Here is a 445,441-nt window from a genome sequence, read left to right as displayed (position 1 = left end):
TGAGGGCCAGTTCCGCAACGCGATGCATGACGGCAAGGGCACCTTGGAGAGCGCGAACGGCTATCGCTACGAGGGCGACTGGCTGGGCGGCGTCAAGCAGGGCAACGGCAAGATCACCTATCCCGACGGCTCCACCTATGAGGGCCAGATGGCGCATGGCCAGCGCGACGGCACCGGGACGCTCACCATGGCGGACGGGCTGACCTATGTCGGCGACTGGAAGGCCGGCCAGATGAACGGCCGCGGCAAACTGACCCAACCCAATGGCGACGTCTACGAAGGTCAGATGGTCAACGGCAAGCGCCACGGCGCGGGCAAGGTCACCTATGCCAATGGCGATACTTACGAAGGGGAATTCCTGCTCGACAAGCGCCACGGCACCGGCACGTTCCGCGGCAAAGACGGCTATGTCTATACCGGCCAATGGAAAGAGGGCCGGATCGAAGGTCAGGGCAAGGTGCAATATCCCGACGGCTCGGTCTATGAGGGCAGTTTCAAGAACGACCTGCCCGACGGTCAGGGCAAGATCACCTATCCCGACGGCTCCAGCTACGAGGGCGGCTGGGCGCATGGCGTCATTCAGGGCACCGGCACCGCGCGCTACGCGAACGGGCTCGTCTATGAGGGCGAGTTCAAGAACGCGCGCAATGACGGGAAGGGCAAGATGACCTACCCGGACGGCTACAGCTACGAGGGCGACTGGGTGAACGGGCAGCGCGAGGGCCAAGGCACCGCGCGCTATGCCGATGGCACGACCTATGAGGGCGCCTTCAAGAATGGCCAGCGCGACGGGACCGGCAAGCTGACCATGCCCGATGGTTTCACCTATGAGGGCGAGTGGCGCAACGGCGCAATCGACGGGCAAGGCCGCGCGACCTATGCCAATGGCGACACCTATGTGGGCAGCTTCTCGAATGGCAAACGCGAGGGGCAAGGCACGATGACCTATGCCTCCGGCACGGTGGCGAGCGGCGAATGGTCGAACGACAAGCTGCAGGACACCAGCGCCCCCGCGACGCAGCCCACGCCCGATGCCAGCGCCGAGACCCCGCCGGCCCCGGCGAACGAACCCGCCACGGCGGAGCCTTCCGCGAACTGATCCGCTTTGCTGGGCAGGCGCGCTACAGCGCCTCGCCCTTGTCGAGCTTTGCGAGCAGCGCCTCCGCGGTCTTCAGCTTGGCCTCGCGGGTCTCTTTCTTCTGCTTGTCCCAGTTACGATAGACCAGCCCCATGCGCGGATTGCCCTCAAAGCGGTCCCGATGCCGGTCGAGGAAATGCCAGTAGAGGCTGTTGAACGGACACGCCTTCTCCCCGTCCTTCGCCTTTACGTCATAGGCGCAACCGCCGCAGTAATCCGACATCTTGTCGATATAGGCACCCGAGGAAATGTAGGGCTTCGAGGCCACCACCCCGCCATCCGCGAACTGGCTCATCCCCGCCGTGTTCGGCGCCTCAACCCATTCATAGGCGTCGATATAGACCGCGAGATACCAGTCCTGCACTTGGCGCGGATCGATCCCGGCCAGCAGCGCGAAATTGCCCGTGACCATCAGACGCTGGATGTGATGGGCATAAGCCAGATCACGGGTCTGCCCGATCGCGGCCTTCATGCAGGCCATCTCGGTCTCGCCCGACCAGTAGAACCACGGCAGATCGCGCTTGTGGTGCAGCGCATTGCGCGAGGTATACTCTGGCCCCTCGCGGAAATAGATCCCGCGCATATATTCGCGCCAACCGAGGATCTGCCGGATGAACCCTTCCACCGAATTGATCGGCGCATCGCCAGCCTTGTAGGCCTCTTCCGCGGCCTTGCAGACTTCCAGCGGAGAGAGCAGCCCGAGATTGATGCTCGACGACAGGATCGAGTGGTGCAGCAGCCGGTCCTCGGCCAGCATCGCATCCTGATAGGTCCCGAAATCGCGCAGGTTATGGGCGATGAAATGCTCCAGCGCGCGTTCGGCCTGCGCGCGGCTGACCGGCCAGTTGAATTCGTCGAGCGATCCGAAATTGTTCGGGAATTCCGCCTCGACCATCTCGAGCACCTCCTGCACCAGCGCATCCTTGCGGAAGGTCGGCGCGGGCTCGCGGAACAGGTCAGGCTGGGCGGGCTTGCGGTTTTCCTTGTCGAAATTCCATTCGCCGCCCGCCGGATCGTCGCCCTCCATCAAGAGCCCCGTCTCGCGGCGCATCTCGCGGTAGAACCACTCCATCCGCAATTCCTTGCGCCCCTCGGCCCACTCCGCGAAGCGTTTCTCGGAGCAGATGAAGCGGTCGTCGGGAAGTTGCCGGATCTTGATCGGCGCGCTCTCGAAGGCCTGACGCAAACGCCATTCGCCGGGGGCGAGCGTCACCACCTCCTCGGCCCCCTCTTCCTCGGCGCGGCGCGCGAATTCGCCCACCAGCGAGCCTGCGTTGTCGTCGTCGGTCAGCTTCGTATAGCGAACATGCCAGCCGTCGCGCTCCAACTCGTCGGCGAAGCGACGCATGGCGGCGAAGGTCAGGGCCAGCTTCTGCTTGTGATGGCCGGTATAGGTCGCTTCCTCGCGCACCTCGGCCATGACCACCACATCCGTGCCCTTGTCGCCGCAGCGCAAAGCCGCGCCATCATGGCTCAGCTGGTCGCCCAGCACCGCGATCAGCTTAGTCATAGATCATCTTCCGAGTCATGCCGCCGTCGACGACCAGCACCTGCCCCGTCACGAAACCCGCATCCGCGAGGTAGAGCACGGCCTCGGCAATATCCTCCGGCTCGCCCACCCGGCCCACCGGATGCTGCGCGTGATCCTCCGCTCAGGGCTTCGCCGCTCGAATTGATCCAGCCGGGCGCGATCGCGTTGACGCGCAGCTCCGGCCCGAGACTCACCGCCATAGCATGGGTCAGCGAGGTGACGCCGCCCTTCGCTGCTGCATAGGCGAAAGTGTCGGGCTCGGATTGCAGCGCGCGGGTCGACGCCATGTTGACCACCGCGCCGCGACCCTTGCGCAAGGCGGGCAAAGCCTCGCGGGTCATCAGGAACGTGCCCGTCAGATGCGGGTCGATCCACCTATGCCATGCCTCCAGCGTCAGCTCCTCCAGCCGCCCGCATTCGGGATTGGCCGGCCCGCCATTGTTCACCAAGAGATCGAGCGTCTCGAACCCGGCCTCCGCGACGGCCGTACGAATATCGTCTTCGCTCCCCAGATCGCAACGGATCGCCTGCAATCCTTCGCGCGCCTCCAGCGGGTCGATATCCAGATCGAGCGCCGCGACCTGCCAGCCGCGATCCAGCAGCGCCTCGGTGATCGCGCGACCGATCCCGCGTGCGGCGCCGGTGACGATGGCGTTTCGGGTTACCATGGGATCTCCTTGCCTGCGTAATCGTAGAAACCGCCCGATTGCGCGGGGGTCAGCCCGTCCAGCACATCCAGCAACCGGCGCGCGGCGTCTTCAGGGGCGAGCTTGTCGCGCGGGTAATCGACGGTAAAGGGGGTGTCGACCGTGCCGGGATGCAGCGCCGCGACCACGAGCTGCTTGTGAGAGCGCCCCAGCTCGATCGCCGCGCCGTGCAGCAGCTGGTTCAGCGCCGCTTTCGAGGTCCGATAGCTATACCAGCCGCCCAAGCCGTTATCGCCAATCGAGCCGACCCGCGCCGAGAGCGCCGCAAACCGCGCGTGCCCGTCGCGGGGCAACAGGCGGGCGGCATGTTTCAGCACCAGCGCCGGGCCCATCGCATTCACGGCGAACTGGGTCTGCATTTCCTCGGGCGTCAGCTGCGACAGCGCCTTTTCCGGCGTGCCAAGCGCGCCGGAAGCCACAAAGATCAGGTCGACCGGCCCGGCGATCCCGCGCAGACCCGCCTCGACCGAACCCTCATCCGTCACATCGAATCCATCGCGCGACCGCGACAACCCCGTCACCGTGAAGCCGCGCGCTTCCAGCTCGGCCCAGATCGCCGAACCGATCCCGCCCGTATCTCCGATCACGATTGCCTGACCCGCCACCCTTGCCTCCGTCTATTGCGCCCAAAGGCTACGCGCCCCCGGCTCAAGCGGTTCCTTTTTTGCTTTTCATTTATCACTTGGCGCCTATAGTGCCCCTCATGACACGGGTTAAGCATATTCAACTCACCGCAGCCGGGGCTCTCGCCCAAGGCGCGATGCCCCGTGGTCTCCTTCTTCTTAGCAGCCTCTGAGCGTGCCTTCGGGCGCGAACGCTCAGGGGTAACCAGCGCCCGGACAACTTCCGAAAGCCACCGCGCAATGCTGGCCTTCGGAACCAAGTAACGCTAAGAGCCAAGACGAAAGAGACTAGCAGATGGCCCAGACCATGATCGACAAAAACCGCGTTCTGATTTTCGACACGACCCTGCGCGATGGCGAGCAATCGCCGGGTGCGACGATGACCCATGACGAGAAGCTCGAGATCGCCGATCTGCTCGACGAAATGGGCGTGGATATCATCGAGGCCGGCTTCCCCATCGCCTCGGAAGGCGATTTCGAAGCCGTCAGCGATATAGCGAAACGCGCCAAGTTCTCGACCATTTGCGGGCTGGCCCGCGCGAAGCTGCCCGATATCGACCGCTGCTGGGAGGCTGTGCAGCACGCGAAATCGCCGCGCATCCACACCTTCATCGGCACCTCGCCGCTGCACCGCGCGATCCCGAACCTGACGATGGACGAGATGGCCGACGTCATCCACGAGACCGTCAGCCACGCGCGCAACCTGTGCGACAACGTGCAATGGTCGCCGATGGACGCGACCCGGACCGAGCATGACTATCTCTGCCGCGTCGTCGAGATCGCGATCAAGGCGGGTGCCACCACGATCAACATCCCCGACACGGTGGGCTACACCGCGCCGACTGAATCCGCCGATCTGATCCGGATGCTGCTCGAGCGGGTGCCGGGCGCCGACGAGATCATCTTTGCGACCCACTGCCACAACGATCTGGGCATGGCGACGGCGAACGCGCTGGCCGCGGTCGATGCGGGCGCGCGCCAGATCGAATGCACGATAAACGGTCTGGGCGAGCGCGCGGGCAACACCGCGCTCGAAGAGGTCGTGATGGCGATGAAGGTCCGTCAGGACATCATGCCCTACCAGACCCATATAGACACGACGAAGATCATGAACATCTCGCGCCGCGTGGCGCAGGTTTCGGGTTTCCCGGTGCAGTTCAACAAGGCGATCGTCGGCAAGAACGCCTTCCTGCACGAAAGCGGCATCCACCAGGATGGCGTGCTGAAGAACGTCGAGACCTTCGAGATCATGAAGCCCGCCGATATCGGCCTCAACGAGGCGAATATCGCGATGGGCAAGCACTCAGGCCGCGCCGCGCTGCGTGCGAAGCTCAAGGATCTGGGCTACGAGCTGGGCGACAACCAGCTCAAGGACGTCTTCGTCCGCTTCAAGGCGCTGGCCGACCGCAAGAAGGAAATCTACGACGAGGACCTGATCGCGCTGATGACCGACAGCGCCGCGAACACCGCCGATGACTACCTGCAGGTGAAATGGCTGCGCGTGGTCTGCGGCTCGGACGGGCAGGAAGCCGAGCTGAAGATGCTCGTCGATGGCGAGGAGAAATCCAGCAAGTGCCAAGGCGACGGCCCGGTCGATGCGGTCTTCAACTGCGTCAAGGAAATCTACCCGACGCATGCGAAGCTGAAGCTCTATCAGGTGCATGCGGTGACCGAAGGCACCGACGCGCAGGCGACCGTTTCGGTGCGCCTCGAGGAAGACGGGCGGATCGGCACGGGCGCGGCGTCGGATACCGACACGATCCTCGCGAGCGTTAAGGCCTATGTCGGCGCGCTCAACCGCCTGCGCTTCCGCAGCCAGAAAACCGCGCCCGACGCGGATGTGAAAACGGTAAGCTACAAGCTCTGAGCCGACTACCAGTTGCACAGGTTTCGGGCAGCCCGCGAAGGGCTGCCCATTTTCATTTCGACACCGCGCGAAATCGCCGATTTCAGCACGATTTCGTGACGTATCGCATATCTGTAATTTCAAGCACTTTTTCCGGGCAAAATCCGCCCAAAATGTTGAAAAAGGTCAATCCCTTGGCCTAGCCTCAGCGGATAACCGCAGGGGGGCCTTGCCGACAGCGCAAATCCGCTTCCCCGTAAGGGCCGCTTTGACTATACGAGGCGCGGGCCGTGGCTTGGCGCGAGTCGCGGTGTTTCTAAGAAATTTGGGATGGGACAGGCGTAATATGGTTGGTGGGATCTTCTCCTCGGACATGGCGATCGACCTCGGGACGGCGAACACGCTGGTCTATGTCAAAGGCAAGGGGATCGTGCTGAACGAACCCTCGGTGGTCGCCTATCACGTCAAGGACGGCAAGAAGCAGGTGCTGGCGGTCGGTGAAGACGCCAAGCTGATGCTCGGCCGGACCCCCGGCTCGATCGAAGCGATCCGCCCGATGCGCGACGGCGTCATCGCGGATTTCGACAGCGCCGAGGAAATGATCAAGCATTTCATCCGCAAGGTGCACAAGCGCTCGACCTTCTCGAAGCCGAAGATCATCGTCTGCGTCCCGCATGGCGCGACTCCGGTGGAGAAGCGCGCGATCCGTCAGTCGGTTCTCTCGGCAGGTGCGCGCCGCGCCGGCCTGATCGCAGAACCGATCGCAGCGGCCATCGGTGCCGGCATGCCGATCACCGACCCCACGGGCTCGATGGTGGTCGATATCGGCGGCGGCACGACCGAAGTCGCGGTCCTCTCGCTCGGCGACATCGTCTATGCGCGCTCGGTGCGCGTGGGCGGCGACCGCATGGACGAGGCGATCATCTCCTACCTGCGCCGCAACCAGAACCTTCTCGTGGGCGAATCCACCGCAGAGCGGATCAAGACCACGATCGGCACCGCGCGGATGCCCGATGACGGGCGCGGCATGTCGCTCCACGTGCGTGGCCGCGACCTGCTCAACGGCGTACCGAAGGAAACCGAAATCACCCAGGCGCAAGTCGCCGAGGCGCTGTCCGAACCGGTCCAGTCGATCTGTGACGCGGTGATGCAGGCGCTGGAGACCACCCCGCCGGACCTCGCCGCCGACATCGTCGACCGTGGCGTGATGCTGACCGGTGGCGGTGCGCTGCTGGGCGAGCTGGATCTGGCCCTGCGCGAGCAGACGGGCCTCTCGATCTCGATCGCCGATCAGTCGCTCAACTGTGTTGCGCTCGGCACCGGCAAGGCGCTTGAATATGAGAAACAGCTTCGCCACGTCATTGATTACGACAGCTGAGCCGGGACCGGGATCGCACCACGCCCGGCCAGTGATCTGACCGGAGACGGAATTGGCCAGAAATCGCGACGACCAAGACTATATCGGACCGCTGCGCCGACTGGGCGTTGCGGTTCTTGTCGTCGTGTTGCTCGCCCTCTTCCTCGTCTGGCGCATCGACAGCCCGCGGATGGAGCGGTTCCGCTCTGCCCTCGTGGATCGCTTCGTGCCCAGCTTTGATTGGGCGATGGCGCCGGTCACGAAGCTGACCGACATGGTCGAGGGCTTCCAATCCTATTCCCGCATCTACGAGCAGAACCAAGAGTTGCGCCGCGAGCTGCAGCAGATGAAGGCGTGGAAAGAAGCCGCCGTTCAGCTGGAGCAGCAAAACGCGAAGCTTTTGGCGCAGAACAAGGTGCGGCTCGATCCGAAACTGACCTCCGTATCGGGGCGCGTGCTGGCCGATAGCGGCTCGCCCTTCCGCAAATCGGTGCTGCTGAATGTCGGCAAGCGCGACGGGATCGTCGATGGCTGGGCCACGATGGACGGGCTGGGCCTTGTGGGTCGGATCTCGGGCGTGGGCTCCTCGACCTCGCGGGTGCTGCTGCTGACCGACGCCTCGAGCCGCATCCCGGTCTCGATCCCGGCCTCGGGGCAGAACGCCATCCTCGCGGGCGACAACTCCCCCTACCCGTTCGTGGATTTCCTCGAACATCCCGACCGCGTGCGCCCGGGCGACCGCGTGATCTCCTCGGGCGATGGCGGCGTCTTCCCGGCGGGGCTGCTGGTCGGGCAGGTCTTCCAGGGCCGCGACAAGCGGCTGCGCGTCCGCCTCGCCGCCGATTACGAACGGCTCGATTTCCTGCGCGTGCTGCGCTCGCACCCGGCCGAGCGGATCGAGAATGCCGGCGGGCTGATCGCGCCCGATCCGAAAGTCATCGAACAGGAAGCCGCCGAGAAGGCGCGCTCGGAGGCCGCCGAGGGCGCGCTCGAACCCGATGACGGGTCGGAGGACGGCAACGGGGGCAGCCAATGATCGACCCCATCACCCGCCGCCGTCTCAGCTACCGCACGCTCTTCGTGGTGATCGGCCTCGTGCTGATCTTCGTGCGCCTGATGCCGGTCGACCATTCGCCGGGCGGCCTGCCCGGCCCCGACCTGACCTTGGCCCTGACGCTCGCTTGGGTACTGCGGCGGCCCGAATACGCCCCGGCCCTGCTGATCGTTCTGGTTTTCCTGCTTGAAGACATCATGTTCTGGCGGCCCATCGGACTTTGGGCGCTGATCGTCCTCGGCGCGACCGAATTCCTGCGCCGCCGCGAGCAAAGCCTGCGCGATCTGCCCTTCGCGCTGGAATGGGCATTGGTCGCGGGCCTGCTGATCGCTATGGTGGCGGTGAAGCGCATCGTCCTGCTGGTCACGATGGTCGATCAGCCGAGCCTCGGGCTGGAACTGTTCCAGATGCTGGTGACGCTGGCCGCCTACCCGGTGGTGGTGCTGGTGTCGCGGGTGGCCTTCGGCCTGCGCCGCGCCGCACCCGGCGAGGTCGACGCCTACGGACATCGAATGTGAGGGGGCCCAGAATGAGACGATCCCCGAAAGAGACCGAAGTCAGCACCCGCCGCATCACGCGACGCGGCTTGCTCTTGGGCGGCGCGCAGGCGGCGGTCGTGGCCGTGCTCGCGGCACGGATGCGCAAGATGCAGCTCGAAGACGCCAAGCAATACCGGCTGCTGGCCGAGGGCAACTCGGTGAAAATCCGGCTGATCCCGCCGGCGCGCGGTCTGATCTTCGATCGCAACGGGGTCATGCTGGCGGGCAACGAGCAGAATTACCGTGTCACGATCACCCGCGAGGATACCGACGACGTCGATGCGACGCTGGCCGCGTTGCGCCGTCTGATCCCGATCACCGATGGCGATACGAAAGACATCCTGCACGACATCCGCCGCCGCCCGCCGACGACGCCGGTCACGGTGGCCGACCGCCTGACATGGGACGAGTTCTCGCGCGTCGCGGTGAACGGCCCCTCGCTTCCCGGTGTCAGCCCCGATGTCGGCCTGTCGCGCCTTTATCCGCGCCGCGAGGATTTCGGCCATGTGATCGGCTATGTCGGCCCGGTCTCGGATTACGATCTGAGCAAGATGGAAGACCCCGACCCGCTGCTGCTGATCCCGAAATTCCAGCTTGGCAAAACCGGGATCGAGGCCAAAGAGGAAAGCGTGCTGCGCGGCGCGGCCGGTCAGCGGCGTGTCGAGGTGAACTCCGCCGGGCGTGAGATGCGCGAGCTGTCGCGCGAACCCGGCCAGCCCGGCGAGAACCTTCAGCTGACGCTCGATTATCGTCTGCAGAACTATGCGCTGCAGCGGCTGGAAGAAGAATCCGCCGCGACCGTGGTGATGGATGTGACCAATGGCGACGTGCTCGCCTGCGCCTCCGCACCGAGCTTCGATCCCAACCTTTTCGTGCGCGGGATCTCGGTCGCCGATTATCAGCGCCTCACGCAGGACGATCACCGCCCGCTGGCCGACAAGACCGTGCAGGGTCTCTACCCGCCGGGCTCGACCTACAAGATGGTCACCGCGCTCGCCGCGCTGGAGGCGGGGCTGGTGACGCCGGAGGAAACCATCTGGTGCCCCGGCTATGTCGAGATCGCGGGCCGCCGCTTCCACTGCTGGAAAGGCGCGGGCCATGGCCATGTGAACATGACCAAGAGCATGGAGCAGTCCTGCGACGTCTATTACTACGAACTGTCGCAGCGCGTCGGCATCGACAAGATGAGCGACATGGCCAAGCGTCTGGGCATCGGCGTCCGGCCCGACCTGCCGATGTCGGCGGTGAAGGAGGGCGTGGCCCCCACCAAGGACTGGAAGCGGGAGCGTTACGGCAAGGACTGGCTGATCGGCGACACCGCGAACGCGGCGATCGGTCAGGGCTATGTGCTGGCCTCGCCGATGCATCTCGCGATCATGGCGGCGCGCATCGCCAGCGGCAAGAAGGTCGAGCCGCGTCTGATCCGCGCCCGTGACGGGGTCGAGCAACCAATCCGCGTCACCGACGATCTGGGCGTCGAGAAGGTCTATCTCGACAGCGTGCGCAAGGGGATGACCGCAGTGGTGAACTCCTCGCGCGGCACCGCGCGCGGCTCGCGCATCGCGATGAAGGAATGGAAGATGGCGGGCAAGACCGGCACCTCCCAGGTCCGCAACATCACCAAGGCCGAACGCGCCCGCGGCGTGATCCGCAACGAGCAGCTTCCCTGGAACCGCCGCGACCACGCGCTCTTCGTGGCCTTCGCCCCCATCGACAATCCGCGCTACGCGGTCTCGGTCGTGGTCGAGCACGGCTCGGGCGGCTCGACGGCCGCCGCCCCGATCGCGCGCGACGTGTTGCTGTTCGCGCTGGCGGGCGGCCTGCCCCCGGACGATGCCTACCCGTCCTTCGCCCGCGCGAAGGCCAAGGAGCTGAACGAAACGCTCGATCTGGTCGACCCCGACACCGTGCAGAAGCCGCAATCGAGGTCGCGCGCATGAGCTATCTCGAGAGCAATCTCAAGACCGTCCCGACGGGATGGCGCAAGATCTTCTATCTGAACTGGCCGCTGGTGATCCTGCTGACGGCGGTGGCCTGCGCGGGCTTCCTGATGCTCTATTCGGTCGCGGGCGGGAATATCCACACCTGGGCCGAGCCGCAGATGAAGCGTTTCGCGCTCGGTATGATCGCGATGTTCACCGTCGCCTTCATCCCGGTCTGGTTCTGGCGCAATGTCTCGGCGCTGGCCTATTTCGTGGCGCTTTTGCTGCTGGTCGCGGTGGAGTTCTTCGGCGCGATCGGCATGGGCGCTCAGCGCTGGCTGGAGATCGGCCCGCTGCGCATCCAGCCCTCCGAGTTGATGAAGATCACCCTCGTGATGCTGCTGGCCGCCTATTACGACTGGCTGCCCGTCGAGAAGGTCTCGCGCCCGCTCTGGGTGTTCATTCCCGCGTTGATCATTCTTGCGCCCACCTTCCTCGTGCTGGCCCAGCCCGACCTCGGCACCGCCGTGATGCTGGTGCTGGGCGGGGCCTTCGTGATGTTCGCAGCCGGGGTGTCATTTTGGTACTTCGGCACCGTGATCGCGCTGGTCGTCGGGCTGGTCTTCGGCGTGATGGAAAGCCGCGGCACGGAGTACCAGCTGCTGCACGACTACCAGTACAAGCGGATCGACACCTTCCTCGATCCGGGCTCGGACCCGCTTGGCGCGGGCTACAACATCATGCAGGCGCAGATCGCGCTCGGCTCGGGCGGCTGGTCGGGGCGCGGCTTCATGCAGGGCACGCAAAGTCGGCTGAACTTCCTGCCCGAGAAGCACACGGACTTCATCTTCACCACGCTCGCCGAGGAGTTCGGCTTCGTCGGTGCCTTCTCCCTCCTGATGCTTTACACCGGCATCATCGGCTTTGCGCTTTACACCGCGATGGCAACGAAGGACCGCTTCGCATCACTCCTCAGTTTCGGGGTCGCGGGGACGTTCTTCTTCTTCTTCGCGATCAACATGGCGATGGTGATGGGGCTGATGCCCGTCGTGGGCGTTCCCTTGCCACTGGTGAGTTACGGGGGCACCGCCATGATGATCCTGCTCGCGGCCTTCGGGCTGGTGCAAAGCGCCCATGTCCATAGACCGAGGCAAAGATGATCCGCGTCCTTTTCGCCGACAAGCCCGAGAACTGGGCTCGTTACGAACGTCCACTCACCGAGGCCATCGCCGCGACCGACGTTGAGGCGCAGATCGTCCAGCCGGACGAGATCGACCCCGCGCAGGTCGACTACGTCGTCTATTCGCCGCAAGGCCCGGTGCAGGACTTCACCGCCTATACCGGCGCGAAGGCTGTGCTGAACCTCTGGGCCGGGGTCGAGCGCGTAGTCGGCAACGAGACCCTAACCCAGCCCCTGTGCCGGATGGTGGATGCGGGGCTGGAGCGCGGAATGGTCGACTATGTGACCGGCCATGTGCTGCGCTATCACCTCGGGATCGACGCGACCTTGGCGCAGCAAGACGGTGTCTGGCGCCATGACGGGGGCGTCCCGCCCCTTGCGCGGGACCGCTCGGTGGTGATGCTGGGCTTGGGCGCTTTGGGCAAGGCCTGCGCCGAAGCGCTGGCGGGTCTGGGCTTTGCGGTCACCGGCTGGAGCCGGTCGCCGAAAGACATCCCCGGGATCACCTGCCTGAGCGGCGATGACGGTCTTGCGGAGGCGCTGTCGCAGGCGGAGATCCTCGTCTCGATCCTGCCCGACACGCCCGAGACCACCGAGCTTCTGAACGCGGACACGCTGGCGCAGATGCCGAAAGGCGCGCGGATCATCAATCCGGGTCGCGGCACGCTGATCGACGATGACGCGCTGCTCGCGGCGCTGGATCGCGGCCAGATCGGGCACGCGACGCTCGACGTCTTCCGCGTCGAGCCCCTGCCCCCCGAACACCCCTATTGGGCGCATCCCCACGTGACGGTGACGCCCCACATCGCCGCCGAGAGCCGGGCAGAGACCGCGTCCGAAGTCATCGCGGAGAATATCCGGCGGGGCGAGGCCGGCGCGCCGTTCCTCTATCTCGTGGACCGATCGCGGGGCTATTGAGCGGCGCAGGCCGGGGGTTTCACACCCCCGGACCCCCGTGGGATATTTCGACCAAGAGGAAGATCAGAGCGTTGGCGCTGGCAGTCCGAGCTGCTGCGCGAGACCCGCAAGGCGGCTTTCCTGCCCCGACCAGTCGGCGGCGCGCGACGCAAACAGCGTCGCCTGAGACTGGTGGATCAGCCCGTCGGAGAGGATCTTCAGGTGGTTCGCGCGCAGCGTCTCGCCGCTCGAAGTGATGTCGGCCACGGCCTCGGCGGTGAGGTTCGCGATCGTGCCCTCGGTCGCGCCCTGACTGTCGACGAGCTGCCAGTCTGCCACGCCTTCGCGGGTCAGGAATTCGCGCACCAGCCGGTGGTATTTCGTGGCGATCCGCAGGCGGAAGCCGTGGGTGGCGCGGAAACGGTGGGCAGCGGCGTCGAGGTCTTCGAGGCTGTCCACATCCGACCAGCAGGCCGGCACCGCGATGATCAGATCGGCATGGCCGAAGCCCATCGGCGCGAGATCGGCGACCTGACTTTCCCAGTCGGCGAGCTTTTCGCGCACGAGATCGGAACCGGTGACGCCCAGATGGATACGTCCCGCCGCAAGTTCGCGCGGGATTTCTCCGGCCGACAGCAGTACGAGCTGCACGCCCTCGGCCCCTTCGACCGCGCCTGCATATTCGCGCTCCGACCCGGTGCGCTTGAGCGTGATGCCTGCTTGCGCAAACCAGTCGAAGGTCTTCTCCATCAGACGCCCCTTGGAGGGCACACCGAGTTTGATCATGGCCTCGCTCATGCTTGCGCCTCCAGATCGGACATCAGCCCCGCACGGATCACGCCGCCCACGGCGGGGATTTCGCGCCCCTGCCCCAGTTGCCGGGTCAGCGCGTCGTAGCGCCCACCGCTCGCGACCGGCGGCAGCGCCGGATCGGCTGCGGTGAAGGTGAAAACGAAGCCGTCGTAATATTCCATCGTCGAGCGGCCGTGGCTCGCGTCGAAGGTGATCGCGGCGAGGTCGATGCCGCGCGTGGCGAGCGCGTCGAGGCGCTTTTCGAGCCGCGCGATGGCGGGTTCGATTGCAACGATGTTCAGCGCGCGCAGGGCGGCAGGCGCCTGATCCGCAGCACAGCGCAATTCTGCAAGCTTACCCATCGCGGCGACCGCATCGGTCGGGATCGGCGCGGCGGCGGCATCGGCGGCCAGCGTGGCGATCCGCGCCTCCATCTCCTCGCGCGAGCGCAACCCGATCCACGGCGCGCCGGAGCGTTGGCCCGTCAGCAGATCGGCGCGGGCTTTCGGCACCTCGACCTGCCCCGAATAGCGCGCAAGCAGATGCTGGAAGCGCTTGGGACGCCAGATGTGACGCGCAAGCGCGGCCTTGCGCTCGGGCAGCGTATCCAGCCCGTCGACGGCGGCGCGCAGTAGGCCCATATCGCCGATCGTGGCGGACAGGTTCAGCTTGGCGAGAAGCCCCGCGAACAGCGCGAAGACCTCGGCATCTGCGGCTTCGGGATCGGCGCGGTCGAAGATTTCGAACCCGGCCTGAAAATACTCATTGGCGCGCGCGGGGCCGCGATGATCCTGACGGCGGAAGACCTCGCCCGCATATGCGTAGCGCGCGGGCTCGGCGCCGTTGGCCATGTGCTCCTGCACCACCGGCACGGTGAAATCCGGGCGCAGCATCATCTCGCCGCGCAGCGGGTCGGCGGTGACATAGGCGCGGGCGCGGATATCCTCGCCATAAAGGTCGAGAAGCGCCTCGGCGGGTTGCAGGATGTCAGGCGTGACCTCGACCGCACCCGCTTTGAGGAATTGCTCCAGCAGGCGGCTTGCCTGCGCCCGCGCTTGCGCCTTGTCCGCCATCACTCGGCCTCGTAGCGTGCAAGGATCTCTTGCACTTTTGCGACCATTTCCCCGGTCGGAACCTCGAATTGCGCCGGTTGGGATTTCCATTCTTCAACCGTCGCGTCCTGCGCGATCTTCGCGCCGAGGATCAGGTCCTTGATCTGGACAACGCCGCGTTCGGCCTCGTCCGAGCCTTGGATGATCGCCACGGGGCTTTCGCGTTTATCGGCATATTTCAACTGGTTACCGAAGTTCTTCGGGTTGCCCAGATAGACCTCGGCGCGCAGCCCTGCCCCGCGCAGCGTGGAGGCCAGCGCCATGTATTCGGCCATCCGGTCGCGATCCATCACGGTCACGACGACCGGGCCCTGCGCGGAGCCCCCGATGCGGCCCTTGGCGCGCAGCGCGGCCAGCAGGCGGTCGACGCCGATCGAGACGCCGGTGGCCGGAACGACCTGACCGGTGAAGCGCTTGACCAGATCGTCATAGCGCCCGCCGCCTGCGACCGAGCCGAATTGACGCGGGCGGCCCTTTTCGTCGGTGATCTCGAAGGTCAGCTCGGCCTCGAAAACCGGGCCGGTGTAATAGCCCAGACCGCGAACGACCGAGGGGTCGATCACGATGCGGTCGGGACCGTAGCCCTGCGCGTCGAGAAGCGAGGCGATCTGCTCCAGCTCATCCACGCCTTCCGCACCCAGCGCCGAGCCTTCGACCAGTTCGCGCAGCCGCGCGACGGTGGCGGCGTTGTCTTCGCGCTTGGCCTCCATGAAGCCCATGACCGTATCGGCCTGTGCCTCGGACAGCCCCGCGCCCTTGGTGAAGTCGCCGGAGTCGTCCAGACGCCCCTCGCCCATCAGAAGGCGCACGCCCTCCTCACCAAACTTGTCGAACTTGTCGATGGCGCGCAGGACGATGCCGCGCTCTTCCTCGAACTTGGCCGGATCGGCCGGATCCAGAACGCCCGCGACTTCCATCACGCCGTTCAGAACCTTGCGGTTGTTCACCCGCACCACGTAATCGCCGCGCGGGATGCCGACCGCCTCCAACGCGTCCGAAAGCATGCCGCAGATTTCGGCATCGGCCGCCACGGACGGCGCGCCCACGGTATCGGCATCGCATTGATAGAACTGGCGGAACCGGCCCGGACCGGGCTTTTCGTTGCGCCAGACGGGACCCATCGTGAAGCGACGATAGGGCGTCGGCAGATCGTTGCGATATTGCGCAGCGACGCGGGCCAGCGGCGCCGTCATGTCGTAGCGCAGCGCCAGCCACTTGCCGTCATCTTCCTCCTGCCACGCGAAGACGCCCGCGTTCGGGCGGTCCACATCGGGGAGGTATTTACCCAGTGCCTCGACCGTCTCGATGGCCGAAGTTTCCAGCGCCTCGAAGCCATGCGTGCGATAGACCTCTGCGATCTTCGCCAGCATATCGGCCCGCTCGGTCACCTCCGTCCCGAAATAATCGCGGAAGCCCTTCGGGGCCTCTGCCTTGGGACGGGGCTGCTTTTTCTGTTTCGCCATCGGCTTGCACCTGATCTTATCTCGCGCGAGGGTGTAGCCCAAGGGGCTGGCCCCGGCAAGCAATAGGAACGGCAGATGCAGGAACGGCTGGAACGGGCGGAAGAACAGATCGCCTATCTGACGCAAACGGTGGACGAGCTGTCCGATGTCGCGGCCGCGCAGGCGCGTCAGATCGAACGGCTGGAACGCCATCTGGGCCTGCTGATGGAACGCGAGGCCGAGCGCGAATATGACAGCGGCAGCGCGATCCCTCTGGCCGACCAGAAACCGCCGCACTGGTAATGGATGCGGCGCTCTGGGGGCTGAACGGTGTTTTCGTGAGTGCCCAAGCGCTCATCTACACCGCTTTGCTGATCTGGCCCCCGGGCATCGACCTTCGTTCGACACTCGACCGGTTCGAGCTGTGGCAGGGCAGCGGCATCCTCGCGATGCAGGTGTTCTTCGCCGTGCCGCTGATGTGCGGGCTGATCTGGCGGCTGCGCAGCCATCGGCAGGCCATGATTTTGGTCTCAATGAGTTTTCTGGCAACCGCCGTGCTGGGCGCGGCGGCGTGGCTGGAGATGGGCATGATCTCCGGTGCGGTGCGCGACGGGATCAACGAGCCCGATCTGCTGCGCGGCGTGGCGCTGCTGCGCTGGGGCGAGTTCGCCACCGCCCTTGCCGCCGCGATCGCGCTGCGACTGGCATGGGTGGCGCGCAGCCTGTGAGGCTCAGACCTCTTCGACCTCGCTCACCCCGCGCAAAGAGCGCAACGCGCCTTTCACCTGAGCATTGACCGGCGCCTCGGGCATCGCGGTGATCTGGTAGCGGCAGCCACGCTCATTGTCATAGACCATGAAGCTGATCGGACCGCGCGAATGCACCTTCCCTTCGCGGGCGACCCGCTCGACGAGGCTCGCGACAGAGGCGACCGCGTCATTGTTGTCGATATGCACCAGAAGCCCCGACGAGCCCGCATCCGCCGTCGCCTTCTCCACGGTCTGGGCGGAGGTGGCGACCATACGCACCGACTCGCCATCCACCTCGACCTTCACGGTCAGCACCAGAAGGTTGCCGGTTTCCAGCACATCGCGGCAGGCTTCCAGCGCCTCCGACCAGAAGGCGACCTCGTAGGGCCCGGACGCATCCGACAGCGCGACGAAGGCGAAGCGGTTGCCCTTGGCGGATTTCTTCTCGCGCACCGAGGCGACCTCCCCCGCGATCTTGGTCACGAAAGGACCGCCTACGGCCTTTTGCTGCACCTCTTCCCAGCTCAGCACCTTCTTACGCTTGAGCGCGGGCAGGTAATCCTCGATCGGGTGGCCCGAGAGGTAGAAGCCGATGGCCTTGTGTTCTTCGGCCAGACGCTCGCCCGGCAGCCAGTCGTCGGTATCGGCCAGACGCGGCGGCGGCAGATCGTCGCCCGCCTCGCCGAACAGCGACACCTGCGCCGACTCGCGCGCCTCTATCACCGCGCCCGACCACGCCATCAGCGATTCCAGCGACTCGAAGACGCGCTTGCGGTTCGGATCGAGGAGATCGAAGGCTCCGGCCCGCGCCAGCATCTCCAGCGGGCGCTTGCCCACCCGCTTCATGTCCACGCGCCGCGCGAAATCGAACAGGTCCGTGAAGGGCTCGTCGCCGCGCGCGGTCACGATCATCTGCATCGCGTCCGCGCCGACATTCTTCAGCGCGCCCAGCGCATAGACCAGTTTCTGATCGACCACGTCGAAGGTCGAAAGCGAGCGGTTCACGCAAGGCGGAATGATCTCGATCCCGAGCTTCTTCTGCACCTCGTCGGCATAAATCGCGAGCTTGTCGGTCAGATGAATATCGCAATTCATCACGCCGCCCATGAACTCGACCGCGTGGTTCGCCTTCAGCCAGCCGGTGTAATAGGACACCACCGCGTACGCCGCGGCGTGGGATTTGTTGAAGCCGTAGTTGGCGAATTTCTCCAGAAGGTCGAACACCTCGGAGGCCTTCTTCTTGTCGACTCCGTTCTTGGCCGCGCCCGCCTCGAATTTCGGGCGCTCGGCGTCCATCGCCTCCTTGATCTTCTTACCCATCGCGCGACGGAGAAGGTCTGCGCCGCCAAGCGAGTAGCCCCCCATGACCTGCGCGATCTGCATCACCTGCTCCTGATAGACGATGATGCCCTGCGTCTCTTCGAGGATATGGTCGATGGTCGGGTGGACCGAGGTGATCTTCTTGAGCCCGTTCTTCACCTCGCAATAGGTGGGGATGTTCTCCATCGGACCGGGACGATACAGCGCCACGAGCGCGACGATGTCCTCGATACAGGTGGGCTTCATCTGGCGCAGGGCCGATTTCATGCCCTCCGATTCCACCTGGAACACGGCGACCGTCTTGGCGTCGGCGTAGAGTTTGTAGGTCTTCTCGTCATCCAGCGGGATCGCGTTGATATGGTTCTCAGCGCCCTCGGCAGGCTCGTAGAGCTGGTTGCCGGCGGCATCCACATGCAGCGGACGGCCCGATTTGAAAATCAGCTCCATCGCAGAGCGGATCACCGTCAGCGTCTTCAGGCCGAGGAAGTCGAACTTCACCAGACCCGCCTGTTCGACCCATTTCATGTTGAACTGGGTCGCGGGCATGTCCGAGCGCGGATCCTGATAGAGCGGCACCAGCTCGTCGATCGGACGGTCGCCGATCACGACGCCCGCCGCGTGGGTAGAGGCGTTCCGCAGCAGCCCTTCGATCGCCTTCGCGTAATCGAGAAGCCGTGCCACGACCTCTTCGTTGCGGGCCGCTTCGCGCAGACGCGGCTCGTCGGCCAGCGCCTTCTCGATGCTGACGGGCTTCACGCCCTCGACTGGGATCAGCTTCGAGAGCTTGTCGACCTGCCCGTAGGACATCTGCAAGACCCGGCCCACGTCGCGCACAGCGGCCTTGGACAGAAGCGCACCGAAGGTGATGATCTGGCCCACCTTTTCGCGCCCGTATTTATTCTGAACATATTGGATCACCTCCTCGCGGCGATCCATGCAGAAGTCGATGTCGAAGTCCGGCATCGAGACACGTTCGGGGTTGAGGAAGCGTTCGAACAGAAGCGAATAGCGCAGCGGATCAAGGTCGGTAATGGTCAGCGCGTAAGCCACGAGCGAACCCGCACCCGAGCCCCGCCCCGGCCCGACCGGAATGTCGTGATCCTTGGCCCATTTGATGAAGTCGGCAACGATCAGGAAGTAGCCCGGGAAGCCCATCTGTTCGATGATATCGAGCTCGAATTGCAGACGTTTCTCGTAATCTTCGACCGGGGCTGCATGCGGGATCACGTCAAGACGGTTGCGCAACCCGTCCCATGCCTGACGCCGCAGTTCCTCCACCTCGTCATCTGCGAATTTCGGCAGGATCGGCGCGCGCTTGTAGGTCGAGAAAGCGCAGCGTTTCGCGATCTCGACGGTGTTCTCCACCGCTTCGGGCAGATCGGCGAAAAGCGCGACCATCTCGCCTTCGGATTTGAAATAGTGCTGCGGGGTCAGACGCCGACGCGGCTCGATCTGATCGACATAGGCACCTTCCGCGATACAGATCATCGCGTCATGGGCCTCGTAGATCGCGGGCTTCGGGAAATAGACGTCGTTCGTGGCGACCAGCGGCAGGCCCAGCTCATAGGCCCATTCGACGAAGGGCCGCTCGGTCGCAATCTCGGCCTCGGTCAGCGTGCCGCCCTCGCCCGGGTGGCGCTGCAATTCGACATAGAGGCGGCTCGGGAAGATTCCGGCAAGCTGTTGCAGCAGCGCCTTGGCGCGATCCTTCGCGCCGTTCCGGATCAGCCGCCCGACCGGGCCGTCTGGGCCGCCCGAAAGGCAGATCAGCCCCTCGGAATAACGCTCGAGCTCTTCCAACGTGACCTGAACCAGCGCCCCGTGCTTGTCGAGATAGAGGCACGAGTTCAGCTTCATCAGGTTCTCGTAGCCGCGCTCGGTCTGGGCCAGCAGAACGATCGGGGCGGGCAGGCGCGGACGCTCGCCCGGCTTGGCCGGATCGAACTCCAGCGAGACCTGACAGCCGACGATCGGCTGCAGCCCCGCCCCCGTCGCGGTCACGGAAAACTCGAGCGCCGCGAACATGTTGTTCGTGTCGGTCACGGCGACGGCGGGCATCTTCGCCGACTCGCACATCTTCACGAGTTTCTTGGTGGGCACAGCGCCTTCGAGCAGGGAATACTCGGTATGGACGCGCAGATGAATGAATCGGGGGCTGGTCATGCCACCAGATTTAGCGGGTAGCAGCGCCCCGCGCCAGCCTCTCGCCGCGTCCTCCTGACGCTTTGCGCTCGACCACTCGGCGCAGCTTGGCGCCCAATTCTTGATCACCGGATCAAGTTTCGGGCAACGCACCGCCGCGAATCCCTTGCCAAAACCTGTCCGCATCGGCTTTGCTGGGCCGGTCCCGTTCTACGCCGCATCGAGGGGGACCGCAGGGACGACTGGTAAGGCGGCGGATTTTTCGTATGGAGATCACGTTTCTTCTCAATGGAGAAACCCGGACGGTGACGCTTACCGATCCGACGCAATCTGTGCTCGACTGGCTGCGCGCCGAGGGGCTGACCGGCACCAAGGAGGGCTGCAACGAGGGCGATTGCGGGGCCTGCTCGGTCATCGTGACCGACGCGGAGGGCGCCAAACCGCTCAATGCCTGCCTGATGATGATGCCCCATCTGCACGGGCGCGCGCTGCGCACCGTCGAGGGCGTTGCCGGGCCGAAGGGCGAGCTGCACCCGGTCCAGCAGGCGATGGTCGATCATCACGGCTCGCAATGCGGCTTCTGCACGCCCGGTTTCATCGCCTCGATGGCCGCCGGGCATCTGAACGGGCGCCGCGATCACGACGATCTGCTCGCCGGGAACCTGTGCCGCTGCACCGGCTACGCGCCGATCATCCGCGCCGCCGAGGCTGCGCAGAACGAGGCCGTGCCCGCATGGATGCATGACACGGTTCCCGATCTCGCGGAGATCGCGCCAAAGGCCGATAACGTCTTCCTGCCCGACAGCGCGGATACGCTGGCGGAGTGGTATGTCGCCCATCCCGACGCCACGCTGATCGCGGGCGCGACCGATGTGGGGCTCTGGGTCACGAAACAGCTGCGCGAGCTGAAAGAGGTCGCCTTCCTCAACAACTGCACGGACTTGCAGAGCATCGAGGAAACCGACAACCGCTACATCGTCGGCGCGGGCGTCACCCTCGCCGCGTTGCGCGAGACGATCCGCGACACGCTCCCGAGCTTTGCCGAATTGCTCCGCCGTTTCGCCTCCGAACAGGTACGTCAGGCGGCGACCATCGGCGGCAATATCGCCAACGGCTCGCCCATCGGCGACAGCCCTCCCGTCCTGATCGCGATGGGTGCGGAGCTGACGCTGCGCAAGGGAGAGGCGCGCCGCACCATCCCGCTGGAGAGCTTCTTCCTCGACTACGGCAAACAGGACCGCGCGCCCGGCGAATTCGTCGAAAGCGTCAGCTTCCCGAAATCCGCGCCCGATCTGGCCTGTTACAAACTGTCGAAACGCTTCGATCAGGACATTTCCGCCGTCTGTGGCGCGCTGAATATCCCACGCGATGGCGACAAGATAGGCGCTCCGCGCATCGCCTTTGGTGGCATGGCGGGCATCCCGAAGCGCGCGGCGGCTTTGGAGGCCGCGCTGGAAGGTCAGCCCTTCACCGAAGAGGCGATCACGGCCGCCCTGCCCGCGCTGGAGCAGGACTTCACGCCGCTCACCGACATGCGCGCCTCGGATACCTACCGGATGGAGGCCGCCAAGGCGATGCTGATCCGCTACGTCCGCAATGCCCAAGGCGCCCCCTCCATTCTGGAGGTGCAACCATGAGCGTCGGCACCAAGAAACCCCACGATTCCGCGCAGTTGCACGTCACCGGCGCGGCGCGCTACGTCGATGACATCCCCTGCCCCGGCAACACGTTGCACCTCGCCTTCGGCCTCTCGACCGAGGCCCATGCCGAGATCAAAGCGCTCGATCTGAGCGCGGTGCGCGCAGCGCCCGGTGTCGTCGCGGTGCTCACCGCCGAGGACATGCCGTTTGCCAACAATGCCTCGCCCGCACCCGAGCCCGAACCGGTTCTGGCGGAGGGGGTCGTGCATTTCGTCGGCCAGCCGATCTTCGTGGTCGCAGCGACCAGCCATCATGCGGCCCGCAAGGCGGCGCGGTTGGCGAAGGTCGACTACACACCGCGTCCGGCGATTCTGACGGTCGAACAGGCGCTCGACGCGAACAGCCATTTCGAAGGCGGCCCGGTCACCTGGGCGCGCGGCGATACCGGCAAAGGCTTCGCGCAGGCCGAGCATATCGTCGAAGGCAGCTTCGACATGGGCGGGCAGGAGCACTTCTACCTCGAAGGTCAGGCCGCCCTCGCGCTGCCTGACGATCAGGGGATGGTGATCCGCTGCTCCTCACAGCACCCGTCGGAAATCCAGCACAAGGTGGCCGACGCGTTGGGCTGCGCGATGCATGACGTCCGGGTGGAGATGCGCCGGATGGGCGGCGGCTTCGGCGGCAAGGAGAGCCAGGGCAACGCGCTCGCCATCGCCTGCGCCGTGGTCGCGCGTGCCACCGGGCGGCCCTGCAAGATGCGCTACGACCGCGATGACGACATGGTCATCACCGGCAAGCGCCATGATTTCCGGATCAAGTATCGGCTCGGCGCAGATGCCGAGGGCAAGATCGTTGCGGCCGAGTTCACCCATCTCGCCCGCTGCGGCTGGTCGCCCGATCTCAGCCTGCCGGTCTGCGACCGCGCGATGCTGCATACCGACAGCTCTTATTACCTGCCGAATGTGAAAATCGAGAGCCACCGGCTGCGCACCAACACCCAAAGCGCGACGGCCTTCCGGGGCTTCGGCGGGCCGCAGGGCATGATCGGAACGGAAGCCGCGCTCGATCACCTCGCCCATGTGATGGGGATCGAGCCGCTCGATCTGCGCAAGCGCAACTATTACGACCCCGAGGGCGGGCAGAGCACCCATTACGGCCAGCCGGTCGAGGACTTCATCCTGCCCGAGATCACCGAGCGGTTGGAGAAATCCGCCGAGTTCGCGGCCCGCAAGGCCCGCGTGGCCGAATGGAACGCCGCCAATATGACCCTGAAGCGCGGCATTTCGCTGACGCCGGTGAAGTTCGGCATCTCCTTCACGCTGACCCAGCTCAACCAGGCGGGAGCGCTGGTGCATGTCTATGCCGACGGCTCGATCCAGCTGAACCACGGCGGGACGGAGATGGGTCAGGGCCTGCATCGCAAAGTCTGTCAGGTCGCGGCCTCGGTCTTCGGCGTGACGGATGAGGATGTGCGCATCACCGCCACGGCCACCGATAAGGTGCCCAACACATCCGCGACGGCGGCCTCCTCCGGGGCCGATCTGAACGGCATGGCGGTGAAGGCCGCCTGCGAGACGATCAAGGCGCGGCTGGCGGGTTTCATGGCCGAAAGCGCTGGCGTTGCGGTGGAAGACGTGACGTTTGCCGATGGCGAGGTGCGCGCGGGCGATCATGCCCTGCCCTTCGCAAAGCTGGTGAAGCTGGCATATGAGGCGCGGGTGTCGCTCTCCTCGACGGGCTTCTATGCCACGCCGAAGATCAGCTGGGACCGGATCAAGGGTCAGGGCCGCCCGTTCTTCTACTTCGCCTATGGCGCGGCGGTGACCGAGGTGGTGATCGACACGCTGACCGGCGAGAACCGCATCCTGCGCACCGACATCCTGCATGATGCAGGCACTTCGCTGAACCCGGCGATCGACATCGGACAGATCGAGGGCGGCTACGTGCAGGGCGCGGGGTGGCTGACTACCGAGGAACTGGTCTGGGACGACAAGGGGCGTCTGCGCACCCATGCGCCTTCGACCTACAAGATTCCCGCCTGCTCGGACCGCCCGCGCGTTTTCAACGTCGCGCTCTGGGACGAGCCGAACCGGGAGGACACGATCTACCGTTCCAAGGCGGTGGGCGAGCCGCCCTTCATGCTGGCGATCTCGGCTTTCCTCGCGCTGCAGGATGCGTGCAAATCCTGCGGGCCGCACTGGCCCGATCTGCAGGCGCCCGCCACGCCCGAGGCGGTTCTGGCTGCCGTGCACCGGGCAAGGGGGGACGCATGAGCCTCGATCCCGCAGCCCTCGCCCGCGCGGCAGACCGCGGAGCCTTCACCCGTGTCGTGGTCGCGCGCGCTCAAGGCTCCACCCCGCGCGAAGACGGGGCGGAGATGCTGGTCTGGGCGGATCATGTCGAAGGCACGATCGGCGGTGGCGCGCTGGAATTCTCCGCCATCGCGAAGGCGCGGGGCGGGCTGACGGGGATCGAGAAAATCCCGCTGGGCCCCGCGATGAACCAGTGCTGCGGCGGGGCCGTGGTGCTGGGCTACGAGCGGATGGACCGGACCACCGTCGCGCAGATCACGGGCGATTGGCACGCACGCCCTCTGACGCCGGGTACGCCCGAGCCGCTGGCCGTCACCCGCGCGCTGGCTCGCGCCCGCGATCGCGGCGAGACGCCGCCGCTGCTGGTCGAGAACTGGCTGATCGAACGCGTCGCGCCGCCGCCCAGCCCGATCTGGGTCTGGGGCGCAGGCCATGTCGGGCGCGCGCTGATCGGGGCGCTGAGCCCCCTTCCCGGCCTCGCGCTATTCTGGGCCGATAGCGGGGCGGAGCGGTTTCCCGACATGATACCCGAAGGCGTCACACCGCTGATCGCCGAGAACCCGGCCGATCTGGTCTCCCTCGCGCCTACTGAGGCCCGCCACTTCGTGCTGACCTATTCACATTCTCTCGATTTGGAGCTTTGCCACCGACTGCTCGCCCATGGCTTCGGCGGGCTCGGCCTGATCGGGTCGGACAGCAAATGGGTCCGCTTCCGCAAGCGCCTCGCCGCGCTCGGTCATTCGGATGCACAAATTTCGCGCATTGCCTGCCCGATAGGCGATCCGACCTTGGGGAAGCATCCTCAAGCCATTGCCCTTGGGGTAGCGACCGGGCTAGTGAAAGAGCTGAACGCCGCGCAAGCGGCGACGGGGAAAGGGAAACGCGCCGGGTGACGGAGCTGCTCAAGATCGACGGGCTGACGAAAGCCTATCCTGGGGTCGTGGCCAATGACGGCGTCGGCTTCTCGGTGCGTCCGGGCGAAGTCCACGCCTTGCTGGGCGAAAACGGCGCCGGCAAATCGACGCTTGTGAAGATGATCTACGGGCTGGTGAAGCCTGATTCCGGCACGATGCACTTCGCGGGCCAGTCCTTCGCGCCCGCCGATCCGCGCGCCGCGCGCGCTGCGGGTGTCGCGATGGTGTTCCAGCATTTCTCGCTTTTCGAGGCGCTTAACGTGGCCGAGAACGTGGCCCTTGGCATGGAAAACCCGCCGCCGATGCGCCAGCTTGCCAAGCGTATCCGCGAGATTTCCACCGCCTACGGCCTGCCGCTGGACCCCGCGCGACTGGTGGGCGACCTCTCTGCAGGCGAGCGTCAACGCGTCGAGATCGTGCGCTGTCTGCTGCAGGACCCGAAGCTTCTGATCATGGACGAGCCGACCTCGGTTCTGACGCCGCAGGAGGTGGAGATTCTGTTCCACACCCTGCGCAAGCTCTCCGCCGAGGGCACTGCGATCCTCTATATCAGCCACAAGCTCGAAGAGATCCGCACGCTTTGCGAAGGCGCGACGATCCTGCGCGCGGGCAAGGTAGTGGCGAGCTGCAACCCGCGCGAGAAGACCGCGCGAGAGCTGGCCGAGCTGATGGTCGGCGCGGAACTGAAGGTGACCGACCGGGCCGAGCGCAAGCTGGGCGATGTCGTGCTGAAAGTCTCGGGCCTGTCGCTCGCGCCGCTGTCGCAGTTCGGCCCCTCGCTGAAGGATCTGAGCCTGGAGCTGCGCGCGGGCGAGGTGCTGGGCATCGGCGGCGTCGCGGGCAACGGGCAGGAAGAACTGCTGGCGACCCTGTCGGGCGAGCGCCCCTCCGCCCTCGGCACGGTCAGCCTGATGGGCGAGGACATCTCCGGCCTCGGGCCCAATCCACGCCGCGCGAAGGGGTTGCTGGCCGCGCCCGAAGAACGGCTGGGCCATGCCGCCGTCCCCGCGATGAGCCTGACCGAGAACGCGATCCTCACCGGGACGATGCGCAAACCGCTGACCCGCAACGGCTTCGTCGATCAGGGCGCGGCAAAGACCTTCGCCGACGAGATCATTCAGGCCTTCGACGTGCGCACGCCGGGTTCGCATGTCGCGGCCCGCGCGCTTTCGGGCGGCAATCTGCAGAAATACGTGATCGGCCGCGAGGTACTGCAAAACCCCGCCGTTCTGGTGGTGAACCAACCGACATGGGGCGTCGATGCCGCAGCCGCCGCGTCGATCCGGCAGGCGCTGCTGGACCTCGCGGCGAAAGGCGCTGCGGTGATCGCGATCAGCCAGGACCTCGATGAGCTTATGGAAATCTCCGACCGCTTCTCGGCGCTGAACGAAGGCCGCCTGAGCGCCTCGCGCCCGACGCAAGGGCTGACGATCGAAGAGATCGGCATGATGCTGGGCGGTGCGCACGGGATGCAGGAGGCCGCGGTATGATCACCCTCGTTCGGCGCCCCACCCCGTCGCAATTCTGGTCCTACGCGACCCCGCTCCTCGCCGTGATCGCCACCATGATCGCGGGCGGAATCCTGTTCGCGATACTGGGCAAGCACCCGGTCGAGGCGATCCGCGTGATCTTCTGGGACCCGCTCTTTGGGGGCAATGCCAGCTATTTCCGTGGCCAGCTTCTGGTCAAGGCCGGGCCGCTGATCCTGATCGCCTGCGGGCTCGCCGTGGGCTTTCGCGCGGGCATCTGGAATATCGGCGCCGAAGGGCAATACATCATGGGGGCGCTGTTCTCGGCATGGCTGGCGCTGAAGATGTACCCGGCTGAGAGCCACTGGCTGTTCCCGGCGATGATCGTGCTGGGCGCGCTTGGCGGCTTTCTCTGGGCGATGATCCCGGCGGTGCTGAAGGTGCTGTTCGGCACCTCGGAAATTCTCGTCTCGCTGATGCTGGTCTACGTGGCCGAGAACCTGCTGGCCTATATGGCTTTCGGCCCGCTCAAGAACCCTGAGGGCTTCGGCTTCCCCGGCTCGCGCAACCTGCAAGACTACCCCTCGGCCTTCAACCACGAGCTGATTGAAGGCACGGGGATGCATTGGGGCGTCGTCGCGGCGCTGATCGCGGTGATCTTCACTTACGGCCTGATGCACCGCCATATCACCGGCTTCCGCATCCGTGTCGCGGGCGAGGCTCCGCGGGCTGCGCGCTTCGCAGGCGTGATCCCGGCGCGGCTGGTGATGCTCGGGCTTGGCATGGGCGGCGCGTTCGCAGGCCTGGCGGGCATGTTCGAAGTCTCCGGCCCCTCGGGTCAGATCACCGACAGTTTCAACGTGGGCTACGGCTTCACCGCAATCATCGTGGCCTTCCTTGGCCGCCTGCATCCGATCGGCATTCTGCTGGCGGGGCTTTTGATGGCGCTGACCTATATCGGGGGCGACATGGCGCAGTTGATGCTCGGCCTGCCCTCGGCGGCGATTCAGGTCTTCCAGGGGATGCTGCTGTTCTTCCTGCTGGCCTTCGACGTGCTGACCAATTTCCGCATCCGCTTCGGGAGGGTCGCGGCATGACGCAAAAACTCCCCTCGCTGCGCCTGATGATCATCTTCCTTGGCGGCACCGTCATGGGACTTGGCCTGTACTACCTGCTCGCGGTGGCGCAGGCGTTCTGGGCCTTCGTCGTGATCGGCGTGGTGATGATGGTGGTGTTCGAGCTGGCGCTGGGAGCCTCACGGGCGGTGATCTACCGTATCGGCGCGCGCCCTGACAGCGAAGAGCCCCGCCGCCCCACCCTGCATGGACGCGAGCGTTACGCCTCTGTGGCCGGGCTCGTCGTCGGCCTCGTCGGCGGCTATCTGGCCTGGGGGCCGGTTCTGTTCTGGGGACATGGAGGCGCACTATGATCGTGGGCGGCATCGATATCATCACCCTGACGGCGACGCTGATGGGCGCATCGACCCCGGTTCTGCTGGCCGCGACCGGCGAACTGGTCGCCGAGAAATCGGGCGTGCTCAACCTCGGCGTCGAGGGGATGATGATCATGGGCGCGGTTGCAGGCTTCGCCGCCGCCGTCGCCACCGGCAGCCCGGTTCTGGGCTTCCTGATGGGCGCGATCGCCGGTGCCTTGCTGGCGACGCTTTTTGCCTTCCTGACGCAGAAGCTGCTGTCGAACCAGGTCGCGACGGGCCTTGCGCTGACGCTGTTCGGGCTTGGCCTGAGCGCGCTGATCGGCAAGGGCTACGAGGGTGTGCGCCCGCCGCCGACGGCCAAGATCGATTTCGGGCCGCTCTCGGATATTCCGGTGCTGGGCCGAATCCTGTTCTCGCATGACTGGATCGTCTATCTCTCGCTGATCCTCGTCGCGGTGGTCTGGTACGTGCTGCGCTCCACCCGCGCCGGGCTGATCCTGCGTGCGGTCGGCGAGAGCCATGACGCCGCCCACGCGCTGGGATACCGCGTCGTCGCCGTGCGCTTCGCCGCGCTCGCCTTCGGCGGGGCGCTGGCCGGTCTGGGCGGCGCCTATCTCAGCCTCGTGCGCGTGCCGCAATGGACCGAAGGCATGACCGCAGGCGCGGGCTGGATCGCTCTGGCCATCGTCGTCTTCGCAAGCTGGCGCCCGTGGCGGGTGCTGCTGGGGGCTTACCTCTTCGGCGGCATCACCGCGCTGCAGCTGCAATTGCAGGCCGCAGGCTACGCGATCCCGGTGCATATCCTCTCGATGGCCCCTTACGTCATCACCATCGTGGTGCTGGTCATCCTGTCCGCCATTCACCGCCACGGCGTGCAGGCCGCCCCTGCCAGCCTCGGCAAGTCTTTCCACGCCTCGAGCTGAGGCATCTCTCGAAGGGCCCCATCAAGAGGCCCGCCACCCAACTTGGAGTAACGCGATGAACCGCAGATCCTTTTTGAAAACCACCGCCGCAACGGCCGTCGTCGCGGGCGTCGGCGTTCCGGCTTTCGCCGCTGACGAGCCGCTGAAAATCGGCTTCATCTATGTCGGCCCCGTCGGCGACATGGGCTGGTCCTACCAGCACGACCAAGGTCGTCAGGCGATCGAAGAGAAATACGGCGACAAGGTGAAGACCTCGTTCATCGAGAACGTGCCGGAAGGCCCCGATGCCGAGCGCGCGCTGACCCAGCTGGCGCTGGACGGCAACAAGCTGATCTTCGCGACCTCCTTCGGCTACATGGACGCGGTGATGAACGTCGCCAAAAAATTCCCCGACGTGAAATTCGAGCACGCCACCGGCTACAAGCTCGCTGACAACGTCGCGACCTATGACGCGAAATTCTTCCAGGGTCGCGCCATTCAGGGCACCATCGGCGGCCGCATGACCAAGACCAACAAGATCGGTTATATCGGCTCCTTCCCGATCCCCGAGGTCTATCAGGGCATCAACTCCGCCTATCTGGCCGCGAAGAAGGTGAACCCGGATATCGAGATGAAGGTGGTCTGGGCTTACACCTGGTTCGATCCGGCGAAAGAGGCCGACGCGGCCGCAGCCCTGATCGCCGATGGTGTGGACGTGCTGCTGCAGCACACCGACTCGACCGCGCCGCAGGCGAAAGCTCAGGAAGCCGGCAACGTCATCACCTTCGGTCAGGCCTCGGATATGTCGAGCTTCGCGCCGATGCCGCGCGTCGCGTCGACCATCGACAACTGGGCGCCCTATTACATCGAGCGCGTCGGTGCGGTCATGGACGGTTCGTGGAAGTCGGAAGCCACCTGGGGCGGCATCGACAGCGGCATGGTGGAGATCGGCGAGATCTCCTCGGCCGTGCCGGACGACGTCAAGAAAGAGGCGCTGCAGCTCAAGGACGATATCGGCTCGGGCAAGGTCCATCCCTTCACCGGTCCGCTGAACAAGCAGGACGGCACGGCCTTCCTCGCCGATGGCGAAATGGCGACCGACGATCAGCTTCACTCGATGACCTTCTACGTCGAGGGGATCACGGCAGAACCGCCGAAGTAAGTCAGTCCTACTGATACGAATGAGAAAGGGTCGGCCACGCGCCGGCCCTTTTTCGTTGTTTCGCAAGTGTCTTTTCACTTCACGTTAGCGTCAGACTTGTTCCACAGGCTGATTCGTCGCAGGATTTGAAAGGCGGGTCTTCTTGACACATTCAAACAATTGCATCTATCGAGTTAGACGTGACAAGTTGATGACCGGGTAACGGGAGGGAACAAAATGGCACATATCGTGGTGCTCGGCGCAGGTCTTGGCGGCGCCATCATGGCTTATGAATTGCGTGACCAAGTCCGCAAGGAAGACGAAATCACCGTCATCACCAAGGACCCGAAGTACCACTTCGTGCCCTCCAACCCTTGGGTCGCCGTCGGCTGGCGCGACCGCAAGGACATCACCGTCGATCTCGAACCGACGATGAAGAAGAAGAACATCAAGTTCATCCCGGTCGCGGCAAAGCGCCTGCACCCCGATGACAACAAGGTCGAGCTGGAGGATGGCCGCGAGGTTTCCTACGATTACATCGTGCTCGCCACCGGGCCGGAACTGGCCTTCGACGAGATCGAAGGGCTCGGACCCGACGGCTTCACCCACTCGGTCTGCCACGTCGATCACGCCGAGGATGCCGGCACCGCCTTCAAACGCTTCTGCGAAGACCCCGGCCCGATCATCGTGGGCGCGGTGCAAGGCGCGTCGTGCTTCGGCCCGGCCTATGAATTCGCCTTCATCCTCGACACCGCGCTGCGCCGCGCGAAGATCCGCGATCAGGTTCCGATCACCTTCGTCACCTCCGAGCCTTACGTCGGCCATCTCGGCCTGGACGGCGTCGGCGACACCAAGGGTCTTCTCGAAGGCGCGATGCGCGACAAGCACATGAAGTGGATGACCTCGAGCCGCGTGAAGAAGGTCGAAGACGGCGTGATGCATGTCGAAGAGATCGCCGATGACGGCTCCGTCAAGGCGACCCACGAGATGCCGTTCAAATACTCGATGATGCTGCCGCCCTTCCGCGGCATCCCCGCGGTCATGGGGCTTGAAGGGCTCGTGAACCCGCGCGGCTTCGTCATCGTCGACAAGCACCAGCGCAACCCGAAATACCCGAACGTGTTCGGCATCGGCGTCGGCATCGCGATCCCGCCCATGGGCCCGACCCCGGTGCCCTGCGGCGTGCCGAAGACCGGCTTCATGATCGAGTCGATGGTGACCGCCACCGCGCATAACCTCGGCAACATCGTACGTGGTCAGGAGCCCGACGAGACCGGCACCTGGAACGCGATCTGTCTGGCCGATTTCGGCGACAGCGGAATCGCCTTCGTGGCCCAGCCGCAGCTTCCACCGCGCAACGTCAACTGGTCGAGCCAAGGGAAATGGGTCCACCTCGCCAAGATCGGTTTCGAGAAGTATTTCATGCGCAAACTGCGCAAGGGCACTTCGGAGCCGTTCTACGAGAAGACCGCGATGAAGATGCTCGGTATCGACAAGCTGAAAGCGGTCAAGAAGACCCACTGAGCCGAACCGGCACAGATTTTTCTTCCCAAATCACGGGGCGGGCCAGCAGGTCCGCCCCGTGCTGATTCCTGCCGATGGTCATGACGGCGCCGGAACACACGGGTCTGTGAGACGTTTGAACCCCCGATACGCGGCCAGATGCCGCATGAAAGGGAGACGACATGAAGACGTTGAAGACGACCACTGCGCTCGTTGCCGGCCTTGCCGCGCTGAGCCCGGCGATCCTGCCGTTCAGTGCGCTTGCCCAGGATAGCAATACCGCCGCCGCTGAATGCATCGCGAAGGCGGTCGCCGATGGCGCCCCGATGGAGAAGGCGAAAGCCGATTGCGAGGCCGACGCGGCAAATGCCGATGGCTCCGCCGAAGCTGCGGCAGGCACCGATCCGGCGAATGCCGACGCGCCGATGAGCGACAGCGAAGCCGATCAGGCCGCAAAAGCCGCGATCGAAGGCGCAGCCCCGCCCGCCGATCAGGACCCGGCTGCGAGCGGTGACACCCCCGACGCCAGCGCGAAAGCCGCAGTCGAAGGCGGCGCGGATGTGACCACTCAATCCGAGACCACGAACACCGATACAAACGCCGACGCGGCCGCCGCTGCGACGACGGATGCCAATACCGATGCCTCTGCCGAGACCGACGCAGCCGCTGCCACCGACGCGCAGCCCGATGCTGCGGCACCGGCAGAGTCCGACGGTTCGGCCACCGCAACGGCTGATGGCTCGACCTCGGCGGATACGACAGCAGACGCAGAGACCACCGCTGAGACCGACAGCTCCGCTACGGCTGAAACCGATGGCTCGACCACCGCGACGGCTGATGGCTCGACCGATGCCACCACCGCGGCCGACGGCCAGACGGACGCCGAGGCGACGAACACGCTCAGCCCCGACACCACCTCGCAGGACGCCCCTGCCCCGGTGACCGACACCACCGAAAACGCGATGCAGAACTCGGAGGCCCAGGCGGACAGCACCGCGACGGCAGAGCCCGAGGCGAAACCTGCAGGCGAGACCTCGACGGACACCACTTCCAACACGCAGGTCGTGCAGGAAGGCAACGGCGGGTCCGGCGCTGAAGTCGAACCGAAGGTGATCCAGCCGGAAGAGGCCGCCAATGCCGACGCGACTGCAGACGGCTCGGCCAGCGCGGACACGACCGCGAATGCCGAAACCGATCAGCAGGCGGACACGCAAGACACCGCGGCCACCAAGGCGACGAAGCTCTTGGAGAACGCGCTGACCGATACGAAAGCCGCGATCGAAGGCGAAGCCGTGCAGAACGAGGCGCTCAACGCGCCGACCGACAGCACCGACACCGCCAATGCCACCGAAGAGACGGTGACCGAAGAGACCGCGCGCAGCGCATCCGAAGACTTCTCGACCTCGGTCGACGCCAAGCCCGACGCTCAGGCGCAGGCAACCGCGCAGACCGACTCGTCGAAGAAGAAAAAGAAAGACCGTCTGAGCACGCTGGAAACCGCCGCGCTCTCGGGTCTTGGTGCGCTTGCCGTGGGAGCGATCCTGAACAACGGTTCGAAAGTGGCCGTGAATTCGGGAGACCGCGTTGTGGTGCAGCAACCCGACGGCTCTTACCAGCTGGTGAAGGACGACAACGCGCTGCTGCGTCAGCCCGGCTCGAAGATCCGAACGCAGGACTACGCGGACGGCTCGTCGCGCACGATCGTGACCAAGCCCGATGGCAGCCAGATCGTCACCGTCTATGACGCCCAGCGCCAGATCCTGAAGCGCACGCTGGTCCAGCCCGACGGCACGCAGTACCTGCTGGTCGACGACGCGCGCGGCGCCGACCCGGTCGACGTCTCGGCGCTTCCCAAGCCCAAGCCGGTCGCGACGGTTTCGTCCAGCAACGAGCAAGCGCTCCGTGATGCGCTGACCCGTCAGAGCGGCATCGACCGTACCTTCACGCTCTCGCAGGTGCGCAACATCACCCCGGTGCGCGATCTCGCCCCCGCGATTTCGGTCGAGAACATCAACTTCGAGACCGGGTCGTCCGCGATCCAGCCCGATCAGGCGCAGGCCCTTTCGGCTTTGGGTCAGGCGATCCAGCAGCGCATCGACGAGAACCCGCGCGAGCTGTTCCTCGTGGAAGGCCATACCGACGCCGTCGGCAGCGCCGCCTACAACCTCGCGCTCTCGGACCGTCGCGCGGAATCGGTTGCGCTGGCTCTGAGCGAATATTTCGACGTGCCCGCCGAGAACCTCGTGGTGCAGGGCTATGGCGAACAGGACCTGAAGGTGCAGACCGAAGGTGCCTCGGAAGCCAACCGCCGCGCCGTGGTGCGCCGGATCACCGATCTTCTGCGCACCGCCTCGAACTGAGGTTGAGCCTGAGACAAAAGCAAAGGGCGCCCTGCGGGGCGCCCTTTTCGCATCTCTCCCGAAAGAGGGGGAGTAGTGGTGGCGAGGGGGGGACTTGAACCCCCGACCCCACGATTATGAGTCGTGTGCTCTAACCAGCTGAGCTACCTAGCCACTGGGGGGCTAACTAGGCAAAGCGGATCGTCCAGTCAAGGACGTTTTGCGGGAAAATTGCCCCCCATTTCGCTGCGGCATATTGGGAATTGGCGAAGCCGCGCGCAAAGGCTAGGCATGAGGGGAAAAGGAGAGACCATGCACGCCGCCCCTGCCCTGCCCCTGACACGCGATATCGTTCTGATCGGGGGCGGGCATACCCATGCGCTGGTACTGCGGATGTGGGGGATGAACCCGTTGCCGGGTGTGCGGCTGACCGTGATCAACCCAACCCCCTCCGCCGCCTATTCGGGCATGCTGCCGGGTCATGTGGCGGGGCATTATACCCGCGACGAGCTGCAGCTCGATCTGGTGAAGCTCGCACGGCATGCGGGCGCGCGGCTGGTTCTGGGGCGCGCCACGGGGCTCGACCGGGCGCGGCGGCTGATCGAGGTGCCGGGGCGTGCGGCGATCGCCTATGACGTGGCCTCGATCGATATCGGGATCACGGCAGAGATGCCGCAACTGCCGGGCTTTCTCGACCATGTCGTGCCCGCTAAGCCGCTCGACGCTTTCGCCGATGCCTGGGGCGCTTTCGCCGCCAATCCGCCCGAGTCGCCGAAGGTCGCCGTGGTCGGCGGCGGCGTGGCGGGGGTGGAGCTCGCGATGGCCTGCGCCCACCGTCTGCCGCAGGCGCAGGTCACGGTCTATGAGGCAGCACCCGAGGCGCTGCGCGCGCTTGGCACCGGCGCTCGGAACGCGATGCTGGCGCACTGCGCGCGGCTTGGCGTGACCATCGAGACCGACGCGGCGCTGACCGGAGCGGAAAAGGGGCGGCTCCTTCTGGAAGGCGGACGCACAGCCGAGGCCGATTTCATCATCGGCACGGGAGCCACGAAACCCGCTGACTGGCTGCCCGAGACCGGGCTCGATCTGACCGACGGCTTCGTCACGATCGGCCCGACGCTGCAAAGCTCCGACCCCGCGATCTTCGCCGCAGGCGACATCGCCCATCTCAGCCACGCGCCGCGCCCCAAGGCGGGCGTCTATGCGGTGCGCGAAGCGAAGCCGCTTTTCGCCAACCTACGCGCCGCTTCTTCGGGCGGGGAGATGAAGACCTATCAGCCGCAGCGCGATTATCTGAAACTGATCTCCACGGGCGGCAAGCAGGCGGTGGCCGATAAATGGGGCCTCCCGCTGAACGGGAAATGGCTGTGGCGGTGGAAGGACCATATCGACCGCAAGTTCATGGCGAAGGTCCACGATCTGCCCGCGATGCCGACGCCGCCCCTGCCCCGCGAGCACGCGCAGGGGATCGCGGAGGTGCTGGGCAGCAAGCCGATGTGCGGCGGCTGCGGCGCAAAGCTGGGCGGTCAGGCGCTGCGCGAGGCGCTGTCCGATCTGCCTGCTCCCGCGCGCGCCGATGTGCTGAGCGGTCCGGGCGACGATGCCGCCGTGCTGTCTTGCGGCACGCAAACGCAGGTCTTCACCACCGATCACGTCCGCGCCTTCACCGAGGACCCGTGGCTGTTGGGCCGGATCGTGGCACTGCATGCGATGAGCGACGCTTGGGCGATGGGCGCGGCCCCGCAGGCGGCCGTGGCGCAGGTCACCCTGCCCCGCCAATCCGAGGAACTCGGCGCGCGGGCCCTACGCGAGATGCTGGGGGCCGCGTCCGAGGCTTTCCGCGACGCGGGCTGCGATCTCGTCGGCGGTCACACCTCGATGGGCGCGGAGCTGACACTGGGCTTCACCGTAACCGGGCTGGCCGAGCGGCCTTTGGGTCAAGACGGCGCGAAACCCGGCGAGGTGCTGATCCTGACGAAGCCGCTTGGAACGGGCGTGATCCTCGCGGCCGAGATGGCGAAACACGCGCCGGGCGAGGTGGTCGCAGGCGCGCTGGAGAGCATGGGTCGCAGCTCTGCCGAGGCCTCCGTGATCCTCGCGCCGGTGGCCTCTGCGATGACGGATGTGACAGGCTTTGGCCTCGCGGGGCATCTGCTGGGTCTGTGCGATGCGTCGGGCGTCTCGGCAGAGCTGGACCTCGCCGCGATCCCGCTGCTCGACGGGGCCGAGGCTTTGGCCGAAGCAGGCGAGCACTCGACGCTCTTGCCGCAAAACATCGCCAATTGCGCAGGCCGGATGACCGCGCCGCCGGGACCACGCACGGAGCTGCTGCACGATCCGCAGACCTCGGGCGGGTTGCTGGCGGGCGTGCCCGCCGCGCAGGCCGCGGAGGTTCTGGCAAAGCTGGAAGCGGCAGGCTACCGCGCCGCGCAGATCGGGGTGATTGCGGAGGGTCCGGCGTTCCTGCGGGTGCGGTGAGCGCCTCGCATCCCTCTTCTGGCACGGGCGACCAGCCCGGGCCGCGCCCGACCCTCCCCCCGGGAGGGCGCATTGGCGATGGCGTCACGGGCCTAGCGGTCTTTCGGGCTTGCTAAATAAATTACCCAGCCACGCATCGAGTGAAGCGCCCACCCGAGGCTCGGGCGCGTCCCTCAGCGAGCGAGCACCGACGCCTCTTTAACCACCTGCGCTGCCAGGCCTTCGATCGCCTCCGGCGCGAGGCTGTTCGCCTCGATCACCCGCTCATGCTCCACATGGCGCGCGCGGTGCTTCTCGTAGCGCGGATCGTAATGGTCGCGCATCAGCTCGCCCGCCAGCGCCGCATATTCCCCCGCCGTGGCCTGTGCCTGCCACGCCGCGATCCGCTCGGCGGGCTGGAAGGGCCGCAGCTGATCGAGTACCGCCAGCAGCCGATCGGCATCCGCCGTGATATCCGCATAGGCCCGCGCCAGATACTGCGCCCGCTCCGACAGCGGCGCACGCACTCGCAGGCGCGGCGCGTCCTTGATCGCGGCCCAGATCCCGGCGGGCAGTTGCAGATCGCCGATCTTGGAGCTTTCCGCCTCCAGCAGCACCGGCCGCGCCGGATCGAGCGCCGCGATCTCCATGATCAGCCGCGACTCGAAATCCTTCTGACTCGACTGGCCACCTTCCATCGCCCCAAAGAGCGAGCCGCGATGATTGGCGAGCCCCTCCAGATCGATGACCTGCGCCCCCTGCGCCCGCGCGGCCTTCAGGATGTCGGTCTTCGCGGTGCCGGTATTGCCGTCGAGAACGACCACCGGACAGGGCATCTCGGCAAGCCCGGCCTCCACCACCAGCGACCGGAAGGCCTTGTAGCCGCCCTCGACAAGCTCCACGCGCCAGCCGACCTGCTTCAGGATCGTTGCGAACGACCCCGAGCGCTGCCCGCCGCGCCAGCAATAGACCAGCGGACGCCAGCCGCCTTCCTTGTCGGCTAACGGACCCTGCAGATGTTTGGCTGCATTCTGCGCCACCAGCGCCGCGCCGATCTTGCGGGCATCAAAAGGCGCGACCTGCTTGTAGATCGTGCCGACGCGGGCGCGCTCCTCATCGTCGAGCACGGGCAGGTTGATGGCGCCGGGGATATGATCCTCGGCGAATTCCGAAGGTGAGCGCACGTCGATGATCGTGTCGAAATCGAGCGCGGCGACCTCGGCAATCGAGGTAAGTTTCATCAGTAGACAGTGACCTGCGTGCCGACGGGAACGCTGTTGAACAGATCGATGACATGATCGTTCACCATCCGGATGCAGCCGTTCGAGACCGCGTGCCCGATCGAACCCGGTTCTGTCGTGCCGTGGATGCGGATCGCCGTGTCACGCCCGTTCTGGTAGAGATACATCGCCCGCGCGCCGAGCGGGTTCTGCGGCCCGCCCTTCATGCCGTCCTCGTATTTCTTGTAGGCCGGATTGCGTTCGATCATCTCGCGGGTGGGCGTCCAGCTCGGCCATTTGACCTTGCGCGCCACCGTCGCGGTGCCGCGGAACTTCAGCTCATCCTTGCCCACGGCCACCCCGTAACGCATTGCCACGCCCGGCGCGACGATGTGATAGAGGAAGAACTTATCCGAGACGATGATGATCGAGCCCACCGGCAGGTCCGGCTTCACCGCCACTTTCGTCGGGTAGTATTGCGACCCGATCGGCCAGCGCTTGGCCGGCCCGGTCTCGACGCTTTGCGCGGGTTCGGTTGCGGCAAAGGCGGGCAGGCTTGCGAAGGGCAAGGCGGCCAGCGAGAGAAGAAAAGCGCGGCGATCCATTATCAAACTCCTGCAAAATCCTGCGACGTCTCCCGGCAAAGCGTTCGACACAAACCAAGGGTGAGGCTAGCAAAGCCGCCCCACCCTCTCAAGAATTTGGTCTCGGGTCAGAAAAAGGCCAGCGCCAATCGTTGCCGCTTTGTCGATTACTTACCGAAAGCGCAGCCCGATTTGATGCCGAACTTGCCGAAGATCATCGCAGCCGGGCAGAAGCCGGTGAAAGCCGATTGCAGCAGGTTCGCGCCGATGAAGGCGGTGAACCACAGCCAGTACATCGAGACATAAACGGCCAGCAGCAGCGAGATCAGGATCATCACGCCAGCAAAGGCAAAAATCGCACGGTCGAGGTTCATTCGAGGGCACTCCACGAAAAAGGTTACGTTGTCAGGAGATATAACAGTTCCTCACGACAAATTCAATTACCTGCATATGTCGCGCGACGCTTGACCGCAGCCCCGTGCAGGATCAGATAACGCCCTATGAGCGAAGCCACTTTCATCATCGACGCCATGCATTGCGGGGCCTGCACCGGTCGGGTCGAACGCGCACTCATGGCACAACCCGGCGTACAGAACGCCTCGGCCAACCTGATGGCGCGCAGTGCGCATGTCGAGTTCGACGGGCCTGCCGATCTCGAGAGCCTCAAATCGGCCCTCGACCAGGCGGGCTATCCGGGCCGTCTGAAAGAGGAGATGGCCAGCGGCCCCAGCGCCGCCGAGCGCCAGATGCAGGAGGCGCGCCAGCTCAAGCGCCAGTTCCTGACCGCGCTCGCGCTGACCGCTCCGATCTTCGTGCTTGCGATGGGCGCGCATATGATCCCCGGCATGCATCACCTGATCGCCAGCACGATCGGGATGCAGGCAAGCTGGTGGGTGCAGATGATCCTCACCGCGCTGGTACTGGCCTTCCCCGGCCGCGTCTTTCTGCGTATCGGGGTGCCTGCCCTGCTGCGCGGTTCGCCCGAGATGAATTCGCTCGTCGCGATGGGCTCGCTCGCCGCGTTTATCTATTCCGCCCTTGTCACACTTGCGCCCGGCCTTCTGCCCGAGAGTGCGCGCGGCGTCTATTTCGAGGCCGCGGCGACCATCGTCACGCTGATCCTGCTGGGCCGCTGGCTGGAGGCGCGCGCCAAGGGCCGCGCAGGCGAGGCGATCTCGCGGCTGATCGGGTTGCAGCCCAAGACCGCGCGCGTGCAGACCGAAAATGGTGTCGAGGAACGCCCGATCGAGGAACTCGTGCCCGGCGACATCCTTCTGCTCGCCCCCGGCGAGCGCGTGGCACTCGATGGCGTGATCGCCGAGGGCGCGGGCCATATCGACGAGAGCATGCTGACCGGCGAGCCCGTCCCTGTCGCGAAATCCGAAGGCGATCCAATCACCGGCGGCACCGTGAATGGCGAATCCGCGCTCAGCTACCGCGTCACCGCGACCGGCGGCGACACCGTCCTGTCGCGGATCATCGCGATGGTCGAAGCCGCACAGGGCGCGAAACTGCCGGTGCAGGCGCTGGTCGACAAGGTCACCCGCGTCTTCGTGCCCGTGGTCATGGCGCTGTCGCTCCTGACCTTCGCGATCTGGATGATCGCGGGCATGGGCTTTTCGCATGCCTTCGTCGCGGCGATCTCGGTGATGATCATCGCCTGCCCCTGCGCGATGGGTCTGGCGACGCCGGTCTCGATCCTCGTGGGCACCGGGCGCGGCGCCGAACTGGGCCTGCTGTTCCGCCGTGGCGACGCGCTGCAACGCCTCTCGGAAGTCGCGGTCGTAGGCTTCGACAAGACCGGGACGCTGACCGAAGGTCGCCCCGCCCTGACCGATCTCGAGCCGCTCGCCGATCTGCCCGAGGCGGAAATCCTCGCGCTGGCCGCAGGCGCCGAAGCGCGCTCGGAACATCCGCTGGCCCGCGCGATCCTCGCCGAGGCCGAGACGCGCGGCATCGCCCATGCGCCGGTCAAACGCGTCAAGGCGCTGTCCGGCAAGGGGCTGCGCGCGCAGGCCGAAGGCGCGAAGCTCTGGATCGGCAATGCCGGTGCGATGGAAGAGGCAGGCGCGGATATCGCCCCCTTCGCCGAGCGCGCGAAGGCGCTGGCCGCAAAAGGCCGCACTCCGGTCTGGATGTCGCTCGACGATCGCCCCGTCGCCCTTATGGCGCTGTCGGACCCGATCAAACCCGAGGCGCGCGAAGCGGTCGACGCCCTGCACAAGGCGGGCAAGCAGGTGGCGATGGTCACCGGCGACACGCGCGCCACTGCGGAAGCGGTCGGCCACGATCTCGGCATCGACCGGATTGAGGCCGAAGTATTGCCAGACGGCAAGCGCGACGCGGTCGAGAGCCTCCGCCAGATCGGTCCGGTCGCTTTCGTGGGCGACGGCATCAACGACGCGCCAGCGCTTGCGGCTGCCGACGTGGGCCTCGCGATCGGCACCGGCACCGATGTCGCCATCGAGGCCGCCGAGGTCGTGCTGATGCGCGGCGATCCCAACGGCGTCGCGATGGCGCTGGAGTTGTCGCGCGCAGTGATGCGCAATATCCGACAGAACCTGTTCTGGGCCTTCGCCTATAACGTCGCGCTGATCCCGGTCGCGATGGGCATCCTTGTACCATTCGGCGGGCCCGGCCTGTCCCCGATGCTGGCGGCGGGCGCGATGGCGTTCTCCTCGGTCTTCGTGGTCACCAACGCGCTGCGCCTGCGTCGCGCCCTGCGCTGATCCGGGCGTGGATCGGCGAGAGCGCGCCGAGGCTGGAACTCCGCCCTTCCCAAGCGGCAACGACGGCGTTTAGCTGCTTGCGACCCACCACCCGGAGCGCCCGCATGCTGACTCGTCGCCTCTTTCTGCTCTCGCTCGGCGCCCTCGCGGCCTGTGGCGGCTCGCCGCGTCCGATGGCGAAACCGGCTTACGCACTGCCGCTCCATCGCAACGAGACGCCGGAAATCCGCGCCCTGATCAACCGCTATTCAGACCATTACGGGGTGCCGCGCAGCCTCACCCACCGCGTGGTCCAGCGCGAGAGCCGCTACCGCGCCGATGCCCGCAACGGCCCCTATTACGGGCTGATGCAGATCCTGCCGCAAACCGCCCGCGGCATGGGCTTTCGCGGCAAGCCACATGACCTGCTCGATCCCGACACGAACCTGAAATACGCGGTGAAATACCTGCGCGGCGCATGGCTGGTCTCGGATGGCTCGGAAGATCGCGCCGTGAAATGGTATTCGCGCGGCTATTACTACGAAGCAAAACGGCGCGGCTTGCTCCGCGAAACCGGCCTGCGCTGACCCGCGACCTGCGCATCCTCGAACGAAGGACGCTCCGCGGGGAATATTTACGCCAAGGCGAAGCAAAGCGCCCTCGCTTCGCCTTGGCCGAAATATCCCCGCCGGAGGCATCCGGTCTTTCCACGCAAAGCCGCCCTCACTCAGGCGCGCGCAACACCCCGGCAGGCCGGGCTGCGAGCGGGCGCAGCGCGAAAACCAGACCGGCCAGCAGCGTCGCGATCACGCCGCCCGCGACGATCAGAAGCGCGGGGATCGGGGCGAAATGGAACTCCGCCCCCATCACCAGATCGACCACGGCCCAGCCCGCAAGCCCGCCGAAGAGGATCGCGACCAGACCCGCAGCCGCGCCCATCAGCGCCGAACGCAGCGCGAAGCTCGCTAGGATCGCACCGCGCGTGGCGCCGAGTGTCTTGAGCATCGCCGCCTCCCAAGCACGTTCACGCTCGCCCGCAGCCGCCGCTCCGATCAGGACGACGAAGCCGGTGAGCAGCGTCACGCCCGCCGCCAGCGAGGTCGCCCGCGCGATGGCCGAGAGCGCATCGGTCACGCGCTGCAGGGCGTCGCGCACGCGGATCGCGGTGATATTCGGGAAACGTTCCGCCAGATCGCGCATCACCTGCGCCTCGGCGCTTGGCGGCGCGTAGATCGTGGCGAGCCATGTATGGGGCGCGCCGCGCAGCGCCGCCGGATCGAGGGTCAGGACGAAACCGATCCCGCCGGTCGAGAAATCCACATCGCGGAACGAGGTCACCTTCGCGGTGATGTCGCGCCCGAGGATGTTCACCGTGATTGTATCGCCGAGCTTCAGGCCGATCTCCTGCGCCTCCTTGGCCGAGAAGCTAGCCAGCGGCGGGCCGTTATAGTCCTTCGGCCACCATTCGCCTGCGGTGATCTTCTCGCGCGGGGTCTCGGCATAGGTCACGCCGCGATCGCCGCGCAGCACCCAATGCTCGCCATGCGTCTTGCGCGCGTCCTCGCCGTTGATCTTGGTGATCACGCCGCGCAGCATCGGCACGCTTTCGACCTTGGTGACTTCGGGCATATCCGCCAGCAGATCGGTGAAGGGCTGGATCTGGTCGGGCTGGATGTCGATCACGAAATAGGCGGGTGCGACCTTCGGCAAATCGCGGTCGATCGCCCCGCGCAGACCGCTATCGACCTGCCCCACGGCCGCCAGAACCGAGAGGCCGAGGCCCAGCGACAGGATGACCGAGCGCGCTTCGGAACGCGGCCCGCCAATCGCGGCAAGGGCTGCGCGCAGCACGGGGCGGCCCCGGGCGCTATGCTGGGCGCGGCGCGCCAGCCAGCGGATCAGGCTCGCCGCGAGCGTCAGGATCAGGAGCGCCACGGCGATGCCGCCGAGGCTTGCCAGCGTCAGCGTCCAGAGGCCCGAGAACCACGCCGAGACGGTGACGATGATCGTCAGAAGCGCCGCCGTCAGCAAAAGCGTGAGCCAGCCCGGCAGGCGGCGGCCTGCGCCGGTGTCGCGGTAAAGCGTCGCCGCGCGCATCTTCGACATGCGCGAGAGCGGCCAGAGGGCGAAGAGCATCGCGACGAGTGCGCCGTAAAGCGCGGCCTCGCCCAGCGGGCCGGGATCGAGGCCGATCTCGACCGGCAGCGGCAGCGAGCGTTCGATCAGCCCGGATGCGCCGAGGACGAGACCGGCGCCGAGGAGGAGTCCGGCGAGAATGCCTGCGAGGCCGAGAGCGGCAAGTTGGATCAGGAACGCTGCGCGGATCGTACTGCCGGTCGCACCAAGCGCGCGCAGGGTGGCAATGGTGGGGGCCTTGCGTTCGATCCATGCGGCGACGGTGGCGGAGATGCCGACGCCGCCCACGGCCAGCCCTGCCAGCCCGACCAGCACGAGGAAAGAGCCCAGCCGTTGCACGAAACGCTCCGCCCCCGGCGCGGCGCGGCGGCGGTCGGACCAGCGCATGCCTGCACCGTCGAACCGGGTCTCTGCCTGCTGTTTCAGGGTGGCGAGGTCGGTATCGGGCGGTAGCGTCGCGCGGTATTCGGTCTCGAAGAGCGAACCCGGCGAGAGAAGCGGCGTCTTCTCGATGGCCGACAGCGAGACGATGGAATGCGGACCAAGCCCCATCCCCGTGCCGGTCGAATCCGGCTCGCGCACGATCCGCGCCATCATCACGAAGTCCTGCCCGCCTAGCTGCACCTTGTCACCGGGGCTCAGGCCCAGACGGTCGGCGAGGATCGGATCGAGGAAGATCCCCGGCACACCGCCTTGCCCCTTCAGCGCATCGGAGGCGACGGGCGGATCAAGCTGCAGCTTGCCGGTCAGCGGATAGGCCCCGTCCACCGCCTTCACCTGCGTCAGCGCGCGGTCGGCGGGATCGGTGCCGGTCGACAGCATCGAGCGAAAATCGATCACCTCGGAGACCGCGGTGGCGCGGTCGGTGATCCATTGCAGTTCCTCGGGCTTTGCACGGCGATAGGTGAATTCGTATTGCGCGTCGCCGCCCAGCAGCACCGCGCCCTGATCCGACAGCGCGCGCTCGATGGCCGAGCGCACCAGACCGACCGAGGCGATCGCCGCCACGCCCAGCATCAGGCAGAGCAGCATCACCCAGAAGCCGCGAATACCGCCGCGCAACTCGCGCCGGGCGATGGAGAGCGCGAGGCTCATGCGGGCGCGTCCGTTGCAATGTGATCCCCCACGACTTCGCCGTCGCGCAGCTCCACGATCCGGTCGCAGCGCGCGGCCAGTTCGGGCGCGTGGGTCACCAGCACCAGCGTCGCGCCGTGCTTTTCCTGCAGGCCGAAGAGCAGCTCGATGATCGTCTCGCCCGTTGCGCTGTCGAGATTGCCGGTGGGTTCATCCGCCAAGAGGATCGCGGGACGCGGCGCGACCGCGCGGGCCAGTGCCACCCGCTGCTGCTCGCCACCCGACATCTGGCTGGGATAATGATCGAGCCGATGCGCCAGTCCGACGGCGTCCAGCTCTGCCGCGGCGCGCTCGAACGGGCGCTCCACGCCTGCGATTTCCAGCGGCATCGCGACGTTTTCCAGCGCCGTCATCGTCGGGATGAGGTGGAAGCTTTGGAAAACCACCCCCATATTACCCCGACGAAACCGCGCCAGTGCATCCTCGGACAGCTTCGAGAGATCATGGCCCAAAGCGGTGACAGACCCGGAGGTGGCGCGTTCGAGCCCGCCCATCAGCATGAGGAGCGACGATTTGCCCGATCCAGACGGCCCCGTAAGCCCGACGCTTTCCCCTTTCGCGATGCTCAGGTCGATCCCGTTGAGGATCTCGACCGGCCCGGTATTGCCATCGAGCGCAAGCCGCGCGTCTTTCAACTCAAGGATCGTGTCACTCATGCGCCGTCTTTCTTTTGCTTCAAAGGGATATGGGCCGCGGATGGGGATACGCAAGCGGATCGCGGCGGGTTTTATCGCCGCGGGGCTGGCGCTGGGGGCCGGGCCCGCGATGGCGGAGGTGTCGATCCTCGCATTGGGGGACTCGCTGACCCAAGGCTATGGGCTCGATAATCCGGCGGACGGGCTGGTGCCGCAGCTGCAGGGCTGGCTGCAGGATCATGGGCAGGATGTGAAGGTGATCAACGGGGGCGTCTCGGGCGACACCACGGCAGGCGGGCTGTCGCGGATCGACTGGCTGCTGACGCCGCAGCCCGACGCGGTGATCGTGGCCTTGGGCGGCAATGACCTGCTGCGCGGGCTGCCGCCCGAACAGGCGCGGGCGAACCTCGACGGGATTCTGGCGAAACTGCAGGCGAAAGGCATTCCGGCGCTGCTGGCGGGGCTGCCCGCGCCGGGGAATTTCGGGCCGAAATATCAGCAGGATTTCGACGCGATCTATCCCGATCTGGCGCAGAAATACGATGCGGTTCTGGTGCCCCACCTGCTTGCTCCGATCACAGAAACCCCGATTGAGGAGCGCGCCAAGACCGACCTGATGCAGCCCGACAATATCCACCCCTCGCCCGAAGGGGTGAAGAAAGTGGTCTCTGCTCTGGGGCCGAAGGTGCTGGAGCTTCTGGCGAAGGTGAAACCGGGGAGTTGAGTGCTCAGCTCTCCTCTTCGGGATAGGCTGCTTTGCAGGCCGCGATCTGCGCCTCGGCGGCCTTCGACAGCTCCGCCTGCCGCTTCAGAAGCGCCTCCAGTTTGCGTTTCTCGGCGGCCGGATCGATCGGGATCGGACGCTGGCGCGTCACCGTGTAATCCTCGAGGCACATGCGCGGCTTCTGGATCACCTTGTCGCCCTTGGTGATCGTGTCGTAGCCGCAGATTTCCCAGCGGCTCGACGTCGTCTCGTAGCTCTGCCACGCGTAGCCCCGCGCGATGTTGCCCTGCACCTCGCTCACCAGATCGGTGACGCGCCGCAATTCGGTCGTGGATTGGCGGATGCAGCGTTCCTGCGGGGTGCCGCAGGCGGCGAGCAGGACGAGCGGGATCAGCATGAGGGCGTGGCGCATGGGCTATCTCCTTGATGGGTCGAGCCTACGCCCGCTTCCGACCGCGATCAATCGCGCCCTTCCCGCATCCCTCGGCGCCTGATAAGGATCACGCTAAAGATTTGGGAGGCCCTACGCATGACTGACACGGTTGAGGATTTCGACGCCCGCAAGGCCCGCGCGAGCCAGTGGTTCTCCGACCTGCGCGACCGGATCGTGGCGGCGTTCGAGGGGTTGGAAGACAGCCATGCGCAAGGCCCGCTTTCCGATCAGACGCCGGGCCGGTTTGAGGTCACGCCCACCGAGCGCAAGGGGCCGAACGGCGAGGACCATGGCGGCGGCAAGATGAGCGTGATGCGCGGCGGGCGCGTCTTCGAGAAAGTCGGCGTGAATATCTCGACCGTCTGGGGCGAACTGGCGCCCCGCGCGCAAAAGGCGATGGCCGCGCGCGGCGTGCCGGGGATGGAGGACGACCCGCGGTTCTGGGCCTCGGGGATCAGCCTCGTCGCCCATATGCAGAACCCGCATTGCCCCGCCGTCCACATGAACACGCGCATGTTCTGGACGCCCGGCGCGTGGTGGTTCGGCGGTGGCGCGGACCTCAATCCGTGTCTTGAGTATGACGAGGACACCACGCATTTCCACGCCGAGATGCAGGCCGCCTGCGATGCCCATGACAAGACCTATTACGACCATTTCAAAGCCTGGGCGGACGAGTATTTCTTCATCCCCCATCGCGGCCGAGCGCGTGGCGTCGGCGGGATTTTCTACGACGATCTCAACACCGGCGAGTGGGAGGATGATTTCGCCTTCACCCAATCGGTGGGCGCGGGCTTCCTGCCCGCCTTCCAACCGCTGATCGAGAAGCGCCGCGTGCAGGATTGGTCCGAGGAGGACCGCGAGGCCCAGCTGCGCCATCGCGGGCTCTATGCGGAATACAATCTCGTTTATGACCGGGGCACGAAATTCGGGCTCGAGACCGGGCATAACGCGGATGCGGTTCTGATGAGCCTGCCGCCCGTCGCGAAGTGGTACTGAGCGGCTGAAGCGCGCATAGGCCCAAGGTTGGAGGGGCGCTGCCCCTCTTCGCTTGCGCGAATTCACCCCGGGATATTTTCGCCAAGAGGAAGAGAGGGATGCGCGCCCGAAGGCTCGGACGCGGGCTCTCTCGGTTGAAACCGCGCGTCAGCCGTTGCGGATCGTTTCGACCATCAGGGCCACATTCTCCGGATCGGCATCGGGAGTGATCCCGTGGCCGAGGTTGAAGATATGCGGGCCCTTGCTGAACGCTTTGACGACATGGCGCGTCTCGTCGATCAGGGCCTGACCGCCGGTGACCATATGCGAGGATGCGAGGTTGCCCTGCACGCAGCCAGACACCTGCACATGCTCGGCGCCCCATTCCGGCGTGATCGAATTGTCGAGCGCGACGCAATCCGCGCCGGTCTTCTGATGGAAGCCGATATAGCCCTCGCCCGCTTCACGCGGGAAGGCGATGACCGGCAGACCCGGGAAGCGCGCTTTCATCTCGGCGATGATCTTGCGGGCGGGTTCGACGGCGAAATCCTCGAAATCCTGCCCCTTGAGCGAGCCCGCCCAGCTATCGAAGATCTTCACGACCTCGGCCCCGGCCTCGACCTGTTTCGACAGGTATTCGATGGTCGAGACGGTCAGCAGGTCGATGATCTTCACGAAAGTCTCGCGATCTTCGGCCTTCAGCGCATGGGCCGGGCCCTGATCCTTGGTGCCGCGGCCCGCGATCATGTAGGTCGCGACGGTCCAGGGCGCGCCGGCGAAACCGATCAGCGTGGTTTCCTTGGGCAGTTCTTCCGAGAGTATAGAGACGGTCTCATAGACCGGGTTGAGCGTCTCGTGGATATCGTCCTTGGTCTTGAGCTTGGCGAAGCCCTCCGCCCCGGTGATGGTCGAGAGGCGCGGACCCTCGCCGGTGACGAACCACAGATCGGCGCCCAGAGCCTGCGGCAGCAGCAGAATGTCGGCAAACAGGATCGCCGCGTCGAAGCCGTAGCGGCGGATCGGTTGCAGCGTCACCTCGGCGGCCAGTTCGGGATTGTAGCACAGCGACAGGAAGTCGCCCGCCTTCGCCCGCGTCGCGCGATATTCCGGCAGGTAGCGCCCTGCCTGCCGCATCATCCAGACCGGAGGGGTCGGCAGCACTTCGCCTTTCAAAGCTCGCAGGATCGTCTTGTCGGTCATTCTCGCGCCTCCTCTTTGCACCCCTTCGACGCGACCTGTGGCGTCATGTCAAGCGCAGGGCTTCTTGCAAGGTCCATCTGTCGCGGATATTCCGGAGCCATGAAACAGATGCCCGATGCGAAATCCCCGCTCAAGATCGGCACCCGCGGCTCGCCGCTGGCGCTGGCGCAGGCCTATGAGACCCGAGACCGGCTGATGGCCGCGCATGGTCTGCCCGAAGACGCTTTCGAAGTCGTGGTGATCAAGACCACGGGCGACGACCGGGCGATGATCGCGGCGGACAAGCCGCTCAAAGAGATCGGCAACAAGGGCCTGTTCACGAAGGAAATCGAAGAGGCGATGGTCGATGGCCGCATCGATATCGCCGTGCATTCGATGAAGGACATGCCGACCGAGCAGCCCGAGGGGCTGGTGCTCGATTGCTACCTTCCGCGCGAAGACGTGCGCGATGCCTTCGTCAGTCTGGAATACGACTCGATCATGGCCCTGCCCGAAGGGGCGACGGCCGGAACGTCCAGCCTGCGCCGTCGGGCGCAGCTTGCCCATGTGCGGCCCGATCTGAAACTGGTCGAGTTCCGCGGCAATGTGCAGACCCGGCTGAAGAAGCTGGCGGACGGTGTCGCTGCGGCGAGCTTCCTCGCCTATGCGGGGCTGCGTCGTCTGGGCATGGAAGACTCGGCGCGCGGACCGATCGCCCCCGAGGAGATGCTGCCGGCAGTCGCGCAAGGCGCGATCGGGATCGAACGCCGGATGGCCGATGCCCGCGCCGAAGCGCTTCTTGCGCCGATCCATGATCTGGTGACCGAGCAGCGCCTGCTGGCGGAACGTGCCTTCCTCGCGACGCTGGACGGCTCTTGCGAGACACCGATTGCGGGGCTTGCGCTGATCGAGGGCGACCGGCTCTGGCTGCGCGGGCAGATCCTGCGCCCCGACGGCTCCGAGGCGCTCGCGGGCGAGCGTTGGGGCAATATCGACGAGGGCGCCGCGATGGGCGAGCACCTCGCGCGCGATCTGCTGTCTCAGGCGGGCGAAGGGTTCTTCGACTGGCGCTGAGCACTCAGCACAGAAGCTGACCGGCGGCGCGGCGCTCCAGCGCCCGCTCCATCTCGGGGATTTCGCCGTCGCCGAAGCCGCGCAGGGCAAGGCGTTCCAGCGGGCTGATATCGCACCAGAGGTTTTTGAGCACCTTGTCGCGGCGCTTGCGCGGCACATCGGCCAGACGCATCTCGTAGATCTCATCCGCCGCCGCGAGCAGGCGCGGATGCAGAGCCTCCAGAAGCGGCTCGAACGCGGCACGGGCGGATTTGGCGTTGCGCAACCGCAGGATCGCGCCCTCCCCTATCGTCATCGTCTGGATCAGTGTCCAACCGAGCACGTCGGCAGCGCGATGCGGCGGGATCGGGGCGTGACCGCTGAGGCCGTAGGTGAGGCTCAGAACCCCGCGCTCCTCTTGCGGCATCGCCAGCACCACGCGGGCGCACTCCTGCTCCAGAGCGGTTTCGGCATTTTCCAGACGGCCCAGCCGCGGTGTCTGCATCTGCGAAGGCGGAACCTCGGCGCGCAGCAGGATATTGCGGATCACATTGTCGAACTTCAGTGCGATATGACGCGAGAGCATGATGCTTCCTTTTACATGTACAACCTCTCCCGCCCTGCCTTTTGAACTAGGTTTCCAGCGCCGCCGTTCCCTGCCTGTGGCGGTTTTTCGCCGAGCATTTCGCTAAGCCTTTGTAGCTCCACGAGTAAGGCTTGGCGGCTGCCTCTTGAACTTGGCAGCCCGAAGGCGCAAAGCGACGACATGCTGCGCCCGATCCGCCTTGTCCTCTCCGATCCTGCCCTGCGCCTCGCCGCCATTTTGTTGGTGCTGTTCGGCGCCCATGCGGCGACGATGGGCCCCTATGTCTCGGCGCTGGCGATCAAGGTGTTCGGCCTGTCGGACCGCGCTTATTCGGGCGTGCTGATGGTTGCCTCGGTGCTGTCGGTCTCGGCCTCGGTCGGGCTTGGCATCCTCGCCGATCAGCGCGCGAACCGCCGGGCCATCGCGCTTGGCACCTCGGCGATGCTGATCGTGGGCTCGGGGCTGGTGCTGGCGGGCGACAACTGGGTGGTCTTCGTGATCGCCAATGCGCTGATACTGCCGCTCTCGGCATCGATCTTCGGCCAGCTCTTCGCACTCTCGCGGCTGGCGGCCTCGACCCACCCCGCAGAGGACCGGCCCGCGATCCTCTCGACGCTGCGCGCGCTCTTCGCGCTGCCTTGGGTCGTGGTGCTGCCGATCTGGTCGGTGGTCTTCGACCGAGGCGCGGCGATGACCTCGATCTACCCGGTGACGCTGACGCTCGGGGCCACGATCCTCGCGCTGACCTTCCTGTTCTGGCCACGCGACGGGGCGACGCGCTGGCCCGACCCGAAATCGGGGCTGACTTTCCGGCAATCCCTGCACGAGATGGCGAACCTGCCGATCCTCGCCCGCGTCGTGGCGCTTGGCACGATCAACGGGTCGATCATGCTCTATCTCGTCGTGATGGGGCTGGTTTTCGAGGCGACGCCGGGGCGCGGCGCTGCTGACACCGCACTATACGCGGGGCTCATGGCGGGGCTGGAAGTGCCCTTCATGCTGGCGTTGCCGCTGGTTCTGGGGCGGATCGAGCGCACGACGATGATCTGGATCGGCGCTGCGCTCTACGCGACCCATCTGGGGCTGCTGCCGCTGCTGGCCCCCACGCCTTACGTCTGGTTTCTCGCCCTGCCCGGCGCGATCGGCGGCGCGGTCGTTTTGACCCAGCCGATGGCCTATCTGCAGGATTTGCTGTCGAACCGGCCCGGCGCGGGGGCCTCGCTTATGGCGTTGCAAAAACTGGCAGGCGACGGGTTCTCCGCCGCGATCTTCGCCATTGGCACGGCTATTGCGGGCTATGAGCTGGCCGCAGCCGCAGGCGCCCTTCTGGGCGTGGCTGGCGCGGGCGTACTCTGGACGATGGACCGGCGCGCGGCGCGGTCCTGAGCCTTAGAAGGCCGGGACCTGCACGCGATCCAGAAGGCTGCGCCCGCCATCGACATTGATGATCTGCCCGGTGACGAAGCTCGCCCCCGAGGACGCAAGATATTGCACCGTCTCGGCCAGCTCCGACGGCGGCGCGATCCGGCCCAGCGGCGTGCCTTCGCAGATCGCCTCTCGCCAATCGTCATTCTCTTTCAGCGCATCCTGCAGCGAGCGGCTCATCACCGAGGCGAAGCTGACGCCGTTCACCCGGATCCGCTTCGGCGCAAGCGCCACGGCGAGCGAGCGGATCGCCTGATCCTGCGCGGCGCAGGCGATCGAATAGGCCATCAGCTCGGGCTGGGTACGGTTCGAGGCCAGCGTCGAGACATTGATGATCGAGCCGATCTCGCCCTCGGTCCGACCCTCATCCTCGGCCTGCTTGATCATCCGCTTCGCGGTCATCTGACTAACCCGCAACGCCGATTTCATGTTCTGCGACAGCATCGAGTCGAGCACCTCGACCGACGGATCGAGCGGATCGCAGGGCGCGAAGGTGCGCGCACAGTTCACCAGAATGTCGATCCGGTCGAACGCGTCCACCGTGGCCGAGAGCAGGTTCTTCACCGCGAGCTTCTCGCACAGATCGCCCGAGAAATAGCGCACCGGACCTTCGGTCTTGGCCGTGTCGCCCAGTTCGGCGGCAAGCTTCTCTTCATCGATATCGGCAAACATCACCTGCGCGCCGCGATCGACGAAATGGCGCGCGATGGCCTGACCGATACCGTGGGCTGCGCCCGTGACGATGACGGTCTTGCCGGAAACAGAAAGGGACATTGGGTGTCTCCTCGTGGATGTTGAGGCAGGTTAGGCGAGCTTAGCGCCGCTTGCGAGGGGCAAGGCGGCGTTTCGGCTCCGCTGTGGCGCGCGTGCCCGCCGATTTCCCCGGGGTCTTCCCGGCGGGGATCGGCTTGGCAGCGCGGATGATACGGAAACGGGTCGAGGGACCGCTGGGCGGCGTGATCTCTTCGATCTCGTGGAACGCCGCGGCGAGCGCATCGGCATAGGGCAGATGGCGGTTCGCCACCATCCAGAGCGTGCCCGAGAGCGACAGCATCCCGCGTGCGGCCTGAATGAAGGCCAGCCCCAGCGCCGGATCGGCCCCGCGTGCGGCCCCGTGGAAGGGCGGGTTCATCACGACGGCGGTATAGCGCTCTTCCGGCGCATGCCGCGTGGCATCGGCCCAAATGAACTGTGCGCGGGGATCGGTGATGTTGCGTTTCGCGCAGTCCAGCGCGACCGCATCCGACTCGACCAGATCGAGCCGTTCGACGCCCTTGCGCGCCAGGATTTGCGCCGAGAGCCAGCCCCAGCCCGCGCCGAGATCGGCGACTTTCGACGGCAGGCTATCGGGCAGGCATTCCGCCAGAAGCGCCGAGCCCTCATCCACCGCATCCGCGGAGAACACGCCCGGACGGGTCACGAAGCCTTCGACCGGGTGGATATCCTGAGCCGCCCAGTCGCTCAGCAGATCGGGGGCTGCGGCGAACCAAGCGATCTTGCCATGGGCCTTTGCGATCGGCGCGGACAGATCCACCCGTCCCCGCAACTCCTTGAGCAGCGAGTCGATCCCTTCGGTCTTCACCCCGTCGACATAGATCGGCCCGCCCGGCGCCACGCGCTGACAGGCTTCGGCAATCAGCGCGCGGGCTTCGGCCTTGGCGCGGGGCGCGAAAATGATCGCGGCGGCATAGCTGCCCTCGGCACTCGGCGAAACGCGAACGCCGCGCTGCGCGAGCACGTCATGATCGGGCTTTTCGGGCTGAATCGCGACGAGGCGATCGACCGGAAGACCGCCGAGGTCCAGCGTGCCCACAGGCGCGAACAGCGCGATGTCTCCCTCGGGCGGAAGCGCCTCGGGCATCTCGAGAGCGAGCGAAAGTCGCGGATGGCTCATACAGGGAACCCTCTGAAAGAAACGAGCCCGCCGAATAGGCGGGCGCGACTGAATTTGCAAGGAACCGCTTGGGCGGCCCTTAGTCCTTCTCCATCGTGCATTGCAGCGGGTGCTGGTGGCGGCGCGCGAAATCCATAACCTGCGCCACCTTCGTCTCGGCCACCTCGAAAGAGAAGACCCCGACCACCGCAAGGCCCTTCTTGTGCACGGTCAGCATGATCTCGAACGCCTGCGCGTGGTTCAGACCGAAGAACCGCTCGAGGATATGGACGACGAATTCCATCGGCGTGTAATCGTCGTTCAACAACATGACCTTGTACATCGGCGGGCGCTGCGTCTTCGGCCGTGTCTTGGTCGCGAGGGACGCATCGTTATCGCTGTCGTCCTGGTCGTCGTCGGACATCATGTAAAGAGGCTCGGTCAAGGGCGCTCCGGCATCAGGATTCGTTGAGGGGCTCTGGCGGAATATAGGGTCTTCGTGACATATGAAAAGTCCTTCGACACCTGTGACGAGAAAGGCGGGACAATGCGGCTCACGGCGATTGGCTTCGATGCGGATGATACGCTCTGGCATAACGAGCGTTTCTTTCAACTCACGCATGGCCGCTTCACCGACTTGCTGCGCGAGCACGCGGAGCCCGATCATCTGGCAGAGCGGCTGATCGCGGCGGAACGTCGCAACATCGCGCATTACGGCTTTGGCATCAAAGGCTTCACCCTGTCGATGATCGAAACCGCGATCGAAGTCAGCGAGGGCCGCGTGCCCGCAACGATCCTGTCGGAGATTCTCGCCGCCGGGCGCGAGATGCTGTCGCACCCGATCGAGCTGCTACCCCATGCACGCGAGGCGATCGAGGCGCTGTCGGACGACTACCGCATCCTTCTGGTGACGAAGGGCGACCTGATCGATCAAGAGCGCAAGCTGGCGCAGTCGGGCTTGGGCGATCTGTTCGACGCGGTGGAAATCGTTTCGGACAAGAAGGCCCCGGTCTACACCGAGATTTTCGCGCGCCATGCCGAAGGGGCGGAGCACGGTCTGATGGCGGGCAATTCGCTGAAATCCGACGTGATCCCGATGATCGAGGCGGGCGGCTGGGGCGTGCATGTGCCCCATGAATTGACATGGGCCTTCGAGCATGCCGAGCCCCCGATGGAGCATCCGCGCTTCGTCGAATTGCCCGACCTCGGCGCATTGCCCGATCTGATCGCAAAAATCACCGATTGAGCCCTGCATTGCGTGGCGTCATGCTCCGCTGACCTCACGCACCTGTGTCCGAAATACACCACCTATAGAGAGGCCGCCGCAAGCAGCCCACCACATCTTGCGGTATTGCATGAATGTCGCAGTGAAAGCGCTTGAAAATAGGGAGTTTTCAGCCTGAGAGACCCGTGCTACGCTTCTCGCTAATATAAACCCCGGAAACCGGCTCAAGATCGGTACCGCAAAGGGGTCAAATTGAGGCAGTGAAATAGGTGAAGCCGTGACCACGCTGATGCGCTGGGTCCGTGATGGGCTATTCGTAATCCTTCTGACACTCATTGCGCCGATCGCTGCGCAGGCCGCGCCCTACGCGGCGATGGTCATGGACATGCGATCGGGCGAAGTTCTCTACTCCAAGAATGCCGACACGCCGCTGCATCCGGCGTCGCTGACGAAGATGATGACGCTCTACATCACCTTCCAGGCGATCGAGCATGGCGAGTTCAGCCTCGATTCCATCGTCACCGTGACGAAGCACGCCGCCAGCCAGCCGCCCTCGCGGCTCGGTCTGCGCCCCGGTCAGAAGATCGCCGTGCGCTACCTGATCCGCGCCGCCGCGATCAAGTCCGCCAATGACGCCGCAGCGGCGCTTGGCGATTACATCGGCGGCTCGGAAGAAGGCTTCGCTGCGCGGATGAACCGCACCGCCCGGCAGTTGGGCATGAAGAACACCCATTTCGTCAATGCCAACGGTCTGACCCGCAAGGGCCACCTGTCCTCGGCGCATGACATGACGATCATGGGCCGCCACCTGTTCTTCGACTATCCGCAATATTACAACATCTTCTCGCGCCGCTCGGCGGATGCGAAAGTGCGCACCGTCTATTCGACGAACCGCAAATTCCTCGCAGCCTATAAGGGCGCGGACGGCATCAAGACTGGCTACACCTCGGCCTCGGGCTTCAACCTGACCGCCTCCGCTCAACGCGGCAACAAGCGCATCATCGCGACCGTCTTCGGCGGCACCTCCACCGCGCAGCGCAACGCGAAAATGGCCGATCTGCTGGATCTGGGCTTCAAGCGCGCACCGACTAACGCGCCGACGAACCGCCCCCGGATCCCACAATATATCGAGCCCGCGCAATCGCCGATGTTGATGGCCAACCTCGCGCCGAAGAAGAGCCCGCGCCCCGATATCCGCCCGACCGCGCCGACTGCGGATAGCGATGCGATCTCGATGGCGCTCGCCGCCGCGGTGCAGGCCGATCAGGTGGATGAGAGCACCGACATCCCCGAAGACGTGGCCGAAGGCGCGCAGGACGCCACTGCGGACACGCAAGATGTCGTCGTGGCTGACGCCGGCACGCTCGGGATCGGCGCGGAGATCACCGCAAGCCCCCGCCCGCAGCGCAACCCGCGCGAGATTCAGGTCGCGGACGCGACGAAGGCGCTGCCTGCCGAGGTGACCAAGGCCACCCCGCTGGCACAGGCGCAGGCGCATGACGCCGCCGTTGCCGCCGGCAAGGCCAGCGCGGATGGCAGCGAAGAGCCGAGCGACGTGCAGCTTGCCTCCTACGAGCCCGGCGCGTCGGACGGCCCGAAATTCGTCCAGTCCACCCAGCCGCAGCCCGAGACGATGGAGCTGGCCGAGGCACATACGCTCGATCTGGACAAAAACGGCAAGGCTCCGTCCAGCTTCGTGCAGTCGACGGACCCGCAGCCCGAGACCGCGCAGATGGCCGCAGCCCCCGAGAAGCGCAAAAGCGAGATCATCCTTGCAGCTCTCACCCCCCCTGCCCCGGCTCCCGAACAGAAACCGCGCGTGGTCGCCCGCGTCTCCAGTTCGGGTGGGCGCAACTGGGGTGTCAGCCTCGGCCTGTTCGGTTCGCGATTCGCTGCAGAGCGCCACATGCTGACCACGGCACTGATGGAAAGCGACACTTTGGGCGAAGCTTTGCGCAAAGTGGCCACCCGAAAGACCGGTTATGAGGCGAATTTCGTGGGAATGACCCAAGACATGGCACAACTGGCCTGTGCAAGGCTCGAGTCTCGCGCTATGGACTGCAAAGTGGTCGGCCCCTGAGAGTCTTCCCTTAGGGGCAAAATATGAAAAGCCGCGCTTGGTCAGCGCGGCTTTTCCTTTTTCCGGACCTTATGGCACCCGCCGCGCGGATCGCACCGACAGGAGCCTCCGGCGGGGATATTTGTGCCAAGGCGAAGCGGGCGCGGTTCTGAGGGGATCAGGCCGCCCGGCCCGGCCCTTACCGTCGCGCGCTCAGTCCTGCTTCGGATGGTCGTCGAACTCGTCCGAGAGGATACGCTCGGCGTCGCCTTTCGGGTCGTCATACTGATTGTTCTTCAGCGACCAGAAAAACGCCCCGAGGCCAATCCCGCCGAGCAGCAGGGAGATCGGAATCGAATAGAGAAGAACCTCCATGAGGGGCTCCTTTCAGCGCAGGCGCAGCGAGTTGAGCGAAACCGTGATCGAACTGGCCGACATCGCGAGCGCCGCCATCAGCGGCGTCGCGAGCCCCGTCAGCGCGAGCGGCACGGCGATGATATTGTAGACGATGGAGATGCCGAAGTTCTGCTTGATCCGGCGGCGGGCGCGCACCGAGATCGAGGCGGCATCGGAGACCGGCGCCAGATCCTTGCCCAGAAGCACGATATCCGACGCCGTGCGCGCGGCATCCAGTGCGGAGGCGGGCGAGACCGAGACATGGGCCGCGGCCAGCGCGGCTGTGTCGTTGAGACCGTCGCCCACCATGAGCACGCGGTGGCCCTGTTGGGTGAGATCGCTCACGAGCTGCGCTTTCTCCGCAGGCAAGGCGCCGGCGCGATAGGTGTCGATCCCGAGGCGCGCGGCGAGATCGCTCACCGCGCCTTCGACATCGCCAGAGACCAGCCAGACCTGCTTGCCCTGCGCCTTCAGACCGGCCACGGCCTCTTCGGCCCCGGTGCGCAGCGTGTCGGCGAACCGGATCGAGATCGGGGTCGCATCGCCGATCGCGAGATGGGTCGCGGTGGTCGCACCCTCGGCAGCGCCGATCCAGTTCGCACGACCGAGCCGCACGCGCTGCCCCTGCCAGACGCCCTCGACGCCGTAGCCCGGAACTTCGCGCAGATCGCTCAGCGTGGCGGGCGCAACGCCCTGCCCTGCCGCAGCCTCATGCAGGGCACGCGCGAGCGGGTGGCTCGAGCCCTCGGCCAACGCCATCGCGACGGAGAGCGCCTCGGGCGAGAGGTCGGAGAGGTTCTGCGGGCGCGGCGCGCCCATGGTCAGCGTGCCAGTCTTGTCGAAGACGACCGTGTCGATCTCGGCCATACGCTCCAGCGCAGTGCCGTCCTTGATCAACAGGCCCTTGCGGAACAGCTTGCCCGATGCGGCGGTCACCACCGCAGGCACGGCGAGCCCCAGCGCACAGGGGCAGGTGATGATCAGCACCGCCGCCGCGATATTCACCGCCAGACGGAAATCGCCGCCCGTGATCCAGGCCCAGGCGCAGAACGCACTGAAGGACAGGATATGCACGATCGGCGCATAGGCCCGCGCGGCCCGTTCGGCGAGCGAGGTGTATTTGGTTTTCGCGCTCTCGGCCATCGCGACGAGATCGGCCATCCGATGCAACGAGCTGTCGCGCCCGGCTGCCGTCACGCGCAGGGTCAGCGGCCCGGTCAGGTTCACCTCACCGGCGGAGAGCGTCATTCCGGGCAGCACCTGCACGGGGAGGCTTTCGCCGGTCAGCAGCGAGCGGTCGCTCTCGGATTGGCCCTCGGTCACTTCGCCATCGGCTGGGATACGGCCTCCCGGGCGCACCCGGATCAGATCGCCGGGCACCAGTTCGCCCACGGGCACGGTGACCTCGTCGCCGTCGCGCAACACGGTCGCGCGGGGCACTTCCAGCGCGGCCAGTTCCTCGGCGGCGGAACGCGCCACGGCGCGGGTCCGATAGTCGAGATAGCGACCCACCAGCAGGAAGAAGGTGAGCATGGTCGCCGCCTCGAAATAGGCATGCGCGCCGGAATGCATCGTCTCGAACAGCGAAATCCCGAGCGCGAGCAGGATCGCGAGCGAGATCGGCACATCCATCCCGAGACGCCCGCCGCGCAAGCTCGCCCAGGCATTGGCGAAGAAGGGCTGGCCCGCGAAGATCGTGGTGGGCAGCGCGATCGCCGCCGAAATCCAGTGGAAGAGGTCGCGCGTCGAATCCTCCGCCCCCGACCAGACCGCGATCGAGAGCATCATGATGTTCATCATCGCGAAGCCCGCGACGCCCATGCGCATCAAGAGGTCACGTCCGCGCTTGTCGGCCTCGGTCGCGGACAGCATGCCGGGATCGAGCTCATGCGCCTCGTAGCCGATCTTGTCGAGCGCCGCGATCAGCCCCGCCGGTTCGACATCGCCCGCCGCATCGACCGAGGCGCGTTTCAGCGTCAGGTTCACCCGCGCCGATTTCACGCCCGGCTGCTTCATCAGCTCGCGTTCGACATCGGTGATGCAGACCGCACAATGCGCCGTGGGCAGCGACAGCATGATCCGCGCGCCCTTGATATCACCCGACTTCGCTATCTGCTCGGCCGAGGGGGCCGCGATGCAGGCGGGACAGGCCGAGGCCGAAACATGCTCGTCCTCGAACGGTTCGCTATGCGATGGAGAAGCGGGCGACACCGACATCGGCTCAGCCTTTCACGAACAGGTCAATCCGCTGGCGGAACTCCGTGCCGTCGGCGGCTTTCGCGTCGAGATGCACCAGCCAGACGCCCGGCGCAAGGTCGAGCTTCGTGGTGAAGATCCCGCCGACATAGTCGAAATCGGGCGTCATGTCATCGCGGACATGGGTGGTGCGACCGACGAGCGCCTTGAACTCGGCCACCCTCGCGGGCAGCCCGTCCTCGTCACGGATCACGAAGCTCAGCTTGCCGTCGGAATACTCCGGCGACACGGTCCAGCCGAGCGCATCCTGCGCCAGTTTCTCTTCATTGAAGGTCTGCGAGGCGACATAGGAATTGTCGACCTCGAGGCCGGGGAAGGTGCTGACGGCCTGCCATGCCATGACGAGGTTGACCGCGATGATCACCCCGAAGGAGGCCACCGCGATCATCAGCACTTTTCTTCCGGTCAGCGGTTTCGCCATCTCGGTCATTGTACCCTTCCGTTGAATACGGTCGTCTCCGACACGCGGTCAGTATTGGTCATGTCCTCGATCCACATCGTCAGCTCGGTACGCTCGCTGGTGGCGATGGACGAACCGGGTTCGGCGACAATATAGACCCTTTGGGTCATGGTTTCATCTGCGGGCACCGTCACGGTGTTTCCGTCCTGACCTTCGAGCAACACGCTCAGCGTGCCCTGGTCGGCCGGGTCGGGCGCCTTGACGGAGACCTTGAACTCGGTCGCCTCGCCCGCCTTGTTGCGCAGCCGCAGCGTGTAGATGTTGCGGATCGCGCCCGAGGGCTCCACCACGAAGAGCGGATCGCGGTTCGGCGTCACGTTGAAGTCGATGGGCGAGCGCATGAAGAGCGCGACCACCAGACCGATACCGATCAGCGACCACATCGAGAAGTAGAGGATCGTGCGCGGGCGCATGATGTGCTTCCAGACATTGATGACCGGATTGCCCGAGCGCTCGTTCGCCTCGTCCTTCAGCGCCATGTAGCCGATGAGGCCACGCGGCTTGCCGATCTTGTCCATCATCTCGTTGCAGGCATCGATGCACAGGCCGCAGGTGATGCATTCAAGCTGCTGGCCGTCGCGGATATCGATGCCCATCGGGCAGACGTTGAAGCAGGCCATGCAATCGATGCAGTCGCCCTGCGTCGGATCGTGCTGGCCCTTCTTGAGTTTGCCGCGCGGCTCGCCGCGCCATTCGCGATAGGCGATGGTGATCGTGTCTTCGTCCATCATCGCCGCCTGAATGCGCGGCCACGGGCAGGCGTAGATGCATATCTGTTCGCGGGCGAAACCGCCAAAGGCGAAGGTCGTGAGCGTCGCCACCGCGATCGTCGTATAGGCGATCGGCGAGGCGGTGCCGTGGAACAGATCGGTCAGCAGCGTCGGCGCATCGGTGAAGTAGAACACCCAGGCCCCGCCGGTCGCGACGCCGATCAGCAGCCAGAGCACCCATTTCGTGATGCGCTTGCGGAACTTCTCGGCGTTCCACTTCTGACGCAGCAGACGGATACGCGCGTTGCGGTCGCCCTCGACCCAACGCTCGACAAGAATGAACAGGTCAGTCCAGACGGTCTGCGGGCAGGCGTAGCCGCACCAGACGCGCCCCAGTGCCGAGGTGAACAGGAACAGGCCAAGGCCCGCCATGATCAGAAGGCCCGCGACGAAGTAGAATTCATGCGGCCAGATTTCGATCATGAAGAAGAAGAAGCGGCGGTTCGCGAGGTCCAGAAGCACCGCCTGATCAGGCAGTTCCGGGCCACGATCCCAGCGAATCCACGGCGTGATGTAATAGATGCCAAGCATCACCGCCATCAGCACCCATTTCAGGTTGCGGAACTGGCCGTGCACGCGGCGCGGAAAGATCGGCTCGCGGGCGGCGTAAAGCGGCGGGGGATCGACTGGTTCGGTGGAGCTCACGACTCTCTCCGTTCATATATTTCTCTGCGTCACAGGCTCTTCTGGTATGACACAGTCGTGAAGGCTTTGACCTGCGTCAAAAAGACAGGTCTGCCATACAGGAAATCTTCACTGGTTGGTATTTTTACTGGTCACCGGCATGCGCCGCTTGCTTGAAGAGCCAAGACATGAACTGGCGTAGCGCCGGTCGCCTCACGCCCGGTCGCGTAACCGTGTAATAGCCTTTTTCCTCGCTGTCTTCAAACAGAAGCCGCAACCGTCCGGCCGCAATATCGCCTGCGACCCAGACCAGAGCGGTCACCGCCACCCCCTGCCCGCCGCGCGCCGCTTCGAGCAAAAGGTTCCCCGGCATCGCTGTCAGGCTTTTGGCCTGATCCTGCGTGACGCCATGGCGCGCGAACCAGTCGGTCGACTCGGAGGTGCCGAGCTCTTGCAACCACGGCAGGCCGCGCAAATCCGCCGGGCAGTCATACCGCCCCTCCCCCACCAGCGCGGGGGCCGCGACCACGACGATGGGTGAGCGCACCAGAAGCCGCGACTCGAGACCGGGCCAGTCCCCCGATCCGTAGCGCAGCGCCATCTCGACCCCGCCCGGCGCAAGCGTGGAGACGGTCGCCGAAGGGTCGATGGTCAGACCGATCTCGGGATGGGCTTCGCGAAAGTCCGGCAGCCGGGGCAGAAGCCAGGCCGAGGCGAAGCTTGGCGTGGTGGAGATTTGCAGCGGGCGGGAGTCGGCCGTGTCGCTCAGCGAAGCGACCGCCTCGGAAATCGTGCCGAACCCGTCGCGCAGCGCTTGCGCAAGGCGGCGACCGTCGGGCGTCAGCGCAGGCCGCGGGCCGGACCGGTCGACAAGCGTCACACCGAGCCGCTCTTCGAGCCCCCGCAATTGCTGACTGACGGCCGCATGCGACACGTTGAGCGCACGTCCCGCCTCGGCCACCGATCCGCACTCTGCGAAAGCCGAAAACGCCCGCAGCGCGGTCAGGGAGGGAAGGGTTCGCCAGTCCATATCTGTAACTTCAACTTACATGTTGGAAAGTTTCCTGAGTCGCATCTTCGCGCAAATAACGCATCCTGACCAGAGTTGACCCGCCCTCAGGAGATCAGACATGAAAGATAGAGTTACGCCCGACACGCTGATGCTGTTCGCCCGCATGAACCTCCATCCGCCGCAAAGCAACTGGCCGCACCTGCCGGACCCGATAGACTCGCGCAAGCGCCATCGCGCACCGCGTCCCTCGCTGCGCCAACGTTTGCGGGAGATGTGGAAATGATCGGGATCTGGGCGCAGAGCTTCACCATCGCCACGGGCCTCGATCAGCGCCCCGGCCTGCCGGCGGCCCGCTCGCATCGGCGTTCACATCGGCGTGCAAAGACAAGCGCGGAACTTGTTTTGCCCAAGGATGACCCCAAGATAGACGACAGGTAACCCTCGACAAACGAGAGGGCCCCGCAACGGGGGCCCTCTGAAATTGGGCACCAGCACCCCCAGGAAACGCGCGAACAGGACGGGGTGCCGGTGCGACCCGCCAGACCAAAGCCCCGCGGGATCTCTGTATTTTCGACCGTTACTGGCCGCCGCCCAAGCTGTGAACGTACGCTGCCACGGCGCGGATATCCGCTTCCGACAGACGCTCGTTCCAGTTCGGCATAACGCCAAAGCGGGCGTTGGTGACTGTGTAGGTCAGCGTGTCCACATCCCCACCGTAAAGCCAGACGGCGTCGGTCAGGTTGGGCGCACCCTGCATCTGGTCGCCGGTGCCATCTTCGGCATGGCAGGCCGAGCAGTTGTCCATGAAGACGGTCTCGCCTTCAGTGGCCATTGCTTCGTCATGGTCCTGACCCGAGATCTTGCGGACGTATTGCACGACCTGATCGATCTGCGCGGGCTCGAGAAGCTCGTCCGTGCCGAAAGCGGGCATCTGCGAGTAACGTGCCTCGCCATCCGGGTCCGTCTCGTTGCGGATGCCGTGCGTGACGGTGAAATGGATGTCCTCCATCGTGCCGCCCCACAGCCATGCGCTGTCGAGAAGGTTCGGATAGCCCAGCTTCGAGTTGCCGCCCGCACCCGCACCGTGGCACTGCGCGCACCAGGTCCGGAACACGGCCGCACCGGCGTTCTGGGTATAGTTGTTCAGCTCGGGATCGCTCGAAATCTGGTCGAGATCGACCGAGACGAGCTTCTCCTGGATCGGCTTGTTCGCCGCGGCGAACTTGTCGATATCGGCCTGCACATTCGCGCGGGTCGACGAGCCCATGATCCCCGGCGTCGCGCCGGATTTGAAGATCGGCCATGCCGGCATCGCGATCGAGTAACCGATCCCCCAGATGATGCAGGCGTAGAAGGTCCACAGCCACCATTTGGGCAGCGGATTGTTGTATTCCTCGATGCCGTCCCACTGGTGACCCGTGGTCTCGACCTCGTGCTTGTGCTTGCTTGGTCTCTTGCTCATTTTCTCCACGCCTCCTTACAACGTGGCGCCGTCAGTCCTTGGAGGACCGGCTTTCGCCGGCCTCCGAGGCATTGGCGGGTTTGTCTTCGTGCCGGAACGGGATCTCGGACGTATCTTCGTAGGTCTTGCGAGACCCGGGCCGGAAGACCCAGGCCACGACGGCCAGGAAGAAGACGAACATGAAGATCAGAAACCAGCTGTCCGCGAATTCCCTGAAGATATGATAGTCCATTGATCAGCTCCCCTTACCGGCTGGCCACGGGTTCGAAGGTCGAGAAATCGACCATGGTGCCGAGCACCTGCAGATAGGCGACGAGTGCGTCCATCTCGGAAATGCCCGGGCGACCGTCGAAGTTACGGACGTTCGTCGCGTTGGGATAACGCTCCATCAGCCCGTCATAGTCGCTCATCGGATCGGCCTGAGCGGCAAAGTCCGCCTTGGCGTTCTCGATCATGTCCGAGGTATAGGGCACGCCCACCATCGCATCGGTCGAGAGCCGCTCGTCGATATGCGCGGGATCGACCATACGATTGAGCAGGAAGCCGTATTTCGGCATCACCGATTCCGGCACGACCGACTGCGGATTGGTCAGGTGATCCACATGCCAGGCGTCCGAGTAGCGGCCGCCGACGCGGGCGAGGTCGGGCCCCGTCCGCTTCGAGCCCCACTGGAACGGGTGGTCGTATTGCGACTCCGCTGCCAGCGAGTAATGGCCGTAACGCTCCACTTCGTCGCGCATCGGGCGGATCATCTGCGAGTGGCAGACATAGCAGCCCTCGCGGATGTAGATATCGCGCCCGGTGAGCTCCAGCGGCGTGTAGGGCCGCACCCCTTCGACGTCCTCGATGGTGTTTTCGAGGTAGAAGAGCGGTGCGATCTCCACGATGCCGCCGATCGTGACGACCAGGAAGGCGAAGATCAGCAGGAGCGTGGCGTTCTTTTCAAGAACACTGTGCTTGTCGAGAAGTCCCATCTGTTCCTCTCCTTATTCAGCCGGCACGGCGGCAACCGAACGCGATTCCACGCGCGGCTGACGAGCGACGGTCATCCACAGATTGTAGGCCATGATGATGCCACCCGTGAGGTAGAGCACACCGCCCAGACCACGGACCACGAACATCGGATGCATAGCGGCCACGGTGTCGGCGAAGGCGTTCACGAGGAAGCCCTGGCTGTCCACTTCGCGCCACATCAGGCCCTGCATGATCCCGGCGACCCACATCGAAGCGGCGTAGAGCACGATCCCGATGGTGGAGAGCCAGAAGTGCCAGCTGACCAGTTTCAGCGAGTAGAGCCCTTCACGTGCCCACAGACGTGGCACGAGGAAGTAGAGCATGCCGAAGGTGATCATGCCGTTCCAGCCGAGCGCACCCGAGTGCACGTGACCGATCGTCCAGTCGGTGTAGTGCGACAGCGAGTTCACCGCCTTGATCGACATCATCGGGCCTTCGAAGGTCGACATGCCGTAGAAGCCGACCGACACCACCATCATGCGGATGATCGGATCGGTGCGCAGCTTGTCCCATGCGCCCGAGAGCGTCATCAGACCGTTGATCATGCCACCCCAGGAGGGCATCCACAGGATCACCGAGAAGGTCATGCCCAGCGTCGAGGCCCAGTCGGGCAGCGCCGTGTAGTGCAGGTGGTGCGGACCGGCCCAGATGTACAGGAAGATCAGCGCCCAGAAGTGCACGATCGACAGCTTGTAGGAGTAGACCGGACGTTCAGCCTGCTTCGGCACGAAGTAATACATCATGCCCAGGAAGCCTGCGGTCAGGAAGAAGCCCACCGCGTTGTGGCCGTACCACCATTGCGTCATTGCGTCCTGCACGCCCGAGAAGACCTGAACCGACTTCGAACCGAAGAACGAGACCGGGATCGACAGGTTGTTCACGATGTGCAGCATCGCGATGGTCACGATGAAGGAAAGGTAGAACCAGTTGGCGACGTAGATATGGGGTTCCTTGCGCTTGAAGATCGTGCCGAGGAAGGCCAGCAGATAAGCGACCCAGACGATCGTCAGCCAGATGTCGACATACCATTCCGGCTCGGCATATTCCTTCGACTGCGTTGCGCCGAGGATGTAGCCGGTCGCGGCGAGTACGATGAACAGGTTATAGCCCCAGAACACGAACCAGCCGAGGCTGTTGCCACCGAACAACCGCGCTGCCGAGGTGCGCTGCACCACGTAGAACGACGATGCGATCAGCGCGTTGCCACCGAAAGCGAAAATCACCGCCGACGTGTGCAGCGGGCGCAGTTTGCCAAAGTTCAGATAGCCCTGTGCCCATTCGAAATTGAGCGCCGGATAGGCCAGCTGGAAGGCGATAATGACGGCGACCAGGAAACCCACGACACCCCAGAAGGTCGTCGCGATCACCCCGGCGCGAACCACGCCGTCGAAATACTCGTTCTGAGCCACCGGCTGGCGGCTCCCCATGGTGCGAAGCACCCAGATGAATGCGATGACCGCGGCCAGCATGACCTCGACTGCATTCACCTGATAGGCAAGATCGCGCGCGTAGCCGGCCGCAATGGCGGCCAGAACCGCCACAAGGCCAAGCGCGATCAGCTTGATATAATCCCACATTTTGTGCGTCCCTTCGTCTGGTCTGCCCCTGCGGCACCCTCGTAAACCGAGAATCCTCCTGGGCTTGACTGGAGTCCTTGTGGTCCGAGGGTATGCACGATGCCTTGATCTGCATCAAATGCTCGCGATCACAGTGCGCCATTCGGTCGCAGTTATGTGATATGACGGGCACGTCCCTTGATCCGCGTCAAAGTGCGGCCGATCTCTTCGGGTTAGTCTCTGGTCTCACATGCTTATTCGCTTTTGGCGCAAGGACAGGACCCATGGCTTACAAGACACTTCTCACGATCGTCACGGATCCCAAGGCGGCCGCGACACAGATCGATACCGCCGTGGCCGTCGCCCGGCGGCGCGACGCCCATCTCGACGTGCTCTGCCTCGGCGTGGACCGCACGCAGACCGGTTATTACTACGCGGGCGCGACCGCCTTCGTGCAGCAGGAAACGATGGACCGCGCGCAGGACGATGCGCGCAATGCCGAGACCGCGGTGCGCGCGCGGCTCGAAGCCGAAGATATCCGCTGGGGCGTCGATGCGGTCGTCTCGCAAATCGGCGCGATGCCGACGGTTGTCGGGCAGCGGGCGCGCTTCGCCGATCTGGTCGTGATGGGGCGCCCCTATGGCGAGGGCCGCGGGCCGGAAATCGAGGCCGCGGTCGAAGCCGCGCTCTTCGAGGGTCAGGTTCCGGTCGCGATCGTGCCCGACGGGTATAACGGCGACATGCCCGCCAAGCGCGTCGTTATCGCGTGGAATCAATCTCATGAGGCGATGCGTGCCGTCCGCGCCGCCCTGCCCGTTCTGAAATCCGCCGATCTGGTCGATATCACCGTGATCGACCCGCCCGCACATGGGCCTGAGCGCTCCGACCCCGGCGGCCAACTCAGCCAGATGCTGGCGCGTCACGGCGTCCATGCCGAGGTGTCGGTGCTGGCCAAGACCATGCCGCGCGTGTCGGACGTGCTCAACCGTCATGTCAGCGACAGCGAGGCCGATGCGATCGTGATGGGGGCTTACGGCCATTCGCGCTTCCGCGAAGCGATCTTGGGCGGGGCGACGCGCCACATGCTCGAGATGGCAGAGGTTCCGGTGATCATGGCGCACTGAGCGCATCACTTTTCAGAACGGATGACGGCGCCTCTCGGGGCGCCGTTTTCATTGGTGCAAGTCGGTTTCGATGCCCTTCGCCTTGCCGAGTTTGCGGCAATAGCTGGCCCAGTCGCGGAAGTCCTGCGAGAAGGCCGCCATCTTGCCGCGCCCACGCCAGTCGTCGAAGCTTTCACGCTGATGACCCGCCACCCAGATGGCGGCATCTGCGCGCCCTTCAGCCTCGGCCTGCTTGATCGCCGCGCCTCGCCAGATCATCCCCGCCCGGTCGAGCTTTTCCGCCCGCGCGGGATCGGACATCATCGTGCCGACGCCGTGAAACAGGCCCGAGCATTGCGCCATACTCTGCGACAACGGCTGCGCCACACTCAGGCCTGGAACGGCAACGAGGAAGAAACAAGTAAACAGGATACGCATAAGACCTTCCTCGATGCTGCCTCCCCTTGTTTACCTAACGACAGTGCCGAAACCGGGGCAGAACCCGCGCGAATTCGCGACCTTGTCGCGACATCCCTGCCCTGCGCGGAACTCCGGTCGCGCTGACGGGTTGGCTGGTTAAATAAAGACCGGAGCCCCACAATGACCCGCCGCATCATCCTGCCCGCCCTTCTCGCCAGCCTCGCCCTGCTCGCCGCCTGTCAGGAGATGACGCCGAAAAAAGACGGGGCGATGCCCACGACGCTGCCGGAGGGCATGGTCGGGCGCTGGGGGCTGACGAAGGCCGATTGCGACGGCTCGCGCGATGACGCCAAGGGGCTGATGGTGGTGAAGCCGGACAGCCTGCAATTCTACGAGTCGCAGGCCAAACTCACTAAGATCGACAGCGCGACCGATCGCGTGGTGCGGGCGACGTGGAATTTTACTGGCGAAGGACAAAAATGGCAGCGCGACATCGTGCTGACCCTGTCGAGCACGGGCATCTACCTCTCGCGTCAGGATATCACGCGGGACTCGATGAAGCCCCTCACATATCGTCAGTGCGTGTCCCCCTGAGCGGACGGATGCTCAGATGAGGAAACCGCCGTCGCTGTCATCACCTGCTTCCAGCAGCAGCCGATCCATATCCGGCACGGTGACATGGCGCTTGCCCTGCAGCTCGATCACCCCGTCGCGTTTGAGCGCGGACATCTGGCGGCTCACCGTCTCGAGCGTCAGCCCGAGGTAATCGGCCATCGCCTCGCGCGTCAGCGGCAGATCGAACACCATCTGCCGGGCGCTGGGGCTCATGTTGATCGACGCATCGCGCCGCGCCACGATCGACAGCAGCGAGGCGATCTTCTCGCGCGCGGTCTTGCGGCCGAGAAGCAGCATCCATTCGCGCGCCGCGTCCAGTTCGTCGAGCGTCATCTGCAACAGTCGCTGCGCGATATGGGGCGTGCGCTCCATCATCTCCTCGAAAGGCTTGCGGCGGAAGCAGCACATCAGAATGTCGGTGGTCGCGGTCACGTTATAGGCGGCGCGGTTACGCCCGGGACGGCCCACGAAATCCGAGGGCAGCAACAGACCCACCATCTGGGTGCGCCCGTCCTCGAGCGTCTGCGTCAGAGTCGCGATGCCCGAGACGACCGAGGCCACGAAATCCATCTGGTCGCCAGCCCAGATAATCGTCTGGCCCGCCTCGAAACTTCGGTAATATTTGATCTTCTCAAGCTGTTCGAGCTCGTCTGCATCGCATCGTGCGCACACAGCGCGATGTTGGATCGGGCAGTCTCCGCAGGCGAGCGAAGCAGGCTGAACGTCATCATGTGCCATGTGGATATTGCTTGATCTGGGTCAAATTCTGTTGCGCGTCTTACATCTAAAGATACGCCTATGGAACAGGAATCGCAACTGACCCGGCTCGGGCTCTTCGACGCACGGGTGCCCCGCTACACAAGCTACCCCACCGCCCCCCATTTCGCGGGCGATGTCGGGCCGATGGAATTCGCGCACTGGATCGAAGCGATCCCCGAAGGTGCGTCGATCTCCCTTTATATGCATGTGCCGTTTTGCCGACGGCTGTGCTGGTTCTGCGCCTGCCGCACGCAAGGCACGCAAAGCGAAGAACCGGTGCGCGCCTATGCCGAGACTCTGCTGGCCGAACTGCGTCTTTTCAAGGAACGGTTGGCGCCCGGCGTCACGCTGTCGCGCCTGCATTGGGGAGGCGGCACGCCGACGCTGATGCCCGCCGAGATGATGCGCCGCCTCGCCGACGCGGTCTTCGACGCGGTGCCCATGGGCGAAGGTGCGGAATTCTCGGTCGAGATCGACCCGAATGAGATCGACGCCGAGCGCATCGACGCGCTGGTCGAATCGGGAATGAACCGGGCCTCGATCGGGGTGCAGGATTTCGACCCGCAAATCCAAGGCGTTATCGGGCGCGATCAGAGCTACGAGATCACCAAGGCCGCGGTCGACATGATTCGCGAACGCGATGTCGCGAGCCTCAACGCCGATATCCTCTACGGGCTTCCGCACCAGACGCCGACGAAGATCGCGGACTCGGTGCAGAAGCTGCTGTCGCTCGGCCCCGACCGGGTGGCGCTTTACGGCTACGCGCATGTGCCGTGGATGGCGCGGCGCCAGACCATGATCCCGTCGGATCACCTGCCCACTCCGCAGGAACGCCTGAAGCTCTTCGAGGTGGCGCGCGAGTTGTTCGTGGCCGACGGCTATGACGAGATCGGCATCGACCATTTCGCCCTGCCGACCGACGGCCTCTCGATCGCGCAAAGGGCAGGCAAGCTGCGGCGCAATTTCCAGGGCTATACCGACGATCAGGCCGAAGCGCTGGTCGGGCTCGGCGCTTCGTCGATCTCGCGCTTCCCGCAAGGCTATGCGCAGAACGCACCCGCCACCTCGGCCCATACCGCGGCGATCCGGGCGGATCGGTTCTCGACCTCGCGCGGGCACCGCTTCACCGCGGATGACAAGATGCGCGCGCGTCTGATCGAGGCGCTGATGTGCGATTTCGAAGTGAGCGCAGCGGAACTGGTGCAGGACTTCGGCGCCGATCCGGAGGAGTTGTCCGCGCTGTTCGCCACGTGTGCCGAGCATTTCGGCGACATGGTTCAGGTGAGCGCGGAGGGGCTGCGCATTCCGGTCAAGGCACGCCCATTGACCCGGATGATCGCACGCCATTTCGATGCCTATGATCTGTCGAAAGCCGGGCATAGCTCGGCGATCTAATCGCAGGGAAGAGGGACAAGAGAGGGGTCGCGGCGGCGGCCCCTTTTCTTTTGCGCGGGTCATCCGGGGCCGCGCCCGCCGCGTATCGCTCTGCATGAAGATGCGCCGTAAATCCGACCTGCCGACGAAGCTCTGTGCCAACTGTGGCCGCCCCTTCGCGTGGCGCAAGAAATGGGCCCGGGATTGGGAGAGCGTGCGCTACTGCTCAGAGCGCTGCCGCAGGTCGGTGACCCCCGGCGCGGCGCAGCGTGAAAATCGCGGCAATTGATTTATCATACCGCATGGTATATTAATTCCGCATGACCGCTACGCCAGCCCCATCGCGCCGTGGCCGCCCGCGCCGCAAACCGGAGGATCAGGACGCCCGAAAGGCGCTGATTCAAGCGGGGTTGGCGCAACTGACCGAGCGCGGCTACGCGAGCGTCGCCCTCGACGAGATCACCGCCGCCGCCGGTGTGACCAAGGGCAGTTTCTACCATTACTTCCCGACGAAAGCGGCCTTCGGCGCGGCCCTGATCGACGCCTATGGCAGCTATTTCGAAGACAAGCTCCGCCGCGCCTTCAGCCGCGCGGACCTCAGCCCCCTCGCCCGGCTCACTGCCTTCACCGAAGAGGCCGAGGCGGGCATGGCGCGGTTCGATTTTCGCCGTGGCTGCCTGATCGGCAATCTCGGTCAGGAGATGGGCAGCCTACCTGAGGAGTTCCGCACCCGCCTGATCGCGGTATTCGAGCGCTGGCAAAGACTCACCGCGACCTGCCTTCGCGCTGCGCAAACGGCGGGCGAAATCGGCCCCGATCACGACCCCGACGCCCTCGCAGAGCTGTTCTGGACCGGCTGGGAAGGCGCGGTCCTGCGCACCAAACTTCAACGCAACCCCGAGCCGCTGCGCCGTTTTACCGACGGCTTCCTGCGGCTCGCCCGAAGCTGAAAGGATACCCCATGGTCAAAGCCATTCTGATCGAGAAACCCGAAGAGACCCAGAGCGCCGCGCTCAAGGAAATCGACCTGCCCGATCTGGCCGAGGGCGAGGTGGCCGTCGACGTCGCCTACTCGACGATGAACTACAAGGACGCGCTGGCGATCACCGGCGCGGGCCCCGTGGTGCGCAGCTTCCCAATGGTGCCGGGCATCGACTGCTCGGGCATCGTCGCCAACAGCAAGCATCCCGATTTCGCCAAGGGCGACCGGGTCGTGCTCAACGGCTGGGGCGTGGGCGAGAAACACTGGGGCGGGCTGGCCGAGCGCGCCCATCTGAAAGGCGACTGGTTGGTGAAACTGCCCGACGGAATCTCCTTGCGTCAGGCGATGGCGATCGGCACGGCGGGTTACACCGCGATGCTCTGCGTAATGGCGCTTGAGGCGCATGGCGTGACGCCCGAGAGCGGCGAGGTCGTCGTGACCGGCGCGACCGGCGGCGTGGGCAGCGTGGCGACCGCGCTTCTGGGCAAGCTCGGTTATACCGTGGCCGCCGTCACCGGACGCCCCGAAGAGGAAGACTACCTCAAGGGCCTCGGCGCTTCCTCGATCGTTCCGCGCGAGGATGTCTCGGGTAAACCTCGCCCGCTGAACAAGGAACGCTGGGCCGGAGCTGTCGACGTGGTCGGCGGCGAAGTGCTCGCCAATGTCCTGTCGATGATGACCTATCGCGGCACCGTTGCGGCCTGCGGTCTGGCGGGCTCGATGAACCTGCCGACCTCCGTGGCCCCCTTCATCCTGCGCGGCGTGACGCTCGCAGGCGTCGACAGCGTGATGTGCCCGGTTTCGGACCGCGTCGAGGCATGGCGTCGCCTGGCCGCCGATCTCGACATGGACAAGCTCGCCGCGATGGAGACCGAGGTCGCCTTGGAAGACGTGATTGCAACCGCGCCGAAATTCCTCGAAGGAAAGATCCGCGGGCGGATCGTCGTTCCGGTCGCACCTGAGCTTGGCTGATTACGGTAAAAAATGCTGTCTTTTCTGATCCTCGCGCTCGGCGGTCTCGCGGCGGGCGCTTTGAATGCGGTCGCGGGCGGCGGGACCTTCCTGTCCTTCCCCGCGCTTGTCTGGACCGGCGTGCCGCCGATCACCGCGAATGCGACCGCGACGCTGGCGGCTCTGCCCGGCTATCTGTCGAGCGCATGGGCCTTCCGCCACGAGCTGCGCCACAAGGGCCCGATGGCGCTGCGCACGATCCTGATCGCCGCCGTGGCAGGCGGTTTTCTCGGTGCGCTGCTGCTGCTGATCACCCCTGAAAAACTGTTCGCAGGCGTGGTCCCGTGGCTGTTGCTGCTCGCGACGGCGGCTTTCGCTTTCGGGCCGTTGCTGCTGAAGGCGCTCCAGCGCTCGGGCCGCACTATGGGTGCGGTTTCGGCCTTTGCCCTCCTGATGGCCGTGACGATCTACGGCGGCTATTTCAACGGCGGGCTCGGGATCATGCTGCTCGCGGCGCTCGGCCTGATCGGCTTCACCGATCTGCACGCGATGAACGGGTTGAAGAACCTCGTCTCGGCAGTGCTGTCGCTGGTCTCGGTCGTGACCTATGCGGTGGCCGGGCTGATCGACTGGCAGGCGGTGCTGGTGCTGGGCATCGCAAGCGCAATCGGCGGCTATCTGGGCGCGCATCTGTCGAAACGCATCACCAATATGGCGCTGCTGCGCGGCTTCATCATCGCGGTCGGGCTGGTGATGGCGGCGGTCTTCTTTGCACGCGGCTAACCCAGCCAGAGCGCCGAGCCGAACATCTTGCGCAACAGCCCCGTCTGACCGCTGACCCCGGCGCGGGCGTATATCTGCTTCGAGGTCGAGCGCGCGGTTTCCAGCGTCCAGCCCAGCCGCTCGGCCGCGTCGCGCAGGCTCGCCCCATCGCACAGAAGCGCCGCGAGCCGCGCCTCGGAGCGGTTGAGATCGAGCGTCCCAGCGATCCGCGTGACCGGCAAAGCCTCGGCCCGCGGCATGTCGCGCAGATGACCGATCAGCGCCGGACCGCCCCGCCATTGCCCCGATGCAAGCCGCAGCACGCCCCGGCCCTCAGGTCCAAGCGGGATCGGTCGGACGACCTCCCGCCCCTCTCCAAGTGCAGCAAGGTTCTGACGAAAGCGCAGCGCGGCATCGGGATCGGCGAATTCCGGGCGTGCGCCCATGCGCAGCCGTAACCAGCCCTGCGCATCGAACGCCGCCGCCACGCGCGGGTCGAATGCGAGCACCGTCCCCGCAGGCGTCAGCACCACCCAGCCCGCGCCGAGCGCTTCGGCAGCCTCAGTATCACGCGCAGCACGGGCCCGCTCGCTACCGAGCGCCTCGCGGATCATCATCGCCTGCCCCAGATGCGGCGCGAGGGTCGAGAGCGCCAGCGCCTCTGCCGCGCGAAAATCCCGATGCGGGCGCGCGATCATCAAAACAGTCTGACCCGCCGCCCCCGCCGCAACTTTCAGCGCGCGGAGCGGTCCGGGCCATTCGACCTCGCCCGGCAGATCGATCTGCGAATAGACGCGGTCCAGACGCATCGGTTGCAGGCGCGCAGCATCGGGCAAAGCGATCCTGCCGACCTGCCAGCCCGCGCCCTCCCCCTCGTTCGCGAGGATCTGCACCGCCGCGCCCTCCGCATGGGCGACCGCACAAAGCCGCTCGAGAAAGCGCACCCAGCCAGCCTTTCCCGCCTCGCTCGCCGCCGCGAAAAGCGCGTTGATCAACAGTGTGTTTTCGGACTGACCCAACATAAGCCGTATTTACCCCCCATTTGGGGGGTTATCCAGCAAAACCCGACGCCTATATCTTGGAAAACCGCGTTCAGACAGAGACCTCCCTCATGAACAAGACCCTGACTCACCTGCAGCGGCTCGAAGCCGAGAGCATTCACATCCTGCGCGAAGTCGTGGCCGAAGCCGATAATCCGGTCATGCTCTATTCCGTCGGCAAGGACAGCGCGGTGATGCTGCATCTCGCGAAAAAAGCCTTCTACCCGTCTCCGCCGCCTTTCCCGCTGATGCATGTCGACACGACGTGGAAATTCCAGGCGATGTACAACCTGCGCGACAAGGCCGCGAAGGATGCGGGCATGGAGCTGATCGTGCACCAGAACCCCGAGGCGAAGGCCAAGGGGATCAACCCGTTCGATCACGGCTCGCTGCATACCGACATGTGGAAGACCGAAGGTCTGAAACAGGCGCTGGACAAACACGGCTTCGACGTGGCCTTCGGCGGCGCACGCCGCGACGAGGAGAAATCCCGCGCAAAGGAACGCGTCTTCTCCTTCCGCTCGGCCAATCACCGCTGGGACCCGAAGAACCAGCGCCCGGAACTCTGGCGCCTCTACAACGCCAAGAAAGCCAAGGGCGAGAGCGTCCGCGTCTTCCCGATCTCGAACTGGACCGAGCTGGACATCTGGCAATATATCCACCTCGAAGGGATCGAGATCGTCCCGCTCTATTTCTCGGCCCCGCGTCCGACGGTGGAACGCGACGGGCTGATCCTGATGGTCGATGACGACCGCTTCCCGCTGCGCGATGGCGAGGAGCCGAAGATGCGCTCGGTGCGCTTCCGCACGCTGGGTTGCTACCCGCTGACCGGCGCCGTCGAGAGCGAGGCACAGACCCTTCCGGAAGTCATTCAGGAAATGCTGCTGACCACCACCTCCGAGCGTCAGGGCCGCGCGATCGACCACGATCAGAGCGCCTCGATGGAGAAGAAAAAACAGGAAGGCTACTTCTGAGCCTTCCTCTCCCGAGCCGCACGCGCGCCTTCATTTCCACCCTATCAGGTGAGCCGACATGACGACCAACGATCCGATCTACAAGACCGACGCGCTGATTGCGCAGGATATCGACGCCTATCTCGAGGCGCATCAACACAAGACCATGCTGCGCTTCATCACCTGCGGCTCGGTCGATGACGGGAAATCGACGCTGATCGGGCGGCTGCTCTATGACAGCAAGATGATCTTCGAGGATCAGCTGGCAGCCCTTGAGGCCGATAGCAAGCGCGTCGGCACCCAGGGCCAGGAGATCGACTTCGCGCTGCTGGTCGACGGTCTCGCCGCCGAACGCGAACAGGGCATCACCATCGACGTGGCCTATCGCTTCTTCGCGACCGAGAAGCGCAAGTTCATCGTCGCCGACACCCCCGGCCACGAGCAGTATACCCGCAACATGGTGACCGGCGCCTCGACCGCCGATCTCGCTGTGATCCTGATCGACGCGCGCAAGGGCGTGCTGACCCAGACGCGGCGCCACTCCTATCTCGTCCACCAGCTGGGCATCCGCCATATCGTGCTGGCGGTGAACAAGATGGATCTGGTGGACTACGATCAGGCGACCTTCGACGAGATCGTGGCCGATTACAAAACCTTCGCCGAAAGCATCGGTATCGAAGGCTTCACCCCGATCCCGATCTCGGGCTTCAAGGGCGACAACATCACCGGCCCGAGCGAGAACACGCCTTGGTACAAAGGCCCCTCGCTGCTGCCCTACCTTGAGGCGGTCGAGGTGGACGTGACCTCCGATCAGGAGCGCCCCTTCCGCATGCCCGTGCAATGGGTGAACCGCCCGAACCTCGATTTCCGCGGCTTCTCGGGCCTGATCGCCTCGGGCACCGTGAAACCGGGCGATGAAGTCCGCGTGCTGCCCTCGGGCAAGACCTCGAAAGTCGCGCGGATCGTCAGCTTGGAGGGCGACCGCGACACGGCGGTGGCGGGCGAATCCACGACGATCACGCTCGCCGACGAGATCGACTGCTCGCGCGGTCAGGTCATCGTTGCCGCGAAAGAGCCGCTGGAAGTCGCCGATCAGTTCGAATCCACACTCGTCTGGATGGACGAGACCGAACTGGTGCCGGGCCGCGCCTATTGGCTGAAAATCGGCACGCAGACTGTCTCGGCGACCGTCCACGAGCCGAAATACGAGGTGAACGTCAACACGCAGGAGCATCTGGCGACGAAGACGCTGGACCTGAACGCGATCGGCGTGGCCAACATCACGACCGACCGCGAGATCCCCTTCGCGCCCTATGGCGAGAACCGCGATCTGGGCGGGTTCATCCTGATCGACAAGATGACCAACCAGACGGCGGCTGCGGGCATGATCAATTTCGCGCTGCGCCGGGCTCAGAACATCCACTGGCAGGCGACCGATATTGGGCGCGAGCATCATGCCAACATGAAGCATCAGAAACCCGCCGTGGTCTGGCTGACGGGCCTCTCGGGCTCGGGCAAATCGACCATCGCCAATATCGTCGAGAAGAAGCTGGCGCGGATGAACCGCCATACCTTCCTGCTCGATGGCGACAACGTGCGCCACGGCCTCAACAAGGATCTGGGCTTCACCGAGGCCGACCGCGTGGAGAATATCCGCCGCGTCGGCGAGGTCGCGAAGCTGATGACCGATGCGGGCCTCATCGTGGTCACGGCCTTCATCTCGCCCTTCCGCTCCGAGCGCGACATGGTCCGCGCGATGATGCAGCCGGGCGAATTCCTCGAAGTCTTCGTGGATACGCCGCTGGAAGTGGCCGAGGCCCGCGACGTGAAAGGGCTTTATGCCAAGGCACGCGCCGGTCAGCTGAAAAACTTCACCGGCATCGACTCGCCCTATGAGGCGCCCGAGAATGCCGAGATGCGGATCGACACCACCGCGATCAACCCCGAGGAAGCGGCCGATCTGATCATCGAGCGGCTCATTCCGTAAGCGGTTACATCCGCTGCCCCAAGTCACGCGAACGTGCGGCCCTCCCGGGGGCCGCACGTTTTCGTTTTGGCCTTGACCTCGCTCGGGGGCGCGCCCCAACCTGCGCGAAATAACGCCAGCAGAAAGAAGCCCGAATGCCGATCGAAAACGTGCACTTCAGCGAACTCGAATATTCCCGCCGGATCGCGCTCGTGCGTGCTGCGATGGCGCAACGCGAGATCGACATTCTCTTCATCACCAACCCCTCGAACCAGTTCTGGCTGACGGGCTATGACGGCTGGTCCTTCTACACCCATCAGGGGGTGATCCTGCCGATGGAAGGCGCGCCCTACTGGTGGGGTCGCTTCATGGATGCCAATGGCGCGCGCCGCACCGTCTGGATGGAGGAGGAAAACATCCTCCACTACAACGACGCGATGGTGCAATCCGACATCATGCACCCGATGGAAGACCTCGCCTCGCACCTGCGGATCATGGGCTACGGCAAGGCCCGGATCGGTGTCGAGATGGAGACCTATTTCTACACCGCGAAGGCCCATGCGGTCCTTTATGAAGGGCTGCCCGAGGCCACGCTTCTCGACGCCTCGGTGCTGGTGAACTGGCAGCGCCTGATCAAATCCGACGAGGAGCTGCGCTTCATGCGCCGCGCGGCGCGGATTTCCGAACTGGTGATTGAACGCGCGATGGAGCTGGCCGAGCCGGGGCTGCGCAAACACGATCTGGTGGGCGAGCTCTATCGCACCGCCGTGCAGGGCGAGGAAGACAGCTGGGGCGACTACCCGGCCATCGTGCCGATGCTGCCCTCGGGCCCCGACGCCTCCGCGCCGCATCTGACATGGAACGGCGAGGCGCTGAAGGCGGGCGAGGCGACCTTCGTCGAACAATCCGGCTGCTACCGCCGCTATCACGCGCCGCTCTGCCGAACGGTCTTCCTCGGCAAGCCGCCGCAACACATGATCGACGCCTCCGAGGCTCTGACCGAAGGGCTGAACGCAGGGATCGAGGTCGCCCGCGCCGGCAACCGCGCCTGCGACATCGCCCGCGCGCTGAATGTCGAGCTGGCCAAAGTTGGCATCGAACGCCCCAACCGTGCGGGCTACGCGGTGGGCTGCTCCTACCCGCCCGATTGGGGCGAGCACACCGTCTCGATCCGCGACACCGACGAGACGATCCTTGAACCCGGCATGACCTTCCACTTCATGCCCGGCCTCTGGATGGATCATTGGGGGATGGAGACGACGGAAACCATCGTGATCACCGAGAACGGTCCCGCCGCGCCGCTGTGCAACGTCGAGCGCAAACTGTTCATCAAGGACTGACCCCATGCGGATCGACACCACCCGCGCGATCCTCTCGGACCTGATCGCCTACCCGACGATTTCGACCGACAGCAATCTGCCGATCATCCACTACATCGCGGACCGGCTGGAAACCGTCGGCGCGGCGGTGGAGGTGATGGTCGACGAGAGCGGCCACAAGGCGAACCTCTTCGCCACACTGGGCGCGCCGCGTGACGGCGGGCTGGTGCTGTCGGGCCATTCGGACGTGGTCCCGGTCACCGATCAGGACTGGACCAGCGATCCCTTCACCATGACCGAGCGTGACGGCAAGCTCTACGGGCGCGGCGCCTGCGACATGAAAGGGTTCATCGCGGCTTGCCTCGGCTCGCTCGATCTCCTGGCCGAAGCCGCGAAAACCCGCCCGATCCATTTCGCCTTCACCCATGACGAGGAGGTCGGCTGTCTCGGCGCGCAGGAACTGGTAAAGCTGCTCGCGAAACGCCCGGTCAAACCCGGGCTTTGCATCATCGGAGAGCCGACCTCGATGCAGGTGTTCGACGGCAACAAGGGCTGCTGCGAATATACCGTACGCTTCGAGGGGCTGCCGGGCCACAGCTCCGCCCCCGAAAAGGGCGTGAACGCGGTCGAATACGCGGTGCGCTACATCAACCGCCTGTTCGAGCTGCGCGCCGAACTTGTAAAACGCTGCCCCGAAGGCTCGCGCTTCGACCCGCCTCAGACGACGCTCAACGTGGGCGCGCTGAAAGGCGGCATCTCGCATAACGTGATCGCGCCCCGCGCCGAACTGGCCTGGGAGATGCGCCCGATCAACGCCGCCGACATGGAGTTCGTCAAAGGCGAGATCGCGAGCTACGTCGAAGACACACTGCTGCCCGAGATGCGCGCGATCGCGCCGGAAGCCGGGATCTCCACCGAGACCATCGGCGAAGTCGTCGGCCTCGAGCCGATGGACGACAATGCCGCGCGCGATCTGGTCTTCGCGCTGACCGGTCAGAACCACGCAGGCTGCGTCGCCTTCAACACCGAGGCCGGGCTGTTCCAGTCGCTCGGGATGGATGCGGTGATCTGCGGGCCCGGCTCGATCGAGCAGGCCCACAAGGCCGACGAATTCGTCTCGCTCGAGCAGATGGATCAGGCGCTGACGATGCTGGGAAGGCTCGCCAGCGCCCGAACCTGACCGCTCTTACGCGGCGGCTTGTCGCACAGGGGTGGCGGCGGTCTCGCGGTAATGCGCCTGGGCTGCGGCAACCCCGCTGCCCAGCTCCACCGGCAGGCCGAGATCGACCATCGCCATCTCGGCCGTCGCCAGCCCCGAGAGCGCCATCACATCGGTCATCAGGCCCAGATGCCCGATGCGGAACACCTTTCCCGCGACGTCGCCCAGCCCGCCCCCGAAGGCCACGCCATAGGTATTCAGCGCCTGCGCCACGATCCGGCCCGCGTCGAAACCGTCGGGCGCACGCACCGCGCTGACGCTGTTGGAGTAGAGATCGGGCGAGACGGCGCAAAGCTCCATCCCCCAGGCCGCCACCGCGCGGCGCACCCCTTCGGCGATCCGGGCGTGACGGGCGAAGACATTACCCAGCCCTTCCTCCAGCAGCATGTCGCAGGACGCTTTCAGCCCGTTCAGCATCCCCACCGGCGGCGTGTAGGGATAACCGTTGGCCGCGTAGCCCGTGCGCATGTCGCGAATGTCGAAGAAGCAGCGCGGCAGCTTCGCGCCCTCGACCGCCTCCAGCGCCTTTTGCGAGAACCCGGTGATGGCGAGGCCCGGCGGCAGCATGAAGCCCTTCTGGCTGCCGGTGACCGCGACATCGACGCCCCAGTCATCCATCCGGAACTCCATCGACCCGATCGAGCTGACGCCATCCACGAAGAACAGTGCCGGATGCCCCGCCGCATCCATCGCACGCCGGATGCCCGCGACATCCGAGGTCACGCCGGTCGCGGTCTCGTTATGGGTGGCGAGCACCGCCTTGATCTGGTGGTCCGTATCGGCGCCGAGGATGTCCGCGAAGCGCTCGACCGGGATGCCCTCGCCCCACGCGACGCTGACCACCTCGACCTCGAGCCCGTAGCGTTGGCACATGTCGATCCATTTATGGCTGAACATTCCGTTGCGGCAGGCCAGAACCTTGTCGCCGGGCGAGAGCGTATTGGTGATCGCGGTCTCCCAGCCGCCGGTGCCGGTCGCGGGGAAGACGAAGGCCTCGCCCTTGGTCGTCTTGAGCACCTTCTTCACACCGTCCAGCGCCGGATGGATGATATCGGCGAAACCGGGGCTGCGATGATCCATCGTCGGGATATCGACGGCTTTGCGCAGCGCCTCGGGGATGTTGGTCGGGCCCGGAATGAAAACGGGATTGAGATGGATCATGACGCCTCCTCCATGTGTCGGAAGCGTTTCTAGCATGGCGGGGCTGACGCAGAAATTTTTACGGATCGTCGGCGTTTGCAGCGCGTCGGCCGAGAATCATAAAGGAATTCAATGCTTTGATTTTTTCATACAGTGAAATTAGATTTTGCTTTATACTGAGTAAGATATTTCTTTTTGCCACTCAGAGGTGCGCCCGATGACCATGCCCCGCCGGAAGGGCCGCCCGAAAGGCTTCAACACCGACCCCGCGCAGGGCACGATCCTCGCACTTGACCGGGCGCTCGACGTGCTGGACCTGCTGGCGCGGCATGGCGGGCTGCCGCTGAGCGCCATCGCACGCGAGCTGGATCAGTCTCCGGCGACGATGCACCGGGTTCTGGCCACGCTTCATGCCCGCGATTTCGTGGAACCCGAGGCGCAGGACTGGCATATCGGTCCGGCGGCCTTCCGCATCGGCTCAGCCTTCCTGCGACGCACCAATGTGTTCGAGCGTGCGCGGCCGCTCATGCAGGATCTGATGCGCGCGACCGGGGAGACGTCAAATCTGGGCGTGGAGCGGGCGGGTCAGGTGCTGTTTACCGGGCAGGTGGAGACGCATGATCCGATCCGGGCGTTCTTCCCGCCGGGCACGGTCGCACCGCTGCATGCGTCGGGCATCGGCAAGGCGCTTCTGAGCACCTACGCGCCGGACCGGCTCGACCAGCTCCTCGCGGAGTATGACTTCACGCGCTTCAATGACCGCACCATCGGCGATGCGCCGACGCTACGCGCCGAACTGGCGCGGGTCATGGCGCAGGGCTACGCGGTGGACGATGAAGAACGCACGCTCGGGATGCGCTGCATCGCCGCGCCGATCTTCGACGCACATGGTGACGCGGTGGCGGGGATTTCAGTCTCCGGGCCCGTGCAGCGGATTCCCGATAGCCGCCTGCCCGCGCTCGGGCAAGCGGTCGCTCAGGCCGCGAAAGCGATCAGCCACCGGATCGGGGCGGATTAATTCAGCCGCTGACCGGTTTTCGGATCGAAGAGATGCAGGTCCTCGGCGTTCACCGAGAGCCGCACCTGCCCCACCGCCTGCTTCTCCATATGCACGCCCGGCAGCGCCGCCGTCATTGCCTCGCCGCGCCCTTCCAGCGTGCCGTGCAGGAGCGTATTCGCCCCCAGCGGCTCGGACAGGGTGACATTCAGCGTCAGCGGCCCGTTGTCATCGGGATGCAGATGTTCGGGCCGAATGCCGAGGCTGACCGGGCGATCGGGCAGATCGGTCGGGCCGAGCGTGACATGGCCCAGCATCACCTGTCCGGCGCGCACCTCGGCATCGATGACATTCATCGACGGGCTGCCGATGAACTGCGCCGCGAAAATCGTCACGGGGCGCTCATAGACTTCGAGCGGCGTGCCGATCTGCTCGGCCACGCCCCCGTTCATCACGATCATCCGGTCGGCCATGGTCATCGCCTCGACCTGATCGTGGGTCACATAGAGCGCCGTCACGCCGAGCTTGCGCTGCAGCTCGCGGATTTCGACGCGCATCTGCACCCGCAGCTTGGCGTCGAGGTTGGACAGCGGCTCGTCGAACAGGAAGACCGACGGCTCACGCACGATGGCGCGCCCCATCGCCACCCGCTGACGCTGCCCGCCCGACAACTCGCGCGGCTTGCGCTCGAGATAGTCCGACAGCTGCAGCAGTTTCGCAGCCTCGTCGACGCGTCGCTTGATCTCGGGTTTCGCCATGCCCGCGATCTTCAGGCCGTAGCCCATGTTCTGGCGCACCGACATATGCGGGTAGAGCGCGTAGTTCTGGAACACCATCGCGATGTCGCGGTCCATCGGCTCGCGCTCGTTCACGCGGGCCTCGCCGATGCGGATCTCGCCCTCGGAGATGCTCTCCAGCCCCGCGACCATGCGCAGAAGCGTCGATTTCCCGCAGCCGGAAGGACCGACGATGACGATGAATTCTCCATCCTGGATGTCGATCGAGACCCCGTGCAGAACCTCGGTCTTGCCGAAACGTTTCTTGATATTTTCGAGTTCAACGGTCGCCATTGTCTGCCCTTATTTCTCGCTGTCCACGAGGCCGCGAATGAAGAGTTTCTGCATCGAGATCACCACAATCACCGGCGGGATCATCGCGAGGATCGAGGTCGCCATGATGACCGGCCAATCGGCGATATCGTCGCCCGACGGGAACATCTGCTTGAGCCCCATGACGATGGTGTTCATCTCGGGATTGGTGGTGATGAGAAGCGGCCAGAGATACTGATTCCAGCCATAGATGAAGAGGATCACGAAGAGCGCCGCGATATTCGTGCGGCTCATTGGCAGCAGGATATCGAAGAAGAAGCGCATCGGACGCGCACCATCGACGCGCGCAGCCTCGGCCAGCTCGTCCGGCACCGTCAGGAAGAACTGGCGGAACAGGAAGGTCGCCGTGGCCGACGCGATCAGAGGCAGGATCAGGCCGGAATAGCTGTTGAGCATCCCGAAGCCCGCGACGACTTCGTAGGTCGGCACGATCCGCACCTCGACCGGCAGCATCAGCGTGATGAAGATCATCCAGAAGAAGAAGCGCCGCCCCGGAAAGCGGAAATAGACGATCGCGAAGGCCGACAAGAGCGAGATCGCGATCTTGCCGAGCGCGATCCCCAGCGCCATCACCAGCGAGTTCACCAGCATCGTCGCGACCGGTACGTTCACCCCGGAGAACAGCGCATCCGAATAGTTCTCGATCAGGTGCGAGCCCGGCATCACCGGCATCGGCGCCTGCGCGATCTCTTGCTGCGTGTGCGTCGAGGCCACGAAGGCCAGCCAGATCGGGAAGAAGATCACCAGCACGCCCACGATCATCAGCACATGGGTCAGCCAAAGACCGGAGCCGCGCTTTTCCACCATGCCCGGGGGCGGTTCGTTGTGCATGTCAGCCATCAGTAATGCACCCGCTTCTCGACGAATTTGAATTGCAGCACCGTCAGGAAGCCCACGACCACGAGCAGCACCACGGATTGCGCGGCGGAGCTTCCAAGATCCTGACCGACGAACCCGTCGGCATAGACCTTGTAGACGAGGATCGTGGTGGCCTGTTGCGGACCGCCGGAGGTGATCGTGTGGATCACGCCGAAGGTCTCGAAGAAGGCATAGACGATGTTGACGACCAGCAGGAAGAAGGTTGTGGGCGACAGAAGCGGCAGCACGATCGTGAAGAAGCGCCGCCAGAACCGCGCCCCGTCGATCGCCGCCGCCTCGATCACCGATTTCGGCACCGCTTGCAGCGCCGCGAAATAGAACAGGAAGTTGTAGCTGATCCGGCCCCAGGCCGACGCCACGACGACGAGCCCCATCGCCTCATGCTCGTTGAGCACATGGTTCCAGTCATAGCCCATCTGGTTGAGATAGAAGGCGACCACACCGATCCGCGTGTTGAACATGAAGAGCCACAGCACACCGGCCACGGCGGGCGCGACCGCATAGGGCCAGATCAGGAGCGTGCGATAGGTGCCCGCCCCTTTCACCAGCCGATCCGCCAGCACCGCGAGGAACAGCGCCGGGATCATCGAGACCAGTGTCACGAGGGTCGAGAACACCGCCGTCGTCACGAAGGACGCGCGGTAATAAGGGTCGTTGAACAGGTATTCGAAATTGCCGAGGCCCACATATTGCATCGACAGCCCGAACGGATCGGGGATGAACAGCGATTGCCACACCGCCTCGCCCGCCGGGTAGAAGAAGAACACGCCCGAGACGATCAACTGCGGCGCAAGCAGCAGCATCGGCAAGAGCCAGCCCTTGAAGGTTACGCGTTTTTCCATATCGGGATCGGGGCCTTCGAATAGAAATAGCCGCGGGCAGGTTTCCCCCGCCCGCGGCCAGATTTGGGTTAGCGGTTGGCTTGCTCGAAGCGGCGCAGCAGCTGGTTGCCACGCTCCACCGCGTTGTCGAGCGCGTCCTGAGCGGTCTTGTCACCGGCCCAGACAGCTTCCAGTTCCTCGTCGATAATGCCGCGGATCTGGTCGAAGTTGCCCAGACGGATGCCCTTCGAGTTCTCGGTCGGCGCATTCGCGGTCATCTGCTTCACAGCCACATCGGTGCCGGGGTTCGCGTCATAGAAGCCCTGCTCGCGGGTCAGATCAGCCGCAGCCTTGGTGATCGGCAGATAGCCGGTGTCCTGGTGCCACTTCGCCTGCACTTCCGGCGAGGAGAGATAGCTCAGGAACTCTGCGACACCCTTGTAATGGCTGTCTTCCTTGCCCGACATCACCCAAAGCGAAGCGCCCCCGATGATGGTGTTCTGCGGCGCACCGTCCACGTCACCCCAATAGGGCAGCGGGTGAACCTCGAAGTTGAACTTGGCTTCGGACTTGATGCCCGCGTAACCGGCCGAGCTCTCGGTGAAGAGCGCGCAGGTGCCAGCGCGGAAATCGGCGCCACCTTCGTTGCGGCGGCCCTTGTAGATGAACTCGCCCTTCTTGGCCCAGTCACCCAGCGTCTGGATATGCTTCACCTGAACGGGGCCGTTGAATTCCAGCTTGGCGTCGAGACCAGCGAAGCCGTTCTCTTGGCTGGCGAACGGCACGTTGTGATAGGCCGAGAGGTTCTCGAGCTGGATCCAGCTCTGCCATGCGGTGGTCATCGGGCAATCGACGCCCGAAGCCTTCAGCTGGTCGAGCACCTTGCCGACATCTTCCCAGGTGGTCAGCGGCGCATCCTTGGCCACGCCTGCCTCGTCGAGCATGTCGCGGTTGACCCAGAGAACCGGCGTCGAGGAGTTGAAGGGCAGCGACAGCATCTTGCCGTCGGTGGTGGTGTAGTAGCCCTTCACCGCGCCGATATAATCGTCGGGATTGAACTCGACGCCCGCGTCTTCCATCACCTGATAGACCGGCTTGATCGCGCCCTTGGCGGCCATCATCGTCGCCGTGCCGACCTCGAACACCATCAGGATGTCGGGCTGCTCACCGGCGCGGAACGCGGCGATACCGGCGTTCAGCGTTTCCGAGTAATTGCCCTTGTTGGTCGCCACGACCTCATACTGGTCCTGGCTGGCATTGAAGTCCTTGACCTGCTGATCGACGAGCTCGCCGAGACGGCCGGTAAAGGCGTGCCAGAACTGGATTTCCGTCGCTGCATTGGCCGTAAACGGCGCAATGAGCGAGGCCGACGCAAGCGCCGCACCGAGTGCAAAATTCTTCATGTCTTCCTCCCATATGTAGCGGGATTCATTGTTGGATGGATCTGAGGCCCCAAGCGAAGCCTCCGCGCTACGCGGCGTAGTGTGCGGATGTAACAGGAACAAAACAAGAGAGTGATTTCGTTTTCGCTTTCACGCTCGGTCGCGTTACCCGATGCGGAGCCGCGCCCCCTCAATCCCTATTTTTCATAGGAATTTCGAAGTTTCTCGAAGATCGCCCGATCTATCGCTCACGATTTTGTGAAGCGCCTTTTTGCGCGCTTCGACCGAAACCGAACAAAAACCGACAGCTCCGCGCAACGCCCGAGCATGTTTCGCCTCGCCCCCGGCGGCGCTTTGCCGAATCCCTCCGATTTGCTAGCCTGTTGAAATGGTTCAATTCGGTTCGGATCATCGTCATGTTCATTGCGTCGTATCAGTTTTCTGCCTTTCCGATCCTTGCCGCCGCAGGGATCGCCCTCGCATCGACGGGCATCGCTTATGCTCAAAGCTCCGGCGAAGGTCCCGCCCTGCGATGGGATCAGGCCGAATGCCTGCGCGATCATGCAACCGACTACCTCGAGCAACGGGCATTCCCGTCAATCCTCTTCGTGGGCTTCTGTAAGGACGGGGTTTTCGACCCCACCGCAGCGGAGATCGCACAGGGAACGAGCCGCAATTCCGCCATCGACTCGGAAGGTCTGCCGCGGTTGCAATCCGGCGCGGTCATCCCCGCCAATCCCAAGGCGGCGGTGCTCGTGTTGACACGTACGCAGCTCGAATGCCTGCGCGACAGTTTCGACAGCGTCGCGCGCAAGCAGGTCGCAAAGCTCGACGAGAAGACCGAAATTCCGGTGGCCGAGCTTGATTTCTCGGGATGCCCGCAGTGAGCGCGGGGCAAACGCCGCCCGCTACCGCAGACGCCCCCAATGTGCCCAGAGACGCGCCTGAAACGGATACCGCCTCGCCCGAAGCCGCGTCTAACACGGCCATGAGCCTCCGGGATAAGATCGAGATGGGCTCCTGGATCGCCACGATAGCTGCCCTCCTCTTCACCGCCGGGCAAATCTACCAATGGCGCGAGGACCGGAAAGCCGATCTCTCGCTCGAAATGGTCGCGCGCTTTTCCGACCTCGAATATGCAGGAAGCGCCCGCCGCGAACTTGCGCAGTTCTGGTGGCAGAACTCGGACGCCCTAGCCAAAGTCACAGCGATCAAAGGCGGCATCCCTCCCGCGCAGCGACAAAAATTTCTTGACCTGCTCTTCCAGAAACGCCCCCCCGCAAAGCGCCAGGAGCAATTCGCGGCCGTATCGGAAATGGCGAATTTCTTCGATCAGGTCGAGCTGTGCATCGCGACCAAACGCTGCGACGCACAGATCGCCACTGACTATTTCTGTGGCTACGCCGCCAGTTTCGCCGACCTCTACCAAGGCCCGCTCACCCAAGTGCGCGAGACCTTCGGTACTTCCGGGCTCGGGACCGGCCTGCAGCACTTCGTGGAGGCCAGATGCGACGACTGATCCCTGCCGTTGCCCTGTTGAGCACTCTCACTTTCGCGCCGACTGCCCAGGCAGCCGACATCTACTGGGCACCGCCGATCACGGATGAGTTCGTGTTACCTTATATCGGCGTGGATATGGCCACCGGGACCAAGCCGGGCGACAGCTTCGATTTCAAGAACGCGTTGCACATTCATATTAGAGGCGAAATCGCGCCCGGCGACGCAGAGACATTCAGAAACCTGATCACCGACAAGGCCAGCGAGATTTTCGATCCGATTACGGGCGGGGTGAATATGCGCCCTGTCGTCGTCTCTCTCGACAGCGACGGCGGCGATTTCTACGAGGGCCTCAAACTCTCCGACTCGATCCGCGGCTTCGCTACATTCGTCGGCAAAGGCAACCGGTGCCTCTCGGCCTGTGCGATCGCGTTTCTGGGCGGCTCAGAGCGGATGCTGCGCGGCTACCCGATGTGGAACGCGCGATACGTCCACACCGAAGGCGTCGTCGGGTTTCACGCGCCATTCTCGAGCCTCTCGAATACGCTTATGATCCCCGATGGCACGCCGTTTTCGAGCACGCTCGGCAATCAGATCGCCACGCAATTCTACGCGCAGGCTCAGGACGCCATCAACGAACTCACGAAGCGGATGGGGACATGGAATATCGCTCCGAGCTTCGTCTTCGAAATGATCGGCAAGAAATATCAGAAGGACGACGACAGGCCGCTGGGCGAGCAGTACCTGCTGATCAATTCATATAACCGGCTCGATCAGACAAAGACGACTGTCCTTGCCGACCGCGCCCCGAACCCGGCCAATGTGGACATTCTGGGTGCCATAAACGCCTGCGAATTCGTGGTATTCGCAAATACCGGCCGCCGGGTGATGACTGGCCCGCCAGTATCTTCAGAGACCATCCCGGAGCGTGGCCTGATCCGTTTGTGGTCAAGATACTCAAGCTTCGGACAGGCGACAGAAGAAGGCCTGAAAACCTCCGGCGACTCCCGCCCTCGGCTGCTGAGATCCAAGATCGGCCCGCTCACGTCGAACGTCCTTTTGCCGGCCGCGGGCGACGACTCCTACTATCTGCAGGCGAAGCTCGCAGGTCCGGGCCGCGTCGACTGTAACGTGTTCAAGGACGCTGACGGGCAATGGTATGTCAAAACCTACAATATCGACATTCATGCCAACGATACGTTTCTCACGATGAACGGGACAACAGCCACGCAGCGCGAGGTACTTGACTACAGCGCTCCCTACCCGATCAACGATTTCACCATCCTCGGCCCCGATGGCGTCTGGAACAATTTCCCCGCCATCGAGCCCTCCGAAGAGCTTACGCCGATCCTCGCCAAATTCCCCGCTATCACCGGCCCCAGCTTCGACTGCACCGGCAAGCTCGATCCGGCGGCGGAGGTGATCTGCCTGATCCGCCCGCTCGGCCAGCTCGACGGGGTGCTGGGCAAACTCTACCCGCGCGCCGTCGCGAAGGACGCAGAGGGCACGAAGCAGAGCCAACGTCATTGGCTCAAGATCCGCGACCGCGCCTGTCGTCCGGGCGGCATCGACACGAACGACCCGCTGCAATTCCGCAGCCTGATCGACTGCCTCACCTACTTCTACGAGATGCGCCTGAGAGAGCTGGACCAGATCGCCTCGAATTAACCGCCATAGCGGAAATCGCGCACATGCGCGGGCATCTCGACGGCGTCGAGATTGCGCGGATCGGGGATCGGGTCGCCCACCTCCATACGGATCGGGATCACCCCGGCCCAGATCGGCAATGCGTAATCTTCTTCGTCATCGCTCGGCCCGCCGGTGCGGATCTTCGCCGCGCCCTCAGTGATCTCCATCCCCAGCACGGTCGTCGCTTTCAGATCCTGCGCGTGATCGGGGCGCAGCATCTCGTAGCGCCCCGGATAGAGATGGTTCACGAAGGTCCCGAGCTTTTGCAGCTTCTCCGCCGGATCCTCCACCTTGAACGCGGTCCCATAGAGCATCACCGACCGCGTATTGAGCGAATGGTGCATGCCCGAGCGTGCCAGCACCAACCCGTCGAGGATCGACACCGTCAGGCAGACCTCGGCCTGCGTCTCGCTGCGCAGCGCGCGGCTCGCGGAAGAGCCGTGCCAATAGACGTGATTGCCCTCGCGCCATTGCATCGTCGGCGTCACGTAGGGCTTGCCGTCGCGGACATAGCCCACATGGCACATCGGCTGCGCATCGAGGATCGCGTTGATCGTCTCGCGGTCGAAATGGCCGCGCTCATGCAGGCGGCGCAGGCGGGAACGGTCAGTCACGGGAAGGGTCTCGGTCATGGGGCTCTCACTCAAAGCGGGTCTATCTTGTCCCGGCAGCGATACCGCCCTATTGGATAGGAAAACATGTCCAGTTTCGCCAAAATGTACCAGTCCAATCTGAACGCCGCCCTCTTCGGCCTGTCGCTGGATCGCCGCTCCGGCTTGCCGCTGCACGCGCAGCTGACGCAAGCGCTGCGCGAGATGCTGCGTGCCGATCCCGCCGCAGCCGGAGAGCGCCTGCCGCCAAGCCGCGCTCTGGCCGAGGAGCTGTCGGTCTCGCGCATGACGGTGACCACCGCCTATGATCAACTGATCGCCGAGGGCTATCTGAGCACCCGCCCCGGCGGCGGCACCTATGTGGCCGAGGACCTGCCCCATCTCGCACCGCCCGCGCCGCGGCACGCGCCACATTCGGAGCCGCACGCGGCACAGACGTGGCTGCCCTTTCAGCCCGGCCTGCCCGATCAGGCGCTGTTCCCGCACAGGCTTTGGGCGCGCCATCTCGAACGGGCGTGGCGCAACCCCGATCCCCCGCTTCTCCACCGGCCCGACCCGTTCGGCTGGCCTCCGCTGCGGCAGGCGATCCGCGACCACCTCGCGGCATGGCGCGGCCTCGACTGCGCGACCGAACAGGTGGTGATCACCGGCGGTGCGTGGGACGGGTTCGACCTGATCGCGCGGGCGGCGCTACCCCCCGGCGCGCTGATGGCGACCGAAGACCCAGGCTGGGCGACGATGAGTCATGTGCTGGCCGCAAGCGGGATCACCGAGCGCCCGGTGCGCATCGACGCAGAGGGGCTCGACCCCGCCGATCTGCCGCCCGAGACTCGCGCGGTCACCATCACCCCATCGCGCCATTTCCCGACCGGGATCGCGATGCCGCTGACGCGCAGGCTGGCGCTCCTCGACTGGGCGCGCGAGCGCGATGCATTGATCGTCGAGGATGATTACGACAGCGAGTTCCGCTATCGCGGTCAGCCCCTGCCGGCGCTGGCGGGGCTCGATGGGTTGCAGCGCGTGATCTACATGGGCAGCTTCTCGAAACTGCTCAGCCCGGCGCTGCGGATCGGCTATCTGGTGTTGCCCGAGCGGCTGGTGACCCCGATGCGCGACGCGATTGCGACGACCGGATCGCGGGTCTCGATGGTTCCGCAACCGGCGCTGGCGAGCTTCATGGCGAGCGGCGAATTCGCGACCCATCTGCGGCGGATGCGGCGCCATTACGCCAAGCGACAGCGTCACCTGCTGAACGAACTGACGGGACTGGAGGACTATCTTCAGCTTCAGCCCGATCCGTCGGGAATGCATCTCTGCGCAGGCCTCGGCCCGGCCCTCGCCCCTCTGGGCGACCGTGCGATATCCGAGCGCGCCAAAGCGGTGGGCCTCACGCTGCGGGCGCTATCGTCCCACGCCCGCCTGCCTGACCCGCCGCAAGGCCTGCTCTTGGGCTATGCCGCCTTCGACGAACGGGCGTTGAGCACCGCCGCAGACACGCTGCGCGCCCTGCTAAAGGAACTCTAGCAGATACGCGGCAGTTGCTCGCCCACCAGCATATCGACGATGCGCTGACCGCCGAAGGCCGTCGTCATCCGCACCTGCTTATGCCCCTCGACCGCACGGCCCACGATCACCGCGCCGGTCCCTTCGGGGCGCGCGCGCATCGCGGCCAGCGCCGCCTCGGCCTCGACCTCGGGCACGAAGACCACGAGCCGCCCCTCATTGGCCAGATACAGTGGATCGAGCCCGAGGATCTCGCACATCCCGACGACCTCGGTGCGCAGCGGCAACGCGTCCTCGGCGATCTCGATGCCGCAGCCCGCGGCTTCCGCAATCTCGTTGAGCGCCGAGGCAAGCCCGCCCCGCGTCAGATCTCGCGCGGCCTTCGCACCCGGCGCCACCGCCAGCACATCCGCCATCAGATGCCCCAGAGCGGCGCAATCGCTCTCGATCGCGCTCGACAGCGCCAGATCGCCCCGCGCGGCAAGGATCGTCGCCCCGTGATCGCCCAGCACCCCGTTCACGATCGCCACATCTCCGGGCGCGACCCGCCCTGCGGCCATCTCGACCCTACCGGGGATCACGCCGACGCCCGCCGTGGTGACGAACACCCCGTCACAGGCCCCGCGCCCGACCACCTTGGTATCGCCGGTGACGATCTTCACACCGGCAGCCTCGGCCTCGCGCGCCATCGTCGCCACGATCCGGCGCAGAAGCGCGATCTCGGTGCCTTCCTCGATGATGAAAGCCGCCGAGAGCCAGAGCGGCTTCGCGCCCCCCACCGCCAGATCGTTCACCGTGCCGCAAACCGCGATCTTGCCGATATCGCCGCCCGGAAATTCAATTGGTGTCACCACGTAGCTATCGGTCGTAAAGGCCAGCCGCGCGCCGGGCTCGGCCAGCGCCTCGGCCTGCAAACGTGCCTGATCTTCCATGCCGGGCGGCGCGAAGACCGAGGTGAACACCTCCTCGATCAGATCCCGCATCGCCTTGCCGCCGCCGCCATGGGCCAGCGTCACCCGCTCGTCGCGCAAAGCCATTCTACCTACCTTCGCCTTGGTCCAAATATCCCGGGGGAGCGGCAAAGCCGCGGGGGCGGAGCCCCTTCTTCCCTAACCTTTTCTCGCCCTCCGGCGACGGGGGCAGCGCCCCCTTACTCCGCAGGCTCGACAGCACGCGCGCCGCCATATTGCCAATAGGCCGCACAGGCCCCTTCGGAACTCACCATCAGCGCGCCAAGCGGCATTTCCGGCGTGCAGCCGCGCCCGAATTGCGGACAGTCGACCGGCTTCATCCGCCCCGTCATCACCTGCCCGCAGGCGCAGCCCTCGGCCTCTTCGACCTCGCGCCGACCGGTGGCATAGCCGATGCCGAACTTCTCCTCGGCGTCATAGGCCTCGTATTGCGCACGGATGCGCAGCCCCGACTTGTCGATCTCGCCCAAGCCGCGCCACTCGAAGGACGGCCGCGTCTCGTAGACATCGTCGATCGCAGCAAGGCTGACCGGATTGCCATGCTCGGGCACGACGCGGGCATATTGGTTCTCGACCTCGGCGCGGCCTTCAGCGATCTGGCGCAGCACCATCAGCACCGATTGCAGCAGGTCGAGCGGCTCGAACCCGGCCACCGCAATCGGCTTGCCGTAATCCTGCGCGATGAAATCGTACGGATGGATCCCGATCACCATCGAGACATGACCGGGCCCGATGAACCCGTCGAGGCACATATGCGGATCGTCGAGCAGCGCCTTGATCGGTTCGGGCACGGTGATGTGGTTGCAGAAAACGCTAAAATTGCCCAAGCCTTCGCGCGCGGCCTGCTGGATCGCGAGCGCCGTGGAGGGGGTCGTGGTTTCGAACCCCAACCCGAAGAACACCACTTCGCGCTCCGGGTTACGGCGCGCCAGCTCCAGCGCGTCGAGCGGCGAATAGACCATGCGGATATCCGCGCCGTCGGCCTTCGCCTGCAGAAGCGATTTCTTCATGCCCGGCACGCGCATCGCATCGCCAAACGTGGTGAAGATCACGCCCTCCCGCTCGGCGATCTCGATACATTCATCGACGCGCGCACGCGGCAGCACGCAGACCGGGCAGCCGGGGCCGTGGATGAACTCGATGCCCTCATGGACCAGCTTGTCGAGCCCGTAGCGGAAGATCGAATGGGTATGCCCGCCGCAGACCTCCATGATGTGGACGGGCTTGTCCTTCGTCGCGCCGATCCGGTCGGCCACCTTGGCGATCTCGGCCAGCAGCACCTTGGCGGCTTTCGGATCGCGGAATTCGGATGCGAATTTCATCTGCCTCACTCCCCTGCCAGCGCGGCATCGCCCGCGGCCATCTGTTCCAGCGCCTCCTGCGCTTCGCCAAGATCGCGCAGCGCTTCCAGCGTCTTTTCGGCCTCGTCCTCGTCGATCAGGCTCATCGCGAAGCCGACATGGATCAGGGCCCATTGCCCCACGAGGCCTTCTAGAGCGCCCTCTGCCACGCAGGCCACATTCACTTCGCGGCGCACGCCCGACACCTCGGCCATCGCCATCTGGCGCGTCTCATCGGTGATCGCCACGATCTGGCCCGGAATACCCAAACACATCAGTCACTCTCCTCCTCAGCGGCCACCGACGGGTCGGCGATGCCGTAACGATCCAGTTTCGCCCGCAGGCCCACGCGCGATAGGCCCAGCTCGGCCGCAGCCCGGCTCTTGTTCCAGCGGTTGCGGGTGAGCGTCTCGCGCAGGATGCGCATTTCCATCAGCTCGATCCGGTCCTTCAGCGTGCCCTCGGCGGTCATCACGTCCTCGGCGGCGCGGTCGGCGCCCTCGTCGGACGGGGCGGCCTGCAGGATGTGGCGCGAGATCAGCTCTGCGCCCAGCACGTTGTCCTGCGCGAAGATCAACATCCGCGTGACCTCGTTGGTCAGTTCGCGCAGATTGCCCGGCCAGTCGTAATTCTCCAGAAATTCCAGCGCCGCCGCCTCGAAACCCATCACCGGCTTGCCGTGGCTCGTCGCGACCTCGGACAGGATCGCCTGCGCGAGCATCGCAACATCGCCGCGCCGCGCGCGCAAGGGCGGGATCGCGATCTCGCCAAGGCTCAACGCATAGTAAAGATCGGTGCGGAACCGCCCCTCGGCGACGCCTGCGCGCAGGTCGCCCGACGCGCCCGCGATCAGTCGCAGATTGGTCGAGACCGCCTCCTGCCCGCCCACCGGGGTCACGACCCCGTCGCGCAGCATCCGGTGTAGCGCAAGCTGCAATGCCGGGCTCGCGCCCTCGATCCCGGCCAGATAGAGCGTGCCGCGATCGGCTTTCTGCGCCAGCCCGATCTTGGCCACGCCACCGGGCAGCACGCCGCGCTTGGCGCCGAACAGCTCGACCATCGCGAGATCTTCCGGCATGCCGGAAATATTCAATTCGTAGAACGGCTTCTCCGAGCGCAGCGAGCCGTAATGCATCGCGCGGGCCATCTGCGTCTTGCCCGTGCCCGGCTCACTCGTCATCAGCACCGGCACGTCGAAGCTGGCATATTGCCGCGCGAGAGTGACCGCCGCATTCATCGCGGAATTGGGCGCGCGCAGGATCGTCTCGAACCCCATCCCCTCGCGCAAAGACCGCCGCCGCTTCTCGACCCGCGTCTCGGTGGTCGAGTTGAGGAACCGCATTTCCAGCGTCAGCCGCTCGTTCTCGCGCGACAGCTGGAACATCCGCGCCGCATTGCGCGCCACGGCCAGAAGCTGCTCGGGATGCCAGGGCTTGGCGATAAACTGGTGAATGCCCGCATCGTTGATCGCGGCCACCATCGAGGCGCTGTCGGTATAGCCGGTGATCACGATCCGCACCGTTTCCGGCCAGCGCTCGCGCACCTCGGTAAGGAAATCGACCCCCGAGCGGCCGGGCATCCGCTGATCGCAGAAGATCACCTGCACCCATTCCTCTTCGAGCACCGCCATCGCCTCTTCAGCCCCCGGCGCGGTGAGAATCTCGAACTCGTCCTCGAGCGCCATTTTCATCGCCTGAAGAGAATGGGGCTCGTCATCGACGAGGAGGATGGCCGGGGTCGAGCCGGTCATGACGCGGCCTTCCGGTCGAGCCCGCGCTTGAGCCAATCGAGCCACGCCTGCATCCCCTCGCCCGTGCGGGCCGAGACGCGCAGCACCTCGATCTCCGGGTTCACGCGCTTGATGTTGGCCTCGTAGAGATCGAGATCGACATCGCAATAGGGGGCCAGATCGGTCTTGTTGAGGATCGCGAGACCGGCGGCTGCGAACATGTCCGGATATTTCAGCGGTTTGTCCTCGCCCTCTGTGACCGACAGGATCGCGACCTTCGCATCCTCGCCCAGATCGAAGGCGGCGGGGCAGACGAGGTTGCCAACATTCTCGATGAACAGAAGCGACCCTTCGGGCAGCGCGAGCCGGTCGAGCGCGGTTTCCACCATGCGCCCGTCGAGGTGGCAGCCCTTGCCGGTGTTCACCTGAATGGCCTTCGCGCCTGTCGCGCGGATGCGGTCCGCGTCATTGGTGGTCTGCTGGTCGCCCTCGATCACTGCGAGCGGCGCATCGCCCAGCATCTCGATCGTGCGGCACAGGAGCGTGGTCTTGCCCGAGCCGGGAGAGGAGACGAGGTTGGTCGCGAAGATGCCCTTCTGCGCCAGTCGCGCCCGGTTCTTCCCGGCGAAATCGTTGTTTTTCGAAAGGATATCGGTCTCGATCTCGATCAGACGTTCTTGGCTCATACCCGGCACTTCGGTGCCTGCCGCCCCAAGGCCGATATGGATATCGCCGTGGTCGTGGTGGTGATGGTGGGGGGCGTGATCGTGAGACTGATGGCCCTGCGCGGGTGCCGGAGCTCCTTGCGCGAGCACCGCCAGAGGCGCCGCTTTCGGCACGGCCTGACTGCTCTTTTCCAGATGGGCGCGGAACTGATCCTCCACGCTATGTCCGCTGCATCCGCACACCGTGCACATCAGAGCACCTCCATATCCTTGATCCGCATCTCCTCGCCGCCCTGCGCCAGCAATTTGCCACCGCCGCAGTTCGGGCAAGGGTCCAGTCGATGTTCGATTTCCACGGTTTCCGCGCAATCATAGCAGAGCGCTTTGCCGGGAATGTCGATAATCTGCAATTCCGCGCCTTCCGCGGGCGAGCCGCGCATCACCACGTCGAAGGCGAATTCCAGCGCGTGTTTCTCGACGCCTGCGAAGCGCCCGATTTCGAGCCGCAGCGTAGTCACGCGCGAAAAGCTGTTGGCCTTGGCCGCATCCTCGATCACGCCGCGGATGCCTTCGGCGATCGACATCTCATGCATCGGCGACCTCCCGCATCAGAACTGGCACGCAGGGATCGAGTATGTCCACTACCAAGCTCGCCAAAGACGCTTTCTCTGCGGGCAGGCTCTCGAGGCTACTCTGCAACATCCCGCCGGGCACGGTCAGATGGTCGGTCGGCGTGATCCGGGTCAGTGCGCTCACACGACCGCCATTCAATCTGACCTGCAAGGTATAGGCACCACGCGCCGCCGCGACCGAGGCCACGCCCGGCGCGATCCGGCGCGCGGGCGGCGCATCGAAGCACAGCCGATCCAGATCGATAACGCGCCCCAGCGCCCGCCAGAGCGGCCCGCGCCCGTAAGTAGCTTCGGCCTGACGCATCAGATCCGCGTCGCGCACTCGTCCGGCGGCGGAATTCTCCTGCGGCACCAGCGAGAGAGGCTGCGACAGGTCGGGCAGATCGGCCACCGCTTCGCCCGGCGCGAAACGCTCCGCGATCGCCGCCAGAAGCGGGCCGATCCCCGCACCGGAACTCAGCCAATCCGCCAGTCGCGAGGGCCGTGCACCGCCCCAGATCCAGCGCTGCAGCGCCGCGCCGCCCTTCGACCAATCCGCGGGCAGCGGCATCGGGTCGTGTTCAATCAGCGCGGGCCAGCGCAGGCATAGCTTGGAGAGATGGTCGCGCAAGATCTCGCGCCGCGGGTCGCATCCGGCGGCCTCCAGCCCCGTCGCCAACCGCACCGCGAGGCCCTGCGCCATGCCGCACAGGTTGAACAGGCGCGGCATCAGTTCCGCTACCTCTTCCGGGGTCTTGCCCAGCATCATCGCCTCGACCGGACTCGGCGCGGGCAGCGCAAGCACCGCCTTCAGCCGAGCGCCGTCGCGCGCGATGGTTATGCCGAGCGTCTGGTTCATTCCGCGTCATCCGCCTCTTCGCGCGGCGCATCCTCGGCCAGACCGGCCGAGATCAGCTTGCGCCGGGTCGGTTGCGCCATCTCTTCGACGCGCGCATCTTCCGCCGCCTGCGCAGCCTCCGCCTCCTCGACCGCGGCAAGCTCGGCCTCGCGACCGGCGCGGATTTCGGATTTACGATCCGTCTCGGCGCGGTTCTCGTCCTTGAACAGCTCCATCATGATCGCGCGGGCGACATCGGTCGCCTGCATCTGCGTCTGGAAATCGCCCATCGGCGAGAAAAGCGAGCACGCCTTGTAGCCGCCGCCCATCTCGCGGACGTTATGGATGAACTCATAGGTGCCGGACGGGAAGTCGATGTTTTCCTTGGCGCCGGGGACCAGCGCCGACCAATCCTCGCCGTCGCGCGGCAACATGATCAGGTTCATGAACCACGGGCTGACAAGCACACCGAGCCCACGCCCCTGATGGGAGACGAAACCCACCGGCTCGACCGAGAGCGCCTTGTTCACCAAGGGCACGTCGCGCATTTTCGAATGCCAGACCTCGCGGAAATCCGCCGTGAGCCTGGCCACCTGTTCCTCGATCCGGCGCGCTTCCAGCATCGCGGGCGCGCCTGGATCGGTCTGCACCATGAACTGCTCTTTCGGTGCGTCGCAATTGGGGCAATGCCAGTCCTCGGGCAGCATCGAAAACGGCGTACCGGGCAGGACCTGGCGGAAATCGTCGCCCTCCGCCGGATCGTAAGGCGTCCAGCAGATCTTGCACTCCATGATCGCCTGATCGGAAATCCGGTCATTGGCGCCCATGTAGCTTCCCTCGAACCCCGCAACGCTCATCGGATCGCCTCCAGCACTTCGACGATCCGCTCCGCGGAATCGACGAGATCCTCTTTCGCGGCGATCGCCACCTCGGGCATCGTGGTCACTTCGAACGTGTCGAGGATCAGCGTGTCCATCGAGTTGAAGAACTGCACCCGCCAGACATGGGGCAGCCCAGTCGCAGTGACGCGGCAATTGCCGTAGCCACGCGACAGGATCGTCACCGCGCCTTCGCCCGTCGCCGCATCGAGCCAGACGAGGTCTTCCTCGGTATGGGGCAGCAGGGTCAGGTTCACCACATGCGGCTCGCCGCCCATGAAACTGCCCGATTTATCCTCCAGTTCGGCCATCAGCGCTGGCGCGTTCACGACACCCGGACCGCGCGGATGGGTCTTGCCTTCAGCCTTGCGGAACGGCTCGAAGGCGCGGCTCAGCGCCGCCGAAGGGACCGGACCGACCTCGATCTTGTCGACGCCCGAACCTGCGATCATCCAGACGCCCGCAAAGACCGACTCCTGCACCGCCAGCGCCGGGATGCCGCGGATCTTCATCGCGACCTCGCCCTGCCCCATCGTCTCTGCGATGAGCGCGCGGTTCTCCGCGTCGAGATGGCTCAGATCGAAACTCGCCATGCCGCCTTGCGCCGCCGCCTCGCAGGCCTTCGCCACATCGGCCAGCGTCTTGAGCGCGGGCGTGACGCTGGACGGGTCGTCGATGTCAGGCATATGCGCCGAATAGGTGCGCATGCCGGAGGGAAGCTGCATATATTCGAGCTGCGCATCCTCGTCTTCGGGTTGCGAGCCGGGACCGAAGCCCATGGGCGGAAGGTGGAAATTGGAAACCATCGTCTCAGCCTTTCGCGGTCAGGATGTGGGAGGTGCGGGCGACGTAATCGTCCCAGTCGCGGATCTTCTCGATCGCGCCGAGATATTCGCCCTCACGGTAGAACAGGAAACCGGGTGCTTTCAGCGCTCGGGTCTGCTGGCGCAGCTCGGTCTCGATCGCATCGCCCACCACCGCGCAGTCGAAAGCGTGCTGAAAGGCCATGCGGATTTCCGGCAGCACCACGGCGGCGTCGGGGGTCTCGAGGTTGCGCTTGGCGTCGCCCGGAATGAACAGGCAATGCGCCCCGGGACGCGCGGTGAACTCGGCCACATCGGACATGTTCGCCAGAAGCGGATAGCCCATCTCGTCGATCAGGCGGGTTACCAGCGGGTGCATCGCGCCCGAGGGCGCAGCCGTATCGGGCATTGCAAAATCGTGCATGTGTCTCTCCTCAGGCAGTCGTTTTGCCGGCATCGCGCGCGGCTTGCAGATGGGGCGGCAGTTGCGGCTCGCGGGCGTCGAGATCGGCGAAGGCATCGCCCAGATCGCCGCCCTGCATCAGGGCCCGCAGCCCGCCGAGCGCGGCCGCGATCTTGGTCGCCTCGTCCTCGGTGATCACCTCGCGAGAAGCCCCGAGAAAAGCCAGAAGCCAGTCGCCAGGCTTGGCGTCGGGCGTCAGCGACAAATCGATGATGCCGGGCTGCCCCTCTTCGAGAACCTCGCCGCGGATGCCATCGACCGCCACCAGTTGAACCGGGATTCCGACGCACATCAGGCACGGACCTTCTCGGCGCCGGGGAAGAAGCGGTGATCGCCCATCCGGCAGGCCTCGCCCTCGGTCGGGCGGCCCCCTTCGTAAGCGCCACGACGGATCGAGGCATCGGCGAGGTCATCGGCCTGCGTCACGCCCGCCGCGACCGAAATGCCCCAGCGCGCCAGTTCGGCTTCGCATTCGCGGATCGCGGGCTCGATCTGGGCGGCGACCGCGGGGCGCAGACCGCCACCGTAATCCTCCAACTCGACCGGCTGGCAGCCGATCAGCGTCAGCTTCGCCGGGCAGCGGTTCATCAGCTGCGCGGTGGCAATCACGTCCTGAAAGCCGGTCTGGTGCAGGCTCATTTTCTTGGCGCCCATGAAGGCGGGCACGTCGTCGTCGCGCAGCACCCGCATCTCGCCTGGCGCCAGCCCGAAATCGATCGCATCGAAGACGATCAGCGCATCGGCCTCTTCGAGAAACGGCAGCAGATACAGGCCCTGCGTGCCGCCGTCCAAGAGCTTGACGTTCTCCGGCACGGCGCGGGTCTCGGCCATCACCTCGACGCAGCGCACACCGAAGCCCTCATCCGCCCAAAGAACATTCCCGATACCCAGAACGAGCACCCGGTCCGGCGCAAAATCCGACATGATTTCCTCCCTCTCCCCGAGGCGGCAAGCGCGTTGCCATCCTCGCCTCGAACCGACAATAGGCTTTGCAGAGGGACGGGCTTCACGGAAATCGCACGGAACTGCGACAATCTGTCTAGTATTTGTTTTTACGAAATTTTCCTGGGAAGCGCGCCGCCATCAAAGCCTTCAAAGTGGAAACCATATTTCCACCCAAGCAGGCTTTTCGCAATGAAATCTTCCACCGGCAGCGCAACGCTGGAAACAGCTCGAATCCGCGCCCCAATGCAGAACGGGCGCGGATTGACCCGCGCCCGTTCGCCCTACCACCGCACGAACCGTTACTCGATACGATCGTCCTTAAACGTCCGGTGGCCGGAGATCATCGTGGAGACCATCGACTGACGGCTCATGATGTCCTCGCGGATCGCCGCATAGATGTGCACGATCATGAAGATTACGATGGCCCACATGCCGAGATGGTGCAGCGTGTGAAGCCTCTGGGAGTTCTGCACGAGACCCAGCACCCAGCCCATGGCCGTATCGGGCAAAGAGCCCTGCCCCGCACCTTCCGCATAGAGCGCCCAGCCGGTGATCAGCATGAAGGTGATCCCGAGCGTCATGAAGAAGAACATCGCAAGCTGTGCCAGCGGGTTGTGGCCGACGTATTTCTTCGGCGTCTTCTCGAGGAAAGCATACCAGCGCAGCTCGTGCCCCAGCTCTTTCCACCAGCGCTTGCGCCAGACCGGCACGTAGAACAGCTGGCGGGCGTGGTGATTGCCCACGAAGGCCCAGTAGATGCGCCCGAAGAAGATCACCGTCAGGACCTGCGCCGCCGCGAAATGGCCGAAGCGGATATAGCCCATGACGAATTGCTCGGTCGCTTCGCCGATCTGCAGCGACGGCAGGGGCGCGCCGATCAGGAAACCGGTCACGATCAGCACCGTGATCATCAGCGCGTTGAGCCAGTGCCAGAGGCGCACGGGCGCCTCGTAGACATAGACGGAGGTCCGGCGGCGGATCGAGTCGAGATCTTCCTCGGTCGCGTCGCCGGTCAGGCGGGAGGCCTCGAAGGCCCCTGTCGCCTTGGGGTTTGGCGTGTGGATCGTGTCCTCCATCGCCCTTACTCCTTGCGGACGCGCTTGACGGCGCGGGCGATTTCGACGGCCACATAGGCCAGGGCGATCGCGCCGGTCGCCATTGCGACATGGGCGATGGTGTGCCCTTCCGCGCCGGGGGCCACCGCGTGACCCGGATGGGCCAGCGCGGGACCTGCGATCATGCTGAAAGCGAATGCGAGTTTCTTCATGATTTCCTCCTCCCTCAGCGCACCTTGACGGTGGTGAGCTCTTCGCCGTCGGGCGACATCACATGGGTCGAACAGGCAAGGCACGGATCGAAGCTGTGCAGGGTGCGCAGGATTTCGACCGGCTCTTCGGGACGCTCCACCCTGGTGTTCATCAGCGACGCCTCGAAGGCACCGATATTGCCCTGCGTGTCACGGGGCGAGCCGTTCCAGGTGGTGGGCACGACGCATTGGTAGTTCTCGATGCGCCCGTCCTTGATCTTGACCCAATGCCCCAGCGCGCCGCGCGGAGCCTCGGTCATGCCGACGCCCTTGGCCTCTTTCGGCCAGCTCGACGGATCCCATTTCTCGACATTGGCGGTGCTTTCGTCGCCATTCTTGATGTTGGTCATCATCTTGTCGAAGAAGTGCCGCTGCAGACGCGAGCAATACTCGGATTCCAGCGCCCGCGCCGCGGTGCGGCCCAGCGTCGAGAAGACCGCATTGAACGGCAGGTCCATCTTGCGCAGCAGACCATCGACCTGGTTCTTGATGTCCTCGTGACCCTTGGCGTAGCCCACGACGTAACGCGCGAGCGGACCGACCTCCATCGCGTGCCCCTTCCAGCGCGGGGCCTTGATCCAGCTGTATTTCGCAGCCTCGTCAAGCTCGATGATATTGGTCCGCGTGCCTTTGGCGTTCGGCCCGAGCTCGTATTGCGGCTCGGTCACGCCATCCCACGGATGCAGGCCCTTGCCGGGCTCGCCATAGGTGTACCAGGAGTGGTCGACGAATTCCTGCACCTGTTCGGGGTCGCGCGGATCGACGTCATGCACCTCGTTGAGATTGCTGTTGATGATCGCGCCACGCGGCAGATGAAGCTGCTCGGGCGAGAAGTCGTTCGGGTTCTCCGGAATGTCGCCATAGGCAAGGCAGGCCTGCGACGACAGACCGCCACCATAGAGCCAGTTCTTGTAGAAGCCGCCGATCGCGATCACGTCGGGGATATAGACGTTCTCGTTGAACTCCTGGCACTTGTCGATGATCGAGGAGACGAGATTCAGCCGTTCCATGTTGATCGCACCGACCGAGCCGACCCCGTCGATATTGATCGGGCACGGCACGCCGCCCACAAGCCAGCTCGGGTGCGGGTTCTTGCCCCCGAAGATGGTGTGAACCTTGACGATCTCCTTCTGAAGATCGAGCGCCTCCAGATAGTGCGTCGTCGCCATCAGGTCCGCTTCTGGCGGAAGCAGATAAGCCGGGTTGTCCCAGTAGCCGTTTTTGAACAGCCCGAGCTGTCCGCTTTCGACGAATTTCTTGAGACGGTTCTGCACGTCCCGGAAATAGCCTGGGGAGGAGAGCGGATGGCTCGGGCTGACCTTCTGCTGCAGCTCCGAAGTCGCCTTCGGGTCCGCGCGCAGGGCGTTGACCGGATTGACCCAATCGAGCGCGTGCAGGTGATAGAAATGCACGATGTGGTCATGGATCTGCAGCGCGAGCTGCATCATGTTCCGGATCGAGTTCGCATTGTCGGGGATCTGGATCCCCAGCGCATCTTCCACCGCGCGGACCGAGGTCAGCGCATGGGTGCCGGTGCAGACGCCGCAGATCCGCTCGGTGAAGGCCCAGGCGTCGCGCGGATCGCGGCCTTTCAGGATCACCTCGAGCCCGCGCCACATCGTGCCGGTCGAGACCGCGTTGGTGATCATGTTGTTTTCGTCCACATTCACTTCGCAGCGCATGTGGCCTTCGATCCGGGTCACCGGGTCGACAACGACCCGTTTGCCCGAATTGTCCATCGTGTAGCCGTTCGGCGTGTTGAGAACCGACATGGATTACGCCTCCTCGTTCTTCTTCTGGGCGCGTTTGAGCGCGGAGACGGCAGCGTGAACTGCCACCGCACCGCCGACGACAGCCGCCGTGGTGCCGCCGACCACATCGGCATTCGCTTCGATCCCGAATTGCTTGATGTTGGTGAGCCGGTCGTAGAAGGAGCCCTGATCCCAGAACCCGTCCTCGGAACAGCCGATACAGCCGTGACCCGACTGGATCGGGAAGCTGACACCCTCGTTCCAGCGCACGGTCGAGCACGCATTGTAGGTGGTCGGCCCTTTGCAGCCCATCTTGTAGAGGCAATAGCCCTTGCGCGCGTTCTCGTCGTCCCACGTCTCGACGAACTGACCAGCGTCGAAATGCGGACGGCGGTAGCACTTGTCGTGGATACGCTGCGAATAGAACATCTGCGGCCGGCCCTGACGGTCCAGCTCGGGCATCCGGTCGAAGGTCAGCATGTAGGTAATCACGCCGGTCATCACCTCGGCGATGGGCGGGCAGCCCGGCACCTTGATGATCGGCTTGTCGGTGATGACCTTGTGCACCGGCGTGGCGCGCGTCGGGTTCGGGGCGGCAGCCTGCACGCAGCCATAGGAGGCGCAGGCGCCCCAGGAGATAATGGCTTTCGCGTGCTCGGCAGCGTGGCGGAGTTGGTCCACGAAGGGCTTGCCGCCCACGATGCAGTACATCCCGTCTTCGTTGAGCGGCGGATTGCCCTCCACGGCGAGGATGTAATTCCCTTTATACTTGTCGATCGTGTCCTGCAGCGCGGCTTCTGCCTGCGCGCCCGCCGCCGCCATCAACGTGTCGTCATAGTCGAGCGAGATCATCGAGAGCACGACATCCTTGGCCAGCGGGTGGGCCGAGCGGATGAAGCTTTCCGAACAACAGGTACATTCGAGCCCGTGCACCCAGATCACCGGGGTGCGCGGCTTGGTTTCCATCGCATGGGCGATCTTGGGCACATAGGCCGGGCCGAGACCCAGCGCCGCCGCCGTCAGCGAGCAATATTTCATGAAGCTGCGGCGGGTGATCCCCTGCCGACGCATCACATCGTAAAAGGTTTCGATCGCAGGCAAAGTGTCCCTCCCTCTGTGATCCCGATGACCGGATTCTCCCTCCTCCCGAGGGGAATACGCATGTGTGATCTCAGGATTGGCAGGTCGGGTCCGCGAACAGAACGAAATAATGACAGGATGTCGCAGGCGCGAATTCCTATTTGTTTCCGATATGTTGCCCGTCAAAACCCCGTTGCGGCGCGGGGCCGCACTGGCACGTCAGTGACCAGCTTTCCGGGATTCCGGTCAGTCTCTTTCCGACTGCGCCGCAGCAATCACCGCCTGCCCCAGCGCCAGCGAGCCGTCATTCGCCGGCAGCGTGCGATGGCTCAGCACCGGCAGATCGTCCAACGCCGCGCAGGTCAGCCGATGCAACAGCGCGTTCTGATACACGCCGCCCGTGAGCGCCACGGCTTTCGCCTCTCCGCTTTCGATCAGCGACCGCACCCGGCGGGCAAAGCCCTGCGCCAGCGCCGCATGGAACCGCAGCGCGATTGTCTCGGGCGCAACCCCGGCCTCCAGATCGGCGGCGAGCGCCTGAAAAAACGGTCCGGTCTCGAGCACGTCGCCCGCATCCGAGAACGCATAGGCCCCGGCCTCCGCCGACTCCCCGTGTGCCAACGCGTGCGCCGCCAGCGCTTCGAGCCGCATCGCGGCCTCGCCCTCATAGCTCTGCCGCATCGGGCAGATCCCGAGGCAGGCCGCCACCGCATCGAAGAGCCGCCCCGCCGAAGACGACAGCGGCGCGTTGATCCCCTTCGCCGCCGCCTGCCGCGCCAGATCGCGCGGGGCCTCCGGGAACAGGCTGTCGGCCAGCCCCGCCAGCCCCGCCGCATCGAGCCGCACCAGCGCATTGCGCCACGGCTCTGCCTGCGCCCGGTCGCCACCGATCAGCGGCGCGGGCTCCAGCCAGCCGCGCCGCGCGAACCCATGATAATCGCCCAACAACAGCTCGCCGCCCCAGACCGTGCCATCGGGCCCCAAGCCGAGCCCATCGAGCACGATCCCCGCGACCTTGCCGCCCTCCAGCGGCCAACCGTTCTCGGCCATGCAGGCGGCGAGATGCGCATGGTGATGCTGCACCTCGACCACCGGCAACCCGTCGCGCGCGGCCCGTTCCGCCCCGTGGCGCGAAGCCCGAAAATCGGGGTGCAGATCGACCGCCACGACCTCGGGGCGATGATCGAACAGCGCCGCATAATCCGCATCGGCCTGCTCGAACGCCTCCCATGTCAGCGCCTCGTCCAGCTCGCCCAAGTGATGGCCCAGCAGCGCCTGCCCGTTCTTGATCAGGCAGATCGCGGCCTTCATTTGCCCGCCATAGCTAACGACCTGAGGCGCGCCCTCGAACCCGTCGGGCAGCGGCAAGGTGCCCGGCACCTGCCCTCGCGCGCGGCGCAGTACCATCGGCGGATCGGCCCGCACGACGCTGTCATCGAGCCGCCGCGCAATGTCGCGGTCATGCATCAGGAAGGCATCGACGAAGCCAGCCAGCTTCTCGCACGCCTCATCGTTTCCGATCACCTGCGGCTCGCCCGAGAGATTGCCCGAGGTCATTACCAGCGGTCGCCCCTCGCCCCCCCGCGCCCATTCGCGCAGCAACAGATGATGCAGCGGCGTATAGGGCAGCATCCAGCCGAGGCTGTCCTGTCCGGGCGCCACCGCCTCCGGCAAAGCCTCCCCCGCCTTTTGCAGCAACACGATCGGCGCCGCAGGGTCGCGCAGCAGTTCCGCCTCGGCCTCTGAGACCTTGGCGTAGCGCCGGATGGTCTCGATTTCGCCCATCAGCGCGAAGGGCTTTGCAGGCCTGCGCTTGCGCGCCCGCAACAGCGCCACGGCCTCGGCATTGCTCGCATCGCAGGCGAGATGAAACCCGCCCAAGCCTTTCACCGCGACGATGCCCCCGCCCTGCAAAACCGCTCCGACCTCTTCGGCAGGACGCTCCTCCCCGTCCACCTCCAGCCACACCCGCGGCCCGCACTCGGGACAGGCGATCGGCTGCGCGTGAAAACGTCGATCCGCCGGGTTCTCATATTCCGCGCGACAGGCGGAGCACATCTCGAAGGGCGCCATCGTCGTCTGCCCCCGATCATAGGGCAGCGCTTGCAGGATCGTGAAACGCGGCCCGCAATGGGTGCAGTTGGTGAAGGCGTAGTGCCGCCTGCGCCCGTCGCCCCGGATTTCCGCAAGACAGTCCGGGCAGGTCGCCGCATCCGGCGTCACACGCGTCTCGGCCCCCGCCCCTTGCGAGGCCACGATCGCGAAACCCTCAGGCGCGGTGTCGAACACAAACTCCGACACCTCCACCGCATCGACCCGCGCAAGCGGCGGTGCCTCATCCGAGATCGCCTCGGCCAAACCGTCCAAAGCTCCCGCCACCCGGATCAGCACGCCCTCGGGATCGTTGAGCACATGGCCCGAAAGCCCGCGCTCCTGCGCAAGCCGCCAGATGAAGGGGCGGAAACCCACCCCCTGCACCTGCCCGCGCACCCTGATCTCGAAACCCTGCATCTTCCTCTTGGCTCAAATATCCCGGGGGTTTGGGGGCAGAGCCCCCATTTTCGTCAAAGTTTCTCGCCCTCCGGCGACGGCAGGGGCCGCGCCCTCAACTTACTCAATGCACCGTGCAGACCATGCAGGGATCGAAACTGCGCACGATATGCTGCACCGAGACCGGCGTGGTCTCGCCCACCCCGACCGGCGCGCCGACCAGTGCGGCCTCCAGCGGTCCCGGCACACCCTCCGCGTCGCGCGGGCTGAAATTCCACGTCGTGGGCGCGATGATCTGATACGACGCGATGCGCCCGTCCTCGATCCGCAGCCAATGGCCCAGCGCGCCACGCGCGGCCTCGACCAGCCCTGCACCCTGCCCAGCCTCGGGCAGATCGCCCTGCACCATGAACGCAGCCCCCGGATCGATCCCTTTCGCAAGCCCCTCCATGAAGGCTTGCGTCCGCGCCAGTTCCATCAGCCGCCCTGCAACCCGCGCCAGAACGCCACCGCCCGCCAGCGCACGCGCCAGCGGATGGCCGTCCACGACCTGCCGCGCGAGCGCGCCGGTCTCCACCGTCTGACCGTTCAGCCGCGGCGCCTTGCACCAGCTATAGGCGGCGTCGCGCATCGCCTCGTCGGGACGTGTCTCGCCCTGCCAGGGATGGGCCTGTGCCCCCAGCATCCACGCATGGCTGAGGTCTTCCGTGATCGCGCCGAAATCGACTGCGCCCAAGGACCCGTCCCACAGCCCACGCCCAAAGCCGAACCCTTCGGCCAGTGGATAGGCTCCGAAGCTCATATACCGGCCCGAGCCGCGCCCGAGCCGGTCCAGATCCAGATCGGCCGCGATGCGCAGGAACAGCCCCGCATCGCCCGTCTCCCACGCCATCAGCTGATCGACGGACTCGATCGCGCAGAACGCCTCCAGCGACCCGCCGATGACGGTCTCCTCCAGATAGCGGCGGAAAGCGCGCAACGTCGTCTCGATGCGCACCTTGTCGCGGGGCCCGGGCGCGCGGGTGACGCCGCCGGGCTGGATCGCGAGCGTATGGGGCCATTTGCCCGCCATCAGCCCGAGGATATGCATCAGCTCGGCGCGTGCCGAAACCGCCGCGCGCTGCGCGCCGCCCTCGGCGGGGGTGAAGCGCGCCACCGCCCGGTCGAACCACGGTTTACCTGCGTAAACGGGGCGGATGAAATCGGGCATGAAGAACAGGTTGAAGTGGAACAGGTGGTCCGAGACATTCTCGACCGCATGGATCAGCGCCGCCATGGCCGCGCCCTGCGGCGTGGGCTCCAGCCCCATCGCCGCGCCCAGCGCGCGCGCCGCCGCCGCGGACTGGCTGATCGAGCAGATGCCGCAGATCCGCGGCGTGATCGTCAGCGCATCGCGCGGGTCTTTGCCTTCCAGCATCCGCTCGAACCCGCGATAGAGCGGCGAATTCACCCGCGCCGCGCCCACCGCCCCATCGGCGAGGTCGAGATGTACTTCCAGATCGCCCTCGACCCGATTGAACGGGCCCACGACAAGGCGCGGCGTCTCTGTCATCTGCGTCCTTTCGGCTTGCGGATCGTCGGCGTCACCTCGACCCGGTCGGCAACCGCGTTCTTCGCGATCCGCTCGGGCGTCGCCGCCTTCGACAGCGAGGCGAGCGCCATGAACCATGCCTTTGGCATATCGGTCGGGAGGCCCACCGGGATGCCCGCGATCTTCGGCGTCTCGGTGAAGGAATGGCGCGGTTCCTCGAATTCGGGCGCGGTGCAGTTGATGCAGGGGTATCCGCCCGAGGTGCACGACCCGTCACCGTTCCACGGCCGGATATTGCAATCGCCCACGGCCTGCGTGCCGATGCAACCCAGGTTCTCCATCATGCAGCCGATATCGGACAGTTCCACTGCCGAGGCCTTGTATTCGTAGAACTCGTTTTTCGAGCAGCCATGATGGACGAGGTGCTTGGCGTAGAACAAAGGCCGCCCGAAAGCGTCGAGATCTTCCGCCCCCAGCGCGCCTTCATTGAGCAGCAAAAGCGTCTCGGTCACCCAGTCGGGATGGGTCGGGCAGCCCGCCACGTTGATCACCGGCAGGCCCGAGCCCGAGCGGAACTCCACCGGCAGCGCCCCGCCCGGCAGCGCCCCGTCATATTGCACGCCGACCGCATCGGAGGGGTTGCCGCCCGCCGAGGTCACGCCGCCATAAGTCGCGCAGGTGCCCACCGCGACGACATGGCGGGCTTTCGGCGCGAGGCTTACCACCCAGTCGAGCATCGAACGCCCGGTGCCGGACACCATCTGGAACTTGCCCGTCCCACGCGGCCCGCGGGCGATAGAGCCCTCGACGGCCAGCAGGTCCAGCGCGATCTCGCCGCTCTCGACCGCCTCGAAAATCGCGCGCACTTCCGCGCCGGTTTCGAGGCTGACGGTCGGGTGCCAGAGGAACTCGATCCCCGCCCCGCCCAGCGTGTCGAAGACATTCGGGGATTCCGCGCAAAGGAGCGACATGGTGCAGCCGCCGCAGCCTGCCGCTTGCAGCCAGAGAACCTTCATTCCGCCCCCTCGCCCAGTTCCAGATCGAAGGAGAAACAGGCCCCGCCCAGCGCCGACCCTTTCGGGCAGAGCCGCAGACGCCCGCCATGTTCTTCGATGATCTTATGGCTGATCGCGAGGCCCAGCCCCGTGCCCGCACCCACCGCCTTGGTGGTGAAGAACGGATCGAAGATCGCCTGCGTCAGCTCTTCGGTCACGCCGGGGCCATTGTCGCCAACCGACAGCGTGCCGCGCCCCTCAATCACGCGCGCGTCGACCTCGATCCGGCCGGAGCCCTCTTCCAACCCGGAGAGCGCGTCGATCGCATTTTGCACGAGGTTCATCACGACCTGCTGGATATGTCCCTGCCGACCGCGCACCTGCAGCGTCTCCGCGCCGGTGAAGGCGATCTCGACCCCGGCCTTGGAGCCGCGCTGCACCCAGTTCGCCGCCACCCGCGCGGTCTCGACCAGATCGAAGACGACCATCTCGCCCGAGCCTTCGGCACTCAGCCGCCGCAGATCCTCGACGATGTCGCGCACCCGTTCTGCCCCGTCGCGCGCGCCCTCGATGGCCGAACGCAGGTTGCGGATTTCACGGTCGAGCTTCAGCTCCTCGCGCAGGGCGATCAGTGCCTCGCGATCCGCTCCGGCCTGCACTTTCTCGAAATAGGCCTCGAACTTACCCGCATAGCGCTCCAGCGCATGGGTGTTCGCGTAGACGAAGGAAATCGGGTTGTTCAGCTCATGCGCGACGCCAGCAAGCAGACGGCCCAGCGAGGCCAGCTTCTCGTTGCGCACCAGCTGCGCCTGCGTCGATTTGAGTTCTTCGTGGCTCTGCTCCAGCTCGGAATAGGCCTGCCGCAACTCGCCCAAGGGCCGCCCGGTCAGCACGTAACCCGCGATGCGCGACCGCTCGTCCATGCGCGGACTGATCGACAGCTCGAGCGGCGCGGGCCCATCCGGCCCGCTCAGCGCCGCTTCGATCGTCACCGGCTTGCGGGTATTCGCAGCTTCCGCCAACCCGCGATCCAAGGCCTCCACCGAGCGCGCGTCGAACATGCCTGCGAGCTTGCGACCGTGCCATACGCCGGGCGGCTCGCCAGTCAGGCTCGCGACCGAGGCCGAGGTTTCCAGCACCTCGCCCGAGCGCGAAATCACGATCAGCGCATCCGAGACCGAGGCGAGGATCGACCCGAGGAAAGACCGCAGATCCTCCAGCTCGTGGTTCTGCTGCTCCAGACGCTCCTGATAGTCGACGAGATCGGCATAGGTCCGGTCGACCGCCGAGAGCACATCGAACCAGACGTCTTCGCCCTCCCCCTCATCCGCGCCCGGCGCGTGGCGCAGCAGCCCGGCCAAGGTCGGGTCCAAGGGGTGCTGGCTATCGGGTGCGGACTCGCGCGACATGACACTCTACAAAGCCGGGCGCAACGGGCGCCCATCCCTTATCGCTAGCCCATTCGCGGCGCTCAGTCCATGATCTCGGGCCCCGTACCGAGGGGCGGATTTCGTGTCAAAAGACGCACCATACCCCAAGATGACCTTCCGTCAGTCCGCGCCTCGCCCTCTTGGCAAGGCCGCGCGCTTTGCCAAAACTACAGCGCGAACGGAACCAGGCGGGTGACTTGGCGCGTCCGGCGCGGCGGGAACCCGAGGGAGGACGAGATGCGGGGATGGAAAGCGGTGCTTGCCGGGATCGGCGGGCTTGTCGTGGTGGCGGTTCTCTACGCGGTGATCGTGCCGCCGGAACTGCTGCGCGTGGGCGCTGGCTATAGCGCGAAGATCACCTGCTCGGCGGAAGCGCTGCAAGGCCGCGCCCCCGACGAAGTTCTCGAAACCGATGTGCAGGCGCCGGGCAACCCATTGCTGCGCGCCTTTTGGGTCAGCACCGACCGCCGGGCAGGCCGAGTCCGAGCCGCCTTCGCGGGGATCATCGCGCCCACGACCGCCGAGGAGCGCGTGGGCCTCGGCTGCGCGACCTACCCCGATGGCAATCTGGCCGACGCCGGCGATCAAAGCGCCCCGCCCGCGCCGGGGCCCAGCAAAAGCGCCGCCCTCTGGCCCACCGGGTCGAAAACCGACCTGACCGGGCAAGGTCGCTTCGAAGCGGTCTTGCGCGACGAAGCGCTGACCGGGCCGGGGATGCGCGCGGTGGTGGTGATCAAGGATGGCAAGCTGGTGGCCGAACGCTACGGCGATGGCTTCGATGCGACAACACCGCTTCTGGGCTGGTCGATGACGAAGACCGTCACCGCCGCCCTTGTCGGCACCGCGATCGAGGCGGGCAAGCTGCGGATGGACCAAAGCGATCTGCTGCCCGAATGGCAGGGCGACGACCGTGCGAAGATCACCGTCGCGCAGCTGATGTCGATGTCGAGCGGGCTGCGCTTCAACGAGGATTACGGCGACGTCTCGGATGTGACGCGAATGCTCTATCTCCAGCCGGACATGGCGAAATTCGCAGCCTCCCAGCCGCTCGATCATTCGCCGGGCACTCATTTCAGCTATTCCAGCGGCACCGCCGTGCTGCTGTCGCGCATCTGGCAAAATGCGGTGGGCGATACCTCCACCGCGCTCGCCTGGCCGCGCCGCAAGCTGTTCGACCCGCTCGGGATGAGTTCGGCCACGCTCGAGACCGATGCCTCCGGGACCTTCGTGGGCAGCTCCTACCTTTACGCAACGGCGCGGGACTGGGCACGCTTCGGCCAGTTTCTGCTACAGGATGGCAAATGGGAGGGGCGGCAATTGCTACCCGCCGCATTCGTGCAGCGGATGCATAAGCCCGCGCCGACCGACGGGGTCTATGGGCAGGGCATGACCTGGCTCGCGGGGCCGAGCAATCAGCAGAAAGCGGGCGATGATGCGCGGTTCGGGCTGCCCGCCGACACCTATTGGCTCGAGGGGCATGACGGGCAGACCGTCACCGTGATCCCCTCGGCCGATATGGTCGTGGTGCGGATGGGGCTGACGCCGTCGGACCTGAACTACCGCCCGCAGAAGCTGGTGGCGGCATTGCTGGACGCGGCGAAGGCCACGACTCACGCCTCGTCGAACATCCCTTCGAACAGCGCCGAAGACAGGTAACGCTCGCCCGAATCCGGCAGCACGACGACGATGGTCTTGCCCGCATTCTCCGGCTCGCGCGCAAGACGCAGCGCCGCAGCTGCAGCCGCGCCGCAGGAGATCCCGGCCAAGATGCCCTCTTCGCGCGCCAGCCGCCGGGCGGTCTCGATCGCCTCGTCATTGCTGACCTGCTCGATCCGGTCCACGAGATCCATGTCGAGGACCTGCGGCACGAAGCCCGCCCCGATGCCTTGTATCTTGTGCGGACCGGGGTGCAGCGCCTCGCCTGCGCGGGCCTGCGTGAGAACCGGGCTGGCCTCAGGCTCGACCGCGACCGAGATCACCGGCAGGCCCTTTTCCTTTTTCAGATAGCGCGAGACGCCGGTGATCGTGCCGCCCGTGCCGACGCCCGCGACGAAGATATCGACCACGCCATCGGTATCCTCGAAAATCTCCGGCCCCGTGGTCTTCTCGTGAATCTCGGGGTTCGCGGGGTTGTTGAACTGCTGCAGCAACACGTAGCGGTCGGGATCGGAGGCCGCGATCTCCTCGGCCTTGGCGATCGCCCCCTTCATGCCCTGCGCGCCTTCGGTCAGCACGAGCTTCGCCCCATAGGCCAGAAGCAGCTTGCGCCGCTCGATGCTCATCGTGTCGGGCATGGTCAGCGTGATCGGGATGCCGCGGGAGGCGGCGACGAAGGCCAGCGCGATCCCGGTATTGCCCGAGGTCGGCTCGACGATCTCCTTGCCGGGACCGAGCACGCCGCGTTCCTCCGCATCCCAGATCATGTTCGCACCGACGCGGCACTTCACCGACCACGCCGGGTTGCGCCCCTCGATCTTGGCCAGAACGGTCGCGCCCGCGCCCTCGGTCATGCGGTTGAGCCGCACCAGCGGCGTGTTTCCGATGCTGAGCGAATTGTCTTCGTAAATACGTGCCATGCGCGCGCTCCCTTCCTGTCGTTTGCCGCGCCATCAAAGAGCAACACGCGCGGAAGGGAAAGACGAAAGCCTCGCATCGCTGCGAGGCTTCCACTTCTTTACCGGGCAACTGGCAGCACCCGGAGCTTTCCGAACGCCGTTACGAGAAAGCCAAATCCGGCGGACAGTACGAGCCGTGTCCGTCATAATCGTCATCCTTGTGTCCGCGACCGCGGTCGCCATGCGTCAGATCTTCGAGAGACCCCAAATGTTTCAATTTGGGCCGCTCATACCGGATGGCGTCATTTTTGCTTCGAGAATTCTCAATCACCACATATACCCCCACGTTTGATTGAATATAGAAAGGGTTACACAGCTCTGATGAACCGCTAGCGGTTTTTGCGGCGATTCAATCCGCGGTTGCGTGCGCATTAAAAAGTCACCCGAAAATGCTTAAAAAACGCGCATTTACGGGCTGGATTCCTGAATTTAACGAAATTGCGAGCGGCGGCGGCTGGCCGAAAACCTCGGTGCAAGACACGAGGGAATCGCCTGACCGCCAGTTATTCGCGGCGAAACGTCCTATTTTCATACACTTAATGCGTGTAAATTTCAGCTCGGCACTCTCGGCAGAGTAGCATCTACGGAGGAATGAGCGCGGCCGACAAAGCGTACGGCATTCCGCTTCAAGACCGCAGTCGGCTGGAAATTGCCCGGCACGCCATGCACCGCAATCCCCGCCTTCTGGAGCGCCTCGATCCGAGCCGAACGCGGTATCCGCAGAACTTCGCCAGCCAGAAATGCGTCCTTCGCCTCTGGCGAGGTTCGGCCCCAGATCGCCCGTTGAAGCCGCGTGACCGACGCCTTGAGATCAAGCTCACGACGCAGCCACCCCTTGTCGAGGCCCAGATTTCTCGTAGTCGATGTCTCATTCTCGGCCCAGGCAGCCAGTCGCTCCCGGCTGACATAGACCGGCTCGGAGATTAGTGCCGTGCGCAGATATTCCTCCAGCGTCGGGATCGTATCGACCTTCACCGCCAGACTGCCCTTCATATTTCGCGACCAGAACAGAGCACCGTTCGACACGCCGATCGACCCGAAGATCGCCAGATGAACCTCTTCGGGCGTATAGGTCCGCTCGTCATAGACATCATCGAAAATGCCCTTGTCGCCAAGATAGGCATTGGGCGTCCGGCTTTCGTGCTCGATGACCTGGCTCAGCATGCAGAGGTTCACCCCCTGCTGGGTGCAAATCTCGTGGCCTCGCGCAAGGTAGTCCGGGAAGACTTGGTTGTCGTCTTCCAGCATGCAGAAGTAATCGGCCTTGTAGGGGTTCTCCTTTAGAAAGCAGTCATCGAGATTGCGCGTCATGAATTTCTGCGGGCGGTTCTGCACGTAGTGAACCCGCGGGTCGCCAATCTCTTCGACCATCGCACGACCGCTCGCATCGGGGCAGTCATCGCGCACCTCACAGACCCAGTCCTCGAAGGTCTGCGCCTGAAGCGTGCCTATCGCACGGCGCAACAGGTCGGGGCGCCGATAGGTCGGCATACGCACGAGCGCTAGCGGCATTAGAACACCTTCCTCGTCGAAAAGAGGTTTGACCGACCGCGGCACGCCGATCGTTTACAGTTCGGCATCACGCGATCCTCTCAAACAGGTCCAGAAAGCGCCGAGCGCCGCGCTCGAGGGAAAGCTCATCGAGGATGTATTCGCGCGGCTGATACTCCGGGAGCCGCGCCCAGAATTCCTCGAACCGGTCTTCCATATTCGCACGCGTCCAACGCAGCCCGCATCTATCGTCGAAATACGGAACTGCAGAGACTTCGAGGCCCTCGGGGACAAACTTGGCGCCGAGCGGGTCGACGAGTTCGCCTTCGTCCCACGCGAAAACCGGAACGCCGGAAGACATCGCCTCCTGATAAGCAAGGCCTTGGGTTTCGTGCTCGGTCACGAAGATCAGCGCCCGCCCCTTGGCCAAGGCGCTGCGATACTCTGCCAACTCGTGCTCGCCATATTTTAGCTCGACTGAACTCAGGCCGCGACGTTCGAGCATTGCCCGCAGCGGCTGCATCGTATCTGCCTCGCGCGCGGCGTGGTTCCAGCGGATCTTGTTGTAGATGACACAGTCGATCTGCTTTCGGTTCTCAGCGAGAAGCGGCCAGCGGTCCGTATCGATCCCGACGAACATCGGCGCCATTTTCGCGGCGACCTGAGGTGTATACAGCCGGATCGGCCATTCCGACGGCTGCGTGACGATCTGATAGTTCCGCTCGGCCAGCATCGCCTCGGCGCGGTCCGGATAGGGAACCCAGCCGGGCCCGAACAGGGTCGGATTGGGCAGATCGACATCGCTCCAGACCGACTGATGGCCGGCAATGGCGATCGGCCTGTCCGGCGACCGGCGGGCGAGCGCGAAATCATTGATCCGAACGTCATACCCGTTTCGCCGCAGACTTTCCGTCAGGTTCAGGAACGCCGTGAAGAACCCGGTATAGGGCTGCTTGCGCTTCAGCTTGCGGTAGCTGCGCCGCGCAACCCCGCGCAGCTGCGAAAGCTGCCGCCCCAGAGGCATTTCCCAGGCGCGCATCTCGTAACCGTCATAGAAGACGGGAATAACCTTGTCCGTCAAAGCTGCCCCAGCCAACGTCCACCTTCCCCTTCGCGCTGCGATCGCGCCGCAAACCGAAGTGGCTTTTCAGGGATCACATGCCCCGCACGCGACGCCCTATGCACTTCAGATGTCCTCCAAGGGTTTCCATGACGCGCCGCTCCGAGCCAGCCCGCAGGCAATTCCCGCCACTCGTGCAGCCATGGACGCACAATCACTCAGCAGTGAAAGGTGCAAAAGATGCCAAGCGCCTATTCAGCAGGCATTTTATCGACAACCCACTAACGAATTCCCGCAAACCCCCTTTCTGAATAGGCAACCAACCGGATTTTCTCAGAGCGCGCGTCGAAAGAACTCTCATTGCGTAAATAGAATCGCTACCAAAGCGCCAAGCAGCCTCGCTGCAGCGCAGAAAGCGCCGCCGATTATTCGTTCACATTACGCACAGTTTCTAAGCGCCTTGGATATTCGCGCGACGTTTCCGCATGCCGCGCGGCAATTCGGCAAACCTGCCCTCCTTAGCATTTGACCGGAAACTGCCCAGATCGAAGCCTGATTTTGCGGTGGTTGGTTTTCGTCCGCTCCGCGCCGCGTTTCAGGCGATCTGGAGGAAGTTGAATGACTCGAAGTGGGCCCGATGCGAATGTCCCGCCCCTGCAGACTGACGGTCACGCGGACCATGTGCAGATCGGTGACTGCCACGCCGTTGATCGCGCGGCAGCGTGAGCGCAGGGAAGACGGCTTTCAAGATGCGTTTGATCTACCTCGTTCATGACCTCGATGATGCCGCGATCTGGCGACGCGTTCAGATGTTGCGCGCTGGCGGCGCCGAGGTGACGCTTGCGGGGTTCCAACGCTCAGCGCGGCCACTACCGGAGCCTGCGCTCGTTCTCGGACACACCGCCAATGGGAAAATGACCCAGCGCGCGCTGTCGGTGCTCAGGTCCCTCCCCGGTCTCGACAAGCGGTTCCCGACGCTCCAGGAGACCGATGTCATCATCGCTCGCAATCTCGAAATGCTCGCGCTCGGCGCGGTTCTCAAGCGACGCGCACCGGCGGCACGCCTTGTCTACGAATTGCTCGACGTGCATCGCCTGTTGTCGGGGAACGGTCCGGCCTCCAAGGCAATCCGGGCCATTGAGGCAGCGGCGCTCAAATCCGCATCGGGGCTTCTGTATTCCTCGGAAGGGTTCAAGCGCGGCCACCCTCAGCCGTTCGAGAAGCTCGCGCCGCACCTGTGCCTGATTGAAAACAAGCCGCTCGCGCTCGAGCCGGCACAGCTTCGCGAACGCGTGCACCCTCTGGAGGGGCCGCTGCAGATTGGCTGGAGTGGAATTCTCCGGTGCCGCTGGTCACTGGACACGCTCGACGCACTCACTCGCAACGCACCGGGACATTTCCGGGTCAAAATGCGCGGACGTCCGGCGCTCGATCAACTCTCCGATTTCCATGAGCGCGTCGCCGCAAACCCCGATCTCGAATTCGGCGGTCCCTATACTGCGCCCGATGATCTCGATGAGATTTACGACGCGGTCGATCTTGCGTGGCTGATCGACCGTTACGAGGCCGGAGAGAATTCGGACTGGCTGCTGCCAAACCGCCTGTACGAAGGCTGCCTGCATGGTGCGGTTCCGGTGGTTCTTGCGGCAACCGAGATCGCACGACGTACCGAAACTCTCGGCATCGGGGTTCAGGTGGCAGAACCGTCGAGCACGTCGGTCGCGCAAGCCCTCAGCGGTCTGAGCACCGCCGATCTCCAGACGCTTCGGCAAGCGGTCGCTGCAAAGCCGCGCTCCACCTGGGAGGCGGGTCACGCAGAATGCCGTGCGCTCGTGTCCTGGTTGGCCGATCTCCCCACGCTTGGCGCGCCTCGCAGCGGCGCCACGCATCTGCGGGAGGCGCAATCTTGAGCCGCATCCTCATCGTCATCCCCACGCTGAATGAGGTCGACCATATCGCCTCGGTCATCTCGGCGCTTTTGCCCTTCGCGCGCGCCCAAGACGCGACCGTCATAGTGGCAGACGGCGGATCGAGGGACGGGACCTGCGCCATAGTCGAGAAAATGGCACAGGAAACGCCGCAAATCGTCCTGCTGCACAACCCCGACAGGCTGCAGGCCGCAGCCGTCAACCTCGCCGTGGAGCGTTTCGGGGAGGCGGCAGAATGGTTGATCCGCGTAGACGCACACAGCGCCTACCCGAGCGATTTCTGCGAAACGCTGATGAGCGAAGCCATCGACACCGGCGCCGACAGCGTCGTCGTCCGTATGCATGCCGAAGGTGTCACCCCGTTGCAGACCCAGATCGCGCGGGCTCAGAATTCGCGCTTTGGGAATGGTGGGTCGGCACATCGCGGCGCAGGGGAAGGCCGTTGGGTCATTCACGGTCATCATGCCCTGTTTCGTCTGAACGCCTTTCGCTCGGTCGGGGGTTACAACACCACATTCAGCCATAACGAGGATGCGGAACTCGATCACCGCCTGATCCGCGCGGGCTTCAAGATCTGGCTGACCGCGCGCACCTTCGTCCGCTACTTCCCGCGAAAATCCCTGCGCGATCTCGCGTCGCAATATTTCCGGTTCGGCAAGGGACGCGCCCGCACGCTTGCCTTGCATAGGGAACGCCCGGCGATGCGACAGGCGATCGTCGCAGCTCTGGCGCCGGCGCTCGCTCTTGTCGTGCTGACCCCGCTGCACCCGATCTTCGCCCTGCCCGCGATCGTCTGGCTTCTGGGCTGTGCGGTTGCTGGACTGGCGATCGCGATCCAGACGAAGCGCCTCGCCAATCTCACGGCTGGCCCGATTGCGGGTATCATGCATCTGGCCTGGTCCGCGGGGTTCTGGGCACAGATTTTGGGCAATAGCATTCCAACCATCGGTCGCGGGGTGCCCGAGTGACCAGTCCGAAGCGCAAAGACAAGATTGGCATCGGCCTGTGCACTTATCGTCGCGAAATCGTGCGCGACACCCTCGCCTCGCTTGCCGAAACTCTCCCGCCGGACCTCGATATCTGCGTCATCGTTGCGGATAACGATCTCGAGCCCTCTTCCGAAGACCGGGTTCGTTCGGTGCCGCTTCCCTTCGAACTGCACTATCTGCACGCGCCCGCCCATAACATCTCGATCGCGCGCAATGCGGTTCTCGACGCGGCCGAGGCACAAGACTTGGACTGCCTCGCCTTCCTCGATGATGACGAACGCGCCCTGCCCGGCTGGCTCCCTGCCCTGATGGAGGCGCGCCGATCCGAAGAGAGCGCGGCGGTGATCGGCCCCGTGCGCGCCTACCACAATGACGCGGCCCCCGAGTGGATGCGCGCTGGCCATATCCACGACACCCACGCCGAGCTTGATAGCGAAGGGCGCGTGCGTGCGGGCTACACCTGCAACGTCCTGCTCGACCTGAAACACCCCGCCGTCTCTGGCCTGCGGTTCGATCCCGATTTCGGTCGCAGCGGCGGCGAAGACACGATCTTCTTCGACCAGATCAAGCGCCGCGGCGGGACGCTTGCCTACGCCCCGGAGGCTTGGCTCGAAGAGGATGTCCCTGCGGAGCGTGCGACACTTTCGTGGCTTTTGCGGCGCCGCTTCCGCATGGGCCAGACCCATGCCGTTCTGGTCTCGCAGGGAAAGGCTTTCGCGGCACGAATGATCGAACTCGGACGCGCCGGTGCGAAAGCGCTCGCCTGCCTCGGACTTTCGCTGGGCCACGTCACCGACCCCTTGGCGCGCAACCGAAATCTGATGCGCGCAGCGTTGCATATCGGCGTCGTCTGGCGATTTGCCGGCGGAAGCCGAACGGAAATCTATGGCGGAGCATCTTCGGATGCCACGCACAACACAGCCTCAAGGCGCAACGCGCGAGGAACGACCTCTTGAGACAGACGCAATTCAAATTCGCAGATACGAGCAACGATCTCGAGCGGCCGATCTCGAAACCGCCCGAAACCGTAACGCTGGGCCAGCTCACGCGTATCCTGCGTCGTCGGCGGTGGTCGATCATCGTTCCCGTCGTGATCCTCGGTATCCTCGGGATCATCTATCTGGCGACCACGCCGCGCAGCTACCTTGCAAATTCGCTGTTGCTGCTGGATGCGAATATCAGCCGGTCGATCGAACAGCTCGGGGCTTCGGAAAGCAACAATCTCAGCGAGTCCGCCCTTGAGGATGCCCGGCTGATCATCCGCTCCGACCGGATCTCGCAATCGGTCGTCAAAGAGCTCGACCTCCTCGACAATCCCTCCTTCACGTCGCCGCCGAGCTCGCTGTTTTCTCGGCTGATCGGCGGTGTGATCAACACGATCCGCACACCGATCAACTGGCTGCGCTCGAAGCCCGAACTTAGCGGCACAACCACTCTGACACCCGAACAGATCACCGCCGCGCGGCAAGACCTCGCCGCGCGCGCCTTGCAGGCGCGCATCGATGTCGGGCGTGTCGGCAGAAGCTCCGTGATCTCTATCAGCTACGAGTCCTACGATCCGGCCATGAGCGCCGCGATCGTGAATTCGCTCGCCGAGGGCTACATCGCCGATGTCCTCAATGCGAATTTCGAAGCGACCGAACGGACGACGAACTGGATGCAGGACCGGCTGACGGAGCTGCAAAATCAGGCTCAACAAGCCGCGCTGGATGCGGAGACCTTCCGGGCCGAGCATGGGCTCGTCTCCTCGCGCGGCGTTTCGATGACAAAGGATTCCGTCGTCCAGCTCAATGCCGAGATGGCCAATGCGGTCAGCGATGTGGCCCGCGCACGGGCGCGCGTCGATACCTACAACCAGATAATTGCCGGTGGGGTCCAAGCCCTCGTCGATGGCGGCTCCACCGGGGTTGGCGGCGGAAGCGACCCTGCCCTGCAGCAGGCCCGCGATACGCTCACCGACTCGCTGGCGATGCTCAATCAGATCAAGACGAACTTCGGCGAAGATCACCCGCAGTATAAGGTGGTAGAGCGGCAGGTTCAGGCCGCTGCGGAACGCCTGTTCACCCTTCTCAAACAAGGGAGCGCGCAGGCGAAGAGCGATCTCTCAAGCGCCGAAGCGAAGGTCGATGCGCTCAAGAACAGCCTCGGCCTCGCGATCGACAGCGACACGAGCTCCGGCACCGTCGAGGTCCAGTACAGCGCGCTGCAGCAACGCGCCGACACGCTCTCGACGCTGTACCAGGCGTTCCTGACGAAGTTTCAGGAGATCGAACAACAGAAATCCTTCCCCGTCTCGAACGTGCGGATCCTGACCAAGGCTGACGTGCCGCGCAACCCGGTTGGCCCGAGCACGAAGCGCGCGCTTGCGATCTCGATCGTGCTCGGTTTGATCATCGGGATGATGATCACGGCCTGGCAGGAATGGCGGGAGCGTTTCCTTCGTACCTCGGATGACGTTCAGGACGAAACCGGTGGACCGTTCCTCGGCTATCTGCCGGAGTTCGAAACGTCGGCGCAGTCGGAACCAGTCCGATCGATCACGAGCACCGCCGTGTTCCAGAACCTGCGCGACGGGCTCGCCGAGAATATCTCGAAACCGAGAAACGGGTCGCATTCGACCAGTGAAAGCGCCATCTACGCCGTGCGCCACCCCAGATCTTTCTTCGCGGAAACCTTGCGCAGCGTGCGGCTCGCCGCAGAAATCCGCGCGCCGGTCGAGACCGGGGCAATCGTTCTGGGGGTCACCTCCGCACGTCCCGAGGAAGGCAAATCGACGGTTTCTCTCAATCTTGCCGCTGTGCTCAACATGTCCAATGCACGGGTGCTCTTGATCGATAGCGACATCCGGCGCCCGGGGCTCAGCCAGCGCCTCGACTTCCGCCATGGCGACGGACTTGTCGAAGTGCTCGCCGGCCGCGCACCTTGGCGCAACTTGGTACGTGAAGTGGAAGGCACCGGTGTGCATATCCTGCCATGCATTCCGCCGAACGGCTTCACCCACAGCGCCGAGCTGTTGTCCTCACGCGGCATGCGCGAGTTGATTGCCGAGGTGCGCAGCGAGTTCGATTTCGTGATCATCGACCTCGCCCCGCTCGGCGCAATCGTCGATGCGCGTGCCATGATCCCGAACCTCGACACCGTGCTCCTCGTGGCAAGCTGGGGCAAGACGCCGAAGTTGATGCTGAACCGCATCCTGTCGGCCAATGCAGCTTTGCGCGAGCGCCTCTTGGGAACGGTGCTGAACCGCGTGGATATGGAAGACCTGCGGGACTTCGTCGACGTCTCCAGCACCGAGGCCTATTTCGAAGATTACAACGGGTATTTCGGGGATCCGGGAAAAAGCTGGGACAAGCCCGAGATGCGCGGCACAAATACCAACACACGCAACAATTGAATTTCAAATGCTTGACCGGTTATTATCGAGAAGGTAACCGCTGGAGCCCAGCCCAAGTTTCGGAGTGCCAAGCCATGCGCTTGATGCCATTTCTCGTCGTCCTGACTCTTGTCACGATCATCGCTGGCGCGGTCGGGTTCTGGAATGGCATGTCTTTGGGAATGGTCGCGATTTTGTGCATCGCGATCTTCTTTCTCGGTCAGATCCTGTACGTCGGCCTCGTCGCCATCATGACCCGCGAGGAAACGGCCCGGAGAAAGAATCAGGGGGCCGCGCAAGCCGGTCGCGAGGCTTCGGACGACAAGACGACGTCGCATGTTTCGCGCGGCGCCTACCTCAATCAGGAAAATCGCTGAGCTTCAGCGCACCGTTTAAGGTCACACCGCGCGGCTCGTGCTGCGTTCGGCATCACGCATTTTCATGAACCGGGCGTCGGGCTTGGTGCGCAGGATGGCAGGCGCACCGCTTTCGACGATCCGACCCTCTTCCAAAGCGAAAACCATATCCGCGAATTCGACCATCGAATAGCGATGCGCGATCGTGAGAATTGCCATCGGGGTCTCGATCTTCGCAAGGTTCGCCACGATCCGGTTCTGACTTTGCCAGTCGAGCGCGCTCGTCGCCTCGTCGAGGATCAGCAGCTCGGGCTTTCTCAGCAAAGCGCGTGCCAGCGCAATCCGCTGACGTTCGCCCCCTGACAACAGCACACCACGCTCCCCCAGCAGAGTGTCGAGCTGCGCGGGAAGCGAGAAGACGAAGTCTGCAGACGCGACGCGGAGGGCCGCTTCCATGTCCTTCTGATCCGCCTCCGGCGCGCCAACCTGCAAAGCTTCGCGCACCGTCATCGGTGGCAGATAGGTGTCCTGCGTGACGTAGGAAATCCGGTGGCGCCAACTCCGGATATCCATCGGATCGAGGTCTTGACCGTCGATGAGGATCTTGCCGGTCTCGGGCCGGATGAGGCCGCAAATCAGATCCGCGATGGTCGATTTTCCAGAGCCCGACGGCCCGATCAGCGCCGTCACCTCGCCCGCGCGAACGGAAAGGCTGACATCCTCCAAGGCACGCGGCAGGCCTTCGCCGTGACGATAGGATACGTTCTCCAGCCGGATCTCATGCCATGGCGCGCGCGTCGCGATCGGCAATCCCGCTGCAACGTCGCGCTGGCGGATCATCTCACCTTGGATGTTTCGGATATGCTGCCACCCCGGCAAATTCACCAGAAACATCTGCGCCTGCTGCTGAAGCGTCATGAACCGCGGGGCCAGCCGCATCATCACGAGCAGCAAAACCACGATCTCGGAAATCGCGAGGCCGAGTTGCACGAGCGACAGGTAAATGAAGATCACCGCGCCGATCGCCTGGGCAATCTGGAAAATTCCGGAGCCCGTTGCGGTGCGCCGCGCGAATTCGCGCGTGTCCGTCCGTTCCATATCGAGGATCGCGTCAAACCCTGCGATTTCCGCCTCCTCGAGGTTCATCGCTTTGGCCGTCTTGAGCCCCGACAGAAAGCCCGAGACCGCACGAAACTGATCGCGCCGGAGCCCCTGCAGCTTCACACCGTATTCCGCCGACATTTTCCGGTAAGGCCTGAGCGCGAGAAAGGCGACGACGCCAAATACGGCGGATAACACCGTCATCGGCACCGAAATCATCAGCCCCAGCGCCACGTAGAGCACAAGCGATGCGGAGCCCTGGATAAGCGACATCAACAACATCGACGCCATCCGAACCCTCTCCACCTCGCCGACCAGCGCATGTTCCAGATCAGCATTACGTTGCCGGACCAGATGATCCCACCGGCTCTCGGCGATGGCGGAAAACAAACCATGCCGCAAGATCGCGGAGAACCTCAGCTGGATGTCGGTGACATAGACCGTGCGCATCCGATTGAACAAAGCCTGTAGAATGAGGAAGCAGACGAGCATCGAGAGCAGCACGGCGAGCGGGAGCGTGAAGGCGGGAAGCGTCACGCCCATGAATTCGCGCTCAGTGATCTCAATGATCGGCGCGCCTTCCTCCGACCGGGAGACGAGACTCAGGATCGGCAGAAGCAGAAGGACGGAAATGCCCTCGCTGAGGCTGCTCAGCATCAGCATGCCCAAGGCGATATAGAGCTTGTTGCCCGCCGCACGACGCATCGTCGTGAAGAGGTTGCGCGCCTCGCTCAGAGACGCTCTGGCGGAGAGAACGTCGCTCAATCCTCGTCTCCGGTCATTGCGCGATCCGAATTCAGATCGGCGCGAATGGCATCTGCGAGGGTGGTCATGGCGTCAAGCGTTGCGGGAAGCCGCAGGATGCGGACCTTCACCCGCCCGGCAAGCGAGACGGCGTCCCGAAAGTGGCGATTGGCTGGCTCTCCCGACAGCAGGTTCTCTCCGAAGCGTACGCCGTAGGAAAACCGCAGGATCGCGGGCAGCGACTGGCTGGCGGCCACGTCGGCTGTGGAAGCCATCTCGCCCTCTCCGCGTTCGAGGATATAGAGACGCACGGCGGGAGCCGCATATTCTGCCGTCGCATCGCGAGGAAGCTGCACCCGCTTCTTGTCGATTGCCGCATGCACATCGCCCCGGGCGACGGACTTCTGCGGCCGGTGCGCCTCAAGGGCCGCGTCGGACAGCTTCACCTGGCCGAAGCCCGACAGAACCTCCCCGTCCGGCGTAAAGGCGACGAGGTCATCCGCGAGGAGCTTGCCGCCGGCATTCAGCAATGCCGCCGCGGAGGTCGACTTTCCCGTGCCCTTGTCCGCCATCAGAACGACGGCCTGCCCTCCGAGGGAGACCGCACTCGCATGCAGAACGAAATGCCCCTGACGTCGAAGCGACTCGAACAGGATCGGACCGAGCAGCGGAAACGCGATGAGGTCGTCGCTGACACCCTCTGCGGGCTCGCAGAGAATTTCCGTGCCATCGAGATTGACGGAGAAGGCCCCGACGGTTTGCCAGTAGAACCGTGTTTCCGCGGCCCCGAACTCGTACCAGGTCGGCAAAGATCTGGCGTTTTCGGGCAGTTCCACCGGCGCGCGGCGAATGCGCAAGCTGCGCGGCTCTGCAACCGAGCCGGCAACGACAGAGGCCAGTTCCGGGAGTTCAATATCGGAAACGACCTGCATGCCGTATGTGCTGTAGGAATATGCGGGGGCGCCAAGCCCCTGCGCGGCTTCAATATGTTCGAGTTCGGTCACGCGTGGACCTCCCTTATCGGTTCTATTCCAGATGCAATCGGTTGGCGGGCGCGTTCTTCGCGCTCGAGCCACATGTCGAGCCAAGCAGCGCGCCAGAGCTGCATGACCTCCAATCCACCGGCATCGGCGGAGGTGTCGAAAAGCGCCCGCGCGGTCTCTTGAAGGCGCGCGATATTGACGTAAGCCTCGAGCCGCTCGGGTGGGTTGTCGATATACTGCCGCAACCGACCCTGCGGGTCCTCGCGCATCGCGCGGCGATTGTTGGCGGTGAAATCGACCTTCGTCGATCTCAATCGGACACGCTCCGGCAGGATGCCTTTCATCGCATCGCGCATCAGCGCGCGCGGCTGTCCGTTCTTGATCTTGTCCGCATCGGAGCGGTTTACGCAAAGCTCGACAACGCGCCGGTCGTAGAACGGGAACCGCAACTGAAGCCCCAAGGGACGCGTGGCTCGGTCGAGCAGCTCGAATGCACTCGGCGTCAGGTCTCCGGCCAGCGCACGCGCATGTGTCGCAAAGCCAAACGGCATATCCGAATAGAGCGCAGTGCTCGCGGCTTCGGAACGCGCGCGCAGATCCAAACGCGAAACCAGCTCCGGCGCGACAATGCTGAACCAATCCGGTTGGGCCGGATCGCTCGAGCTGAAAAGCCGACGCTGCAACCGACCCGCCAATTTCGCGGCGCTTCGGTTTCCGCCGTGGCGCGCATAGGCCATCACGAAGGACGCGACCGCACCACGGCCACCCGCGAACCCATGCAGCTTGCGCAGCAACGTCCAAAGCTTCGCCCACTCACCGGACCGGGCGAGTTCATTGAGATAGGAAAAGGACGCGCCTCCGATCACTTCGTCGCCGCCATGCCCGTCGATCAGAACGGCATGCCCATCCGCCCGCGCTGCGGAACAAATCGTATGCGTCGTCACCATGCCAAAGCCCGGAAACGGCTGTTGCTGGTTCATCAGGAAAAGGTCCGAAAGCGTTGGATCGAGTGCCGTTCCAACGCCGCCATTCAACATCGTCGGCCGGAAGTTTCCGGCCTCCAGAACGGCATCGATATATTCGCCCTCATCGAGTTCAGGCGCAGAGGGAAACCGCAGCGAGTAGGTCGGGAAAGGCTCCGACGACAATCGCGATGCAAGGATCGCCAGCGAACTTGAATCCAGCCCCCCACTTAGCATCGCGGCGGCGGAGCCTCCGCTCATTGCTTCGCCGGTGGCGTCCGAGAGCGCATCTCGCAAGGCCTCGTCAGTTTGCTCGGCCGCGCTCAGGTCGCGGGGCTCGAGGCTCCACCACGTGCGCTGGGGCGACAGGGAGCCATCGCGATAGTGCATCAGCTTTCCCGGAGGCAAACGGACGATATCTTTCCAAGCCGTGCGCGTCTGATTGGTCAGCTGCCCCGAGAGATGTTCGGTGATCCAAAGGACGTCGTGCTCCGGGCGTTCCCCGGTCATCGCGATGACAGCTTCGGGATCGCTCGCCAACGCAAGCCCGCGCGCATTGGCCCGATAGACCACCGGCTTGAGACCAAACCTATCCCGGACGACAACAAGGGTTGCGCGCTTCGGATCCCAGATTGCGATCGCGAAAGCGCCCTCGAGCACATGGCCGAGCTCGTCGTCGAAGCGATCATAGGCTGCGGCAACAAGTTCGATGGCCGAGCTGTTCGGCGGCATCGCCAGACGCCGCGCCGTGTCGCTCAGGTGGGTCAGGTCGAGGTCTGCCGCGACAATCGCGCCGGTTGCGCTGCGCGCCGTCTGCGGCCCCGACATGAGAACCGAAGACCGCGCGGATGCCTCAACCACGGCGTTCCGCAGCTCGGGAACGGCTGCCAGCTTGGCGGGATCCGCGAAACCGCCAATTGCGCAATGCAGTGCGGGCCGGTTCATGGGCGCGCCTCGCCTTGCGCAAACGCCGTCATATTCTTCAACAGCGTATGGCGCGCGAATTCCGCGCGCGTTCCACCAAGCACGATAATATTGTCGGACATCAGCCAGGCATGCGGGCGAAACTCTTCCCCGCCCATCGGCAGAGACAGGCGTACGGTGGAGTCGATCCCGCGACGTGCGAGCAAGAGCTGCCCCGACGTGGCCTGAGTCAAACAGGTCGCTTGCGGCACGAGACGTGCAGCAGCCGCCACGGCCCATGAAATTTCGGCGAGAGTGCCGCGGTCCGCGGCTTTCGGCTCCGGAAAACGCGCGGCATTGGACACCACGATCTTGCGCAATGCATCGTGGCGGTGGCGCCACAGATCGACACGCACACGCACGACTGTCACGAGCGCCTCGAACAACAGTCGAGCGTCGTGAAGGATCGGCCGTTTCCAACGCATTTCACGAAGCCTCGACGAGACCGTTTTCGTGAAGGTCGCTCAGGAGCACCGAGACATCCTCGGCAACGGTGTCGCGCGGAACAGAATAAGCGCCCGATATCGTATCGATAATTTCTTCGACGCTCTTTTGGTCGCCCAATAGATTCCAGACGATAGCGCCGATGGAATCCAGGCTGAAATAGGCATTGGAATTTAAATCCAAAATCGCGACGCCGTCACCATAAGGACAAGCAACACATTCGGAACGAACCCGATATTGGGACATTGCATTCATAGACTACCCACCCACACCTTGAGAGCCACGTTGCATGGAGTGGACAGAGGCGAGACCACGCCCCTGTCCTTCTCATTTTTTTCGAATTACGAGAAGGTAAGACCCGCAATATCCGTACCGGGCGGCAGCACCTGGTCGGCGATCGTGGTGCTACCTGCACCGTGGGTCAGGTCTTCGAGCTTGCCGTGCTTTTGAAGCTGCGGACGAGTATACGTTTTCATCAGTAGATACCCCCTTTTGACGTTACGTACTCATTTTGGCTTGCGCCTCCTAAAGTCTTTAATCAGGCTCCACTTGTGTCAAACCTTAGTCCATTCGGAGCGTCACAGCTTCAGTTCGCTGCGAAAATAACAGGCAAAATCAAGGCAATATTCCCGCGACCGATTTCAGGGGGTCCAATATGCGAGCATCCTGTCCGAAAACCCGCTCAAGAAATGAGCGCGTTAAAATTTCGCCAGAAAGCTGGACATTTAAAATTGCAACCTTGGGGGAATTAAAAAGTCGCGCAATTCAACCTGGGGTTGATTTCTCGATGGATTCGATTCGCGATTTCGTGAAGGTAGGCGCGTGAGCTTTCCGGAGAAAGAGCTCATTTACGTGAAGCGGCGCGACTGTTCGACACAGGTCGAAATTCTCAGGAAGATGGCTTCCGGTCAAGCGCCGCCGATCAGCACTGACCCTCGCCTTCTCTTTGAAATCGCGCGCGTGAACAAGCTGTTGATGCACCCCGGGTGGCCAGACCTTCAAGGCGATGCAGCCGAGCAGGTGAACGCTGAGCTCAACTTCGGACGCATGCGCGGAATGCTTTCGAATAATCGCGGATTGAAGCTCGCCGCCGAGATCACCGAAGCGCTCGATGCCGGCCAGATTCCGCACCTCCACCTGAAAGGCCCGCTGCAGCAAATCCGGCTCTACGGCACGCCCCTTTTCAAGCCGTCCGGGGATGTCGACATTCTGGTCGCGCCCAAGGACCGGATCGCGGCGGGAAAGATCCTCGAAGAGGCTGGGTTCAAGCCCACCGAAGCCGAACTCGGCAGCTGGTGGGTGCATTTCCTCGGCGAACGCCATTTCGAAGCGCCCGACCAACCCATCTTCGTGGACTTGCACCATAGCGTCCAACAGCCCGGCTTGCCGCGCCCTCGGAACTTGGTGGGCTTCCTGCATCGGGCGGTGAGGCAGTCGGTCGCGAACAGCACACTGCCGGTGCCGTCCCCGCCAGACATGTGTTTGATCGCCGCAATCACGCTCTGCAAAGCCTTTCTGTCGCATGAACCTGCGGGCTCTGTGGCCCTCGACATGATCAAGGCATTCGAGGGTCTCGAGCTGGGCGAACGGGATCAGCTCGAACAGCTCGCCCGACAGACGGGCCTCTCGGAAACACTGGATTTCGCCATGGCCCTCGCAACCACCAGCATCGGGCAAGACAGCCTGCCGCCGCGATCGCACGAATTGCTTGCCAGTCGTTCTGCGGAAACCGTTCGTGACATGGTCTTTCAGCCTTGGAAGAAAGGGCTGAATTTCCCCAGGCGGCGCGAAATTCTGGCAAGCCTCTGCGGGCGCGACCTGTGGCGTCTGGTGCGCGAAAGCAATCGGGCCTTCCTCTCGAACGCCTTCCTTAACGTGATCGCGCGCACACGAAAGCCCGTCGGCGAAGTGGGAGAAACCAAGCGATGACCCCCGAGATTTGCGTCGTAATCACTGCTTATAACGCCGAAGACACGATCGGCGATGCGGTCCGGTCCGCACTCGAACAGCCAGAGGTTGCGGAAGTTGTCGTGGTCGATGATGCCTCTACGGACCGAAGTGCAGAGACCGCGCAGGACGCCGCGGCGGGTGACGCGCGCCTGATCGTTCTTAGAAACGACAGCAATCAGGGACCGGCCGCGGGTCGCAACCGTGCAATCGCCGCCTCCCGGTCCCCGTTTCTGGCAGTGCTCGATGCAGATGACTTTCTGCTCCCCGGCCGCTTCTCGCGCCTCCTCGCCTATGAAGGCTGGGATCTGATCGCGGACAATATCGCCTTCGTGCCCGCCGATATGGCGCAGGCCTTCGACCCGACCCGGCTTCCCGACAATGAGACGCGGGTTTTCGAACTCGATCTGGTTGGGTTCGTCGAAGGAAACATGGGCAAACGCGGCGAGACGCGGGGCGAGCTTGGCTTTCTCAAACCACTCATGTCGCGCGCCTTTCTGGAGCGGCACGCTCTGCGCTATGACGAAAGCCTGCGGCTGGGCGAGGACTTCGATTTCTATGTGCGCATGCTCGCGCGCGGTGCGAAATTTCTTGTCACCAACGAATGCGGCTATGCTGCACGCGTGCGGGAAAATTCGCTCTCGGGTCGGCACGGGACGAAGGATCTCGGCGCGCTGATGACAGCGGCCTCTGCACATCTCGACGACCAATCGGTGCCCCGCGCCGCGAATTCCGCCATGCGTCGGCATCACGACCAGATCCGCGATCGCTACCTGCTGCGGCGCTTTCTCGACATCAAGGCGCAAGACGGTCTCGGGGCGGCCTTCGGCTTCTCTATCAAGCCGCCGCGGAACTTCATGCCGATCGCGTCGGGTATCCTGCGGGACAAATTGCGTGCCCAAAAGCAACCCGCCGCACCGGTGACGAATACGCTCCGCCTATTGCTTCGACCCGAGGACTAGCGCGCGGTCTGCGGGTTAAATCCGCCTATGCCTGCTCCTGCGCCCATTGCGGCAACAGCCACCGTGCCCAGGCCCCTGCCCCATCCAGAGCCTCCGGAATGACGTCATTCGCTTCGGAAAGAGCGCTCAACTTCGCGGCCATTTTCGCGGGCGGCGAAGCCCACATCGCACCGGGCGCGACCGGCTTCGGTACGCTGACATGCATTTTCTCCGCGACGGATGCGGTCGCGATTTCATCGGCCAGCACGTCAGCCCCTTCCTCAGCCCCGAGAGAGACCCGAACCGCACGGCGCTCCGGGCCAGTCGCGTCTTTGCCTTTGCGTCTCTCGGCGAGACTTCGGAGAACGTCCTGCGCCAGAGACGGACGCCGCGCGATTTTTATCGCGGCCGCCGCGAACTGCCGGGCTTTCAGGTTGGCCACGAGCGCTTCGAAGTCTGCCATCTTCCGCAACCCGCGATGGCGCGCGGCCAACTGTGCGGCAACGGCTGGGTCCAGCCCCTCCGACAACCGCTGCTGAGCGCGGACCATTGCGTCGATGGCGGCAGGCGAAAGCCGATGTGAAATCGAGGCGTTATGTCGACGGTACAGATACATCGGGTCGGGCAACGCACAGAACTTTGCCCCCGTCAGCAAGAGACGCAGGACGAAATCGAAATCCTCGCCGATCCGAAGATCGGGATCGTAGCGCAGATCATCGAGGATCGCGCGACGGATCATCGGCTTGAGATACCCAAGCTGCGGCAGCTCGGTCTCCGGCGCGGCGGCCTCGACCCACAGCTTCGCCGTAATCTCGAGCGGCGCCACCAAGGACATCGGTTCGAGCAACGTGCGACCGCCCGAGCCCGGCACGGTCCCGAAGAACACCATGTCATCCGCAATAACATCCGCGCCCAGCGCGTCCGCCCCTTCCAGCATCCGCTCCAGCCGCTCTGGATGCATGAGGTCGTCACTGTCGAGAATGGCGACCCACTCGCCTTTGGCCCGTTCGAGCGCGCGATTGCGCGCGGTGGCCGGTCCGGAAGACTTGTCTGCCGTCAGCACGTCGATGCGCGGATCCTGCTGCGCGAAATCCTGTGCAATAGCCACGCTGTCATCGTCCGATCCGTCATCGGAGACGATCAGCCGCCAGTCCGATACGGTTTGGCGGCGTAGCGATGCGATTGCAGCCGCGAGATAGGACGCGCCGCACCAGTTCGCCATGATAACCGTGATGCGCTCTGCCAAGACAGTCTCCACCAGTGATGAAGACACGCTAGCCCATGCAGGCGGCCGAGTCGGCTGCACGCGCGCCTCACAAGAAAGCTGCCGAAGTCAGGTCTGCATCACGCTGCATTTGCGAGCCACAGAAAGCGAAACGCCAAAAAATCCATCGCTTTAAGACAGCTACGCCCGAGGCCTCCTGCATGTGCCACCAAAGCCCGAGCGATTCGACTGCGGGGCGCGGTACAATGGCTGCATGCCGATCTTACGCATACTATCTTGTCTCGTCGCTCTCGCCATTTTGGCACCGAGCCTCGCCCGCGCGGAGAAACCTCTGGGCGGTGCCTTCTTCGACAGTTTCGACAGCTTCAACAAGAAGCGATGGTATATCTCCGATGGCTGGACCAACGGCGACCACCAGAGCTGCACCTGGGCACGGCGTGCCCTCAAGCTCGAGAAAAGCAAACTGGTCATGTTCTTCCTGCCCGAGGCGGGACCGGACAAGACCAACCTGTGCGCCGAGATTCAGACCCGCGCGAGATACAGCTACGGCACTTACGAGGTGCGGCTGAACACGCCGAAGAATTCGGGGCTCAACGCTTCGTTCTTCACCTATATCGGGCCGGTCCACGGCATGCCGCATGACGAGATCGACATCGAAATCCTCACCAAAGACCCCTCGAAAGTCTCGCTCAATCGATACCTCTCGGGCAAACCGATGGGCGGCGGGGAATTCTCCCTGCCGAAACCGACGACCGAAGGGTTCCAGACGCTTGCCTTCCGCTGGGAGCCGGGCGCGATCACCTGGTATGCCGACGGCAAGGAAATCCTGAAAGTCACTTCACGCGTGCCCAGCGCGGCTCAGAAGATCTATCTGTCCTTCTGGAGCACGCAGACGCTGAGCGAATGGATGGGGCGCTATGAGAAGCCCCCCGGCCCCTTGCGCTACACGATCGACTGGGTCGGCTACACGCCGCTTGGCGAGACATGCCAATTCCCTGAATCGATGCTGTGCAAGGAACCATGACGGCCCAAACTGCACATGGCGGCTATCCGTATCGAAATGAGATCGTGATCAGCCCGACGGCGCTCTTCGCGACATTGGCGCTGTTCATCCTGCACATCACGCCGAAGATCGGGACGCTGGGCGCGCTTGGCTTTCTGATCGTCGGGTGCTTCCTGATCCTTCGGCAACCATGGCGTTCGCGCGATGAGATCGTCGATATGTGGTGGCTTCTCGCGCTGCCCGGCTGGACCGTGCTTTCGGTGCTCTGGTCGGATGCGCCAGCTCTCAGCCTTCGATACGGCATCCTTCTGACATTCACCTTCATGGTCGCCATCCTGATTGCGCGGCGCCTGTCCCCGCTCAACTACTACAAGGCCGTTTTCTACTCGTTTGCCGCGGTCAACATCATCAGTGCGGTGCTGGGGCGCGAGCGCGCGGATGGGCTGGGGTTTCTCGGGATATTCCACAGCAAGAACGCAATGGCGAGCACCGCCTCGATGCTGCTCATCTCGGCGGCGCCACTGTTTTTTGACCGCAGCCTGCCGCGATGGCTGCGCTACTCGGGCGTGGCGATGACCCTGCTGGCCGCGCTGCTTCTCGTGAAAGCGCAATCCGTCGGCGCGATCCTTGCGAGCGTGGGGGCTTTGGCCGTCGCCGTGGGAATCGTACTTCTCTCGCGAACCTCGGCGTGGAAGCGGTTCTTCCTGCTCGTCATGATGTCGATGCTATTGCTTCTGGCAATTCTGCTCATCATGGCGAATTTCAGCCATGTCGAGTCATGGTTCTTTCATTCGACGGGCAAGGACGTCACGCTCACCGGGCGCACTGACCTCTGGGCGATCGCGTTAAGACAGATTGCCGAACGTCCGGTTCTTGGCACAGGTTTCCAGGCCTTCTGGATTCCCGGCCAGCCCGTCGCGGAGGAAGTCTGGGCGCAGTTCGGAATCGCGTCGAAATCCGGGTTCCACTTCCACAACACCCTGCTCACGAACGCCGTGGAGCTCGGCCTGCCCTTCGCACTTCTGCAGACGGGCCTCGTCTTCTGGGCGGGCTATGTCGTGATTGTGTGGGCGATCCGCGATGTACGCGCCGAAACGATCTTCTTCGCGGCCTTCATGATCCGTCAGTTCGTTCTGTCGCTGGTCGAAGTGACATATTTCTTCCAGTTCGATCCGATCACGGTGATCACGGTCGGCGCGATGGTTTACGCGATCCGATTGCGACGCGGCGAATAGGCGGGACGCGCCTCAACCGTTGCTACCGGCCGCCTGCTTTTGCGGAGCTTCGGTCGTGGCCGCTGTCTCGTTGGGGTCACGCGAAAGCGTCACCTCCACGAGGTCACCCGGTGACAGCCGCGTGTCGAAATCGGCAACGGTCTTCGCAGTGCCCCCTCCGGCAGGCGTGACGACGACCTGCAATTGCGGGCCGCCCTCTTCGCCTGCCAAGCCTGCGCCGATAGCGCTCGGCACGGCCAGCCGCATCAGCCCACGTTGAAGATCGAGGCGCTCACGAACATCGGAAAGTTCGGATTCCGCTTTCTGCTTATCGTTCAGCAGCTGTGTGATGCGCCCGGCGCCCAGATCGAGACGATCATTCTCGGCGCGGGCCAGTGCTTGACGAGACCGCAAAATCGCAGTGTCGACATCGAGGATCTGACTTTGGATTGCGGCAAGCTTCTGTTCGGCTTCGATTGCCCGGTTACTAGGGCTCAGGCCCCGATCAACGAGCTGCGCAACCTTGTCGCGTTGCTCTGCAATCAATTCCCGTTGGTGGTCCAAGCCTTTGGATTTTTGCTGCAACTTGTCGATCTCTTGAGTCAGGAGAGTCACCTGCCCGTCCACGAGTTCGCTTTTGCGCTTCGCCGAGTCGAGCCGCAATTTCAGAAGCGACTGCTCTTGTGCAACGCGCAGCTCTCCATCCTGCCCGAGTGAGGCAGCCGTCGGAAAATTCGCATCGGTGGTGCCAGCCTGTTCCGCGTCGAGACGCGCGATGCGCAGGCGCAAATCGCCCTCCTGCCGCGCCAGCTGGGCCTCCTGTGCCGCGATCGAAAGATATTGGGACATCGTCCCATCGCCGGAGACGCCCGTCAGCCCACCCGCGAGTGCGAGGGCGTGACGGACAGTCATCCCGGAGGTGAAGTCCACCGGCCCCGGCTTTCTCGCGAGCCCACCGACGATCACCGGCGCACGCTGCGTGATGCTCAGCTGAACATCGAGCTGTTCCGTCAGCGCCAAAGTATCCTTCAGCCGCGCCGAGATTTCCTCGGCGACAGCCTCAGCCTCGCGCCCCTTCGTCTCGACCTTCCCGATAAACCCGATATCCAAGGCACCGTCAGACGAGATTTCATATGGCCCCTTCAGCGCGGCCCATTGCGCCATTTCACCGGCAACGCTGCGCCACTCAACGATATTGAGCGAGACAACATCACCGGCTTCAAGCTTTTCGGCATAGGCCGGAAATGCAGTCAGCGCAGTTACGGCCAACGGAAAGAGGAAACGCCGTAACGGGACACGGGACATTGGCACAGCTACCTCGCCCCGCTCGCAAACAGAACTGCCGGGATCGTGAGAACCAGAACCTTGATATCCAGCAGCACGTTCCACGACATCACGTAGTGACGATCGAGAAGCACCCGCATCGCGTAGCCAGTGTCGCTACGTCCGCTGATCTGCCAGAGGCCCGTCACACCGGGACGCACACGCAGATAGTGACGGCCAGAGCGGCCATATTTGCGCATTTCCTCGTCAACGACGGGACGCGGCCCGACAAGGCTCATCTCGCCGACAAGCACATTGATCAGCTGCGGAAGTTCATCGAGGCTGAGCTTGCGCAGGACAGCCCCCAAAGGCGTGACCCTCGGATCGTCATGCAGCTTTCTCTCTTCTTCCCAGATAGTGCGCTCTTCGGGGAAACGCCGGAAATGCTCTTCCAGGATCCGGTCGCCATCGACGACCATCGTCCGGAATTTCCAGCACCGAAACTTCTTGCCGCCCCGACCGACGCGGACGTGTCCGAAAAGCACGGGCCCCGAACTCGTCATACAGACAAGCGCGGCAACCCCGAGCAAAAGCGGAACAAGCAGCGGCAGGAAAACGAGCACAAGCAGCAGATCGAGCCCACGCTTGGCAATATCTCCTGCAGGACGCTCAACGAGCGGTTCAGCAGAAGCAGCACTATGGACTGTAGTCGGAGCAAAGAAGTGCCCCTTACGCGTTTCAAAGGTCATGTTTTCACCCCCCAGTGAAAGAGCGACAGTTTGAAATCCCTCGATTAACGATTTGGTAACCTTGCGAAACGAACAAGACGAAATGATCCTTTCGCACCTGCAGCATAAATTTCGCATCACCGATCCGCGAAATTGCGCCATTCTGGAGGCGGTCCGCACGAAAAACGGGCGCTCGGAATCCAATTTGAGGATTATGGGCGGCAGAATCACCTTTAATCCCAGGTGCGAAGCTTGTTCGCTTTCCCAGAATTCCGCCAAATCGCGGAATTACCCCTAATTCGAAGAAATTCCTGCGACTTATTTTAGCGATGGCCAGAAAATTGGCCAATTGTGTGGCAGGCGTACGGTTTCATTAAGAGCGCTCGCCCCGTTCAGCGCTTTGCACCTCACAGCGCGGGCCGTTCCTCAGTAAGCCATTGGTATAAAGATGCCGCGACCTGCCCTTTCAAAGGAGGCCGCAGACGCAGCGGCGGCTGCCGACCGCAGTCTGACGCAACGGTGAGAAGACGGAGGATGATGTGACGACGCCCCGAATTCGCCTCCATCTCGGAGCCCACAAGACAGCGACAACCTATCTCCAGGCGCGCCTCGAACTGAACGCGAAGCTTCTTGCCTCGCAAGGTGTCGCTTTCTGGCCCATCAACAACATTCGTCCCCTCTTCCATCAGGTATGGGCGGAAAGCGAAAGCACGAGCAGGTCGGAAAAGCTCAAGGCACTCTCGGGCCGTCCAACGCGCCTCGACAAGCTTGGGTCGAAGATCACGAGCCTGTTCGACACCTCGGACGAACTGCTTGTTTCCGAAGAGAACCTGTTGGGCGAAACGGGTGAATTCCTCGACGGGGCGTTTTATCCGACGGCGATATCGCGGCTTCAGCTTCTCGCGACATTCCTGCCGGATCGCCCCTTGGATATCTGGCTCTGCATCCGGTCCTATCCTGACTTTCTGGCGTCGATCTATGGCGAAGCGATCCGCTTCTCTCCCGTGCCGCCCCCAGAGCAATTCGCATCCGCCTTTTCCTCACCGCAGGGGGCATGGCTGCAGATCATCGACGACATCCGCGATGCCATGCCGAAAGCAAATGTCTTCATCTGGCGCTACGAGGATTTCCGCGACCTCGAGCCCCGCATCCTCGAAGGGTTGAGTGACGTCGAAGCTGAGGCGTTTGAGCCGCTGCAGAACCCTACTGTGCGGGGAAGCGCTTCCGACAGTGCAATCCGCGCCATGGCCGAGACCGCTGAACCGCTCTCCGCGACGGAATGGCGGTTTCGAATGGCGGCTCTGGAGCATGAGTATCCGGTGCAAGGCGCACAGGACCGGTTCTCCCCATGGCCCGAGGACCAATTCCGAAAAATGCAGCAAGACTACGTTTCGGACATCTCCGCGATCGAAGCGCGCGCGGATATCACGTTCATCCATTGATCGTCGGGCGACCACCTCGATCATAGCTTGCTGCGAAAGGACCCCCAGAACAGATGACCGACACACGGACACGCCTGCTGAAGGGAGCCGTCTGGATCGCGCTCGGAAGCATGATCGCGAACGGAATCGGGTTCCTGAACACGATCATAATGGCCCGGCTTCTGGTGCCCGAGGATTTCGGGCTTGTGGCAATCTGTGCTGCGGTGATGGCCATTCTTCTGTCGCTCGCGGAAATGCCCCTGTCGGAGACGCTGGTGCGCCATGACGCCCCGACCGAAGAGCATTTCAACACCGTCTTCTCGATGTCCTTCGCGCGTGGCCTCATCGTCGGGGGCGCGGTGGCCGCGCTGTCCTACCCGGTCGCGTTGCTCTATGGCGATATGCGACTGCAGAACATCCTGCTCGTCATGGCGGGATCCTTCGTCTTCGCCGGTCTCGCAAATCCAAAACTCGCCTTATTCGAGCGAGAACTGGTTTTCCATCAAGTCGTGTTGATGAAGGTCGGGGAGAAACTCTTCGGCACGATCGTCGCAATTACGCTTGCACTCGTGTTTCGATCCTATTGGGCCTTGGTGCTTGGCGCCGTGGCCTCGGACGTCGCCCGGATCGTTCTCTCCTATGTCTTCTATCCCTTCCGGCCTCGCCTGACCTTCAGCAAGTATCGCGAGATCCTCTCTTTCTCGATCTGGATCACCCTGGGCACCTGGATCCAGGCGATGAACTGGCGCGCCAATCCGCTGCTGTTCGGGGCCGTGCTGCCAACCAACATTCTGGGGCAGTACAGTTTCGGCAACCGGATCACGAATGTGGTCATCGCGCAGTTGAACCAACCCCTGCAAAGGACGTTCTTCCCGGCCTTTTCCCGGGTGAAGAACGATCGGCAAAAACTGGTATCCGCCTATAAACGCGTGCAGGGCGTTGCTTGCCTCTGGATTTTCCCCTTCGGCTTCGGCCTCGCGGTGGTCGCCCATGACCTTGTCGCGCTGGTCTTGGGAGAGAAGTGGATGCCCGCCGTCCCCGTCATTCAGATACAGGCGATCATCCTAGCCTTGCAGGCGACGGTGGCGATCCAGCCGATCGCCATGGCAACGGGAGACACCCGGCATCTCTTTTTCCGCGACCTGCGCGCATTCTTCATTCGATGGCCACTGATCCTGCTCGGGATGTATCTCGGCAGCGCGAGCTACTACGGCATGCTCATCGGCGCCCTGATTGGCGGCGCGGTGGCGGTCATCATCAACATTATCTGGAACATGACCCTTGTGACGCAGATCGCAGGCATCAGGCTGCGCGAGCAGCTGCAACTCGCCCTGACCCCGGCGATCGCGGTGGCCTTCATGGCCCTGGTCGTCTGGCTCACCGGTAGCATGTGGGAGAAGCCGCCGAGCGTCCCTCTGGAGGCGGTGCGCCTGGTGGGCCTGATCACGATAGGCGGTATGGCCTATGTGGCTGCGGTCGCCGCGCTCTGGCAGTTCAACGGGCGCAAAGCGGGGCCGGAACTCGAAATGGCTCAGTTGTTGAAGGCGCTATTTACGAAAGCATCGAAGTTTCGCCGGACTTCTTGATGGCGCGCTCCGCGAAACGCTTCGAAAGCGCGCGTTTCAGGCGGAGGAATTTCCCGCGGTCATCGTGTGACTTCTGCAGGTGAACGAGCCAATTCTGCGACACCGAAGCCAACAGGGCCTCGTCGACCTCTTCTCCAAGCCACTCGAGCAGAGGGCGGAACCCGTCCGGTTTGCCCTTGTACTCGGCATAGTCGATCAAGAAGGCCCGATCTCCGAGCGCCTTGGCCGACGCCTCGAAACGGCGGTCCGCATCCTCGATCAGATCGCGGATCCGTTTCATGTTCGACTCGTAGCGCCACCAGCCGGACTCTGCGACCTCCCGCCAATCGCGCGTGTTGAAGATGATACGCGCGCCGGGAAAATATTGCGTCAGAAACGCGATGGAGCTCTCATACTCTGCCAGCGTAGTCTCATGGGCAGTGAACCGGATTTCCTTGAAGCCGGTGACGCGTGTGTCCGGATCCGGGCGTAAGATCTCCTCGACGAACGCGTCAGCCAGTTTCTGGCCCCAGCTGTCGACCTTCGGATCGTTGATCCCGAACCAGGGCGCGTCCGGATTGTGGGACTTTGCATGCGGGTGCTCCTGTGCCTCGGCAAGCACGGAGACGCTCATGCCAAGATGGTTGGCAATCCCGTTATTCTCGCCGCGAATGCAATACCCCTCCAACCTGTTGAGCAAGTTGAGCAGGACCGTTGAACCGGACCGACCGTAAGTGACGACAAAAAGATACTGCATTCTCTGGGCTACCTTTGAACTGTATCGAGCACTCCCCACTCGAACCTAAGCGAGCCCTGCGCCCTCTTCACCGCGTGACGGTTCTCACGCCTCCGATCCGACCCCGAGTTGCAATTTATTTGGGCAGATGCGGGCGCGACGGATAAGAAACCGGCGCATCTCATATGCGAGCCGGCCACCGAGAGCTCTTGCGCGCGGGCTGTCTTGCTCGGCTGGGGCAGCCCTCCTACCGTTTTTCGAAGCGATACTCAGGAACGGAAACCTGCCCGTGCCTACCTTCAGGAAAGCGTTTTCAGATTGCGGCAAGAAACGATGGCCTCACAGTCCCGACCTTTAGCCGAGCAGCTTCCATGCGACGACGCGTCCCCGCGATATGCGGCGCTAATCAGGGCCTATGAATGCCCGCCGCTGCTTGCAGAGGTGATCGCGAAACTGCGCGAGCAGAGCTTCCCGCCAGAGGACATCATCATCGTGGATTCCTCGCATGATGCAGCGGTGCGCGACCAGTTCGCGACCCTCGGCGCGACCGTCGTTCCCTACGACGACACCGAGTTCAACTATTCCAAAGCGATCAACATCGGCGTCGAGGCGAACACACTTCCCTATACGCTCATCTTCAGCAGTCATGTTGTCTTCGACGATCCGAAGTTCGTGGAAAACGGCTGGCGGGAGATGAAAGCGCGCGATCTCGAGATCGTCTACTGGGCGCCTGCGCATTCCGAATGCCCGGATCCGAGCAAGCTCGAACCCGTTTCGATCACCCCTCGGCTCTTTAACGGGCGCAATGGGATTTCGAATAGCGCAGCGTTGGCACCCACGGCTTTGATGCGCGAACGCCCTTTCCGCGAAGAGGTCTTCTCAGCCGAGGATCAGGAATGGACGCGTTACTATCTGAAGCGCTTCAAGCGGCCCGTGCTCCGGATCGAGAGCGAGAAGTTCCGCTACCTCAACCCCAATCACGGAGAGACCGTCTGGAGTCAGGCCAAACTTCTCAATGAAGAACTCGCGATTGGGCATTTCGTGAATCGAAGACTGGTGATGCCCGACCGGATCGCCGCACGTTTTCTGCGCGGTGTGCTCGCCACCATCCGCCGACGCCCCGATCGTGCCCGGATGCATTTCGCGATCGCCAAAGCTCTGCTGGCAGCGAATTTCAAGCCTCCCAAGAGACAGTCCCGATATTTCTAACAGGCGAACTGATCGCAAAGGACTCCGAATGATGTACGACGTCCGCGAGCCGCATGCCGCGTATGACCCGAACGTGATCGACATCGTTTGCGTGACCGATTCCAACTATGCGCCGCATTTCGTGTCGCTGCTGAAATCCATCGAGGCGGGCAAAGGCGCGGAGAAGATCCGCGTTCACGCGATACTCGATTCCGTCGATGAGGCGCGGTTCTCGAAGATCGCAGAGACTGCTACGGGTCTCGAAATCCATCCCTATCACGTTGCGGATCATAAGGCGCTGAAGCTTCCGCCGATCCTGCATATCAGTCGCGCGACCTACCTGCGCCTCATCATGGCAGAGCTTCTGCCGCAGGACATCTCACGCGTGATCTATCTGGATATCGACATGGTTGTGACCGGAAGTCTCGTCGACCTCTGGAGCACCGATCTGAAAGGTTTGGCCTGCGGCGCCGTGCAAGACGCGTTCGTGGACCCGACGAACTTCGCGCGGCAACATGAGCTGCCGAGCGAGGGCACTTATTTCAATGCCGGTGTCCTCCTGTTCGATCTCGACGCGGTCCGGGCCACGGACGCATTGTCCCAAGCGCTCGACATGCTCCTGGCCGCGCCCGAGAAATACGAGTTCGCGGATCAGGACGCATTGAACAAGGTATTCTGGGAGAACTGGTCACCGCTGGACGCGAAGTGGAATTTCCAACGCCTCTTTCTTTGGGAAGGGTGCGACTACACCTCTTCGGTCCCTCTGGCTCAGGCTTTGCCGCGGATCATTCATTTCACGGAGTCGCCGAAACCCTGGCAGGCAGCCGAATGGCACCCCTATGCGTGGCTCTACTGGAAATATCTCCGCCGCACGCCCTTTCTCGAAGAGATCATGCAGCGCGAGAAAGTCAGTTGGCTCAGGCTTCTGAAGTTCTGGCTGAAGTTTCACCTGAAGAAACCGCGTTCCTGAGCGAATGGAATGCCGGCGCCGGAAGGCAAGCAAAGGCGGTGACGAGCTACACTCTCAACTCATCCCGCAGCCCCGAGCCTAGGACGCTGGCGCATGCTTCTAAGGATAGCTCTCTGGAGTGTCGCGGTATGACGCTCAAAAAGCCAATGAACACACCACGCGAGAAAGAAGGAGGACAGAATATACACCCCGAACAGGACCATCCCGTTCCCCAAAGCGTCGAACCTCGCGACATGACGCATCGAACTGAGCAAGGCCATCAGAGGGAAATGAACAAGATACAGAGAGTAAGAGATCTTGGAGAGGAACTCTGCCAGTCGCGCGCCGTGGTCGAAAACCGGATTTGAGAGCGCGATCACAGCGAAAAACGCCGCGACAGCCGTGATGTAGAGTGAGCCGATTGAGTAATCATTGACGAACTTGAGAGCGGACATGACGACGAAAAGCGCGAAGACCACCGCGAGCGCGTAGATCGCTTTCGTTGCAACAAGGCGTCCGAGAAGCCCGTCGCGTGCTTTCCACGCAAAGTATCCAAACAACCAAGTCGGAATGAGCACTGCCAAGTCGAGCCCGATGAACCACATCGTCAGAACGAAGAGCGCGGCAAAAAAGAGCTGATAACGGCCTGGTTTCAATGCAAAAAAGCCGAGCGGAAAAGCGACGTAATACCAAAATTCGTAGGCGATGCTCCAAAGCGGTCCATTACTCCCGTAAACGGGAACGATAATATTGTGCAGGAAGAAAGCATTGCCCAGAAAAACGAGGACGCCGTTGGCCACCGGCTCGTTCGGGGCGCTCGCGAACTCGGCCCCAAACTCACCTCGATAGTAAGCCGGGTCAAATTGAGATGCTCCAAGCCAGTCGAACATCGCTGTCATGACGAGTACCGGGAGCAAGACGATACCCAAACGGACGACCCTGTGAACCGCGTACTCTTTCCACGACCATCGACCTTCGTGATAGGCCCGATCCACAGAGCCAGCGACCAGATAGCCTGAGAGCACGAAGAAAATGATTACGGAATAGGTGCCGAGACCGGTGAGCAAATAGAAGACTTTGGCGACGACCGTCGGGTTATTCGCAAGCTCGGAGAAGTCGACGAAAAGGAAAGCTCTCGCGTGGCCGATCATCACCAGTATCGCGGCGATTGCGCGAAGCCAGTCGAGACCTACAATCTTCTGTGCCATTGCGCGCCCTCGTAGCTCGAACGGGGCAGGGCGATTTCGATGCGAAGAAAACTTGGGTGCCGCGCTCCCTCAACTCAGGGAGCGCGCATACCATTCGCAAGGCAAGTATTGTTCATCGCGGCCATCCAAGACCAAGGAGCCACACACGCGCAATGAAGCATTGTTGGTCTGCATGCGAAGAAATTACGCAAGCGAAGAACACGCAGATTTGAAAGGGCAATCGATCCGCTCTGCACGGGGGGACGCGACCGCCCCTCACATGCTTCGCGACGTTAACGGTGCGCTCAGTTATTGCAGGGCGCGCAGAGAGGTCAGAACCTCGTAATTGGGGCAATCCGTGGGGATGGCCTGCGGGCCTTCGCCCTTCTCCGCCAAAACAGCGAGGCAGAACTCGGTGCGTCCACAGGTGCGGCAGGTGGTGATCATCTCGGCGAAATCGGCTTGCGTGAGGAAGCCGTTATGCATCGCTTCGGAGATATTCACTCCAAGACGCCGCGCCATACCGCGCGTCACCCAGAAGTTCAGATCGATTTCGCTTTGCATTCCCATCATTCCACTCCTTGGGGTTCGGCGCCGACGGTGGCGCGGAGCCGCGACATCATCAGGCGGTTTTCGCAATAGGCGGGAGGTGCCTTCGCGGGGTTGCTTTGCGGGTCATGCTCGGCCAGCCAGAGCAGGCAGGCCCCGGCCTCGCGGCACTTGGTGCAGCGGATCAGCGCGTCTCTCCAGCCCTCGCCACTGAGCCGTCCGCTGGCCATTTCCATGCTGAGATCGCCGCCCATCTGCTGGGCCATCCGGTTCATCATCGCCGCGTGGCGATTGAGATGTTTGGCAGCGGTCATGGCGGCCTCCCTTGAACAGTCATCCCGGTGATGGGGGGACTCTGCCGTAGGGTCCGCAATTTCGATATGATTCAGATCAAGCGTTGCGATCCGAGGTATCGCCGTCGATTTCATGTCCGACATTGCAGTCCAGATCGGGCGCGAAGCGCGCGGCCAAAGCCTGCGCTTCCTCTGCGACCACGGCGCGGTCGCGCCTCAAGGTCATCGCGGATTGCGAATGGGCTGCGGCGCGCAGGGCCTGATGCGCGGCGGGACGGCCGAAGTGATCGGGATGCATTTCGGCTACGGCTTCCAACACTTCCTGCTGGCGCAGCGCGACCTCCAGATGCCCCGCCCCGTCGCGCCCGATCGCGGCGAAAGCGTCCTCGGTATATTGCTCGGGCATCACCGCGCGCACATAGACGCGGTCGAACACGCATTCGGGGCTATTCGGCGGGTGCCATTCGGCCAGCACCCTCGCCAGACGCCCCAGAATGTCGATCCCGGTACCGGGGTCGTTGATCGCCGGGGAGAGCGCGCGAGAGGCGATCTCGGCCAGCGCGATCAACCCGAATTGGGGGTCCTGATCATAGTCGCGGGCATGGTCGATGGTGAAGGCGTCGCGCGCGGCCTCTTCGATCTCCTCGCGGGTCTCGGTATCGCCCGGCAGCGCATCGCATTGGACCAGATGAGACGCCCCATGGACGAATTCGCCGGGCCGCGCGCAAAGCCAGATCCGGCAGTCATGCGCCTCGGCGACCTTTTGCAGCGCGCCCATATCGACATGCTGCACATGGCCGGTCCGCGTCGAGGTGATCCCGAAGACACCCACGGGCGGGTCTTCCCATTCCTTGCCGTCGAGCCACGGCCGCTCGCAGCGTGCCTTCAGAGCCGTGCTCGCCGCACTCTCGACGCGGCTGATCACGTCGCCCAAGCGTCCGAATTCGCTCAGATGCTGCACCCAGCGCAACAGCGAGATCACCACCATCGCCACCACGCCAAGCGTCACCAGCAGCAGGATGAACCGCCCCGAGTCGTCATAAACATCCGTCTCGAGCGCGATGATCCCGACCAGTGAAAAGACGAAAGAACCGATGAAGCTCGCCAGCACGTTCTGCGTGACGCGGTCGGTCTGCATCAGCTTGATCGCACGTGGCGTCGCCCCGGTCTGAGCCGAGCTGAACGCGGTGATCATGATCTGCAGAGAAAACGTGGTAACGGTCAGCATCGCGGTCGCGATGATCTTCAGGATCGGCTCCACCGAGCCCGCGCCCATCTTGTAGCCGAGATCCGGCGGCACGAGATAGCCGAAGCCCGCCGATCCCAACGCGGTCAGGACCCCCAGCACGCCGAAGGCCGTCACCCGCACCCAGATCTCGCGCAGGATGACCTTCAGCCGCCAGCGCAGTCGCGAAAAGATTGCCATTGGTTCTGTGTCCCCGTCCCCAGTTCCCGCGTCCCGGACCCGCCTTTGCCGGGGGCCTCTATGTCAAATCCCAAGTGCGCAGGCCCTGAACGGGTTCCCTCAGCTGCCCGCCGGGATCTTGCCCGCACGCAGCTGGGCGACGGTGTCGCGCACCACGTCGAAGCGCAGCTGATTGGGCGGATGGGTGCCCAGCGTCTTCTCGCCCGGATCGGGCAGGCGCAGGAAGAATTGCGCGCCTTTGAGCGGATCGTAGCCCGCATCCCATGTGATGATCGTGCCGAGCCGGTCGGCCTCCAGCTCGTAATCCTTGGAATAGAGCCGCGAGCCGATCTCGGCCCCGATCCGCCGCGCGCGCTGCACGGTCAGAGGATCGGCGCCCTGTGCCTGCACCGCACGGCCCAGATAGGCCGCGCCCACCGCGGCATCGCGTTCGCGCGCCGCGATATGACCCGCGATGTGATGGGCGGCCTCGTGGCCGATCACGAAGGCCAGTTCGTCGGCATTGCGCACCTCGGCGATCATCGCAAGCGTCACCCCGATCACCGGGCGACCCGAGCGATCGGTGGTCTGAAACGCATTCGCATCCAGATCGAGCCGGTCATCGACCACGAAGAGGTAGTCGCAGTTGAGCTTGCGCGTGCGCTTGCGGCATTCCTGCTCGATCTGTGGCTCCATCCGGTCGCCCACAGCGACCAGCCTCGACACGGCCACTTCGGCGCGTTGCCTGTCTTCGGGCGAGATTTCGGTCTGCGGCATAGGCGCCATCGTCGGCACGCAGCCCGAAAGCAGCGTCACGGCGAGCGACAGAATCACGAGGAGAAAACGGAAGGAAGGCATCGACGGGAAAGCGCCCCTGAAAGAGGATTTCCCCCAGCTTAGCGACTTGGCTCGCAGCAGCATAGCCTCCTGCACGTGATCGCCTGCAAGCGCCGGCGTGATTTCGCTTTTTCGGATCGAAAAGCCGCGCTAGCATGAGGGCATGTTTACCATCGAACACGAATTCGACGCGACCGTGATCACCCTTGTCGACGAGGGGACGGATCCGCTTGATTATCTGCAGGAAGACATCACGATCAGCTCCTTCGAGGACTGCGTCGTGGTCGAACAGCTCGACGAGCAGACCGAGCAGGTGCAGACAATCACCTTCAGCCATGCCCAGCTGCGCGAACTCGCGGCGGCGCTCAACCTGCCCGAAGGCGTCTATCGCCTGAAGCAGACCGGCAGCGCCTCCAGCGAGGACGGCTGAGGCCTCTGCCCGCGCCGCAGCGCCCGCTCAATCGAGGCGGAACACCTTGTCGCGCGCGGTCTGGCCCCGGATCAGCGTCAGCCGCGATTTCGCGACGCCCAACGCCTTTGCCAGCAATTTGACGACCGCCGCATTGGCCTTGCCGTTCTCCGGCACGACCGTGACATAGGCCCGAAGCCCCTCTTCGCTTTCCCGAATTTCGTTGCGCGACGCTTTCGGCGTCACGCGTAGCGCGATTTCGCTGCCTGGAATGGCAAGGTGGCTGAGATCCGTCATCGCGCCGCAGCATAGACCCTGCTCAATGGCGCACAAGCCAGTTGCCCATGCTGCGGTTGCAATCGCGCGCCGAGCGCCCGATATCTGGCGCAACAGACGGAGAATTTCATGACTGAACTGCCCGAAGTGAACCCGGCCGAACGCAATGACGCGGCGATGGCTTTCCTTCTGACCCGCCGGTCGCGCCCGGCCAAGACGCTCAAGGCCCCTGCCCCCGACGCGGCCGCGCTGCGCGAGATTCTGACCGCCGCCGCGCGCACCCCCGATCACGGGAAGCTGGAGCCGTGGCGCTTCATCACCATCACCCGCGAGGCCGCGCAGCGTCTGGGCAGCGAGGCCGAGACCCGCGCCAAAGCGCAGGGCCTGCCCGAAGACAAGATCGCCAAGGCGGGCAAGCAATTCCATGACAGCCAGCTTTGCGTGGCCGTGGTCTTCTCCCCCAAAGAGAGCGAGAAAGTCCCGCAGGTCGAGCAGCTCTATTCGGCGGGCGCGGTTTGCCTGTCGCTTCTGAACGCCGCCCTCGCCGCAGGCTGGGGCGCGAACTGGCTCACCGGCTGGGCCGCGCATGACGAGGCCTTCGGGCGCAAGGTGCTGGGCCTCGAGGAGGGCGAAAGCGTCGCGGGCTTCATCCATCTGGGCACCGAAGGCGTGCAGCCTCCCGAACGCCCCCGCCCCGACCTCGACGCGATCACGACGCGGATTTCGGAATGATCATCTCGAGCTATGTGAAAGCCTGGGCCGACCTGCTGCGGCCCGGTGCGATGAAAGTCGTGGGCTTCGGCGTGGCCCTCTCGCTGGGCCTTCTGGTCGCGATCTATGTGGCGATGGTGATGCTGATCGGCTGGCTGGTGCCGGACAGCTTCTCGCTGCCCTTCATCGGCGAGATCGGCCATATCGATACCGCACTATCGATCGTCTCGGCGGGCGTGATCCTGTTCGCCTCGATCTTCCTGATGGTGCCCGTGGCCTCCGCCTTCACCGGCTTCTTCCTCGAAGACGTGGCCGAGATGGTGGAGGACGTACATTACCCGACCCTGCCGCCGGTGCGCAAACTCACCTTCGCCGAAGGGATGCGCGACACGGTGCGGTTCTTCGGCGTGATCCTCGTGGCGAACATCATCGCGCTGATGATCTACCCCTTCGTGATCCCGCTGGCGCCGTTTCTGTTCTTCGGGCTGAACGGCTACCTTCTGGGGCGTGAATATTTCCAGATGGCGGCCTTCCGGCGGATGGAGCGCGAGGCGGCCTTGGAGCTTTACGAGCGCAACAAGGTCACCATCTGGGCCGCGGGCGCGCTGATGGCGGTGCCGCTGTCGATCCCGCTTGTGAACCTCTTCGTGCCGGTACTGGGCGCTGCGGGCTTCACCCACCTGTTCCACGCGATCACCGGTCGCCGCGGGTGACGGGGCGGCGCCAACGCGCCGCTCACATCTCTTCCTTGATGCCCTTGCGGATCAAGAGCCAGTTCACCGGGTAGGCGGTCACGAAACCCGCCATCATCGCGATCTGCATGGCGAACCAGAATTCCGGGTCGGCGGCGTTGATCTCGGCGCCCCAGAGCCCTTTGAACACGGCGAAATGGAAGATCGCCATCATCCCGTACATGCCGATCTGCCACGAGGTGAGCGAGGCCACGTCAGCTTTCGCCGCCTCTTTCAGGCCTTTGGCGAGGCCGAGCCCACGCATCGGCGCAATCGAGAAATATTGGAACACGATCCCGATCGCGAGGGCGAAGACATAATCGAGTCCCCAGACCGCAAAGATCTTGTCTTCCCAAAAACCCGGCCAGCCGAATGCGATCAGCACCGCAGGAACCGCGAGCGCGAGGTTCTCGGCCAGAATATCGCCGAGAGTGCAGCCTGCGCCGCAATGGAGCGTCCCCTTCGCGACCGAGACCGGGAAGGGCGCATTGCCATGCCCCGGAAAGCGGCCATGCAACCAGATGACCAGCGGTCCGCCGAACAATCCGCAAATTGGCCAGACCCACGCCATGATGGCCATATGCGGCGGGTTCCGACGAACTTGAACGAGAAGATAGAGAAATGAGAGAACGCCTACAGCAAGCGATAACCAGCTCAGAACGGTAAACCAGTTTGGTGTCATGGGAGGCTCCTTTCAATAACCTCCCAACTCGCTCCGCTTTACTGGGTTCCGCCAGTGTCTAGCGACGCAGCTGTCCGAAGAAGTCGATATCTTCCAAGGTGATGATCCCCGACAGCAGCACCGCCGCGATGATCGCCCAGAGCACGATGGTGACAACGGTGGTGATCTTCACCTTCGCGCCCAGATGCGCCTCGTGCGGCGCCCCTGCGGGGGTGCCCGGCACGACCTCGTCTACATCGCCTTGCGTCTTCAACCGCACCGGCAAGACCATGAAAAAGATCATGAACCAGATCACCGCGAAGAGGATGATGCCGCCTGTGAGGCTCATCAGACCTGCTCCAGTTCGACGAGGCAGCCATTGAAGTCTTTCGGGTGCAGGAACAGCACGGGCTTGCCATGCGCGCCGATCTTCGGCTCGCCATTGCCCAGAACCCGCGCGCCATCGGCCTTCAGCTTGTCGCGTGCCTCGATGATGTCCTCCACCTCGAAGCACATGTGATGGATGCCGCCTGCGGGGTTCTTTTCCAGAAAACCGTTGATTGGGCTGTCCTCGCCCAGCGGGTACAGAAGTTCGATCTTGGTGTTGGGCAGTTCGATGAAGACGACCGTGACGCCGTGATCGGGCTCGTCCTGCGGCGCGCCGACATTGGCACCCAGCGTGTCGCGATACTTGGCCGAGGCCGCCTCGAGGTCGGGCACGGCGATGGCGACATGGTTCAGGCGTCCGATCATCTGGGTCTCCTCCGGTAACACGGGCGTTAAAAGGCGTAGCCGGGCGCGCGGCTTCGCGCAAGCCTTGCGGGGACAGTTGTGAACCCGGTTCGGATTAACCCAGTGTTAGGCAATCTGCGCCCTACTGATCGGACAAGCCGAATCCGATCGCAGCCGAAGGGGCCATGACATGAGCGACACGATCCCGACCCTGACCCGCATGCCAACACCCGAACGCCCTCTGACCGGGCTGACGGTGCTTCTGGTGGAAGACAGCCGCTTCGCCTCGGAAGCCGTGCGGCTGTTGTGCCTGCGCTCGGGCGCGCGAATCCGGCGCGCCGATTGCCTCGCCTCGGCGGATCGGCATCTCAAGACCTATCGGCCATCGATCGTGATCGTGGATATGGGCCTGCCCGATGGCTCGGGAAGCGACCTGATCGCCGAGATACGCGGGACGCGCGGGCCGCATCCGGTGATTCTTGGCACCTCGGGCGACCCCGACCTGAAAAGCGCGGCCCTCGCGGCAGGCGCGGACGGGTTTCTGGAAAAGCCAATCGAAAGCCTCGCCGTATTCCAAGAAGCGATCCTGTCGACCCTGCCCGAAGAGATGCGACCGCTCGGCCTGCGCGCGCTTGCCGATCTTGTGATCGCGCCGGACCCGCTCGCGCTGCGCGACGACCTGCAGCACCTCTCGGAACTGCTGCGCGACACCAAGGGGGCCGACACGCGCGCCCTGCCCTATGCCGCGCATTTCCTTCATAGCATCGCGTGCTCGGCCCATGATGCGGCGCTGGAAGATGCGGCGCAGCGCCTGAGACGATCCGGCGGTCCCTCGCGCGAGGATATGACCCGGGTCACTCAGATCATAGATGCGCGGATCGCGGCGGCCGGGGCGTTCTGACGCAGCCGGGAACTGCCTGATCGACTTCGCGTTGCTCAAACAAGTCAACGCAACCGGAGGACAGCCCGATGAGCTCGATCTACGACGCCATCAAGCAAGATCACGACAATCACCGCGCCCTGATGAAGAAGATCGCCGATACGTCCGGCGACAGCGCAGAGCGCACGCAGGCGTGGAATGAGTTCTATTACGACATCAAGTCCCACGCCGCCGCCGAGGAAGAGACCTTCTATTCCAAGTTGATGACCAAGACCTGGGGTCAGGATTCGGCGCGGCACTCGGTCGAGGAACATGCCGAACTCGACGACCTGCTCGAAGAGCTCAACGAGATGGACATGGCGAGCCCCGGTTGGCTGAATAAGTTCCACAAGCTCGAGCATGACTACAATCACCACATGGACGAGGAAGAAGACGAAATCTTCGGCCGCGCCAAGGACGTGATCGACGAAAGCGAGATCGAGAATTACGGCGAGAAATTCCTCGAGCGTAAGAAGAAGGAAATGAAGCTGGTCGACGAGAAGAAGAAAGACAGTCTCGAAGACTGATCGGGGTTTTAGGCTCAGGGTGGCTCGGCTTCGGCCAGAGCCCCTTCGCCTTATCCTTCTGCACCTTTTGCGCTGGCGCGCTCCTCCGCCGCGAAAAACAAAAGGCCCCGCTCCATCCGGAACGGGGCCTTTTAAATGGGTAACCGTGCGAGGATCAGTCCTCTTGCGGTAGGACCCGCAGGCGCAACTCGCGCAGCTGTTCGTTCATCGGCTCCGACGGCGCGCCCATCATCAGGTCTTCGGCGCGCTGGTTCATCGGGAACATGATGACTTCACGAATATTCGCGGTATCGGCGAGGATCATCACGATCCGGTCGATGCCGGCGGCGCAACCACCGTGCGGCGGGGCGCCGTATTTGAACGCCTTGACCATGCCGCCGAAACGTTTCTCGACTTCGGAGGCCGGATAGCCCGCGATCTCGAACGCCTTGTACATGGTCTCGAGCTTGTGGTTCCGGATCGCGCCCGAGAGGATCTCGTAGCCGTTGCAGGCGAGGTCGTACTGGTAGCCTTTGACCTGCAGCGGGTCACCCTCCAGCGCCTCCATCCCGCCTTGTGGCATCGAGAACGGGTTGTGCGAGAAGTCGATCTTGCCCTCGTCATCAGCCTCGTACATCGGGAAGTCGACGACCCAGGCGAACTTGAACTTGGTCTTGTCGGTCAGGCCCAGCTCTTCGCCGATCACGTTGCGCGCACGGCCTGCGACGGCCTCAAAACTCGACGGTGCGCCGCCGAGGAAGAAGGCCGCATCGCCCTCGCCCAGCCCCAGCTGCGCGCGAACCGCCTCGGTCCGCTCGGGGCCGATGTTCTTGGCCAGCGGCCCGGCGCCTTCGAGCGAGCCATCCTCGCTCTTGCGCCAGAAGATGTAGCCCATACCCGGCAGGCCCTGCTCCTGCGCGAACTTGTTCATCCGGTCGCAGAATTTGCGCGAGCCGCCCGTGGGGGCCGGGATCGCGCGGATTTCGGTGTCGTCCTGCTCGAGCAGTTTCGCGAAAATCGCGAAGCCCGAGTCGCGGAAGTGATCGGAGACCACCTGCATCTCGATCGGGTTGCGCAGGTCGGGCTTGTCGGAGCCGTATTTCAGCATCGACTCGGCATAGGGAATGCGCGGCCAGTTCGAGTCGACCGTACGGCCATCGGCGAATTCCTCGAACACGCCCTGGATGACCGGCTGCATCACGTTGAAGATGTCTTCCTGCTCGACGAAGCTCATCTCGACGTCCAGCTGGTAGAAGTCGGTGGGCGAGCGGTCGGCGCGCGGATCTTCGTCACGGAAGCACGGCGCGATCTGGAAATACTTGTCGAAGCCGCCGACCATAATCAGCTGCTTGAACTGCTGCGGCGCCTGCGGCAGTGCGTAGAACTTGCCCGGATGCAGACGCGACGGCACGAGGAAGTCGCGCGCGCCTTCGGGCGACGACGCGGTGATGATCGGCGTCTGGAACTCGTTGAAATCGGCGTCCCACATGCGTTTACGCATGGATTTCACGACGTTGGAGCGCAGGATCATCTTGTCATGTAGGCTCTCGCGACGCAGGTCGAGGAAGCGATAGGACAGACGCGTTTCTTCGGGATATTCCAGCTCGCCGAAAACCGGCAGCGGCAGTTCCTCGGACTCGCCCAGAATTTCGATGTCGCGGACATAGACCTCGATCTCGCCGGTCGGAATCTTCGGGTTGATCAGGCTCTCGTCGCGCAGCTTCACGGTGCCGTCGATGCGGATCACCCATTCCGAGCGCGTTTTTTCCATCGTCTTGAAGGCGGGGCTGTCGCCGTCACAGAGCACCTGCGTCATACCGTAATGATCGCGAAGATCGATGAAGAGCACCCCCCCGTGATCGCGCACGCGATGGACCCAGCCCGCGAGGCGGACGGTCTCACCGGCGTTGGCGGCGCTCAGATCTGCGCAGGTATGGCTGCGAAAGGCATGCATGGGAGGCTCCCCGGATCGAGAATTGCGTATAGTCGCGCCGATACACCCGTTGAGCGCGCAAAAGTCAAGCTGTGCGGAGGCACACAGGCCCGTCTCGAGCAGTTCACGCGCGCGTGGCTCGAAAAAAGGTAAATTTTCGGTTAACTTCAGAGACAACGGGAACTTTGGTAATTTCACAAAGGTTGCCGTCATGAAGGCTAACGCTGGAGCCTGCCAAGCCCCGGCATGATCCGGAGAGACCATATGAGAGCTTGGGACTCGCTTCTCGACCGAATGTTGCGCCACCTGATCCGCAGGGGCACGCTTGAACTCGTCTATTCGGACGAGACGCTCAGACGCTATGGCGACGGCACCGGAGACCCGGTCCGCGTGACCATCGAAAACCCCGACGTGACGCGCAGGATCGTGCTGCGCCCCGATCTCGGGGTTGGCGAAGGATATATGAACGGCGACTACACGATCGCGAATGACGATCTGCGTGGCTTCCTCGCGCTTGCGATCCGCAACCAGACCGGATCCGGCATGCCGTGGTTCGAGAAACCGCGCGAGGCGAGCCGCTTCTTCGGACGCCGCTTCGCGCAGTTCAACCCGGTCAACAAGGCGCGCACCAATGTGGCGCATCACTATGACCTGTCGGGCGAGCTTTATGACCTCTTCCTCGATGAGGACCGGCAATATAGCTGCGCCTATTTCGAGCGCCCCGACATGACGCTGGAAGAAGCGCAGGAGGCGAAGAAACACCATATCGCCAAGAAGCTGTTGATCGAGCCGGGCATGACCGTTCTCGATATCGGCTGCGGCTGGGGCGGCATGGCGCTGACGCTGGCACGCGATTTCGGCGCGAATGTCGTCGGCGTGACGCTGTCCACCGAACAGCACGCGCTGGCCCGCAAACGGGTCAAAGAGGCCGGCCTCGAAGACAAGATCGACATCCGCCTGACCGATTACCGCGATGTGACCGACAAGTTCGACCGGATCGTCTCGGTCGGCATGTTCGAACATGTCGGCGTGCCGCATTACCGCGAGTATTTCTCGAAGGTGCGCGAGCTACTCAAACCGGGCGGCGTCTCGCTGATCCATTTCATCGGACGCTCGGGCCCCGGTGGCGCGACCGCCGATTTCATCACGAAATACATCTTCCCCGGCGGCTATTGCCCGGCCATGTCGGAAGCGTCGAATGCGGTCGAGCATGAAGGCCTCATTACCACCGACCTCGAGGTCTGGCGGCTGCATTACGCGGAAACCCTGCGCCATTGGTGCGATCGGTTCGAAGCGAATATCGACAAGGCCGTCGCACTTTATGACGAGCGGTTCTGCCGGATGTGGCGCTTCTATCTCGTGGCATCCGAGATGGCCTTCCGCCATGGCGGGCAAGTCGTGTTCCAGTATCAGCTGGCCCATGAGGTGGGCGACGTGCCGCTGACACGCGACTACCTCTATCGCGACGAAGACGAACAGGAACATCGGCTGGCCGCCGAGTAAGTCGCCCCCTCCCTGACCGGGCTGAAATCAGGCTGCGCTCCTCCCGGCGCGCGGCCTGACAGACTTGGGCGCACGCCCTCGCGTCACCCTGCAACCCGGCTATCGCGTCCTGACCCTCTTGCGACGCCTGACCCTTTGCGTATAAAGCGCCTCAATTTGCGCAGTGACCAGAGGGGATTCCCATGCCGAAGAGAACAGACATCACGTCAATCCTCATCATCGGCGCCGGGCCCATTGTGATCGGGCAAGCCTGCGAGTTCGACTACTCGGGCGCCCAGGCCTGCAAAGCCCTTCGCGAAGAAGGCTACCGCGTCATCCTCGTCAACTCGAACCCTGCGACGATCATGACCGATCCGGGGCTCGCCGACGCCACCTATATCGAACCGATCACCCCGGAAGTCGTCGCCAAGATCATCGAGGCCGAGCGCCCCGACGCGGTGCTGCCGACGATGGGCGGCCAGACCGGCCTGAACACCGCGCTGGCGCTGGCCGATATGGGCGTGCTGGAGAAATTCGGCGTCGAGCTGATCGGTGCGAACCGCGACGCGATCGAGATGGCCGAAGACCGGAAGCTCTTCCGCGAGGCGATGGACCGGATCGGCCTCGAGAACCCGAAAGCGACCATCGTGTCCTCGCCCAAGCGCGAGAACGGCACCTATGACGTCAATGAAGGCGTGCGTCAGGCGCTGCTCGAACTCGAACATATCGGTCTGCCCGCGATCATCCGCCCCGCCTTCACGCTGGGCGGCACCGGCGGCGGCGTCGCCTATAACCGCGAAGATTACGAGCGCATCTGCCGCTCGGGCCTCGACGCCTCCCCGATGAGCCAGATCCTCGTCGACGAGTCGCTGCTGGGCTGGAAAGAATTCGAGATGGAGGTCGTGCGCGACAAGGCCGACAACGCCATCATCGTCTGCGCCATCGAGAACGTCGATCCGATGGGCGTCCATACCGGCGACTCGATCACCGTGGCGCCCGCGCTGACGCTGACCGACAAGGAATACCAGATCATGCGCAACGGCTCGATCGCCGTGCTGCGCGAGATCGGCGTCGAGACCGGCGGCTCGAACGTGCAATGGGCGATCAACCCCGAAGACGGCCGCATGGTCGTGATCGAGATGAACCCGCGCGTGTCGCGCTCCTCGGCGCTGGCTTCCAAGGCCACCGGCTTCCCGATCGCCAAGATCGCCGCGAAGCTGGCCGTTGGCTACACGCTGGACGAACTCGACAACGACATCACCAAGGTCACGCCCGCCTCGTTCGAGCCGACCATCGACTATGTCGTCACCAAGATCCCGCGCTTCGCCTTCGAGAAATTCGCAGGCTCCAAGCCCGAACTGACCACCGCGATGAAATCGGTGGGCGAGGCAATGGCGATCGGCCGGACCTTCCACGAATCCGTGCAGAAAGCGCTGGCCTCGATGGAGACCGGCCTGAGCGGCTTCGACGAGATCGAGATCGAAGGCGCGCCCGAGAAGGCCGCCGTCATCAAGGCGATCTCGCAGCAGACGCCCGACCGGATGCGCCTCATCGCACAGGCGATGCGCCACGGGCTGACCAATGACGAGATCCAGCACGCGACCTCGTTCGATCCGTGGTTCCTCGCCCGGATCCGCGAAATCGTCGAAGCCGAGAACGAGATCCGCAAGAAGGGCCTGCCGCTCGACGAGAAGGGCCTGCGCAATCTCAAGATGATGGGCTTCTCGGATGCACGTCTTGCCACGCTGACCGGCCGCGACGAAGCGCAAGTCCGCCGCGCCCGCCGCAACCTCGGCGTCACCGCGGTTTTCAAGCGCATAGACACCTGCGCTGCCGAATTCGAGGCGCAGACGCCCTACATGTACTCGACCTATGAAGCCCCCGCGATGGGCGAGGTCGAATGCGAGGCACGGCCATCCGACAACAAGAAAGTCGTCATCCTCGGCGGCGGTCCGAACCGGATCGGCCAGGGGATCGAGTTCGACTATTGCTGCTGCCACGCCTGTTTCGCGCTGACCGATGCGGGTTACGAGACCATCATGGTCAACTGTAACCCCGAGACCGTGTCGACTGACTACGACACCTCGGATCGCCTGTATTTCGAGCCGCTCACGCTGGAACATGTGCTCGAAATCCTGCGGGTCGAGCAGGATAACGGCACGCTGCACGGCGTGATCGTCCAGTTCGGCGGCCAGACGCCGTTGAAACTCGCGAACGCGCTGGAGGCCGAAGGCATCCCGATCCTCGGCACCACGCCCGACGCGATCGACCTCGCCGAAGATCGCGAGCGGTTCCAGGACTTGCTCAACCGTCTGGACCTGAAGCAGCCCGTCAACGGCATCGCAAGCTCGGACGAGCAGGCCTTCGAGATCGCGGGCCGCGTCGGCTATCCGCTGGTGATCCGCCCCTCCTACGTGCTGGGCGGCCGCGCGATGGAGATCGTGCGCGACCTCGACCACCTCAAGCGCTACATCAAGGAGGCCGTCGTGGTCTCGGGCGACAACCCGGTGCTGCTCGACAGCTATCTGGCCGGCGCGATCGAGGTCGACGTGGATGCGCTCTGCGACGGCGAAAGCGTCCATGTCGCGGGCATCATGCAGCATATCGAGGAAGCTGGCGTCCACTCGGGCGACTCGGCCTGCTCGCTGCCGCCCTACTCGCTTTCGCCTGAGATCGTGGCCGAGCTGAAGGTGCAGACCGAGAAGATGGCCAAGGGCCTCAACGTGGTCGGCCTGATGAACGTGCAATTCGCGATCAAGGACGGCGATATCTACGTACTCGAGGTCAACCCGCGCGCCTCGCGCACCGTGCCCTTCGTCGCGAAAGCCACCGACTCGGCCATCGCGTCAATCGCGGCGCGCCTGATGGCGGGCGAGAAGCTGTCGGCCTTCCCGGCACGCCCGCCCTACCCCGAAGGCGTCGGCCCCGACACGCCGCTGCCCTTCGCCGATCCGCTGACGCTGGCCGATCCGCAAACGCCGTGGTTCTCGGTCAAGGAAGCCGTGCTGCCCTTCGCCCGTTTCCCGGGCGTCGACACGCTGCTCGGCCCGGAAATGCGCTCGACCGGCGAGGTGATGGGCTGGGATCGCGACTTCCCTTCGGCCTTCTGGAAAGCCCAGCTCGGCGCGGGCACCGTGCTGCCCGAAAGCGGCCGCGTGTTCTTCTCGATCAAGGACTCCAATAAGACCGACGATCTGGCCGAAGCCGCCGCCTCGCTGGTCTCGATGGGCTTCACCATCGTCGCGACCGGCGGCACCGCCGCATGGCTCGCCGAGCATGGCGTGGAAAGCGAGAAGGTTCTGAAGGTCTATGAGGGCCGCCCGAATATCGTCGACCGGCTGAAGAACGACGAGATCGACCTCGTCTTCAACACCACCGATGGCAGTCAGGCGATCTCGGACAGCCGCGACATCCGCGCGGTCGCGCTCTATGACAAGATCCCCTACTTCACCACCGCCGCCGCCTCCATCGCCGCCGTCTCGGCGATCAAGAGCCGCAAAGAGGGCGAAGTGAGCGTGCGTTCGCTGCAATAAGCTACGGACACAATTAGAGAAATGATGTGACTCGCGGAACACGGTTTCCGCGAGTTTCTTTTTTCAACCCGGGGGTGATCTTGCCGCGCCTCGGTGGCTCACGCATGGCTAAAGCCTAAAAACAATTTCATGAGGCAAGTTATGAACAAATGCGTTTTCGCAGCCGCGGTCCTTTTCGCGGCGCTCCCGCAAATCTCCAGCGCGGCTGAAATCACCGGCGGCACCGTCGGCATCGGCTTTTCGCAATTCACCGATGACGGCGATCTCGACAAGACCTCGGCCACCGGCTCGCTCGAAGTCGGGTTCAACCGGCAATTCTCGCTGCAAGGCGATCTGGCTTTCGCGAGTTTCGGCGCAAGCGACACCGACGCCAACAACGTCGCACTTCACGCGATCTACCACGCCGGTCCGACCACCTCCTTCGGCGCCTTTGCGGGCCACGACCACGCCGAAGGCGCAGGGATGGATTACTATGGCCTCGAAGCGGGCCATTCCTACGGCCAGTTTGGCGGCGAAGCTTATGTCTCGCACGCCAAGGAAGACGGCGTCAGCGGCAACCTGTTCGGCCTGTCGGGGCGCTATGCAGTCAACGACGCGTTCGGCGTGACTGCGGGCTATGACCATATCGACGTCGAGAGCTTCGACGCGAACCGCACGCAGATCGGCGTCGACTACAAGCTCGGCAACGTGACGCTGAGCGGCGATTTCGGCCATGCCGATGGCGACGAACTGGGGTCGAGCAACTACGTCTCGGTCGGTGCGACCTTCGCCTTCGGTCCGCAGCGGCGCACCACGTTCAAGCAGCGTGATCTGATCCGCGTCATCCCCGGTCTCTGACCGCGACGCGCTTGCAGGGGAAAGGCGGCCTTCCGGGGCCGCCTTTTTTTATGCTCACGCCCGCTGCGCCCGCCGCGCGAGCCAGCTTTGCCACGCGGCCGGAGAGCCCGCGAAGGCGTTCATGTCCACGTTCCCCGGTACGCCCGGCACGACACCCGTGCCGCTATACTGCCAGAAGCTCCAATCGGCGCCGGGGTAGCGCTCCATCGGGTGCGCGGTGACCGAGCGCAGCCACATCTCATAGCCGGAGAAGCGCGACAGATCGTTATCCCGCCAGAAATCGATCGTCGTGTAGATCACCGGTCGCGTGCCGTAATGCCGCGTCAGGGCCGCGAGGAAGCGGTGCATCTCGGCGCGAGTGACATGGGCCGCGGGGCGACGCTGGCAGGTGCGCGAGGTGTGGTTCCACTCGATATCCAGCACCGGCGGCAGATCGCCCCGGCGGCGCGGCACGTTGCGGATATACCAATCGGCCTGCTCTTCGGGGGAGCGGCAGAAATAGTAGAAGTGATAGGCCCCGACCGGCACGCCCGCCGCCCGCGCGCGGGTCGCGTTGATGTGGAAACCCGGATCGGAGTGATCGCCGCCCTCGGTCGCCTTGAGCCACGCGAAGGACACCCCCGCCGCGCGCGCCCGGCGCCAGTCGATCTCACCCTGATAGCGCGCCGCGTCGATCCCGTGGACCGGCAGCCGCGCCGGCGCCAGACCTTCCCAATCATGCGGATCGGTATCGCCGAAGCGCGCGGGGATGCCGCTCGCCCGGTAGTTCGAGGCCGACAGCACCGCCGGACGCATCAATTTGGCCTGCTTGCCGCTGGGCGCGCCGCCGCAACCCGCCAAGGCCAAGGCTGCGCCCGAGACGAAGAACCTGCGCGAAATCCCCATGCTCACTCCCCCGTGATTTTTTCCCAGCCTCTCATGCAAACGCCCGCCTGTCATCGCTGACAGGCGGGCGTCTTTTGACATCGGCGAGGCTTCGCCTAAAGCGTTTGGGTCAGCTCCGGGGGCCGAAATCGGCCTTGGTCAGCACGCCATCACCGTCGCGATCGCGCATCGCGAACCACTGATCGGTGCCACTCACGAATTCCGCGCGCGAGATCACCCCGTCGCCATTCGCATCGAAGGCCCGCAGCCCCTCGGCGGTCGGGATATCGTGGCCCGCGCGCATCGCGTTGCGGCCCTGACCCTGTCGCTTGCCGGGCCCCTGCCCCATGCCCTCGGGCATCTGATGCCCCGGACCTTTGCCAGCCTCGCGCTCCATTTCCTTATGCTCGTCGATCATCGCGATTTCCGCGACGGAGTAAGTGTCATCCTCGTTCGCGTCGAACATCGTGAAAATGTCGCCGCGCCGCTCTCGGGCTTCCGCCAGCGTGACGCCGCCATCGCCATCGAGATCCCATTGCAGGAGAAATTCCTGCCCCGGCACCGGGGCGCTTTGCGCGAAACCCGGAGCCGCACCGAGCAGCAGTGCCGCGGCAAACGGGGCGGCGAGAGAAGAGATGCGTTTCATCTGTCTGTCCTTCATGAGATATGTCGTGAATGAAACGAAACGGCCCGCGCCTTTCCGGCGCGGGCCTGACAACATGTCGCAGAGCGGGACAGTTCAGCCTTTCGCGGCGGCCAGCTCGTCCCAGCAGGCCAGCGCGTGACCGGCATACATCACCCCCGGGCCACCGCCCATCTGGATCGCCATGGCGAGCACGTCGCCCAGCTCCTCACGCGTGCCGCCCGCCTTCATCAGCGCCTCGACATGGAACATGATGCAGGGCTCGCAACGCAGCACGACCGCCACGCCGAGCGCGATGAATTCCTTGGTCTTCACATCGAGCGGCCCGTTCTCCTTCACGGCCTTCGACAGCACGCCAAAGCCGCCGACAGCGTCGGGGATCGTCTTGTTCATCACGCGTAGCTCGTTGCGCATCTCGTCGATTTTCGCCTTGTAGCTCATCGCAGGTCTCCTTCGCATTTCGTCCCTCGCGGCGTGACACGGGGCACGGGCGAAATCCTTGACCTGCGTCAAGCCAAAGGGATGGCGCTGCGTGATGTGACCAAAGTTGAGGGGGCTCCGCCCCCGGCGCGAGACTCGCGCCTCCCCCGGGATATTTTCACCAAGCCGAAGACAGCAGTATTTTCCCCTTCGCCTTGGTGCAAATATCCCGGGGGGTGAATTCGCGCAGCGAAAAGGGGGGCAGCGCCCCCCTTCTCCGGTCTCAATCGCTAGACAGGCTCAGCCGTCGACGCGGATGCGCGCGTTGCTCGGGTCGTGCGGGCTGTCCTCGGTCACTTCCGCCGGATAATCGGCGCCGAGGATGCGCACGGAAAGCTTGGTGCCCGGTTCAGCCAGATCGGGGCGCACATAGCCCATCCCGATCTGCTTGCCGAAGGCCACCGACCAGCCGCCCGAGGTCAGACGCCCGACCTTCTCGCCATCCTGTTTGATGACTTCCTTGCCCCACGGGTCAGCGTCGTCCGGCCCGTCGATCAGAAGCGTCACGCATTTCGAGCGGATGCCGGTGTCGAGCATCGCCTGCTTGCCGGTGAACTCCTTCTCGAGGTCGATGAAGCGGTCGAGACCGGCTTCCTGCGGGGTCGCGTCGCGGCCCAGCTCGTTGCCGAACGCGCGATAGCTCTTCTCCTGACGCAGCCAGTTCTGCGCGCGCGCACCCACCAGCTTCATCCCGTGCTTCTCGCCCGCCTCGACCAGCAGATCCCAGAGGTAGCGGCCGAATTCGACCGGGTGATGCAGTTCCCAGCCCAGCTCGCCCGTATAGGCCACGCGCACGGCGCGGACCGGGCACATGCCCAACTCGATATTGCGCATCGAGAGCCACGGGAAGCGCTTGTTCGACAGAACCGTCTCCGGATAGGCGTCCTTGACCACCTCCTGCAGAATCTTGCGCGCATTGGGGCCCGCCAGCGCGAAGACGCCCCATTGGGTGGTCACGTCGTGGCAATCGACATAGTCGCCGCCCGCCGCGCGGAAATCCTCGATCGATTTACGCAGGAAGTCGCCGTCGTAATCGGTCCAGGCGCCCGCCGAGATCAGGTAGTACTCGTCCTCGGCCAGACGCACGATCGTGTATTCGGTGCGGGTCGTGCCGGCTTCGGTCAGCGCGTAGGTCAGGTTGATCCGTCCCACCTTCGGCAGCTTGTTGCAGGTGAAGGCATCGAGGAAAGCCGTCGCGCCGGGGCCGCGCACCATGTGTTTGGTGAAGGCGGAGGCGTCGATCAGACCGGCGGTGTCGCGCAGCGCCTCGGCCTCGTCCTTGGCATATTGCCACCATTCTCCGCGACGGAACGAGCGGCTGTCATGGTCGAAGCTCGAGGGCGCATCCTTGGGGCCGTAATAGTTCGGGCGTTCCCAGCCGTTGGTCTGGCCCATCTGCGCGCCCGCCGCGATCTGGCGGTCATAGGCGGGAGCGGTTCGCAGCGGACGGCAGGCTTCGCGCTCTTCATCGGGGTGGTGCAGGATGAAGACGTGCTCGTAGGCCTCTTCGTTCTTGCGCGCCGCGTATTCGGTGGTCATCCAGCTGCCGTAACGCTTGGGATCGAGGCTCGCCATGTCGATCTCGGCCTCGCCTTCGACCATCATCTGCGCGAGGTAATAGCCGGTGCCGCCCGCAGCGGTGATGCCGAAGGAGAAACCTTCCGCCAGCCACATGTTGCGCAGGCCCGGCGCGGGGCCGACCAGCGGGTTGCCGTCGGGGGTGTAGCAGATCGGGCCGTTGAAATCGTCCTTCAGGCCGACTTCCTCGGAGGTCGGCAGACGATGGATCATCGACATGTATTCTTCTTCGATGCGCTCCAGATCGAGTTGGAACAGATCGGCGCGGAAGGTCTCCGGCACATCATAGAGGAAGCGCGCGGGCGCGTTGCGCTCGTAGGGGCCGAGGATCCAGCCGCCGCGTTCCTCGCGGACATACCATTTCGCATCGGCATCGCGCAGCACCGGGTGCTCGGGGTTACCCTCGGCGCGCCATTTGACCAGCGCCGGGTCGGCGTCGGTGACGATGAACTGGTGTTCGACCGGGATCGCGGGAATCTTGATGCCCAGCAGGCGCGCGGTGCGCTGCGCGTGGTTGCCGGTGCAGGTCACGACGTGTTCGGCGCGGATTTCGATCTCTTCGCCGGAGCCGACGAGGTTGCCGCCCTTCTCGACCATCTTCTCAAGCGTCACGACCCATTCCGAGCCGGTCCAGCGATAGGCGTTGACCTGCAGCTTGCGCGCGATCTCGGCGCCGTGCTGACGCGCGCCCTTGGCCATCGCCTGCGTCACGTCGGCGGGGTTGATATAGCCGTCCTGCGGGTGGAACAGCGCGCCTTTGAGGTCTTCGGTGTTCAGGAGCGGCCAGCGCTCCTTCATCTGCGCGGGCGTCAGGAACTCGTGATAGACATCCGCGGTCTCGGCGACGGAGGAATAAAGCTTGTATTCGTCCATCCGCTCTTGCGTCTGCGCCATGCGCAGGTTGCCCACGATCGCGAAGCCCGCGTTCAGCCCGGTCTCGGCTTCCAGCGTCTTGTAGAAATCGACCGAGTATTTATGGATGTGGGTCGTCGCGTAGCTCATGTTGAAGAGCGGCAGCAGACCCGCCGCGTGCCAGGTCGAGCCCGAGGTCAGCTCGTCGCGCTCGATGAGCAGCGTGTCCCAGCCTGCCTTGGCAAGATGGTAGGCGACACCGCACCCGACTGCGCCGCCACCGACGACCAAAGCTTTCACATGGGATTTCATCGCGGGGCCTCCTTGCCGATACGGACGTAGGGGCAGATTGACCCTCATATTCGCAAACGCAATCCGATCCGGGCGACATTCGCGCGACAAAAACGACAAAAGCGCACGCGCGGCGCTTCGGGGGCGCGGCGCCTGCTCGGTGGGGCCCGTTTATGAAAGCTCAAGCCCCATTGGATGCGCGCAAACCCGGTGATGACGCTTCCGTGAGGCGAGTCGCGAATCCGTGTTTGGTTCCCACGATTTGTAAAAATTTTTCCCCTATTTGCACAGGAACTGTGCGCCGTTTCACCAGTTCTCAGACCATCAGAGGCCGGGGAAACCGGAAACCGGGACCGACGCGCCTCACTTAAAACGAAAGGGAGACGAGATATGAAAAAGCTCATCACCACTACCGCCATCGGCCTGATGCTTGCCCTGCCCGCACATGCCGAAGACAAAGCAAATGCAAACGCGACGGCTGAAGCCAACGCGAACGCTTCGGCCAACATGTCGGGCGACATGTTCATGAAGTCGATTCCGGATTCCTTCAACGCCTCGGGCCTCATGGGCAAGCGCGTCTACATCTCGAAGGACAAGGTCGACGCGAAGACCGCGATCAACGAAGCGCAGGACAGCTGGGATGACGTTGGCGAAGTCAGCGACGTCGTGATCGGCACCAATGGCGAAGTCGATGCCGTCCTCGTCGACGTGGGTGGTTTCCTCGGCATTGGCGAGAAAACCGTCGCGATCTCGATGGATTCGCTCAACCTGATCCCCGATGGCGACACCGACAATTCCTATTTCGTCGTCGCTCAGGGCAGCAAGGACCAGCTGGACCAAGCGCCGAAATATGACGCCGAAATGCAGACCGCGTTCAGCGCGGACGCCAATGGCGACATGAACGGCAACGGCGAAGATATGCAGAACGCCGACGCGTCGCAGAAGATGGATGAGGCTGGCGATAACGCCGAAGCCGCTGCCGCTGCTGCAGGCGCCGCTGCGAACGAAGCTGCCGACAAGACCGCTCAGGCTGCCGACAACGCAGGCGAAGCGATGGACAACGCCGCCGAGAACACTGCCGACGCCGCTCAGAACGCCGCGCAGGAAACCGAGCAGGCGATGAACAACGCTGGCGACAAGACCGAAGAGATGGCGAAAGACGCCGCTCAGAACACCAAGGAAGCTGCAAACGCGACTGGCCAGGCCGTTGAAAACGCGGCTGACAACGCTGGCGAAGCGACCAAGGAAGCCGCGAATGAAACCGGCAACGCGATCGACGACGCTGTCGACAGCACTGCCGCTGCCGTGGGCACCATGGGTCAAGCTGACCAGGAAGACGGCCAGAAGGTCGATATCGCTTCGGTCGCTCCCGACACGCTGCGTGGTGAAGGCGTCTATGGCCCGAACGACGACAAGGTCGGCGACGTGTCCGAGCTGGTTCAGGGCAACGACGGTAAAGTCTCGGGCGTCGTGATCGACGTGGGTGGCTTCCTCGGCATTGGCGCCAAGCCGGTCGAAATCAAGGCGAGCGAGCTGACGGTTCTGCAGAACGACACCTCGATCACCGTGCATACCGGTCTGACCGAAGAGCAACTGAAGAAGCTTCCGAAATACGAAGCGAAGTAATCTTCGGATGATGTGACGGAGAGCCGGGGGCAGCCCCTGCTCCCAGCGAAGGCCCCGGGAATTTCCCGGGGCCTTTCGTCATCTCTGGACCGACACAACCGAAGCCCAAATGAAAAGGCCCCGGATCTCACCGGGGCCTCAAAACAGTTTCGCGCGGATCAGGTCATCGACGGCACGACCAGATCCGGCGGGCGGTGCCCGTCGGCGAAGGTCTTGATGTTGACCAGAACCTTCTCGCCCATCTCCACGCGCCCCTCGACGGTGGCCGAGCCCATATGCGGCAGCAGCACCACGTTCGACAGCTCGCGCAGCCGCGGATTGACCTCGGCGCCGTGCTCGAACACGTCGAGCCCGGCCCCGGCCAGCTCGCCCGCGCGCAACGCCCGGGTCAGCGCGTTCTCGTCGATCACCTCGCCCCGCGAGGTATTCACGATCACCGCCTCGGGCTTGAGCATCTTCAACCGCCGCGCGTTGAGCAGGTGGAAGGTCGAGGGCGTATGCGGGCAGTTCACCGAGATCACGTCCATCCGGCTCACCATCTGATCGAGGCTGTCCCAGTAGGTCGCTTCCAGCTCCGCCTCGATATCGGGATGAACCTTGGTCCGGTTGTGATAGTGGATCTGCATCCCGAAGGCCTTGGCGCGCCGCGCCACCGCCTGACCGATCCGGCCCATGCCGAGAATGCCCAGCCGCTTGCCGCCGATGCGATGGCCCATGAAGGCGGTGGGCGCCCAGCCTTCCCAATTGCCCGCCTGCATATGCGCGAGCCCCTCGGGAATGCGCCGCGTCACCGCCAGCATCAGCGCGATGGTCATATCGGCCGTGTCATCGGTGACGACGCCCGGCGTATTCGACACCAGCACCCCACGCTGACGCGCCGAGGAGACGTCGATATGATCGACCCCGGCACCGTAATTCGCAATCAATTTCAGACGCTCGCCGGCCTGCGAGATCATCGACGCGTCGATCCGGTCGGTCACGCAAGGCACGAGAACGTCGGCGCGTTTCATCGCTTCGACCAGTTCCTCCCGGCTCATCTTGCGATCGTCGTGATTGAGCTCGACCTCGAACAATTCCTTCATCCGGGTCTCGACGACCTCGGGCAGGCGTCGCGTCACGACAACACTCAGGCGCGGTGCAGGCATCTCGGTCCTCTCCTCTCTTCCATCGCGGGGCGGTTGGATGCAAACTGCCCCTCAACGCGGGCAGGCACAAGGCCCGGCAAGAGCAGTAATGGCCGAAATCGACATGGGAGCGCAATTTTATTGCGCGTCGGATGTTGCAGACCCGCGGATCAGCCAGCGGGCGGGCCGGGATATGAGGCGGACGATGACGGGCAGCAAAATCCTCGCGGCGGTATCCTCAATTGCGATTCTGGTAGGCGCAATCTGGAGCGTGTCGGGCAATGCCTCGGGCGCGCAGTCGAAACCCGACGCTTCCCAGCCTGCGCCATCCGCGCAGACCAACAAGCCCCAAGCGAAACCTGTAGCGAAGCCCGCGACCGACGGTCCCGACGTGCAACTGTCGAAGCCCCAGCGCCGCGGCCCGGTCACTCATCTGCCGATCCCGCGCTATGTCTCGCTCAAAGGCTCCAAGGGCAATGTGCGCCGCGGCCCGTCGCTGTCGCACCGGATCGACTGGGTCTTCACCCACCCCGGCATGCCGTTGAAAGTCACCGCCGAATTTGGCCATTGGCGGCGCGTCGAGGATAACGAAGGTCAGGGCGGCTGGATTCACTACACGCTGATCTCGGGCGTGCGCAACGTGATCGTCATGCAGGACATGGTGTCGCTCCACGCCCGCCCCGACCCGAAATCCGCAGTCACCGCCAAGGCGCAGGCCGGCGCGATCGCGGGCCTCGGCGCCTGTACCCACGATTGGTGCGAAATCGAGGGCTCGGGCGCGGATGGCTGGCTGCCGAAAACCGAAATCTGGGGTGTCGACCCCGACGAGACCCGTGACTGAGACGCTCACCTGCGCTAGAGGATCGGCGCAAAGGTAGAGACGGCAGCGATGGCCTATAGCGAAAACGAACACCGGATGAACACCTCGGCGGGTCTGGCCTCGGTCGGCACCGCAGCACTGCTCGTGGCGATCAAGGCCTGGGCGCTATGGCAGACGGGCGCGCTCTCCGTGGGCGCCTCGCTCGCCGACAGCGCGGTGGACCTGTTGATCTCGGGCGCGGGGCTGCTGGCGATTCTCTATGCCGCGAAGCCCGCCGATGACGATCACGCCTTCGGGCATAGCTCGGCCGAAGACCTCGCAGCCCTCGGTCAGGCGCTGATCGTGCTGGGCGCGGGCATCACGATCGGCATCACCGGCGTTCAGCGCCTGCTGGCCCCGACCCCGCCCCCGCTTGCCGCCGAAGGTGTTGGGATCGCGGTCATGGTCGCCTCTGCGGCGATCACCTTCGGCCTGATCTGGTGGCAGGGCCGCGTGGCGCGCAAGACCGGCAACAAGGTCGTCGCCGCCGACCGGCTGCACTATGTGGGCGATCTGCTGCCGACACTGGGCGCGATCCTCGCGCTCTGGCTGTCACATGCGTTCGGTTGGGGCGACGTGGACAGCATCGTCGCCCTGATCGCCGCGGCGATCATGCTAGCCGGCGCGGCAAAGATCTTCATTGGCGCATGGCACGCGCTGATGGACCGCGCGGCCCCTGACGACGTGATCGAAGGCATCGCCAAGATCGCCCGCGACTGGCCCGGCGTGCGCGGCTTCCACGATCTCAAGACCAGGACGGCAGGCGCGCAGATCTTCGTGAATCTGCATATCGAACTCGATGGCGACCAAACGCTGGAAGAGGCCCATGACATCGGCGCCGCGCTCAAACGCGCCATCGTCGAAGCCTATCCGCAGGCCGACGTCATCATCCACAAGGACGTCTATCGGGGCTGAGCGCGGAGGGGGCGCTGCCCCCACGGCTTGCGCCGCCCCCCGGGATATTTTGGCCAAGAGGAAGGCAGATCGTCCTGCTTCCAACTGCATTAAATATCCCCGCCGGAGGCTACGGCATCACCACCCGCTCAGGCGGCCGGATCAAGCAGCCCGCGGCCCTTGAGAAGCGGCTCCACCCCGGGCATCTTGCCCCGGAACTCGGTGTAAAGCTCCTCCGGCGGCCGCGAATTGCCTGCCGACAGCACGAAGCGTTCGAGCTTCGCCGCCGTTTCCGGATCGAACACGTCGCCTGCCTCCTCGAAGGCTTCGAACGCATCGGCATCCATCACCTCGGACCACATGTAGCTGTAATAACCAGAGGAATAGCCGTCGCCCGAGAAGACATGGGCGAAATGCGGCGTCGCGTGGCGCATCCGGATCGCATGCGGCATGCCGATCTCGCGCAGCACCTCGGCCTGTTTCGCCATCGGATCTTCGGGGGCTGCGCTCTCGTGGAAGGCCAGATCGACCAGCGCCGAGCCCAGATATTCCACCGTCGAGAAACCCTGATCGAAGGTGGCGGCCCCTTTCAGCTTCTCGCGCAGCTCCATCGGCATCGGCTCGCCGGTCTTGTAATGGCGCGCGTGTTTTTCCAGCGTCTCGGGCACGTCGAGCCAATGCTCGTAAAGCTGGCTCGGGAGTTCCACGAAATCGCGCGCGACCGAGGTGCCCGAGAGGAACTGATAGGTCACATCCGACAGCATCTGGTGCAGCGCATGGCCGAATTCATGGAACAGCGTGCGCGCGTCGTCATGGCTGAGCAGCGCCGGATCGCCCTTGGCAAAGTTGCACACATTGACCACGATCGGCACCGGCGCACCGCCCAGCTTGCGCTGTGAGCGCATCGCCGAGCACCACGCCCCCGAGCGTTTCGAGCCACGCGCGAAATAATCGCCCAGGAACACGGCCAGCACTTCGCCCCCGCGCGAGACTTCCCAGCCGCGCACGTCCGCGTGGTAGAACGGCCCGTCGATTTCCTTGAACTCCAGCCCGAAGAGGCGGTTCGCCGTGTCGAAGGCCGCCCCGATCATCGCGTCGAGTGACAGGTAGGGCTTGATCTGCCCCTCGTCGAAATCATGCTCGGCCACGCGACGTTTCTCGGCATAGTAGCGCCAGTCCCACGGCTCCAGATCGCCATTGATCCCGTCGGCATGCATCATCTCGGCCAGCTTCGCGGCATCCGCCTCAGCGGCGGCCTTCGCAGGCTCCCAGACGCGCATGAGAAGGCCGCGCACGGCCTCGGGCGTCTTGGCCATCTCGGGCTCCAGCTTGTAGGCGGCGAAGCTCTCGTACCCCAGAAGCTTCGCACGCTCCTCGCGCAGCTTCAGCACCTCGGCGGCGATCTCGCGATTGTCGGTCTCGCCGCCATTCGCCCCGCGCGAGGTCCAGGCCTCGTAGGCAATCCGCCGCAATTCGCGATTGGGCGAGAATTGCAGGAAAGGCACGATCAGCGAGCGCGAGAGCGTCAGCACCGGGCCGTCCTGCCCGCGCTCCTTACCCGCCGCGCGGGCAGTGTCGATCACGAAGTCAGGCAAACCTTCCAGCTCGTCCTCGGCCAGCGGGCGGAACCAGCCGCTCTCGTCGGCCAGCAGGTTCTGACTGAACTGCGTGGTGATCGAGGCGAAGCGCTGCTTGATCTCACGCATCCGTTCGGCCGCGTCCCCTTCCAGCGCCGCGCCCGACCGGGTGAACATCTGGTAATATTGCTCCAGAAGCCGCGCTTGCTCCGGGCCAAGTCCAAGACTCTCGCGGCTCTGCCAAAGCGTATCGATCCGGGCGAACAGCGCGGTGTTCATCGTGATCTCGGAGGAAAACGCGGCGAGCTTCGGCGCCAGATCGCGCATCAGCTCCTGCCGCGCTGACGTCGCATCGGCACCGGCGAGGTTGTAGAACACGCCCGCGACCTTCTCGAGCGCCTCTTCCGCCAGCTCCATCGCCTCGATCGTATTGGCGAATGTCGGGGCGTCGGGCGAGTCCGCGATCGCCGCGATATTGGCACGCGCCTCGGCCAGCGCCGCGTCGAACGCAGGCGCAAAATCGGCGTCGGAAATTTGCGCGAAGGGCGGGAGTTCGTAGGGGCCGGTCCAGTCGGCGAGAAGCGGGTTGGTCATGGCGGGTCTCCTTTGCATCGCAAGCTAGGGCGCGTGCTCAGGATTGACCATCCCCCGCCCCGTGAACTTCTCCGCAAACCGCGCAATCGGCACGCCGTTTCACGCCGAACTGACGGCTCTCGCCCCAGAGCGCATCATAGATCATCAGCCGCCCACGCGCGGATTGGCCCGCGCCGGTGATCTCCTTGATCGCCTCGGTCGCCATCATCGAGCCCACCACGCCCGGCAGCGCGCCCACCACGCCCGCCTCGGCACAGCTCGGCGCAAGCCCGGCGGCAGGCGCTTCGGGGAAGACGCAGGCATAGCAGGGCGCATCCTTCGCCGGATCGTACAGCGACAGCTGCCCTTCCCATTGCGTGATCGCGCCGGAAATCAGCGGCGTTCCGGTCGCCACGCAGGCCGCATTCACCAGATAGCGCGTGTCGAAATTGTCGGTCCCGTCGAGGACGAGGTCATACTCCGCGATCAGCCCTTCGGCATCCTCGGCGCTCAGGCGACGGTTATAGGGCAGCACCTCGATATGCGGGTTGAGCGCCAGCATCGCCTTTTGCGCGGAGAAGACCTTGGGCATCCCGAGATCGGCATCGCGATGGATCACCTGCCGCTGCAGGTTGGAATTCGAGACGATATCGTCATCGACGACGCCGATCCGCCCGACCCCGGCCGCGGCGAGATAGAGAAGCGCTGGCGAACCCAGCCCCCCGGCCCCAACCACCAGAACCTTTGCCTGCTTGAGACGCTTCTGCCCCGGCCCGCCGATCTCGCGCAGCATGATGTGGCGCGCATAGCGATCCAGTTCGGCCTCGGAAAAGCTGCCCGGTTTGGGCGCGGGCGCCTCGGGCTCCTTCGCCTCGGCCTTCGCGCGGATCGCCCCGAGCATCCGGCGATAGATCATGACCAGCGCGACGACGACGCCGAGGCCGATCCAACCCGCAAGCGAACCGCCCAGAACGCGCCCCAACGGCCCGAACCCGGGGATCGGCAGATGCGCGATCACCAAGGCCGCCCAGATCAGCACGAGCATCCCGAAGATCGCACGCGCCGAAGCCTTGAGCACCAGCCCGAGCCCCACGATCGCCGCCATCAGAACCAGTCCGAGCATCGCTCAGACCTTCCCGGTCGAGCCGAACCCGCCTGCGCCCCGCGCGGTGTCGCCCAGAGCGTCCGTGACCTCGAAGCGCGCCTGCACCACCGGGGCGACGATCGCCTGCGCGATGCGGGCACCATGCTCGATCAGGTAGGGCTCGGTGCCGAGATTGATCAGCAGCACCCCAAGCGGCCCGCGATAATCGGCGTCGATCGTGCCGGGCGTGTTGGGCAGGCTGATCCCGTGTTTCAGCGCCAGCCCCGAGCGCGGCCGGATCTGCATCTCGAACCCTTCGGGAATCTCGACGCGCAGCCCCGTCGGGATAATCGCGCGCTGCATCGGGGCGAGCGTGATGCCGCCCTCGCGATCCTCGGCGGTGAGATTGGCGCGCAGATCAGCCCCGGCGGCGCCGTGGGTCTCGTAGCGCGGCAGCGCAATCTCGGGATCGGCCCAGTCTTCGCGCAGAACCTTGATGATCGGTATGCTCACGTGTCCCTCTCCTGCCCGATGTCGCGCGGGCGTCAAATGCTGATGCCTCCGGCGGGGATATTTGGACCAAGCCGAAAGAGGCGCGCTTCGTTTCGGCTTGGTCCAAATATCCCCCGCGGAGCGTCCCTCAGGCGCCAGCCGCGCCCAAGCTTCGTGCGATGCGCGCAGCCAACCGCCGCGCGACCTCTTGCTTGTCCATCCGGTCCCAGCTTTCCGCGCCGGTCTCGTCGATTATCGTCACCGCGTTCTCGGTCCCGCCCATGATCCCGGTCGCGGGGCTCACGTCATTGGCGACGATCCAGTCGCAGCCCTTGCGGGCGCGTTTGTCGGCCGCGAACCGCGCGACGTCATGGGTCTCGGCGGCGAAGCCCACCACTAGACCCGGCCGCCCTTCGCCCATCTTCGAGACGGTGGCGAGGATGTCGGGGTTCTCGGCGAATTCGAGCGCGGGCGGCGCGCCGGTGCCGTCCTTCTTCATCTTCCGCTCGGCCGCGTTCGCCACACGCCAATCGGCCACGGCGGCAGCGAAGATCGCGGCCTCAGCGGGCAGCGCGGTCTGCACCGCGTCCAGCATCTCGCGCGCGGTCTCGACCTTGATCACCCGCACGCCCGCAGGCGGCGCGATCGTCGCGGGACCGGTGACGAAGGTGACAGTCGCGCCGAGGTCCCGCAGCGCCGCGGCAATCGCCGTGCCCTGTGCGCCCGACGAGCGGTTCGCGATATAGCGCACCGGGTCGATCGGCTCATGGGTGGGCCCGGACGTCACGAGGACATGGCGGCCCTTTAGAGGACCGTCCGACAGCGCGGCGTCGATGGCGGCGAGGATTGCCTCGGGTTCGATCATCCGGCCCTCGCCGAACTCGCCACAGGCCATGTCGCCCTCGGTCGGGCCAGCAAAGATCACGCCATCGGATTTCAGCGTCGCGATATTGCGCTGCGTTGCCGGGTGCTCCCACATCCGCACATTCATCGCAGGCGCGATCAGCACGCGCTTGTCGGTCGCCAGCAGCAAGGTCGAGGCGAGGTCATTGGCCAGACCTTGCGCCATCTTCGCCATCAGATCGGCGGTGGCGGCCACGACGACTACCAGATCGGCGGCACGCGACAGCTGAATATGACCGATCTCGGACTCATGCGTCAGATCGAAGAGGTCGGAATGAACCGCCTCGCCCGCGAGCGAGGAGACGGTGAGCGGCGTCACGAACTCAGCCCCGGCCTTGGTCAGGACCGGGCTCACCGAGGCCCCCGCCCCGCGCAGCAAACGGATCAGCTCGGGTGCCTTGAAGGCTGCGATACCGCCGCCGATGATCAACAGGATGCGTTTGCCCGCAAGCATTTGCCTCTCCGTGAAACTCTCTCAGATGGTCTAAGCGCCGGGGCGCATTGGCGCAAGGATCACTTGAACGCGGCGCAGGGATCGGCGCGCTCGGTCGGGGGCGTGATGATCCAGTCATCAAAGGGCTGCTTGCCGGGATCGGTGCCCGGCTCCGCCTCGATCTGACCGATCGCCACGACCTTCGCGTCCGGGTCGGCTTTGCGCAGAAGCGCGGGCACGGCGAGGTCGGTCTTCGCATGGCCAGATCCGGTGATGACCGCGACCGGCCCGCCGGTCTCCTTCAGCGCCTCGAGCGCCACCCGCGCGAAGGCCGCATCGCGGAAGCGTTGCGCCGCGACCATGCCGGGCAGCAGATCGGGCGGCAGCGCGTTGCAGTGATCCTCTTGCGACTCCGCTTCCAGCTTGGCCTGCAGGTCTTCTGGATAGGCTTGATCGAGCCCGTAGCGTGCGGCGTCCTTTCCGAACACTTCCGGCAGCGGCTTGGTCATCGCGGCGCGTACGGTCTCGCGCGGCTGCGCGGCGCCATAGACCTTGGCATCGCCCAAAGCTGCGAAAATCAGATAGTAGATTGCGAAATCGGGCCAGCCCGAATTGTCCCAGTCCAGCGCCTTTTCCAACGCGCCCTCATCCTTCAAAAGCGCCGGCGTGATCTTCGCCGCCTGCTCGGGCGTCAATTGCTCGAACACCACGGCGGTTGGCTTCAGCGCCTTGATCGCACGCGCCTGATTGAGGTGATGGGTCGGGTTGTCGTGAATCTCTCCCAGAACGACAATATCGCCCGACAGCGTATCCAGCTGGGCGGGCGATATTTCCGCACCAAAGGCGGGACTTGTCAGAGACAGCAGGCAGAGCGCGGCAAGAAACTTCTTCATACGAAGAAGCTTTGCACCTCGCCCTGATGGGTTTCAAGCGATTTGCGCATCTTGCCGAAAGCCTGCGCTTCGAGCTGACGAATACGCTCTTTCGAAAGCCCCAACTCTTCACCGAGGCTTTCCAAAGTGCGCGGATCTTCGATCAGACGACGCTCGCGGACGATATAGGCTTCGCGGTCTGTCAGACGGCCCATCGCCTCGCCCAGCCAGACTTTCATCGTCTGACCGTCATGGCTGTCGGCCACGGTTTCCTCAGGGCTCGCGCCGTCATCTTCCAGCGTATCGACCCATTCGCGGCCTTCGTCTTCGCTGGACTGCGTGGCATTGAGCGAGAAGTCGGACCCGGACAGGCGGCCCTCCATCATCTCGACATCTGCGAGCGGCACGCCGATCACTTCGGCCACGCGCTGACGCAGCTGCATCGCATCGAGCTGTTCGCCCTCTTGCTGCGCTTCGCGGGTCAGCTGAGCCTGAACGCGGCGCATGTTGAAGAACAGCGCTTTTTGCGAAGAGGTGGACCCGGTGCGCACCATCGACCAGTTGCGCATCACGAATTCCTGGATCGAGGCTTTTATCCACCACACCGCGTAGGTCGAGAACCGCACGCCGCGTTCCGGGTCGAACTTGTCGGCGGCTTTCATCAGACCAAGTGAGGCTTCTTGGATCAGATCGTTCATGGGCGCGCCGTAGCGGCGGAACTTCGAGGCCATCGAGATCGCGAGGCGCATGTAGGCCGTCACAAGCCGGTGCAGCGCCTGTTCGTCCCTATTATCGCGCCACGCTCGCGCCAGTTCTGCTTCGGTTTCTGCATCCAGGAACTCTGCCCGCATTGCTTGGCGTGGCAGGGTTTCATCGGTCATACCATCGAGTGCCATTTACAATCTCCCTGGGGTGTCCAGCCCAAACCGGCGCAACCTTGAATTGGGTGGCTGCTTTGCCCACCCAATGCGAATGACATGTTTTGGTTCCTCACGGAAATGTTGAATTTTGCCTGAAACTTTGTGCGCGTGGCGCACTTGACGACGTTTTCAAGCGAAAAATGGAAGAAATTCATGCCGCTACGGGAAGGCCATCACTCCTTCTTGAGCACCGCATATCATAAGCGTGCTCACGGACACTTGAGCGGCTGTAACGCAACATGTTGATCTTGTGCGCGAAACTGAAGCGATGGCTGTGCAGATATGCAGGAATTGCACCTTTATCCCTCTATTTCCACTGATGTTTCGAGCGGCGCATTCGTCTCCGAGTCGAGGGGCGAAGGATGCGGCTCCTGTCCCTACACCCGTTAACCATTCCTAAACCACGGCTGCGCTACCCCTCGGGGAAGAGGCGCAGGAGAGCCGATGGTCAGCCAGAGCTATACGGTCGCGTTCGAGGGGGTGGAGGCCCGCCTCGTGGAGGTGCAATGCGCGCTCTCCGAAGGCATGCCCGGCTTCGCGGTCGTCGGCCTGCCCGACAAGGCCGTGTCCGAGGCGCGCGAACGGGTGCGCGCGGCGCTCGGCGCGCTGGGGATCGCGCTGCCGATGCAGAAGATCACCGTGAACCTCTCGCCTGCAGACCTGCCGAAAGAGGGCTCGCATTTCGACCTGCCCATCGCGCTGGCGCTGCTGGGCGCGATCGGGGTCGTGCCGCGCGACCGGATCGAGGCGCTGGTCGCCGTGGGGGAGCTGTCGCTCGACGGGCGGCTCCTGCCGGTCACGGGTGCCCTGCCCGCTGCGATGGCGGCCGCCGCGCAGGACAAGGGGCTGATCTGCCCGAAGGGCTCGGGCGCAGAGGCGGCCTGGGTCGGCGCGGCCGAGGTGACGGCGCCGGAGACGCTCGGCGCCGCAATCGACCACCTCAGCGGTCGCCTGCCGCTGGAGCCCGCCCGTCCGGGTCTCGTCCGCGACGCGCCGCATCCGCGCGACCTGCGTGATGTGAAGGGTCAGGAGCGAGCCAAACGCGCGCTGGAGATCGCCGCTGCCGGTCGCCACCACCTGATGATGATCGGCACGCCCGGCTCGGGCAAATCCATGCTGGCCGCGCGCCTGCCCTCGATCCTGCCCGAAATGCGCCCCGAGGAGATGCTGGAAACCTCGATGATCCAATCGCTGTCGGGGCTGCTGGCCGAGGGTGGCATCTCGCGCACCCGTCCCTTTCGCGAGCCGCATCACACCGCTTCGATGGCCGCGATGATCGGCGGCGGGCGTGGCGCCCGCCCCGGCGAAGTCAGCCTCGCCCATAACGGCGTGCTGTTCATGGACGAATTCCCCGAATTCCCCCGCGCCGTGCTGGAAACCCTGCGCCAGCCGATCGAGACCGGCGAGGTCGTCGTCTCACGCGCCAATGCTCATACGCGCTACCCCTGCCGCTTCCTGCTGATCGCGGCGGCGAACCCATGCAAATGCGGATATCTCGGCGATGCCGAGCGCGCCTGCGCCCGCGCGCCCGGTTGCGGCGACGACTATCTGGGGCGGATTTCAGGACCTCTGATGGATCGGTTCGACCTGCGCATCGAGGTGCCCCCGGTGCGCTACGCTGATCTCGATCTGCCAGCCTCCGGCGACAGCTCCGCCGAAGTCGCGGCCCGCGTCGCGGAAGCGCGCGAGCGGCAGGCCCAGCGCTTCGCGGATCACCCCGCAATTCGCGTCAATGCCGAAGCCGAAGGGCAGCTACTGGAAGACATCGCGACGCCGGATGCGCAGGGGCGAGATTTACTGGCCCGGATGGCGGAGCGGGTCGGACTGTCGGCGCGCGGCTACCACCGGGTTCTTCGGGTCGCGCGCACCATCGCCGATCTCGACCATGCCGAGCACGTGCGCCAGCCTCATATCGCCGAAGCGTTGAGCTATCGGCTCAGCGCCGTGGCAGGTTGAGCATCCGGCGCGCCGCCGCCGCCGCATCCTCCAGTGCCTCGCGCGCCTCGGGCACCCTACCGTCGAAGAATTGCCAGACATGCGGCGCGTCGGGCCAGCTTTGCACCGTGACATCCGCGTCGAAACTGCGCAGCCGCTCTGCCATGCGCAGCGCATCGTCGCTCAGAATCTCCCCCATCGAATGCTGGATCAGCACTGGGGGCGGATCGGGGAACTCCGCGAAAAGCGGTGAAAAGCGCGGATCGCGCGCGTCATGCCCGCGCAGCACCATCTCGCAGGTATCGCCAAGCCGTTCGACCGGCAGCATCGCGTCTTTCGCGGCATTGACGCGGAGGCTCTCGCCCGAACAGGTCAGGTCCGTCCACGGGCAGAAGGTAATCGCCCCGGCAGGCGGCGTGCCGCGCTGGCACAGGACGCTCAGAAGCGCCAGTGTCAGACCGCCGCCCGCGCTGTCGCCCGCGATCACGATCGCGCCCGGGTCGTACCCCATCTCCACCAGCGCATCGAAAGCTGCGGTCGCATCCTCGAGCGCCGCACCGACCGGCGCCTCGGGCGCGAGGCGGTAATCCGGCACGACCACCTCGAGACCGCTCAGCTTCGCCAAGCGCCCCGCCAGCCCGCGATACATCCACGGGGAGCCGGTGACGTAACCGCCGCCATGAAGATAGAGAATGATGCGCCCGACCGAGGACCGCCCCGCGCGCAGCGACAGCGCATTGCGCCCGGCCAGCTTGGTCGGCAGACGGCAGAGCCCGGTCGGCTCGCGCACGACCCAGCTGGCCAATCTCTCCGTCGCGCGCCGCGTTTGCGCAGCCCCGTGGAACCGTCGCACCATCGGTTTCGCGATGCTGTGCAGCCAAAGATTGAGAAAGACCAGCCGGATCGACATATCAGCTCCGTTTCGCTTCGATCGCCTCCCAGATGCGGGCGGTGATATTTACGCCGTCGAACCGCTCAAGCTCCTGAATGCCCGTCGGCGAAGTGACGTTGATTTCGGTCAGCCAGTCGCCGATCACGTCGATACCAACGAAAATCTGACCCTTCTCACGCAGATACGGGCCGATCCGCTCGCAGATTTCGCGATCACGCGCGGTCAGCTCGACTTTCTCGGGCCGTCCACCGACATGCATGTTCGACCGCGTCTCGCCCGCAGCCGGCACCCGGTTGATCGCGCCCACCGGCTCGCCATCGACGAGAATGATCCGCTTGTCGCCCTTCGAAACGGCAGGCAGGAATTTCTGCGCGATCAGAGGCTCGTTGTTGATGCCGATGAACAGCTCGTGCAGCGACGACAGGTTGCGATCGTTCGGATCGAGCCGGAACACTCCCGCCCCGCCATTGCCGTAGAGCGGCTTGAGAATGATATCGCCATGCTCCGCCTTGAAGGCACGAATGGCCTCCAGATCGCGCGCGATCAATGTCGGCGGCGTCAGGTCAGGGAAATCCAGAACGAGAAGCTTCTCGGGCGAATTACGGACCCAGAACGGATCGTTGACGACCAGCGTCTCGGGATGAATCCGCTCCAATAGATGGGTCGTCGTGATATAGCCCATATCGAAGGGCGGGTCCTGCCGCAGCCAAACCACATCCCAGTCGCCCAGATCGACCTCGGTCTCTTCGCCCAGCGTGAAGTGGTTGCCCTTCTCACGCCGCACCACCAGAGGCCAGCCACGTGCATAGACGTGCCCCTCGCGGTAGATCAGGCGGCCCGGCGTGTAGTAGAAAAGCTCGTGCCCACGCGCCTGCGCCTCTTCGGCGATCCTAAACGTGCTGTCAGCCTCGATATTGACCGCTTCGATCGGATCCATCTGGATCGCAACTTTCAATCCCATCCGCGCCCCCTCATTAGACTGCAATCTTGATGCAATGTGGCGCGTCTGGATGCAACCTCAACCCACGGGCCGGTCACATTCCGAAATAGGCGTTCTCCAGCACCTTGATCTCCCCGATCTCATTGACCAGAGCGAGATCGAACCGGACCTTGCGATTGCAGTTTGCCGGAGCGGGATGTCGCATCAGGTATTCTTCGACCGAAATGCATATCCGGCGCATCTGGCGCTGCGAGAGACGTTCCGCGGCGCGGGCATGGCTGCGCGATTTCTTCACCTCGACGAAGATCAGGGTATCGCCATCGCGGGCGATCAGATCGATTTCACCGCCATATTTGCCCCGCCAACGATGTTCCGAGACCGCGCGCCCTGCCCGCTCGTAATGCAGCATCACCTGCTCTTCGGCGGCGAGACCCGAATGATACGACAGCGATCCACTCATCTCTTTTTCTCCATGGCCAAAGCGGCCTGATAGACCTTGCGCCGCGGCAACCCGGTCGCCCCTGCGACAGCATCGACCGCGTCGCGAAGCGACTCCCGATCAAGCGCGGCGCTCAACCGCCGCTCCAGCTCCGCGTCGTCGATCTCGACCGCGTGCGGCCTGTCGACCACGACGACGATCTCGCCCTTGACCGGCGCCTCGGCCACGCTTTCCGCAAGCTCTTCCAGCGTTCCCCGGCGGACCTCTTCGAAGCGTTTCGTCAACTCCCGGCACAGCGCCGCTTGTCTCTCTTTTCCCAGACTATGGGCCGCGTCAGCTAACATTTCCCTAATGCGTTTGGGGCTTTCATAGAAAACCAGCGTCGCCGGAATTTCCTTGAATTCCGCGAGCCAGTTGCGTCGCGCGCCTTTGCTGTTCGGGGCAAACCCCGCGAAGAGGAAGCGATCCGTCGGCAGGCCCGACAGGGTCAGCGCCGTCAGCACCGCCGAGGGGCCCGGCGCGCTATAGAGCGGCAGCCCGGCTTCGATCACCGCGCGGCCAAGCTGATAGCCCGGATCGGCGACCAGCGGCGTGCCCGCCTCGGAGGCGTAGACCACCGATTTCCCCGCCTCCAGGGCTGCGAGGATTTTCGGGCGCATCGCGGCGCCGTTATGGTCATGATAGGCGAGCACCTGACGCCCGTTCAGCGGCACGCCGTGGATCTCCATCAGGTGCCGCAGGCTGCGCGTATCCTCGGCCGCCAGAACGTCGGCTGCGCGCAGCATGTCGAGGGCGCGCAGGGTTATGTCGCGGGCGGCTCCGATGGGTGTGGCAATGAAATGAAGCCCCGGGCTCAACGGCGCCGGAACACTCTTGGTTCCCTTATTTTCCGCGCTTGCATCAGATACAACACCCTCGCCCATCGCCCGCCTCATCACTTGTGTGGAACGTTTACTTCACGCCTGCTTGTGCGTAGTCTCAACCGCGTCATTTCCTCGCGGTTCGCAGGCGTTGCTTCAGTGCCCGGACCGGACGCCAACGCCCAAAAGGACGTATCATGTTTAATCTCATTCGTAACCCCCGCGCCCTCGCCGCGCGAATCGCAGCCCTCCTCGCGCTGGTCTGGCTTGCGGCCTGTCAGCCGGGGCCGATGGGCAATTCCGGTCAGAAGATCGACACCAGCGCACCGGTCAAGGTGGCGCTTCTGGTTCCGGCCGGGTCCGGCAACGCTGGCGATGAGACGCTCGCGCGGGCGCTGCAGAATGCGGCAAATCTCGCGATTCAGGATCTGCAAGGCGCACGGATCGACCTGCAGGTCTACAACACCGCCGGCAATCCGCAGCAAGCGGCCGCGATGGCCACCAGGGCCGCCGACGAGGGCGCCAAGATCATCCTCGGCCCGGTCTATGCGCAATCGGCGAATGCCGCAGGTCTCGCGGTCGCCTCGCGCAACATCAACGTGCTTGCGTTCTCGAACAACACCAACGTCGCGGGCGGCAACGTCTTCGTGCTCGGCCCGACCTTCCAGAACACCGCCAACCGCCTCGTGAGCTTCGCCGCACGTCAGGGCAAGAAGCGGATCATGGTCGTGCATGAGCAGACCACTGCGGGCGAGATCGGCGCACAGGCGATCCAGACCGCGGTCGCACGGTCGGGCGCTTCGCTTGCAGGCGTGGCCTCCTACCCGTTCTCGCAGCAGGGCGTGGTCGACGCGACGCCGCAGATCGCAAGCCGCGTGAAGTCCGGTGATGTCGATGCGCTGTTCCTGACGGCCGATACCGCAGGCGCGCTCCCGCTGCTCACGCAGCTGATGGGCGAGCAAGGCGTGACCCCGCAGATGACACAATATATCGGCCTGACCCGCTGGGATATTCCGCCGGCGACGCTGTCGCTGCCGGGCACTCAGGGCGGCTGGTTCGCCGAGCCCGATCCGGCGCTGCAACAGCAGTTCGTCTCGCGCTACAGCGCCGCTTACGGCCAAGCTCCCCACCCGATCGCAGGCCTCGCCTATGACGGGATCGCGGCCATCGGCGCGCTGGTGAAGTCCGGCAATCCGAGCGCGCTGACCAAGCAGGGCCTGACCCAGCGTTCGGGCTTCGTGGGCGTCAACGGCGTCTTCCGCTTCCTGCCCGACGGCACCAACGAACGGGCGCTCGCCGTGGCGCAGGTCCGCAACGGCCAGGCGGTCGTGATCGACCCGGCGCCGCGCAACTTCGGCGGCTTCGGGTTCTGACCCGGACCGCCTTCAAACGAAAGGGCCCGTCAAGGGACAAGACTGCGCAGTGACCAGCATGACAGACCCCGCCCCGGCATCGACCGGGGCGCCCCTCCTTCTAAATCAACAGCGTTTGTTCGAGGCGCTCGACGCAGCGACTTCTGACATGCGCGACCCGAAGGACATCCGGGCCGCGACGGTGACCTTCCTCTCCGAGGAGCGCCGCGCCGCCGCCGCCGCGATCGAGGCCGATTTCGAAACCCATCCGCGCGCCGCGCGCGACACGGTCGAAGCCTATGCCGAGATGACCGACGGCATCGTCCGGTCTGTGCTGCGCATCGCGACGCAGCGTTTGCACCCTAGTGGCATCCGTACCGAGGCGGAGCGTTTCGCGGTGCTCGCCGTGGGCGGTTACGGTCGCGCCGAGATGGCACCGCATTCCGATGTCGATCTGCTCTTTCTCACCCCCTACAAGGTGACCCCCTGGGCCGAGAGCGTCATCGAGTCGATGCTCTACATGCTTTGGGATCTGAAGCTGAAGGTGGGGCATTCGTCTCGCACGCTCGACGACTGCATCCGGCTCGGGCGCGAAGACATCACGATCCGCACTGCCCTTCTCGAACATCGCTGCGTGGGCGGCGACGAGAAGCTGGCCGAGGCGCTGTCGCTTCGCCTTCGTCACGATCTGTTCGAGGGCAGCGAGGCGGAGTTCATCGAGGCTAAGCTGGAGGAACGCTCGCAACGCCACCGCCGTCAGGGCGGGCAGCGCTACGTGCTCGAACCCAATGTCAAAGAGGGCAAGGGCGGGTTGCGCGACCTGCAGACCCTCTACTGGATCGGCAAATATATCCATCACGTGGGTCGCGCCCGCGAATTGATGAAGATCGGCGCCTTCTCCCCCGAGGAATACGAGACCTTCCACGAGGCCGAGAACTACCTCTGGGCGGTGCGCTGCCACCTGCATCTGATCTCGGGCCGCGCCTCGGATCAGCTGACCTTCGACATGCAGGTCGAGGTGGCCGAGCGCATGGGCTATCGCGATCTGGCGGGCCGCCGCGCGGTCGAGGTCTTCATGCAGGATTACTTCCGCCACGCGACCGCCGTGGGCGACGTGACCCGCATCTTCCTGACGAAGCTCGAAGCGCAGCACGTCAAAAGCGCGCCGATGCTGCAGCGGATTTTCCGCCGTCGGCGCAAGCTGAAAGCGCCCTACTCCGAAGAGAACGGCCGCATAAATGTCGCCGACGAGAAGGCGTTCCTCTCCGATCCGGTGAACCTGCTGCGGCTGTTCGAAGAAGGGCTGCGCTCGGGGATGCTGATCCACCCCGACGCGATGCGGCTTGTTTCGGCCAATCTCGACCTGATCGACGACAAGGTGCGCAACAACCGCGAGGCGCAGCGCATCTTCCTCGATCTGCTGCTCAAGCATGGCAACCCGGAGCGCGCGCTGCGGCGGATGAACGAGCTGGGCGTGCTGGCCGCCTTCATCCCTGAATTCGAGCCGATCGTCGCGATGATGCAGTTCAACATGTATCACAGCTACACGGTGGACGAGCACACAATTCAGGTCGTCTCGACGCTGGCGCAGATCGAGCGCGGCGAACTAGTCGAGGATCTGCCGCTGTCGTCGCACATCCTCGAAGAAGGCATCAACCGCAAAGTCCTCTATGTCGCGCTGCTGGTGCATGACATCGGCAAGGGACGGCCCGAGGACCACTCGATCCTCGGTGCGAAGATCGCCCGCAAGGTCGCGCCGCGGCTGGGGCTGAACCAGGAGGATTCCGAGACCGTCGAATGGCTGGTGCGCCACCACCTTCTGATGTCCGACGTGGCGCAGAAACGCGATCTCTCGGACCCGCGCACCATCCGCGATTTCGCCAAGCGCGTGAAGTCGCGCAAGCGGCTCGACCTGCTGACCGTGCTGACCGTCTGCGACATTCGCGGCGTCGGCCCGAATGTCTGGAACAACTGGAAAGCCACCCTGCTGCGCAAGCTGCATTCCGAGACCGCGATGGCGCTGGAGCACGGGCTGGAAGCGGTCAATCGCGAACAGCGCACCGACGAAGCCAAACGCGCGTTGCGCGAGGTTCTGGAGGCGGATGACAACTGGGACAAGACACAGATCCGCGCCGAGCTGGCCCGGCACTACGCGCCCTATTGGCAGGCGCTCGCCACCATCAATCACGAGATCTTCGCGCGGTTGCTGCGCGATCTGGGCGATGACGAGATCCGCATCGACCTGCACCCCGACGACGATCACGACGCGACCCGTGTGAGCTTCGCGCTGGCCGATCACCCCGGCATCTTCTCGCGGCTCTCCGGCGCGCTGGCGCTGGTCGGCGCGAATGTGGTCGACGCGCGCACCTATACCTCGAAGGACGGCTATGCGACCGCCGTCTTCTGGGTGCAGGATGCCGAGGGCCACCCCTACGAGGCCTCGAAGCTGACCCGCCTGCGCGGCATGATCGAGAAGACGCTGAAAGGCGAGGTCGTCGCCCGCGAGGCGCTCAAGGATCGCGACAAGCTCAAGAAGCGTGAGCGCGAGTTCAAGTTCCCGACCCATATCACCATCGACAACGAAGGATCGGATATCTACACGATCATCGAAGTCGATACCCGCGACCGGCCCGGCCTTCTCTACGACCTGACCCGGGCGCTGGCGTCGAACAATATTTCGATCTCCTCGGCGGTGATCGCCACCTATGGCGCGCAGGTCGTGGACAGCTTCTATGTGAAAGACATGTTCGGCCTGAAACTGCATTCCAAACCCCGCCAGGAAGCGCTCGAGAAGAAGCTGATGGACGCCATCGCGTCGGGCGCGAAACGGGCGGGCAACTAATATGAAACCAATCCGGCTGGTGCGCGGCTTCCTCACGGTGGGCGGCTGGACCATGGCGAGCCGCATCCTCGGGTTCGCACGCGACATGATGATCGCGGCCTACCTGGGTGCGGGTCCGGTGGCCGAGGCCTTCCTCGTGGCCTTCTCGCTGCCCAACCTGTTCCGCCGCTTCTTCGCGGAGGGCGCGTTCAACACTGCCTTCATTCCGATCTTCTCGAAGAAGCTGGAGGGCGGAGAGAACGCGCAGGGCTTCGCACGCGAGGCGATGGGGGGATTGGCTTCGGTGCTAATCTTGCTGACGCTGGTGGCCTCGGCGGCGATGCCCTGGCTGGTGCTTGCGATGGCCTCGGGTTTCGCGGGCGATGAGCGGTTCACGATCGCCACGAGTTATGGCCGGATTGCCTTTCCCTATATCCTCTTCATCTCGCTGAGCGCGCTTCTGTCGGGCGTGCTGAATGCCGCAGGGCATTTCGCTGCCGCTGCAGCAGCGCCCGTGCTGCTGAACGTGACCTTCGTGATTGCGATGCTCATGGCCGATCAGGCGGGCTGGCCGGTGGGCGATGCGCTGGCCTGGGCCGTGCCGGTCGCGGGCGTGGCACAACTTGCGCTCGTCTGGGTCGCCGCATGGCGCGCGGGTTTCAAGATCATCCCGAAGCGCCCGCGCCTGTCGCCCGATATGAAACGCCTTGTCCGCATCGCGATCCCGGCGATGCTGGCGGGTGGCGTGGTCCAAATCAACCTGCTGGTGGGCCGTCAGGTCGCCTCGCATTTCGACGGCGCGATTGCGTGGCTGAACTATGCCGATCGGCTCTATCAATTGCCGCTGGGCGTGGTGGGCATCGCGATCGGCGTGGTGCTGCTGCCCGATCTGTCGCGCCGTTTGCGCGGCGGTGACACGGCTGGCAGCCGCTATTCCTTCTCGCGCGCTGGCGAATTCGCGCTCCTCTTCACCGTCGGCCCCGCCGTAGCGCTTCTGGTGGCGGCCCAGCCCATCGTCTCGGTCCTGTTCGAGCGCGGCCAGTTCACCCACGAGGACACGATCGCCACCGCCTGGGCCACCGCGATCTACGGGCTCGGCCTGCCTGCTTTCGTGCTGCAGAAAGTCCTGCAGCCTTTGTATTTCGCGCGCGAGAACACCCGCACGCCGTTCAACTACGCGCTGGTCGCGATGGTGGTGAACGCGGTGCTGGCGATCGGGCTGTCTTTCGTGATCGGCTATCTGGCCGCCGCGGTGGGTACGACGCTCGCCGCCTGGGCGATGGTTGCGCAGCTTTGGCTGGGCGCGCGTCCGATGGGAGAGGCCGCGAGCTTCGATCACCGTTTCTACCGCCGCCTGCCCCGCATCGTGATCGCGGCGCTGGTGATGGGGGCTGCGATCTGGGCGGTGACCTGGGCAGTGCCGGGCGCGTTCGCCGTGCCGGGCCTGCGCGCGCTGGCGCTGCTGGGGCTCGTGCTGTTCGGGATGGCCGTCTATTTCGGCACGGCTATCGCCATTGGCGCGATGCACATGGCCGATCTGAAAGGTGCGATGCGCCGCGGTCCGGGCGGGGCGTAAGGGGCTACTTTGGCGCGGGGCGACCAGCCCGGGCCGCGCCCGACCCTCCCCACGGGAGGGCGCGCCCCTAAGCCTTCACCGCCGCCGCAGCCGCTGCAACGTCCGCTGCATCCCGCCGGGCGCCACGAAGAAGCTCAACACGAAGCCCGCGACGAACCCGACGATATCCGCGATCCAGTCGGGCCGCGCGCCGAAGATCATCGCGAAGATCAGCTGAATGCCCATCAGCGCCCCGATCAACGAGAACGCCCGCAGCTGGTTCGCATTCTCCTGCCCCAGCCGCGTCCACAAGATCCACGTGAAGGCCCCGATCAGCCCGTAATCGCCCGGATAGCCGCCATAGAGCCCGATCTGCGTAAACGGCAGCGCCGCATAGACCAGCGCGCCAAGGATTGTCGCGCCGAAGAACACGACCGCCACGGCGAGCCCCGAGAAGATCTCGCCCACCATCTTGCCCAGCGCCAAGAGGAACACGAGCACGAAGATCGCCTGCGTCACCGAGGCATTCACAAACGGGTAGGTCAGAATGCGCATCATCTGCTCAGGCGGATATTGACCGGTTTCGAACATTGCGCGCATCACCTGCGGCGAGAAAGCGAATTTCTGCAGCGCGTCGAGCCGCCAGCCCGCCGCTTGCGCCCCGCCGATCAGCCCCGACTGGCCCATCGCGAAGAACAGCTCCGTCGCGATGATCGGCAGCGCCAACAGCCAGACCACTGGCGGCAGCGGGTTCATCGGGTGTTCGTCATAGCCGTCGCGCATATTGGTCTCCTGCTCGCGGGCTCAGTTGCGCCCTTTGCGCTTTAGCGATAAGCGAGCGGAGAGCGGATTTCCACCCCGGGAGATCCTCAATGGCGGGCTTCCACCCCCCGCAGATCAGGAGCATCAGATGAGCGAGCAAGCGCAACCCCTCAACGCCAATTTCAAACCGCGGATCTTCTCCGGCATCCAGCCCTCTGGCGGGCTGACGCTGGGCAACTACCTGGGCGCGCTCAAGCGCTTTGCCCAGAAGCAGGACGAAGGGATTGAGACGATCTACTGCCTCGTCGACCTGCACGCGATCACGGTCTGGCAGGAGCCCGACGCGCTGCGCCGCAACACTCGCGAAGCCGCCGCCGCCTTCATCGCCTCGGGCGTCGATCCGAAACGATCGATCCTGTTCAACCAAAGCCAGGTCTCGGCCCATGCCGAACTGGCCTGGGCGTTCAATTGCGTCGCGCGTCTGGGCTGGATGAACCGGATGACCCAGTTCAAGGACAAGGCAGGCAAGAATGCCGAGAAGGCCAGCCTCGGCCTCTACGCCTACCCCGCGCTGATGGCCGCCGATATTCTGCTGTATCATGCGACGATGGTGCCGGTGGGCGAGGATCAGAAGCAGCATGTGGAGCTGACCCGCGACATCGCCGCCAAGTTCAACCATGACTACAAGACCGAGTTCTTCCCCGCCCCCGAGCCGCTGATCGAAGGCGCCGCCACCCGCGTCATGTCCCTGCGCGACGGCACCAAGAAGATGTCGAAATCCGACCCGTCGGATGCGAGCCGCATCAACCTGACCGACGATGCCGACACGATCGCCAAGAAGATCCGCAAGGCCGTGACCGACCCCGAGCCCCTGCCCTCGGATCTCGACGGGCTCAAGGACCGGGCCGAAGCGCGCAACCTCGTGAACATCTACGCCGCGCTGGCCGACATGACGCCGACGCAGGTGCTGGGCGAATATGGCGGCGAGGGCTTCGGCAAGTTCAAACCGGCCCTGGCGGAACTGGCGGTCGCAAAGCTTGCGCCGATCTCGGACGAGATGACCCGGCTGATGAACGATCCCTCCGAGATCGACAGTATCCTCGGCGACGGCGCGAACCGGGCCGACGAGATCGCGCAGCCGATCCTGGGCAAGACGCTCGAGATCATGGGGATGGTCCGCTCGCGTTGAGCGCGGCACGGGGGCTCTGCCCCCCGTCGCCTTAGGGCAACAAGACTTAAGGGCGAGGGGGCTCTGCCCCCTCGGGCTTTCGCCCTCCCCCCGGGATATTTCAACCAAGCCGAAACGCATCTTCCTCTTGGCAGAAATATCCCGGGGGAGGCGCGGCACGCGCCGGGGGCAGCGCCCCCCCTTGTCGCCGCCCACGGCCCGCACTACGCTTCGGCAACAAGAGCTTACGAGCGGACCTCCCATGCGTATCGGCATCCTCCAAACCGGCCAATCCCCCGACGTTCTGCGCGACAAGGCGGGCGACTATCCTGACATGTTCGAAGCGCTGCTCGCCGGGCGCGGCCTCGAATTCCAGCGCTACGACGTCGAGCATATGCACTTCCCTGAAAGCGTGCATGACTGCGACGGCTGGCTGATCACCGGCTCGCGACACGGCGCCTATGAAGATCATCCTTTCATCAAGCCGCTTGAGGCGTTCATTCGCGACGCCCATGCCGAGAATGTCCCGATGGTGGGCATCTGTTTCGGCCATCAGATCATCGCGCAGGCGCTTGGCGGCAAGGTCGAGAAATTCTCCGGCGGCTGGGCCGTGGGCCCGCAGGATTACGATTTCGGTGGCGAGGTGATCGCGCTCAACGCGTGGCATCAGGATCAGGTGACCGAGCTGCCTCCGGGCGCGACCCCGATCGCGGGCAATGATTTCTGCGCCTACCCCGCGCTTGCCTATGGCGACACGATCTTTACCGTCCAGCCCCACCCCGAATTTCCCGACGCGTTCGTCGAAGGGTTGATGGACACACGCGGGCGCGGTGTCGTGCCCGATGACCTGATGCAGGCCGCCCGCACGCGGCTCGGGCAGCCCAACGGCGCGTCCCGGATTGCCGAGCGCATCGCCGATTTCTTCCTCAAGACAAGGGTGCCCGCGCACCCGGAAAGCTGACCGATGAGCGACATGAAGGACTGGACCGACCGTATTCCGCAGGCCGCACGCGATTACATCGAGGGTCGGCGTCTCGACGAGGTGGAGTGCATTGTCGCCGATATTGCAGGGGTCGCGCGCGGCAAGGCGATGCCCGCGTCTAAATTCAAGTTTCAGGATCGCTTCTTCCTGCCGAACTCGATCTTCCTGCAGACGATCACCGGCGAGTGGACGGACAACCCCTCGGGCGCTTTCACCGAACCGGACATGATCCTGACGCCCGATTTCTCGACCGCGACGGCCGCGCCGTGGACGGCGGACTGGACCTTGCAGATCATCCACGACGTCGAGGACCAGCAGGGCAATCCGGTGCCGATCGCACCGCGCAACGTCCTCAAACGCGTGCTCTCGCTCTATGAGGCCGAGGGCTGGACGCCCGTCGTCGCCCCCGAGATGGAATTCTTCCTCGTCGCGCGCAACGTCGACCCGAACCAGCCGATCATCCCGCCGATGGGACGCTCGGGTCGTCGAGCGGCCGCCAAGCAGGCCTATTCGATGTCGGCGGTCGATGAATACGGCAAGGTCATCGACGACATCTACGATTTCGCCGAACTTCAGGGCTTCGAGATCGACGGCATCTTGCAAGAGGGCGGCGCCGGGCAGATCGAGATCAACCTCGCCCATGGCGACCCGGTCGAACTGGCCGATCAGATTTTCTACTTCAAGCGCCTGATCCGCGAGGCCGCCCTGCGTCAGGATTGCTTCGCCACTTTCATGGCGAAACCGATCGAGGGCGAGCCGGGCTCGGCGATGCATATCCACCAATCGGTGATCGACACCAAGACCGGCCAGAACATCTTCTCCGACGAGAATGGCGGTGAGACGGAAGCCTTTCTGCATTGCATCGCGGGGCTTCAGACGCACCTGCCCGCGGTGATCGCGCTGCTGGCGCCTTACGTGAACAGCTATCGCCGCTATGTGCCGGATTTCGCAGCGCCCATAAATCTCGAATGGGGGCGCGACAACCGCACGACGGGCCTGCGGGTGCCGATCTCCGGCCCCGCCGCGCGACGGATCGAGAACCGTCTGGCGGGGATGGATTGCAACCCCTATCTCGGGCTCGCCGCCTCGCTCGCCTGCGCCTATCTGGGCCTCAAGGAAAAGCAGATGCCGAAGCCCGAATGCTTGGGCGATGCCTACATGTCCGCGGAGGACGTGCCGGTGAACCTGGGCGATGCGCTCGATCTGTTCTCGGAGAGCGCGCCGATCCGCGACGTGCTGGGGCCGGAATTCTGCGCCGTCTACGAGGCGGTCAAGCGCAACGAATACAAGGAATTCCTGCAGGTGATCTCGCCCTGGGAGCGCGAGCATCTGCTGATGAACGTGTGATGCGATGAACCTGCTCTTCGCCAATGACCGCAAGGGTGAGCACGCGCCGAGCTATTACGCAGCGACCGCGCTGACCGACAGGCGCTGGCCCGAGTTGAAGGGCCGCCACCGGGCGGATGTCTGCGTCGTGGGCGGCGGCTTCACCGGCCTGTCCGCGGCGCTGCATCTGGCGGAGAAGGGTTACTCGGTGCGGCTGCTCGAGGCCCATCGCGTGGGCTTCGGGGCGTCGGGACGCAATGGCGGACAGGTCGGCTCGGGCCAGCGGCTGGAGCAGGACGATCTGGAGAAAACCCACGGCCCCGAGATGGCGCGCAGGCTCTGGGATATCGGCGAAGACGCGAAGGCGCTGATCCGCGACCTGATCGCGCGGCACGAGATGCCGGTCACCTTCTATCCCGGCATCGCCCATGCCTGCCGGACGCAATCCGAGGTCGCGCATTCGCATCACATGGCAGAGAAACTGGCCCGCGATTACGGCTACGATCAGGTGGAGCCGCTCTCGCGCGATGCGCTGCACGCGATCCTGCCCTCGGAGGCCTATCTGGGTGGCGATATCGACCGCGGCGCGGGGCACCTGCATCCGCTGAACTTCGCCCAAGCCTTGGCGCTCGCCTGCGAGAAGGCGGGCGTGACGATCCACGAGGGCTCGCTCGTCCATCACATCCGCCCCGGCGAGCCGGTGCGCGTGCAGACCGAGCACGGCCATATTGACGCCGATCACCTGATCTTCGCGGCCAACGGCTATCTGGGAAACCTCGCCCCGCGCGTGGCCTCGCATGTGATGCCGATCAACAATTTCATCGTCGCGACAGAGCCGCTGGGGCCGCGCGTCGCCGAAGTGCTGCGCGAGAATATCGCCGTCGCGGACACGAAATTCGTGGTGAACTACTGGCGGCTCTCTGACGATAACCGCCTGCTGTTCGGTGGCGGCGAGAGCTATGGCTACAAGTTCCCCGACATCGTGCAGACCGTGCGCAAGCCGATGCTGGAGGTCTACCCCTCCCTTGCGGATGTGAAGATCGACTACGCTTGGGGCGGAACGCTCGCGATCACCCGCACCCGGATGCCCTATTTCGCGCGGCCTTTGAAAAACGCGCTCTCGGCCAGCGGGTTTTCCGGCCATGGCGTCGCGATGGGCACGATGGCGGGCAAGATCATGGCCGAGGCGGTGGCTGGCCAAGCCGAGCGCTTCGACCTGATGGCCGGGCTGAAAGTGCCGGGCTTCCCGGGCGGCTCGCTCCTGCGCAGCCCGCTTCTGGTCGCCGCGATGACGTGGTTCTCGATGCGCGACAAGCTGGGGATCTAGGCAAGCCGCCGCCGCCTCAAATTTGGTCATGAATTCTTCATTGGCGCAAAAAGCGGCATTCGTGTAAAGAAAAACTGAAAGTCAGTTTCAGGATATCTTGCCATGCCGCGTGACGGACAGACCGCCCCGAATTGCTACGACGCCGAGGCCATCCCCGAGGCCGCCCGAGCCGAGATCGAACGTCTCCTGACCAGCGGAGACCTGTTCCGCTACACCTCCGCGGACGCGCCGGTCGCCAAGCTGGAAGCCGAATTCGCCGAGTTCATGGGGGTGAAATATGCGGTCGCCGTGTCGTCGTGCTCGCAGGCGCTGTTCCTGTCGATGAAGGCGCTCGACCTGCCGCGCGGGGCACGCGTGCTGGTCCCGGCCTTCACCTTCGCCGCCGTCCCCTCCGCCATCGTCCATGCCGATTGCGTCCCGGTTTTGGTCGAAGTCGGCTCCAATTTCCGCATCGACCTCGACGATTTCCGCGCGAAATTCGACGACAGCATCGACGCGGTGATGATCTCGCATATGCGCGGCCACACCTCCGACATGGACGCGATCATGGAGCTGGCCGCCGAGAAGGACGTGCCGGTAATCGAAGACGCCGCACATTCGCTCGGCACGCTCTGGAACGGCAAGAAGATCGGCACGATCGGCAAGATCGGCTGCCTCTCCTTCCAGTCCTACAAGCTGATCAACGCAGGCGAAGGCGGCATCCTGCTGACCGACGATCCGGAACTCGCCGCCCGCGCGGTGATCATGTCGGGCGCCTACGAGCATAACTGGAAGAAGCATCCCGGCCTGCAGAACAGCTTCCATCACTGGCAAAACAAGCTGCCGCTTTATAACTGCCGGATGCAGAACCTCTCCGCCGCCGTCATCCGCCCGCAGATCGCGGAAGTGGAGCGCCGTGTGAACGATGGCCGCGCGAACCACGACTATGTCGCCGAGCGACTTAACACGAGCGACTGGCTCGACGTGCCGCCGCCGCTCGGCCCCGAAACCCGCGCCCCGGATTCGCTGCAGTTCAACCTCGCAGGCGATTGGTCCGACGACGAGGCCCGCAAGCTGCAATCGGAGGCCAAGGCCCGCGGTGTCAGCGTGCAGGTCTTCGGTCTCAGCCAAGACAACGCGCGCGCCTTCTGGAACTGGCAGTTCCTCGGTGACGTACCGGAGCTGCCGAAGACCCGCGCCATGCTGATGCGCGCCTGCGATACCCGCCTGCCCGCGCGGCTCAAGCAGCCCGATCTGGATTACATCGCCGATGCGATTCTGGAGGCAGTCATAGCGGTGAAGGGTTAAGGGGCGCTGCCCCCCCTTCGCTCTTGGAAAAATATCCTGGGGGTGAGGCCGACAGGCCGAGGGGGCAGAGCCCCCTATTCAACCCACCATCACGCGCGGATAGTCGATCTTCGGGCAGCGGTTCATCACGACCTTCACGCCCTGCCCGCGGGCTTTCTCGGCCGCCGCGTCATGGGACACGCCAAGCTGCATCCAGATCGTCTTGAGATGCGGCAGATGCGCCAAGGCCTCGTCTACGACCTCCGGCACCGCCTCGGAACGGCGAAACACGTCGACCATGTCCACAGCAATTTCGTCGGGGATCGCGCCGAGATCGGCATAGACCGTCTCGCCCAGTAATTCCTGCCCTGCAAGACCGGGGTTGACCGGGATCACGCGGTAGCCCTTGGACTGCAGGAACTGCGCGACTCCATAGGAGGGGCGCTCCGGCTTGTGGGACATGCCGACCACGGCGATCACCTTCGCATTGCCCAGAATGTCGCCAATCTCGTCTTGCATCTGAAACCTCTTCTTTTTCGCAGCCCTCTAAGAAAAATGCGCCCGAGCCTTGAAGGCTGGGCGCAATAGTGGCGGAACGAGGGACAGTGAACTAGAGGCGCGGCGGTTCCGAAGCTGCGCCTCTGACAGTGAGATAGGAACGCATCTCACTGGTTTTAAGGTCCATACCCTCATAATCGCGATTTTGTGACCGTCAGCGGCTTGCGGATGCGTAAAGAGACACTGCGGCGGCATTCGAGACGTTGAGCGACCCGAATTCGCCCGCGAAGGGGATTCGCACCAGCCGGTCGCAGGTTTCACGGGTTTTCTCGCGCAGCCCCGGCCCTTCGGCGCCCAGAACCAGTGCAACCGGCTCCATCCCCGCCTCGGACAGCCCGTCTTCGAGCGACATCTTGGCTTCACCCGCAAGCCCGATCAGCCGGAAGCCCATACCGCGCAGCTCCTCCATCGCGTCGGAGAGGTTCTTCACCCGCAGATAGGGCTGACGCTCCAGCGCGCCGGAGGCGGTTTTCGCAAGCGCACCGGTCTCGGGCGCGGAATGGCGATGCGGCGCGATCACGGCAGCCGCGCCGAAGACCTCGGCCGAGCGCAGAATCGCACCCACGTTATGGGGATCGGTCACCCGGTCGAGCAGCACTACGCGGCGCGCATCGTAGCAGACATCCTTCAGCGCGCCCCAATCGAGCGGCTTCACCTCGAGCGCCGCGCCCTGGTGGACGGAATCGGTCGAGATCGGCACGAATTTGTCGAACTTGCGCACATCGACGATCTCGGGCTCCATGCCGGACACCGCGATCGCCTCGGCCAGCTTGTCGGCGGCGTTCTTGGAGCAGACCAGCCGCAGCCGCTCGCGCATCGGGTTTTGCAGCGCATCGCGCACCGCATGCAGGCCGAAGAGCCACACGGTCTCGGCGGCCGCAGCGCGCTTGGCACGTTCCTTTTCGATCACCCAGACTGGCTTTTTCATCGCGGGTCTCCTTTGGCCCCTACCTGCGCGGAATGGCCTCGTTTGGCAAGCTCTGATCCGGAGGGCAATTTTTCGGCAAACTCTCTCTTGACGCCTCCCGCCCCCTTTTGTATCTCCCGCCCAGCGTCGGGTGACGTGCTGCAAGGTGCGGCAGCGGACTGTAACTCCGCCGGGGCGACCCACGCCTGGTTCGATTCCAGGGTCACCCACCACTTCCCCTCTTAAGGAACTGGTGACACGCGGCTCCCACGGGGGCCGCTGAGTTGAATAACGCGTATTCTCTGCCCCGTTTACTGCAGCACCGCTTTGCGGTTGAACCGCGCCTCTTCCGAGCTGCCGTCGTCATAGATCAGCTTCACCCGCACCTCGGAGACCGAGCCCTGCGGCTGGCTGACATAGACATTATCGCCCGAGATCGCGTTGGGCTGGGCCGTGCCTTCGTGGCATTTCTCCATCTTGAAGCTCTTGGTCGGCGGCGCGCCATTGAAGCCATAGCGAATCTCGCTCAGCCCGCAGCGCCACGCCAGAAGATGGGTGAAATAGACCAGATCCTTCCCGCCATATTCCCGGATCGCGACCCAGGAATCGCGGGTCATACCGAGAATCGGGCGCACTTCGGCGGCGGTGGTGAAATTCTGCGCGCTCGCCGGGCCGCTCGACACGAGGCCACACAGCGCCAACGCAGTTAACTTGCTTATCCGTATCACCTTTTACCCCTGAACTTTCTCGCTATACTGCACCAAACCCTCCGACAGGCGGCAGTATGGCGGCGACCCCCCGGACTTCACAACCCTATAACATCTTCTGTGTTGCACAGGCGGGACGGCTGGAATTCGAGGCAATTCTTTTCGCGCTGAGCTTTCGCGCGGCCAATCCGGAGTTCAAAGGGCGCCTGCTGATAGCCGAGCCGCAGCCCGGACCGCGCTGGTCCGACGAGACGCGAATCTCTGGGCCGGTCCGGGCGCTGCTGGAAGATGCGGGCGCCGAGATCGTGCCCTTCGAGTCGAAGGTTTTCGGCCAATCCTATCCCTATGGCAACAAGATCGAGGCGCTGGCCGCCCTGCCCGAAGGCGAGCCCTTCGTCTTTTTCGACACCGATACGGTCTTCACCGGACCGCTGTCGCGGCTGGACTTCGATTTCGACCGCCCTTCGGCCTCGATGCGGCGCACCGGCACATGGCCCGAGCCGCCGCTTTACGGTCCCGGCTACGCGGGCATCTGGAAATCGCTCTACGACAAGTTCGGGCTCGACGGGTTCGAGGAGACGCTCGATCTGAGCCAGCCGGACGAATACTGGCGGCGCTACCTGTATTTCAACGCGGGCTGGTTCTTCGGCGCCGACCCGGTCGAATTCGGCGCGCGCTTCCTGCGATACGCCCGCGAGATCCGCGACGATGCCCCCGATGAACTGGCCTGCCAGTCGCTCGACCCGTGGCTCGATCAGGTGGCGCTGCCGTTGGTGATCCATTCCTTCGGCGGCGGGCGTCCGGGGCCGGAGCTCGACGGGCTCGACGGCGAGATCACCTGCCATTACCGCGCACTGCCGCTGATGTATGCGCGCGAAAGCGACACCGTGATCGACACGGTCGAAGAACTGACGGCCCCGAACAAGATCAAGAAGGTGCTGAAGGCCTACGAGCCTGCGAAGAAGCTGATCTATCAGGGCAAGGGCCGCAAACTGCGCGCGATCATCGCCGAAGAAGGGATGCCGCGCCACGAGAAGGCGCTGCGCAACAGGATCAAACGCGCGAAGCTCTGGATGCGCTGAGCCACGCTCTCATTACCGAAAACGAATGTGTTTGTCGGCTCTCTTTCGCGCAGCTAACGTCTCGGCAAGAGAAGAGGAGCCCCAGACCATGTCCGATTACGCTTTCGACACCCTGCAAATTCACGCCGCCGCCGAGCCCGATCCCGCGACCGGCGCGGTGCAGGTGCCGATCTACCAGACCACATCCTACGCCTTCAAAGACGCCGACCACGCGGCGCGGCTGTTCAACCTCGAAGAAGTGGGCTTCATCTATTCGCGCCTGACCAACCCGACGGTGATGAAACTGGCCGAACGCGTCGCGGCGCTGGAAGGCGCTGCGGGCGGGGTCACCTGTTCCTCGGGTCATGCGGCGCAGATCATGGCGCTCTTCCCGCTAATGGGGCCGGGGCTGAATATCGTGGCCTCGACGCGGCTCTATGGCGGCTCGATCACCCAGTTCAGCCACACGATCAAACGCTTCGGCTGGTCCTGCACCTTCGTCGATTTCGACGATCTCGACGCGCTGGAAGCGGCGGTCGACGAGAACACCCGCGCGATCTTCTGCGAGTCGATCTCGAACCCGGGCGGCTACATCACCGACCTTCCGGCGGTGGCGAAAGTCGCCGACAAGGTCGGCCTGCCGCTGATCGTCGACAACACGCTGGCCACCCCGTACCTGTGCCGTCCGATCGAACATGGCGCGACGCTCGTCGTCCACTCGCTCACGAAATATATGACCGGCAACGGCACCGTCACCGGCGGCTGCGTCGTCGATAGCGGCAAGTTCGACTGGTCGGCGAGCGGAAAGTTCCCCTCGCTGAGCGAACCCGAACCCGCCTATCACGGGCTGAAGTTCCACGAGGCGCTGGGGCCCATGGCCTTCACCTTCCACTCGATCGCCGTGGGGCTGCGCGATCTCGGCATGACGATGAACCCGCAAGGCGCGCATTACACGCTGATGGGGATCGAGACGCTGAGCCTGCGGATGGACAAGCACAACGCCAATGCCAAGGCCGTGGCCGAATGGCTCGAGAAGGATCCGCGCATCGACTACGTGACCTATGCCGGGCTGGAAAGCTCGCCCTGGCACGAGCGGATGAAGACCATCTCGCCGAAGGGCGCAGGCGGGCTGTTCACCGTCGCGGTGAAGGGCGGCTACGACGCCTGCGTGAAGCTGGTGAACAACCTCAAGCTGTTCAGCCATGTCGCGAATTTGGGGGATGCGCGCTCGCTGATCATCCACTCGGCCTCGACCACGCACCGCCAGCTGACCGAAGCGCAGCAAATCGCCGCAGGGGCCGCGCCGAACGTGGTGCGTCTGTCGATCGGGATCGAGAATGTCGGCGATCTGATCGCCGATCTCGATCAGGCGCTGAGCGCCGCAACCAGCTGATAACAAACATGGCGCGCCGCGAAACCGGCGCGCCATTCAAACCACTTCTCATTGCATTTCGAACATTTCTTCCGGCGCTCGCTGTGGCTGCGCCGTCGAAACAGTGGAAAACCGGCAATTGCCCGCTCCGCCCCGGTCGCGACGCTTTTCAGAAGATCGAATCTCCTTTACGAAGATGTGAAGAGTTGGATCGAACCGCCCCGAGGCGCGCGCAGTACCCATGAAACCCGATTTTGCATTGATCCTATCGCATGATGGCATCGCTCTGGTGCGCCGCGCGAAAGAGGGCTGGACGCTTCTGGGCGAGGCCGCGCTCGAAGGCGATGATCCGATGGCCGAGGTCGCGGCCCTCCGCGACAAGGCACGGGCGCAGGCCCCGCGCGGCTTCACCTCGAAGCTCGTGCTGCCGGACTCGCAGATCCTCTACACCGCGATCTATGCGCCCGGCCCCAGCCCCGCGCAGCGCAAGACCCAGATCGAGACGGCGCTGGAGGGCATGACGCCCTACCCGGTCAGCGAGCTGGTCTATGATTTCGCAGGCCCCGGCCAGACCGTGCAGGTCGCCGTGATCGCGCGCGAGACGCTGAAGGAAGCCGAGAGCTTCGCGCAGGAAAACGGCTTCAACCCGGTCAGCTTCGTGGCCGCCCCCGAGCCCGGCGATTTCCCCGGCGAGCCGCATTTCGGCCTGACCTCTTCGGTCGCGCAGCACATCCCCGAAGGCGCGCATGTCGAGCCCGACAAATCCGCATTGATCGTGGCCGTCGATCTCTCCGAGGAGGCGACCGAGGCGTCGGCGGAAGCCGCGACGCCGGAGGCGCCCCTCGCTAAGGCGGACGCAGCCGACGCTCAAAGCGACATCACGGAGCTTGCCGACGATAGCGCGGTCTCGGAAACCGAACTGGCCGAATTGAGCGCCTTGGACCAACCGACGGAGGTGGCTTCGGCGGAGGAACCCGAGCCCACCCTGCCGGAAGAGCCGGGCGAATTCTCCGATCTGCTCGCAGCCTCTGAGGCTGAAGCGGATGCGCAAGATACGGGTTCGCCCGAAGCCCCGAGCGACGACACGCCCGGCGCGGAAAGCCCGGCCGCCAAGGCTGCCGAAGCGGTCGCGGCTGGAGACGTCGCCTCCGAGGCAACCGAGGCGACGGAGACGGTCGAATTTGCCGCGACCGAGCCGAACGAAACGGCCATTGATGGCGCCGACGCTGCCGTTGAGCCCTCAGACGCGTCGCTGGCTGCGGCAGGCCTTGCCGCCACCCCTGCCGTGCCCGACGCCACAGAACCTGACGCAAAGCCCGAGGAGGCGAGCTCTAACTCTGAGGACGAAGGTCACGATACAGCCGAGGATGACGACGACGATCTGCCGAAATCCGATGCCAGCGTAATCGCCGCCGCTTTCGCCTCGCGCCGCGATCACACGACCACCGTGACCGTGAACGAGACGCCCCCCCGGCTCGGCGGAGCCACCCGGCTCCACCCGCAGCCCGATCGCAGCGAGATCGCCTCGGGCAGCGCCAAGATCACGGCACCGACCCTCGATTTCGACGAGCCCGATCCGCGTTTTGAGCCGAAAACGGCTCCGAAAGCCGGAGCGAAAGGGACCAAAGCCGTGGGCACCGCCGCACGCAAGGGCATCGGCGGCACGGGCGCGCTTGGCGCGAAACCCGCGACCTCGCTGCTGCGCAAGGAGGCGAAGGACGGGCCGGATCCGAGCACCGCGACCCCGGCCCCCATCGTCGAGACCTCGCAGGACAAGACCGTTTTTGGCGGCACCAAGCGCCCCGCAACCGGCGGCAAGCCGCGCCATCTCGGGCTGATGCTCACCGGCGCGCTGGTGCTGGTTCTGGCGATCATCGCGCTCTGGACCACCCTGCTCGACGACCCCGCTCCCGTCGATGCACCGACGAACGCCATCACCGAAGCGCCCGCCCCGGATGCGAATGACGCCCCCGAGCAGACCGCACTCGCACCGGCCACGCCCGACACGACCGCCGCTCCCGAAGTCGCGGAGCCGGACTCGCAGGCGCAAGCCGACGCGAGCAACGAACAGCCTGCCCCCGAGAGCGATCAAGTCGCAGCCCTCGCCCCTGCCGATGAGCAGCCAGCCCCAGCTGCACAAAGCGACGAAGGCGCCACGTCCGCGACCGACGACACCGCGGCGACGGACGAGGCGACGCCCGCCGAGACCGGCACCGAGACGGCTGCAACCGAGCAGCCTACCGATGCGCAGCCAGCCGACACGGGCATGGCAGACCAGCCCGCAGATACGCAGCCGGACACTCCCGACACCGCGGGAGACAGGGCCGCCGACACCGCACCGAATACGCAGGCAGCGGCGACGGACCGCACGCCTGACACCCAAGCGGACACGGCGACCGGCGACACCCCGCAGAGCGACGCGACCGAGCCCCCCACGACCGAGGCGCAAACAACGACGACCGAGACGCAGCCCTCCGACCTGCCGGCCTTCACCGCGACGCCGCTCGATCCGCCAAGCGCCGAGACGCTGCAAAGCGAGACGCTGACGCCGGACACCCCGCCCGTCACACCGACGGAGGACGGGGTCGAGATGCCGGGCGGCTTCACGCTTTTCGCGGGCGAACCCGACGTCACGCCGGGCGCTCGCCCCGAAGCGGTCGCGCAGGCCTTTGCCGCGACGCAACCGGTCACGCCGGAAGGCACGCTGGGCGCGATCCCGTCGCTCTCGGGCTTCCGCCCCGCCAGCCGCCCCGCCGACCTCACCGGTGCGGCCCCTGCGCCGGAGCAGACCGATCCCGCAGCGCAGGCCGATCCGAACGATCAGGGCGCGCTCGACCCGGCGCTGCAGCCCAACCCCGAACTCCAGACCACGCGCCCGACGGCCCGGCCCGACGCTGTGACCGAGCTCGCCTCGACCCAGGCGCCCGCTTCGGAATCCGCCGCGGTCGCGAACCCCGGACTCGCCGCGCTGCGCCCGGAGCGTCGCCCGACCTCGATCCAGGACGCGGTCGCCGCAGCGGTGCAGGCGCAAGACGACGCGGTCGCCGAGAACACCGATCCCTTCGCGGGCGCGACCGCATTGGCCGTGGCGCGCTCCGCTCCCCCGCCGACCAAACCGCGTAACTTCTCGCGCTCGGTCGAGAACGCGCTCGCCGCCGCGATTGCGGCCGAACCCGCCCCGTCGGCCGCCGCCGCCGCCGCGCGCGCCCCCGTCGCGACGCCCGTACCCGACCCGAGGCCCGCCGATCTCGATGAGCCCGAGCCCACCGCCGCGCCGCCGCGCCTGCCGACCTCGGCCTCCGTCGCCCGTCAGGCGACCGAGGAGAACGTGATCAACCTGCGCAAGATCAACCTGATCGGGCTTTACGGCTCGTCCTCGAACCGGCGCGCTCTGGTGCGTCTCTCGAATGGGCGTTTCGTGAAAGTGGGCGTGGGCGACCGGCTGGATGGCGGGCGCGTGACGCAGATCGGCTCCAACGCGCTGACCTACAAGAAAGGGTCGCGCAACCTGACGCTGAAGCTGCTGCAAGGCGGCTAACCGCGCCCGGCGCAACCATTCTTTCCCCTGCGCCCTTGCGCACCGCCCGCGCCGGACTACGCTGGGGAATAGCCGCGTCGCGCGCCTTCCCCGCGCATCGCTCAAGGATGTAAGCCGCCGATGGAAAGCTTTCTCTTCCAAGCCACGTTCTACCTGCTCGCGATGGTCATCGCGGTCCCGCTGGCCACGCGTGCGGGTCTCGGCTCGGTGCTGGGCTATCTGATCGCGGGCATCCTGATCGGCCCCGCCACGGGCCTCTCGGGTGCGGAAATGACCGACCTCCAGCACTTTGCGGAATTCGGCGTGGTGATGATGCTGTTCCTCATCGGGCTGGAGCTGGAGCCGCGCGCGCTTTGGGCAATGCGCGACAAGCTGATCGGCCTTGGCGGGTTGCAGGTGCTGGTCACCATGGTGCTGGTGACGGCGATCGTCATGGCGATGGGCGAGGATTTCCGCGTCTCGCTGGCGATCGGGATGACGCTGTCGCTATCCTCGACCGCGATCGTGCTGCAAACGCTGAATGAAAAGCGACTGATGCAGACGGCGGGTGGCCGCTCGTCCTTTGCGGTACTGCTGACGCAGGATATTGCAGTGATCCCGATGCTGGCGCTGATGCCGCTTCTGGCGCTGCCGGGCGCGCGCGCGGTGGCCAAGGCGGGGCACGGCGATCATGTCGTGGCGCGCCTCATCGACTCTCTGCCCGCCTGGGGCGTCACCGTGATCACGCTGGCAGCCGTCGCCCTCACCGTCTTGATGGGGCACTACCTCGTGCGCCCGCTCTTCCGCTTCGTTCAAGGGGCGCGGCTGCGCGAGGTGAATACCGCGATGGCCCTGCTGATCGTGGTGGGCATCGCGAGCCTGATGAACCTCGTGGGGCTCTCGCCCGCGCTCGGCACCTTCCTCGCCGGTGTCGTGCTGGCCGACAGCGAGTTCAAGCACGAGATGGAATCCGACATCGAGCCCTTCAAAGGACTGCTGATGGGGCTGTTCTTCATCACCGTGGGCGCGGGCATCAATTTCGACGTCATCACCGCGCAGCCCGCCAATATCTTCGCGCTGGTCTTCCTGCTGGTCGCGCTGAAATCGGCGGTGCTTTACGGCCTCTCGGTGCTGTTCAAGATCCGCGGGCCGGATCGCTCGCTGTTCACACTCAGCCTCGCACAGGCGGGGGAATTCGGCTTCGTGCTGGTCTCCTTCGCGGTGGGGCAACGCATCCTGCCCAACGCCTTGGCCGAGAAGCTTCTGGTGGTGATCGCGCTGTCGATGCTGATCACGCCCTTGCTGTTCATCCTGCACGAGCAGATCGGGTTGCGGCTGCGCAAGCCTCCCGGCCCGGACCCCGACGCGATTGACGAGCAGCAGCCGATAATCATCGCAGGGGTGGGCCGCTTCGGTCAGGTGGTGAACCGTCTGGTGACGATGTCGGGGATGCGCACGACGGTTCTGGACGCCGATCTCAAGACGATCCAGCTGATGCGGACCTTCGGCTTCAAGGGATATTTCGGGGACCCGACGCGGCCCGATCTGCTCGCCGCTGCCGGGATCAATCAGGCGCGTGTGCTGGTGGTGGCGCTAGACGGGCGCGAGAATACCACGAAACTGGTCGCCTATGCGCGCCGGATCCGGCCCGATCTGCATATCGTTGCCCGCGCTCGCGACCGGACGCATGTGTTCGACCTGTACCGCGCGGGCGCGAATGACATCGTGCGCGAGATGTTCGACAGCTCGCTGCGCGCCGGGCGCTATGTGCTGGAGAATGCGGGGCTCTCGGCCTTCGAGGCCTCCGAGCTTGAGAAGCTGTTCTTCAAGCTTGACCGGGCCGCGGTGCGCGATCTGGCGCAGGTCTGGAAGCCGGGCGTCCCGGTGGAACAGAACCCCGACTACATCGCACGCACGAAAGAGCTCAACGCCGAGCTTGAAGCCGCGATGATGGAGCAGTTCCGCCGCCGCGGCGAGCGCGACGAGAGCGACCGCGAGGCACCGGGCAGCGAGAAGACCGGCCCCGAAGCCTGATCCCCTTGCCCTGCGCGCATGAAAAAACGCGAGGCTCGCAAGCCTCGCGTTGGAAAAGTTCCGCTAATGTCGGGATCAGGCGGCGCGGCCGACCAGAACCTCGTCGACGGTTTTCGCGGCACGCTCTTCGTCGGTGCCCGAAACGGCGGCGACTTCGCGGGTCAGACGCTCGAGTGCAGCTTCATAGAGCTGACGCTCCGAGTAGGACTGCTCGCGCTGATCGTCGCTGCGGTGCAGGTCGCGCACCACTTCAGCGATCGCGAGCAGGTCGCCCGAGTTGATCTTCTGTTCGTATTCCTGCGCGCGGCGCGACCACATCGCCCGCTTGACCTTCGCCTTGCCCTTGAGGGTCTCAAGCGCTTTGGTCACCATGTCAGGCGAGGAGAGGCTGCGCATCCCGACTTCGGTCGCCTTGTGCGTCGGCACACGCAGGGTCATCTTGTCCTTCTCGAAGGAGATCACGAAAAGCTCGAGCTTGAGCCCGGCGATTTCCTGTTCTTCGATGGACATGATTTTCCCCACGCCATGCGCCGGGTAGACGACGAAATCATTGGGGCGGAATTCGGTCTTCTTGGTCTTGGTCATGCGGTTCGTTTCCTTGCAGCCGGTCACGAACCCCGGTATCCAGCGAGCATAGGACGCCCACGGGGCTGAATAGCTCCGCGTTCGCCAGTCAGCCACGAGATCTCTTTTGCGGGCGAGCAGGCGACGCAAAAGGTGGGGTCGAACTCATTTTGTAACAGTAATATAGCAAAAAACGCGTGCATTTCAAAGCGCGTTACTGTCGCGCATGTGTAATATCACACGATTTCAGTGGGTTATGCGGTGCATTTTGACACTTTGCCGCAGCGTAAACCTCCCCAATTCGCTCAGAATCGGGCAAATTGGTCAGAATCACCGACCCGTCAGTCGCCTTCGCCGGGCGCCTCGGAGAAATACTTCTCCAGCTTGCCACTCTCGCCGTCGTGCTTCTCGGCATCCGGCATCGGATCTTTCTTCTGGGTGATCACCGGCCAGAGTTCGGAATATTTCCGGTTGAGCTCGACCCAGGATTCCATTCCCGGCTCGGTATCCGGACGGATCGCATCGGCGGGGCATTCCGGCTCGCAGACGCCGCAGTCGATGCATTCGTCAGGATGGATCACCAACGTGTTCTCCCCCTCGTAGAAGCAATCCACCGGGCAGACCTCGACGCAGTCGGTATATTTGCAGTTGATGCAGTTATCGATGACGACGTAGGTCATTGGTGAAACCCCGATTGAACAGCTTCCTGACCCGTCCTAGCGGGGGATGCCCCCTCTTTCAAGAGAGAGCCCGAGCTTTTCGCTGCGGCATTGCGCACAGCCTACCCCTCCGGTTCGAGCAATGCGTAAAGGGTCTGCGCCTCGACCGCCGGACCGCGCCGCGTGCCGCAGTCCAGCACCCGCAAAACGCAGATCCGCGCGTCCTGCCCTTTGCCGAGTCTGAGCGTCAGCACATCGCCCGGTCCGATCGCTCGGCCGGGCTTGTCGATGCGCTGACCGTTGACGCGCGCCTTGCCACCCTGCACCAGCTCCTGCGCGAGGCCGCGGGTCTTACAGAACCGCGCCTGCCAGAGCCATTTGTCGATGCGGATGCGCTCGGGCGCGTCAGCCATGGCGAGTCGTTACTTCTTGTCCTTGAGGGCAGCCAGAACCGCGAAGGGGTTGTCCGGATCGACCGGCTTGTCCTTCTTCGGCGGACGGGCCTCGAAGTTGCGCGCGCCTTGCGGCTTGCCACCCTTCTTGCCCTTGTGACCGTCGCGCTTGCCATGCGGCTTGCCGCCGCCCTTGCGCTCGCCACGTTCACCACCGGGCTTGCCGCCCTGCCCCTGCTCGCGGCGCGGCGGACGGTTGCCGCGCGGACGCGGCGCCCAGGTGAAGGTGTAGAACACCTCGACCTCGTCGCTGGCCACGTCACCGGCTGCCACCATATCGCCGCCAGCCTCGGCCGCAGCCTCCGCCTCGGGATGGGTCTCGGCAGGCTGCTCGCCGCCGCCAGCCTCGGCTTTCGCCTCATCGGCCTGCTCGGTCTTGAGCGCCTCGGCACCGGCTTGCTCTTCGGCCTTCTCGAGATCGGCGGCCTTCACCTTGGCGCGCTCGCCCTTCTCGGCCTTGTAGCCCATGCCGCCCATCAGATCGGCGAACTGATCCAGCGTCATGCCGGTGATCGAGAGCATGTCAGGATTGGCTTCGAACCCGCCGCGGCTGTCCTGCGTGCGCAGCAGATCGGCGAGACGTTCGAGCATGTCGATGCGGATCGCCCGCGCGCCCGAGGGACGGTAGCCCGACAGACGGTAGGTCTCGGCATCGAACGCGTCGATATTCGGGATCGTCACGAGGCCCGGCGGCGGGCTTTCGGGGAATTCATCGGCGCCCGACCACAGCGAGGCCAGCACCAGCCGCAGCCGCGTCGGCGCGGGCTTGAGAAGCGCGGGCATGAAGATCGTGTACTGGCCGAAGCGCACGCCGTGCTTGCGCAGGCTGCCGCGCGCGTCCTGATCGAGATCCTTCACCTCGGCGGCGACCTGCTCGCGCGGGATGATGCCCAGCGATTCCACCATGCGGAACGCGAAGCCACGGGCGAGACCCGTCAGCTCTTCGTCACGGCTCATCGCCAGAAGCGGCTCGAACAGGGCTGCGACTTTGCGGTCGATGAAATGCTGCAGACGGCGCGTGACCTTCTCGGCCACATCCGCGCCCGCCTCGTCATCGACGAAAGCCTGCACGGTCGGCTTGAGGAGATCGGGCCCCTTCACCAGCTTGCCGACAGCGGTATCGCCCCACATCAGGCCACCCTGCTCGGTGAAATCCATCTCCGTATCGGGGGCGTTGTAGAAGCGGTCCGCGCGCAGGCTGAACTCGGGCGCGAGCGCCTCGTAGGCCGCGCGGGCAAGCATCTTCGCCTCGTCGGGCGAGCCGGTCTCGTCCTGCTTGAACCGGAATCCTTCCAAACGGCCCGCGAATTCGCCTTCAACCGTCACTTCGCCCTTGTCGTTCACCTCGGCCACGAGGGTCTCCTTCTGCTTGAGCCGGCGCATCAACACAGAGGTGCGCCGGTCCACAAATCTTTGCGTCAGCGCGCCATGCAGCGCGTCCGACAGGCGGTCTTCTACAGCGCGGGTCGCCTCGCGCCAATGGCTTTCATCATCGACCCACCCTTTGCGTTGCGCAACATAGGTCCATGTGCGGATGAAGGCGAGACGACGCGAGAGCGTGTCGATATCGCCGCCCGTCCTGTCGATACGCTCGATCTGACGTGCAAGCCAGTCCGAGGGCACGCCCTTGCCCGATTGCAGGAACTCGAAGATGCGCGCCAGAAGCGTTGCATGTTCGGCCTCGGAAATCGAACGAAAATCGGGGATTCGGCAGACATCCCAGAGGAGTTGCACATCCTTTGGGCTGGTAATGCGGTCGCGGATCGCCGGATCGTCAGCCAGCACCTTGAGCGCGCGCGCATCGTCGGCCTCGCGCCCCTTGGTGAGCCATTCGCCCTCAGGCCGCGCGTCGAGCGACTGGATCAGCCGGTCCACGGTGCCGAATTCGAGCCGACCGTTACGCCATTGCAGCCGTTGCAGCGGCGCGAAACGGTGGTTCTCGACAGCTTCGATCACCTCGGGCTGCAGCGGGCGCGCCTCGCCCGTCACGCCGAACGTGCCGTCAGTGGTGTGGCGCCCTGCCCGGCCCGCGATCTGTGCCAGCTCATGGGGGAAGAGCGGACGCATCCGCCGCCCATCGAATTTCGACGTGGCCGAAAACGCGACATGGTCGATATCGAGGTTGAGCCCCATCCCGATTGCATCGGTGGCGACAAGATAATCCACGTCGCCATTTTGATACATCTCGACCTGCGCGTTGCGGGTGCGAGGCGAGAGCGCCCCCATCACCACCGCGCAGCCGCCCTTCTGGCGGCGGATCAGTTCCGCGATCGCATAGGTATTCTCGACCGAAAACCCGACGATGGCCGAGCGCGGCTTCATCCGGGAGATTTTCTTCGAGCCGGAACAGGTCAGCTCGGAAAACCGCTCGCGCCGCGTGAACTGCACCTTCGGCACCAAGGCGGCGATCGCCCCCCGCATCGTCTCGGAGCCGAGGAACAGCGTCTCGTGCAGCCCGCGCGCATGCAGAAGCCGGTCGGTAAATACATGACCCCGCTCGGGATCGCCACAGAGCTGGATTTCGTCGATGGCCAGGAAATCCGCGCCGATCCCCGTCGGCATCGCCTCGACCGTGCAGACCCAGTATTGCGTGCGCTCAGGCACGATGCGCTCTTCGCCGGTGACGAGCGCCACGACCGAAGGTCCACGCTGCGCCACGATCCGGTCATAGACCTCGCGCGCGAGCAGCCGCAGCGGCAGCCCGATGACGCCGGTTCGATGCGCCAGCATCCTCTCGATTGCGTAATGGGTTTTGCCGGTATTGGTCGGCCCCAGAACGGCCGTGATCCGCCCGCCTTGCATCGCAGCTCCGTTCCAGCCCTTAGAGAGCCGTGCCCTGATGCGCCTTATCGAGGCGCGCAATGGCGTCTTTCACATCCTGTTGATGCGGATTCAAGGCAAAAGACTTCTGATAGGCCTCAAGCGCGCGCTTGTCGTCGCCCATCTCTTCGAGGATCGCCCCCAACCCGGCAAGCGCACCCCAATGACGCGGCTCCAGCTTCAGGGTGTGCGCGATATCCGCCGCCGAAGGCCCGTAGAGCCCGGCCATGAAATAGGCCGTCGCCCGCCCGTTCCAGCCAGCGGCAAAATCGGGAGCATGATCGGTCAGCGCCGTGAAATGCTCGATCGCGGCCTCGGTGTCGCCCGCGTCCAGCGCGTCCTCGCCGCGCTTGAACAGCAAATCCATCGCCGCGGACCCCGAGCGCGACCACGCCCTGCGGATGTCCGCCTCGGCCCGCGACCAGCCCGGATCGTTCGGATCGGCCAACTCTTTGAAATACGGCTCGAGCCCCTCGGTTTCGGCGCTGGCGGGGAATGCCGCCATTGTTCCCAGCATCGCCGAAAAGCAAAATGCCGTGACGACACATTTGTATCTGTCAAATCGCTGCCACATAAATCATGACTGTAATGCAATTGCCGGAGAATGCGAGAGCCCGGCCATCAAATTTGGAGGACGCGATGAGCGAGGTTATCGACAAGGCCGTTGAGGCGCTGCGGGCGAAACTGCCCGATGGGTTTTCTTCGACTGCAAAATTCGTGATCGAGGACGAAGGCTCGATCATTGCCGACGAGAACGGCGTGCGCGCAGGCGACGACGACGCGGAAGTCGTTCTGACAGCCGATCGCGAGACCTTCGAAGGCATGCTCAACGGCGACGTGAACCCCACCGCGGCCTTCATGTCCGGCAAGCTTTCGGTCGACGGCTCGATGGGCCTCGCCATGCAGCTGGGTGCGGCGCTCGCCTGATGGAACGTGCCCCGCTTTTCGAAGAGATCGCGCGCGGCCCCGAGGGGGGCGCGGCCTACTGGCTGACGGCGGAAGATGGTGTGCGGATACGTTTCGCGCACTGGCCTGCCCCGCCCCAACCACGCGGCACGGTCTTTCTGGGATGCGGACGCACCGAGTATGTCGAGAAATACGGCCCTGCGGCCGCGGAATTCGCGGCCCGGGGCTATGCCATGCTCGCCATCGACTGGCGCGGGCAAGGCCTGGCCGACCGGCTTTTGCCTGACGCGCCCGAAAAGGGCCATGTCGGCGGCTTGCAGGATTACCAGTGGGATCTGCACGCGGTGATCGCCGCCGCGGACGAGCTGGGCCTGCCGCAACCCTATTACATCGTGGGTCACTCGATGGGCGGCGCGATCGCGCTGCGCGCGGTGATGCACGAACACCATCGCTTTAACGCGGTCGCCTTCTCTGCGCCGATGTGGGGGATCGCCACCTCGGCCCTGCTGCACCCGTTCCGGATCGTGCTGGCGAACCTGCTTGGCGAAGGTTTCCTTGCGAACAACTATCCGCCCGGTATGAACGGCACCACCTATGTCTATCGCGACAGCTTCGAGTCGAACCGCCTGACCCGCGATCCCGAGATGTGGGCCTGGCTGGTCGAGCAGGCCGCGAAACATCCCGAACTGACGCTGGCCGGCCCGACGATCCACTGGGTCGCCGAGAGTCTGCTGGAATGCGAGGCGCTGGCGGCGCTGCCCTCCCCCGACCTGCCCTGCTATTGCGGTCTGGGCGGGGTGGAGAAAATCGTGCACACGCCCGCGGTCCATGAGCGGATGGGACGCTGGCCGAAGGGCAAGCTGGACGTGATCCCCGGCGCCGAGCACGAATTGATGATGGAAGTCCCCGCGACGCGGAAACGCTTCTACGACGGCTGCGCCGCGCTGTTCGACGCGGCGGGCGGGCTGGAAGCCCGCGAGCCGGTTAAAGCTGAATCTGCGTGAAGCTGTCGCGCAGCGCGTTCGACCAGGCTTCCGACATTTCCGCGAAATCGCTGTCGCCCGCCTCGATGCGGCGCTGGCTGGAAATCCGGCAATCGTCTTTCTTGATCACCGCCAGATCGAGCGGCATCCCCACCGAGAGATTCGAGCGCAGCGTCGAATCCATCGACAGAAGCACCGCCTTCTGAGCGTCGATCAGGTTGGTCTCGGGGCGCACCACGCGATCGAGGATCGGCTTGCCGTATTTATGCTCGCCGATCTGCAGGAAGGGCGTGTCCTCGGTCGCCTCGATGAAGTTGCCTTCCGGGTAGATCAGGAACATCCGCATCTCGCCGCCCGCACGCTGGCCCGCGACGATCATCGAGGCCGAGGTCGAGACCCGCTCGGCATCCATCCTGCTCGTGATGTCCTTGCGCACGCCCGCCATCGTGTTGCCGATAATCTCGGCCACTTTCAGCATGGTAGGCGCTTCCATGATCGAGCTGTCGCCCGTCGCGTCGCTCGCATCGGCCGCTTCGTGCAACCGCGCCAGCGTCGTTTGCGTCACCGAGAGCGAGCCCGCGGTCATGATCGCGATCACCCGTTCGCCGGGCTCCTCGAAGGTGAACATCTTGCGATAGGTCGCGATGTTATCGAGCCCGCCGTTGGTCCGCGTGTCCGACAGCAGCACCATCCCCTCGTTCAGCAAGAGGCCTACGCAATAGGTCATGTTCGTTCCCTGATCCCTGACAAGCGCGCAATCTATTGCTGGACTTGGTCCAAGGCAACTGTGACGTGCAGTCGCTCCTCACCCGAGCCTTGGGTGATGCCACGGATCGGCGCAGCTTCGCGCGCATCGAGACCGGAGCCGAGACGGATATAGCGCTCGTCCGGGCAGCATTTGTTCGCCGGGTCGAAGCCGATCCAGCCGATCCCTGCGACCCAGATCTCGCCCCAGGCATGGGCTGCCTCGTGCGGCGTGCCGTCATCGGTCGCGAAGAGGTAGCCCGAGACATAGCGCGCAGGCAGATCGACACAGCGGGCGACAGCGACCAGTGCGTGGGCGTGGTCCTGACAGACCCCCTCGCCCTGCGCCAGCGCCTCGGCGGCGGTTGTGTGGGAATGGGTCGCCCCCGGCTTGTAGGCGATCGCCTCCGAGATCGCAGCGCTCAGGCGATGCGCCCGGTTGAGATCTTCCGTGGCCCCTGCAACGGCCTCTTCCGCCAGCGCCGCCAGACTGTCGTCGATCCAGGTCGCGACGGTCTCGCGCAGATACGCCATCGGATGCACCAGCTCGCGGTGACCGCGCAGCACGCCCGAGGTATCGAACGTCTCGACCTGCCCTTTCACGGTGATCGCGACCTCGTCGACCGGCGGACGGATCGACCAGCCTTCGATGCGGTCGCCCGCGCCGTCGCGGAAAGACCCGCCCCGGAGACCGCCTTCGACCGAGACGTCCCATTCGATCACGCGCTGGCCTTCGAAGCGCGAGGGGAACATGCGTAGCGATTGCACCGCAGCGCCCATCGGCGCGTCATAATCATAGGTGGTGACATGGTTGACGGTGAGGATCATCGCGCATCTCCCGACAGGTAGGTTTGCTGAACGAGCGCGGTAAGCTGCCCGACCTCGCCGATGAAGCGGGTGAGGAACTCGTGCAGGCCTTCGTCGATAATTTCGGCGACCTGCGTCTGGTTCAGCTCGGTCATGATCGCCTTGGCGCGCATCTGCGGCAGGCCGGTGCCCGGCTCGACCTCGTAGAAGCTTTCGAGATTGTCGAGATGATGCATCGCCTTGCGCGTCGCCGAGATCAACGAGCGCGGGCTGGCCGGATTGAGGATCAGGAAATGCATGATCTTCGACGCCGTCAGCTCGCCGCCATAGGCCCAGTGGAAAGCCCGGTAGGATTGCAGCGCGCGCAACAGCACCTGCCATTGGTAATTGTCGAGCCCCGAGCCCACCATCTCCACCGAGGGCAGCAGCACGAAATACTTCACGTCGATCAGACGCGCAGTGTTGTCCGCCCGCTCCAGCGCATAGCCGAGGTTCATGAAGAAGAACCCGTCATTGCGCAGCATCGTGCCGTCCATCGCGCCCCGCAGCAGCGCCGATTGCCGGGCCACCCATTCGCAGAGCTCGGTAATTTCCCATTCCGAGCGCGGCTGACGCTCGATCTGGCGAATCTCCTGAAACGCGGTGTTGAGCGTATCCCAGACCTGACCGGTGATCGCCGTCCGCACGATGCGGGCGTTTTCCCGTGCCCGCTCGATGCAGGACACCACCGAGGACGGGTTGTCGCGGTCGAAGAACAGGTAGCTCTCTATATTGCGCTGCACCGGGTCGCCGTATTTCTCGGAGAAGCCGTCGGCGGTGCCCGAGGCTTGCAACAGGCTCTCCCATTCCGAGCGGTATCCATGCCCGGTCGAGGGCGTCAGCGCGATCCGCGCGCCGACCTCCAGAAGCCGTGCCATCGTCTCCGCGCGCTCCATGTAGCGCGCGACCCAGAACAGGTTTTCAGCGGTTCTACTCAGCATCCGATCACTCCGCCAAAACCCAGGTGTCTTTCACGCCCCCGCCCTGCGAGGAGTTCACGACGAGCGACCCTTCGGTCAGCGCGACGCGGGTGAGCCCGCCGGGGACCAGCTCGACCTTCTCGCCGACGAGGCAATAGGGCCGCAGATCGACGTGACGCGGGGCCACGCCCTCTTCCACGAAGGTCGGCGTGGTCGACAGCGCTAGCGTCGGCTGGGCGATGTAATTCTCGGGGTTATCCTCGATCTTGTGGCGGAAATTCTCGATCTGCTCCTTGGTCGATTTCGGCCCCACCAGCATCCCGTAACCGCCCGAGCCGTGGACTTCTTTCACCACCAGTTCGGAGAGGTTTTCGAGAACGTATTTGCAGTCGTCCTTCTTGGCGCATTGCCAGGTCGGCACATTTTCCAGAAGCGGCTCTTCGCCCAGATAGAAGCGCACCATTTCCGGCACGAAGGTGTAGATCGCTTTGTCGTCGGCGACACCGGCCCCCGGCGCCGAGCAGATCGAAACGCCGCCCGAGCGGTAGACATCCATCAGCCCCGGAATGCCCAGCATCGAATCCGGGCGGAAGCAGAGCGGATCGAGGAAAGCGTCGTCGATCCGGCGGTAGATCACGTCGAGCTTCTTCGGGCCTTCCGTCGTGCGCATCCAGCAGAACCCGCCCTCGCAGAACAGGTCCGGGCCTTCGACCAGTTCGACGCCCATCAGATCGGCAAGGAAGGAATGCTCGTAATAGGCCGAGTTGAAATGGCCCGGCGTGAGGATCGCGACCGTCGGCTCGCCGTCGCATTTCGCCGGCGCAACCGAGGCCAAGGTGCGGCGCAGCGCATCCGAATAGCCATCCACCGGCTCGATCCGGTTCTCGCGGAACAGCTGCGGGAACATCCGCATCATGATCTCGCGATTCTCCAGCATGTAGGAGACGCCCGACGGGGTGCGGCAGTTATCTTCGAGCACATAGAACTGATCCGGCCCGGTGCGCACCAGATCGACACCAACAATGTGGCTGTAGATGCCACGCGGAGGGATAAAGCCCGACACCGCACGTTCGTAGGCGTCGTTCTGATAGACCAGCCGCGCCGGGATTCGCCCCGCCCGCACGATCTCGCCGCGCCCGTAGACGTCGAGCAGAAAGGCGTTGAGCGCCCGAGCACGCTGCTTGATGCCACGCTCCAGCTTGCGCCATTCGGGCTGGGTGAAGACGCGTGGAAACATGTCGAAGGGAATCAGACGGTCCGGATCGCCGCCCTCGCCATAGACGGCGAAAGTGATGCCGATCCTGCGAAACAGCGCCTCCGCCTCGGCTTGCTTCATCGCGCGCAACTCGGACGGCATTTCGCGCATCCAGCCGTCGAGTCCACTGTAGGGCTGACGCACTTGGCCGCCGTCGAACATCTCGTTGAAATACTCTGTCATCGCGCCGGTTAAGTCCCCCTAGTCTTTTATTTATGTCTAGGCCCTGTACCCCGCGAGTAAAAGGCGATGGCCAATGTTATGCAACGCGCCATGCTCGGGGAAAGTTCATTTCATAGCATCTGCTGAAAAATTGTGCAGCACCGAGCAGCCCCGCGCCCTTGTCAGGGCGGCGCCCCTGCCCCTATCTGGAAAGCAACCGATCAGACACGAGGAACTCCATGACGCTCACACCCCGCCGCCCCGTTTTCGATGCGAATTCAAATGCAGGGGCGTTCGGCGATCTGCCCGAATGGGATCTGAGCGATCTCTACCCCGCACCCGACGCGCCGGAACTGACCAAGGACATGGCATGGCTGGAAAAAGCCTGCGCCGAGTTCGCCGCCGATTACGAAGGCAAGCTCGCCGATCTTGATGCCGCGGGCATGGCCGACTGCATCAAGCGCTACGAGGAGATCGACGAGAAAGCGGGCCGCGTGATGTCCTATACGGGGCTGCGCTATTACCAGAACACGACCGACCCGGCGCGGGTGAAGCTGCTGTCCGACGCGCAGGACAAGATCACCACCTACACCACGCCGCTCGTCTTCTTCAGCCTCGAATTCAACCGCATCCCGGACGAGACCTACGAGGCCGTCTTCGCCGATTCGAAGGTCGCCCGCTACAAGCCGGTCTTTGACCGGATGCGCGCGATGAAGCCCTATCAGCTCTCCGACGAGCTGGAGAAATTCCTGCACGACCAGTCGGTCGTCGGCGCCGCCGCGTGGAACCGTCTGTTCGACGAGACCACCGCCGCGCTGGAATTCGAGGTGCAGGGCGAGAAGCTCTCGCTTGAGGCCACCACCACCCTTCTCTCCGACCACAATCGCGAAAAGCGCGAAGCGGCGGCGAAAGAGTTGGCGAATGTGTTTGGCGAGAACATCCGCACCTTCTCGCGCATCCACAATACGCTGGCGAAGGAAAAGGAAATCGAGGATCGCTGGCGCAAGATGCCGACCCCGCAGACCGGTCGCCACCTGTCGAACGACGTGGAGCCCGAAGTGGTACAAGCGCTACGTGACGCCGTGGTCGCAGCCTACCCGCGCCTGTCGCATCGCTACTACATGCTGAAAGCGAAATGGCTCGGCCTCGACAAGCTGCAGATCTGGGACCGAAACGCGCCGCTGCCGACCGAAGCCCCGCGCGACATCATGTGGGACGAGGCGAAGGACACCGTGCTGGACGCCTATTCCGGCTTCGATCCCCGCATGGCCGATATCGCACAGCCCTTCTTTGACAAAGGCTGGATCGATGCGGGCGTGAAACCGGGCAAAGCGCCGGGCGCCTTCGCGCATCCGACCGTGACCACCGTCCACCCTTACGTGATGCTGAACTACCTCGGCAAACCGCGCGACGTGATGACGCTGGCGCATGAGCTGGGCCACGGCGTCCACCAGGTGCTGGCCGCGAAACAGGGCGAGATGCTGGCCAACACGCCGCTGACGCTAGCCGAGACGGCGTCGGTCTTCGGCGAGATGCTGACCTTCCGCAAGCTGCTGGCTGCCGCGAAAACCAAGGAAGAGCGCAAGACGCTTCTGGCCGGCAAGGTCGAGGACATGATCAATACGGTCGTCCGCCAGATCGCCTTCTACGATTTCGAGTGCAAGCTGCATGCAGCCCGCGCCGAAGGGGAACTGACGCCCGAGGATATCAACGCGCTGTGGATGTCGGTGCAGGGCGAAAGCCTCGGCCCGGCATTCGAATTCATGGAGGGGTATGAGACCTTCTGGTCCTACATCCCGCACTTCGTCCACTCGCCCTTCTACGTCTATGCCTACGCTTTCGGCGACGGTCTGGTGAACGCGCTCTACGCCGCCTATGAGGCCGCGCCCGAGGGCTTCCAGGACAAGTATTTCGCGATGCTGGAAGCGGGCGGCTCGATGCACCACAAGGAGCTGCTCGCGCCCTTCGGCCTCGATGCGTCCGACCCGGCCTTCTGGGACAAGGGCCTGTCGATGATCGAAGGCTTCATCGACGAGCTGGAGGCGATGGAGGAGTAATCCTCCCGCCCCGTTCTGAAAACGAAAAAACGCCGCGCGAGGTTCTCAACGCGCGGCGTTTCCGTGACCGGCTCCCCACAAGCACTGTCAACTCCAACCGGAACCTTTACCCCTGAAGGTCCCGATCAGATTAGCATTTCTTCGACCTCGAACCGGGTCAGTCGCGGCGCGGCGAGCGGGCCGAACTCGCGCAATTTGTCCATCTGCGGAAACAGCGCGAGGAACAGCTCGGCCATCCGCGGGTCGATCATCCGCTCGAACCCTTCGCCGGGATGGAAGCTCTCGACCTCCATGCCACCGACCTTGAGCGAGCCATGTTGCTCGAGCACCAGATGATAGGCGGAGACCGGCGAGATCGGCGTAACCTCGATGACGCTCACCCCATCGACGAAGGCCGCGATCGGCGCATAGGCCGCCTCGATCCCCAGACGCCCGCGCAGCCGGGCATCGCGCAGGCAAATCCGCGCATGCGGACCCAGCACCAGATCCTGCGACGGGCGGCCATGTCCGAAGGCTTCGGCGGTCACGCGGATCATCCGCGCGGCCACGTCCTTCGCGGCCGGGAACATCGTCATCGACCCTTTCCAGGTAATCGTCTCGACCCGCTCGTCGGCGGTCAGAACCCGCATCCCGGGCACCAAATCCTCAACCGAGACCGGGCCTTCCTCGGTCGCGATCACGGCACCGCGCGCCAAGGCGGAGAACGCCTCCTCGAACAGCGGAATCGCCGGGGCGACGCGGGAGGTTTCTTCGATGAAGCCGTTCGCCTCCAGCCACCACGCGGCATAGCGGCGGGTCATCGCGGAGGCGCGCAGGGCGCGTTTCGGCGCATTCGGACTCGCACGCAAAGGGCGCGGCAGAGGCGGTTCGGAGTCGGTGGGACGTAGCGCGGCAGCTGCCGTCCGGTGGGGTAGATTCATGCGATAGGCCTTTCGGTCTTCTCACGGCTGCATCGGCCCCCACCGGTTGCAGAGAGACGCTCACAACATGGCTAAAACGTGCGAGGCCGTCAAATTATTGACGCGATTGTCTCGCGATCGCCGAGCAGTCAGCCCCTGCCCTAGCGGCACGTTTCCCGACCGCGCACAAACGGCCACAGTCTCACCACATTCAAAGCGAATCACCCGCCCCCAGAGACACTGGAGACGGGTGATGAAAATGGCCGGGCGTGGCAGCGCCCGGCCAGGTCTCGCATTGCGATCAGCATGACCAATTACGATCGCCGCGCGAGAAGGGAGGTCACTGTGCGGCGCTGACCCGGCGCGGAGCGGACGCCACAGGACGGCCGGTCTGCGATGGGCGTGCCTTGCGGGCCCAGGGCATCCGCGTGTCGCAGTCGCGGGCGGAGGCCACGGCGGTTTTCATCCAGCGGCGGGTCGGTTGAGTCTTGTTCATGTCTTTGTTCCCTCGTCACGAGATCGTCTCCGATCCGGTTCGGGACTGTTCTGCCCGTGTAATGGGGCCAGCATGGGGCGGGAGTTGGATTTTTTCGCGCAAGGAAACGAAGGAATGCGGCAAGGCGGATTGTCTCAGCCGCCCCGCCAATATCGTAAAGCGCGCCCCCGCGCGTCCGGATCAGAGCCGGATCGCCGAGAGCAGACGCCCGTAATCGGCCTCGCCCGCATGGGTCGTGCGGCGATAGGAATAGAAGCGCTCAGGCTCCTGATAGGTGCAGCGGCGCATCCATTCCGCCTCGCCGACGCCCGCCTCGCGCAGCCGGTGCAGCGAGAAGCTCGGCAGATCGAAATGCGGCTTGCCCGAGGGGCCGGGCGAGAAGAAGCGGCTATAGTCCATGTCCTCCATCAGGAACTGCTCCATGAAGTCTTCGCCGACCTCATAGGAATGGACCGAGATGCACGGCCCGATCACCGCCGTGATATTCTCGCGATGCGCGCCCAAACGCTCCATCGCGTCGAGCGTGTTCTCCAGCACCCCCTCCATCGCGCCGCGCCAGCCCGCATGGGCCGCGCCGATGACGCCGGCTTTCGGGTCGGAGAACAGGACCGGCTGGCAATCGGCGGTCAGGATCGAGATCGCGATGCCCGGTACCTTGGTCACGGCCGCATCGGCGCGCGGCGGCGGATCGGTGATCTCCTCGATCACGGCGACATCGGGCGAATGCACCTGATTGACGCCTTGCAGCGCGTTCAGCTCCACGCCCATAGCATCGGCTGCACGGGCGCGATTTGTGCGCACCGCCTCGCTTTGATCCGACGAGCCGGGACCGCAATTGAGCCCCGCGAAAATGCCCGAGGACGCGCCGCCTTTGCGTGTGAAGAACCCGTGCTTCACGGTTCCCAAGGCGGGTGAGGTCAGAATTTCGAGCATCGTCGACATCGCGTTCCTCAATAGCTCAGATGGTCTTCGGATCGAACCCCGGCGGCAGCGGCGCAGCGGGTGCGACAATCGCCAGAGCTTGGAACAGGTGACCCATTTCCTCGGGATGGGTCAAGCGGCGATGCGCGGCGATATGAGTCTCGCGCGCGGCCCCCGATAACGCTTCCGCGAGGCGCTGCGCCCGTGCCGTGATGCCGAGCCGCTCCAGCAGAACGCCCTGCGCGGTCATGCCCGAGACGGCGGCCCCCGCGTCTTGCGCGGCCTGCGCCAGAGGTTCGAAATCGACATGGGCGGTCAGGTCCGCCTCGCCGGGCTCCGCGAAAGGATCGACGGGCTCATGGCCCTTGAGCGCCTGAAACGTGTCGCCCTTGGAATGCCAGTTGCCATAGTCGATCAGCAGTGCCGCGCCGCCTTGGCGCGCGATCCGCGCCGCCAGCGTCTCGGTGAAGTTCACCGCAGCCGCACAGGTCTCGACCACATCGCCCAGTGCGGTGTCGGACATGCGCGCCTCCAGCGCCTCGAGACGCGACGGCGGTGCGAGGCCGGGCGTCAGCGTGCCGGAATCGGACAGCCCCACCTGCCGCTCGGCCCAGCCGTCGCCGTCCCGCTGGAACTGCCGGATCGGCAGCGCGTCGAGAAACTCGTTCGCGACGAGGAAAACCGGCCTCTCGGGCAGGCCGTCGATCGTATCGTGCCAAGTGACCTGATGCGGCGCGAGCGTCTCGCGCTGGATCTCGCGCAAGGTGGATGAGGCCTCGATCAGATGGACCTGTGCGGCCTCCACCATCCCCGGAACCGCCCTCATCGCGCGCAGCATATCGGCCATCAGCGTGCCGCGCCCCGGCCCTGCCTCGGCCAGCACGAAGGGCGCGGGCCGCCCCTGATCGAGCCACGCTTGCGCCAGACAGAGCCCCAGCATTTCGCCGAACATCTGGGAAATCTCCGGCGCGGTGATGAAATCGCCTGCGCGCCCGAACGGATCGCGGGTCGCGTAATAGCCATGCTCGGGATGCAGCAGGCAGGCGCTCATATAGCGATCGAGCCGCATCGGCCCCTCCGCCGCGATCTGCGCGGCAAGGATGTCGCCCAGCGGGGTCACGAGGCTTTCGGCGCGCGCAACGCGCGGATCACGAAATACAGCCCCACCGCGATCATCGGCAGCGACAGCACCTGCCCCATCGTCAGGCCCCAGCCATCGGTGAAGCGGATCACGTGGCCATAGGGATTGCCGAGGGTCACAAATTGCGGATCGCCCTGCCGGAACAGCTCGACGAAGGCACGCGCGGCGCCGTAGCCCATCAGGAACACGCCGAGGCTCAGCCCCGGGCGCTTCAGCGAGCGGCCGAACCACACCATGCCCCACAGGATCAGGCCCAGCAGCAGCCCTTCCAGCCCCGCCTCGTAGAGCTGCGAGGGATGGCGCGCGCAGGTACCGTCCACCTGCCCCGCGATCCCGAGGCAGGTCTGCGCCAGCTCACCGGGGAAGATCACGCCCCACGGCACGTCCGTAGGCCGCCCCCAAAGCTCCGGCTTGATGAAGTTCGCGATCCGCCCGAGGAACAGCCCGATCGGCGCGACGAGAGCCATCGCATCGGCCAGTTGCAGCTTGGGCACATCATACCGTCGCGCGAACCACCAGCCCGCGAGCAGCGTGCCCAGAAAGCCCCCGTGGAAGGACATGCCGCCCTGCCAGACCTTCACGATATCGAGCGGATGGGCCAGATACCACGCCGGCTCATAGAACAGGATGAAGCCAAGCCGCCCGCCCAGCACGACGCCGATGATCACCGCCGTCAGCAGGTCCTCGACCTTGCCGTGCTCCATCGGCGAACGGTTCTGAGGCCAGAGTGTATCGCGCTTCATCAGCGCCACGATGATCTGCCAGCCCGCGATCAGCCCCGCGATATAGGCCAGCGCATACCAGCGGATCGGCAGGCCGAGACCGGGGATCGTGATGGCGACCGGATCGAAATCGGGGAAGGGAATGGCGAGAGGCAGCAAGGCGGTCTCCTGTCAGAAATCGCCGCGAGAAAGCCCTGCGCGGGCCGGGAAGTCAACCTTGCCAGCGGGACCGCCGGGGCCCATATAGACAGAGAAGCAGAAATTGACCGCAAGGGGATGCCGATGCAGCCGCCCAACAAGATGTTCGACGAAATGTCCAAGCTGATGACCAACGCGATGGGCGTGGCCCAAGGCGCGAAGGACGAGGCCGAGACGGCGATGAAAAGCTGGATGGACCGCTGGCTGGCCGACCGTGACCTCGTGACCCGCGAGGAATTCGACGCGGTTCGGGCGATGGCGCAGAAAGCGCGCGAGGAAAACGAGGCGCTTAAGGCCCGCATCGAGGCGCTCGAAGGCAAGTCTGAGAGCTGAACTCTTCGCGATGGAATTTGAAAACGCCCGGTCCGAATGGCCGGGCGTTTTTCATGGGGGACCCGCTCGGGGGCGACAAGCCCCGGGCCGCGCCCGTCCGGCGCTCGGCAAAACCTCGCGCGTTCGTCGGGTCGGCCTTCCACTGGAAGGCCGCCTTGTCCCGCCTCACCCCTCCCCCCGGGAGGGCGCAGTGGCGATGTCCTAGCGGGCTCGAATGTCGTTCGGGCTTGCGAGGATTAACCGCCCAGCCACGAAGGCCGTATAGTGCCCACCCAAGGCTCGGGCGCGTCCCTTCCGTGTCCCCACCGACAAACCAAAATGCCCGCGCCGAGGCGCGGGCAGATTGAAACTCCGTCGAAAGCCTCGCGGCCTTACTCGCCTTCCGCCTGGTCGTAGGCGTCGATGATCTTCGCGACCATCGGGTGACGCACCACGTCTTTCGCGGTGAAGTAGTTGAAGCTGATCCCCTCGACATGGCCGAGGATGCGCTCCGCATCCTGAAGGCCCGAGGGCATCCCGCGCGGCAGGTCCACCTGAGAGCGGTCGCCGGTGATGACCATCCGCGAGCCCTGCCCCAGACGGGTCAGGAACATCTTCATCTGCATGGTCGACGCGTTCTGCGCCTCGTCCAGAACCACGAAGGCGTTCGACAGCGTGCGGCCGCGCATGAAGGCGAGCGGCGCGATCTCGATCCGCTTCTCCTCCAGCAGCTTCGCGAGCTGCTTGGCCGGCAGGAAGTCGTTCAGCGCGTCGTAGAGCGGCTGCATGTAGGGATCGACCTTGTCCTTCATGTCGCCGGGCAGGAAGCCCAGACGTTCGCCCGCTTCGACCGCCGGACGCGACAGGATGATCTTGTCGACATGACCGCCGATCAGCATGGTCACACCCACGGCCACCGCGAGATAGGTCTTGCCGGTGCCCGCAGGCCCGATCCCGAAAGCCAGCTCGTGCTCGAAGAGATGCTTCACATAGGCCTTCTGCGCCTCGGTGCGCGGCTCGACCTGCTTCTTGCGGGTGCGGATCTCGAACTTGCCCGCCTCGAACATCTCGAGTTGCTCGTCGACCGTGGTCCCGGTGCCGCCCAGATCGGCCATGCGCAGCGCCGCATCGACCTCTTCGGCGTCGATCGGTTTGTTCTGCTCAAGGCGTTGATACAGCTGATGCAGCACGGCGGCGGCTTGCGATTGCGCTTCGGGCTCGCCCACCACGGCCAGTTGGTTGCCACGCCGCAGGATGTGAACCTGAAGCTTGTGCTCTATCTGGGCCAGATTGCGGTCGAATTCACCGCACAGGTCGATCAGCAGCCGATTGTTGGGGAACTCAAGAAGCGTCTCGTGAGCATCCTGAGAGCGAGGCGGGGGTGTGATCGCGCTGAAGCCCAAATACAGAGTCTCCTTAGCTGGTTTGGTAAAGATATGGTGCCTGCCTCGGGGGATTCACGCAAGCACTGGTTTCCCGCCCTCCTAGGCGCGGCAGCAAATTTCATCAAACTGAAACCAAAAAACGCAGGCGCGGTTCCGCTTGGCGGCATTGCCTATTTATTAGGCAAAACTGGTTTCGCAAGGGGATGCGTGACGATATGCTGACCGAGGACGCCACCTCTTCGCCGCGCCGCGTCATGACTCCCGAATCGCTGGCTGTGAAAAAGGACCTTCGGGGCTCAGAAACAAGCTGCAAAAGCCAAAGGCCCCACAACCCTAGCGCGAGCACTGTCGCAACAATCGGAACACCCGCTGTCTTTTTCGGCTATTGTTCTCACAAACCCGGCAAATATCGACAATCTCTCGCCAATTTAGGTTTATTCAGGGCAAACTGCACCCTGACGGCGCTCGGGTCGGAGGGATCTTGAGCGCCGCATGTTATTCCGCTGCCCGATCAGGAGAGTCTCGAGAGATGAAGACCATTGCAATCACCGCCGCCGCGTTGCTCACCGGTATGGCGTTCGCTGGCGCCGCACAGGCCGGTACGAGCTGCTACACCGGCCCGGTCGGGCGCGATCACGTCAACAACCAGACCGTCTGCGGACCGACCCGCAAGCAACAGATTCATATCGACTGCTTCCGCGGCCCGTGGCGCGAGACGATCTGGGATCACCCGCAGGGCAGCTTCGTCGATGATCTGGTGGCTTTCGGCTACGATTACGGCGATGCGAACGGCCTCGCGACCCAGATCTGCAAGAACGAGAGCCTCGTGGGCAACCCGGAAGGTCTGCGTAGAGAGCTTCTGAAAGCGATCGCAAACGACCCGCCTGGCCCGAACTGATCGTTCAGGGTATCTAATCAAAAAAGGGCCGCGGATCACGCGGCCCTTTTCATTTATGACGTCAATGCGATGAGAACTCAGATCAACTCGCCCGCCAGCGAATTCGGCGCCGTGCCGGTGATCCGCACCTTCGCCAGAACGCCGGGGCCAAGCCCCTCGCCCGAAACATGGACCGCCTGCAGGTAATCGGATTTGCCGACCCACTGGCCGTCCAGCCGCCCGGGCTTCTCGAAGAGCACGTTCACTTCGCGCCCGATCATGCTCTCCTGACAGGCCCGCTGCTGCGAGGTTAGAAGCGCCTGAAGCTCTTGCAGCCGCGCATCGGCGACCTCGGCCGGCACCGCGCCCTTCGCGCCTGCCGCGGGCGTACCCGGGCGCGGCGAGTATTTGAACGAATAGGCCATGCCGTAATTGACCTCGCGGATCAGCGCCATCGTGTCTTCGAAATCCTGATCGGTCTCGCCGGGGAAGCCCACGATGAAATCACCCGAGATCACGATGTCGGGGCGCGCGGCGCGGATGCGCTCGATCAGGCGGAGATAGCTCTCCGCCGTATGCTTGCGGTTCATCGCCTTGAGGATCTTGTCCGAGCCCGATTGCACCGGCAGATGCAGATACGGCATCAGCTTCGGCTCGTCGCCATGCGCCGCGATCAGATCGTCTTCCATGTCGTTCGGGTGCGAGGTGGTGTAGCGGATACGCTCCAGCCCATCGATCTTTGCGAGCGAGCGGGCAAGCCGCGCGAGCGACCAATCACCGCCCTCACCCTCGCCGTGATAGGCGTTGACGTTCTGACCCAGCAGCGTGATCTCGCGCACGCCTTTGTCCACCAGCGCCTGCGCTTCGCGCAGAATTTTGTCAGCCGGGCGCGAGATCTCCGCCCCGCGCGTGTAAGGCACCACGCAGAAGGCGCAGAACTTGTCGCAGCCCTCCTGCACCGTCAGGAACGCCGTCGGGCGCGTCTGCACGGGCCGCGCGGGCAGATGGTCGAACTTGTCTTCCAGCGGGAACTCGGTCTCGACGGGGCGCGCGCCATTATCGGTCCGCTCGACCAGTTCGGGCAGCTTGTGATAGCTTTGCGAGCCGACGACCAGATCCACCAGATCCGAGCGCCGAAGGATCTCGTCGCCCTCGGCCTGCGCGACACAGCCCGCGACGCCGATCTTCAGGTCGGGTTTGGCCTCCTTGAACGGACGCAGGCGGCCCAGATCGGAATAGACCTTCTCGGCCGCTTTCTCGCGGATATGGCAGGTGTTGAGCAGCACCATATCCGCTGCGCCCACATCGTCGGTCAGCTCATAGCCCTTGGCGCCCATGGCCTCGGCCATGCGCTCGCTGTCATAGACGTTCATCTGACAGCCATAGGTTTTGATATGCAGCTTTTTCGGAGCGTCGCTCATGCCAATCCTCGCGCGTCTTTCCAGCGGGCCTGATACAGCCAAATCACCCTTTCCCGCAAGGTCGCGCTTGGGGCGGGCCGTAAAGGCTTGATTTCATGCGGGCCTTCCCCGATCCTGCGCCCGAAGACCCCGCGAAAGGGCTGCATCGGGCATGAAATATTCCTCGCTGATCGATTTTCTCACCCGCCAGAGCGCGGCGCTGTCCAAAGGCCCGGTCGGCGTGATCCTAGCCGAGGACGGGGTCGAGCTGGAGAGCACGATCCGCCACCATGTCGACCTCGGGTTTCCGGTGCTGCTGGTTCTGGGCCATGCCGCGATGGACCTGCCCGATGATCTCGGCGCCGACAGCCCGACGAAAATCTACCGCATCGATTTCGAGCTGAACCGCCGCGACGCAGCCCCCCTCGCGATCAACCCGATCATCGCCGCAGTCCCCGCGGGCACCTGGCTCTATTACTGCTTCAACGCGGAATACCTGTTCTTCCCCTTCTGCGAGAGCCGCTCGATCGGCGAGGTTCTGAGCTTCCACACCGAAGAGCGCCGCGCCTCGATGCTGAGCTATGTGATCGACCTCTATACCGGCGATCTGGAGGCGCATCCGAACGGCGTCGATACCGAGAACGCGATGTTCGACAAGGCAGGCTATTACGCGCTGGCCCGGCTCGATCCCGAGAACCACGACCACCCGAAAGAGCGGCAGCTGGATTTCTACGGCGGGCTGCGCTGGCGCTTCGAAGAGCATGTCCCCGCCCAGCGCCGCAAGATCGACCGGATCGCCCTGTTTCGCGCCAAGTCCGGCCTGAAGCTGCGCCCCGATCACACGTTCAACGACGAGGAATACAACACCTATTCCTGCCCGTGGCACCATAACCTGACCTGTGCCACCGCCTCGTTCCGGGTCGCGAAAGCGCTGAAGTTCAACCCCGGCTCGACCTACGATGTGCATAGCTTCACTTGGGTCAATTCCGAATGCTTCAACTGGTCGAGCCAGCAACTCATGGATCTGGGTCTGATCGAACCCGGCCAGTGGTTCTGATCCGCCCCGCCGACTGATCCCGAATGGTTCCCGAATTATGTCTGCGTGGGCGCAGAGCGATCTGTGCAATTCCTTAGTAAAAGAATCGCCTTTACAATTCCGATCATTTCACTCAGGTTATTTTCATCAGCCAGTCGATCCCCGACGAGCCGCTTTCGCGAGATGGAGACCGGAGATGAAACGCCCCTCTTCCCCCGGCCCCCGATACCGGGCCGACACGCATGTTGATATTGATCCACCGCTGAGCCTGCGCGACATCGTCGAGGCGCTGTGCAGTGGCTTCCCCCCGGGCCAGAGCGCGCTCGAAGCGACGCTCGACCGCATCGAGGGAGGCCGCAGATGAGCATCAATGAAAGCTTCGCCAACGCCCTGCCCGTCCATGACGCAGAGGTTCTGACCGGCAAGGGCAACCTCGCCCATATCGTGCTGGACGGTCAGGTCTATACGCTGCGCATCACCAAGGCGGGCAAGCTGATCCTGACCAAATGAGCGCAACACTGCGCGCCCCACACACCCCGAACGTCTGAAGCCGCCCGATCGTCCCTCGGGCGGTTTTTTCGTCTCGAAGACGCGTATCGCTGTGATCTGGGGGAATGGAGCGGGTGATGGGAATCGAACCCACGTCTTCAGCTTGGAAGGCTGCGGCTCTACCATTGAGCTACACCCGCGCTCTGGCCTCTCCTTAGCGGGCCACGCCGCGCCGTTCAAGCGCGATCCGCAAGAGGTTCGCGCAAACCCGGCCCCGAGGCGCGGTTCGAATTGACCTCCTGGCCCACGCGCCACGCCTGCAGGATGCCCTCGAGCCTTGGCTGCATCAGGGTCGCCGCGCCATGCCCTTCTTCTCCCAGCCATTTCGCCCAATCCGCCTCCTCGAGAACCAGCGGCTCGCGGTGATGGATCGGGGCGAGGGTCGACCCCGCCGGCAAGGTCACGATGGCGCAGGTGGTCAGCAACTCGCCACCCTTCTCCCAGTCCTGCCAGAGCCCGCCGAACACCATCGGCGCGCCGTCCTTGCGCGAAACGTAGAAAGGCAGCTTCGCCTCGCCCTCGCGATGCCATTCGTAAAACCCGTCCGCCGGGATCAGGCAGCGCCGCGACCGGATCGCCGCCCGGAAAGCGGGCTTCTCCGCCACGGTCTCGGACCGCGCGTTGATCAGCAAAGGCCCATCCGTCGGCGTCTTGTACCAATGCGGGATGAAGCCCCAGCGCATCGCCCGCAACTGCCGCTGCCCCTCACCGGAGACACAGACCGGCAGGCTCTGGGTCGGGCAGATGTTGAACCGTTCGCCATCGGGCACGTCATTGCCCGGCACCGCCTTGAACAGACGCGCCATCGCATCGACGGGAAGAGTGTTGGCCATACGTCCGCACATGGCACAAAGCTATGCCCCCACGCGCGCAGCACAAGCCCCACGCTTGACCGGACGGCGCGTTTTCGGGCAAGGGAAAGCCATGTTGATTTACAAAATCCTCCGCCGCCCCGAATGGGATGCATTTCGCGAAGCCGGGCACACGCTCGGCGCGCCGGTCGACCTCGCGGACGGCTATATCCATTTCTCCACCGCCGATCAGGTCGTCGAAACGGCCGCGAAACATTTCGCGGGCGAATCCGATCTGGTGCTGGTCGCCTTCGATTCCACCGCGATGGGCGCAGATCTGAAATGGGAGCCCTCGCGCCGCGATCAGCTCTTCCCGCATCTCTACCGCCCGCTGCATCTCAGCGAAGTCGTCTGGGACCACGCCCTGCCCCTGGGCGCGGCGGGCCATATCTTCCCGAAGGAAATGTCGTGACCACCCTGATCGAGCGCGTGGGCCTTGCGGCCTTCCAGAAGATCGACCCGGAAAAGGCCCATGGCCTGTCGCTGCGCGCATTGCGGATGGGGCTCGCGCCCCTGCCAGGCCCGATCACCTCGCCGCGACTGAAGACCGATCTGGCGGGGATGTCGCTTCTGAACCCGGTGGGCCTCGCCGCAGGCTTCGACAAGAATGCCGAGGCCGTGCCGCAGCTGATGCGCGCAGGCTTCGGCTTCATCGAAGTCGGTGCCGCAACGCCCCGCGCACAGGAAGGCAACCTGCCGCCGCGCCTCTGGCGTCTGCCCGCCGATCGCGCCGCGATCAATCGCTTCGGCTTCAACAATCAGGGCATGGGACCGATCACCGAGCGGCTGGCAAAGCGCCCGCAAGGCATTCCGGTGGGGCTCAATCTCGGGGCGAACAAAGACGCCGCCGACCGCGCGAAAGATTTCGCGACCGTGCTGGCCCATGCCGGACCGCATCTCGATTTCGCGACGGTCAACGTCTCCTCGCCCAACACCGAGAAGCTGCGCGACCTGCAGGGCAAAGCCGCGCTTTCGGCGCTGCTGGCAGGCGTGATCGAGACCCGCGACATCCTCGCGCGGCGCATTCCGGTCTTCCTGAAAATCGCCCCCGATCTGAGCGCCGAGGAACTGGCCGAGATCGCCGAGGTCGCGCTGGAAAGCGGGATCGACGGGATCATCGCGACCAATACGACGCTCTCGCGCGAGGGGCTGACCTCGCCCAATCCGTCCGATCAGGGCGGCCTCTCCGGCGCGCCTCTGTTCGAGAAATCGACCCGCGTTCTGGCGCAGCTGTCGCAGCATACCGCGGGCGCGCTGCCGCTGATCGGCGTGGGCGGCGTGGGCTCTGCCGAGCAGGCCTACGAGAAAATCCGCGCGGGTGCCTCGGCGGTGCAGCTCTATACCGCGATGGTCTTCTCGGGCCTCTCGCTGGCCGCCGATATCGCGCGCGGCCTCGATCGGCTTCTGGAACGCGACGGCTTCGCCAGCGTTTCCGAGGCAATTGGCACCGGGAGGGACAAATGGCTGTAACGATCTGGCACAATCCGCGCTGCTCGAAATCGCGCGAGACGCTGAAGCTGCTCGAAACCCGCGGGATCGCTCCGCAGGTCCGCGACTACCAGAAAGAGCCGCCGACCATGGCCGAGCTGCAGGACGCGCTGATGAAACTCGGCCAGCCCGCCGCTGCGATGATCCGCTGGAAGGATACGGACCTGCCGAAAGACGCCGATGAGAACGAAATCCTCTCGGCGCTGAGCGCCAATCCGAAGCTGATCGAACGCCCGCTCGTGCTGACGGACACGGCGGCCCGCATCGGCCGCCCGCCAGAGACGGTTCTCGAAATCCTTTAAGGTTGAGGGGCGCTGCCCCTCTTCGGCTCCGCCGAATTCACCCTGGGATATTTCAATCAAGGAGAAGCAAAACAGCTTCTTCGCCTTGGCCAAAATATCCCGGGGGAATCTCCGGAGGAGATGGGGGCAGAGCCCCCTCTCCCTAAAGTCTTGTCGCCCTACGGCGACGGGGGGGCAGCGCGCCCTACCCGTTCAGATCCTTGATCAGCCGCCCGTGTTTGCGCAGTTCGGCCACCAATTCGCCGAAGGTCCGCAAGCCCCGCGCCTGCAGCGCTGGCAGCATCTTCAGGAAGGCATCCGCTGTCGCGACCGTGTCGCCGATCGCGGTGTGGCGCGCCTCCTCGGGGATGGTGATGCCGAGGCGATGGGTCAGCGCGTCGAGCGTGTGGCTCTCGGATTGCCCGAACACCACCGCCGACAGCAGCACCGTGTCGAGGATCGGGTGATCGAACCGTTCGCCGATCGCCACCTCCTTACGATGCAGGAATTCCATGTCGAAAGGCGCGTTATGCGCGATCAGCACCGCCCCCTCGGCGAAGCGGTGGAAATCGCGCCCGACCTTCGCAATGTCCGGCGCGCCTTCGACCATCGCGTTAGAGATGCCATGCACCTCGGTCGAGCCGGGCGGGATCGAGCGTTTGGGATCGACGAGCGTATCGAAGACCTCGGTATCGATCCGCCGCCCGTTAACGATGCGCACGGCGGCGATCTGCACGATCTCGTCGCCCTCGGTGGGCAGTAGGCCCGTCGTCTCGGTGTCGAAGACGACATAGGTCAGATCGGTCAGCGGCGTGTCGGCGATCTCGGCGACGCGCTCGCGCGAGAGCAGGTCGAAATCGTAGACCACCGCGCGCGGCACCGGTTTCGGGCGCTTGGTGACATGGCGCGCCTCGCGCAGCGGGATGCAAAGCCGCGCACGCGTGTCGCCCAGCTTCTCGGGCCAGATTTCGGCGGCATGGGTGGTCAGCACGCGATGCCCGGTGACGTCCTCCAGCCCGACATCGAGCGGCTGATCGAGCCAGCCCTCCAGCTCCGCGATCGGCACCGGCGCGCCCTCCCATTCCAGCGCGATCAGCGCGCCGGGGCCGTCCTCGGTGATCTCCAGCCGGAAGTCGCGCCGGTCGGTCAAGCGGCGCACCAGCCCCGCCAGCAGGGCCACCATCTCGAAGCCCTCGCAGCGGAGCATCAGACCCGCCGTGACCGGCAGGATGGCACCGCCCTCGGCGGTCACCCGCGCGGCCACCGCCTGGCCCAGATCGGAGGCGCGGATCATCGCGAGCGGCCACCAATCGGCGCGGTTCGCCTCGTGGCGCTCGAAGAATTCGTGGATCGCGGCGGAGAGGTGATGGGCCTCGGAATTGGCGGCCTCGCGCACCCGGTCCCGCTCGGGGCCCGGCGCGGGGCCGTCATCGGCGGTCAGCACACCGATCAGCGATTGCAGGGCTGCGGCAGGGCGGCGGATGCGGTCGAACAGCTCGTCCATCAACTGCTCGCGCTGCGCATGAGAGGCCATGTCGCCCGAGACGTCGCGGAGCGTCAGCACGTAGCCCGGGCGCGCGCTCAGATGGTGATCTTCTCCCTCCGACAGCAATCTCATCCGGGCGGCGAGCACCCGGCCCTCCGCCTTCGTCGAACAGAGCAGGTCCGAGGCCGCGTCGGGATCTTCCGTCGCCAGAAGCCGGTCATAGGCATGGGCGATGGGCGGCTGGTTGAGATAGTCGAAGACGCGCCGATCCAGCCCCGGCGCATGGGCCGAGCCCAGAAGCTCCACCGCCTGCCCGTTATAGAAGGCAAGCTGATGATCCGCGGTGCAGAGCAGCACGCCCACCGGCACATCCGACAAGAGCGCCTCGAGCCGTTCCTTTTCCTGCGCGAGCCGGGTGGTCTCGCGCTGCACGGCCTCGGTCAGGGCGTTTCGGGTCTCCGACAGGTGGCGCGTGACCGAGGCCGCAGCGGGGGCAAGATCGCCCAGATAGCGCGCGATATCGGCGTCCATATCGCCCTCGATCTCGGCCGTGGTGCGGGCGCGCAGCATCCCCGAGAGCCGCTCGATCGGCTTGGCCACGTTCTCGTCGAAGAGAAACCAGATCCAGGCGATCAGCCCGAGGATCACGAAGCCCGCGACCGCGCCGCCGATCACCATCGCATTCAGAAGCTCAGGGTCGCCCAGACGGGTGAAGCCGAACCACAGCCCCGCCACCAGCGCCACCAGATTGCCGAGCGCCAAGGCGGCGAAGAACAGAAACACCCGGGTGCGCAGGGAAAGCCGGGTGAGGTCCATCAGGCAGTCTCCCCGTCGAGAATGCGGTGGACCTCCTCGCGCAACTCGCGCAGCTCGAAAGGTTTGGCGATGAAACCGTCGGCACCGAGCGCGAGGCCCTTGCGGCGCTCCATCGCGGAGCCGCGCGCGGTCATCATCAGGATCTTCACATCGCCGAGCCCCTTGTCGGCGCGCACGCCTTCGCAGATCTCGTAGCCCGAGACCTCGGGCAGCATCACGTCAAGGAGCACCAGATCGGGGCGGGTCTCGCGGATTTTCTCCAGCGCGCCGCGCCCGGTATCGATCCGGTCATGGTCGAACCCCTCGCGGCTCATCAGATAGTCGAGCGCGATGGCGATATTGTCCTCATCCTCCACGATCAGAACGCGATGTTTCCTCCCCCCCGGCATGGTCTCATCCTCCTGCGCATACCGCTTTCAGCCCCGGGTCGTCGGGCGTGAGTTTCAGCCAGCCGCCGCCCGACAGCTCTCCGTCTTTCGTCAGCGTGGCCCCGTTCACCAAATCGGCGCGGCTGTCGGTCTTGCAGTCATAGACCGTCGGCACCGTCTGCAAATTCTGCCAGCGCCCGATCAGCAGCAGATCCGTCTCGGCCAGTTCCGGCTTGCCCGCGACAGGATGCTCCACCTTGCCCGCATCGACCGCCATGAAGCGGGTGACCATCGGCACCAGATAGGTCCAGGGCCGCCAGCCGACGCTTTCGTCGATCTTCTGCAGCACCACGACCGTGTCGGGCATGTCCGCGCGCATCTTGGGATACCACGAATATTCGCTCCAGACCGTGTAGCCGATCAGCGCCGCCCCGACCGCTGCGGGCATCACCCATTTCGGCAGCTTCTCGCCGCGGAACTTCTTGCTCAGATGAGAGAGCAGGAAGACCACGAGAGCGGCAAGCGCGCCGGCAGCAAGGGTCGAGATGTAATCGTTCGTCATAAGCTCTCCTCAGCTCATCGCGCCTTTGCCATGTCCGGCGGCCGATTGCATGGTCCGCACCACGACGAACGCATCCCGCAAGTGGGAGCGCTCGAAATCGGACAGGTCCGACGGTGCGAGATAATTGTCAGGTTTGCGCCCCGAACGGGCCAGATGCGCCTGGTTCTCCAGCCGCATCGACGCGATCAGATCATAGGCCTCGACCAGATCGCGCGCGCCGGAATGGCTCAGCACGCCGGCATGCTCGGCCTCGATCAGACGGGCGCGGGTGTTCACTTCGGGCAGGCGACCCTGAAGCGCATAGACGCGGGCGAGATCGGTCACCGGGACCACGCCGTTATGCTTCATGTCGATATGGTTGCGATGCTCGCCCGAGCGGATCGTGGCGAAGCCCCGGATCAGCCCCAGCGGCGGGTGATGCTTGAGGCTGTTGGCGATCATATGGGCGACGAAGATCGAGTTCTTCGACGCCTTCGCCAGAGTCTCCTCCTGCAACTGCTGGAACAGCCCCGCCCCGTTGCCGCCGATCGCGCGCAGATCGAACATCACAGAGGCCAACATCTGCGCCTCGGGGTTGGGCTTGGCGATCCAGCCGCGGAAATAGTCGCGCCAGACGTGAACCGGCTGACACCAGCGCGGGTTCGCCGCCATCATGTCGCCGGGGCAATAAACGTAGCCGCAGGCGTCCAGCCCGTCCGAGACGATCTTCGCGAGCTGGCGGAAATACTCCATATCCGCCTCGGTCACGGCATCGTCTAGGATCAGGCAATTGTCCTGATCGGAGACGCCGGTCTGCTCCTGGCGCCCCTGCGAGCCGCAGGCCAGCCACAGATAGGGCACGGGCGGCGGCCCCAGCGCCTCCTCGGCCATCTTCAGCAGGCGGCGCGTAACCGCATCTGCGATATCGGTGATCAGCCGGGTGATGACCTCATGCGCGTGATGCCCGCCCACGAGTTGCACCAGAAGCTGCGGGATGCGCGCGGTGACGGCAGCCATTTCCGGCACGGTCTCGGCGCCCGCCACATCGCGGATCAGCACGGCCGAGCTGACGGCCTGAAAGCGGGTCAGATCGGTCTGGGTGATCATGCCCACAAAGCGCCCGCGATCGGTGATCGGCAGGTGGCCGACGCGCTTTTCCAGCATGACATGCAGAAGGTCCGTGCCCAGCCCCTCGGGGGTCAGCGTCACCGGATCGGGCGTCATCACCTCGCCCACGGGCGTATCGGGCGCGCGGCCTTCGGCCAGAACCTTGTTCGACAGGTCGCGCACCGTGACGATGCCCACCAGCGCACCCTCGCCATCGGTCACGCCGAGCGAGGAAATATGCGCATCGCGCATCTGCCGCGCGGCTTCGGTGACGGTGGTCTCGGGCGCGCAGCCCATCGGCTCCTGCGCCAGAAGATCGGCGATCTTCATCGTCGCGATCGAATTGGTGCGAGTCTCGCCGCCGCGCACGCGGTTGAAGAAGCGCGCGAAGGCGGGGGCGTTTTGCGACAGCTCGCGGAACTCTTCGACCGGCAGTTCCAGCAGCACGGTCTCGGCGGTGGTGCGCGCGGTGGTCGCGGCCAGACCGTCGCGCATCAGCCCGCGCTCGCCAAAGGTGTTGCGTGCGCCGAGGATCGAGACCAGCGCCCCGTTCTGATCGGTCACTTCGACCGCTCCGCGCTTGATCAGGTAGATGCCCTTGAGCGGCTCGCGATAGGAATAAACGGTTTCGCCAGCGGGCAATTCTCTGCGGCGGAAGGAACTGGCGACATGCTCCAGCTCGTTGCGCGACAGATTGTCGTAAGGGTGGACGCCTTCGAGAAATGCGAGGATCGGGGTCAGATCGGCGGCCATGATCTTGTCCTTTGGGTGGTGGCGGCGCCCCGAGGGGCGCCTGCCGAAGATTCAGAGGTCGGGACGAGACGAACCCCGTCCCGCTTCTCTGTCTTAGTGGTCGACTGCCGCACCGGCGCCTTTCGGCACGCGGATCGACTCGACGAGCTCCTGGATATCTTCCGGGGTCTCCTTGGTCGCGTTCGACACGACATAGGCCACGATGAAGTTCAGGACCGCGCCGATAACCCCGAAGGAGGTCGACTTGATCGAGAGGATCATCGGGTTCGCATCCGTGAACGTGTTGGTGTCCGGGATGAAGAACCAGCCCTTGTGCAGGAAGATGTAGATCAGCGTGGTCGCGAGACCCGTGAGCATACCTGCAACAGCACCGGTGTTGTTGATGCGCTTCGTGAAGATGCCCATCATCAGTGCCGGGAAGATCGACGACGCTGCCAGACCGAAGGCCAGAGCCACCGTCTGTGCCGCGAAGCCGGGCGGGTTCAGACCCAGATAGGTCGCGACAACGATCGCCACGGCCATCGAGATACGGGCGGCCAGAAGCTCGCCTTTTTCCGAGATGCCCGGGTTGATCTGCGACTTGATCAGGTCGTGCGAGACCGCCGACGAGATCGCCATCAGAAGACCAGCCGCCGTCGACAGAGCTGCAGCCAGACCACCGGCTGCCACCAGCGCGATCACCCAACCCGGCAGGTTGGCGATCTCGGGGTTGGCGAGCGTGATGATGTCGCGGTTCACGGTCAGTTCGTTGGCGTCGCTCGCATTGTACTCGATGCGGCCGTCGCCGTTCTTGTCGTCGAAGGACAGAAGACCGGTCTGGGCCCAGTTACGCACCCAAGCGAGGTTCTGGTCGTTCTCGATCGCGGTCATTTCCACGGCCGGCTCGTTCACGCCATTCGGGTAGAAGGTCGAAACGAGGTTCAGACGCGCCATTGCACCCACAGCCGGAGCGGTCAGGTAGAGAAGCGCGATGAACACCAGCGCCCAACCCGCCGAGGAGCGCGCGTCGGCGACCTTCGGAACGGTGAAGAAGCGCACGATGACGTGGGGCAGACCGGCGGTACCGATCATCAGCGTCATGGTGAACAGGAACATGTTCAGCGTGGTGTCATGCTGGCCGGTGTAGGACGCGAAGCCCAGAGCCTCGACGGTGTCGTTCAGCGTCGACAGGATCGGCGCGCCGGTGTTGACGTCGTTCGAGAACAGGCCGAGACCCGGGATCGGGTTGCCGGTCAGCTGCAGCGAGATGAAGATCGCCGGGATGGTGTAGGCGATGATCAGCACGACGTACTGAGCCACCTGCGTGTAGGTGATGCCCTTCATGCCGCCCAGAACCGCGTAGAGGAACACGATCGCCGCGCCGATGAACAGGCCGGTGGTGTTGTCCACTTCGAGGAAGCGCGAGAACGCGACGCCCACACCGGTCATCTGACCGATAACGTAGGTGATCGACGCAACGATGAGGCAGATAACGGCCACGGTGCGCGCGGTTTGCGAATAGAAACGGTCGCCGATGAATTCCGGCACGGTGAACTTGCCGAACTTGCGCAGATAGGGCGCAAGCAGCATGGCCAGAAGCACGTAGCCACCGGTCCAACCCATCAGATAGGTCGAGGTGTCGTAGCCGCCGAAGGCGATGAGGCCAGCCATCGAGATGAACGACGCAGCCGACATCCAGTCAGCGCCCGTAGCCATACCGTTGACGACCGGGTGAACGCCGCGACCCGCGGCGTAGAATTCCGACGTGGAACCCGCACGGGCCCAGATCGCGATGCCGATGTAGAGCACGAAAGTCGCGCCGACCACCAGCAGGTTGAGGGTAAACTGATCCATGTCCCTCTCTCCTCCCTGAGATTATTCTTCGACGCCGTGCTCGCGGTCCAGTTTGTTCATCCGCCACGCATAGGTGAAGATGAGCACCAGGAACACGAGGATCGAACCTTGCTGGGCGAACCAGAAGCCAAGATCAGTGCCACCAATTTTGATGCCTGCCAGCATCGGGCGCAGCAGGATGCCGAAGCCGAAGGACACGATGAACCAGATCACCAGAGAAATCTGGATGGTCCGGATATTCGCCTTCCAATAGGCGTTGGACGAGGATTTGTCCGCCATGAGACTAACTCCCTTTAGTTTCTCTCCAGACGGGCCCCTCATGGGCCCGCCCCTCCCCAAAATTCAGGCCGAGACGCGCTTTACGATCGACCCAAGGCCCGAGGCGATCTCGTCGATGGAGCCCATCGCGTCGATCTCCTCGAGAACACCGAGCGCCTTGTAATGGGCGATCAGCGGTGCCGTTTGCGCGTGGTAGGCCTCCAGCCTCGCGCGCGCCGTCTCGGCATTGTCGTCGGCCCGGCGTTTGAATTCCGTGCCGCCGCATTTGTCGCAAACACCCGCAACTTCGGGCTGCTTGAACTCGTCATGATAGCCTTCGCCGCATTTGGCGCAGGTGTAGCGGCCGGCGACGCGGGCGATCATCGCCTCGTCATCGACCTCCAGACTGATCGCTGCGGTCACCGACTGGCCATTCTCCTCCAGAAGACCGTCGAGCGCCGCAGCCTGACCGGCGGTGCGCGGGAACCCGTCGAGGATCACCCCTTTCGCAACATCCGGTTCAGCCATGCGATCTTGCAGGATCGCCAGAACGATCTCGTCCGAGACGAGGCCGCCCTCCTCCATCACCGCTTTCGCGGCGAGACCGGCCTCGGTGCCCTGAGACACCGCGGCCCGCAGAAGATCGCCCGTCGAGAGTTGCACGAGGCCGAACGTCTCTTCGAGCATCCGCGCCTGCGTGCCCTTGCCCGCGCCCGGAGGGCCAAGAAGGATAAGAACGGCAGGCTTGGTCTGCGTCATGGTCGTGCTGTCCGGCATCATTTGTTCCCGCGATTTTCGATCAGATCATCGACGACCGAAGGATCGGCCAGCGTCGAGGTGTCCCCGAGCGACCCGAAATCGTTCTCGGCGATCTTGCGCAGGATGCGGCGCATGATCTTGCCCGAACGGGTCTTCGGCAGGCCCGGCGCCCATTGGATGATATCGGGCTTGGCGATCGGACCGATCTCGGTGCGGACCCACTTCTCGAGCTCCTTGCGCAGCTCGTCGGAGGGTTCGACATCGTTCATCAGCGTGACATAGGCATAGATGCCCTGCCCCTTCAGCTCGTGCGGGTAGCCGACCACGGCAGCCTCAGCCACGGCCTGATGCGCGACGAGCGCGGATTCGACTTCCGCCGTGCCCATGCGGTGACCCGAGACATTGATCACGTCATCGACGCGGCCGGTGATCCAGTAGTAGCCGTCGCTGTCGCGGCGGCAGCCGTCACCGGTGAAGTAATAGCCCTTGTACTGGCTGAAATAGGTCTCCTGGAAACGCTCATGGTCGCCCCAGATGGTGCGCATCTGGCCCGGCCAGCTGTCCGAGATGCAGAGCACGCCTTCGGTCTCGGTCTCGTCCTGCTTCACCGCGGTCTGCGGGTCGAGCACGACCGGCTTCACGCCGAAGAACGGACGGGTCGCCGAGCCGGGCTTGGTGGGCGTAGCCCCCGGAAGCGGGGTCAGCATGTGGCCGCCGGTCTCGGTCTGCCAGAACGTGTCGACGATCGGGCATTTGCCCTTTCCGACGTATTTGTCGTACCAGGCCCAGGCTTCGGGGTTGATTGGCTCGCCGACCGAGCCCAGCACCTTCATCGCCGAGAGATCGTATTTCTCGACCCATTCCGGCCCCTGCCCCATCAGCGAGCGGATCGCCGTGGGCGCGGTGTAGAACTGGTTGACCTTGTGCTTTTCGCACACGGCCCAGAAGCGGCCCGCATCCGGATAGGTCGGCACGCCTTCGAACATGATCGTGGTCGCGCCATTCGCGAGCGGCCCGTAGACGATGTAGCTGTGGCCGGTCACCCAGCCCACATCCGCGGTGCACCAGAACACGTCGCCATCGTGGTAGTCGAACGTGTATTGCATCGTCATCGCGGCGTAGACGAGATAACCGCCGATGGTATGCACCACGCCCTTCGGCTTGCCGGTCGAGCCCGAGGTGTAAAGGATGAACAGCGGATCTTCCGCGTTCATCGGACGCGGCGGACATTCGGGCGAGACGTTCTCCATCATCGCCTTCACGTCGACATCGCGACCGTCGATCCACGAGGTCTGGTCGCCGGTATGCTTCACGACGAGGCAGCGCACCTTGTCCGAGCAGTGCAGCAGCGCCGCGTCGGCATTCGCCTTGAGCGGTGTGCGGCGGCCACCGCGCGGGGCGGTGTCGGCGGTGATGACGACCTTGGCGCCCGAGTCGTTAACGCGGTTGGCCAGCGCATCGGGCGAGAAGCCCGCGAAGACGATCGAGTGGATCGCGCCGATACGCGCACAGGCGAGCATCGCGTAAGCCGCTTCCGGGATCATCGGCAGATAGATCACGACGCGGTCGCCGCGCATCACGCCCTGGCTCGACAGCACGTTGGCGAAGCGGTTCACCTTCTCGGACAGCTCTTTATAGGTGATGTGCTGCGCCGGGGTTTCCGGATCGTCGGGCTCGAAGATGATCGCGGTCTGGTCGCCGCGCGTCGCGAGGTGACGGTCGATACAGTTCACGCTGGCGTTCAGCACGCCGTCCTCGAACCATTTGATATCGACATGACCGAAGGTGAAATCAGTGTTCTTCACCTTGGTATACGGCGTGATCCACTCGAGGCGCTTACCCTCGCGGCCCCAGAACTTCTCCGGATCGGTGATCGATTCCTGATACATCTCGCGATATTTCGCGGCGTCGGCATGGGCGTTCTCGAAGCCCGGCGGGACCTCTTTGACCTCTGGAACCTGAGTCACCTTGTCTTGCGCAGTCATGAGCTTCCTCCCAGCAATTTCGCATTGCGGCACGGCGTGTCCGCATGTCGCCCGCGTGATAGTGCAGGCCCTCTACCCCGCGCCACTGTAACTCAAACGTTAAGATTCATGTAACCCCCTTTATACGCTACATATTTCTGTAAATTTTTTGACACCGATTGCGCTAACGCTGTAAATGCACGGAAATGAGGCAGAAAATAGGCGAGCCAATTCAAGTGCTTGCCTGTAGCGTTTCCGCTCGAACCCAACTGAATTTGAAAATCGACCGCACGGTTAAAATCATGCCGCAGCTGCGACGAGGCGAATCGGACGCTCAGAATGATTCGGCGCGCGAACTTCCGTTACGGCATCCTGTGGATAACTTCGCCGATTGTCGCCCGCAGGCCCGCGCCCTACCATCGCGCCGCCTTGAAGGAGCCTCCCATGTCGCAGCCGACCCCGCCGACCAACCCGATCCGCCCCACGGATGCCGAGGCCCGCGCCTTGGCGCAAAGCCTGATCCGTGAAGCCCGGTTCGGCGCGCTTGGCACGCTCGACCCGGCTACAGGCGCGCCGGTCGTAACGCGCGTCGCCCTTGGCCCCGGCCCGCAAGGGGAGCTGTTAACCTTCGTTTCCAGCCTCGCAGCACACACGACCGCCCTGCTGCAAGATCACCGGGCCGGGCTATTGCTCGGCGAGCCCGGCACAAAAGGCGATCCCCTCACCCATCCCCGGCTCTCGTTGCAGGTCGAGGCGCATGCCATTCACCGCGACGATCCCGCCTTCCCGGCGATGCGCGACCGCTGGCTCTCCGATCATCCGAAATCGAAGCTCTATATCGACCTGCCCGACTTCTTCTTTTTCGATCTCCGCGCGACCTCGGCGGCTCTCAACGGCGGCTTCGGCCGCGCCTTTCGTCTGACGCCCGCAGACCTGACATAAAAACAGCGCGCAGGACTTTCGCCCCACGCGCCGCCTTGCCGATCCGCCCGCCCCGGCCCGGATCGGCCCCGCCCTTGCATCCCGTTAGATCGGGTTATCCATCCGCAGCGTGACCTGCAGCCGGCCCTTCGCCGCCTCCGGCCAATTCACCGTGATCTGGTTCTTTGCCGCGCCCTGCTCCACCGCGACATAGGGCATCGCCTCGATCCGCGCCCCCGAGCTGTCACGCACCATGCCCTCGGCGATCAGACTCTGCACATTGCGCGCCCAGCCCCCGAAGGGCAGATACTGGCTCGCATCCACCGTCCAGACCGATTGCGCCGTGGACTGGTTCACCTCGACCATCACCGGGTTCTGCGAGATGTCGTTGATCGCGTTGAACATATTTGCCTCGAAGACCACATTGCGCACCCGCGAGCGGTCGATATCCGCGAAACTCGTGTCGATCTTCTCGATCCGGTCGACACTGCCGTTGAGCGACTTGAACACGTTGTTCGTCACGCTCAGCCCCTGGATGAAATGGCCCGGCCCATAGGGCTTGATCGACAGCCAAGTGAACCACGGCGCGACATTGATGCATACGCAGGTATTGCCCGTCACCGTCAGCCCGCCAAAGCTGTATTCACTCGCGAAATCCGGCTCGGTGTCATGTTCGTTGGTCCACTCGATCACCGAATTGTCGATGTAATTCCCGGTCACCGCCGACTGCACATTGGTCTGGGTAAAGACCAGCCCCGCCACGCGCACGCCATTGCTTTCCTCGTCGCCCTGAAACCAGTGATTGCCGACGATCAGGTGCCCCGAGCCATTCAGCACGAAACTCGTCCCGAAGCGCACGAAGCGCGAGTCGCGGATCTTGCTGTCATTGGCATTGACGTTGAGCACCATCGACTTGCGGTCCTGCGCGGGCACCAGCATCTCGTCGGACAGGAACTGACAGCCATCGATCAGCAGATCCTGACACCCCCGCCCGATCGAGGTGATCGCGCGATCCTTGGGCCGCACCACATAGCTGTCGCGAATCTGGAACATCTGCCCATCGGGCGCCAGCATCACGCAGCTCGCCGCGCCGTTGCAGAGGAATTCCACATTGGCGATATTGAACCGGTCGAGCTTCTCCATCCCCGAGAAATCCAGCACATATTGGTGGCGCGTGAACGTGTAGGTGCGCGTGCCCGACCCGCCATAAAGCGGCTGCGACAGGTAAAGCGTCTGCGCGCCGACATTCTTCGACTTCACATAGACCTCGCGCCCGACCCCGGTGCCGGTGATCCGCGCGCCAACGGGGATGTTGGCGATATTGGCGACCGAGGTCAGCTGCATCGACTGGCTCACCGAATAGGTCGCCTGCGACGTCACCACCTCATCATCCCAGGCAGAGCCAGCGATCACGTTGATCTGCCCGTTCTGCAGAACCCGGCGGTTGGAAAAGCTCGACAGGTCCGGCGCGATCTCCTCGATGCGGATCGGCTCGGTCACCTCGACACGGCGGCCTTTCAGGTCCAGCACGTTGTGATCGGTATAGCCGAACAGCGCCTGCAGCGCCTTCTTGAACCCCGCCAGCTCATCGCCGAAAGCCGCCGCATAGGTTGGAAAGTCGAAGGACGACATCAGCGCCAGTTTCGCCGCAGTTGGCATCACCAGCGTGCCCACGAACTCGACCGGCGACGAGATCGAGATCGTGCTGCCCAGGTAATACACCCCCTCCGAGACGAAAACCTTGCGCCCGTTCGCCGCCTGATCGGCCGCGTTGAAGGCCGCGACATTGTCAGTCGTCCCGTCGCCCACCGCGCCGTAGTCGCGCACATCGACCCAACCCATCAGGTCGCGCAGGAAAGCCTCGGTCACATCCTCGATCTCGATATCGTCGATGCGCACCACGCCGCCATTGGCGCCGGTCAGGTCCAGCCCGAAATACCCGTAGACCGCATCCAGCCCCCACGGCATATCGACACCGTCGCGCGAGCCGGTCCCGACGATCGCCGAGACCTCGACCACCGCGCCATAGCTTTGCAACGCGACCGTCGGGCCGACCTCGACCACGCCGCTCACATGGCTGCCTGATCCCGTCACCGCATAGCCCGCGACACGCACCTCCGGCAGGTTGCCGCTGACCGCCTTCACCCGCGCCCGGATGCGCAGGTAAGTCCCGGGCAGGATCGGCGTGTCGCCCATGTAGCGCAGCTTCTGCACCGTCTGCGTCTTGAGCATTTCCAGACAGCCGCCGAAATCCGCATCCGCCGGAACCAGCACGGCATTGCCCGCGCTCTCATAGGTCGTGGAGCCCGGCATGCCATCCTCGCTCGACCATTGATCCAGCCCTTCGGCGAATGCGGGCGGGGTCAGCACCAGCCCTTCGGTAATCGCGACGTTCATCTGCAATCCTCTTGTCCATGTTCCCACCCGCGCGCCCCTTGCGGTGCCAATTGCGCGCCGGGACCGACCGAAATCGTCCGCGCTTCGGCCCGAACAGAGCTAGAAGGAAAGGTTAAAGAAGACCTGAGAGGGCCGTTCGCAGCCTCCGGTCACGGCCTGCGCTCGCGGCGCGCCTCCCGCTTCGCAGGTGACAGCGTCATGCGCCTGACATATCCTCGCGCCACATCGGGTGTGCAGCCAAGAGGAGCCGCAGATGGTTTACGCCATATCCCCCGACGACAAGACCCCGACGAAAGCCCTGCGCCGCATCGCGCGTAGCGAGCTCGGAACGGCCGTCAAACTGGCCGGAAAATCCGACCCTTCGGTTCACGCCCTTCGCAAAGCGATCAAGAAGACCCGCGGCCTGACCCGCTTATTCGCGCCGCATTTCTCCGATTTTCACAAAGAGAACGATGCTTTGGCCGAAGCCGCCCGGGGCATTTCCGGCCTGCGCGACGACGAGGTGATGCGCGCCTCGCTTATCCGGCTCGGGCGCGAAGGGCCTGATCTCAACGGTGCGTCTGCCGCCCGTGCAATGCTTGACGCGCTGCCCGCGACCCAGCCCCCGAAGGAAGGCGACATCTCGACATTCGCGAAACGCGTCACGGAAATCCGCAAACGCGCGAAGGATTGGGAGGTCACCGAAAAGGGCTGGCCCGCCTATGAGGCCGGATTGCACGAGACGCTGAAAGATTGCCGCAAGCGTCTGAAAACCGCTCAGAAATCAAGGGCTGGCTTGGACCTGCACCATTGGCGGACGCGGGTGAAGCAGCACTGGTATCACACCCGCCTGCTCGCCCCGATTTGGCCCGAGATGCTGCACCCGCGCGAGGACGCGCTCGACACTTTGGGGGAGTTGATCGGCGACCATCACGATCTGCATGTGCTCGAGACGAAAGTGCCCGAGCATCTCGACCCCGAAAAGGCCAAGGCCTTGCTTGCATTGATCCGCACCGAATCCGCCCGACTGGAGGCAGAAGCCTTCAACCTCGGCGCCAGGATATTCGCCGAGCCCCCCGAGCCGCTCTGCGACCGCTGGGGGGCCTGGTTCGAACTCTGGAAAGCTTAGTCGACCAGTTCGCCCGCCAGCGCCCGCTCGATCAGGGCGACCGTTTCATCGACACCGTAAAGCGCGATGAACCCGCCGAAACGCGGCCCTTGGCTCTGGCCCAGCAGCACCTCGTAAAGCGCCTTGAACCAATCGCGCAGGTTCGCGAATTCGTGGTTCTTGCCCACCGCGAAAACGACCGATTGCAGGAACTCGTCGCTGTGGAAATCGGCCTCCGGCAGCGGCTCTTCGTTGCCTGCCGCCGCGTTCTTGCGCGCGATCTGATCGAGCGCCGCCTCTTCCGATTTCAGCGCCTTGGCAAGATCTTCCAGCGCGGCACGTTCGGAGGCGTCGGGCGCACGGAAGACCAGCATGGGCTTCACGAAATCCTCGAAATACTTAAGCGCGAAGCCTGCCGCCTGATCGAGATCGGGATTGCCTTCCGGGCTCGCCTCGGGCGCGTAGCGCTTGATGAAGCCCCACAGCCCTTCCTTCTCGGTCGCGCCCGCGACGCTCGCGAGATTGAGCAGCATCGCGAAAGGCACCACCATCCGGCTCTCAGGCGGATTGCCGCCGTGGATGTGCCAGACCGGGTTGTTCACCTGCTGCTCGATCGGCTGATCGGGATAGGCGCGCAGCTGCTGGTGATATTCGTCCACCGCCTTCGGGATCACGTCGAAATGCATCCGCTTCGCGGTCTTCGGCTTGAGATACATGAAGTAGCTCAAGGACTCCGTCGCCGCATAGGTCAGCCACTCGTCGATCGACAGGCCATTGCCCTTCGACTTCGAGATCTTCTCACCATTCGCATCGAGGAACAGCTCGTAGGTGAAGTGCTCCGGCGCACGCCCACCCAGCACGCGGCAGATGCCGTCATAGATCGGCGTGTTGGTCGAGTGGTCCTTGCCATACATCTCGAAATCGACGCCAAGCGCGGCCCAACGCATCCCGAAATCGGGTTTCCACTGCAGCTTCACATTGCCGCCGGTGACCGGCAGCGTCCATTCGCGCCCGTCCTCGTCGTCGAAGGTCACGGTGCCGTCGCGCGCATTGACCTCCTTCATCGGAACGTAGAGCACGCGGCCCGTCTCGGGATGGATCGGCAGGAAGCACGAATAGGTCTGCTGACGCTCCTCGCGCAGCGACTTCAGCATGATTTCCATGATCTGATCGTATTCGTAAGCCGATTTGATCAGCATCTCGTCGAACCGACCCGACTTGTAGTAATCGGTCGCGCTCGCGAATTCATACTCGAACCCGAACGTGTCGAGGAAGCGGCGCAGCATCGCGTTGTTGTGGTTGCCGAAGCTGTCGAACTCTCCGAAGGGATCAGGAACCGAGGTCAGCGGCTTTTGCTCATGCTGGCGCAGCATGTCCTGATTGGGCACGTTGCTCGGCACCTTCCGCATCCCGTCCATATCGTCCGAGAAGCACAGAAGCTTCGTCGGGATGTCCGAGATCAGCTCGAAAGCGCGACGGATCATCGTGGTGCGCGCAACTTCGCCAAACGTGCCGATATGCGGCAGACCCGACGGCCCATAGCCCGTCTCGAACAGAACGTAACCCTTTTCCGGGTCCCGTTTCTCGTAACGCTTGAGCACCCGGCGGGCTTCCTCGAAGGGCCAGGCCTTGGATTTCATCGCAGCGTCACGCAAGCTCGTCATTGCATACCTCATGAAGGCGCCCCGTGCGCCCAGTCGCGCCTGACCTATTGAAGCGGAGGGGGACAGTCAATAATTAGCACTTAAACACTATCAAGGAGCTCCCACGTGCCCGACGTTCTCGCCTCGCTTTCGCCCCAAGACGCGCTCGTCGCCGTGATGGTCGCGATTTCCGCCGCCGATGAGGACGTGCCGACCTCCGAACTCGTCGCAATCGAGCGGATAGTGAACCACATGCCGATCTTCGCGGGCTACGATTTCGACCGCGTCTCGCGGGTATCCCGCTCGGTCTTCACGCTGTTCGAAGAGGAAGACGGGCTCGAGGCGCTGTTCGGCCTGATCCGCGACGCGCTGCCCGAACATATTTTCGAAACCGCGTATGCGCTGGCCTGCGATGTGGCCGCCGCAGATGGCACGATCCGTCAAACCGAACTACGGCTTCTAGAAGAAATTCGCGGTGAGTTGGCGATCGACCGGCTGCACGCCGTCGCCATCGAATGGGGTGCAAAAGTGCGCCACGTCACGCTCTGATCGGACAATAGAGTCCCGGCGAGAAAACCTGACGACCGCCCCGCCGTCCAGGCGGAGCGCCCCTCAGCCGTAAATCCCGGCCCAACGCTCCAACAGCTGGCTCTGCAGGATTTTCGACGCCCGCACCCATTGGACCTGCCCCGGCGGGCGCGGCGCCGAGCCCGCACGACGTCGCCGGTTTAGATCGGCGGTGAAGATCGCGAAGACCAGTTCGGTGCCATCAGGCGCGGTCATATAGCCCGCCAAAGTCGACACGAAATTCAGCGTCCCGGTCTTGGCATCGACGCGGAATGGCTGGGCCGGCATGTTCTTGCCCGTCGCATCGCGCAGCTTGAATGGCTTCATCAAACTGCGCAGCCCCATCGGCGCACCAAGATTACGCAGCGCCGCCACCATGTCCTGCGGCGAAAGCTCGGCATCGGCCCGCAGCCCGGAATGGTCGGTGAACCGGGCCGAGCGCGCGCCCGTGCGCTGCTGCAGCCATTGGGTCATCGTCTGTCCCGACTGCTTCAGGGAGTTCCCCGCGCCCAGCCGCTTGCTGACCGTCATACCCACCGCCTCTGCGGTGATATTCGTCGAATATTTCATCATCGCGCGCAGTACCGGCACAAGCGGATCGCTGCCATGACTCACCAGTACCGTGCCGCCGGGCAGGTTGCGCACCTCTTCCGGCGCGGGCAGCGGTGTGCCCTGTGCGCGGGCCAGTGTCTGGAAAACATCGCCCGCATAGGCCGCCGGATGGCGCACCGGCAACCACCGGCTTCCGCCACGCCCCAAGGCCGCCGAGGCGACCGTCCAATGCTCGACCCCGCCGCGATCGGAATAGGTGAAAGTGGGCGAGGAGCGTTTCGCGATCGACGCCTTCGCGGTATAGGCCTGCGGCTGCACGTCGCGCCCGCGCGCATCCATGCTCAGCGCCCAGCCCCCACCGGAGCGGCGCCATTGGAAATGCACGCGATTGAAATTCAGCATCAGCCCCGAGATCGACGGGTTGTAGCCCGCGAAGATCGGCTGATCGTTCGCAATCTCGTGCTTGTAGGGCAGCGCCCCGGCCCAAGTCAGGAAACGCCCCGTGACGCCCTGCACTCCCTTCGCCGCCAGCTGCTTCGCCATCGCGTTCAGATCGTCGGTCGTTAGCGTCGGATCGCCCCCACCCGCGAGGATCAGATCGCCCTGAATGCGCCCGCCCGAGATCGGGCCGGTCGCGATCAACTGCGTGCCAAAACGGAAATCGCCGCCCAGTTGCTCCATCGCATAGAGCGAGGTGATCGACTTGAGCGCGGAGGCGGGCGGCATCGCTTGGCCTGCATTGCGCTGTTCGAGGATCTGGCCGCTCTTCAGGTCCGCGACGACATAGCCCACATCGCCGCTGAGCCCGGCCATCCGGACCAATTCGGCTGCCGCGACCGTCTGGCCGAAGCCCGTTTTCGGAGTGGCGAAAAGCGCGGCGCCACCCAGCAGTGCGAAGCGGCGCGATATCGATAGCGGCATGGCGATTCCTCCCTCGGCGTCAATCCGAGCGTAGCGCGCCCCGCACTGTCTTCAAGCGGGTGTCGATGCCCGCCAGCCGCCTTTCTCGCGAATTTCCGTGGAGGAAAGAGACGACATCGGAATGTTGACGAAGCACCAGCGCGGCGCCGGTCCGTCGAGGAGGCGCTGCGAGGCGACCGCGGGCAATTCGGCCCCCGCATAAATGCGCGCCGCGCGCGCCCAGCGCCCCGGCATCCGCCAGCCCGGACGCGCCAGCACACCGACCGGCACGCTCTCCATGATCGTGCGCCAATGATCCCAGCGGTCGAATTGCACGAGGTTATCGGCCCCCATCAGCCACGCGAAATCCACGCCGGGATAGAGCGCGCGCAGACGCGTTATCGTGTCGGCCGTGTAACGCGTGCCGAGCCGCGCTTCGAGGTCGGTCACCACGACGCGCGGATCGCCCCTAAGGCTCGCCCGCGCACTCGCGATCCGCTGATCGAGCGGTGCGGGACCATGCGCCTTGAGCGGGTTGCCGGGGCTCACGATCCACCAGACCCGATCAAGATTGAAGCGGCGCAGCGCCTCACGCGTGATCAGGACGTGACCTTCATGCGCCGGATCGAACGACCCGCCCAGAAGACCGATGCGCTGTCCGGCGCGGGCATAGGGGAAACCTTGTCTCATGCGCTGCCCTTACCCGAAGGCGACCGGTCAGGAAAAGAGCGTTTGTGCGCCTAAGGCGCGGAGCAGGGTGACGCGCCCGACCCATCCTCGACGTTTTCGACAGGCCCGGACCCGAAGCGAAGACATCCGCGCCCTGCGGCCTTGGCGGCATAGGTGGCCCGGTCGACGTCATTCTGCAGCGCCGCGACCTCGAGGCTCTCGTAGTCGCGCGACGACACAGCGCCGAGCGATCCGGACACCAGACATTCCTGCCCCCGATACCATTTCGGCGCTTCAAGCTGTTCGATGATGCGTGCCGCGAGCGCGCCGATCTCGGCACGGCTCGGGTCGCCACGTAAGAGAACGAGGAACTCGTCGCCGCCCATGCGCGCGACCAGATCACCTCCGCGCACGCTTTCACACAGGTTGCGGGCCACCAGTTGCAACACGAAATCCCCCGCCGCATGGCCTTGCGTGTCATTGATCGTCTTGAAGTGATCGAGGTCGATCTGCAGCAAAGCGAAATTCGCCAGCCCGTTCGTCGCGTGGTCGACGGCCCGCGCAAGCGCCTGTGCCATGGCCCGGCGGTTGGCGAGTTTCGTCAGCGGATCGCTCAGCGCCTGATCTTCCGCCGCTTTGCGCGCCTGATCAAGCCGCCCGGTCAGAGCCCGCAACTCCTCCAGCACGAGCGATTTCGCTTCCTGAAGATAGAGCATTTCCATCGCAAGATCGGCGGCGGAGAAATCATGTTCGGTCAGGTCGAATTCCGCCACGAGTTCGCGCAGGTGGATGCCGAAGCTGAAATTGAGGAGCATATCGCCCCCCGCCAGCGTCGGCGCACCCCCCTGAACTGGCTGATCCGCGTGGCCCACCAGCGCACCGCGCAGGCTTACCTGTGGGCGCATGCGAAGGGTGACGTGCAGCATCTCCTCCGCAGTCATGGCCCCGAGGGAGCGCCCGCAGCGCCCGACCTGGCGATCGCAATCAACAGCACCGCAACTTGAGCGCAGTTCTTTCGGGCACATCCGTACCGCCCCGCCGCGCCGCGCGACCGAGAAAAACCGCGAGAACGGCGCGCCGACGATCTGGGCATCAGGCACCCCCAGAACCTTGCGCAACGTGCGCCCGACCCCGAGGATGCAGGCCTGCTCGTCGAGCCAGAGAAACATCGGCAAAAGCCCGGTCAACAGCGTTAGCCAATAGGCTTGCGCGCCCCGATCAGGGGGAGGCTGTGCGGCCAGTCGCGTGACAGTGTTCTCGCCCGGCACGCTCATCACACCTCACCAATCATGCGCGCGAGGGCGAATTGGCGCGCCTCGGCATGGGTGGCGTCGAGCAGCTGGATCGTCACGGTCTCCGCAATCGGGCCGGGGTCGCGCAGATCGCCCCCGGCGACACGCGGCGACACCTCGATCAGCGCGAGGCTGCCATAGTCATCCGCCATGGCGCGCAGGATCCCCGCCAGCACCGCCCCCCAGCCCGGCAGATCCGCGGCAACGCGTAGACGGAACTGACCCGACTGGGTTGCAACCAGATGCAGGTCCGGCAGCTTGAGATCGGGAATCGCCATGCGCGCGCGGTCATTCAACTCGTTGAGCGAGTTCAGAAAACCGCGATAGTCGCAGCCGCCGTAACGCAACAGGCGGCGCACCGCTTCGCGGCTGCACAGATGCGCCCCAAGGTCTTCCAAAAACTCGGATCGCGCCCGCCCCAACTCGTCGCAGGCGGCATCGATCAGCCGCAAGGCCTGCGCATCGTCATATTGCAGCAGGGGCTCATAGCTCTCGCCCGGCAAATCCGCGCGCCGCCGCACGCGCGCACAGAGCGCCGCCCCGTGGGTGTCGGTCAGAAACGTCTCGATAGAGCGGTTGATCAAGCCGAGCATGTGCCCTCCTGACCGCCACGCTAGCGGTCAGAAGTTAACAAAGCTCCAAATTCGCCCGGCTCAGCGCGACAGCGGCAAAAGACGCAGCCCACCGGCCTCAAGCGCCATGATCCCGCTCGGGGCCAGCTGCATCTCACCACGTTTGATCGCGGCGATAACAGGGGCCAGATCGACGCGGAAACGCGGCTCGCCCTGCGCATCGACGACGCTGCCCCAACCGATCGAATCCCACGCGCCGTTCGACTGCCGCAGCACATATATCGCATCGCGGTCGGGCAGATGCAGCAGCACCATCGCCTCGTCCCCGGGCACATCCGACAGGAAATCGGCCTCGATCAAGGCGCAATTCGCCGCTGCCCCCTCGGCGGAGGCGCAAAGCCCCGCCGCAACCTCGGGCGCGCGCGCGCGGATCGCATCGAGCAGCGCATCCTCGGGCGCTTTCGCACCGGGCGGCAGCACGAGATCCCGGCGCAGTTGGGCACGCGCGGCGCTGGCACCTTCCGCCCCATCCGCAGACGGGCTCAGACGCGCCAAGGCCGTCGCGAGCGCGCGGTCATCACCGGCTTGCGCCTCCAACTCGGCAAAGGCCGCCTGCCCGGCAAGCCCCCAGTGGTTCTTCAAAGCGTAAAGCGGCAAAGCGCCCGCCGTGATGCGCCCCCCGCGATACAGCGCCAGTTGCGAGCGCGCAGCCACCCCGTTCGCATCCAGCACCGGCGTCAGCCATGCCAAAGCGGCAAGAAGCAGGACTCCCGCCATGGCGATATTGATCCGCCGCAGCCGCGCCATCCAGCCGCGCCCCAGCAGCACCGACCCGGCATATCCCAGCGCATAGCCCGCCAGAAGTACGATCAGCACCGCCTGCGCCACGCGTCCCGGGGTCCAGCCTTGCGCGGTGACGCTTTGCCATCCAGTCCAGGCCGCCGCCCCGACCAGAACGGGCAGCACCAGCGCCAAGCCTTGAGCCGACAGGCGCAGGACCCGCGCCCGGACGGCACTTTCATCGTCGCGCTCAATGCCGATCGAGATCAGCGTTACCGCCGCCGCGGCCATCGCAAGCAGCGTCTCGATCTGCGAGAACCCGATCAGCGAGACCTCCCCCCGGCGCGCAATGAACCCGGCCACGAAGATCACCGCGACAAGCAGAACGGGGGGCAGCAACAGCCTCAGAAGCCGCAGGATCAGGGTCGGAGAGATCATCTCCTCCAACTCGGTCACCACCGCCAGTCCCAGCCCGAGAATGCCGCCCGAGACCGCAAAGGCGAACAGCTTCTCCCGCAGAAGCTGGCGCAGGAAATCGAGGTCCACACTCTCGAGCAACCGCGCCGAGAGGTACAGCACGAGCCAGACCATTCCGAGGAAAATAAACGCAGCCGCATAGCGCACCACGATATTCCACGCATGCAGGAACAGGGCCGGATAGTCGTTCCAGGCGCGCGTTCCGCCCTGCGCCACGGCCATCGCGAAGGGCATCGGCAGCATCGCCAGAACCGAAAGCGCGAGCAGCTCGTAAGGCATGTATCCCGCCAGCGTCTCGCTCGGAGCATAGCCAAGCGATGCCCACCATCCGAGCAACGCGACTGGAACCGCAATCAGCGCCGCCGCTCCGAATGCCCTGCGCCAGCCGATCTCGCCCAGCATCGCAAGCGCGGTCGCGAAGAACACCGTGCCCAGAACCGACACGCCGAATTGTCCGTGCGCGTCAATCGGAAGCCGTTGCTGCAACTGGTTATCGAGCGCCCAGAAGAACATGCCCGCCAACAGCCCAAGCAGAATATGTTGCAAACGTAGTTGCATGCGTCCCTCTCCTGTCTTGCGCGAGGCTCCCGCGCGTCTGACGCGCCTTTGCTAGCCCGCGCGCCGCGCGAGCCAGTCGGGAAGCCCCCCGATATGATCGAGCACCGCATCAGCGAGCGGGGCCAGATCGGCCCGCTCCGCCGGTCCGCTCAGCACGCCGATCGCAATCATCCCCGCCGCGCGCGCCGCGTGCAGGTCATGCTGGCTGTCGCCGACCATCACGACCTCGGCCGGGTCTAGCCCCAGCGAATCCGCGAAGGCCAGAAGCGGGCGCGCCGTGGGTTTCGCCCCGTGCCCGCTGTCATAGCCGATAATCCGGTCGAAAAGATCGGTGATGCCCGCCTGCGCGGCATGCGCCCGCGCCGAAGACTCGGCATCGTTCGTGCAAATACCCAGCTGCAATCCGCGTCCGCGCAGATCGGACAGAAGCGCTGCAAGCGGCACCGGCTCCACCAGAGGCACGTCATGCGCCGCCCGCTCCAGTTCGACCACCAGATCGTCGAGCGACCGTCCCGGAAGATGCGGCAACAGCAGTTCCGCCGCCTCCCGAACCGTGCCCGCGATCACCGGCGAGTGCGGTTCGAATTCTATCCGCTCGAGGTCGAATCCGATCGCCGCGGCAAGCCTGGCGGCCTGCTCGGCATCCTTCGCCAACGCCTCGATCTGCAGCTTCGCCCAAGCGCCCCATGTCGCGTCGAAGTCGAAAAGCGTACCGTCCTTATCGAACAGCACCGCCCGTATCTTGCCGCCTGCCATCTGCGATCTGCCTCCCTTTGCGGGCAGATTGCCTAAAGCTGCGCGTCAGGTCCAGTGGCGCAGATCGCCGCGCCCGAGAACCGCGCGCGCCTGCATCAGCGCCTCGGGCTGCACACCAAGGTCCTGCGCGCAATCCAGCACCACCTGATCGTCCTGCAGGACATGGTCGAGAACACCTGCGAGGAAGTCCGGATCGCTCGCCTGCGTCCGCAAATCGTCCACGCTGGCCCCGGAATTGGCGAGGAACGCGCCGATCAGATCTTCGCGACCGGCAAGCCAGCCGAGGGTCTGCAACGCGAGCGTATGAGCGTTTTCTTGCCGCATGACGGGTCCTTCTCTGACGGGGGGAAACGCTTTGTTAACCTATAGACCGCTAAGGTCAAGAAAAGGCGCGATGAGAAGCTGGCGCAGTCGGGAACCGCCCGATGCAAGCCGCACCGCGCCGGAGGTTGAAGGAGTAGCGTTATATGCCGGGATCGATCCTCATCGTGGATGATGTGGCGACCAATCGCATTGTGCTCAAGGCCAAGCTGACCGGCGCGCGCTACAACACGCTGCAAGCCGCAAGCGCGGCGGAGGCGCTCGCCCTCGCCGCGGCCCAACGGCCCGGCCTGATCCTGCTCGACGTCACCTTGCCCGACATGACCGGAGAGGGCCTCATCGCCCGGTTGCGGGCGAACCCGCGTACCCGGCGCATCCCGATCATCGCGATGACGGGGCGTGATACGCCCGCGCAGCGCGTGACGCTGCTGCAGGCCGGGGCGAACGAGGTGCTGGCCAAACCCTTCGACGAACTGGTGCTGCTCGCCCGCCTGCGCAGCCTGATCCGCGCCCATGTCGGCGACGAGGATTCGGCGCTGCGCGAACAGACCTGCCGGGAACTCGGCTTCGCAGAGGCGGCGAGTGAATTCGTCCCTCTCGCGCGGATCGCTCTGATCGCGCCCAACCCGGCCGAGGGACTGCGCTGGAAATCCGCGCTCGCGCCCCTGCTGACGACCAATCGGATTCTGCTGACCAGTTACGACCAGCCCTGCGGCGACGACGCCACGCGTCGCGCCCCCGATCTATTCGTGATCGGCGCAGACCTCGCGCATCGCGGCGATGGGCTGCGGCTGATGTCGGAATTGCGCTCGCATCCCGAAACGCGCCATGCGGCGATCCTGATCGCCAGCCAGCCCGACGCGCGCGAGATGCAAGCCAGCGCGCTCGATCTAGGCGCGGATGACCTGCTGCCCGCCGAGATGTCGACGCCGCTCGCAGCAAAGGAAGCCGCACTTCGGATCGGCGCGCAGCTCCGCCGCAAGCGCCTCTCGGACCAGTTGCGTCTCTCGGTCGATGAAGGTCTGCGTCTTGCGCTGGTCGACCCCCTGACCGGGCTGCACAATCGTCGCTACGTGAACGCGCATCTGGCGCGCATGTCCGACCGCGCGCGCCGCACGGGCCACGGCTATGCGGTGATGCTGCTCGACCTCGATCGGTTCAAATCAGTGAACGACACCTATGGCCACGGCGCGGGTGACGAGGTGCTAGCGAGTATCGCCCGCCATCTGCGCCAAAGCCTGCGCGACGTCGATCTCATCGGTCGCATCGGCGGCGAGGAGTTTCTCGTGGCTCTGCCCGACAGCTCTCTGGTCGAGGGGTGCCGGATCTCCGAACGGCTCCGGCACGAAATCGCACAGAGCAAGATCACGCTGCCCGACGGACAAATGACGCAGGTCACCATTTCGATTGGCCTCGCCTTCGGCGGCACGCGCCACGACGATCCTCAGCATCTTATCGACGAGGCCGATGCTGCGCTTCTCTGCGCCAAGGGAAGCGGACGAAACCAAGTCTCCCTCGCCCAACACACAAACGCGGCCTGACCCGAAATAGCAGGGTCACGCCGCGCATGGGCAGGTGATGAGACTGAGGGTTGGCGAACTTACAAACGGCAAACGGTCGCGCCCTCTTGGGGGCCCGCCCACCTGACCTCACGGCTTCGGCTTTGGGGCGTCCTCGCGGTCCTTCTTGCGCTTGTCGAACCGCGCCGCACCCTCGCGCAGACGCTCGGCAAAGCTGTGCCGCGACTCGGCGCTCATCGCATCAAGCCGGTCGAGGATCAGTTGCTCGCCGATATCGACCCGCTGCACCGTCCGCGCCTTGTGCCGCTCGAGCAGCTCGGCCACCTGCGCACGATCCCAGGGCTCCGCGTCGATCGCAGCGATCAGCGCCGTCATGTCGCTGCGCGCCTGCCGCCGCATATCGCGGAACTCCGAGCCGCGCGCCTGCGCCGCCTTGCGCAGCGCATCACGATCTTCCGGGCTCAGCGCCCCGGTGAACGCGCCGAGGCTGACATCGCCCACGACCGGGCGTGGCGGATGCCGTTCATGCGCGATCCAGCCGCCGATGAAGAACCCCAGCAAAAGCAGGTTCAGCACCGCCGACCCTATCAGCGCCCAGCGCAATCCCCGGCCATTTCGCGTCTCGGCAGCCGCCATCAGAACCCTCCTTCATCGGCGAAGGCGAAGGTGTCGCCCTCGGGTAGCAGGTTGACCGTGCCGAGGCTTTCGGTCGTGCTGCTGGCGTAAAACGGGCTGAGCGCGCCGATCTCGTCGGCCCCCACAAAGCCGATCCAGACCCCGGCCAGAGCGGCCGTGACCAGACCGCCCATCGGAGCCCAGCCACCGAACGCGCCGCGAAGCGCGTCCCAGATACCGGCCAAGACGTCAGGCTTGTCGGGCGCTGCAGCGGGGCCAGAACGCGCGAAGCCCGCTTGCTCCGCCTCCGCATCGGCCAGAACCCGGGCGAGGAACCCCGCCCCGGGCTCGGGCCCACCCGCCGCGCGCGCCTCGCCGAAAAGCGTCTCCAGCGCCGCGTCGTCCAACGCGTCCGTCTCGCGATCCATGCGTTTGTCAGTCATCGCCAAACCCCAATTTCTCTCGCTGCCCCCGAAGCAGCTTACTCAAAGCGCGTTTTCCACGCGCTGTCAGACTTTCTACGGCCTCGACGCCAGTTTCCATCGCGGCAGCGATCTCGGGATTGGACAAACCGTCGATATGTCGCAGTGTCACCGCGATCCGCTGCCGTTCCGGCAATTGCTCCAGCGCCGCTTCCAGCGCGGCCACACGGTCGCGCGCGATCAACTCGTCCAGCGCGCTCGCGCGGTCATCGGCCACCTCGGGCGCCTCATCCAGCCCCACACCGCGGCGCTTGCGCAGCCGGTCCGTCGTGAGGTTGGCCACCACCCGGTAAAGCCAAGTCGAGACCTTCGCCTCGCCGGCGCGCCACTCCGGCGCGATCTTCCAGAGCCGCAAGAGCCCCTCTTGCGCGACGTCCTCGGCCTCGGCCGCATCGCGCAGATAGCGATAGGCGAGCCGGTAGGCCAAGGGCCCGAAGCGCAGCGTCAACGCCCGCGCCGCCGCCGGGTCGCCCTGCGCGTAAAGCTCCAGCAGAGCCTCGTCCGAAGCCTCGTTCATCGCATCCAGTGCCATCGTCATTCCGTCAAAGGCCTAGCCTGCTTTCCCTGCGCATGCAATTTGACATGCAGCCGGGGCGCTTTTCCGCGCCCCGGCTTTCTTCACTGCTCGAAACTCAGTTCGTGGATCGGCCCGAGCCATCCGCCGGACCGTTTCCCGGACCTTGACCTTGGCCAGCCCCGGTGCCCGGCTGCATCGGCGGCGTGCCCCGCGGGCCTTGGCCGTTCGGGCCTTGCCCCATCGGACCCTGACCCATCGGGCCATCGCCTTGCATCATCCGCCCGTAGCCGTCGCGGTCGCCGTTCCACCCCATACGGTCATGGCCATGGCGATCCCCTTTGCCCATGCGGTCATGGCCGTGGTAATCGCCCTTGCCCATCCGGCCATGGTCGCGGCGGTCGCTCATCCGCTGCATGAACCGTTTGGCCATCTGCATCTCGTCGGCACTGATCGCCCCGTCATTGTTGCGGTCCATCCGGTCGAACATGCGCGTCGGCATCGGATGCGCCATCAATTCGGCGGCCGACAGCTCCCCATCGCCATTGCTGTCCTGCGCGGCGAAGCGCGCTTTCACGCGGGCTTCGATGCGGGCTTTCACCTTGGCCATCTCGGAATTGACGAGCTCCTCCTGAGAAATCATCCCATCGCCATTGGCGTCGAGCGCCTCAGCGTCAGCAGCTCGCTTGGCCTGGATTTCCTCCATCGTCACCTGACCGTCGCCATTGGTGTCGAAGCGACTGATGTCGAAGCCGAAGCCGCGCCCGCCTTGATCGCGCATCGCGCCGGGCTGCATGTTCTGCCCCATGCCATTGGCGGGGCCATTACCAGCTCCGTTGCCCGGCCCATTCCCGGGCATGACCTGCTGTCCCTGCATCTGGCTGCCGTTCTGGTTCTGCGCCACCACCGGCATTGCGAGGGTGATCGCGCTGCCTGCGAGGATTGCCGCGACGAGGGTCTGCCTGTTCATGACTTTCATTCGAAACTCCTGTTCTCGCTGCCACGGCACGTCTCGCGCCGTCGATATTTGTCCAAACGGCGCATGCGCAGCATTCCGTCGCCAAACTCACGCATCCGTGATAGACCCGCCGGACTTTCCATCCGCCCCGGCTGCCGCCATACTGCCCTGCGAACGGGCGGAGAGAGACCGCCACAAGGGAGAGCGCAATGCAGTCGCATGACGAGTATCACGATGATCGCCCGCTGGGCCGCTCGATCGGGCGGGGCCTGCGCTGCCGCTGCCCGGCTTGCGGCAAGGGTCTGATTTTGCACAGTTATCTCAAGGTGCGTGACACCTGCCCGGCCTGCGGCGAGGACCTCTCGCATCAGCGCGCCGATGACGGCCCGGCCTATCTGACGATCCTGATCGTTGGCCATCTCGCGATTCCGATGATGGCGGCCTATTTCATCGCCTTCCGCCCCGGACCGTGGGAGATGATCTGGATTTTCGGCATCGGCTCGATGGTGCTCTCGGCGGTGCTTTTGCCGCTGATGAAGGGGATGCTGGTGGGCATCCAGTGGTCGCGCCGGATGCATGGTTTCGGCGAAGGCGAAATCGTTCATGACTGACACGCGCCCCCCGGTCGACAAAACCGCGCTACGCGACGCGGCCAGCGTGATCGTCCTGCGCCGTGATGCCGATGCGGTGCCGCGCGTGCTGATGGGCCAGCGCGGTGCGGGGGCGGCCTTCATGCCCTCGAAATACGTCTTTCCGGGCGGCGCGCTCGACGCCACGGATTGGGAGGTGCCCTTCGCCTATCCCCTGCCCGCGCCCGATCACGCGCGGCTCGAGGCCGATGCGCCCGAGGGGATCGGCGCGGCGCTGGCCGCCGCCGCTCTGCGCGAGTTGTGGGAAGAAACCGGGCTGGTGTTAGGCGAGAAAACCACGTGGCCCGGCGCGGTGCCCACCGATTGGCAGGGCTTCGCCGATCTGGGCTTTCTGCCCTCGGCGGCCAATCTGCATTTCGTGTTCCGCGCGATCACGCCGCCGGGCCGCCCGCGCCGCTTCGATGCGCGGTTCTTCCTGATCGATGCGGGAGCGATCCAGGGCGATCTCGACGATTTCTCGCGCGCCTGCGACGAGCTTTCGCATCTGCATTGGGTGCCCCTGCCCGAGGCGCGTGCGCTCAACTTGCCCTTCATCACCGAAGTGGTTTTGGCCGAAATCGCCGCCCTCATCACCACCAAACACGCGCTTGGCACGCCGCATTCGGTGCCGTTCTTCGACAATCGTGGGCCGCGTTCGGAGTTCCGGCGGATCGGGCTTTAACGTCCCGCCAGCACAATCACGATCAGCGACACCACGACGAGCGCGATGCCCGCCCCCTCGCGCTTGTGCAGCCGCTCTTGGAAGACCAGCGCCGAGGCGAGCAGCGTGAAGACGATCTCCACCTGGCCCAGCGCGCGCACGAAGGCCGCGTTTTGCAGCGAGAACGCGGTGAACCAGCCCGCCGAGCCCAGAACGCCGGTGATCCCCACCAGCACCGTGCGCCGCCACGCGCCGAACACGCGGGTCAACTCGCCCGGCTCGCGCAGCCGCAGATACAGCCCCATGCCGAGCGATTGCGCGAAGGTTGCGCAGGCCAGCGCGACGATGGCGCGGGCGAAGAAGTCGAGCGGCTCCAGCTCCAGCGTCGCGCCGCGATAGAAGATCGACGACAGGCCGAACAGCGCCCCCGCCCCGACGCCGTAAAGCGCCGCACGCGGGTTGAAGCCGCCTTCGGGCGGTTTGGTCAGGAAAAGCACCCCCGCCAGCCCGATCGCGATCCCGATCCAGCCGATGGGCCCGACGAATTCGCCGAGGATGATCGCGGAGAACAGCGCGACCTGCACCGTCTCGGTCTTGGTGAAGGCCACGCCCACCGCGAAATTGCGCAGGCCGAACAGCGCCACCGTCAGGAAGGTCGCCGCCACCTGCGCCGCGCCGCCCGCAATGACGAAACCCCAGAAGGGGCCGCTCAGATGCGGCCATGGCGTGCCGGTCGCAGCCAGAAAGCCCAGCGCCGTCGCAGCCGCGAGCGGGAAGCCAAACAGGAACCGTGAAAACGTCGCGCCACCCACCGAGAGCTGCGCCCCCGCCAGCAGCTTTTGCAGCATGAAGCGGATGGTCTGGACGGCCGCCGCGAACAGCGTCACCCAGACCCAGAGATGCACCGGCGCGTCGGTCACTTACCGACCCGCGTCATGTCATAGCCGTTGAAGTCCATGACATCGCGCGCCGCCTTGATCAGATCGGGCCGTGGCGGGGTCTGCCGCGACAGGATCATCCCCCAACGGCCCGAGGGCGTGCCGAGCACCGCCACCCGATAATCGAAATCGACCCAGAGCACCCAGATCGGCTCGCCGCCGAACGCGTCCTTCGCCATCAACCGCCCGCCCGGCCCGGTCAGCGTCACGGTCTCGTCGATGGCGGCAGGCTTGATCGCACAGTTGGTGCCGCGCAGCCGGTAGGCGGTCTTGCCATCCCACGCCCAGTTCTGCGTGCCCGAGCAGCCCGGAATGCCGCTTTCGACGACATGCCATTCGCCTCCGAACCGCTGCGGATCGAACAGCGACGCCGAAGAAATCAGCGCGCCCGGTTTGCGCAGCGACGCGGTCTCCGGCTGGGGCGCACAGCCCGCGAGGATCAGCGCGAGCATCCCGCCCAGCGCGGCGATCTTCGCCCGGCTCATTGCACGCATAGCTGCATCGGGTAGCCCGCCTCGCTCATCACCTCGTTGCAGCCCAGAAGAGGGGTCACCGGCGCGCAGGTCTTCGAGCGCGCGAGGCATTCACCCTCGCACTCGCTGCCCGCCTGACAGCTTTTGCCGCTATCGGAGGTCATCGTAACGCAGATGAACGCCCCGTCGCGCGCGAGCCATTTGCCGCCGCGCGCGACGCATTCGAATTTCCCGGCATCGATCTTCTCCTGCCCGACCAGCGGCAATTGCTCTGCCGTGTCGCCCTCGTCCGTGGGGCCGAAGGGACTACAGCCCGCCAAGGCGAGCGCCGCACACAGAAGGATCGACGCCCCGCGCATCAGTAGGGCATCGGGTAATGCTTGTGGAGCTCCGCGATCTTGTCGAGCAGCTCCTTCGGCAGTTCCACCCCTTCGGCGTCTAGGTTCGGCTTGAGCTGGTCGACCGAGGTCGCCCCGACAATCGGGATCACCGGGAAGGGACGGCTCATCACCCAGGCAATCGCCATCGTCACCGGGTGAAGATCGAACTCCTTGGCCAGCGCGACATACCGGTCAGCGATCTCGAAAGCGCGCGGATTGGCGCGCCCGCCGAGATTGTTGACCAGCGACCGCCGGGTGTTGTCGGGGATCACGTCGCCCGAATATTTGCCCGTCAGGATACCCGCGGCGAGCGGCGAATAGGCCAGCAGCGTCACCTTCTCCTGCTGACCCAACTCCCCCAGATCGAGGTCGTAGTAGCGGCACATCAGCGAGTATTCGTTCTGGATCGACTCGACGCGCGGCCCTTTGCCCGCCTCGGCCAGTGCCAGCCATTGCGCCGTGCCCCAGGCGCTCTCGTTCGACAGGCCGAATTCGCGGATTTTGCCCTCTTTACGCAGATCTTCGAGCGTCTCGAGGCAGGCGCTCATATCGTCGAGCACTTCCTGCTTCGAAGGCTGCTTCGACGGATCGAAGCGCCACGTCTTGCGGAAGTGATAGGAGCCGCGATTGGGCCAGTGGAACTGGTAGAGGTCGATGTAATCCGTCTGCAGCCGGGTCAGCGAATCCGTCACTGCCTGGCGGATGCGGGTCGGGCTGATCTCGGGGCCGCCTTCGATCGCGTTCGAGCCCTCGCCGGTGATCTTCGTGGCCACCACCAGATCGTCGCGCTTGCCGCGTTTGGCCAGATAAGTGCCCACGATCTGCTCGGTCCGGCCCATCGTCTCGGCCTTGACCGGGTTCACCGGATACATCTCGGCCGTGTCGAGGAAATTGATCCCCCGGTCGAGCGCGAAATCGATCTGGTCATGGCCCTCGGCCTCGGTGTTCTGGCTGCCCCAGGTCATCGTCCCGAGACAAATCTCGGACACCATGATCCCGCTTTGACCAAGTTCCAGCTTGCGCATGCCCGCGCCCCCTTTGTCATATGATGTTGCGCGGACCCTGCCACCGGGCCGCGGGAAGGTAAAGGCCTCTGACCCGGTCGGGTTTACTCGACCCGGTCCATATAGTCGCCGTAGCCCTCAGCCTCCATCTCCTCGTAAGGGACGAAGCGCAGCGAGGCGGAATTGATGCAATAGCGCAGACCGCCCTGATCGCGCGGCCCGTCGGGGAAGACATGGCCCAGATGGCTGTCGCCGTTTTTCGAGCGCACTTCGACGCGGGTCATGCCGTGGCTGGTGTCGGTCAGCTCCACGACATGATCGTCGATCAGCGGCTTGGTGAAGGACGGCCAGCCGCAGCCCGCATTGTATTTGGTCGAGGACGCGAAAAGCGGCTCGCCCGAGACCACGTCGACATAGATGCCCTTGGCGGCGTGGTTGTCATATTCCCCGGTGAAGGGCCGCTCGGTGCCGTTTTGCTGGGTGACGCGATATTGCTCGGGGGTGAGCTTCGCTATCGCCTCGTCGGATTTCTGCCAGTTGCTCATGATGGGTCTCCCTTTCGCGCCTGATCTAGGCGGCGCGCGGGCTTAGAAAACCCCTGCCGCCGCGTTTCGCTCGCATGTTCTACGGCGCAAGCCTACCATCCGGATCAGGAGGAGCCGACCATGACCACACCCGATCCCCGCGCCGATCTGCCAACCCACCGCGTCGAGAACCAGCCGCCCGCGCGCGGTGACGTCGATCTCTACGCCACGGATGCACCGCTGCGCGAGGCCGTGGCGCGGGCGGACGGTCAGATCGAGGCGCTGTCGGATTACGGCCAGACGCTCGGCACCGTGGAGATGCACGAGGCGGGCCGCGACGCGAACCGCCACCTGCCGGAGCTGCGCTTGTTCGACATGGGCGGGCGGCGGCTCGACGAGGTGCGCTTCCATCCCGCCTATCACCGTTTCATGGAGGCCGGGGTCGGTGCGGGCTATGCCGCGCTGCCGTGGGAAGGCGCGAAGGGCGGCCACGCCACCCATGCCGCGATGGTCTATCTCGCAAGCCAGATCGAACCCGGCAGTTGCTGCCCGATGACAATGACCTATGCCGCCGTGCCCGCGCTCGAAGCCACGCCCGAGATCGCCGCGCTCTGGCGCCCGAAACTGACCGCGCGCAGCTACGATCCGCGCGTTCTGCCGGTGGGCGAGAAGACGGGCGCGACGCTCGGCATGGCGATGACCGAGAAGCAGGGCGGCTCGGATGTGCGCGCGAACACCACACGGGCCGAGCCGGCGGACGGGCATTGGCGGCTGACCGGGCATAAATGGTTCTGCTCTGCGCCGATGTCGGACGGGTTCCTGACGCTGGCGCAGACCGACAAGGGGCTCAGTTGCTTCCTCGTACCGCGCTGGCTGGAAGGCGAGCGTAACGCGATCCGCATACAGCGGCTGAAGGACAAGCTGGGCAATCGCTCCAACGCGTCCTCCGAGATCGAATATGAGGGCGCGGTGGCGCATCTTCTGGGCGAGGAGGGCCGGGGCGTCGCCACGATCATCGAGATGGTGCACCACACCCGGCTCGACACGGCGCTGGCGCCTGCGGGCCTGATGCGCGCCGCAATTTCCGAGGCACATCACTGGGCCACGCATCGCGCCGCCTTCCAACGGCGCCTGATCGACCAGCCGCTGATGCGCGCGGTGCTGGCAGATCTGGCGCTTGACTGGGAAGGCGCGCTGACGCTGGGGATGCGGGTGGCGCAGGCCTTCGACAGCGCCCGCCCCGAAGATCGTGCCTTCGCCCGGATCGGCGTGGCGCTCGCGAAATACTACGGCAACAAGCGCTGCCCCGTCGTGACCTATGAGGCGATGGAGGTGCTGGGCGGCATCGGCTACGTCGAGGACACGCCGATGCCGATGCTCTATCGAGAAGCCCCGCTGAACGGCATCTGGGAGGGCTCGGGCAATGTGATCTGTCTCGACATCCTTCGCACGCTGGCGAAAGAGCCGCTAGCGGCGGAGATGCTGCACGCGGAACTGGACGCAGCGCGCGGCACCGATCCGCGCTACGACGCGGCGCTGGCCGATCACTTCGCTCGCTGGCCCTCACTGCCGCCCGAGGCCGAGGCGCGCTGGTTCGCTGAACGGCTCGCGCTGCTCCTGACCGCATCGCTGTTGATCCGACATGCACCTGCGGCGGTGAGCGACGCCTTCGTCGCGACGCGGCTTGCGGGCGAGGCGGGCCGGACCACCGGGGCGATGGCAGGCAGCGATGTCTCTGCTATCCTGGATCGGATCGCTGGCTGAGACTGCGGAAGCCTCCGGCGGGGATATTTGGATCAAGGAGAAGGAGGGGCGCGATGAGCGAAGACCGGTATCTGATCCGGGCCGATGAGATCGCGGCGATGGAAGGGCTGGCGAAGACGCATTTCCTCAACCCGAATGCGCGGCGGATCAACAAGAGCCTTGGCGATGCGACGGGGCTGACCGGGATCGGTGTTCATATCATCGAGGTGGAACCCGGCTGCGAGACCACCGAGTTTCACCGCCACCACCACGAGGACGAGGCGATCTTCGTGCTCAGCGGCAAGGCGACCGCGCGGATCGGCGAGGACCGTCACGCGATCGGGCCGGGCGATTTCATCGGCTACCGCGCGCGCGGCGCGGCCCATACGATCGAGAATACCGGATCGGAGATGTTGCGGCTGCTCGTGATGGGTCAGCGCCTGTCCCATGACGTCGGCGACTATCCCGACTTGGGCAAACGGCTCTACCGCAATGCGGGAATGCCGTGGCAGATGGTGGACGCCGACGCGATCACGGAGGTCAAGGCGGGGGCGAAGAAGTAACGCCCCCAGCCGAGGTTCACGCGTTGAAGAGGAAGTGCAGCACGTCGCCGTCCTTGACCTCGTAGGTCTTGCCCTCGACGCGGAACTTGCCCGCCTCTTTGGCGCCCGCTTCGCCCTTATTGGCAACGTAGTCATCGTAGGAGACCGTCTCGGCGCGGATGAAGCCGCGTTCGAAGTCGCCGTGGATGACGCCCGCCGCCGCCGGGGCCAGCGTGCCCTTGCGGATCGTCCAGGCGCGGGCCTCCTTCGGGCCGACGGTGAAATAGGTCTGCAGGCCCAGCAGGTCGTAACCCGCGCGGATCAGGCGGTCGAGACCGGCCTCTTCCAGCCCCATCTCATCGAGGAACATCTCCGCTTCCTCGGCGTCGAGCTGCGAGATTTCCTCTTCGATCTTGGCCGAGATCACCACGGTGCCCGCGCCCTGCTCGGCGGCCATCTTGGCGACCGCCTCGGATTTCGAGTTGCCGGTCGCGGCGGAGCCTTCCTCGACATTGCAGACATAGAGAACCGGCTTGGCGGTCAGCAGCTGCAGCATGTTCCACGCTTTGCGGTCGTCCTCGGACACCTCGACGGTGCGCGCGGGGCGACCGGCTTCCAGAGCCTCTTTCGCCTGCTCCAGAAGCCGCATTGCCTCTTTCGCTTCCTTGTCGCCGGATTTCACCTTGCGAGCGAGGTTCGCGATACGCTTCTCGAGGCTTTCGAGATCGGCGATCATCAGCTCGGTCTCGATGGTCTCGGCATCGGCCACCGGATCGACGCGCCCCTCCACATGGGTCACATCGCCATCTTCAAAGCAGCGCAGCACATGGGCGATCGCATCGACTTCGCGGATATTGGCGAGGAACTGGTTGCCAAGGCCCTCCCCTTTCGAGGCGCCTTTCACGAGGCCCGCGATATCGACGAAGGTCATGCGGGTCGGGATGACCTCTTTCGAGCCGGCGATCTGGGCCAGCGTGTCGATCCGCTCATCGGGAACGGCAACTTCGCCGACATTCGGCTCGATCGTGCAGAAGGGGAAATTCGCCGCCTGCGCGGCCGCCGTTTTGGTCAGCGCGTTGAAGAGGGTGGATTTGCCCACGTTCGGCAGACCCACGATACCCATCTTGAAACCCATTTCGCCCTCCTGTTTGTGGCTGCGCGCTTCTTATTCATTGGCCGCCCCCGGTGCAAGCGCGCGCGAGGGCAGGAATCGTGATAGGCTGGCCTTCTTGTTCAGGGAGGTGACCGCGATGAGTTTCGAACCCTACATTCACTTTCGAGGAAACTGCGATGAGGCGATGCGCTTCTATGCCGAGCTCTTCGGGACCGAGCCGCCCTTCCTCATGCGCTATGGCGATATGCCCGAGGCCAGTGAAGGCATGAGCGAGGCAGGCAAAGCGCGGATCATGCATGCGCTGATCAAACTCCGCGATGGCGCGCTGATGGCCTCGGACTGGCCCGAGGGACGGGACCGCCCGCAAAGCTCGGTCTCGATCTCGCATGCCTCGAAAAGCCGGGAGGCCGCGAAGGCGATCTTCGAGCGGCTGATGGATGGGGCCGAGGAGGTCATGATGCCCTTCGACGACACGTTCTGGGCCGACGGGTTCGGGATGCTGCGGGACCGCTTCGGCACGGCGTGGATGATCAACGGCCCGGCAAAGATGTAGGCGCAGGCCGTCTGGGACGTCACTACAACACTACACCGCGCGCGAGGCATTGATTTTCCCGCCCTCTTCGCGCAAACCGCTTCGGGACCAGCCGGAGGGACGCCATGACTCGTATCGACGCCAAATTCGCCAGCCTCAAGGAAGAGGGCAAGAAAGCCTTCGTCTCCTACATCATGGCGGGCGACCCGGATCTGGAAACCTCGCTCGAGGTGATGAAGGGCCTGCCGGCGGCAGGCGTCGACATCATCGAGCTGGGCGTGCCCTTCACCGATCCGATGGCCGACGGTCCGACGATCCAGCTGGCGGGCCAGCGCGCACTCGACGGTGGGCAGACGCTGCAGAAGACGCTCGATATGGCGGCAGAATTCCGCAAGACCGACGACACCACGCCGATCGTTCTGATGGGCTATTACAACCCGATCTATTCGCGCGGCGTCGATCGCTTCCTCGAAGATGCGAAGGCTGCCGGGATCGACGGGCTGATCGTGGTCGACCTGCCGCCCGAGGAAGATGTAGAACTCTGCATCCCCGCGCAGGCCGCCGGGATCAACTTCATCCGCCTCGCGACGCCGACGACCGATGACAAGCGTCTGCCGAAGGTTCTGCAGAACACCTCGGGCTTCGTCTATTACGTCTCGGTGACGGGGATTACCGGCTCGCAGGCGGCGCAGGCGACCGAGGTCGGCCCGGAAGTCGCCCGGATCAAGGCGAAGACCGATCTGCCGGTGATCGTGGGCTTCGGCATCACGACGCCTGAAGCCGCGAAGACCATCGCGGGCGTGGCCGATGGCTGCGTCGTGGGCTCGGCCATCGTGAAAGAGATCGCGGAGGGCAAGCCGGTGGCGGAGGTGCTGGACTTCGTGAAGGGCCTCGCAGGCGGCGCGCATTCGGCCTGAACGGCCACGCGCCGCTTAAGCGCGGCTCACGGCTTCATGCGATAGCCGATGCGCAGCCAGTACCAGCCAAGCCCCAGAACCAGGACCAGCGCCGCGCAGATCACGGCAAGACCGTGCCACGGCGAGGCGTCCGATACGCCCAGGAACCCGAAGCGGGCCATGTCGATCAGGTAGAAGACCGGGTTGTAATGGGTCAGGATCTGGAAGGCCGGCGGCAGCGCCTTGGCCGAGTAGAAGGTCCCCGACAGGAACGACAGCGGCGTGATGATGAAGTTGGTGATCGCCGCCATCTGGTCGAACTTGTCGGCGAAGACCGCAGCGAGAATGCCCAGACCGCCAAGGAAGGCCGCGCCGAGCACGACCGCCGCGATCGCCCAGAACGGATGCGCGATCCCCTGCCCCAGCACGGCGAACAGCCCGAGCCAGATCACGACCGCCACGATCAGCGCCCGCGCCACCGCGCCGGTGAGATAACCCACGAGGATTTCCCACGGCGCAAGCGGCGGCATCAGCGTGTCGACGATATTGCCCTGCACCTTCGCGATCACGATCGAGCTGGAGGTATTGGCAAAAGCGTTCTGGATCACCGTCATCATCAGGATGCCCGGCGCGATGAAATGCAGGAAATCGACGCCCAGAACATCGGCGCGGTTGCGCCCGAAAGCCAGCGCAAAGACGGTCAGGAACAGACCGGCGGTGATCAGCGGCGCCAGCACCGTCTGCTGCCAGACCGCGAGAAAGCGGCGAATCTCGCGCCACCCCAGCATCCGCAGGCCCATCCAGTTCACCGCGCCAAAACGGCGCACGCCGATCTCGTACATCCTGATACTCCCGTTGTTGCCCGCTCCCTACACGCTCGCGGCCCGCAGCTCAACGTAGCCCGCGCACAGCTGGTTTCCCGCTTGCGCACTGCTCTGGACGTCCTCGCGGGCCTTGAAAAGCGGGCCTCGCGATTGTATCTCTGCGCTCTCCCGCTAAAATAGGGATTGAAACTGGAATGGCCTGCAAGACGGACTTGCAGGAAACCAAGGAAGGATGCCCATGTCCTGGACCGATGAACGCGTCGAATTGCTCAAGAAGATGTGGACCGAGGGCCAATCGGCCAGCCAGATCGCGAAAGAGCTGGGCGGTGTGACGCGCAACGCGGTGATCGGCAAGGTGCATCGCCTCGGCCTGTCGAACCGCACCGGCGGCGCAGCAGAGCCCGCGAAACCTGAGCCGAAAGCCAAGCCCGAGAAGGTCGAGGCGAAGGCCGAGAAGCCCGCCGCGCAGCCCGCAGCCGAGGCGCCCGAGCCCAAGCCCGCCGCGAAACCGGCAAGCCCCGCGCCCGCACAGGCTGCAACGCCTGCGGTCTCGCCTGCGCGCAAGGCGATCATCCCCGCCGGTCAGCCGCTTCCGCCGCAGCCCTCCGCCAACGAGATCGACCCGGCTGCACTCGCCAAGGTCGGTGAGGTCGAGAAACACGCCAAGAAGCTTGGCCTGATGGAACTGACCGAGCGCACCTGCAAATGGCCGATCGGCGACCCCGCGACCGAGGAATTCTGGTTCTGCGGCCTGCCGAGCCAATCCGGAAAACCCTATTGCGAGGCCCATGTCGGCGTCGCTTTCCAGCCGATGAGCTCGCGCCGCGACCGTCGCCGCTGAGGCAATCGCGATACGAATGACGAAGGGCGCCCCGCGAGGCGCCCTTTTTCTTTGGTCGGTTGGTCGGAGGGTCAGAACCGCCGGGTCCAACCCACCGAGGCCGAGAACTGGTGCATGTCCAATTCGATATCGCCGCCGAACATGCCCGGCCCTTTGACCTTATGCGGAGCGACATAGTTGATCGCGAAATCGAACGTGTCGCGCTCGTTGAGCTTCTTCGCCCCGCCGAAGCTGAAATGATGCTCGACCACGCCGGGTGCGAGCACGCCCAGCATGACGTCCTCCTTGCCGATCGGGTTCGTCGCGTAGGCATAGCCCGCGCGCCACGTCATATCCGGCGTCTGCTGCCACTCCGCGCCGATCCGGACGACATCCACATCGTCCCAGCCAAAGCCCGCGCCGCCCTTGGCTCCGAAAAGTCCGTTGGTATTGGAATTCCCGACCGCAGCGATATTGCTGTAGAAGATCCGCTGGTAGTCCAGCATCAGCGCCAGATCGCTGCGCGGCTTGAAGGTGACGCCCGCGCTGATCGAGGCGGGAATGTCGAAACTGCCGCCATCCTCGAAAAGCCCGGCATATTTGTCGAATTTCGACATCTTGAACCGGGTCTGCCCCGCGACGCCTACCGTGACCTGCGGCGAGATCTCGTATTTCAGACCGGCGCGCAGGCCGAACCCGGTGGAGATGTCGTAACCTCTGCCACTGAAATTGCTGGCATCCGTCGTCATCGGCCCGAACAACGCAGGGTTCAGGCCGCGCGCCGCGAACCGTTGTGCGGCGAAGGTCGGCGCGATGCCCCAGCTGAAATTCCCGTCCTTGCGCCCGTAGCCGACCGAGACGAACATCTGCATCAGATCGACGCCCGCCTTCCCGTCGCAGAAAATCCCGGAATCGCCCGGCGCGGCCGCGCAGTTCGGGTTCGCGACATCGGGATAGCTCGTATTCATGCCGCCATTGCCATAAACCATGACGTTCAACGCGCCGCCGCCTTCCAGCGGGCGGTTATAGCCGAAATTCGGGATCGCGAACCATTCATGCCCCGAATCCGCCCCGCCATCGGGCAAGGGGAAGGCCCCGTTTGCGTCAAACCCCCGCCGCGGCGAGAACGCCTCGAGCCCGAAGGTCATCGCGTGGCCGATATCGGCGATATTCGCGGGGTTGATCGCCGCTGACATCGGGTCGACCGAATAGGCCACCCCTGCCCCGCCGACACCGCGCTGCGCGGGTCCGTAGGCAAGGGCGAAGTAGCCCTCGGTCGCGCTTGCGACGCCCGGAACGCCCAACGCCAGGCACAGCGAAACCGCCCCCGCAAAACGGGGTAATTCAAACTTCTTCATTAGTTTCCTCCCTCTGAGCCGGTTTGTCGCGCAGGCAGGCTCTCCCTTCCCCCCTGCGCCTCGGCTGTGCCGTTCGAAAAACAGCTTCAAATATTCAACTTTAAATATACCTGATCTGGCAAGCGTTTTCTCGTTTGCCGTGTGTCGGGCCGAAATCCGCCCCTCACGCAATGGGAATGCCGTCCGTCACGCGGGGGGCTTTTCGGAACGCTCTGCAAGGGCTATATCGCGCGCCATGAGCACAAACCCTCCGAACCTGCGTCCCGATCTCGCGCCCCGCGCGCGCATCACGGATGCCCCCCGCCCCGGTCAGCCGCTGATCGGGATGGTCTCGCTTGGCTGCCCCAAGGCGTTGGTCGACAGCGAACGCATCCTCACGCGGCTGCGCGCCGAGGGCTACGCGATCTCGCCCGATTACGCGGGCGCGGATGCGGTGATCGTGAATACCTGCGGGTTTCTCGACAGCGCCAAGGCGGAAAGCCTCGAGGCGATCGGCGAGGCGCTGAATGAAAACGGCCGGGTCATCGTGACGGGCTGTCTGGGTGCGGAGCCCGAATATATCACCGGCACGCACCCCTCCGTGCTCGCCGTGACCGGCCCGCATCAATACGAGCAGGTTCTGGACGCGGTCCACGCCGCCGTGCCGCCCGATCCCGATCCCTTCGTCGATCTTCTGCCCGCGGCGGGCGTGAAGCTGACGCCGCGCCATTACAGCTATCTGAAGATTTCCGAGGGCTGTAACCACAAGTGCAAGTTCTGCATCATCCCCGACATGCGCGGCCGCCTCGTCAGCCGCCCGGCCCATGCGATCGTGCGCGAGGCCGAGAAGCTCGTCAGCGCGGGCGTGCGTGAACTGCTGGTGATCAGCCAAGACACGTCCGCTTACGGCGTCGATATCAAACATGCCGAGGAGCGGGGCCACCGCGCGCACATCACCGATCTCGCCCGTGATCTGGGCTCGCTCGGCGCGTGGGTGCGGCTGCATTACGTCTACCCCTACCCGCATGTGCGCAACCTGATCCCGCTGATGGCGGAGGCACAGGAAAACGGCGGCGGCGTGCTGCCCTATCTCGACATTCCGTTCCAGCACGCGCACCCGGATGTACTCAAACGGATGGCGCGGCCCGCGGCCTCGGCCAAGACGCTCGACGAGATCGCGGCCTGGCGCGCGGCCTGCCCGGACATCACGCTGCGCTCGACCTTCATCGTGGGCTATCCCGGCGAAACAGAGGACGAGTTCCAATATCTGCTCGACTGGATGGACGAAGCGCAGCTCGATCGCGTCGGCTGCTTCCAATATGAAAACGTCGAGGGCGCGCGCTCCAACACCCTGCCCGATCACGTGCCCGACGAGGTGAAGCAGAACCGCTGGAACCGCTTCATGGAAAAAGCGCAGGCGATTTCCGAAGCGAAGCTGCAAGCCAAGGTCGGCAGCGTCCAGCAGGTGATCGTCGACGCGGTCGATGCGGAAGGTGCCACCTGCCGCACCAAGGCAGACGCGCCCGAGATCGACGGCAACCTGTTCATCGATGAGGATTTCGAGAATCTCAGCCCCGGTGATATCGTGACGGTCGAGGTCGACGAGGCCTCGGAATACGATCTCTGGGGAAGGCTCGTTTGATCCGCACTCTCGCGCTGCTCGCATTGCTTCTCGGCCTGCTGCCCGTCGCGGCGCAGGCTGGCGAATGCGCCATCGATGCCGCCCAAGGTCGCGAGATTGCGCAGGCGACTTCGCAACAGCGGCAAGCCCAGGGGCTGAATGCGCTCGCGATGGATCTGCAATTGACGCAGGCCGCAGCAACGCAAGGCTGCGACATGGCCCGGCGCGGCTTCTTCGATCACAAGGGCTCGGACGGATCGACCCCGCTCAGGCGGGCGGCGAAGGCTGGCTTCCGCGCCTGCCTGATCGCCGAGAATGTCGCGATGGGCCAGCGCGATCCGGGTGAGGTGTTCGACGCCTGGATGCATTCGCCCGGCCATCGCCGCAACATCCTGCTGCGCGGCGTGACCCGGATCGGCGTGGCGGTCGTACCCCGGCGCGACGGCAAGGGCCCGTGGTATGTGATGGTGCTCGCGAAGCCCTGCTGAAGCTCAGGTCAGCCCTTCGGTGTCGATGTGGATGACCTCGCCGCAATGTTTGCAGTGGATCGCATCGGCATCGTGCAGGCTCAGCCCGCAGGTCGGGCATTCATGGCGCACCTTCGTGGGCCGGAACAACACCTGCGCGAGCCGCAAGAACAGCGTGACGCCGAAGATCATGATGGCGACCGAGATCATCCGCCCCCATTCACCCTTGGGCGTAATGTCCCCGAACCCCGTCGTCGTCAGCGTGGTCACGGTGAAATAAAGCGCGTCGGCATAGTTCGAAATCTGCGGATTGATCCGCACCTGCGTGGCATAGATCAGCCCCGTCATCACGAACAGGAAGACGCCCAGATTGATCGCGGCGATGATGATTTCCTGATGATGGCGGAAGAACTTGAAGTCATGACGCAGCCGCGCCATGAGCTGATAGGTATGCAGCAATCGCAACGTCCGCAGAATCCGCAGGAAGCCCAGCCCCTCCCCTGCGATCGGCGCGAGGAACGACCCGATCGCAATGATGTCGGCCCATGTCGCCGCGCGGGTCCAGAAGCGGACCTTCTCGCCTGAGATCGCGTAGCGGGCGAGGAAATCCGCCACGATCACGACGCCGATCACCGCATCGATGACTTCGATCGTGACCGTGTGGGGGAAGAAGGAGGTGACGATGACGAAAAGGATCGTGGCAAGATCGAAGGCCAGAAGCGCGTAGCGAAACGCATGGGCGCGGCGGGAATCCTCCTCGTAGTAATGGTGCAGCGTCTTGAGCATCGTCTCTCCCATCGTCTTCGCTCAGGGATACAGGCTTTGAACGCCCTGTCAAAGCGCATGAAAAAGGCGGCCCCGGAGGACCGCCCTTTTCGTTGAGTCAGCGCATATCAGCTCATTGCGCACTGGGCGCGAACAGCATCATCGCGGGTTGCGACGAGGCGCCTTGGGTCACGATGTAATTGGCGTCGTCGTAACGTCCGCGCTGCACGTCATGCTGGATGCGCTGGAGCTGGGCCACGGTGTAATCATCGGGGTTGAGCCCGAGCTGCTCGGCCATCTGGGTCTTGCCCGGCGTGGTCTCACCAAGGCCGGGGCCGCCCAGCTGCCGGTCCGCATGGCTGCGGTAATAGGCGAGCTTGGCGACATCGCCGTTACGGGCCGCGTGCAACATCTTCTGCAACTCGCCCACCGAATATTGCGTGGGATCGACATTATTCAGACCGGCGAAGGTTTGCAGCTGCGCCGCGATCTGGGTCTTGCCCTGATTGGTGGCGTTGACGACCATCGACGACGCTTGGGGTTGCGGCGTCATCGAAGGCGCGATGACACCCAGATCCGTACCATTGTCGGCCCCGACTTGGGTCGTGGCGGCCGAGGCGATCCCGGCGGAGCCAGCGGTCAGTGCGAGGGCTGCGATAGCGGTGGTCAGAAGATTGCGGGTCATGATGAAATCCTTTCATCAGCAGGTTGATTTCCAGCGGCACCCTATGGCGCCGATGACCCCGACATATGAGCCCAATCATCGCACAAAAGGCCGTTTTGGCCCCGCCCCGTGTTCACTCAAACACATATACACAGGGAACTCTCATCCAGTCCGGATTCCGTGAAGTGACTGGAATACAAAAGGAAACCGTATTTCTCGAAAGAATCCGGCACGATAGGCCGGATATAGAAACGGCCCCTGCGAGGGGGCCGTTTTCGGTCAGAAGACTGTGTCGATCTTATGCGTCACGGCCCATCACGGGCTGCGGCGCCACGTCAACCGGTTGACGGTTGGTGTGGTTGATGACGTATTTCGCCTCTTCGCGGTTACCGTTGCGCAGCGCGTTCTGGATGCGGAACAGTTCAGCGGTGGTGTATTCAGCCGGGTTCAGGCCGAGCTGGGCTGCGATCTGCGCTTTGCCGGGGGTCACTTCACCAACAGCCGAGCCTTTGCTGGCCGAGGAGCTTTGCGACATCGACGGTGCGATGGAGCCGTAGCCGTCACCGCCGGCAGCGGCCAGCGAGGTGCTCAGGGCGAGGGCGAGGACCGAAGTCGTGATCAGCGTTTTCATTGTTACTCTCCTATACGAATACGCGTGTTGTGCTTCTCACCGAGAGCGAAGCGACAGGGGGAAGCGTCTGTGCCCTCGGCGATGACGCTGATCTAGGTCCGTTCGTATCCGCATGAAACTGGCGTTTTCAAACACAGTTCTGCGCATTTGCGCACATTGAAAAATGACAGTTAAACGACAGAAGCGGCAGGCTCGCCCGTAGGCCCCCGCCACGCCCCCTTTCCCTATGCCGGCTTTCCGCATAGAAGGCGCCCAAACCCCTTATTCCAAACGAGGTCGACCATGGCGTCCTATCAATATGTCTATCACATGGATGGTGTCTCGAAGACCTATCCGGGTGGCAAGAAATGCTTCGAAAACATCCGCCTGAATTTCCTTCCCGGCGTGAAGATCGGCGTCGTCGGCGTCAACGGCGCGGGTAAATCCACGCTGCTTCGCATCATGGCAGGCCTCGACAAGGACTTCTCGGGCGAGGCCTGGGCCGCGAAAGGCGCGAAGGTCGGCTACCTCCCGCAGGAGCCCGATCTGGACCCGGCGCTGAACGTGCGCGGCAACGTCATGGAAGGCGTGGCCGCCAAGAAAGCCAAGCTGGAGCGTTTCAACGAGCTGGCGATGAACTACTCGGACGAGACCGCCGAGGAAATGGCCCAGCTGCAGGACGAGATCGACTCGGAAAACCTCTGGGATCTCGACAGCCAGGTCGACGTCGCGATGGAAGCCCTGCGCTGCCCGCCCGACGAGGCCGATGTCGAAACCCTTTCGGGCGGGGAACGCCGCCGGGTCGCGCTGTGCAAGCTGCTGCTCGAAGCGCCCGACATGCTGCTGCTCGACGAACCGACCAACCACCTCGACGCGGAAACAATCGCCTGGCTGCAAAAGCACCTGATCGAATACAAGGGCACGATCCTCTGCGTCACGCACGACCGTTACTTCCTCGACGACATCACCTCGTGGATTCTCGAACTCGAGCGCGGCCGCGGCATCCCTTACGAGGGCAACTACTCCGCATGGCTCGAACAGAAAGCCAAGCGCCTCGAGCAGGAAGCCCGCGAGGACAAGGCCAAGCAGAAGGTCCTCGAGAAGGAACTTCAGTGGATCCGGGCCGGCGCCAAGGCGCGTCAGGCGAAGTCCAAAGCGCGTATCTCGGCCTATGAGAAGATGGCGGACCAGTCCGAGCGCGAGCGCGTCGGCAAGGCCCAGATCATCATCCCGAACGGCCCGCGTCTGGGCGGCAAGGTGATCGAAGTCGAGGGCATCTCGAAGCATTACGGCGACAAGCAGCTGATCGAGAACCTGTCCTTCTCGATCCCGCCGGGCGCCATCGTCGGCGTGATCGGCCCGAACGGCGCCGGTAAATCCACGCTGTTCCGCATGATCACCGGTCAGGACAAGCCCGACACCGGCGAGATCACCGTCGGCGACACGGTCAAGCTGGCCTATGTCGACCAGTCGCGCGATGCGCTGGATGCGAACAAGACCGTCTGGGAGGAAATCTCCGGCGGGGCCGAGCTGATCGAACTGGGCGACGCGCAGGTCAACAGCCGTGCCTATTGCGGCGCGTTCAACTTCAAGGGCGGCGACCAGCAGAAGAAGGTGGGTCTCCTCTCGGGTGGTGAGCGCAACCGCGTCCACATGGCCAAGCTGCTGAAAGAAGGCGGCAATGTGCTGCTCCTCGATGAACCGACCAACGATCTGGACGTCGAAACCCTGCAGGCGCTGGAAGCCGCGATCGAAGACTTCGCCGGCAACGCGATCATCATCTCGCACGACCGCTTCTTCCTCGACCGCCTCTGCACCCACATCCTCGCCTTCGAGGGCGACGCCCATGTGGAATTCTTCGAGGGCAACTTCGAGGATTACGAGGAAGACAAGATCCGTCGCCTCGGTCCGGATGCTGTCGAGCCGAAGCGGGTGAAGTACAAGAAGTTTAGCCGGTAAGTTCCGACACACACTTCGAACGAAAAGCGAAAGCGCAGAGCATAACCATGCTCTGCGCTTTTCTCTGTTGCTTAAACGCAGTGTTTCTACGCCACGGCACCTCGCCCCTTGCGCGCCACCTTCCCCAGTTCCCGATTGCCATCTATAGTGTCTGGCGAGGGACAAGACACAAGACAAAGCGGGGATGGGACTTGGCGCATATCATCGTGATGGGCAACGAAAAGGGTGGGTCGGGGAAGTCCACCACCTCGATGCATGTGGCGACCGCCTTGGCGCGGATGGGATGGAAAGTGGGGGCGCTCGATCTCGATCTGCGGCAGCGCAGTTTCGGGCGCTATGTCGAGAACCGGCTGGCCTATATGGATCGCGAGGGGCTCGACCTGCCCTGCCCCGATTATCGCGAACTGCCCGAGGTGGACGCCTCGACGCTGGGTCCGGGGGAGAACCCCTATGACCACCGGCTGTCGACCGCCGTAGCCGAGATGGAGCCGTCCTGCGACTTCATCCTGATCGACTGCCCCGGCTCGCATACGCGGCTGTCTCAGGTCGCGCATTCGCTGGCCGATACGCTGGTCACGCCGCTCAATGACAGTTTCATCGATTTCGACCTGCTGGCACGGATCGACCCGGTGACCTCGAAGGTGATCGGCCCCTCGATCTACTCCGAGATGGTCTGGTCGGCGCGGCAGCTGCGCGCGAAGGCGGGGTTGAAGCCGATCGACTGGATCGTACTGCGCAACCGCGTGGGCGCTCAGCAGATGCACAACAAGCGCAAGGTGGGCGCGGCTTTGGAGCAGCTCTCGAAGCGCATCGGTTTCCGCGTCTCGCCCGGCTTCTCCGAGCGGGTGATCTTCCGCGAGCTGTTCCCGCGCGGGCTGACGCTTCTGGACCTCAAGGACCTCGGCGTCGAGAGCCTCAACATCTCCAACGTGGCGGCCCGTCAGGAAGTGCGCGACCTGATGAAGGAGCTGGACCTGCCCGGCGTCGCGGTCGACTTCTGAGCCTCTCTCACGGCGCGACAGGCCCCTTGAGACAAACAAACGCCCGCTGGGAGTGACCCTCGGGCGTTTCGTACTGGTACGGGTAGCTGACTAAAGCGCGTGCTTTTACTGAGGCTTCGGCATCTCAGCGAAAGGCGATACGCGTCTGCGGCACGGTGCGGGCATCGAGCCGAGTTCTTTCATCCGCAGGTCAATCCGATCCTCGCGGCGCTTGAAGAGGCGAAAAAGGGCAGCCAGACAGCGCATTTCGTGTCTCCTTTGTATCGACGCCGTTTTGGCGTCACCCTTCGAGATTTCCGGCCAATTGAGGCGCTTGCGTGGCGGGCTGGGGATATGTCAGTGGCGTTGTCGGGACGCTTTCACGGCCTCTTACGCCGCGACAGGACCCTCGCAGTTTGCGATATCCACGCCATTGCGGACCTTGCGCGACCAGCCAAGCGCCGCGAAAAGCCCCAGCCCCGCCAGCATCATCCAGACCGAGGCGGGAAGCGGCACGGTGGCGGGCGTCTCCACCATCATCGCAATATCGTCGAGCGAGGCGTTCATATAGTAATAGCTCGTCTCGACATCGAACTGGATGCCCAGCGTCGACCCCACACCCGCCTGCAGATAACTGGTCAGATCGTAGCTCAGCGGCGTCGCGCCCTGGACCGCCGCGTCGCCCGGCTGGGTCGAGAAAATCTGCGAGATCACCGCGCCCGCATCGTCGATCAGGCTCACACGGAACTGCTGATCGGGGTCGTCGAAGCCCGACGCGTAGTGGTTCACGAGCTGATAGGTGAAGTTGAAACTTGCGCTGATCACCCGATCGGGAACCGTGAAGAACTGCGTCAAGGTCGAAATCCCGTAGCCGGTTTGCTCGTTCATCACGTCGTAACTGCCCGAGATCGGATCCACGCGGCGCGTCGGCCCGCGCGGATTGAACCGCCCGTTATTGATCTGGAAGTCCTCTGCATAGGAAGAGCTGGTCGAATTCCAGCCCGACAGATCGCCGGTCTCGAAATCACCGTTGGTGATCAGATCGACTGTCACCGCCTGCGCGGCAGAGGCATAGAGGACGCTCACCACCACAAGGGCGAGACAGCGTTTCGCAAAACTGGCAATCGGTAAAAACATGACACGCTCGATCTCGATGGCGTCGCCCCGTTCTTGATGCGGAGACGACTTCGTTACCTTTCATTAACCATCGGAATCGGGACGCACTGGGGCTCCACCGGGGCAATTTCACGATGGGCCGCCATGATGTTTCCACAATCGAAACGCCGCCCCGGAGGGCGGCGCGATTGTTGCTAGCGATGCGAGAGGGAGGTTACCGGGCCCAGTCCCACGGTACGGTAAACTCGCCCAGCTTATGGGCCAGCGCGTCCTGATCGCAGTCTCCCGTGGTCGCCAGATGCGCCACCAGACCGCGCTTCTTGTCCTCGGTGACCGAGATGACATGCGCCTTGATGCCCGCCGTCTCCAGCTCGGCATTGAGCACCCGGGTGATCGCCTTCTTGCGCAAGTCGGGCTTGAAGATCTTGCCCACCGCCGTCTTCGGCAACTCGTCCATCACCTCGAGATATTTCGGGACCGCGGCGCGCTCGTGAATATTCGCGCGCGCATGTTCCATCAGCTCCTCGTCGGTCACCTCGGCGTCGGCAACCAGCTCGACATAGGCGCAAGGCAGTTCGCCCGCGAAGCTGTCGGGCTGACCGATCGCGCCCGCGAAGGCCACCGCCGGGTGGCTCAGCAGCGCGTCCTCGATCTCCGCCGGGTCGAGATTGTGCCCGCCCCGGATGATCAGATCCTTCGCGCGGCCCGTGATCCAGAGATAGCCATCCTCGTCGATACGGCCCAGATCGCCGGTGCGCAGGAAGCGCTCCTCGGCGAACAGATCGTGGTTCTTGTCCGGCTCGGTATAGGTCGAGCCCTCGAAGACCCCCGGATTGGCAACGCAGATCTCGCCGACCTCATCCCGCGCGCATTCGTCGAACGTGCCGTTGCGCTTCTTGAGAATGCGCACATGGGTGTAGGGCATCGGGATCCCGACGGAGCCCACCTTCTTCATCCCGTCCACCGGGTTGACCGACACCAGACAGGTCGCCTCGGTCAGACCGTAGCCTTCCGCGATCTCGACCCCGGTTGCCGCCTTGAAGCGGTTGTAAAGCTCGATCGGCAGCGGGGCCGAGCCCGAGAGCGCGATCCGCAGCGAGGAGATATCGGCATCGACCTTGCGCTGCACCATCGCGGACACAGCGGTCGGCACGGTGATCAGGAAGGTCACCTGCCAGCGCTCGATCAGCTTCCAGAAATTGTCGAACACGCCCTCCCCGCGATAGCCCGCGGGGGTCGGGAAGATGACATGCGCGCCCGAGGCGATGGCCGACATCAGGATCGGATAGGCCGCGAAGACGTGGAACAGCGGCAGCGGGCACATCATCACGTCGTCTTGCTTGAACAAGAGCCGCCCGCCGAGCCAGCCATTATAGATCATGCCGGAATATTTGTGCTGCGCGACCTTGGGCATGCCCGTCGTGCCGCCGGTGTGGAAATAGGCCGCGACGCGATCCTCGTTGGGATCGTCGAACATCAGCCGGTCGCCGGGCATCTTGCTGGCTTCGCCGTTGAAGCTCATCACCTTCGCGTTGTGCTTCACCTCGGTCTTGGGGCGAATGAAGGGCACGATCCAGCTTTTCGGCGGCGAGAGGTAGCGATTGAGATCGACCTCCAGCACGGCCTCGACATTGGGCGCAAGCCGCACGGCTTCAGCCGCCTTCTGCGCCACGTCGGTCTTCGGGAACGCCTTCAGCGTCACCAGAACCTTCGCCTTGGTCTCGCGCAGAATGGCGCCGATCTGCTCGGCATCCAGAAGCGGGTTGATCGGGTTCACGATCCCGGCCGTCGCGCCCGCCAGAAGCACCGTCGCGGTCTCGAGCGAGTTCGGCAGCAGATAGGCCACCGTGTCGGTCGGCCCCACGCCCAGATGGCGCAGCAGGTTCGCAGCCTGCGTGACCTTGCCGTGCAATTGCGACCAGCTCAGCGTCTCCGCCTTGTCGGTCGGGCCGGACATGATCTGGAATGACAGGGCCGGACGATCGCCATGGGCCTTGGCGGTCTCGCTCAGAAAGCCGTAAAGCGTTTCGGGGCGGTTGCGCGCCTCCCAGGGTTTCTCGGCCTCGACCGCATCACGGTCGGCAACTGTCGCGAATTTCTGCATTAGTCTCCTCCAGCGGCCGCCGCGTTCCTCCACTGACGGGCCATGCGCAGGATGCGGCAAAAGCGCCCGCCACGGCAAGAGTTACGCCGCCGCCAAAACGTCACGTCACGCAAATTCTGACGTGGGGAAACAAGCGTCCGGGTTCAAGGCGAAAAGGCGCGAACGCCCCGTCACGCCCCTTCGGTGAATTGCAGTCTAGCGAGTTCGGCATAAAGCCCGCCTTCGGAGACGAGACTGTCATGCGTGCCCTGCGCAACGATCTTGCCGTCCTCGAAGACGACGATCCGGTCGGCCTTCTTCACGGTGGCCAGACGGTGCGCCACGATCACCGTGGTGCGGGTCTTGGCGAGCTGATCGACGGCCGCCTGCACTTCGCGTTCAGAGGCCGCATCGAGTGCCGAGGTCGCCTCGTCCAGAAGCAGGATCGGCGCGTCGCGCAGGATCGCCCGCGCAATCGCGATACGCTGTTTCTGACCGCCCGAGAGCATCACGCCGCGCTCGCCGACATAGGTATCGAACCCTTCTGGCAACGCTTCGAGAAAGTCATAGGCATGGGCCGCGCGGGCCGCTTCTTCGACTTCGCGATCGCTCGCATCGGGACGACCGAAGCGGATGTTTTCGCGCGCCGAAGCGGCGAAGACGACCGGGTCCTGCGGCACCAGCGCGATCGCCTGACGGAAATCGTGCCGCGCCATGTCGCGCAGGTCGTAGCCGTCGATCGTTACCTTGCCGGTCTCGGGATCCCAGAACCGCTGGATCAACTGCACGACGGTCGTCTTGCCCGCGCCCGAAGGCCCGACCAGCGCCACGGTCTCGCCCGGCGCGATGTCGAGATCGACATGATCGAGCGCGGAGGCCTGCGGCCGCGACGGGTAATGGAAGCTCACATCCTCGAACCGGATCGCGCCGGTTGCGGGCATCGGCAGCGGCACCGGATGCTCGGGGTCTTTCACCGAGTCCTCGCTTTGCAGCAGCTCCACGAGACGCTCGGTCGCGCCTGCGGCTCGCTGCAATTCGGACCAGATTTCCGACAGCGCGCCGACAGAGCCCGCCACCATCACCGCGTAGATCACGAATTGCACCAGCTCGCCCACGCTCATCTCGCCGCCGCGCACGTCGCGCGCGCCGATCCACAGCACGCCGACGACGCCTGCGAAGACGAGGAAGATCACGATCACGGTCATCACCGCGCGCGTGCCGATCCGCTTCTTGGCGGACTGGTAAGCTTTCTCGGTGACGTCGGAGAATTTCTCGCGGGTGATCGCCTCGTGGGTGAAGGCCTGCACGGTCTGAGCCGCCAGAAGCGACTCCGAGGCCGAGCCGGACGAATTCGCGATCCAGTCCTGGTTCTCGCGGCCCAGCACCCGCAGGCGGCGGCCCAGAACCACGATGGGAACCACGACCACCGGTACGACCAGCAGCACCAGCCCGGTCAGCTTGGCCGAGGTGAACATCAACATGATCAACCCGCCGATCAGGATCAGCACGTTGCGCAGCGCCACCGAGACGGAGGACCCGATCACCGAGAGGATCAGCGTCGTGTCGGTGGTGATGCGGCTGATGATCTCGCCGGTCAGAATTCGCTCGAAGAAGGCGGGGCTCATCGAGATCACCCGGTCGAACACCGCTTTGCGGATATCGGCCACGACCCGTTCGCCGAAGCGCGTCACGAGGTAATAGCGTAGCCCCGTCCCAATCGCGAGCAACCCAGCGATGACCAGAGCCGCGAAGAAGTATTGATCGAGAAGCGCCGCGCCCTTCTGGAACCCGTCCACCACGCGGCGCACCGCGAGCGGCAGGATCAGCGAGATCGAGGCGGTGGCGATCAGCGCCAGCAACGCTCCGAAGGCAAGTCCCTTGTAAGGTGCGATGAAGGGGCCGAGCCCCTTGAGCGCGCCGATCTTCTTCGTCTTCGGCCGGTCTTCGGCCGGTCCCGTCGGTCTGCGAGCCATGAATTCCCCCTTGCTTGGTTCAAGGGTTTAGGCGGCGGGGGCATTACGGGCAAGCCTCGATTGGTCAAGCCTGCGGCACGCCCATGCCCGGACGGCCTCACGATAGCTCACATTTTCGCAGAAAAGGCTACGGGCGGCCGGACTCGAACCGGCACGGGCAATGCCCAAGGGATTTTAAGTCCCGTGCGTCTACCATTTCGCCACGCCCGCAGCGCGTTCTGGCTAGCGCGGGCGCGGCGGCTTGGCAAGGCCGCGAGGCGCTCAGCGCCCCTCGAATTTCGGCGCGCGCTTCTCGAGGAACGCGGTCACGCCTTCGCGGAAATCGTGGCTCTGGCCGAGGCTGCCCTGCAGCTCCGCTTCCAGCTCCAGCTGGGTCGACAGATCATTGCTGTAGCCCTCGCGGAGCGAGCGCTTCACCGCGCGATAGGCTGCCGTCGGGCCATTGGCCAGATGCGCCGCAAGGGCGCGCCAGTGATGGTCGAAATCGACCTCGGCAATCGCTTCCCAGATCATGCCCCAGTCAGCGGCCTGCCGCGCCGAGATCTTGTCGGCAAACAGCGCCATGCCCATCGCGCGGGCAAAACCCACCTGACGCGGCAGCCAATAGGTGCCGCCCGCATCCGGCATCAGCCCGATCCGCGTGAAGGCCTGAATGAAGCTCGCCGCTTCCGAGGCGATCACCACATCCGCGGCCAGCGCGATATTCGCCCCCGCCCCTGCCGCGGGTCCGTTAACTGCAGAGACCACCGGCAGCGGGCTCTCGTAGATCGCCTTGAGCATCGGCTCGTATTCGTCGCGCAGGACCCGCTCCAGATCGAGCCCGGCCGCCGAGACGCCATCGCCCAGATCCTGCCCCGAACAGAAAGCGCGCCCCGCGCCGGTCAGCACGATCACCCGGGCCTCATCCTCGGCGCGTTTCACCGCCTCGAGGATTTCCGCGCGCATCTGCGCGTTGAGCGCGTTCATCACATCGGGTCGGTTGAGCGTGATCACCGCGACCTGCTCTTCGACCTCGTACCGGATAACCTTGAACACCATCTGGAAAACGCGCCTCCCTCTTTGTCGCGGCCCCACGATAACGCGGGTCACGCGAAGGGAAAGCGGAACGGGGCGTCACGAAAGACGCCCGCCTCGTATTCTTCAGAATATCTCGAACAGGCCCGCAGCCCCCTGCCCGCCGCCGATGCACATCGACACGACGCCGTAGCGCGCACCGCGGCGCTTGCCTTCCAGCAGGATATGGCCCGCCATGCGCGCACCCGACATGCCATAGGGGTGGCCGATCGAGATCGCGCCGCCATTGACGTTGAGCTTGTCGTCGGGAATGCCCAGCCTGTCGCGGCAATAGAGGAGCTGCGAGGCGAAGGCCTCGTTGATCTCCCACAGATCGATATCCTCGATGGAAAGCCCCGCGCGCTCCAGCAGGCGCGGGATCGCGAAGACTGGGCCGATGCCCATCTCGTCGGGCGCACAGCCCGCAACCGCCATGCCCCGGAACGCGCCCAACGGCTCCAGCCCGCGCCGCGCGGCTTCCTCGGCGGACATCACCACGCAGGCAGACGCGCCGTCGGACAGCTGGCTCGCATTGCCTGCGGTCACGCATTTGTCGGGGCCCAGCACCGGCTTGAGCCCTTGAAGCCCTTCCAGCGTGGTCTGCGGACGATTGCACTCGTCGCGCTCGAGCCGCACCGACTGCTCAGAGACTTCGCCCGTGGCCTTGTCCTTCACCAGCTTCACCGCCTCGACCGGGACGATCTCGGCATCGAAACGGCCAGCTTCCTGCGCGGCGGCGGTGCGGGCCTGACTTTGCAGCGCATAGGCGTCCTGCGCCTCGCGGGTCACGCCATAGCGCTCGGCTACGACCTCCGCCGTCTCGATCATCGACATGTAGTAGGCGTCGGGTACACCGGGGCTGCGATAGCGATAGCCGTTCCAATGTTCGTTCTGCACCAGCGAGATCGAGTCGAGCCCGCCCGCAAGCGCCACGTCCATCTCGCCCGTCATCACGCCATGGGCCGCCGCCGCGATCGCGTTGAGCCCCGAGGCGCACTGACGGTCCAGCGTGACGCCCGCCACGGAGTCGGGCAGGCCCGAAGCCTGCGCGATATGGCGCGCCACGTTGACGCCGGTGGAGCCCTGCGTGAGGGCGGAGCCGAAGATCGCATCGGCGATCTCGCCGCCTTCGAGCCCTGCGCGAGAAACGGCCGCGCGCACGGCATGGGCGGCCAGCGCCGGGCCTTCGAGATTGTTGAACGCCCCGCGATAGGCCTTGCCGATCGGCGTGCGGGCGGTGGAGACGATGACAGCGTCACGCATGGGAATCCTCAGATGGTTTCGAGCCCGCACCAGTCCGCGATGAACAGGGCGGTGCTCTGGGTGATGCGACGGATGCTTTCCAGCTCGACGCGCTCGTTGAAGCCGTGGATCGCCTCGGCGCGCGGCCCGTAGACCAGCGCGGGGGTGTCGGCATAGAGCCCGAAGAAGCGGGCATCGGTGGTCGCGGTGATCGCCACGCGATCGAGATCGCTCTCGTTGACGCTGCGATGCGCCCCTTCGAGGGCGCCGATCGCGGCCTTCGCCGTGGCGGAGTGGTCGTCGGAAAGCGCGTAGCCCTCGGCCATGAAGCCGTGCCAGACGATCTCGGGCAGCGAGTTCTTTAGGAAGGCGTTGGAGCGCGCGGCATCCATGATGGTCTCGGTGATCTCGGCGCGCGCGGCGGCAATATCCTGCCCCGGATAGATCGCGATGCGCATGTCGAAGATGCACCAGGCCGGAACGGAGGACGCCCAGTCGCCACCCTGAATCTTGCCGATATTGAGGTTAATCGGGTGATGGACATGGGCGAAATCACCGTGCCGGCAGCCCGGTTCGTTCCAGCGTTCTTCCAGCCCGTGCAGTGCCTCGATCAGCGGGATCGCGGCCTCGATCGCATTGGCGCCAGTGCCGGCATAGGCCACGTGAGTGGGCAGGCCCTTCAGGTGGACCTGCGCCCAGACCACGCCGAGCTGCGCGCCGACCAGCTTTTCCTCGAACGGTTCGGGGATCAGCGCGGCGTCGGCGCGGTAGCCGCGTTCAAGGCATGCCAGCGCGCCGTTGCCGGTGCATTCCTCTTCCACGACGGATTGGAAGAACACATCCGCGCCGGGGGCGAAGCCCGCCTTGCGCAGCGCATCGAGCGCGAAGAGGTTCGACACCAGCCCCGCTTTCATGTCGCCCGCCCCGCGCCCGTAAAGCCAGCCATCGGCGACATGCGGCTCGAACGGCGGCGCGTCCCACATGTCCAGCGGGCCCGCAGGCACCACGTCGATATGACCGTTGAGAATGAGCGAGCGGCCCTTTTGCGATTGGCTGCGATGGGTGCCCACCACGTTTACCGCGTCCTCGTAATCGCCCATCACCGGCGAGAAACCCGGCATGTCGCGGATCTTGTCGACATCGATCTGCCAGCGATCCACCTCGTAGCCGCGCTCATCGAGGGCGGCGGCCATGAAGTCCTGCGCGCTCTGCTCCTGCCCACGGGTGGACGGGTGCGAGGTCAGCTCGGAGAGAAACGCGGTCTCGTCGTCGAATGCAGCGTCGACCGCCGAGAGGATGCGGGTTTTCAGCTCGGTATCCATATGGTGCCTCAGAATCTGGGAATGTCGCCTTGCGGCAGCGCAAGGGGCGCGCCGGTCGCCTCGCGGATCTCCGTCTCGGAGATGCCCTCGGCCAGTTCGACCAGCGCGAAGCCCTGCGCGGTCACGTCCACGACCGCCATGTCGGTATAGATCCGCGCCACCCGCGCCTTCGCGGTCAGCGGCAGCGAGCAGGTCTCGAGCAGCTTCGGATTGCCCTTGCGGTCGCAATGGGTGGTCATCACGACGACGCGGCGCGCCTTCTGCGCCAGTTCGATCGCGCCGCCCGCGCCGGGGGAGAACTTGCCCGGGATCTTCCAGTTCGCCAGATCGCCGTTCTGCGCGACCTCGAAAGCGCCCAGCAGCGTCAGGTCGAGCCGCCCGGAGCGCACCAGGGCAAAGCTCACCGCGCTGTCGAAAAAGGCCGAGCCGGGAATCGTCGAGACATAGGCCCCGCCCGCGTCGATCAGGTTACGGTCGGCGCGCTCGGGCGGCAGCGTCGGCCCGATCCCGGTCAGCCCGTTTTCCGAATGCAGGCAGACGGGGAAGTCGGCGGGCAGATGGTTGACCACCTTGGTGGGCAGGCCGATGCCCAGGTTCACGACCATGCCGGGCGCGATTTCGCGCGCGGCACGGGCCACCATGCGGGATCTAGCGTCTGACAATGCCATACTCCTCGGAAATCTCGTCGAGTTTCACGACGTGGTCGATGAAGGCGCCGGGGCTCTCGGCCGCGTCCGGGTCGATCCCGCCCAGCGGCAGAAGCTCTTCGGTCTCGGCGATCACGCGGGTCGCGGCCATCGCCATGAGCGGGTTGAAATTGCGCGCGGTGGCGGCATAGGCGAGGTTGCCGAAGCAATCGGCGCGCGCGGCATGGACCAGCGCCACATCGCCACGCAGAGCCGGTTCGACCAGCATCGGGCGGCCATTCATCTCGACCACCTGCTTGCCCTGCGCCAATTCGGTGTCGATGCCGATATCGGTGAGGATCGCGCCCAGCCCCGCGCCCCCGGCACGGATACGCTCGGCGAGGATGCCCTGCGCGCAGAACTCGACCTCCATACGGCCCTCGTTCATCGCCGCGATGGCGTTGGCGTTGAGCCCGAGATGGGTGACGATCAGCTTGCGCACCTGACCGCCCGCGATCAGGTGGTCGATGCCCATGCCCGCCTCGTTGGCGTCGTTCTTGACCAGCACGAGGTCGCGCTGCCCCTGACGGGCCAGCTCGCGCAGCAGCGCGAAGGGGGTGCCGGGCACGCCGAAGCCGCCCACCAGCACCGTGGCGCCGTCGGGGATCTGCGCCACTACCTCTTCCATCGCGATGGATTTGTCGGGCAGCTTCATGCGCTGACCTCCTCGACCACCGGCAGGTCGTGATTGGCGGCGAAGGCGTCGAGCGCGTCGGTAAGGATCGCCATGATCTCATCGATCTGCGCCTCGGTCACGATCAGCGGCGGGCAGACGAGGAAATGGTCGCCCTCGTAGCCGCCCCGCGTGCGACGCGAATAGATGATGAGACCGCGCTCATAGGCCAGTTCGACCAGCTCGGTATGGGCGTTCCACTCTTTCGGCAGAACCTCCATCGTGTCGCGGTCCGAGACCAGTTCGAACGCCAGCAGCAAGCCCTTGCCGCGCACATCGCCGATGAAGGGGTAGCGGTCCATCAGCCCGGTCAGCCGAGCCTTGAGAACATCGCCCATCCGCGCGGCATTGCCGATCAGGTCCTGCTCTTCCATCTCGTCGAGCACTGCGAGACCGGCCGCGCAGGCCAGCGGGTTGCCCGCATAGGTGAAGCCGTGCAGGAAGCCGCCCGCGTCGAGCAGCGCCTCGACCATGTCATTGCGCGCGACCACGGCGCCCAGCGGCGCGTAGCCCGCCCCGAACCCTTTCGAGAGCGCGACGATGTCGGGGGTGATCCCCCAATGCTCGGCGGCGAGAAACTTGCCGGTGCGCCCGGCCCCGGTCATCACCTCGTCATAGATCAGCAGGATACCGTATTCGCGGCAGATCTCGGCCACGCGGGTGTAATAGCTGTCAGGCGCCACGAGCGCGCCGGTCGAGGCCCCGCCCACCGGCTCCATCAGGAAGGCGAGCACCGTCTCGGGGCCCTCCGCCTCGATCTTCTCGCGCAGCATCTCGGCATATTTGATGCCGCGCTCTTCCTCGGTGAGATTGTCGCGGTCGAGGTAGCAGGTCGGTGCCGGAACTTTCGGCATCTCCGTAAACATCGGCGCGAATTTCCCGGTGAAGAGCGGGCTGCCGGTGACGCCCAGCGCGCCCATCGTCGCACCGTGATAGGAGGGCAGCCGCGAGATCACCTTGTAACGGCTCTCCTCGCCCTGCGTGACCGCATATTGCCGTGCGAGCTTGATCGCGGTCTCGACCGCCTCGGAGCCGCCGGAGACGAAGAACACCTTGTCGAGCCCTTCGGGCATCCGCGCGGCGACCCGTGCGGCGAGATCCTCGGAGGGGTGCGTGCGGAAATGCAGCCGGTAGCCGAAGGTCGAACGGTCCATCTGCGCCTTCATCTTCTCCAGCACGCGCGGATTGGAATGGCCGATATTGGAGACCATCGCCCCCGAGGAACCGTCGATGTAGCGTTTCCCGTTCTCGTCGTAGTGGTAGATTCCCTCGGAACGTTCGAGGAAAGGTCGCGGCTGGCGCGACTGGTAGAACAGGTGAGACTTTTCAGTCGTCATTTTGCACCTTCGAGATGTTTGCGCAGGAAATTCCGGGTCCGTTCCTGGGTCGGGTTCTTGAAGACCTGCTCGGGCGGGCCCTCTTCGACCACGACGCCCTTGTCCATGAACAGCACGCGGTCGCAGACCGAGGCGGCGAAATCCATCTCGTGGGTGACGATGATCATGGTCATGTGCTCTTGCGCGAGCTTCTTCATGACCAGGTTCACCTCTTCCACCAGCTCGGGATCGAGCGCCGAGGTGGCTTCGTCGAACAGCATCAGCTTCGGCTTCATCGCGAGCGCACGGGCAATCGCGACACGCTGCTTCTGACCGCCCGAAAGCTGCGCCGGGTAATAGTCGATCCGCTCCAGCATGCCGACGTGATCGAGCTGCTCTTCGGCGAGCTTGTCGGCCTCCTTGTCGGAGATCTTCTTCAGCAGCTTCGGCGCCATCGTCACGTTGTCCCGAACGCTTAGATGCGGGAAGAGATTGAAGTGCTGGAACACCATGCCGATGTCCTGACGCATCTGGTTGATGTGCTTCTCATACTGATTGTGCGGCAGGTTCTTGTTGACCTGCACCCCGTCGAGCCAGACCTCGCCACCCGTCAGCGGATCGAGATCGTTGATCGCGCGCAGCAGCGTGGATTTCCCCGAGCCCGAGGGGCCGATGATAGCGACGATCTGGCCACGCTCCACGTTGAGCGAGATGTCCTTGAGCACTTCCAGCGTGCCGTAGGATTTCTGGGCGTGACGGATTTCGACGAAGGATTTTGTCTCTGTCATGTCGATATCTCCCGGATCAGCGATAGAGGCGGTTGCGGTTCTCGAACCAGCGGATCACCGCCTCCATGCCGAGATTGATGATGTAGTAGAGGACGGCAGCGGCCGCGTAGAACTCGAAGGCGCGGTAGGTCTGGCCGATGGCGCGTTGCGCCGAGAGCGTCAGTTCCGACACCCCGATCACCGAGACCAGCGCCGAGTCTTTCAGCAGCGCGATCATGTTGTTGCCGATGGGCGGCAGCACGTCGCGCACCGCCTGCGGCACGACGACCTTGACGAGCGCCTGTCTGCGCGACAGGCCCAGCGTGCGCGCGGCCTCCATCTGACCTTTGTCCACCGCGAGCATCGCAGTCTGGATCAGTTCGGAGTTATAGACCGCGAAGTGGAAGCCGAGGCCGATCACACCTGCCACGAAGGCCGGAAGGTCGATGCCGATCTGCACCAGCCCGAAATAGATCAGGAAGAGTTGCAGCAGCAGCGGCGTGCCCATGAAGAGCCAGGCGATGAAGCGTACCGGCAGGCGGATGATGGCTGGCGCATAAAGCGCGATCACCGCGAGCAGGATACCCCCGAAGAAGCTCAGCAGGGCCGACGCGGCGGTGATGGCGATGGTCCACAGGACACCCAGCAAGAGCGTGCCGTAGAAAGGCGGGATGACGGAGAAATCGAGACCCATGGCTCACTCCTTCTCTTGCGGGCGGGAAAGGGAAAGGGGGGCGGATGCGCGACTCATTGGATGCGCACCTTGCGGTCGAGGAACGACACGCCCTTACCCACCGCGGTGATGATGATGAGGTAGAGAACCCCCGCGAGGAAAAACATCTCGAACGGCTTGTAGGTCGAACCGATGTAGCGTTGCGCGGTATAGGTCAGCTCCACCACCGAGATCGCGGAGACGAGCGCCGTGCCCTTGATCTGTGCGTTGATGTTCACGCCGAGCGGCCGGATCATCAGGCGCAGCGCCTGCGGTAGTGTCACCTTGCGGAAGGCCTGCGCCTTTGACAGCCCCAGCGTGCGCGCGGCCTCGGTCTGCCCCCGGTCGACCGCGACGATCGCACCGCGCATCGTCTCGGTCATATAGGCCCCGATATTGACGCCCAGACCGATCACCCCGGCCTGAAAGGCATCGAGCTGGATGCCGATCTGCGGGCCGCCGAAATAGAGCAGAAACAACTGGATCAGCGCAGGCGTGCCACGAAAGAAGCTGACATAGGCCGCCCCGATGAAGCGCAGGATGGCAAAGCGCGAAAGCCGGGATGCTGCGCCAAGCGCCCCGCAGATGAGCCCCAGCACGATGGTCAGAACCGAAAGTTCGACCGTGATCACGGCAGCTTTCAGGAAGTACGGATAGACCTTGAGGATTAGTTCGATATCCACGGCATTCCCCTTAATGATGATCGCGGCGGGACAGGATGGGCAGCGCGCGTATCTCGCGCACGAGCGCTGTCGTCTCTTCGATTGCCGCTTCTAGGAACGCCCTGCCAGTCTCGGCATCGGCGACGGTTGGATCCCCCATCGTGCCGTCCGGCGAGACTGAGGACCACCAGCGCATCAGCATCGCCTTGCCACCACCGGCCGCCAAATCGAGATTGAAGAATTTGGTGTCGGGATCGTGCAGGTTCTGACACTCGGCCTTGTCGAGATCGACAAGCTCGGGGTGCAGATGCTTGTACATCGCAGCTTCGAATTCTCCGGCATGGGCAATGCCGCCCACCTCGGATTTGCGCAGGCCCTGAATTCGGTCGCTGCACAAGTTCCAATAGGACGCCGAGACACAGATGATGCCGGTGCGTATGACCGTCTTGCGCGCCGCGAGATCGAGGATCGGGTGGTTCGACCCGTGCGAGTTCAGCAGCAGGATCCGGCGGAAGCCGTGATGCGCGAGGGACTCGGTCACGTCGCAGACGAAATTGATCAGCGTCTCCGGCTGAATCCAGATGACCCCCGGAAAGTCCTTGTGATGCTCGTTGAAGCCATAGGGGATCGCGGGCATGACGAAAACTTCGTCAGGCGCGGCTTCGGCAACGCCGTTGGCCACCGCCATTCCCAGAACCGTATCGGTATCGAGCGGCATATGCGGCCCGTGATCTTCCGTTGCAGAAACATTCAGGATCACCACACGATCCTTATCCGCGTCACGGACCTGCTCCCAAGTCAGCTTTCCATAATCGGCGGTCATCCGTTCGGTGTCCTTTCGGGAATCCATCGAAGTTTGGGGTGTGGCGGGGCAGCCGTCAGACGACGGACTGCCCACCATTCCTTGGATCGCGCCGATCAGCGGATGTCAGCGCCGATCCACTTCATCGCGATTTTCTCGTAGGTGCCGTCTTCCATCATGGAATCGAGCGCCTTCTGCATCGCGTCTTTCAGCTCGGGATTGCCCTTGCGGATGGCGATGCCCGCACCGATCGCGTCGGTCTTCAGATCGTCGAGAATGCGGTATTTGTAATCGTTCTTCTTCATCGCGAGGATCGCCGCGATCGAGTCGTTGATGATCGCGTCGACACGACCGTTCTGAAGCTCGAGGATCAGCTCGGGCAGACCTTTGTAGGTCTTCACGTCATAGCCTTGCTCACGCGCCCACTCTTCGTGCGTCTCGCCCAGCGTCACGCCCACAGTCACGTCCTTCAGGTCGGCAACGGACTTGATCGGGCTGTCGGGCAGCACGAAAATCGCGCGTTTCGTCGTGTAATACGGACCGACGAAATCGACGACCTTCTCGCGCTCGGGGGTGATCGACATCGAGCCGACGATGGCGTCGTATTTGTTGGCCAGCAGACCGCCGATGATCCCGTCCCACGCGGTCGTCACGATCTCAGTCTTCAGCCCCATGCGCTTGGCGATCTCCTCGCCGATAGCCGGGTCGAAGCCCACGACCTCGTTCGAATCGTTGATGAAGTTAAAGGGCGGGTAGGCGCCCGACATGGCGATCCGGATCACGCCCTTGTCCTTGAGGCTCTCCAGCTCGTCAGCCGCGGCGAGGCTGGGCAGCGAAATGCCGGTCGCGGCGAGCGAGCCAGCCCCGAGGATGGTTTTGAGAACGGTTCTGCGGTTGGTCATGGATTTCTCCTGTTGGTCATGACTGCGGGCGGCCTTGTTTCCGGCGCGTCCCGCCACGGCGAGCGCCCCTTCCAGAGCCTCGTTGACGGAAACGCTTGCATGGCGACCGCCATTGCGCAAATAAATAATAGAAATCTTCAATATAGATCTAGGCTATGGTCAAGCCCTACGAACAACGTTTCCCCTGGCATCTCGACTGGAACCTTCTGCGCACTTTCATGGTGGTGGTGGAGCAGCGGGGCATCTCCCGGGCGGCCTATCTTCTGGGGCTCAAACAGCCCACGATTTCGGCCGCGCTCAAGCGGCTGGAGGAACGCACCGGCCACGAGCTGATCATCCGAAAGCCCAATGAATTCAAGGTCACTAGGGCGGGAAACCTGCTCTATCAGGAATGCGCCCAGATCTTCGGCGCGGTGTCGCAGATCCCTTCCCTGCTGGAGACTGGCGCGGAGGAGCTGCGCGGCCATATCGCGATCACGACGACCTCGCATGTGATCTCGGATCACTACGACGCGGTGCTGCATGATTTCGCCACCGAACATTCGAAGGTGACCTTCTCGATGACGGTGGCCGAGAGCGAGGAAGTGGTGAACCGGGTGCAACAGAATCGGGCGAGCCTGGGGATTTGCCTGCTTCACAAGACGCCCGAGAACCTCCGCGCGCAGGTGCTCTACCGCGAGTATTTCGGATTGTTCTGCGGCACGCGCCATCGGCTTTTCGACCGCGAGGACATCACCCTCGCCGAGATCGAAGGCGAGACCTCGGTGTCGTTCCAGACCGAGACCGAGGACGGCCCGCTTCACCCGGTTTCGCTGCTGCGCGCACGGGCCAAGCTCGCGCCGAGCTGGCGCGGGGTGTCGTCGAACCTGCACGAGCTGCGCCGGATGATCGTGGCCGGTGTCGGGATCGGCGCGCTGCCGCTGCATGTCGCGCATCGCGATGTGGAGTCGGGCCGGCTGCGCCAGTTGCCGCCCTATGACGGGCTGCCGATGGTGAATATCTACCTGCTCACCAATCGGCAGCGAAAGCAGTCGAGCGCGGAAGCCGCCTTCCTCGCGGCCTGCGAAAAAATGATGGCCGAGAGCGACCTGAAAGAGCGGACCTATTACTGAGCGCGCGTCTCAGAAGGTCGGCGGGGTCGCCGCCGAGACCACCACGCAACGCGCCTTGGCCACGTTCCGGAACCGGTGCGGCAGGCGGCTGTCGAACAGGTAGGCATCGCCCGCGCGCAGAAGCTCGGTGGTCTCGCCCACCGTCAGCAGCAACTCGCCCTCGATGACGAAACCGCCCTCCTCGCCCTCATGGGCATAGGCCTCCGCCCCGGTATCGGCGCCGGGCTCATAGGTCTCGTAGAGCAGCAGAATGTTGGTCTGCCCCGACTTGCCCGCCCGCTTGAGCGAAAGCGCATCGAGCGCCGCGCCGCCCGAGCGGTAGATCCGGCCCGGGTTGATCTCGGTAAGCTCGGAATGCCGGAAGACGAACTTGCCGGGCTCGGAGGGCGTATCGCTGTCGAAGAACTCCGCCAGCGTCGTCTCGAGGATTTCGAGGATCTTGCGCAGCGAGGTGATCGAGGGCGAGGTCTTGTTGCGCTCGATCAGCGAGACCAGCCCGTTGGTCACGCCCGACCGCTGCGCCAGCTCGCGCTGCGACAATCCCTTGTCCTCGCGGATCGCCCGAAGCCGTCCGCCCACGTCGAATTCGCTCACCGCAAGCCTCCTGTCCTGTGCCTGTTCTAGAGTGCGGCCGGGCGGATTTCCAGCACGCGCGCTTTCACCATGCGTTTAACAAACTAAACATTGCACAGTTATCCGTTAAACACTAGCGTCACATCATTCCGTGATTCTCCAGCCCCTGAGGAGTGCCAATGTCCAGCAATGCCGACCTCGAAACCCGCCGCGCCGCCGCCCTTGCCCGGGGCGTGGGTGTGCAGACCCAGAACTTCGCCGTCTCCGCCGAGAACGCCACCGTCACCGATGCCGATGGCCGCGAGCTGATCGATTTCGCCGCCGGGATCGCGGTGGTGAACACCGGCCACCGCCACCCGAAAGTTATCGAGGCGGTGAAAGCCCAGCTCGACGCCTTCACCCATACTTGCCATCAGGTGATGCCCTACGAGCCCTATGTGCGCCTCGCCGAGCGGCTCAACGAAAAGGTGCCGGGCGATTTCGACAAGAAGTCGATCTTCGTCACCACCGGCGCCGAGTCGGTCGAGAACGCGATCAAGATTGCTCGCGCCTACACCGGTCGCAACGCGGTCATCGCGTTCAGCGGCGGCTTCCACGGCCGGACCTTCATGACGATGACGCTCACCGGCAAGGTCGCGCCCTACAAGGCGGGCTTCGGTGCGATGATGCCCGACGTGTTCCACGTCCCCTTCCCGAACGCGCTGCATGGCGTGTCGACCGAGGACAGCTTCGCCGCGATGGAGAGCCTGTTCAAAACCGATCTCGACCCCACGCGCCTCGCCGCGGTGATCTTCGAGCCCGTGCAGGGCGAAGGCGGCTTCAACCCCGCCCCGCATGATTTCGTGAAACGCCTGCGCGCCTTCTGCGATGAGCATGGCATCGTGATGATCGCCGACGAGGTGCAGACCGGCTTCGCGCGCACCGGCACGCTGTTTGCCATGGACGCCTACGACGTGGCGGCCGACGTCACCACGATGGCGAAGGGTCTGGGCGGCGGTCTTCCGATCGCGGCGGTGACCGGGAAAGCCGAGATCATGGACGCGGCGAACCCGGGCGGTCTGGGCGGCACCTATGGCGGCAACCCGCTGGGTATCGCGGCCGGGAACGCGGTGCTCGACGTGATCGAGGAGGAAGACCTCTGCGCCCGCGCCAACGAGCTCGGCTCGCGTCTCAAGCAGCGTCTGGAGGCGATCCGCGCCAACATGCCGGAGATCGCCGAGATCCGCGGCCCCGGCTTCATGGTCGCGGTCGAGCTGATGTCGGACGGCAAGCCCGATGCAGCCCTCACCCAGCGCATCCGTGTCGAAGCGCTCAACCGCGGCCTGCTGCTGCTGACCTGCGGCGTCTATGGCAACGTGATCCGCTTCCTCGCGCCGATCACCATCCCCGACGACCAGATGGCCAAGGCGCTCGACATCCTCGAAGAGGCGATGACCGCCGCGAAGGAGGGCTGATATGCTCAAGCTGAACGACCCGAGCCTGCTGGAGACCCGCGCCTATGTGAACGGCGAGTGGATCGAGGGCGCGAAGCGCTTCGCCGTGCAGGACCCTGCGACCGGCGAGACCGTCGCCGAGGTGGCCGATCTCGACGTGGACGCCACGCGCGCCGCGATCGAGGCCGCCCATGCCGCGAAACCGGACTGGGCCGCGCTCACCGGCAAGGAGCGCGCGGGCTACCTGCGCCGCTTCCACGACCTGATGATGGAAAATCAGGACGACCTCGCCGCGATCCTGACCGCCGAGATGGGCAAGCCGCTGGCCGAGGCCAAGGGCGAGATCGCCTATGGCGCAAGCTTCCTCGAATGGTTCGCCGAAGAGGCCAAGCGCGTCTATGGCGACGTGATCCCCGGCCACCAGCGCGACAAGCGCATCCTCGTGATCCGCCAGCCCGTGGGCGTGGTGGGCTCGATCACGCCGTGGAACTTCCCCAACGCGATGATCGCGCGCAAGCTGGCCCCGGCGCTGGCCGCGGGCTGCACCTTCGTCGGGCGACCCTCCGAGCTGACGCCGCTCTCGGCCCTCGCGATGGCCGTTCTGGCCGAGCGCGCGGGCATCCCGGCGGGTGTCTTCAACATCATCCCCGGCGTCGATGCGGCGGGCATGGGCGAAGAGCTCTGCGCCAACCCCAAGGTCGCCAAGATCACCTTCACGGGCTCGACCCGCGTGGGCAAGATCCTGATGCGCCAAGGGGCGGAGACGGTGAAGAAGATCAGTCTTGAACTGGGCGGCAACGCGCCCTTCCTCGTCTTCGACGATGCCGATCTCGATGCGGCGGTCGAAGGCGCGATGATCGCGAAGTTCCGCAATAACGGGCAGACCTGCGTCTGCGCGAACCGGATCTACGTGCAGGCCGGTGTCTATGACGCCTTCGCCGAGAAGCTGACCGCGCGACTTGCGACCCTGCGCCCCGGCAACGGCTTCGAGCCGGGCGTGACCACCGGGCCGCTGATCAATGCGGACGCGCTGGCCAAGGTCGAGGCGCATATCTCGGACGCGACCGAAAAGGGCGCGCAGGTCGCTGCAGGCGGGCATCGCTCGAACCTCGGGCGCACCTTCTTCGAGCCGACGCTGCTGACCGGCGTGACGCAGCAGATGCGGGTCGCGCGCGAGGAGACCTTCGGGCCGCTCGCTCCGCTGATCCGCTTCGAGACCGAGGCCGAGGCGATCGAGATGGCCAACGCGACCGAGTTCGGGCTGGCGGGATATTTCTACGCCAACGACCTCGCCCGCGTCTGGCGTGTGGCCGAAGCGATGGAGACCGGGATCGTCGGCGTGAACACCGGTCTGATCTCGACCGAGGTGGCGCCCTTCGGCGGCATCAAGCAATCCGGTGTCGGCCGCGAAGGCTCGAAATACGGGATCGAGGATTTCACCGAGTTGAAATACATGTGCCTCGGCGGGATCGAGTAAGCGCTGAACCTGAGACATCAGGGCGAGAATAGAGAAGCGGCGGGTCTTCCCGCAGCTTCTTTCATTTTTAGAGGCCTGAAGAGCGCCTGCGCCATCGACACTACGGTCACAGTAGCAGGGCGCGCGGCGGACCGTGGGGTGGCGCCTCAAGACCTCGGGACGCAGGCGCTTTATGCCTGCCAGGCCCTGCCACCGCTCGAACGTCTCGGATAGCTGTCCAATGCGCCAGCCCGTCGGGACGGGCCGGCGCGCGCCCTGCGGCTTCGCCCGCGCTCCGGGCGCAGCCGCGCTGCACGATCGTCGGATGGCCTCGGGCCGAACCTAGAGAACGGCGCCCTGCCCCCTACTCGCCCATCAGCTCATTCAGCCGCTTGCGCTCGTCCTCGGAGAGATCGGGCTGAGCCGGACCCTCGGACGCGGAGCGGCGCGAGCGGACATAGAAGAACCCGCCGATCAGCGCGACGATCAAAGCCCCGGGGCCGAGATACCACAGCAGCAGGTTTGCCCCGCGCTTCTCCGGTTCGAACAGGACATATTCGCCGTAGCGCGCGGTGATGTAGTCGATCACCTGGCTATTGGTGTCGCCCGCCTGCAAGCGCTCGCGCACCAGCAGCCGCAGATCCCGAGACACCTCGGCATTGGAGTCGTCGATGTTCTCGCCCTGACAGACCGGGCAGCGCAGTACTCTGGAGATTTCGCGCGCCCGCGCCTCGAGCGCCGGGTCCTTCAGGATCTCGTCGGGCTGCACCGCAAGCGCAGGCCCGATCGAGAGGAGCGCCGAAAGCATCAACGCCAAGGCAAAGAAGGTTTTCCTGAGCATCGTTTACTCCGCCGGAGACGCTTGCGACGGGGCGGCACGCGATTTGCGCGCCCCCGCTGCCACACGGTAGCGGCGATCCGACAGGCTCAGCAGCCCGCCCAACGCCATGATGATCGCGCCCGCCCAGATCCAGTCCGCGAAGGGCTTGATATAGGTGCGCACCGCGTAGCCGCCCTGATCCTGCGGATCGCCGAGCACGAGGTAGATATCGCCCAGCGGCGTGGTATGGATCGCGGCTTCGGTCGTCGGCATCCGCTGCACCGGATAGACGCGCTTCTCGGGATGCATGGTGCCGATCAGCTTGCCGTCCTTCTCGACCGTCATCGTGCCGGTGGAGGAGGTGTAGTTCGGACCTTTGACCTGTTCGACCTTCTGAAGCGTGATCTGGTAGCCGTCCACGGTGAAGGGCTCGCCGATCTTGGCGACGCGGATATCCTCGATCTGGCCCGCGGTCAGAAGACCGATGCCGATGAAGGTGACACCCAGACCCGCATGCGCGGTGGCCTTGCCCCAATCGGCGCGCGGCAGGCGCTTGAGGCGTCCGAAATTGCGCGCCGAACGCTGCCACAGCTCGGTCATCGCCCCGAAGACAAGCCAGCTGCCCAGGAACACCGCGACGAGCGCGAGCAGCGAATTGCCGCTCTCGACGGCCCAGGCGAGGCCGCCCACCGCCAGCGCCAGCACGAAGGCCGGGATCAACGGCTTCACCACGCGACCGAGACGCGCGCGTTTCCACGGCATCATCGCGCCGATCGGCAGGATCAGGGCGAGGATCACCATGAACGGCGTGAAGGCCTGATCGAAGAACGGCGCGCCGACCGACAGCTTGCGGTCGAAGAACATCTCCGCGACCAGCGGCCAGACCGTGCCCACGAAGACCACCAGTGCCGCAACCGCCAGCAGGATATTGTTGATCACCAGCGCAGTTTCCCGCGACAGCATCGAGAACACGCCCTTGGCCTGCATCGAGGTCGCGCGGAACGCATAGAGCGTCAGCGCCCCGCCCACGAAGAGCGCGAGAATGCCGAGGATGAAGATGCCGCGCTGCGGGTCGGAGGCGAAGCTATGCACCGAGGTGATCACGCCCGAACGCACGATGAAGGTGCCGATCAGCGAGAAACCGAAGGCCATGATCGACAGAAGGATGGTCCACGACTTCAGCGCCTCGCGCTTCTCGACCACGATGGCCGAGTGCAGCAGCGCGGCGGCCAAGAGCCACGGCATGAAGGAGGCGTTCTCCACCGGGTCCCAGAACCAGAAACCACCCCAGCCAAGCTCGTAATAGGCCCACCACGAGCCCAGCGCGATGCCGATGGTCAGGAAGATCCAGGCCGCCAGCGTCCACGGCCGCACCCAGCGCGCCCAGGTCGCGTCGACCCGGCCCTCGATCAGCGCCGCCACCGCGAAGGAGAACGACATCGAGAGACCGACATAACCGAGATAGAGGAAGGGCGGGTGGAAAGCCAAGCCCGGGTCTTGCAGCAGCGGGTTCATCCCCTCGCCGTTGAACGGCGGCTCTGCGAGACGCAGGAACGGGTTGGAGGTGAAGATGATGAAGCCGAGGAAGGCCACGCCGATCCAGGCCTGAACGCTCAGCACGCGCGCGCGCAGTCGCGGCGGCAGAGCGCCACCGAACACGGCTGCCGCCGCCCCGAAGAGCGACAGGATCAAAACCCACAGAAGCATCGAGCCTTCGTGATTCCCCCAGACGCCGGTGATCTTGTAGAGCATCGGCTTGTCGGTATGGGAATTCGCCCAGACCAGCTTCAGCGAGAAGTCCGACACGACGAACGCGTGGGTCAGCGCCGCAAAGCTCACCGCGATGAGCAGAAACTGAGCTGTCGCTGCGGGTTCGCCCACTGCCATCCAGCCGCGCCAGCCTTTTTGCGCGCCGACGATTGGCACGATGGCCTGCACGATGGCCACCGCAAAGGCGAGAATCAGGGCAAAATGCCCGAGTTCGTTGATCATGGGACTCCTCCTGTCGCGGGGCGAGAGCATAGAGATATACGGCCTTCGGGCCAAGGAGGATGCGCGCCGATGTCGCAACTTTCCGACAGCCGCTCACGGGGGCGTGAATGGCGCGCCCCATTCTCAAGGTCTAAGCAAGGCGCGTGAGACCAGGAGGGATGCGAAAATGCGTGCGATCGTGATCGGGCCGCTGCTGGCCTTGGGGCTTGTGGCAGGATGCCAGTCTGAGCCGGGCGACCCTCTCGAGGCGATTGCACCGAACGCGATCTGGGAAGTGGTGTCGATCGACGGCAAGCCCCTGCCCGACGGCGTCGAGGTCACGCTGACCCATCCCGAAAAGGGCCTGATCGCGGGCAAGGCGGGCTGCAATCACTATAACGGCCGGATCTCGGAAAAGGACGGCCGGGTGCGCGTCGGCGAACTGGCCGGAACACGCATGATGTGCCCCGAGCCCGCAATGGGTGTCGAGAAGGCCTTCCACTCGGCCATGGCCCGCGTCGATACGGTGAAACTGTCGCAGGACCGGCTGGAGCTGATCGCGCAGGGCGACACGGTGATCGAAGCCACGCAATAAGCGCCTTGACCGGCGGTGCGGGGCGTGGCCCTCTCGGGCGATGTTCCCGATCCGCGATCACAACCCCTCTTACAGCACCCCATGGGTCACATGGACCCTGATCGCGATCAATATCGTGGTCTATGTCTTCACCGCGCCTTGGGGCGGCGATATGCGGGAACTCTGGCTCAACAACGCGCTCTGGCCTGCCGCGGTGACCCATGGCGTCGCATGGCACGGGCTTTTCACCCATATGTTCCTGCATGCTGGTATCCTGCATCTGGCGGGCAACATGCTGTTTCTGTGGGTTTTCGGTGACAACCTCGAAGACCGGATGGGGCGCGTCCTGTTCCTGATCTTCTATCTCGCCTGCGGGCTGGCCGCCGCCTTCGCACAGATCGCGGCGAACCCCGATGCGACTGTGCCGATGGTCGGCGCCTCGGGGGCGATTGCAGGCGTGATGGGGGGCTACCTGCTGCTCTATCCGAAAGCCCGGATCGACGTGCTTTTCTACTTCCTCGTCTTCTTCAAGATCTGGGCCACGCCTGCGTGGCTGGTTCTGGGTCTCTGGTTCGTGATTCAGCTCTTCAATGAAGTCACTAGCGGCACGGCAGGCGGGGTGGCACATATGGCCCATATCGGCGGCTTCGTGGCGGGCGCGCTTCTGACGCTGCCGCTCTGGTACCGCCTTGGCGGGCCGCTCTTCTGGCGGCTCACCCATGGCCACCCACCCTTCCCCGAGGCGCGCGAGCGCCAGACCAATATCCCCACAGTCACACGGAGACGCTGATGCTGCCCGAGATTCAATCGCCCCACCGCCTGACCTGCCATTGCGGCGCGGTGGAGATGGAGGTGACCCTCTCCGACGGGCTGAACACCAAACGGCGTTGCGATTGCTCTTTCTGCCGTCGGCGCGGGGCGGTGGCGGTCTCGGCCCCGCTCTCGGGCATCCGCATCGTGAAGGGCGAGGACAACCTGACGCTCTACCAATTCGGCACGATGACCGCGAAGCATTACTTCTGCAAAACCTGCGGCATCTACACCCATCACCAGCGCCGCTCGAACCCGAACCAATACGGCGTGAATGCCGCCTGTCTGGAAGGGGTGAACCCGCGCGATCTCGATCCGGTGCCGTGGAATGACGGCGTCAATCACCCGACCGATCGCGCCGACTGATCCTTTCGAATGAACGTGGCGGCGCGCTCGGCGATCATGATCGTCGGCGCGTTGGTATTGCCCGAAATCAGCCGCGGCATCACCGAGGCATCGACAACGCGCAGCCCGTCGATCCCGCGCACCCGCAGCTGAGGATCGACCACCGACATCTCGCCCTGCCCCATCGCGCAGGTGCCGACCGGATGGTAGATCGTATCCGCCCGTGCCCGGATGTCGGCCATCAGCCCTTCATCCGTCCCGTCATGCGGATAGAACCTGCGCCCCCGCCACGGGGTGAGGGGCTCCGCCTCGGCGATCCGGTCCAGAAGCCGCGCGCCTTTCAGCAGCAGCTCTGCATCGCGCGGATCGGAGAGGTATTCGGGGTCGATCAAGGGCGCCGCGCGCGGATCGTTTGAGGCCAGTCGCAGCGTCCCGCGTGACTGAGGCCGCAGCGGACAGATATGAGCGGACCAGCCATCGGCCAGATGCGGTTTGCGCATATGCTGATCGACGATACCCACGACGAAATGAATCTGCAGATCGGGTCGGGTGAGGCTCGGATCGCTCCTCAGGAAGGCTCCCCCCTCGGCCATGGGGGAGGCGAACAGCCCCTCGCCATGCTTGCGCCACGCGCCCGCCGCCCGCGCCAGCCGCATCAGCCCGCGCGGGTTCAGCCCCACCACGTCGCGCCGGGGCGAGGTGTAGCTGATGACGTAATCCAGATGATCCTGAAGGTTCGTCCCCACACCCGGCAGATCGAGACGCGACTCGATCCCGACCTCGCGCAGATGATCCGCAGGCCCGATCCCGGACAGCATCAGCAGCTGCGGAGAGCCGAACGCCCCCGCCGAGACGATCACCTCGCGCGCGGCCTCGATCTTCATCCGCTTGCGGCCTTGCCGGACGATTGCCCCCGTCGCGCGCCCGTCCGCGATCTCGATCTTCTCGGCCCGCGCGCGGGTCAGCACGGTCAGATTGGGCCGCGTCATCACGGGATGCAGATAGGCCGCCGCCGCCGAACAGCGCTCGCCCTTGCGCGGACCGTCCCAGAACTGCGTGACCTGATAGAGCCCCGCCCCTTCCTGCCGCGGCCCGTTGAAATCCTCGTTTGGCGGACACTGCACCGAGCCGCAAGCCTCGATGAAAGCGCGGCTGATCGCGCGCGGCCGCCGCTGATCGCCGACCTGCAACGGCCCCGCCGCGCCATGCCAGTCCGACGCCCCGCGCGCATTGCGCTCGGAGGCGAGGAACCACGGCTTCACGGTTTCCCAGTCCCAGCCCTCGGCGCCCGCCTCGGCCCAACCGTCGTAATCCTCGGGCTGGCCGCGCGCATAGAGCATCGCGTTGATCGCCGACGATCCGCCAAGCCCCCGGCCCCGCGGCTGAAACCCGCGCCGCCCGTTCAACCCCGGCTGCGGCACGGTGCGCAGCGCCCAGTTGTGGATCGGCGGCCGCCCCGCGACCATCGTCGCGACCAGCGCAGGCGCACGCACGAAGATGTCGCGCGCCTCGCGGCCTGCCTCGACAATACAGACAGTCACGAGCGGGTCCTCCGACAGCCGCGCCGCCAGCACCGACCCCGCCGAGCCGCCGCCCAGAATGAGATAATCGAAACGCAAGGGCTCCTCCTTCCCTCGTTCGCGAAAAGCCTAACGGGTTTCGGAAGATAGGGAAGAATTACGCTGGGTCGGACGGGTCAGGGACGCGCCCAAGCCTCGGGTGAGAACGGCTAGAGTTGAATGCCCGGATCAGCCGCGAAGCGGCCCGGGCAACGCCCGACCGCCCCCTCGGGCGGGCGCTTTTGTGGCGGCAGCGCGCGGGTCGAGGTCGCCCGGACGTGGCGGGGATAAAGCGCCAACCTCAGAGGGCGACGCCCACCCGGCGGTCTGGCCCCGCCCTCCCCTACACACAAAAGAAAACGCCCGGTCTCTCCGACCGGGCGTTCCAAACTCTCTCGAGGACAACCTTAGCTGCGCAACGTGCCGCCGGTGGCCTTGCTCACCTTCTCGACGATCTTCTTGCTCACCGCTTCGATCTCGGCATCGGTCAGCGTCTTGTCGGCGGGCTGCATCCGCACCGTCAGCGCGATCGACTTCTTGCCCGCGCCCATCTGCTCCTCGGCCTTGGCGCCGGTGAACTGGTCGAAGACATTCACGCTCTCGATCAGCTTCTTGTCTGCACCCATCGCCGCGTTCACCGCCGTCAGCGCCTCGACATTCGCATCCACGACGAAGGCGAAATCGCGCTCGACCGCCTGCAGGTCGGAAATCTGAAGCGCGGGCCGCGTTGCGCCCTTCTTCTTCGGGAAGGGGATGTTTGCCAGACGGATCGTGAAGGCGACCGCCGGGCCCTTCACGCCCAGTTCGCGCAGCACCTTGGGATGCACTTCCCCAAACGTCGCCAGCAGGTTCGGACCAAGCGCCACATTGCCTGCGCGGCCCGGATGCCACCACGCGTCCAGCTTGCGGTTGATCTGCGCCCGCGCCGGAGCCCCAACCGCGGCCAGCACGGCCTCGGCATCGGCCTTCGCATCATAAAGGTCCACCGGACGGCGCGAGCCGAAGGGATCGCGCGGCGCGGAGTGACCGACCAGAAGCCCGGTCGCCTGCAGAACCTGCTCGCCCGGCTCGCCGCCGTTGAACGCAGGGCCCACCTCGAACAGCGCCAGATCGTTCAGACCGCGCGCCTGATTGCGGGCGGCCGCCTGCAAGAGACCCGGCAGCAGATCGGGGCGCATATGCGTCATCTCCGAGCTGATCGGGTTCTCCAGCTTCGTCGCATCCGCGCCACCGCCGAACAGCTTGGCCGAGGCCTCGTCGATGAAGCTGTAGGTCACGCATTCATTGTAGCCCAAAGCCGCCGTCGTGCGCCGCGCCATCCGCTCGCGCTGCTGCATCGGCGTCAGGATCGCGTCCGGCACGCCGGTCGTCTCGCGGCCCATCGGCTTACCCTCGAGCTTCGTCAGCGAGGCGATGCGCGCCACTTCCTCGACCAGATCGGCCGAACCCAGCACATCGGGGCGCCAGGTCGGGGGCGTCGCCATGTCGCCGTCGAGCGTGAAGCCCAGAGCCTCCAGCGTCTCGCGCTGCGTGGCCTCAGGGATATCCATACCGACGAGCGAGATCACCCGCGCCGGGTCCAGCTTGTAAGCGCGGCGGACATCCGGCACCGCGCCGTCCATCACCACGTCCGACACTTCGCCACCGCAGAGATCGACGACCATCTTCGCCGCCAGATCGAGCCCCGGCAGCGTGAAGGCCGGATCGACACCGCGCTCGAACCGATACCGCGCATCCGAGTTGATCTTCAGCGCACGACCGGTCGCGGCGATGGTGATCGGGTCCCAATAGGCGCTTTCGAGGAACACATCGACCGTGTCCTCATCCGCACCGGATTCCTCGCCGCCCATGATCCCGGCAAGGCTCTCGACGCCCTTGTCGTCGCAGATCACCATGTCGCCCGCGCGCACGGTATAGGTCTTCTCGTCGAGCGCGAGGAATTCCTCGCCGCCCTCGGCCGGCTTGATCACCAGATTGCCCGCCACCTTCTTCATGTCGAAGACATGGAGCGGCCGGTTCAGGTCATAGGTGAAGTAGTTCGTGATATCGACCAGCGTCGAGATCGGGCGCAGACCGATCGCCTTGAGCCGCTTTTGCAGCCACTCAGGCGACGGCCCGTTCTTCACACCGCGGATCACGCGGCCTGCAAATAGTGGGCAGCCCTTGTCCTTCAGCGCCGGGTCGATCGTCACCGAAATCGGAGCTTTGAGCGCAGCCTCGACCTTCGGCACGTCGAGCGGTTTCAGCTTGCCCAGACCGCGCGCCGCGAGATCACGCGCAATCCCGCGCACGCCAAGCGCATCGGGACGGTTCGGCGTGATCGCGATCTCGATCACCGGATCGACCGCCTCGGGACGGTTCGCAGCCAGCCAGTCGGTGAACTTCTGCCCGACCTCGCCCGACGGCAGTTCGATGATCCCGTTATGCTCGTCCGACAGCTCCAGCTCGCGCTCGGAGGCCATCATCCCGTGGCTCTCCACCCCGCGGATATTGCCCACCGACAGCGTCACGTCGATGCCGGGCACATAGTCACCGGGCTTGGCCAGCACGACCGTGATCCCGGCCCGCGCATTCGGCGCCCCGCAGACGATCTGCGTCACACCCTCATCCGTCTCGACCATGCAGACCCGCAGACGATCGGCGTCGGGGTGCTGCTCGGCGGACTGCACCTTGGCGAGCGTAAACGTCTCCAGCTTCGCCGCCGGATCGACGACTTCCTCGACTTCCAGACCCAGATCGGTGAGCGCCTCGGCGATCTGATCGACGGTGGCCTCGGTCTCGAGATGATCCTTGAGCCAGGACAGGGTGAATTTCATCGGACTTCCCTCAGGATTGCTTGCGCTGCGCGAGGTCCTTGTAATCCCCCATCTCAAGGAGTTTCAACTCCCGCCAAAGCCGGATCGAGGGTTTTGCCGCGAAAAGGAGCGACCCGATCAGGAACAACCACGTGCCGGGGATCATCAGGCTCTCGTAGAAGAAGAAGATCGAGCCGATGACGAAACAGAAGGCCGCGCCGAAATCGACCACCGTATAGGCGATCTCGGTGAGGGCGACGAAGCGGCGCTGCTCGGGGCTTTGTTCATGCTTCGGGGTGTCGAAGAGGCGTTTCTTCTGGGCCATCGGGTTCTCCTTGATAATCCTTTACCAAGCGAAACCGTTCGCAAACGAGTTCCATCTCGGGGGTAAAACCTCCGTTACGCTCGAAATAGGCCTGATGACCCTGCCGCCAGCCTTCCAGCGCCTCGTCCTCTCCCTCGGCCAGCGCGAAATCCTCATCGACATCGCAAAACCGCCGGATCGTGACCTCGACGGTTTCGATCATCACCGCCGGTTTGCCGTCCCAGTCGAGCGCGATATCGCGGCGACCGACCACCGGCATATCCTCGCCCCCTTCGGTGAAATAGGTGAGCGCGCCGCAGGTGGCGGTCTTCTTGCCTTCGCGGATCAGGGCGAGGAGCTGGTCGCAGAGCGCGCGGCTGTCGCCGAAAGTGAAGGTGATGGGGTCGGGCATGGGGCTTCCTTTTTGGGTGGGGGAAGCAAAGCGAAAATCACTTTAGCACTAGCGAAACTGGATCAGGCCACTTCTCAATTATCGCTTTCAAATGGCGAATGCTCAACTTTCATTTCGCGCCCATGAACCTCACTCGTAAAGGACGTTTCTAGTTTCGTTTGCATGGCGTCGTAGGCCTGTCGCGTTTGTTGCCAGTACTTAGCTGATATTTCGCGCAATTCAGCACCGCCTACGATGCCAGTTCCAATTTCCTTTTCAGCGAATTTCATGAATCCGCTCAAGAAATCCAGCGTAAAGCGCTGCATTTCCATCGCAGCGTCGATCGTCTTCTGCTCTTCAGAAACGAGAAAAACCCTGCTCACTATTACATTTACTTTAAACAGGATATCGCCGGCCCAATTCTCAGCTGCATCCAACTGAGAAGCACCATCTGCTAGACGTGGCCCTCGAGCGAGCGACCCCCGCAGTTCCACGAGCTCTGAGACGGTTTGAAAGTAGAACTCTCTCAGCTCGCGGTGCCGTTCGTTTTTCCGATCCTGAGCCTTCTGCCAAGGATATGCCACAAAACCAATTATGAGAGCTGCGGTTGCACCGATGATACCCGTGGCTGCCGTAGGCAGGCAGATAACGCCTCCGATGCATATGAGCGTTAGGAGACCCGCAACGGGCCAATTAAGGCCTCGGTGCGCATCACGCCATTTCACCGGCTCAACCCACCAGCCACCGTCGGCAGATCCAGCGCGCTGAACCCGTAATGCTTCAGCCAGCGCAGGTCGCTCTCGAAGAACGCCCGCAGGTCGGGGATGCCGTATTTCAACATCGCGAGGCGGTCGATCCCGATGCCGAAGGCGAAGCCCTGCCATTCATTCGGGTCGATCCCGGCCGACTCGAGCACTTTCGGATGCACCATCCCCGAGCCGAGGATCTCCATCCAGTCGTCGCCCTCGCCGATCTTCAGGCTGCCGCCCTCCCACGAGCAGCGGATATCGACCTCGGCCGACGGCTCCGTGAAGGGGAAATGCGAGGCGCGGAAACGCAGCTCGACGCCGTCCACCTCGAAGAAGGCCTTGCAGAACTCCTCCAGCACCCATTTCAGGTTCGCCATCGAGATGTCTTTCCCGATCGCCAGACCTTCGACCTGGTGGAACATCGGCGTGTGGGTCTGGTCCATATCCATGCGGTAGACGCGGCCCGGCGCGATCACGCGGATCGGCGCGCCCTGCTCCAGCATCGCGCGGATCTGCACCGGCGAGGTATGGGTGCGCAGCACATGCGGCGGACGATTGTCGCCCTCGTCGCGATGCATGAAGAACGTGTCATGCTCCTGCCGCGCGGGGTGTTCGGGCGCAATGTTGAGCGCGTCGAAATTGTGCCAGTCGTCTTCGATCTGCGGGCCTTCGGCGACCGCGAAACCCATATCGGCGAAGATCGCGGTGACTTCGTCCATCACCTGAGAGACCGGGTGGATCGTGCCCTGCCGCCGCGGCCGACCCGGCAGCGTCACGTCGAGCCATTCTTCGCGCAGCCGCGCATCCAGCGCCGCATCCGCCAGCGCCGCCTTCTTCGCGCGCAGCGCCGCGTCGATCTCGTCCTTCAGGACATTGAGCGCCTTGCCCGTGGTCTGGCGCTCCTCCGGGGTCATCTTGCCCAGCTCACGCATCTTCAGGCTGATTTCGCCCTTCTTGCCCAAGGCGGCCAGACGGATCTCTTCCAGCGCGGCCTCGTCGGTCACATCGGCCACGGCGCTCAGGTATTTATCGCGAAGCTCTTGCATATCATTCCCCGGGAATTTGCTTGGCCCACGGGTTAGCCGCGCCGGCGCGCCTTTGCAACCTCGCGCTTGCAGGCAAAGGGCGGATGGGGGCGCTGCCCCCGGCCTTGCGACCTCCCCCGGGATATTTCCCTCGAGAAGAAGCGCAACAGATCCTTAACCAGAATCGGATTGTCTCAGAGACGCGGTACAGGCGGGGACGCCGATGACCGCTCGAGGAGAAGCGCCCGGTCAGCTGCCCGACGATGGGCCCGAGCCGGGCGTTTTTTCTTCCTCTTGGTGGAAATATCCCGGGGGGCTCCGAAGGAGCGGGGGCAGAGCCCCCTCCCCGGCCAGCCTCCCACGCGAAACGAAAAAGGCCGCCCCAGATGGAGCGGCCCTTCCCGAATTCTGTCGTAAGCCGATTACGCGGCGGCGGCGGCTTTCGCCTGCTCGACGATCGCGCCGAAGGCTTCGGGCTCGTGCACGGCGAGATCGGCGAGAACCTTGCGGTCCACTTCGATGCCAGCCTGGTTGAGGCCGAAGATGAACTTCGAGTAGCTCAGATCCGCATCGACGGCGCGCACGGCGGCGTTGATACGCTGGATCCAGAGCGCGCGGAAGTTGCGCTTACGGGCTTTACGGTCGCGGGTCGCGTATTGGTTCGCCTTGTCGACCGCCTGGGTCGCAGTGCGGAAGTTGCGCGAGCGCGAGGAATAATACCCTTTCGCCTTCTTGAGCACTTTCTTGTGCGCGGCGTGGGTGACCTTACCGGATTTGACGCGTGCCATTGTTCAAGTCTCCCGAGTTCAGCGGTTGTAGGGCATGTATTTCTTGACGATCTTCGTATCCGCCTCGCAGAGCACCATGGTGCCCGAGGTTTCGCGGATGAATTTCGTCGAGCGTTTGATCATGCCGTGACGCTTGCCGGCCGGACCGACCTTGACCTTGCCGGTCGCGGTGAACTTGAACCGCTTCTTGGCAGCGGATTTCGTCTTCATCTTGGGCATTTACAGCTCCTTTGCAGGGTGTGGAAGCGCGACTCGGCATGCCACTTGGGCCGGCCGCGCGGGTTCAGAGTGGGCCTGTTAGACGCCGCAGGTCCGTTTGGCAAGGGAAAAATCCGGAACCGCCTCCCCCCCCAAGGGCGACGCTAGTAATTGACCACGCGAGCCAAGACACGCGCCACCGCCTCGGGTACCGTCTTGAGCGTATAGCCTCCCGGTCGGGCGTAGAAGGCCAGCAGGATCAACGCCCCCGCCACCAAAATCCCGACCGTCGCCGCCCGCGGCGGGCGGCTGTCGGAGAAGGCAGAGATCGCAGCCGGGATCGCGATGATCGCGATCGCCAGCCCGATCGTCAGCAGGAGATCGGCATCTATCGAAGAAAGATCCATCGCCTGCGCCCTTGTCACCAACCCTCTTGGGAAAGGTTACTCAGGGTCAGTGCGGTAAATCAATCGCTCATCACAGGGTGCGACGCGCAGGATGTTCGTGGTGCCCTGCACGTTGAACGGCACGCCAGCGGTGACGACGATCTGCTGCGTCTCGTCGGCAAAGCCGAAATCGCGCGCCGCGCGGGCGGCGTTGACGACGGCCTGCTTGAACCGCTCCAGCTCGCCGCACGGCACCGCATGCACGCCCCAGGTCAGCGAGACCCGGCGCAGAGTCGCCTCGATCGGTGACAGCGCGATGATCGGCACGCGCGGACGCTCCCGCGCGATGAGCGCAATCGTCTTGCCCGATTGCGTATAGGCGCAGATCGCCGCGATGTCGGTGGTTTCGGCGATCTCGCGCGCGGCGGCCACGATCCCGTCGGCGACGGTCTGACGGGCCGCATGGCGCGAGGCTTCGATCACCTCGCGATAGGTCGGATCCTTCTCGACCGAGATCGCGACGTTGTTCATCGTCTCGACCGCTTCGACCGGGTAGTTGCCCGCTGCGGATTCCGCAGACAGCATGACCGCATCGGCGCCCTCGTAGATCGCGGTCGCGACATCGGAGACCTCTGCGCGGGTCGGCATCGGGCTCTCGATCATCGATTCCAGCATCTGCGTCGCCACGATCACGGGCTTTGCCCAGGTGCGGCATTTGCGGATCAGCTGTTTCTGGATCGGCGGCACGGCCTGAACAGGCAGCTCCACGCCCAGATCGCCGCGGGCGACCATGATCCCGTCCGAGGCCTGAAGGATCTCGTCGAAGCTGCGCACCGCCGAGGGTTTCTCGATCTTCGACAGGATCGCCGCGCGGCCCTTGGCCAGATCGCGCGCCTCTTCCACGTCTTCGGGGCGCTGCACGAAGCTCAGCGCGAGCCAGTCGACGCCCATCTCGCAGGCGAATTCCAGATCCTTGCGGTCCTTCTCCGACAGTGCGGCCAGCGGCAGTACCACGTCGGGGACGTTCACGCCCTTGCGGTCCGAGATCGTGCCACCCACGGTGACGGTGCAATTCGCGAAATCATCGCCGCAGTCATCGACCACCAGACGGATCTTGCCGTCATTGACCAGCAGTTCCGAGCCCGGCTCGAGCGCTTGGAAAATCTCGGGATGCGGCAGGCACACGCGATGCGTGGCGCCCGGCGTCTCGTCGAGATCGAAGCGGAACTTATCGCCGTCTTCCAGCTCCGCCCCATGCGCGGCGAAGGTGCCGACGCGCAGTTTCGGGCCCTGAAGATCCGCTAGGATCGCGATCGGGCGGCCGAATTCGGCTTCGAGTTGGCGAATGATGGCGTGCCGAGCGCGATGCTCTTCGTGGCTGCCATGGCTCATGTTCAGGCGGAACACGTCCGCGCCTGCGACGAACAGAGCTTTGATGCTGTCATAGTCCGAGGAAGAAGGGCCCAGCGTAGCCACGATCTTCACGTTGCGAAGGCGTCTCATGCGTCCTCGTTTTCCGTTCAAATTGATGTCATTTCGTGGGCCAAGTAAGCGTATGGCGCAATTTGTCGCGGGCCGCAACTGGCGTGGCGCAATCTTTCCCGTTATCTGAGCCATATCGAGCAAGCGTGAAGAGACTATGAACGAAAAACAGCCCCTTTCGATCACTGGAGAGGCACGGCCCGGACGCTGGCTGATCACGTGCGATCATGCGCGCAACACCGTGCCCGACTGGGTGGGGGGAGGCGATCTGGGCATCGACGCCGAAGATATGGCGCGCCACATCGCCTATGACGTCGGTGCGCTGGGGCTGTCCGAGGCACTGGCGGAGCGGCTCGACTCGCCGATGATCGCGAGCGACTTCTCTCGACTGGTGATCGACCCGAACCGGGGTGAAGACGACCCGACGCTGGTGATGAAGCTTTACGACGGCACGATCATCCCCGCGAACCGCCATGCCGACGCGGCAGAGGTCGAGCGGCGGCTGGACCGGCTCTATCGCCCCTATCATGCGGAATATGCCCGGCTCGCGGCGCGGCGCGACGATACGGTGATCTGCGCGGTTCACTCCTTTACACCGCGCCTACGCGGGCGCCCGCCCCGGCCGTGGGACGTCGGCATCCTGCACGCCCCGGCCGATCCGCGCCTCGCCTATGAGATGATCGCGGCGCTCGAAGCCGAGGGCGATCTCTGCGTGGGCGACAATCAACCCTATTTGGGCCATCTGGAAGGCGACTCGATCGACCGCCACGCGCTGGCGCATCGCCGCCCGAACGTGCTGATCGAGCTGCGCAACGACCTGATCGCGACGCCCGAGCAGCAAGCCGCATGGGCCGACCGTCTGACGCCGATTCTGACGCGGGTTCTGGCGCAGAGCGGCCTCTAACCGGCGACAGTGACCGCGTGGCGCGAGGGATTGTTTCCAAACGACGTTACTCCTGCCACATTTTGATCACATTCTATTGACGCTTTCGTGAGCGTCGCGGATATTTTCTCTGATTTCAGGGGGATATCACCGATGCTCGCGACACTTCTTCTCGCCTTCCTGCCGATGGCGCTCCTTGTCGGGGCCAGCCTCGACGGCGGCGGCGACCATAAAGATGACCATGACGACGAGGAAGCGGCTCGTCCTGATGAAGAGGTCACCGGTGCAGGCGAGGAGATCGACATCTCCGAGCCCGATCAGCTGACCGAAGGCACGTCGGGCGACGACACGATCCGTGGCACCGATGGGACCGACACGGTGATGGGGCTCGCAGGCGACGACGACATCTATCTTGGCGATGGCAATGACGGCGGCGACCTCTCGCCCGAGGGCCAGCAGGCGATGGATCAGGCGACGAGCCTTGGCGACTTCCTCGACGCCTTCGAAGCGTCCGGCGTCTTCGGCGCGGTCGGCGGCTCGGACGACGACTATATAGACGCGGGCGCGGGCAACGACTCGATCACCGGCAGCCAGGGCGATGACACGCTGCGCGGCAATCTCGGTGCCGATTACCTCATGGATGCGGAAGGGTCGAACGCCCTCTATGGCGGCTATGGCGATGACGAACTCTATGCCGTCGATCAGGACGGCGCGCCGGACCTGCTCGATGGCGGCGCGAATAACGACTACCTCCATGGCGACGACGGCGACACGATGACCGGCGGCACCGGCTCGGACTGGTTCGGAGTCGATTGGACCGAGGGCGACGCGCCGGTAACCGTGACCGATTTCGGACAGCTCGACCCGACCCCGGCCCCCGGCGCGTCCGGCGAATTTCTGGGCATCGAGGTGGACGACCTCGACAACGTGTCCGACTTCACCGTCTCGCAAAGCGGCAGCGACTCCATCGTGTCGATCAATGGCCAGCAGGTCGCGACGCTCAAGGATGTCGAATATGCCGCGCTCAAGGCGGCGGGCGGCGCGATCTATGCCACCGACGGACTCAACTACGGTCAGCCGGTCTACGTCTGACCCGTTCTCGAATCGTGCCGAGAGGCCGCCGAACGCGCGGCCTCCTTCCGTCTCGGTAAAGCCCCAAAAACGCGACCATATCCGATCGCGATACTAATCCTCGTCATTCTCTCTGATGGTTAACGACCCCTGAACAATGGGCCGGTTTCGGCCTCACAAAGCTTTTGCGCAGCCGACAAAATGTCGCGACGATCAAGGCAAGATCAGGAGAAAACATGCTCGCCTTGTTCATCGCCACCACCATCGCGTTATGCCTTCTCGGCTGGGCCGAGGGCTTGCCGCGCCAGCGCCAGGTTCGCGCCGCCGCCGACATCGGAGCGGAGGCCGCCACGATGACCGCTGCGCCCGCGCAGGTTCCTTCGCCGAAAGAGGCGCTCGGCGCTTCGGCGGAGGACGCGAACGACCTCGATGCCGCCGTGATGATGCGCATCGAAGCGCTGCTGGCGCATCCGAACCAACAGGCCGAGACCCGCGCACACGCTCCGGCACCTGCACCCGCCGCAGGCCCCGAGCCGCTGCCGCGCATAAACGGGTTCGAACCGGGCGACGCCATCGCCCTCGATTTCACCGGCTCTGCGCCCCGCCGCGACGACATCACCTTCCGCACCTGCGCCGAAGGCACGCTCGTCGTGATTGAAGGTCAGGCCGAACTGGTCATCACAGGCATCGCGCCCGAGCAAATCGCGCCAGATGCCTTCCAATTCCGCGCTCATGCGGCGGCCTGAGAGACACCGCCCGCATGACAGGAAAAGACCCCGGTTGGGCTGGCCGGGGTCTTTTCTTTTTTAAATTCCAGATGTTGCGCCTCGGCGCGGATCAGATCGCGGCCTTGCGGCTCTCGTCGAGGTAGATCTCGCGCAGACGCATAGCCACCGGGCCAACCGCGCCCTCGCCCACCGTCTCGCCGTCGATCTCCACCACCGGCATCACGAAAGCCGAGGCCGACGTGAAGAAGGCCTCATCCGCAGCTTGAGCCTCTTCGATGGTGAAGGGACGCTCCTCGATCTCCATCTGGCTCTCGGCGGCATATTTCAGCAGCGAGGCGCGGGTGATCCCGTGCAAGATGTCGTGGCTCAGATGCCGCGTGATGATCTTGTTGCCCTTTACGATATAGACGTTGTTCGACGAGCCTTCGGTCACGAAGCCATCTTCCACGAACCACGCATCGTTCTTGCCCGCCTTCTCGGCCGCCATCTTGGCCATCGACGGATAGAGCAGCTGCACGGTCTTGATGTCGCGGCGATGCCAACGCAGGTCGGGAAGCGAGATCACCTTGATGCCTTGCTTCGCCTTCGGATCGTCGGCGAGGTTCGGCTTCGACTGGGTATACAGCACCACGGTCGGGGGCGTGCCCTCCGGCGGGTAGTGGAAATCGCGATCGCCCGCATTCCCGCGCGAGACCTGAAGGTAGATCATCCCTTCGTCGAGATCGTTACGCTTGACCAGTTCGCGGTGAATCTCGATCCATTCGTCTCGGGTCAGATCGCAGGTCATCTCCAGCTCCGCCAGCGAGCGACCGAGCCGGTTCATGTGACCTTCGAATTCGAGAATCTTGCCGCCCAGAACGGAAGTCACCTCATAGACCGCATCGCCCATCACGAAACCACGGTCGAAGACGGAGACCTTGGCCTCTTCCTCGGGAATATACTCTCCGTTGAGATAGACGATCCGGCTCATATTCTTGCTCCTTGAAAACTCAGCCCCAAAGCTCCGGCTCCGGCGGCTCCACCACGCTGCCCTTGTAACGCAGCGGCACATCGCGGTCTTCGGCCAGAAGCAGCGGGCCGTCAAGATCGACGTAATCGGCACCCTGGGCGACCAGCATCGCCGGTGCCATCGCAAGGCTCGAGCCCACCATGCAACCGACCATCACACCGAACCCTTCGGCGCGCGCGAGATCGCGCAGCCGCAAGGCCTCGGTCAGCCCGCCGGTCTTGTCCAGCTTGATGTTGATGACGTCGTATTTGCCGCGCAGATCGGTAAGCCCGTCGCGCGTATGGCAGCTCTCATCCGCACAGATCGGCACCAGCCGCTGGATATCCGACAGCGCTTCGTCCCCTGCCGCAGGCAAAGGCTGCTCGACCAGCGCCACCCCCAGCTTCTTCAGCTCGGCCTGAATGTCGAGGAAAGTCTCGATCTCCCAGCCCTCATTCGCATCGACGATGATCTTCGACTCCGGCGCGCCCTCGCGTACCGCGCGTAGACGCGGCATGTCCTCGGGCGTGCCAAGCTTGATCTTCAGCAACGGGCGATGCGCATGCTCGGCGGCCGCCGCGCGCATCTTCTCCGGCTCGTCCAGCGACAGCGTGTAGGCCGTGGTCTGGCTCACGGGCTTGTCCAACCCGGCAAGCTCCCAGACCGGAACGCCCTTCTTCTTGGCTTCCCAATCCCACAAAGCGCAATCGACCGCGTTGCGCGCAGCCCCGGCGGGTAGTGCCTCTTGCAGCTCCGCACGGGAAATCCCTTGCGGAAGGCTCTCGATCTGCGCGGTAACGCTGTCGAGGCTTTCGCCGTACCGCGCATAGGGCACGCATTCGCCCCGCCCCGTCACGCCGTCGCGCTCCAGCGTCACGCTCAGCACATGCGCTTCGGTGCGCGAGCCGCGCGCGATGGTAAAGACCTGCGCCAGCTTGAACGTATCATGACTCACCCGGATCATCCGCGCCCCCTTCGACTTGGTGCAAATATCCCCGCCGGAGGCATCCGGCAGGGGTCACAAGCGAGACAATCAGATCGCGGCGAGCGCGTCCACCAGCTTGCCCGCGCCGAAGCGGAACGGATCGGTCGTGGGCAAGCCCATTTCTTCCTCGACCTTCGCCAGATAGGCCTTCGCCTCGTCCTCACCCATCTTCTGAGTGTTGACCGAGATGCCGACCACCTGACAGGCGGGATTGGCGACCTTCGCCAGCGCCAGCGCCATGTCGCTCAGCTCCTGCAGCGAGGGCAGCTTGTAGCTGGGCAGCCCGCGCATGTGGGTGCGCGTCGGCTCATGCGCGAGGATCAGCGCATCGGGCTGACCGCCATGGATCAGCGCCATCGTCACGCCCGAATAGGAGACGTGGAACAGGCTGCCCTGCCCCTCGATCAGGTCCCAATGGTCGGGATCGTTATCGGGCGTGAGGTATTCGATCGAGCCCGCCATGAAATCCGCGATCACCGCATCGAGCGGCACGCCGTCGCCAGTGATCAGGATGCCCGTCTGGCCCGTCGCCCGGAAGCTGGCCTTTATGCCGCGCTCGCGCATCTCGCGCTCCATGCAAAGCGCGGTATACATCTTGCCCGCCGAGCAATCGGTGCCCACGGCAAGGCAGCGCTTGCCGGTGCGCTTCTCGCCATTGGCGATCGGATATTTCACCGCCGGGATGCGCACGTCATGCAACTGACGCCCGCAGGCCTTTGCGACCGCGACCAGATCGGGCTCGTCGCGCAGCAGGTTGTGCAGGCCGGAGGCGAGGTCGAGACCTTCTTCCAGCGCTTCGATCAGCACCTTCTTCCAGCCCTGCGAGATCAGGCCGCCACGGTTTGCGACGCCGATCACCAGCGTCTTGCAGCCCTTCGCAACGGCCTCTTTGATATCGAGATCCGGGATGCCCATGTCGGCCTGGCATCCCTCCATCCGGTACTGGCCGACGGCATATTCGGGCCGCCAGTCTTTGATCCCCTGCGCGACCTTCGCGGACAAGGGATCGGGGGCATCGCCCAGAAACAATAGATAAGGGGTGTCGATCAGCGACATGCGGGTCTCCCTGTGGTCTGTGTTTTGTCTTGTTTGTTGATGATATTAGGGCGCGGCGCAAAAATTTCTTGGGGATTTCCGTGCAACATTTCCGGCAAAACGGAAGATCCTTCGGCAAAAGCGCCAACTCGCCGCAATTTCGTGCATCGCTCGGATTTTCGGATGCCTGCAATGCTGCAGCGCGGCCCTGATTCTGCGCCTGCAAAATCGCCTTGCAAGGGGCCGCGCAACAATATACCCAATCCGCAACCCAAAACGTAACTTCCTTGCGAAAGGCCGCTACATGAGCTTCCGCGTTCAACCCACGCCCCCTGCCCGTCCGAACCGCTGCCAGCTTTTCGGCCCCGGCTCGAACACCAAGCTCTTCCCGAAAATGGCCGCCTCCGCCGCCGATGTGATCAATCTCGACCTCGAAGATTCGGTCGCGCCCAACGATAAGGCGCAGGCGCGGCGCAACATCATTCAGGCCAGCCACGAGATCGACTGGGGCAATAAATACCTCTCGGTCCGCATCAACGGCCTCGACACGCCCTATTGGTATCGCGACGTGGTCGAACTGCTCGAAGAAGGCTCCGAGCGCATCGACCAGATCATGATCCCGAAAGTCGGCTGCGCGGCGGATGTCTATGCGGTCGACGCGCTGGTCACCGCAATCGAAACCGCGAAGGGTCGCAGCAAGAAAATCTCGCTCGAAGTCATCATCGAAAGCGCCGCCGGTCTCGCGCATGTCGAGGAAATCGCAGCATCTTCTCCGCGTCTGCAGGCGATGAGCCTCGGTGCCGCCGACTTCGCCGCCTCGATGGGCATGCAGACCACCGGCATCGGCGGGACGCAGGAAAACTACTACATGCTGCGCAACGGCGAGAAGCATTGGTCCGACCCGTGGCACTGGGCGCAGGCCGCGATCGTCGCCGCCTGCCGCACTCACGGCATTTTGCCGGTCGATGGCCCGTTCGGCGATTTCTCCGACGATGATGGCTTCCGCGCGCAGGCGCTGCGCTCGGCGACGCTTGGCATGGTGGGCAAGTGGGCCATCCACCCCAAGCAAATTTCTCTTGCAAATGAGGTCTTTACGCCCTCTGATGAGGCCGTGACCGAGGCCCGTGAAATTCTTGCGGCGATGGAAGAGGCCAAGGCACGCGGCGAAGGTGCGACCGTCTACAAAGGCCGTCTCGTCGACATTGCGTCAATCAAACAAGCCGAAGTGATTGTAAGACAAGCCGAAATGATTAAAGATTAAGCCGCGCGCGAACGAATCGCGATATAGTTATCGAATCCCGGAGCGGTTGGGAGGGGAGGCCCGGCCGCATGAGGGAAAAGGAGCGCCCTGGCTTACGGCCGGGGCGTTTCCGTTTTTCTAGCGCCGGGGAATCCCACGCAAACGCCATCTAGCCGCGCTGTGCGACGGCCCGATGACAGTTCCGCAAATTGCAGCGCCTCAGCCCTGCAGCGGCAAGCGAATCTCCGTCAGCAAATCTTCCGGCTTCGTGTTCATCGGATCGTTGAGATAGACCTCGTAGGCCACGAGATCGCGATGCTCCATGCCCGACGCCGGGAACCAGTCCTCGTCCAGCCAGCGATACGCTTCGGGCAGTTGCTCATAGGGCCCCTTCAACGTCACCACCGCATATTTCCCGGCCGGATAGCGAATCTCCGCAAGCGGCGGGAAGATCACGAACCCCTCGCCCACCGCGAAACAGGCATGCGAGCGCAACTCCTCCGCCGGCACTTTGCGCGGATTGTCATGGCCGATCATCGCCGCATGCTCGACTTCCGCCCAAGACGGCTCCGGGATCAGCGAAACAAGTTTCTGAAAGACCGGGCCGACCGACGGGTAAGGCCCTTTATGTGCCAGCCCGGCAAGCCGCACCGCTGGCATCTCTTTGATCTCGACTTCATACGCCAAATTAACCCTCTTCCGGTTAAAGCGCGCGCTTCCTCAGCCACTCTATCACCTCCCATCCGCCGCGCCTATGAGGCAAGGCGCCGCCGCTCCCGCAATCGCGGACGCGCCCGCCATGCGCCACCCAGTTGCAATTCCCGAGCGTTGAAGACATTAAGGGCGCGAGTTTCCGGATGCGGAGTGATCCATGACCTATCTCGAATTCGAAAAGCCGCTGGCAGAGATCGAAGGCAAAGCCGAAGAGCTGCGCGCGCTGGCCCGGCAAAACGAAGAGATGGATGTCGACAAGGAAGCGTCAGCCCTCGACAAGAAGGCCGAGGCGATGCTGCGCGACCTCTACAAAGACCTGTCGCCCTGGCGCAAATGTCAGGTCGCGCGCCATCCCGACCGTCCGCATTGCAAGGACTATATCGACCAGCTCTTCACCGAGTACACGCCGCTCGCAGGCGATCGCAACTTCGCCGACGATCACGCGGTGATGGGCGGCCTCGCCCGGCTCGGCGACAAGCCGGTGATGGTGATCGGCCACGAGAAGGGCAACGACACCGCAAGCCGCATCGAGCGCAACTTCGGCATGGCCCGCCCCGAGGGCTACCGCAAGGCGATCCGCCTGATGGACATGGCCGCCCGCTTCGGCCTGCCGGTCGTCGCCCTGATCGACACCCCCGGCGCCTATCCCGGCAAGGGCGCGGAAGAGCGCGGCCAGTCCGAGGCCATTGCCCGCTCGACCGAGAAATGCCTGCAGATCGGCGTGCCGCTGATCTCGGTCATCATCGGCGAAGGCGGCTCCGGCGGCGCCGTGGCCTTCGCCACCGGCGACCGCGTCGCGATGCTGGAACATTCCGTCTATTCGGTGATCTCGCCCGAAGGCTGCGCCTCGATCCTGTGGAAGGATTCCGAGAAGATGCGCGAAGCCGCCGAGGCGCTGCGCCTGACCGCGCAGGATCTCAAGAAGCTCGGCGTGATCGACCGCATCATCTCCGAACCGATGGGCGGCGCACAGCGCGACGCCACGGCGACCATCGCCTCGGTCGGCTCGGAAATCTCGCTGATGCTGGCAGAGCTGGAGGGCAAGAAGCCCGCCGATCTGATCAAGGCACGCCGCAAGAAGTTTCTCGACATGGGCACGAAGGGGCTTTCGGCCTAAACTCGAAGCCCCCGCGCATCGTGAACCGGCCTCACGCCGGTTCCGCCTGCCTGCGCATCAACCCCGCCCCAAGTGCAAGCGCGATGATGACCGCGCCGTAGATCTCGGTCGTCAGCCGCAGCCCCAGTTCCGGCACCGCCAGCCCTGCCAGCACCGCGGGCACCCCGAAGGCCGAGTAAGCCAGCGTGAACAGTGCCGCGAACAGCCCGCCACGCTCATCCGGTGCGGCCAGCGGTGCGAGCGAACGCAACACCCCCGCGAAACAGGTACCAAAGCCGATCCCCGCGATAAAAACGCTCGCGAGATAGAGCGCGAAACTCCCCGTCGTGAGCGCCGCCAGCGACAGCACCGTGCCCAGCACCAGCCCGTCCGTCCCCAGAAGCGCAATCCGGCGCGGCGCCAGATTGCGCGTCGCATAGCACGAGGCCGCTCCGGTCCCCGATAGCAGCGCCACGATCGCGCCCTGCGCCAGCGCGGTGTGAACCTCGAACACCTGCGCCACTATTGGCGCCCCCAGCGACAGGAATAGCGAGCCGGTTCCCCACCCCGCCAGCACCGCGGGCGCACCGCGCCGGAAGGCCGCACGAATATGGGGCGGCACCGAGACCTGCGGGCGCAGCGAGGCCAGCGTCCCGCCATGGCGCAGCGCGGTTTCCGGCGGCAGCCAGACCAGCAGGGCCAGCAGGCCATAGATCAGCGCGAGCCCGAGGAAGGTCACCAGACGCGGCGCAGGCGCATAGGCCAACAACGCGCCCCCCGCGAGCGCCCCGACCGCAAGCCCCGCCAAGGGCGCGACCGCGTTCCAGACTGCCGCGAGACCGGGCCGCGCAGACGGCTCATGATCGGTCGAACTCGCACTCAGCGTCGAAATCAGCAAGCCGCTCGCCAGCCCCTGCAGCACCCGCGCCAGCAGCAGCGCCATCGCCGTATCCGCCCAGAGGAACTCGAGCATTCCAAGCGCCAACAGCACGAAGCCCACCGACAGGACGGGCCGCCGTCCGAGATGATCGGAGAGCCGCCCGAAGACCAGCAAGGTTATCAGAAGCGCCCCGGCATAGATCGCGAAGATCCCCGTCATCATCGCCGAGGAAAAGCCGATCCGCGCCTGCAGGACCGGGTAGAAAGGCGACGGCGCACTGGCCCCGGCCAGCATCAGCACGAGCCCCATGATCGCAAGTACGAAGCCTGCGCGGCTCCGCGTCGGCAGACTTGGAGAGGCGCCGTTCGGGCCGGGATCTGTCTCGTCGGTCATCGCTGTCTCCTGATGCGATTGGTTCGAAAATTGTCGAACCTCCACATACTCGACAGGACGCATGGTTCAAGTATTATCGAACCATGAGCACGCCCCCCGAACTCCCTCATCCCCCCGCTGACTCGCTGTCACTGTCGCAAGTGCTCTTCGCGCTCAGCGACCCGGCGCGGCGCGAAATCGCCCGCAACCTGCGCGAGGGACCGCTCGAAGCGGCGGCCTGCAGCGCCGTGACGGCGGATGTCCCGAAGTCGACGAAATCCCATATTCTCAAGGTTTTGCGAGAATCCGGCGTAATCCGGAACGAGCCAAACCCGAACGGTCGTGGCCGCCTGCTCACCTTGCGCCGGGACGACATTGAGGCGCGCTTCCCCGGCCTGATCGACCCAATCCTCGACGCCGATCTGCGAGAGAGCTGATCACGCCAACGTGTTCCCGCGCCCGCATCCATCAGCGCAGCCGCACCCCTTCGCCTTGGCAAAAATATCCCCGCCGGAGGATCCCTCCGCCGCCACCCGCTCAGGGCTTCGGCAGCTCGAACCCGGCCTCCAGCATCAGCGCATCCGAGCGCGGCTCGACCACCGCCTCGACCGCCGCCAGCGTCTGCGGCGCAGAGCCCGCCGCCTCGATCGCCGGCAGGAACTCGGTCACCGCCACGCCCGACCGGATCGGCCAGCCGCGCTTGCTCCAGAACAGGCCCGCATTGGTCGCGGCGGGCACCACCGGCAGCTTCGTGGCCTCCGCCACCACGCCCACGCCCTGCTTGTAACGGCGCCTCTCGCCCGGCGGCACGCGCGTGCCCTCGGGATAGATGATCAGCTGCCCCAACCCATGCGTCGCGCGCGCCTCTTCGACCGCGCCCAGCATCACCTTCATCGCCTCCGACCCCTTGGAGCGGTCGATCGGAATGCAGCCCGCCTTATGCGCAAACCACCCCATCACCGGCACGTTCAGCAGCGCCTTCTTCATCACGAAAGCCCGGCGCGGCAGGTGATTGGCGAGGATCAGAATGTCGAAAAAGCTCTGATGCTTGGCCGCGACGATGCAGTCGCCCTCGGGCGGCGTGCCGCGCAGCTCATAGCGCAGCCCCAGATAGACCCGCGCCATATCCAGCAGATGCTGCGTCCAGATTCCGGCGGTGCGATGCACACCGGCCCGCCCCTTGGGCAGCACCTGAAACACAAGCCCCCACGCCCCGATCAGCACCGTCGCGAGCGCGATGTGAACGTAGTAAATCCCGGTCATCACATGGGTCAGCGGCGTGACCTTTCCGGGGCGGCGCGAAGGGTCGGACATCAGCGAAGTCTCCTGAGCATACGCAGCGCGGCGAAACGCGTGGCGGCAAAGGCCACGATCGCGGCGATCGGCGGAATGATCAATGGCCAGAGCCATGCGGCACCGGAAAAGCCCAAGCCGGTGAGGAAGCCGCCCGCCGCCTCGGTCGAGGGCAGCAGCGCCACCGCCAGCATCCCCAGCACCGTGCCCGCCACCGCACCGATCAGCCCGCGCGTGGTGAAGCGACGCACGAAGGCCCGCGCGATGAAGGCGTCTTTCGCGCCCACCAGCCGCAGCGTCGCGATCACCTGACCGTTCGCGGCCAACGCAGCCTGCGCGGCCAGCGTGATCATCCCCGCCATCGCGCCGAAGATCAGCAGCAGCGACAACAGGCCCAGCGTGCGAATCCGCTCCGCCGCCGCAACCAGCGGACGCCGCCAGCGGGTATGGTCGTCGAAGATCGCGCCGGGCGCTTCGGCCTGCAGCCGCAGCCGCAGCCCTTCGGCATCGACGCCCGCGCCGGTCTCGGTCACCGCGATCAGCTTCGGCAGCGGCAGCGCATCCACCGGCAGATCGGGACCGAACCACGGCTTCAGCAGCCCCTTCATCTCGTCATCGCCCATCACCCGCGACGAGGCGACCCCCGGCGTCGTCTTCAGCACTTCCTGCACGGCGGCGACCTGCGCATCCATCTGCTCGGGCGGGGCGGAGATGCGGATCGTGGCCGAGCGCGCGAGGCTGTCCGCCCAGCGATCGGCAAGCCGCCCGGTCGCCAGCGACAGCGCCAGCGCAAAGACCGCAAGGAAGGCCATTGCGGCGGCGGTGAACAGCGTCAGCCGCGCGGTGAACCCGGTCGGCGGTACGACCCGATCCGGCCCGGTCGTCTCGGAGGCGAATGTCAGCAAGGTCAGCTTCACAGATCGGCCCCCGCCGTATGCAGATGGCGCTTCGCGATGCGCAGAACCCGCGCCGAGACCTGCGGTTTCGCCTGCCGGATCAGGTTCAGATCATGGGTCGCGATCACCACCGTCTTGCCCATCTTGTTCAGCTCGACCAGCAGCGACAGAAGCCGCAGCGACATCTCCCAATCGAGGTTGCCGGTCGGCTCGTCGGCGAGGATCACATCGGGCGACATGATGACCGCGCGGGCCAGAGCGACGCGTTGCCGCTCCCCGCCCGATAGTTGCGGCGGCAGCGCATTCGCCTGCCGTTTCAGCCCGACCCAGGCCAGCAATTCGCGCAGCTGGGTCATGTCGGGCGTGCGGCGATTGACCGTCATCGGCAGCGCCACGTTCTCCTCCACCGAGAGGTGATCGAGGAATTGGCAGTCCTGATGCACGACGCCGATACGCTGGCGCAACCCGGCGATTTCGTCCCGGTCCATCCCGCGCACATCCTTGCCGAACAAGGACAAATGCCCTGCCGTCGGCAGCAATTCCGCGTAGCATAATTTGAGAAAAGTGGTCTTCCCGGCCCCCGACGGTCCGGTCAGAAAATGGAATGACCCAGGGGCAAGCGTCAGGGACATATCGCTAAGGAGCTCCGCCCCGCTATAGCTCATCGCCACATTTTGCAGCTCGATCACTGCCAGCCCCTTTATTTGGTGCGCGTTTCGCGAATTAAGTGGCCCAAATCATTTGGACATTCCGCCCGCGCTTGCTACAACATAAGAAAGTGGTTGGCCAGAACGGCAAAACGCCAACACGGGCAGGGATGGGACAATATGCGGTTGGTTTGCCCCAATTGCGGTGCGCAATACGAAGTGGATGACGCTGTCATCCCAGATGGCGGACGGGATGTGCAATGCTCCAATTGCGGGCACGGCTGGTTCCAGCCGAGCAAGGATATGCTCTCTGCCGAGCCCGACACCACCACCGCTGCGCCCCCGCCCGAAGGTTGGGATCTCGACGCCGAGACTGAGGCAGAGGCTGCATCCGAGGAAGCTGAGGCTGAGGTGATGGCGGAGACGCCCGCCGAATCTGAGCCCGTTTCCGAATCCGAGCAATCCTCCGAGCCCGAACTAGTTTCCGAGCCCGAGCCGCTTCCCGAACCCGAACAACAACCCGAGCCCGAGGCGGCAACGCCCCTGCCCGAGCCTGAGTCAGTCGTGACGACGCAAAGCACGGACGATACGGATGCCGCCATTGCGGCGATGGTCTCGACGCCGGAGCCGGAGGATCAAGACGACGACGAGGAAGAGCCGGGCCTCGGCCCTGCCCCGCGCGTCGGTGCGACCCCGCGCAAACCGCTCGATGACGGGCTGCTGTCGATCCTGCGCGAAGAAGCCGAGCGCGAAGCCGCGCAGCGCCGCGCCGAAGGCTCGAGCGAGCTTGAGACGCAAGACGAATTGAACCTCGAAGAGCGCGAGACCAGCGACGATGCGGAACGCGCCGCCGAGGCCGCCGCAGCCGATCTGGCACGCCGTCGTCACCGCGGGCAGGATTTCTCCGATCTCAACGAGCCCGAGGCTGAACGCGAAGAGGATCGCGTGGCCGACCTGCTCGGCGAGGATGACGAAGACTTGCGCGCGATCCGCGGACGCGAACGGCTGCCCGACATCGACGAAATCAATTCGACCCTCACCGCGACCTCGGATCGCGAGGGCGACAGCGTGGCCGAATTCTCGCCGGAAATGGCGCGCCGCCGCCGCTCTGGCTTCAGCCGCGGCTTCATCTTCGTCATGGCAGTCACCGCGATCCTGGCGCTGCTCTATGCCTTCGCGCCGGACATTGCCGCGAAGGTCCCGGCGCTCAAATCGCCGCTGACGCGATATGTCGTGGCGGTGGACGAGGGCCGCATCTGGCTCGACGACCAGTTGCAGATCCTGACGCATCGCCTCTCGCCCGAGGCGACCTCGGACGGCTTCACCGAATAAGTTTTCCTAATAATCTGCCGCCGCGCATAAGTTGAACTTATGGGCGCGCGGCGTCAGCCCGCGTTCGAGAACTGGTCGAGCAGCCGCTTGAGGTAGTCCAGCTCTTCCTCGGGGCGCAAACGATCGGCCGAGCGGCGGCGGATTTCATCGAGCAGATCCTGCGCCCGGCGATAGACATCCTCGCCATTGAGCATCTGACGATCCGTGCCAAGCTGGTTGCCCTCGCCCTGCGCCCGACCCAGCGGATCGCGCGGCATCTCGCGCCCACCCTGCTGTCCGGGTTGGCCCGCCTGCTGATTTCCCTGCTGGCCGGGCGGCTGACCGTCGCGGCGCGCCTGTTCGTTGCGCATCGCCTCGCCAAGCGCGCGCATTCCTTCGCGCAGCGCCTCGATCGCGTCGGCCTGACGGTCGATCGCCGCCGAATTGTCTCCCTCGCGCAGCGCCTCCTCGGCCTGATCCATCGCGCGCCCGGCATCGTCGAAACGCTTCTCGGCCTGCTGGCCCGCCTCGTTGCCGAAGCCCGGCAGCAGCCCGCGCTGGCGGTCGAGTTCGCGGCGCAATGCGCGCTGGCGATCCGCGAGGCTCTGACCATCGACACCGCCCTGCCCGCCGTTCATGCCGGGCTGATCGCCCTGCCCCTGACCGTCGCGCTGCGCTTGCCCGCCCTGGCCTTGGCCCTGACTGGGCTGGTCGCCGGGCTGCTGGCCCTGACCTTGTTGGCCTTGCTCGCCCTGCTGGCCTTGTTGACCCTGCTGACCCTGCTGCTGGCCCTGTTGCCCTTGCTGACCTTGCTGGCCCTGCTGACCGTTCTCGGCCTGCTGCTGGCGCTCCTCCGGGGTCATGAACTGGTCCTGCAGGTCGCGGAACGCATCGTCCGACAGCTCCTGCTGCTTGCGCAGCGTATCCTGCATGTCGCGCATCGCCTGACCGCCGGGCATGTCGCCCTGACCGTTCTGACCCTGCTGGACCTTGAGGTTCTCCATCATCCGCGCGAGCTGGTCGAGCAGCTCCTGCGCCTCGGCCATCCGGCCCTCCTCCATCAGCTTCTGGATCTGGTCCATCATCTGCTGGATCTGGTCGCCGGTGATCTGTTGACCCTGCTGCGGCTGCTGACCGAATTGCGGGCCCTGTTCCTGCTGCCGCGAGCGCTCGGCAAGCATGCGGATGTAATTGTCGGTCGCCTCTTTCAGCTCCTGCATAAGCTTGGCGATCTCATCCTTGGACGCCCCGTTGCGGATCGCCTCGGAGAGCTTTTCCTGCGCCTTCTGCATCGCGGCCAAAGCATCGGCGAGCCCGCCATCCTCGACCAGCTCCGCCATCTTCCACAGCGCCTCGGCGATCTCGTCGCGGGCCTCAGGCGACAGGTCGGGATCGTCGAGTCGCCCGACCACGAGGCGGATCATCAGATACACCTCCTCGCGCTTGATGAAGCCCTCGTGCCGGTTCGAGATCGCGCGCAGCAGCTGATCGGCATAGCCGCGGTTGTCGCGCGACCACAGCAGATCGCGGCGCACTTCGATCAAGGCGGAGGCGAGCGGATCGAAGAAACGCTTGCCGGGCAGGATGATCTCCTGCGTGCCGGAAGTGCCGGTCTGGCCGCGCCCGTCCTCGACATCGAGCGTCAGTTTCACCGGCAGGTTCGCCCAAGGATGCTTCGCGGCATCCTCGACGAGGCTCTCGGTAAAATCGGCGCGCGAGCCGGAAATCGGCAGCGGCAGATCATAGATCAGATCGTCGCGCGGCTCGGGCGGAATCTGCAGACCGTAGCGGCGATCGACCTTCGCCAGATCGAGCGAAATCACCGCGTGGCCCTTGGTCACCGCGTAATCGTCCTGCGCGGTGAAGGGCAAACTCAGCTTACCATCGGCGCGGCGATCCGGCGTTCCGGCCAGCGCGACAGAGGGCGCCTCGTCGGGGCGCACCACCACGTTGAAGCGGCGCGCGGCGGGGCCCTTGAACTCCAGAAGCCCGTCGCGGACGGCTTCGAATTCGTGGGTCTCGATGCCGCTCGCGGTCTGCGCCGCACCCTGTTCGGACAGCGCGGCAGGGTTCGAGACGCTCTCGGAGAAGCCAATCGCGCCGGACGCGCCATACAGCCGGATCGAGAAGCGGGTGCCTTCAGGCACGATCAACTCGTCGCCCTCGACCTTGTTCAGATAGAGCCCCGGCTTGCCGGTATAGCGCGGCGGCGCGGCCCAGCCTTCCCAGCTCGGGCCCATCGCCGCCTCGGCAGAGCCCGCAGGCGTCGGCAGCCCCTCGGTCGGGTGCAAAAGCCGCTGCGGCACGCCGAAGATCACCGCGACGACCAAGGCCGTCAGCGCGGTCAGACGTAGCGCGTAAGGATCGCGGCGGGCAAGATCGGGTTTGGGGCGCGGCGCACGGGCGGCCTGCGCAGCCTTGGCCATGCGCCGCAGATGCGCCATCCAGAGCGCGCGGGCGGCGGGATCGTCCTGCCCCAGCGCCATCTCGTCGGTCAGCGCGGACAGCGGGCGGCCCGGCAGCGTCGCATCGAGCCGCGCAATCGCATCCACTCGGCGCGGCCAGCGCATCCGCCACGCGCCCCATGCCAGCGCGGCGAGCGAGGCGATCAGCGCGACCAGCCAGAACCAGCGCCCGCCCGGCCCCAGATAAGCGGGCAGCGCGAAGGCGATGGCGGTCGCGATCAGCGCGAGAACGGAGAGAAGAGGCCAGAAGGCGCGCAGCCCCCGCTCGACGATCATGCCGGCATGGGTGAGCGCAATAGGCCGGGAGAGCGGGGCCAGAGCGGCCTGCCCGTCCTCCTTCGTCGCCGCGTCGCGCGAAGCTTTGCTGAACCAGTTCCTGACCGGCATACTCTCCCTATCCGTCGGCCCCGATTCCCTTCCTACGGATCAGAGCCACTCCGGGATCGTATCGCGGGAGAGCATTTCCTCAAAGCTCGGTCTTGCCCGAATGAGAGCGAATTCGCCGCCGCGCACCAGAACCTCGGGGATCAGCGGGCGCGAATTGTATTCCGAGGACATGACCGCGCCGTAAGCCCCCGCCGAACGGAAGGCAACCAGATCGCCCGGGCCGAGCGGCGTCAGATTGCGCGCCTTTGCGAAAGTGTCGCCGGTCTCGCATACCGGGCCGACGATATCGAAAGGCGCGGATTCGGTGCCCGGATCGGCTTCGATCACCGGGACGATGTCGTGATAGGCACCGTACATCGAGGGCCGCACGAGGTCGTTCATCGCCGCGTCGAGGATGAGGAAATCGCGCCCCTCGCCCTCTTTCAGCCAGATCACCGAGGTGACCAGCAGCCCGGCATTTCCCGAAATCAGGCGACCCGGTTCGATCTCGATCTCGCAGCGCAGATCGCCGACGGTGCGCTGGATCACTTGCCCGTATTCGATGGGCAGCGGCGGCGCGGAATTCGACCGCTCATAGGGAATGCCCAGACCGCCGCCAAGGTCGAGACGGCGGATATCGTGGCCATCTGCGCGCAGCGCCTCGGTAAGTTCGCGAACCTTGAGGAAGGCCGCCTCGAACGGCTCCAGATCGGTCAGCTGCGAGCCGATATGCACGTCGATGCCCACGACATCGATGCCGGGCAGCTGGGCGGCCTCGGCATAGACCGCGCGGGACTTGGCGATCGGGATGCCGAACTTGTTCTCGGATTTCCCGGTCGCGATTTTCTCATGGGTCTTCGCATCCACATCCGGGTTCACCCGCAGCGCAATCGGTGCGGTGACGCCCATCGACGCGGCAATCTCGGAAATCGCGAGCAGTTCCGGCTCGGACTCGACATTGAACTGGCGAATGCCGTTCTCGAGGACGTAAGCGATCTCCTCGCGGGTCTTGCCGACGCCCGAGAACACCACGCGATCCCCCGGCACGCCCGCCGCCCGCGCCCGGCGATATTCGCCGCCCGAGACTACGTCCATGCCAGCCCCCAGATCGCCCAGAACCTTCAGCACCGCGAGGTTCGAGTTCGACTTGATCGCGAAGCAGATCAGGTGATCCGTCCAGCCGAGCGCCTCTTCGAACAGCTTGAAATGGCGCTCCAGCGTGGCGGTCGAATAGACGTAGAAAGGCGTGCCAACAGCGGCCGCGATCTCGGGGATCGGCACATCCTCTGCATGAAGGACGCCGTCGCGATAGAGGAAATGATCCATGAGAGGTCTCGATTACTGGGACTGGTTACCATCCGCCTCAGACGGCGGGACGGGCGGGCCGTCGACACCGCAGGCGGCGAGCGAGAGAAGAAGCGTCAGGGCGAGGGTCAGGGTCTTGGTCATGGGGTCACCGAAAGGGTCATGATGCCAACGCGCGCCGTCGCGGCGGGATAAACTTTGATGCCGTCACGGTTGATGCCGACATGTGTGTGCAGCTCCGGATCGGCGGCACAGGCGCCAAGCAGACCGATCAGCACGAACGGAGCCGCGAATTTCATCCAAGCTGTTCCTTCCAGCGAGCGATCTGCGCGCGCACCTGATCGGGCGCGGTTCCGCCATAAGATTGGCGCGAGGCGACCGAGTTGTGAACCCCGAGCACGTCGAAGACGCTCTCCGTGATCGCCGGATTGATCGACTGCATCTGTTCGAGGCTCAGATCGGGCAGATCGCAGCCCTTCTCCTCGGCCATCGCAACCAGCGATCCGGTAACGTGGTGCGCGTCACGGAAGGGCAGCCCCGCCTCGCGCACCAGCCAGTCGGCCAGATCGGTCGCGGTGGAGAACCCGCCCGAGGCCGCGGCCTCCAGCTTGTCCGCGTTCACCGTCATGTCGCCGATCATCCCCGCCATCGCGGCGAGCGCGAGCATCAGGTTGTCGGCGGCGTCGAAGACCTGCTCCTTGTCTTCCTGCATGTCCTTGGAATAGGCGAGCGGCAGCCCCTTCATCACCGTGAACAGCGCGACCGAGGCCCCGAGGATGCGCCCGATCTTGGCGCGGATCAGCTCGGCCGCGTCCGGGTTGCGCTTCTGCGGCATGATCGAAGAGCCCGTCGACCACTTGTCCGACATCGCGACGAAGCGGAACTGCGCCGAGGACCAGATCACCAGCTCTTCGGCGAGGCGCGACATATGGACCGCGCAGATCGACGAGGCCGACAGGAATTCCAGCGCGAAATCGCGATCCGACACCGCGTCGAGCGAGTTCGCCATCGGTCGGTCGAAGCCCAGCGCCTCGGCCGTCGCATGGCGGTCGATCGGGAAGCCGGTGCCCGCAAGCGCCGCAGCCCCCAGCGGGCATTCGTTCATCCGTTTGCGCGCGTCCTCAAAGCGGGATTTGTCGCGCGCGAACATCTCGACATAGGCCATCATGTGATGACCGAAGGTCACCGGCTGCGCGGTCTGCAGATGGGTGAAGCCGGGCATCACCCAATCGGCGCCGTCCTCGGCCCGGGTCAGCGCGGCGCGGATCAGCGTGTCGAGCCCGGTGATCGCGGCGTCGCATTGCTCGCGGACCCAGAGACGGAAATCGGTTGCGACCTGGTCGTTGCGCGACCGTGCCGTGTGCAGCCGCCCCGCCGGTTCGCCGATCACCTCTTTCAGCCGCGCCTCGACATTCATGTGGATGTCCTCGAGCGCGGTCGAGAAGGGAAAACCGCCCGCTTCGATTTCTGACAAAACCGTGAGCAAACCTTCTCCGATCGCCTCGGCGTCCTTATCACTAATGATGCCTTGCGCGGCGAGCATCGCGGCGTGAGCCCGGCTGCCGCGGATATCCTGCGCGTAGAGCCGCTGGTCATACCCGATCGAGGCGTTGATCGCCTCCATTATCGCGTCAGGCCCCGCGGCGAAACGCCCGCCCCACATCGCGTTGGAGGACTTGTTCTCGTCGGTCTGATCGGTCATGGTCTGAGGCCCTTGCTAGGAGGCTATATGTTACGGTTTCTCGTCCTTTATACGGCGCTGGCGCTGGGTGCAAATGTTGCGCAGGCCGCGGATCTAGATGCGGTGAAATCGGGGCAGATGGAATCCCTCGTCACCTATGATGAACCGCTGCCGCTGCCGCCCTTCACGGTGACCGATGAAAGCGGCGACGAGCATTCGATGAAAGATTTCGAAGGCAAGGTGGTCCTGATCAATTTCTGGGCAACGTGGTGCCCGCCCTGCCGCGAGGAAATGCCCTCGCTGAATGCGCTGCAAAAAGCCTACGGCGAGAATGGGTTTCAGGTGATGACGATTGCCACGGGCGGCTCGAACTCGCCCGAGAAAGTCGCCGCTTTCTTCGACAAGGAAGGCATCGACGCCCTGCCCCGCTTCCACGACGATGCCAATTTCGCCGCCCGCGCGATGGGCGTTCTTGGGCTTCCGGTCTCGGTGCTGGTCGACAAGAAGGGCCATGAGGTCGGCCGGATGATCGGCGGCGCGGAGTGGGATTCGCCCGAGGCGAAGAAGGTCATCGAGGCGCTGATCGACGAGAAGTAAGGCAGGGTGGTGTGGCGGCGCGAAACTTTCTGCCGGGCCGTTTTTCTGTTGCCGCCCGATCTTCGATCGCATCCCGCGCAACCCGGTCCGCCTGTCGAAACATTCTGCAGAGCCCGGCGTCTGGGCTGCATCTGAACTGCCAGCCACGCCTCCGCCCCCGCATGCCATGTTCTTCGCAGTTCTACGCAGAATGTTTCCCTTGGCGCTTGGGCCTGCCGAGACTCATGCCGCGCTTCTCCCCGCGCGCAGATAGCGCCCTAGCCAATGTTCAATCTCTTCCGACAGGGCTAGGATGGCCTCCAGCCGCCCTTTGATATCGTCATGGAAACTGTCGAGCTGGTCGATCGTAGCCGCGAGCCCGCCATTCGCATCCCGCATGCGCCCGCACTCGACGCGCCCAAGGACGCGGATCGTGTCGAGCCCGAGCAACTGGCGACGAATGTCTCGGCTTTGGTTCATCATATCGTCGGCGAGTTCGGCCGCTTGACGCATCGCGGCATTCGCATCGGCGGTGCCTTTGGTGACGAGCGACTGCAGCAATGCGCGTTCTTCCTCTCGGGGCTGATCATTCTGCGCCTCTTCGCCCATAAAATTGGTGCTCATTTCGTTGAGGACGCGCGCGCAGCCCAGTTGGAACACGGCGCGCGCGACCTGAAAGGCCATCTGACCGCAGAGATTGCCGCGACCGGCAACGAATTTGCGCAGCCGCTCCGAGATGACGGCAGACGAAGCTTTGTAATTCTCCGAGATCGCGGACACCGGCCCCCCGGACGGCTCTAGCCGCGAGGCGACGATCCGCATGTTGTTAGGCACGGATTGCAACGCTTCGAAACTGCGTAGAAGTCCGAATTGCTCCTTCGTGAGCCGTCCCATCGCGGTGTTCAATTCGGCCAGCATGCGCGTATTCTCATCGGCATTTCGATTGAAGCGGCGATCCCGTTCGGTAAGCTCGAGCGCCAGCGCATAGGCCATGAAGGCGGTGTAGCTCGAATAGCCGCCACGTTCCGCGAAATCACGCAACAGCGTCGCGCTCTCCTCCGGGTCGAGCGACTCCGCCCGCTCGCGCGCAGAGAGATCACGGTAGAGTTGGTGGATTTCATCGGACAGCTCGCTCGTCGGTTTCAGCCGGACCGAGAGGTAGCCCCCTTCGATCGGCATGACGACCGCGAAGACCCAATACCACCCGCCGCCTTTCGCCTTGTTCTTCACATAGGCGCCCATGGGATAGCCTTTTTTCAGCGCATCCCAGAGCACCCTGAACACCGCTCGCGGCGTATCGGGGTGGCGAACGATCTTATGCGGCGCTCCGATCATCTCGGACCACTCGAACCCCGCGGTGCGCCGAAAAATCTCGTTGCCCGATTGGATCACCCCACGCGTATCGGTGCGCGAGTAGAACAATTCTTCCAGCGCGAAAGGCACCTCGTTGGTGCCGCGCAGTGCCGGCTGCCCCATTTTCGTCATCGCCCATTCTGTTCCATCAAGCTCCACCCTAGGCACCTGCCGGTTACCATCGACTTAACGCCGGATGCGAATTTTCCGTTAACCACGAGTCCGGCGTATTTCCCGGTCTTTACCGCTTCTTAGGCGCTTGCGCGGATGCTTGGCTCGAAGGCGAAGGAGGGGCAGATGACGAATCGAGACGCGAGGACCATGCCGGTGCATCGTGATGAAGATAGCCCGCTGAGCTTTGCGGCTGCCGAGCAAAGCCGACAGGCCTTGGCTATGGTGCGCGCGGCGATCGACCGGCAAGACGTCATGCTGGCCTATCAGCCCGTGATCCAGACCTGTCGCCCCGACCGACCCGCGTTTTACGAGGGCCTGATCCGGGTTCTCGATGATCGCGGGCGCATCATCCCCGCGAAGGAGTTCATCAACGCGATCGAACGGACGGAGGTCGGGCGGAAACTCGATTGCCTCTCGCTCGAACTGGGTCTGAAAGCGCTTCTTGGGCAGCCGGATCTGCGCCTGGCGATCAATATGTCGGCGCGCTCGATCGGCTATGCGCCCTGGACCAAGGTTCTCAATCGCGGCCTCGCGGTCGATGAAACCGTCGGCGAGCGTCTCATATTGGAGATTACCGAAAGCTCAGCGATGGAAATTCCCGAGCTCGTCAGCATCTTCATGGAGGATTTGCAGGCCCGCGGCGTCAGTTTCGCGCTCGACGATTTCGGGGCGGGCTACACGTCTTTCCGCTATCTGCGAGATTTCTACTTCGACATCATCAAGGTCGATGGGCAGTTCATCCGCGGCATCTCGCACGATCCGGACAATCAGGCGCTGACGAAGTCGCTGCTCGACGTGGCGCGCCATTTCGAGATGTTCACAATCGCCGAAGCGGTCGAGTCGCTGGAGGATGCCGAATATGTGGCAAGCCTCGGCGTCGATTGCATGCAGGGCTATTACTTCGGCGCGCCGACGATCCACCCCCCGTGGAGCCAGTCTCACGAACCGCAACGGAGACGTGCATGACCCCAGCCAGAGCGCAATAAACTTGCGCTAACAATTTCCCGAGCGACGGGATTAAGCTTGACCTCTCGTTCCCTTCCGCCATGCTGCGCAGCAGCAGAACGGACGCGCTTTCGCGCCCGCTTAAGTGATGAGGAGGATCCCATGACCAATGTCGTCATCGTCTCGGCCGCGCGCACGCCCGTCGGCTCGTTTTTGGGCGCGTTTGCCAATACGCCCGCACATGACCTCGGCGCCGCCGTGATCGAGGCCGTCGTCGCCCGCGCCGGGATCGAGAAGTCCGATGTATCCGAGACGATCCTCGGTCAGGTGCTGACCGCGGGCCAAGGCCAGAACCCCGCCCGCCAAGCCCATATCAACGCGGGCCTGCCGATCGAAAGCGCCGCCTGGTCGATCAACCAAGTCTGCGGTTCGGGCCTTCGCACGGTCGCGCTCGGCGCCCAGCACATCATGTGCGGCGATGCCGATATCGTCGTCGCAGGCGGTCAGGAAAGCATGTCGCTCAGCCCCCATGTCGCGCATCTGCGCGCGGGTCAGAAGATGGGCGACATGAAGATGATCGACTCGATGATCAAGGACGGTCTGTGGGACGCTTTTAACGGCTATCACATGGGCCAGACCGCCGAGAATGTCGCGACCCAGTGGCAGATTTCGCGCGAGATGCAGGACGAATTCGCGCTGGCGTCGCAAAACAAGGCCGAGGCCGCGCAGAAGGCTGGCAAATTCGCCGACGAGATCGCCGCCTTCACCGTGAAGACGCGCAAGGGCGATACGGTCGTAGATCAGGATGAATATATTCGCCACGGCGCGACGATCGAGAACATGCAGAAGCTGCGCCCGGCCTTCGCCAAGGACGGCTCGGTGACCGCGGGCAACGCGAGCGGCATCAATGACGGTGCGGCCGCGGTGCTGCTGATGTCGGAGGAAGAGGCCGAGAAGCGCGGGCTCACGCCGCTGGCCCGCATCGCCTCCTATGCGACCGCCGGGCTCGACCCGTCGATCATGGGCTGCGGCCCGATCCCGTCCTCGCGCAAGGCGCTGGAGAAGGCGGGCTGGAAAGCCTCCGATCTCGACCTGATCGAAGCTAACGAGGCCTTCGCAGCGCAGGCCTGCGCGGTGAACAAGGACATGGGTTGGGACGTCAGCAAGGTGAACGTCAATGGCGGCGCCATCGCCATCGGCCACCCGATCGGCGCCAGCGGCGCGCGAATCCTCAACACCCTTCTGTTCGAGATGAAGCGTCAGGGCTCGAAAAAAGGCCTCGCCACGCTCTGCATCGGTGGCGGCATGGGCGTCGCGATGTGTATTGAAGGCCTCTAACGGCAAAAAAATGCTGCATCTGCAAAAAGAGCGCGCAACTTTGTTGCGCGCTCTTGTCATTTTCGGTAACAGCATTTCAAGGGCATTCCATTTGGAGGAGGAATCATGGCGAGAGTTGCATTGGTCACCGGCGGATCGCGCGGCATTGGCGCGGCGATCTCGAAGGCGCTGCAGGCGGCGGGCTACACGGTCGTCGCGAACTATGCCGGCAATGACGAGGCTGCGGCCAAATTCACCGAGGAGACGGGGATCAAGACCTACAAATGGTCGGTCGCCGATTACGACGCCTGCGCGGCGGGGATCGAACAGATCGAATCCGAGGTCGGACCGATCGACGTTCTGGTGAACAACGCGGGCATTACCCGCGACGCGCCCTTCCACAAGATGACCCGCGAGCAGTGGAACCAGGTGATCGACACCAATCTCAGCGGCATCTTCAACATGACCCATCCGCTCTGGACGAAGATGCGCGAGCGCAAGTTCGGCCGGGTCGTGAACATCTCATCGATCAACGGCCAGAAGGGCCAGTTCGCGCAGGCGAATTACTCGGCGGCGAAGGCGGGCGATCTGGGCTTCACAAAGGCGCTGGCGCAGGAAGGCGCGCGCGCGGGCATCACGGTGAACGCGATCTGCCCCGGCTATATCGCGACCGAGATGGTCATGGCGGTGCCGGAGAAGGTGCGCGAGTCGATCATCGGCCAGATCCCGGTCGGTCGTCTGGGCGAGCCCGAAGAAATCGCGCGCTGCGTGGTGTTCCTCGCATCCGACGATGCGGGCTTCATCACCGGCTCGACGATCACCGCGAATGGCGGTCAGTACTTCATCTGATTTCGCCTCTTGGCATTCTCGACGGAGGCCCGCATTTTGCGGGCCTCTTTGTTTTGGCGGGGACAGCATGACACGCGGCAAGGCCACTTCGATCGGGTTCACGGCGGTATTGCTGTGGGCGCTGCTGGCGCTATTCACCGTGGGATCGGCCCCGGTGCCGCCCCTGATGCTGAACGCGCTCTGTTTCGCTTTGGGCGGCGCGGTGGGCGTGATCTGGCTGGTTGCAACCGGTGCGCTGGGGCAGCTGCGGCAGGTGTCGTGGAGGGTCTATCTCGCCGGGACCGCGGGGCTGTTCGGCTATCATTTCCTTTATTTCTCGGCGCTGCGCCTCGCGCCCCCGGCCGAGGCCGGGCTGATCGCCTATCTCTGGCCCCTGCTGATCGTGCTGTTTTCCGGGTTGCTGCCCGGCGAGCGGCTGACGCTTTGGCATGTCGCGGGGGCGGTGCTTGCGTTTGGCGGAGCCGCGCTGATCCTCGGGGGCGGGATTTCCGCCGATCCGGCGGCGCTGCCCGGCTATGGGCTGGCGTTGATTTGCGCGCTGACATGGTCGAGCTATTCGCTGCTGTCGCGTCGCTTCGGCGCGGTGCCGACGGCGGCGGTCGCGGTCTATTGCCTCGCGAGCGCGGCCCTGTCGGCCGTCGCCCATCTTGCGCTGGAGCCGACGATCTGGCCTGCGGACGCGATCGGCTGGGCCTCGGTGATCGGCTTGGGGCTGGGGCCGGTGGGGCTCGCCTTCTACACATGGGACCTCGGGGTGAAGCGCGGCGACATACAACTTCTGGGTACGGCCTCCTACGCGGCCCCTCTGGTCTCGACGCTGGTGCTGGTCGCCGTCGGGATCGCGAGCGCCCGCCCGACCCTGCTGATCGCGGCGGCGATGATCGCCGGGGGCGCCGGGCTGGCGGCGCTTGGCGGTCGGCGTCGGCGCGCCGCGCCCCCTCCGCCGGATATGACCGGGCAGGAGATACCGCGGAAGGGTTCGACCTGAGTCGCCGCGCGCTAACAGGCCCCTTTCAAACGACACGGGCCGCCCCGAAGGACGGCCCGATTAAACTCGTGGGAGGGCCCTCAGGCCGTTTCGAGGCGGTGGATTTCCTCTTTTAGCCTAAGTTTTTGCCTTTTCATCTGAGCGATTTCGAGATCGTCGATGCCGGGTCTGCGCGAAGCGCGCTCGACCTCCATCGACAGAGCCTCATGTTTTTTGCGAAGTTCGGTGATATGCGAACCAAGCGACATGGCAGTCTCCTCTCCAGTTGTCAGCCCGTCGATTGCAGCACAGGTTTTGAGTCGTGTCACGGAAATGTCGTATAGCGACGGGTTATCCCCAGCATTTTCGCGAAATCTTGCGAAAGCGTTAACGCGGAATCGGCAATTTTTGACCTTCGCGCAGGATTTCGCGCGCAATTTCCGTCAAATCCTCTGCATCGCGTGAGTGCATCGGCGCCGAGTGCAGGATCAGCGGCGCAAGAAGCTGCAGCGGGGTCCGCGCACCTTTGCGCGCTGTGACGATCACTCGGCGCGCCGTGCGACCGACTCGGGGCGCGATCGGCAGAACGGTGATCGCGCCGGTCCGACCGTGCAGCCCCACCAGCAGATCCGCCAGCCGGTCGGCCTGCTGGATCAGCGTGATCCGCCCCTCGGGCTTGAGCCGTCGCAGCCCCGCGTCGAGCCATGCGCTGATCGGCGTCGCCTCACGCTGCGCACGCTCGCGCCCGGGATCGGCGGCGGGCGTGCCATCCTCGGGCCCGAAATAGGGCGGGTTGGCGATGACGTGATCGAAGCTGCGCGCGCGCAGATCGGCGGGCATCTGCGCCAGATCACCCTCGATCACCTCGAGCGCGACCCCGTTCTCCGCCGCGTTGCGCCGGGCCAGATCGGCATAGGCGGGCTGCAGTTCCATCCCGCTTTGCGCAAGCCCCGGCACCCGCCAGCCAAGACACAGGCTCGCCACCCCGGCCCCGCAGCCGAGCTCCAGAACCGACTGGCCCGCCTGCGCCGGACAGGCCGCCGCGAGCAGGACCGGGTCCATCGCCGCGCGGTAGCCCGCGCGCGGCTGGGCGATGCGCAACCGCCCGCCGAGAAAGCCATCGACTGTCAGTTCATCGGGCCCGAACCGGTCCATAAGCCTCAATCCGATTTGATCTCATTGTCGCGCAGAACCGCCTGCGCCATGAACATGTCGCTGTCGCGCACCATCAGGCGGCGCGGAAGGATTCCGAGCGAGCCTTCCAGCACGCTCGTATGGACGTCGAGTTGAAACGTGCTTATACCCTCGCCCTCGAGAAGGGCGGTCGCCATGGCCAGTTTCACCGGGTCCGTGCTGCGCAGTAGCTCTTTCATATCCCTCACTTACGGCCCCTTGCGAGGGCTGTCGAGATGAGGCAGATCGAAGGGATGAACATGAGCCTCGACGACAAGCCCGACAACACGGCGAAACCGCATGACCGGCTCGCGGAAGCCTTGGCCAGCGACATGGCGGCGGTGGATGCGCTGATCGCCGAGCGCATGGCCTCGGAGAACGCGCCGCGCATCCCCGAAGTGACCGCCCATCTGGTCGGCGCGGGCGGCAAACGGCTGCGGCCGATGCTGACCGTCGCGGCGGCGCGGCTGTGCGGCTACGAGGGCAATCTGCATCACAACCTCGCGGCGGCGGTCGAGTTCATCCATACCGCGACGCTGCTGCATGACGATGTGGTCGACGAGAGCAAGCAGCGCCGGGGCCGCCCGACCGCGAACCTGCTCTGGGACAACAAGTCGAGCGTGCTCGTTGGCGATTATCTCTTCGCGCGGTCGTTCCAGCTGATGACCGACACCGACAACCTGCGGGTTCTGTCGATCCTGTCGAACGCCTCCGCCGTCATCACCGAGGGCGAGGTGCTGCAGCTCTCGGCCGCGGAAGACCTGAACACGACCGAGGACACCTATTACAAGGTGGTGCGCGGCAAGACAGCCGCGCTGTTCTCGGCGGCGACCGAGGCGGGCGCGGTTCTGGCCGGTGCGCCGGAGGATCAGATCGCGGCGCTGCACGATTACGGCGAAAGCCTCGGGATCGCGTTCCAGGTGGTCGACGATCTGCTGGATTATCTCAGCGATGCCGAGACGATGGGCAAGAACGCGGGCGACGATTTCCGCGAGCGCAAGCTGACCCTGCCGCTGATCAAGGCGCTGGCGAAAGCCGACGCGGACGCCCGCGCCTTCTGGACCCGCACCATCGACAAGGGCGACCAGCGCGACGGCGATCTGGAGCATGCGCTGGAGCTGCTGCACGCGACCGGCGCGCTAGAAGAGACCCGCGCGGCGGCCCTCGAATGGGCCGATCGCGGGCGCGAGCGGCTGAAGGTGCTGCCCGAGAGCGAGTTGCGGCAGATGCTGGACGATCTGGCGGATTACGTGGTGGCGCGGCTGCGCTGAGGGGGCTCTGCCCCCGCCCTGCGGGCTCCCCCGGGATATTTAGGTCAAGAGGAAGAGGCGCGGCTTTGGGGCTGCGCCTTTTGCGTCTGATCGCCGAGCATGCCAGACGCGTGCCACCAGTCGGGGCGACGTTGGGCCAGCATCGCCTCGGCGGCCTGCGCCCCGTCCAGCGTCTCGAACAGCGCGAAACAAGTAGCGCCCGAGCCCGACATCCGCGCGAGGCGGCAGCCGGGCAGCGTCATGAGCCCGTCCAGAACCTTCCCGATCACCGGGGCGGAGGCGATGGCGGGGGCCTGCAGGTCGTTGCGCTGGGTCGCGAGCCAGTCGATGCAATCCGGCGCGCCGGTGAAGGTCGGAAGCGTCTCAGGCATCGGGGGATTGTCCTTCGAATCGAGGCCTTTGAAGATCGCAGGCGTCGGCACCTCCACACGCGGGTTGACCAGAAGCACGGGCAGCGGCGGCAGCGGCACGGGGTCCAGCACCTCGCCGATACCACGCACCCGCTGGGGCTGCGGCGTCAGGCACATCGGCACGTCTGCCCCAAGCTGTGCGGTCTCCTCCGGAAGCGGCTGGCCCCAAAGCGCAGCCAGCCCGCGCAGCGCAGCCGCCGCGTCTGACGATCCACCGCCGATGCCCGAGGCGGGCGGCAGATGTTTGTCGAGATGGATTTCGGCCCCCTGCCCCGCCGGGCGCGACAGGAGGGCCGCGGCCTTCAGCACGAGATTCGACGGGTCGGCAGGCACGCCCGCCGCCTCGGGCCCTGCGACGCTGAGCGAGAGCGCGTCGCTCTCGCGCAGCACCAGCCGATCGCCCATCGGCCCGAAGGACACGAGACTGTCGAGCAAGTGATAGCCATCGGCCCGCTGGCCGATGACGTGGAGCGTCAGGTTGATCTTCGCCGGCGCGAAGGCGTCAATTATTCGCATCGCTCGCGGGAGTTTCCGGGGCAGCCTGAGCAGTGTCTTTGCTCGGGCCCTTATCCTCGAGCGGCGGTAGACCCTGCTCCTTGCGCAGTTGATCCAGACCCACCTCGATCTTGCGGCGGATCGCGTCGGGATCGAGTTCCTCGGTGGTCTCCGCATCGTCGGTCGCGAAGGACAACGCGCGGCGCCACTGGAATTTCGCCTCGCGCTGACGGCCCACGGCCCAGAGCACATCGCCCAAGTGGTCGTTGAGCAGCGGGTCGCGCGGCTCGAGCTCCACGGCGCGCTCCATCTTCTCCGCAGCCTCCTGATAATGGCCAAGCTTGAACAGTGCCCAGCCGAGGCTGTCGATGATGAAGCCCGCGTCGGGACGCTCGGCGGCGGCCTTGCGGATCATGTCGAGCGCCTCGTCGAGATTCTCGCCCTTGTCCACGTAGGAATAGCCCAGATAGTTCAGCACCGAGGGCTGATCGGGCGAGAGACGCAGCGCCTCGCGGAAGCCCTTCTCGGCCTCGTCCCAATTGCCCGAGCGTTCCTGCGCGATGGCGCGCGAATACCAGACGAACCAATCCTTCGGCTCGGGCTGGCCGAGCAGGTCGATCGCCTTGTCATAAGCTTTCGCGGCCTCGGCGAAGCGGCTCTCGCGGCGCAGCGTGTCGCCCAGAGTGGTCCAGACGCCCACGAGCTTGGGACGGCTGCGCGACAGGTTCTCGAGCACTTCGATCGCCGCATCGTTGCGCCCCGCGCGCACCATCGATTCCGCGCGCCCGATTTCGGCGGCGTGATAGATCGGGCTGTCGGGTTTGATGTCGGCATAGGCTTCGATAGCAAGATCGTATTGGCCCTGCTGGTCGAGCATCGACGCGGTCAGCAGCGTCGCATCATCCATATCGGGCCGGATCATGTTCGCCAGCCGCGAATGCACCAGCGTGAACGTGTCGGGCGCATCCCCGATCAGCGCCTGCGCGACCGAATAATAGACCTCCGCCACGCCGTCGGACGCGTTGCGCACGACGTCGAAGGGCAGCGTGTCGCCCGCCTCCAGCTTGGTGCGAATGTCCTTCAGCTGCGGGTCGAGATCCTTGCCGAAGCGATCCTCGATCAGTTTCAGCGCCTCTTTGTTCTTCTCGAGCTGCGAGAGCACTTCGACATGGGCCAGCACACCGCGGCGGGTCGAGGTGATCTTCTCGCCGTGCTCACCGCTCAGGATCGCATCGGCGCCTTCGTAATCGCCGACCAGCGCCAGCGCGAGCGCCTTGTGGAATCCCGCGAAAGCCGCGAGGCCCTGCTGCTTACCGACTTCGTCGAAGGCCGCGGAGGCGTCGGACATCTTGCCGTCGCCCGCCAACGCCCAAGCCTTGGTCAGACCGCCCACGAGCGGCCCGGGATCGGCACCGCTGTCGAGAAGCGCGAGCGCCCCGCTCCAGTTCTTGTCATGTGCAGCGGCCGCCAGCGCCGTGAGCGCCGCGATCTGGCTGCCGGTTCCAGCCTCCACCATCTGCTGCGCAAGCGGCGTGGCGCGGTCGAAATCGGCAATCGCGATCTCGGAGACGAGCGTCGCTTCCGCGGTCGCGCCGCTGGTATCGCCACTGGCCATCAGCTGACGGTAGTAATGCGCGGCCTCGGCGAAATCGAATTGCTGCGACGCGATGCGCGCGGCGAGATAAGCCCCCGCCTCTGCCGGGCTCGGGTCATTCGCGGTGTCGCCAGCATCGCCTTTGGCCTCGGCGTCATCGGCAGCCTGCGCTGCATCTTCGGCGCTGCCCGCCTTGGGCGTATCCTGTGCCAGCAGCGGCATCGGCGCGGTGGAGCCCATCAAGAGGGCGAAGAGCGCAAGGCGCAGCGGGGTCTTCAAACTCGACACGAAACGGTCCTCTCATTCGGGTTGAAATCGAGCGTAACGGCGCGCTGCGGGCATTACAATGAGCCGAACCACCGCACGCGGGAAGCCGCCTGCGCAGACACGGCGTTGTGATGAGGGAATTGACGGAAATCGGCCGCGCGCGGATAGTCAATGGCACCTTCGAGGGACATGAGGAAACCACGAAAGGTCCGGAGGCTATGCGCATCTACCATTTGCAGACCCGGCGACTTTAGGTTTAACGAATTTCATGAATAATTACCCCTACGTTGAAAAGCGATCGCCTCGTGACCGATAGCCCAGTCAAGTTCATCAATGCCAAGTCACCCGACATGACTCGTGTTTCGGCTTTGCTCGATCTCTGCAGTGGCGAAAACAGCTGGGCGAACCGCGGCCCCCTTTACCGACAGCTTGCAGTGTCATTCGCTGCGCATTTCAGCTTGGGGTCGGAGACAGCCGTCACGCCTTGCGCGAACGCCGGAATTGCGCTGGAAGCAATCGCCAAGCTTCTGGCGCTGCGCGAGGGGCGCGCGCTGCGATGGGTCGGCTCCGCGTTCAGCTTTCAGAACCTGGGACGCGGCCACTTCGCCGATATGCGCTTCGTTGATTGTGACGATCAGGGGCTTCTCGACCTGGATCAGTTGAAGGCGCTTCCCCAAGACAGTTTCGACGGGCTCGTCGTCGTGAATCCGTTCGGCCTTCATCGGGACTTCTCCGCCTATATCGAATACGCCAAGGCCACCGGGAAATTCCTGCTTCTGGATAACGCGGCGGGGATCAGCCGCGATATGCCCGATTGGCCGTGGCAGGCGCTCAGCCTGCACCACACCAAGCCTTATGGCATGGGCGAAGGCGGTCTTGCGATTACGCCCGCGGAGCTATCCGAAGAGTTCTACAGCCTGATCAATTACGGCGCGGTTCCGGCAGAGCCGTCTTGCTGGGTGAACAATGGCAAGATTTCCGACATTTCCTGCGCCTTCCTCATCGATCGCCTCGAGCGGGTCGACACTTGGGAGAAAGAGTATTTCGAGCAGGCCGAGCGCGTCCATGACATCGCGCGCGAGCTTGACCTGCGCCCTTTGACGCCATTCAACATCGGCGCGCCCGCCATGAGCTGGGGTTATCTTGCAGAGATGGAAATTCCTTTGGAAACGATCTTGGACAGCAAACAGCTGACCTTCGGAAAATATTACAAACCGCTGGCTGACCTGCCGAAGACGACGGAGCTGTATCGCAATCTCGTCAACATCCCGACGCATCCCGATGTCGCCCTGCTGAGCGACCGGGATTTGCGGGAGGCAATCGAGCGCCTGCTCTGAACTCAGGCGGGATCGCTCTTGGTCTGGATAACCTTCGCGGGGACTCCCACCGCGACACTGTTTTCGGGAATTTCCCGGACCACAGCAGCCCCCGCGCCGATCACCGAAGCCCGGCCGACAGGGATGCGTTGAATGATGCTCGCCCCGGTGCCGATCTCGACTTCCTCCGCCAAGCGGACATTGCCCGAGATATTCGCCCCCGGGCTGATCGTCGAGAAGGCCCCGATTTCCACATCATGCCCGACCGTCGCGCTGAGATTGACGTGAACGTGATCGGACAGCTCGATATCGGTCGTCAGGCAGGCGCCTGCGCAAATCACGACACCGTCGCTCAGCCGGACATTCTCACCGAGCCACGCCCTAGGATGTACCAGCGCCGGAAAAGCGTGTCCGCGCGCACCCAAACGGGTCGCAATGCCCTTGCGTGCAGCCGGAGACCCAATCGCAATGACAACATCCGGCAGCGGATCGTCCCCGAAGTGGGACAGATCAGAGGAGACCGGCAGCTCGTGGACCGTCTCCGGGTGCACAATGCCGGGATCAACCGCAAAGCCGAGCACGTTCCAGGTCGGCCCCTCCGCATTGATCGCATGAATCACCTGAAGGACTTCGCGCCCGAACCCGCCGCAGCCATAGATCACGATGTTTCGCATGGGCACAAATTCCTCCTCGAAGCCGGGTGCGATCAGCCGAAGCGCTCTTTCAGAATAGCGAGAAAGCGCAAGACATTCTCGGTTTCCTGCTCTTTGGCCGCTGCCATGTCGGCAATCAACTGATCGCGTGTCTCGCGCGCCCAGTCGATCTCCTCCTCACCATAAGCGACCCCGTGCTTCAACTCGAAGCCGTCCCGCCAGTCTTCCGCACTCAAGCCGGGACGCGGGACGACCACCGGCACACAGCCCGCCAGCGCCGCGTAATAGGCATACATCGTGTAGAGGTCGTGGCAGTAGAAAACTTCGGTCTTATTGAAGACCTCGGCGATTTCTTGGTGACTGAGACCGTCGAGCGGGATGGCGCGGTCGCCTTCCGGGATTTGCGAAATCGTATCCGTTCCCTTCCGGATCATCCGGCAACTGCCGGAGCGCGAACGGTTTTCATCCCGATAGACGTCCTCGCGCAGCCACCGCACCCGCAGCAGACGATCGGGTGAAACGGAGGCCACACCTTCGGCGAAGGCTTCCTGATAGAAGAAGACTTCCTCGCTCGGATCGAGGGTCTCATTGCCGCCCAACAGGCCGGGGCGGTTCAGCAGCCAGCGAACTACGCGCTCGGCTTCGAGCGGATTACCCCTGACCGTCTCCGGATAGACAATGATCGCATCGTCAAGGACCGCATCGGAGGCCACCGGCACATCCATGCTCTCATGCGCGGAAAATTCCGGCAGCTTCCGGCGATAGTTCCAGCGCTTCAACGCGCCAAGCCACGCGGGGCGCAGGGACCGGTAGGTCTTGCAGGGCTGACTCGCATAGGCGTCGACGCCAAGGCTCCGCAAGCGGTCGATCAGCGCGTGGAGCACGATCTGCCCCCCGCTGTTTTCGTCGAAGGGGCGACAGACCACGACGATCGGCCGGGTCGGAAACGAGCCAGTCGGAGCTTGTGTCGGCATATTCGGCCTTCCCAGAGTCCGGTGCAAAAAGGGGCCCGCAGGCCCCTTTCGCGATCACATGTTCGGGTAGTTCGGTCCGTCGCCGCCCTGCGGGGTGGTCCAGTTGATGTTCTGGCTCGGGTCCTTGATGTCGCAGGTCTTGCAGTGGACGCAGTTCTGGAAGTTGATCTGGAACTTCGCGTCGTCGCCCTCGCCGACCACCTCGTAGACGCCCGCCGGGCAATAGCGCTGCGCGGGTTCGTCATATTTCGGCAGGTTCACCGAGATCGGGATCGACGGATCCTTCAGCTTCAGGTGGCAGGGCTGGCTCTCTTCATGGTTGGTGTTCGAGAAGCTGACATTGGTCAGGCGGTCGAAGCTCAGCTTGCCATCGGGTTTGGGGTAGTCGATCGGCTTGAACTTGCTCGCCTCGCCGGTCGCTTTCGCATCCGATTTGCCATGCTTGAGCGTGCCGAACAGCGAGAAGCCGAAGACATCGTTGGTCCACATGTCGAGCCCGCCGAAGATCAGCGAGGGGACCATCCCCCATTTCGACCACATCGGCTTCACGTTGCGGACCTTCTTGAGGTCGTTCGCGATCGGACCCGAGCGCAGATCGGCCTCATATTCGGTCAGTTCATCGCCCGAACGGCCACCTTTGATCGCCTCTGCCGCAGCTTCCGCCGCCGCGATGCCCGACAGCATCGCGTTATGGTTGCCCTTGATGCGCGGCACGTTCACGAGCCCCGCCGAGCAGCCCAGCAGCACCGCGCCCGGCACGGTCAGTTTCGGGATCGACTGCCAACCGCCTTCCGAGATCGCCCGCGCGCCGTAAGCCACGCGCTTGCCGCCCTCCAGAAGCTCCGCGACCATCGGGTGATGCTTGAAGCGCTGGAATTCCATGTAGGGATACAGATGCGGGTTCTCGTAGTTCAGGTGCACCACGAAGCCGACATAGACCTGATTGTTCTCGAGGTGGTAGATGAACGATCCGCCGCCCGCATTGCCGTTCAGCGGCCAGCCCATAGTATGGGTCACGGTACCTTCGCGGTGCTTCTCCGGGTCGATCTCCCAAATTTCCTTCATACCGAGGCCGAATTTCTGCGGGCAGTGACCGTCGGAGAGGTTGTGCTTCTCCATCATCACCTTGGCGAGCGAGCCGCGCACGCCTTCGGCGATCATCACGTATTTGCCGCGCAGCTCCATACCCGGCTCGTAGCCCGGGCCTTCCGTGCCATCGGGGTTCTTGCCGAATTCGCCCGCGACGACACCGGCCGCCCGATCGCCGTCCCAAACGATTTCCGACGCGGCCATGCCGGGGAAAATCTCGACGCCAAGACCTTCGGCCTGCTCGGCCATCCAGCGGCAGACATTGCCCATCGAGACGATGTATTTGCCGTGGTTCGACATCAGCGGCGGCATCGGCCAGTTCGGGATGCGCATCGCCCCGGCCTCGCCCAGCATGTAGAAATTGTCCTTCTTGACCGGCACGGTGATCGGCGCGCCCTTGTCCTTCCAGTCGGGGATCAGCTGATCCAACCCGCTGGTGTCGAGCACCGCGCCCGACAGGATATGCGCGCCCACTTCCGAGCCCTTCTCGAGCACGACGACCTCGAGCTCCGGGTCGATCTGTTTGAGACGGATCGCCGCCGAAAGCCCCGCAGGCCCCGCGCCCACGATCACCACATCATATTCCATCGACTCGCGCGTCACATCGGTCATGTCTGTCGAACCCCTTGCTGGTCGTCCTAGCTGGCGTCCTGCCTAGCCTACCTCGCGTAACGAGGCAATTGTTACGCTGCGATGCCGCGCAACAATCTTGCGCCAAATTACAATCCCTTCCCAGACTGAGGAGATCGGCAATTCGCCGCGAAAATCGCGCTGTCCACTTGACTTCCGGGGGTCAGAGAAGATTTAGATGCCCTGAATTGGGGACAGTTCCGAATTCGGGAGCCTTCCATGGACAAACAACCGATGACGCGCGCGGGTTTCGACGCGCTCAATACAGAATTGAAAAAGCTCAAGTCCGAAGAGCGGCCCGCGATCATTGCAGCGATCGCGGAAGCGCGGGAATTGGGCGACCTCTCGGAGAATGCCGAATACCATTCGGCACGCGAGAAGCAGGGCTTTATCGAAGGCCGGATCAAGGAGCTCGAAGGGCTTCTGGGCCGGGCCGAGGTGATTGACCCGTCGAAGATGACGGGCGCTGTGAAATTCGGCGCGACCGTCACCATCGTCGACGAGGACACCGACGAAGAGAAGACCTACCAGATCGTTGGCGAGCCCGAGGCCGATCTGGAGAAGGGCAAGCTCAACATGAAATCGCCGCTGGCGCGTGCGCTGATCGGCAAGGACGAGGGCGACTCGGTCGAGGTTCGCACCCCGGGCGGCGACAAGGCCTACGAAATCCTCAAGATCGTTTTCGCCTGACGCGGTCGTCCCCTGCGCGGTGAGCATTAGACCGCGCGCCACTGACGGAGAGCCTGAATGGAAGGACCCGCAGAGCAGGACAAGGACCGGTTCGCCATGCCCGGCGGACCGCAATCGCCTGCCGGTCGTCCACGCCTCAAGACGCGATACCCCGGCGCGCCGGAATGGATCGCGCTGGGGCTGAGCCTCCTGTGGGTCTTCATGGTCGTGGCCTTCTGGTTCTTCGCCCCAGGGTTCGCGCGCGCCGCATCGCTGTTCGCCACTGTCAGCCTCGTCGTCGGGATGGCCGTGCCGATCGTGATGATCTGGGTCGCCGCCGTCACCGCCCGTGCCACCCGCGAGATGCGCGCCGAGACCGCCGCTCTCAAGCAATCGATCGAGGCGATGCGCACGGCCTGGCTGAACCAACAGGCACTGCGCACCGATCAGAATGTCGAGAAGAAGCTCGACGAGATCGCCGCCGTCGCCCGACAGGCCGAAACCACCATCGCGACCTTCGCCTCGCGCCGCGACGTGCAGGCGAGCCAGCCCTCGGCCGATCGCAAGGCGGCGCTGGTGGCCCCGCCCCCGCCACGGCCTGATGACAGCGAACCGATGCTGGCGCTCGGCACCCCGGCTGAAGAGCTGCGCGCGCCGCTTTCGGTCGCGGATTTCGTCCGCGCCATGAACTTCCCGGATTCGCCCGACGATACCGAAGGCTTCCGCGCGCTGCGCCGTGCGCTCGAAGACCGTTCGACGGCGAAGCTGCTGCGCTCGGCGCAGGATGTGCTGAACCTGCTCGCACAGGACGGCATCTACATGGACGACCTCAAGCCCGACCGCGCCCGGCCCGAGCTGTGGCGCCGCTTCGCACAAGGCGAGCGCGGTCGCGAGATCACCAGCCTGGGCGGCATCCGCGACCGCTCGTCGCTCGCGCTCAGCGCGGGCCGGATGCGCGGCGACACGATCTTCCGCGACGTGGCGCATCATTTCCTGCGCCAGTTCGACCGCACCTTCGCGGAGTTCGAAAAGAACGCGTCGGATCAGGACATCGCCGAGATGGCCGAAACCCGCACCGCGCGCGCCTTCATGCTGCTGGGGCGCGTCACCGGAAGTTTCGACTAAGGGGGCCAGCCCCCTCGGGCTTCGCCCTCACCCCCGGGATATTTTTGCCAATACGAATGGGCGTGGCGGAGGCAGAGCCTTCAGAGTGCGCGGCGCATCAGTTGCACCGAACGGAAATCGAAGACGAGCCGCGTCAGCCGTGACGTGCGCCGCCCGGTGACCTCGAAGCCCAGCCTCTGATACAGGGCGCGTGCGCGCAGGTTCTCGTCGATCACGTCGAGGCAGAGCGCTTGATAGCCGCGCCTGCGCGCCTCATGGGACAGCGCCTCGATCAGCGCGCGCCCGATGCCCGCCCCGCGCAGCTCGGGCCGCACCGCGATCCCGTCGACCATCATCCCGCCCGCGGGCAGGTCATGCGCCAGAAGATGCAGGCAGGCGCCGCGCCAAAGGCCGCCGCTGCGCCCGTAATGGCTGCGCAGATCGGACCAGCTTCCACCGACGAAAGAGCCGCGATGGGTGCGAAACCCGACCACCCCGACCAGCGCGCCGTTGCCATCGAGCGCCGAGAGCGCGTGACTGGGGTCGATCACGTCGGCGATGAAGCCCAGGGCGCGCGGCTCTGGCCCCATCACCCGCCCGAGCTTGCCGCCGAACGCCTGCCAGTAGAGCCCTGCCGCCGCCGTGCGATGCTCGCGCGCGAGCCCGTGCCGGATCGACACCTGGGTCACCGTGTCGCCTCCGCCAGATGCGCGGCCGCCGCGGCGAGATCCTCGGGCGTGTTGAGATTGGTGAACGGGTCGGGGCTGCCCTCGAATTCCACCCGCGCCGCATCCGGGAAGGCCGCGCGCAAGCGCCGCTCGCCCGAGGCGAACAGCTCTGCGATGCGCGCGCGGTCGTCGACCGGGCACAGCGCCACGCTTGGATGATCGCGGCCACCCGATGCGGCATAGGCAGCAGAGCCGGGGGCGCTTAGCCGCGCGACCAGATCGTGGGGCAGGAAGGGCGTATCGACAGGCACACTGAGCAGTCTCTGCGCGCCCTGCTCTACCGCCCAGTCGAGCGCGCTCAGGAGCCCCGCCAGAGGCCCTTCGCCGCGCCGCTGGGGCGGATCGGGTAGCACGGGGATCGGGGCGAATCGCAGCGCCGCGCCATTGGCGGAGATCGCGAGCCTGGCCACCTGCGGGCCGATCCGGGCTGCGACATGGGCAAACAGCGGACGCCCGGCGAGCATCACCCTCGCCTTGTCGACGCCGCCCATGCGCCGCCCCTGCCCGCCTGCAAGGATCACCGCGACCACACGCGGCCCGACATCTTCGCCAGCGGTCAAGATGATTGCCTCCAATACAATCGCGCGCTTTGCCTTTGCCCGCATCCTTCCCTATCTGTCCCGCAACTGAGAACGGGAGACAAGCATCATGTCGGACATGACCGCGAACGGGACGGCCCCGAAAGGCACGATCCGAGCCGCCTATTGGCGCGGATTTCGGCATGGTCTGCCGTTCCTTCTGGTAATCATGCCCTTCGGGCTGCTGTTCGGGGTGGCGGCAACCAGCGCGGGGCTCGATCTGGCGCAGGTCATGGGCTTCTCGGTGATGGTCATCGCGGGCGCTGCGCAATTCACCGCGCTGCAGTTGATGGGCGATCACGCGCCGGTCCTGCTGATCCTCGCGGCCTCGCTTGCGGTCAATCTGCGCATGGCCATGTATTCGGCGGCGCTGACGCCGCATTTTGGCAAGGCGAAGACATGGCAGAAGGCGCTGGTGGCCTATTTCATGGTCGATCAATCCTATGCGATGGCGGCGAACGAATACGAGGCCGAGCCGGAGATGAGCCGCGCCGAGAAGCTGGCCTATTACGCGGGCGTCTGCAGCCCGATCTGCCCGAACTGGTATGTCGCGACGCTGCTCGGCGCGCTGGTGGGGGCGAAAATCCCGCCGGAATTCGCGCTCGATTTCGCGGTACCGATCACCTTCCTCGCGATGATCGGGCCGGCGCTGCGCACGCTCGCCCATGTCGCGGCGGCGGCGGTCTCGGTCGTCGGCGCGCTGGCGCTGAGCTTCCTGCCCTCCGGCGTGGGGCTGATGATCGCCGCGGTCGCCGCGATGGTGACGGGTGCGCAGGTCGAGCTTTGGGTCGCGCGTAGAAAGGCGGTGCGGGAATGAACGGGTATTCAGACGCCCTGATCTGGGGAATCATCATCGCGCTGGGGATCGGCACGTTCTTCCTTCGCTTCTCTTTCATGGGCTTCCTCGGCGACAGGCAACTGCCGGAATGGGCGCTGCGCTACCTGCGCTACACGCCGGTCGCGGTTCTGCCCGGGCTGGTGGCGCCGCTGGTGCTGTGGCCTGCGGCCACGGGCGGTGAGACCGACCCTGCACGGATGATCGCGGCCTTCGCGACGCTGGGGGTGGGGATCGCGACGCGCAACACGCTGTGGGCGATTCTCAGCGGGCTCGCGGCGCTTTACCTGTCGCTGTGGCTGGTGGGGTGAGCCGCGTCTCGGAGGGCTTCCAGTGGAAGCCCTCAGCGGCGAACGCGCCGACCATGGAGGCGCCGGGGCGCGATTGCTGAAAGCGCAGATCGGGGGCTCCAGTGGAGCCACCGAAGCGGCGAACGCGGATTGCGCAAGCAATACCCCCGGAGAGGCCCACTAACTCCGTCTTAAGCCTCCAGAGGGCCGCGCCCGACCTTGGGTGGGCGCTTTGCAGCGCTCGGTGGCTGGGTGCTTTATCTCGCAAGCCCGAAAGACGCACGTGCCTGCACTGACATCGCCAATGCGCCCTCCCCGGGGGGAGATCGGGTGCGGCCCGGGCCGCTTCGCGGCTGATCCGGGCAGCGAGTTTCCAATCCAAAAGAAAAAGGCCGTGCCCGGAGGCACGGCCTTCTAACCGTCAAGGTCAGGCGATCTTACTTGATCTTGCCTTCCTTGTATTCGACGTGCTTGCGCACGACCGGATCGTATTTGTTCACGGTCATTTTTTCGGTCATGGTGCGGGCGTTCTTCTTGGTCACATAGAAGTGCCCGGTGCCCGCCGTCGAGTTCAGACGGATCTTGATCGTCGTCGGCTTCGCCATTGTTTATCTCCTAGCTCCGGGCATCGAAAAAACTACGCACCCGCGGAATCCTTGAAGCCCGCCTTTTAGCGATGCGCGATGCGGAGTCAACCGGCAAACCGGGCCGCAGGCTGAAAATTCTTCGCCCACGGCTCATAAAGCGGTGACGCCCTTTTCCGCTCAGATCAGCGGCTTGCCCATCGTCTCGTGAATCTGGGCGACTTTCTCCGTCTCGAGGCCCAGCGCCGCGGCCAGATTCGCCAGATATTGCTTCTCCGCCTCGGTATCGACGGTGATCGGCAGAAGCGCAGACGAATAGACCTGCGACTTCATGTGATCCGAGGTGGCATTGGCCAGAGCGGTGATGTCGATCGGGCCGTCGAGTTCGGATTTCACGAAGGCGATCTCTTCGTCGGAGGCGTCGGACAGGTGATCGAGGATGGTCTGGCGCTCGGTCTCGTCGATCTCGCCATCGGCTTTCGCGGCCTGAATCATCGCGCGGATCATCAGCTTGGCCTGATCTTCCATCATCGCGTTGACCGGCGTGCCGGAAGTCACGGCCCCGAGCATCTCCGAGATATTGCCTGCGCCCGTTTTCGCAGCGCCGGTCATGGCGCCAATCAGCGCGCCAAGCCCTGCCTCGGTCGCCGCCGTCGCGGAGGCCGCCTGAGAGCCGAACTGGCCGAAGAGGCCGCGCACGGTCTCCTTGCCGCCGGGCATGCCCATCTTCTCGGCCCACTCGCCCATCTGGTCACCCATACCGCCGGGCTCGCCGGCCTTGCCGAGCGCGTCCTTCATACCGTCGAGACCGCCCATCTTGTTGAAACGCTCCACGCCCTTGGCGGCGGCGAAGCCCACCGCGAGCGTAGCCAATGTCTTCACGAAGCTCATATCATTCCCCCGAAATGCGGTTTCCTGTTGAGACAGCTTCGCGCGCAGGGACGCGCTTGGCTAGAAAAAACTCACGCGATTTACAGCTTGGCAACCACGTCGGCGAGCATCTGGCGCACCTGGCTCGCGACTTCGGTGAGGTCGTCATTCTCGACCGCGAGCATCGAGGCCACGGGATCGACGGCGCAGACTTCGATCCCGTCCTCCACCTCGCGCAGCACCACGTTACAGGGCAGCATCGCCCCGATCCGGGGCGCAACGCCGATCGCCTCATAGGCAAGCTTGGGGTTGCAGGCGCCGAGGATCTTGTAGCGCGGCATATCCTTGTCGAGCTTGGCCTTCATCGTGGCGGACACGTTGATCTCGGTCAGCACACCGAAGCCCGCCTCGGCCAGCGCCTCACGCACTTTCGCCTCGACCTCGTCGAATGCCCCGGTCATCACCTTGTCGATCGTATAGCCCATGGCAATCTCTCTCCCCTAGTTGGTCTCGGCTGTTTGCGCCTTTGCGTCGAGCGTGGCCAATTCGATGCGAAACGCAAGTCACGATCATGGAGAGGCCTGTGCTTCAATGCGCGCTCACTGTGCCGCAGTGGCGGGAACCCGTGCGGGCGGGGGCTTGTTCCTTGCCCTCGATCTTGAAGCGAAAGAAGAATTTGCGCGGATGGCCTGTAAGCCGGATTTTGTCCCGGAGGCTTGCACCCCCATGGATGACCATTCCTCTCGCCCTGCGATTGCTCACAGGGTCTAGCTGCCAACCCGGATCGCTCGGGGCGAAGCTCCCCTGCCGTCACCGCAAGCGGCGCAGCGCGCGATCCCTATTCGGCGTTGCTCCCGGTGGGGCTTGCCGTGCCGGTCCTGTTACCAGTCCCGCGGTGGGCTCTTACCCCACCGTTTCACCCTGACCCCGGCCGAAACCGAGGCGGTTTGTTTTCTGTGGCGCTTTCCGTCGGGTTTCCCCGCCCGGGCGTTACCCGGCACCGTTGCTTCATGGAGTCCGGACTTTCCTCGGGCCCCCGGCTACCCGCATTCACGGGGCTACGGGAACTCGCGGCCATCCAGCCATCCGCGCAAGGCAGCAGATAGACACTCGCCCCCGCGCGGTCAATTGCCCCTGCGCACGCATCACGGGCGTCTTTTCTTCAGCCAAGAAACGCCCCCTCGCATCACGAGGCCGTGAAATTTCGGGAGCAGTCCGTGCAACCACTTGCTTTTCAGGTGCGGCACGTTGACGCTGGCCGTCCATGAAGTGAAAGGGAGATCACGATGGTAAAGGGAGGACTCCGCCTCGGGCTTGCGCTCGCGGCGATGGTTTGGGCATTGCCCGCTATGGCGAATGAGAAAATCGCCATTCAGGTCAACAGCGCCGATCCGCAAGTGATGAACATGGCGCTGAACAACGCGCTCAACATGATCAAATATTACAAAGACAAAGGCGAAGAGGTCCAGATCGAAATGGTCACCTACGGGCCGGGGCTCAACATGCTGCGCGCCGACACCTCGCCGGTGAAAGCCCGCGTCGAGGAAATGGCGATGCTGGGTCAGCCGATCCATTTCCGCGCCTGCGCCAACACGCTCGCGGCGATGACCAAGAAGCTCGGGAAGGAGCCTCCTATGGTCGAAGAGGCGGAAATCGTTCCCTCCGGCGCGGCCTATCTCGTCGATCTGCAACGCGACGGCTACGCCTATCTGCGGCCCTGACGGACGACCGCGCGGGCGGCCCTTCGCTTTCCGCGCGTTCCAATCTGAATTGCGACCCATCTCGCCCCGCTCGGCTTTCCGCGCGGGGCGGTTTACGTTACAGGCAGGGCTGTTTGATTGACCCCCCGGCAGGATCGGCTATCCTCTTGACAAACAAGAGCAGTAACGGGCCCGCATGACCGCCCTTTCCGAATATGAACGTCTCGAGGCAATCGGTATATGGCGTCCCGAAGCGGACGCGCAGCGCCGCGAGGTAATCCTCTCGCTGGGCGACGCCACGCTTGTGCTGTCGGAGGCACGCTCCGGCACGGCGCTCGCGCATTGGTCGCTGCCCGCGATGTACCGTCGCAATCCCGGCAAACGCCCCGCAATCTTCGCCCCTTCCGAGGAGCCGGGCGAAGAGCTCGAGATCGAAGACGAGACGATGATCGCGGCGATCGAGAAGGTCCATGCGATCATCGCGGCAAAGCGCCCGCATCCGGGGCGGCTGCGCGGCGTACTCATCGGAGCGGTACTGCTGGCAGTTGGCGCCGTGGCGCTGTTCTGGTTGCCCTCGGCGCTGGTCGATCACGCCGCGCGCGTCGCCCCGCAGGCGAAACGCGTCGAGATCGGCCGCAAGCTGCTCTCCGAGATGGTGAAAATGACCGGCTCGGCCTGTCACAGCCCCGGCGGCGATCGTGCCCTGTCCGCACTGGCGGAGCGGCTGCCCGGACAATCGGTCATCGCGGTCCTGCCGCAGGCGCTCGAAGGGGCGCGGCTGCTGCCGGGCGGGATGACCGTGGTCGGCCGCGACACGATCGACGGGCCTGACACGCCCGAGGTCGTCGCGGGCTACATCATCGCCGCGCAGAACAGCGCCGCCGGAGGGCGCCCGTTGCATCGGATGCTCGACCGTCTCGGCCCCGCGGCAGCACTGCGGCTGCTGACCACGGGCGACCTGCCCGAGAGCGGGCTTGCCGAATATGCGCAGGACCTGCTGCAGCATCCCCCGGCGCGGGCCGATGGCGACACTCTGCTGCGCGCCTTCCGCGATGCCGGGGTCAGCGCGACGCCCTATGCCTACGCGCTCGACCCGACCGGAGAGTCGGTGCTGGGCCTGATCGAGGCCGACCCGTTCAAGGGCCAGCCTGCGCCGAAGCCGGTTCTCGAAGATGCGCAATGGGTGGCGCTGCAGGACATCTGCTCGGCGCAATGAAAAACGGCCCCGAAGGGCCGTTTGATCTCTCCCGAAATTTCACGCCGCGTCAGCGCACGAGCGCATCCGGGAAGCCCGCCCGACGCGCCGAGGCCAGCGCCGACTTCAGCTTCGCGGAATCGTAAAACGGGCCAGCATAGACCACCGTCAGCTCCTGCGTCTTGGATGTCGCGACCGGAAGGCCCAGCGCCTGCAAACGCTTCGTCGCGGCTGCAACATTCGCGACATTGGCGAAGCTGCCGACCTGCACATATTGCTTGCCGTTCGAGCCGACCGGCGCGACCGATTTGCTCGACACGGTGACGGTCGGCACCACCACGATGCGAGGCTTCGGCACCGGCGGATAAGAGCCCTCGACATAGACCTGATCCGGCGTCGCGGTGGGGCGAAGCTGCATCGGCGTCTGTTCGGTCCAGCGCGCGCGCATCTGTGCGTTGCCGTGGACGGTGCGCGGGCCGCGATAGGGGTTGAGCCGCCCATCGTCGAAGGCATTCGTCCAGCCGTTCTGCGGCTTGGGCGCGTGGGTCATCACCGGGGCGAGCCCGCCGACGCTCACGCTGTGAGACACGCGCGACGGATCGCGCAGCACAGGCGGCGAGGTCGGGGTCGGCGAATAGGGCGCGCGCATCGCGGCAGTGGCGCGTGCCGCAGGGTCCGGCGCCACGGTTACCGACGCAACCGGCACGGTGGGCGCCAGGCTGGGCGTATGGCCGCAGACGATGCCGCGGTCGCTATTCATCTGCGGCACCCAGCGCACGGCCCCGCCATAATCCGCGCGCACGAATACGCAGCCCTGGCTGTCGACATATTGCGGATCGGTATAGCTCGCCGGGGGCATTTCGGCGGGCGCATATTGCTGCGCCTGCGACTCCGATGCGAAGCCTCCCAGCCCCAGCGTGAGAATCGCGCCCAGACCAGCCGCCGCCCCTGCTTTCAGTCGCATATCCACCCCCTGATGTTTCCAAGGGGAGGATAGACGGGTTTGCCTTTGAGTAAAGGGTGTTGGCCTTACTTCGTGCCGAACATCCGGTCGCCCGCATCGCCCAGACCCGGCACGATATAGGCGTGATCATCGAGCCTTTCATCAAGGGCTGCAGTCACGATCGGCACGTCCGGATGCGCCTCTTTCATGCGCGCAACGCCTTCGGGGGCGGCCAGCAGGCACATGAAGCGGATGTTCTTCGCGCCCTTTTCCTTGATCAGGTCGATCGCCGCGACCGAGGAGTTGCCGGTGGCCAGCATCGGATCGACCACGATGGTCAGACGATCCTCAAGTTCGCTCGGCAGCTTGCAGTAATACTCGACCGGCTTCAGCGTCTCGGGGTCGCGATAAAGGCCGACGAAGCCCACGCGCGCCGCCGGGATCAACTCCAGCACGCCATCCAGCAGACCGTTGCCCGCCCGCAGGATCGAGACCAGCGCGAGCTTCTTGCCCGCGAGGATCGGCGCGTCCATCTCCTGAAGCGGCGTCTCGATGTTCTTCGAGGTCAGTTCCAGCTCCGAGGTGATCTCATAGGCCAGCAGCAGGCTGATCTCGCGCAGCAGACGACGGAAGGACGCGGTCGACGTGTCCTTCTCGCGCATCAGGGTCAGTTTGTGCTGCACCAGCGGGTGTTTGACGACGGTCAGATGGTCACTCATTGTGTTGTCCCTCACAGAAAGCTTTTGCCCGGCCCTTGCGCCGGAATGTTCAGATGCGTGGCGAGCGAGGCCGCTAAGTCGACATACCCCACATTGCCCACGCTGCGCGACCCGATACCGGGGCCCGCGCCCAGAACCGGCACGCGTTCGCGGGTGTGATCGGTGCCGCGCCAGCTTGGATCGTTGCCGTGATCGGCGGTGAAGATCGCCAGATCGCCCGGTTGCAGGCGGTCGAGGAATTGCGCCGCCACCGTGTCGAACCATTCCAGCGCGCGGGCATAGCCCGAGATGTCGCGGCGATGGCCATAGAGGCTGTCGAATTCCACGAAATTGGCGAAGGTGAGCGAGCCCTCCTCAGCCTCATCTGCCAGCCGGATCAGGTGATCGGCCAGATCGGCGTCGCCCTTGCCCTTGTGCAGATGCGTGATGCCACGATGCGAGAAGATATCCCCGATCTTGCCGATCGCATGGGTCACGCGTCCCGCATCATAGGCCCAGTCCAGCAGCGTCGGCGACGGCGCCGGGATCGCGTAATCGCGGCGGTTCGGTGTGCGGGTGAACTGCCCGTTCTCGCCGACGAACGGCCGTGCGATCACACGCCCCACCTTCATCGCATGGAGCGTCGGCGCGAGCCCCTCGCAGAGCTTCAAAAGGCGGTCGAGGCCGAAATGCTCCTCATGGGCTGCGATCTGGAAGACGCTATCGGCGGAGGTGTAGCAGATCGGCCAGCCGGTGCGGATGTGCTCGTCGCCCAGTTCTTCGATGATATTGGTGCCCGAGGCGTGGCAATTGCCCAGAATGCCGTCCGTGCCCGCGATCTCGCAGGCTTTGGCAACCAGATCGGGGGGGAAGCTGTTCCTCTGATCGGGGAAGTAATGCCATTCCCACGGCACCGGCACGCCCGCCAGCTCCCAGTGCCCCGAGGGCGTGTCCTTGCCGGGAGAGATCTCGGTGGCCGCGCCCCAGAGCCCGACAGGGTCAGCCATCAGCCCCGGCGCATCCTCACCCGAGGCGAGCTTCACGCCCGCGCCCAGTCCAAGCCCCGCCAGCGTCGGCATATTCAGCGGCCCCGAACGGCCTTCCTCCGCGCGCCCTTCCGCGCAGGCCTGCGCGATATGGCCCACGGTATTCGCGCCCGTGTCCGGCGCACCGTCGTTGAAGAAGCGATCCGCATCGGGCGCGCCGCCGATCCCGACGCTGTCCATCACGATCAGAAAGGCGCGGCTCATTGCACATCCTCCGGGCCGATCCGTTCGTGGATCAGGGGCGGCTCTTCGGGGGCCTCTTCGCTCAGCTCGATCGCGGCCAGAAGGGCGGCTTCGGCGGCATCGGCGTCGCGGTCATTCGCGGCATGGATCGTTACCAGCGGCTCGCCCGCGGCCATGTCCTCGCCCAGAGCCACGATCTCCCACAGACCGACCGAGGGGTTGATCTTGTCGGTGCCAACCAGACGCCCGCCGCCCAGATGCACCACCGCCTCGCCCACTGCACGGGTGTCGATGCGGCTGACGAAGCCCGCGCGCGGGGCCTCAACGGCCCGGATCACGGGGGCGGAGGGAAGACGGTCGGGGAAGCGTTCGACGAAATCGCTCGGGCCACCCAAAGCCGCGACCATCTTGCCGAAGACCTCGACAGCGCGCCCGTTGCTGAGCACCTCGTCGATCCGCGCCGTGCCCTCGACCGCGTCCTTGGCCAGCCCCGCGAGCACCAACGCCTCGCCGCCCAGCGCCGCAGTCACATCCCACAGCGCCTCGTTCACGCCGGTGCCGGTCAGCGTCTCCATCACTTCGATCACTTCCAGCGCATTGCCCGCCGAATGGCCCAGCGGCTGGTCCATGTCGGTGATCAGCGCCGAGGTCTTGCAGCCCGCGCCATTCGCCGTGGCGACAAGGCTCTGCGCGAGCGCCTTCGCATCCTCGGGCCGCGCCATGAACGCGCCCGAGCCGACCTTCACGTCGAGGATCAGCCCTTCCAGCCCGGCGGCGAGTTTCTTCGACAGTATCGAGGCGGTGATCAGATCGATGCTCTCGACCGTGCCGGAGATGTCGCGGATTCCGTAGAGGCGCTTGTCGGCCGGGGCGATCTCGCCCGTGGCACCGACGATCGCGCAGCCGACTTCGCCCACGACCTTGCGCAAAGCGCCGATGCCAGGCGTCGCGTCATATCCGGGGATCGCTTCCATCTTGTCGAGCGTGCCGCCGGTATGGCCCAAGCCCCGCCCCGAGATCATCGGAACGTAGCAGCCACAAGCCGCCAGCGCGGGCGCAAGCAGCAGCGAGACGGAGTCCCCCACCCCGCCGGTCGAGTGTTTGTCGATGACCGGGCCGGGCATGTCCCAGCGCAAAACCTCGCCGGAATCGCGCATCGCCTGGGTCAGCGCAACGCGCCCCTCGGTGCCGATGCCCTTCAGCAGAACGGCCATCGCGAAGGCCCCTGCCTGCGCATCCGAGACCGAGCCATCGGCCAGACCGCGCGCGAACCATTGGGCTTGATCTGCGCTCAGGCTTTTGCCGTCGCGCACCGACTGGATAATGCTGCGGGCGTCCATCAGGTGTTTTCCATATGGCTCATGTCGAAGCGACCGGGCAGCAGATCGCCCACCGTCGTGTCGAGCCGCTCGCCCTCGGTCGTGGCCAGCGTCACCGGCGTGTCGTGGCGCGCGAATTCCGCCAGCTTCTGACGGCAGCCGCCACAGGGCGGCACGGGCGTCGGGCTGTCGGCGATCACGGCGACCTCGGTGATCTCGGTCTCGCCTGCCGCCACCATCGCGGCGATCGCGCCCGCCTCGGCACAGGTGCCTTCGGGATAGGCCACGTTCTCGACATTCACGCCGCTATAGATGGTGCCGGACGCCCCGCGCACCGCCGCACCGACCTTGAATTTCGAATAGGGCGCATAGGCGTTTTCACGCACCTGACGGGCAGAATCGAGCAGCGACATCGGCGGTCTCCGGGCCATGGCCGGAGCGTAAAATTTGTCCAGCCGGTTGAGTTCTCCCGATCCTGCGCCGCGCCTGCGTCGGATGCAAGCGCTCACCTCGCGCCACCCCGCCGCCTCGCGCGGAGTTCATGCCGCAACGTAATTTCATGGGGTTGCAATCACCCCCTTCGTGCTATCTAGAACGGCGGGAGAGTCGCGCGCGAAAAATTAGTTTAGCGCTAAACCAGTTTCGGGAGGATCTCATGGAAGAGCTGCGTCAGGACAACCTGCGTCAGTCGGCACTGGACTATCACGCCAAGCCGAAACCCGGAAAACTGGAAATCCGCGCGACGAAGCCGCTCGCCAACGGGCGCGATCTGGCCCGCGCCTATTCGCCGGGCGTGGCGGAAGCGAGCCTTGCCATCAAGGAAGACCCCGACACCGCACGCGACTACACCGCGCGGGGCAATCTGGTCGCCGTCGTCACCAACGGCTCGGCCGTGCTGGGCCTGGGCAATATCGGCCCGCTGGCCGCGAAACCGGTGATGGAAGGCAAGGCGGTTCTGTTCAAGAAATTCGCCGATATCGACTGTTTCGATATCGAAGTCGCCGAGAACGACCCCGAGAAACTGGCCGAGATCGTCTGCGCGCTCGAGCCCTCCTTCGGCGCGATCAACCTCGAAGACATCAAGGCCCCCGACTGCTTTATCGTGGAGAAGATCTGCCGCGAGAAGATGAACATCCCGGTCTTTCACGACGACCAGCACGGCACCGCGATCGTCGTGGGGGCCGCAGCGACCAACGCGCTGCGCATCGCGAAGAAGAACTTCGAGGACATCAAGATCGTCTCGACCGGCGGCGGCGCGGCGGGCATCGCCTGCCTCAACATGCTGCTGAAGCTGGGCGTGAAGCGCGAGAATGTCTGGCTCTGCGACATCGAAGGGCTGGTCTACAAGGGCCGCGAAGCTGACATGACGCCGCAAAAGGCGGACTATGCGCAGGACAGCGATCTTCGCACGCTCGACGAGGTGATCGAGGGCGCGGATATGTTCCTCGGCCTCTCCGGCCCCGGCGTGCTGAAGCCCGAGATGGTGCAGAAGATGGCCAAGCAGCCGATCATCTTCGCGCTGGCGAACCCGAATCCGGAAATCCTGCCCGACGTGGCCCGCGAGGTCGCGCCCGATGCGATCATCGCCACCGGGCGCAGCGATTTCCCGAACCAGGTCAACAACGTGCTGTGTTTCCCCTTCATCTTCCGGGGCGCACTGGACGTGGGCGCAACCACGATCAACGACGAGATGCAGATCGCCTGCGTCGAAGGGATCGCCAAGCTCGCGCGGCAGACGACCTCCGCCGAGGCTGCCGCCGCCTATCGCGGCGAAAAGCTCACCTTCGGCGCGGATTACCTGATCCCGAAACCTTTCGATCCACGCCTGATCGGCATCGTCGCCTCTGCCGTGGCGAAAGCCGCGATGGAGACCGGCGTGGCGGCCCGCCCGCTGGAAAATCTCGACAGCTACAAGGTTCAACTCGACGGCTCGGTCTTCAAATCCGCGCTGCTGATGCGTCCGGTCTTCGATGCCGCCGCGACCGCAAGACGTCGTATCGTCTTCGCCGAGGGCGAGGATGAGCGCGTGCTGCGCGCCGCCAATGCGATGATCGAGGAGACCACCGACACGCCAATCCTGATCGGTCGTCCCGACGTGATCGAGATGCGCTGCGAACGGGCGGGTCTGCCGCTCGATCTGGGCGCGGTCGAGATCGTGAACCCGGAGAACGACCCCCGCTATCGCGACTACTGGGGCACCTATCACGAGCTGATGGCCCGGCGCGGCGTCACACCCGATCTGGCGCGCGCGATCATGCGCACCAACTCCACCGCCATCGCCGGGGTCATGGTTCATCGCGAGGAAGCGGATTCGATGATCTGCGGCACGTTCGGGCAATATCTCTGGCACCTGAAATACGTGCGCGAAATCCTCGCTCGCGACGGGCTGCATGCCCAAGGCGCGCTGAGCCTGATGATCCTCGAAGACGGCCCGCTTTTCGTGGCCGACACCCATGTCCATCACGCGCCCACGCCCGAGCAGATCATGGAGACGGTCTGCGGCGCCGCGCGCCACGTCTCGCGCTTCGGTCTGAAGCCGAAGATCGCGCTGTGCTCGCATAGCCAGTTCGGCAATCTCGACAGCGACTCGGGCGAGCGGATGCGCGCCGCAATGAACCTGCTGATCCGGCGTGAGGTCAATTTCGACTTCGAGGGCGAGATGCATGTCGATGCGGCCCTCGACCCCGAGACCCGCGCCCGGCTGATGCCGAATTCGCGCTTCGAGGGGGCGGCAAACGTGCTTGTCTTCGCCAATACCGACGCGGCCTCGGGCGTGCGCAACATCCTCAAGATGAAAGCGGGCGGCCTCGAAGTCGGACCGATCCTGATGGGTATGGGCAACAAGGCGCATATCGTGACGCCCTCGATCACCTCGCGCGGGTTGCTGAATATGTCGGCCATCGCTGGCACGCCGGTCGCACACTACAGCTGAGTCGCGTGCACCTGCGAAATTTGCAAACCCCTCCCGGGCTGCAAAGAAGCTGAATACTCGCCCGCAGTTTGCAAAATTTTGCGGGCGATTTATCGCGCTTTCTGCAAATTTTTTGGCGTCGCACCCGATTGTGCGCGGTAACATTCTTGCGTCAACGCGTTGCGCTCCGTAACACATCTCCAAATTCCTGAGGAGGAGATGTTCGCATGGGCTACAAAGAGGTCTATTCCGCCTGGCAGGCCGATCCCGAGAAATTCTGGATGGACGCCGCCGAGAAGATCGACTGGGACGAAAAGCCCTCGAAGGCCCTGTTTGACGGAAACGCGCCGCTCTACGAATGGTTCTCGGACGGGATGGTCAACACCTGCTGGAACGCGGTCGACCGCCATGTCGAGCAAGGGCGCGGCGATCAGATCGCGATCATGCATGAAAGCCCGATCACCCACTCGACCAAGGGCATCACCTACAAGGAATTGCAGACCCGTGTGGCCTCGCTCGCAGGCGCGCTGAAGATGCGGGGCGTCGAAAAGGGCGACCGCGTCATCATCTACATGCCGATGATCCCCGAGGCGCTGGAAGCGATGCTCGCCTGCGCCCGGATCGGCGCGGTCCATTCGGTCGTGTTCGGCGGCTTCGCGGCGCACGAGCTCGCGGTGCGGATCGACGACTGCACCCCCAAGGCGATCATCGCGGCAAGCTGCGGCCTCGAGCCCGGGCGCACCGTGCATTACAAACCGCTTCTGGACGAGGCGATCGAACAGGCCGAGCACAAGCCGGAATTCTGCGTCATCTTCCAGCGCGAACAGGAAGTGGCGAAGCTGATCGAGGGGCGCGACTTCTCGTGGCACGGCTTCCAATATGGCGTGAAGCCCGCGGACTGCGTTCCGGTCGAGGGCAACCACCCGGTCTACATCCTCTACACCTCCGGCACGACCGGCCAGCCCAAGGGCGTCGTGCGCCATACCGGCGGCCATCTCGTCGCGCTGCAATGGTCGATGAAGAACATCTACAATATCGAGGCGGGCGACCGCTTCTGGGCGGCCTCGGATGTCGGCTGGGTCGTGGGCCACTCCTACATCTGCTACGGCCCGCTGATCGCGGGTGCGACCACAGTGGTGTTCGAGGGCAAGCCGATCGGCACCCCGCATCCGGGCGTGTTCTGGCGGATCATCCAGAACAACCGCATCAAGAGCTTCTTCACCGCCCCCACGGCGCTGCGCGCGATCAAACGCGAGGATCCGAACGGCGAGTGGATCAAACGCTACGCGCTGCACGATCTGCAGGCGCTGTTCCTCGCAGGCGAGCGGGCCGATCCCGCGACCGTCGAATGGGCGCAGAAACATCTCGGCGTGCCGGTGGTCGACCACTGGTGGCAGACCGAGACCGGCTGGGCGATCGCCGCGAACCCGATCGGGATCGAAGAGCTGCCGACCAAGGTAGGCAGCCCCTCGGTGCCGATGCCGGGCTACGACATTCAGGTGCTCGACGAGGGCGGCCACCCGGTCGAGACGGGCCAGCTTGGCGCCATCGCGATCAAGCTGCCGCTGCCTCCGGGCACGCTGCCGACGCTGTGGAACGCCGAGGCGCGCTTCAAGAAAAGCTACCTCGAGCAATTCCCCGGCTATTACGAGACGGGCGACGCGGGCTATGTCGACGAGGACGGCTATCTCTACATCATGGCGCGCACCGATGACGTCATCAACGTCGCGGGCCACCGTCTCTCGACCGGGGCGATGGAAGAGGTCCTTGCCGGACATCCCGATGTTGCCGAATGCGCCGTGATCGGCGTGGCCGACGACCTGAAGGGGCAGACGCCGATGGGCTTCCTGTGCCTCAGCTCGGGCTGCAACCGTCCGCATGAAGAGGTCGTCAAGGAATGCGTGAGCCGCGTGCGCGAGCAGATCGGCCCGGTCGCGGCCTTCAAACTCGCCACCGTGGTGGACCGTCTGCCGAAGACCCGCTCGGGCAAGATCCTGCGGGCCACGATGGTGAAGATCGCGGATGGGCAGGAGTGGAAAATGCCCGCGACGATCGACGACCCCGCGATCCTCGACGAAATCACCGAGGCGCTGAAGGGGCTTGGCCACCCGAAGAAATAAGCGCCGCTTATCATAGGTGACGCTCATTGTGAGCGACGCAGATAGGCACCACATCAAAAGTTTACGCCCGAGTTAAGAAGCCGCATCCACAATGGGTGCGGCTTTATGCTATTGTTTATGTTATCGAAGGCTAATTTGAGAACCGTACCCCGGAACCATCCATCGAGGGGTTATTTTGACGACCCGAAAGTTGCCCGATCCCGCTGCGCAGGAGCCATTCGCATCGTTGCGATGCGATCTCGGTCCTTTATGGCAGCACGATCTGCGCGCCGCGCTTGCAGATGTGATGTGCGGTCTGGATGCGGCGCTCGCCGATCCGGGCGGTCAAAGCACGCATGGACAATTGGAGCGCGCGCGCGAAGCGGCGAGCGATCTGGCACAGCTTCTCGATCTGGACGGGGCGAAGGAAACTGCGCCCGCCGCGCCGAGTGATGACGCGGCAAGCGAGCTTTCCGACGCCCCCGAGGCAAGCCCCGCTCCGCCGCATTTGGTCATTGCCGATGCGCTTGAACGGGTGCGCCGCCGCTGGACAAGCGCCGCCGATGTTCGGGGCATGTCACTCGCGATCCACATGGCCCCCGATCTGCCGCCCGTTCTGGCGATCGATCGCGTGCCGCTCACCCGCATCTTCTCCAATCTGATGCGCAACGCGCTGTGCTATGCCCAGCGCGGCACGATCCACCTGTCGCTCGACTTCGCCTCGGCCGAGGGGCTGCTGCTGACTGTGCGCGACGAGGGCGATGGCTTCCCAGAGGAACGTCTGCGCGCGCCCGCCTGCGCAGGGCAGCGCAGCGAGCCCGCCACGTTCCGCAACCCCGAGGGGCAAGGTCTCGGCCTCGCGATCTGTCACGCGCTGGTGGCAGAGGCCGGCGGCAAGATAGACCTCGCCAACGCGCCCGAAGGCGGGGCCGAAATCCGCGTTTCGCTCCCCGCCCGTCCCGTCGATATCAGCTCCACGATGCGCGATGCCCCCCTGCCCGATCTGAGCGGGTGGAACGTGCTCGTCGCCGATGACAGCGAGATGAGCCGCGCCGTGCTCGAGCAGTTCCTGAGCGCGATGGGCGCGCAGGTGACCGGGTTGCGTCGTGGCGACAGTGCGGCCGCGCAACTGAAGGCCGAACGCTTCGATCTCACGGTGCTGGATGTCGAGATGCCCGGCTGCCGCGGCCCGGAGGTGATCGCCAGCATTCGCCGCTCCGGTCTGCCTTGGGCGGACCTGCCGATCATCCAGTGCAGCGGCTATCGCGACGTCGAGAAAGGCGCGGCCGATGCCTGCCTGATCAAGCCGGTGCTGGGCCTGCAGCCGATCCTGCGCGCCTTGGAAGAGGCTGGTTGCATGACGACCGTGCCACGCGTAACTACGCCGCCGCGCGGTTTGCTCGCCCATCTGCGTCTGGCCGAGAAGGCATTGCCAGCGGGGCTCGGGCAGGAACTGATCGCCGATCTCGAGACGGTACGTCACGGGCTGTCGCTCGCACTGCCCCCTTTCGACCTCTGCGCCCTGCAATTGCTGAGCCATAAGCTCAGTGCGGTGGCCGGAGTGGCGGGTGATCACCCCCTCTCGCGGCATGCACGCGCGCTTGACAGTGCAACCCGACATGGGACTTATGAAGATATTCAAGATCTTGGCCGGGTCGCCCTCATTTTCATCGACCGGCTGATAGCCACCACCCGAAATAATTTGAACGCGAAGACTGATTTACAGCATGAGAACTAGTGACTCCGATACGACCACCCCGGACAGGGATACCAGCTCCAAGACGGATAGTCCGCAATACGGCCTCAGTCGAAACGGGCGGAACAGCGTCGACACCGAAACCGAGCATTTCCTCCTGATCGAAGATGTGGGATCGCTCCGGGCAATCTATGACGCCTATCTGCGCAACGCCGGCTTCATCACCCATCTCGCGGCAAGCGCCGAGGAAGGGATGCGCATCTTCCGCGACAACCCGATCCGCATGGTGCTGTTGGACCTGATGCTGCCCGATCGCGACGGCGACACGCTGATCGCCGAAATGCTGGCCCTGCGCCCCTATGCGGCGATCATCGCGGTCACTGCCGACCGCTCGATCGATCGCGCGGTGCGGGCGATGCAGGAGGGCGCGATCGACTTCCTCGTCAAACCGATCGACGAACCTCGCCTCAGAAGCGCCATTGAGAGCGCGCGCAGCCTGTCGCTGCGTTCGGACTTCGACGACGCGAGCGCCAGCGAGGAGACGGTCGGGGACTTCGTCGGCAACGCGCCGCAGATGCGGGCGCTCTACGCCCGGACCCGAGCTGCCGCCCGCTCGACCGCGCCTGTCTATATCTGGGGCGAGAGCGGCACCGGGAAGGAGCTTTGCGCCCAGGCGGTTCACGCCACGAGCCCCCGCGCCGATGGACCTTTCATTGCGCTCGATTGCGGCGCACTGGCCGCCGAACGCGTCGACAGCGAACTCTTCGGCCATAACCGCGGAGCCTTCCCGGGCGCTTTGGAGGACAAGGACGGCGCTCTCCTCGCCGCCGATGGTGGCACGCTTCTGCTCGACAATATCTGCGAACTCTCTCCCACCGCGCAGATCAAGCTGCTGCGGTTCCTGCAGAGCGGCCAAGTCAAACCGCTCGGCGCCAGCCAACCGGTCGATGTCAATGTGCGGATCGTCTGCGCGGCCAAGAGCTCGCCTAGCGTCATGCTGCAAAACGCTGTGCTCCGTGAGGACCTCTATTACCGGCTGATGGTGCTCACGATCGAGATGCCGCCGCTGCGGATGCACCGCGAGGATATCGGCCCTCTGGCGCGGATGGCGCTGGAGCGGTTCGCCTCCGAGGAGCAGCGCGACTTCAGCGAGATCGAACCTGAGGCCATCACCCGCCTGGAGGACCGGCCGTGGCCCGGCAACGTCCGCCAACTGATGAACGTCATCCGCGCGGCGATCGTGATGCATGACGGGCCGGTGCTGCGCGCTCATATGCTGCCGGAATTCGATCCGACGACGAGCCGCGCCGCGCCCACCACCGCCCCGGCGGTCGATCCTTTCGCGGACCGCACCCTGGCCGAGATCGAACGTGCGGCGATAGAGGCTGCGATCACCCGGCATGACGGATCGATCCCGCGCGCTGCGCTGGAACTGGGGGTCGCGCCCTCTACGATCTATCGCAAGCGCGACGCGTGGCTGTCGAAGGGCTGAGCTTCAGGCGAACTGTTCGCGCATCAACCGCTCTTCGAGCCCGTGACCGGGGTCGAAGAGGATGCAATGCTCGATCTCCGGCTCGGAGCGCACCTCGACCCATTTGACGGGCTTGACCGAGCGGCTGTCCGCATCGGCCATGACCGGGCGCTTGTCGGGCTCGAGAATATCGAAACGCACCAGTGCGGAGGATGGCAGGATCGCGCCCTGCCATCGCCGCGGCCGGAAGCTCGCGATCCCGGTGAGCGCCAGCACGTCCGAGCCGATCGGCAGGATCGGCCCGTGCGCGGAGAAGTTATAGGCGGTCGATCCGGCGGGGGTGGAGACGATCGCGCCGTCGCAGACCAGTTCCTCCATCCGCACTTTGTCGTTGATCGAGATCTTCAGCTTCGCCGCCTGCGGGCCTGCGCGCAGCAGCGAGACCTCGTTGATGGCAAGCGCCTCATGCAGCATCCCGTCCTGCGTCTCCGCCTTCATCGACAGCGGATTGATCACCGCCTGCTCCGCCGCCTCGAGCCGTGCAGGCAGATCGTCCGCGACATAGTCGTTCATCAGAAAACCGACCGAGCCGCGGTTCATCCCGTAGACCGGCAGCCCCGTGCCCTCGTGCAGGCATTGCAGCATGAACCCGTCACCGCCAAGCGCCACGATCACATCGGCCGCGTAGCGCGGCACCTGCCCGTAGCGCGCGACCAGATCGGCCTGCGCCGCCTGCGCCGTCTCGGCGTGGGAGGCCGCGAAATGGATATGGGTATACTGGTTCGCCACCGCGCGGTCCTCCTGCTTGTCCAAGGTGTTGCAAGGGCTTGGACGAAAGACAAGCGTCAATCCGGCGCGGAAATGACCGATTTGGTCGTTTGTCTGCTTTCAGCCCTGTGAAATCTGCGCTAAACGGTCGGCGACCGGATCTTTGCGAGGAATGGCCATGAAAGACCAACGCGATGCGGGCTTCTTCACCGAAAGCCTCTCCAGCCGTGACCCCGAACTCTTCAAGTCGATCACCGATGAACTCGGTCGCCAGCGCGACGAGATCGAACTGATCGCCTCGGAAAACATCGTCTCGAAGGCGGTGATGGAGGCGCAGGGTTCGGTGCTGACGAACAAATACGCCGAAGGGTACCCGGGCAAGCGCTACTATGGCGGCTGCCAATATGTCGACGTCGCGGAGAACCTCGCGATCGACCGCGCCAAGGAACTCTTTGGCTGCGAATTCGCCAACGTCCAGCCGAACTCGGGCTCGCAGGCGAACCAGGGCGTGTTCACCGCGCTCGTGAAGCCGGGCGACACCATCCTCGGCATGAGCCTCGATGCGGGCGGCCACCTGACCCACGGCGCCAAGCCGAACCAGTCGGGCAAGTGGTTCAACGCAGTGCAATACGGCGTGCGCAAGCAAGACAGCCTGCTGGACTACGATCAGGTCCGCGAACTGGCGCTCGCTCACAAGCCGAAGCTGATCATCGCGGGCGGCTCGGCCATTCCGCGTCAGATCGACTTCGCCAAGTTCCGCGAGATCGCGGATGAGATCGGCGCGTATCTGATGGTCGACATGGCCCACTTCGCGGGTCTCGTGGCCGGTGGTCAGCACCCCTCGCCCTTCCCCTATGCCGATGTCGCGACCACCACGACGCACAAGACCCTGCGCGGTCCGCGTGGCGGCATGATCCTCACCAACAACGAGGAGATTGCGAAGAAGGTGAACTCGGCGATCTTCCCGGGCATCCAGGGCGGTCCGCTGATGCATGTCATCGCCGGCAAGGCCGTGGCCTTCGGCGAGGCGCTGCGCCCCGGGTTCAAGGACTACGCCGCTCAGGTCGTGAAGAACGCTCAGGCGCTGGCCGACGAGCTGATGAAGGGTGGCCTCGATATCGTCACCGGCGGCACGGACACCCACGTGATGCTGGTCGATCTGCGTCCGAAAGGCGTGAAGGGCAACGCGACCGAGAAGGCTCTGGGCCGCGCGCATATCACCTGCAACAAGAACGGCATCCCGTTCGACCCGGAAAAGCCGATGGTCACCTCGGGCATCCGTCTGGGCACGCCCGCCGGCACCACCCGTGGCTTCGGCGAGGAAGAGTTCCGCGAGATCGCGCGCCTGATCGTCGAAGTGGTCGACGGGCTCGCCGCGAATGGCGAAGAGGGCAATGGCGAGGTCGAAGAGGCCGTGAAGGCCAAGGTCGCGACGCTGCTCAGCGGCTTCCCGATCTACCCAGAACTGTGATCCGGTTCCGAGATTGAATTGAAGGCCCCCGCGATCCGGGGGCCTTTTTCATGCCTGGGGGTTTGGCCCGATCAGATCGCCCCGGTCCAGACCATAGCGGCCAGCAAGGCGCCGCCCACGATCACCACAATCACGGCGATCGAACTGGCAAGGCCAAGTGCCGCGGCGCGCAGTCGCTCCGCCGCGCCCAGCGGCTCGAGATAGTCGCGACAGGTCGCGAAAGCGCCCTCCACCCGGCGGGCATCCAGTTGCCGGGCGATCTTGGGCGCATGCGCTTTGCGCTCGGCATCGACCAGCACGAGCGCCGCCTTGCGCACCTTGCGCGGCAACGCCCGGGCCCGCGAGGCGACCCGCGCCTCGAGCGTCGGCCCCTTCGCCCCCAGCCGCTGCGCCAGAAGCCTCGAGACCTGCCCCACCATCTGATTGATCTTCTCCGGCCCCATCCGGCCCTCTCCCTTACGCCGCGTTCAGCAATACCGCACCGGACGCTATCCGCCGCGCGCGATCAGCGCAACTGCGCGCATGGCCGCAGATTTTTTCGCATCCGCTCTGGAAGCGCCCCGGGAGGCGATCTAGCTTAGGCGCCATGTTGAACACGACCCCCTACACCTCCGACAGCAATCCCGGCGCGCGACCGCTGATCATCGCCCCCGGTCTTTTCGGATCGGCCCGGAACTGGAACGCGATCGCCAAGCGGCTGAGCGCGGACCGCCCCGTCATCGCGCTCGATATGCGCAATCATGGCGACAGCTTCTGGGACGACGATCACAGCTATCAGGCGATGGCCGACGACATCGCCGAGGTGATCGAGGCGAATGGCGGGGTCGCGGATGTGCTGGGCCATTCGATGGGCGGCAAGGCGGCGATGACCCTCGCCCTGACGCAGCCGCAACTCGTCGCGCATCTCATCGTCGCGGATATCGCGCCCGAAAACTACGATCATGGCGACAACCACAGCGCGCTGATCGAGGCGATGCAGGGGATGGATATCAGCGACCTCACCTCTCGCTCCGCCGCGGATGAGCGGCTGGGAGAGCAGGTCTTCGATCCGGGCACCCGTGCCTTCCTGCTGCAATCGCTGGTGCTGCGCGACGGCCCGCCCCGCTGGAAGTTCAACCTTGCCGCACTGAAGGCGAATATGGACGACATCCTCGGCTGGCCCGATGCGCTGGAGGGCAAGCAGTACGACGGCCCCACTCTCTTCCTGTCGGGCGCGGACTCGCATTACGTGCGGCCCGAAATGCACGACCGTATCCGCGGTTTCTTCCCGCAGGCACGTTTCGAGGAAATCGACAATGCGGGGCATTGGCTGCATGCCGAGAAGCCCCGCGAGTTCGAAGCGGACGTGGCGCGCTTCCTCAACTCCGCGAGCTGAGGAAACGCGCCGCTGCGCTCACGCGCCCGGCTTCATCATCCGGCGGATCAGGTGATCGCGCTTGACGTATTGGTGATAAAACGCGGCCGCCACATGCAGCCCGGCCAGCCACAGCAACAGCGTCGTCAGGATCGAGTGCGTCTCTGCCGCCCATCCAAGCTGCCCGTAATAGGCTACGAGCCCCGCAATCGGGATCAGGAATAGCAGCGCGTAGAGCAACCAGTGGATCGTGGCCGCCCCGAAGCGCAGAATGGCGGGATCGTTCTCCGGCGGCTCGGGCGTGCCGTGGCTCGCGCGCAGCGCCAAGCGCCAGATAGCGAGCGCGAGCACCGCGATACCGAGGACGATGTGACCATAGGTCAGCACCCCGGCGCTCGCCGATCCGCTCTCCATAAGGTCGTGGAAGGTGTGACCCATCGCGTCATTGAACAGATACTGGACGATGAGAAGCAGAACGACGGCCCAATGAAGCCATATCTGCGATTTCGAATAACCGGGAGCGTAGGACATGATACCTCTTTGAAATGGCGAAACGAGACGGCGCTTCGCCGAATTAGCGCGGCGAAGGCGCAGTGGTTCCGCGCCGTCACGAAGTTGGGATACCCCCGCGCCCGTGGCTCGCGCAATTGCGATCAGGCGTTTTCTCGGATCGCCTTGGCGATGAACCACGCGATCGGAAGCGCAACGACGAAGCCGATCACCGCGGAGACAATAATCGCGTTGGTCGTGACCATATTCATCGTCAACACAGCGATGATGAGGATACCCGCGAGGGTCGGTCCGGCGAGGGCGTAGATGATACCGAAGAGGCGCATGTCTGATCTCCATTGAGCGGCGCATTTCGCCCGCCAGATTGGCCCCGATCACGTCGATGTGACCTTGATCCGCATCAAGTCGCGTCGCCCATTGCTGCGGCAGGGCGTCGCATCAGCAATCGAGCTGGAAGCGGGCCTCCCCCGTATCGCCGGGCAGCGAGGGCGATCGGTAGAGCCCGCCCGCCGGTCCCGCGACCTTGCAGCCCGACACCTGCTCTGCCGCGCGGATCATCAGCGGCGGCACGCGCCCCCGCTCTGCCCGGCGCAGATAGCCCATACGCACCACCTCCGCCCGGTCTCCCTTGAGGAAGACGACGAACTCGATGCCGTCGAGCGTGACCGTATGCCGCGACGCCCCGAAGAACTGCGGCGCCGGAGACGCGCAGCCCGTGAGAAGGCCAAGAATAAGGAAAAACGGGGCTTTAGACATTGAAAGGCTCCGGGGAGGGACAACCCGGAGCCTTTCAGAGCTTAATTAACAAGAAGTTAACCAGCTCGGGCGGAGTGTGCGGCCCCCGCGAGGGACAAAGCAGGGGCCGCAAGACCGTTCTGACAGGGATCATGCCTGGCGGGGCGGCCAGAACGGGTCATTCCTTTTTATGCGCCGCTCGGTCCAGAGACCTGCGGGAATTCCTAAGACAATCCCGACGATCACGGCGAACGCGAATTCCTGCCATCCGACAAAGCCGAAAGTCAGAGCTGCGATCACCACGACCCCGGTCACGACGAGGGCCGAGAGGGCGGCGAGGAATAAGCGCAGAGGCTTCTTCATTCGGGCTCTCCCTTATGTGTTCGAGGGCAAAACGCCGCTCCTTGCCTCCAGTTCCACGGAACCGTAAATTTTTTCGTACGTTGGCCGGTGATGGCTTAATAGGAGAGCGAAAGAGATGACGAAATCGGTTCAAATGGCGGCAATGACCGTAATCCTTCTGGGCCTCGCGGCCTGCAACACCGTGCAAGGCGCAGGTCAGGACCTGTCCGTTGCAGGCAACACGATCGCGGGCGAGGCGCGTCAGGCGCGCTAAATTCCAAGCCTGATAGCTAAGCGAAAAAGTCAAAGGCCCCAGAGATCTCCGGGGCCTTTTTCTTGCCTCTGACGTCAGGGACGCGCCCGGCTCAGTAATTCACATGAGCGACACGGTCCTTCATCGACTCGCCCGGGTCCGACGAGAGCAGGATCTTCGCGCCTGCGACCAGCGCGTTGCCGCTGTCCCAGATCTCGGCCTGATCCGGATCGAAGCGCAGCAGCACCAGTTTGGGGTCGTCCTTGCCCTCGTACCAGGCGCCGATGAAGGGGTTCCACAGCCGCTCCACGGTCTCGGGGTCGGTATGTTCGGTCAGACGCCCCGTGACGGTCGCGAAAACCTTGTGGCCCTTGTCCGAGAAGGTGAACATCGCCCCCGCACCGGGGGCCAGCCCGTCCATCAATTCCGTGTCGCGCGCGGTGAAGAACCATACCGGGCCGGGCTTCTCCTCGACGATCGCCGTCATCGGGCGCGGCGCTGCCGTCTCGACGCCCGCTCGCGCGAGCATCACGGTGCGATCCGAGTCGAGCGCGTCCCAGAAATCTTTTTCAATCTTGGCTTGGTCGGTCATATCGTTTCCTCCTGAAATAGGTCTGGGAGGAGAACGTGGGCGTGGCGTCGCATGTTCCGGCTTGAAGAAAAGCGCGGCAACCGCCGCGCTTTTCTGAAGATCAGTTAGGTGCAGGTGTTCGGAACACCTTTTGAGACAAGCTCTTGCCAATCAGCGCCAAGCTGCTCGCGCGCCGAAAGAGCGTTGCGCGCCTCAGGCGAACCCTCAGGGATCATGCGCACGACCATGCCCTGAGCGTAATTCGTGTTGAAACCGCTGAAGATATCGCCCTGCATCCCCATGTCCGAGCGGTCACCCATAATGATGAACTTGTCGCCGCCGCGCCGGATCACCTCGATCGCTGCGGCCCGGAATGCAACGTTGCGTGCGCCTGTCGGACCACAAGCCGGGGCGGCATGCGTGTCGATCTTGAACGTATCGCGCGACATTGGCTGCACATCGGTTGTCGCACAGCCCGCAAGGGTCAGCGCGGCAAGGGTAACAATAAGGGAGTATCTATTCATTTCACTGCTTTCTTAATGGCTTAGTGTTTTGTGATACACGATATCTCTCGCCCAAATCGGGCGATGAAACGGCATCAAAGCAGTTGAAATCTGTTATGCGCTCACAACTATGTGAGGAGAGGTGAGGCGACCTAGCGTCACCTCACTCGTCCATCTTCAGCGCCGCGATAAACGCGCTCTGCGGGATTTCGACCTTCCCGAACTGGCGCATCTTCTTCTTACCGGCCTTCTGCTTTTCCAGCAGCTTCTTCTTCCGGCTCGCGTCGCCGCCATAGCATTTCGCGGTCACGTCCTTGCGCATCGCCGACAGCGTCTCGCGCGCGATCACGCGGCCACCGATGGCGGCCTGGATCGGGATCTTGAACATGTGACGCGGGATCAGGTCCTTGAGTTTTTCGCACATCGCGCGGCCGCGGGCTTCGGCGCGGTCGCGGTGGACCATGATCGAGAGCGCATCGACCGGCTCGTCATTGACGAGAATCGACATCTTCACGAGGTAATCCTCGCGATATTCGGTGATCTGGTAGTCGAAGCTGGCGTAGCCCTTGGTGACCGATTTCAGCCGGTCGTAGAAGTCGAACACGACCTCGGCGAGCGGCAGGTCATAGACCACCATCGCGCGGCCACCGACATAGGTCAGGTCCTGCTGGATGCCGCGACGGTCCTGACAGAGCTTGAGCACGTCGCCCAGATATTCGTCCGGCACGAGGATCGTCGCCTTGATGCGCGGCTCCTCGATATGATCGACATAGGTCAGGTCGGGCATGTCGGCGGGGTTGTGAAGCTCGATCACCTCCCCGTCCTTCATGTGGATCTTGAACACGACCGAGGGCGCGGTGGTGATCAGGTCGAGATCGTATTCTCGCTCCAGACGGTCGCGCACCACTTCGAGGTGCAAGAGCCCGAGGAAGCCGCAGCGGAAGCCGAAGCCGAGCGCTGCCGAAGTTTCCATCTCGGCCGAGAAGCTCGCATCGTTCAACTGTAGTTTCTCGATCGCGTCGCGCAGCGCCTCGAAATCGTTCGCATCGACCGGGAAGAGGCCGCAGAACACGACCGGGATCGAAGGCTTGAAGCCCGGAAGCGCCTTGGCGCAGGGCTTCTTCTCATGGGTAATCGTGTCGCCAACCTTCGTGTCGCGCACCTGCTTGATCGAAGCGGTGAAGACGCCGATTTCGCCGGGGCCCAGCTCGTCGATATTGACCATCGCGGGTTTCAGAACGGCGAGACGGTCGAGCTTGTAGGTCGCCCCCGTCTTCATCATCTTGATCTGGTCGCCCTTCTTGATAACGCCATCCATGACGCGGATCAGAACGACGACGCCCAAGTAGGGGTCATACCACGAATCCACCAGCATCGCTTTCAGCGGCGCGTCGCGGTCGCCCTGCGGGGCGGGTAGACGCTGCACGATGGCTTCCAGCACATCCGGGATGCCCAGACCGGTCTTCGCGGAAATCTCGACGGCATCCGAGGCGTCGATCCCGATCACGTCCTCGATCTGCTCCTTCACGCGCTCGGGCTCTGCCGCGGGCAGGTCGATCTTGTTCAGAACCGGGACGATCTCGTGATCCGCGTCGATCGCCTGATAGACGTTGGCGAGCGTCTGCGCCTCGACGCCTTGCGAGGCATCGACGACCAGCAGCGAGCCTTCGACCGCCTGCATCGAGCGCGAGACTTCATAGGCGAAGTCGACGTGGCCGGGGGTGTCGATCAGGTTCAGCACATAGGTTTTGCCGTCCTTGGCGGGATAATCGATCCGCACCGAGTTGGCCTTGATCGTGATGCCGCGCTCACGCTCGATATCCATCGCGTCGAGGAGCTGGTCCTTCATATCGCGTTCGGCCACGGTACCGGTCAGCTGGATCAGCCGGTCGGCGAGCGTGGATTTACCGTGGTCGATATGCGCCACGATGGAGAAATTGCGGATGCGATCAAGATCAGTCATGGGCGCGCGTATACAGGGGAAAAAGCGGGCCGGGAAGAGGGATTGAACGCCATCTGCCATTGACCTCGGCCCGGTCGCGTCCGACATATCCCTGAGACACGAAACACGGGAGACGCAAGATGATCTATTCCGTTCCGAACATGACCTGCGGGCACTGCAAAGCCTCGGTCGAGGCCGCGATCGAAGAGGTCGGCGGCAAGGCCGATGTCTATCTGGAAGATCGCGAGGTCGAGGTGGAAGGGCTGCCCGAATCCACCGTGATCAGCGCTCTGAAAGGCGCAGGCTACGAGGCCACCCCGGTCGAAGAGTGATCTGGAGGGCGGACGCCGTCCAGATGTAGTGGGCCCGTGCCCGCGCAACGCGACGACTAGAAAACGGGTTCCCTCCCCTGCCCCAAACCGGCGGAATCCTGCCTGTTTTGTTGCCCGCTTTTTGAATTTGAGTTAGAATCGCGGACAAATGAGCAGGCAGGATCGGCAAACACATGCCGGCCGCAACGACAAAGGGGCAGTAGATGATTTTCAAGACCACACTCGGACTCTGTGCATTCTCGGGCGCCATGGCGCTTGCTTCGATGGCTTCGGCTGGGCCGATCGACAACGCGTGTCAGAAAGCGGGCCGCGCCAGCAATCCCGGCACCTGCGGCTGCATCCAGCAAGTCGCGGATATGACGCTGAGCCATCGCGACCAGCGCCGCGCCGCCAGCTTCTTCCACGATCCCGACCGCGCGCAGGAAGTGCGCATGTCCGACCGCCAGTCGGATTCGGACTTCTGGGACCGCTACAAGAATTTCGCCGCGACGGCGGAAGGCTTCTGCAAGTAAGCGCTTGATCGGCGGCGCGCGGTCTACTGCCCGCGCCGCTTTTCTTCCTCATCGGCCAGCAGGTCGGCGATCAGTTGATCCGCGCCCGCCTCGATCAGATCGAGGGCTCCATCGAAATTGCGGGTGAAATAGGGATCGGGCACATCGCGCGGCCCCTCCGGCCCGTCGATGAACATCTGCACCTGAGCGCGCATCTCGCGCGGCGCCCCGTCGAGCGCATCGCGCAGGTTATTCTCATCCATCGCCAGGATCACATCGAACCCGTCGTAATCGGCGGGCTGGATCTGACGTGCGCGCAGGCTCCGCATGTCGTAGCCGCGTGCCTCCGCCGCCGCGATCATCGGATCGTAGGGCGGCTCTCCGAGATGCCAGGTGCCGGTGCCTGCACTGTCGAACTCGATATCGAGCCCGGCCGCGGCGGCCTTGTGACGGGTCACCGCTTCGGCGGCGGGCGAGCGGCAGATATTGCCAAGGCAGAGAAAGAGGATACGCATAGGGGAAGTGATAACGGAGGGCGCAGCGATGGCCAAGGTCGTGATTCTGACGGGCGCGGGAATTTCTGCCGAAAGCGGCATCCGCACGTTTCGGGCAAGCGACGGTCTGTGGGAAGAACACCGCATCATGGACGTGGCGACGCCGGAGGGCTTCGCGCGCGACCCCGCGCTGGTGCATCGCTTCTACAATGCGCGCCGGGCAGCAGCGCGCGCGGCTCAGCCGAACCCGGCCCATCTCGCGCTGGCCGAACTGGAGGCCGATCCGGGCCACGAGGTTCTGGTGGTGACGCAGAATGTCGATGATCTGCACGAGCGCGCCGGCTCTCAGAACGTGATCCACATGCATGGCTCGCTCTTCGGCGCGCTGTGTCACGCGTGCGGCCATCGCTGGCCCGCGCCCGAGGCGATGCAGCCGCGTGACACCTGCCCCGAGTGTGGGCGCAAGGCCACGCGGCCCGACATCGTCTGGTTCAACGAGATGCCCTATCAGATGGATCGGATCATCCGCGAACTGGAGACGGCGGATTTGTTCGTCTCGATCGGCACGAGCGGCAATGTCTACCCGGCGGCAGGCTTCGTGCAGGACGCCGCGATGTGCGGGGTGGAGACGCTGGAGCTGAACCTCGACCCCTCGGCGGGCAGCACGATGTTCGACACATCGCGCCAAGGCCCGGCGAGCGTGCTGGTCCCGGAATGGGTGCGCGAGCGGCTGGGGTCGCGGTGAGAGGAACGACAGGGCGTCTGACCGCCCTGCCCTCTCGTCAGTAGCTGTATTCGGCGTAGATCTTGCTCAGATCGCCATTCCACTCGCCGTGATACTTCTCGAGAAGCTCGTCGGCAGGCACGCGGCCCGTCTCGACGCTCTCTTCCAGCGCGTTGAGGAAATGGGTCTCGTCGGGGATCATCCCGCCGGCGCCGGGCCGCGCCCGCGACGCCAGACCGGATTTCGCGATCGCCACCGTCTCGCGTGCGAGGTCGTGCAGCTTCACGCCGTTGAACTCGCCCTGCAGCGCATCGACCGCCGCCGCGCGGCGCAGACCTTCGCGGGTCTCGTGGTCGAAGCCCTTCACCAGATCCCATGCGGCATCCAGCGCGGTCTGGTCGTAAAGCAGACCGACCCACAGCGCGGGCAGCGCGCACAGACGCCGCCACGGCCCGCCATCGGCACCGCGCATCTCGATGAATTTCTTCGCGCGCGCCTCGGGGAAGACGGTCGTCAGGTGATCGGCCCAATCGCTCAGCGTCGGCTTCTCGCCGGGCAGCGCGGGCAGCTCGCCCTTCAGGAAGTCGCGGAAGGACTGCCCCAGCGCGTCGATATATTTCCCGTCGCGATAGACGAAATACATCGGCACATCGAGAACGTAGTTCGCGTAAGCCTCGTAGCCTGCGCCTTCGTCGAACATGAAGGGCAGCATGCCGGTGCGCGCATCGTCGAGGTTCTGCCAGATATGGCTGCGCCACGATTTCATGCCGTTGGGCTTGCCGTCGAGGAAGGGCGAATTGGCGAACAGAGCGGTCGCCACCGGCTGCAGCGCCAGCGCCACGCGCATCTTCTGCACCATGTCGGCTTCCGAACCGAAGTCGAGATTCACCTGCACGGTGCAGGTGCGATACATCATCTGCGTGCCCAGCTCGCCCACGCGGCCCATGTAATCGGTCATCAGCCGATAGCGCCCCTTGGGCATCATGTGCATCTGGTCCTGCGTCCAGATCGGGGCCGCGCCCAGACCGATGAACTTCACACCGATATCGTCGGCGACCGACTGCACTTCGCGCAGATGCTCGTTCACCTCGTCGCAGGTCTGGTGGATCGTCTCGAGCGGCGCGCCCGACAGTTCCAGCTGACCGCCCGGCTCGAGGCTCACATTCGCGCCGTTCAGTTCCAGCCCGATGATCTTGCCCTGCTCTTCCACCGGCTTCCAGCCGAAGCGGTCGCGCAGACCTTCCAGCATCGCCTTGATCGACCGCGGGCCGTCATAGGGCAGCGGCAATTGCTTGTCCGCGCAATAGCCGAATTTTTCATGCTCGGTGCCGATGCGCCAGTCGTCGCGCGGCTTCTCACCTTCGGCCAGATATTCGGCCAGTTGCTCGAAGCGCTCGATCGGGCCACCGCCCTGCTGCGGAATGGACATGTCTTTTCTCGCGTCGCTTTATGGAGCGCCACAGGTGGCGCGGGGGTTGGCTCAAGTCAAGCGTGAAACCTGTTTGCGGGTCCAGAGGCTCTGTGCGGCAGTCTGCTGGTCAAGCGCGCTGGAAATCTTCCCCATATCGATCCCCGGCAGGCTCGCGAAAGCGTCGTAGAGCGCATCCGCCCCCGCCGCATCGAGCGGGATCAGCAGCGCCTCGCCCGAGAGGCTGCGCAGCCGCCAGTATTGTTGGCCCTGCAGCGTCAGCAGTCGGATTTCCGCCAGTTCGCGAAGGGGCAATTCGCCACCCATCCCGAGGGCCGAGACATTGCTGCCCGGCCCCGCGATGGCGCGCGCCCGGCTGGCCGCGAAATAGGAGATACGGCCCTCGTCGATCTCGACCAGACCCGGCGCATTTGTTTCACGCGCGAAGCGCAGCCGCCGCCAGCCGATCAGCGCCCAGCCAAGCCCGAGCGCCACGGCGACCAGTCCCAGCGGCATCAGGATCAATCCGCCGAGCCAGATCAGCCACGCACCGAACGCCACCACGACGCCAGCCGCGATCACCTCGCCCCAGCGCTTGAACCCTTCTGCGACCTCGGGACGGATCACCGCCAGTCTCCCAGCGCCGATTGCCACAATGTGATCGCCGCGCAGACCGCCGTATCGGCGCGCAGGATGCGCGGACCGAGACTGACGGGGGTCACGAATTCGAGACTGCGGAGCAACTCGCGCTCGGCCTCCGAGAACCCGCCTTCGGGCCCGATCAGGATCGCCCAAGGGCCGGGCTGCAGCCCCGCGAGCGTCTCTGCAGGCCCAACCAAAGCCTCATCCGCCCAAAGGATGCGGCGGCTCGGATCCCAGCCATCCAGCAGCTTCTTGAGCCCCAGCAAATCCTCGACCGGCGGCACATAGGTGCCCAGACATTGCTCCGCCGCCTCCTTGGCATGGGCCTGCAAGCGGTCCTGCCGGATGCGCGCGGAATTGGTAAACTCGGTCTGCACCGGCAACACCTTGGCGCAGCCCAGCTCGGTCGCTTTTTCGACGATGAAATCGGTGCGCTCTTTCTTGATCGGCGCGAAGATCAGCCAGAGATCGGGCGGCGCGAGCTGCGGCGCGGCCTGCTCGACACAGGCCAGAATGCCGCGCTTCTTGTGAGCCTCGACGACCTCCGCCGTCCACTCGCCATCGCGCCCGTTGAACAGCGCAACACGGGCGCCCACGGCCAGCCGCATTACCGCAAAGAGGTAATTCGCTTCGTCCTGAGTCAGAGGCACGGCTTGCCCCGCGCCCAGCGGGTGCTCTACACAGAGCCTGATCTTGGCACGTTCCATGAGGCGGACTGTATGAGCGGAAAAACCGAAACGCCAGAGGCGGCAAACGCGAGCACGGGCGAGCCCCCGAACGACGCAAACGGCACGGTCGCGGATGCCTATCGCGGCAACTGGGTCGACCGGCTGGCCCCGGCATGGACGCGGCCCTACCTGCGGCTGAGCCGTGCCGACCGACCGATCGGGACGTGGCTCCTGCTGCTGCCCTGCTACTGGTCGATCGCGCTGGCGGCATCCTCTACGGGCGGCTTCATCTGGTGGGATCTTTGGCTCGCGGTGGGCGCGTCGATAGGGGCCTTCCTGATGCGCGGCGCGGGCTGCACATGGAACGACATCACCGACCGCGACATCGACGCAGGCGTGGCCCGCACCCGCTCGCGGCCGATCCCCTCGGGGCAGGTCTCGACAAAACAGGCGCTGGCCTGGGCGGTGATCCAGTCGCTGATCTCTTTCGCGATCCTGCTGACCTTCAACACGCCCGCAATCATCCTCGGGATCGTGTCGCTCGGTCCGGTCGCGATCTATCCCTTCGCCAAGCGCTTCACCTGGTGGCCTCAGATTTTCCTCGGCATCGCCTTCAACTGGGGCGCGCTGCTTTTGTGGGTCGCGCATACCGGCAGCCTCAGCTGGCCGCCCGTCGTACTCTATTTCGCGGGCATGGCCTGGACGCTGTTCTACGACACGATCTATGCGCATCAGGACAAGGAAGACGATGCGCTCATCGGGGTGAAATCCACCGCGCGGCTCTTTGGGGACGATAGCGCGAAATGGCTCGGCGGCTTCCTGATGACTTCTGTTGCGCTGATGACCATCGCGGTGATGGGTGCGCTGCTGCCCGGCGCGCCGCCGCTGCGCCTCGCGATCTCGCTGCTCGCGCCCTGGGCGATGGGGTGGCACATGCTCTGGCAGATGCGCCAGCTCGATATCGACGAGCCGGACACCTGCCTGAAACTGTTCCGCGCGAACCGCGACACGGGCCTCATCGCTGCGCTGTTTCTCGCCGTTGGCGCAATCGTGTAACGGCGTTTCGATTGATCCCCGCGCCCCTGCGCCTTAAGGAAACGGGATAAAGATTCCCCGGGGGAGGGCCTGAGACCGATGCGCAGCCGCGCCACCTTGTTGACGATCGCCGCCTTTGTCCTCGCACTCGTCGTGTCCGCAGTCATTGCGGGCGGCGCTGCGACCGTTGTCGAGAAATCCACGAAACAAGAAGTACGCGTCGCGATGGAGGCGCAGGGCTACGGCTGGATGCGGATCCATACCGACGGGCTGCAAGTCCTCCTCTCCGGCACCGCCCCGACCGAGGCCGAGCGCTTCCGCGCCGTCTCGGAGGTCGACAAATACGTCGATAGCTCGCGGGTCGTCGACAATACCGACACGCAGATCACCAAGCCGATCACGCCCCCCGCCTTCTCGCTGGAAATGCTGCGCAACGAGAACGGCATCTCGCTGATCGGGCTGGTGCCCGCTTCGGTCGACCGCGATGCGATCGTCGAGAAGCTCTCGAAAGTCGCGGGCGAGGATGGTGTCACCGACATGCTGGAGAGCGCCGACTACCCGGTGCCCGGCGGCTGGGACGAGGCGATGCAATTCGCGATGACGACAATCGAGACGCTGCCGCGCTCTAAGATTTCGGTCACCGCCGGCAAGGTCTCGGTTCAGGCGATCACCGACAGCCCCTCCGAGAAAGGCCGGGTGGAGACCTCGCTCGCACGCCGCCGCCCCACCGATCTCAAGCTCAGCTTCGACATCTCCGCGCCGCGCCCCGTGATCACCCCCTTCACCCTGCGCTTCCTCATCGACGAGGAGGAAGGCCCGCATTTCGACGCCTGCTCCGCCGATAACGAGCGCGCGCGCGACCGCATCCTGACCGCCGCCCGCGCGACAGGCGCGAAAGGCACGCTGACCTGCACCATCGGCATGGGCACCCCGTCGCCCGATTGGTCCAAGGCCGCGCAGATGGCGATCAAGGCGGTCGGCGATCTCGGCGCAGGTTCGGTGACCTTCTCCGATGCCGATATCGTACTCGATGCCCCCTCGACCGTCGATCAGCAGAAGTTCGACGATGTCGTGGGCGAGCTGGAATCGAACCTGCCCGGAGTGTTCTCGCTCAAGGCCAAGCGCGAACCGGCCCCCGATGCGAAAGCCGCCGAGGCCAGCTTCACCGCGACCCGCGATGGCGACGGCCATGTCGAGCTCAAGGGCCGCGTGACCGATGCGCGCGAACGTCAGACCATCGAAAGCTACGCCCGCGCCAAGCTCGGCCATGACAATGTCCATGGCGCGACCCGCGTCGACAAGGAGCTTCCCGCCGGTTGGCCGGTGCGCACGCTGGCCGCGCTCGATGCGCTGTCGGTGCTCCATGACGGCAAGGTCACGGTCACCCGCGACGGTATCTCGGTCAACGGCATCTCAGGCGATCCGCAGGCTTCCGACACGATCTCGCGCATCCTGACGAGCCAGCTCGGCGAAGACGCGCAGATCGACCTGAGCGTGAAATACGACAAGCGCCTCGATGAGCAGCTGGCCCTGCCGACCGGCAAGGAATGCGTCGCGCGCCTCAACGAGACGCTGCAGAAGAAGAAGGTCGATTTCGATCCGGGTTCGGCGCAGGTCGCCTCGGAAAGCCTGGACGCGCTCGACGCTTTGGCGAAATCGATGAAGAACTGCACCGATTTCAAGATGGAAGTCGCCGGTTACACCGACAATCAGGGCCGCGAGGAAATGAACCTGCAGCTCTCGCAACAACGCGCGCAGGCAGTGATCCGCGGGCTTCTGGACCGTGGCGTGCTGATCGGCAATCTCGAAGCGAAAGGCTACGGCGAAGCGCAACCGATCGCCTCGAACGACACCGAGGCAGGCCGCGAGAAGAACCGTCGGATCGAATTCGTCCTGCTGGATGAGGCGCCGGTGGGCGACGATGCGCTGCCCGATGCCACCGCAGATGCGACAGGCGCCGCAGAAGACGGCGAGCCGCATTGGAACGGCGCAGTGACCGACGACGGCGCGCCCGCCACCGAGGACGGTGCGCAAAGCGAAAACGGCGATGGGGACACCGCCGCAGAACCGGGGGAAAAAACCCCGCAAGAAGAAGAAATTCCGGTCGAGACGCCCGGCGATCAAACGCCGCGCCCGCAATCCCGGCCGGAGGACCTGTCGAAGGGCTGAAGGGACGTCATATGAACAGAACCGAATTCATCATCGCCACAGCGATCATCCTTTTCGTGGCTTTCGCTCTCGGCTGGTTCGCGAGCTGGTTGATCCACCGCCTCACCCGCGTGAGCCAGGCCGATATGGGCGAGCTGGAGCAGATGGCGCAGGCGTTGCATGAAGCCGAAGAGACCCGCGATCAGGCGCTCGTCTATGTCGAGCAGCGCGAGGCGGAACTGGCCAATCAGCTCAGCCAGACCGAGGCGGAACTGCGCGCGGCGATGGATGGTCTGCGCGACGCCCGGCACGAGGCCGAGGAACTGCGCGCCTATATCGAGCGCTCGAAAGAGGCCTGAGCCGTCGCACAGCCGCGCTCACCGAGGGCGCGGCGTCGCGGCCACGCCCGGCGAAACTCGGACATCTCGCGCTTTGGCCCGCCTGTCGAAAGTGGTATCGCCCTCTCTGTCCGCCCCGCGCGGCAATCCTGCCAGCCAATAGGTGCGCCATGCTCCAGACCCTTCCCGTGATGCGCGTCCCCACAGGCACGCCCGCATGAGCGCCGACCCGATGCCCCGAGCCGCAGGCCGCGCCCTTCCCGATGCGATCTGGCCCCTGAGCATCGTCGCCTATTTCGTCCTCCAGACCCTCTACCGCACCGCCTTGGGCGGCGCGCTCGGGCTCGACGATGCGCAGATGATCTTCGATGCGCGCAGCTTCGCGTGGGGCTACGGCCCGCAACTGCCGCTCTTCGCATGGCTGCAACATCTGGTCTTCATGGTGACCGGGCAGACGATGTTCGGCCTCGCGCTTTTGAAAAACACCCTGCTCTGCGGCACCGTCCTGACCTGCTACGGGCTGATGCGCACGCGGCTCGATCCGCGGCGGGCATGGGTCGCGACGCTGGGCCTCATGCTGCTGCCGCAGATCGCATGGGAGAGCCAGCGCGCCCTGACCCATTCGGTGCTTGCGACCTTTTCGGCGGCGTTATGCTTCGCGACGATCTGGTGGATCGCGCGCCGCCCCAGCCTCGCGGGCTTCGTGACGCTCGGACTGGTGCTGGGCGTGGGGCTGCTGTCGAAATACAACTTCGTGCTGCTACCGATCTCGACGACCTTTGCGCTGATCGGTTTTCCCGAGTTCCGCGCGTCCTTCCGTGATCGCCGCCTGTTTCTGTCGCTGCTGATCGCCGCCGCAATCGCGCTGCCGCCCTATGTCTGGATCCTGAACCATCCCGAGATCGCCTTCGCCTCGGCAAAGAAATTCGACGCCGCCGAAGACGTCTCACTGGGCGCGCGACTTGTCGGTCCGGTTCTTGCAACCGGTCAGGGTGTTCTGAATTTCCTCGCTTTGCCGCTGCTGGTCGGCGGGCTGCTCTACTGGCGCTACCGGGAGAGAAAACCCGAAGCGCCGCAACCGCTGCTGCGGCTGATGCTGTGGGTGATGGTGATCGGCCTCGTGCTACTGCTGATCGGCGCGCTTGCGGTCGGGGCGGGGCAGATCAAGGATCGCTGGCTGCAACCGCTGCTGTTCCTCGCAGGCCCCGCGGTTGGCCTTTGGCTTCTGCCCCGGCTCAGCGCGACCGGGCTGCGGCGGCTGCAGCAGGTCTACGCGGTGCTGCTCGTGCTGGTGATGATCGCGCTGCCGATCCATTTCTTCCAGGGCAAGAGCCGCAATGCCGCCCCTTTCGAGACGTTGGTGCCGCAGCTGGTGGCCGCCGTTGGCGCGGATGCGACCCTGATCGCGCCGCAATGGGAAGGCGCGAATATCCTCTATCGCGCGCCCCGGATGACGGTTCTGAATGCCAGTTCGGACTTTACGAAACCTCTGCCCGACGGCCCGGCCTTCGTGATCTGGGACGGCACGAATGCGGCAACCGGCGCGGGCCTTCTGCGCGCGACTTATCCGGATCATCCCGACTGGACGACCGGAGAGGTGCAGCAGCTCGCGGCGCCCTACCCCTTCGCAGACGGGAAAAACTTCACCCTCTCCTTCGCGCCGGTCGTGAAGCCCGGCGATCAGCCTCGCTGAGGGGCGCGGATTTGCGGCAGGGCCGCTTTCACCAGCGGGTGCAGGTCCAGCTTGTCGGCCGCCGCGAGGAACGTGTCGCGCATCGTGGGCGCCCAGTTGGCATTGATGTGATCGGCCACGGCATGCGCCTGATCGCCGGGCTGGCTCTCGAAGAACTGTGCGATCTGATTGGCCATCCCGGCGAGTTTCTCAGGCTTCATGCGGTGGCCTCCTGCGGCGCGGTGTAAAGCGCGAGGCCCCGGCCTGCGCGCGCGATAACGGTAAGGCCCGCGTCCCGTGCCTCGCTCACCGCAAGCGCGGTCGGGGCGGACGGGCCGACGATCACCGAGATACGTAGCATCACGACCTTCTGGATCAGATCGACCGAGAGCCGCGAGGTCATTACGAGCGCGCCGCTCGCCGGGTCTATCCCGCCCCGGATCAGCGCCCCGATCAGCTTGTCGAGCGCGTTGTGCCGCCCGACATCCTCGCGCGTCAGCACGATCCCCTTGCCCGGCTGCCAGAAGCTCGACGCATGGGCGGCGCGGGTTTCGTCCTGCAGCGGCTGGTGGTCGCGCAGGGTTTCGAGCGCCTCAGTGGCCTGCTCGGGCGTCATCGTGAAACGCGGCGGACGCACCGGGGACAGCTTGCGCCGCGCCTCTTCCAACTGCTCGATGCCACACAGCCCGCAACCCACCGGGCCCATCGTGGCGCGGCGGCGTTCGGCAAAGCGTGCGCCCGCGGGTGCTGCCAGCCAGTTGCGCGCCTCGATCCCGGCCTCGGTCACTTCCAGCTCCTGCCGGGTAATCTCGGACGCGTCCGCGATCAGCCCTTCGGACAGCGCGAAGCCCAGTGCGAAATCCTCCAGATCGGCGGGACTGGCCATCATCACCGCCTGCGTCACTCCGTCGAAAGACAGCGCCACCGGCACTTCCTCGGCCAGCCGCTGCACCGCGCCGCTGGGCATTTCCCAATCGGTTGCCGTCATTCAGCAGCCTCGACGCGGCGAGTCAGCTTGGTCTGTGCCGTATAAAGCTCCTGCCAGTCCGAGGGCCCGTTCGACAGCCCCACCTGCACCGCCGTCACCTTGTATTCCGGGCAGTTCGTCGCCCAGTCGGAATTGTCGGTGGTCACGACGTTCGCCTGCGTATCGGGGTGGTGGAAGGTCGTGTAGACGACGCCGGGCGAGACCCGATCGGTGATCGTCGCGCGCAGGGACGTCTCGCCCGCGCGGCTCGCCAGACGCACCCAATCACCGTCGCGGATGCCGCGGGTCTCGGCGTCATGCGGGTGGATTTCCAGCCGGTCCTCGGCATGCCAGACGGAGTTCTCGGTCCGACGCGTCTGCGCGCCCACGTTATACTGGCTGAGGATCCGCCCCGTCGTCAGCAGCAGCGGGAAGCGCGGTCCGGTGCGCTCCTCGGTCGCGACATAGGCCGTGCGGATGAACCGCCCCGCGCCGCGCACGAAGCCGTCCTCATGCATCACCGGCGAGCCTTGCGGGTGCGCATCGTTGCAGGGCCACTGCACCGACCCCACGCGATCGATCAAATCATAGGTGACGCCTGCAAAGGCGGGTGTCGTACGCGCGATCTCGTCCATGATCTCGGAGGGGTGGGTATAGCTCCACCCTGCGCCCAGCGCATTGGACAGCGCCTGCGTCGCCTCCCAATCGGCCAGCCCCGCCTTCGGTGCCATGACCTTGCGCACCGGATTGATGCGGCGCTCGGCATTGGTGAAGGTCCCATCCTTCTCGAGGAAGGTCGAGCCCGGCAGGAAGACATGGGCGTAGCGCGCGGTCTCGTTCAGGAAGAGATCATGCACGATTACGCAGTCCATCGCCGCGAGGCCCGCGGCCACGTGATGGGTATCGGGATCGGATTGCAGGATGTCTTCGCCCTGAATGTAGATCGCCTTGAAATCCCCCGCGACGGCGGCGTCGAGCATGTTGGGGATGCGCAGCCCTGGCTCGGGATCGAGCGTGACACCCCATTCCACCTCGAACCCGTGGCGCGCGGTATCGTCCGAGACATGGCGATAACCCGGCAGTTCATGCGGGAATGACCCCATGTCACAGGAGCCCTGCACGTTGTTCTGCCCGCGCAGCGGGTTCACGCCCACACCGGGCCGCCCGATATTGCCGGTCATCATCGCGAGGTTGGCGATCGCGATCACGGTGGTCGAGCCTTGGCTATGCTCAGTCACGCCCAGCCCGTAATAAATCGCCCCGTTGGGCGCCGCCGCATAGGTGCGCGCGGCTTGGCGCAGCGCTTCGGCCGGAACGCCGGTCAGCTCTTCGACGGCTTCCGGCGAGTGGGCCGGATCGGCGGCGAATTCGGCATAGTCCGTCCATTCGTCCCAATCGCAGCGCTCGCGGATGAAGGCCTCGTCGAACAGCCCTTCCGTCACGATCACATGGGCCATCGCGGTCAGCACCGCGACATTGGTGCCCGGACGCAGCGGCAGGTGATGCCCCTCGCCCATATGCGGGGTTTCCAGCAGGTCGATCCGGCGCGGGTCGACCACGATCAGCTTCGCCCCCTGCCGCAGCCGCTTGCGAAGACGCGAGCCGAAGACCGGGTGGCCGTCGGTTGGGTTGGCCCCGATCACCACGGCGCAATCCACCTGCTCGACGCTGTCGAAATCCTGCGTGCCCGCAGAGGTCCCGAAGGTCTGCTTCAGCCCGTAGCCGGTGGGCGAATGGCAGACCCGCGCGCAGGTATCGGTGTTGTTCGTCCCCATCACGGCGCGGGCGAGTTTCTGCACGAGGAAGGTTTCCTCATTGGTGCAGCGCGAGGAGGTGATGACACCGACGGAATCCTTGCCGTGTTTGGCCTGTGCGCGCTTGATGCCGTTCGCGGCAAACTCCAGCGCCTCTTCCCAAGACACTTCGCGCCACGCATCGGTGATGCTGTCGCGGATCATCGGGTTCAGGATGCGGTCGCCGTGGTTGGCATAGCCCCAGGCGAAGCGGCCTTTCACACAGCTATGGCCGCGGTTCGCCTTGCCCTCTTTCCACGGGACCATGCGCACCAGTTGGTCGCCGCGCATCTGGGCTTCAAACGAACAACCCACGCCGCAATAGGCGCAGGTGGTGACCACCGAACGCTCCGGCACGCCGATCTCGTCGACGGTCTTTTCCTGCAGGGTCGCAGTCGGGCAGGCCTGGACGCAGGCGCCGCAGCTGACGCAATCGGAGTTCAGGAAATCCTCCGTCCCGGTCGAGATGCGGGCGTCGAAGCCGCGCCCGTCCACGGTCAGCGCGAAAGTGCCCTGCACCTCTTCGCAGGCGCGCACGCAGCGCATGCAGACGATGCATTTCGACGGGTCGTAGAAGAAATACGGATTGGAATCGTCGCGCGGGATATAGAGCGGATTGGCCCCCTCCGCCGCGCGCGTCTCGACATGGTTCTCGCCCGGCGCATAGCGCACGTCGCGCAAGCCAACGGCCCCCGCCATATCCTGCAATTCGCAATCGCCATTCGCCGCGCAGGTCAGACAGTCCAGCGGGTGATCGGAGATATAGAGTTCCATCACGCCGCGCCGCAGCCGCGCAAGCTGATCGGTCTGGGTCTTCACGACCATGCCCTCGCGCACGGGCGTCGTGCAGGACGCGGGCGTGCCGCGCATCCCTTCGATCTCGACCACACAGAGCCGGCACGAGCCGTAAGCTTCCAGCATATCGGTCGCACACAGTTTCGGCACGGTGATCCCGGCCTCGGCGGCGGCGCGCATCACGGAGGTGCCCTCAGGCACGCTCACATCCATGCCGTCGATCACCAGCGTCACAGGCGGGCCCGATTTCGCAGGCGTGCCCATATCGGAGAGTTTCGGCCCGTGCACTCCGTCGGGGATGATGAAATCCTTCATTCCGCAGCCTCCTGTGAGAGCGAGAATTCTTGCGGGAAAAGCCGGATCGCCGAGCGCACCGGGTAGGGCGTGAAGCCCCCCATCGCGCAGAGCGAGCCCTTCTCCATCACTTCGCATAGCTCATGCAGCAGCTCGATCGCCGCCGGGTCGCCCGCCGCCACGCGGTCGAGCGTCTCGATGCCGCGCACCGCGCCGATCCGGCAGGGCGTGCATTTCCCGCAGCTCTCGATGGCGCAGAACTCCATCGCGTAGCGGGCGAGCGCGAGCATGTCGGCGCTGTCGTCATGCACCACGAAGCCGGCATGACCCACCAGCCCGCCTTGATCGGCGAAGGCCTCGTAGCAGACCGGCAGATCGAAATCGTCGGGCCCGTGATAGGCGCCCAGCGGCCCGCCGACCTGTACCGCCTTGAACGGACGCCCCGACGCCGTGCCGCCGCCGATCTCATTGACCAGCGTGCCAAGCGACATCCCGAAGCCGGTCTCGAACAGCCCGCCATGTTTGACATTGCCCGCGATCTGGATCGGGATCGTCCCGCGCGAGCGGCCCAGCCCGAACTCGGCATAGGCTGCGCCACCGTGGATCAGAATCCACGGCACGGCGGCCAGCGAAAGCACGTTATTGACCACGGTCGGCCTGCCGAACGCGCCTTCCAGTGCGGGCAGCGGCGGCTTGGCGCGGACCATGCCGCGCTTGCCTTCGAGCGAATTGAGAAGCGACGTTTCCTCGCCGCAGATATAGGCGCCCGCGCCGACGCGAACCTCCAGATCGAAGGCCGGTCCCTGCCCCATCAGGCTGTCGCCGATGATCCCCGCAGCGCGCGCCGCCTTGATCGCCGCATTCAACGTACGGATCGCGTGCGGATATTCCGAGCGCACATAGATGAAGCCCTTGGTCGCACCGACTGCGAGCCCGGCGATCGCCATACCCTCGATCAGACAGTAGGGATCGCCCTCCATCAGCATCCGGTCCGCGAAAGAGCCGCTATCGCCCTCATCCGCATTGCAGACGATGTATTTTTGCGGCGCCTCGGCTCCGGCGACGGTCTTCCACTTGATACCCGTCGGGAAGCCCGCACCGCCACGACCACGCAGACCGGAGGTCGTGACCTCTTCGATGGTCTGCGCGCCGCCCAGTTCCAGCGCGCGTTTGAGACCCTGCCAGCCCTCATCCGCCTCGTAATCAGCCAGCGAAAGCGGATCGGTGCGCCCGCAACGCGCGAAGGTCAGGCGGGTCTGTTGCGCGAAGAAGGGGATTTCCTCGACCGGGCCCAGTGCCTTCGGGTGTTCGCCGTCCTCGAACAGCGCGGGCACGTCATCGGGCGTCATCGGGCCGAAGCCGTGGCGCACACCGTCGCGCTCGATCTCGACCAGAGGCTCCAGCCAGATCATCCCGCGCGTGCCGTTGCGGATGATCTCAATCGTCTCGCCGCGCAGGCCAGCCGCCGACGCAATTGCGGCAGCGACCTCATCGGCCCCACAGGCTACGGCAGCGGCATCGCAGGGAACCCAGATCTTCATGCCGAGACCTCCGCGACCAGAGCCTCGATCCGTTCGGCACTTGCACGACCGACCAGCTGATCGCCCACCATCGCGGCAGGCGCACAGGCGCAGAGCCCGAGGCAATAGACCGCCTCAAGGGTGACGTCGCCCTTCGTTTCCCCGACTTTCATGCCCAGCGCATGCTCCAGCCGCGCGATCATCTCCGTCCCGCCCATCGACTGGCAGGCCTCGGCGCGGCACAGCTTGATCACATGCTTGCCCGCGGGCGCATCGCGGAAGTCGTGATAAAAGGAGACGACGCCCGCCACCTCCGCCCGGCTCAGCCGCAGCGCATCGGCAATCGGCTGGTAGCAATCGGCGGGCACGCAGCCGTAAGCGGCCTGCACATCATGAAGAATGGGCAGCAGCGCACCTTCGCGCCCCGCATGATCCGCCAGAATCGCGGCGAGCCTGTCGTCTTCGGTCATATCCATCCTCCCGGCCCCGATGATGGGGCGAGCATGCCCCGGCCAGCAAGTCACGACTGGTTCAATCGCGAACAGGCGCGGACAGGAACCGTCATCGCCGTGCTTGCGCGGGCAGGGGTGAGCCTCTACATCCCTCACATGAGCCTGATCCAACGCCTCCCCTTCGTCAAGAAATCGCCCTTCGTCGCGGTTATCCGTTTGCACGGTGCCATCGGCATGTCGCGCCCCGGTGCGCCCGGTCTGTCGGACGCCGCCATGGCCCCGATCATCGAGCGTGCCTTCGCGCGCGGCAAACCCGCCGCGGTCGCACTGCTGATCAATTCGCCCGGCGGATCGCCCGTGCAATCGGCGCTGATCGCGGGACGCATCCGCAGGCTTGCGGATGAAAAAGGCATTCCCGTCCATGCCTTCGTCGAAGACGTCGCGGCGTCGGGCGGCTATTGGCTGGCCTGCGCCGCCGACCAGATCTGGGCCGACCCGACCTCGGTCGTGGGCTCGATCGGGGTGATCTCGGCAGGGTTCGGCCTCGACGAGTTCATCAACCGTCACGGCATCCAGCGCCGCGTCCACACGGCAGGCGGCTCTAAAAGTTTCATGGACCCGTTCCGCCCCGAAAAAGACGAAGACGTCGCGCGGCTCAACAAGCTCCTCGAAGACATGCATGTCTCGTTCAAGGAACATGTGCAGTCCCGGCGCGGCGCGAAGCTGCCCGAAGATCGCGACCTCTTCACCGGCGACATCTGGACCGGGCGGCAGGCGCTGGCCGAAAACACCGGCCTGATCGACGGGCTCGACCATGCGGTGCCGAAGCTGAAAGAGATCTACGGCGAGAAGACCCGCATCGTGCCTTACGCGCCCAAACGCTCGATCTTCCGGCGCTTCGGCGCGCAGTTCGGCGGCGAGATGGCTGCGGCGACGGCAGGCGCCCTGATCGACACGACCGAGGAACGCGCGCTCTGGGCGCGCTACGGGCTGTAAACCGATGCTCATCAAGGGCATGACCCTCTTCCTCGTCGTCATGGCGGTGCTCGCCATGTTCGGCAAGCTGCGGATGCCGAAACTCAAGGGCCCGCGCGGACCCGGCAAGCTGTCGGCGCGTTGCCCAGACTGCGGGCGTCCGAAAATCGGCCGGGGCCCCTGCCCCTGCAAGACGACCTCCAACAGTAAGAGTGCGAAGAAGACGGAGCGCCGTAAATGATCTGGGATTTCGGCGAGATCATTGCCGGGCTGGTGCTGCTGGTCGTGGCGGGCGATCTGCTGGTGAAAGGCGCAGTGGCGATGTCGCTGCGCCTTGGCATTCCTGCACTGATCGTCGGGCTCACCGTGGTGGCCTTCGGCACCTCCGCGCCCGAGCTGATGGTCTCGGTCGCCGCCGTACTCGACAAGGCGCCCAGCATGGCGCTCGGCAATGTCGTGGGCTCGAATATCGCCAATATCCTTCTGGTACTGGGCCTGCCCGCGATGATCTCCGCGATCCGCACCGATCTGCACGACACGCGCGAGAGCTTTGTGCTGATGATGGGCGCGACGATCCTCTTCATCCTCGTCTGCTTCATGGGCCCGATCGGCTGGGCGCAGGCGCTGCTTCTGCTCTTCGCGCTTGGCATCATCCTGTTCCGGCAGATCCGCGAAGCGCGCGCCCATCGCGCCAATCGCGGCGCGGGCTCCGACCCTGAGACCGAAGCCGATGAAGAGGTCGAAAGCGTCGATCCGAAAATGCCGCTCTGGCGCATCGGACTCTATGTTCTCGCAGGGCTCATCGGGCTGCCTCTCGGGGCGAGCTGGCTGGTCAGCGGGGCCTCCGAGATCGCAAGCGCGATGGGCGTCTCGGATGCGGTGATCGGCCTGACGTTGGTCGCGCTCGGTACCTCGCTGCCGGAACTGGCGACCTCGATCACCGCGGCGATGAAGGGCCGGTCGGACCTCGCGCTCGGCAATGTCGTCGGCTCGAACATCTTCAACCTGCTCTGCATCATCGGCGTCGCGGGCCTGTTCGGCGACATTCCGGTGCCGAGCCAGATGCTGCATGTCGACCTTTGGGTGATGGCGGCGGCCTCGATCGCGCTGGCCCCGTTCATCTTCGGCAACCGCGTGATCACCCGAGGCATCGGCATCGCTTTCACCGCCGCGTACCTGGCCTATATGGTGGCCCTCTTCATTGGAGGCAGCGCATGAAACGAGCATTGGTGACAGGCGGCGCGAAACGGCTGGGACGCGCGATGGCGCTTTATCTGGCCGAGCGCGGCGTGGACGTCGCAATCCATTATCACGGCTCCGCAGAGGATGCGGAAGCAACGGCTGCGGAGGCCCGTGCGAAAGGCGTGCGCGCCGAGATCGTGCAGGCCGATCTACTGGACGAGGCCGCGACGGCGGAACTGGTGCCCCGCGCGGCGCAACTGCTCGACGGGCCTCTCGATCTGCTGATCAACAACGCCTCGATTTTCGAATACGACACGATCCGCTCGGCCACGCGCGAAAGCTGGGACCGGCATATCGGGTCGAACCTGCGCGCGCCCTTCGTGCTGATCCAGCATTTTGCGGCGCAGGCCCCGGAAGCCGACCGCTCAAGTGCGGAGCCCAAGGCCCGCGCGCTGGTGATCAACATGGTCGATCAGCGGATGCGCAAGCTGACGCCGGAGTTCATGACCTACACGCTCGCGAAGATGGGTCTGTGGACTCTCACGCAGACGAGTGCGCAGGCGCTGGCTCCCGCTATACGTGTGAACGCGATCGGCCCCGGCCCGACCCTGCAAGGCGCCCGCCAGTCTGAAGAGCACTTCAACCGGCAGCGCGCGGCGACGATCCTCGAACGCGGCGCAGACCCTGCAGATATCGTCGCGGCGCTGGGATATTTCATGGACGCGCCGGCCGTCACAGGGCAGTTGCTCTGCGTCGATGGAGGCCAACATTTGGGCTGGCGGACCCCCGATGTATTAGGTCCGGAATGAGCCTGAAAACGAATCGCAGGCCAAAGTTGTGCACTGCGCGGCGGCTTGTAACAGTACCGTCACAAAAGTAGTAATCCTTTCAATAGCTTGGCGAGTGTGCGAAAAATTTCTCAATGAAATCAACGCACTCGTAACTTGCTCAAAAAATGAGCAAACACTCTATCAACCCTTATATTAAGGTCGGAACCCACGGTCCCACATGTTTGCCAACAGAGTTATCCCCAAATTTCGTGGACATGTTTTTCCTTGAAAACGTCTTCGCGAGGTTGCAGCCACAGGGGAGAATCGAAGCCAGCTCATGAATGACGACGTAAACAGCAACGACGCCCTCGATCCCCCGGCGGCCACGCGCCCGCAACACGGGATGACGGGCCATGCGCTGATCGCGGATTACCTCAAGCGCCTCGACGGCTCACCGGGCGTCTATCGGATGCTGAACGCGAAGGGCGAGGTGCTTTACGTCGGCAAGGCGCGCAACCTGAAGGCGCGCGTTTCGAACTATGCACGCCCCTCGGGACACTCGGCGCGGATCGCCCGGATGATCCATGAGACCGCCTCGATGATGTTCCTCACGACGCGGACCGAGACCGAGGCGCTGCTGCTTGAGCAGAACCTGATCAAGCAGCTCAAGCCGCGCTACAACGTGCTCGCACGGGACGACAAAAGCTTTCCCAATATCCTGATCGCGACGGACCACCCCTATCCGATGATCAAGAAGCACCGCGGCGCGCGCAAAGAGAAGGGCCATTACTTCGGCCCCTTCGCGAGCGCGAGCGCGGTGAACCGCACGCTGAACCAGCTGGAGCGGGTCTTCCTGCTGCGCAACTGCTCGGATTCGATGTTCGAGACCCGCACGCGCCCCTGTCTGCAATATCAGATCAAGCGTTGCTCGGGGCCCTGCGTCGGCAAGATCTCCGAGGAGGATTACGCAGCGCTCGTCGACGATGCGAAGCGGTTCCTGCAAGGCAAGTCCACCACGATCCAGCGCGAGCTGGCCGAACAGATGCAGCAAGCCTCCGACGATATGGAATTCGAGCGCGCCGCCGCGCTGCGCGACCGGATCAAGGCGCTGACCAATGTGCAGCAGAGTCAGGGGATCAACCCGCGCAGCACCGCCGAGGCCGATGTGATCGCGCTCCATCAGGAGGGCGGGCAGGCCTGTGTGCAGGTCTTCTTCATCCGCGCGAACCAGAGCTGGGGCAATCACGACTTCTATCCCAAGACCGGCTCCGGCGCCGAGGCGCCTGAAATCCTGCAGGCCTTCATCGCGCAGTTCTACACGAACCGCCCGCCGCCGAAGCTGATCCTGCTGTCTCATCCGGTCGAGGATGAGGAACTGGTAAGCGAATTCCTCTCCGAACGCGCGGAGCGCAAGGTCGAGATCACGGTCCCGCAGCGCGGCGAAAAGGCAGAGCTGGTCGAAAATGCCGCGCGCAATGCCCGTGAGAGCCTTGGTCGGAAGATGTCGGAATCTGCAGCGCAGGCGAAACTGCTGGCCGGCGTGGCCGAGGCCTTCGGGCTGGAGAAGCCGCCGCAGCGGATCGAGGTCTACGACAACTCGCATATTCAGGGCGCGCATGCCGTGGGCGGGATGATCGTCGCAGGGCCCGAGGGCTTCATCAAAAGCCAGTATCGCAAGTTCAACATCAAGAATGCCGACCTGACGCCGGGCGACGATTTCGGGATGATGAAAGAGGTGCTGACGCGCCGCTTCACCCGGTTGCTGAAGGAAGACCCGGAGCGCAAATCCGAGGCGTGGCCCGATCTTCTGCTGATCGACGGTGGCGCCGGGCAGGTTTCGGCGGTGCGTGAGATCATGGACGAGATGGGCGTGAGCGACGTCGCAATGGTCGGTGTCGCGAAAGGCGTGGACCGCGACCACGGCAAGGAAGAATTCCACCGCACGGGTCAGCGCCCCATCGCCCTGCCCCGGCAATCGCCGGTTCTTTATTACATCCAGCGCCTGCGCGACGAGGCGCACCGCTGGGCCATCGGCACCCACCGCGCGAAACGCGCCAAGGCGCAGATGGCGAACCCGCTGGATGAGGTCCCGGGCATCGGGGCGGCCCGCAAGCGCGCGCTGCTCGCGCATTTCGGCTCCGCCAAGGCGGTCAGCCGCGCGGCACCAATCGATCTTATGGAGGTCGACGGTATCTCCGAGGCGATGGCCGAGACGATCCACAATTTCTTCAACGAGAAGGGCTGAGATGACCGATCACAGCCGCCACCCCCGCGCGCTGACCCGCGTGGCCGATCTCGAACGCGACGGGCTGACCACCTCGGCTACGCGCGCCGATCTGGAGCGCGTGGCCCAAGAGTTCCGCATCCGCGTGACGCCCGAGATGCGCGAGGCGATTGCCGATCCGACCGATCCGGTCGCCGCGCAATTCGTGCCCACCGCTGGCGAACTGCTCACCCGCCCCGAAGAGCTGGAAGACCCGATCGGCGACGACGCGCATTCTCCCGCGCCGGGCCTGACGCATCGCTATCCCGACCGGGTGATCCTGCACATTACGAAGACCTGCGACGTCTATTGCCGCTTCTGCTTCCGCCGCGAGACGGTGGGCGAAACCGGGCCGCTGCCGGAAGACCAATTGACGCAGGCGCTCGATTACATCGCGGCGACCCCGGCCATTCGCGAGGTGATCCTGACCGGAGGCGATCCACTGACGCTCTCGACGCGCAGGCTGGGCGCGGTGCTCGACCGCCTCTCCGCAATCGCGCATCTCGACCAGATCCGGCTGCATACCCGCGTGCCGGTGGTCGCCCCCGAGCGGATCACCGAGATGCTTTGCACCATCCTGCGCGCCGCACCGACCGCGTGGATCGTGCTGCACACCAATCACGCGCAGGAACTCACACCCGCCGCCCGCGATGCCATCGCGCGACTGGTGGATCGCGGCATCCCGATGCTGTCGCAAACCGTGCTGTTGCGCGGCGTCAACGCGAGTGCCGACGCGCTGGAGGCGCTGTTCCGCGCCCTCACCAAACTGCGGGTCAAACCCTATTATCTACACCATTGCGACCTCGCCCGCGGCACCTCGCATTTCCGCACCACCATCGCGGAAGGGCGCGCGCTGATGGCCGAACTGCGCCGCCGCTGCTCGGGCACGATGCTGCCCAGCTACGTGCTCGACATCCCCGGCGGGCACGGCAAGGTGCCGATCACCTCGGACCACTTCACACCGGGCGACACCCCCGGAGACTGGCGCGTTACCGACCGTAATGGGGCGGTGCATGCATATCGCGATCCCGCGACCCGTTAACGCGCCCTCTTCCGCTTTGCGAACCACGCAGCTAGGTTGCCTCCCATGAAATGGACCCTTCCCAATATCCTGACCGTGCTCAGGCTCTTGGCTGCCCCCGGTGTGGCGGTCTTGTTCCTTTATTTTTCTCGCCCCTGGGCCGACTGGCTGGCGCTTGCGCTGTTCATCACCGCGGCCGTCACCGACTGGTTCGACGGCTACCTTGCCCGGGCGTGGAAACAGGAGAGCCGCTTCGGCGCGATGCTCGACCCCATCGCCGACAAGGCGATGGTGGTGATCGCGCTGGTGGTGCTGACCGGCTATTCGGGCATGAACCCGTGGCTGATCCTGCCTGCCACCGTGATCCTGTTCCGCGAGGTCTTCGTCTCGGGGCTGCGCGAATTCCTCGGCGCGGATGCCGGGCGGCTGCGGGTCACGAAGCTCGCCAAATGGAAGACCACCGCGCAGATGGTGGCGATTGCCGTGCTGTTCCTCGGCACCGGGCTCGCCTATCTCGAACAGGGTCAGGCCCCGCGCGCAGGCGAAGGCGATATCCGCTTGGGAGCCACGCCTGCCGATTTCGCGACCCATGTCGGTCTCGCGCTGATCTGGATCGCCGCCGTGCTGACCGCGATCACCGGCTGGGACTATTTCCGCAAGGCCCTGCCCTATCTGAAGGAGCCGAGCCATGATTGACGTGCTCTATTTCGCGTGGGTCCGCGAGCGGATCGGCCTGCCGCGCGAGAAGGTCGAGACGCAGGCCGTGACCGTGGCCGATCTGGTCGAAGAGCTGAAGGCCCGCGAGCCGCGCTACGAGGCGGCTTTTGCCGACATTTCCGCCCTGCGCGTCGCGCTCGATCAGGATCTGGCAGAGTTCGACGCGCCGCTCGAAGGCGTGCGCGAGGTGGCCTTCTTCCCGCCGATGACGGGGGGCTGAGATGAAAGTCTCCGTTCAGGCCGAGCCCTTCGATCTGGGCGCAGAGCTTGCCGATTTCGGCACGGGCCGCGCGGATGTCGGCGCCGTCGTCAGCTTCACCGGCATCGTGCGCGACGACACCGGCGCGATGGAAGCGCTGGAGCTGGAGCATTACCCCGGAATGACCGAGCGTGCTATCGCGAAGATCGTCGATCAAGCGGTTGAGCGTTGGAGCCTGTCGGATGTGACCGTCATCCACCGCCACGGACGGCTGGGCGTGGGCGAGCAGATCATGATGGTCGCCACCGCCGCACGCCACCGCGTCGCGGCGTTTGAAGCCGCCGAGTTCCTGATGGATTACCTGAAATCCCGCGCGCCCTTCTGGAAGAAGGAACACGGACCCGAGGGCACCTCCTGGGTCGCCGCGAAGGATGAAGACGAGGATGCGCTGAAACGCTGGTGATCAGTCGCCCAGCTTGGCGTGCACCTCGTCCAAATCGACCTCGCCCACCGGCATCTTGTTGTCCGGATCGTCGAAATCGTATTGGAACAGCTGGAAATCCTTCTTGTAGATTTCCCAGATCAGGTGGCGCGACAGGTCGTCGAAATAATCGCTAACCTTATGCGCGCGCTTCGGCCCATGCCCTTCGGATTCGTTGAACCGCGGCACCTTGGCCAGATCGACTTTCACCGGCGTTTCGACCGCGTCGAGCACCGACTGCATGCCTTCGTTGAATTTCTCGGTGAAGAAGATGTTGTCGTAGCGCCCGCCGTTGACGATGAAGGTCGAGATATGACCCGACATGGCCGACCAGTGAATGTCCGGCTCCATCGGGCGGCGCCAACGGATCGTGTCGCGCGCAAACAGCAGGAAGCGGCGGAACGAGGCGACCTGATCGAAATCGAAATCGTCCTCGGGAGAGCCGACCTCGATCCCGTATTTCTGGATCAGCTGCGGCACCAGCTTGCCGCGATAGCGTTTGCCGTTGCGCTGGATGCCCGCGATCTTGTCAAAGAAGGACGACAGGATGCGCTGATAAGGATTGCGCACGCAGGTGAAGGCGTAGCTTTTGTGCGCCACCACATTCTCGGTGATCGGCTGCTGGCTTTCGTCCTGCGACCACTTATGCAGCCCGGTCTTGGAATCGTGGATGTCGCCGTCGAAGAATTTCCCGTGATCGGAATAGAACATGATCTGTCCGATGGAGGAGCAGGCGCATTTCGGCACGACGCGATACACCATGCTTTCGCTCTCGGTCATCCAGGTTCCGGGAAATCCCATTCAAAGCCCTCCAGAAGGTCGCATACCCGTGACCGGGTAACGCAGACATAATAAATATCGAGTAAAGAGCAAAGAAGTCCTGTCTTTTCAACGCTCATTCCGGCTAACAAGTCGGATAATACCAGCAAGTGACATCGCATCGTTTCCCGTATGGCCCGAATCGCCTTTATTCTTCTGACCCATAAGGATCCTGACGGGATCATCGCGCAGGCGGAACGGCTGACGCAGACAGGCGATTATGTGGCGATCCATTTCGACGCGCGCGCCAAGCCCGAACATTACCGCAAGCTGCGCAGCGCGCTCGATGCCAATCCCAATGTCACCTTCGCGAAAAAGCGCGTCAAATGCGGCTGGGGCGAATGGAGCCTCGTCGCCGCGACTCTGGAAGCAGTAAAAGCCGCCGTCGCCGATTTCCCGCGCGCCACGCATTTCTACATGCTCTCGGGCGATTGCATGCAGATCAAATCGGCCGAGTACGCGCATAACTTCCTCGATGCGGAAGAGGTCGATTACATCGAAAGCTTCGACTTCTTTTCGTCGGGCTGGATCAAGACGGGGATGAAGGAAGACCGGCTGGTCTATCGCCACTGGTTCAACGAGCGCAATCAGCCCAAGCGGTTCTACCTCGCCTATAACCTGCAAAAGCAGCTGAAGCTGTCGCGTGAGGTGCCCGGCGATCTGCAGATGATGATCGGCTCGCAATGGTGGTGTCTGCGGCGGCGCACGATGGAACAGGTGCTCGATTTCATCAAGGCGCGGCCCGATGTGATGCGGTTCTTCCGCACGACATGGATCCCGGACGAGACCTTCTTCCAGACCATCGTCCATCACCTGATCCCCGAGACAGAGATCCGCACCCGGACGCTGACCTTCCTGATGTTCACCGATTACGGGATGCCCGCGAATTTCTACAACGACCATTACGATCTTCTGCTGGCGCAGGATTACCTCTTCGCGCGCAAGATCAGCCCCGAAGCGCGCGACCTGAAGCAGCGTCTGGGCGAGCTGTGGACGCGCGAGGGCGTGGACTTCGCCGTCTCGAACGAGGGCCGCGCGCTGCATCGCTTCCTCACCGGACGCGGCCGCATTGGCCGTCGCTTCGCACCGCGCTTCTGGGAGGCGGAGGCGACTTTGGGCCGCGAGCGCACGCTGACCCTGATCCTGTGCAAGAAATGGCATGTCGCGAAACGGCTGGTGGCCGAGTTCCGCAAACGCTCCTCGATCCCCGCGCTCGATTACGTCTTCAACGAGATGGGCCCTCTGCCCGATCTCGGCGGGATCGAGACCAGCCCGGAAAAGCGTAACCGTCACCGCCGCGCGCTGATGCGGATGGTCTTCGACCACGAGAACGCTGACCGCATGGTGATCTGCGTCGATCCCGCCGAGCTCGACGTGATCGAAGATTTCACCCGCGACAAATGCCAGACCCGCATCCTCGAGATCGAGTGCCAGTTCTCCGACGACTATCTCAAGGGGCACGCGCAGCGCGTCGGCCTCGCGGGGCAGCACACGCCGCCGCAGGTGGTGGAGCAGATGCTGCCGACAATCCGCGCCGATCTGCACCACGAATCCGAGCGGCTCCGCGACGCCGAGTTCGAGAATTACGCGCTCATGCGCGAGGGCGGCGAGATCGAGGACAACGCCCGCGCGCTGGCCCATGCGCTCGACATCCCCTCCGATATGGCGCAGGAATTGGCCGAACTCGACTACATCTTCCGCGACTGAGGAGAGAGGCCATGGCCTATACCTATGACGATCAGAACATCTTCGCCAAGATCCTGCGCGGCGAGATCCCGAACGACACCGTTCTGGAGACCGAGCATACGCTGGCCTTTCGCGACATCGCCCCGAAAGCGCCCGAGCATGTGCTGGTGATCCCGAAAGGGGCCTATGTCGCGCTCGATCATTTCTGCGCCGAGGCGAGCGATGCCGAGATCGTCGATTTCCACCGCACCGTGGCCGAGGTCTGCAAGATGACCGGCGCGAGTCCGGGCGAAGGCGGCGAAGGCTATCGCGGCATCACCAATGCGGGCGAGAACGGCGTGCAGGAAGTGCCGCATTACCACCTGCACATTCTTGCAGGTCGCCCGCTCGGGCCGATGCTGTTGATGCGTTAAGTCTTGCGGCGCGCCCTGAACGCGGGCGCGCCAGACAGGCTCAGATGAGCCCGCGCTCTGCAAACAGCGCCTTCACATCGATCTCGGGCCGTGCGCCGTAATGGCCGATCACCTCGGCCGCCGCAGCGCAGCCCATCTTGCCCGCGGTCTCGAGGCTCTGCCCCGTCGCGTAGCCGTAGAGGAAGCCTGCCGCGAACTGATCGCCCGCGCCCGTCGCATCGACCGGCACCACGCGCTTGACCGGAACCGTCGCGCGTTCCTCGCCACGGATCAGGATCACGTCGTCGCCCGAGCGCGTGCAGACCACCAGTTCGCATTCCTCAGCGGCCTGTTTCAGCGCTGCATCCAGATCGGTCTGGTAAAGCGATTCCCATTCGTGCTGGTTGCCGATCACGTAATCCATCTGGTCGCGCACCAGACGGCGGAAATCGTCGCGGTGACGGTCGACGCAGAACGGGTCCGAGAGCGCGATTCCCGCCTTGCCGCCGCCCCGGTGACAGCCCTGCGCCGCCTTCAGGAACGCGGCCTTCCCATGATCCTTGTCGAAGAGATAGCCTTCGAGGAACAGGATCTGCGTGTTCTCCACCACCTCGAGGCTCACATCCTCCGTCGAGACCTCCGCCGAAATCCCCAGATAGGTGTTCATCGAGCGCTCACCGTCGGGCGTCACGAAGATCATCGAACGCGAGGTCGGCAGTTCGCCATCCTTCACCGGCGGATTGGGGAAATCCGTGCCCTCGCCATGCAGAGCCGCCTCGTAGAAACGCCCCAGCGTGTCGTCGCGCACCCGGCCGATAAAGGCGGTAGTCAGACCCAGATTGCCCAGCCCCGCGATCGTGTTGCCGACCGAGCCGCCCGGCGCCTGCGTGCGCTCTTTCATGGCGCCGTACAGCGTCTCGCCGCGTTCACGTTCAATCAGCTGCATGATGCCTTTCTCGATGCCCATATGCTCGAGGAAGCTATCGTCGCATTGCGCGATCACGTCCACGACGGCATTGCCGATGCCGACGACCTGATACTGTTTCAAAGGTTTTTCTCCTCAAACTGGCACAGATCCTTGATCGGACAGGCCTGACATTTGGGTTTGCGCGCCACGCAGATATAGCGACCGTGCAGGATCAGCCAGTGATGGGCGTGGCGCTGGTATTCGACGGGCACATTGTCTTCGATGGCGCGCTCGACCGCGTCGACGTCCTTGCCCGGACAGATGCCGCTGCGATTGCCGACCCGGAAAATATGCGTATCGACTGCCTGCGCGGGATGGCCGAACCACATGTTCAGCACGACATTCGCGGTCTTGCGCCCCACGCCGGGCAGCGATTGCAGCGCGGCACGGGACGACGGCACCTCACCGTTATACTGATCGACGAGGATCTGGCTCAGCTTGATGACGTTCTTCGCCTTCTGCCGGAACAGACCGATCGTCTTGATATGCTCGGTCACGCCCTCGAGGCCCAGCTCCAGCATTTTCTCGGGTGTGTCGGCCACGGCGAAAAGCTTCCGCGTCGCCTTGTTCACGCCCGCATCGGTCGCCTGCGCGGATAGCGCCACGGCCACCACCAGCGTATAGGCGTTGACGTGCTCGAGCTCCCCCTTGGGATGGGGCTCGGAGGCTTCGAACCGCGCGAAGACCTCTTTCATCGTGGCATAATCGAATTGCTTGGCCATGCTTTCCTAATGCCCGCCACGCGCGCGAAGGGCAAGGCCGCGCGCAAACCGCAGCTTTCGGGTCGCGCGCCTGCCGCCCGCGCCCTAGGATCGGGAAAAGCCCAAGAGGTGCGTGATGAACGACCACAGCGACATTGCCGAGAGCTACCACTATCAGGTCATCGCCCGTGCGCTGGACCAGATCGACGCAGCGCAGGCGGCGGGCGAGTTGCTGACGCTCGAGGCGATCTCCGCACGGCTCTCGATGAGCCCCGCGCATTTCCAGCGGCTGTTCTCGGCCTGGGTCGGCGTCTCTCCGAAACGCTACCAGCAATATCTGACGCTCGATTTCGTCCGCGAATTGCTGAGCCAGCGCCTGCCGCTCGACGAGGTGGCCGACCGTGCGGGGCTATCCGGCACAGGCCGGTTGCACGATCTGGTGCTGCGCTGGGAGGCGATGACGCCCGGCGCGTTTGCCCGCGGCGGCGAAGGTGTCGCGATCCGCTGGGGACGGTTCGACAGCCCCTTCGGCCCGGTGATCGCTATGGGCACCGATCAGGGGCTCTGCGGTATGGGCTTCACCGCCGAGATGGGCGAGCAAGAAGCCTTCGCCGATCTCGCCCGCCGCTGGCCGGACGCCCGCTTCACCGAAGACCCCGAACCGCTGCGTCCTTGGGTCGAGGCCGCGTTCAGCCGCCACGGCGAGGCGAAGCTGACGCTGATCGGCGCGCCCTTCCAGATCAAGGTCTGGGAGGCGCTGCTCTCGATTCCTTCGGGGCAGGTCACCACCTATTCCGACATCGCCGAGGCGATCGGCAACCCCAAGGCCGTGCGCGCCGTGGGCACCGCCGTCGGTCGCAACCCGATCTCCTTCCTGATTCCCTGCCACCGCGCCCTGCGCAAATCGGGCGGATTGGGCGGCTATCACTGGGGTCTGGGCGTCAAACGCGCGATTCTCGGTTGGGAAGGCGCCCGCGCAGAGGCCGATTGAGCGTCCCTCCGCCGCTTCTACCGCCAGATGATGCGCGGATTTCCGCGCTTCACGAAAAGGGCATGGAACCTGCGCGAATTTTACGCGTATCTTCCGGCAAGCCTCGAGACATGGGGCGACCAGAGAAGGCAGAGACAGAACATGACCACCGTTCTCAAGACCAAAACCATTCTTCTGAGCGCCGCCGCTGCGATGGCGCTCACCGCTTGTGTGCCGGGCGGCTACACCGGGGCGAACAACCCCGACCAAAGCCCGAACGCAAACCGCAATGCCGGTGCGATCACCGGTGCGTTGATCGGCGGCGCCCTCGGCGCGAAAAGCAAAGGCGACGAAAAGCTGACCAAAGCCGCCGCCGGCGCGATCGTCGGCGGCGTGATCGGCGGCGCGATCGGTTCGCAGCTCGACCGTCAGGCGCAGGAACTGCGCCGCGACCTGACCACCAACGGCGTCAGCGTCGTGCGTCAGGGCAACCAGCTGATCGTGACGATGCCGCAAGACGTTCTCTTCGCGACCGACAGCGCGGCCGTGCGCCCCGATCTGCAGCGGGACCTGTACACGCTCGCAGGCAGCCTCAACCGCTATCCGGACACCACCGTCGAAGTCGTCGGCCATACCGACAACACCGGCGATGCGGCCTACAACATGCGCCTGTCGCGTCAGCGCGCACAGTCGGTGGCCAATGTCCTGATCAATGGCGGCGTCCCGAGCTACCGCGTGATCCCGACGGGCCGTGGCGAGGATCAACCTATCGCGAGCAACCTGACCCCCGAGGGTCGTCAGGCGAACCGCCGGGTCGAATTCATCATTCGTCCGAACAACTAAACCGCTCGTCAGAGTGGGAAAAGGGCCGGGGAAACCCGGCCTTTTTTCATTGCCGACGACCCGATCTGGTCATACATCTTTACCACATGGAGGGGTGCATGCCATTTCAGAAGATCGAATCCGAGAAGCTCGCGAATGCTGTCGTGCGCCAGATCGAACAGCTCATCCTGCAGGGCATTCTGCGCCCCGGTGAGCGCCTCCCCTCCGAGCGTGAGCTGTCCGAACGTCTTGGCGTCTCGCGTCCGAGCCTGCGCGAAGCGGTCGCGGAACTGCAGGAATCGGGTCTCCTGACCACACGCGCCGGGGCCGGGATCTATGTCGCCGAAGTGCTCGATTCCGCCTTCTCGCCTGCCCTGATCCGGCTGTTTGCGCGCAACGATCAGGCGCTGTTCGACTACATCTCGTTTCGTCGCGACATGGAGGGGCTAGCCGCCGAGCGCGCCGCGCAATGCGGCTCTGACACCGATCTCGCGGTGATCCAGACGCTGTTCTCGCAGATGGAAGCGGCCCATTCCAAGCGCAATCCCACGCAGGAGGCGCAGCTCGATGCGCAGTTCCACATGGCGATCATCGAGGCGAGCCATAACGTCATCATGATCCACATGATGCGCGCGATGTTCGACCTGCTGGCAGAGGGCGTATTCTACAACCGCTCGATGATGTTCCGGAACCGGGGTACGCGCAGCAAGCTGCTCGACCAGCACCGGGCGATCAACGAAGCGATCCAGCGCCGCGACGCCTCTGCCGCGCGCAAGGCCATCGCGGCCCATATGGAATTCGTCGAGGTCGAGATGGCGGCGATGCGCCGGGCCGAGCGCAACGAGGCCACCGCGCGCTTACGTCTCGAACATAACCGCTGAGCCGAAATAACCTCTGAGCCCAAGACAAAGAAAAACCCCGGCCCATCGGACCGGGGTTTTCAATGTCACCCGTCAGGGGGGAGATCAGTTCAGGCGCTGTTCGACTTCCGAAAGCGAGCTGTCGATCATCGCGGCACGGTCCGACGCGCTCAGCTGCTTGGCGAGCACGTCACCAGCGGCGGCCACGGCGACCGACACGGCACGGTCCTTGACCTCTTTCAGAGCCTGCGCCTCGGCCGAGGCGATCTGCTCGTCAGCGGCCTTCAGGCGACGCTCGATCGAGACTTTCAGGTCTTCCTTGGCCTTCTCGGCAGCGGCTTCGGCGTCGCGCTTGGCGGCGGCGACGATCTGGTCGGCCTGCCCCTGCACTTCGCGCGACTTGCGCTCGTAGCTGGCCAGAACCGCCTGCGCCTCGTCACGCAGCTTGCGCGCTTCGTCGAGATCCGAGCGGATGTTCGTCGCGCGCTTGTCGAGCATCTTGCCCAGCATGCCCGGCACCTTCGCGTAGAGCACGATGCCCACGAAGATGATGAAGGCGATGGTCACGATGAAGTTCGTGTTCCAAAGCGAGAAGAACGGGCCCGTCGCTGCGAAGGCGGGCTGTGCCGCCACGAACGGAAGGAGAAGCGAGAGTTTCTTCATCATCTTACCCTTTCAGCCGTTGTTCGACAGCCGCGTTGACAGCCGATGCGTCCGAATTGCCACCCAGAGCCGCGACGATCTCGCCGGCGGTGTCCTTGGCGACCTGATCGACCGCTGCAAGCGCGCCGTCACGGATTTCCGCGATGCGGGCTTCCGATTCCGCGGAGCGTGCGGCGATCTCGGCATCTGCCTTGGCGATGGCCGCGTCGAGGTCCTTTTGGATCTCGGCCTTGGTTTCGCCTGCGATCTTCTGCGCCTGAGCGCGTGCTTCGGCCAGAGCCTTCTCGTAAGCGGCTTCGGCCTCTTCGGCCTTGCGCTTGAAGTCTTCGGCCGCGGCGATGTCACCCGCGATCGTGCCCTGACGATCGGCGAGAACTGCCTCGATCCGGGGCAGTGCGATGCGCGTCAGCAGCCAGTAGATCGCGACCAGAGCGACCACGAGCCAGAAGATCTGGTTCGGGTAGCTCGAGAAGTCGAGCTGCGGCATACCGGCCTTTTGCGCGGTATGTGCCGCGCCTTGGGCCGCATCAGCGGCTGCGTGCGCTGTATTTTGCGTTTCGCTTGCCATGTCGTCCCTCGACCCTGATCACAAATCCCCTTGCGGGTCACGGGATGGGCTCCGAATGAGCCCACCCGCCCTCAAGGAAAAGCGTGCTGGATCAGACGGCGAACATCAGCAGCAGCGCGACGAGGAACGAGAAGATCCCGAGCGCTTCTGCGAAGGCGATGCCGATGAAGAGGGTCGCGGTCTGGCCAGCGGCCGCCGAGGGGTTGCGCAGTGCGCCCGACAGGAAGTTGCCGGCAACGTTGCCCACACCGATAGCCGAGCCGCCCATGCCCATGCAGGCCAGACCAGCGCCGATGTAAGCACCCATTTGAACGATATTGCCTTCCATTGTCGTAACTCCTTGAGGTTGGAAGTGGCAGAAATTTGGTGAACTGGTTCGATCCGTTATCCGGTCAGTGTGCCGGGTGAAGCGCGTCGCGCAGATAGACGCAGGTCAGGATCGTGAAGACATAGGCCTGGATGAAGGCCACGAGAACTTCGAGCCCGTACATCGCGGTGATCGCGAGGATCGACAGCGGGGTGACGGCGATGCCGACGCCCGAGAACAGGATCAGCGGCGCGAAGGCGGCGAACACTTTCATAACCGCGTGGCCAGCCATCATGTTGCCCGCAAGACGAATGGAGTGGCTGACGGGGCGCACGAAGTAGGAGATGATCTCGATGATCGCGAGGATCGGGCGCAGCGCAAGCGGCGCCGAGGCCACCCAGAACAGGCTCAGGAAGCCCGCGCCGTTCTTGACGAAACCGATCACGGTCACCGCAACGAACACGGCGATCGCCAGCAGACCGGTCACAGCGATATGCGAGGTCGTGGTGAAGCCGCGCGGCAGCAGGCCGAGGAAGTTCGAGAAGACGATGAACAGGAAGACCGTGAAGATATAGGGGAAGAACTTCAGCGCGTCCTTGCCCGCCACGTCTTCGACCATCTTGTGAATGAAGCCGTAGGACAGCTCCGCGATCGACTGGGCGCGCGAGGGCACCACGGCGCGGCCGCGGGTGCCGATGACGAGCATGAAGAAGATCGCCAGAACGGCGATCGCCATCCACAGCGTCGCATTGGTCGGCGTGTACCAGTGAACCGGGCCATCGCCGAAGAGGGGCTTAACGATAAACTGATCCATCGGGTGGAAGGTCAGTTCACTGCGCATTTCCTGTTCAAGAGTTGCCACGGTCGTCTTCCTCTTCATCGGCCATGTCGGCCGCACGCTCTTCGTTCATTTCCTTGGCCGAGCGAAGCATCACCTTCACACCGGCCGCGAGCCCGAGAAGCGTGAACAGCACCATCATCCAAGGCATCGTGCCCATAAGCACATCCAGCCCGTATCCGATGCCGAAGCCGATCCCCAGCCCCGAAACCATTTCGATCACCATACGCCAGGCCATATTCGCCTGGGACAGATGATGATCGGCACGTTGCGGAGGCGGTTCTTGCGTCTTTCTCACTGCCGCAAGCTTCTTCTCAAGCGCGGCGAGGCGCTCGGGATCGGGCTCGTCGGAGCGGTGATCAGGCATGGTTCGGCCCCCACTCAGGTCTCAGCCGTGATAGCCGTGGCCCCCGCCTGAGTCAATTCCGTATAGACCTCCGAAAGCGCCTCGCAACCTATTGATCTGTAACGATTTTGAAAATAGGCCTCAAATTCGCGCCGCGCCAAGCTCACGCGAATGCGAGCAATCGCATATTCAACCGATCGGTTGACGTTTATCGCGGACCGCCCCATCAAGGAGCGATGCTACCGCCGCCCACCCCTTCTCTCGATGCGATCTTCGCCGCGCTCGCCGATCCCACCCGGCGGACAATCCTGACGATGCTGCTCGAAGACGACATGGCGGTGACCGACGTGGCCGAGCCCTTCGAGATGTCGCTGGCGGCCGTCTCCAAGCACCTTGCGATCCTGACCAATGCCGGGCTGATCTCTCAGGAGAAACGCGGCCGGGTGAAATGGTGCAAGCTGGAGCCGCTCGCGATGTCCGCCGCCACGACATGGATCCAGGGATTCGGTCAGTTCGAACCGCTGGATTTCGATGCGTTCGAGAAATTCCTCGAAGCTGAACTGGCGCAGATCGAGATCAAACCGGAGGAAACCCGGCCGGTGGAGAATGGGCAAAGCGACGCGCCGCCCGGCAGCGCGTCGCAGCACGATTAAATCGAGCCCGCCTCGACCATGTAGTTGTTCGCCGTGCACATCGCCGCATCGTCCGAGGCGAGGAACAGCACCATCCGCGCGACATATTCCGGCTGGATCAGATCGGGCAGGCATTGGTTGCGACGATGCTCCTCCAGCGCCTCGGGCGTAGCCCAGAGCGTTTTCTGCCGATCCGTCATGATCCAGCCCGGCACGACCGTGTTGACCCGGATGCGATGCCCGCCCAATTCGCGTGCCATCGTGCGGGTCAGCCCGTGCACCGCCGCTTTCGCCGTCGCATAGGCCGGAAAGCCGCTGCCGGCCTCCCACCACGAATTCGACCCCATATTGATGATCGACCCCGCCCCTTTCGAGATCATGTCCGGCGCAACCGACTGGATCGCGAAGAACATGTGGCGCAGGTTCGTGTGCTGGCGCTCGTCCCAATATTCGGCATCGATCTCGCGCCAGTCGTGGCGGTCGTCGCGCGCGGCATTGTTCACCAGCACGTCCGCCGGGCCAATCTTCTCGCGCAGTCGGCCCAGCGCCTCTTTCATGGCGGCGATGTCGCGCAGGTCGCACAGCTCGTAATCGACGCCGAACCGTTTCGCGACCGCCGCGCTCCCCTCGGCATCGCGGTCGAGAAACCCGACCTTCGCCCCTTGCGCGGCGAAGCCTTCGACGATCAGCGCCCCGATCCCCGAGGCGCCCCCGGTCACGATTACGGATTTGCCCTTCAGGCTCGGATAAGTCGCGAATTCCGGCATCTGCTCCTCCTCTTTTCGCGGCGAGCATCGCGCCCAACGTCACGACTGTCCAGACGGCGGCGACAGGGCCTACGTCACAAATCCTTCGCCCCGGCGTCAGCGGGCTGTCACAGCCCGGGGTATTATGACGCCCGGAGCCCCGAGCCGACGACCCGCCGCGCGACGCGGCACCTCGCCCTCAGGGCCTTCGTCATATCAAGTCACCTTTGGGGGTACATATGCCACGCCTTTCCCGTTCGTTCACGCTGTCCGCAGCGCTCACCGCTGCCCTTCTCTCGACCGCGCTGGTGGCTCCTGCCCATGCGCAATCCGCCTCCGACGCGGGCGTTCTGAAGGTCGCGCTCTGGGGCGACGAGTTCTACAGCAAGGATCCCGAGGAGAAGGCGAACTGGATCGACCAGACCGTCGCCTCGATGAACGATCACAACCTCGACTTCACGATCTTCGCCGGCGACACCAAGAGCGGCAGCAGCGAATGCACCGATCAGGCGATCGGTGCGGACGTGCAGGCGATCTTCAACCGCCTCGACATGCCGACGCTCTACGCCCTCGGCGACAATGAATGGGTCGACTGCCACCGGACCAACAACGGCAGCTACGACCCGGTCGAGCGGCTCTCCTACCTGCGCAAGACCTTCTTCGATGCGGCGAAGTCGCAGGGCTCGAACCCGATCGACGTCGAACGTCAGGGCGCTCCGGGCGAAGCCTACAGCGAGAACAGCCGTTTCGAGCGAAACAAAGTGATGTTCGTCGCCCTCAACGTGCCGGGCAGCAACAACAACCTTGTTGCGACCGACAAGCAATGCACCAAGAAGTCCGACCGCACGCAGGCCGACTGCGATGCCGCGACCGCGGAATACGAGGCGCGCAACCCGAAGAACGTGCAATGGCTCAAGGAGTCCTTCGCGAAGGCGCGCGAGAATAGCGACGCGGGCATCCTGATCGACATTCAAGCCGACATTTTCTTCCCGTTCGAGCTGAGCGACGGCGGCTACGAAGACGATTTCCTGCCGACCCTCGACGACAAGAACGGCTTCACCGATTTCTACATGACCCTCGTCGACGAGACGCATAACTTCGACGGTCAGGTCCTGCTGGTCCACGGCGACTCGCATTACTTCAAAGTCGACAAGCCGATGCTCCAACCCGATGGTCGCAGCACCGCGAATTTCACCCGCGTCGAGGTCTTCGGCAGCAGCGACAACAGCTGGGTCGAGATGACGGTCGATCCGAAATCCGATGGCGTGTTCTCGTACCAGCCCGTGGTGCTGAAACAGTAAGCCGCGCCTATCGTGGGAGATTGTCGGGTCTCCGGCAGCTCACACCAACCTTCAAGATACGGGCGGCGTTTCTTCCGTCGCCCGTGCTCCTATTACTGCCACAACGACGCGACGCGTCGCACCGCAACGAAAAAGGCCACCCCCTATGGAGCGGCCCTGATCTTTCGCGATGGCGACAACTTACTTGCGTTTGTCGTCCTCATCCTCGTCGTCATCATCCTCGGGCAGGTTGAAGAAGCTGTCCGCGTCCGAGTAATCGGCGTTATCCGCGGCGTCGTCCTCTTCCTCGTTCTCCTGCTTGAGATCGGAGGAGGAGAAGTTCTCCAGACCGGCGATGCCGGAGGGCAGGCGCGGCTCGTCGGGCATGCCCAGCGACTGCTCGGTCGAGACCAGCTTGCGACGCTCGTCATCGCTCATCACGCCTTCGGCGGCGGCTTTCTTCGCGGCCTTCTGCACTTCGATATCCAGTTCCGACTGGCGGCACAGACCCAACGCGACCGGATCGATCGGGGTCATGTTCTGGATGTTCCAGTGCGTGCGCTCGCGGATCGACTGGATCGTGGGCTTGGTGGTGCCGACGAGACGCGCGATCTGCGCATCGGCCAGTTCCGGGTGGAACTTCACCAGCCACAGGATCGCGTTCGGACGGTCCTGACGCTTCGACAGCGGCGTGTAGCGCGGGCCGCGACGCTTGTCCTCGCCGACGGCAGCTTTGTTGAACTTCAGCTTGAGCTTGTGCATCGGGTCTTTCTCGGCCTTGTCGATCTCTTCCTGATCGAGCTGGCTCGAGGCGACCGGATCGAAGCCCTTCACGCCGGTTGCGACGTCACCATCGGCGATGCCCTGCACTTCCAACTCGTGCAGGCCACAGAAATCCGCGATCTGCTTGAAGCTGAGCGTCGTATTGTCCACCAGCCACACGGCGGTGGCCTTTGCCATCAGGGGCTTGTTCGTCATTGCAGCCATCCTTTACATATCTCTCCCGGGCCGAGAAATCGGCTGCGGCGCGGGAATTCCCTGCCGCGGTCCATTTCTGGAAGGGGAATTGCCGCCCCATATAGTCAATCGCGCGTCGGGAGAAAAGAGAAAATGACTCGTTTGGGCCTTCTGGCCGCAGCCCTGCTTGCGCTTTCGACCGCCGCCCTGCCCGCCCATGCCGAAGGTGAGCGCGCGGGCGATTTCGACTATTACGTCCTCTCGCTCAGCTGGTCGCCCACTTGGTGCGCCCTGACCGGCGACGCGCGCAACTCACCGCAATGCGATCCGAAGCACGATCATTCTTTCGTGCTGCACGGGCTTTGGCCGCAATACGAACGTGGATGGCCCAGCTTTTGCCGCACGCCGCATCGCGATCCCTCGCGCCAGCAGACCGCCGCGATGGAAGATCTGACCGGCGCGCCGGGGCTGGCCTGGTACGAGTGGAAAAAACACGGGCGCTGCTCGGGCCTGCCGGCCGCGGACTATTTCGCGCTGGAACGCGAAGCCTATGCGAGCATCGAAATCCCGGACGTGCTGGCCAATCTCGACCGCGACGTGCGACTGCCCGCGAAGGTGGTGGAGCAGGCGTTTCTGGAGGCCAATCCCGGCCTCGATGCCGACGAGATCACCATCACCTGCAAATCGGGCCGCATTCAGGAGGCCCGCATCTGCCTGACCAAGGCTCTCGAGCCGCGCAAATGCGGCTCCGATACGATCCGCGATTGCAGCCTGCGGGATGCCCTGATGGAAAAGGTGCGCTGAGGGATCAGTCCTCGAGCGGCGGCTGGCGATCTTCCAACGTGGGCAGCTTGTGGCGCGCGGCGACGTCGTGGCTGTGGTCTTCCTCGGCCTCGCCCGCGGCGCAAATCCACGCCTTGGCCTGATCCAATTCGCTCAAGCGGAACAGCTTGACCGTGCCGGGGATCATCGGCGCGAAGGCCTGCACGCCCCAGCGGATCCAGTCGACATCGCTGACCAGCGCCACCGCGGCGAAATCGCCCAGATGCGACAGGCCCAGCTTGGTGTCGTCCCATGCCGCTTTCGCGGTGTAGCCGTCGAATGCGTCGCCGATGATATAGAGCAGCTTCACCTTGCCCTCGGCGGCGATCTTGGCCTCCACCGCCGGGATCAGATGCTGCTCGTAAGCCTCCGCGCCGATCGTGCCCTTGGCCTCGAATGCCAGCACATCGGCCGGATACCCATCCAGAAATTCAAAGCGTCCTTCGCTCATGACCGCCTCCCCTCGTTGGTTCGCGCGCGCCGCAATGATACACCCGGCGCGCGCGTGACGAAAGTTCAGCCGCCCGCAACTTCCAACACGATCTTGCCAATATGCTGGCTCGTCTCCATCCGCTCATGGGCTTTTGCGGCCTCGGCCAGCGGGAAAGTGTTGTCATGGATCACGCGCAGCTTGCCCGAATTGATCATCGGCCAGACATTGGCGCGCAACTGCCGCGCAATCTCGGCCTTGGCCGCATCCGATTGCGGGCGCAGCGTGGCCCCGGTGATCGTAAGGCGCTTCACCATGACCTGCGCGAAGTTGATCTCGGCCTTGGGTCCACCGAGGAAGGCGATGAAGACGAGGCGCGCGTCATTGGCCATCGCCTTGATATTGCGCGCGATATAGTCGCCACCCACCATGTCGAGCACGAGGTTCGCGCCGCCTTCGGCCTTCAGCACATCGACGAAATCGCCCGTCTTGTAGTTGATCGCCGTCGCGCCAAGCTCTTCGCAGACCGCGCATTTCTCGGGGCTACCGGCAGTGGTGAACACCCGCGCGCCCAGCGCCGTCGCGATCTGGATCGCGGTCGTGCCGATCCCGGAAGAGCCGCCATGCACCAAGAAGCGCTCGCCCGCCTGCAAGCCGCCGCGCATCACCATGGTCGACCAGACGGTGAAGCAGGTCTCGGGCAGGCAGGCCGCCGATTTCAGATCGAGCCCCGCGGGCACGGGCAGCGCATGTTCCGCCGGACAGGTCACATACTCGGCATAGCCGCCACCGGGCAGCAGCGCGCAGACCTGATCGCCCACGTCCCAGTCCGTGACGCCCGGCCCGATCGCCGCGACCCGGCCCGAGCATTCCAGCCCCGGTAGATCCGACGCGCCCGGCGGCGGGTTGTAGGCGCCTGCACGTTGCAGCGCATCGGGGCGGTTCACCCCGGCATAGGCCACCTCGATCAGGATCTCCCCATGACCCGCAACCGGCACGGCGCGGGTGACTTCCGTCAGCACCTCCGGCGCGCCATGTTCGGAAATCTCGACGCAGCGCATCTCGGTCGGCATCTCGACAGGTTTCATCAATGCGCCTCCCGGCCCGGCATGTCGTCAGTGCCTTTTGGCGCACGGATGCCGCCAAGAAGCTTCGGCAGGAAAGGCAGCTTCATCGCCGCACCCTTCACCTTTTCGAACTGCATCACATCCTCGATCCGGCGATCGAGGAAGGCCCAGGTGTCGGCCTTGCCCTCGCTCTCATCGCCCATCCAGTAGAGCACGGTCGAGCTATAGACCCCCGAAAGCGTCATCCGTTTCGTGTACCAGTTGTAATCCTCGCTGACGTCGCCGAGCGCGCGCCAGATCTTGTCCGAGGTCTCCCAGATCAGCTTCGAGCCGGTCGTGGCATTCTGCGGCAGTGCGAAGATCGCGGCCCCGCGGCGCACCAGTTCCGGATCGGCCTCTTCCAGACGGAAGCGCACGGCGGTCGCGATCCGGTCGCGGAACTTCATCCCCGACAGATCGGCCTCTTCCAGACGCTTGAGCATTTCGGCATCGCCCTCGCGGTGATAGGCCACCGCGAGATCGACGGCGCCGCGCGGACACACGACCCGCGCCAGCCCCGGATCGAGCCCCAGATCGGAGACCGCGAGCTTGAAGGCAGGCTCGGACCAGCCGTCGAAAGGCACATGCGGCTTGATCGCCGCCAACAGCTCGGATCGCGTGCGGTCCATATCGAGATGGTCGTTTTTCATCGCGTTTCCTCTCTCAGCTTTGGCGGTAGACAAACCGCCTTTTGGTGACTATATGGAGCGCTCCTGCAAGCAACTGCAACTCTAACTTAGGAAGGTGGTGACACCACATGCAGGTCAGCGTTCGCGACAACAACGTCGAACAGGCGCTCCGTGCTCTGAAGAAAAAGCTTCAGCGCGAGGGTGTGTTCCGCGAAATGAAGCTAAAGCAGCATTTCGAGAAACCCTCGGTCAAAAAAGCGCGCGAGAAAGCCGAAGCCGTCCGCCGTGCCCGTAAACTGGCACGTAAGAAGGCTCAGCGCGAAGGCGCGCTCTAAGCGCACCGCTCCGCGTCTGAAAAGGCGCCTGAAAATGCTGGCGGGCTTGCCCGCACCGATGACCCCCGAGGCTTGGCCGCGGGGGTTTTTGGTTTCTGGAAGACACCTTCGCAAGAAAGCACGGCCGCCGCCGCTTTGATCTTGCCTAAAGCGCCGCGCCCCCTACCCTAGCGCCAGCACTTCGTTCTGGCGGGAACCGCTTTCACATGTCCGATATCCGGCCAGTCCTGCATCTCTTCGGCCTGATCCTTACAGTCCTCGGGATAACAATGCTGGTGCCCGCGGCAATGGACCTCAGCGACCACAATCCGAACTGGCAGGAATTCTTCGAGGCAGCGGTCGAGACCGCGCTGATCGGGATGGTTCTCTCGCTCGCGACCCGAACCAAAAGCGCGAACGGGCTCAACACGCGGCAAGCTTATCTGCTCACGGCGGCGATCTGGCTCGGCCTGCCGATCTTCGCGGCCCTGCCCTTCATCGAAGGTGCGCCGCACGCGACATGGACCAACGCCTATTTCGAGGCCGCCTCGGGCATCACCACCACCGGCTACACCGTCTTCGAACATCTCGACACGTTGCCGCGCGGCGTGGTGCTGTGGCGCGGGATGCTGAACTGGTTCGGCGGGCTCGGAATCGCCTTCGTCGCGATGATCTTCCTGCCGGTGCTGCGGATCGGCGGGATGCGCTATTTTCAGGCCGAAGGGTTCGACACGCTGGGCAAGGTCATGCCGCGCGCCCATAACATCGCGCGCTCCCTGCTCTGGGTCTATGTTTCGCTGACGCTGGCCTGCGCGATCAGCTATGCCGCCGCCGGCATGAGCTCCTTCGACGCGATCTGCTACGCGATGGCGACGATCGCGACGGGCGGCTTCGGAACGCATGACAGCTCCTTCGCGAGCTTCTCGCCGGGCGCGCAATATGCGGGCGTCATCTTCATGCTGGGCTCGGCCCTGCCCTTCATCCGCTATGTCCAACTTGGCCGAGGCGACCTGCGCCCGTTCTGGGACGACCCGCAAATCCACGCCTTCCTTCGCTGGTTCGCGCTAGCGCTCGCGGCGCTCCTGATCTGGCTCTACACTCACGCGCCCGACGGGATCGAACCCACCTTCCGCTCCGCCGCCTTCAACCTGTCCTCGATCATGACCGGCACCGGCTTCGGCACCGCCAATGTCGCGAATTGGGGAAGCTTCGCGATGGTTCTGGCCTATTGGGTCGGGCTGATCGGCGGCTGCACCGGGTCCAGCTCGGGCGCGCTGTCGGTCTTCCGTTGGCAAGCGCTCGGCGCGGTGATCCGCGCCGCCGTGCGCCGGTTGCAGATGCCGCATCGTGTCCTGCAACCGCGCCTCGGCGACAAGCTGCTGGAGGAGGACGTGCTCTCCTCCCTCATCCTCTATTTCACCGGCTACATGCTGACGCTCGGGCTGATCTCGGTCGGGATCTCGATGACCGGCGCGGATTTCGTGTCGGCGCTCTTCGCGACATGGGGCGCACTCGGCAATATCGGCTATGGGGTCGGCCCGCTGACCGATCGCACCGGCACGATGATCGACTTCAGCGACGCCGCGACCTGGCTACTGACCCTCGCGATGCTGCTGGGCCGGATCGGGATGCTCGCGATCCTCGTCGTGTTCCTGCCGCGCTTCTGGCGGGCCTGAGCCTCAGACCGGCATCGCCGTGGTCGAGACCACGCATTTGAGCGAAAAGCTCGACTGAATCTGCGCCACGCCCGGAATATTGGCGAGCTTCGCCCGGTGCAGCCGCGCGAAATCCTCGGCATCGGCGGCCACCACTTTCAGCAGGTAATCCGCAGCCCCCGCCATCAGATGACATTCGAGCACTTCCGGCACCTGCTTCACGCCCTTCTCGAACGCGTCGAGCACCTCGTCGGCCTGACTCGACAGTTTGATCTCGACATAGACCGTCGTGGTCCGCCCCAGCTTGCGCGGGTTCAGCAGGGCAACGTAATCGCGGATATAGCCCTCCTCCTCCAGCCGCTGCACCCGGCGATGGCAGGCCGAAGCCGACAGGTTCACCCGCTCGCTCAGCTCGGCATTGGAGATTCGCCCCTGCCGCTGCAAAACCTCCAGCAGCCGACGATCTGTCGCGTCCAGCTTGTCGCTCATGCAATATCCTGCCGATCTTTGCGCATTTCATCGAAGATACGAGCGACCCACCCCATCCACAACCGGCAAATTGGCAAAGCACTTGCTTGTGACGGAGCGCATACTGGGGGCAGGACGTTTCCATTTTTTGGAGGAGGACACGCGATGAAGATCGGAACGGTGCGCGAGATCAAGGCGCAGGAATTCCGCGTCGGGCTGACCCCGGCTGCGGCACAAGAAGCGGTCGCCCATGGCCACGAGGTGCTGGTCGAGACCGGCGCAGGTCAGGGCGCGGGCTTCACCGACAGCGATTACGAGGCGGCCGGTGCGAAAATCCTCGGCGATGCCGCGGATGTGTTCGCCCAGGCCGAGATGATCGTGAAAGTGAAAGAGCCGCAGGCCTCGGAGCGCGCGATGCTGCGCGAGGGCCAGCTTCTCTTCACCTATCTGCATCTGGCCGCCGACCCGGCGCAGACCCATGATCTGATGAAATCGGGCGCGACCTGCATCGCCTACGAGACGGTGACCGCGAAAGACGGCACCCTGCCGCTGCTCGCACCGATGTCTGAGGTGGCCGGTCGCCTCGCGCCGCAGATGGGCGCCTGGACCCTGCAGAAAGCCAATGGCGGACGCGGTGTGCTGATGGGCGGCGTGCCCGGCGTGTCGCCCGCGAAGGTCGTCGTGATCGGTGGCGGCGTCGTGGGCACCAACGCCGCGCGCGTAGCTGCCGGGATGGGCGCGGACGTGACGGTGCTCGACAAGTCGCTGCCGCGTCTGCGCTATCTCGATGACACGTTCGGCGGCACCTTCCGCACCGCCTATGCTTCGAAGGCCGAGACCGAAGCGCTGGTTGCAGCTTCCGATCTGGTGATTGGCGCGGTGCTGATCCCCGGGGCCGCCGCCCCGAAACTGGTGACCCGCGAGATGCTGAAGACGATGAAGCCCGGCGCGGCGATCGTCGATGTCGCAATCGATCAGGGCGGCTGCGTCGAGACCTCGCACCCCACGACCCATGACGACCCGATCTACGAGGTCGAGGGCGTGATGCATTACTGCGTGGCAAACATGCCCGGCGCGGTCGCGCGCACCGCAACCCTCGCCCTGTCGAACGCGACGCAGCCTTTCCTGCTGGCGCTGGCCGACAAGGGATGGGAACGCGCCTGCGCCGAGGATCCGCATCTGGCCGCGGGCCTCAATGTCCATGCGGGCAAGGTGACCTACAAGGCTGTGGCCGAAGCGCTCGACCTGCCGCTCGATGCGCCGGACGCGGTGAAGCACGCAGCCGAATAAGGGCCGCCCTGCCCCACGAACGAAACGGCCCGGAGCTTTGCCCCGGGCCGTTCTCATATCTGCCGGCGACGTCTGCCTGAGACGCCCCGCGCCGTCACTTCCGAAGCGCGTCGCGGATCTCGAGCAGCACGTCGAGTTGGCTCGGCCCGGTTTCCACCGCGGGCGCGACATCGTCGGGCTTCTCCGCCGCGGCCTTCACGCGGTTGACCATCTTCACCAGCATGAAGACGACGAAGGCGATGATGAGGAAGTTGATCACTGCCATCACGAAGGCGCCATAGGCGAAGATGGACGCCCCCGATTTGCGCGCCTCTTCGAGGCTTGCCCCCGCGGGAACTTCACCGGAGAGCACGGCATAATTATTGGTGAAATCGACCCCGCCCGTGAACAGGCCGATGATCGGGTTTATGATGTCGCCGACTAGCGACGTGACGATCGCGGTGAAGGCCGCGCCGATGATGATGCCAACCGCCATGTCCATGACATTGCCCTTGGCGATGAAATCCTTGAATTCCTGAATCATTTCAGACCCTCTTTCCGATGCGCCTTTTGCGCAGCAACAGGCTAGCACGATCTTCGGGTCTGCATAGTCTCCAACGCAGGGCACAGCGGGCCGTATCAAGACGGCATCGCGGCTCAGCAAAGTCTACGGCGCGCATCCTCGACAAGGCGGCGGGCGACCTGAGCCGCCGTGGTCCCCGTATCACCGCCGCGGCGAGGCGAGAGAGGCGATGCGACCGGCAAGGCCGCGAAGCCGTCGCTGAGACGTGCGCGCGCCTCCTGCCGGGCGATATCGGCGATAGCTTCCGCATCGAAACGCAGCGCCTGCTGGATCTGGTCCGCCGCGTCCTCGCACGGCCCGGCCCCGGCGCGGCTACACGCCCAGGCACAGCCGAAATGATCGGGCATCTGAGAAATATTGCGCAGGCGGCGTTGTGCGGCGCGGATGCGCTCGCAGGCCGCATCGCGCTGATCGGCGCGCAGGGAAAGCTCCAGCGGCAAGGTCTCTGCCAGAGTCGCGCGCTCTTCCTGCAGCCCTTCGGCCGCTGCGTGCAGGGCCGCTGCCGTGTCCGGCTCGGCCGCCTCCGCATCCTCAAAGCAACCCGAAATCATCTCGTCCAGAAACGCGACCCGGTGACGTGCGATCAGGTCGGCCGCCTCGGCGAAGGCGAGATCGGAGACCGCCTGCCGCAACTCTTCCAACGCGCGGTCGACGGCGCAATCGCCCGGCCCGTGCAGCGCAGTCAACGCACGCTGTTCAAGCGCTATCGACGTAGCTCCGTATTCCTGTCCAACCATGGCGGCATCCCTTTCTGGTAACCGCATCAGGCTGGCACAACGGAATGAACGAAAGGTGAACTCTCATTCGCCTTTCGCCGCCGCATCTAAATTTCAGAGATTTATCAGTCGTTTGACCGAAGCGCCTTCGTGAGGGCCGGGAACATTTCGGCATTCGACGCGATCACCGAGCCCGATTCGAGAACGCCACGACCTTCGCGCACGGCTTCCACGAAACCGCCCGCTTCCTTCACGAGGAGCATGCCCGCAGCCACGTCCCACGCGTTCAGCCCGCGCTCCCAATAGCCCTCGTAGCGACCCGCCGCGACATAGGCCAGATCGAGCGAGGCCGCGCCCCAGCGCCGGACGCCCGCGCATTGCGGCATCAGCTTGGCAAGGTCCTTCAGTGTCGCCGGAAGCGTCGATTTGCCGCCGAAGGGCACGCCGGTCGCGAAGACCGATTCGATCATCTTGTGACGGCCCGAAACCCGCAGACGGGTGTCGTTCATGAAAGCGCCGAGGCCCTTCTCGGCGAAATACATCTCGTCTTTCGCGGCGTCGAAGACCACGGCTGCGATGATTTCGCCCTTATGCTCCAGCGCGATCGAGATCGCCCAATGCGGCAGGCCGTGCAGGAAGTTGGTGGTGCCGTCGAGCGGGTCGACGATCCAGCGGCGCGTCGGGTCGTCGCCCGCCTCTTCGCCGGTTTCCTCGCCGATCCAGCCATAGGAGGGGCGCGCCCCGCGCAGCTCGTCCTTGATGATCTTCTCGGATTCGCGGTCGGCCTTCGAGACGAAATCGCCCGGGCCCTTCGAGGAGACCTGAAGGTTCTCGACCTCGCGGAAATCCTTGACCAGCGAGCGGCCTGCCTTGCGGGCGGCCTTGATCATCAGGTTGAGGTTTGCGCTGCCTTGCATCTCTGGGCTCCTTCGCGTTTCAAGCGGTCGCCTTACAGGGGTTGCGTGGAAAATCCAAGACCTTTGGCGCGTCAGGCAAACTGAGGAGGGGCTTTGCCCCGCTTGCAGCGCGAGTCCCCGGGATATTTCGGTCGAGAAGAAGGCTCAGGCGCGTTGCAGCTTCACCGGCTCGGTGCGCGCAAGCCGCAGGAAATGCGCCATGAAGGGCTGGGTGGCATCCTCGGAGCGCGTCGCGGCATAGAGCCGCTTGGTCAGCCCGTGTTCCGTCACCGGCTTGGTGATGTAATCGGGTTGGTATTTCACCTCGCGCAGCACCCAGTCGGGCAGCACCGCCACGCCGCGATTCGAGGCGACCAGCATCAGGATCACCGCCGTCAGCTCCACCTGCCGCACGGCTTTCGGTTCGACCCGGGCAGGCGTCAAAAGCTGCGTGAAGATATCCGAGCGGCCCCGGTCGATCGGATAGGTGATCAGCGTCTGATCCGCGAAATCCTGCGCCTCGATATAGGGTTTCGCGGCCAGCGGCGAATTCGCGGCGGCGATAAAGGTCGGCGCATAGTCGAAGAGCGGGTTGAAGGTGATGCCGTCGATCTTCTCGGGATCCGACGAGATCACCAGATCGACCTCTTCGCGGCTCAGCGCGGGCAAGGCGTTGAAGGCCAGACCGGGCCGGATATCCACGTCGATATCGGGCCAGGCGTGACGGAAGCGCTCCAGCACCGGGAACAGCCAGTCGAAACAGGCGTGACACTCGATCGCGATATGCAAGCGGCCCGCACGGCCTGACCGCAGCGCGTCGAACTCGGCCTCTGTCGCGGCGATCTCGGGCAGGATGCGTTCGGCCAGCCGCAGCAGTTTCTGCCCCGCCGCCGACAGCTTCAGCGGTTTCGAGCGGCGCACGAACAGCTCCACCCCGGTCTGATCTTCCAGCCCTTTGATTTGGTGCGATAGCGCGGATTGTGTTATGTGCAGCACGTCCGCTGCCTTCGCGAGCCCCCCGGCATCGTGAATCGCCTTGATTGTGCGCAGGTGACGGAACTCGAGATGCATCTTGTTGTTACACTCATAACGATTTTGAAGATTATGAGTTTGTCTCACAAAGCCCGATCTGGCACAAGAGAGCGAACGAAAGGACAGATTCCCATGACGACGCCCAAGGTCAGCTTCGAATTTTTCCCGCCGAAGACGCTCGATGCGTCGTTCCGGCTGTGGGAAACCGCGCAGGTTCTGGCACCGCTGAAACCCGAGTTCACCTCCGTGACCTACGGGGCGGGTGGCACAACGCGCAAGCTGACCCATGAGGCGGTCGGCACGATCCACAAGAATTACGGCCTCAATGTCGCCGCCCACCTGACCTGCGTGGAAGCGACCAAGGCCGAGACGATGGAGATCGTGGACGCCTATGCCGAAGTGGGCGTAACAGAGATCGTGGCGCTGCGGGGCGATCCGCCGCAGGGCGCCAAGCATTTCACGCCGCATCCCGAGGGCTTCGCCTCTTCGGTCGAGCTGATCGAGGCGCTGGCCGAGGATGGCCGCTTCACGATCCGCGCGGGCGCCTATCCCGAGCCGCATCCCGACGCCGCCGACAATATGGCCGACGTGCGCTGGCTCAAGCGCAAGGTCGAGGCGGGCGCGACCTCGGCGATCACGCAGTTCTTCTTCGAGCCCGAGACCTTCTTCCGCTTCCGCGACGCCTGCGAGCGCGAAGGGATCGACGCGAAGATCATCCCCGGCATCCTGCCGATCCAGTCGTGGAAAGGCGCCAAGAAATTCGCGCAAAGCTGCGGCACCTCGATCCCCGCATGGGTCGAGGAAGCCTTCGAGGCCGCGATCCGCGACGGGCGCGAGCATCTTCTGGCGACCGCGCTGTGCACCGAGCTGTGCGACAAGCTGATCGAGGGCGGCGTGGAAGACCTGCATTTCTACACGCTCAACCGCCCCGGCCTGACCCGCGACGTCTGCCACGCGCTGGGTGTGACGCCCGATACGGTGCTGGAGAAAGTGGCCTGAAAGGGTCGCGACACGGATTGAACGGAGGGGCCCGGCTGGGCCCCTTTTCTTTTACGGTGGCGAGGCACTGCCCGCCCTCCCCCACAAGACGCTCAGGAAATCCCAACCCTCGTGATACTCTTGACCTTACGGAAGCTAGCTCAAATCTGCCGACGAGATCGCGCCGATGGCTGACTTCCGTTTCAGGGAGGAAAAACAATGGGACGTTTCGTCATCACAGGGAGTTTCTCGCCGCAGGCCTTGAAGGGCTTTATGGACAGCCCGACCGACCGATGGGGCACCATCGACGCTTTGATCAAAGCGGCTGGCGGGAAAATGGAGACCTACTACATCACCACTGGCCCGAGTGATTTCCTGATCATCGCCACGGTCGACGACGTAAAGAAGGTGCTGCCGGCCATCATGGTCGCTGCGGGTTCGGGGGCGGTGTCGAAGGTGCAGACGCAGGAGGCCTTCACGACCGCCGACTTCAAGGAGATGCAGGAGGCTGCAGCCGGCATCCGTTCGAACTTCGTGCCTCCGGGCAGCTGAAACCACTTCGGCCGCGAGCCGACACCTACCTCCCCTTTCCTTTCCGCGTGGCGACGATAGCTTAGGGCCGACCCGGAAAAGGAACCAAAGATGCCCGACCAGTATTTTGCCGAAGGACCCGACGATTTCCTCCCGCTTGAGGAGGTCCTATCGATGTCGGGGCTAGACTACGTGCGCAAGATGGTCACGGGCGACGTCCCCTCCCCCACCGTGCAGAAGCTGATGGCCTACCGGATCACCGAGGCCGAGGAGGGCCGCGTCACCTGTCGCGGCACGCCTGGGCACCCGCAGACCAATGGCTATGGCGGCATTCACGGCGGCTGGTATGCGATGATGCTCGATACGGTGATGACCTGCTCGGTGATCACCGGGCTGAAGAAGGGCCAGACGCAGACGACGCTCGAATTCAAGGTGAACCTGATCCGCGCGATCAAGCCCGGCACCGAGGTGATCGGCGTGGGCCAGCTCGATCATATCGGGCGGTCAACCGGCGTCGCGCGGGGTGAGATCCGGGGCGCCGAGGATGGACGCCTCTACGCGACCGGCACCGCCACCTGTTTCGTCATGACGCCCGAGGCCTGAGGCCGGCGCGGAGTCGCGCGCGAGGCGGCGGATTTCGGGGCGCAGGATGCGCGGTCGGAAAATCGCGCGCGAGCCTTCGGGCAAGACGACGCTTTCATGCAGCCCTTCGGAAGGGTCGCGGCCCACGACACGCGGCGCGCGCAACCAGAACAGCTTGCCCCAGCCAGTCCACGTGCCGACCGAGGGCGCATTCGGATCGCGCGGAAACTCCGCCTGCCAGCCGGGCGGCAGGCTCAGGCCCAGCGACTCGGCGCGTTCCAGCATCCACACGAGCGGAATATTGGCGAGCGGGCGGGCATCGCCGAAATGGCCCAGCATCCCGCCGATATCGCCATGCGCGCCGCGAAACCAGCGCTGCTCGATACGGGTCGCGGGAGGCTCTGCCTCCGAAGCCCCCTCATCGCTTTCCCACACCAGCGGCTCCAGCACCGAGCGCCGCTCGTCGATCGCGAGCGCCTGAAACCCGTGGCGCACATGATCGCTCAGGTGGTGGTCGTGAAACCGCACGCGCTCTTCGCTGACGATCCAGAAGAACGGCACGCGAATGCCCAGCGCCTGCACCGTGTCTAAGGCGCCGACCATCTCGATCTCGACATTCTCGTGGCATAGGCTGTTGCGGAAGCTTTGCAAGATGTCCGTGGGGGTCTCTTCCTCGTAATGGCGCCAGGCGAGGCGGGTGTTCCGCTCGATCGCATGTTCCGGACGCAGCAGCCCTATCCGCCCGATCATCCCTGCCAGCGAGCGCGCCGCGAAAGCGCCCCGAGAATAGCCGATCAGGAAAATCCGGTCGCCCGGACGGTAGCGCATCGCGAGCCAGCCATAGGCGCGTGAAATCTGCTGGTTCACGCCCCAGCCGAACCACACGTCCGACATGTCGTGCCAGTCCCGCCAGCGCAGCCCGCGCCCGTAATAGACCGACACTTTCGGCGCGGCCCGGCGCAGGAAGCGATAGATCAGCCCGATCGAGGTGAGGCGATCAGCGCGCAGCGAGCCGAGCGTCCCGTCGAGCAGCACGACATGATCCACCGGCCCGCGGCCTGCACCTGCTGCCGCACGCGCCTCGGCCCGTTCCGGGCTGCGGCGACGCAGGGCAGAGATCACACGCTCGAAGAGACCGCGCATATCAGCGCTCCTCAGATAAGTTGGGCTTATACTATCCAATGTAGGATAAGTTTCTCTTATCTTCAGGGGCAATCGCGGCAGTTTGTTGACCCGATCGTGCCCGCCGCGCTTTTTGGACCGGCGCGCACGGGGTTTTCCTTGTCGCCTGCGCGGGCTAAACAGCCCTCAAGCCGAGCCAAGGATGCCTGACATGACGATGGACAAGACTTTCGATGCCGCGAGCGCCGAGCCGCGGATCTACGCGAAATGGGAAGAGGCCGGAGCCTTCAAGGCCGGGGCCAACGCGTCGCGCGACGAGACCTTCTGCGTGATGATCCCGCCGCCCAACGTGACGGGCGCGCTGCATGTGGGCCACGCCTTCAACAACACCGTGCAGGATATCCTCGTGCGCTGGCACCGGATGCGCGGGTTCGACACGCTCTGGCAGCCGGGTCAGGACCATGCGGGCATCGCGACCCAGCTGATGGTCGAAAAGGAACTGGCCAAGACCCAGCAGCCCAAGCGGGTGGAGCTGGGCCGCGAGAAATTCCTCGAGAAGGTCTGGGAATGGAAGGGCGAATACGGCTCGACCATCATCAACCAGCTCAAGCGTCTGGGGTCGAGCTGCGACTGGTCGCGCAACGCCTTTACGATGTCGGGTGCGCCCGGTGCGCCGGAAGGCAACGAGGGCAATTTCCATGACGCGGTGATCAAGGCCTTCGTCGACATGTACGAGAAGGGCCTGATCTATCGCGGCAAGCGGCTGGTGAACTGGGACCCCCATTTCGAGACCGCGATCTCGGATCTGGAAGTGGAGAATATCGAAGTCGCCGGTCACATGTGGCACTTCAAATACCCGCTCGCAGGCGGCGAGACCTATACCTATGTCGAGAAGGACGAGGACGGGAATGTCCTCTTCACCGAAGAGCGCGACTACATCTCGATCGCGACCACCCGTCCCGAGACGATGCTGGGCGATGGCGCGGTTGCGGTGCATCCCTCGGATGAGCGTTACGCGCCGATCGTCGGCAAGCTTTGCGAGATTCCGGTGGGCCCGAAAGAGCATCGCCGCCTGATCCCGATCATCACCGATCAATATCCGGACCCGGACTTCGGCTCGGGCGCGGTGAAGATCACCGGCGCGCATGACTTCAACGACTACATGGTCGCCAAGCGCGGTGGCATTCCGATGTATCGCCTGATGGACACCAAGGGCGCGATGCGCGCCGACGGGCTGTCCTATGAGGAATGCGCGGCCCGTGCGATGGACATCTCGAAAGGCGCGGAGTTCACCGAGGCCGAAATCGATGCGCTCAACCTCGTGCCCGAGGAACTGCGCGGGCTCGACCGGTTCGAGGCGCGTGAAGCCGTGATCCGTCAGATCACCGACGAGGGCCTCGCGGTGACGATCACGAAGACCGTCACCGACGAAGACGGCAACGAGACGGAGACCACCGTTCCTTACGTCGAAGACAAGCCGATCATGCAGCCCTTCGGCGACCGCTCGAAAGTGGTGATCGAGCCGATGCTGACCGATCAGTGGTTCGTCGATGCCGAGAAGATCGTCGGCAAGGCGCTGGATGCGGTGCGTAACGGCGACACCGTGATCATGCCGGAAGCTGGCGAGAAGACCTATTTCCACTGGCTGGAAAACATCGAGCCGTGGTGCATCTCGCGCCAGCTCTGGTGGGGCCACCAGATTCCGGTCTGGTACGGTCTGGACATGGAAGCGCCCGACTTCCGCGATGACGAGGGCGACGGCACGATCGACCTGGTGGAGATGGGCCGCCTGCTCGTCGAGACCAAGATGGTCCATCGCGACGACCGCTATCACTGCGCCTCCGATTTCGAGAGCGTCATCGGCTGGTTCAAGGCGCAGAATGCCGAGCTGCCGACACCGCTCAACGCCGCGCGCATCGTCGAGGTCGAAGACCGCCACAAGGCGATCGAAGTGCTGGCCGCGAGCCTCGCGCAATACGAGATGACCGAGGACCCGACGCAGCTCGTCTACCCGGTCTGGCGCGATGCGGATGTGCTCGACACCTGGTTCTCGTCGGGCCTCTGGCCGATCGGCACGCTCGGCTGGCCCGAGGATACCGAGGAGATGCGCAAGTATTTCCCGACCGATGTCCTCGTGACCGGCTTCGACATCCTGTTCTTCTGGGTGGCGCGGATGATGATGATGCAGCTGGCCGTCATGGATCAGGTGCCCTTCCACACCGTCTACCTGCACCAGCTCGTCCGCGACGAGAAGGGCAAGAAGATGTCGAAGACGACGGGCAACGTGATCGACCCGCTCGAGATCATCGACGCTTACGGCGCGGATGCGCTGCGCTTCACCAATACCGCGATGGCGGCGATGGGCGGCGTGCTGAAGCTGTCCGAGGAGCGCATCAAGGGTTACCGGAACTTCGGCACGAAGATCTGGAACGCGACGCGCTTCGCCGAGATGAACGGCGTGTTCGAAGGGCCGGTCGTGACCGAGATCCCGCAGCCCACACACACGGTGAACCGCTGGATCATCGGCGAGACCGCGAAGATCCGCGAGCAGGTGGACGAGGCCTTCGCCGCCTATCGCTTCAACGACGCGGCACTGGGGCTTTACGGCTTCGTCTGGGGCAAGGTCTGCGACTGGTATGTCGAATTCGCCAAGCCTCTGTTCGATGGCGAGCATGCGGAGGAAACCCGCGCCACGATGCGCTGGGTGCTCGACCAGTGCTACACGCTGCTGCACCCGATCATGCCCTTCATCACCGAAGAGCTCTGGGAGCTGACCGCACCGCAGGGCGATCGCGCGAAGATGCTCGTCCATGCCGACTGGCCGGATTACAAAGCCGCCGATCTGGTGGACGAGGCCGCCGACCGCGAGATGAACTGGGTGATCGAACTGATCGAGGCGATCCGCTCCTCGCGCACCCAGATGGGCGTACCGGTGGGTCTGAAACTGCCGATGGTTCTGGCCGAAGCCGATGACTCCGCGCGCGCAGCCCTCGCCAATAACGAGGCGCTGATCTTCAAGCTGGCGCGCATCGAGAGCATCACCGAGGCACCGATCCCGAAAGGCGCGATCTCGATCCCGGCGCAGGGCGCGCTGTTCGGGCTACCGCTGGAAGGCGTGATCGACATCGCCAAGGAGAAGGCGCGTCTGGAGAAGGCTCTGGGCAAGATGGAGAAGGAAATCGGCGGCATGAAGGGCCGTCTGAACAATCCGAAATTCATCGCCAATGCCGATCCCGAGGTGGTCGTGGAAACCCGCGAGAACCTCGCCCGCGCCGAGGAAGAGGCCGAGAAGGTCCGTCAGGCCGTGGCGCGTCTGGCCGAGATGGGCTGAAGAACCGGCACGGCCCAAACAGTGTTTAGGGCCGCGCCCGACCCTTGGGTGGGCGCTTCAGGACATATGTGGTCATCGCTTTATCTCGAAAGCCCGCAAGTCACCCGTGCCCGCGCTGGCATCGCCAATGCGCCCTCCCGGGGGGAGGGTCGGGCGCGGCCCGGGGCTGGTCGCCCCGCGCCATGAGCTGAGCGGAGACCTTACTCCGACACTTCCTTCATCGTGAAGGCCACGCCCGAGGCGACCACGCAGATCCCCGCATAGACGATCAGCACCATTTCCGGCCCCGCCATCGCCAGCGCCGAACTTGCCGCCCCGAAGGCCAGCAGCATCACCCCCACGGTCGTGTTCGACACCGCCGTATAGGCCGCGCGGTCATCCCTGGGCGACATGTCCACCAGATAGGTCGAGCGGCCCAGCCGCACCCCCTGATAGCCGATCATCAGCCCGAACAGCGCCACCGGAGAGGCCCAGATCGTGCCCATCAGCCCCGACCAGCCCAGTACCACCGCCAGCGCCAGAAACGCGGCTGCGACCAACCCGGTGAAGATCAGCACCTTGCGCGAGGAGCGATCCGCCAGCCGACCCCAGATATAGGAGCTCACCAGCGAGGCCAGCGCCGAGGCCAGCACCATCGCCCCCAGCGCCCCGAACCGGTTATCGCCCGCCTGCGCCGCGAGCAGCACGATATAGGGCGGCGCCAGCGCGGTCGGCAGCAGCAGCACCCGCGCGATCACGAACTTGCCCAGATCGGCGTCCTTCCACAGCAGGCTCAGCTCGGACAGGCCGATGCTAGCCTTGTCTTCGCCCGGCTGGTCTTCTTCCGTTAGCGTCGAGAACAGCGCCGCCGCCGCGACCCAGAGCACGGCCGCCAGCGAGATCGCTCCGATCACGAGGCTCATCCGCTCCACCATGCCGGTCATCAGGATGATTGCGAACAGGATCACCCCGGCGGCTGAGACGCTCGTGGCGATCCCGGTCGTCGTGCCGCGCCGCGTCCGGTCCACGGTCTTTCCCAGCACATCCTTGTAGCTCACCGAGGACAGCGAGCGCGCAATGGCCAGCACGCCCAGCGCAACCAGCATCGCAAGCCCCGCAGCCATCCCCTGCATCGTCAGTGCGATCACCACGATCGCCGCCGCGGCCAGCCCCTGGATCAAGCTCCCCGCCGCCCAGGCCCATTTGCGCTGCGGCATCTGGCGCACATGCGGCGCGGTAAAAAGCTGCGGCAGGAGCGAGCCCGCCTCGCGCACCGGCACCAGCCAGCTGACCAGCGCTGCGGGCGCGCCCACCGCCTGCATCAGCCAGCTCAGCACCAGTTTCGGATCGATCAGCCCGTCGGCGAGCTTCGTCATCGACAACGAGCCGACATGGCGCAGGAAACTGCCGGGTTCGTGCTCGGCGGCGCGCTCGCTCAACTCCTTCACATTTCCCGGGCGGTCCCCTGTCAGCGTCTCGAACAGTGAGGTGGAGAAAGAAGTGTCGCTGGCGCTCATCGGCTGGCTTCCCAAACATATGTGATTTTTAAAGATTACGCCGGGACAAGCCTTTAGCCTAGTCCCCGGTTCCGGCGTTCCGGCTCCCCTCGCTACCTATTGAAGCGCCCTCTTGCCGCATGACCGCTTTGCGCTTACGCCTGTAGCCATGACCGGACCCCGATATACCCGCCTGATCGACAGCCTTCCCGCCACCGTGCCCTTCGTCGGGCCCGAGGAACACGAGCGCCTTGCCGGCCGCCGCTTCACCGCGCGACTGGGTGCGAATGAAAACGGCTTCGGCCCCTCGCCGCGCGCGATCGCCGCGATGGCGGCGGCGGCAGGCGATGTCTGGAAATACGGCGACTCGACCAGCTTCGACCTACGCACGGCGATTGCCGAGCATCACGGTGTCGCGGTCGAGAATGTTCTGGTCGGCGAAGGGATCGACGGGCTTCTGGGTTATCTGTGCCGTCTGGTGATCGAGCCGGGCGACGCGGTGGTGACCTCAGACGGGGCCTATCCGACCTTCAACTACCACGTCGCAGGATTTGGCGGGGTGCTGCACAAGGTGCCCTATGCCGATGACCACGAAGACCCGCAGGCGCTGATCGCGAAGGCAGCGGAGGTGGACGCGAAGCTCGTCTATATCGCCAATCCCGACAATCCGATGGGTACCTATCATCCGCGCGAGACGATCGAGGCGATGATCGAAGCCGTGCCCGAAGGCACGCTACTGGTACTGGACGAAGCCTATGTGGAATTCGCCGACGACGGCACCGAAGCGCGCATCAAAGCCAACGATCCCCGCGTGATCCGAATGCGTACCTTCTCGAAGGCGCATGGGATGGCGGGGGCTCGCGTGGGCTATGCCTTGGCCGCGCCCGAGTTGATCGCCGCCTTCGACAAAATCCGCAATCATTTCGGCATGTGCCGCATCTCTCAGGCCGGTGCGCTGGCCGCGCTACAGGACAAAACGTGGCAGGCCTATATGCGGCTGCTCGTGGCCGGTGCGCGCGACCGGATCGACGTGATCGCACGGGAGAACGGGCTGAGCACCCTACCCTCCGCCACGAATTTCGTCGCCGTCGACTGCGGGCAGGACGGCGATTTCGCGCGGGCTGTACTGCAGGAACTGGATGCGCGCGCGGTGTTCGTGCGGATGCCTTTCGTCGCCCCGCAAAATCGCTGCATCCGGGTTTCAGTCGGACCGGAGGCCGAGCTCGACGCCTTCGCTGCGGCTCTGCCCGACGCGCTGAAAGCCGCCCGCGCGCGCTGAGCCGCGCGCCCTCTCGGACACAATTCCGCCGATCAAATCGGCAAAAAAGCACCGGCGTCGATACGTCTCGCCGCAAGGTGAGTTGCGCCGACTCGGGGGCGCGCCCATGTTTTGCTCAACAACAGGAGCAGACCCATGAGCCGCAAGACTCGCAACGCCCGTATCGCAATGCTTAGCCCGCTGGCCTTTGCCTTGGCCTTCGGCGCTTATGCAGGCATGACCCAATCCAGCCGCGAGATGAAGCTCTCGACGTCACGCACCGAAGCCCCGCAAGTGTCGCGCGAAGCCTCGGAAGAGGTCGAACAGCTTACCGACTGGCTGGAGCGTCACGGTCAGGCCTGACCGGCGCCTTTCGCGATCGCGCCAGCCGCCGCGGCGATGCCGCCGGGGTTGTGCGGGATTTTCAGCGCCTGCATTCCGGCCTCCATCGTCGCCAGCGCGCCCAGCGTCATATGGGCGTTCACGTGGCCCATATGGGCCACACGCAGGAAATCATTGGCTTCGGGCGTGCCGGGTTCGGCCATCCCGAGCCCGATCCCCAGCGTGACCCCCGCCTCGCGCTCCAACCAGCTTCGCAGCCGCTGGGCATTGCCCGCCCCGATCCGCGCCGCAGTCACCGAATGAGCGCGATGGGCCGGGTTCGCGATATTGAGCGCGATATCGCCCTCCTGTCCCCACGTCTCGAAAGCCGCCCAGACAGCGGAGGCGAGCGTCGCGTGACGCGCCCAGATATGGGTCAGCCCCTCTTCCTCGAGGATCATCTTGAGCGATTCATCGAGGCCGAAGAGGTGATGGGTCGGCGAAGTGCCCCCGAAATACTGATAGACCATCTCGGGGAAGGCGCGCGGCTGCCAGTCCCAATAGGGCGTGACCAGATCGGCCTCGCGGCTCACGGCCAGCGCCTTGTCGGAGAACCACACGAAGCCGAGACCCGGCGGCACCATCAGGCCCTTCTGGCTGGCTGCGACCATCACGTCGACGCCCCAGTCATCCATCCGGAACTCGTCGCATCCCAGAGAGGCGATGCAATCGACCATCAAGAGAGCCGGGTGCCCCGCCGCGTCGATCGCCGCACGGATCGCTGCCACGTCATTGACCACCGAGGTCGCGGTATCGACATGGGTGAGCAGCACGGCCTTGATCTCGTGGTCTTTGTCAGCCCGCAGCGCCTCTTCGACCTTTGCAGGATCGGCGGGGGCCTTGATGCCGAATTCCAGCCGCTGAACGTCCACGCCCATCGTGGCCGCGTTGCGCGCCCAGATATTGCCGAAGCGCCCGGTCACGAGGCTCAGCGCCTTATCGCCGCGCGAGAACACGTTGGAGATCGACGCCTCCCAAGCCCCGTGCCCGTTGGCGATATAGATCGCGACATGGGACGAAGACATGGCCACCCGGCGCAGGTTCGCCGCGACCCTAGCCGCGATCTCTTCGATCTCGCCTTCGTAGATATTGGGCGCGGGACGATGCATCGCGGCCAGAACACGGTCAGGCATCGTCGAGGGGCCGGGAATGGCGAGGTAGGGGCGACCTTGGGCAAGGCTCATCGGGTATCTCCGTCTGGCACAACGGACAATCGGTAATCCCGCCCGCGCGCGGCGTCAATCTCGCGCCCGGCTTGCACGCGCCCCCCGTCTCGCGGTAATTCACGGGCTTAACCGCGTGCCGAATGGCGCGCCTATCGCATGGTGCCTCGTGGCCAAGACTGCAAATCCTTACACGTCGAAACACCTCGCGGGCCGTATGTGGCGCGATTATCTGCTCAAGCACTGGCCGATGATCGGTGTGTCGATGGTCCTTCTGATGATCGAAGGCTCGACGCTGGGCGCGCTGAGCTGGATGCTCAAGCCGCTCTTCGACAAGGTCTTCGTGCAAGGCGAAAGCGATCTGATCTGGTGGGTCGGCGCCGCGATCTTCGGGCTGTTCCTGATCCGCGCCGTGACCTCGGTGGCCTCGCGCACGGTGATGACGAGCGTCTCGCTGCGCACCTCTAGCGATATGCAGATCGACCTGTTCCGGCACATGCTGCGGCTAGACCAGCATTTCTATCAGGCCAACCCGCCCGGCGCGCTGATCGAACGGGTGCAGGGCGACACGTCCGCCGTGCAAAACGTGTGGAAGATCTTCATCTCCAGCACCGGGCGCGATGCGGTCTCTTTGATTTCGCTGTTCGGCGTCGCAGTCGCCATCGATCCCGGCTGGACGCTGGGGGCCGTGATCGGCGCACCGCTCCTGATCCTGCCGGTCGCGATGGCGCAACGCTATATCCGCCGCAAGACACGCCAGATGCGCGAAAGCTCTTCCGAACGCGCGACCCGGCTCGACGAGGTTTTCCACGGCATCGCCGCCGTGAAGCTCAACGGGATCGAGGAGTATCAGGCGGGGCGTTTCTCCCGTCTGGTGAACGAGGTCCGCATCGCCCAGATCAAGACGACCTTCATCTCGGGCCTCGTGCCCGCGATGATCGACATCATCACCGGTCTGGGCTTCTTCGTGGTGCTGATCCTCGGCGGCCAGCAGATTCTGGAGGGCGAGCGCTCTGTCGGCGATTTCATGTCCTTCTTCACCGCGATGGCGCTGGCCTTCCAGCCGCTGCGCCGTCTCGCGAATTCCGCGGGCGCATGGCAAACGGCGGCGGCGAGCCTCGAGCGAATCTATCGCCTGTTCGACACGCAACCCGCGATCACCTCGCCCGCGCAGCCTTCCGCCCTGCCCGAGACCACGCGGATCGAGTTCGACGACGTGCATCTGCACTACGGCGACAAGCACGTTCTGCGCGGGCTCAGCTTCGTTGCCGAACCCGGCCAGACCACCGCGCTTGTCGGCCCCTCGGGCGCGGGCAAGACTACCGTGTTCAACCTGCTGACCCGACTCGTCGATCCCGATAGCGGGCGCATCACGTTGGGCGGCACGCCGCTGAACGCTCTCGGCCTTGCCGAACTGCGCCAGCATTTCTCGACGGTGTCGCAGGATTCCGCGCTGTTCGACGAGACGATCCGCGAGAATGTTCTGCTCGGGCGGCAGGAAGTCGACCCCGATCATATCCAGACCGCGCTCGAAGCGGCTCATGTGACCGAATTCACCGACCTTCTGCAAAACGGCATCAATACCGGCGCAGGCCCGCGCGGCTCGGCGCTGTCGGGCGGGCAACGCCAGCGGGTCGCCATCGCGCGCGCCGTGCTGCGCGACGCGCCGATCCTGCTGCTCGACGAGGCGACCTCCGCCCTCGACACCGTGTCCGAGGCCAAGGTCGCGCAGGCGCTGGCGGACCTGAGCCAGGGTCGCACGACGCTGGTCATCGCCCACCGCCTGTCGACCGTGCGCAATGCCGACAAGATCGTGGTGGTGGTCGAAGGTCAGGTCGTGGAACAGGGCACGCATGACGAGCTTCTCGCCAAGAACGGGCCCTATGCGGGGCTCTGCCGGATGCAGCTTCTCGATTGAGTTGGCATTCCCGCCCCGGCTGCCTACATGGGCGGGGAAAGGAGACCTCTATGGCCGAGCGCATTCTCTACGAGATCACCGGTGCGGATCGCGAGCACTTCCTGCAAGGGCTGGTGACGAACGACGTGAGCCACGTGAAAGACGGGCTGGTCTATACCGCCCTGCTGACGCCGCAGGGCAAATACCTTGCCGATTTCTTCCTGCTGGCGCGGGGCGTGGCGATTGTGCTCGATATCGACGAGAGCATCGCCGAGGCGACGATCAAGCGTCTGGGCATGTACAAGCTGCGTGCGGATGTCGCGATCGCCCCCTCCGATCTGAAGGTCTATCGCGGCACCGGGCCCGCGCCCGAGGGCGCGCTGACCGATCCGCGCCATCCCGACATGGGCTGGCGGCTCTACGGGGACAAAGCGGGCGATGACGGCACCGATTGGGACGCGATCCGCGTTGCGCATTGCATCCCTGAGACCGGTGTCGAACTGACCCCCGACACGTTTATCCTCGAGGCCGGGTTCGATCGGCTGGACGGCGTCGATTTCCGCAAAGGCTGCTATGTCGGCCAGGAAGTCACCGCGCGGATGAAGCACAAGACCGAGCTGCGCAAAGGTTTCGTCACAGTCGATGTCAAAGGCCCTGCCGAGCCGGGAACCGAGATCACCTCGGACGGGCGCAGCGTCGGGCGCCTTTTCACCCGTTCGGGCGATCGCGCGATCGCCTATCTGCGCCTCGGGCGCGCATCGGGCGAGATGTCGGCGGGTGACGCGGTGGTCACTTATTTATGACCAGCAAGGATCAAATGTTTCGGAAAGCGCAAGCCCCATCCATGCGTTTTACGGAACATCGTGACGCAGAGGAAACGACCGCAAGAAATCCTTCGTAATACGAACGAAATCGCGCGATCTGAAGGCCATCAATAGAGCGCAATTTCAATTACTTAGAAGACCATCTAGGCCTTTGTGCGTTCGCGCTTCGCAAATAGCCGGCCTTGAATTCCAGCGGCACACGCTTACTTCGCGTGCATTGCGATCCCTTGTGAGGGGCCTAGCTTTTGGTGAGCGGCAAAGGTGATATGCGCCAGACGCATACCTGCCATGTGACCCAAGGCATATCGAATCGGGGGCGGAACGGCCTAGATGGCCCTCACGCCAGGAAACGCAAGAGCAATAACAAAGGACGGAAGAATGCGCGATTTCGTTGACGGCTCGGCCTTCAATTACGAGCAGGGCCAACGAGCCCGCAAACTGTTCGCCGCTGTGGTTCTCGCGGCGCTGGATGATGCGATTGCAGACGACAAGAAATACGGCAACGGTCCCGAGCAGATCGCCCGCTGGGCACGCTCGCGCGATGGTCGTGAAGTTCTGTCCTGCGCCGGCATCGATCCGAACGAGCGCGTCGTCCGGGGTTTGATGGAATTCGTCGGCAAAGGTGTCCGCACGTCGGTCGCTCTGTCGCGCGAAGAAAGCGAACGCCGCCTCGCCGCGATTTCGGACGAGCACGAGGCCGAAGCCGCCTGATCCTGTCAGGCGCCACGGCGACAGTTGGATACACAAAACGGCGCGTCCCACAGGGCGCGCCGTTTTGAATTTCTTGGGTGTGTTTTCGCGATGATCTAAGGGGGACGTCTTGCGTGCCTTGTCGGTGGCATGAGTTTCCCGGTCGATGCACGCTTTGCTGGCCGCGTAGTGCAGGGCTAAGTCGCTCTCGGGCGTCCCTGCCCGAGCATCTCCACTCAGTCCAGATCGCGGCTCATCAGAGCGCGCTGCACTTCGCGACGCACCATCTTGCGCAGGTTGCGCGTGATCTTCGCACCGAGCGCGCCTTGAAGCTCTTCGCGCAGCAGCGATGACACGAGGTGCCGGAGCTGGGTCTCGGTCATCGATTGCGCCAGCGGATGCAAGGCGGCATCGGGCTGGTCCGAGGTGGACGCAAGTTCGGCCTCGAGCGCGGCGATCTCATCCGCCTCGAAATCTTCCTCGAGCGACGCACGCAGCTCCGCATAGCTGGACGTCCGCGGCTCCGGCTCCGGGGCACGCGCCCCGGCATCGCTGAGATGCAGGCGACGCGGCGGCGTATCAGCCGCATGCTCGCTAGCCTGCATGAACTCGGAAGCACTATCACCGCCGTCCATCTCCGGCGTAAGATCTTCCCAATCCTGCGCTGCGGTGGTGTCCTGCAGCGACTCTAGCTCTGGCTGAGCCTCGGCCCCCGGCGGCACGTCGAAGCCGATCACGGCCTCGGTCCCGAAGGCCTCTTCCTCCGCGCTGATGTCTTCCGGCTCGGTCTCTGCGGGAGAGGCGTCATCGAAATCGAGCCCCGCCAGAGGATCATCCCCGACGCTTTCAAGCGTCTCGCTGGCGATATCCGTGTCGTCTTCCGCCGCGTCGGCTTCCGGCGCATGCGGCGCCACGAAGCCGGCCACGTCCTCCCACTCGGCGCTGGTGAAGGTCTGCTCCGGATCGGAGCCCTGATCCCAAACCGGCGTAAAACTTTCGGGCAGTTCGGTCAGCGGCGCGGTGCCTGCCGGTTCGAACGCGTCGCCCGTTTCGGATTCGTAATCGGCACCATCGCGCGCCACTTCTGCCTCAAGCTGGGCGAGCGAGCCCTCCAGCCGCTTGAGCTCGTCATCAAAGCTGCCCTGCGGCAATTCCGCCTCCGACGGCCAGGGCTCGGCCTCTGCATCATCGAATTCGGGTTCAAAATTCTGCGGCTTGCGACGCGCCTCGGACAGCTGTGCAGGCTCGACCGATCCGGCGGGCGCCTCCGACATTTCGGCCGCGTCCTCCTGCGCCGCCTCGGCTTCCTCTTCCGGCGAAACACCCGGCGCGGACCATTCGAGATCGTGGATATCGCCTTTCGACCCCGCCTGAGTGTCCGACACGAGATGCGCGGGCGTCAAAACCAGCGGATCGGGCGTCGAGCCCTCCCCTTTCGAAGTCGGATAGCTCTCGGCCACACGCGGGCTGTCCTGCGACACCAGTCGCCGGATCGATGCCAGCACATCTTCGATTTCGGGTCTGGGTCGGGTATCAGCCATGATCACTCCATCCTGCCGCGCGCACGCGCGCCTGTCCAGCCGTGACGGATCCGAAACTGCAAGGGACACCCGGAGGCTGCGATGCCTGCGCCACAGCGGCGCGGCAGGCGGGCCCGAAAGCCCGCAGAAACACCGTTCGGTCGTTACTGGCCGATGGCCTTGAGCACACGATCCAGACGCTTGCCCTGCGGGCTGAGCGTGAGGGGCGCGGTGCGGACCGAGTTGTAATAGGCCGCGGGATCATAGGTCGGAATTCCAAGCTTCAGGTTTTCTACCGTCAACAGACCCATAGCGGACAAAAGTTGATAATAAGCTACCTGCAGAGTGGCCGCCGCGTCGATCCGGCCCGCCTGCGCATCCAGCAGGTCCTGTTCAGCCGAGAGCACGTCGAGCGTGGTGCGCGCGCCCAGAAGCGCCTCTTCCTTGACGCCCTGATAGGCGGTGCGGGCTGCGGTGATCTGCTGGTCGTAAGCCGAAATCTGCGCCTTCGCGATGTCGATCGCCGCCCAGGCGTTGGCCACGTTTTGCGAGACTGTCACACCGGCCTGGCTCAGCTGCGCGCGGGCCGATTGATCGTTCGCCACGGCCTGACGCTGCGCCGAAAGAAGCGCGCCACCCGAATAGAGCGTCTGGTTCAGCTCGATCCCGGCGGATTGCGTCTGCACGCCCTGCTCTTGCTGGCGCAGGCCAAGCGAACCGGTGATTTTCGGCAGGCGATTGGCGCGGGCGTAATCCACACCGAGGTCATAGACCGCGACGGTGTGCTGCAGCTGCTTGATGCTCGGATGGGTGCGCAGCGCGATGTCGCGCGCCGCATCCAGTGAACCCGGCAGCGACGGACGCTTCGGGAAGGCCGCGAGGTTGCTCGGATAGTGGCCGGTCGCAGCCTTATAGGCCTCGCGTGCCGAGCGCAGGTTTCCCTGTGCCGCAGCGAGCGAGGCACGGGCGGAGGCCAGCTGCGCCTGAGCGAGCGACACGTCGGTCTTGGTGACTTCGCCCACTTCGAAACGGTCGTTCGAGGCCTTGAGCTCTTCGTTGAGGACGCGCGCCGAGTTCTGGTTGATCGCGACCTGCTCGGAGGCCGATTTCACGTCCGAATAGGCCTGGATCGCCGAGAGCAGCACGTTTTGCTCGACCGAGCGCAGACCCTCGCGGGTGGCCAGCACGGTCTCTTTCTTCATAGAGACATTGATCTTGTTGCGACCGAAATCGAACAGCGTCATCGACGCACCGAGCGAAGTCGAGGCGCTCTGCGAGATCGCCCCCGTGGCGTCGGAATTCAGGTAATCGTAGCTCGCGGTCCATTGCAGGACCGGGCGCAGATTCGCGACCGCCTGCGCGACGTCTTCATCGGCGGCCCGCAGTGCGGCCCGGTTCTGCTCCAGCAGGTTCGAATTGCGATATGCAGAGACCAGCGCATCGGCGAGCGTCTCCGCCCCTGCCGCGACCGGCCCAAATGCGGTAGCCGCGACCAAAGCGGTCATAGTCAGAGTCTTGCGCAGCATCGAATGTCCCTCGTTTCCTGTATCGCCGCAGATGCAGGTGTTGTCCCTCTGCCGCCGGGCGCGATTACTTCAAATTCTATCGGCTCAGCGCCCGATTGCATATCCTGCAAAACAGCTAGCCTATTCGATGTGCTCCTCAGAGCACGAATTCACGCGGCTTCACGAACCCCTGGAGGACAGGTGCGGTGCCATTGAAAAGATCGCGCCAGCTCATCGCACCGTCGATCTTGTAACCGATCCGGGCGACCCCGAGGGCGCCTTCCATGAAAATTGCGGTGATCCGGCCGCCTTCTTTGAGTTGCTCGATCAACGCCGCGGGAACGGTTTCGACCGCCCCTTCGATGAGGATCGCGTCATAGGGACCGTGCTGCGCCGCGCCCTCGGTCAGCGCGCCGGTGACGACGGCGACGTTGTCGGCCCCCGCCTCTGCCAGCGCGGCCTCTGCCTGCGATGCCATGTCCTCGTCTTCGAGCGCGACGACCGCCTCGGCCATCCGCGCGATCACGGCGGAGGAATAGCCAAGCCCGGCGCCCACATCGAGGACCAGATCATCGGGCTGGATGTCGAGCGCATCGAGCATCTTCGCGAAATTGCGCGGTTCCAGCAGCACGCGGCCCGGCGCCAGTTCGAGATTTTCCCCGATATAGGCGGCTTCGCGCTTGGCCGCGGGCACGAATTGCTCGCGCGGCACATGCAGCATCGCCGCGATGATCGGGAATTTGGTCACATCGCTGGGACGGACCTGCGTGTCGACCATCATGGTGCGGCGCGTAGCGAAATCTTGCATGTCGAGAACTCTTCGGTAGCAAACCCTTGTGGCCGGTTTTGCCACAGAAGCAGGGTCTGAGCAAGTTATGCGAGAGGGCCTTCGGACCTGCCCTTGCGCTCAGAGCCGACGTCGCCTGCGCACAATGCGCCAAAGGCACAACTCGCCTCTTGCGCGGGCGCTTGCGATACCGTATCTGACGCCAACACCACGGCGGCGAGTTGGCGGAGTGGTGACGCAGCGGATTGCAAATCCGTGTACACCGGTTCGATTCCGGTACTCGCCTCCACCACTTAGCCGAAAGTCGGGGCACTGGTTTACAGGTTGGTTTACAGGACCAACCCGACAGTCGGCTTTTCTGCTGACATTTCAGATGCCCGATCGTAGCCTGGCGCCATGGCAGGCGAGGATTGGAGTGAGGCGGAAAACGCCGCGATCGTAGCGGAATACTTCGCCATGCTCGCAGACGATCTCTCAGGAACGCGCTACAACAAGGCAGCACACAATCGCAGCCTCCAGTCACAGATCGACAGATCGCGCGGGTCGATCGAGTTCAAACACCAGAACATCTCGGCAGTGCTGAAGAGCTTGGGTGAAACCTGGATTTCCGGCTACAAACCTGCGTTCAACTTCCAGGCTTCGCTCGAAGACATCGTGAGCCGCCAGCTTCAGAAGCAAGGTGGTTGGATCGTGCCGCCAACTCATCCGGGGTCAAGCGACTTCCAGGATGCGACACCGCTTTGGCCCGAGCCGCCGCCGACACAACGAAACACTCCGCCGCCAGAAGAACTCGAACAGATGCTCTCTGTGGCAAGAAAGTTCGACGTGGCGGGACGGGACGAACGAAACCGCGCGCTCGGCAAGATGGGTGAAGAACGCGTGCTCGATCATGAGAAAAGCACGCTTCGCGCCGCCGGTCGCGACGACCTCGCGCGCGAGATCGTATGGGTGAGCCAGCAAGAGGGCGACGGAGCCGGATACGACATCCGAAGCTTCACGCCAGAAGGGCGACCCCGCCTGATCGAGGTGAAGACCACCAACGGCTGGGAGCGCACGCCCTTCCATATCTCGCGCAACGAACTGGCCGTGGCGGATGATCGCCGCGAGGACTGGGTGTTGTTTCGCCTATATCAGTTCTCGCGCGGCCCCCGCGCCTTCGAACTCCGTCCGCCGCTCGACGCGCATGTGTCGCTGACGGCGACCTCATTCAGGGCAAGCTTCGACTGAGCGCTTACCTGCCCTCGTCGGATCGCGACCGAGCCTCCAGAAGCTTCGCGAGCACCTCATCGGCGACCTCAGGCACAATCGCCGCATATTTCTCGATGATGTTTGCTGCGTGGCGCAACCCCCAGCCCATCGTGACCGCGATTTCGTTGAGCGAACACCCGGCCCGTAGCAACTCGGTCGCAGCCGTTCCGCGCATGTCGTAGAGACGAAGCTCATTGCGAACATGGATCAACTTTGGATCTTTTGCCGCTGCGGCGTTCGCGCGCTCTTTAACCTTGCGAACGATATCGGAAGCGCGCACCGCCTCGAGCTGCTTTCCCTGGAGAGAAACGAATAGATACTTCTGCCCCCTCGGCGTTTCGTCGATCAACTTCGCCAATGCCGGGGTAACCGGTATGCTCGTCGCCTTTGACGTCTTCGTACGCTTGAAGAGAAGGCGGCGCCCTTTCGGCGTCTTCTGCACATTGTCACGCGTCAGAATCCCGATGTCTTGCGGCGTCAGGCCGCCCTCAGAGGCAGCTATGATGATGCGAGCTTCGCGTTCAGTAGCGACCCTCACAAGCGCAGCAAGCTCCTCTGGCAACCAGATGATCTCTGAACGATCAGACTTATAGATTCGCGGCACGTTCAAGTGATGATGAATCGCGATAGCCACATCCTCATCCCGCGCCCAGTTGAGCAATCGCGTCACAACGCTTGTCGCATAGTCATAGCTTTTCGGGGAATGTACCCATTGCTCTTTCCAAGTTCGGATTTCGCTGAGCGATGCCTTTTCTTCGAAGAGTTTGATCGGATCGACACCGAATTCCGCGTCGAAAGCATTGAGGTATTTCACATAATCGGCTTGGGTTCGTGCCGCGAGCTTCTGAAAGTGGATCGACTTTCGGTAGCGCTCAATGACTGCTCGCGTCGATGAGGCCATGACTGGATCGGATTGCGCGCGAAGACGCCTCGGCTTCGAAGCCTCGCCAAAGGCTTGAATGTAGTCCGAGCTACCAACCACCATTGCATCGCCGGTTCGCCAAAAACACGGACCGCCACGGTATGCATAATGGTATTCTCGGACGGCGCCGGTCGCCAATCGCTTCCGCGCTCGATGAATTCCCTTAAGCCGACAGATTGTCACGACGCATCCTTCTCTGTTCCACGAGCGACAACGTGGGAGCAGCTTCGACATTCGCAGGTGGGGCTTGCATGCCCTGAACTGCATCGAGTCGAGCTCGGACAAGCTTGGGATCGTAAAGGTTTCGACGGCCAGGAACCGGTTCGATGCCGATATCCTTGCACCACTTGCGAAAGGCACCCTTCACGCCATCAAAGCGCATCGCTTCAGCGAGTTCTTCGCCAGTTACGAGCCAAATACCCTGCAGCGCAGTCGGGGTTTCGAGACGTGGTTTCATCGAAATTCGCAAAGTTAGATCCCTTTGAAGAGCATCTGGTAACTTCTCGTGGGGCTCCAAAATCCGCGCACAAAATTTCTCCAAACAACTGTTCGTCTCGCGTTGGGGGTCGAGGTCAACGACTGTTCGATAGGAGCCATTGACCTCGCCTCGCAGTCGGGAGATCACCCTGCTAAGCTTTTGCGCAGATGATTCTTCGGGCTCGATCCTTGCGAGGTACCGCAGAAGATCGGCGCCCGCCTCGCGGAAGTCCTCGCCGACCACGTCGCCCTTGATCACAAGTTGCTCGCAAATATCGCGATCGAACTCTGTGCCCCGGAGAACGTCAGCCGGAAGCGCATCGAGAGCGTCGATTGCCTCGTGCGCCATGGTGTTCAAAGTGTCGATCCGGTTCGGTTGTAGAAACATCTGACATCCTTTCAAAGCTGAACTGCGGGCGCTGCGGCCCTCATCGAGGGGCCGCAGCGGTGGCGGGTCAGCCGATCCCATCAGGATCATTCTGCGCGATCGCGAAATCAGGCATCGCAGCGCATCTCACCAAGCGCATCGAGTGCTTTTTGCGCCCAGAAGGCCTGTCCTTCGAGCTGCGTGCGGATCCCTCGCAGATCGGTCGCGACGGCTCGCATCGCGAGATGCGGCGGGGCCTCTTCGACAGAGAAACGCGGTCCGAGGCGCATGTATCCATCTTCGAGGTAGGCCCATTCGAGCTCGTCATTGAGCGCGATGAGAGCTCGCGTGATCAGCGTTCGAGTGCGGCCGTTGGCTTCCGTCAATCGTCCGATCAGCGAGATGTCTTCGAAACCGGTGAAGAGCAACCAGTCGTCGAGAAACGGCGCATTCTCGAGATCTTTCGGGGACGGCGTCGCGGTCGCTCCGTGAACGACGTTTGCGAGCACATTGCGCTCTTTGCGAAGCTCTTCGGCGGTGAGTTCGGACGGATGTTTATCGTGAGTCATATGTGATCTTTCGAAAAATTTGGGGGTTCAGGAGACGAAGCAGGGCTGCAAGATCCGTTCGCCTCGGTGAGAAGGCGGACGGACGCTGCAGCCCCGATCGGCGGCGCGGTTTAGGGTTGGATCAGCGGTTTCGGGCGGTAGATTGCGACACGCGGCCTTAGCCGTGATCGAACCTCGCGCCGCGCGGTTGCGAGTAGCTTCTCGACTGCCTCGAATTGTTCGCGCTGCGCCGGGCCGAGGCGCCCGATACGAGCATTGCGCTCGAACAGGTCGGACCCAGTCGCGATGAAGAGCCGATGCGATGCGCGGAACATCGTCGGACGATTGAGGCCGCAAGCAGCTGCCTGATCGTCATCGGAAATGACGATGTCATCTTCCCGCAGCAGCCGTCCTTCCGGGCTGACACCGGGCGCGACGATGTTCATCGGTGTATCGCCGATCAGCCCGCGCGAGAGGAGCAAGCACGGACGCGTGCCTGGCGGGATGTCGAACTCGCCATCACGTTTGCGGTCGGAGCCATAAGGGAAGCGCATGAGGAAGATATCGCCGGGTTTGAGCTGCCCCCCCGGGAGCAGTCGAAGGTATCGGTCGTGGAGCATGAGTGCCTCGTGTCGTTGAAAAGGAAAACGACGCGCTGAACCTCACCAACAAACCCCGATACGCGGCCTCGGGGCTTGGCTTGATTGCGTGCGTCAAAGACGCTGCACGCAAGCAAGACATGCGCCGAGGCCGCTTCCCTCCTATGTGCAATCGATCGCTCGCCTGCGGGCAGATCGCGCGGGTGCTGGGGAGAGCGTCGAGAGGGGTGACACCCCTCTCGACCCGCAGGAGGCGCCGGGAGAGTTCGGAGAGGGTGGCGAGCGCCTCTTCGATCCGTCGGAAGGACGCCGAGAGGGTCCGGGGAGATTGGCGAAAGTCTCCCCCGGTCCGCCGGATGGGCGCCTTAGGGTGCAGGGAAAGTGGTGAGCTACTCCCCAGCTCTTGGACAGGATCTGGCGTGAATTAAGCTACTCGTTGCACCTGCTGACCGGGTAACCTTCAGCGTAAGCGCTTTGCCGATCCCCTACGCGGCGATGGTTGACGGGATCTGGTAGTTCCAGGGCATGAGTGCGTCGATGCGGCTTTTGGGATGCCCATCGAGCAACGCGAGCAAGGTATCGGAGAGGTAGCTGACCGGATCGACGTCGCACATCTTGCAGTTTGCGATCAGGCTCGCGAGCAATGCCCAGTTCTCTGCCCCGACCTCGTGCCCCGCGAAGAGCGCGTTTTTCCGTGTCAGAGCGATCTTCCTGATCTGGTTCTCGACCGGGTTGGTATCCAGCTCCAGACGGCCGTCTTCAAGGAATCGCGTGAGGCTGGGCCAGCGCGCCAGAGTGTAACGGATGTCCTCGGCTAACTTGGATGAACGCGGGATGCGCGAGAGCTGGGCCTCGAGCCAGGGACGGAAGGCGGCGATGACCGGTGCCGAGAGGTTGCGCCGGGCAGCAAGTCGGGCGTCTGGAGCAAGGCCGCGCACGGATTTTTCGACGGCATAGATCTCGGCGATCTGGCGCAGAGCTTCCTCGGCAATTGGCGACCCATCTTTTTCCAGGCGCTTCACGAACCGCCGACGCGCATGCGTCCAGCAATGGACGAGCGTCCATGGGCCCTCAGGCCGGTCGACCTTGGTGAGCTTGTCATAGGCTTCATAGCCGTCGCATTGCACGAACCGCCCGCGATAGTCCTCAAGGAATCGCAGTGCATGCACGGCACCGCGGCCGGGCGCGTAGTGGAACATCACCACGGGAGGGTCCACGCCACCGTGCCCCCGATCATCGGCAACGATGGCCCAGAAGTAACCGGTCTTCGTCTTCCGTCGCCCGGGGTCGAGCACCGGTGCTCTTGTTTCGTCCATGAAGATCCGGTCCGCACCTTTCAGCCGCTCCTTCAGGTGATCGGCGATCGGACGCAGGTGGAAACAGGCGCGTCCCACCCAGTTGCCGAGCGTGGCCCGGTCCAGGGTGATCCCCTGCCGGGTATAAATTTCGGCTTGCCTGTAGAACGGAAGATGATCGCCGAACTTGGCCACCATGACCTGCGCGATCAGGGCCTCCGTGGGCAACCCGCCGGGCACGACAGGTTCCGGGGCATGGGCCTGCGCTACCGTGCCGGAGCAGCGCCGGCAGGCATATTTGGGGCGGCGGGTGACAAGCACCCGGAGCTGGGCCGGAACCACGTCAAGCCGCTCGGAAACATCCTCGCCGATCCTGGACATCTCGCCGCAACCTCAGGGGCAGGGGGTACTTTCGGGTTCGATGACCCGTTCGATCCGGGGCAGATGTTTTGGAAGGTGACCCCGGTTGCGGTTCGGCCTGCCGCTCTGGAACGCTACGCGCGCTATACGCAGAGCTCTTAGCCTTTCCGACGGATAGTTGGAAACCTCGTCCACACGCGGAGATCTGGGAGCTCATTGAGGCCGAACTCAAGGCGCAGGGTTATCGCACCAAGCAACCTGTTTCCGTTAGTCGAGCAATGAACACACATCCTTTTTGGAAAAGGAGTTTTTTCACGCTATGACATTGGAAAGGCTCTGTTGCACAAATCGGTTGATGGCCGAGGTTCCCCTTTCCCCGGACGGACTTATCCCACAGCTTCCGTGACGGGTATGCCGAGCGCGGTGTAGCCGTTCATGATGGCGATGCGGACCTGAAGTTCCGCGATCTGGCGATCGAAGT

General features: G+C 64.4%; 433 protein-coding genes, 5 tRNA genes, 1 other RNA gene and 1 pseudogene (1 of these 440 cut by a window edge). 183 read left to right on the top strand and 257 right to left on the bottom strand.

Going from position 1 to position 445,441, the window contains the following annotated elements:
- A protein-coding gene (locus F8R15_RS04910) for an MORN repeat-containing protein (protein WP_152843776.1) crosses the window boundary here: on the top strand, window positions 1–1,099 show its 3' portion. It extends 389 nt beyond the left edge of the window; 1,099 of the gene's 1,488 nt are visible here — the last part of the coding sequence; the start codon falls outside the window, past its left edge; it ends in the stop codon at window positions 1,097–1,099.
- Window positions 1,100–1,121: 22 nt separating this feature from the next.
- On the opposite strand, the gene F8R15_RS04905 is transcribed toward F8R15_RS04910, so the two are convergent.
- The 4 genes and pseudogenes from F8R15_RS04905 to F8R15_RS04895 form a co-directional block, all read right to left on the bottom strand.
- Window positions 1,122–2,648, bottom strand: coding sequence for a cryptochrome/photolyase family protein (locus F8R15_RS04905; RefSeq protein WP_152843775.1), 1,527 nt, complete (start codon window positions 2,646–2,648; stop codon window positions 1,122–1,124).
- Window positions 2,641–2,727, bottom strand: a complete 87-nt coding sequence (locus F8R15_RS21745; RefSeq protein WP_368731005.1) for a hypothetical protein — start codon at window positions 2,725–2,727, stop codon at window positions 2,641–2,643. The genes F8R15_RS04905 and F8R15_RS21745 overlap by 8 nt, the downstream gene beginning before the upstream one ends.
- Before the next feature lie 136 nt (window positions 2,728–2,863).
- A pseudogene (locus F8R15_RS04900) lies at window positions 2,864–3,337 on the bottom strand (SDR family NAD(P)-dependent oxidoreductase); the annotation flags it as partial.
- Window positions 3,331–3,981: an SDR family NAD(P)-dependent oxidoreductase gene (locus tag F8R15_RS04895; protein ID WP_368731001.1), complete on the bottom strand. Its 651-nt coding sequence runs from the start codon at window positions 3,979–3,981 to the stop codon at window positions 3,331–3,333. The gene F8R15_RS04895 and the pseudogene F8R15_RS04900, both read right to left, overlap by 7 nt.
- Window positions 3,982–4,306: 325 nt before the next feature.
- Here F8R15_RS04895 and F8R15_RS04890 point away from each other — a divergent pair, with 325 nt between their 5' ends.
- From F8R15_RS04890 to F8R15_RS04860, 7 genes are all read left to right on the top strand, one after another.
- Window positions 4,307–5,866 (top strand): 2-isopropylmalate synthase, encoded by a 1,560-nt coding sequence (locus F8R15_RS04890; protein ID WP_078542099.1) that lies wholly within the window; start codon window positions 4,307–4,309, stop codon window positions 5,864–5,866.
- Between the two features lie 325 nt (window positions 5,867–6,191).
- Window positions 6,192–7,223, top strand: a complete 1,032-nt coding sequence (locus F8R15_RS04885; RefSeq protein WP_038064670.1) for a rod shape-determining protein — start codon at window positions 6,192–6,194, stop codon at window positions 7,221–7,223.
- A gap of 52 nt (window positions 7,224–7,275) precedes the next feature.
- Window positions 7,276–8,238 (top strand): rod shape-determining protein MreC, encoded by a 963-nt coding sequence (mreC, locus tag F8R15_RS04880; protein ID WP_078548201.1) that lies wholly within the window; start codon window positions 7,276–7,278, stop codon window positions 8,236–8,238.
- Entirely contained in the window at window positions 8,235–8,774 is a 540-nt protein-coding gene (locus tag F8R15_RS04875; protein WP_078520364.1) for a rod shape-determining protein MreD, read from the top strand. The genes mreC and F8R15_RS04875 overlap by 4 nt, the downstream gene beginning before the upstream one ends.
- A gap of 11 nt (window positions 8,775–8,785) precedes the next feature.
- A complete protein-coding gene (gene mrdA / locus F8R15_RS04870) occupies window positions 8,786–10,735 on the top strand; it encodes a penicillin-binding protein 2 (RefSeq protein WP_152843774.1) in 1,950 nt (649 codons plus the stop codon).
- Window positions 10,732–11,877, top strand: coding sequence for a rod shape-determining protein RodA (gene rodA, locus F8R15_RS04865; protein WP_152843773.1), 1,146 nt, complete (start codon window positions 10,732–10,734; stop codon window positions 11,875–11,877). Before mrdA ends, rodA begins: the two co-directional genes overlap by 4 nt.
- Window positions 11,874–12,815 carry a glyoxylate/hydroxypyruvate reductase A gene (locus F8R15_RS04860; RefSeq protein WP_152843772.1) on the top strand — a complete coding sequence of 314 codons (942 nt, stop codon included), beginning with the start codon at window positions 11,874–11,876 and terminating at the stop codon, window positions 12,813–12,815. The genes rodA and F8R15_RS04860 overlap by 4 nt, the downstream gene beginning before the upstream one ends.
- 63 nt (window positions 12,816–12,878) lie before the next feature.
- On the opposite strand, the gene hisG is transcribed toward F8R15_RS04860, so the two are convergent.
- Genes hisG through hisS form a run of 3 tightly spaced genes read right to left on the bottom strand, consistent with a single transcriptional unit; the run spans window position 12,879 to window position 16,161 of the window.
- Window positions 12,879–13,592 (bottom strand): ATP phosphoribosyltransferase, encoded by a 714-nt coding sequence (gene hisG / locus F8R15_RS04855; protein WP_244176591.1) that lies wholly within the window; start codon window positions 13,590–13,592, stop codon window positions 12,879–12,881.
- Window positions 13,589–14,659 carry an ATP phosphoribosyltransferase regulatory subunit gene (locus F8R15_RS04850; protein WP_152843771.1) on the bottom strand — a complete coding sequence of 357 codons (1,071 nt, stop codon included), beginning with the start codon at window positions 14,657–14,659 and terminating at the stop codon, window positions 13,589–13,591. The genes hisG and F8R15_RS04850 overlap by 4 nt, the downstream gene beginning before the upstream one ends.
- Window positions 14,659–16,161 (bottom strand): histidine--tRNA ligase, encoded by a 1,503-nt coding sequence (gene hisS / locus F8R15_RS04845; protein WP_078520369.1) that lies wholly within the window; start codon window positions 16,159–16,161, stop codon window positions 14,659–14,661. Before hisS ends, F8R15_RS04850 begins: the two co-directional genes overlap by 1 nt.
- A 75-nt stretch (window positions 16,162–16,236) precedes the next feature.
- Between hisS and F8R15_RS04840 the strand changes: the two genes are divergently transcribed.
- Together F8R15_RS04840 and F8R15_RS04835 are read left to right on the top strand one after the other, a co-directional pair.
- Window positions 16,237–16,443 carry a SlyX family protein gene (locus F8R15_RS04840; RefSeq protein ID WP_078548211.1) on the top strand — a complete coding sequence of 69 codons (207 nt, stop codon included), beginning with the start codon at window positions 16,237–16,239 and terminating at the stop codon, window positions 16,441–16,443.
- 35 nt (window positions 16,444–16,478) lie between these two features.
- Window positions 16,479–16,868 (top strand): hypothetical protein, encoded by a 390-nt coding sequence (locus F8R15_RS04835; RefSeq protein WP_152843770.1) that lies wholly within the window; start codon window positions 16,479–16,481, stop codon window positions 16,866–16,868.
- A gap of 3 nt (window positions 16,869–16,871) precedes the next feature.
- On the opposite strand, the gene dnaE is transcribed toward F8R15_RS04835, so the two are convergent.
- Entirely contained in the window at window positions 16,872–20,372 is a 3,501-nt protein-coding gene (dnaE, locus tag F8R15_RS04830) for a DNA polymerase III subunit alpha (protein WP_152843769.1), read from the bottom strand.
- A gap of 245 nt (window positions 20,373–20,617) precedes the next feature.
- On the opposite strand from dnaE, the gene xdhA reads away from it, so the two are divergent.
- From xdhA to F8R15_RS04780, 10 genes are all read left to right on the top strand, one after another.
- Window positions 20,618–21,988, top strand: coding sequence for a xanthine dehydrogenase small subunit (xdhA, locus tag F8R15_RS04825; RefSeq protein ID WP_152843768.1), 1,371 nt, complete (start codon window positions 20,618–20,620; stop codon window positions 21,986–21,988).
- Complete coding sequence (gene xdhB, locus F8R15_RS04820; protein ID WP_152843767.1) at window positions 21,985–24,264, top strand: xanthine dehydrogenase molybdopterin binding subunit; 2,280 nt, start codon at window positions 21,985–21,987, stop codon at window positions 24,262–24,264. Before xdhA ends, xdhB begins: the two co-directional genes overlap by 4 nt.
- The gene (gene xdhC, locus F8R15_RS04815; RefSeq protein WP_152843766.1) at window positions 24,261–25,196 is read left to right on the top strand and encodes a xanthine dehydrogenase accessory protein XdhC; all 936 of its coding nucleotides are present in this window, start codon (window positions 24,261–24,263) and stop codon (window positions 25,194–25,196) included. Before xdhB ends, xdhC begins: the two co-directional genes overlap by 4 nt.
- Window positions 25,193–26,707, top strand: coding sequence for an ABC transporter ATP-binding protein (locus tag F8R15_RS04810; protein ID WP_368731000.1), 1,515 nt, complete (start codon window positions 25,193–25,195; stop codon window positions 26,705–26,707). Before xdhC ends, F8R15_RS04810 begins: the two co-directional genes overlap by 4 nt.
- Window positions 26,704–27,783: an ABC transporter permease gene (locus F8R15_RS04805; protein ID WP_078520376.1), complete on the top strand. Its 1,080-nt coding sequence runs from the start codon at window positions 26,704–26,706 to the stop codon at window positions 27,781–27,783. The genes F8R15_RS04810 and F8R15_RS04805 overlap by 4 nt, the downstream gene beginning before the upstream one ends.
- Window positions 27,780–28,115, top strand: a complete 336-nt coding sequence (locus tag F8R15_RS04800; protein WP_078570024.1) for a hypothetical protein — start codon at window positions 27,780–27,782, stop codon at window positions 28,113–28,115. Before F8R15_RS04805 ends, F8R15_RS04800 begins: the two co-directional genes overlap by 4 nt.
- Window positions 28,112–29,044, top strand: a complete 933-nt coding sequence (locus tag F8R15_RS04795) for an ABC transporter permease (RefSeq protein WP_078520378.1) — start codon at window positions 28,112–28,114, stop codon at window positions 29,042–29,044. Before F8R15_RS04800 ends, F8R15_RS04795 begins: the two co-directional genes overlap by 4 nt.
- 55 nt (window positions 29,045–29,099) lie before the next feature.
- Complete coding sequence (locus F8R15_RS04790; protein ID WP_152843765.1) at window positions 29,100–30,185, top strand: BMP family ABC transporter substrate-binding protein; 1,086 nt, start codon at window positions 29,100–29,102, stop codon at window positions 30,183–30,185.
- Between the two features lie 216 nt (window positions 30,186–30,401).
- A complete protein-coding gene (locus F8R15_RS04785; protein ID WP_152843764.1) occupies window positions 30,402–31,688 on the top strand; it encodes an NAD(P)/FAD-dependent oxidoreductase in 1,287 nt (428 codons plus the stop codon).
- A 161-nt stretch (window positions 31,689–31,849) separates the two neighbouring features.
- Window positions 31,850–34,027 carry an OmpA family protein gene (locus F8R15_RS04780; protein WP_152843763.1) on the top strand — a complete coding sequence of 726 codons (2,178 nt, stop codon included), beginning with the start codon at window positions 31,850–31,852 and terminating at the stop codon, window positions 34,025–34,027.
- A gap of 76 nt (window positions 34,028–34,103) precedes the next feature.
- On the opposite strand, the gene F8R15_RS04775 is transcribed toward F8R15_RS04780, so the two are convergent.
- Window positions 34,104–34,180 (bottom strand) — tRNA-Met (locus F8R15_RS04775).
- Between the two features lie 138 nt (window positions 34,181–34,318).
- On the opposite strand from F8R15_RS04775, the gene selD reads away from it, so the two are divergent.
- Window positions 34,319–36,484, top strand: a complete 2,166-nt coding sequence (gene selD / locus F8R15_RS04770; protein WP_152843762.1) for a selenide, water dikinase SelD — start codon at window positions 34,319–34,321, stop codon at window positions 36,482–36,484.
- A 173-nt stretch (window positions 36,485–36,657) separates the two neighbouring features.
- Here the strand turns inward: selD and mnmH are convergent, their stop codons facing one another.
- The 3 genes from mnmH to F8R15_RS04755 all read right to left on the bottom strand — a co-directional run bounded on the left by mnmH (window position 36,658) and on the right by F8R15_RS04755 (window position 38,641).
- On the bottom strand, window positions 36,658–37,704 hold the full coding sequence (mnmH, locus tag F8R15_RS04765) for a tRNA 2-selenouridine(34) synthase MnmH (RefSeq protein ID WP_152843761.1): 1,047 nt from the start codon (window positions 37,702–37,704) through the stop codon (window positions 36,658–36,660).
- Window positions 37,704–38,288 (bottom strand): L,D-transpeptidase, encoded by a 585-nt coding sequence (locus F8R15_RS04760; RefSeq protein WP_083076048.1) that lies wholly within the window; start codon window positions 38,286–38,288, stop codon window positions 37,704–37,706. The genes mnmH and F8R15_RS04760 overlap by 1 nt, the downstream gene beginning before the upstream one ends.
- 146 nt (window positions 38,289–38,434) lie before the next feature.
- Window positions 38,435–38,641 carry a DUF2892 domain-containing protein gene (locus tag F8R15_RS04755; protein WP_078520385.1) on the bottom strand — a complete coding sequence of 69 codons (207 nt, stop codon included), beginning with the start codon at window positions 38,639–38,641 and terminating at the stop codon, window positions 38,435–38,437.
- A 126-nt stretch (window positions 38,642–38,767) separates the two neighbouring features.
- Between F8R15_RS04755 and F8R15_RS04750 the strand changes: the two genes are divergently transcribed.
- Together F8R15_RS04750 and F8R15_RS04745 are read left to right on the top strand one after the other, a co-directional pair.
- A complete protein-coding gene (locus F8R15_RS04750) occupies window positions 38,768–40,996 on the top strand; it encodes a heavy metal translocating P-type ATPase (RefSeq protein WP_152843760.1) in 2,229 nt (742 codons plus the stop codon).
- Window positions 40,997–41,100: 104 nt separating this feature from the next.
- On the top strand, window positions 41,101–41,562 hold the full coding sequence (locus F8R15_RS04745; protein ID WP_078541963.1) for a lytic transglycosylase domain-containing protein: 462 nt from the start codon (window positions 41,101–41,103) through the stop codon (window positions 41,560–41,562).
- 136 nt (window positions 41,563–41,698) lie between these two features.
- On the opposite strand, the gene F8R15_RS04740 is transcribed toward F8R15_RS04745, so the two are convergent.
- Window positions 41,699–44,206 carry an ABC transporter permease gene (locus F8R15_RS04740; RefSeq protein WP_152843759.1) on the bottom strand — a complete coding sequence of 836 codons (2,508 nt, stop codon included), beginning with the start codon at window positions 44,204–44,206 and terminating at the stop codon, window positions 41,699–41,701.
- Window positions 44,203–44,901 carry an ABC transporter ATP-binding protein gene (locus F8R15_RS04735; protein WP_152843758.1) on the bottom strand — a complete coding sequence of 233 codons (699 nt, stop codon included), beginning with the start codon at window positions 44,899–44,901 and terminating at the stop codon, window positions 44,203–44,205. The genes F8R15_RS04740 and F8R15_RS04735 overlap by 4 nt, the downstream gene beginning before the upstream one ends.
- A gap of 40 nt (window positions 44,902–44,941) precedes the next feature.
- Between F8R15_RS04735 and F8R15_RS04730 the strand changes: the two genes are divergently transcribed.
- Complete coding sequence (locus tag F8R15_RS04730; protein ID WP_253732392.1) at window positions 44,942–45,604, top strand: arylesterase; 663 nt, start codon at window positions 44,942–44,944, stop codon at window positions 45,602–45,604.
- Window positions 45,605–45,608: 4 nt separating this feature from the next.
- Here the strand turns inward: F8R15_RS04730 and F8R15_RS04725 are convergent, their stop codons facing one another.
- Window positions 45,609–46,016, bottom strand: a complete 408-nt coding sequence (locus tag F8R15_RS04725; RefSeq protein ID WP_078541967.1) for a hypothetical protein — start codon at window positions 46,014–46,016, stop codon at window positions 45,609–45,611.
- 117 nt (window positions 46,017–46,133) lie between these two features.
- Here F8R15_RS04725 and hemF point away from each other — a divergent pair, with 117 nt between their 5' ends.
- Entirely contained in the window at window positions 46,134–47,033 is a 900-nt protein-coding gene (gene hemF / locus F8R15_RS04720; protein WP_152843756.1) for an oxygen-dependent coproporphyrinogen oxidase, read from the top strand.
- A 147-nt stretch (window positions 47,034–47,180) separates the two neighbouring features.
- Here hemF and hemE read toward each other — a convergent pair whose 3' ends face one another.
- Window positions 47,181–48,212, bottom strand: coding sequence for a uroporphyrinogen decarboxylase (hemE, locus tag F8R15_RS04715; protein ID WP_083076026.1), 1,032 nt, complete (start codon window positions 48,210–48,212; stop codon window positions 47,181–47,183).
- Window positions 48,213–48,311: 99 nt separating this feature from the next.
- On the opposite strand from hemE, the gene hemC reads away from it, so the two are divergent.
- The gene (gene hemC / locus F8R15_RS04710) at window positions 48,312–49,265 is read left to right on the top strand and encodes a hydroxymethylbilane synthase (protein ID WP_152843755.1); all 954 of its coding nucleotides are present in this window, start codon (window positions 48,312–48,314) and stop codon (window positions 49,263–49,265) included.
- A gap of 4 nt (window positions 49,266–49,269) precedes the next feature.
- Here hemC and F8R15_RS04705 read toward each other — a convergent pair whose 3' ends face one another.
- Window positions 49,270–49,830, bottom strand: coding sequence for a hypothetical protein (locus F8R15_RS04705; RefSeq protein WP_152843754.1), 561 nt, complete (start codon window positions 49,828–49,830; stop codon window positions 49,270–49,272).
- Between the two features lie 180 nt (window positions 49,831–50,010).
- Here F8R15_RS04705 and F8R15_RS04700 point away from each other — a divergent pair, with 180 nt between their 5' ends.
- Window positions 50,011–51,216 carry a hypothetical protein gene (locus F8R15_RS04700; RefSeq protein WP_152843753.1) on the top strand — a complete coding sequence of 402 codons (1,206 nt, stop codon included), beginning with the start codon at window positions 50,011–50,013 and terminating at the stop codon, window positions 51,214–51,216.
- A 3-nt stretch (window positions 51,217–51,219) separates the two neighbouring features.
- Here F8R15_RS04700 and F8R15_RS04695 read toward each other — a convergent pair whose 3' ends face one another.
- The 3 genes from F8R15_RS04695 to clpS form a co-directional block, all read right to left on the bottom strand.
- Complete coding sequence (locus F8R15_RS04695; protein ID WP_078520396.1) at window positions 51,220–52,029, bottom strand: SDR family NAD(P)-dependent oxidoreductase; 810 nt, start codon at window positions 52,027–52,029, stop codon at window positions 51,220–51,222.
- 40 nt (window positions 52,030–52,069) lie between these two features.
- A complete protein-coding gene (locus F8R15_RS04690; RefSeq protein WP_152843752.1) occupies window positions 52,070–53,149 on the bottom strand; it encodes a class I SAM-dependent methyltransferase in 1,080 nt (359 codons plus the stop codon).
- Window positions 53,150–53,228: 79 nt separating this feature from the next.
- Window positions 53,229–53,555: an ATP-dependent Clp protease adapter ClpS gene (gene clpS / locus F8R15_RS04685; RefSeq protein WP_078520398.1), complete on the bottom strand. Its 327-nt coding sequence runs from the start codon at window positions 53,553–53,555 to the stop codon at window positions 53,229–53,231.
- A 120-nt stretch (window positions 53,556–53,675) separates the two neighbouring features.
- Here clpS and F8R15_RS04680 point away from each other — a divergent pair, with 120 nt between their 5' ends.
- Window positions 53,676–54,374 (top strand): HAD family hydrolase, encoded by a 699-nt coding sequence (locus tag F8R15_RS04680; protein WP_152843751.1) that lies wholly within the window; start codon window positions 53,676–53,678, stop codon window positions 54,372–54,374.
- A gap of 256 nt (window positions 54,375–54,630) precedes the next feature.
- The gene (locus F8R15_RS04675) at window positions 54,631–56,433 is read left to right on the top strand and encodes a D-alanyl-D-alanine carboxypeptidase family protein (RefSeq protein WP_348638849.1); all 1,803 of its coding nucleotides are present in this window, start codon (window positions 54,631–54,633) and stop codon (window positions 56,431–56,433) included.
- Between the two features lie 192 nt (window positions 56,434–56,625).
- On the opposite strand, the gene ccoS is transcribed toward F8R15_RS04675, so the two are convergent.
- The 5 genes from ccoS to F8R15_RS04650 form a co-directional block, all read right to left on the bottom strand.
- Window positions 56,626–56,787, bottom strand: a complete 162-nt coding sequence (gene ccoS, locus F8R15_RS04670; protein WP_078520399.1) for a cbb3-type cytochrome oxidase assembly protein CcoS — start codon at window positions 56,785–56,787, stop codon at window positions 56,626–56,628.
- A 12-nt stretch (window positions 56,788–56,799) separates the two neighbouring features.
- Window positions 56,800–59,025 carry a cation-translocating P-type ATPase gene (locus F8R15_RS04665; protein WP_152843750.1) on the bottom strand — a complete coding sequence of 742 codons (2,226 nt, stop codon included), beginning with the start codon at window positions 59,023–59,025 and terminating at the stop codon, window positions 56,800–56,802.
- Between the two features lie 4 nt (window positions 59,026–59,029).
- On the bottom strand, window positions 59,030–59,494 hold the full coding sequence (locus F8R15_RS04660; protein WP_306461387.1) for a FixH family protein: 465 nt from the start codon (window positions 59,492–59,494) through the stop codon (window positions 59,030–59,032).
- Entirely contained in the window at window positions 59,491–60,939 is a 1,449-nt protein-coding gene (ccoG, locus tag F8R15_RS04655) for a cytochrome c oxidase accessory protein CcoG (protein WP_368730999.1), read from the bottom strand. The genes F8R15_RS04660 and ccoG overlap by 4 nt, the downstream gene beginning before the upstream one ends.
- A 124-nt stretch (window positions 60,940–61,063) precedes the next feature.
- On the bottom strand, window positions 61,064–61,948 hold the full coding sequence (locus F8R15_RS04650; RefSeq protein ID WP_152843749.1) for a LysR family transcriptional regulator: 885 nt from the start codon (window positions 61,946–61,948) through the stop codon (window positions 61,064–61,066).
- Window positions 61,949–62,048: 100 nt separating this feature from the next.
- Between F8R15_RS04650 and F8R15_RS21420 the strand changes: the two genes are divergently transcribed.
- Both F8R15_RS21420 and F8R15_RS21415 read left to right on the top strand, forming a co-directional pair.
- Window positions 62,049–62,213 (top strand): hypothetical protein, encoded by a 165-nt coding sequence (locus tag F8R15_RS21420; RefSeq protein ID WP_165756934.1) that lies wholly within the window; start codon window positions 62,049–62,051, stop codon window positions 62,211–62,213.
- Window positions 62,210–62,368, top strand: a complete 159-nt coding sequence (locus tag F8R15_RS21415) for a hypothetical protein (protein ID WP_168174742.1) — start codon at window positions 62,210–62,212, stop codon at window positions 62,366–62,368. Before F8R15_RS21420 ends, F8R15_RS21415 begins: the two co-directional genes overlap by 4 nt.
- A gap of 139 nt (window positions 62,369–62,507) precedes the next feature.
- Here the strand turns inward: F8R15_RS21415 and ccoP are convergent, their stop codons facing one another.
- Genes ccoP through ccoN form a run of 4 tightly spaced genes read right to left on the bottom strand, consistent with a single transcriptional unit; the run spans window position 62,508 to window position 65,983 of the window.
- Window positions 62,508–63,392, bottom strand: a complete 885-nt coding sequence (gene ccoP, locus F8R15_RS04645) for a cytochrome-c oxidase, cbb3-type subunit III (protein ID WP_078570006.1) — start codon at window positions 63,390–63,392, stop codon at window positions 62,508–62,510.
- A 31-nt stretch (window positions 63,393–63,423) separates the two neighbouring features.
- Window positions 63,424–63,624, bottom strand: a complete 201-nt coding sequence (locus tag F8R15_RS04640; protein ID WP_078520404.1) for a cbb3-type cytochrome c oxidase subunit 3 — start codon at window positions 63,622–63,624, stop codon at window positions 63,424–63,426.
- 13 nt (window positions 63,625–63,637) lie between these two features.
- Window positions 63,638–64,366, bottom strand: a complete 729-nt coding sequence (ccoO, locus tag F8R15_RS04635; RefSeq protein ID WP_078520405.1) for a cytochrome-c oxidase, cbb3-type subunit II — start codon at window positions 64,364–64,366, stop codon at window positions 63,638–63,640.
- 12 nt (window positions 64,367–64,378) lie between these two features.
- A complete protein-coding gene (gene ccoN / locus F8R15_RS04630; RefSeq protein WP_152843748.1) occupies window positions 64,379–65,983 on the bottom strand; it encodes a cytochrome-c oxidase, cbb3-type subunit I in 1,605 nt (534 codons plus the stop codon).
- Window positions 65,984–66,246: 263 nt separating this feature from the next.
- Here ccoN and F8R15_RS04625 point away from each other — a divergent pair, with 263 nt between their 5' ends.
- Complete coding sequence (locus F8R15_RS04625) at window positions 66,247–67,086, top strand: universal stress protein (RefSeq protein ID WP_078520407.1); 840 nt, start codon at window positions 66,247–66,249, stop codon at window positions 67,084–67,086.
- A gap of 48 nt (window positions 67,087–67,134) precedes the next feature.
- Here the strand turns inward: F8R15_RS04625 and F8R15_RS04620 are convergent, their stop codons facing one another.
- Window positions 67,135–67,440: a hypothetical protein gene (locus tag F8R15_RS04620; protein ID WP_152843747.1), complete on the bottom strand. Its 306-nt coding sequence runs from the start codon at window positions 67,438–67,440 to the stop codon at window positions 67,135–67,137.
- 225 nt (window positions 67,441–67,665) lie between these two features.
- Here F8R15_RS04620 and F8R15_RS04615 point away from each other — a divergent pair, with 225 nt between their 5' ends.
- On the top strand, window positions 67,666–68,079 hold the full coding sequence (locus tag F8R15_RS04615; protein ID WP_152843746.1) for a hypothetical protein: 414 nt from the start codon (window positions 67,666–67,668) through the stop codon (window positions 68,077–68,079).
- A 12-nt stretch (window positions 68,080–68,091) separates the two neighbouring features.
- Here the strand turns inward: F8R15_RS04615 and fnrL are convergent, their stop codons facing one another.
- On the bottom strand, window positions 68,092–68,838 hold the full coding sequence (gene fnrL / locus F8R15_RS04610; RefSeq protein WP_078541984.1) for a transcriptional regulator FnrL: 747 nt from the start codon (window positions 68,836–68,838) through the stop codon (window positions 68,092–68,094).
- A 60-nt stretch (window positions 68,839–68,898) separates the two neighbouring features.
- On the opposite strand from fnrL, the gene hemN reads away from it, so the two are divergent.
- The 5 genes from hemN to F8R15_RS04585 all read left to right on the top strand — a co-directional run bounded on the left by hemN (window position 68,899) and on the right by F8R15_RS04585 (window position 72,949).
- A complete protein-coding gene (gene hemN / locus F8R15_RS04605; RefSeq protein ID WP_078548278.1) occupies window positions 68,899–70,254 on the top strand; it encodes an oxygen-independent coproporphyrinogen III oxidase in 1,356 nt (451 codons plus the stop codon).
- 94 nt (window positions 70,255–70,348) lie between these two features.
- On the top strand, window positions 70,349–70,522 hold the full coding sequence (locus F8R15_RS04600; protein ID WP_253732390.1) for a DUF2256 domain-containing protein: 174 nt from the start codon (window positions 70,349–70,351) through the stop codon (window positions 70,520–70,522).
- Between the two features lie 31 nt (window positions 70,523–70,553).
- The gene (locus F8R15_RS04595; protein ID WP_152843745.1) at window positions 70,554–71,183 is read left to right on the top strand and encodes a TetR/AcrR family transcriptional regulator; all 630 of its coding nucleotides are present in this window, start codon (window positions 70,554–70,556) and stop codon (window positions 71,181–71,183) included.
- An 11-nt stretch (window positions 71,184–71,194) separates the two neighbouring features.
- Window positions 71,195–72,187 (top strand): MDR family oxidoreductase, encoded by a 993-nt coding sequence (locus tag F8R15_RS04590; RefSeq protein WP_152843744.1) that lies wholly within the window; start codon window positions 71,195–71,197, stop codon window positions 72,185–72,187.
- A gap of 12 nt (window positions 72,188–72,199) precedes the next feature.
- Window positions 72,200–72,949 (top strand): sulfite exporter TauE/SafE family protein, encoded by a 750-nt coding sequence (locus tag F8R15_RS04585; protein WP_152843743.1) that lies wholly within the window; start codon window positions 72,200–72,202, stop codon window positions 72,947–72,949.
- On the opposite strand, the gene F8R15_RS04580 is transcribed toward F8R15_RS04585, so the two are convergent.
- Window positions 72,946–73,923, bottom strand: a complete 978-nt coding sequence (locus F8R15_RS04580; protein ID WP_152843742.1) for a hypothetical protein — start codon at window positions 73,921–73,923, stop codon at window positions 72,946–72,948. The genes F8R15_RS04585 and F8R15_RS04580 overlap by 4 nt on opposite strands.
- 83 nt (window positions 73,924–74,006) lie before the next feature.
- Here F8R15_RS04580 and cysD point away from each other — a divergent pair, with 83 nt between their 5' ends.
- The 4 genes from cysD (at window position 74,007) to argE (ending at window position 79,386) form a co-directional block, all read left to right on the top strand.
- Window positions 74,007–74,942, top strand: coding sequence for a sulfate adenylyltransferase subunit CysD (cysD, locus tag F8R15_RS04575; RefSeq protein ID WP_256365665.1), 936 nt, complete (start codon window positions 74,007–74,009; stop codon window positions 74,940–74,942).
- Between the two features lie 58 nt (window positions 74,943–75,000).
- Window positions 75,001–76,908, top strand: coding sequence for a sulfate adenylyltransferase subunit CysN (gene cysN / locus F8R15_RS04570; RefSeq protein WP_152843741.1), 1,908 nt, complete (start codon window positions 75,001–75,003; stop codon window positions 76,906–76,908).
- A 134-nt stretch (window positions 76,909–77,042) separates the two neighbouring features.
- Window positions 77,043–78,227, top strand: a complete 1,185-nt coding sequence (locus F8R15_RS04565) for a M24 family metallopeptidase (RefSeq protein WP_152843740.1) — start codon at window positions 77,043–77,045, stop codon at window positions 78,225–78,227.
- Window positions 78,228–78,231: 4 nt separating this feature from the next.
- Entirely contained in the window at window positions 78,232–79,386 is a 1,155-nt protein-coding gene (gene argE / locus F8R15_RS04560; RefSeq protein ID WP_152843739.1) for an acetylornithine deacetylase, read from the top strand.
- Between the two features lie 6 nt (window positions 79,387–79,392).
- Here the strand turns inward: argE and bhcA are convergent, their stop codons facing one another.
- Entirely contained in the window at window positions 79,393–80,586 is a 1,194-nt protein-coding gene (bhcA, locus tag F8R15_RS04555; protein WP_152843738.1) for an L-aspartate--glyoxylate aminotransferase BhcA, read from the bottom strand.
- A gap of 196 nt (window positions 80,587–80,782) precedes the next feature.
- Here bhcA and bhcR point away from each other — a divergent pair, with 196 nt between their 5' ends.
- Window positions 80,783–81,583, top strand: coding sequence for an HTH-type transcriptional regulator BhcR (gene bhcR / locus F8R15_RS04550; protein WP_152843737.1), 801 nt, complete (start codon window positions 80,783–80,785; stop codon window positions 81,581–81,583).
- On the opposite strand, the gene F8R15_RS04545 is transcribed toward bhcR, so the two are convergent.
- The 4 genes from F8R15_RS04545 to ugpB form a co-directional block, all read right to left on the bottom strand.
- Window positions 81,580–82,632 (bottom strand): ABC transporter ATP-binding protein, encoded by a 1,053-nt coding sequence (locus F8R15_RS04545; protein WP_152843736.1) that lies wholly within the window; start codon window positions 82,630–82,632, stop codon window positions 81,580–81,582. The genes bhcR and F8R15_RS04545 overlap by 4 nt on opposite strands.
- A gap of 9 nt (window positions 82,633–82,641) precedes the next feature.
- Window positions 82,642–83,478 carry a sn-glycerol-3-phosphate ABC transporter permease UgpE gene (gene ugpE / locus F8R15_RS04540; protein ID WP_078549764.1) on the bottom strand — a complete coding sequence of 279 codons (837 nt, stop codon included), beginning with the start codon at window positions 83,476–83,478 and terminating at the stop codon, window positions 82,642–82,644.
- Window positions 83,479–83,510: 32 nt separating this feature from the next.
- The gene (gene ugpA / locus F8R15_RS04535) at window positions 83,511–84,392 is read right to left on the bottom strand and encodes a sn-glycerol-3-phosphate ABC transporter permease UgpA (RefSeq protein ID WP_078520423.1); all 882 of its coding nucleotides are present in this window, start codon (window positions 84,390–84,392) and stop codon (window positions 83,511–83,513) included.
- Between the two features lie 68 nt (window positions 84,393–84,460).
- Window positions 84,461–85,774 (bottom strand): sn-glycerol-3-phosphate ABC transporter substrate-binding protein UgpB, encoded by a 1,314-nt coding sequence (gene ugpB / locus F8R15_RS04530; RefSeq protein ID WP_152843735.1) that lies wholly within the window; start codon window positions 85,772–85,774, stop codon window positions 84,461–84,463.
- Between the two features lie 395 nt (window positions 85,775–86,169).
- On the opposite strand from ugpB, the gene F8R15_RS04525 reads away from it, so the two are divergent.
- The 3 genes from F8R15_RS04525 to F8R15_RS04515 all read left to right on the top strand — a co-directional run bounded on the left by F8R15_RS04525 (window position 86,170) and on the right by F8R15_RS04515 (window position 88,918).
- Window positions 86,170–86,640, top strand: coding sequence for a hypothetical protein (locus F8R15_RS04525; protein ID WP_152843734.1), 471 nt, complete (start codon window positions 86,170–86,172; stop codon window positions 86,638–86,640).
- Window positions 86,641–86,765: 125 nt separating this feature from the next.
- Entirely contained in the window at window positions 86,766–87,272 is a 507-nt protein-coding gene (locus F8R15_RS04520) for a hypothetical protein (protein WP_152843733.1), read from the top strand.
- A complete protein-coding gene (locus F8R15_RS04515; protein WP_152843732.1) occupies window positions 87,260–88,918 on the top strand; it encodes a hypothetical protein in 1,659 nt (552 codons plus the stop codon). The genes F8R15_RS04520 and F8R15_RS04515 overlap by 13 nt, the downstream gene beginning before the upstream one ends.
- On the opposite strand, the gene F8R15_RS04510 is transcribed toward F8R15_RS04515, so the two are convergent.
- Complete coding sequence (locus F8R15_RS04510; RefSeq protein ID WP_152843731.1) at window positions 88,915–89,571, bottom strand: pyridoxamine 5'-phosphate oxidase family protein; 657 nt, start codon at window positions 89,569–89,571, stop codon at window positions 88,915–88,917. The two genes, F8R15_RS04515 and F8R15_RS04510, sit on opposite strands and share 4 nt — an antisense overlap.
- A 66-nt stretch (window positions 89,572–89,637) precedes the next feature.
- Between F8R15_RS04510 and F8R15_RS04505 the strand changes: the two genes are divergently transcribed.
- Window positions 89,638–91,074 (top strand): PLP-dependent aminotransferase family protein, encoded by a 1,437-nt coding sequence (locus tag F8R15_RS04505; RefSeq protein WP_152843730.1) that lies wholly within the window; start codon window positions 89,638–89,640, stop codon window positions 91,072–91,074.
- On the opposite strand, the gene hypE is transcribed toward F8R15_RS04505, so the two are convergent.
- The 20 genes from hypE to F8R15_RS04405 all read right to left on the bottom strand — a co-directional run bounded on the left by hypE (window position 91,071) and on the right by F8R15_RS04405 (window position 110,858).
- Window positions 91,071–92,090 (bottom strand): hydrogenase expression/formation protein HypE, encoded by a 1,020-nt coding sequence (gene hypE / locus F8R15_RS04500; RefSeq protein ID WP_152843729.1) that lies wholly within the window; start codon window positions 92,088–92,090, stop codon window positions 91,071–91,073. The genes F8R15_RS04505 and hypE overlap by 4 nt on opposite strands.
- Window positions 92,091–92,203: 113 nt before the next feature.
- Window positions 92,204–93,346, bottom strand: a complete 1,143-nt coding sequence (gene hypD / locus F8R15_RS04495; RefSeq protein ID WP_152843728.1) for a hydrogenase formation protein HypD — start codon at window positions 93,344–93,346, stop codon at window positions 92,204–92,206.
- Between the two features lie 5 nt (window positions 93,347–93,351).
- Window positions 93,352–93,639 (bottom strand): HypC/HybG/HupF family hydrogenase formation chaperone, encoded by a 288-nt coding sequence (gene hypC, locus F8R15_RS04490; protein WP_038145377.1) that lies wholly within the window; start codon window positions 93,637–93,639, stop codon window positions 93,352–93,354.
- On the bottom strand, window positions 93,639–95,114 hold the full coding sequence (locus tag F8R15_RS04485; RefSeq protein WP_152843727.1) for a sigma-54 dependent transcriptional regulator: 1,476 nt from the start codon (window positions 95,112–95,114) through the stop codon (window positions 93,639–93,641). The genes hypC and F8R15_RS04485 overlap by 1 nt, the downstream gene beginning before the upstream one ends.
- Window positions 95,111–96,010: a hydrogenase nickel incorporation protein HypB gene (gene hypB / locus F8R15_RS04480; protein WP_078520434.1), complete on the bottom strand. Its 900-nt coding sequence runs from the start codon at window positions 96,008–96,010 to the stop codon at window positions 95,111–95,113. The genes F8R15_RS04485 and hypB overlap by 4 nt, the downstream gene beginning before the upstream one ends.
- On the bottom strand, window positions 96,010–96,351 hold the full coding sequence (gene hypA, locus F8R15_RS04475) for a hydrogenase maturation nickel metallochaperone HypA (protein ID WP_078520435.1): 342 nt from the start codon (window positions 96,349–96,351) through the stop codon (window positions 96,010–96,012). The genes hypB and hypA overlap by 1 nt, the downstream gene beginning before the upstream one ends.
- Window positions 96,344–97,228: a hypothetical protein gene (locus F8R15_RS04470; RefSeq protein ID WP_152843726.1), complete on the bottom strand. Its 885-nt coding sequence runs from the start codon at window positions 97,226–97,228 to the stop codon at window positions 96,344–96,346. Before F8R15_RS04470 ends, hypA begins: the two co-directional genes overlap by 8 nt.
- On the bottom strand, window positions 97,225–98,064 hold the full coding sequence (hybE, locus tag F8R15_RS04465) for a [NiFe]-hydrogenase assembly chaperone HybE (RefSeq protein ID WP_152843725.1): 840 nt from the start codon (window positions 98,062–98,064) through the stop codon (window positions 97,225–97,227). Before hybE ends, F8R15_RS04470 begins: the two co-directional genes overlap by 4 nt.
- Window positions 98,061–98,891 (bottom strand): hydrogenase expression/formation protein, encoded by an 831-nt coding sequence (locus F8R15_RS04460; protein WP_152843724.1) that lies wholly within the window; start codon window positions 98,889–98,891, stop codon window positions 98,061–98,063. Before F8R15_RS04460 ends, hybE begins: the two co-directional genes overlap by 4 nt.
- A 4-nt stretch (window positions 98,892–98,895) precedes the next feature.
- On the bottom strand, window positions 98,896–99,312 hold the full coding sequence (locus F8R15_RS04455; protein ID WP_152843723.1) for a hydrogenase accessory protein: 417 nt from the start codon (window positions 99,310–99,312) through the stop codon (window positions 98,896–98,898).
- A gap of 10 nt (window positions 99,313–99,322) precedes the next feature.
- Window positions 99,323–99,643, bottom strand: coding sequence for a HypC/HybG/HupF family hydrogenase formation chaperone (locus F8R15_RS04450; protein WP_038145386.1), 321 nt, complete (start codon window positions 99,641–99,643; stop codon window positions 99,323–99,325).
- Window positions 99,643–100,275 (bottom strand): HyaD/HybD family hydrogenase maturation endopeptidase, encoded by a 633-nt coding sequence (locus F8R15_RS04445; protein WP_152843722.1) that lies wholly within the window; start codon window positions 100,273–100,275, stop codon window positions 99,643–99,645. Before F8R15_RS04445 ends, F8R15_RS04450 begins: the two co-directional genes overlap by 1 nt.
- Before the next feature lie 320 nt (window positions 100,276–100,595).
- The gene (gene cybH, locus F8R15_RS04440; protein WP_134330556.1) at window positions 100,596–101,372 is read right to left on the bottom strand and encodes a Ni/Fe-hydrogenase, b-type cytochrome subunit; all 777 of its coding nucleotides are present in this window, start codon (window positions 101,370–101,372) and stop codon (window positions 100,596–100,598) included.
- Between the two features lie 5 nt (window positions 101,373–101,377).
- Window positions 101,378–101,563: a hypothetical protein gene (locus tag F8R15_RS04435; protein WP_152843721.1), complete on the bottom strand. Its 186-nt coding sequence runs from the start codon at window positions 101,561–101,563 to the stop codon at window positions 101,378–101,380.
- A gap of 14 nt (window positions 101,564–101,577) precedes the next feature.
- Window positions 101,578–103,374 carry a nickel-dependent hydrogenase large subunit gene (locus F8R15_RS04430; protein WP_152843720.1) on the bottom strand — a complete coding sequence of 599 codons (1,797 nt, stop codon included), beginning with the start codon at window positions 103,372–103,374 and terminating at the stop codon, window positions 101,578–101,580.
- A 3-nt stretch (window positions 103,375–103,377) separates the two neighbouring features.
- Window positions 103,378–104,454, bottom strand: coding sequence for a hydrogenase small subunit (locus F8R15_RS04425; protein ID WP_078542014.1), 1,077 nt, complete (start codon window positions 104,452–104,454; stop codon window positions 103,378–103,380).
- Window positions 104,455–104,679: 225 nt separating this feature from the next.
- The gene (hypF, locus tag F8R15_RS04420; RefSeq protein ID WP_152843719.1) at window positions 104,680–106,944 is read right to left on the bottom strand and encodes a carbamoyltransferase HypF; all 2,265 of its coding nucleotides are present in this window, start codon (window positions 106,942–106,944) and stop codon (window positions 104,680–104,682) included.
- A gap of 103 nt (window positions 106,945–107,047) precedes the next feature.
- Window positions 107,048–108,475: a nickel-dependent hydrogenase large subunit gene (locus F8R15_RS04415; RefSeq protein WP_152843718.1), complete on the bottom strand. Its 1,428-nt coding sequence runs from the start codon at window positions 108,473–108,475 to the stop codon at window positions 107,048–107,050.
- Complete coding sequence (locus F8R15_RS04410) at window positions 108,472–109,470, bottom strand: HupU protein (protein ID WP_152843717.1); 999 nt, start codon at window positions 109,468–109,470, stop codon at window positions 108,472–108,474. Before F8R15_RS04410 ends, F8R15_RS04415 begins: the two co-directional genes overlap by 4 nt.
- Window positions 109,467–110,858 (bottom strand): sensor histidine kinase, encoded by a 1,392-nt coding sequence (locus F8R15_RS04405; RefSeq protein WP_152843716.1) that lies wholly within the window; start codon window positions 110,856–110,858, stop codon window positions 109,467–109,469. Before F8R15_RS04405 ends, F8R15_RS04410 begins: the two co-directional genes overlap by 4 nt.
- A 258-nt stretch (window positions 110,859–111,116) precedes the next feature.
- On the opposite strand from F8R15_RS04405, the gene F8R15_RS04400 reads away from it, so the two are divergent.
- A complete protein-coding gene (locus tag F8R15_RS04400) occupies window positions 111,117–112,535 on the top strand; it encodes a serine hydrolase (protein WP_152843715.1) in 1,419 nt (472 codons plus the stop codon).
- Here F8R15_RS04400 and cysK read toward each other — a convergent pair.
- The 3 genes from cysK to F8R15_RS04385 all read right to left on the bottom strand — a co-directional run bounded on the left by cysK (window position 112,490) and on the right by F8R15_RS04385 (window position 116,066).
- Window positions 112,490–113,455, bottom strand: coding sequence for a cysteine synthase A (gene cysK / locus F8R15_RS04395; protein WP_152843714.1), 966 nt, complete (start codon window positions 113,453–113,455; stop codon window positions 112,490–112,492). The two genes, F8R15_RS04400 and cysK, sit on opposite strands and share 46 nt — an antisense overlap.
- Before the next feature lie 591 nt (window positions 113,456–114,046).
- Window positions 114,047–115,006, bottom strand: a complete 960-nt coding sequence (locus F8R15_RS04390) for a glycosyltransferase (protein WP_152843713.1) — start codon at window positions 115,004–115,006, stop codon at window positions 114,047–114,049.
- A gap of 67 nt (window positions 115,007–115,073) precedes the next feature.
- The gene (locus tag F8R15_RS04385; RefSeq protein WP_152843712.1) at window positions 115,074–116,066 is read right to left on the bottom strand and encodes a glycosyltransferase; all 993 of its coding nucleotides are present in this window, start codon (window positions 116,064–116,066) and stop codon (window positions 115,074–115,076) included.
- Between the two features lie 728 nt (window positions 116,067–116,794).
- Here F8R15_RS04385 and F8R15_RS04380 point away from each other — a divergent pair.
- The 5 genes from F8R15_RS04380 to F8R15_RS04360 all read left to right on the top strand — a co-directional run bounded on the left by F8R15_RS04380 (window position 116,795) and on the right by F8R15_RS04360 (window position 122,712).
- A complete protein-coding gene (locus tag F8R15_RS04380; RefSeq protein WP_152843711.1) occupies window positions 116,795–117,955 on the top strand; it encodes a glycosyl transferase in 1,161 nt (386 codons plus the stop codon).
- Window positions 117,952–118,941: a glycosyltransferase family 2 protein gene (locus F8R15_RS04375; protein WP_253732388.1), complete on the top strand. Its 990-nt coding sequence runs from the start codon at window positions 117,952–117,954 to the stop codon at window positions 118,939–118,941. Before F8R15_RS04380 ends, F8R15_RS04375 begins: the two co-directional genes overlap by 4 nt.
- On the top strand, window positions 118,938–119,918 hold the full coding sequence (locus tag F8R15_RS04370) for a glycosyltransferase (RefSeq protein WP_152843709.1): 981 nt from the start codon (window positions 118,938–118,940) through the stop codon (window positions 119,916–119,918). The genes F8R15_RS04375 and F8R15_RS04370 overlap by 4 nt, the downstream gene beginning before the upstream one ends.
- The gene (locus F8R15_RS04365) at window positions 119,915–122,356 is read left to right on the top strand and encodes a GNVR domain-containing protein (RefSeq protein WP_172976162.1); all 2,442 of its coding nucleotides are present in this window, start codon (window positions 119,915–119,917) and stop codon (window positions 122,354–122,356) included. Before F8R15_RS04370 ends, F8R15_RS04365 begins: the two co-directional genes overlap by 4 nt.
- An 83-nt stretch (window positions 122,357–122,439) precedes the next feature.
- The gene (locus F8R15_RS04360) at window positions 122,440–122,712 is read left to right on the top strand and encodes a hypothetical protein (protein WP_152843707.1); all 273 of its coding nucleotides are present in this window, start codon (window positions 122,440–122,442) and stop codon (window positions 122,710–122,712) included.
- Between the two features lie 21 nt (window positions 122,713–122,733).
- On the opposite strand, the gene F8R15_RS04355 is transcribed toward F8R15_RS04360, so the two are convergent.
- The 6 genes from F8R15_RS04355 to F8R15_RS21910 all read right to left on the bottom strand — a co-directional run bounded on the left by F8R15_RS04355 (window position 122,734) and on the right by F8R15_RS21910 (window position 128,364).
- Window positions 122,734–124,557: an ABC transporter ATP-binding protein gene (locus F8R15_RS04355; RefSeq protein ID WP_152843706.1), complete on the bottom strand. Its 1,824-nt coding sequence runs from the start codon at window positions 124,555–124,557 to the stop codon at window positions 122,734–122,736.
- Window positions 124,554–125,540 (bottom strand): hypothetical protein, encoded by a 987-nt coding sequence (locus F8R15_RS04350; RefSeq protein WP_152843705.1) that lies wholly within the window; start codon window positions 125,538–125,540, stop codon window positions 124,554–124,556. Before F8R15_RS04350 ends, F8R15_RS04355 begins: the two co-directional genes overlap by 4 nt.
- Window positions 125,537–127,426, bottom strand: a complete 1,890-nt coding sequence (locus F8R15_RS04345; protein WP_152843704.1) for an asparagine synthetase B — start codon at window positions 127,424–127,426, stop codon at window positions 125,537–125,539. Before F8R15_RS04345 ends, F8R15_RS04350 begins: the two co-directional genes overlap by 4 nt.
- On the bottom strand, window positions 127,423–127,830 hold the full coding sequence (locus F8R15_RS04340) for a lasso peptide biosynthesis B2 protein (protein WP_198453201.1): 408 nt from the start codon (window positions 127,828–127,830) through the stop codon (window positions 127,423–127,425). The genes F8R15_RS04345 and F8R15_RS04340 overlap by 4 nt, the downstream gene beginning before the upstream one ends.
- A gap of 40 nt (window positions 127,831–127,870) precedes the next feature.
- Entirely contained in the window at window positions 127,871–128,143 is a 273-nt protein-coding gene (locus F8R15_RS04335) for a PqqD family protein (RefSeq protein ID WP_078604695.1), read from the bottom strand.
- An 86-nt stretch (window positions 128,144–128,229) separates the two neighbouring features.
- On the bottom strand, window positions 128,230–128,364 hold the full coding sequence (locus tag F8R15_RS21910; protein ID WP_256365664.1) for a hypothetical protein: 135 nt from the start codon (window positions 128,362–128,364) through the stop codon (window positions 128,230–128,232).
- A 346-nt stretch (window positions 128,365–128,710) separates the two neighbouring features.
- Between F8R15_RS21910 and F8R15_RS04330 the strand changes: the two genes are divergently transcribed.
- The gene (locus F8R15_RS04330; RefSeq protein ID WP_152843703.1) at window positions 128,711–129,817 is read left to right on the top strand and encodes a nucleotidyltransferase family protein; all 1,107 of its coding nucleotides are present in this window, start codon (window positions 128,711–128,713) and stop codon (window positions 129,815–129,817) included.
- Window positions 129,814–130,797, top strand: coding sequence for a glycosyltransferase family 2 protein (locus F8R15_RS04325; RefSeq protein ID WP_152843702.1), 984 nt, complete (start codon window positions 129,814–129,816; stop codon window positions 130,795–130,797). The genes F8R15_RS04330 and F8R15_RS04325 overlap by 4 nt, the downstream gene beginning before the upstream one ends.
- A gap of 25 nt (window positions 130,798–130,822) precedes the next feature.
- On the opposite strand, the gene F8R15_RS04320 is transcribed toward F8R15_RS04325, so the two are convergent.
- Window positions 130,823–132,022 carry a glycosyltransferase gene (locus F8R15_RS04320; protein ID WP_152843701.1) on the bottom strand — a complete coding sequence of 400 codons (1,200 nt, stop codon included), beginning with the start codon at window positions 132,020–132,022 and terminating at the stop codon, window positions 130,823–130,825.
- A gap of 232 nt (window positions 132,023–132,254) precedes the next feature.
- On the opposite strand from F8R15_RS04320, the gene F8R15_RS04315 reads away from it, so the two are divergent.
- Both F8R15_RS04315 and F8R15_RS04310 read left to right on the top strand, forming a co-directional pair.
- Complete coding sequence (locus F8R15_RS04315; RefSeq protein ID WP_152843700.1) at window positions 132,255–133,025, top strand: family 16 glycosylhydrolase; 771 nt, start codon at window positions 132,255–132,257, stop codon at window positions 133,023–133,025.
- Window positions 133,022–134,239, top strand: a complete 1,218-nt coding sequence (locus F8R15_RS04310; RefSeq protein WP_152843699.1) for an O-antigen ligase — start codon at window positions 133,022–133,024, stop codon at window positions 134,237–134,239. Before F8R15_RS04315 ends, F8R15_RS04310 begins: the two co-directional genes overlap by 4 nt.
- 12 nt (window positions 134,240–134,251) lie before the next feature.
- Here the strand turns inward: F8R15_RS04310 and F8R15_RS04305 are convergent, their stop codons facing one another.
- Complete coding sequence (locus F8R15_RS04305; protein ID WP_152843698.1) at window positions 134,252–135,607, bottom strand: polysaccharide biosynthesis/export family protein; 1,356 nt, start codon at window positions 135,605–135,607, stop codon at window positions 134,252–134,254.
- Window positions 135,532–136,230, bottom strand: coding sequence for a sugar transferase (locus tag F8R15_RS04300; protein ID WP_152843697.1), 699 nt, complete (start codon window positions 136,228–136,230; stop codon window positions 135,532–135,534). Before F8R15_RS04300 ends, F8R15_RS04305 begins: the two co-directional genes overlap by 76 nt.
- A gap of 518 nt (window positions 136,231–136,748) precedes the next feature.
- On the opposite strand from F8R15_RS04300, the gene F8R15_RS04295 reads away from it, so the two are divergent.
- Both F8R15_RS04295 and F8R15_RS04290 read left to right on the top strand, forming a co-directional pair.
- On the top strand, window positions 136,749–137,651 hold the full coding sequence (locus F8R15_RS04295) for a hypothetical protein (RefSeq protein WP_152843696.1): 903 nt from the start codon (window positions 136,749–136,751) through the stop codon (window positions 137,649–137,651).
- A gap of 53 nt (window positions 137,652–137,704) precedes the next feature.
- Entirely contained in the window at window positions 137,705–139,216 is a 1,512-nt protein-coding gene (locus F8R15_RS04290) for a lipopolysaccharide biosynthesis protein (RefSeq protein WP_152843695.1), read from the top strand.
- On the opposite strand, the gene F8R15_RS04285 is transcribed toward F8R15_RS04290, so the two are convergent.
- Window positions 139,182–139,952 (bottom strand): sulfotransferase, encoded by a 771-nt coding sequence (locus F8R15_RS04285; protein WP_152843694.1) that lies wholly within the window; start codon window positions 139,950–139,952, stop codon window positions 139,182–139,184. The two genes, F8R15_RS04290 and F8R15_RS04285, sit on opposite strands and share 35 nt — an antisense overlap.
- Before the next feature lie 108 nt (window positions 139,953–140,060).
- On the opposite strand from F8R15_RS04285, the gene F8R15_RS04280 reads away from it, so the two are divergent.
- Window positions 140,061–141,140 carry a glycosyltransferase family A protein gene (locus tag F8R15_RS04280; protein WP_152843693.1) on the top strand — a complete coding sequence of 360 codons (1,080 nt, stop codon included), beginning with the start codon at window positions 140,061–140,063 and terminating at the stop codon, window positions 141,138–141,140.
- A 28-nt stretch (window positions 141,141–141,168) separates the two neighbouring features.
- Window positions 141,169–142,089: a glycosyltransferase family 8 protein gene (locus F8R15_RS04275; protein WP_152843692.1), complete on the top strand. Its 921-nt coding sequence runs from the start codon at window positions 141,169–141,171 to the stop codon at window positions 142,087–142,089.
- Window positions 142,090–142,148: 59 nt separating this feature from the next.
- Here the strand turns inward: F8R15_RS04275 and F8R15_RS04270 are convergent, their stop codons facing one another.
- The 5 genes from F8R15_RS04270 to F8R15_RS04250 form a co-directional block, all read right to left on the bottom strand.
- Entirely contained in the window at window positions 142,149–143,276 is a 1,128-nt protein-coding gene (locus tag F8R15_RS04270; protein ID WP_152843691.1) for an acyltransferase, read from the bottom strand.
- A gap of 288 nt (window positions 143,277–143,564) precedes the next feature.
- Window positions 143,565–143,825, bottom strand: coding sequence for a DUF6455 family protein (locus F8R15_RS04265; protein WP_078542044.1), 261 nt, complete (start codon window positions 143,823–143,825; stop codon window positions 143,565–143,567).
- On the bottom strand, window positions 143,825–144,118 hold the full coding sequence (locus F8R15_RS04260) for a DUF6455 family protein (RefSeq protein WP_083075796.1): 294 nt from the start codon (window positions 144,116–144,118) through the stop codon (window positions 143,825–143,827). The genes F8R15_RS04265 and F8R15_RS04260 overlap by 1 nt, the downstream gene beginning before the upstream one ends.
- A gap of 76 nt (window positions 144,119–144,194) precedes the next feature.
- Window positions 144,195–145,523: a DUF2254 domain-containing protein gene (locus F8R15_RS04255; protein WP_152843690.1), complete on the bottom strand. Its 1,329-nt coding sequence runs from the start codon at window positions 145,521–145,523 to the stop codon at window positions 144,195–144,197.
- Between the two features lie 99 nt (window positions 145,524–145,622).
- Window positions 145,623–146,360: a M48 family metallopeptidase gene (locus F8R15_RS04250; RefSeq protein WP_152843689.1), complete on the bottom strand. Its 738-nt coding sequence runs from the start codon at window positions 146,358–146,360 to the stop codon at window positions 145,623–145,625.
- 142 nt (window positions 146,361–146,502) lie between these two features.
- On the opposite strand from F8R15_RS04250, the gene F8R15_RS04245 reads away from it, so the two are divergent.
- Complete coding sequence (locus tag F8R15_RS04245; protein WP_078548415.1) at window positions 146,503–146,769, top strand: hypothetical protein; 267 nt, start codon at window positions 146,503–146,505, stop codon at window positions 146,767–146,769.
- A gap of 27 nt (window positions 146,770–146,796) precedes the next feature.
- Here F8R15_RS04245 and F8R15_RS04240 read toward each other — a convergent pair whose 3' ends face one another.
- Complete coding sequence (locus F8R15_RS04240; RefSeq protein WP_098411849.1) at window positions 146,797–147,045, bottom strand: DUF167 domain-containing protein; 249 nt, start codon at window positions 147,043–147,045, stop codon at window positions 146,797–146,799.
- 108 nt (window positions 147,046–147,153) lie between these two features.
- On the opposite strand from F8R15_RS04240, the gene F8R15_RS04235 reads away from it, so the two are divergent.
- Window positions 147,154–147,756, top strand: coding sequence for a nitroreductase (locus F8R15_RS04235; protein ID WP_152843688.1), 603 nt, complete (start codon window positions 147,154–147,156; stop codon window positions 147,754–147,756).
- Window positions 147,753–148,448: an EI24 domain-containing protein gene (locus tag F8R15_RS04230; protein ID WP_078548420.1), complete on the top strand. Its 696-nt coding sequence runs from the start codon at window positions 147,753–147,755 to the stop codon at window positions 148,446–148,448. Before F8R15_RS04235 ends, F8R15_RS04230 begins: the two co-directional genes overlap by 4 nt.
- 22 nt (window positions 148,449–148,470) lie before the next feature.
- Here the strand turns inward: F8R15_RS04230 and F8R15_RS04225 are convergent, their stop codons facing one another.
- The 3 genes from F8R15_RS04225 to mce all read right to left on the bottom strand — a co-directional run bounded on the left by F8R15_RS04225 (window position 148,471) and on the right by mce (window position 149,880).
- Window positions 148,471–149,046, bottom strand: a complete 576-nt coding sequence (locus F8R15_RS04225) for a DUF4396 domain-containing protein (protein WP_246831966.1) — start codon at window positions 149,044–149,046, stop codon at window positions 148,471–148,473.
- Window positions 149,047–149,206: 160 nt separating this feature from the next.
- Entirely contained in the window at window positions 149,207–149,476 is a 270-nt protein-coding gene (locus F8R15_RS04220; protein ID WP_078548424.1) for a DUF1467 family protein, read from the bottom strand.
- Complete coding sequence (mce, locus tag F8R15_RS04215) at window positions 149,476–149,880, bottom strand: methylmalonyl-CoA epimerase (protein ID WP_078542051.1); 405 nt, start codon at window positions 149,878–149,880, stop codon at window positions 149,476–149,478. Before mce ends, F8R15_RS04220 begins: the two co-directional genes overlap by 1 nt.
- Before the next feature lie 169 nt (window positions 149,881–150,049).
- On the opposite strand from mce, the gene F8R15_RS04210 reads away from it, so the two are divergent.
- Both F8R15_RS04210 and F8R15_RS04205 read left to right on the top strand, forming a co-directional pair.
- Window positions 150,050–150,760, top strand: a complete 711-nt coding sequence (locus F8R15_RS04210; protein WP_152843686.1) for a response regulator — start codon at window positions 150,050–150,052, stop codon at window positions 150,758–150,760.
- A 68-nt stretch (window positions 150,761–150,828) separates the two neighbouring features.
- On the top strand, window positions 150,829–151,305 hold the full coding sequence (locus tag F8R15_RS04205; protein WP_078520485.1) for a hemerythrin domain-containing protein: 477 nt from the start codon (window positions 150,829–150,831) through the stop codon (window positions 151,303–151,305).
- A 154-nt stretch (window positions 151,306–151,459) separates the two neighbouring features.
- Here F8R15_RS04205 and aspS read toward each other — a convergent pair whose 3' ends face one another.
- Window positions 151,460–153,238 (bottom strand): aspartate--tRNA ligase, encoded by a 1,779-nt coding sequence (gene aspS, locus F8R15_RS04200; protein WP_152843685.1) that lies wholly within the window; start codon window positions 153,236–153,238, stop codon window positions 151,460–151,462.
- 243 nt (window positions 153,239–153,481) lie between these two features.
- Between aspS and F8R15_RS04195 the strand changes: the two genes are divergently transcribed.
- The 3 genes from F8R15_RS04195 to F8R15_RS04185 all read left to right on the top strand — a co-directional run bounded on the left by F8R15_RS04195 (window position 153,482) and on the right by F8R15_RS04185 (window position 159,069).
- On the top strand, window positions 153,482–154,720 hold the full coding sequence (locus tag F8R15_RS04195) for a cyclopropane-fatty-acyl-phospholipid synthase family protein (protein ID WP_078520487.1): 1,239 nt from the start codon (window positions 153,482–153,484) through the stop codon (window positions 154,718–154,720).
- Between the two features lie 182 nt (window positions 154,721–154,902).
- Window positions 154,903–158,232, top strand: coding sequence for a carbamoyl-phosphate synthase large subunit (carB, locus tag F8R15_RS04190; RefSeq protein ID WP_152843684.1), 3,330 nt, complete (start codon window positions 154,903–154,905; stop codon window positions 158,230–158,232).
- A gap of 141 nt (window positions 158,233–158,373) precedes the next feature.
- Window positions 158,374–159,069: a porin gene (locus F8R15_RS04185; RefSeq protein WP_172976160.1), complete on the top strand. Its 696-nt coding sequence runs from the start codon at window positions 158,374–158,376 to the stop codon at window positions 159,067–159,069.
- Window positions 159,070–159,123: 54 nt separating this feature from the next.
- Here the strand turns inward: F8R15_RS04185 and F8R15_RS04180 are convergent, their stop codons facing one another.
- The 4 genes from F8R15_RS04180 to F8R15_RS04165 all read right to left on the bottom strand — a co-directional run bounded on the left by F8R15_RS04180 (window position 159,124) and on the right by F8R15_RS04165 (window position 163,798).
- Window positions 159,124–159,954 (bottom strand): GH25 family lysozyme, encoded by an 831-nt coding sequence (locus F8R15_RS04180; RefSeq protein ID WP_078520490.1) that lies wholly within the window; start codon window positions 159,952–159,954, stop codon window positions 159,124–159,126.
- A gap of 109 nt (window positions 159,955–160,063) precedes the next feature.
- Entirely contained in the window at window positions 160,064–160,579 is a 516-nt protein-coding gene (locus tag F8R15_RS04175; protein WP_172976159.1) for an EF-hand domain-containing protein, read from the bottom strand.
- Window positions 160,580–160,672: 93 nt separating this feature from the next.
- Window positions 160,673–161,017: a carboxymuconolactone decarboxylase family protein gene (locus tag F8R15_RS04170; RefSeq protein ID WP_152843681.1), complete on the bottom strand. Its 345-nt coding sequence runs from the start codon at window positions 161,015–161,017 to the stop codon at window positions 160,673–160,675.
- Window positions 161,018–161,296: 279 nt separating this feature from the next.
- Complete coding sequence (locus F8R15_RS04165) at window positions 161,297–163,798, bottom strand: FAD-dependent oxidoreductase (RefSeq protein ID WP_078600238.1); 2,502 nt, start codon at window positions 163,796–163,798, stop codon at window positions 161,297–161,299.
- 369 nt (window positions 163,799–164,167) lie between these two features.
- Here F8R15_RS04165 and F8R15_RS04160 point away from each other — a divergent pair, with 369 nt between their 5' ends.
- A complete protein-coding gene (locus F8R15_RS04160) occupies window positions 164,168–165,403 on the top strand; it encodes a PRC-barrel domain-containing protein (RefSeq protein WP_253732385.1) in 1,236 nt (411 codons plus the stop codon).
- A 158-nt stretch (window positions 165,404–165,561) separates the two neighbouring features.
- Here the strand turns inward: F8R15_RS04160 and F8R15_RS04155 are convergent, their stop codons facing one another.
- Complete coding sequence (locus F8R15_RS04155) at window positions 165,562–166,548, bottom strand: D-glycerate dehydrogenase (protein WP_078548458.1); 987 nt, start codon at window positions 166,546–166,548, stop codon at window positions 165,562–165,564.
- A gap of 184 nt (window positions 166,549–166,732) precedes the next feature.
- On the opposite strand from F8R15_RS04155, the gene F8R15_RS04150 reads away from it, so the two are divergent.
- Together F8R15_RS04150 and F8R15_RS04145 are read left to right on the top strand one after the other, a co-directional pair.
- Entirely contained in the window at window positions 166,733–167,368 is a 636-nt protein-coding gene (locus F8R15_RS04150; RefSeq protein ID WP_253732383.1) for an SH3 domain-containing protein, read from the top strand.
- 48 nt (window positions 167,369–167,416) lie between these two features.
- The gene (locus tag F8R15_RS04145; RefSeq protein ID WP_078569933.1) at window positions 167,417–168,301 is read left to right on the top strand and encodes a cation diffusion facilitator family transporter; all 885 of its coding nucleotides are present in this window, start codon (window positions 167,417–167,419) and stop codon (window positions 168,299–168,301) included.
- A gap of 128 nt (window positions 168,302–168,429) precedes the next feature.
- On the opposite strand, the gene F8R15_RS04140 is transcribed toward F8R15_RS04145, so the two are convergent.
- The 6 genes from F8R15_RS04140 to F8R15_RS04115 all read right to left on the bottom strand — a co-directional run bounded on the left by F8R15_RS04140 (window position 168,430) and on the right by F8R15_RS04115 (window position 175,110).
- Window positions 168,430–170,451 carry a M3 family metallopeptidase gene (locus tag F8R15_RS04140; protein WP_152843680.1) on the bottom strand — a complete coding sequence of 674 codons (2,022 nt, stop codon included), beginning with the start codon at window positions 170,449–170,451 and terminating at the stop codon, window positions 168,430–168,432.
- A 37-nt stretch (window positions 170,452–170,488) separates the two neighbouring features.
- Complete coding sequence (locus tag F8R15_RS04135) at window positions 170,489–171,553, bottom strand: HesA/MoeB/ThiF family protein (RefSeq protein ID WP_152843679.1); 1,065 nt, start codon at window positions 171,551–171,553, stop codon at window positions 170,489–170,491.
- 3 nt (window positions 171,554–171,556) lie between these two features.
- Entirely contained in the window at window positions 171,557–172,021 is a 465-nt protein-coding gene (gene dut, locus F8R15_RS04130; protein WP_368731004.1) for a dUTP diphosphatase, read from the bottom strand.
- 133 nt (window positions 172,022–172,154) lie between these two features.
- A complete protein-coding gene (gene coaBC / locus F8R15_RS04125) occupies window positions 172,155–173,363 on the bottom strand; it encodes a bifunctional phosphopantothenoylcysteine decarboxylase/phosphopantothenate--cysteine ligase CoaBC (protein ID WP_152843678.1) in 1,209 nt (402 codons plus the stop codon).
- Window positions 173,364–173,422: 59 nt separating this feature from the next.
- Window positions 173,423–174,235, bottom strand: coding sequence for a ChaN family lipoprotein (locus F8R15_RS04120; protein WP_152843677.1), 813 nt, complete (start codon window positions 174,233–174,235; stop codon window positions 173,423–173,425).
- Window positions 174,232–175,110: an RNA polymerase factor sigma-32 gene (locus F8R15_RS04115; protein ID WP_152843676.1), complete on the bottom strand. Its 879-nt coding sequence runs from the start codon at window positions 175,108–175,110 to the stop codon at window positions 174,232–174,234. Before F8R15_RS04115 ends, F8R15_RS04120 begins: the two co-directional genes overlap by 4 nt.
- 468 nt (window positions 175,111–175,578) lie before the next feature.
- On the opposite strand from F8R15_RS04115, the gene F8R15_RS04110 reads away from it, so the two are divergent.
- Window positions 175,579–177,090, top strand: a complete 1,512-nt coding sequence (locus tag F8R15_RS04110) for a YifB family Mg chelatase-like AAA ATPase (RefSeq protein ID WP_152843675.1) — start codon at window positions 175,579–175,581, stop codon at window positions 177,088–177,090.
- On the opposite strand, the gene F8R15_RS04105 is transcribed toward F8R15_RS04110, so the two are convergent.
- From F8R15_RS04105 to rsmI, 4 genes are all read right to left on the bottom strand, one after another.
- A complete protein-coding gene (locus F8R15_RS04105; RefSeq protein WP_152843674.1) occupies window positions 177,071–177,979 on the bottom strand; it encodes an alpha/beta hydrolase in 909 nt (302 codons plus the stop codon). The two genes, F8R15_RS04110 and F8R15_RS04105, sit on opposite strands and share 20 nt — an antisense overlap.
- A gap of 1 nt (window position 177,980) precedes the next feature.
- Complete coding sequence (gene gshB, locus F8R15_RS04100; protein ID WP_078600258.1) at window positions 177,981–178,922, bottom strand: glutathione synthase; 942 nt, start codon at window positions 178,920–178,922, stop codon at window positions 177,981–177,983.
- Between the two features lie 73 nt (window positions 178,923–178,995).
- Window positions 178,996–179,361: a YraN family protein gene (locus F8R15_RS04095; protein ID WP_078604728.1), complete on the bottom strand. Its 366-nt coding sequence runs from the start codon at window positions 179,359–179,361 to the stop codon at window positions 178,996–178,998.
- Entirely contained in the window at window positions 179,358–180,197 is an 840-nt protein-coding gene (gene rsmI, locus F8R15_RS04090; RefSeq protein ID WP_253732381.1) for a 16S rRNA (cytidine(1402)-2'-O)-methyltransferase, read from the bottom strand. The genes F8R15_RS04095 and rsmI overlap by 4 nt, the downstream gene beginning before the upstream one ends.
- A 200-nt stretch (window positions 180,198–180,397) precedes the next feature.
- Between rsmI and F8R15_RS04085 the strand changes: the two genes are divergently transcribed.
- Genes F8R15_RS04085 through murJ form a run of 3 tightly spaced genes read left to right on the top strand, consistent with a single transcriptional unit; the run spans window position 180,398 to window position 185,949 of the window.
- Window positions 180,398–181,573, top strand: coding sequence for a penicillin-binding protein activator (locus F8R15_RS04085; RefSeq protein WP_152843672.1), 1,176 nt, complete (start codon window positions 180,398–180,400; stop codon window positions 181,571–181,573).
- A gap of 58 nt (window positions 181,574–181,631) precedes the next feature.
- The gene (locus F8R15_RS04080) at window positions 181,632–184,394 is read left to right on the top strand and encodes a [protein-PII] uridylyltransferase (protein ID WP_152843671.1); all 2,763 of its coding nucleotides are present in this window, start codon (window positions 181,632–181,634) and stop codon (window positions 184,392–184,394) included.
- A gap of 1 nt (window position 184,395) precedes the next feature.
- Complete coding sequence (gene murJ / locus F8R15_RS04075; RefSeq protein ID WP_152843670.1) at window positions 184,396–185,949, top strand: murein biosynthesis integral membrane protein MurJ; 1,554 nt, start codon at window positions 184,396–184,398, stop codon at window positions 185,947–185,949.
- 75 nt (window positions 185,950–186,024) lie between these two features.
- Here the strand turns inward: murJ and F8R15_RS04070 are convergent, their stop codons facing one another.
- Window positions 186,025–186,711 (bottom strand): rhomboid family intramembrane serine protease, encoded by a 687-nt coding sequence (locus F8R15_RS04070; protein WP_078569921.1) that lies wholly within the window; start codon window positions 186,709–186,711, stop codon window positions 186,025–186,027.
- Between the two features lie 127 nt (window positions 186,712–186,838).
- Between F8R15_RS04070 and trpS the strand changes: the two genes are divergently transcribed.
- The 5 genes from trpS to F8R15_RS04045 all read left to right on the top strand — a co-directional run bounded on the left by trpS (window position 186,839) and on the right by F8R15_RS04045 (window position 192,780).
- Window positions 186,839–187,879, top strand: a complete 1,041-nt coding sequence (gene trpS / locus F8R15_RS04065; protein ID WP_152843669.1) for a tryptophan--tRNA ligase — start codon at window positions 186,839–186,841, stop codon at window positions 187,877–187,879.
- 241 nt (window positions 187,880–188,120) lie between these two features.
- On the top strand, window positions 188,121–188,819 hold the full coding sequence (locus tag F8R15_RS04060; protein ID WP_152843668.1) for a type 1 glutamine amidotransferase: 699 nt from the start codon (window positions 188,121–188,123) through the stop codon (window positions 188,817–188,819).
- Between the two features lie 12 nt (window positions 188,820–188,831).
- Entirely contained in the window at window positions 188,832–190,187 is a 1,356-nt protein-coding gene (locus tag F8R15_RS04055; protein WP_152843859.1) for a glutamine synthetase family protein, read from the top strand.
- A 4-nt stretch (window positions 190,188–190,191) separates the two neighbouring features.
- On the top strand, window positions 190,192–191,493 hold the full coding sequence (locus F8R15_RS04050; RefSeq protein WP_152843667.1) for an FAD-binding oxidoreductase: 1,302 nt from the start codon (window positions 190,192–190,194) through the stop codon (window positions 191,491–191,493).
- A 102-nt stretch (window positions 191,494–191,595) separates the two neighbouring features.
- On the top strand, window positions 191,596–192,780 hold the full coding sequence (locus tag F8R15_RS04045) for a DegT/DnrJ/EryC1/StrS aminotransferase family protein (protein ID WP_152843666.1): 1,185 nt from the start codon (window positions 191,596–191,598) through the stop codon (window positions 192,778–192,780).
- Window positions 192,781–192,858: 78 nt separating this feature from the next.
- On the opposite strand, the gene F8R15_RS04040 is transcribed toward F8R15_RS04045, so the two are convergent.
- Entirely contained in the window at window positions 192,859–193,278 is a 420-nt protein-coding gene (locus F8R15_RS04040) for a CoA-binding protein (protein ID WP_152843665.1), read from the bottom strand.
- 193 nt (window positions 193,279–193,471) lie between these two features.
- Window positions 193,472–194,245, bottom strand: coding sequence for a 23S rRNA (guanosine(2251)-2'-O)-methyltransferase RlmB (gene rlmB / locus F8R15_RS04035; protein ID WP_078542080.1), 774 nt, complete (start codon window positions 194,243–194,245; stop codon window positions 193,472–193,474).
- A gap of 128 nt (window positions 194,246–194,373) precedes the next feature.
- Here rlmB and F8R15_RS04030 point away from each other — a divergent pair.
- Window positions 194,374–194,457 (top strand) — tRNA-Tyr (locus tag F8R15_RS04030).
- Between the two features lie 78 nt (window positions 194,458–194,535).
- On the opposite strand, the gene F8R15_RS04025 is transcribed toward F8R15_RS04030, so the two are convergent.
- Window positions 194,536–194,952 carry a hypothetical protein gene (locus tag F8R15_RS04025; RefSeq protein ID WP_368730998.1) on the bottom strand — a complete coding sequence of 139 codons (417 nt, stop codon included), beginning with the start codon at window positions 194,950–194,952 and terminating at the stop codon, window positions 194,536–194,538.
- Between the two features lie 56 nt (window positions 194,953–195,008).
- Here F8R15_RS04025 and F8R15_RS04020 point away from each other — a divergent pair, with 56 nt between their 5' ends.
- The 4 genes from F8R15_RS04020 (at window position 195,009) to F8R15_RS04005 (ending at window position 202,915) form a co-directional block, all read left to right on the top strand.
- On the top strand, window positions 195,009–196,013 hold the full coding sequence (locus tag F8R15_RS04020) for a hypothetical protein (protein WP_152843664.1): 1,005 nt from the start codon (window positions 195,009–195,011) through the stop codon (window positions 196,011–196,013).
- Between the two features lie 88 nt (window positions 196,014–196,101).
- Window positions 196,102–197,385, top strand: a complete 1,284-nt coding sequence (locus F8R15_RS04015) for an O-acetylhomoserine aminocarboxypropyltransferase/cysteine synthase family protein (protein ID WP_152843663.1) — start codon at window positions 196,102–196,104, stop codon at window positions 197,383–197,385.
- Window positions 197,386–197,605: 220 nt separating this feature from the next.
- Window positions 197,606–200,902, top strand: a complete 3,297-nt coding sequence (locus F8R15_RS21410; protein ID WP_172976158.1) for a hypothetical protein — start codon at window positions 197,606–197,608, stop codon at window positions 200,900–200,902.
- A gap of 120 nt (window positions 200,903–201,022) precedes the next feature.
- Window positions 201,023–202,915, top strand: a complete 1,893-nt coding sequence (locus F8R15_RS04005) for a monovalent cation:proton antiporter-2 (CPA2) family protein (RefSeq protein WP_078520520.1) — start codon at window positions 201,023–201,025, stop codon at window positions 202,913–202,915.
- Window positions 202,916–202,990: 75 nt separating this feature from the next.
- Here F8R15_RS04005 and F8R15_RS04000 read toward each other — a convergent pair whose 3' ends face one another.
- From F8R15_RS04000 to F8R15_RS03980, 5 genes are all read right to left on the bottom strand, one after another.
- Window positions 202,991–203,500 (bottom strand): CarD family transcriptional regulator, encoded by a 510-nt coding sequence (locus tag F8R15_RS04000; protein WP_075774088.1) that lies wholly within the window; start codon window positions 203,498–203,500, stop codon window positions 202,991–202,993.
- 320 nt (window positions 203,501–203,820) lie between these two features.
- On the bottom strand, window positions 203,821–204,159 hold the full coding sequence (gene fdxA / locus F8R15_RS03995; RefSeq protein WP_078520521.1) for a ferredoxin FdxA: 339 nt from the start codon (window positions 204,157–204,159) through the stop codon (window positions 203,821–203,823).
- A 101-nt stretch (window positions 204,160–204,260) separates the two neighbouring features.
- Window positions 204,261–204,551: an RNA-binding S4 domain-containing protein gene (locus F8R15_RS03990; RefSeq protein ID WP_078600379.1), complete on the bottom strand. Its 291-nt coding sequence runs from the start codon at window positions 204,549–204,551 to the stop codon at window positions 204,261–204,263.
- Between the two features lie 9 nt (window positions 204,552–204,560).
- Entirely contained in the window at window positions 204,561–207,392 is a 2,832-nt protein-coding gene (locus tag F8R15_RS03985; protein WP_152843662.1) for a helicase-related protein, read from the bottom strand.
- 19 nt (window positions 207,393–207,411) lie between these two features.
- Window positions 207,412–207,915: a tetratricopeptide repeat protein gene (locus F8R15_RS03980; RefSeq protein ID WP_246831727.1), complete on the bottom strand. Its 504-nt coding sequence runs from the start codon at window positions 207,913–207,915 to the stop codon at window positions 207,412–207,414.
- Window positions 207,916–208,049: 134 nt separating this feature from the next.
- Between F8R15_RS03980 and F8R15_RS03975 the strand changes: the two genes are divergently transcribed.
- The gene (locus F8R15_RS03975; protein ID WP_098411887.1) at window positions 208,050–208,337 is read left to right on the top strand and encodes an SCP2 sterol-binding domain-containing protein; all 288 of its coding nucleotides are present in this window, start codon (window positions 208,050–208,052) and stop codon (window positions 208,335–208,337) included.
- Window positions 208,337–209,320, top strand: a complete 984-nt coding sequence (locus F8R15_RS03970; RefSeq protein ID WP_083075678.1) for an alpha/beta hydrolase — start codon at window positions 208,337–208,339, stop codon at window positions 209,318–209,320. The genes F8R15_RS03975 and F8R15_RS03970 overlap by 1 nt, the downstream gene beginning before the upstream one ends.
- On the opposite strand, the gene F8R15_RS03965 is transcribed toward F8R15_RS03970, so the two are convergent.
- Genes F8R15_RS03965 through F8R15_RS03950 form a run of 4 tightly spaced genes read right to left on the bottom strand, consistent with a single transcriptional unit; the run spans window position 209,301 to window position 213,247 of the window.
- Window positions 209,301–210,026 (bottom strand): peptidase, encoded by a 726-nt coding sequence (locus F8R15_RS03965; protein WP_152843661.1) that lies wholly within the window; start codon window positions 210,024–210,026, stop codon window positions 209,301–209,303. The two genes, F8R15_RS03970 and F8R15_RS03965, sit on opposite strands and share 20 nt — an antisense overlap.
- 32 nt (window positions 210,027–210,058) lie before the next feature.
- A complete protein-coding gene (locus F8R15_RS03960) occupies window positions 210,059–210,871 on the bottom strand; it encodes a transglutaminase family protein (protein ID WP_078548683.1) in 813 nt (270 codons plus the stop codon).
- The gene (locus F8R15_RS03955) at window positions 210,868–211,830 is read right to left on the bottom strand and encodes an alpha-E domain-containing protein (protein ID WP_078520529.1); all 963 of its coding nucleotides are present in this window, start codon (window positions 211,828–211,830) and stop codon (window positions 210,868–210,870) included. Before F8R15_RS03955 ends, F8R15_RS03960 begins: the two co-directional genes overlap by 4 nt.
- Window positions 211,831–211,834: 4 nt before the next feature.
- Complete coding sequence (locus tag F8R15_RS03950) at window positions 211,835–213,247, bottom strand: circularly permuted type 2 ATP-grasp protein (RefSeq protein ID WP_152843660.1); 1,413 nt, start codon at window positions 213,245–213,247, stop codon at window positions 211,835–211,837.
- Window positions 213,248–213,465: 218 nt separating this feature from the next.
- Between F8R15_RS03950 and F8R15_RS03945 the strand changes: the two genes are divergently transcribed.
- Complete coding sequence (locus F8R15_RS03945; protein ID WP_152843659.1) at window positions 213,466–215,283, top strand: M3 family oligoendopeptidase; 1,818 nt, start codon at window positions 213,466–213,468, stop codon at window positions 215,281–215,283.
- A gap of 125 nt (window positions 215,284–215,408) precedes the next feature.
- On the opposite strand, the gene F8R15_RS03940 is transcribed toward F8R15_RS03945, so the two are convergent.
- From F8R15_RS03940 to lgt, 5 genes are all read right to left on the bottom strand, one after another.
- Window positions 215,409–216,083, bottom strand: coding sequence for a Hint domain-containing protein (locus tag F8R15_RS03940; RefSeq protein WP_168174748.1), 675 nt, complete (start codon window positions 216,081–216,083; stop codon window positions 215,409–215,411).
- Between the two features lie 439 nt (window positions 216,084–216,522).
- Complete coding sequence (locus F8R15_RS21405; RefSeq protein ID WP_172976157.1) at window positions 216,523–216,678, bottom strand: hypothetical protein; 156 nt, start codon at window positions 216,676–216,678, stop codon at window positions 216,523–216,525.
- Between the two features lie 180 nt (window positions 216,679–216,858).
- Window positions 216,859–217,611, bottom strand: coding sequence for a peptidoglycan editing factor PgeF (pgeF, locus tag F8R15_RS03935; protein ID WP_078520602.1), 753 nt, complete (start codon window positions 217,609–217,611; stop codon window positions 216,859–216,861).
- Between the two features lie 25 nt (window positions 217,612–217,636).
- On the bottom strand, window positions 217,637–218,719 hold the full coding sequence (locus F8R15_RS03930) for a class I SAM-dependent methyltransferase (protein WP_368730997.1): 1,083 nt from the start codon (window positions 218,717–218,719) through the stop codon (window positions 217,637–217,639).
- Complete coding sequence (gene lgt / locus F8R15_RS03925; protein WP_152843657.1) at window positions 218,716–219,621, bottom strand: prolipoprotein diacylglyceryl transferase; 906 nt, start codon at window positions 219,619–219,621, stop codon at window positions 218,716–218,718. The genes F8R15_RS03930 and lgt overlap by 4 nt, the downstream gene beginning before the upstream one ends.
- Window positions 219,622–219,744: 123 nt before the next feature.
- On the opposite strand from lgt, the gene F8R15_RS03920 reads away from it, so the two are divergent.
- Complete coding sequence (locus tag F8R15_RS03920; protein ID WP_078520603.1) at window positions 219,745–219,993, top strand: accessory factor UbiK family protein; 249 nt, start codon at window positions 219,745–219,747, stop codon at window positions 219,991–219,993.
- 371 nt (window positions 219,994–220,364) lie between these two features.
- On the opposite strand, the gene F8R15_RS03915 is transcribed toward F8R15_RS03920, so the two are convergent.
- The gene (locus tag F8R15_RS03915; RefSeq protein WP_152843656.1) at window positions 220,365–221,375 is read right to left on the bottom strand and encodes a PhoH family protein; all 1,011 of its coding nucleotides are present in this window, start codon (window positions 221,373–221,375) and stop codon (window positions 220,365–220,367) included.
- A gap of 511 nt (window positions 221,376–221,886) precedes the next feature.
- Between F8R15_RS03915 and F8R15_RS03910 the strand changes: the two genes are divergently transcribed.
- Complete coding sequence (locus tag F8R15_RS03910; RefSeq protein ID WP_078542121.1) at window positions 221,887–222,255, top strand: hypothetical protein; 369 nt, start codon at window positions 221,887–221,889, stop codon at window positions 222,253–222,255.
- A 77-nt stretch (window positions 222,256–222,332) separates the two neighbouring features.
- Here the strand turns inward: F8R15_RS03910 and miaB are convergent, their stop codons facing one another.
- Window positions 222,333–223,655, bottom strand: a complete 1,323-nt coding sequence (gene miaB, locus F8R15_RS03905) for a tRNA (N6-isopentenyl adenosine(37)-C2)-methylthiotransferase MiaB (RefSeq protein ID WP_152843655.1) — start codon at window positions 223,653–223,655, stop codon at window positions 222,333–222,335.
- Between the two features lie 151 nt (window positions 223,656–223,806).
- Between miaB and F8R15_RS03900 the strand changes: the two genes are divergently transcribed.
- The 3 genes from F8R15_RS03900 to hemP all read left to right on the top strand — a co-directional run bounded on the left by F8R15_RS03900 (window position 223,807) and on the right by hemP (window position 225,180).
- Window positions 223,807–224,691 carry a hypothetical protein gene (locus F8R15_RS03900; protein WP_152843654.1) on the top strand — a complete coding sequence of 295 codons (885 nt, stop codon included), beginning with the start codon at window positions 223,807–223,809 and terminating at the stop codon, window positions 224,689–224,691.
- Window positions 224,692–224,866: 175 nt separating this feature from the next.
- The gene (locus tag F8R15_RS21400; protein WP_158522126.1) at window positions 224,867–225,034 is read left to right on the top strand and encodes a hypothetical protein; all 168 of its coding nucleotides are present in this window, start codon (window positions 224,867–224,869) and stop codon (window positions 225,032–225,034) included.
- A complete protein-coding gene (gene hemP, locus F8R15_RS03895) occupies window positions 225,031–225,180 on the top strand; it encodes a hemin uptake protein HemP (protein WP_075774069.1) in 150 nt (49 codons plus the stop codon). Before F8R15_RS21400 ends, hemP begins: the two co-directional genes overlap by 4 nt.
- Window positions 225,181–225,285: 105 nt before the next feature.
- Here the strand turns inward: hemP and F8R15_RS03890 are convergent.
- Window positions 225,286–225,359: transfer RNA gene (locus tag F8R15_RS03890), tRNA-Gly, on the bottom strand.
- Window positions 225,360–225,395: 36 nt separating this feature from the next.
- Window positions 225,396–226,064, bottom strand: a complete 669-nt coding sequence (locus F8R15_RS03885) for an SOS response-associated peptidase (RefSeq protein ID WP_152843653.1) — start codon at window positions 226,062–226,064, stop codon at window positions 225,396–225,398.
- A gap of 79 nt (window positions 226,065–226,143) precedes the next feature.
- On the opposite strand from F8R15_RS03885, the gene F8R15_RS03880 reads away from it, so the two are divergent.
- From F8R15_RS03880 to arsC, 3 genes are read left to right on the top strand one after another with little or no spacing between them, the layout of a single operon-like run.
- Complete coding sequence (locus tag F8R15_RS03880; protein WP_078600405.1) at window positions 226,144–226,482, top strand: DUF952 domain-containing protein; 339 nt, start codon at window positions 226,144–226,146, stop codon at window positions 226,480–226,482.
- Between the two features lie 5 nt (window positions 226,483–226,487).
- Entirely contained in the window at window positions 226,488–227,540 is a 1,053-nt protein-coding gene (locus F8R15_RS03875; RefSeq protein ID WP_152843856.1) for a quinone-dependent dihydroorotate dehydrogenase, read from the top strand.
- Window positions 227,531–227,860, top strand: coding sequence for an arsenate reductase (glutaredoxin) (gene arsC, locus F8R15_RS03870; protein ID WP_152843652.1), 330 nt, complete (start codon window positions 227,531–227,533; stop codon window positions 227,858–227,860). Before F8R15_RS03875 ends, arsC begins: the two co-directional genes overlap by 10 nt.
- A gap of 184 nt (window positions 227,861–228,044) precedes the next feature.
- On the opposite strand, the gene F8R15_RS03865 is transcribed toward arsC, so the two are convergent.
- The 8 genes from F8R15_RS03865 to acs form a co-directional block, all read right to left on the bottom strand.
- Window positions 228,045–230,141: an exonuclease domain-containing protein gene (locus F8R15_RS03865; RefSeq protein ID WP_152843651.1), complete on the bottom strand. Its 2,097-nt coding sequence runs from the start codon at window positions 230,139–230,141 to the stop codon at window positions 228,045–228,047.
- Complete coding sequence (locus tag F8R15_RS03860; protein WP_078548717.1) at window positions 230,141–230,530, bottom strand: response regulator transcription factor; 390 nt, start codon at window positions 230,528–230,530, stop codon at window positions 230,141–230,143. The genes F8R15_RS03865 and F8R15_RS03860 overlap by 1 nt, the downstream gene beginning before the upstream one ends.
- A 4-nt stretch (window positions 230,531–230,534) precedes the next feature.
- Window positions 230,535–231,071: a hypothetical protein gene (locus tag F8R15_RS03855; RefSeq protein ID WP_078548720.1), complete on the bottom strand. Its 537-nt coding sequence runs from the start codon at window positions 231,069–231,071 to the stop codon at window positions 230,535–230,537.
- Between the two features lie 9 nt (window positions 231,072–231,080).
- Window positions 231,081–232,910 carry a DUF294 nucleotidyltransferase-like domain-containing protein gene (locus F8R15_RS03850; protein WP_152843650.1) on the bottom strand — a complete coding sequence of 610 codons (1,830 nt, stop codon included), beginning with the start codon at window positions 232,908–232,910 and terminating at the stop codon, window positions 231,081–231,083.
- Between the two features lie 93 nt (window positions 232,911–233,003).
- Window positions 233,004–234,743, bottom strand: coding sequence for a sodium:solute symporter family protein (locus F8R15_RS03845; RefSeq protein WP_078522621.1), 1,740 nt, complete (start codon window positions 234,741–234,743; stop codon window positions 233,004–233,006).
- Between the two features lie 21 nt (window positions 234,744–234,764).
- Window positions 234,765–235,022, bottom strand: a complete 258-nt coding sequence (locus F8R15_RS03840) for a DUF4212 domain-containing protein (RefSeq protein ID WP_075774060.1) — start codon at window positions 235,020–235,022, stop codon at window positions 234,765–234,767.
- Between the two features lie 63 nt (window positions 235,023–235,085).
- Window positions 235,086–235,778, bottom strand: a complete 693-nt coding sequence (locus F8R15_RS03835; protein WP_253732379.1) for an adenylate kinase — start codon at window positions 235,776–235,778, stop codon at window positions 235,086–235,088.
- Entirely contained in the window at window positions 235,778–237,745 is a 1,968-nt protein-coding gene (gene acs, locus F8R15_RS03830; RefSeq protein ID WP_152843649.1) for an acetate--CoA ligase, read from the bottom strand. Before acs ends, F8R15_RS03835 begins: the two co-directional genes overlap by 1 nt.
- A gap of 423 nt (window positions 237,746–238,168) precedes the next feature.
- On the opposite strand from acs, the gene F8R15_RS03825 reads away from it, so the two are divergent.
- A complete protein-coding gene (locus tag F8R15_RS03825; protein ID WP_152843648.1) occupies window positions 238,169–238,666 on the top strand; it encodes a HugZ family protein in 498 nt (165 codons plus the stop codon).
- Window positions 238,667–238,750: 84 nt separating this feature from the next.
- Here the strand turns inward: F8R15_RS03825 and F8R15_RS03820 are convergent, their stop codons facing one another.
- The gene (locus tag F8R15_RS03820; protein ID WP_152843647.1) at window positions 238,751–241,042 is read right to left on the bottom strand and encodes a glycosyl hydrolase family 28-related protein; all 2,292 of its coding nucleotides are present in this window, start codon (window positions 241,040–241,042) and stop codon (window positions 238,751–238,753) included.
- A gap of 253 nt (window positions 241,043–241,295) precedes the next feature.
- Between F8R15_RS03820 and F8R15_RS03815 the strand changes: the two genes are divergently transcribed.
- Entirely contained in the window at window positions 241,296–242,150 is an 855-nt protein-coding gene (locus F8R15_RS03815; RefSeq protein ID WP_152843646.1) for a CHAD domain-containing protein, read from the top strand.
- Here F8R15_RS03815 and F8R15_RS03810 read toward each other — a convergent pair.
- Window positions 242,147–243,793 (bottom strand): lysine--tRNA ligase, encoded by a 1,647-nt coding sequence (locus F8R15_RS03810; RefSeq protein ID WP_152843645.1) that lies wholly within the window; start codon window positions 243,791–243,793, stop codon window positions 242,147–242,149. The two genes, F8R15_RS03815 and F8R15_RS03810, sit on opposite strands and share 4 nt — an antisense overlap.
- Window positions 243,794–243,898: 105 nt before the next feature.
- Here F8R15_RS03810 and F8R15_RS03805 point away from each other — a divergent pair, with 105 nt between their 5' ends.
- On the top strand, window positions 243,899–244,321 hold the full coding sequence (locus F8R15_RS03805) for a tellurite resistance TerB family protein (RefSeq protein ID WP_078522614.1): 423 nt from the start codon (window positions 243,899–243,901) through the stop codon (window positions 244,319–244,321).
- A gap of 63 nt (window positions 244,322–244,384) precedes the next feature.
- Here the strand turns inward: F8R15_RS03805 and dacB are convergent, their stop codons facing one another.
- From dacB to F8R15_RS03770, 7 genes are read right to left on the bottom strand one after another with little or no spacing between them, the layout of a single operon-like run.
- On the bottom strand, window positions 244,385–245,812 hold the full coding sequence (gene dacB, locus F8R15_RS03800; RefSeq protein WP_152843644.1) for a D-alanyl-D-alanine carboxypeptidase/D-alanyl-D-alanine-endopeptidase: 1,428 nt from the start codon (window positions 245,810–245,812) through the stop codon (window positions 244,385–244,387).
- Window positions 245,813–245,863: 51 nt separating this feature from the next.
- A complete protein-coding gene (locus F8R15_RS03795) occupies window positions 245,864–246,481 on the bottom strand; it encodes a nicotinate-nucleotide adenylyltransferase (protein WP_152843643.1) in 618 nt (205 codons plus the stop codon).
- 50 nt (window positions 246,482–246,531) lie between these two features.
- The gene (locus F8R15_RS03790; protein ID WP_152843642.1) at window positions 246,532–247,734 is read right to left on the bottom strand and encodes a diguanylate cyclase; all 1,203 of its coding nucleotides are present in this window, start codon (window positions 247,732–247,734) and stop codon (window positions 246,532–246,534) included.
- Window positions 247,734–248,345, bottom strand: a complete 612-nt coding sequence (locus F8R15_RS03785; RefSeq protein WP_152843641.1) for a heme NO-binding domain-containing protein — start codon at window positions 248,343–248,345, stop codon at window positions 247,734–247,736. The genes F8R15_RS03790 and F8R15_RS03785 overlap by 1 nt, the downstream gene beginning before the upstream one ends.
- A gap of 60 nt (window positions 248,346–248,405) precedes the next feature.
- Entirely contained in the window at window positions 248,406–250,139 is a 1,734-nt protein-coding gene (locus F8R15_RS03780) for a DUF4153 domain-containing protein (protein ID WP_152843640.1), read from the bottom strand.
- Window positions 250,140–250,190: 51 nt separating this feature from the next.
- A complete protein-coding gene (locus F8R15_RS03775) occupies window positions 250,191–250,895 on the bottom strand; it encodes an HAD family hydrolase (RefSeq protein ID WP_152843639.1) in 705 nt (234 codons plus the stop codon).
- A 45-nt stretch (window positions 250,896–250,940) separates the two neighbouring features.
- Window positions 250,941–251,219, bottom strand: a complete 279-nt coding sequence (locus F8R15_RS03770; RefSeq protein WP_078522607.1) for a DUF3572 domain-containing protein — start codon at window positions 251,217–251,219, stop codon at window positions 250,941–250,943.
- Between the two features lie 143 nt (window positions 251,220–251,362).
- Between F8R15_RS03770 and F8R15_RS03765 the strand changes: the two genes are divergently transcribed.
- Window positions 251,363–252,757 (top strand): diguanylate cyclase, encoded by a 1,395-nt coding sequence (locus tag F8R15_RS03765; RefSeq protein WP_152843638.1) that lies wholly within the window; start codon window positions 251,363–251,365, stop codon window positions 252,755–252,757.
- 108 nt (window positions 252,758–252,865) lie between these two features.
- Here F8R15_RS03765 and F8R15_RS03760 read toward each other — a convergent pair whose 3' ends face one another.
- From F8R15_RS03760 to F8R15_RS03745, 4 genes are all read right to left on the bottom strand, one after another.
- Window positions 252,866–253,372 carry a periplasmic heavy metal sensor gene (locus tag F8R15_RS03760; RefSeq protein WP_152843637.1) on the bottom strand — a complete coding sequence of 169 codons (507 nt, stop codon included), beginning with the start codon at window positions 253,370–253,372 and terminating at the stop codon, window positions 252,866–252,868.
- On the bottom strand, window positions 253,372–253,794 hold the full coding sequence (locus F8R15_RS03755) for a dihydroorotate dehydrogenase (protein ID WP_152843636.1): 423 nt from the start codon (window positions 253,792–253,794) through the stop codon (window positions 253,372–253,374). The genes F8R15_RS03760 and F8R15_RS03755 overlap by 1 nt, the downstream gene beginning before the upstream one ends.
- A complete protein-coding gene (locus F8R15_RS03750; protein ID WP_152843635.1) occupies window positions 253,787–254,371 on the bottom strand; it encodes an RNA polymerase sigma factor in 585 nt (194 codons plus the stop codon). The genes F8R15_RS03755 and F8R15_RS03750 overlap by 8 nt, the downstream gene beginning before the upstream one ends.
- A 94-nt stretch (window positions 254,372–254,465) precedes the next feature.
- The gene (locus tag F8R15_RS03745) at window positions 254,466–255,326 is read right to left on the bottom strand and encodes an EF-hand domain-containing protein (protein ID WP_152843634.1); all 861 of its coding nucleotides are present in this window, start codon (window positions 255,324–255,326) and stop codon (window positions 254,466–254,468) included.
- A 188-nt stretch (window positions 255,327–255,514) separates the two neighbouring features.
- Here F8R15_RS03745 and F8R15_RS03740 point away from each other — a divergent pair, with 188 nt between their 5' ends.
- Window positions 255,515–255,916: a DUF983 domain-containing protein gene (locus F8R15_RS03740; RefSeq protein WP_152843633.1), complete on the top strand. Its 402-nt coding sequence runs from the start codon at window positions 255,515–255,517 to the stop codon at window positions 255,914–255,916.
- Window positions 255,909–256,616 carry an NUDIX hydrolase gene (locus F8R15_RS03735; protein WP_152843632.1) on the top strand — a complete coding sequence of 236 codons (708 nt, stop codon included), beginning with the start codon at window positions 255,909–255,911 and terminating at the stop codon, window positions 256,614–256,616. Before F8R15_RS03740 ends, F8R15_RS03735 begins: the two co-directional genes overlap by 8 nt.
- On the opposite strand, the gene F8R15_RS03730 is transcribed toward F8R15_RS03735, so the two are convergent.
- The 5 genes from F8R15_RS03730 to msrB form a co-directional block, all read right to left on the bottom strand.
- Window positions 256,613–257,515, bottom strand: a complete 903-nt coding sequence (locus F8R15_RS03730) for an EamA family transporter (protein WP_368730996.1) — start codon at window positions 257,513–257,515, stop codon at window positions 256,613–256,615. The genes F8R15_RS03735 and F8R15_RS03730 overlap by 4 nt on opposite strands.
- Window positions 257,512–258,027 (bottom strand): lipocalin family protein, encoded by a 516-nt coding sequence (locus F8R15_RS03725; protein WP_172976156.1) that lies wholly within the window; start codon window positions 258,025–258,027, stop codon window positions 257,512–257,514. The genes F8R15_RS03730 and F8R15_RS03725 overlap by 4 nt, the downstream gene beginning before the upstream one ends.
- On the bottom strand, window positions 258,015–258,365 hold the full coding sequence (locus tag F8R15_RS03720) for a hypothetical protein (protein WP_152843630.1): 351 nt from the start codon (window positions 258,363–258,365) through the stop codon (window positions 258,015–258,017). Before F8R15_RS03720 ends, F8R15_RS03725 begins: the two co-directional genes overlap by 13 nt.
- A complete protein-coding gene (locus F8R15_RS03715) occupies window positions 258,365–259,411 on the bottom strand; it encodes an aldo/keto reductase (protein WP_083078476.1) in 1,047 nt (348 codons plus the stop codon). The genes F8R15_RS03720 and F8R15_RS03715 overlap by 1 nt, the downstream gene beginning before the upstream one ends.
- An 83-nt stretch (window positions 259,412–259,494) precedes the next feature.
- Entirely contained in the window at window positions 259,495–259,935 is a 441-nt protein-coding gene (msrB, locus tag F8R15_RS03710; RefSeq protein ID WP_078542149.1) for a peptide-methionine (R)-S-oxide reductase MsrB, read from the bottom strand.
- Window positions 259,936–260,055: 120 nt separating this feature from the next.
- On the opposite strand from msrB, the gene F8R15_RS03705 reads away from it, so the two are divergent.
- Window positions 260,056–261,678 (top strand): acyl-CoA dehydrogenase family protein, encoded by a 1,623-nt coding sequence (locus F8R15_RS03705; RefSeq protein WP_152843629.1) that lies wholly within the window; start codon window positions 260,056–260,058, stop codon window positions 261,676–261,678.
- A 53-nt stretch (window positions 261,679–261,731) separates the two neighbouring features.
- Complete coding sequence (locus tag F8R15_RS03700; RefSeq protein ID WP_152843627.1) at window positions 261,732–262,220, top strand: cupin domain-containing protein; 489 nt, start codon at window positions 261,732–261,734, stop codon at window positions 262,218–262,220.
- A gap of 16 nt (window positions 262,221–262,236) precedes the next feature.
- On the opposite strand, the gene ychF is transcribed toward F8R15_RS03700, so the two are convergent.
- On the bottom strand, window positions 262,237–263,334 hold the full coding sequence (gene ychF, locus F8R15_RS03695) for a redox-regulated ATPase YchF (RefSeq protein WP_152843625.1): 1,098 nt from the start codon (window positions 263,332–263,334) through the stop codon (window positions 262,237–262,239).
- A 115-nt stretch (window positions 263,335–263,449) separates the two neighbouring features.
- Here ychF and F8R15_RS03690 point away from each other — a divergent pair, with 115 nt between their 5' ends.
- Both F8R15_RS03690 and trpA read left to right on the top strand, forming a co-directional pair.
- Window positions 263,450–263,866 (top strand): VOC family protein, encoded by a 417-nt coding sequence (locus tag F8R15_RS03690; protein WP_152843623.1) that lies wholly within the window; start codon window positions 263,450–263,452, stop codon window positions 263,864–263,866.
- Between the two features lie 104 nt (window positions 263,867–263,970).
- On the top strand, window positions 263,971–264,762 hold the full coding sequence (gene trpA / locus F8R15_RS03685) for a tryptophan synthase subunit alpha (protein ID WP_078522591.1): 792 nt from the start codon (window positions 263,971–263,973) through the stop codon (window positions 264,760–264,762).
- 26 nt (window positions 264,763–264,788) lie between these two features.
- On the opposite strand, the gene F8R15_RS03680 is transcribed toward trpA, so the two are convergent.
- Complete coding sequence (locus tag F8R15_RS03680; RefSeq protein WP_078522590.1) at window positions 264,789–265,583, bottom strand: ABC transporter permease; 795 nt, start codon at window positions 265,581–265,583, stop codon at window positions 264,789–264,791.
- 220 nt (window positions 265,584–265,803) lie between these two features.
- On the opposite strand from F8R15_RS03680, the gene F8R15_RS03675 reads away from it, so the two are divergent.
- Entirely contained in the window at window positions 265,804–266,406 is a 603-nt protein-coding gene (locus F8R15_RS03675) for a GcrA family cell cycle regulator (protein WP_078522589.1), read from the top strand.
- Between the two features lie 71 nt (window positions 266,407–266,477).
- On the opposite strand, the gene F8R15_RS03670 is transcribed toward F8R15_RS03675, so the two are convergent.
- The gene (locus F8R15_RS03670; protein WP_152843621.1) at window positions 266,478–267,743 is read right to left on the bottom strand and encodes an OmpP1/FadL family transporter; all 1,266 of its coding nucleotides are present in this window, start codon (window positions 267,741–267,743) and stop codon (window positions 266,478–266,480) included.
- A 235-nt stretch (window positions 267,744–267,978) separates the two neighbouring features.
- Here F8R15_RS03670 and rimO point away from each other — a divergent pair, with 235 nt between their 5' ends.
- A complete protein-coding gene (gene rimO, locus F8R15_RS03665) occupies window positions 267,979–269,364 on the top strand; it encodes a 30S ribosomal protein S12 methylthiotransferase RimO (RefSeq protein ID WP_152843619.1) in 1,386 nt (461 codons plus the stop codon).
- Window positions 269,361–269,831 (top strand): CAP domain-containing protein, encoded by a 471-nt coding sequence (locus tag F8R15_RS03660; RefSeq protein WP_152843617.1) that lies wholly within the window; start codon window positions 269,361–269,363, stop codon window positions 269,829–269,831. The genes rimO and F8R15_RS03660 overlap by 4 nt, the downstream gene beginning before the upstream one ends.
- A 3-nt stretch (window positions 269,832–269,834) precedes the next feature.
- Here the strand turns inward: F8R15_RS03660 and F8R15_RS03655 are convergent, their stop codons facing one another.
- From F8R15_RS03655 to F8R15_RS03645, 3 genes are all read right to left on the bottom strand, one after another.
- On the bottom strand, window positions 269,835–270,596 hold the full coding sequence (locus tag F8R15_RS03655) for an ion channel (RefSeq protein WP_078542387.1): 762 nt from the start codon (window positions 270,594–270,596) through the stop codon (window positions 269,835–269,837).
- 112 nt (window positions 270,597–270,708) lie between these two features.
- Complete coding sequence (locus F8R15_RS03650; protein WP_152843615.1) at window positions 270,709–271,260, bottom strand: hypothetical protein; 552 nt, start codon at window positions 271,258–271,260, stop codon at window positions 270,709–270,711.
- A 277-nt stretch (window positions 271,261–271,537) separates the two neighbouring features.
- Complete coding sequence (locus tag F8R15_RS03645) at window positions 271,538–271,870, bottom strand: hypothetical protein (protein WP_078522583.1); 333 nt, start codon at window positions 271,868–271,870, stop codon at window positions 271,538–271,540.
- Between the two features lie 282 nt (window positions 271,871–272,152).
- Here F8R15_RS03645 and ettA point away from each other — a divergent pair, with 282 nt between their 5' ends.
- Window positions 272,153–273,808, top strand: coding sequence for an energy-dependent translational throttle protein EttA (ettA, locus tag F8R15_RS03640; RefSeq protein WP_083078446.1), 1,656 nt, complete (start codon window positions 272,153–272,155; stop codon window positions 273,806–273,808).
- A gap of 191 nt (window positions 273,809–273,999) precedes the next feature.
- Window positions 274,000–274,809: a division plane positioning ATPase MipZ gene (locus F8R15_RS03635; protein ID WP_078522580.1), complete on the top strand. Its 810-nt coding sequence runs from the start codon at window positions 274,000–274,002 to the stop codon at window positions 274,807–274,809.
- Window positions 274,810–275,178: 369 nt separating this feature from the next.
- On the opposite strand, the gene F8R15_RS03630 is transcribed toward F8R15_RS03635, so the two are convergent.
- The 15 genes from F8R15_RS03630 to F8R15_RS03560 form a co-directional block, all read right to left on the bottom strand.
- The gene (locus F8R15_RS03630) at window positions 275,179–275,925 is read right to left on the bottom strand and encodes a VPLPA-CTERM sorting domain-containing protein (protein ID WP_152843613.1); all 747 of its coding nucleotides are present in this window, start codon (window positions 275,923–275,925) and stop codon (window positions 275,179–275,181) included.
- 193 nt (window positions 275,926–276,118) lie between these two features.
- Window positions 276,119–278,008 carry an acyl-CoA synthetase gene (locus tag F8R15_RS03625; protein WP_152843611.1) on the bottom strand — a complete coding sequence of 630 codons (1,890 nt, stop codon included), beginning with the start codon at window positions 278,006–278,008 and terminating at the stop codon, window positions 276,119–276,121.
- A gap of 170 nt (window positions 278,009–278,178) precedes the next feature.
- Window positions 278,179–279,960: an ABC transporter transmembrane domain-containing protein gene (locus F8R15_RS03620; protein ID WP_152843609.1), complete on the bottom strand. Its 1,782-nt coding sequence runs from the start codon at window positions 279,958–279,960 to the stop codon at window positions 278,179–278,181.
- 128 nt (window positions 279,961–280,088) lie between these two features.
- A tRNA-Leu gene (locus tag F8R15_RS03615) sits at window positions 280,089–280,170 on the bottom strand.
- A 51-nt stretch (window positions 280,171–280,221) separates the two neighbouring features.
- Entirely contained in the window at window positions 280,222–280,998 is a 777-nt protein-coding gene (locus F8R15_RS03610; RefSeq protein ID WP_152843607.1) for an enoyl-CoA hydratase-related protein, read from the bottom strand.
- A gap of 102 nt (window positions 280,999–281,100) precedes the next feature.
- The gene (locus F8R15_RS03605) at window positions 281,101–282,276 is read right to left on the bottom strand and encodes an acetyl-CoA C-acyltransferase (RefSeq protein WP_152843605.1); all 1,176 of its coding nucleotides are present in this window, start codon (window positions 282,274–282,276) and stop codon (window positions 281,101–281,103) included.
- A gap of 8 nt (window positions 282,277–282,284) precedes the next feature.
- On the bottom strand, window positions 282,285–283,577 hold the full coding sequence (locus F8R15_RS03600) for an ArgE/DapE family deacylase (RefSeq protein ID WP_152843603.1): 1,293 nt from the start codon (window positions 283,575–283,577) through the stop codon (window positions 282,285–282,287).
- Between the two features lie 8 nt (window positions 283,578–283,585).
- Window positions 283,586–284,239, bottom strand: a complete 654-nt coding sequence (locus F8R15_RS03595) for a 3-oxoacid CoA-transferase subunit B (protein WP_253732377.1) — start codon at window positions 284,237–284,239, stop codon at window positions 283,586–283,588.
- Window positions 284,226–284,918, bottom strand: coding sequence for a CoA transferase subunit A (locus tag F8R15_RS03590; protein WP_078542167.1), 693 nt, complete (start codon window positions 284,916–284,918; stop codon window positions 284,226–284,228). The genes F8R15_RS03595 and F8R15_RS03590 overlap by 14 nt, the downstream gene beginning before the upstream one ends.
- The gene (locus F8R15_RS03585) at window positions 284,915–286,273 is read right to left on the bottom strand and encodes an aspartate aminotransferase family protein (protein ID WP_152843601.1); all 1,359 of its coding nucleotides are present in this window, start codon (window positions 286,271–286,273) and stop codon (window positions 284,915–284,917) included. The genes F8R15_RS03590 and F8R15_RS03585 overlap by 4 nt, the downstream gene beginning before the upstream one ends.
- Complete coding sequence (locus tag F8R15_RS03580; RefSeq protein ID WP_152843599.1) at window positions 286,270–287,040, bottom strand: amino acid ABC transporter ATP-binding protein; 771 nt, start codon at window positions 287,038–287,040, stop codon at window positions 286,270–286,272. The genes F8R15_RS03585 and F8R15_RS03580 overlap by 4 nt, the downstream gene beginning before the upstream one ends.
- A gap of 16 nt (window positions 287,041–287,056) precedes the next feature.
- On the bottom strand, window positions 287,057–287,713 hold the full coding sequence (locus F8R15_RS03575; protein WP_078522569.1) for an amino acid ABC transporter permease: 657 nt from the start codon (window positions 287,711–287,713) through the stop codon (window positions 287,057–287,059).
- Between the two features lie 53 nt (window positions 287,714–287,766).
- Window positions 287,767–288,414 (bottom strand): amino acid ABC transporter permease, encoded by a 648-nt coding sequence (locus F8R15_RS03570; protein ID WP_078522568.1) that lies wholly within the window; start codon window positions 288,412–288,414, stop codon window positions 287,767–287,769.
- Window positions 288,415–288,424: 10 nt separating this feature from the next.
- A complete protein-coding gene (locus F8R15_RS03565) occupies window positions 288,425–289,216 on the bottom strand; it encodes a creatininase family protein (protein ID WP_168175225.1) in 792 nt (263 codons plus the stop codon).
- Between the two features lie 95 nt (window positions 289,217–289,311).
- The gene (locus tag F8R15_RS03560; protein WP_078522566.1) at window positions 289,312–290,097 is read right to left on the bottom strand and encodes an ABC transporter substrate-binding protein; all 786 of its coding nucleotides are present in this window, start codon (window positions 290,095–290,097) and stop codon (window positions 289,312–289,314) included.
- Window positions 290,098–290,252: 155 nt separating this feature from the next.
- Here F8R15_RS03560 and F8R15_RS03555 point away from each other — a divergent pair, with 155 nt between their 5' ends.
- Entirely contained in the window at window positions 290,253–291,209 is a 957-nt protein-coding gene (locus F8R15_RS03555) for a LysR family transcriptional regulator (protein ID WP_152843597.1), read from the top strand.
- 9 nt (window positions 291,210–291,218) lie between these two features.
- On the opposite strand, the gene F8R15_RS22085 is transcribed toward F8R15_RS03555, so the two are convergent.
- Complete coding sequence (locus tag F8R15_RS22085) at window positions 291,219–291,803, bottom strand: cupin domain-containing protein (protein WP_078522564.1); 585 nt, start codon at window positions 291,801–291,803, stop codon at window positions 291,219–291,221.
- A 158-nt stretch (window positions 291,804–291,961) separates the two neighbouring features.
- Between F8R15_RS22085 and F8R15_RS03545 the strand changes: the two genes are divergently transcribed.
- Window positions 291,962–293,236 carry a 4-aminobutyrate--2-oxoglutarate transaminase gene (locus F8R15_RS03545; protein ID WP_152843595.1) on the top strand — a complete coding sequence of 425 codons (1,275 nt, stop codon included), beginning with the start codon at window positions 291,962–291,964 and terminating at the stop codon, window positions 293,234–293,236.
- Between the two features lies 1 nt (window position 293,237).
- Window positions 293,238–294,692 carry an NAD-dependent succinate-semialdehyde dehydrogenase gene (locus F8R15_RS03540; RefSeq protein WP_152843593.1) on the top strand — a complete coding sequence of 485 codons (1,455 nt, stop codon included), beginning with the start codon at window positions 293,238–293,240 and terminating at the stop codon, window positions 294,690–294,692.
- Window positions 294,693–295,035: 343 nt separating this feature from the next.
- Here F8R15_RS03540 and F8R15_RS03535 read toward each other — a convergent pair whose 3' ends face one another.
- Together F8R15_RS03535 and F8R15_RS03530 are read right to left on the bottom strand one after the other, a co-directional pair.
- Window positions 295,036–295,512 (bottom strand): cytochrome c-type biogenesis protein, encoded by a 477-nt coding sequence (locus F8R15_RS03535; protein WP_152843591.1) that lies wholly within the window; start codon window positions 295,510–295,512, stop codon window positions 295,036–295,038.
- A 3-nt stretch (window positions 295,513–295,515) separates the two neighbouring features.
- Entirely contained in the window at window positions 295,516–297,483 is a 1,968-nt protein-coding gene (locus tag F8R15_RS03530) for a heme lyase CcmF/NrfE family subunit (RefSeq protein WP_152843588.1), read from the bottom strand.
- Window positions 297,484–297,649: 166 nt separating this feature from the next.
- Between F8R15_RS03530 and F8R15_RS21395 the strand changes: the two genes are divergently transcribed.
- The 3 genes from F8R15_RS21395 to F8R15_RS03515 are packed head-to-tail and all read left to right on the top strand — an operon-like array spanning window position 297,650 to window position 299,212.
- On the top strand, window positions 297,650–298,057 hold the full coding sequence (locus F8R15_RS21395) for an META domain-containing protein (RefSeq protein ID WP_168173979.1): 408 nt from the start codon (window positions 297,650–297,652) through the stop codon (window positions 298,055–298,057).
- 40 nt (window positions 298,058–298,097) lie between these two features.
- A complete protein-coding gene (locus F8R15_RS03520; RefSeq protein ID WP_078542179.1) occupies window positions 298,098–298,826 on the top strand; it encodes a rhomboid family intramembrane serine protease in 729 nt (242 codons plus the stop codon).
- Window positions 298,826–299,212, top strand: a complete 387-nt coding sequence (locus F8R15_RS03515; protein WP_078548890.1) for a GFA family protein — start codon at window positions 298,826–298,828, stop codon at window positions 299,210–299,212. Before F8R15_RS03520 ends, F8R15_RS03515 begins: the two co-directional genes overlap by 1 nt.
- On the opposite strand, the gene F8R15_RS03510 is transcribed toward F8R15_RS03515, so the two are convergent.
- From F8R15_RS03510 to pyk, 10 genes are all read right to left on the bottom strand, one after another.
- The gene (locus tag F8R15_RS03510; RefSeq protein ID WP_152843584.1) at window positions 299,188–300,810 is read right to left on the bottom strand and encodes a GMC family oxidoreductase; all 1,623 of its coding nucleotides are present in this window, start codon (window positions 300,808–300,810) and stop codon (window positions 299,188–299,190) included. The genes F8R15_RS03515 and F8R15_RS03510 overlap by 25 nt on opposite strands.
- Window positions 300,811–301,157: 347 nt before the next feature.
- Complete coding sequence (pheT, locus tag F8R15_RS03505) at window positions 301,158–303,566, bottom strand: phenylalanine--tRNA ligase subunit beta (protein WP_152843582.1); 2,409 nt, start codon at window positions 303,564–303,566, stop codon at window positions 301,158–301,160.
- A gap of 10 nt (window positions 303,567–303,576) precedes the next feature.
- On the bottom strand, window positions 303,577–303,870 hold the full coding sequence (locus F8R15_RS03500) for a YrhK family protein (protein ID WP_078522554.1): 294 nt from the start codon (window positions 303,868–303,870) through the stop codon (window positions 303,577–303,579).
- Window positions 303,830–304,261, bottom strand: coding sequence for an ASCH domain-containing protein (locus F8R15_RS03495; protein ID WP_152843580.1), 432 nt, complete (start codon window positions 304,259–304,261; stop codon window positions 303,830–303,832). The genes F8R15_RS03500 and F8R15_RS03495 overlap by 41 nt, the downstream gene beginning before the upstream one ends.
- Window positions 304,262–304,335: 74 nt before the next feature.
- The gene (locus F8R15_RS03490) at window positions 304,336–304,965 is read right to left on the bottom strand and encodes a hypothetical protein (protein ID WP_152843578.1); all 630 of its coding nucleotides are present in this window, start codon (window positions 304,963–304,965) and stop codon (window positions 304,336–304,338) included.
- Window positions 304,962–306,035, bottom strand: coding sequence for a phenylalanine--tRNA ligase subunit alpha (gene pheS, locus F8R15_RS03485; RefSeq protein ID WP_078522552.1), 1,074 nt, complete (start codon window positions 306,033–306,035; stop codon window positions 304,962–304,964). Before pheS ends, F8R15_RS03490 begins: the two co-directional genes overlap by 4 nt.
- 401 nt (window positions 306,036–306,436) lie before the next feature.
- Window positions 306,437–306,802 carry a 50S ribosomal protein L20 gene (gene rplT, locus F8R15_RS03480; RefSeq protein WP_078522551.1) on the bottom strand — a complete coding sequence of 122 codons (366 nt, stop codon included), beginning with the start codon at window positions 306,800–306,802 and terminating at the stop codon, window positions 306,437–306,439.
- Between the two features lie 18 nt (window positions 306,803–306,820).
- Complete coding sequence (gene rpmI, locus F8R15_RS03475) at window positions 306,821–307,021, bottom strand: 50S ribosomal protein L35 (RefSeq protein ID WP_078542184.1); 201 nt, start codon at window positions 307,019–307,021, stop codon at window positions 306,821–306,823.
- A gap of 143 nt (window positions 307,022–307,164) precedes the next feature.
- Window positions 307,165–307,407 carry a hypothetical protein gene (locus F8R15_RS03470; RefSeq protein WP_152843576.1) on the bottom strand — a complete coding sequence of 81 codons (243 nt, stop codon included), beginning with the start codon at window positions 307,405–307,407 and terminating at the stop codon, window positions 307,165–307,167.
- A gap of 36 nt (window positions 307,408–307,443) precedes the next feature.
- Window positions 307,444–308,889: a pyruvate kinase gene (pyk, locus tag F8R15_RS03465; protein WP_078542186.1), complete on the bottom strand. Its 1,446-nt coding sequence runs from the start codon at window positions 308,887–308,889 to the stop codon at window positions 307,444–307,446.
- 136 nt (window positions 308,890–309,025) lie between these two features.
- Here pyk and F8R15_RS03460 point away from each other — a divergent pair, with 136 nt between their 5' ends.
- The 3 genes from F8R15_RS03460 (at window position 309,026) to F8R15_RS03450 (ending at window position 311,568) form a co-directional block, all read left to right on the top strand.
- The gene (locus F8R15_RS03460) at window positions 309,026–309,772 is read left to right on the top strand and encodes an N-formylglutamate amidohydrolase (protein ID WP_152843574.1); all 747 of its coding nucleotides are present in this window, start codon (window positions 309,026–309,028) and stop codon (window positions 309,770–309,772) included.
- A gap of 132 nt (window positions 309,773–309,904) precedes the next feature.
- Window positions 309,905–310,843: a calcium-binding protein gene (locus tag F8R15_RS03455; protein ID WP_152843572.1), complete on the top strand. Its 939-nt coding sequence runs from the start codon at window positions 309,905–309,907 to the stop codon at window positions 310,841–310,843.
- Window positions 310,844–311,058: 215 nt separating this feature from the next.
- Window positions 311,059–311,568, top strand: a complete 510-nt coding sequence (locus F8R15_RS03450; RefSeq protein ID WP_152843570.1) for a hypothetical protein — start codon at window positions 311,059–311,061, stop codon at window positions 311,566–311,568.
- Between the two features lie 91 nt (window positions 311,569–311,659).
- Here the strand turns inward: F8R15_RS03450 and F8R15_RS03445 are convergent, their stop codons facing one another.
- The 3 genes from F8R15_RS03445 to dgcN form a co-directional block, all read right to left on the bottom strand.
- Window positions 311,660–312,520: a D-amino-acid transaminase gene (locus F8R15_RS03445; protein WP_152843567.1), complete on the bottom strand. Its 861-nt coding sequence runs from the start codon at window positions 312,518–312,520 to the stop codon at window positions 311,660–311,662.
- 19 nt (window positions 312,521–312,539) lie between these two features.
- The gene (gene dgcA / locus F8R15_RS03440; RefSeq protein WP_078522544.1) at window positions 312,540–313,502 is read right to left on the bottom strand and encodes an N-acetyl-D-Glu racemase DgcA; all 963 of its coding nucleotides are present in this window, start codon (window positions 313,500–313,502) and stop codon (window positions 312,540–312,542) included.
- A gap of 69 nt (window positions 313,503–313,571) precedes the next feature.
- Window positions 313,572–314,573, bottom strand: coding sequence for an N-acetyltransferase DgcN (gene dgcN, locus F8R15_RS03435; RefSeq protein ID WP_152843850.1), 1,002 nt, complete (start codon window positions 314,571–314,573; stop codon window positions 313,572–313,574).
- 289 nt (window positions 314,574–314,862) lie between these two features.
- On the opposite strand from dgcN, the gene F8R15_RS03430 reads away from it, so the two are divergent.
- A complete protein-coding gene (locus tag F8R15_RS03430; protein ID WP_078522543.1) occupies window positions 314,863–315,819 on the top strand; it encodes an L-malyl-CoA/beta-methylmalyl-CoA lyase in 957 nt (318 codons plus the stop codon).
- 198 nt (window positions 315,820–316,017) lie between these two features.
- On the opposite strand, the gene F8R15_RS03425 is transcribed toward F8R15_RS03430, so the two are convergent.
- Complete coding sequence (locus F8R15_RS03425; protein WP_152843565.1) at window positions 316,018–316,485, bottom strand: GyrI-like domain-containing protein; 468 nt, start codon at window positions 316,483–316,485, stop codon at window positions 316,018–316,020.
- Window positions 316,486–316,669: 184 nt separating this feature from the next.
- Between F8R15_RS03425 and F8R15_RS03420 the strand changes: the two genes are divergently transcribed.
- Window positions 316,670–317,629, top strand: coding sequence for an acetyl-CoA carboxylase carboxyltransferase subunit alpha (locus F8R15_RS03420; RefSeq protein WP_078569841.1), 960 nt, complete (start codon window positions 316,670–316,672; stop codon window positions 317,627–317,629).
- A 31-nt stretch (window positions 317,630–317,660) separates the two neighbouring features.
- Here F8R15_RS03420 and F8R15_RS03415 read toward each other — a convergent pair whose 3' ends face one another.
- Window positions 317,661–318,881: an MFS transporter gene (locus tag F8R15_RS03415; protein ID WP_152843563.1), complete on the bottom strand. Its 1,221-nt coding sequence runs from the start codon at window positions 318,879–318,881 to the stop codon at window positions 317,661–317,663.
- A 140-nt stretch (window positions 318,882–319,021) separates the two neighbouring features.
- Here F8R15_RS03415 and F8R15_RS03410 point away from each other — a divergent pair, with 140 nt between their 5' ends.
- The gene (locus tag F8R15_RS03410; protein ID WP_368730995.1) at window positions 319,022–319,297 is read left to right on the top strand and encodes a transcriptional regulator; all 276 of its coding nucleotides are present in this window, start codon (window positions 319,022–319,024) and stop codon (window positions 319,295–319,297) included.
- Window positions 319,298–319,397: 100 nt separating this feature from the next.
- Here F8R15_RS03410 and F8R15_RS03405 read toward each other — a convergent pair whose 3' ends face one another.
- Genes F8R15_RS03405 through F8R15_RS03395 form a run of 3 tightly spaced genes read right to left on the bottom strand, consistent with a single transcriptional unit; the run spans window position 319,398 to window position 321,738 of the window.
- Window positions 319,398–320,174 (bottom strand): 1-acyl-sn-glycerol-3-phosphate acyltransferase, encoded by a 777-nt coding sequence (locus F8R15_RS03405; RefSeq protein WP_078522538.1) that lies wholly within the window; start codon window positions 320,172–320,174, stop codon window positions 319,398–319,400.
- Window positions 320,174–321,070 carry an ABC transporter permease gene (locus tag F8R15_RS03400; protein WP_078542196.1) on the bottom strand — a complete coding sequence of 299 codons (897 nt, stop codon included), beginning with the start codon at window positions 321,068–321,070 and terminating at the stop codon, window positions 320,174–320,176. Before F8R15_RS03400 ends, F8R15_RS03405 begins: the two co-directional genes overlap by 1 nt.
- Window positions 321,067–321,738, bottom strand: a complete 672-nt coding sequence (locus tag F8R15_RS03395; protein WP_078569836.1) for a cell division ATP-binding protein FtsE — start codon at window positions 321,736–321,738, stop codon at window positions 321,067–321,069. The genes F8R15_RS03400 and F8R15_RS03395 overlap by 4 nt, the downstream gene beginning before the upstream one ends.
- Before the next feature lie 138 nt (window positions 321,739–321,876).
- On the opposite strand from F8R15_RS03395, the gene F8R15_RS03390 reads away from it, so the two are divergent.
- A complete protein-coding gene (locus F8R15_RS03390) occupies window positions 321,877–323,028 on the top strand; it encodes a zinc-ribbon domain-containing protein (RefSeq protein WP_152843559.1) in 1,152 nt (383 codons plus the stop codon).
- A gap of 53 nt (window positions 323,029–323,081) precedes the next feature.
- Here the strand turns inward: F8R15_RS03390 and F8R15_RS03385 are convergent, their stop codons facing one another.
- The 4 genes from F8R15_RS03385 to argH form a co-directional block, all read right to left on the bottom strand.
- Complete coding sequence (locus F8R15_RS03385) at window positions 323,082–325,859, bottom strand: DUF4175 domain-containing protein (protein WP_253732374.1); 2,778 nt, start codon at window positions 325,857–325,859, stop codon at window positions 323,082–323,084.
- Between the two features lie 39 nt (window positions 325,860–325,898).
- Complete coding sequence (gene lysA, locus F8R15_RS03380; RefSeq protein WP_152843557.1) at window positions 325,899–327,164, bottom strand: diaminopimelate decarboxylase; 1,266 nt, start codon at window positions 327,162–327,164, stop codon at window positions 325,899–325,901.
- 119 nt (window positions 327,165–327,283) lie between these two features.
- Window positions 327,284–327,442: a hypothetical protein gene (locus tag F8R15_RS21390; RefSeq protein ID WP_158522131.1), complete on the bottom strand. Its 159-nt coding sequence runs from the start codon at window positions 327,440–327,442 to the stop codon at window positions 327,284–327,286.
- Window positions 327,439–328,845 carry an argininosuccinate lyase gene (gene argH, locus F8R15_RS03375; protein WP_152843554.1) on the bottom strand — a complete coding sequence of 469 codons (1,407 nt, stop codon included), beginning with the start codon at window positions 328,843–328,845 and terminating at the stop codon, window positions 327,439–327,441. The genes F8R15_RS21390 and argH overlap by 4 nt, the downstream gene beginning before the upstream one ends.
- Before the next feature lie 27 nt (window positions 328,846–328,872).
- Here argH and F8R15_RS03370 point away from each other — a divergent pair, with 27 nt between their 5' ends.
- Window positions 328,873–329,421 carry a TlpA disulfide reductase family protein gene (locus F8R15_RS03370; RefSeq protein ID WP_152843552.1) on the top strand — a complete coding sequence of 183 codons (549 nt, stop codon included), beginning with the start codon at window positions 328,873–328,875 and terminating at the stop codon, window positions 329,419–329,421.
- Window positions 329,422–329,643: 222 nt separating this feature from the next.
- Here the strand turns inward: F8R15_RS03370 and F8R15_RS03365 are convergent, their stop codons facing one another.
- Window positions 329,644–330,876 (bottom strand): PAS domain-containing protein, encoded by a 1,233-nt coding sequence (locus F8R15_RS03365; RefSeq protein ID WP_253732372.1) that lies wholly within the window; start codon window positions 330,874–330,876, stop codon window positions 329,644–329,646.
- A 174-nt stretch (window positions 330,877–331,050) separates the two neighbouring features.
- Between F8R15_RS03365 and F8R15_RS03360 the strand changes: the two genes are divergently transcribed.
- The 4 genes from F8R15_RS03360 to F8R15_RS03345 all read left to right on the top strand — a co-directional run bounded on the left by F8R15_RS03360 (window position 331,051) and on the right by F8R15_RS03345 (window position 335,026).
- A complete protein-coding gene (locus tag F8R15_RS03360; protein WP_152843548.1) occupies window positions 331,051–331,893 on the top strand; it encodes an EAL domain-containing protein in 843 nt (280 codons plus the stop codon).
- A gap of 141 nt (window positions 331,894–332,034) precedes the next feature.
- Window positions 332,035–333,210 carry an acetyl-CoA C-acetyltransferase gene (locus tag F8R15_RS03355; protein ID WP_078548959.1) on the top strand — a complete coding sequence of 392 codons (1,176 nt, stop codon included), beginning with the start codon at window positions 332,035–332,037 and terminating at the stop codon, window positions 333,208–333,210.
- A gap of 105 nt (window positions 333,211–333,315) precedes the next feature.
- Window positions 333,316–334,038, top strand: coding sequence for a beta-ketoacyl-ACP reductase (locus F8R15_RS03350; RefSeq protein ID WP_078569828.1), 723 nt, complete (start codon window positions 333,316–333,318; stop codon window positions 334,036–334,038).
- 67 nt (window positions 334,039–334,105) lie between these two features.
- The gene (locus F8R15_RS03345; protein WP_152843546.1) at window positions 334,106–335,026 is read left to right on the top strand and encodes a DMT family transporter; all 921 of its coding nucleotides are present in this window, start codon (window positions 334,106–334,108) and stop codon (window positions 335,024–335,026) included.
- Between the two features lie 80 nt (window positions 335,027–335,106).
- Here the strand turns inward: F8R15_RS03345 and F8R15_RS03340 are convergent, their stop codons facing one another.
- From F8R15_RS03340 to F8R15_RS03330, 3 genes are all read right to left on the bottom strand, one after another.
- Window positions 335,107–335,274 carry a YdcH family protein gene (locus F8R15_RS03340; protein ID WP_078522525.1) on the bottom strand — a complete coding sequence of 56 codons (168 nt, stop codon included), beginning with the start codon at window positions 335,272–335,274 and terminating at the stop codon, window positions 335,107–335,109.
- Window positions 335,275–335,392: 118 nt separating this feature from the next.
- A complete protein-coding gene (locus tag F8R15_RS03335) occupies window positions 335,393–336,160 on the bottom strand; it encodes a tRNA1(Val) (adenine(37)-N6)-methyltransferase (protein WP_152843543.1) in 768 nt (255 codons plus the stop codon).
- A gap of 5 nt (window positions 336,161–336,165) precedes the next feature.
- Entirely contained in the window at window positions 336,166–336,378 is a 213-nt protein-coding gene (locus tag F8R15_RS03330) for a DUF2007 domain-containing protein (protein WP_075773958.1), read from the bottom strand.
- Between the two features lie 36 nt (window positions 336,379–336,414).
- On the opposite strand from F8R15_RS03330, the gene F8R15_RS03325 reads away from it, so the two are divergent.
- The gene (locus tag F8R15_RS03325; RefSeq protein WP_253732370.1) at window positions 336,415–337,449 is read left to right on the top strand and encodes a polyprenyl synthetase family protein; all 1,035 of its coding nucleotides are present in this window, start codon (window positions 336,415–336,417) and stop codon (window positions 337,447–337,449) included.
- 44 nt (window positions 337,450–337,493) lie between these two features.
- On the opposite strand, the gene F8R15_RS03320 is transcribed toward F8R15_RS03325, so the two are convergent.
- On the bottom strand, window positions 337,494–338,375 hold the full coding sequence (locus F8R15_RS03320; RefSeq protein ID WP_152843541.1) for a 4-(cytidine 5'-diphospho)-2-C-methyl-D-erythritol kinase: 882 nt from the start codon (window positions 338,373–338,375) through the stop codon (window positions 337,494–337,496).
- Entirely contained in the window at window positions 338,362–340,236 is a 1,875-nt protein-coding gene (locus tag F8R15_RS03315) for a tetratricopeptide repeat protein (RefSeq protein WP_152843539.1), read from the bottom strand. Before F8R15_RS03315 ends, F8R15_RS03320 begins: the two co-directional genes overlap by 14 nt.
- Before the next feature lie 329 nt (window positions 340,237–340,565).
- Here F8R15_RS03315 and F8R15_RS03310 point away from each other — a divergent pair, with 329 nt between their 5' ends.
- Entirely contained in the window at window positions 340,566–341,552 is a 987-nt protein-coding gene (locus F8R15_RS03310) for a DegT/DnrJ/EryC1/StrS family aminotransferase (RefSeq protein ID WP_253732400.1), read from the top strand.
- A 2-nt stretch (window positions 341,553–341,554) separates the two neighbouring features.
- Here the strand turns inward: F8R15_RS03310 and F8R15_RS03305 are convergent, their stop codons facing one another.
- The 3 genes from F8R15_RS03305 to F8R15_RS03295 form a co-directional block, all read right to left on the bottom strand.
- A complete protein-coding gene (locus F8R15_RS03305; protein ID WP_152843535.1) occupies window positions 341,555–342,205 on the bottom strand; it encodes an acetyltransferase in 651 nt (216 codons plus the stop codon).
- A gap of 32 nt (window positions 342,206–342,237) precedes the next feature.
- On the bottom strand, window positions 342,238–343,068 hold the full coding sequence (locus F8R15_RS03300) for a hypothetical protein (RefSeq protein ID WP_152843533.1): 831 nt from the start codon (window positions 343,066–343,068) through the stop codon (window positions 342,238–342,240).
- A gap of 144 nt (window positions 343,069–343,212) precedes the next feature.
- Complete coding sequence (locus F8R15_RS03295) at window positions 343,213–344,859, bottom strand: electron transfer flavoprotein-ubiquinone oxidoreductase (RefSeq protein ID WP_152843532.1); 1,647 nt, start codon at window positions 344,857–344,859, stop codon at window positions 343,213–343,215.
- A gap of 237 nt (window positions 344,860–345,096) precedes the next feature.
- Here F8R15_RS03295 and greA point away from each other — a divergent pair, with 237 nt between their 5' ends.
- Together greA and F8R15_RS03285 are read left to right on the top strand one after the other, a co-directional pair.
- Entirely contained in the window at window positions 345,097–345,567 is a 471-nt protein-coding gene (greA, locus tag F8R15_RS03290) for a transcription elongation factor GreA (protein WP_078548983.1), read from the top strand.
- A 57-nt stretch (window positions 345,568–345,624) separates the two neighbouring features.
- Window positions 345,625–346,671 (top strand): hypothetical protein, encoded by a 1,047-nt coding sequence (locus F8R15_RS03285; RefSeq protein ID WP_253732368.1) that lies wholly within the window; start codon window positions 345,625–345,627, stop codon window positions 346,669–346,671.
- An 80-nt stretch (window positions 346,672–346,751) separates the two neighbouring features.
- Here the strand turns inward: F8R15_RS03285 and F8R15_RS03280 are convergent, their stop codons facing one another.
- Together F8R15_RS03280 and mobA are read right to left on the bottom strand one after the other, a co-directional pair.
- Window positions 346,752–347,339: a GNAT family N-acetyltransferase gene (locus F8R15_RS03280; protein WP_368730994.1), complete on the bottom strand. Its 588-nt coding sequence runs from the start codon at window positions 347,337–347,339 to the stop codon at window positions 346,752–346,754.
- Window positions 347,336–347,938 carry a molybdenum cofactor guanylyltransferase MobA gene (mobA, locus tag F8R15_RS03275; protein WP_256365663.1) on the bottom strand — a complete coding sequence of 201 codons (603 nt, stop codon included), beginning with the start codon at window positions 347,936–347,938 and terminating at the stop codon, window positions 347,336–347,338. Before mobA ends, F8R15_RS03280 begins: the two co-directional genes overlap by 4 nt.
- A gap of 88 nt (window positions 347,939–348,026) precedes the next feature.
- Between mobA and F8R15_RS03270 the strand changes: the two genes are divergently transcribed.
- Together F8R15_RS03270 and F8R15_RS03265 are read left to right on the top strand one after the other, a co-directional pair.
- Window positions 348,027–348,773: an AzlC family ABC transporter permease gene (locus tag F8R15_RS03270; protein WP_246832714.1), complete on the top strand. Its 747-nt coding sequence runs from the start codon at window positions 348,027–348,029 to the stop codon at window positions 348,771–348,773.
- Window positions 348,770–349,102, top strand: coding sequence for an AzlD domain-containing protein (locus F8R15_RS03265; protein WP_078548989.1), 333 nt, complete (start codon window positions 348,770–348,772; stop codon window positions 349,100–349,102). Before F8R15_RS03270 ends, F8R15_RS03265 begins: the two co-directional genes overlap by 4 nt.
- Before the next feature lie 416 nt (window positions 349,103–349,518).
- Here F8R15_RS03265 and rpmG read toward each other — a convergent pair whose 3' ends face one another.
- From rpmG to rnpB, 4 genes are all read right to left on the bottom strand, one after another.
- On the bottom strand, window positions 349,519–349,686 hold the full coding sequence (gene rpmG, locus F8R15_RS03260) for a 50S ribosomal protein L33 (protein ID WP_011750518.1): 168 nt from the start codon (window positions 349,684–349,686) through the stop codon (window positions 349,519–349,521).
- A 159-nt stretch (window positions 349,687–349,845) separates the two neighbouring features.
- Entirely contained in the window at window positions 349,846–350,556 is a 711-nt protein-coding gene (locus tag F8R15_RS03255) for a tellurite resistance TerB family protein (RefSeq protein ID WP_152843528.1), read from the bottom strand.
- An 80-nt stretch (window positions 350,557–350,636) separates the two neighbouring features.
- Window positions 350,637–351,020, bottom strand: coding sequence for a DUF302 domain-containing protein (locus F8R15_RS03250; protein ID WP_078548995.1), 384 nt, complete (start codon window positions 351,018–351,020; stop codon window positions 350,637–350,639).
- A gap of 191 nt (window positions 351,021–351,211) precedes the next feature.
- An RNA gene (gene rnpB / locus F8R15_RS03245) (RNase P RNA component class A) lies at window positions 351,212–351,625 on the bottom strand.
- A 196-nt stretch (window positions 351,626–351,821) separates the two neighbouring features.
- Between rnpB and F8R15_RS03240 the strand changes: the two genes are divergently transcribed.
- Together F8R15_RS03240 and F8R15_RS03235 are read left to right on the top strand one after the other, a co-directional pair.
- Entirely contained in the window at window positions 351,822–352,256 is a 435-nt protein-coding gene (locus F8R15_RS03240) for a DsrE family protein (protein WP_078542219.1), read from the top strand.
- Window positions 352,257–352,431: 175 nt separating this feature from the next.
- Window positions 352,432–353,451: a hypothetical protein gene (locus tag F8R15_RS03235; protein WP_152843526.1), complete on the top strand. Its 1,020-nt coding sequence runs from the start codon at window positions 352,432–352,434 to the stop codon at window positions 353,449–353,451.
- 49 nt (window positions 353,452–353,500) lie between these two features.
- Here the strand turns inward: F8R15_RS03235 and F8R15_RS03230 are convergent, their stop codons facing one another.
- From F8R15_RS03230 to F8R15_RS03210, 5 genes are all read right to left on the bottom strand, one after another.
- Window positions 353,501–354,394, bottom strand: coding sequence for an SPOR domain-containing protein (locus F8R15_RS03230; RefSeq protein ID WP_152843525.1), 894 nt, complete (start codon window positions 354,392–354,394; stop codon window positions 353,501–353,503).
- Window positions 354,395–354,459: 65 nt separating this feature from the next.
- Window positions 354,460–355,092: a uracil phosphoribosyltransferase gene (upp, locus tag F8R15_RS03225; RefSeq protein WP_078522510.1), complete on the bottom strand. Its 633-nt coding sequence runs from the start codon at window positions 355,090–355,092 to the stop codon at window positions 354,460–354,462.
- 11 nt (window positions 355,093–355,103) lie between these two features.
- Entirely contained in the window at window positions 355,104–356,321 is a 1,218-nt protein-coding gene (locus tag F8R15_RS03220) for a phosphopentomutase (RefSeq protein ID WP_152843523.1), read from the bottom strand.
- Complete coding sequence (locus F8R15_RS03215) at window positions 356,318–357,640, bottom strand: thymidine phosphorylase (protein WP_152843520.1); 1,323 nt, start codon at window positions 357,638–357,640, stop codon at window positions 356,318–356,320. Before F8R15_RS03215 ends, F8R15_RS03220 begins: the two co-directional genes overlap by 4 nt.
- The gene (locus tag F8R15_RS03210; protein ID WP_075773944.1) at window positions 357,640–358,032 is read right to left on the bottom strand and encodes a cytidine deaminase; all 393 of its coding nucleotides are present in this window, start codon (window positions 358,030–358,032) and stop codon (window positions 357,640–357,642) included. The genes F8R15_RS03215 and F8R15_RS03210 overlap by 1 nt, the downstream gene beginning before the upstream one ends.
- Window positions 358,033–358,274: 242 nt before the next feature.
- On the opposite strand from F8R15_RS03210, the gene F8R15_RS03205 reads away from it, so the two are divergent.
- The 4 genes from F8R15_RS03205 to F8R15_RS03190 all read left to right on the top strand — a co-directional run bounded on the left by F8R15_RS03205 (window position 358,275) and on the right by F8R15_RS03190 (window position 365,817).
- Window positions 358,275–360,551, top strand: coding sequence for an NADP-dependent malic enzyme (locus tag F8R15_RS03205; protein WP_152843519.1), 2,277 nt, complete (start codon window positions 358,275–358,277; stop codon window positions 360,549–360,551).
- A gap of 206 nt (window positions 360,552–360,757) precedes the next feature.
- Complete coding sequence (locus F8R15_RS03200) at window positions 360,758–362,650, top strand: propionyl-CoA synthetase (protein WP_152843516.1); 1,893 nt, start codon at window positions 360,758–360,760, stop codon at window positions 362,648–362,650.
- Between the two features lie 226 nt (window positions 362,651–362,876).
- Window positions 362,877–364,367 (top strand): ATP-binding protein, encoded by a 1,491-nt coding sequence (locus tag F8R15_RS03195; protein WP_152843514.1) that lies wholly within the window; start codon window positions 362,877–362,879, stop codon window positions 364,365–364,367.
- Entirely contained in the window at window positions 364,357–365,817 is a 1,461-nt protein-coding gene (locus F8R15_RS03190) for a sigma-54 dependent transcriptional regulator (protein ID WP_152843511.1), read from the top strand. Before F8R15_RS03195 ends, F8R15_RS03190 begins: the two co-directional genes overlap by 11 nt.
- A 3-nt stretch (window positions 365,818–365,820) precedes the next feature.
- Here the strand turns inward: F8R15_RS03190 and F8R15_RS03185 are convergent, their stop codons facing one another.
- Window positions 365,821–366,585 (bottom strand): NAD kinase, encoded by a 765-nt coding sequence (locus F8R15_RS03185; protein ID WP_244176601.1) that lies wholly within the window; start codon window positions 366,583–366,585, stop codon window positions 365,821–365,823.
- Window positions 366,586–366,742: 157 nt separating this feature from the next.
- On the opposite strand from F8R15_RS03185, the gene glyA reads away from it, so the two are divergent.
- Entirely contained in the window at window positions 366,743–368,035 is a 1,293-nt protein-coding gene (glyA, locus tag F8R15_RS03180; protein WP_152843509.1) for a serine hydroxymethyltransferase, read from the top strand.
- Between the two features lie 71 nt (window positions 368,036–368,106).
- On the opposite strand, the gene F8R15_RS03175 is transcribed toward glyA, so the two are convergent.
- Window positions 368,107–368,478 (bottom strand): hypothetical protein, encoded by a 372-nt coding sequence (locus tag F8R15_RS03175; protein ID WP_078522501.1) that lies wholly within the window; start codon window positions 368,476–368,478, stop codon window positions 368,107–368,109.
- Between the two features lie 143 nt (window positions 368,479–368,621).
- Here F8R15_RS03175 and F8R15_RS03170 point away from each other — a divergent pair, with 143 nt between their 5' ends.
- Entirely contained in the window at window positions 368,622–369,410 is a 789-nt protein-coding gene (locus F8R15_RS03170) for an alpha/beta fold hydrolase (RefSeq protein WP_152843507.1), read from the top strand.
- An 18-nt stretch (window positions 369,411–369,428) separates the two neighbouring features.
- Here F8R15_RS03170 and F8R15_RS03165 read toward each other — a convergent pair whose 3' ends face one another.
- The 4 genes from F8R15_RS03165 to F8R15_RS03150 all read right to left on the bottom strand — a co-directional run bounded on the left by F8R15_RS03165 (window position 369,429) and on the right by F8R15_RS03150 (window position 370,997).
- Window positions 369,429–369,920, bottom strand: coding sequence for a cytochrome b (locus F8R15_RS03165; protein ID WP_152843505.1), 492 nt, complete (start codon window positions 369,918–369,920; stop codon window positions 369,429–369,431).
- A gap of 122 nt (window positions 369,921–370,042) precedes the next feature.
- On the bottom strand, window positions 370,043–370,225 hold the full coding sequence (locus tag F8R15_RS03160) for a hypothetical protein (protein ID WP_152843503.1): 183 nt from the start codon (window positions 370,223–370,225) through the stop codon (window positions 370,043–370,045).
- Window positions 370,226–370,337: 112 nt separating this feature from the next.
- Window positions 370,338–370,655, bottom strand: coding sequence for a hypothetical protein (locus F8R15_RS03155; RefSeq protein WP_152843500.1), 318 nt, complete (start codon window positions 370,653–370,655; stop codon window positions 370,338–370,340).
- Window positions 370,656–370,784: 129 nt separating this feature from the next.
- Window positions 370,785–370,997: a hypothetical protein gene (locus F8R15_RS03150; RefSeq protein WP_078549035.1), complete on the bottom strand. Its 213-nt coding sequence runs from the start codon at window positions 370,995–370,997 to the stop codon at window positions 370,785–370,787.
- A gap of 115 nt (window positions 370,998–371,112) precedes the next feature.
- On the opposite strand from F8R15_RS03150, the gene F8R15_RS03145 reads away from it, so the two are divergent.
- Window positions 371,113–371,250 (top strand): entericidin A/B family lipoprotein, encoded by a 138-nt coding sequence (locus F8R15_RS03145; RefSeq protein ID WP_108722389.1) that lies wholly within the window; start codon window positions 371,113–371,115, stop codon window positions 371,248–371,250.
- 91 nt (window positions 371,251–371,341) lie between these two features.
- On the opposite strand, the gene F8R15_RS03140 is transcribed toward F8R15_RS03145, so the two are convergent.
- The 3 genes from F8R15_RS03140 to lepA all read right to left on the bottom strand — a co-directional run bounded on the left by F8R15_RS03140 (window position 371,342) and on the right by lepA (window position 374,266).
- Window positions 371,342–371,821: a pyridoxamine 5'-phosphate oxidase family protein gene (locus tag F8R15_RS03140; RefSeq protein ID WP_078604839.1), complete on the bottom strand. Its 480-nt coding sequence runs from the start codon at window positions 371,819–371,821 to the stop codon at window positions 371,342–371,344.
- Window positions 371,822–371,925: 104 nt separating this feature from the next.
- Complete coding sequence (locus F8R15_RS03135) at window positions 371,926–372,324, bottom strand: hypothetical protein (protein ID WP_078522494.1); 399 nt, start codon at window positions 372,322–372,324, stop codon at window positions 371,926–371,928.
- A gap of 142 nt (window positions 372,325–372,466) precedes the next feature.
- Window positions 372,467–374,266 (bottom strand): translation elongation factor 4, encoded by a 1,800-nt coding sequence (lepA, locus tag F8R15_RS03130; protein ID WP_078522493.1) that lies wholly within the window; start codon window positions 374,264–374,266, stop codon window positions 372,467–372,469.
- Window positions 374,267–374,385: 119 nt separating this feature from the next.
- Here lepA and F8R15_RS03125 point away from each other — a divergent pair, with 119 nt between their 5' ends.
- Entirely contained in the window at window positions 374,386–374,577 is a 192-nt protein-coding gene (locus F8R15_RS03125) for a heavy-metal-associated domain-containing protein (protein WP_075773932.1), read from the top strand.
- A gap of 203 nt (window positions 374,578–374,780) precedes the next feature.
- Window positions 374,781–375,089 carry a hypothetical protein gene (locus F8R15_RS03120; protein WP_078522492.1) on the top strand — a complete coding sequence of 103 codons (309 nt, stop codon included), beginning with the start codon at window positions 374,781–374,783 and terminating at the stop codon, window positions 375,087–375,089.
- A gap of 23 nt (window positions 375,090–375,112) precedes the next feature.
- Here the strand turns inward: F8R15_RS03120 and F8R15_RS03115 are convergent, their stop codons facing one another.
- A complete protein-coding gene (locus F8R15_RS03115; protein WP_078542237.1) occupies window positions 375,113–375,583 on the bottom strand; it encodes a low molecular weight protein-tyrosine-phosphatase in 471 nt (156 codons plus the stop codon).
- A gap of 28 nt (window positions 375,584–375,611) precedes the next feature.
- On the opposite strand from F8R15_RS03115, the gene F8R15_RS03110 reads away from it, so the two are divergent.
- Complete coding sequence (locus F8R15_RS03110; RefSeq protein ID WP_152843498.1) at window positions 375,612–376,307, top strand: NAD-dependent deacylase; 696 nt, start codon at window positions 375,612–375,614, stop codon at window positions 376,305–376,307.
- A gap of 37 nt (window positions 376,308–376,344) precedes the next feature.
- On the opposite strand, the gene F8R15_RS03105 is transcribed toward F8R15_RS03110, so the two are convergent.
- Genes F8R15_RS03105 through F8R15_RS03095 form a run of 3 tightly spaced genes read right to left on the bottom strand, consistent with a single transcriptional unit; the run spans window position 376,345 to window position 379,043 of the window.
- On the bottom strand, window positions 376,345–377,715 hold the full coding sequence (locus F8R15_RS03105; RefSeq protein ID WP_152843496.1) for a glutamate--cysteine ligase: 1,371 nt from the start codon (window positions 377,713–377,715) through the stop codon (window positions 376,345–376,347).
- A 51-nt stretch (window positions 377,716–377,766) separates the two neighbouring features.
- On the bottom strand, window positions 377,767–378,321 hold the full coding sequence (locus F8R15_RS03100; RefSeq protein ID WP_368730993.1) for a hypothetical protein: 555 nt from the start codon (window positions 378,319–378,321) through the stop codon (window positions 377,767–377,769).
- Window positions 378,318–379,043, bottom strand: coding sequence for a 16S rRNA (uracil(1498)-N(3))-methyltransferase (locus F8R15_RS03095; RefSeq protein WP_152843494.1), 726 nt, complete (start codon window positions 379,041–379,043; stop codon window positions 378,318–378,320). Before F8R15_RS03095 ends, F8R15_RS03100 begins: the two co-directional genes overlap by 4 nt.
- Window positions 379,044–379,055: 12 nt before the next feature.
- On the opposite strand from F8R15_RS03095, the gene ubiA reads away from it, so the two are divergent.
- The 4 genes from ubiA to F8R15_RS03075 all read left to right on the top strand — a co-directional run bounded on the left by ubiA (window position 379,056) and on the right by F8R15_RS03075 (window position 384,218).
- Window positions 379,056–380,060, top strand: coding sequence for a 4-hydroxybenzoate octaprenyltransferase (gene ubiA, locus F8R15_RS03090; RefSeq protein ID WP_152843492.1), 1,005 nt, complete (start codon window positions 379,056–379,058; stop codon window positions 380,058–380,060).
- Window positions 380,061–380,138: 78 nt separating this feature from the next.
- Window positions 380,139–382,208, top strand: a complete 2,070-nt coding sequence (locus tag F8R15_RS03085) for an OmpA family protein (RefSeq protein ID WP_152843490.1) — start codon at window positions 380,139–380,141, stop codon at window positions 382,206–382,208.
- 11 nt (window positions 382,209–382,219) lie between these two features.
- Entirely contained in the window at window positions 382,220–382,546 is a 327-nt protein-coding gene (locus F8R15_RS03080; protein WP_078522484.1) for a hypothetical protein, read from the top strand.
- A 196-nt stretch (window positions 382,547–382,742) separates the two neighbouring features.
- Window positions 382,743–384,218, top strand: a complete 1,476-nt coding sequence (locus tag F8R15_RS03075) for a glycosyltransferase family 39 protein (RefSeq protein WP_152843488.1) — start codon at window positions 382,743–382,745, stop codon at window positions 384,216–384,218.
- On the opposite strand, the gene F8R15_RS03070 is transcribed toward F8R15_RS03075, so the two are convergent.
- From F8R15_RS03070 to F8R15_RS03050, 5 genes are read right to left on the bottom strand one after another with little or no spacing between them, the layout of a single operon-like run.
- The gene (locus F8R15_RS03070) at window positions 384,206–384,418 is read right to left on the bottom strand and encodes a formate dehydrogenase subunit delta (protein WP_152843486.1); all 213 of its coding nucleotides are present in this window, start codon (window positions 384,416–384,418) and stop codon (window positions 384,206–384,208) included. The two genes, F8R15_RS03075 and F8R15_RS03070, sit on opposite strands and share 13 nt — an antisense overlap.
- Complete coding sequence (gene fdhD / locus F8R15_RS03065) at window positions 384,415–385,185, bottom strand: formate dehydrogenase accessory sulfurtransferase FdhD (RefSeq protein ID WP_152843484.1); 771 nt, start codon at window positions 385,183–385,185, stop codon at window positions 384,415–384,417. Before fdhD ends, F8R15_RS03070 begins: the two co-directional genes overlap by 4 nt.
- Complete coding sequence (gene fdhF / locus F8R15_RS03060; protein ID WP_152843481.1) at window positions 385,182–388,067, bottom strand: formate dehydrogenase subunit alpha; 2,886 nt, start codon at window positions 388,065–388,067, stop codon at window positions 385,182–385,184. Before fdhF ends, fdhD begins: the two co-directional genes overlap by 4 nt.
- Entirely contained in the window at window positions 388,064–389,587 is a 1,524-nt protein-coding gene (locus F8R15_RS03055; protein WP_152843479.1) for an NADH-quinone oxidoreductase subunit NuoF, read from the bottom strand. The genes fdhF and F8R15_RS03055 overlap by 4 nt, the downstream gene beginning before the upstream one ends.
- A complete protein-coding gene (locus tag F8R15_RS03050) occupies window positions 389,584–390,036 on the bottom strand; it encodes a formate dehydrogenase subunit gamma (protein WP_152843478.1) in 453 nt (150 codons plus the stop codon). Before F8R15_RS03050 ends, F8R15_RS03055 begins: the two co-directional genes overlap by 4 nt.
- A 138-nt stretch (window positions 390,037–390,174) precedes the next feature.
- Between F8R15_RS03050 and F8R15_RS03045 the strand changes: the two genes are divergently transcribed.
- The 9 genes from F8R15_RS03045 to F8R15_RS03005 all read left to right on the top strand — a co-directional run bounded on the left by F8R15_RS03045 (window position 390,175) and on the right by F8R15_RS03005 (window position 397,608).
- Window positions 390,175–391,014, top strand: a complete 840-nt coding sequence (locus F8R15_RS03045; RefSeq protein WP_152843842.1) for a S49 family peptidase — start codon at window positions 390,175–390,177, stop codon at window positions 391,012–391,014.
- Between the two features lie 4 nt (window positions 391,015–391,018).
- Complete coding sequence (locus F8R15_RS03040; protein ID WP_152843476.1) at window positions 391,019–391,234, top strand: hypothetical protein; 216 nt, start codon at window positions 391,019–391,021, stop codon at window positions 391,232–391,234.
- Complete coding sequence (locus F8R15_RS03035; RefSeq protein WP_152843474.1) at window positions 391,231–392,211, top strand: calcium/sodium antiporter; 981 nt, start codon at window positions 391,231–391,233, stop codon at window positions 392,209–392,211. Before F8R15_RS03040 ends, F8R15_RS03035 begins: the two co-directional genes overlap by 4 nt.
- Window positions 392,208–392,984, top strand: coding sequence for an SDR family oxidoreductase (locus tag F8R15_RS03030; protein ID WP_152843472.1), 777 nt, complete (start codon window positions 392,208–392,210; stop codon window positions 392,982–392,984). Before F8R15_RS03035 ends, F8R15_RS03030 begins: the two co-directional genes overlap by 4 nt.
- A gap of 364 nt (window positions 392,985–393,348) precedes the next feature.
- Window positions 393,349–395,190: an excinuclease ABC subunit UvrC gene (gene uvrC, locus F8R15_RS03025; RefSeq protein WP_093477087.1), complete on the top strand. Its 1,842-nt coding sequence runs from the start codon at window positions 393,349–393,351 to the stop codon at window positions 395,188–395,190.
- A 1-nt stretch (window position 395,191) separates the two neighbouring features.
- On the top strand, window positions 395,192–396,250 hold the full coding sequence (locus F8R15_RS03020; protein WP_152843470.1) for a lysine-2,3-aminomutase-like protein: 1,059 nt from the start codon (window positions 395,192–395,194) through the stop codon (window positions 396,248–396,250).
- Between the two features lie 45 nt (window positions 396,251–396,295).
- Entirely contained in the window at window positions 396,296–396,925 is a 630-nt protein-coding gene (pgsA, locus tag F8R15_RS03015; protein ID WP_152843468.1) for a CDP-diacylglycerol--glycerol-3-phosphate 3-phosphatidyltransferase, read from the top strand.
- A complete protein-coding gene (gene moaD, locus F8R15_RS03010; RefSeq protein WP_152843466.1) occupies window positions 396,918–397,166 on the top strand; it encodes a molybdopterin converting factor subunit 1 in 249 nt (82 codons plus the stop codon). The genes pgsA and moaD overlap by 8 nt, the downstream gene beginning before the upstream one ends.
- Before the next feature lies 1 nt (window position 397,167).
- Entirely contained in the window at window positions 397,168–397,608 is a 441-nt protein-coding gene (locus F8R15_RS03005; RefSeq protein ID WP_134331329.1) for a molybdenum cofactor biosynthesis protein MoaE, read from the top strand.
- Here the strand turns inward: F8R15_RS03005 and F8R15_RS03000 are convergent, their stop codons facing one another.
- Entirely contained in the window at window positions 397,609–398,427 is an 819-nt protein-coding gene (locus F8R15_RS03000) for a sulfotransferase family protein (RefSeq protein ID WP_152843465.1), read from the bottom strand. It abuts the gene before it with no gap.
- 150 nt (window positions 398,428–398,577) lie between these two features.
- Here F8R15_RS03000 and F8R15_RS02995 point away from each other — a divergent pair, with 150 nt between their 5' ends.
- Together F8R15_RS02995 and F8R15_RS02990 are read left to right on the top strand one after the other, a co-directional pair.
- On the top strand, window positions 398,578–400,152 hold the full coding sequence (locus F8R15_RS02995) for a DUF5928 domain-containing protein (RefSeq protein WP_083078336.1): 1,575 nt from the start codon (window positions 398,578–398,580) through the stop codon (window positions 400,150–400,152).
- Between the two features lie 11 nt (window positions 400,153–400,163).
- The gene (locus F8R15_RS02990) at window positions 400,164–400,544 is read left to right on the top strand and encodes an HIT domain-containing protein (protein ID WP_075773907.1); all 381 of its coding nucleotides are present in this window, start codon (window positions 400,164–400,166) and stop codon (window positions 400,542–400,544) included.
- 40 nt (window positions 400,545–400,584) lie between these two features.
- Here F8R15_RS02990 and F8R15_RS02985 read toward each other — a convergent pair whose 3' ends face one another.
- Both F8R15_RS02985 and nth read right to left on the bottom strand, forming a co-directional pair.
- On the bottom strand, window positions 400,585–401,571 hold the full coding sequence (locus F8R15_RS02985) for an adenosine kinase (protein ID WP_152843463.1): 987 nt from the start codon (window positions 401,569–401,571) through the stop codon (window positions 400,585–400,587).
- Window positions 401,568–402,212: an endonuclease III gene (nth, locus tag F8R15_RS02980; protein ID WP_075773905.1), complete on the bottom strand. Its 645-nt coding sequence runs from the start codon at window positions 402,210–402,212 to the stop codon at window positions 401,568–401,570. Before nth ends, F8R15_RS02985 begins: the two co-directional genes overlap by 4 nt.
- Window positions 402,213–402,327: 115 nt before the next feature.
- On the opposite strand from nth, the gene F8R15_RS02975 reads away from it, so the two are divergent.
- The 3 genes from F8R15_RS02975 to F8R15_RS02965 all read left to right on the top strand — a co-directional run bounded on the left by F8R15_RS02975 (window position 402,328) and on the right by F8R15_RS02965 (window position 404,864).
- Entirely contained in the window at window positions 402,328–403,182 is an 855-nt protein-coding gene (locus F8R15_RS02975) for a bifunctional helix-turn-helix domain-containing protein/methylated-DNA--[protein]-cysteine S-methyltransferase (protein WP_152843461.1), read from the top strand.
- Window positions 403,183–403,323: 141 nt separating this feature from the next.
- On the top strand, window positions 403,324–404,004 hold the full coding sequence (locus tag F8R15_RS02970; protein ID WP_075773903.1) for an OmpA family protein: 681 nt from the start codon (window positions 403,324–403,326) through the stop codon (window positions 404,002–404,004).
- Window positions 404,005–404,102: 98 nt separating this feature from the next.
- Window positions 404,103–404,864: a FadR/GntR family transcriptional regulator gene (locus F8R15_RS02965; protein WP_078522464.1), complete on the top strand. Its 762-nt coding sequence runs from the start codon at window positions 404,103–404,105 to the stop codon at window positions 404,862–404,864.
- An 84-nt stretch (window positions 404,865–404,948) separates the two neighbouring features.
- Here the strand turns inward: F8R15_RS02965 and F8R15_RS02960 are convergent, their stop codons facing one another.
- From F8R15_RS02960 to F8R15_RS02940, 5 genes are all read right to left on the bottom strand, one after another.
- Window positions 404,949–405,506 carry a F0F1 ATP synthase subunit B gene (locus F8R15_RS02960; protein WP_078522463.1) on the bottom strand — a complete coding sequence of 186 codons (558 nt, stop codon included), beginning with the start codon at window positions 405,504–405,506 and terminating at the stop codon, window positions 404,949–404,951.
- Window positions 405,507–405,510: 4 nt separating this feature from the next.
- On the bottom strand, window positions 405,511–406,074 hold the full coding sequence (locus F8R15_RS02955) for a F0F1 ATP synthase subunit B' (protein WP_078522462.1): 564 nt from the start codon (window positions 406,072–406,074) through the stop codon (window positions 405,511–405,513).
- Between the two features lie 91 nt (window positions 406,075–406,165).
- Window positions 406,166–406,402, bottom strand: coding sequence for a F0F1 ATP synthase subunit C (locus F8R15_RS02950; RefSeq protein WP_038144344.1), 237 nt, complete (start codon window positions 406,400–406,402; stop codon window positions 406,166–406,168).
- 64 nt (window positions 406,403–406,466) lie between these two features.
- A complete protein-coding gene (locus F8R15_RS02945) occupies window positions 406,467–407,222 on the bottom strand; it encodes a F0F1 ATP synthase subunit A (protein ID WP_093476999.1) in 756 nt (251 codons plus the stop codon).
- A gap of 7 nt (window positions 407,223–407,229) precedes the next feature.
- Window positions 407,230–407,586, bottom strand: coding sequence for an AtpZ/AtpI family protein (locus F8R15_RS02940; RefSeq protein ID WP_078522460.1), 357 nt, complete (start codon window positions 407,584–407,586; stop codon window positions 407,230–407,232).
- Window positions 407,587–407,801: 215 nt separating this feature from the next.
- Between F8R15_RS02940 and F8R15_RS02935 the strand changes: the two genes are divergently transcribed.
- Window positions 407,802–408,218, top strand: a complete 417-nt coding sequence (locus F8R15_RS02935) for a helix-turn-helix transcriptional regulator (protein ID WP_152843457.1) — start codon at window positions 407,802–407,804, stop codon at window positions 408,216–408,218.
- Here F8R15_RS02935 and F8R15_RS02930 read toward each other — a convergent pair.
- Complete coding sequence (locus F8R15_RS02930) at window positions 408,215–408,964, bottom strand: SDR family NAD(P)-dependent oxidoreductase (protein ID WP_152843455.1); 750 nt, start codon at window positions 408,962–408,964, stop codon at window positions 408,215–408,217. The two genes, F8R15_RS02935 and F8R15_RS02930, sit on opposite strands and share 4 nt — an antisense overlap.
- Before the next feature lie 218 nt (window positions 408,965–409,182).
- Between F8R15_RS02930 and F8R15_RS02925 the strand changes: the two genes are divergently transcribed.
- Window positions 409,183–410,244 carry a hypothetical protein gene (locus F8R15_RS02925; protein WP_216644102.1) on the top strand — a complete coding sequence of 354 codons (1,062 nt, stop codon included), beginning with the start codon at window positions 409,183–409,185 and terminating at the stop codon, window positions 410,242–410,244.
- Window positions 410,245–410,424: 180 nt separating this feature from the next.
- Here F8R15_RS02925 and F8R15_RS02920 read toward each other — a convergent pair whose 3' ends face one another.
- A complete protein-coding gene (locus tag F8R15_RS02920) occupies window positions 410,425–411,201 on the bottom strand; it encodes a DUF1013 domain-containing protein (protein WP_152843453.1) in 777 nt (258 codons plus the stop codon).
- 132 nt (window positions 411,202–411,333) lie between these two features.
- On the opposite strand from F8R15_RS02920, the gene F8R15_RS02915 reads away from it, so the two are divergent.
- Entirely contained in the window at window positions 411,334–411,984 is a 651-nt protein-coding gene (locus F8R15_RS02915; protein WP_152843451.1) for a ribonuclease T2, read from the top strand.
- A gap of 4 nt (window positions 411,985–411,988) precedes the next feature.
- Here F8R15_RS02915 and F8R15_RS02910 read toward each other — a convergent pair whose 3' ends face one another.
- The 3 genes from F8R15_RS02910 to F8R15_RS02900 all read right to left on the bottom strand — a co-directional run bounded on the left by F8R15_RS02910 (window position 411,989) and on the right by F8R15_RS02900 (window position 414,188).
- Window positions 411,989–412,453, bottom strand: coding sequence for an STAS/SEC14 domain-containing protein (locus F8R15_RS02910; protein ID WP_152843449.1), 465 nt, complete (start codon window positions 412,451–412,453; stop codon window positions 411,989–411,991).
- A gap of 65 nt (window positions 412,454–412,518) precedes the next feature.
- Window positions 412,519–413,505: an NAD(P)H-quinone oxidoreductase gene (locus F8R15_RS02905; RefSeq protein WP_152843841.1), complete on the bottom strand. Its 987-nt coding sequence runs from the start codon at window positions 413,503–413,505 to the stop codon at window positions 412,519–412,521.
- 14 nt (window positions 413,506–413,519) lie between these two features.
- Window positions 413,520–414,188, bottom strand: a complete 669-nt coding sequence (locus tag F8R15_RS02900) for a COQ9 family protein (RefSeq protein WP_152843447.1) — start codon at window positions 414,186–414,188, stop codon at window positions 413,520–413,522.
- Between the two features lie 107 nt (window positions 414,189–414,295).
- On the opposite strand from F8R15_RS02900, the gene rpsU reads away from it, so the two are divergent.
- Both rpsU and F8R15_RS02890 read left to right on the top strand, forming a co-directional pair.
- Window positions 414,296–414,502: a 30S ribosomal protein S21 gene (rpsU, locus tag F8R15_RS02895; protein WP_011748553.1), complete on the top strand. Its 207-nt coding sequence runs from the start codon at window positions 414,296–414,298 to the stop codon at window positions 414,500–414,502.
- A gap of 206 nt (window positions 414,503–414,708) precedes the next feature.
- Window positions 414,709–416,157, top strand: coding sequence for a TrkH family potassium uptake protein (locus F8R15_RS02890; RefSeq protein ID WP_152843445.1), 1,449 nt, complete (start codon window positions 414,709–414,711; stop codon window positions 416,155–416,157).
- Between the two features lie 3 nt (window positions 416,158–416,160).
- On the opposite strand, the gene F8R15_RS02885 is transcribed toward F8R15_RS02890, so the two are convergent.
- Window positions 416,161–416,625, bottom strand: coding sequence for an Lrp/AsnC family transcriptional regulator (locus F8R15_RS02885; protein WP_078522451.1), 465 nt, complete (start codon window positions 416,623–416,625; stop codon window positions 416,161–416,163).
- A 144-nt stretch (window positions 416,626–416,769) separates the two neighbouring features.
- Here F8R15_RS02885 and ald point away from each other — a divergent pair, with 144 nt between their 5' ends.
- Window positions 416,770–417,894, top strand: coding sequence for an alanine dehydrogenase (gene ald, locus F8R15_RS02880; protein WP_078522450.1), 1,125 nt, complete (start codon window positions 416,770–416,772; stop codon window positions 417,892–417,894).
- A gap of 94 nt (window positions 417,895–417,988) precedes the next feature.
- Here the strand turns inward: ald and mscL are convergent, their stop codons facing one another.
- The 4 genes from mscL to F8R15_RS02860 all read right to left on the bottom strand — a co-directional run bounded on the left by mscL (window position 417,989) and on the right by F8R15_RS02860 (window position 421,139).
- Window positions 417,989–418,417 carry a large conductance mechanosensitive channel protein MscL gene (gene mscL, locus F8R15_RS02875; protein ID WP_078569774.1) on the bottom strand — a complete coding sequence of 143 codons (429 nt, stop codon included), beginning with the start codon at window positions 418,415–418,417 and terminating at the stop codon, window positions 417,989–417,991.
- Window positions 418,418–418,530: 113 nt separating this feature from the next.
- Window positions 418,531–419,193 carry a hypothetical protein gene (locus F8R15_RS02870; protein WP_152843443.1) on the bottom strand — a complete coding sequence of 221 codons (663 nt, stop codon included), beginning with the start codon at window positions 419,191–419,193 and terminating at the stop codon, window positions 418,531–418,533.
- 104 nt (window positions 419,194–419,297) lie between these two features.
- Window positions 419,298–420,089 (bottom strand): inositol monophosphatase family protein, encoded by a 792-nt coding sequence (locus F8R15_RS02865; protein WP_078522447.1) that lies wholly within the window; start codon window positions 420,087–420,089, stop codon window positions 419,298–419,300.
- A 144-nt stretch (window positions 420,090–420,233) separates the two neighbouring features.
- Complete coding sequence (locus F8R15_RS02860; protein WP_152843441.1) at window positions 420,234–421,139, bottom strand: LysR family transcriptional regulator; 906 nt, start codon at window positions 421,137–421,139, stop codon at window positions 420,234–420,236.
- A 93-nt stretch (window positions 421,140–421,232) separates the two neighbouring features.
- Here F8R15_RS02860 and metF point away from each other — a divergent pair, with 93 nt between their 5' ends.
- From metF to F8R15_RS02845, 3 genes are all read left to right on the top strand, one after another.
- Complete coding sequence (metF, locus tag F8R15_RS02855) at window positions 421,233–422,099, top strand: methylenetetrahydrofolate reductase [NAD(P)H] (protein WP_078549102.1); 867 nt, start codon at window positions 421,233–421,235, stop codon at window positions 422,097–422,099.
- A gap of 198 nt (window positions 422,100–422,297) precedes the next feature.
- Window positions 422,298–422,630, top strand: a complete 333-nt coding sequence (locus F8R15_RS02850; RefSeq protein ID WP_152843439.1) for a GYD domain-containing protein — start codon at window positions 422,298–422,300, stop codon at window positions 422,628–422,630.
- A 90-nt stretch (window positions 422,631–422,720) separates the two neighbouring features.
- The gene (locus F8R15_RS02845) at window positions 422,721–423,212 is read left to right on the top strand and encodes a PaaI family thioesterase (protein WP_152843437.1); all 492 of its coding nucleotides are present in this window, start codon (window positions 422,721–422,723) and stop codon (window positions 423,210–423,212) included.
- On the opposite strand, the gene F8R15_RS02840 is transcribed toward F8R15_RS02845, so the two are convergent.
- Window positions 423,114–424,334 carry a DUF2235 domain-containing protein gene (locus F8R15_RS02840; protein ID WP_152843436.1) on the bottom strand — a complete coding sequence of 407 codons (1,221 nt, stop codon included), beginning with the start codon at window positions 424,332–424,334 and terminating at the stop codon, window positions 423,114–423,116. The genes F8R15_RS02845 and F8R15_RS02840 overlap by 99 nt on opposite strands.
- Window positions 424,335–424,524: 190 nt before the next feature.
- Here F8R15_RS02840 and F8R15_RS02835 point away from each other — a divergent pair, with 190 nt between their 5' ends.
- Complete coding sequence (locus F8R15_RS02835; RefSeq protein ID WP_152843434.1) at window positions 424,525–427,644, top strand: valine--tRNA ligase; 3,120 nt, start codon at window positions 424,525–424,527, stop codon at window positions 427,642–427,644.
- Window positions 427,645–427,844: 200 nt separating this feature from the next.
- Here F8R15_RS02835 and F8R15_RS02830 read toward each other — a convergent pair whose 3' ends face one another.
- Window positions 427,845–429,140, bottom strand: a complete 1,296-nt coding sequence (locus F8R15_RS02830) for an MFS transporter (protein ID WP_152843432.1) — start codon at window positions 429,138–429,140, stop codon at window positions 427,845–427,847.
- A gap of 148 nt (window positions 429,141–429,288) precedes the next feature.
- Here F8R15_RS02830 and F8R15_RS02825 point away from each other — a divergent pair, with 148 nt between their 5' ends.
- Both F8R15_RS02825 and F8R15_RS02820 read left to right on the top strand, forming a co-directional pair.
- Window positions 429,289–430,398, top strand: coding sequence for a pyridoxal phosphate-dependent aminotransferase (locus tag F8R15_RS02825; RefSeq protein WP_152843430.1), 1,110 nt, complete (start codon window positions 429,289–429,291; stop codon window positions 430,396–430,398).
- A gap of 135 nt (window positions 430,399–430,533) precedes the next feature.
- On the top strand, window positions 430,534–430,740 hold the full coding sequence (locus F8R15_RS02820) for a hypothetical protein (protein ID WP_078542284.1): 207 nt from the start codon (window positions 430,534–430,536) through the stop codon (window positions 430,738–430,740).
- Here the strand turns inward: F8R15_RS02820 and F8R15_RS02815 are convergent.
- The gene (locus tag F8R15_RS02815; protein WP_152843428.1) at window positions 430,731–431,942 is read right to left on the bottom strand and encodes an alanine--glyoxylate aminotransferase family protein; all 1,212 of its coding nucleotides are present in this window, start codon (window positions 431,940–431,942) and stop codon (window positions 430,731–430,733) included. The two genes, F8R15_RS02820 and F8R15_RS02815, sit on opposite strands and share 10 nt — an antisense overlap.
- Before the next feature lie 196 nt (window positions 431,943–432,138).
- Between F8R15_RS02815 and F8R15_RS02810 the strand changes: the two genes are divergently transcribed.
- From F8R15_RS02810 to F8R15_RS02800, 3 genes are all read left to right on the top strand, one after another.
- Window positions 432,139–433,839 carry an ABC transporter ATP-binding protein gene (locus F8R15_RS02810; protein ID WP_152843840.1) on the top strand — a complete coding sequence of 567 codons (1,701 nt, stop codon included), beginning with the start codon at window positions 432,139–432,141 and terminating at the stop codon, window positions 433,837–433,839.
- A gap of 50 nt (window positions 433,840–433,889) precedes the next feature.
- A complete protein-coding gene (locus tag F8R15_RS02805) occupies window positions 433,890–434,621 on the top strand; it encodes a folate-binding protein YgfZ (RefSeq protein WP_152843426.1) in 732 nt (243 codons plus the stop codon).
- 399 nt (window positions 434,622–435,020) lie between these two features.
- Complete coding sequence (locus F8R15_RS02800; RefSeq protein WP_075773874.1) at window positions 435,021–435,353, top strand: DUF6280 family protein; 333 nt, start codon at window positions 435,021–435,023, stop codon at window positions 435,351–435,353.
- Between the two features lie 215 nt (window positions 435,354–435,568).
- Here F8R15_RS02800 and F8R15_RS02795 read toward each other — a convergent pair whose 3' ends face one another.
- The 3 genes from F8R15_RS02795 to F8R15_RS02785 form a co-directional block, all read right to left on the bottom strand.
- The gene (locus F8R15_RS02795) at window positions 435,569–436,873 is read right to left on the bottom strand and encodes a hypothetical protein (protein WP_152843424.1); all 1,305 of its coding nucleotides are present in this window, start codon (window positions 436,871–436,873) and stop codon (window positions 435,569–435,571) included.
- Between the two features lie 143 nt (window positions 436,874–437,016).
- Window positions 437,017–438,378, bottom strand: a complete 1,362-nt coding sequence (locus tag F8R15_RS02790) for a TolC family outer membrane protein (RefSeq protein ID WP_078542289.1) — start codon at window positions 438,376–438,378, stop codon at window positions 437,017–437,019.
- Window positions 438,379–438,514: 136 nt separating this feature from the next.
- Window positions 438,515–439,165 carry a protein-L-isoaspartate O-methyltransferase gene (locus F8R15_RS02785; RefSeq protein ID WP_152843422.1) on the bottom strand — a complete coding sequence of 217 codons (651 nt, stop codon included), beginning with the start codon at window positions 439,163–439,165 and terminating at the stop codon, window positions 438,515–438,517.
- Window positions 439,166–439,359: 194 nt separating this feature from the next.
- Here F8R15_RS02785 and F8R15_RS02780 point away from each other — a divergent pair.
- Window positions 439,360–439,433: transfer RNA gene (locus F8R15_RS02780), tRNA-Cys, on the top strand.
- A gap of 107 nt (window positions 439,434–439,540) precedes the next feature.
- Entirely contained in the window at window positions 439,541–440,371 is an 831-nt protein-coding gene (locus F8R15_RS02775; protein ID WP_152843420.1) for a DUF3883 domain-containing protein, read from the top strand.
- 4 nt (window positions 440,372–440,375) lie between these two features.
- Here F8R15_RS02775 and F8R15_RS02770 read toward each other — a convergent pair whose 3' ends face one another.
- From F8R15_RS02770 to F8R15_RS02755, 5 genes are all read right to left on the bottom strand, one after another.
- Window positions 440,376–441,377 carry a tyrosine-type recombinase/integrase gene (locus F8R15_RS02770; RefSeq protein ID WP_172976155.1) on the bottom strand — a complete coding sequence of 334 codons (1,002 nt, stop codon included), beginning with the start codon at window positions 441,375–441,377 and terminating at the stop codon, window positions 440,376–440,378.
- 100 nt (window positions 441,378–441,477) lie between these two features.
- Entirely contained in the window at window positions 441,478–442,179 is a 702-nt protein-coding gene (locus tag F8R15_RS21385) for a hypothetical protein (protein ID WP_172976154.1), read from the bottom strand.
- 107 nt (window positions 442,180–442,286) lie between these two features.
- Window positions 442,287–442,727, bottom strand: a complete 441-nt coding sequence (locus F8R15_RS02765) for a hypothetical protein (RefSeq protein ID WP_152843416.1) — start codon at window positions 442,725–442,727, stop codon at window positions 442,287–442,289.
- Window positions 442,728–442,837: 110 nt separating this feature from the next.
- Window positions 442,838–443,326 carry a hypothetical protein gene (locus F8R15_RS02760; protein WP_152843414.1) on the bottom strand — a complete coding sequence of 163 codons (489 nt, stop codon included), beginning with the start codon at window positions 443,324–443,326 and terminating at the stop codon, window positions 442,838–442,840.
- Between the two features lie 464 nt (window positions 443,327–443,790).
- On the bottom strand, window positions 443,791–444,981 hold the full coding sequence (locus F8R15_RS02755) for an IS66 family transposase (RefSeq protein WP_216644101.1): 1,191 nt from the start codon (window positions 444,979–444,981) through the stop codon (window positions 443,791–443,793).
- Window positions 444,982–445,441: the final 460 nt, after the last annotated feature.

The sequence above is a fragment of the Thioclava sp. JE_KL1 genome, assembly GCF_009296265.1.
Classification (GTDB): Bacteria; Pseudomonadota; Alphaproteobacteria; order Rhodobacterales; family Rhodobacteraceae; genus Thioclava.
This window is presented reverse-complemented; position numbering and strand designations above follow the sequence as displayed.

Excerpts from the sequence above, each read along its gene's own strand:
- F8R15_RS03535 (WP_152843591.1), bottom strand. The coding sequence starts at position 295,512 with ATGCTCAGGAAAACCTTCTTTGCCTTGGCGTTGATGCTTTCGGCGCTC.
- pyk (WP_078542186.1), bottom strand. The coding sequence starts at position 308,889 with ATGAGACGCCTTCGCAACGTGAAGATCGTGGCTACGCTGGGCCCTTCT.
- F8R15_RS03325 (WP_253732370.1), top strand. The coding sequence starts at position 336,415 with ATGAGGCAGATCGAAGGGATGAACATGAGCCTCGACGACAAGCCCGAC.
- F8R15_RS02790 (WP_078542289.1), bottom strand. The coding sequence starts at position 438,378 with ATGCTGCGCAAGACTCTGACTATGACCGCTTTGGTCGCGGCTACCGCA.
- F8R15_RS03840 (WP_075774060.1), bottom strand. The coding sequence starts at position 235,022 with ATGGCGGACAAATCCTCGTCCAACGCCTATTGGAAGGCGAATATCCGG.
- F8R15_RS04755 (WP_078520385.1), bottom strand. The coding sequence starts at position 38,641 with ATGAACCTCGACCGTGCGATTTTTGCCTTTGCTGGCGTGATGATCCTG.
- F8R15_RS03170 (WP_152843507.1), top strand. The coding sequence starts at position 368,622 with ATGTTGAACACGACCCCCTACACCTCCGACAGCAATCCCGGCGCGCGA.
- F8R15_RS04545 (WP_152843736.1), bottom strand. The coding sequence starts at position 82,632 with ATGGCGACCGTTGAACTCGAAAATATCAAGAAACGTTTCGGCAAGACC.
- F8R15_RS21410 (WP_172976158.1), top strand. The coding sequence starts at position 197,606 with ATGAAACCCGATTTTGCATTGATCCTATCGCATGATGGCATCGCTCTG.
- F8R15_RS03865 (WP_152843651.1), bottom strand. The coding sequence starts at position 230,141 with ATGGACCTCACCCGGCTTTCCCTGCGCACCCGGGTGTTTCTGTTCTTC.
- fdhD (WP_152843484.1), bottom strand. The coding sequence starts at position 385,185 with ATGACGGCAACCGATTGGGAAATGCCCAGCGGCGCGGTGCAGCGGCTG.
- F8R15_RS04760 (WP_083076048.1), bottom strand. The coding sequence starts at position 38,288 with ATGGATCGCCGCGCTTTTCTTCTCTCGCTGGCCGCCTTGCCCTTCGCA.
- F8R15_RS03200 (WP_152843516.1), top strand. The coding sequence starts at position 360,758 with ATGGGCTACAAAGAGGTCTATTCCGCCTGGCAGGCCGATCCCGAGAAA.
- rodA (WP_152843773.1), top strand. The coding sequence starts at position 10,732 with ATGAGCTATCTCGAGAGCAATCTCAAGACCGTCCCGACGGGATGGCGC.
- F8R15_RS04470 (WP_152843726.1), bottom strand. The coding sequence starts at position 97,228 with ATGAACCAGACGCTCGGCATAACCATCGCGCGCGACGGCGCTCGGCTG.
- F8R15_RS02820 (WP_078542284.1), top strand. The coding sequence starts at position 430,534 with ATGAGCCGCAAGACTCGCAACGCCCGTATCGCAATGCTTAGCCCGCTG.
- F8R15_RS04275 (WP_152843692.1), top strand. The coding sequence starts at position 141,169 with ATGATGTACGACGTCCGCGAGCCGCATGCCGCGTATGACCCGAACGTG.
- F8R15_RS04160 (WP_253732385.1), top strand. The coding sequence starts at position 164,168 with ATGAAAAAGCTCATCACCACTACCGCCATCGGCCTGATGCTTGCCCTG.
- F8R15_RS03670 (WP_152843621.1), bottom strand. The coding sequence starts at position 267,743 with ATGAAGAAGTTTGAATTACCCCGTTTTGCGGGGGCGGTTTCGCTGTGC.
- ychF (WP_152843625.1), bottom strand. The coding sequence starts at position 263,334 with ATGGGTTTCAAGATGGGTATCGTGGGTCTGCCGAACGTGGGCAAATCC.
- F8R15_RS04185 (WP_172976160.1), top strand. The coding sequence starts at position 158,374 with ATGAACAAATGCGTTTTCGCAGCCGCGGTCCTTTTCGCGGCGCTCCCG.
- F8R15_RS03460 (WP_152843574.1), top strand. The coding sequence starts at position 309,026 with ATGAACGAAAAACAGCCCCTTTCGATCACTGGAGAGGCACGGCCCGGA.
- F8R15_RS03080 (WP_078522484.1), top strand. The coding sequence starts at position 382,220 with ATGAACAGAACCGAATTCATCATCGCCACAGCGATCATCCTTTTCGTG.
- pheS (WP_078522552.1), bottom strand. The coding sequence starts at position 306,035 with ATGCAAGAGCTTCGCGATAAATACCTGAGCGCCGTGGCCGATGTGACC.
- F8R15_RS04245 (WP_078548415.1), top strand. The coding sequence starts at position 146,503 with ATGTTTACCATCGAACACGAATTCGACGCGACCGTGATCACCCTTGTC.
- F8R15_RS03775 (WP_152843639.1), bottom strand. The coding sequence starts at position 250,895 with ATGGCAGGCGGCAAGATACGGGCGGTGCTGTTCGATAAGGACGGTACG.
- F8R15_RS02950 (WP_038144344.1), bottom strand. The coding sequence starts at position 406,402 with ATGGAAGGCAATATCGTTCAAATGGGTGCTTACATCGGCGCTGGTCTG.
- cysN (WP_152843741.1), top strand. The coding sequence starts at position 75,001 with ATGACGACCAACGATCCGATCTACAAGACCGACGCGCTGATTGCGCAG.
- F8R15_RS03135 (WP_078522494.1), bottom strand. The coding sequence starts at position 372,324 with ATGAATAGATACTCCCTTATTGTTACCCTTGCCGCGCTGACCCTTGCG.
- F8R15_RS04105 (WP_152843674.1), bottom strand. The coding sequence starts at position 177,979 with ATGTCGATCCGGCTGGTCTTTCTCAATCTTTGGCTGCACAGCATCGCG.
- F8R15_RS03755 (WP_152843636.1), bottom strand. The coding sequence starts at position 253,794 with ATGACTGACAAACGCATGGATCGCGAGACGGACGCGTTGGACGACGCG.
- F8R15_RS04705 (WP_152843754.1), bottom strand. The coding sequence starts at position 49,830 with ATGCTCTCGCGTCATATCGCACTGAAGTTCGACAATGTGATCCGCAAT.
- aspS (WP_152843685.1), bottom strand. The coding sequence starts at position 153,238 with ATGCATGCCTTTCGCAGCCATACCTGCGCAGATCTGAGCGCCGCCAAC.
- mce (WP_078542051.1), bottom strand. The coding sequence starts at position 149,880 with ATGATCGGACGCCTGAACCATGTCGCCATCGCCGTGCCCGACCTCGAG.
- ugpB (WP_152843735.1), bottom strand. The coding sequence starts at position 85,774 with ATGAAGAATTTTGCACTCGGTGCGGCGCTTGCGTCGGCCTCGCTCATT.
- F8R15_RS03360 (WP_152843548.1), top strand. The coding sequence starts at position 331,051 with ATGACGAATCGAGACGCGAGGACCATGCCGGTGCATCGTGATGAAGAT.
- F8R15_RS04120 (WP_152843677.1), bottom strand. The coding sequence starts at position 174,235 with ATGAAGAAGTTTCTTGCCGCGCTCTGCCTGCTGTCTCTGACAAGTCCC.
- F8R15_RS04640 (WP_078520404.1), bottom strand. The coding sequence starts at position 63,624 with ATGGACTATCATATCTTCAGGGAATTCGCGGACAGCTGGTTTCTGATC.
- F8R15_RS03335 (WP_152843543.1), bottom strand. The coding sequence starts at position 336,160 with ATGGACCGGTTCGGGCCCGATGAACTGACAGTCGATGGCTTTCTCGGC.
- F8R15_RS02830 (WP_152843432.1), bottom strand. The coding sequence starts at position 429,140 with ATGAGCGCCAGCGACACTTCTTTCTCCACCTCACTGTTCGAGACGCTG.
- F8R15_RS04800 (WP_078570024.1), top strand. The coding sequence starts at position 27,780 with ATGACGCAAAAACTCCCCTCGCTGCGCCTGATGATCATCTTCCTTGGC.
- F8R15_RS04210 (WP_152843686.1), top strand. The coding sequence starts at position 150,050 with ATGAGCGACACGATCCCGACCCTGACCCGCATGCCAACACCCGAACGC.
- F8R15_RS03560 (WP_078522566.1), bottom strand. The coding sequence starts at position 290,097 with ATGACCAACCGCAGAACCGTTCTCAAAACCATCCTCGGGGCTGGCTCG.
- F8R15_RS04840 (WP_078548211.1), top strand. The coding sequence starts at position 16,237 with ATGCAGGAACGGCTGGAACGGGCGGAAGAACAGATCGCCTATCTGACG.
- F8R15_RS04745 (WP_078541963.1), top strand. The coding sequence starts at position 41,101 with ATGCTGACTCGTCGCCTCTTTCTGCTCTCGCTCGGCGCCCTCGCGGCC.
- F8R15_RS04040 (WP_152843665.1), bottom strand. The coding sequence starts at position 193,278 with ATGCAAGACGAGATTGGCGACATTCTGGGCAATGCGAAGGTGATCGCC.
- F8R15_RS04220 (WP_078548424.1), bottom strand. The coding sequence starts at position 149,476 with ATGAGCCTCACAGGCGGCATCATCCTCTTCGCGGTGATCTGGTTCATG.
- F8R15_RS02960 (WP_078522463.1), bottom strand. The coding sequence starts at position 405,506 with ATGAAGAAACTCTCGCTTCTCCTTCCGTTCGTGGCGGCACAGCCCGCC.
- rlmB (WP_078542080.1), bottom strand. The coding sequence starts at position 194,245 with ATGAAAAAGCCAGTCTGGGTGATCGAAAAGGAACGTGCCAAGCGCGCT.
- F8R15_RS02925 (WP_216644102.1), top strand. The coding sequence starts at position 409,183 with ATGCCACGCCTTTCCCGTTCGTTCACGCTGTCCGCAGCGCTCACCGCT.
- lysA (WP_152843557.1), bottom strand. The coding sequence starts at position 327,164 with ATGGATCATTTCCTCTATCGCGACGGCGTCCTTCATGCAGAGGATGTG.
- F8R15_RS03735 (WP_152843632.1), top strand. The coding sequence starts at position 255,909 with ATGACTGACACGCGCCCCCCGGTCGACAAAACCGCGCTACGCGACGCG.
- uvrC (WP_093477087.1), top strand. The coding sequence starts at position 393,349 with ATGACGGGCCATGCGCTGATCGCGGATTACCTCAAGCGCCTCGACGGC.
- F8R15_RS04650 (WP_152843749.1), bottom strand. The coding sequence starts at position 61,948 with ATGGACTGGCGAACCCTTCCCTCCCTGACCGCGCTGCGGGCGTTTTCG.
- F8R15_RS03295 (WP_152843532.1), bottom strand. The coding sequence starts at position 344,859 with ATGACCGATGTGACGCGCGAGTCGATGGAATATGATGTGGTGATCGTG.
- moaD (WP_152843466.1), top strand. The coding sequence starts at position 396,918 with ATGATTGACGTGCTCTATTTCGCGTGGGTCCGCGAGCGGATCGGCCTG.
- F8R15_RS03850 (WP_152843650.1), bottom strand. The coding sequence starts at position 232,910 with ATGGCCGCCGATCTGACCCCGATCCTCGCATTTCTCGAAGGCGTCCAC.
- F8R15_RS04260 (WP_083075796.1), bottom strand. The coding sequence starts at position 144,118 with ATGACCGCTGCCAAACATCTCAATCGCCACGCGGCGATGATGAACCGG.
- dgcA (WP_078522544.1), bottom strand. The coding sequence starts at position 313,502 with ATGATCCGGGTGAGTCATGATACGTTCAAGCTGGCGCAGGTCTTTACC.
- F8R15_RS04790 (WP_152843765.1), top strand. The coding sequence starts at position 29,100 with ATGAACCGCAGATCCTTTTTGAAAACCACCGCCGCAACGGCCGTCGTC.
- F8R15_RS04070 (WP_078569921.1), bottom strand. The coding sequence starts at position 186,711 with ATGCGCGACGGCTATGACGAACACCCGATGAACCCGCTGCCGCCAGTG.
- F8R15_RS03140 (WP_078604839.1), bottom strand. The coding sequence starts at position 371,821 with ATGACCGACCAAGCCAAGATTGAAAAAGATTTCTGGGACGCGCTCGAC.
- F8R15_RS03470 (WP_152843576.1), bottom strand. The coding sequence starts at position 307,407 with ATGGATCTTTCTTCGATAGATGCCGATCTCCTGCTGACGATCGGGCTG.
- F8R15_RS03320 (WP_152843541.1), bottom strand. The coding sequence starts at position 338,375 with ATGCGAATAATTGACGCCTTCGCGCCGGCGAAGATCAACCTGACGCTC.
- F8R15_RS03125 (WP_075773932.1), top strand. The coding sequence starts at position 374,386 with ATGATCTATTCCGTTCCGAACATGACCTGCGGGCACTGCAAAGCCTCG.
- F8R15_RS21390 (WP_158522131.1), bottom strand. The coding sequence starts at position 327,442 with ATGAAATTCGCGGCTCCGTTCGTGCTGATCGGTCTGCTTGGCGCCTGT.
- F8R15_RS03910 (WP_078542121.1), top strand. The coding sequence starts at position 221,887 with ATGAAGACCATTGCAATCACCGCCGCCGCGTTGCTCACCGGTATGGCG.
- miaB (WP_152843655.1), bottom strand. The coding sequence starts at position 223,655 with ATGAGCGACGCTCCGAAAAAGCTGCATATCAAAACCTATGGCTGTCAG.
- cybH (WP_134330556.1), bottom strand. The coding sequence starts at position 101,372 with ATGGAGGACACGATCCACACGCCAAACCCCAAGGCGACAGGGGCCTTC.
- F8R15_RS04250 (WP_152843689.1), bottom strand. The coding sequence starts at position 146,360 with ATGCCTTCCTTCCGTTTTCTCCTCGTGATTCTGTCGCTCGCCGTGACG.
- F8R15_RS04405 (WP_152843716.1), bottom strand. The coding sequence starts at position 110,858 with ATGTCGCGCGAGTCCGCACCCGATAGCCAGCACCCCTTGGACCCGACC.
- F8R15_RS03050 (WP_152843478.1), bottom strand. The coding sequence starts at position 390,036 with ATGACCGAAGACGACAGGCTCGCCGCGATTCTGGCGGATCATGCGGGG.
- F8R15_RS03265 (WP_078548989.1), top strand. The coding sequence starts at position 348,770 with ATGAACGGGTATTCAGACGCCCTGATCTGGGGAATCATCATCGCGCTG.
- F8R15_RS04750 (WP_152843760.1), top strand. The coding sequence starts at position 38,768 with ATGAGCGAAGCCACTTTCATCATCGACGCCATGCATTGCGGGGCCTGC.
- F8R15_RS03105 (WP_152843496.1), bottom strand. The coding sequence starts at position 377,715 with ATGTCCATTCCGCAGCAGGGCGGTGGCCCGATCGAGCGCTTCGAGCAA.
- murJ (WP_152843670.1), top strand. The coding sequence starts at position 184,396 with ATGAAACCAATCCGGCTGGTGCGCGGCTTCCTCACGGTGGGCGGCTGG.
- F8R15_RS04115 (WP_152843676.1), bottom strand. The coding sequence starts at position 175,110 with ATGGCACTCGATGGTATGACCGATGAAACCCTGCCACGCCAAGCAATG.
- rpsU (WP_011748553.1), top strand. The coding sequence starts at position 414,296 with ATGCAGGTCAGCGTTCGCGACAACAACGTCGAACAGGCGCTCCGTGCT.
- F8R15_RS03835 (WP_253732379.1), bottom strand. The coding sequence starts at position 235,778 with ATGCCGGACAGCACGACCATGACGCAGACCAAGCCTGCCGTTCTTATC.
- F8R15_RS03960 (WP_078548683.1), bottom strand. The coding sequence starts at position 210,871 with ATGATCCTCACCGTCAACCATGTCACCACCTATGATTATGACGCGCCG.
- F8R15_RS03645 (WP_078522583.1), bottom strand. The coding sequence starts at position 271,870 with ATGAAAACGCTGATCACGACTTCGGTCCTCGCCCTCGCCCTGAGCACC.
- F8R15_RS04235 (WP_152843688.1), top strand. The coding sequence starts at position 147,154 with ATGACTGAACTGCCCGAAGTGAACCCGGCCGAACGCAATGACGCGGCG.
- F8R15_RS04485 (WP_152843727.1), bottom strand. The coding sequence starts at position 95,114 with ATGACCGGCTCGACCCCGGCCATCCTCCTCGTCGATGACGAGCCCCAT.
- F8R15_RS03165 (WP_152843505.1), bottom strand. The coding sequence starts at position 369,920 with ATGTCCTACGCTCCCGGTTATTCGAAATCGCAGATATGGCTTCATTGG.
- F8R15_RS04905 (WP_152843775.1), bottom strand. The coding sequence starts at position 2,648 with ATGACTAAGCTGATCGCGGTGCTGGGCGACCAGCTGAGCCATGATGGC.
- dnaE (WP_152843769.1), bottom strand. The coding sequence starts at position 20,372 with ATGACCAGCCCCCGATTCATTCATCTGCGCGTCCATACCGAGTATTCC.
- clpS (WP_078520398.1), bottom strand. The coding sequence starts at position 53,555 with ATGATGTCCGACGACGACCAGGACGACAGCGATAACGATGCGTCCCTC.
- F8R15_RS04000 (WP_075774088.1), bottom strand. The coding sequence starts at position 203,500 with ATGACCAAGACCAAGAAGACCGAATTCCGCCCCAATGATTTCGTCGTC.
- F8R15_RS02785 (WP_152843422.1), bottom strand. The coding sequence starts at position 439,165 with ATGCAAGATTTCGCTACGCGCCGCACCATGATGGTCGACACGCAGGTC.
- pgsA (WP_152843468.1), top strand. The coding sequence starts at position 396,296 with ATGAAATGGACCCTTCCCAATATCCTGACCGTGCTCAGGCTCTTGGCT.
- coaBC (WP_152843678.1), bottom strand. The coding sequence starts at position 173,363 with ATGCTTGCGGGCAAACGCATCCTGTTGATCATCGGCGGCGGTATCGCA.
- F8R15_RS03220 (WP_152843523.1), bottom strand. The coding sequence starts at position 356,321 with ATGAGCCGCGCCTTTCTGATCGTGATGGACAGCGTCGGGATCGGCGGC.
- F8R15_RS21405 (WP_172976157.1), bottom strand. The coding sequence starts at position 216,678 with ATGAACAAGACTCAACCGACCCGCCGCTGGATGAAAACCGCCGTGGCC.
- F8R15_RS03270 (WP_246832714.1), top strand. The coding sequence starts at position 348,027 with ATGTCGGACATGACCGCGAACGGGACGGCCCCGAAAGGCACGATCCGA.
- F8R15_RS21910 (WP_256365664.1), bottom strand. The coding sequence starts at position 128,364 with ATGAAAACGTATACTCGTCCGCAGCTTCAAAAGCACGGCAAGCTCGAA.
- ettA (WP_083078446.1), top strand. The coding sequence starts at position 272,153 with ATGGCGTCCTATCAATATGTCTATCACATGGATGGTGTCTCGAAGACC.
- F8R15_RS02970 (WP_075773903.1), top strand. The coding sequence starts at position 403,324 with ATGACCACCGTTCTCAAGACCAAAACCATTCTTCTGAGCGCCGCCGCT.
- F8R15_RS04085 (WP_152843672.1), top strand. The coding sequence starts at position 180,398 with ATGTTTAATCTCATTCGTAACCCCCGCGCCCTCGCCGCGCGAATCGCA.
- F8R15_RS04060 (WP_152843668.1), top strand. The coding sequence starts at position 188,121 with ATGCGTATCGGCATCCTCCAAACCGGCCAATCCCCCGACGTTCTGCGC.
- F8R15_RS03810 (WP_152843645.1), bottom strand. The coding sequence starts at position 243,793 with ATGACGAGCTTGCGTGACGCTGCGATGAAATCCAAGGCCTGGCCCTTC.
- F8R15_RS03540 (WP_152843593.1), top strand. The coding sequence starts at position 293,238 with ATGCTCAAGCTGAACGACCCGAGCCTGCTGGAGACCCGCGCCTATGTG.
- F8R15_RS03590 (WP_078542167.1), bottom strand. The coding sequence starts at position 284,918 with ATGAAGCTGCCCGACAAATCCATCGCGATGGAAGAGGTAGTGGCGCAG.
- F8R15_RS03355 (WP_078548959.1), top strand. The coding sequence starts at position 332,035 with ATGACCAATGTCGTCATCGTCTCGGCCGCGCGCACGCCCGTCGGCTCG.
- F8R15_RS21385 (WP_172976154.1), bottom strand. The coding sequence starts at position 442,179 with ATGTTTCTACAACCGAACCGGATCGACACTTTGAACACCATGGCGCAC.
- F8R15_RS03985 (WP_152843662.1), bottom strand. The coding sequence starts at position 207,392 with ATGCAAGGCGGGCGGATCACGGCCGTTCTGGGGCCGACCAATACCGGC.
- F8R15_RS04520 (WP_152843733.1), top strand. The coding sequence starts at position 86,766 with ATGGGCTCCTGGATCGCCACGATAGCTGCCCTCCTCTTCACCGCCGGG.
- F8R15_RS04430 (WP_152843720.1), bottom strand. The coding sequence starts at position 103,374 with ATGTCGGTTCTCAACACGCCGAACGGCTACACGATGGACAATTCGGGC.
- fdhF (WP_152843481.1), bottom strand. The coding sequence starts at position 388,067 with ATGAAGGATTTCATCATCCCCGACGGAGTGCACGGGCCGAAACTCTCC.
- F8R15_RS02870 (WP_152843443.1), bottom strand. The coding sequence starts at position 419,193 with ATGGTTGGACAGGAATACGGAGCTACGTCGATAGCGCTTGAACAGCGT.
- F8R15_RS02845 (WP_152843437.1), top strand. The coding sequence starts at position 422,721 with ATGCCCGACCAGTATTTTGCCGAAGGACCCGACGATTTCCTCCCGCTT.
- rpmG (WP_011750518.1), bottom strand. The coding sequence starts at position 349,686 with ATGGCGAAGCCGACGACGATCAAGATCCGTCTGAACTCGACGGCGGGC.
- F8R15_RS04515 (WP_152843732.1), top strand. The coding sequence starts at position 87,260 with ATGCGACGACTGATCCCTGCCGTTGCCCTGTTGAGCACTCTCACTTTC.
- F8R15_RS03920 (WP_078520603.1), top strand. The coding sequence starts at position 219,745 with ATGCAGCCGCCCAACAAGATGTTCGACGAAATGTCCAAGCTGATGACC.
- F8R15_RS03365 (WP_253732372.1), bottom strand. The coding sequence starts at position 330,876 with ATGGGGCAGCCGGCACTGCGCGGCACCAACGAGGTGCCTTTCGCGCTG.
- bhcA (WP_152843738.1), bottom strand. The coding sequence starts at position 80,586 with ATGATCCATCTCAATCCCGTTTTCATTCCGGGCCCGACCAACATCCCC.
- F8R15_RS04435 (WP_152843721.1), bottom strand. The coding sequence starts at position 101,563 with ATGAAGAAACTCGCATTCGCTTTCAGCATGATCGCAGGTCCCGCGCTG.
- F8R15_RS03575 (WP_078522569.1), bottom strand. The coding sequence starts at position 287,713 with ATGGGTCTCGATTTCTCCGTCATCCCGCCTTTCTACGGCACGCTCTTG.
- F8R15_RS04735 (WP_152843758.1), bottom strand. The coding sequence starts at position 44,901 with ATGAGTGACACGATCCTTGAGTTGAAAGACGCGCGGCTTGCGCTCGAT.
- F8R15_RS03820 (WP_152843647.1), bottom strand. The coding sequence starts at position 241,042 with ATGAACGTCGCGATTACCGAAGGGCTGGTGCTGACCCCGCCCGCATTC.
- F8R15_RS03390 (WP_152843559.1), top strand. The coding sequence starts at position 321,877 with ATGCGGTTGGTTTGCCCCAATTGCGGTGCGCAATACGAAGTGGATGAC.
- F8R15_RS02885 (WP_078522451.1), bottom strand. The coding sequence starts at position 416,625 with ATGAGCGACAAGCTGGACGCGACAGATCGTCGGCTGCTGGAGGTTTTG.
- F8R15_RS03495 (WP_152843580.1), bottom strand. The coding sequence starts at position 304,261 with ATGCCCGACCCCATCACCTTCACTTTCGGCGACAGCCGCGCGCTCTGC.
- F8R15_RS04180 (WP_078520490.1), bottom strand. The coding sequence starts at position 159,954 with ATGGGGATTTCGCGCAGGTTCTTCGTCTCGGGCGCAGCCTTGGCCTTG.
- F8R15_RS04345 (WP_152843704.1), bottom strand. The coding sequence starts at position 127,426 with ATGAACCGGCCCGCACTGCATTGCGCAATTGGCGGTTTCGCGGATCCC.
- F8R15_RS04625 (WP_078520407.1), top strand. The coding sequence starts at position 66,247 with ATGGCTTACAAGACACTTCTCACGATCGTCACGGATCCCAAGGCGGCC.
- F8R15_RS02770 (WP_172976155.1), bottom strand. The coding sequence starts at position 441,377 with ATGGTGGTTGGTAGCTCGGACTACATTCAAGCCTTTGGCGAGGCTTCG.
- F8R15_RS03160 (WP_152843503.1), bottom strand. The coding sequence starts at position 370,225 with ATGCGCCTCTTCGGTATCATCTACGCCCTCGCCGGACCGACCCTCGCG.
- F8R15_RS04335 (WP_078604695.1), bottom strand. The coding sequence starts at position 128,143 with ATGAATGCAATGTCCCAATATCGGGTTCGTTCCGAATGTGTTGCTTGT.
- F8R15_RS03305 (WP_152843535.1), bottom strand. The coding sequence starts at position 342,205 with ATGCGAAACATCGTGATCTATGGCTGCGGCGGGTTCGGGCGCGAAGTC.
- F8R15_RS03035 (WP_152843474.1), top strand. The coding sequence starts at position 391,231 with ATGATCTGGGATTTCGGCGAGATCATTGCCGGGCTGGTGCTGCTGGTC.
- F8R15_RS03075 (WP_152843488.1), top strand. The coding sequence starts at position 382,743 with ATGAGCGCCGACCCGATGCCCCGAGCCGCAGGCCGCGCCCTTCCCGAT.
- mscL (WP_078569774.1), bottom strand. The coding sequence starts at position 418,417 with ATGATTCAGGAATTCAAGGATTTCATCGCCAAGGGCAATGTCATGGAC.
- F8R15_RS02915 (WP_152843451.1), top strand. The coding sequence starts at position 411,334 with ATGACTCGTTTGGGCCTTCTGGCCGCAGCCCTGCTTGCGCTTTCGACC.
- F8R15_RS03255 (WP_152843528.1), bottom strand. The coding sequence starts at position 350,556 with ATGAGCTTCGTGAAGACATTGGCTACGCTCGCGGTGGGCTTCGCCGCC.
- F8R15_RS04255 (WP_152843690.1), bottom strand. The coding sequence starts at position 145,523 with ATGGCAATCTTTTCGCGACTGCGCTGGCGGCTGAAGGTCATCCTGCGC.
- F8R15_RS03965 (WP_152843661.1), bottom strand. The coding sequence starts at position 210,026 with ATGACCTATTGCGTAGGCCTCTTGCTGAACGAGGGGATGGTGCTGCTG.
- ccoP (WP_078570006.1), bottom strand. The coding sequence starts at position 63,392 with ATGAGCAAGAGACCAAGCAAGCACAAGCACGAGGTCGAGACCACGGGT.
- F8R15_RS03190 (WP_152843511.1), top strand. The coding sequence starts at position 364,357 with ATGAGAACTAGTGACTCCGATACGACCACCCCGGACAGGGATACCAGC.
- F8R15_RS04700 (WP_152843753.1), top strand. The coding sequence starts at position 50,011 with ATGCTGCGCCCGATCCGCCTTGTCCTCTCCGATCCTGCCCTGCGCCTC.
- F8R15_RS03845 (WP_078522621.1), bottom strand. The coding sequence starts at position 234,743 with ATGGATCAGTTTACCCTCAACCTGCTGGTGGTCGGCGCGACTTTCGTG.
- F8R15_RS04785 (WP_152843764.1), top strand. The coding sequence starts at position 30,402 with ATGGCACATATCGTGGTGCTCGGCGCAGGTCTTGGCGGCGCCATCATG.
- F8R15_RS04315 (WP_152843700.1), top strand. The coding sequence starts at position 132,255 with ATGCCGATCTTACGCATACTATCTTGTCTCGTCGCTCTCGCCATTTTG.
- F8R15_RS03120 (WP_078522492.1), top strand. The coding sequence starts at position 374,781 with ATGATTTTCAAGACCACACTCGGACTCTGTGCATTCTCGGGCGCCATG.
- F8R15_RS04740 (WP_152843759.1), bottom strand. The coding sequence starts at position 44,206 with ATGAGCCTCGCGCTCTCCATCGCCCGGCGCGAGTTGCGCGGCGGTATT.
- F8R15_RS04195 (WP_078520487.1), top strand. The coding sequence starts at position 153,482 with ATGAGAGCTTGGGACTCGCTTCTCGACCGAATGTTGCGCCACCTGATC.
- F8R15_RS03780 (WP_152843640.1), bottom strand. The coding sequence starts at position 250,139 with ATGCAACTACGTTTGCAACATATTCTGCTTGGGCTGTTGGCGGGCATG.
- F8R15_RS03885 (WP_152843653.1), bottom strand. The coding sequence starts at position 226,064 with ATGTGCGGACGTATGGCCAACACTCTTCCCGTCGATGCGATGGCGCGT.
- F8R15_RS04725 (WP_078541967.1), bottom strand. The coding sequence starts at position 46,016 with ATGCGCCACGCCCTCATGCTGATCCCGCTCGTCCTGCTCGCCGCCTGC.
- F8R15_RS04020 (WP_152843664.1), top strand. The coding sequence starts at position 195,009 with ATGGCGGCGACCCCCCGGACTTCACAACCCTATAACATCTTCTGTGTT.
- F8R15_RS02835 (WP_152843434.1), top strand. The coding sequence starts at position 424,525 with ATGACGATGGACAAGACTTTCGATGCCGCGAGCGCCGAGCCGCGGATC.
- F8R15_RS04455 (WP_152843723.1), bottom strand. The coding sequence starts at position 99,312 with ATGCACGATTTTGCAATGCCCGATACGGCTGCGCCCTCGGGCGCGATG.
- F8R15_RS03205 (WP_152843519.1), top strand. The coding sequence starts at position 358,275 with ATGGAAGAGCTGCGTCAGGACAACCTGCGTCAGTCGGCACTGGACTAT.
- F8R15_RS04310 (WP_152843699.1), top strand. The coding sequence starts at position 133,022 with ATGACGGCCCAAACTGCACATGGCGGCTATCCGTATCGAAATGAGATC.
- F8R15_RS02760 (WP_152843414.1), bottom strand. The coding sequence starts at position 443,326 with ATGCTCCACGACCGATACCTTCGACTGCTCCCGGGGGGGCAGCTCAAA.
- F8R15_RS04175 (WP_172976159.1), bottom strand. The coding sequence starts at position 160,579 with ATGAAACGCATCTCTTCTCTCGCCGCCCCGTTTGCCGCGGCACTGCTG.
- F8R15_RS04445 (WP_152843722.1), bottom strand. The coding sequence starts at position 100,275 with ATGTCGGATTTTGCGCCGGACCGGGTGCTCGTTCTGGGTATCGGGAAT.
- F8R15_RS03815 (WP_152843646.1), top strand. The coding sequence starts at position 241,296 with ATGGTTTACGCCATATCCCCCGACGACAAGACCCCGACGAAAGCCCTG.
- rplT (WP_078522551.1), bottom strand. The coding sequence starts at position 306,802 with ATGGCACGCGTCAAATCCGGTAAGGTCACCCACGCCGCGCACAAGAAA.
- hisS (WP_078520369.1), bottom strand. The coding sequence starts at position 16,161 with ATGGCGAAACAGAAAAAGCAGCCCCGTCCCAAGGCAGAGGCCCCGAAG.
- F8R15_RS04380 (WP_152843711.1), top strand. The coding sequence starts at position 116,795 with ATGCGTTTGATCTACCTCGTTCATGACCTCGATGATGCCGCGATCTGG.
- F8R15_RS02945 (WP_093476999.1), bottom strand. The coding sequence starts at position 407,222 with ATGCGCAGTGAACTGACCTTCCACCCGATGGATCAGTTTATCGTTAAG.
- F8R15_RS04690 (WP_152843752.1), bottom strand. The coding sequence starts at position 53,149 with ATGAGCCATCCGCGACTTTCGCTCGCTCTCGAGATGCCCGAGGCGCTT.
- F8R15_RS04055 (WP_152843859.1), top strand. The coding sequence starts at position 188,832 with ATGAAGGACTGGACCGACCGTATTCCGCAGGCCGCACGCGATTACATC.
- F8R15_RS21415 (WP_168174742.1), top strand. The coding sequence starts at position 62,210 with ATGATCGGGATCTGGGCGCAGAGCTTCACCATCGCCACGGGCCTCGAT.
- F8R15_RS04390 (WP_152843713.1), bottom strand. The coding sequence starts at position 115,006 with ATGCCGCTAGCGCTCGTGCGTATGCCGACCTATCGGCGCCCCGACCTG.
- F8R15_RS04265 (WP_078542044.1), bottom strand. The coding sequence starts at position 143,825 with ATGGGAATGCAAAGCGAAATCGATCTGAACTTCTGGGTGACGCGCGGT.
- F8R15_RS04890 (WP_078542099.1), top strand. The coding sequence starts at position 4,307 with ATGATCGACAAAAACCGCGTTCTGATTTTCGACACGACCCTGCGCGAT.
- pheT (WP_152843582.1), bottom strand. The coding sequence starts at position 303,566 with ATGAAATTCACCCTGTCCTGGCTCAAGGATCATCTCGAGACCGAGGCC.
- F8R15_RS02800 (WP_075773874.1), top strand. The coding sequence starts at position 435,021 with ATGCGCGATTTCGTTGACGGCTCGGCCTTCAATTACGAGCAGGGCCAA.
- F8R15_RS02900 (WP_152843447.1), bottom strand. The coding sequence starts at position 414,188 with ATGAAAAACGACCATCTCGATATGGACCGCACGCGATCCGAGCTGTTG.
- F8R15_RS04045 (WP_152843666.1), top strand. The coding sequence starts at position 191,596 with ATGCCGCGTGACGGACAGACCGCCCCGAATTGCTACGACGCCGAGGCC.
- F8R15_RS03030 (WP_152843472.1), top strand. The coding sequence starts at position 392,208 with ATGAAACGAGCATTGGTGACAGGCGGCGCGAAACGGCTGGGACGCGCG.
- xdhA (WP_152843768.1), top strand. The coding sequence starts at position 20,618 with ATGGAGATCACGTTTCTTCTCAATGGAGAAACCCGGACGGTGACGCTT.
- acs (WP_152843649.1), bottom strand. The coding sequence starts at position 237,745 with ATGACTGCGCAAGACAAGGTGACTCAGGTTCCAGAGGTCAAAGAGGTC.
- F8R15_RS02965 (WP_078522464.1), top strand. The coding sequence starts at position 404,103 with ATGCCATTTCAGAAGATCGAATCCGAGAAGCTCGCGAATGCTGTCGTG.
- F8R15_RS03045 (WP_152843842.1), top strand. The coding sequence starts at position 390,175 with ATGAGCCTGATCCAACGCCTCCCCTTCGTCAAGAAATCGCCCTTCGTC.
- F8R15_RS03625 (WP_152843611.1), bottom strand. The coding sequence starts at position 278,008 with ATGCAGAAATTCGCGACAGTTGCCGACCGTGATGCGGTCGAGGCCGAG.
- F8R15_RS02810 (WP_152843840.1), top strand. The coding sequence starts at position 432,139 with ATGTGGCGCGATTATCTGCTCAAGCACTGGCCGATGATCGGTGTGTCG.
- F8R15_RS04850 (WP_152843771.1), bottom strand. The coding sequence starts at position 14,659 with ATGGCGGACAAGGCGCAAGCGCGGGCGCAGGCAAGCCGCCTGCTGGAG.
- glyA (WP_152843509.1), top strand. The coding sequence starts at position 366,743 with ATGAAAGACCAACGCGATGCGGGCTTCTTCACCGAAAGCCTCTCCAGC.
- F8R15_RS03085 (WP_152843490.1), top strand. The coding sequence starts at position 380,139 with ATGCGCAGCCGCGCCACCTTGTTGACGATCGCCGCCTTTGTCCTCGCA.
- greA (WP_078548983.1), top strand. The coding sequence starts at position 345,097 with ATGGACAAACAACCGATGACGCGCGCGGGTTTCGACGCGCTCAATACA.
- F8R15_RS03900 (WP_152843654.1), top strand. The coding sequence starts at position 223,807 with ATGAAATATTCCTCGCTGATCGATTTTCTCACCCGCCAGAGCGCGGCG.
- mrdA (WP_152843774.1), top strand. The coding sequence starts at position 8,786 with ATGAGACGATCCCCGAAAGAGACCGAAGTCAGCACCCGCCGCATCACG.
- hypE (WP_152843729.1), bottom strand. The coding sequence starts at position 92,090 with ATGGCTTTGCGCGACGAGCGGGTGACGCTGGCCCATGGCGGCGGCGGC.
- F8R15_RS04135 (WP_152843679.1), bottom strand. The coding sequence starts at position 171,553 with ATGCTCGGACTGGTTCTGATGGCGGCGATCGTGGGGCTCGGGCTGGTG.
- F8R15_RS04170 (WP_152843681.1), bottom strand. The coding sequence starts at position 161,017 with ATGAGCTACAAGGCGAAAATCGACGAGATGCGCAACGAGCTACGCGTG.
- hemP (WP_075774069.1), top strand. The coding sequence starts at position 225,031 with ATGAGCATCAATGAAAGCTTCGCCAACGCCCTGCCCGTCCATGACGCA.
- F8R15_RS03555 (WP_152843597.1), top strand. The coding sequence starts at position 290,253 with ATGGTCAAGCCCTACGAACAACGTTTCCCCTGGCATCTCGACTGGAAC.
- F8R15_RS03580 (WP_152843599.1), bottom strand. The coding sequence starts at position 287,040 with ATGACAGAGACAAAATCCTTCGTCGAAATCCGTCACGCCCAGAAATCC.
- arsC (WP_152843652.1), top strand. The coding sequence starts at position 227,531 with ATGGCTGTAACGATCTGGCACAATCCGCGCTGCTCGAAATCGCGCGAG.
- xdhC (WP_152843766.1), top strand. The coding sequence starts at position 24,261 with ATGAGCCTCGATCCCGCAGCCCTCGCCCGCGCGGCAGACCGCGGAGCC.
- pgeF (WP_078520602.1), bottom strand. The coding sequence starts at position 217,611 with ATGCTCGAAATTCTGACCTCACCCGCCTTGGGAACCGTGAAGCACGGG.
- F8R15_RS04590 (WP_152843744.1), top strand. The coding sequence starts at position 71,195 with ATGGTCAAAGCCATTCTGATCGAGAAACCCGAAGAGACCCAGAGCGCC.
- F8R15_RS03240 (WP_078542219.1), top strand. The coding sequence starts at position 351,822 with ATGGTAAAGGGAGGACTCCGCCTCGGGCTTGCGCTCGCGGCGATGGTT.
- F8R15_RS04665 (WP_152843750.1), bottom strand. The coding sequence starts at position 59,025 with ATGTCGGTGTCGCCCGCTTCTCCATCGCATAGCGAACCGTTCGAGGAC.
- F8R15_RS03655 (WP_078542387.1), bottom strand. The coding sequence starts at position 270,596 with ATGCTCAAGACGCTGCACCATTACTACGAGGAGGATTCCCGCCGCGCC.
- cysK (WP_152843714.1), bottom strand. The coding sequence starts at position 113,455 with ATGGCACGTATTTACGAAGACAATTCGCTCAGCATCGGAAACACGCCG.
- F8R15_RS03215 (WP_152843520.1), bottom strand. The coding sequence starts at position 357,640 with ATGGACGCCCGCAGCATTATCCAGTCGGTGCGCGACGGCAAAAGCCTG.
- F8R15_RS04015 (WP_152843663.1), top strand. The coding sequence starts at position 196,102 with ATGTCCGATTACGCTTTCGACACCCTGCAAATTCACGCCGCCGCCGAG.
- F8R15_RS03385 (WP_253732374.1), bottom strand. The coding sequence starts at position 325,859 with ATGCCGGTCAGGAACTGGTTCAGCAAAGCTTCGCGCGACGCGGCGACG.
- F8R15_RS04095 (WP_078604728.1), bottom strand. The coding sequence starts at position 179,361 with ATGAGTGGATCGCTGTCGTATCATTCGGGTCTCGCCGCCGAAGAGCAG.
- F8R15_RS04795 (WP_078520378.1), top strand. The coding sequence starts at position 28,112 with ATGATCGTGGGCGGCATCGATATCATCACCCTGACGGCGACGCTGATG.
- F8R15_RS03545 (WP_152843595.1), top strand. The coding sequence starts at position 291,962 with ATGTCCAGCAATGCCGACCTCGAAACCCGCCGCGCCGCCGCCCTTGCC.
- F8R15_RS03420 (WP_078569841.1), top strand. The coding sequence starts at position 316,670 with ATGACCTATCTCGAATTCGAAAAGCCGCTGGCAGAGATCGAAGGCAAA.
- F8R15_RS03095 (WP_152843494.1), bottom strand. The coding sequence starts at position 379,043 with ATGGAACGTGCCAAGATCAGGCTCTGTGTAGAGCACCCGCTGGGCGCG.
- F8R15_RS04300 (WP_152843697.1), bottom strand. The coding sequence starts at position 136,230 with ATGACCTTTGAAACGCGTAAGGGGCACTTCTTTGCTCCGACTACAGTC.
- F8R15_RS04680 (WP_152843751.1), top strand. The coding sequence starts at position 53,676 with ATGCGGCTCACGGCGATTGGCTTCGATGCGGATGATACGCTCTGGCAT.
- F8R15_RS03330 (WP_075773958.1), bottom strand. The coding sequence starts at position 336,378 with ATGAAAGAGCTACTGCGCAGCACGGACCCGGTGAAACTGGCCATGGCG.
- F8R15_RS04225 (WP_246831966.1), bottom strand. The coding sequence starts at position 149,046 with ATGGCCATCATGGCGTGGGTCTGGCCAATTTGCGGATTGTTCGGCGGA.
- F8R15_RS03770 (WP_078522607.1), bottom strand. The coding sequence starts at position 251,219 with ATGCGGCAAGAAAACGCTCATACGCTCGCGTTGCAGACCCTCGGCTGG.
- xdhB (WP_152843767.1), top strand. The coding sequence starts at position 21,985 with ATGAGCGTCGGCACCAAGAAACCCCACGATTCCGCGCAGTTGCACGTC.
- F8R15_RS02815 (WP_152843428.1), bottom strand. The coding sequence starts at position 431,942 with ATGAGCCTTGCCCAAGGTCGCCCCTACCTCGCCATTCCCGGCCCCTCG.
- F8R15_RS03765 (WP_152843638.1), top strand. The coding sequence starts at position 251,363 with ATGCCGGGATCGATCCTCATCGTGGATGATGTGGCGACCAATCGCATT.
- F8R15_RS04050 (WP_152843667.1), top strand. The coding sequence starts at position 190,192 with ATGAACCTGCTCTTCGCCAATGACCGCAAGGGTGAGCACGCGCCGAGC.
- F8R15_RS04360 (WP_152843707.1), top strand. The coding sequence starts at position 122,440 with ATGCCATTTCTCGTCGTCCTGACTCTTGTCACGATCATCGCTGGCGCG.
- nth (WP_075773905.1), bottom strand. The coding sequence starts at position 402,212 with ATGGCCAAGCAATTCGATTATGCCACGATGAAAGAGGTCTTCGCGCGG.
- F8R15_RS03980 (WP_246831727.1), bottom strand. The coding sequence starts at position 207,915 with ATGGCGGCATTCCCCGCCAGCGCCGAAACCGAGGGGCTCGAGCCGTAT.
- F8R15_RS04285 (WP_152843694.1), bottom strand. The coding sequence starts at position 139,952 with ATGCAGTATCTTTTTGTCGTCACTTACGGTCGGTCCGGTTCAACGGTC.
- F8R15_RS04600 (WP_253732390.1), top strand. The coding sequence starts at position 70,349 with ATGAAGATGCGCCGTAAATCCGACCTGCCGACGAAGCTCTGTGCCAAC.
- F8R15_RS04595 (WP_152843745.1), top strand. The coding sequence starts at position 70,554 with ATGACCGCTACGCCAGCCCCATCGCGCCGTGGCCGCCCGCGCCGCAAA.
- F8R15_RS04415 (WP_152843718.1), bottom strand. The coding sequence starts at position 108,475 with ATGACAGAGACGCCGCGCCTTGTCGTGGGCCCGTTCAATCGGGTCGAG.
- F8R15_RS03235 (WP_152843526.1), top strand. The coding sequence starts at position 352,432 with ATGACCGCCCTTTCCGAATATGAACGTCTCGAGGCAATCGGTATATGG.
- F8R15_RS04155 (WP_078548458.1), bottom strand. The coding sequence starts at position 166,548 with ATGCCTGCACCGCGCCTGAGTGTTGTCGTGACGCGACGCCTGCCCGAG.
- F8R15_RS03450 (WP_152843570.1), top strand. The coding sequence starts at position 311,059 with ATGCTCGCCTTGTTCATCGCCACCACCATCGCGTTATGCCTTCTCGGC.
- F8R15_RS03825 (WP_152843648.1), top strand. The coding sequence starts at position 238,169 with ATGTCGCAGCCGACCCCGCCGACCAACCCGATCCGCCCCACGGATGCC.
- F8R15_RS04410 (WP_152843717.1), bottom strand. The coding sequence starts at position 109,470 with ATGAAGGTTCTCTGGCTGCAAGCGGCAGGCTGCGGCGGCTGCACCATG.
- F8R15_RS03150 (WP_078549035.1), bottom strand. The coding sequence starts at position 370,997 with ATGAAGAAGCCTCTGCGCTTATTCCTCGCCGCCCTCTCGGCCCTCGTC.
- F8R15_RS04860 (WP_152843772.1), top strand. The coding sequence starts at position 11,874 with ATGATCCGCGTCCTTTTCGCCGACAAGCCCGAGAACTGGGCTCGTTAC.
- ubiA (WP_152843492.1), top strand. The coding sequence starts at position 379,056 with ATGAGCGGAAAAACCGAAACGCCAGAGGCGGCAAACGCGAGCACGGGC.
- selD (WP_152843762.1), top strand. The coding sequence starts at position 34,319 with ATGCACGCCGCCCCTGCCCTGCCCCTGACACGCGATATCGTTCTGATC.
- hybE (WP_152843725.1), bottom strand. The coding sequence starts at position 98,064 with ATGAGCGTTGCGGGGTTCGAGGGAAGCTACATGGGCGCCAATGACCGG.
- ald (WP_078522450.1), top strand. The coding sequence starts at position 416,770 with ATGAAGATCGGAACGGTGCGCGAGATCAAGGCGCAGGAATTCCGCGTC.
- F8R15_RS02850 (WP_152843439.1), top strand. The coding sequence starts at position 422,298 with ATGGGACGTTTCGTCATCACAGGGAGTTTCTCGCCGCAGGCCTTGAAG.
- F8R15_RS02765 (WP_152843416.1), bottom strand. The coding sequence starts at position 442,727 with ATGACTCACGATAAACATCCGTCCGAACTCACCGCCGAAGAGCTTCGC.
- F8R15_RS03650 (WP_152843615.1), bottom strand. The coding sequence starts at position 271,260 with ATGACCCGCAATCTTCTGACCACCGCTATCGCAGCCCTCGCACTGACC.
- F8R15_RS03620 (WP_152843609.1), bottom strand. The coding sequence starts at position 279,960 with ATGGCTCGCAGACCGACGGGACCGGCCGAAGACCGGCCGAAGACGAAG.
- ugpE (WP_078549764.1), bottom strand. The coding sequence starts at position 83,478 with ATGGTGGAAAAGCGCGGCTCCGGTCTTTGGCTGACCCATGTGCTGATG.
- carB (WP_152843684.1), top strand. The coding sequence starts at position 154,903 with ATGCCGAAGAGAACAGACATCACGTCAATCCTCATCATCGGCGCCGGG.
- F8R15_RS03680 (WP_078522590.1), bottom strand. The coding sequence starts at position 265,583 with ATGTACGAGATCGGCGTGCGCCGTTTTGGCGCGGTGAACTGGATGGGC.
- F8R15_RS04290 (WP_152843695.1), top strand. The coding sequence starts at position 137,705 with ATGACCGACACACGGACACGCCTGCTGAAGGGAGCCGTCTGGATCGCG.
- F8R15_RS04150 (WP_253732383.1), top strand. The coding sequence starts at position 166,733 with ATGACGGGCAGCAAAATCCTCGCGGCGGTATCCTCAATTGCGATTCTG.
- F8R15_RS03500 (WP_078522554.1), bottom strand. The coding sequence starts at position 303,870 with ATGGCCCAGAAGAAACGCCTCTTCGACACCCCGAAGCATGAACAAAGC.
- bhcR (WP_152843737.1), top strand. The coding sequence starts at position 80,783 with ATGACCATGCCCCGCCGGAAGGGCCGCCCGAAAGGCTTCAACACCGAC.
- hypC (WP_038145377.1), bottom strand. The coding sequence starts at position 93,639 with ATGTGTTTGGGTATTCCGGGCCAGATCGTGGCGATCACCGATGAGACG.
- F8R15_RS03020 (WP_152843470.1), top strand. The coding sequence starts at position 395,192 with ATGACCGATCACAGCCGCCACCCCCGCGCGCTGACCCGCGTGGCCGAT.
- F8R15_RS02795 (WP_152843424.1), bottom strand. The coding sequence starts at position 436,873 with ATGGCTGATACCCGACCCAGACCCGAAATCGAAGATGTGCTGGCATCG.
- F8R15_RS03040 (WP_152843476.1), top strand. The coding sequence starts at position 391,019 with ATGCTCATCAAGGGCATGACCCTCTTCCTCGTCGTCATGGCGGTGCTC.
- F8R15_RS03445 (WP_152843567.1), bottom strand. The coding sequence starts at position 312,520 with ATGAGCCGGATCGTCTATCTCAACGGAGAGTATATTCCCGAGGAAGAG.
- F8R15_RS03945 (WP_152843659.1), top strand. The coding sequence starts at position 213,466 with ATGACGCTCACACCCCGCCGCCCCGTTTTCGATGCGAATTCAAATGCA.
- upp (WP_078522510.1), bottom strand. The coding sequence starts at position 355,092 with ATGAGTGACCATCTGACCGTCGTCAAACACCCGCTGGTGCAGCACAAA.
- F8R15_RS04005 (WP_078520520.1), top strand. The coding sequence starts at position 201,023 with ATGGAAAGCTTTCTCTTCCAAGCCACGTTCTACCTGCTCGCGATGGTC.
- F8R15_RS03705 (WP_152843629.1), top strand. The coding sequence starts at position 260,056 with ATGACCACACCCGATCCCCGCGCCGATCTGCCAACCCACCGCGTCGAG.
- F8R15_RS04230 (WP_078548420.1), top strand. The coding sequence starts at position 147,753 with ATGATCATCTCGAGCTATGTGAAAGCCTGGGCCGACCTGCTGCGGCCC.
- hemE (WP_083076026.1), bottom strand. The coding sequence starts at position 48,212 with ATGACCGACAAGACGATCCTGCGAGCTTTGAAAGGCGAAGTGCTGCCG.
- F8R15_RS04780 (WP_152843763.1), top strand. The coding sequence starts at position 31,850 with ATGAAGACGTTGAAGACGACCACTGCGCTCGTTGCCGGCCTTGCCGCG.
- F8R15_RS03605 (WP_152843605.1), bottom strand. The coding sequence starts at position 282,276 with ATGCGTGACGCTGTCATCGTCTCCACCGCCCGCACGCCGATCGGCAAG.
- hemC (WP_152843755.1), top strand. The coding sequence starts at position 48,312 with ATGAAACAGATGCCCGATGCGAAATCCCCGCTCAAGATCGGCACCCGC.
- F8R15_RS03415 (WP_152843563.1), bottom strand. The coding sequence starts at position 318,881 with ATGACCGACGAGACAGATCCCGGCCCGAACGGCGCCTCTCCAAGTCTG.
- F8R15_RS03000 (WP_152843465.1), bottom strand. The coding sequence starts at position 398,427 with ATGGGATTTCCCGGAACCTGGATGACCGAGAGCGAAAGCATGGTGTAT.
- F8R15_RS03955 (WP_078520529.1), bottom strand. The coding sequence starts at position 211,830 with ATGCTGAGTAGAACCGCTGAAAACCTGTTCTGGGTCGCGCGCTACATG.
- F8R15_RS03370 (WP_152843552.1), top strand. The coding sequence starts at position 328,873 with ATGTTACGGTTTCTCGTCCTTTATACGGCGCTGGCGCTGGGTGCAAAT.
- F8R15_RS04110 (WP_152843675.1), top strand. The coding sequence starts at position 175,579 with ATGGTCAGCCAGAGCTATACGGTCGCGTTCGAGGGGGTGGAGGCCCGC.
- F8R15_RS04660 (WP_306461387.1), bottom strand. The coding sequence starts at position 59,494 with ATGACCGAGATGGCGAAACCGCTGACCGGAAGAAAAGTGCTGATGATC.
- F8R15_RS03855 (WP_078548720.1), bottom strand. The coding sequence starts at position 231,071 with ATGACGAACGATTACATCTCGACCCTTGCTGCCGGCGCGCTTGCCGCT.
- F8R15_RS03975 (WP_098411887.1), top strand. The coding sequence starts at position 208,050 with ATGAGCGAGGTTATCGACAAGGCCGTTGAGGCGCTGCGGGCGAAACTG.
- ccoN (WP_152843748.1), bottom strand. The coding sequence starts at position 65,983 with ATGTGGGATTATATCAAGCTGATCGCGCTTGGCCTTGTGGCGGTTCTG.
- F8R15_RS02825 (WP_152843430.1), top strand. The coding sequence starts at position 429,289 with ATGACCGGACCCCGATATACCCGCCTGATCGACAGCCTTCCCGCCACC.
- F8R15_RS04165 (WP_078600238.1), bottom strand. The coding sequence starts at position 163,798 with ATGAAATCCCATGTGAAAGCTTTGGTCGTCGGTGGCGGCGCAGTCGGG.
- F8R15_RS03110 (WP_152843498.1), top strand. The coding sequence starts at position 375,612 with ATGGCCAAGGTCGTGATTCTGACGGGCGCGGGAATTTCTGCCGAAAGC.
- F8R15_RS03565 (WP_168175225.1), bottom strand. The coding sequence starts at position 289,216 with ATGACCGCCGATTATGGAAAGCTGACTTGGGAGCAGGTCCGTGACGCG.
- F8R15_RS02940 (WP_078522460.1), bottom strand. The coding sequence starts at position 407,586 with ATGCCTGATCACCGCTCCGACGAGCCCGATCCCGAGCGCCTCGCCGCG.
- mnmH (WP_152843761.1), bottom strand. The coding sequence starts at position 37,704 with ATGAAACTTACCTCGATTGCCGAGGTCGCCGCGCTCGATTTCGACACG.
- F8R15_RS04885 (WP_038064670.1), top strand. The coding sequence starts at position 6,192 with ATGGTTGGTGGGATCTTCTCCTCGGACATGGCGATCGACCTCGGGACG.
- F8R15_RS02920 (WP_152843453.1), bottom strand. The coding sequence starts at position 411,201 with ATGACGAACAAGCCCCTGATGGCAAAGGCCACCGCCGTGTGGCTGGTG.
- msrB (WP_078542149.1), bottom strand. The coding sequence starts at position 259,935 with ATGAGCAACTGGCAGAAATCCGACGAGGCGATAGCGAAGCTCACCCCC.
- F8R15_RS03860 (WP_078548717.1), bottom strand. The coding sequence starts at position 230,530 with ATGCCGGGGGGGAGGAAACATCGCGTTCTGATCGTGGAGGATGAGGAC.
- F8R15_RS04525 (WP_152843734.1), top strand. The coding sequence starts at position 86,170 with ATGTTCATTGCGTCGTATCAGTTTTCTGCCTTTCCGATCCTTGCCGCC.
- F8R15_RS03610 (WP_152843607.1), bottom strand. The coding sequence starts at position 280,998 with ATGGTGTTCAAGGTTATCCGGTACGAGGTCGAAGAGCAGGTCGCGGTG.
- F8R15_RS02755 (WP_216644101.1), bottom strand. The coding sequence starts at position 444,981 with ATGTCCAGGATCGGCGAGGATGTTTCCGAGCGGCTTGACGTGGTTCCG.
- F8R15_RS04695 (WP_078520396.1), bottom strand. The coding sequence starts at position 52,029 with ATGTCCCTTTCTGTTTCCGGCAAGACCGTCATCGTCACGGGCGCAGCC.
- F8R15_RS02775 (WP_152843420.1), top strand. The coding sequence starts at position 439,541 with ATGGCAGGCGAGGATTGGAGTGAGGCGGAAAACGCCGCGATCGTAGCG.
- F8R15_RS04615 (WP_152843746.1), top strand. The coding sequence starts at position 67,666 with ATGACCCGCCGCATCATCCTGCCCGCCCTTCTCGCCAGCCTCGCCCTG.
- F8R15_RS02935 (WP_152843457.1), top strand. The coding sequence starts at position 407,802 with ATGCTACCGCCGCCCACCCCTTCTCTCGATGCGATCTTCGCCGCGCTC.
- F8R15_RS03725 (WP_172976156.1), bottom strand. The coding sequence starts at position 258,027 with ATGCGTGCAATGAGCCGGGCGAAGATCGCCGCGCTGGGCGGGATGCTC.
- metF (WP_078549102.1), top strand. The coding sequence starts at position 421,233 with ATGACGACGCCCAAGGTCAGCTTCGAATTTTTCCCGCCGAAGACGCTC.
- fnrL (WP_078541984.1), bottom strand. The coding sequence starts at position 68,838 with ATGGCACATGATGACGTTCAGCCTGCTTCGCTCGCCTGCGGAGACTGC.
- F8R15_RS03675 (WP_078522589.1), top strand. The coding sequence starts at position 265,804 with ATGTCCTGGACCGATGAACGCGTCGAATTGCTCAAGAAGATGTGGACC.
- F8R15_RS04585 (WP_152843743.1), top strand. The coding sequence starts at position 72,200 with ATGCTGTCTTTTCTGATCCTCGCGCTCGGCGGTCTCGCGGCGGGCGCT.
- argE (WP_152843739.1), top strand. The coding sequence starts at position 78,232 with ATGCGGATCGACACCACCCGCGCGATCCTCTCGGACCTGATCGCCTAC.
- F8R15_RS03970 (WP_083075678.1), top strand. The coding sequence starts at position 208,337 with ATGGAACGTGCCCCGCTTTTCGAAGAGATCGCGCGCGGCCCCGAGGGG.
- F8R15_RS03350 (WP_078569828.1), top strand. The coding sequence starts at position 333,316 with ATGGCGAGAGTTGCATTGGTCACCGGCGGATCGCGCGGCATTGGCGCG.
- F8R15_RS04205 (WP_078520485.1), top strand. The coding sequence starts at position 150,829 with ATGAGCTCGATCTACGACGCCATCAAGCAAGATCACGACAATCACCGC.
- trpS (WP_152843669.1), top strand. The coding sequence starts at position 186,839 with ATGAGCGAGCAAGCGCAACCCCTCAACGCCAATTTCAAACCGCGGATC.
- F8R15_RS03405 (WP_078522538.1), bottom strand. The coding sequence starts at position 320,174 with ATGTCCGACCCTTCGCGCCGCCCCGGAAAGGTCACGCCGCTGACCCAT.
- trpA (WP_078522591.1), top strand. The coding sequence starts at position 263,971 with ATGACTCGTATCGACGCCAAATTCGCCAGCCTCAAGGAAGAGGGCAAG.
- F8R15_RS03585 (WP_152843601.1), bottom strand. The coding sequence starts at position 286,273 with ATGACGACTGAAAAGTCTCACCTGTTCTACCAGTCGCGCCAGCCGCGA.
- rpmI (WP_078542184.1), bottom strand. The coding sequence starts at position 307,021 with ATGCCCAAGATGAAGACGAAATCCGCTGCCAAGAAGCGGTTCAAGTTC.
- F8R15_RS21400 (WP_158522126.1), top strand. The coding sequence starts at position 224,867 with ATGAAACGCCCCTCTTCCCCCGGCCCCCGATACCGGGCCGACACGCAT.
- F8R15_RS03940 (WP_168174748.1), bottom strand. The coding sequence starts at position 216,083 with ATGACCCGCCGCTATGCCGCGTGGTGGCTGGAGGCGAACGGCTTCATC.
- F8R15_RS04565 (WP_152843740.1), top strand. The coding sequence starts at position 77,043 with ATGCCGATCGAAAACGTGCACTTCAGCGAACTCGAATATTCCCGCCGG.
- F8R15_RS04270 (WP_152843691.1), bottom strand. The coding sequence starts at position 143,276 with ATGGCACAGAAGATTGTAGGTCTCGACTGGCTTCGCGCAATCGCCGCG.
- ccoO (WP_078520405.1), bottom strand. The coding sequence starts at position 64,366 with ATGGGACTTCTCGACAAGCACAGTGTTCTTGAAAAGAACGCCACGCTC.
- fdxA (WP_078520521.1), bottom strand. The coding sequence starts at position 204,159 with ATGACCTACGTCGTCATCGATAACTGCATCAACTGCAAATATACCGAC.
- F8R15_RS02865 (WP_078522447.1), bottom strand. The coding sequence starts at position 420,089 with ATGCAAGGCAGCGCAAACCTCAACCTGATGATCAAGGCCGCCCGCAAG.
- rimO (WP_152843619.1), top strand. The coding sequence starts at position 267,979 with ATGAGCACAAACCCTCCGAACCTGCGTCCCGATCTCGCGCCCCGCGCG.
- argH (WP_152843554.1), bottom strand. The coding sequence starts at position 328,845 with ATGACCGATCAGACCGACGAGAACAAGTCCTCCAACGCGATGTGGGGC.
- F8R15_RS02955 (WP_078522462.1), bottom strand. The coding sequence starts at position 406,074 with ATGGCAAGCGAAACGCAAAATACAGCGCACGCAGCCGCTGATGCGGCC.
- ugpA (WP_078520423.1), bottom strand. The coding sequence starts at position 84,392 with ATGGAAAAACGCGTAACCTTCAAGGGCTGGCTCTTGCCGATGCTGCTG.
- F8R15_RS03515 (WP_078548890.1), top strand. The coding sequence starts at position 298,826 with ATGCTGCCCGAGATTCAATCGCCCCACCGCCTGACCTGCCATTGCGGC.
- lepA (WP_078522493.1), bottom strand. The coding sequence starts at position 374,266 with ATGACTGATCTTGATCGCATCCGCAATTTCTCCATCGTGGCGCATATC.
- hemN (WP_078548278.1), top strand. The coding sequence starts at position 68,899 with ATGGAACAGGAATCGCAACTGACCCGGCTCGGGCTCTTCGACGCACGG.
- F8R15_RS04145 (WP_078569933.1), top strand. The coding sequence starts at position 167,417 with ATGGCCTATAGCGAAAACGAACACCGGATGAACACCTCGGCGGGTCTG.
- F8R15_RS03690 (WP_152843623.1), top strand. The coding sequence starts at position 263,450 with ATGAGTTTCGAACCCTACATTCACTTTCGAGGAAACTGCGATGAGGCG.
- F8R15_RS03720 (WP_152843630.1), bottom strand. The coding sequence starts at position 258,365 with ATGCGCGGGGCGTCGATCCTTCTGTGTGCGGCGCTCGCCTTGGCGGGC.
- F8R15_RS02840 (WP_152843436.1), bottom strand. The coding sequence starts at position 424,334 with ATGCGCGGTCTCTTCGAGCGTGTGATCTCTGCCCTGCGTCGCCGCAGC.
- F8R15_RS04240 (WP_098411849.1), bottom strand. The coding sequence starts at position 147,045 with ATGACGGATCTCAGCCACCTTGCCATTCCAGGCAGCGAAATCGCGCTA.
- F8R15_RS03175 (WP_078522501.1), bottom strand. The coding sequence starts at position 368,478 with ATGGGGCCGGAGAAGATCAATCAGATGGTGGGGCAGGTCTCGAGGCTT.
- F8R15_RS03790 (WP_152843642.1), bottom strand. The coding sequence starts at position 247,734 with ATGAGCGTGCCGGGCGAGAACACTGTCACGCGACTGGCCGCACAGCCT.
- F8R15_RS04875 (WP_078520364.1), top strand. The coding sequence starts at position 8,235 with ATGATCGACCCCATCACCCGCCGCCGTCTCAGCTACCGCACGCTCTTC.
- F8R15_RS03795 (WP_152843643.1), bottom strand. The coding sequence starts at position 246,481 with ATGAGACAAGGTTTCCCCTATGCCCGCGCCGGACAGCGCATCGGTCTT.
- F8R15_RS02805 (WP_152843426.1), top strand. The coding sequence starts at position 433,890 with ATGGCCGAGCGCATTCTCTACGAGATCACCGGTGCGGATCGCGAGCAC.
- F8R15_RS03520 (WP_078542179.1), top strand. The coding sequence starts at position 298,098 with ATGTTCCCGATCCGCGATCACAACCCCTCTTACAGCACCCCATGGGTC.
- F8R15_RS03950 (WP_152843660.1), bottom strand. The coding sequence starts at position 213,247 with ATGACAGAGTATTTCAACGAGATGTTCGACGGCGGCCAAGTGCGTCAG.
- F8R15_RS04325 (WP_152843702.1), top strand. The coding sequence starts at position 129,814 with ATGACCCCCGAGATTTGCGTCGTAATCACTGCTTATAACGCCGAAGAC.
- F8R15_RS02990 (WP_075773907.1), top strand. The coding sequence starts at position 400,164 with ATGGCCTATACCTATGACGATCAGAACATCTTCGCCAAGATCCTGCGC.
- F8R15_RS04805 (WP_078520376.1), top strand. The coding sequence starts at position 26,704 with ATGATCACCCTCGTTCGGCGCCCCACCCCGTCGCAATTCTGGTCCTAC.
- F8R15_RS03455 (WP_152843572.1), top strand. The coding sequence starts at position 309,905 with ATGCTCGCGACACTTCTTCTCGCCTTCCTGCCGATGGCGCTCCTTGTC.
- F8R15_RS04460 (WP_152843724.1), bottom strand. The coding sequence starts at position 98,891 with ATGGTTTCCAATTTCCACCTTCCGCCCATGGGCTTCGGTCCCGGCTCG.
- F8R15_RS02905 (WP_152843841.1), bottom strand. The coding sequence starts at position 413,505 with ATGCCGACCGAGATGCGCTGCGTCGAGATTTCCGAACATGGCGCGCCG.
- F8R15_RS03210 (WP_075773944.1), bottom strand. The coding sequence starts at position 358,032 with ATGTCGCTGCTCGATTCTGCCCGTCAGGTGCGTGAAAACGCCTATGCG.
- hypD (WP_152843728.1), bottom strand. The coding sequence starts at position 93,346 with ATGAAATTCGCATCCGAATTCCGCGATCCGAAAGCCGCCAAGGTGCTG.
- F8R15_RS02890 (WP_152843445.1), top strand. The coding sequence starts at position 414,709 with ATGTCCGATATCCGGCCAGTCCTGCATCTCTTCGGCCTGATCCTTACA.
- F8R15_RS03115 (WP_078542237.1), bottom strand. The coding sequence starts at position 375,583 with ATGCGTATCCTCTTTCTCTGCCTTGGCAATATCTGCCGCTCGCCCGCC.
- F8R15_RS03345 (WP_152843546.1), top strand. The coding sequence starts at position 334,106 with ATGACACGCGGCAAGGCCACTTCGATCGGGTTCACGGCGGTATTGCTG.
- F8R15_RS03880 (WP_078600405.1), top strand. The coding sequence starts at position 226,144 with ATGTTGATTTACAAAATCCTCCGCCGCCCCGAATGGGATGCATTTCGC.
- F8R15_RS03990 (WP_078600379.1), bottom strand. The coding sequence starts at position 204,551 with ATGGCTGACGCGCCCGAGCGCATCCGCATCGACAAATGGCTCTGGCAG.
- F8R15_RS03310 (WP_253732400.1), top strand. The coding sequence starts at position 340,566 with ATGACTCGTGTTTCGGCTTTGCTCGATCTCTGCAGTGGCGAAAACAGC.
- F8R15_RS03005 (WP_134331329.1), top strand. The coding sequence starts at position 397,168 with ATGAAAGTCTCCGTTCAGGCCGAGCCCTTCGATCTGGGCGCAGAGCTT.
- F8R15_RS02995 (WP_083078336.1), top strand. The coding sequence starts at position 398,578 with ATGGCCCGAATCGCCTTTATTCTTCTGACCCATAAGGATCCTGACGGG.
- hypF (WP_152843719.1), bottom strand. The coding sequence starts at position 106,944 with ATGCAGGGTTTCGAGATCAGGGTGCGCGGGCAGGTGCAGGGGGTGGGT.
- F8R15_RS03145 (WP_108722389.1), top strand. The coding sequence starts at position 371,113 with ATGACGAAATCGGTTCAAATGGCGGCAATGACCGTAATCCTTCTGGGC.
- F8R15_RS02860 (WP_152843441.1), bottom strand. The coding sequence starts at position 421,139 with ATGCATCTCGAGTTCCGTCACCTGCGCACAATCAAGGCGATTCACGAT.
- F8R15_RS03530 (WP_152843588.1), bottom strand. The coding sequence starts at position 297,483 with ATGATCAACGAACTCGGGCATTTTGCCCTGATTCTCGCCTTTGCGGTG.
- F8R15_RS21420 (WP_165756934.1), top strand. The coding sequence starts at position 62,049 with ATGAAAGATAGAGTTACGCCCGACACGCTGATGCTGTTCGCCCGCATG.
- F8R15_RS03600 (WP_152843603.1), bottom strand. The coding sequence starts at position 283,577 with ATGGATACCGAGCTGAAAACCCGCATCCTCTCGGCGGTCGACGCTGCA.
- F8R15_RS03715 (WP_083078476.1), bottom strand. The coding sequence starts at position 259,411 with ATGCGCAAGCTGGAACTTGGTCAAAGCGGGATCATGGTGTCCGAGATT.
- F8R15_RS04730 (WP_253732392.1), top strand. The coding sequence starts at position 44,942 with ATGGGGATACGCAAGCGGATCGCGGCGGGTTTTATCGCCGCGGGGCTG.
- F8R15_RS03630 (WP_152843613.1), bottom strand. The coding sequence starts at position 275,925 with ATGTTTTTACCGATTGCCAGTTTTGCGAAACGCTGTCTCGCCCTTGTG.
- F8R15_RS03740 (WP_152843633.1), top strand. The coding sequence starts at position 255,515 with ATGCAGTCGCATGACGAGTATCACGATGATCGCCCGCTGGGCCGCTCG.
- F8R15_RS02910 (WP_152843449.1), bottom strand. The coding sequence starts at position 412,453 with ATGAGCGAAGGACGCTTTGAATTTCTGGATGGGTATCCGGCCGATGTG.
- F8R15_RS03750 (WP_152843635.1), bottom strand. The coding sequence starts at position 254,371 with ATGACGATGGCACTGGATGCGATGAACGAGGCTTCGGACGAGGCTCTG.
- F8R15_RS04080 (WP_152843671.1), top strand. The coding sequence starts at position 181,632 with ATGACAGACCCCGCCCCGGCATCGACCGGGGCGCCCCTCCTTCTAAAT.
- hypA (WP_078520435.1), bottom strand. The coding sequence starts at position 96,351 with ATGCATGAGATGTCGATCGCCGAAGGCATCCGCGGCGTGATCGAGGAT.
- F8R15_RS04400 (WP_152843715.1), top strand. The coding sequence starts at position 111,117 with ATGCGGGGATGGAAAGCGGTGCTTGCCGGGATCGGCGGGCTTGTCGTG.
- F8R15_RS02930 (WP_152843455.1), bottom strand. The coding sequence starts at position 408,964 with ATGCCGGAATTCGCGACTTATCCGAGCCTGAAGGGCAAATCCGTAATC.
- F8R15_RS04505 (WP_152843730.1), top strand. The coding sequence starts at position 89,638 with ATGTCCAGTTTCGCCAAAATGTACCAGTCCAATCTGAACGCCGCCCTC.
- F8R15_RS03340 (WP_078522525.1), bottom strand. The coding sequence starts at position 335,274 with ATGTCGCTTGGTTCGCATATCACCGAACTTCGCAAAAAACATGAGGCT.
- dacB (WP_152843644.1), bottom strand. The coding sequence starts at position 245,812 with ATGCCGCTATCGATATCGCGCCGCTTCGCACTGCTGGGTGGCGCCGCG.
- F8R15_RS04140 (WP_152843680.1), bottom strand. The coding sequence starts at position 170,451 with ATGACCAACCCGCTTCTCGCCGACTGGACCGGCCCCTACGAACTCCCG.
- F8R15_RS04450 (WP_038145386.1), bottom strand. The coding sequence starts at position 99,643 with ATGTGCGTCGGAATCCCGGTTCAACTGGTGGCGGTCGATGGCATCCGC.
- hemF (WP_152843756.1), top strand. The coding sequence starts at position 46,134 with ATGACTGACACGGTTGAGGATTTCGACGCCCGCAAGGCCCGCGCGAGC.
- F8R15_RS03155 (WP_152843500.1), bottom strand. The coding sequence starts at position 370,655 with ATGTCTAAAGCCCCGTTTTTCCTTATTCTTGGCCTTCTCACGGGCTGC.
- F8R15_RS03760 (WP_152843637.1), bottom strand. The coding sequence starts at position 253,372 with ATGGCGGCTGCCGAGACGCGAAATGGCCGGGGATTGCGCTGGGCGCTG.
- gshB (WP_078600258.1), bottom strand. The coding sequence starts at position 178,922 with ATGGGATTGAAAGTTGCGATCCAGATGGATCCGATCGAAGCGGTCAAT.
- F8R15_RS03230 (WP_152843525.1), bottom strand. The coding sequence starts at position 354,394 with ATGCGACTGAAAGCAGGGGCGGCGGCTGGTCTGGGCGCGATTCTCACG.
- F8R15_RS03700 (WP_152843627.1), top strand. The coding sequence starts at position 261,732 with ATGAGCGAAGACCGGTATCTGATCCGGGCCGATGAGATCGCGGCGATG.
- F8R15_RS03250 (WP_078548995.1), bottom strand. The coding sequence starts at position 351,020 with ATGGGCTATACGATCGACAAGGTGATGACCGGGGCATTCGACGAGGTC.
- F8R15_RS02975 (WP_152843461.1), top strand. The coding sequence starts at position 402,328 with ATGAACGACCACAGCGACATTGCCGAGAGCTACCACTATCAGGTCATC.
- F8R15_RS03785 (WP_152843641.1), bottom strand. The coding sequence starts at position 248,345 with ATGCTCGGCTTGATCAACCGCTCTATCGAGACGTTTCTGACCGACACC.
- hisG (WP_244176591.1), bottom strand. The coding sequence starts at position 13,592 with ATGAGCGAGGCCATGATCAAACTCGGTGTGCCCTCCAAGGGGCGTCTG.
- F8R15_RS03745 (WP_152843634.1), bottom strand. The coding sequence starts at position 255,326 with ATGAAAGTCATGAACAGGCAGACCCTCGTCGCGGCAATCCTCGCAGGC.
- F8R15_RS04510 (WP_152843731.1), bottom strand. The coding sequence starts at position 89,571 with ATGACCGAGACCCTTCCCGTGACTGACCGTTCCCGCCTGCGCCGCCTG.
- F8R15_RS21395 (WP_168173979.1), top strand. The coding sequence starts at position 297,650 with ATGCGTGCGATCGTGATCGGGCCGCTGCTGGCCTTGGGGCTTGTGGCA.
- F8R15_RS03070 (WP_152843486.1), bottom strand. The coding sequence starts at position 384,418 with ATGAAGCCTGAGAAACTCGCCGGGATGGCCAATCAGATCGCACAGTTC.
- F8R15_RS03430 (WP_078522543.1), top strand. The coding sequence starts at position 314,863 with ATGAGCTTCCGCGTTCAACCCACGCCCCCTGCCCGTCCGAACCGCTGC.
- hypB (WP_078520434.1), bottom strand. The coding sequence starts at position 96,010 with ATGTGCACGGTGTGCGGATGCAGCGGACATAGCGTGGAGGATCAGTTC.
- ccoS (WP_078520399.1), bottom strand. The coding sequence starts at position 56,787 with ATGGAGGTTCTTCTCTATTCGATTCCGATCTCCCTGCTGCTCGGCGGG.
- F8R15_RS03285 (WP_253732368.1), top strand. The coding sequence starts at position 345,625 with ATGGAAGGACCCGCAGAGCAGGACAAGGACCGGTTCGCCATGCCCGGC.
- F8R15_RS03055 (WP_152843479.1), bottom strand. The coding sequence starts at position 389,587 with ATGAAGATCTGGGTTCCCTGCGATGCCGCTGCCGTAGCCTGTGGGGCC.